Source organism: Pseudomonas nunensis, from assembly GCF_024296925.1.
Classification (GTDB): Bacteria; Pseudomonadota; Gammaproteobacteria; order Pseudomonadales; family Pseudomonadaceae; genus Aquipseudomonas; species Aquipseudomonas nunensis.
Window position 1 is genome coordinate 5,688,981 of the sequence record NZ_CP101125.1, and the last position, 461,373, is coordinate 6,150,353.

The following is a 461,373-nucleotide window of genomic DNA, read 5'->3' on the forward strand; positions in this document are numbered from 1 at the left end:
GCCTTCGCGAGCAAGCCCGCTCCCACATGGGTTCTGCGTTGTCTGTAGGGATCAGGCGTTTTCCAGCAGATTGTGCAGCTCGACAAACTGCTGAGTCAGTTTGTGTCGCGGATCAAGGTGGATCAGCGGCGTGTTGGCCTGGTGGGATTCGCGCATGCGCACCGAGCTGCCCAGGTACACCGGCAACACCGGCAAGCCTTCGGCAATCAGCTCGTCGAGGATTTGCTGGGGCAAACTCGCGCGGGCCTGGAACTGGTTGACCACGATGCCTTCGACTTCCAGGCCTTCGTTATGGTCTTCCTTCAATTCTTCGATTTCCGCAAGCAGGCCATACAGAGCCTGGCGCGAGAAGCTGTCGCAGTCGAAAGGGATCAGTACCCGATCAGCGGCAATCAGCGCCGATACCGCATAGAAGTTCAGCGCAGGCGGGGTGTCGAGGTAGATCCGATCGTAGTCTTCGCTCAGCTCATCGAGCAGTTTGCGCAGTTTGTTGATCTTGTGTTTTGCCTCGAGCTTGGGCTGCAAGTCGGCCAGCTCGGCGGTGGCGGTGATGACGTGGAGGTTGTCGAACGGAGTTTCGTAGATATCCACCTGGTTTTTCTTCGAGAACGGCCCGGACGACAGGGTCTGCTTGAAGAAGTCGGCGATCCCCATGGGAATGTCATTGCCGGTCAGGCCGGTGAGGTACTGAGTGGAGTTGGCCTGGGCATCGAGATCCACCAACAGCGTGCGATAACCCTCGCTGGCACTGACCGCAGCCAAATTGCAGGCAATGCTCGACTTACCCACTCCACCTTTCTGATTGAACACCACGCGCCGCATGTCAAAACCTCCGTGTATCAAAGAATGACCGAGTGTAGTAGTCCACGGCGTCGCTTAGCTACCTCGCAGGCATGAGGACTACACACTCAGGTGCATTCTCCTGATGAAAAAAGCGGCGAACTCACGCGTTGATCGCAGACAGAACCGACAGACTGGCCCGCCCCGATGTGGATAATGGCCATACGACAGCTTTTTCGCGGACCAAACGGTACATTTGATTGCGCAAAATGTAACCAGCATTTGCTACACGCCCGTCGCACCGGGATAATGCGCGCCACTCGGCGTTAAGCGCCACGTCAGGTCGGCCGCAGATTTTGCGACTTACCGCGTCAAGGAAAGCCCGCAGGGGCGGGATGAATTTCTGTGATCAACTTCAACATCGCCCAATGGCGCGCATGGGCCCCTGGGCTCGAAAGCGTGGACGATTGGCAGGCCTGGAGCCGACAACCGGTCGTGCTCCCGTGCAGCGATGCCGCCCCCGACGTATCGTTTCTGCCGGCCATGCAGCGCCGACGACTCAGCCGCCTGGCGCGGATGGCCTTTAGCGTTGGCTGGCCGTTGGCCGATGGTCGGCAGGACCTACCGTTGGTCTTTATTTCCCGTCACGGCGAGACCCCGCGCACCTTCGATATTCTCAGCGACCTGGCGGCGGATCAGCCGCTGTCGCCGACCCAGTTCAGCTTGTCGGTGCACAACGCGATCATTGGCCTGTGGTCGATCATGCGCGGCGAAACCAGCGAGATGACCGCCCTCGCCGCCGCTGGCGACGGGCTTGAACACGGCATGCTTGAGGCTGCGGCGCTACTTTCGGAAGGCGCGCCCGCCGTGCTGCTGGTGGTCACTGAAGAACAACCGCCAGAAGCCTATTCGGCCTGGATCGACGATGTGCCGTTTCCTTACGCGGTCGGTCTGTTGCTGACCCCCGGCACCGACTGGCAGCTGTCCCTGAACAGCCACCCGGATGAGCTGTCCAACGCTCACTGGCCCCATGCCTTGAATCTATTGCGTACCCTGCTCGGCCAGCAGTCAACCTGCCAACATGCCTGGAAAAATCGTGTATGGACCTGGCAACGCAACCCGTAATCGATAAAAACCGCGACGCCTACTACTGGCGCCTGCTGGCCACCGCCGCGAGCTTCACCCTGTTCGGGTTGGGCGGGCTGTGCCTGCGCCTGCTGGTTTTCCCGCTGCTCGGCTGCCTGCCCGGCGATGCGCAGGCTCACCGGCTGCGCGCGCGGAAAATTGTCAGTCGCTGTTTCTGGTTTTTTGTCCGTTTCATGGCCCGCACCGGCGTGCTGACCTACGACATTCAGGGTGCGGAAAAACTCGGGCGACCGGGGCAGATGATCATCGCCAATCACCCGTCGCTGATCGACGTGGTGTTTTTGATCGGTCTGATGCCGCACACCAACTGCGTCGTGAAAAAGAGCCTGTGGGAGAACCCGTTTACCCGAGGTCCGTTGCGCCGTACCGAATACATCAGCAACGACGGCAGCATGGACATGCTCGACGCCGCTGCCGACGCGCTGAAAAGCGGCCAGTCCTTGATCATTTTTCCAGAAGGCACGCGTACCCAACCCGGCCAGCCACCGGCCTTTCATCGGGGTGGCGCGGCCATTGCCCTGCGGGGTGCGAAAATCCTCACCCCGGTGATTATCAAGGTCAGCCCGACCACTTTGACCAAGGCCGAGCCCTGGTATCGGATCCCAAAACGCCGCGTGCACTTCAGTTTCCGTGTCGGGGCCGATATAGACCCACAGGCCTTTGCCGCACAAGGCGCTGCGCCCCAGGCTTCGCGCAAGCTCAACGATTACCTGCATCACTACTTTATTAAGGAGCTCGCCGAAGATGAGCGATCTGCACCGTGAGATAAAAAACCTGATCATCGAAGCCCTGGGCCTCGAAGACATCAGCGCCGACGACATCGGCGACGACCAGACCCTGTTCGGCGAAGGCCTGGGGCTGGACTCGGTAGACGCTCTGGAACTCGGCCTGGCGATCCAGAAAAAGTACGGCATCAAGATCGATGCCGACGCCAAGGACACCCGTAACCACTTCAGCAACGTGGCGAGCCTTGCGGCATTCGTCACTGCAAAACAGGCAGCTTGAGACCGGACCATGCAAACTCGTGACGATATCTTCAACACCCTGCGCGATGCCCTGGTCGAACTCTTCGAGCTGGACCCTGAGCGCGTGAGCCTGGAATCCAACCTGTATCAGGATCTGGAAATCGACAGCATCGACGCCGTCGACCTGATCGATCACATCAAGCGCCAGACCGGCAAGAAAATCGCCGCCGAAGAATTCAAATCGGTGCGTACCGTCAGCGATGTGGTCGAGGCGGTCTACCGTCTGGTTCAACCGGCCGCATGAGCCGAGTGATCGGCCTCGGCCTGCTGCTGGCGGGCCTGCTGTACCCCTTTGCGGTGTATTTCGGCATGGAGCATTTCGCGCCGTGGCAGTTCGGTCTGTTGCTCGGCAGCCTGTGGCTGGCGCGCGCACTGACCGGCGTACGCCGACCAGGCAGCCTGTGGATGGCCATCGTGGCCATCGTGTTTTGCCTGCTGCTGGCGGTGTTCGATAGCCCGGCGCTGCTGCGTTGGTACCCGGTGCTGATCAGCGGTTTCATGCTGGCGCTGTTCGGGCTGAGCCTGAAATACGGCCCGCCGATGGCCGAACGCCTGGCCCGTCTGCGTGAACCGCAGTTGCCGGCCAAGGCAATTGTTTATACGCGCCAGGTCACGGTGGCCTGGAGTGTGTTTTTTTTCTGCAACGGTTTGTGCGCCGCCGCGCTGACCCTTTGGGCGCCGCTGAGTTGGTGGATGTTGTACACCGGCCTGATCTCCTACGGGTTGATCGGCCTGATGTTTGCCATTGAATGGCTAATACGACAACGGGTACGAGGCCACCCATGACTTGGATAACACTTGAGCAATTGCTGCTCAAGGCTCAGCCGGAACGAGCCCTGACGGCCGAGCCGGCGTTGAATCACGCACAACTGTGCGCACAGGCCCTGAGCCTCGCCGCCGGCCTGCAAACCCAAGGCGTGCGGCGCATTGCCGTGCACCTGGAAGATGCCGCCGACCTGGCGATCGCGCTGCTGGGTGCCTGGCGTGCCGGGGTCAGCGTGTTGCTGCCCGCCGATTTGCAGCCGCAGACGCGCCAGCGCTGGTCGACGGAAGTCGATCTGTGGCTGACCGATCAGGCTGACGATGCGCATCTGGCCGATTATCAGCATTCGCCGATGCCCGCCGCCGCGCTGGATCTGGATCGCTGTCAGCTGAGCCTGTGCACCTCCGGCTCCAGCGGCGAACCCAAGCGCATCGACAAAACCCTGCGGCAACTGGCCAATGAAGTCGAAGCGCTGGAACAGCTGTGGGGCGCGGACCTGGGCCAGGCTTGCATCATTGGCAGCGTCGGCACCCAACACATTTACGGTTTGCTGTTCCGCGTGCTTTGGCCGTTGTGCGCCGGGCGCCCATTCGTGCGCAAGCAACTGGCCTTTCCGGAAGACCTGCAGCGTGCCAGCCGCGAACATCCGGTGTTTGCCTGGGTTGCCAGTCCGGCGCTGCTCAAGCGCATGGGCGACAACCTCGACTGGCCGGCCTTGAGCGTGGTGCGCCGGGTGTTTTCCTCCGGCGGCGCGCTGCCCACCGAGGCTGCGCAAAGTCTGTTCGAACGCCTGGAGCAATGGCCGACGGAAATCCTCGGCAGCTCGGAAACCGGCGGCATCGCCTGGCGCCAAGGGCAAGACCTGTGGCAACCGTTCGCCAACGTCATGCTGAGCCAGGACAGCGACGGCGCCCTGCTTATCGCCTCGCCGTACCTGCCCGCCGACCACATAGAACACACCGCCGACGCCGCACGGATCGCCGCTGACGGTCGTTTCGAACTGCTGGGACGGCTGGACCGCATCGTCAAACTGGAAGAAAAACGTATCTCGCTACCAATGCTGGAACAGGCACTGATGGCCCACGACTGGGTCGCCGAAGCGCGCCTCGGCGTGGTTCAGGAAAACCGCGCCTCACTGGGCGCACTGCTGGTGCTCAGCCAACAAGGGCTGCATGCCTTGCGCAATCAGGGGCGACGCACCCTCACTCAAGAATTGCGTCAGCACCTGAGTCAGCATTGCGAAGCCCTCGCCTTGCCTCGGCGCTGGCGCTTACTGCGACAACTGCCGTTGAACGCTCAGGGCAAACTGCCCCAGACCGACGTCGAAGCCCTGCTGCTGGCCCCGCGCCCCAAAGCGCCGGACGTGCTGCAACAGGTTGAAACCGATGGCGAGTGGAGCCTGCAACTGGCAGTGCCACCGGACCTGGCCTACTTCAGCGGGCACTTTCCACAAGCGCCGGTTTTGCCCGGCGTGGTGCAAGTGGATTGGGCGCTGAGCCTCGGTCAGCAACTGATGGATTTGCCGACCAACTTCGCCGGCATGGAAGTGCTGAAATTCCAGCAACTGGTGCGTCCTGGCGATGAAATCCAGTTGCACCTGCGCTTCGACCCGGTGCGCAGCAAGTTGTATTTCGCCTACCGCAACGACACCGCCACCTGCTCCAGCGGGCGGATCGTGCTGGAGGCGACCTGTGGGTAAGTTGAATTCCCGTGTAGCAGCTGCCGCAGGCTGCGTCCGAGTGCGAAGCGCTCGCAATCAGGCCGCCATGGTGATTCTGAAGGACCTCGTTGATCTGGTTTGCGACCGCTTCGCGGCCGAACGCAGGCTTCGCCAGCTGCTACAAGGGTGCGGTGGGTATCAAAATGCATAACCCCTGCGCCGTCATCCCGGTCTACAACCACGAAACCGCGATCACCACCGTGGTCGAAGCCCTTCTCGCCCAAGGCTTGCCGTGCATTCTGGTGGACGACGCCAGCACCCAGGCCTGCGCAAAAGTGCTCGATCAACTGGCGCTGCGCGACAACACGCATCTGATCCGCCTCACCGTCAATCAAGGCAAGGGCGGCGCGGTGATGACCGGTTTTCGCGAAGCCGCGCGTTTGGGTTTCAGCCACGCCTTGCAGGTGGACGCTGACGGCCAGCATGACCTGGCCGACGTCGCGACCTTCCTCGAGCAATCCCGCGCCCATCCCGAAGCGGTCATCTGCGGTTATCCGCTCTACGACGCCAGCGTGCCCAAGGGTCGTTTGTATGCGCGTTACCTGACCCATGTGATGGTGTGGATCAACACCCTGTCGTTGCAGATCCGCGATTCGATGTGCGGCTTCCGCGTCTATCCATTGCCACCGACCCTGGCGCTGATCAGTTCGGCGAAGATCGGCAAACGCATGGACTTCGACTCGGACATTCTGGTGCGGCTGGCCTGGCGTAATTTGCCGATGCAGTGGCTGCAAACCAAGGTTCATTACCCGCTGGACGGCGTTTCGCATTTTCGCCTGTTCCGCGACAACGTGCTGATTTCGAGCATGCACACCCGGCTGTTCTTCGGCATGTTGCTGCGCGCTCCGGTGATCCTCTGGCGGCGGTGGCGCACATGAGCACTGAGACAGACAAAAAACACTGGGCCGACCGTGAAGAGCGCGGCAGTTTCTGGCTGATGAAATTCACCGCACTCTGCGCCAAAGTGCTGGGCCGGCGGCTGTTGAGCCCGTTGCTGTACGGCATCGTTTTGTACTTTTTCCTGTTCGGGCGCAGCGCACGCAAAAGTGCCTGGCAATACCAGCAACGCCTCGCCGACTGGAGTGGCAACAGCGAATTGCGTCCGACCCATTGGCGCGTGTTCGGCCAGTTCATGGCCTTCGCCGACTCCATGCTCGACAAGCTCGATGTATGGAACGGCAAGCTGCGCCTCGAACAGATCGAAATCATCGACCCGGCGCTGTTGCGCACTCAACTGCGCGGTGCCCGAGGGCAGATGCTGGTGGGTGCGCATTTGGGCAATCTCGAAGTCTGCCGCGCGCTGGCGGAGATCGGCGAAAAGGTCACCATGAACGTGCTGGTGCACACCAAGCACGCCGAGCAATTCAACCGATTGCTCGGTGAAGCCGGGGCGACCAATCTGCGGCTGATTCAGGTCAGCGAACTGGACCCGGTGATCATGCTTCAACTGCACGAACGCCTGGAGCGCGGCGAGTGGCTGGCGATTGCCGGCGACCGCGTGCCCTTGCATGGCGGGCGTAGCGTGACCGTGGATTTCCTCGGGCATCCGGCGGCATTCCCCCAAGGCCCGTGGCTGCTGGCCGGGTTGCTCAAGTGCAAGATCAATCTGTTGCTGTGCCTGAAGAAACCTACCGGCGATTATCGACTGACCCTCGAACCGTTCACCGAAGCGGTGGTGTGGAAGCGCAGCGACCGCGAACAGGTCATTCATCAGTGGGCCTCCCGCTACGCCGAACGCTTGGGTCACTATTGCCTTGAAGCGCCTCAACAATGGTTCAACTTTTACCCTTTCTGGAAGACCGATGACGACGCCAACGCTTGAGCCGGTAACCTTCGGCGAACTCCCTTTGCGCATCGAAGACGTGCTGGCTCTGGCCAACCGTCAGGCGCCGACCCGGTTGCAGGCTGATCCTGAATACCGCGAGCGCATCGCCAAGGGTGCGCGCTTCCTCGATTCCCTGTTGGACAAGGAAGGCGTGATCTACGGCGTGACCACCGGTTACGGCGATTCCTGCGTGGTCGCGGTGCCGCTGCATCACGTCGAAGCGCTGCCGCGTCATCTGTACACATTCCACGGCTGTGGCCTGGGCAAACTGCTGGATGCCCAAGCGACCCGCGCGGTACTCGCGGCACGTTTGCAGTCGCTGTGCCACGGCGTGTCCGGGGTGCGTGTGGAACTGCTGGAACGCCTGCAAGCGTTCCTTGAGCACGACATTCTGCCGCTGATCCCGGAAGAAGGTTCGGTGGGCGCCAGCGGTGATTTGACGCCGCTGTCCTACGTCGCCGCGACCTTGTCCGGCGAGCGCGAAGTGATGTTCCGTGGCGAACGCCGCGAAGCCGCCGATGTGCATCGCGAACTCGGCTGGACGCCGCTGGTGCTACGCCCGAAAGAAGCCCTGGCACTGATGAACGGCACCGCCGTGATGACCGGCATCGCTTGCCTGGCCTTCGCCCGCGCCGATTACCTGCTGCAACTGGCCACGCGCATCACCGCGTTGAACGTGGTCGCGCTGCAAGGCAATCCGGAGCATTTCGACGAGCGTCTGTTCGCCACCAAACCGCACCCGGGGCAGATGCAAGTCGCCGCGTGGTTGCGCAAGGATCTGGCAATCGACGCGCCCACCGCGCCTCTGCATCGCTTGCAAGATCGCTATTCCCTGCGCTGCGCACCGCATGTGCTCGGCGTGTTGGCCGACAGCCTGAACTGGCTGCGTTCGTTCATCGAGATCGAGCTCAACAGCGCCAACGACAACCCGATTATCGACGCCGAAGCCGAACGCGTGCTGCACGGCGGGCACTTCTACGGCGGCCACATCGCGTTCGCCATGGACAGCCTGAAAACCCTGGTGGCCAACGTCGCCGACTTGTTGGATCGGCAACTCGCGCTGCTGGTGGATGAGCGTTACAACCACGGTTTGCCGAGCAACCTCTCCGGCGCCAGCGCTGACCGCGCCATGCTCAATCATGGCTTCAAAGCCGTGCAGATCGGCACCAGCGCCTGGACCGCCGAAGCGCTGAAAAATACGATGCCGGCCAGCGTGTTCTCGCGCTCCACCGAGTGCCATAACCAGGACAAAGTCAGCATGGGCACCATCGCCGCCCGGGATGCAGTCCGCGTGCTGGAGCTGACCGAACAAGTCGCCGCCGCCACGCTGCTGGCCGCCAATCAAGGCGTCTGGCTGCGCAGCCAGGCCGAAGACGCACGCCCGTTGCCGCCATCACTCGCCGCCATGCACGAAGAACTGGCCAAGGACTTCCCGCCGGTCATCGAAGACCGCGCCCTGGAAGGTGAATTGCGCCTGTGCCTGAAACGGATCGCCGAGCAACACTGGAGGCTGCATGCGTAGCAAGGGAGTGCTTCACGCCGATACGGAAATCCTCGTGCCGTTCTTTGACGTCGACACCATGAACGTCGTGTGGCACGGCCATTACGTCAAATACCTGGAAGTCGCCCGTTGTGCGCTGCTGGACAAACTCGGCCACAACTACACCGCAATGGTCGAATCGGGTTTTGCCTGGCCGGTGATCGATCTGCAACTGCGCTACGTGCGCGGTGCGGTGTTCGGCCAGAAGCTCAACGTGCGCGCGAGTCTGGTGGAGTGGGAGAACCGGTTGAAGATCAACTACCTGATCAGCGACCTGCACACTGGAGAGCGCCTGACCCGCGCCAGCTCGGTGCAGGTCGCGGTCGATATGAGCAGCCGCGAGATGCAATTGGCCTCGCCGAAAGTGTTCACCGATGCTGTTGAAAGGATGCTGCCATGATTTTCCGGATATTCACCTGTAGCAGCTGGCGAAGCCTGCGTTCGGCTGCGAAGCAGTCGCCCCGCGTTTTACCTGATGCACCGCATACACAGGTTTTACGACGGCTTCGCCGCCGGACGCAGCCTCGCGGGCTCGGCAGCTGCTACGCGATTGCGGTGCTGTTGATGGTGGGTTTCGCTTCGCAGGCCCAGGCGTTCGACCTGCAACAACTCAGCGATCAACTGGCCAAGCCGGATGTGATCCACGGCAACTTCATTCAGGAAAAACACCTGCGTGCCCTGCCCCAGCCGCTGGTCAGCAAAGGCACCTTCGTCCTCGCTAAAAACCACGGCCTGCTGTGGCTGCTGAAAACTCCGCTGCAACAGGATTACCGGATCAACGCCAAGGGCATTGCCCGGCGTGACGCCAACGGCTGGCAATTGCTGCCGGGCAAGAGCGCCGGGGCCGAGCAGAACCGGTTGTTCCTCGCCGTGCTGCAAGGTGACAGCAGCGGTTTGCAACGGGATTTCGAGCTGGCGCTGAGCGGCGATGCGCAGAAATGGAAGCTGACCCTGACCCCGCGCTCGATGCTGCTCAAGCAAGTGTTCAACCAGATCAACATTGATGGTGGCGAGTTGGTGAACACCATCGAGCTGCTGGAAACCCAAGGCGACAGCACCCTGTTGCGCATGCAGGACAGCACCAGCGCCCAACCGTTGAGCGACGCGGAGCAACATGACTTTGCCGAGTGAACGGAGGCTTCCACGGCTGTTCCTGATCCTGCTGCTGGCGGTGCTCGCGCTCGCCGGTTGGCAATGGCGTGACGGCGCCCCGCTGTCGGCCAACCTGATGGAACTGGTGCCGGGCACGGCACCGGACGCGCTGGAACTGCGCGCCGAACAACGCATGCAAGAACCGCTGAACCGCGAAATGCTGGTGCTGGTCGGCCATACCGATCGCCAGCAAGCCGTGACCATGGCGCAGACACTCGGCGAGCAGTGGCAGGCCAGCGGCTTGTTCGAAAAAGTCCAATGGACCTTGCAAGCCGACCTCCCGGCCCTGCGCACGCAGTTGCTGCAAGGCCGGTTGGCGATGCTCTCGGACGTGGATCGGCAACAGCTGATCGAGCATCCCGACGCGTTCATTCAACAACGCGTACAAGCGCTGTTCGACCCCTTCACCGGCTTCAGCCTGGTGCCGAGCCAGGACGACTGGCTGGGCCTGACCGGGCGCATTCAGAACAGCCAGCCGCAACACGGCGCGGTGCAACTGGACATCGGCAGCGGCGCGTTGATTGCCGATGCCGACGGCAAGAGTTGGGTGCTGCTGCGCGCGCGCACCACCGGCAACGCCTTCGACATGAACCTGCCACTGCAAGTCGCCGATTTGCTCAAACACAGTCGCGAAGAAGCGGCCCAAGGCGACGTGCAATTGCTCGCCGCCAGCGGCTTGCTCTACGCGGCCAACGGTCAGCAACAAGCGACCCGGGAAATGACCTGGGTCGGTGGCGGCGCCACGCTCGGCATCCTGTTGTTGCTGTTGCTGGCGTTCCGGCGTTTGCGCGTGTTGCTCGCGTTCGTCCCGGTGCTGGTGGGGATGTTGTTCGGCATGGTGGCGTGCGTGGCGCTGTTCGGTCATATGCATGTGATGACCTTGGTGCTCGGCTCCAGCTTGATCGGCGTCGCTGTGGATTACCCGCTGCATTACCTGTCCAAGAGCTGGAGCCTGAAACCCTGGAACAGTTGGCCGGCCCTGCGCCTGACCCTGCCGGGGCTGACGCTGAGCCTGATCACCAGTTGCATCGGTTACCTCGCCCTGGCCTGGACACCATTCCCGGCCCTGACACAAATCGCCGTGTTCTCCGCCGCCGGGCTGCTCGGTGCTTATCTGTCGGCGGTGTGCCTGTTGCCGGCGCTGCTCAAGGGTGCGGACCTGCGCCCGGCGCAATGGCCGCTGCGAGTCGCCGAGTGTCTGGTGAACCTGCGTGAAACGCTGCTCAAGCATGTCCGCACACCGGTGTTGCTGGCGCTGTTGATTGCCTTCTGTGTTGGTGGTCTGTTGCAGCTCAGCACCAAGAATGACATTCGCCAGTGGGTCGGCATGCCACAGCATCTGACCGACGAAGCCCAGGCGATCGCGCGCATCACAGGCTTCCAGCCCACCAGCCAGTTTTTCCTGATCAGGGCCGCCAACCAGCAGGAATTGCTGGAGCGCCAGGGCGCGCTGAATGACCGCCTGGAACAACTGGTCAACCTCGACAAACTCCAGGGTTTTCTCTCCCTCAACCAACTGGTCAGCCAGCCGAGCGAACAGCAGCAAGTGCGCGAGGCGTTGAACAAACTGCCGCAGTTCTGGCAGCCATTGCTCGACGTCGGCGTGCCGGTTGAAGCGCTGCAAGCCGAGCTGACCAAGTTGCAGGCGCTGCCTGTCGAAGACATCGACGCCGCGCTGGTCGGGCCATTGGCCGAACCTTATCGCACACTGTGGCTTGGGCCGACCGATGACGGCGGCGTGGCAGCCATGGTCAGCCTGCAAGGCTTGAACAACCCGTCGCTGCTGCGGGTCCAGGCTCTGGACTTGCCGGGCGTTGAATTGGTGGATCGCCTCGGCGAACTGAACAATGTCTTCGCCCAGACCCAAATCAGCGCCGCTGAACTGAAACTCGCCTCCTGCGTGCTGATCGTACTGGTGTTGATCCTGCCGTTCGGCCTCGGCGGTGCGCTGCGGATCGTCGCGCTGCCGCTGCTCGCCGCACTGTGCAGCCTGGCGTGCCTCGGTTGGCTCGGCCAGCCGTTGACGCTGTTCAGCCTGTTCGGCCTGTTGCTGGTGACGGCCATCAGCGTCGATTACGCGATCCTCATGCGCGAACAGGTCGGCGGCGCCGCCGTGAGCCTGCTGGGCACGTTGCTGGCGGCACTGACCACTTGGCTGTCGTTCGGCTTGCTGGCGGTCTCCAGCACACCAGCGGTGAGCAACTTCGGTTTGTCGGTGAGCCTGGGTCTGGCGTTCAGCTTCATCCTCGCGCCGTGGGCCGGACGACAAGTCCACGCCGCTCCGGCCGTGGAGCAGACGGCATGATGATCGTGCTGTTCTGGGCGATGGCCCTGGGCATGTTTGCCGTCGCGACTCGCGTCGGCCGGCATTTCGGCTTAATCCCGATTGTCAGCCAGTTGCTGCTGGCGACATTCGGATTGCCGCTGTTGATGTACTTCTGGATCGAACCGGGCTGGCAGCTCAGCGGCGCGGACCTCATCTCGCCGGTATGGCTGAAAAACCTCTACAGCCTGAGTTTCGCCTTGCTGCTGGGGCACATCCTCAGCGACGTGATCGACCTGCAACTGGATCGCCAGAGCCTGAAAATCGCCCTGCCGAGTTTCTGTCTGCCGTTCGCCTGCGGTTTGGCGACGGCGGTCTGGATACTGCCGCCGCAATCGTGGCTCAGCTCGTTGGCGGTCGGTCTGGTGTTCGCCATCACGGCGATCCCGGTGTTGTACCTGTACCTGCGGCACATCAACTATCCGCCCGACGCCACCCGACGCCTGGTGCAAACCGCGATCCTGATCGACCTCACGTGCTGGACGCTGTTCGGCTTCGCTCAGGGCAGCCTGCACCTGAGCAGTCTGTTGCTGCCATTGGCCGGCGCCTGTTTGCCGGTGCTGTTGCGCTTGCTCGGTCTGCGCCAGCAGTTGTTGTACAGCGGCGGTTTCTTCGCACTGCTGGTGGTGGCCGAACACTTCAAACTGAACGCGCTTATTTTCGGCATCGGGTATCTGCTGTGCATGGCCGCGCTGAAAATCCCGCTGGTGTTGCCGTTGCCGGCGATCTGGATGCATCGCTTGCAGACCTGGATCGCTATCCCGCTGATCCTCACGTTCGGCATCGTGCAGATCAACGTGCACAGCGCCATGGCAAGCCTCGGCTGGTTGCAACTGGCGGCGCTGCTGCTGTTCCCGATCCTCAGCAAACTGCTGGGTAATTGGCTCGGTCTGGGTTGGGCCGGTGTCTCGTCTGACGGCGCCAGCCGCTGGCGCGAAAGCGTCCTGCTGAATATTCGCGGGTTGAGCGAGATCGTCTTTCTCAACCTGCTGCTGCAACAACAACTCATCAGCCCGCCGCTGTACTTCGCGCTGATGCTGATGGGTCTGATCGCCACACTGCTGCCGGCACTCGCCGGCATGCACCGAATCCCGCTGAATATCGCCGCCCCGGCAAGGAGCCCCCGTGCCAACCGTTGAAATGGAACATCGTCAGGTCGTCGTCATCGGTGCCGGTCCTTCGGGCGCCATCGCCGCCGCACTGCTCAAGCGCAAGGGTCACGATGTATTGGTGATCGAGCGCCAGCACTTCCCACGGTTCTCCATCGGCGAAAGCCTGTTGTCCCATTGCCTGGATTTCGTCGAAGAGGCCGGCATGCTCGACGCGGTGAACGCTGCCGGGTTCCAGGTGAAAACCGGTGCCGCGTTCGCTTGGGGCGATGAATACACGGCCTTCGATTTCGGCGACACCTTCAGCAACGGCAAGCCGACGACGTTCCAGGTGCAGCGCGCCGATTTCGACAAGCTGCTGGCCGATCAGGCGGCGCTGCAAGGCGTGGAATTGCGCTACGGCGAAGCCATTGTCAGCGCCGATTTCAGCCTGTCGAAACCGCAACTGAACGTGTTGCGCGAGGAAGGTAGCGAGTACCGCGTCGAGGCGGATTTCGTGCTCGACGCCAGCGGCTATGGCCGCGTGCTGCCGCGCTTGCTCGACCTGGAAGCGCCGTCGAATTTCCCGGTGCGCCAAGCAGTGTTCACCCACGTCGAAGACCACATCGACAACCCGACTTTCGACCGCACCAAAATCCTCGTCACCACCCACCCGGTCCACCGTGATATCTGGTTCTGGACGATCCCGTTCAGCAACGGCCGTTGCTCGGTGGGCGTGGTCGCTGCCGCTGAACATTTCGCCGGTCGCACCGATGATCTGGACCAGTGCCTGCGCGGTTTCATCGCCGAAACCCCAAGCCTCGCCGGCGTGCTGAACAACGCCGTATGGGACACCCCGGCGCGCACCATCGGCGGCTATTCGGCCAACGTCAAAACATTGCATGGCCCAGGCTTTGCGCTGTTGGGCAACGCGGCGGAATTCCTCGACCCGGTGTTCTCCTCCGGCGTGACCATCGCGATGCGTTCGGCGAGCATGGCCGCCGGCGTGCTGCACCGCCAATTGCAGGGCGAAAGCGTCGACTGGCAAACCGAGTTCGCCGACCCGCTCAAACGCGGCGTCGATACGTTCCGTTGCTACGTCGAAGGCTGGTACACCGGGACCTTCCAGGACGTGATTTTCCATAAGGGCAGCTCGCCGGAAATCCGCCGCATGATCGCCTCGATCCTCGCCGGCTACGCCTGGGACGAACGCAACCCGTTCGTCAGCGAAGCCAAGCGCCGGTTGAAGGTGATTTCGGAATTTTGTGCAAGGGATGCCACATGAGCTACTTGAGCGACAACTACGTCGAAGAAACCCGCTTCGGTTTCTGGTTCCTGCGCAGCCACACCTGGCAGCACCATGTATTGCGGGTCGCGATCAATGATCTGCGGGGTTTGTTCAGTGAGTCGCTGCCGAGCAATCCGGTGTTGCTGGATGCCGGTTGCGGCCAAGGCAAGTCGTTCCAGTATCTGCGCCAGGCGTTTGCACCCCAGCGCTTGATCGGTGTGGATGCGGATCCGCAGAGTTTGAATCTCAGCGCTGAGGAAGCGGCGCGTCAAGGCATGACGGTTGAGTTGATCGGCAGTGATTGCGCGACGCTCAACGTGCCGGATGCCAGTGTTGATCTGCTGTTCTGCCACCAGACTTTTCATCATCTGGTGGAGCAGGATCAGGCCCTCGCCGAGTTCTATCGCGTGCTCAAACCCGGCGGCTATCTGCTGTTCGCCGAGTCCACCGAGGCTTACATTGATACGTGGGTGATTCGCTGGTTGTTTCGGCATCCAATGCATGTGCAAAAGAGTGCGGCCGGGTATCTGGAAATGATTCGCCAGCAGGGTTTCGAATTCGGCCCGCAGAACGTGTCTTACCCGTACTTGTGGTGGAGCCGCGCCACGGATTTCGGTCTGCTTGAACGCTTTGGTTTGCGTAAGGCCAAGCCTTTTGGCCAGCGGGAAGAAACGCTGGTCAATGTGGTGGCGCGCAAGCCGCTTGAAGGTGCTGTTTGATGTCTAGCGCAATTCAACAAACCTGTGCAAATCCCTGTGGGAGCGGGCTTGCTCGCGAAAGCGGTGGGTCAGTCGACAACAGTGCTGGATGTGCCGACGCCTTCGCGAGCAAGCCCGCTCCCACAGGGTTAGTGGTGGTGCGGCGATTTTTGTTGGTGGCTTGTGCCTTGCTGTTGAGCGCTTGCGCCAGCCGCGCGCCGTTGCCTGAACACAGCCCAAGCCTCGCATTGCCGCTGCAACTACACATCCAGCGCCTGATGGCCGACGATCGCCAGGACTGGGTGTTGGTCATCCAGCAGGAAGGCCCCGCGCTGCGTTGGTCGATGATGGATTTGCTCGGCATTCCCCAAGCCCGGCAGAAGCTGGTCGGTGGTGACTGGCAGGCCGATGGTCTGCTGCCGCCGAACCCCGAGGCTCGCGAGTTGTTCGCCGCGCTGTTGTTTGCCCTGACCCCCGAAGGCGAGTTGCAAAGCAACTATCCCGCCGCGTGGCAGCATGGCGGGCAGCGCTCCTTGCCAGAACATTGGGATGTCCGTTATTCACGACCGCTGAGCTTTGAATTGAACCTGCCCAAAGGTCCGAAATACCAAGTCACGCCGCTGAGCGGAGACACGCCATGACCGCCTATTTGAACGCCTTGGGGCTGATCTGCGCCCTGGGTCGCGACAAGCAGGAAGTCGCCCGTAACCTGTTTGCCGGCGATTGCTCTGGCATGCGCAGCGAAGCCGGTTGGGTAGTGGAACGTTCGTTGCCGGTGGCCGCCGTACGCGGTGAGCTGGCGCAGATTCCACCGGAGATGAGCGAGCAACGCAGCCGCAACAATCAACTGTTGCTGGAAGCAGCGTTGCAAATTCGCCCGGAGATTGATCGCGCGATCCTGACCTACGGTCCTGGCCGCGTCGGTGTTGTGCTCGGCACCAGCACTTCGGGTATCGACGAAGCCAGTCGCGGGCTGGCCCATTACGTCCGCGAGCATGCATTTCCCGACGACTACGACTATCAGCAACAAGAACTCGGCGCCCCGGCGAATTTCCTCGCCGACTGGCTGCAATTGAGCGGCCCGGCCTATGTGATTTCCACCGCCTGCACCTCCAGCGCCCGAGCCTTGATGAGCGCCCAACGCTTGCTCGACCTGGGGATGTGCGACGCGGTGTTGTGCGGTGGGGTCGACAGTTTGTGCAAGCTGACCCTCAACGGTTTCTCGGCGCTGGAAGCGGTGTCCGAGCAGCGCTGCAATCCGTTCTCGGCGAACCGTAACGGCATCAATATCGGCGAAGCGGCGGTGCTGTTTTTGATGAGCAAAAGTGCCAGCGACGGCCAATCGATTGCCCTGCTCGGCAGCGGCGCCAGCTCCGACGCGCACCACATTTCCGCGCCGGAACCGACCGGCCGTGGTGCTCAGCAGGCGATGCATAAAGCCTTGAGCCGCGCCCATCTGCAACCGTCGCAAATCGGCTACCTGAACCTGCACGGCACCGCCACCCAACACAACGACGCCATGGAAAGCCTGGCGGTCTCGGCGCTGTTCCCGGACGGCGTGCCCTGCTCGTCGACCAAACCGATGACCGGCCACACCCTCGGCGCCGCCGGTGCACTGGAAGCGGCGTTCTGCTGGTTGAGCCTGAGCGCGGACAATCCCGCACACGCCCTGCCGCCCCACGTCTGGGACGGCCAGCCCGACCCCGACCTGCCGCCATTGAATTGGGTGACCCCGGCCCATCGCCTGGCGTCCATTGCACCCCGCTACCTGATGAGCAATTCGTTTGCCTTCGGTGGCAATAACGTCAGCCTGATTATCGGAGACGCCCCATGATTGACTGGCCGCTCGCCGAACTGCTGCCTCACGCTGGCGACATGATCCTCATCGAGCAGATCCTGTCGTTCGATGACGAGCAGATTCACACCCGCCTCACCGTCAAGCCCGGTGGCCTGTTCAATCGGCCCGACGGCAGTCTGCCGGCCTGGGTCGGCATCGAACTGATGGCCCAGAGCGTCGCCGCCTACGCCGGTTGTCACGCCCGCGCCCGTGGTGATGCGGTGGAGCTGGGCTTCCTGCTCGGCACGCGTAAATTCGAATGCAACGTCGAACACTTCCCCGCCGGCACCGAGCTGACCATCCATGGGCTGCGCTCCCTGGAAGACGACAGCGGCATGGGCGTGTTCGAATGCCACATCAATGCGCCCGGCATCCACGCCACCGCGCGCCTGAACGTGTACCGTCCGCCCCAGGCCGCGCAATATCTTCAAGAAATCCAAGGAGTCGAGTGATGACTGAATCCGTACTGGTCACCGGTTCCAGCCGTGGTATCGGCCGCGCCATCGCGTTGCGCCTGGCCCAGGCCGGGCACGACATCGTGCTGCATTGCCGCAGCGGTCTGGCCGAGGCTGAAGCGGTTAAAACCGAAGTCGAAGCCTTGGGCCGTAATGCCCGAGTCCTGCAATTCGACGTGTCCGACCGCGCCAGTTGCAAAGCCATCCTCGAAGCCGACGTCGAAACCCACGGCGCCTACTACGGCGTGGTGCTCAATGCCGGCCTGACCCGCGACGGTGCTTTTCCAGCGCTGAGCGAGGATGATTGGGATGTGGTGATGCGCACCAACCTCGATGGTTTCTACAACGTGCTGCACCCGGTGATGATGCCGATGATTCGTCGTCGCGCCGCCGGGCGGATTGTGTGCATCACCTCGGTTTCCGGGTTGATCGGCAACCGTGGCCAAGTCAACTACAGCGCCTCCAAGGCCGGGTTGATCGGCGCGGCGAAAGCGTTGGCGATCGAACTGGGCAAGCGCAAGATTACCGTCAACTGTGTCGCACCCGGCCTGATCGACACTGCCATGCTCGACGAAAACGTGCCGGTGGAAGAACTGATGAAAATGATCCCCGCACAACGCATGGGCACCCCTGAAGAGGTGGCCGGCGCCGTGAATTTCCTGATGTCGGCGGAAGCCTCGTACATCACCCGGCAGGTTCTGGCCGTCAATGGAGGCCTGTGCTGATGAAGCGCGTCGTCGTCACCGGCATGGCCGGCATCACCTCACTGGGCAGCGACTGGGCCACCATCGCCGCCAACTTCGCGGCCAACCGCAGCGGCATCCGTCGCATGGACGAGTGGGATCGGTTTACCGAGCTCAACACCCGTCTCGCCGGACCGATCGATGACTTCAAGGTCCCGAGCCACTGGACCCGCAAGCAACTGCGCAGCATGGGCCGCGTCTCGCGCCTCGCTGTTGGCGCGGCGGAACAAGCGTTGGCCGACGCCGGGCTGCTGGGCGACGAATCGATCAAGGACGGACGCATGGGCGTCGCTTGCGGTTCGTCCACCGGCAGCACCGACGAGATCAAAGCCTTCGGCAACATGCTGCTCAACTCGGTGGCGGAAGGCCTGAACGCCAACTCCTACGTGCGGATGATGCCGCACACCACGGCGGCGAATATCAGCATCTTCTTCGGCCTCACCGGCCGGTTGATCCCGACGTCCAGCGCCTGCACCAGCGGCAGCCAGGGCATCGGCTATGCCTACGAGTCGATCAAATTCGGACGCCTGCCGCTGATGCTCGCCGGTGGCGCCGAAGAACTGTGCCCGACCGAAGCCATGGTCTTCGACGCGCTCTACGCCACCAGTCTGAAAAACGACGCCCCGCAAACCAGCCCACGCCCCTACGACAAGGGCCGCGACGGCCTGGTGATCGGTGAAGGAGGCGGCATGCTGGTGCTCGAAGAACTCGAACACGCCTTGGCCCGTGGCGCGCACATCCACGCCGAACTTGTCGGCTTCGGCAGCAACGCCGACGGCCAACACACCACCCGCCCGGAACAGGCGACCATGCGCCGCGCGATGGAACTGGCCCTGGAAGACGCCGGTTTGCAGCCGTCGGACATCGGCTATGTGAACGGTCACGGCACCGCCACCGAACAGGGCGACATCGCCGAAACACTGGCAACCAGTGCGTTATTCGGCGAACACATGCCGATCAGTTCGCAGAAAAGTTTCCTCGGCCACACCCTCGGGGCCTGCGGTGCGCTGGAATCCTGGTTCAGCATCGAAATGATGAACCGCGACCTGTACGCCCACACCTTCAACCTTGACGAGATCGACCCGCACTGCGGCAAGCTCGACTACCTGCGCGGTGAATTCCGGCAGATGAGCAACCAATACGTGATGAACAACAACTTTGCCTTCGGCGGCGTCAACACCTCGCTGATCTTCCGCCGCTGGTCGTAACCGAATTAATCTGGGTCAAGGAGACCTCCATGCACTTCAAGAAACTCGCTGCCGCCGCCACCTTGCTGATCTGCGCCATCCCCGCCGTCAGCCAGGCCCGCGATACCCCGGTGTACCTGCCCTTCGACAAAGCCGTCGCCGAAGCCACCCGCACCGGCAAAATCGACGGCAGCGTCAAGTTCTACCTGGCCGGCAACAACCCGGCCGGCAACGTCACCGTCCTCACCGCCGGTTCCGTGACCAACAAAAAAACCAACGCTTTCAACAAGACCGACGCCGTCGCCTGCGAATGGGTCGCGCAATCGGCAATCATCAGCTTGTTCCAGGCTGCCAAAAGCGCCGGGGCGAATGCGGTGACCAACATTGTGAGTTTCTACAAGAGCAATGAGCGTAAAGACGCCAAGAACTATGAGTGCCACGCTGGCGCAATCATGGCCGGTGTTGCGTTGAAAGGGGATTTGGTGAAGGTTCAGTAAGAGCCTTGCTGCCCATTGAGGCAATCCTGTGGCGAGCGAGCTTGCTCGCGCTGGGCTGCGCAGCGGCCCCAAACTCTGACATTCACTGAAGATTTTGTGAGCGCTACGCACTCAAGCGGGAGCAAGCTCCCTCGCCACAATGACAAAGGGCGCCTTTCGAGGCGCCCTTTTTTGCAAGCAGGCTGGCTTGTCACCATTTACCTGTCTGACTCTGCGATAGCTGATTGCCCAGGATAGTCAGAGTCTTACAAGTCCCTTCCGGATTCACCGTTAGCATATTAAAAAGACAGGCTCACCCGTACTATTAGACCGGACGAACTTCAGCGACATACTTCTTGAATAAAGATCTTGCCCCATAAGCAGGTAAGACATTAAAAACTGCAAAACACATTTTTATGGCAATCTGAACATAAATCATGTTGAGTATTTCGCTGACTGTCATAACCTCATAAAATGCAATAAAACAAAAGATAACGCTGTCTATTATCACTGCAAAAAATGAGCTCAAGAACACCCGCAAAAACAGAAACTTAGAGCTTGTGAGCTCTTTTATTTTACACAGCAAGTAGGAATTCACATATTCAGACAAAAGAAAAGATACAGACGAGGCAACTAATACAGATGAGAAGTAGCTAATCACCTCCCCGTAGGGCAAATCTAATTTCCAGCCGGGGAGCCCTGGGAGGTAGCTAGTCGCAGCGAGCATGACTATAACAATCGCATTACTTGAGAAAGCAAACAATATAGCTTTTCTTGCAAGCCTAAAGCCATAAAACTCGTTCAACAAATCAACTATCAAGAACGTCAAGGGGTAAAGAAACACCCCAGGAGTAACAACAATATCAAACTGCTTAAAATAAACAAGCTTTGCTGCAGCGATATTTGCAAACATATAAAGAGTAAAAAGCAAAAGATTTAGAATTACATATACAGTCCAGGAACTTTCATGGCGATCAGCTATCTCGTACGCGGTCAACACAACCCCACGAGAATAGTGCTTTCTGCATACATTTTTTATTTCCGACTTATTTAGATCATCCAACATCTCACTTTTTAGTAGCTCGCCCAGCTTTATCTTTACAACTTTACCAGTGGAAAGAACCATAACAACAGCAAGGCCCTTTTCATTTTCAAACCCTAACAATCTATATTTTTTATTTTCGACGCCACTACTGCTAACCATTGAATCTTTCCTCAATCACTTCCCCCACAATACAAATTTCTTCAGACTCCAGCAAACAATCCCCGGAAATAAATAGCTTCTTAGTTGCTCTGTTGTACATCAGTTTTTCTTTATCGGTGTTCGACAAGCCTTTCTTCACTATCAATAAATCGCCTGATTCATTGGCACCGCTAATTTCGTTCTCCAGAAGCACACCAATTAAATTGCAAGCCACTCCAAAATAATATGTCAGCGGAGAAATAGTGGCCAACTCACCAATCCTCTTATCCAGACTTTGAATCAACAAGCTTTCCTTTATAATAGGAACTGCAGCAGGATTCATATTCCCTTCCAAAGAGATATTACTCTCGATTATTTCTCTCTCTTCAAAATCTACATTTTCTATCTCTTTGTACGAAACGCCAAAAAAATCGGAAATTTTGCGAATGGTGGATTGCTGTACATTTATCACTCTACCTTCTAATAGATTATATATGGTAGTTCTGGTCAACCCACTTGAATTGCACAAAGACAGCTGTGTTTCTCCACGACTCTTTATCAAATATCTGACGTTATTCTTGAGTGTTTCGGATTTTTCTTTTTTGTACATTTCACACTCACCAACTTCTTATTAGTTATTAAAATTACGAGCCCTACCCAGGCACTGATGATGACCTGCGTTAAAAGCAGAGCCTTACATATATAGCTTCCATGCAAAAAACAATGTCATAAATGCTCACAAAAACCGTTAGATAATATTTCACAACCAATCCGCGTAAAGAATTCGGAGAAAACTCCTACAGAAAGCATGAAGCAAGGACCATCTTGCGGAAAATGACCTCCGCATACCTAACGTCAAGGCTATGAAAATTTCATCGCGTGTCAGAAACCGCTGAAAACGCTCCAATTAATCATTTAACTAAACAAATGTTAACTTTTCTGATTAACCATAAGAAAATATTTAATAATAACTTTACCAACACACCAACACGCGTACAGTGACCAACCAAGTCGCCACTAACAGCATGGGACTTGTACTTATCTAACTTCGTAAGGAGCACCGATATGAAGAATAAAACCCCTGATGACACACAATCATCTGACGTTCCAAACAACGAAACTATAGATCTATCCAAACTCTCCGATATCACCGAGCCCCTCGTCAGTGCACGCCTGCGCAATCCAAATCGCCCTGACCCGATCAGCCATGTTTTCACTATCCTCCCGGACGTCGACAAGGAAACCCTGCTTTGTCACGCCTGTGAAACCCTCGCCTCACTGAATGTCATGAGCACTGATCTCGCCTGCGATCTGGAAAGCTCTCGCCGCAATGTGGCGCTGGCCATTCAGCAACTGGCCTCATTGGGCGAGTTGTTGGTTAACCGGGCGCTGGACATCATTGAACTACCGCAGGGGCCACATGGGACCCCACCCACCAGCAATGCCTGAGCTATCGCGTTCTTTTTCAAAATGGAGGTTTTTTGTCATGGATAGATACATGCCCATCACCGGTATCGACTGCCACATCCCGTCACTGGTGATCGATACACAAGCACCGCTGGACGTATTGCACGAAACAGCGGCTTACCGCATCCGCACCGCGACTCAACTGTTGGAGAACATCGCGTTTAGCGAAGGGATACACAGTGAGTTGGCGCGGGTATTGGTGACGTCATTGCGCGATGGTTGCGATTTAATGGATGTGATCGGGCGACGATTGCAGGCGCAGGTCTGCACATAGAAAAGAAAACGGGCGGCTTAAAACGTCGCCTGTTTTTATTGCTGCCTTCAGCAACTTATGGGAGCTGCTTTGGCAGACCAAGGAACGACAAAGGGCGCCTTTCGGCGCCCTTTCACAAACAGGTCGGCTTGTCATCGCCCTTTACCTGTCTGGCTCTGCGATGGCTGGTTACCCAGGATCCTCAGAGTCTCACAAGCCCCTTTCGGGAATATCCAGCGCGGCCAGATTCATACTACGAGCACTTGCAATGATTGCGAGCGCTCTAGCAATGAACGCTGGATCACTTCCCGCCTCATCCAAACAAACAGCTAGGTAATACGCTATCTCCTCTTCGCTCCTTAGGTATTCGGCGGAATTCCAACAAGTGAACTGTTCAGTCATGGGTTGCCTCAAGAATAAGCAGTGACGCGAATCAAGTTACCGATGGCCCCCAAGGCGCACAAGCCGGCGGGTTCTGGGCTCGCCGTAGGCTCCGCCGCAAGGCGTTGTAGTCTTCCGGAACATAGCTTAGGAAATGTCCCACAGAGGGCATCACGATTTGAGGGGTTCAACCTTCCTCGTCAACAACTCCACAAACGCCTTCGCCATCGGCGATTTCTGGTCCTTGCGCTGTACCAGCCACACTGCTGACACCGCTTCCGGATCAAGCAGCGGTCGATAGACCACGCCATCAATCCTCATCCGCTGATACGACGCCGGCAGCACCGACACCCCCAACCCCGCCGCCACCAATCCGATGATGGTCATCGCCTCGCCCGCCTCTTGGGCGAAGTGCGGACTGAAGCCGGCATCTCGCGCCAGGCTCAGCAACTGGGCGTACAGACCACTGCCATAACTGCGTGGGAAAAAGACGAAAGGTTCGAGGGCCAGGGCTGACAGGAACAGGCCTTCTTCGCTGCCGTTGACCAGCGGATGCTTGGAGCTGAGCACGGCCACCAGTGGCTCGCGCATCAATTCCACCACGCTGAGGGAATCCGGCAATCCCAGCGGTCGCATGATCCCGACTTCGATCGATTCATCCACCAGCGCATCGGCGACTTGGGTGCTGCTCATTTCCCGCAGGTTCAGGTGCACCGCCGGGAAGCGTTGGCGAAACGAGAAGATCGCCTGGGGAATGGTCGAGTTGAACGGTGCCGATGAGGTGAAGCCGATCTTCAGTTCGCCCAACTCGCCAAGTTGCGCCCGACGAGCAACGTCCGCCGCTTTGTCGACCTGCGCCAGCACCAGCCGCGCCTCTTCCAGAAACAACCGACCGGCCTCACTGAGCTCGACCCGACGGTTGGTACGCTCGAATAACCGCGCGCCAACCTCCGCTTCCAGTGCCTGAATCTGCTGGCTCAGCGGCGGCTGGGAGATGCCCAGCACCTGGGCGGCGCGGCCGAAGTGCAGTTCTTCAGCGACGGCGATGAAGTAGCGCAGGTGGCGCAATTCCATGAAAACTCCATTAGGTCGTAAAAGCTCTTAAACAGGTCGAATAATATATTGGATTGAATCGTTAGGCAGCTATATGCTTTTTTCATTGCCTGACCGGCTGCGCCCTCCGAGGTCCGAAGTGAAAACTGCTGTCGCCCCACTCGCCCATGAAGTTCCGCCTACTGTGCTGGACGATGTCGTCGCCGAGCTGAACGAGATCTACATCGAAAAAGGCACGCCGATGTTCATGCGCACGGTGCTGGCGCTGTTCTCCGGCGGCTTCGCGACGTTCGCGCTGCTGTATTGCGTGCAGCCGATGATGCCGTTGCTGTCCCACGAATATTCGATCAACGCGGCCCAGAGCAGCCTGATTCTGTCGGTGGCCACGGGCATGCTCGCCATTGGTCTGCTGATCACCGGGCCGATTTCTGACCGCGTCGGGCGTAAGCCGGTGATGGTGACGGCGTTGTTCGCCGCTGCGCTGTGCACCATGGCTAGCGCGATGATGCCTTCTTGGGAAGGTGTCTTGATCATGCGTGCGTTGATCGGGTTGTCGCTGAGCGGCCTGGCGGCGGTGGCCATGACTTACCTGAGCGAAGAGATCCACCCGCAGCACATCGGTCTGGCCATGGGTTTGTACATCGGTGGCAACGCGATTGGCGGGATGAGCGGACGCTTGATCACGGGTGTACTGATCGATGTTGTGAGCTGGCACACCGCGATGTTGGTGATCGGTGGCCTGGCGCTGATCGCAGCGACGGTGTTCTGGAAAATCCTCCCCGAATCGCGCAACTTCCGCGCTCGCTCGATGCACCCGCGCAGCCTGCTCGACGGCTTCACTATGCACTTTCGCGACGCTGGTCTACCTCTGCTGTTTCTTGAAGCCTTTGTGCTGATGGGCGCGTTTGTCACGCTGTTCAACTACATCGGCTATCGCCTTCTGGCCGCGCCTTACAACATGGACCAGGCCTTTGTCGGGTTGCTCTCGGTGGTGTACCTGTCGGGGATCTATAGCTCGGCGAAAATCGGTTCGCTGGCTGACAAACTGGGTCGACGCAAAGTGCTGTGGGCGACGATTGTGCTGATGCTCGCGGGCCTCGCGCTGACCATGTTTACGCCGCTGCCGCTGGTGATCATTGGCATGCTGATCTTCACGTTTGGCTTCTTCGGCGCGCATTCGGTGGCGAGTAGCTGGATCGGGCGCCGGGCGATCAAGGCCAAAGGACAGGCTTCATCGTTGTATCTGTTCAGCTATTACGCCGGGTCGAGCATTGCCGGGACGGCGGGCGGGGTGTTCTGGCACCTTGGCGGCTGGAACGGGATTGGATTGTTTATTGGTGGGTTGTTGGTGATTGCGCTGTTGGTGGCGTTGAAATTGGCGAAGCTGCCACCGCTGGGCGGTGTAAAGGCCTGACCCAAATCCCCCCCTGTGGGAGCGAGCCTGCTCGCGAAAGCGGTTGAACATTCAACAATGATGTCGACTGATCCATCGCTTTCGCGAGCAGGCTCGCTCCCACATTGACCGCGTACGGTCTGGTATCCCAAACAAAAACGCCCGGCATAAGCCGGGCGTTTTTTATTGGGCGACGATCACTCGTGATACTGCGCCGACAGCTCATGCACCGCGCGCAGGAACGCGCCTGCATGCTCCGGATCAACTTCCGGGGTGATGCCATGGCCGAGGTTGAAGACGTGGCCGCTGCCCTTGCCGTAGCTGGCGAGGATGCGGCCCACTTCGGTGCGGATGGCTTCCGGTTTTGCGTAGAGCACCGTCGGGTCCATGTTGCCTTGCAGCGCGACTTTGTTGCCGACGCGATTACGGGCGTTGCCAATGTCGCAGGTCCAGTCCAGGCCCAGCGCGTCGGCGCCAGCGTCGGCAATACTTTCCAGCCACAGGCCTCCGCCCTTGGTGAACAGGATGACCGGCACTTTGCGGCCATCGTGTTCGCGGATCAGGCCGCTGACGATCTTGCGCATGTAGGCCAGGGAGAATTCCTGGTACGCCGCCGCCGAGAGGTTGCCGCCCCAGCTATCGAAGATCTGCACCGCTTGCGCGCCGGCCATGATCTGGCCGTTGAGGTAGCTGGTGACCGACTGAGCCAGCTTGTCCAGCAACAAGTGCAAGGCTTGCGGGTTGTCGTAGAGCATGGTTTTGGTCTTGCGGTAGTCTTTCGACGAGCCGCCTTCCACCATGTAGGTGGCCAGGGTCCATGGGCTGCCGGAGAAGCCGATCAGTGGCACGCGGCCGTTCAGTTCGCGGCGGATGGTGCTGACCGCGTCCATCACGTAGCCAAGGTCTTTGTGCGGATCAGGAATCGGCAAGGCTTCGATGTCGGCCAGGGTGCTGACGACTTTCTTGAAGCGCGGGCCTTCACCGGTTTCGAAGTACAGGCCTTGGCCCATGGCGTCCGGGATGGTCAGGATGTCGGAGAAGAGGATCGCCGCGTCCAGTTGCGGATAGCGGTCGAGCGGTTGCATCGTGACTTCGCAAGCGAACTCCGGGTTCATGCACAGGCTCATGAAGTCACCGGCCTTGGCACGGCTGGCGCGGTATTCAGGCAGGTAGCGACCGGCCTGGCGCATCATCCATACCGGCGTGACGTCTACAGGTTGCTTGAGCAGGGCGCGAAGGAAACGGTCGTTCTTCAGGGCAGTCATGTCGGCATCCGGAAAAAAAGTGCGGGCATTTTCTCAGAGCGCGACGCAAAAGGCACGGCAAGCGCCGCACCTTTTGTCTATCGGGTCAATTTGTCGCGGTGGAATGCGGTGTTTGGCAACACCCTGAAACCAATGTGGGAGCGGGCTTGCTCGCGAAAGCGGTGTGTCAGGCAACATTACTGCTGTCTGACACTCCGTCTTCGCGAGCAAGCCCGCTCCCACATTTTGATCCCATTTCAGGTCGGGATCGGGTTAGACGCCCAAGTAATCCAGGATCCCTTCAGCGGCATTACGCCCTTCGAAGATCGCCGTCACCACCAGGTCAGACCCGCGAACCATGTCGCCACCGGCGAAGATTTTCGGGTTGCTGGTCTGGTGTTTGTATTTGCCTTGTTCCGGGGCCACGACGCGGCCCTGGCTGTCGGTCTGGATCTCGAACTGTTCGAACCACGAGGCCGGGCTTGGACGGAAACCGAACGCGATGACCACGGCGTCAGCCGGGATGATCTCTTCGGAGCCCGGGATCGGCTCAGGACTGCGACGGCCACGGGCGTCCGGTTCGCCGAGACGGGTCTCGACCACTTTCACGCCTTCGACGCGGTCTTCACCGACAATGGCGATCGGCTGGCGGTTGTAGAGGAATTTCACGCCTTCTTCCTTGGCGTTCTTCACCTCTTTGCGCGAGCCCGGCATGTTCGCTTCGTCGCGACGATACGCACAGGTCACCGACTTGGCGCCCTGGCGGATCGACGTGCGGTTGCAGTCCATCGCCGTGTCGCCGCCGCCGAGTACCACGACCTTCTTGCCTTTCATGTCGACGAAATCTTCCGGCGACTTTTCAAAGCCCAGGTTGCGGTTGACGTTGGCGATCAGGAAATCGAGCGCGTCGTGCACGCCCGGCAGGTCCTCACCGGCAAAGCCGCCCTTCATGTAGGTGTAGGTGCCCATGCCCATGAACACGGCATCGTATTCTTCGAGCAGTTGCTCGATGGTCACGTCCTTGCCCACTTCGGTGTTCAGGCGGAACTCGATGCCCATGCCGGTGAAGACTTCGCGGCGATTGCTCAGCACGGTCTTTTCCAGCTTGAACTCGGGGATGCCGAAGGTCAGCAGACCGCCGATTTCCGGGTTCTTGTCGAACACCACCGGGGTCACGCCGCCGCGTACCAGCACGTCGGCACAGCCCAGACCGGCCGGACCTGCGCCGATGATCGCGACACGCTTGCCGGTCGGCTTGACCTTGGACATGTCCGGGCGCCAGCCCATGGCAAACGCGGTGTCGGTGATGTACTTCTCGACCGAACCGATGGTCACCGCGCCGAAGCCGTCGTTGAGGGTGCACGCACCCTCGCACAGACGATCCTGCGGGCACACCCGGCCGCACACTTCCGGCAGGGTGTTGGTCTGGTGCGACAGCTCGGCGGCCTGGAGGATGTTGCCCTCGGCCACCAGTTTCAGCCAGTTCGGAATGAAGTTGTGCACCGGGCACTTCCATTCGCAATACGGGTTACCGCAACCCAGGCAGCGGTGGGCCTGGTCGGCCGAATGCTGGGGTTTGAAGGGTTCGTAGATTTCCACGAACTCTTTCTTGCGTTGACGCAACAGTTTCTTCTTCGGATCTTTGCGCCCGACATCGATGAACTGGAAGTCGTTATTCAGACGTTCAGCCATTGTTAAAACCTCATCAAACTCTTCAGGCGCATATCACTGCGGATTGGCACGGGTGCTGGAAAGCAACGATTTCAGGTTGGCAGCCTTGGGCTTGACCAGCCAGAAACGGCGCAGATAGTCGTCGAGGTTTTCAGCGAGGTTACGACCCCATTCGCTGTCGGTTTCCGCGACGTATTCGTCCAGCACGCGTTGCAGGTGGCTGCGATAGGCTTCCATCGCTTCGCCGCTGATCCGCTGGATTTCCACCAGTTCGTGGTTGACCCGGTCAACGAAGGTGTTGTCCTGGTCGAGCACGTAGGCGAAACCGCCGGTCATGCCTGAGCCGAAGTTGTAACCGGTCTTGCCCAGAACGCAGACGAAACCACCGGTCATGTACTCGCAGCAGTGATCGCCAGTGCCTTCAACCACGGTGTGAGCACCGGAGTTACGCACAGCGAAACGCTCGCCCGCGGTGCCGGCGGCGAACAGCTTGCCGCCAGTGGCGCCGTACAGGCAGGTGTTGCCGATAATGGCACTGTCCTGAGTCTTGTAGACGCTGCCCTTCGGCGGAACGATGACCAGTTTGCCGCCGGTCATGCCTTTGCCGACGTAATCGTTGGCGTCGCCTTCCAGGTACATGTTCAGGCCGCCGGCGTTCCACACACCGAAGCTCTGACCGGCCGTCCCTTTGAAGCGGAAGGTGATCGGCGCGTTCGCCATGCCTTGGTTGCCGTGCTTGCGCGCGATTTCACCGGAGATCCGCGCGCCGATCGAACGGTCGCAGTTGCAGATATCCAGGGCGAACTCGGCGCCGCTCTTGTCGTTGATGGCGGAAGTGGCCAAGTCGACCATTTTCTCGGCCAGCAGGCCTTTGTCGAACGGCGGGTTGCGGTCCACCTGGCAGAATTGTGGCTTGTCTGCCGGGATGTGATCGCTGCCGAGCAACGGGGTCAGGTCCAGGTGTTGCTGCTTGGCGGTCTGGCCTTCGAGGATTTCCAGCAGATCGGTACGGCCGATCAGCTCTTCGAGGGAGCGCACGCCCAGCTTGGCCAGCCACTCACGGGTTTCTTCGGCGACGTAGGTGAAGAAATTCACCACCATGTCGACGGTGCCGATGTAGTGATCCTTGCGCAGCTTCTCGTTTTGAGTCGCGACGCCGGTGGCGCAGTTGTTCAGGTGGCAGATGCGCAGGTATTTGCAGCCCAAGGCGATCATTGGCGCGGTGCCGAAGCCGAAGCTTTCAGCGCCGAGGATCGCAGCCTTGATCACGTCAAGGCCGGTTTTCAGGCCGCCGTCGGTTTGTACCCGGACTTTGCCGCGCAGGTCGTTGCCACGCAGGGTCTGGTGGGTTTCGGCCAAGCCGAGTTCCCACGGAGCGCCCGCGTATTTGATCGAAGTCAGCGGCGATGCGCCGGTGCCGCCGTCGTAGCCGGAGATGGTGATCAAGTCCGCGTAGGCCTTGGCCACACCGGCAGCGATGGTGCCAACGCCCGCTTCTGCAACGAGTTTCACCGAGACCAGGGCCTTCGGGTTGACTTGTTTCAGGTCGAAAATCAGCTGCGACAAGTCTTCGATCGAATAGATGTCGTGGTGCGGCGGCGGCGAAATCAGGGTCACGCCCGGCACTGCATAACGCAGCTTGGCGATCAGACCGTTGACCTTGCCACCTGGCAGCTGACCACCTTCGCCGGGCTTGGCGCCCTGAGCGACTTTGATCTGCAGCACTTCAGCGTTGACCAGGTATTCCGGGGTCACACCGAAACGGCCAGTCGCCACTTGCTTGATTTTCGAGCTCTTGATCGTGCCGTAGCGCGCCGGGTCTTCGCCGCCTTCGCCGGAGTTGGAACGCGCACCGAGGCGGTTCATGGCTTCGGCCAGGGCTTCGTGAGCCTCAGGCGACAAAGCGCCGAGGGAGATGCCCGCAGAGTCGAAGCGCTTGAGCACCGATTCCAGTGGTTCGATCTCGCTGATGTCCAGCGCCGTGTCCAAGGTTTTCACTTTGAACAAGTCGCGGATCATCGACACCGGACGGTTGTCCACCAGCGCCGTGTATTCCTTGAACTTGCTGTAGTCGCCCTGCTGCACAGCGGCTTGCAGAGTGCTGACCACGTCCGGGTTGTAGGCGTGATATTCGCCACCGTGGACGAACTTCAGCAAACCGCCCTGCTGGATTGGCTTGCGCGGGCTCCAGGCTTCGGCGGCGAGGGCTTTCTGTTCGGCTTCGATATCGACGAAACGCGCACCCTTGATGCGGCTCGGCACACCACGGAAGCTCAGTTCGCAAACTTCTTCGGACAGGCCGATGGCTTCGAACAACTGCGCACCACGGTACGAAGTGATGGTCGAGATGCCCATCTTCGACAGGATCTTCAGCAGACCTTTGGTGATGCCTTTGCGGTAGTTCTTGAACACCTCATAGAGGTCGCCCAGCACTTCACCTGTACGGATCAGGTCGCCCAGCACTTCGTAGGCCAGGAACGGATAAACCGCCGAGGCGCCGAAACCGATCAACACCGCAAAGTGATGCGGGTCGCGAGCGGTGGCGGTTTCAACCAGGATGTTGGAGTCGCAACGCAGGCCTTTTTCGGTCAGGCGGTGGTGCACCGCGCCGGTAGCCAGCGAAGCGTGGATCGGCAACTTGCCCGGGGCAATGTGACGGTCACTCAATACAACCTGGGTACGACCGGAACGCACGGCTTCTTCAGCCTGATCGGCCACATTGCGGATCGCCGCTTCGAGGCCGACGCTTTCGTCGTAGTTGAGGTCGATGATCGCGCGCTCGAAGCCCGGACGATCGAGGTTCATCAGCGAGCGCCACTTGGCCGGGGAAATGACCGGCGAGCTGAGGATCACGCGCGAAGCGTGTTCCGGCGACTCCTGGAAAATGTTGCGCTCGGCACCGAGGCAGATTTCCAGCGACATGACGATAGCTTCACGCAGCGGGTCGATCGGCGGGTTGGTGACCTGCGCGAACTGCTGGCGGAAATAGTCGTACGGCGTACGCACGCGCTGAGACAGCACGGCCATCGGCGTATCGTCGCCCATCGAGCCAACGGCTTCGTAGCCTTGCTCGCCGAGCGGACGCAGCACCTGATCGCGTTCTTCGAACGTGACTTGGTACATCTTCATGTACTGCTTGAGTTGGTCCACGTCATAGAAAGCCGAACCGTGGTCGTTGTCTTCCATGGTCGCCTGGATGCGCAGGGCATTCTTGCGCAGCCATTGCTTGTACGGATGACGAGACTTCAAGCGGTTGTCGATGGCGTCGGTGTCGAGGATCTGGCCGGTTTCGGTGTCCACGGCAAAGATCTGGCCCGGCCCCACACGACCCTTGGCGATCACGTCTTCAGGCTGGTAGTTCCAGACACCGATTTCCGAGGCCAGGGTGATGAAGCCGTTTTTGGTGGTGACCCAACGCGCCGGGCGCAGACCGTTACGGTCGAGCAGGCACACCGCGTAGCGACCGTCGGTCATTACCACGCCGGCCGGGCCATCCCAAGGTTCCATGTGCATCGAGTTGTATTCGTAGAATGCCCGCAGATCCGGGTCCATGGTTTCGACGTTCTGCCACGCAGGCGGAATGATCATCCGCACGCCACGGAACAGGTCGATGCCGCCAGTGACCATCAGCTCGAGCATGTTGTCCATGCTGGAGGAGTCGGAACCCACGCGGTTGACCAATGGGCCGAGTTCTTCCAGGTCCATCAAATCGTTGGTGAACTTGGTGCGACGGGCCACGGCCCAGTTACGGTTACCGGTGATGGTGTTGATCTCGCCGTTGTGGGCGAGGAAGCGGAACGGCTGCGCCAACGGCCATTTCGGCAGGGTGTTGGTCGAGAAGCGCTGGTGGAACACGCAGATCGAGGTTTGCAGGCGCTGGTCGCTGAGGTCTGGATAGAAGGCGGTGAGATCCGCCGGCATCATCAGGCCTTTATAAATGATGGTTTTGTGCGAAAAGCTGCAGATGTAGTGATCGACGTCGGCGGCGTTGGCCACGGACGAGCGACGACGCGAAGTGAACAGCTTGATTGCCATGTCCTGATCGCTCAGGCCTTCACCACCGATGTACACCTGTTCGATCTGCGGCAGGCGCTCAAGGGCCAGGCGGCCGAGGACGCTGGTGTCGATTGGCACTTTGCGCCAGCCAACGAGGGTCAGGCCGGCAGCGAGGATCTCGCGGTTCATGTTCTCGCGAGCGGCTTCGGCTTTGACCGGGTCCTGGTTGAAGAAGACCATGCCCACGGCATATTGCTTGGGCAGTGCAACGCCGAAGGTTTCCTGGGCAATGGCTCGCAGGAACACATCCGGCTTTTGAATCAGCAAGCCGCAACCGTCACCGGTCTTGCCGTCGGCGTTGATCCCACCGCGGTGGGTCATGCAGGTCAGGGCCTCAATGGCCGTTTGCAAAAGGGTATGACTGGGCTCGCCCTGCATATGGGCTATCAGGCCAAAACCGCAGTTATCCTTGAATTCATCTGGTTGGTACAGACCTGCTTTCATAGACACTTTCTCACCAGGCTGCCTCTTATCGAGGCAAATTTCTTTTCAATTCAACCACTTGCCATCCACGCCGAACGTACGTCGGCTTTGCGGGGGCAAAAGGGAGGTCATTGTACACACCGACACTTACGCTCACAAATTTGACGACGAAATGTCGCAAATCTATGTCGCATTTGTGAAAGGTTTAAAGCGATATGCTGTGCTAGTCAAAACTTTTTTAATTTTGACCGCAACGACTCAAAGACCACTATGACGCAGACACCACAAGGCACGCGGCCTGTAGAGGCGGCATGCGCTTGTAGAAATTTTGAGGTGCCGAGAGAGGCGGCCTGGGTAAGGCCGCCGAATCTTCAGCGAGCTGTTGCCAGTTCCTGTTGGACGCTGGCGACGGAGCGAGGCCAAGGTTTACCAGCCTGAACCTTCGCTGGCAAGGCCTTGATGGCGCTAACGGCTGCATCGCGGTTGGCGAAGCTGCCGTAGGTGATGACGAAAAGCGGTTTGCCGTTGAGGACTTTCTTGAAATAACGGTACTCGCCGCCCTGCTCCTTGACGAAGGTTTGCGCGGCGGCTTCGGAGCTGGTGCCGAGGATCTGCACCACGTAGTTGCCCGGAGCTTGCCCGGCGTACCAGCTGCCACCGGCAGCTTTGGCGACGGCAACCGGCTTCTCGGCCGGTTTGGCCGCGACAACAGGCTTGGCCGGCGCTGGAGCCGGTTTGGCGGCTGGTGCAGGCGCTGGCTTGGCGGTAGCGACCTGAGTCGGTGCTGGCGCAGGTTTGGCGGCTGGCGTTGGTGTTGGCGCAGGGCCAGGCTGGATGCCGGCAGGCGGCGCAACCGTGGTCACGGTTGGCGGTGTAGCGCTGGAGCCTTCGACCGGCACGCCGTCGTCGCCTTCAGTAATACCGCCGGCCGCTTCCGCCAGCGGGCTGCGCATGACCGGTTGCGATTGGCCGACCAGCGGCAATGGCATCGGCTGCGTGTTGCCAGCGAACTCTACCGAAGGAGCGCCCCCGGCAGCGTTAGGTTTTGGCGTGCCCAGTGGCAGTTGGGCTTGTTCGTTGGCCGGTGCGCCGGTGGTCGGTGTCTTGCTGCGGCCCGGCATCAACCAGGCGGCGGCTACCGCGACCACGACTACGGCGGAAATCGCCAATACGTGTTTCTTCGGCATGTTGAACCCCATACTTGGACGCTTCACCGCTGTGCGGCTGGCAATCATGGCTTCGATCATCGCATCGCGGGCGACCTGGTTGATGTTGCCAGGCCAACCGTCGGAGCTTTCGTGAATATCAGAGATCTGATCTGCGGTAAAAAGTTCGATACCCCGACCGGCGCCTTCGAGACGCTGATCCAGGTATTCGCGGGTTTCTTCTTCGGTGTACGGCTGCAATTCGATGACGTGGAAGCGCTCTTCCTCAAGGCTCAGCGCCTCAAGTTGCGCAATCAGCGACGACTCGCCGAACAGGAACACATGCGGGCGACCCTCCGGTGCACCAGCCGCCAACGCCATCAAGGCTTCGAGGGCGGATTCGTCGAGTTGCTCGGCGTCGTCCACCAGCAAATAGACTTCCTGCCCGGTCAGCGCGAGCTGCACCACTTGGGCCAGAATCGCGTTGATCTCGGCCTGGGCCACGTTCAGCGCCTGGGCGACTTGACGCAGCACGCCAGCGGCATCGCCAGCGCCACGGGCGGAAACCACCACGCTTTGCACGGACTGCTTGTTGGTGCTGGCCACCAGGGCCTGACGCAACAGGGTCTTGCCGCTGCCTTGCGGGCCAGTGACTACCAGCAGCAACTGGCTGTAGCGCGCCAGGTGATGCAGTTGTCCCAGCACCGGTTTGCGCTGGGCCGGGAAAAATTTGAAGCCAGGCACCCGTGGAGCAAAAGGGTCATGACTTAACTGGAAATGGCCGAGGAAAGCCTCGTCGGCATGCAAACTAGTCATCGGGATCTTATTAACCTTTAAGCTGAGCCAGGGCGCGGTAATCCGCTCCCAGCGTGGCCTGTAGAACCTCTTTCGGATAATCGTCGGTCACCACCGCTTCGCCCATGTGGCGCAGCAGCACCAGGCGCAAACGACCGTCGATCACTTTCTTGTCAATTGCCATGTGTTCGAGAAAATCGGCTTCAGTCATCTCTTCCGGCGGCACGACCGGCAGGCCGGCACGCTGGAACAGGCGAATGCCGCGATCGCGCTCCTGCTCGCTGATCCAGCCCAGGCGTGCGGACATTTCCAGCGCCATTACGGTGCCAGCAGCGACCGCTTCACCATGTAGCCACACACCATAGCCCATGTGGGTTTCGATGGCGTGGCCGAAGGTGTGCCCCAGGTTCAGCGTGGCGCGCACGCCGGTTTCTTTTTCGTCGGCGCCCACCACTTCAGCCTTGGCCTCGCAGGAGCGCTTGATAGCGTACGTCAGGGCGACCTGATCGAGGGCGCGCAGGCGATCGACGTTTTCTTCGAGCCAAGTGAGGAACGGCTCGTCGCAGATCAGCCCGTACTTGATGACTTCAGCCAGGCCCGCAGACAGTTCGCGAGCCGGCAGGGTGTTGAGGGTGGCGGTATCGATCAGCACCACATTCGGCTGATAGAAGGCGCCGACCATGTTCTTGCCCAGCGGATGATTGATCCCGGTCTTGCCGCCCACCGATGAGTCGACTTGCGACAGCAACGTGGTTGGCACTTGGATGAAATCGACGCCGCGCTGGTAGCAGGCGGCGGCAAAACCGGCCATGTCACCAATCACGCCGCCGCCGAGGGCGATCACCGTGGTGCGGCGGTCGTGGCGGGCGGTCAGCAGACCGTCGAAAATCAGTTGCAGGGTTTCCCAAGTCTTGAAGGCTTCGCCGTCGGGCAGCACCACGGAGACCGCCGAGAACTGAGCGAGGCTTTTGGTCAGACGTTCGAGATAGAGCGGCGCAACGGTCTCGTTGGAGATGATTGCCACTTGCCGCCCGCGAATGTGCGGGGTCAGCAACTCGGGCTGATCCAACAAACCTTCGCCAATATGAATCGGGTAGCTGCGCTCGCCTAGATCGACCTTGAGTGTCTGCATGTGTCCCCACAGTGAAGATGGAATCAGGCGTCCTGCCTTGAGTTAACGAAGGTGCGCGGCGCCTGCTGGTGTGACGCCGTTTGATAGCCATCCGCCACAACCTTGAGCGGCCATGACAGGACGCCGAGGATAGCGCATTTCGCGCTGCGCTTTAACGGGGAGGAAGCTGCTGCAAGCGTTCGAGGATGTCGAGCACCACCATTCGTGGCGGCCGCTCATCGGTTTCGACCACCAGATCGGCGATTTCCCGATAAAGCGGATCGCGGATCGCCAGCAGATCCCGCAGGGTCTTGGCCGGATCGGCGGTGCGCAACAACGGACGATTGCGGTCACGGGAGGTGCGGCCGACTTGCTGCTCGACAGACGCATGCAGATACACCACACGTCCCCCGGCATGCAGGGCCCGACGATTGGCTTCGCGCATCACTGCACCGCCACCGGTCGCCAGCACCACGCCGTCGCAGCCGCACAGCTCTTCGATCATCGCTTGCTCGCGATCACGAAAGCCGGGCTCACCTTCCTTATCGAAGATCCACGGGATATTGGCGCCCGTGCGCAATTCAATTTCCTTGTCGGAATCTTTGAACGGCAGGCGCAGCTCTTTGGCCAGCAAACGGCCGATGGTGCTTTTTCCAGCCCCCATCGGTCCAACAAGAATCAAATTTCGCACAGAATCAACGACTCACAGCAATCGCCTGGTTATTCATGATACGCGGAGTGAGAAATACCAGCAGCTCGGATTTTTTCTCCGAAACCACGTCACGCCGGAAAAGGCGGCCAAGATACGGCACATCGCCGAGAAATGGCACCTTATCTACAACCTTGCTCTGAGTATTTGAGAAAACCCCGCCAATGACGATGGTCTCGCCGTCGTTAACCAGCACCTTGGCGTTGACCTCGTTTTTCTTGATCGGCGGTACATCCTGCACTTTGTTGAGGTAGTCCGGTTCGTCCTTGGTGACCTTGACCTCCATGATGATGCGGTTATCCGGGGTGATTTGCGGTGTTACTTCCAGAGACAGCGAAGCCTCTTTGAACGACACCGATGTTGCACCACTGGAACTGGCTTCCTGATACGGAATCTCGGTGCCCTTGAGGATTTTCGCGGTTTCCTTGTCGGACGTGACCACTTTGGGCTGCGAGACGATTTCGCCGTTGCCGGTTTTTTCCATGGCCGTCAGCTCAAGATCGAGCAGCACATTGTCGGTGATGAAGGCGATGCCGAGCCCCGAGGTGTTGGCCGCCGTGCCCATGTCGACGAACGGCGAGTTGGTACTGGTGCTGCCGGGCGTGCCGATGGTGTTCGACGCGTTGGCGCCATTACTGACACCCGAGGTGTTCCAGTTGCCCTTGTTTTGGATCGAGCCGCCCCAGCGCACGCCGAGACTCTTGTCGTAATCGACGTTGGCTTCGACGATCCGCGCTTCGATCATCACCTGGCGCACCGGGATATCCAGTTGCGCGACGATGCGCCGAAGCTCGTCGAGGCGATCCTGGGTCTGGTAGGCGATGATGTTGTTGGTGCGCTCGTCGACGGTGATCGAACCCCGCTCATCGATTTTTGCCTCGGCACTGGTCACCGAAGTGAACAGCTTGGCGATGTCGGCGGCCTTGGCGTAATTGACCTGCAACAGCTCTCGACGCAGCGGCGCCAGTTCGGCGATCTGTTTTTGCGACTCCAGTTCCTGACGCTCACGGGCGGCGATTTCATCCGCCGGCGCGACCAGCAAGACGTTGCCGATCTTGCGCTTGTCCAGGCCTTTGGTTTTCAGCACCAGGTCCAGCGCCTGATCCCACGGCACGTTCTGCAGACGCAAGGTGATGCCGCCCTGCACCGTGTCGCTGGCCACCAAATTCAGGTTGGTGAAATCGGCGATCAGTTGCAGTACCGAGCGCACATCAATGTCCTGGAAGTTCAGCGAGAGTTTTTCGCCGGTGTAGGCAAAGCGCTCAGCGTTGCGCTTCTGCAAGTCATCGACGGTCATCGGACGGATGCTGACGGTCAGCTTGTTGTCGGTCTGGTAGGTCGAGTACTCGAAAGCGCCGCTTGGCTCGATGCTGATCACCGCGCGGTCGCCGGAGGCACTGGCGTTAACAAACTGCACCGGAGTCGCGAAATCCTTGACGTCCAGGCGCACCCGTAACGGGTCGGGCAATTGGGTCTTGGCGAAACCGAGGATGATCTTGCCCTCGCGCTCCTGAATATCCGGTGCAATGGACGGATCCGACAAGTCGATCACCACATTGCCTTCGCCCTGAGTGCCGCGCTGAAAATCCACGCCGCGAATGGCCTTGCCGACGGGCGCATAGGCCTTGGCGGGCGCCGGTTTTGCGGTAGCTGGGCGGGGTGCGCTGGCGACGGGTTTGGCTGTCGTGCCTTTCGCGCCTTGCCCAACGACCACGAACAGATTGTTGCCTTCAACCCTGGAGCTGTAGGGCGTGAGTTGAGTCAGGTTGATGATCAGTCGCGTGCGGTCCTTGGCCTCGACCACTGTGGCGCTGCGGGCATTGCCGCCACCCAGGTCACGGTTTTTGTTGGTCAGTTTGCTGACTACACCCGGCAGATCCAGCGCGATGCGCGCCGGTGATTCGGTGGTGTAGCCGTGGGGCGGTGGTGGCGGCCCGTCGAAGGTCAACTTCAACTCGACGCGGTCACCCGGCAGCGCGGCGACATCCAGCGCGTTGAGGGTGGCCGCTTGTACCATCGGCGACAGCAGCGCTATCCATAGCGAAATACCGAGGGTTGAGAAAATCCTGTTCATTATTCGAGTTCCACTATGAGTGCTCTTTCAAAGGGATGGTCCGCGGCCGTTCCAGCCAGGCGCCTTCGCCGTCGGGAACGATTTCGACCACATCGACTTGCGAGCCGCTGATGGCGACGATCCGCCCATCGTTACGCCCCAGGTAATCGCCGACTTTCAACCGGTGCACCCCGCCCGCTCCGCGCAGCAGCGCAAAGGAACCGGAGGCATTCGAGATCGTGCCGACCATTTCAAACTGCTCGATGTTGAAACCTTCGAGGTACTGCTTGACCCGATTGGGGTCGGGCTTGACGTTGCGCGAGCCGTGCTTCTGGCCGGCCACGTCGTTCCTGACTTGTCGGGAAAACGGGCTGCGCAGGTTGGCGGCGCTGTAGGTGAATGTTGGGTAAGACCGGAATGTCGGCGTTGGTTCAATCTTGCCCGGTGGACGCAGGCGCACTTCGTTCAGGTAAGCGTCCAGATCGCCGAAGCCATTGTCGCCGCCGCAACCGCCCAGACCGGCCAACAACACGACCATAGGTAAACAACGAATCGGGGTCATTTCTGCAACCCCTTGTCGTTGTAGCGGTAAGTCTTGGCGAGGATGCTCATGCGCAGCTTCGTACCGCCGTCGGGGTTGGCCGGCGCAAGGTCGAAGTCATGCAGGGTGACGATGCGCGGCAGCCCGGCCACGCCACTGACGAAGGTCGCCAGGTCGTGATAGGCACCTGTGACGGTGATCTGGATCGGCAGCTCGATGTAGAACTGCTGGGTGACTTCCGGCAGCAATTTGATCTCTTCGAATTCCAGGCCGCTGCCCAGGCCGGTGCGGGTGATGTCTTCCAGCAGACCGGGCACTTCGGTGTCGCTGGGCAATTGCCGCAACAGCACGCCGAACGAGTTCTCCATCTCCTTCATCTGCTGGGTGTAGAGCTCCAGGTTCGCCGCCATGCCGGCCTTGCTGGCGAACTGATCCTTGAGCGTCGATTCTTCCGCACGCTTGAGGTCGAGTTCGTTCTGCATGTCGCTGATGTAAAAGTTGTAGCCCAGCCCCAGCACCAGAACCATCAGCAGAATGCCCGCCAACGCCTTGATTGCCGGGGGCCAGGAGCCGATGTTGTTGGTGTCCAGATCATTGATGTCGATCTTGCGCAGCCCCTCGAACCATTCGGACGGCCTCATTTAGCGACCTCCATCGTGGCTGGCTGAGTCTGACGAACGGTCAGCTGAAACACGTTGGCCTGATCCAACTGACCGGCAGTCGTCGCCTTGACCTCGGTCAGGCTTGGCGCGTCGAACCAGTCCGAGGCATCGAGATTGCGCATCAACTCCGACACCTTGTTGTTCGACTCTGCCGCACCGGTGATCGCCAGGGTCTTGCCCTGCATTTTCACTTCGGTGAAATACACCCCGTCCGGCAGGGTACGTGCCAACTGGTCGAAGATTCGACCGCTGATCTGCCGGTTGCCTTGCAGGTCCTGGATGATGCGCATGCGCTCCACCAGTTGCTGGCGCCGGGCCTTGAGCTCGCTGATTTGCTTGATGCGCTCATCGACGACGGCAATCTGTTTGCCAAGGTAATCGTTGCGGGCCACTTGCTGGCTGATGGCGCCGCTGATGATCTGGTCGCCAATCAGCACCAAGCCCACCGAACCGACCAGCACGCCCACCAGCACCAGCAGAAAGCGCTTGCGACGCTCTTCGCGCAGTTCTTCACGCCAGGGTAAAAGGTTGATCCGCGCCATCAGTCGAAACTCCTGAGGGCCAGGCCGCAGGCAATCATCAAGGCAGGGGCATCGCTGGCGAGTGCGCCGGCGTTGACCTTGCTGCTCAGCGCCATGTCCGCGAATGGGTTGGCGACCTGGGTCGGCGTGCCCAGCCGCTGCTCGATCAATCGATCAAGCCCGGGCACCGAGGCGGTGCCGCCGGCCAGCAGGATATGGTCGACCGCGTTGTACTGGCCGGACGCAAAGAAAAACTGCAATGAGCGAGAGACCTGCTGCACAAGGGCTTCACGAAACGGCTGCAACACCTCGCTGACATAGTCGTCCGGCAAACCGCCCTGCTTCTTTGCCAGCCCGGCCTGCTCAGTGGTCAGGCCATAGCGGCGCTGGATTTCTTCAGTGAGTTGTCGGCCGCCGAACAATTGTTCGCGGGTGTAGATGATCCGGCCGTTATGCAGCACGCTCAGGGTGGTCATGGTCGCGCCGATGTCCACCACCGCGACGGTCGGGCGCTCTTGATTGGAGGCCAGTTGGGTCGCCAGCAGGCCAAAGGAACGTTCGAGGGCATAGGCTTCGACGTCCACCACCTTGGCGGTCAGCCCGGCGAGCGCCAGTGCCGCCTCGCGGACCTCGACGTTTTCTTTCCGACAGGCGGCCAGCAGCACATTGACCCGCTCGGGGTTGCGCACCGATACACCCTGGACTTCGAAATCGATGGCAACTTCGTCCAATGGATAAGGAATGTATTGGTCGGCTTCGATCTTGAGCTGGTTTTCCATCTCCTCGTCGGACAGCCCGGCGTCCATCTCGATGGTCTTGGTAATCACCGCCGAACCGGCCACCGCAACCGCGACGTTCCGGATACCGGTCCGAGCCTTGAGAAGCACGCGTGACAACGCCTGGCCCACACCTTCGAGCTCGGCGATGTTTTTCTCGATGACCGCGCTGGCCGGCAGCGGTTCGACCGCGTAGGCCTCGACCCGGTAGCGGTCGCCCTGGCGGCTGAGCTCCAGAAGCTTCACCGACGTGGAGCTGATGTCGATCCCCAGAAGCGTTCTGGTCTTTTTATTGAAGAGTCCTAGCACTACCAATTCCCTATGACTATCCGTGAGTTACGGACTCTGTAATGTGCATTGCGTTCAATCACCCCGTCTTGACAGAAGCGCAAATGACGCCCACCACGGAAAAATGCTTATAATGCCCAGCGTTTTTTTCCGCTTTTACTGCCAGCGCGGGTCGTTCTCTGTGTAACCGGGACCCTGACGCCAAATTCATTCTTTACCCTGGATGTTCAAACGCCTTGATTCGTCTGCTGAAATTTTTCGGTTGGTCCATCGTCGCCGTTTTCTGCGGACTGCTTTTAGGTCTCAGTGGCGCCTATCTTTACCTTAGTCCGGGTTTGCCGTCCGTGGAGGCGCTGAGAAGCATTCAGTTGCAGATTCCTCTGCGGGTCTACAGCAGCGATAACAAGTTGATCGCAGAATTTGGCGAAATGCGCCGGACTCCGATCCGTTTCGCCGACATTCCGCCCAATTTCATCAATGCGTTACTAAGTGCTGAAGACGACAACTTCGCCAACCACTATGGCGTCGATCCGAGCAGCCTGATGCGTGCCGCGACCCAACTGGTCAAAAGCGGCCACATCCAGTCCGGCGGCAGCACCATCACCATGCAGGTGGCGAAGAACTTCTTCCTGACCAGCGAACGCAGCTTCTCGCGCAAAACCACCGAAATTCTTCTGGCCCTGCAGATCGAACGGCAGCTGACCAAGGACGAAATCCTTGAGCTGTACGTCAACAAGATCTACCTGGGTAACCGCGCCTACGGCATCGAGGCAGCGGCACAGGTCTACTACGGCAAATCAATTCGAGATGTGAGCCTGGCGCAGATGGCGATGATCGCCGGCCTGCCGAAAGCCCCGTCGCGCTTCAACCCGCTGGCCAACCCGGCCCGCAGCAAGGAACGTCGCGACTGGATCCTGGGGCGCATGTACAAGCTCGGGAAAATCACCGAAGCCGACTACACCACCGCGATCAACGAACCGCTGAACGCCAGCTATCACGTGCCGACCCCGGAGGTGAACGCGCCGTACATCGCCGAAATGGCCCGCGCCGAAATGGTCGGTCGTTATGGCAGCGACGCCTACACCGAAGGTTTCCGCGTCACCACCACCGTGCCGAGCAATCTGCAGGAAATGGCCAACACCGCGGTCCACGAAGGCTTGATGACCTACGACCAGCGTCACGGTTATCGCGGTCCTGAGTCGCGCCTGCCGGGCAAGACCCGTGAAGCCTGGGCCACCGAACTGACCAAACAGCGCACCATCAGCAGCCTGGAGCCGGCCATCGTTACCCAGGTCGACAAGAACGGCCTGCAAGTGATGACCCGCACCGGCGACGAACATGTTGCCTGGGACAGCATGAAGTGGGCCCGCCCCTTCCTGAACACCAACAGCATGGGCGCCAATCCGAAGCAGCCGGCGGACGTGGCCCAGGTCGGCGACTTGATCCGCGTACAACGCCAGCCGGACAACTCGCTGAAGTTCAGCCAGATTCCACAGGCACAAGGCGCATTGGTCTCCCTGGATCCGCAGAACGGTGCGATCCGCTCGCTGGTCGGCGGCTTCGCGTTCGAGCAGAGCAACTACAACCGTGCCCTGCAGGCCAAGCGTCAGCCGGGCTCGAGCTTCAAGCCGTTCGTCTACAGCGCCGCCCTGGATAACGGCTACACCGCCGCGACCCTGGTGAACGACGCGCCGATCGTGTTTGTCGACGAGTATCTGGACAAGGTCTGGCGTCCGAAGAACGACACCAACACCTTCCTCGGCCCGATCCGCTTGCGTGAAGGTCTGTACAAGTCGCGTAACCTGGTGTCGATCCGGTTGGTGCAGGCGTTGGGCGTTGATCGCACCATCGACTACATCAGCAAGTTCGGCTTCAACAAGCAGGACCTGCCGCGCAACCTGTCCCTGGCCCTGGGCACCGCGACCCTGACGCCGATGGAGATTGCCACCGGCTGGAGCACCTTCGCCAACGGCGGCTACAAGATCACCCCGTACATCATCGACAAGATTGAAAGCCGCAACGGTGACACGCTGTTCGTCGCCAACCCGCCGAGCGTGCCTCAGGGCGACACGGCGACCGCTGGCCTGGCCGCACCGGTTGCGCAGCCGTTCACGGTCAACGCGACCCCGGGCGAAGCGCCAGCCGCACCTGGCACGCTGCCGCAAACCCCGGCCCTGGCTGAGCGGATTGTCGATGGCCGCACCACGTTCATCCTCAACAGCATGCTTGAGGACGTGATCAAGCTCGGCACCGGTCGCCGCGCGCTGGCCTTGGGCCGCCCCGATATCGCGGGCAAGACCGGTACGACCAACGAATCCAAGGATGCCTGGTTCTCCGGCTACAACGCCGATTACGTGACCACGGTCTGGACCGGTTTCGACCAGCCAGAGAGCCTGGGTCGCAAGGAGTTCGGCGGCACCGTCGCGCTGCCGATCTGGATGAACTACATGGCCGCCGCGCTCAAAGGCAAGCCGCCGCATACGCAAGCGGAGCCGGAAGGCATCCTCAGCCTGCGGGTTGACCCGGTCAGCGGCCGTGCGGCCACGCCAAGCACGCCTGGGGCCTACTTCGAGCTATTCAAGGCCGAAGACACGCCACCGTCGGTGAACGAGCTGGGCAACGGCACTGCGCCGGGCAGCCCATTGCCAGCGGATGAAGCGGCACCGATCGATTTGTTCTGATCGGCTGATGCAACAAAAAGCCCCGCCTTCGAAAGAAGTGCGGGGCTTTTTTTGCTTTGTTGCGTCTGTCAGGACGCCTTCGCGATGTAGAAACGGACACATCCTTTACGATTGAAACCGGGGACGTCCTTTACGTTTCTGCTGGCTTGAAAGGCGGGTTTCGCCGCTTTTCAGCCTGCCTAAAAGGTAGTTACAAAGGTAAATATCCCACACATCATCGTCCACTTCCTTGAGCCCTAACGCCTCACCTGCCAGGGATTCACTGACGAAAATCATCTTACCTTTCCATTTCATCGACCCATTCTGCCTGACCATGCGGATCGTCATGTCCGAAGCGTAAACGGCCTCGGGCACGTGTCCGTCGTACTGCCGTTGAGATGGCTCGTAGAGGGCCGCAGGAACTTTCATCTCTAAAGCCTTGTGTGGTCTTACGAAATTGAACTCCTGTCGAAACTGTTCGAATGCCAACTGTTGCTCCACCAGATTACGTTCCGGTGCGTGAAGCAATGCAGCCTTGAGCGTTCGGTGCATGCGTTCATGACGGCCATTCTGGTCAGGGCGCCCCGGCTGGATTCTCTCCGGATAGATCCCTAGTCGTATCCACCACGCCGCCAGACTGGATATGCGTGAAATACCGGTGGAGGCAAAGGGGGAGCCATTATCTGTGCGGATTACGTCAGGCAAACCGAACTCTCGAAATGCCCAGTCAAATCCTTCGCGGGCACCGGCAACGCTACTCTGAGCCCTGCACAGCAATAAAAATCGGCTGACATGATCGGTAATGGTCAGTGGGTAACAACGTTGGCCGTTCTGAAGTGCGAAGTCTCCTTTGAAGTCCGCAGCCCATGTCTGATTAGGCGCAGTGGCATCGCGCAGCGGATTTTTCCCTGCTGGCGGACGATTGAGAAAGCGGCGTTTCTGCACCAGGCCTGCTCGTTTAAGCCACTCGCCTGCCGTGCTGACAGCTGGCCAAGACAACTCTGGGTGATCGATCCTGAGGTTATGCACCAGCTTCTCAGGCCCCCAACTGTGGTGCTCGCGCTTGTACGCGATTAGCAACTCAAGCACCTCGTCGCTGATTTTGAAGGGGCTCGTATGCGGGCGCCGTGACAACTCCTTTAACCCATCAACGCCATGTGCCTCGTAGCGTGCAAGCCATTTGTCCAACGTAGGCCGGCTGAGCCCGTAGTGACGGGCCAGCTCGATTTTTGAGTAGCTGCCTTGCAGCCAGTCGCCTATGAGTTTGATTCGTTGATCCATCGGGGACTCTCGATTCCAGGGCATGGTCAGGCACCTCCTGACCGTATTTCACACCTGTAAAGGATGTCTCCGGTTTAAAACGTAAAGGATGTCTCCGGTTTCTACCCGAGCAAGCCCGCTCCCACAGGGGAAACGCATTCCAAGGTGGGAGCGGGCTTGCTCGCGAAGAGGCCGGCAAGACCGCCGCAAAACCCTTCAGGCATAAAAAAGCCCCGACTCAATAGAGCCAGGGCTTCTCGGTTGAACGCTACAACGGCTTAGCCGTTGAACACGTCATCCACGCTTTTCAGCGGGTAGTTCTTCGGATACGGCAGGGTCGCTACGCCGGTCTCGATGGCGGCTTTTGCCACGGCATCGGAGATCACGGTGATCAGGCGGGCATCCATTGGTTTCGGGATGATGTACTCACGACCGAATTCCAGTTTGATACCGCCGTAGGCGTCGCACACTTCCTGAGGAACCGGCAGCTTGGCCAGTTCGCGCAGGGCGTTGGCCGCGGCCACTTTCATTTCTTCGTTGATGCGCTTGGCGCGAACGTCCAGGGCACCGCGGAAGATGAACGGGAAGCCCAGAACGTTGTTGACCTGGTTCGGGTAGTCCGAACGGCCGGTGGCCATGATCACGTCGTCACGGGTGGCGTGAGCCAGTTCCGGGGCGATTTCCGGGTCCGGGTTCGAGCATGCGAACACGATCGGGTTGGCCGCCATGGATTTCAGGCCTTCAGCGCTCAGCAGGTTCGGGCCGGACAGGCCGACGAACACGTCTGCACCGGTCAGGGCGTCAGCCAAGGTGCGCTTTTCAGTCGCGTGAGCGAAGACAGCCTTGTACTGGTTCAGGTCGTCACGGCCGGAGTGGATCACGCCGGTACGGTCAACCATGAAGATGTTTTCGATGTTGGCGCCCATGCTCACCAACAATTTCATGCAGGAGATGGCGGCCGCACCAGCGCCAAGGCAGACGATCTTGGCGTCAGCCAGGGTTTTGCCAGCGATTTCCAGGGCGTTGATCATGCCGGCCGCAGTAACGATCGCGGTGCCGTGCTGGTCATCGTGGAATACCGGAATGTCGCACTGCTCGATCAGAGCACGTTCGATCTCAAAGCACTCAGGTGCCTTGATGTCTTCCAGGTTGATGCCACCGAAAGTGATGGAGATGCGCTTGACGGTGTCGATGAAGGCTTGCGGGCTTTCGGAGTCGACTTCGATGTCGAAAACGTCGATGCCGGCAAAGCGCTTGAACAGCACGCCTTTACCTTCCATCACTGGCTTGGAAGCCAATGGGCCGAGGTTACCCAGGCCGAGAATCGCGGTGCCATCGGAAATGACTGCAACCAGGTTGCCTTTACCGGTGTATTTGTAGGCCAGTTCAGGATCGCGGGCGATTTCGCGTACTGGTTCGGCTACGCCGGGGCTGTAGGCCAGCGACAGATCGCGGGCGGTAGCGGTGGCCTTGGTGAGCTCGACACTCAGCTTCCCTGGACGAGGATGGGCGTGATATTCGAGAGCGGCAGTTTTCAAATCAGACATGTGGGCATTCCGCTTTTTACTGTTGGACAGACGGACCGCCGAGGATACGCGTGTCGTAAAGTCCCTACAAGACTGACCGGTCACCCCTGTCAAGCGCCCTGCCCTACGACTTTGGGCCAAGAGCCACGGAACACAAGGGCTAGACTGTTCACAATCCATCTAAAAAATGTCTACAACTTTTTATCACTGCCCTGCTTGAAGCATCGAAGGGTCGCTTAGTGGGAGCAGCCAGCGCGCCTGACCGTCATCCAGTCCACCACGGCGCGAACGGTCCAGCACCCAGCCGCGAGCCTCGATTTGCTTGCCCTTCAGCCGTTCCAGCGATCTGACATCGAACTGCCCGAGCACATTGGGTGCAACGCGCAATACAACCGAATCCTGCAACTCGATCCAAACCCCGCCGCGATTGCGCTGAACCTTGCTCACACGACCACTGAGCACAGCAAAACCGGAGACCTGGATCTGATCCGCTTTCAGCACAGGTGACTGGCGCCACAGCCCGAGGCCGGCCTGTCGAGCCGCGCGTTCCGCTGATTGCTGGCAACTCACCAAATCGATATTCGGCGCAATCGCGACCTGAAAACCGAGGCCTTCGGCGAGCATCTGCGCTTCCAGGTTGGCGCCATTGGCGCTATAGACATGCGCTAAGGTGCGGCCGTAGCGATCCTTGGCCTCTTTACCCGGCAACAATCCCACCCGGTCATTACTGGCCGCGACCAGCGCTTCGAGGCGTTTGCGCGCCGCCACGGCGAACGGCTCGTCGGTGCGCCCCTGTCGACCCAGTTCCGGGGTGTTCAAGCCGATCATGCGCACACTGCGGCCATCGCTCAGGCGCAGAGTGTCACCGTCCACCACCCGCTGCACGGTGGCTAGCGTCAAACCGCTAGGCGCCGGGCAAAAGGCCTGGGCGCCGGAAAGCCAAATCGCAGACACAAAAAAGGCGCCCGCAAGGGACGCCTTTTTCGTTAGCAAGGTAAAGCCCATAGGGCTTTGGAACCTTACTCTGCTGCAGCAGCAGGTTTCTTGCCGAAGGCACCGAAACGGTCTGCGAAGCGCTGTACACGGCCGCCAGTATCCAGAGTCTTCTGCTTACCGGTGTAGAACGGGTGGCACTCATTGCATACGTCGATCGCCAGAGGCTTGGCCAGGTTCGAACGAGTTTCGAACTTGTTGCCACAGCTGCAGGTAACTGCGGTGACTTCGTATGTTGGATGGATATCGGCTTTCATGGTGTATTCCTCGGGCTAGCGTGCCGCCACTCAACACTATTGTTGAATACCGCACGTAATTAGGCCGCGGATTCTACCAGACAATGACAATCACGCAAGCTGTCCCTTCTACCGACCGTCTGCTAGGCTCCCGACCCAAAGCACACTCAACCTGTGGGAGCGGGCTTGCTCGCGAAGGCGGTGTGTCAGCCACTCAGATGTTGAATGACAGTCCGCTTTCGCGAGCAAGCCCGCTCCCACAGGTATGTGCGCAGCCTTTCATTTATTGCCCGTCCAAAGAGAATCCCCCGCGTGCCCGACGCCATTTTGCGCCTCGCCCTGCCCTCGCCGCTGCGCCGCCTGTTCGATTACCGTGCCCCGGCCGGGGTCCTGCGCGCCCAGTTGCAACCGGGCATGCGCTTGCGGGTGCCGTTTGGTCGGCGGGAGATGATCGGCATTCTGGTAGAAGTCACCGACACCAGCGAAGTCCCGGTGGAAAAGCTCAAACCAGCCCTGGCCCTGCTCGATGCCACGCCACCACTGCCGCCCGCGCTGTTCAAGCTGTGCCTGTGGACGTCCCAGTATTACCAGCACAGCCTCGGCGACACCTTGAGCTGGGCGCTGCCGGTATTACTGCGCCAGGGTGAATTGGCTGAAGCACGCCAGGAACGGTTCTGGTCGGCAGCGCCCGGCGCCAGCCTCGATGATCCGCGCATTGCCCGCGCCCCGCGTCAGCGAGAAGCCCTGGCGACGTTGGCCCAGCATCCCCACGGCGTGGCCCATCAGTTGCTGAGCAAACTGATGCTGAGCAAAGACAGTCTCGACCTGCTGCTGGCCAAGGACCTGGTGCAAGTGGAAATCCGCAAGCACGCACCCGACGCCCGCCATGAGCATTGGCTGGCCCAGCCGGAGTTGCCGCTCAACCCGGAACAACGCGCCGCTTATGAAGCAATCCGCGCCGGGTTCGACAGTTATCACGCGTTCCTGCTCGCGGGCGTCACCGGCAGCGGCAAGACCGAAGTCTATTTGCAACTGATCCGCGAAACCCTTGAGGCCGGCAAGCAAGCGCTGGTGCTGATCCCGGAGATCAACCTAGGCCCGCAAACCCTGGCGCGCTTCGAGCAGCGCTTCAATGCACGCATTGCGCTGATCCACTCGGCGGTCAACGATCGCGAACGCCTGGAAGCCTGGCTTGCCGCCCGGGACGGCGACGCCGACATTATTATCGGCACTCGTTCGGCACTGTTCACGCCGATGAAAAACCCCGGCCTGATCATCATCGACGAAGAGCACGACGGCTCTTATAAGCAGCAGGAAGGCCTGCGCTATCACGCCCGGGATCTGGCGCTGGTCCGCGCGCGGCAGGAAAACATCCCGATCGTGCTCGGATCCGCCACGCCTTCGCTGGAAAGCCTGCACAACGCCTACACCGGGCGTTACGGCCTCCTACGTCTGAATGAGCGTGCGGGTGGCGCCAAGCAACCGCGATTCCTGCGTCTGGATGTGAAAAGTCGCCCGCTGGACAGCGGTATTTCCGGGCCGATGCAGCAAGCCATCGGCCAGACCCTGGCGGCTGGCCAGCAAGTCCTGGTCTTTCTCAACCGCCGTGGCTTCGCGCCGACCCTGCTTTGCCACGATTGCGGCTGGATGTCCGAATGCCAGCGCTGCGATGCGCGGATGACCGTGCACCAGCGCTCCGGCGAATTGCGCTGCCACCACTGCGGCTACGTCGAGCGCGTGCCCCGGCATTGCCCGAAATGCGGCAAGGTCGATTTGCGACCCGTGGGTGCCGGCACCGAGCGTGCCGAGGAACGCTTGGCGATCCTGTTCCCGGATGTGCCGGTGCTGCGGGTTGACCGCGACAGCACCTCGCGCAAGGACGCGATGAATCAGCTGTTCGCGACAATTCAGAAAGGCCAGCCGTGCATTCTGGTCGGCACACAGATGCTTGCCAAAGGGCACCACTTTCCCCGGGTGACGCTGGTGTCGATTCTCGATGCCGACGGCGGGCTGTTCTCTGGCGACTTCCGCGCCAGCGAGCGCATGGCGCAGTTGATCGTCCAGGTCGCCGGCCGCGCAGGTCGGGCCGAAGAGCCGGGGCGAGTGATCATCCAGACCCACTTGGCCGACCATCCATTGCTGGTGCAACTGACAGAACAGGGTTACTTCGCCTTTGCCGAACAGGCTTTGAGCGAGCGTCGCGCCGCCGGTCTGCCGCCGTTTGCGCATCTGGCGCTGCTGCGAGCCGAAGCGCACAAACCGGGGCAAGCTGAAGGTTTTCTCGATGAAGCGTGCAGCGAGGCGGAACGATTGCTGGCCGAGCAGAATCTGAGCGGTATCGAGTTGCTCGGGCCGGTGCCAGCACCGATGGAGCGTCGGGCCGGGCGTTATCGCGCGCAATTGTTGTTGCAGGCGACAGCGCGGGCGCCACTGCATCGGTTGCTGAGCAGTTGGTTGCTGGCGCTGGAGCAGATGCCGAGTGGGCGGGCGGTGCGCTGGTCTTTGGATGTTGATCCTGTGGATTTATATTGAAAGATCGCCACCGCGTGTAGGAGCGAGGCTTGCCCGCGATAGGGCCCTTGAGATTGCCATCGCGGGCAAGCCTCGCTCCTACACGCGATGGCGGCCTAATTGTCACCACATATCCATAACCTGCCCGCTATAGTTGGCAAGCACGTCTATGCCACGGATAATGCCCAGTTTTTCCACTAGCGCATCCAGGCGCCGCCGCGCTTGCGGTCGAAAGAGAACACCATGAAAGACACCATTCGCCAGCTGATCCAACAAGCCATCACCCAACTCGTCAACGAAGGTGTGTTGCCTGAAGGCCTGTCGCCGGCGATCCAGGTGGAAAACTCCCGCGACAAGAAGAACGGCGACTTCGCCAGCAATATCGCGATGATGCTGGCCAAACCGGCAGGCATGAAGCCTCGCGACCTGGCCGAGAAAATCATCGCCGCCCTGCCGGCTGACGAAAACGTCACCAAGACCGAAATCGCCGGCCCGGGCTTCCTGAACTTCTTCCAGAACACCCAAGCCTTGGCCGCGCGCCTGGACGCCGCCCTGGCCGACGACCATGTCGGTGTGCGCAAGGCTGGCCCGGTGCAGCGCACTGTGGTTGATCTGTCCGCACCCAACCTGGCCAAAGAGATGCACGTCGGCCACTTGCGCTCGACCATCATCGGCGACGGCGTGGCGCGGGTGCTGGAGTTCCTCGGCGACACCGTGATCCGCCAGAACCACGTGGGCGACTGGGGCACCCAGTTCGGCATGCTGATGGCGTACCTGCAAGAAAACCCGATCACCAGCGACGAGCTGTCGGACCTGGAAAACTTCTACCGCGCCGCCAAGCAGCGCTTCGACGGCTCTGAAGAGTTCGCCGACCGCGCCCGTGGCCTGGTGGTCAAGCTGCAGGCCGGTGACGCCGAGTGCCTGGCGCTGTGGTCGCGCTTCCGCGATATCTCGCTGTCCCACTGCCAGGCGATTTACGAACAACTGAACGTCAAACTGACCATGGCCGACGTGATGGGCGAAAGCGCCTATAACGATGATCTGATCAACGTGGTCAACGACCTCAAGGCTGCCGGCCTGCTGGTCGAGAGCAACGGCGCCCAGTGCGTGTTCCTCGACGAATTCAAGAACGCCGACGGCGACCCGCTGCCAGTGATCATCGTCAAGGCTGACGGCGGCTACCTCTACGCCACCACCGACCTGGCGGCTGTGCGTTATCGCAGCGGCAAACTGAAGGCTGATCGCGCGCTGTACTTCGTCGACCAGCGTCAGGCCCTGCACTTCCAGCAAGTGTTCCAGGTCGCGCGCCTGGCCGGTTTCGTCACGCACCCGATGGAAATGGAGCACATGGGCTTCGGCACCATGAACGGCGCCGACGGCCGTCCGTTCAAGACCCGTGATGGCGGCACCGTGAAACTGGTGGACCTGCTGAACGAAGCCAAGGACCGTGCCTACACCCTGGTGAAAGAGAAGAACCCGGAGCTGGCCGAAGACGATCTGCGCAACATCGCCAAGGTCGTGGGCATTGGCGCGGTGAAATACGCCGACCTCTCGAAGCATCGCACCAGTGACTACAGCTTCAACTTCGACCAGATGCTGAACTTCGAAGGCAACACCGCGCCGTACTTGCTTTATGCCTACACCCGCGTGGCCGGCGTGTTCCGCAAGCTCGGCAAGGACTTCAGCGAAGTCGAAGGCCAGATCGTCCTTGAAGCCGCGCACGAACATGAACTGGCGGCCAAACTGGCACAATTCGGCGAAGTGCTGAACAGCGTTTCCGACAAAGGAACGCCGCACATCCTGTGCACCTACCTGTACGATGTCGCCGGCCTGTTCTCCAGCTTCTACGAGAACTGCCCGATCCTCACTGCCGACACCCCGGCGCAAATGCAAAGCCGTCTGCGCCTTGCCGCGCTGACCGGTCGCACACTCAAGCAAGGCCTGGAACTCTTGGGTCTGGAAACTCTGGAGCGTATGTAAGTTGGCTGCCAAGAAAAAACCTGCACCCAAGCGCGGCGCCAGTCGTTACACCGCTCCTGCCAAGCAGCCGATTCCGGGCTGGCTGTGGATGGCCATCGGCCTGACGGTCGGCGCCTTCATCGTGTTCCTGATGAAACTGGAGCCGGGCAAGGGCAGCGAAAGCGTCAAGCGCGAAAAAATCGAACAACAGAAAGCCACCAAGATCGCCGAGGCCAACAAGACTCCGCCGAGTCCGACGCAACCGGTGAAGCCGAAGTACGACTTCTACACCTTGCTGCCGGAATCGGAAGTGATCGTGCCGCCAGACGCGGTACCGGAAAAAACCCTGCCGACACCACAAGTGCCGACCGTGCCGACGACCCCGGTGACGCCGGAGCAGGCGGCGAAGATCGACACCGCGCGGGCGCAGGCAGCGCTGGCGGGGATTACTCCGCCACCACCGCCGCCGGTTTCCAAAGCGGCGCCAGTGACCAAGTTCTTCTTGCAGGCCGGTTCGTTCCGCAAGGAAGCCGATGCCGACAAGGTACGTGCGCAGATCATCTTGCTCGGTCAGGCGGTGGCGGTTGAGTCCGGCATGGTCAAGGACGAGACCTGGTATCGCGTATTGGTCGGGCCGTTCAGCAACCGCGAACAACTGACCACGGCGCAGAAACAACTGGCCGGCAGCGGTTTCAGCAACCTGTTGTTACAACAACGCCAGAGCCGCTGATTTAGCAGAAATACTCTGTCTTTGTGGCGAGGGAGCTTGCTCCCGCTGGAGTGCGCAGCACTCCCAAACCCGGCAACCGCGATCCATCAGACAGACCGCGATGGCCGGGTTTACGACTGCTGCGCAGCCGAACGGGAGCAAGCTCCCTCGCCACAGAGATTCACCTACACCCTCCTTCGCAATTGACACACCGCTCGTCCCCTCTCCCGCCCCGCAGTTGAAAAATTCTCCACCACCCCCATATGAGTTGGCATAAGGCATTTTCGCCCCGCTGCGTGGAGACTCTCCCTTGACCACCATCGTTTCAGTTCGCCGCCACGGCAAAGTCGTCATGGGCGGCGACGGCCAGGTTTCTCTCGGCAATACCGTGATGAAAGGCAACGCGAAGAAAGTTCGTCGCCTGTACCACGGCCAGGTCATCGCCGGTTTTGCCGGGGCCACCGCCGACGCCTTCACCCTGTTCGAGCGTTTTGAAGGCCAACTCGAAAAACACCAGGGTCACCTGGTTCGCGCGGCCGTCGAACTCGCCAAAGAATGGCGCACCGACCGTTCCCTGAGCCGCCTCGAAGCCATGCTCGCGGTCGCCAACAAAGACGCCTCCCTGATCATCACCGGCAACGGTGACGTGGTCGAACCCGAAGAAGGCCTGATCGCCATGGGTTCCGGCGGCGGTTACGCTCAAGCGGCAGCCAGTGCCTTGCTGAAGAAGACCGATCTGTCGGCCCGGGAAATCGTCGAAACCGCGCTCGGCATCGCCGGCGACATCTGTGTATTCACCAACCACACCTTCACCATTGAGGAGCAGGACCTCGCCGAGTAAGCCTGTTTCGGCCCAGTGCCACGGCTCGCTTTTGACAGAGGACCGCCAATTACTATGTCCATGACTCCCCGTGAAATCGTCCACGAACTCAATCGCCATATCATCGGCCAGGACGATGCCAAGCGCGCCGTCGCCATCGCGCTGCGTAACCGCTGGCGCCGGATGCAGCTGCCGGAAGAGCTGCGTGTTGAAGTAACACCAAAGAACATCCTGATGATCGGCCCGACCGGTGTCGGTAAAACCGAAATCGCCCGGCGCCTGGCAAAACTGGCCAACGCGCCGTTCATCAAGGTCGAAGCGACCAAGTTCACCGAAGTCGGCTATGTCGGCCGTGACGTCGAATCGATCATTCGTGACCTCGCAGACGCCGCGATCAAGCTGCTGCGCGAACAGGAAATGACCAAGGTTCGCCACCGCGCCGAAGACGCCGCCGAAGACCGTATTCTCGACGCGCTGCTGCCACCGCCACGCATGGGTTTCAGCAACGAGGACTCGGCCTCCGCGTCCGACTCCAACACCCGTCAGCTGTTCCGCAAGCGCTTGCGTGAAGGGCAGCTGGATGACAAAGAGATCGAAATCGAAATCGCCGAAGTGGCGGGTGTCGATATCTCCGCGCCGCCGGGCATGGAAGAGATGACCAACCAGTTGCAGAGCCTGTTTGCCAACATGGGCAAGGGCAAGAAAAAATCGCGCAAGCTCAAGGTCAAGGAAGCGCTGAAACTGGTGCGTGACGAAGAAGCCGGGCGCCTGGTCAACGAAGAAGAGTTGAAGGCCAAGGCCTTGGAAGCGGTCGAGCAGCACGGCATCGTGTTTATCGACGAAATCGACAAGGTCGCCAAGCGCGGCAACTCCGGTGGCGTCGATGTGTCCCGTGAAGGTGTGCAGCGTGACTTGCTGCCGCTGATCGAAGGCTGCACCGTCAACACCAAGCTGGGCATGGTCAAGACTGACCACATCCTGTTCATTGCCTCCGGTGCGTTCCACCTGAGCAAGCCGAGTGATCTGGTGCCTGAGCTGCAAGGTCGCCTGCCGATCCGCGTTGAACTGAAGGCGCTGACCCCGGAAGACTTCGAGCGCATTCTCAGCGAACCGCACGCGTCGCTCACCGAGCAATATTGCGCACTGCTGAAAACCGAAGGCCTGGCGATCGAATTCCAGCCGGACGGGATCAAGCGCATCGCCGAGATCGCCTGGCAGGTCAACGAGAAAACCGAGAACATCGGCGCCCGTCGCCTGCACACGCTGCTTGAGCGTCTGCTGGAAGAGGTGTCGTTCAGCGCCGGTGATCTGGCCAGCGCGCATGACGACAAGGTGATCCTGATCGACGCCGACTACGTCAACAGCCACCTCGGCGAATTGGCGCAGAACGAAGACCTGTCCCGTTATATCCTGTAAGCCATACTTACGGGCAAACGCGGACCCTGTGGGAGCGGGCTTGCTCGCGAAGAGGGCGTAACATTCAACATCAATGTTGGGTGTTACACCGCTTTCGCGAGCAAGCCCGCTCCCACATTTGAACCGAGGTCTCCCACACAGACGGACTCCAGGTCATGACCCAACTCCCCACCGACATCAAGCTGCACAAAGCCTCGAAAACCCTGTCGCTGAAATACGCGTCCGGCGAGGAATTTCACCTGCCCGCCGAGTTCTTGCGCGTGCACTCTCCTTCCGCCGAGGTCCAGGGCCACGGCAAACCTATCCTGCAATTTGGCAAGATCGCCGTTGGCCTGAGCAAGGTAGAACCGGCCGGTCAGTACGCACTGAAATTGACCTTCGATGACGGCCACGACAGCGGCCTGTTCACTTGGGAATATCTCTATCAGTTGGCGGTGCGCCAAGAGGATCTCTGGAACGATTATCTTGCCGAGCTCAAAGCGGCCGGCAAAACCCGCGATCCGAGCCAGTCCGTCGTCAAGCTGATGCTCTAGGTCAGGCCTCTTGCTCTTTAGAGGGCATTTTCTAATTTCATCTGTTTGAATGCTCCGCTGCGGCGTCGAGGATCGGCCCGCTTGCGAAAAAAATTAAACTCGGGTAACCAATGGAACTGGCAAGTTCCCTGCAGTGCTCGTTGTGTTGAAAAAGCAGCGATGCAGTATTAACGGTCACCCGAGCAGCAGTACCTGGTATTGGTTGTGTGACTACACGGCTGGGCCCGGGTACTCGTCTCAGGACAATGGAGCGTCGTAGATGAGTAACAAGAACAACGATGACCTGAAGTATCAAGCCTCGGAAAACACCCTGGGGCTTAATCCTGTTGTTGGACTGCGTGGCAAGGATCTACTGGCTTCTGCTCGGATGGTGCTCAGGCAGGCCATCAAACAACCGATTCACAGCGTCAAGCATGTCGCTCATTTCGGCCTCGAACTCAAGAACGTGCTGTTCGGCAAATCCGAGCTGCAACCGCCGGGCGATGACCGTCGCTTCAACGATCCGGCCTGGAGCCAGAACCCGCTCTACAAACGTTATCTGCAAACTTACCTGGCGTGGCGCAAGGAACTCCACGACTGGATCGACGACAGCAGCCTGTCGCCCAAAGACGTCGCTCGCGGGCACTTCGTGATCAACCTCATGACCGAAGCCATGGCCCCGACCAACAGTGCGGCCAACCCTGCGGCAGTCAAACGCTTCTTCGAAACCGGCGGCAAGAGCCTGCTCGACGGTCTCTCCCACCTGGCCAAGGACATCGTGCACAACGGCGGCATGCCGAGCCAGGTCAACATGGGCGCGTTCGAAGTCGGCAAGAGCCTGGGCGTGACCGAAGGCGCGGTGGTATTCCGCAATGATGTGCTGGAACTGATCCAGTACCGGCCGATCACCGAGCAGGTGCACGAGCGCCCATTGCTGGTGGTACCGCCGCAGATCAACAAGTTCTACGTATTCGACCTGAGCCCGGACAAGAGCCTGGCGCGCTTCTGCCTGCGCAACAATGTGCAGACCTTCATCGTCAGTTGGCGTAACCCGACCAAGGAACAACGCGAGTGGGGCCTTTCCACTTACATTGAGGCGCTCAAGGAAGCGGTCGATGTGGTCATGGCGATCACTGGCAGCAAAGATGTGAACATGCTCGGCGCCTGCTCCGGTGGCATCACCTGCACCGCCCTGCTGGGCCACTACGCCGCGATCGGCGAGAAGAAGGTCAACGCCCTGACCTTGCTGGTGAGCGTGCTGGACACCACTCTGGACAGCGACGTGGCCCTGTTCGTCGACGAGCAGACCCTCGAAGCCGCCAAGCGCCATTCCTACCAGGCCGGTGTGCTGGAAGGCCGCGACATGGCGAAAGTCTTCGCCTGGATGCGCCCCAACGACCTGATCTGGAACTACTGGGTCAACAACTACCTGCTGGGCAATGAACCTCCGGTGTTCGACATCCTGTTCTGGAACAACGACACCACACGATTACCGGCGGCGTTTCACGGCGACTTGATCGAGATGTTCAAGAGCAATCCGCTGATCCGCCCCAACGCTCTGGAAGTGTGCGGCACAGCGATTGACCTGAAGCAGGTCACCGCCGACATCTTTTCCCTGGCCGGCACCAACGACCACATCACACCGTGGAAGTCTTGCTACAAGTCAGCGCAGTTGTTTGGCGGCAAGGTTGAGTTCGTGCTGTCCAGCAGCGGGCATATCCAAAGCATTCTGAACCCGCCAGGTAATCCGAAGTCACGCTATATGACCAGCACCGAGATGCCGGTGAAGGCCGAGGACTGGCAAGAGAACTCCACCAAACACACGGATTCCTGGTGGCTGCACTGGCAGGCATGGCAAGCCGAGCGTTCGGGCAAGCTGAAGAAATCCCCGACCACACTGGGCAACAAAACCTACACGGCGGGCGAAGCTGCGCCGGGTACCTACGTGCATGAGCGGTAACTGACACACCCCATCACCCCTGTGGTGGCGGGCTTGTGTGGCGAGGGGTCTTGTCGGAATGCCGCATCACCCCGTTCGATTGCGAAGCAGTCGTAAACCAGTCTTCACTTTCTGACCATAGATCGTGCTGACTGGTTTTAGGTGCGCTTCGCACCCCAACGGGGGCAAGCCCCCTCGCCACAGGCCCGCTCCCACATGGGATTGGGGATGAATTAACCCACAGGGCCTGAAGCATGCCGCAACCGTTCATTTTTCGTACCGTCGACCTGGATGGCCAGACCCTCCGAACCGCGGTACGCCCCGGCAAGCCTCACTTGACGCCCTTGCTGATTTTCAACGGCATCGGCGCCAACCTGGAGCTGGTGTTTCCGTTCGTCGCGGCGCTGGACCCGGACCTGGAGGTCATTGCCTTCGACGTTCCCGGTGTCGGCGGCTCGTCGACACCGAATCGGCCCTATCGCTTTCCGGGATTGGCGAAACTGACGGCACGGATGCTCGACTATCTGGACTATGGACAGGTCAACGTGATCGGCGTGTCGTGGGGCGGCGCGCTGGCGCAGCAATTCGCCTACGACTACCCCGAGCGCTGCAAAAAACTGGTGCTCGCTGCTACCGCCGCTGGTGCGGTGATGGTGCCGGGCAAGCCAAAAGTGCTGTGGATGATGGCCAGTCCCCGACGCTACATCCAGCCATCCCACGTGATTCGGATTGCGCCGATGATCTACGGCGGTTCATTCCGCCGCGATCCGACGCTGGCCGCCAGTCACGCGGCGAAAGTGCGTTCGGCGGGCAAGCTCGGTTACTACTGGCAGCTGTTCGCCGGTCTCGGCTGGACCAGCATTCACTGGTTGCACAAGATTCACCAGCCGACGCTGGTGCTGGCCGGCGACGACGATCCGCTGATCCCGCTGATCAACATGCGCATGCTTGCCTGGCGAATCCCCAACGCCCAATTGCACATCATCGATGACGGGCATCTGTTCCTGATCACCCGCGCCGAAGCGGTGGCGCCGATCATCATGAAATTCCTCGAGGAAGAGCGTCAGCGGGCAGTGATGCATCCGCAGCCGTCACCATTGGGCAGCTAATCAACCCAATGTCGGACGGCAGGACGCCGTTCCGCGCAACAACCCGTAACAGCGTCTATGGTGTTCTGGTTCGGTGTGTTTGTTTTTGGCCTGAAGACGAAGGAGTGTTGATTCATGCGCGAAAAGCCAGCGAGGGATTTTTTACCCACTCCCGCCGCGTTCATCAACGCACAGAGTGCGATTACCGGCCTGCGCGGCCGGGATCTGTTTTCGACCCTGCGTAGCGTGGCCGCCCACGGTTTGCGCAACCCGGTGCACAGTGCCCGGCACGCCCTGAAACTGGGTGGCCAGTTGGGCCGCGTGTTGCTGGGCGAAACCCTGCATCCGACCAACCCGCAGGACAGTCGTTTTGCCGACCCGTCATGGAGCCTCAACCCGTTTTACCGGCGCAGTTTGCAGGCGTACCTGAGCTGGCAGAAACAGGTCAAAAGCTGGATCGACGAGAGCAACATGAGCCCGGACGATCGCGCCCGCGCCCACTTCGCCTTCGCCCTGCTCAACGATGCCGTGTCGCCCTCCAACACCCTGCTCAATCCGCTGGCGATCAAGGAGATCTTCAACTCCGGCGGTCATAGCCTGGTGCGCGGTGTCGGGCACCTGATCGATGATTTCCTGCACAACGATGGCCTGCCCCGGCAGGTCACCAAGCAAGCCTTCGAGGTCGGTAAAACTGTCGCCACCACCACCGGCTCCGTGGTGTTTCGCAACGAGTTGCTGGAGCTGATCCAGTACAAACCGATGAGCGAAAAACAGTATTCCAAGCCGCTGCTGGTGGTGCCGCCGCAGATCAATAAGTACTACATTTTCGACCTGAGCCCGCACAACAGCTTCGTCCAGTTCGCCCTGAAGAACGGCCTGCAAACCTTCATGATCAGTTGGCGCAACCCGGATGTGCGCCATCGCGAATGGGGACTTTCGACTTACGTTGAAGCGGTTGAGGAAGCGATGAACGTATGCCGGGCGATCACCGGCGCGCGGGAAGTGAACTTGATGGGCGCCTGCGCTGGCGGGCTGACGATTGCCGCGTTGCAGGGGCATCTGCAGGCCAAGCGACAACTGCGACGAGTGTCGAGCGCGACTTACCTGGTGAGCCTGCTCGATAGCCAGATGGACAGCCCCGCCACGTTGTTCGCCGACGAGCAGACTTTGGAAGCAGCCAAGCGCCGCTCTTATCAGAAGGGTGTGCTGGACGGTCGCGACATGGCCAAGGTGTTCGCCTGGATGCGTCCCAATGATTTGATCTGGAGTTATTTCGTCAACAACTACCTGCTCGGCAAAGAGCCGCCGGCGTTCGACATTCTCTACTGGAATAACGACAACACGCGGCTGCCCGCAGCGTTCCATGGCGACCTGCTGGACTTCTTCAAGCACAACCCGCTGAGCCACCCGGGCGGCCTGGAAGTTTGCGGCACGCCGATCGATTTGCAGAAAGTCACGGTCGACAGTTTCAGCGTGGCCGGCATCAACGATCACATCACTCCGTGGGACGCGGTGTATCGCTCGACCCTGCTGCTGGGTGGCGAGCGGCGCTTTGTGCTGTCCAACAGCGGTCATGTACAGAGCATTCTCAACCCGCCTTCCAACCCGAAAGCCAACTTCGTCGAAAGCCCGAAACTGAGCAGCGACCCACGGGCCTGGTATTACGACGCCAAGCAAACCGATGGCAGTTGGTGGACGCAATGGCTGACCTGGATTCAGGAACGCTCCGGCGCGCAAAAAGAAACCCACATGGCCCTCGGCAACCCGAACTATCCACCGATGGAAGCCGCACCCGGCACTTACGTCCGCGTGCGCTGACGCTCAACCAACCACGGCCTACGTCGGCCGTGGCATGACTCGACCATTAAGAAGACTGGATGAAAACCCGCGACCGGATCCTCGAATGTGCCCTGCAATTGTTCAACTGCAAGGGCGAACCGAACGTTTCCACCATGGAAGTTGCCAATGAAATGGGGATCAGCCCCGGCAACCTCTACTACCACTTCCACGGCAAGGAACCGCTGATTCTGGGGCTGTTCGAACGCTTCCAGAATGAGCTGGCGCCGCTGCTCGATCCACCCTCCGATGTGGAACTGGGCCCCGAAGATTACTGGTTGTTCCTGCACCTGATCGTCGAGCGCCTGGCGCATTACCGGTTCCTGTTCCAGGACCTGTCGAACCTGGCCGGACGCCTGCCGAAACTGGCCAAGGGCATACGCAATTTGCTCAATGCCTTGAAGCGCACACTGGCCTCGTTGCTGGCGCGGCTCCAGGCTCAGGGGCAGTTGGTCAGCGACACCCAGGCGTTGGGGCAACTGGTGGAACAGATCACCATGACGTTGCTGTTCTCGCTGGACTATCAGCGGATTCTGGATCGCGAGGGGGAAGTCAGGTTGGTGGTGTATCAGATCATGATGCTGGTGGCGCCGCATCTGCTGCCACCGATCAAGGCTGCGACTGAGCAGCTGGCTTTGCAGTATCTAGAGGAGCACGACTAACCCCTGTGGGAGCGGGCTTGCTCGCGAATGCGGCGTGTCATTGGCATAGATGGCGACTGACACGCCGCATTCGCGAGCAAGCCCGCTCCCACATGAGGATCTGCGGTGTTCATGGAATCGTGCATAAAAAAACGCCCGACCTTTACAGGCCGGGCGTTTTCTTGAGCCCTGAGAATCAGGACTGACTGGTTGGCGTCGATGGAGCTGGCGCGGCAGTCGGGGTCACAGCAGGGGTCGGCGCTGCAGCGGAGTTCGCTGAAGTGGCCGGGGTTGCCGGTTTGGCGGCAGCCACTGCTGGTTTTGGTGCGGCGGCTTTTGGAGCGGCCGGTTTTTTCACTGCAGGCTTTTTAGCGGCGGCAGGTTTTGCCGCTGGCTTGGCTGCAGGTTTGGCTGCTGCGGTTTTGGCAGCCGGTTTAGCCGCAGGTTTTGCTGCAGGTTTTGCGGCGGCCTTGGCGGCGGCGACCGGTTTGGCGGCTGCTTTGGTCACTGCCTTGGCGGCCGGTTTAGCGGCAGCGGTTTTGGCAGCGACTTTAGCAGCAGGCTTGGCAACTGCTTTGGCAGCGGCCTTCACCAGTGGCTTGGCAGCGGTTTTGGCTGCCGGTTTAGCGGCCGCAGTTTTAGCAGCAGGTTTGGCCGCAGCGGTTTTCGCCGCAACTGGCGCAACCTTGGCACCGGTGAGTTTTTCAATTTGCTTGGTCAGGGTATCGACCTTGCTGTGCAGCGCTTTGACTTCGTTGCGGCTCGGAACACCGAGGCGCGAAATGGCGCTGTTCAGACGCTTGTCGAAAGCACCTTCCAGCTCATCCCACTTGCCCAGTGCGCGATCTTTCACGCCGCTGATGCGCGACTTGGCCGACGAAGCGGAATCCTTGACGTCATCGACTTTCTTGCCGACAGCGCTCTTGGTGAGCTTCTCGGCTTTCTCGCCGTCTTTAACCAATGTATCGAAGAGCTTGCTGCCGTCAGTGTCGATCTTCGAGTACACGCCTAAACCAGCCAGCCAGATTTTGCGGGAGTAGTCTTCGACTTTCCCGATCCACGAGCTGCCTTCTTTTTCGGTGTTCTTTTTACCAGCCATCCCGTTCTCCTTAAGATTTACGCGCGACGCGTTCGAGCAATGCCGTCAGCTCATCGAGCTTAGCAGAGAGTGTCTCAACGTCATGTTTAGACGGAATGCCGATACGATTCAAGGCACTTGCGACACGCGAGTCAAAAGCCTTCTCGACCTTGTCGAGTTGAAGTTCGACCTTGCCTTTGAAAGTGCTCACTTCACTCTTGGCTTCTTCGATCTCTGAGTTAGCGGCTTCAAGTTTCTCGGCAACTGCTTTTTTGCCTTTGGTTTCAACAGCTTGACCAGCCTTGATCAACTCTTGAAAGTACTCGCTGCCCTCTTGGCCGACCTTGGTGTAGGCCCCCAGGCCTGCCAGCCAGATCTTGCGGGCATAGGATTTGACGTCGCCCAGAGCAGTGGTCGATGCGTCGATTTTTTTCTTCAAAATAACTTTGGCCATGGTGCACCTCACGCGCAGAAGGTTTGAGGAACTGCCCGCGAAAGTGTCGGGCTCATGCACAAAGTAGGGAGAAAAATTAGAAACGGCACCCTAACAACTGACATAAACAGATGGTGCCCGATGGAAGAGATCGCAGCCTCGTTTCACTCGACAGCTCCTACAGAGGGTGGCGGCGTGCATCTGTAGGAGCTGTCGAGTGAAACGAGGCTGCGATCTTTTCGGCGTCACACCAACGCTTTATCCAGCGCCTTTTCGATTTCCGATTTGATCGTGCCGCTCATGGCCGACATCAACAGGCCCAGCTCGACATCGATCTTGATCGAATCCTCGCCCACCAACACCGCGCCTTTCACACCCGAACGCTTGAGGTTCAAGGTGTCGCCGGACCACGACGGCTCCAGTCCATATTGCTCGGACAGTTTCTGCGCCAACAGATTGGCCTTCTCGCGGGCTGCTTCCTTGCCCAGGCTGTGGGCACGTTCAACACTAATTCGGGCCATCGAATGACTCCTGCTTTATGGATACTTTCCTGAAGCATCTTGACCGTCTCTGCGGCAAAACGTCCCGGCGGTTGCCTATCTTACCTTCAGTGTTGCCAAGACAAAGCAGGCCACCGGGATTAGAATGTCCCGCATTCTCTTCTGGTGACAGCGATATGACTGATCAGCGCAAAGGCAGCGATGCCGAACCCACCACTCACTTCGGTTTCAAAAACGTTCCGGAAAGCCAAAAAGCGGAAAAAGTCGCTGAGGTTTTCCACTCGGTAGCCGCCAAGTACGACTTGATGAACGACCTCCTGTCGGGCGGCATGCACCGTCTGTGGAAGCGTTTCGCGATCGAACTGTCGGGCGTTCGCACCGGTAACCGCGTGCTGGACATTGCCGGCGGTACCGGCGACCTGACCAAGAAGTTCTCGCACCTCGTCGGCCCGACCGGCCAAGTGGTGTTGGCCGACATCAACGAATCCATGCTCAAGGTCGGTCGCGACCGCCTGCTGGACCTCGGTGTGGCCGGCAATGTCGAATTCGTCCAGGCCGACGCGGAAAAGCTGCCGTTCCCGGACAACCACTTCGACTGCGTGACCATCGCTTTTGGTCTGCGCAATGTCACCCATAAAGAAGATGCACTGCGCTCGATGCTGCGTGTGCTGAAACCGGGCGGCCGTTTGCTGGTGCTGGAATTCTCCAAACCGACCAACGCGCTGATGTCCAAAGCCTACGACGCCTACTCGTTCGCCTTCATGCCGTTGATGGGCAAGCTGATCACCAACGACTCGGAAAGCTATCGCTACCTGGCCGAATCGATCCGCATGCACCCGAATCAGGAAACCCTGAAGTCGATGATGGTCGAGGCCGGTTTCGACCGCGTGACCTACCACAACATGACCGCAGGCATCGTCGCCCTGCACCGCGGCATCAAACCCTGATGTTGCTGGCCGGCCTGCTCGCCAGCGTTGAACTCGGTCTGAACCGGGTGCTGCGTCTCGACAGCACGGCGCTGCCGCGGCTGGCGCATTTGAGCGGCCGCGTGATTGCCGTCGATTGCCGCAGCCCGGCATTGCAGCTGTTCATCCTGCCCAGCGATGAAGGCCTGATGCTCGCTTCCCAGTGGGAAACCGGCGCCGATTGCACCTTGCGCGCACCGGCCTCGAGCCTGTTGAAACTGGCGCTGAGCAAGGACAAGACTTCGGTGCTGCACGGCCCGGAAGTCGAGCTCGATGGCGACAGCGGCGTGCTGCTGGAGCTGGCGGCGATCCTGCAAGACCTTGAGCTGGACTGGGAGTACGAACTCTCGCGCTGGCTCGGTCCGGTGGCCACGCAACTGGTCGGCGGTCACCTGCGCAGCCGCGCGCGTTTTTATCAGCAAGGGTTCGCCAGCCTGAACCAGAACCTTGGCGAATACCTGGCCGAAGAATCGCGCACCCTCGTCGGGCAGCGCGAAGCCGAAGCCCGTTTCAGTGAACTGGACCAGATCAAACTCGATCTGGAACGTCTCGAGGCGCGTTTCGAGCGCCTTTCCCGATCCCTCGACCCAAGCGATAACGCATGAAGCTGCTTGCCGTCCGCCGTTTGTTGCGCATCCAGCGCGTCGTGATCCGCTACCGCCTCGATGACCTGCTGTTCGCCCTGCCGCTGCCCTGGTTTCTGCTGGCGCTGCGCTATGCCTTGCCGTGGCGCTGGTTCCCGCGCAAGACCCTGGACCTGAGCCGTGGCGCGCGATTGCGCCTGGCCTTGCAGGACCTGGGGCCGATTTTCATCAAGTTCGGGCAAATCCTGTCCACCCGCCGCGACCTGCTGCCGGAGGACATCGCCGATGAGCTGATGAAACTGCAGGACCGGGTGCCGCCATTCGACTCGCAGGTGTCGATCAAACTGATCGAAGAGCAGCTCGGCAAAAAGATCAGCGAAGTGTTCAGCCGTTTCGACGTTGAACCGCTGGCCTCTGCCTCGGTGGCACAGGTGCATGCCGCGCAACTGAAAACCGGCGAAGAAGTCGTCGTCAAAGTGATCCGCCCCGGCCTGAAACCGATCATCGCCCAGGACCTCGCGTGGCTGTTCATCCTCGCCCGCGCCGCTGAAAAGCTTTCGGCCGATGCGCGTCTGCTGCACCCGGTGGACGTGGTCCAGGACTACGAAAAAACCATCTACGACGAACTCGACCTATTGCGCGAGGCGGCCAACGCCAGCCAGTTGAAGCGCAACTTCGAAGGTTCAGACCTACTTTACGTACCGCAAGTCTATTGGGACTGGTGCCGCCCGAAAGTGCTGGTGATGGAGCGCATCTACGGAATCCAGGTCACCGACCTCGCGACCCTGGCCGACCAGCGCACCGACATGAAAATGCTCGCCGAACGCGGCGTGGAAATCTTCTTCACCCAGGTGTTCCGCGACAGTTTCTTCCACGCCGACATGCACCCGGGCAACATCTTCGTCAGCACCGTCAACCCGTGGAGCCCGCAGTACATTGCGATCGACTGCGGCATCGTCGGCAGCCTGACGCCGGAAGACCAGGATTATCTGGCGCGCAACCTGTTCGCCTTCTTCAAGCGTGATTACCGGCGTGTGGCGCAACTGCACATCGATTCGGGCTGGGTGCCGGCGGAAACCAAACTCAACGAATTCGAAGCGGCGATTCGTACCGTTTGCGAGCCAATTTTCGAAAAACCGTTAAAAGATATTTCCTTCGGCCAGGTGCTGATGCGCCTGTTCCAGACCGCTCGACGCTTCAATATGGAAGTGCAGCCGCAACTCGTGCTGCTGCAGAAAACCCTGTTGAACATCGAAGGCCTCGGCCGTCAGCTGTACCCGGACCTGGATCTTTGGAACACCGCCCAGCCGTTCCTCGAACGCTGGATGCGCGAGCGCGTCAGCCCGAAAGCCTTGATCGGCAACGTGCAGAGCCAGTTCGAACAACTGCCGCACCTGGCCAACATGGCCCGTGACCTGCTGGAACGCATGTCCCAACCCCACGCCTATGACCCGCCGCCACCGTGGCATCGACGCAAGGACGACTGGTTCCTGCGCCTGCTCGGTTGCGCGCACCTGGGCGGTGGCGCGGTACTCGCCGCCGGTGGCCCGCTGAATGAACTGGGGCATTGGCCGGCCGGGATCATGATGATTGTCGGTTTGTATCTGGTCGTTCGCCGATAGCCAGAGCCATCGCACGCTGGCACACTGTTTGAACGCCTGCCCGACTAATGAAGTGTCGGGCCCGCTGTCGGAGTCGAAGATGAAAAACTGGCTGGACGAGATCAAGTGGGATGCTGACGGCCTGGTGCCGGCGATTGCCCAGGACCACAAGACCGGGCGCGTCCTGATGATGGCCTGGATGAACCGCGAAGCGCTGGAACTGAGCGCTGCCGAGAACCGCGCCATTTACTGGTCGCGTTCGCGTGGCAAGCTGTGGCGCAAGGGCGAAGAGTCCGGCCACGTACAGACCCTGCATGAGATGCGCCTGGACTGCGACGCCGACGTGATCATCCTGATGGTCGAGCAGATCGGCGACATCGCCTGCCATACCGGCCGCCAGAGCTGCTTCTACCGCGTCTTCGAGAACGGCGACTGGAAAACCGTCGACCCGATCCTGAAAGATCCGCACGCCATCTATTCCGCAGGACACACACATGAGTGACACTCTGACCCGTCTGGCTCAAGTGCTGGAAGAGCGCAAAGGCGCCGCTGCCGACAGCTCGTATGTCGCCAGCCTGTACCACAAGGGCTTGAACAAGATTCTGGAAAAAGTCGGCGAAGAGTCGGTCGAGACCATCATTGCCGCCAAGGACGCCGCGATCAGCGGTGACTGCAGCGACGTGATCTACGAGACCGCCGATTTGTGGTTCCACAGCATGGTCATGCTCGCCCAACTGGGGCAGCATCCACAGGCTGTGCTCGATGAACTGGACCGTCGCTTCGGTCTGTCCGGACACGCCGAGAAAGCCTCGCGTCCGTCCGCCTGAATAACTATTTGAGAGGAGCAGTAACATGGGCATTTTTGACTGGAAACACTGGATCGTCATCCTGGTTGTCGTGGTGCTGGTGTTCGGCACCAAGAAACTGAAAAACCTCGGCACTGACGTCGGCGAGTCGATCAAGGGCTTCCGCAAAGCCATGAACGATGATGAAAAACCGGCCGACCCGACCGTGACCCCGGCCCAACCGGTGCCACCGGCTCAACCAACCACGACCTCGCCACTGAACCAGCCGCACACCATCGACGTGCAGGCACAGAAAGTCGAAGAGCCGATCCGCAAAGACGTGTGAGCACTGACTAATGTTTGGTATCAGCTTCTCTGAACTGCTGCTCGTCGGCCTCGTTGCCCTGCTGGTGCTGGGCCCCGAGCGTTTGCCGGGCGCTGCGCGCACCGCCGGTCTGTGGATCGGGCGGCTGAAGCGCAGCTTCAACGCGATCAAACAGGAAGTTGAACGTGAAATCGGTGCCGACGAGATTCGTCGGCAACTGCACAACGAGCACATTCTGTCGCTGGAGCAGGAGGCGCGGAAGATCTTCACGCCGACCCAGCAGGAGCCCACGCCGGTGCCACCGGTTGAACCGGTGGCCGAGCCGACGATTCATGCGCCGGGCACCGAATCCGTGCCTACCATGGGTGGCGTCGAGCCCGCGCCTGTGATCCCCACGCCAACGCCCGTAGAACCTGTTGCGCCTGCCGCCGCGCCGACAACGCCGGCTCCTCACGACCCAACACTGCCGCCGCGAGCCCCATGAGCGAACTTCCTGAAAACGACCAGCACATGCCGCTGGTTTCGCACCTCACCGAGTTGCGTACCCGCCTGCTGCGCTGTGTAGCGGCGATTTTCATCATCTTCGCCGGGTTGTTCGCGTTCACCCAGCAGATCTACACGTTCGTCTCGACGCCCCTGCGGGCGTACCTGCCTGCCGGCGCGACGATGATCGCCACCGACGTTTCATCGCCGTTCCTGACGCCGCTGAAACTGACGATGATGGTTTCGCTGTTCCTGGCGATCCCGGTGATCCTGCACCAGATCTGGGGCTTCATCGCGCCGGGCCTGTACAAGCATGAGAAGCGCATCGCCGTGCCGCTGTTGATCTCCAGCATCATGCTGTTCTACACCGGCATGGCGTTCGCCTATTACCTGGTGTTCCCGCTGATCTTCAAATTCTTCGCCGCCGCCACCCCGGCCGGCGTGGAAATGATGACCGACATCACCAGCTACCTCGATTTCGTCATGACGCTGTTCTTCGCCTTCGGCGTGGCGTTCGAGATCCCGGTGGCCGTGGTGCTGCTGGTGTGGATCGGCGTGGTCGACGTCAAATACCTGAAGAAGATCCGCCCGTACGTGGTCATCGGCTGCTTCGTGGTCGGCATGATCCTGACCCCGCCGGACATCTTCTCCCAGACGCTGTTGGCCGTACCGATGTGGTTGCTGTTCGAGATCGGCATCCTGTTCGGTGGCCTGGTCAGCAAACGCGGCGAACACCCGGACGACCAGCCTGCTGACGATCACAACGACCAGCCGCCAGCGACCCAGCCGTGAACCTGCTGCTTCTCGAAGAAGCCGATTTCATTGCGGCAGACCGGGTGATCCTGCGTGATCGGCGGCTGACGCATATGCAGGAAGTTCACCGCTGCGAAGTCGGCGACAGCATGCGCGTTGGCCGGATCGGCGGGTTGATGGGCTCAGCCGAGGTGCTGCGCCTGGACGCCGGTGAAGCCGAATTGCGCGTCGTTCTGGATCAACCACCACCGACCAAGCTGCCACTGACCCTGGTGTTGGCCCTGCCACGCCCGAAAATGCTGCGTAGGGTTTTTCAGACCGTGGCCGCCATGGGTGTGCCGCGCATCGTGCTGGTGAACAGCTATCGCGTCGAGAAGAGCTTCTGGCAAACGCCATTCCTGGAGCCCGAAGCGATTCGCGAGCAATTGATCCTTGGGCTGGAGCAGGCCCGGGATAGCGTGTTGCCGGAAGTGGTCATCGAGAAACGCTTCAAGCCGTTTGTTGAAGACCGTTTGCCCGCAATTACTGAAGGCACACTCGGTCTGGTTGGCCATCCCGGCAACTACCCGCCCTGCCCCCGTGGCCTGGACGAACCGGTGACGCTGGCGATTGGCCCGGAAGGTGGCTGGATCCCTTACGAAATCGAATTGCTGGGCAAATCCGGTTTGCAGCCGGTGCAACTCGGCGATCGCATCCTGCGGGTCGAAACCGCCGTTACCGCCCTGCTCGCCCGCCTCTTCTAAAGCCAGACACAGAACCTTGTGGGAGCGGGCTTGCTCGCGAAAGCGGTGTGTCAGTCGACATCTCAGTCAACTGGCAGACTGCATTCGCGAGCAAGCCCGCTCCCACAGGAAATTTCGTCGTCCCGACCAACGTTTACGCCTACAGATCCCCATTTCTCAGCCGATAACATCCCCATAAAACCAAATTGTGGTTCAGGGGAGTAGCAGCATGCACCGTTGGCTAGCCGAGAAACTGGGAAACGTAAGTGTTAATCGCAAACTGGGTGTCGGCTTCGGTCTCGTCCTGCTCCTGACCCTATTGATTACCTTCACCGGCTGGACCGGCCTGACGGGTGTGATGAGCCGTGGCGACAAGCTCGGGTTCATCGCCAGCCTGAATGACCTGACCAAGGACTTGCGCCTGGCGCGCCTGGACTACGAAATGCGCCGTGGCGAGCAAGGCCCCGGGGCGGTCAACGACTTGCTGGGCCAACTCGACGCCGGCCTGCAAACCGCACGCAAGCTGATCGAACAACCCGCCGACATCGCGATGATCGACCAGCAACTGGCAGCGGTCAGCCAGTACAAGCAAGCCTTCATCGCCATGACCCAGGCCGGTGCCAATCGCGAAGACGCGCGCAGCAAACTCGGCGCCACCGCTGACAACGCCGTGGCCAAGGTATCGGAAGTGGAGAAGGCCCTGCTGCAAGGCGACAACGTCGTCCAGTTCAACAGCGTGGTCGACCTGAGCAAACTGATCCAGCAAGCGCGCTTCCAGGTACGCGGCTACACCTACAGTGCCAAGACCGAGGCCGAACAGCCTGCGCTGGACGCCATCGATAACGCCCTTAAAAACCTCGAAAGCCTGCCGGGCAAAGTGCCGGAACAGTTCGCCGCCAACCTGCAACAGGCCACCGAATCCCTCAAGGCTTATCGCGCCGCCGTCAGCCAGTACCGTGACTCCCAGGTGGCCAGCACCGCCGCCCTCAAGCGCATGACCGAACAGGGCGAGATCCTGGCCGACGTGAGCAAGAAGCTGACCGTGTCGCAAACCGTCGTGCGTGACACCGATGCAGCCCACGCCAAGAACCTGCTGCTGATGGCCAGCGTCCTCGCCCTGGCGTTTGGATTGCTCGCGGCCTGGGCGATCACCCGCCAGATCGTCATTCCCCTGAGCCAGACCCTTAAAGTGGCCGAGCGCGTGGCCGCGGGCGACCTGACTCACAACCTGATCTCCGAACGCCAGGACGAACTCGGCCAACTCCAGCGCGCCATGCAGAGCATGACCCTGGGCCTGCGCGAGTTGATCGGCGGCATCAGCGACGGCGTCACGCAGATCGCCAGCGCCGCCGAAGAACTGTCCGCAGTCACCGAGCAAACCAGCGCCGGGGTCAACAGCCAGAAGGTGGAAACCGACCAGGTCGCCACCGCCATGCACGAGATGACTGCCACCGTGCAGGAAGTCGCGCGTAACGCCGAAGAAGCGTCCGAAGCTGCGGTCGCCGCCGATCAACAGGCTCGAGAAGGTGACAAGGTTGTCGGTGAAGCCATCGCACAGATCGAGCGCCTGGCCGTCGAAGTCGGCAACTCCACCGTCGCCATGAGTGACCTGAAGCGCGAAAGCGACAAGATCGGCAGCGTGCTCGACGTGATCAAGTCCGTGGCGCAACAGACCAACCTGCTGGCACTCAACGCCGCCATCGAAGCCGCGCGTGCCGGTGAAGCCGGACGTGGTTTTGCGGTGGTCGCCGACGAAGTTCGCAGCCTGGCCCAACGCACCCAGAAGTCCACCGAAGAAATCGAAGAGCTGATCGTCGGCCTGCAAACCGGCACCCAGCAAGTCGCGACCATCATGGACAACAGCCGCAGCCTGACCGACAGCAGCGTCGAATTGACCCGCCGCGCCGGTGGCTCACTGGCAAGCATCACCCGCACGGTGTCGGCGATCCAGTCGATGAACCAGCAGATCGCCGCAGCGGCTGAGCAACAGAGTGCCGTGGCTGAAGAGATCAACCGCAGCGTGCTGAACGTGCGCGACGTGTCCGAGCAGACCTCGGCGGCGAGTGAAGAGACCGCGGCGTCCAGCGTTGAGCTGGCGCGGCTGGGCACGCATTTGCAGATGTTGGTGGGGCGGTTCAAGGTTTAAGACCGAGTCGGCCCATTCGCAGGCAAGCCTCGCTCCTACAGGGTTGTGTGTGCCGCGTAATTGCGTAACACCTCAAATCTGTAGGAGCGAGGCTTGCCCGCGAAGGCGTCAGGACGGACGCCGAAGCTACAAAACTTGCCGCAAAAACGCCTGCGCCCGAGGATCCTTCGGCGCATCGAAGAACTCGGCCGGCGAGGCGTCTTCCAGCAATTTGCCGTGATCGAAGAACAGCACCCGATCCGCCACTTCCCGGGCAAAGCCCATTTCGTGGGTGACGCAGACCATGGTCATGCCTTCCACGGCCAGGGTTTTCATCACGTCCAGCACTTCACCGACCATTTCCGGGTCCAGCGCCGAGGTCGGCTCATCGAACAACATGACCTTCGGCTCCATCGCCAGCGCCCGCGCGATGGCAACACGCTGTTGCTGGCCGCCGGACAAACGTGACGGAAACTCGTTGGCCTTCTGCGCGATACCGACCTTTTTCAGCAGTTCCATGGCCTTGGCCTCGCGCTCTTTCTTGCCGCGCTTGCGCACGACTTTCTGGGCCAGGCAGAGGTTTTCCAGCACGGTCATGTGCGGGAACAGGTTGAAGTGCTGGAACACCATGCCGACTTCCCGGCGATAGGCATTCACGTCGGTTTTCGGATCGGCCAGTTGCAAGCCGTCGATGCTCACAGAGCCCGAATCGAATTCTTCCAGGCCATTGAGGCAGCGCAGGAAGGTCGATTTGCCGGAGCCGGACGGGCCGATCACCACCAGCACTTCGCCCTTGGCCACGGTCGTGGACACGTTATCCACCGCGCGCACCACCTGGCCACGGGTGTCGAAGACTTTTACCAGATCGCGGACTTCAATCACTTTGCGCGAGCCTCCGCTCAAGCCGGCTGGCGATTTTCGACAGCGGCAGGTTGATCAACAGGTACAGCCCGGCCACGCAGAACAGGATTTCGAACGGCGAGAACGAAGTAGTGATGACTTCGCGGCCGCTTTTCAGCAGCTCGGTAATCGCGATCACCGACACCAGCGAGGTGTCTTTCACCAGACTGATGAACTGCCCGGCCAGCGGCGGCAGCACGCGTTTCAACGCTTGCGGCAGAACCACGTGGCGCATGGATTGGCCGGCGCTCAAACCCAGGGAGCGCGCCGCTTCGTTCTGGCCACGGGCAATCGACTGCACGCCGGAACGGATGATCTCCGCCACATAGGCGCCAGTGAACAGCGACAACGCGGCGATCCCGGCAAACTCCCGGGACAGATTCATCACGGTGCCGATGAAGAAGTAGAAAATGAAGATCTGCACCAGCAACGGCGTACCGCGCACCAGCTCGACGTAAATGGTCGAGAGGTCGCGCAAGGTCGGGTTGTTCGAGAGCCGGCACAGGCCGGTGGCCAGACCGATCAACAGCCCGAGCACGCCAGACACCACGGAGAGCCACAACGTGGTCCACAGGCCCCACAGCAGCGGTCCGGCGGCCCAATGCCGAGTGACACCGATCACGTCGCCTTCCGCCACATCATCGCCTTGAGTGACTTGCAGACTGTTTTCGTCGACGGTCAGGTGTTGTTCGTCGCCGGCGTCATTGCGCAGGGTGACTTCGGCCTTCTCGCCCTGGCGCACCAGTTCGCTGACCGTGGAGATGTCGGCGGCGCGCTGGGATTCTTCGGCGTGGTAGGCGAAGTATTGCGGCACACGGTTCCAGCGCCATTCGTAGGACATCAGCGAGGTGGCGTAATACAACGCGCCGGCCAGGCCTATGAGCACGAGCACGGTCAGGACGTGCCAGGGCAGTTGGGATTTTTTATGTTTCATTTGCGTTGGAGGTTCCGAATTCTGTGTCGCCGGGGAGGACGCCTTCGCGGGCAAGCCTCGCTCCTACACTGGAATGCGATTCTCTGTAGGAGCGAGGCTTGCCCGCGAATGAGGGCGACGCGGTCTATCTGACAGGGCCCTTATTCCATGTCCTTGAGCCAGGCGGTGTCTTTAAACCACTTGTCATGAATGCGGTCGTAGGTGCCGTCTTCGTGGATCTGGTGCAGGAAGTTGTTGATGAAGTTGATGCTGTCGTAATCGCCCTTCTTCAGGCCGAAGGCCAGCGGCTCGTAGGTGAACGGCTTGTCGAGGAACACCAGTTTGCCGGCGCCGACCTTGTTCACTGCCACAACGTTGTACGGAGCGTCGTAGATGAAGGCGTCGGCCTTGCCGTTGACCACGTCGAGCACGGCTTCCTGCTCGTTGTCATAGCCGTGGTACTTGGCTTTGGAGATCAGCTTCTTGGCGACCATCTCGCCGGTGGTGCCGAGTTTGGAGGTGATGCGGTAGTCGTCGGTGTTCAGGTCTTTATAGGACTTGATGGTGCCTTCCAGGTCCTTGCGGATCAGCAGAGTCTGGCCGACTACGATGAACGGTTCGCTGAAGTTCAGGCGCAGGTTGCGTTCCTGGGTCAGGGTCATGCCGCTGCCGATCATGTCGAACTTGTCGGTCATCAGGGCCGGGATGATGCCGTCGTAGCCAGTGGACACCAGCTCCAGCTTGACGCCCATGGCCTTGGTCATGGCCTTGAGGATGTCGACTTCGAAACCGATGATCTCGCCGCGCTTGTTGGTCATTTCGAAGGGCATGTAGGTCGGGTCCATGCCGACTTTCAGCGTGCCACGCTTGACCGCGTCATCAATGGCGCCGGCCTGCGCCGCGTTGACTGCAACCAATGCCGTGACGCCGACCAGCAGCATCGACAGATACTTCTTCATCTTCAAGCCCCCAAAACCATTGCGTTGTGAGGCGCGCAATCGACGATTTTCCTTGGAAAACCGACAGATACGAACAGAAAGCTGCCCGGGCGCACCAATTCGGGGACGGATGCTAACGCACTGGGTTGTTTGCACAAGGGTTTACGGAGGAATTTGATCGTCCCACGCTCCGCGTGGGACGATCGGCCACCCCACAAACAAAAAACCCCGCTTTCGCGGGGTTTTTCGTTATGCCAACTGAGGCTGTGCGCTCAGTGGCTTGAGCGGTAGCAGTGGCGCATGCGGATCGGCTTTCACCGATTGTCGCCAGGCGTCCAGCCACTCGGCGTGGCCTTCGCTCCAGACTTGCTCATGCAGGCGACCCAATGCTACCGGGTCACTCAGCAATTGCAGGCGCTCATGGTTGTTCAGCCCGGCAGGCCCGACCTTCAACGCATGACGAACCCGCTCCACACGCAACCACTCGATCGGCTCGGCCTGACCGTGACGGGACGTCGCCAGCGAGCACGCCAGGGCGTTCTGCTGTGGATCGACCACGGCGCGGATGAAGCCGTCTTTCAACTGGTGATAACGGTTTTCGTGGGTGTATTGATCAGTAGCCAGCAGCGCTTGTGGCGGATTGTATTCCTCAGGGATCAGGAACAGGCTCTCGTCACGGGACTTCAGGCCCAGGCCGACACGGCTGGAGATCACCGACACCGGGATCGACAGCATCAGCGAACCGACGATCGGCACCAGCCACCAGAGGAAACTCGGGTTCAGCCAGATAACCAGCAGGGCCCAGAAGAAGCCCAGCAAGGTTTGCGGACCGTGGCGCTTGACCGCTTCGCTCCATGGCGTGGAGTCGTCGTCACGTTGCGGCGAGTTCCACGTCGCGGCCCAGCCGAGGAACGCGGCGAGTACGAAACGGGTGTGGAAAATCATCCGCACCGGCGCCAGCAGCATGGAGAACAGCATCTCCAGCAGCATCGAGAACGTCACCTTGAACTTGCCACCGAACTCTTTCGCGCCCTTGGCCCAGATCAGGATGATGCTCAACAGTTTCGGCAGGAACAGCAGCACGATGGTCGTCGAGAACAACGCCACGGCCTTGTCCGGATGCCATTGCGGCCACAGCGGATACAGCTGTCGCGGCTCCATGAAGTACTGCGGCTCCATCAACGTGTTCACCGCCAGCAACGCCGTCGACAACACGAGGAAGAAGAACCACAACGGCGCCGACAGGTAAGACATCACGCCGGTCAGGAACACCGCACGGTGTACCGGGTGCATGCCCTTGACCAGGAACAGGCGGAAGTTCATCAGGTTACCGTGGCACCAGCGACGGTCACGCTTGAGTTCGTCCAGCAGGTTCGGCGGCAGTTCTTCGTAGCTGCCTGGCAAGTCGTAGGCAATCCACACGCCCCAGCCGGCACGGCGCATCAGCGCAGCTTCGACGAAGTCGTGGGACAGAATCGCACCGGCAAACGCACCTTTACCCGGCAACGGCGCCAAGGCGCAGTGCTCGATAAACGGCTTCATGCGGATGATCGCGTTGTGGCCCCAGTAGTGGGATTCGCCCAACTGCCAGAAGTGCAAACCGGCGGTGAACAGCGGACCGTACACACGGGTCGCAAACTGCTGCATGCGCGCATAAAGGGTGTCCATGCCCGACGCACGTGGCGCGGTCTGGATGATCCCGGCGTCCGGCGTGGCTTCCATCAAGCGCACCAGACTGGTCAGGCATTCGCCGCTCATCACGGAGTCCGCGTCGAGCACGACCATGTACTTGTAATCACCGCCCCAACGACGGCAGAAGTCGTCGAGGTTGCCGCTTTTACGTTTGACGCGACGGCGACGGCGGCGATAGAAGATCTTGCCAAAGCCCTTGGCTTCGCGACAGACGTCCAGCCAGGCCTGTTGCTCGGCCACGCAGATATCGGTTTCGTTACTGTCGCTGAGGACGAAGAAGTCGAAACGGTCCAAATCACCCGTGGCCGCAACCGACTCGAAAGTCGCCCGCAGACCGGCAAATACACGCGGCACGTCTTCGTTGCAGATCGGCATCACCAGTGCGGTACGTGCGTCCTTGGCAATCGGTTCGTTACCGGCGCTTTTACCGGAGATACGGTATTTATCGTGACCGGTGAGCAACTCGAGGAAGCCCATCAGTGCGGTCCAGAAACCGGCCGACACCCAGCAGAACAGAATCCCGAACAGAATCAGGATGCTGGTTTGCAGCGCATACGGCAGCACTTGCGTAGCAGTTTGCAGCAGCGGTTGATGCAGCACTTCGTTCAGGTCGACGAACGACCAGCCCTGGTACGGCATGATGCCTTTCATGTACCAGCCAGCCACGATGGTCTGGCCGAGCATCAGCACCAGCAGAATGTAGCGACGGATCGAACCGACGGTGCGCCAGCGAGCTGCCGGCAACACACGTTCATCCTTCGGCGGCGCCGGCGGATTGGTGCGACCGGTCATCCGGCGCCAGCCACGCACCAGAATATTGGTGCGCCACGGCTCCGGCACGACTTTGGTCCGGCGAATCGGCGGGGTCGCTTTCAGTACGACACGACCGCTGGCGTCAACCGCCAGCATCTCCGCTTCTTCCAGCTCTTCGGCACTGTTGAGGAGCAGGCGCTTGCCCACCGAGGCTTGCACAGCCTCGGTCGGCGCGTCGAATGTCGAGGACGAAAGACGCTGGTGCAGTTCACTGAAGGACTGGCAGCCCGCGAGTTCCGCGCGCTGCTCGTCGGTCATCGGTAAATGCGCCAGATACTCCGACAGAGTCTCTGGCTTTACTTGAGAATTACTCATCGGCAGGCAACTGGTAGCTCCAGGTTTCGGTCAGGACTTCTTCAGTCGCCGCCGAATCCGGTGTGGCTGGGGCCGCGTCCGCAGCAGCAGGCTGCTTGGCGTCTTTGTTGTCCTTGTCCTTGGTATCGGCAACCGGCTTGGCATCGGCCTGTTTGGCGTCAGCCTGCTTGGCGTCCTTGGCTTCCTTGTCCGCTTTCTCCTGTTGCTTGGCGGCGACTTTGTCGGCCTTGGCAACGGAAGAATTGGAGGCTGGAATCGAAGACTTGGCCAGATCTTCAGGCACGATTTTCTCGACCAGGGATGCACGCATCTCGGTGGCCTTGCTCGCGTCTTTGATCTTCATGCGCAGCGTCAGGCGCCAGCCCTTGGTTTCAGGGTTGTAGCGCACGGTGTTCTCGACCAGTTCGGCATTGTCGCCAACGCTGACCTGGCTGCGCACATCGGCAGTTTCCGGCAAAGCGGCCAGGGACGGACCTTCGAAGTCCACCAGATAGGCAACGGTGCCGTCCGGCTGACGGATCAGGTTCGACTGTTTCACGTCGCCAGTGGAACGCAGGGTCTGTTTGACCCAAGCGCTGTCTGGAGCGTGGATAGCTGCTTCGTCGATGGTCCAGTGCATGCGATAGGCGACGTCAAGCGGTTGGCCTGGCTCCGGCAGTTTTTCCGGGCTCCAGAAAGCAACGATGTTGTCGTTGGTTTCGTCGGCGGTCGGAATTTCCACCAGGTCTACAGAACCCTTGCCCCAATCGCCTTTTGGCTCGATCCAGGCACTTGGGCGCTTGTCGTAGCGGTCGTCGAGGTCTTCGTAGTGGCTGAAGTCACGGCCACGTTGCAGCAAGCCGAAGCCACGCGGGTTCTCGATGGCGAAGTTGCTTACCGCCAAGTGTTTCGGGTTGTTCAATGGACGCCAGATCCACTCGCCGTTGCCGGCATGGATCGACAGACCGCTGGAGTCGTGCAGCTCGCGGCGATAGTTCAGCACTTTGGAAGGCTGGTTCGCGCCGAACAGGAACATGCTGGTCAACGGCGCAACGCCGAGCTTGGTGACCTTGTCACGCAGGAACATGCGGGCTTTAACGTCAACTACGGTGTCGCTGCCTGGACGCAGGGTCAGGCGATAGGCACCGGTGGCACGCGGCGAATCCAGCAGCGCGAAAATCACCAGGTGCTTGTCACCCGGTTTTGGCTGTTGAATCCAGAACTCGGTGAAACGCGGGAATTCTTCGCCGGACGGCAATGCGGTATCGATGGCCATGCCGCGAGCGGACAAGCCATAGGTGTGACCCTTGCCGACAACGCGGAAATAACTCGCGCCGAGCATGGTCATGATTTCGTCTTGCTTGTCAGCCTTGTTGATCGGGTACAGCACACGGAAACCGGCATAACCCAGTTGTTCGGTGGCTTTAGGATCGAACTTGACGTCGCCGAAATCGAAACGACTTGGGTCGTATTTGATCTCTTCGACGTTGTTGGCCGTGATTTCGTTGATTTTCACCGGGGTGTCGAAGTGCATGCCCTGGTGATAGAACGAAAGCTTGAACGGGGTTTTCTGATCGGCCCACTCGGCTTTTTCAGTGCGGAAACGAATTTTCTGATAATCCGCGAATTTCATTTCGCGGAATTCGTTCGGCAGGTTACTGCGCGGGGCTTCGAATTTCTGCCCGGCCAGCTCTTTCGCCTTGACCGACACATCATCCAGGTTGAATGCCCAAAGCTGGCCGGCGCTGAGCAGACACAGCAGTGCAGAGCCCGCTACCAGAGCGCTTCGGAACCGTTGGGCAGACAATTTTGGTGCATTACAGGGACTAACAATCACGAGCAACCCTCGCCGAAAACAGATCAAAAAACCAACGGCCAGCTATCTATATGCCAGGTTGGCGAGCATTGTTCCGACTCCTCTGGGGCTAAATGATTCCCCAACAGGTTCCGGGCAAGTCTCTACCTAAGTCAAAATGGGCCAACGAACGCTGATCCCCGTAGCGCGCGATTATCTAGTAGGCCGCGTTACAACGCATCAGGGGTAACAAAGTATTTATCGCGAAAAACCCCTGTTTTCAGTCGAAATGCCCTTAAAAACATGTTTCAGGGGCTTTCAGGTCTGTAACAGGAAGGTTACCGGGCCATCATTGACCAGGTGCACCTGCATATCCGCGCCGAATCTACCTGATGCCACAGTGCCATGCACCTCTTTCGCTCTGCCTAATAGATAGTCGAAAAGTTCTTCACCGAGGGCCGGAGGCGCCGCCGTCGAAAAACTCGGGCGCAACCCGCTCTTGGTGTCCGCCGCCAGGGTGAACTGCGAGACCAACAGCAGGCCACCACCGACATCCGCCAGGGACAGATTCATCTTGCCTTCTGTATCACTGAATACACGATAGTTAAGCAGTTTATGCAGAAGTTTGTCGGCGCTGGCCCGAGTGTCCTCGGGCTCGACCGCCACCAGAACCAGCAAACCCTGGTCCACCGCGCCAACCACCTCCCCCGCTACCTCGACTCGCGCGCCACGCACGCGTTGCAGCAGGCCCTTCATGCTTCTTCAGGCGGCAGATCAAGCAAGCGCCGGGCCATCTGACCAGCGGCACGCACCAAGGCATCGGTGATACCCGGTTCGGACGCCGCGTGGCCGGCATCGCGGATCACCTGCAGCTCGCTGTTCGGCCAGGCTTGATGCAATTCCCAGGCATTGTCCAACGGGCAGATCACGTCGTAACGGCCATGCACGATCACGCCGGGCAAATGGGCGATCTTGCCCATGTCGCGAATCAGCTGGTTCGGTTCAAGGAACGCATTGTTGGTGAAGTAGTGACATTCGATCCGGGCGATCGACAGCGCGCGCTGCGGCTCGGAGAAACGATCGACCACCAGCGGATTCGGGCGCAGGGTCGCGGTCCGGCCTTCCCAAGTGGACCAGGCCTTGGCCGCGTGCATCTGAGCGATCTGATCGTTGCCGGTCAGGCGCTTGTGGAAAGCCGTGAGCAAGTCGCCGCGCTCGTCCAGCGGGATCGGCGCGATGTAGTCCTGCCAGTAGTCGGGAAACAGACGACTGGCGCCGGCCTGATAGAACCACTCGATTTCCTGCGGACGGCAAAGAAAAATCCCGCGCAGGATCAGACCGTGCACACGCTCCGGGTGGGTTTGCGCGTAGGCCAAGGCCAGGGTCGAACCCCAGGAGCCGCCAAACAGCACCCATTTTTCGATGTTCAGGTGTTTGCGGATCCGCTCAAGGTCGGCGACCAGATCCCAGGTGGTGTTGTTTTCAAGATTGGCGTGGGGCGTGGAGCGACCGCAACCGCGCTGGTCGAAGGTGACAATGCGATACAGGTTGGGATCGAAGTACCGACGGCTCTGTGCATCACACCCGGCGCCGGGGCCGCCGTGGATGAACACCACCGGCAAACCTTCCGGTGAACCGCTTTCGTCGACATACAGCGTGTGGGTTTTATCGACGGCCAGATCGTGCCGGGCGTAGGGTTTGATCTGCGGGTACAAAGTCTGCATTGCACGCTCCGTAAGGGGTCGAGGTCATCCCTGGGGGGACTTCAATTATTCTGCCGTCCGGCATCATAAACCCGAATTACGTCAATGAGCATGCACTTGCAACGTCAGAGTCTGTCAGCCAGAAACCCGAGCAGGTTTTCATAGAGCCGGTCGACCTCCGCGACCTGCCTGCGGCCGCGTAAACAGCCGTGAACCAGCCCTTCGCCGTAGTACAACTTCGCGCTCACGCCAGCGGCGTTGAGTTGCTCGGCATAGCGCACACCGTCGTCGCGCAACGGGTCGAATTGCGCCACGGCGATCAGTGCGGGGGGCAAACTGATGAAATCGTCGGCGAGCAATGGCATGGCATAGGCGCTCGATTGTCCGGCACCACGCAAATAGAGCGCGTGATAACAATCCACATCGCTGCTGCTGAGTAACGGCGCGTCGGCGCATTCGCTGCGCGACGGTGAGTGGTGATCGCCGCCCAGCCCCGGATAAATCAGCACTTGAGCGCAGGGCATCGGCTCGCCCGTATCGCGCAAGGCCAGGCATAACGCGGCGGCCAGGTTGCCGCCGGCGCTGTCCCCGGCGACCAGCATCCGCTCCGGATCAAACCAGAACGGTCCCGAGCGCAAGGCGCGCCAGACTTTCAGGCAATCTTCAAAACCTGCCGGGAATGGATGCTCGGGCGCCAGCCGATAATCCACGGCCACCACCATCGTCCCCAGTTCCGAAGCCAGTTCCGCGCAGATGAAGTCATGGGAGTCCAGATCCCCGACCACCCAGCCGCCACCGTGCAGATACAAAATGCACGGCCAGCCGCTGGTCGGTGGCGTCACCGGCGGTCGATAGGAGCGAACCGCCACACCCGCCAGCGTGAAGTCGGTGACCTCCAGCCCAGCAGGACGCGGCGGGGTAAACGCCCGGCACATCGTGCTGTAAGCCTGGCGCAACCCGATGAGGCTGCTGTCGGTGCTGTTGAAGCCGAGGGTTTTCTCGACGAAGGCCGACATTTGGTCAGAGAGGGGGTAAGTGGACATGAGCCTGCCGCCAATTCTTCAAGGGTTTGAGATAACCCTGTGGGAGCGGGCTTGCTCGCGAAGGCGTCGTGTCAGTCGATACAACTGTTGCCTGACACCCCGACTTCGCGAGCAAGCCCGCTCCCACAGGTTCTTCATTCCAAGTCAGTTTTTCAGGCTGGCCTGCACGGTCGCCACGCCATCCTTGCCATCAAAACTGCTGACACCGGCCAACCAGCGCTGAAGGTCTTGCGGATGATCACGCAGCCAGGCCTTGGCAACGTCCTGAGGCGTTTTGCGCTCCATGATCGGCACCATCAACTGGCTTTCCTGGGACGCGGTAAACGTCAGGTTTTGCAGCAGGCGATTCACGTTCGGGCAGCGTTCGGCGTAGTCCGGGGCGGTCACCGTGGAGACAGTCGCGGCACCTTCGTTCGGGCCGTACACATCTTCACTGCCGGTCAGGTAGGCGATTTTCATGTTGATGTTCATCGGGTGCGGGGTCCAGCCGACGAACACTACGAACTCCTTGCGATTCACCGCCCGTTGCACGGCGGCGAGCATGCCGGCCTCACCGGACTCGATCAGTTTGAAATCCTTCAGGCCGAAGTGGTTGGTCTCGATCATGGTCTTGATGGTGGTGTTGGCGCCGCTGCCCGGCTCGATGCCATAGATCTTGCCGCCGAGCTGATCCTTGAACTTGGTGATATCGGCGAAGGTTTTCAGCCCGGCCGCAGCCACGTAGTCAGGTACGGCGAGGGTGGCCTGGGCGTCGGCCAGGCTCGGTTTGTCCATGACCTTGACTTGATTGGCGGCGACGAACGGGGCGATGTTCTTGTCCATCGCCGGTTTCCAGTAACCGAGGAAAATATCGAGGCGCTTGTCGCGGATGCCGGCGAAGATGATCTGCTGCACGGCGCTGGTTTGTTTGCTTTCGTAGCCCAGGCCATTGAGCAACACATCGGCCATGCCGCTGGTGGCGATCACGTCGGTCCAGTTGACCACGCCCATGCGCACGGCTTTGCAGGAAGGGTCTTCACTGGCCAGGACGCTGGTGCTCAAAAGAGCGGAGCCGCAGAGGATGGAGAGACAGCGGGTGAACAAACCTTTGGTGCTTGTCATGGAGGGCGTTCTCGTGCGGCAGATTATTGTCGGGGCCGGTGTCTTCACGCACCGTGCCCGGAACATTACGCAGCGTCGAGAAGGTAAAAGCGAACTGTAGCGACCGAGATTTGCACGGTGGCGACTTGCTGGCACAGCGCCGTACCTGTGGGAGCGGGCTTGCTCGCGAAAGCGGTGTGTCATTCCACGCTGATGGCGACTGACACGGCCTCTTCGCGAGCAAGCCCGATCCCACAAGGGTTATGCGTTGTAGTGCTTTTGGCCCCACGCCAACAGCCCTTGCAACAACTCCTTGAGCACCACTTGCGTCGGCGCCGCCAGATCAGGCCGATAACGGAACGGCTCAAACTCTTCCATGTACGTGCACTGCCCCAGCTCCAGCTGCACCGCGTGGATGTTTTCGGCCGGGTTGCCGTAATGCCGGGTGATGTGGCCGCCCTTGAAGCGGCCGTTCAGCACGTGGCTGTAATCGGTGTGTTTCGCGCAGATGGCTTCCAGTTGCGTGGCCAACTGAGGATCGCAACTGGCGCCGTTGAAGGTGCCGAGGTTGAAGTCCGGCAGTTTGCCGTCGAACAGGTGCGGGATGATGGAGCGGATCGAGTGCGCATCGAACAACAGCGCGTAGCCGAATTCGGCTTTGAGTCGCGCCAGCTCGTTCTGCAACGTGCTGTGATACGGCGTCCAGATTTGCTCCAGATAGGTCGCGCGCTCGGCTGCTGACGGTTCCATGCCCTCGCGAAACAACGGAATGCCGTCGAACAGGATCGATGGGTACAGACCGGTGGTGGCGCCGACGTACATCGGTTTGTCGTCGGACGGTCGGTTCAGGTCGATGACAAACCGCGAGTACTCGGCGGCCAGGGTGCTGGCGCCCAGTTCTGCGGCAAATTCGTAAAGCTGCGGAATGTGCCAATCGGTATCGGGCAAGCTGCGTGCGTCGGGGATCAACCCGGCCTCGACCGCCGGGGTCAGGCGCAGACCGGCGTGGGGCATGCTGATCAGCAGCGGCACGCGGCCTTGTTTGAAGTTCAGAACCTTATCCACAACCGTTCTCCTAAACGCTAATTTCGACGCCGTGACGCACGACGCGTTTTTCCAGGTCACCGCCCAGCCAGTACGACAAGTCGGCGGGACGATCGATTTGCCAGGCCACAAAGTCTGCGACCTTGCCGACTTCCAGCGAACCGTGAGTCTCGGCCATGCCCAGTGCGGTGGCGGCATGAATCGTCGCGCCGGCCAGGGCTTCTTCCGGGGTCATGCGGAAACAGGTGCAGGCCATGTTCAGCATCAGGCGCAGCGACAGCGCCGGCGAAGTGCCGGGGTTGAGGTCGCTGGCGATGGCGATTTTCACGCCGTGTTTGCGCAAGGCGTCCATCGGCGGCAATTGGGTTTCGCGCAGGAAATAGAACGCCCCCGGCAGCAACACCGCGACGGTGCCGGACGCGGCCATGGCGATGGCGTCGTCTTCGTCCATGAATTCCAGGTGATCGGCGGACAGCGCGTGGTAACGCGCGGCCAGGCTCGAACCGTGGAGGGACGACAACTGCTCGGCATGCAGCTTCACCGGCAAACCGAGTTCCTGTGCGGTGATGAAGACGCGCTCGACTTGTGCCGGCGAGAACGCCAGGTATTCGCAGAACGCATCTACCGCATCCACTAGCCCTTCGGCCGCCAGGGCCGGGAGCATTTCAGCGCAGATGTGATCGATGTAGTCGTCGGCGCGATCCTTGTATTCCGGCGGCAAGGCGTGGGCCGCCAGGCATGTGCTGCGCACGCTGACCGGCAGCTCGGCGCCGAGGCGACGGATGACCCGCAGGATCTTGCGTTCGCTGGCCAGGTCCAGGCCGTAGCCGGATTTCATCTCGACCGTGGTTACGCCGTCGCGCAGGAGGCTTTTCAGGCGCTTGGCGGCGCTGGCGAACAGTTCGTCTTCACTGGCGGCGCGGGTGGCGCGCACGGTGCTGGCGATGCCGCCACCGGCCGCGGCGATTTCCGAATAGCTGACGCCTTGCAGGCGCTGCTCGAATTCACCGCTGCGGTTACCGCCGAACACCGTATGTGTGTGGCAGTCGATCAGGCCCGGGGTAACCCAGGCCCCTTTCAAATCGTTGACCGCCGGGTATTCACCGGACGGCAGTTCAGCACGTGGGCCGATCCACTCAATGTGCGCACCGGACGTCACGATGGCCGCATCCTCGATGATCGAGTAGACGCCTTGCGCCATGGTTGCGACGTGGCAGTGTTGCCAGAGAGTTTTCATCCCTTAGTCTCCACAAAATTCAAAATCGATTCGCGAGCAAGCCCGCTCCCACATGGGAATGCGTACTCCTGTGGGAGCGGGCTTGCTCGCGAAGAGGCCATTACAGGCTAGGCAACAACTTCGCCGACACCAGCTCATTCAGGCAGCGGGTCGCCAACAACTCGCTCGCCGCATTGATGTCCGGGGCAAAGAACCGGTCCTTCTCATAGAACGGCACTTCAGCGCGCAGGATGGCCCGAGCCTTTTCCAGTTTGGTCGACGTCTTCAGGCCTTCACGCAGATCCAGGCCCTGGCACGCCGCCAGCCATTCCACGGCCAGCACGCCGCGGGTGTTCTCGGCCATTTCCCACAGACGCTTGCCGGCGGCCGGGGCCATCGACACGTGGTCTTCCTGGTTGGCGGAAGTCGGCAGGCTGTCCACCGAATGCGGATGGGACAACGCCTTGTTCTCGCTGGCGAGTGCCGCTGCGGTCACTTGGGCGATCATGAAACCGGAGTTCACGCCGCCATTGGCCACCAGGAACGGCGGCAGTTGCGACATGTGCTTGTCCATCATCAGCGAGATGCGGCGTTCGCTCAGGGAACCGATTTCGGCGATGGCCAACGCCATGTTGTCAGCGGCCATGGCCACCGGTTCGGCGTGGAAGTTACCACCAGAGATCACATCGCCTTCAGCGGCGAAAACCAATGGGTTGTCGGAAACGGCGTTGGCTTCGACGGCCAGCACTTCGGCAGCCTGGCGGAACTGAGTCAGGCAGGCGCCCATGACTTGCGGCTGGCAGCGCAGGGAGTACGGGTCCTGAACCTTCTCGCAGTTCTCGTGGGAAGCGGACACTTCACTGCGCTCACCGAGCAAATCGCGATAAGCGGCAGCGGCGTCGATCTGGCCTTTCTGGCCGCGAGCCGCATGAATGCGCGCGTCGAACGGCGAGCGCGAACCCAATACCGCTTCAACCGTCATGCCACCAATGGCCAAGGCACCGGCGAACAAGTCTTCGCCTTCGAACAGACCGCGCAGGGCGTAAGCGGTAGAAACCTGAGTGCCGTTGAGCAGCGCCAGGCCTTCTTTCGCAGCCAGGGTCAGCGGAGTCAGACCGGCGACTTTCAGCGCTTCGGTGGCTTCCATCCACTCGCCCTTGTAGCGAGCCTTGCCTTCGCCCAGCAGCACCAGGGACATATGGGCCAAAGGCGCGAGGTCACCGGAAGCCCCCACCGAACCTTTCAATGGAATGTGCGGGTAAACCTCGGCGTTGATCAGCGCGATCAACGCGTCGATCACCACGCGACGAATCCCGGAGAACCCACGGCTCAGGCTGTTGACCTTGAGCACCATGACCAAGCGTACCAGCGCGTCGCTGATTGGCTCGCCGACACCGGCGGCGTGGGACAACACCAGCGAGCGCTGCAGGTTTTCCAGGTCTTCACTGGCGATGCGGGTCGAGGCCAGCAGGCCGAAACCGGTGTTAATGCCATAGGCAGTGCGGTTCTCGGCGAGGATCTGTTCCACGCAGGCAACGCTGGCTTCAATCTGGGCCGAAGCGCTGTTGTCGAGGGTGATTTTGACCGGTTGCTGATAGATATCACGCAGTTGGGCAAGGCTCAGTTGGCCGGGAATCAAATTTAGCGCAGTCACTTTTATTCTCCTTTTGAGAGTTTTTATTAACTAACCAGACGCTCCGGATAATTCCGTTGTCCGTCGCTTCCCGACTTTGTGAGAGGGGCTGGCGCCTTGGCACGCTGGTGTTGTGGATTTCAGTTCAGATTGGGTAAAGCCTTGTGCAGCAAAATCGGGTCTTTCAACACGCTGGCAGCGGCGGCGATATCCGGCGCCAGCCAACGATCCTGGTCGTAGGCCGGAACGCGTTCGCGCAGCAGACGCCACGCCGAATCGGTACCCGCGCCAAAACGCTGCTCTTTCAAGAATTCAAACGCCTGTGCCGCCAACAGGTACTCGATGGCGAGGATCTGCGTGACGTTTTCAAGGGCGCGATGCAGCTTCAGCGCGGCGTTGGTGCCCAGGCTCAAATGGTCTTCCTGCAGGCCCGAAGTCACGTAGTTGTCGAGCACCGCCGGTTGCGCTAATTGGCGGTTTTCCGCACACAACGAAGCGGCGACATACTGGACGATCATCATCCCGGAGTTAACCCCCGGATTGGCCACCAGGAATGCCGGCAAGCCACTGACGTGCGGGTTGATCAAACGGTCCAGGCGACGCTCGGCGATGGAGCCGATTTCGGCCATGGCAATCGCCAGCAAATCCGCCGCCATTGCCACGGATTGACCGTGGGGGTTGGCCTGGGACATCACGCGATAGTTGTCCGGCGTGCCCAGCAGCATCGGGTTATCGGTGACCGAGTTGAGTTCAATTTCGATCTGCTGCCGGGCGTGCTCCAGTTGATCGCGAGCGGCGCCGTGGACTTGCGGGATCGAACGGATGCTCAGCGCATCCTGGGTGCGAATGCCTTTGCTCGAAGCAATCACTTCACTGCCATCAAGCAACGCCCGCAGGTTGATGCCGACTTGCTGCATGCCCGGGTGCGGTTTGAGCGCGATGATCTCGGCGTCGAACGCGGCGATCTGACCGCGCTGGGCTTCGAAACTCATGGCACCGATCACGTCGGCCCATTGCACCAGACGCGTCGCGTCGGCCAGCGCCAGGCAACTTAGGCCGGTCATGCACGGCGTGCCGTTGACCAGGCACAAACCGTCCTTGGCACCGAGTTGAACCGGCTCCAGGCCTTCTTCGGCCAGGGCTTGTTGCGCGGAGACGATCTGCCCGCGATAGCTGACGTTGCCGACACCCAAAAGCGCGATGCTGATGTGGGCCATGTGGGTCAGGTAACCCACCGAACCCTGGGACGGCACTTGCGGGGTGATGCCGCGATTGAGCAGCGCCAGCAAGGCTTCGACGACCCGGCGATGGATGCCGGATTTGCCATGGCTGTAGTTGCGAATGGCAGCGCAGATGATTGCGCGAGTCTGCTCGTCGGCCAATGGCACGCCAACGCCACAGGCGTGACTGAGCAAGGTGTTGCGGGACAACTGGCTGAGTTGTTCGTCTTTCAGCGAGACATTGCACAAAGCGCCGAGGCCGGTGTTGACGCCATACGCACGCTCGCCGCTGGCGACGATGCGCTGGACGATGGCCTGGGCATTGTCGATCCGCGCCCAGGTCGCGGTCGACAGCTCAAGCTGCGCGCCATGACGGGCGACGGCCACCACATCCTGCCAACGCAACGGGGCGTCGGCGATAACGATTTTTTCAGCCTGGGACATCTTTGACCTCATACAAAATTCTTGAACGCATGACACCTGTGGCGAGGGAGCTTGCTCCCGCTGGGCTGCGAAGCTGCCCCAAAAAATCTGCGACCGCTTCGCGCTCGAGCGGGAGCAAGCTCCCTCGCCACAAAAGCAATCTCGCCATCATTCATTGTCAAACCACCGCCGCCCGCCGCTGCACGAACCGGTCGACATACTCATCCGCCGGCGAGTGCAGGATCTCTCTTGGCGTGCCGACCTGGATCAGGCGCCCGTCCTTGAGAATCGCAATGCGATTGCCGATGCGCACGGCCTCGTCGAGGTCGTGGGTGATGAAGACGATGGTCTTGTGCAGGGTCTTTTGCAGTTCCAGCAACTGGTCCTGCATCTCGGCGCGAATCAGCGGGTCGAGGGCGCTGAACGCTTCGTCCATCAGGATGATGTCGGTGTCCGCCGCCAGGGCGCGGGCCAGGCCTACACGTTGGCGCATGCCGCCCGAGAGCTGGTGCGGGTATTTGTTTTCGTAGCCCTTGAGGCCCACGGTGTTGATCCAGTGCAGCGCGCGTTCGGAGCACATTTGCTTGCTCTCGCCACGCACTTTCAAGCCGTAGGCGACGTTGTCCACCACGGTCTTGTGCGGCAGCAGGCCGAAGCTCTGGAACACCATGCTGATCTTGTGCCGGCGAAATTCGCGCAGGGCTTCCATGTCGTATTGCAGGATGTCCACGCCGTCCACCAGGATCGCGCCGCTGGTCGGGTCGATCAGGCGGTTGAAGTGACGCACCAGGGTCGATTTGCCGGAACCCGACAGGCCCATGATCACGAAGATCTCGCCAGTGCCGATGCTCAGGGACAAGTCATTCACGCCGACCACGCAGCCGGTTTCGGCCAGCACCTGGTCCTTGGTCTTGCCCTGGCCAATCATGCCCAGCGCTTCCTTGGAACGGTTGCCGAAAATCTTGAAGACGTTTTTGACTTCGATTTTGCTCACGGTTGCGTCGTTCATTTGCTCACCTCATGCCGTGGCCGACCATACGCTTGAGTAATGCGGTCGATCACCACTGCCAGAATCACGATCGCCAGACCGGCCTCAAGGCCACGTCCGACGTTGAGGGTCTGAATCCCCACCAACACGTCTTCGCCCAGGCCACGGGCACCGATCATCGAGGCGATAACTACCATCGACAGGGCCATCATGGTGGTCTGGTTGATCCCGGCCATGATGCTCGGCAGGGCCAGCGGCAGTTGCACGCCGAACAGTTGCTGCCAACGGTTGGCACCGAAGGCGTTGATCGCTTCCATCACTTCACCGTCTACCTGGCGGATGCCCAGGTCGGTCAGGCGGATCAGCGGTGGCGCGGCGTAGATCACGGTGGCGAAAATCGCCGGGACCTTGCCCAGGCCGAACAGCATCAGCACCGGGATCAGGTACACGAAACTCGGCATGGTCTGCATGATGTCCAGCAACGGCATCAGCACCGAACGCAGGCGATTGCTGCGCGCCGAGAGAATGCCCAGCGGAATGCCGATCAGCACCGAAATGACCGTCGCCACCATCATCAGCGCGAGGGTCTGCATCAGCTTGTCCCACAGGCCGACCGCACCCACCAGAAACAGCAGCCCGACGATCACGGCGGTGGTCAGCACTTTACGGGTCGCGTGCCAGGCAATGCCGGCCACGATGGCGAGCATCAGCCACCACGGTGCGGCACGCAGCATGCCTTCAAGATTGACGATGGCCCACAACAGGGTGTCGGAGATGTGCCGGAACACGTCGCCGTAGTTGGTGACCAGCGAATCGACCCAACCGTTGACCCAGTCGGCGATGGAAAAGGTAAAGCTTTCGGGAAACATAAGAGACTCTCAATCAAGGGGTTGCGATCAAGCGTCCGACTGCCGTTGCCGACAGTCGGAGAGGCCTAACCTACAAGGCCGCGTCGATTTTCTTGGCTGCGTCTTCGCTCACCCACGCGTGCCAAACTTCAGGATGTTCCTTCAAGAAGATCTTGGCCAGTTTTGGCGATTCGATCCGCTCTTTGGTCATGCGCCCGAGGTTCTGGTTGAGGATGTCGATCGGCAGGTTGACCTTTTCCAGCACGGCCACCAGTTCCGGGGCTTCGTCGTGGAAGGTCTTGGACAGGCCGACCTTGATGGTCACGCTTTTGTCCACGCCTGGCTTCTCTTCGAGTTTGACCAGGTCAACCTGACCCATCAGCGGTGTTGGCGACCAGTAGTAGAACAGGATCGGCTCGCCACGCTTGTAGCTCGACAGCACCGCCGCATCCAGCGCCGGACCAGTGCCTGGGCGGAAGTTGGTGTAGGTGCTTTCCAGACCGTAGCTTTTCAGCATTTCGCTGTTGTCGAGTTCACAGGTCCAGCCGGCCGGGCAGTTGTAGAAACGCCCCTTGGATGGCTCTTCCTGATCCTTGAACACGGCCGAATATTTGGCCAGGTCAGCGATGTTTTTCAGGTCCGGTGCCTTGGGTTCCAGCTTGCGCTTGGCATCGCCTTCGATCACGTAGCGCGGCACGTACCAACCTTCGATTGCCCCCACAACCGGAGCGCCGACGCCGACGACTTTGCCGGCCTTCTCAGCCTTGTTCCAGACTTCGCTGCGGCCGACCCACTCTTCGGCAAACACTTGGATGTCGTTGCTGCTCAGGGCGTTTTCCATAGTGATGGAGTTGCCAGGCAAGCTGTCGGTCTTGCAGTCGTAGCCTTTCTCCAACACGACTTGCAGCACGTCGGTCAGCAGCATGGCGCTTTCCCAGTTCAGGCCGGCGAATTTCACCGGTTTGCCCGACTCGCACCAACCGGCTGCCTGGGTGGCTCCGGCGCTGGCCAGCAGGCCCATGGAAAGCAATGTGGTCAGCAGGGTCTTGTTCGATTTCATTGTTGTGACGCTCCTAATCATGAGTTGGCTTACGGCAGTCAAGAGGCATCCAGCCCTGTCCACGTCCAATCAGGCCTGCGCCGCAGCGCGACCGGCCCCGCTTGTTTTAGGTTGTACAACGCTGTCCTGCTCGACCGGCAGAATCAGTTGATCGGGCACGGTGCCGTGCCATTTTTTGGCGCACACGTAATAAAGGGCTGCGGGAAGCACCAGACCGATGATCCAGGAAATATCCACATCGCCCAAAGCTGCCACCAGCGGACCGGTATAGAACTTGGTGGAAATGAACGGCAACTGCACCAGCACGCCGAACACATAGATGCTGATACCGAGCATGTTCCAGCGGCCGTAGCGACCGTTTGGATCGGCCAGCGCCGGCACGTCATAGCGCTCACGGGTGATGCAGTAGTAGTCCACCAGGTTGATCGCGCTCCATGGTGTAAAGAATGCGAGCAGGAACAGGATGAAGGACTTGAACGCACCGAGGAACGAGTGCTGACCGAGCAGCGCCATCAGGGTCGCAGCACCGACGATGACCAGCACGAAGACCAGACGCTGCAAGCGCGTGACCTTCAGCTCACCACGGAAGCCGCTGATGATGGTCGCAATGCACATGAAGCTGCCGTAGGAGTTCAGCGTGGAGATGGTGACCTTGCCGAACGCGATGCTGAAATACAGCAACGCAGCAGTGGCACCGGTACCGCCAAGACCCACGATGTAGGCCACTTCGTGACCGACGAATTGCCCGTTGGCCGACGCAGCGGCAAACACGCCGAGGATCATCGCCACCTGTGCGCCAATCACCGAACCCGCACCGGCGGCGAAAAAGGTTTTGACCGAGGAAGTCTTGCTCGGCAGGTAGCGCGAATAGTCAGCCACGTAAGGACCGAATGCGATCTGCCAGGACGCCGCGAGCGACACCGCCAGCAGGAAGCTGCTCCAGCTGAAGTGGCGGATTTGCAGGAGTGCGCCAACGTCAGTCTGGCTGATCAGGCGACTGAACAGGTAAACAAAGGCAATCACACCAATGACACTGGCAATACGGCCAATCCAATGGATCACCCGATAACCGAGCACCGTGACCAGCACGATGACACTGGCGAAGATGAGGATACCGACGGTGTCACTGACGCCAAACAACTGGCCCAGGGCCTGGCCGGAAAGCACCGTCCCCGTCGCGGTGAAGCCGAGGTACATCAGACACACCAGCACGATCGGGATGGCCGCACCGTAAACACCGAACTGCACGCGGCTGGAGATCATCTGCGGCAGGCCAAGCTTGGGCCCTTGCGCGGCATGCAACGCCATCACGCCGCCGCCGAGCAGTTGCCCGATCAGCAAACCGATCAACGACCAGAACACATCACCACCGAGTACGACGGCGAGAGCGCCCGTCACGATGGCGGTGATTTGCAGGTTGGCACCCATCCACAATGTGAACTGGCTCAACAGACGACCGTGTCTTTCCGCTTCCGGGATGTAGTCGATCGAGCGCTTCTCGATCAACGGTTTACTGCCTGCACGATCGCTGTTAACAGCCATGATTCAACCTCTGTGGATTGTTGTCGGTGTGGGTGTGATCCCCTGTAGGAGCTGTCGAGTGAAACGAGGCTGCGATCTTTTCAAGATCAAAAGATCGCAGCCTTCGGCAGCTCCTACAGGGTTTTGCATCAGGGCAAAGCCTGTTTTTATTTGCCGGTGATCATCGGCAGGTTCAGGCCTTGTTCCTTGGCGCAGTCGATCGCGATCTGGTAACCCGCATCGGCGTGACGCATAACGCCAGTCGCCGGGTCGTTGTGCAGCACGCGAGCGATACGCTCGGCCGCTTCGTCGGTACCGTCACAGACAATCACCATGCCCGAGTGCTGGGAGAAGCCCATGCCGACGCCGCCGCCGTGGTGCAGGGAAACCCAGGTCGCGCCGCTCGCGGTGTTGAGCAGGGCGTTGAGCAGTGGCCAGTCGGACACAGCGTCGGAACCGTCCTGCATCGACTCGGTTTCGCGGTTCGGGCTGGCGACCGAACCGGAGTCCAGATGGTCGCGACCGATCACGATTGGCGCGGACAATTCACCGCTGCGCACCATTTCGTTGAACGCCAGGCCGAGCTTGGCGCGCAGGCCCAGGCCAACCCAGCAGATACGTGCCGGCAGACCCTGGAAGCTGATGCGCTCGCGGGCCATGTCCAGCCAGTTGTGCAGGTGGGCGTCGTCCGGGATCAGTTCTTTTACTTTGGCGTCGGTCTTGTAGATGTCTTCCGCGTTACCCGACAGTGCGGCCCAACGGAATGGACCGATGCCACGGCAGAACAGCGGACGGATGTAAGCCGGTACGAAGCCTGGGAAGTCGAATGCGTTTTCCACGCCTTCTTCCTGGGCCATCTGACGGATGTTGTTGCCGTAGTCGAAGGTTGGAATGCCCATTTTCTGGAATTCGAGCATCGCTTTAACGTGCACGGCCATCGATTGCTTGGCGGCTTTGACCACGGCAGCAGGCTCGGTCTTGGCGCGAGCGCGATACTCTTCCCAGGTCCAGCCGGCCGGCAGGTAACCGTTGAGCGGGTCGTGGGCGCTGGTCTGGTCGGTGACCATATCCGGGCGCACGCCGCGCTTGACCAGTTCCGGCAGGATTTCCGCCGCGTTGCCCAGCAGTGCGATGGAGATCGCCTTGCCTTCTTTGGTGTATTTCTCGATGCGGGCCAGCGCGTCGTCGAGGTCGGTGGCTTGTTCGTCGACGTAACGGCTGTTCAGGCGGAAATCGATGCTGACCTGCTGGCATTCGATGTTCAGCGAGCAAGCGCCGGCCAACGTTGCAGCAAGAGGCTGAGCACCGCCCATGCCGCCGAGGCCGGCGGTCAGGACCCAACGACCTTTCAGGTCATCGTTGTAGTGTTGGCGACCGGCTTCGACGAAGGTTTCGTAGGTGCCCTGGACGATGCCCTGGCTGCCGATGTAGATCCAGCTGCCGGCGGTCATCTGGCCGTACATGGCCAGGCCTTTGGCGTCGAGTTCGTTGAAGTGTTCCCAGCTCGCCCAGTGTGGCACCAGGTTGGAGTTGGCGATCAGTACGCGAGGTGCATTGGTGTGGGTCTTGAACACGCCGACCGGCTTGCCGGATTGCACCAGCAGGGTCTCGTCGTCATTCAGGTTGGTCAGGCTTTCGACGATCTTGTCGTAGCATTCCCAGTTACGCGCCGCACGACCGATACCACCGTAAACCACCAATTCTTTAGGGTTCTCGGCGACTTCCGGGTCGAGGTTGTTCATCAACATGCGCAGCGGCGCTTCAGTCAGCCAGCTCTTGGCGGTCAGCTTGTTGCCGCGGGCGGCGCGGATTTCTACGTCACGGTACTTAGTGGGCTTATTGTCAGTCACGAAAAAGACTCCTCAGCGATCAATTCAAACCAACCCTGGCAGTGGGCAAGCCAGCCTGTGCGCGTCGTTGCGCCACAAGCGAATCAGTGGACGCTGCGAGGAGTCTCGGTCGACTCATACGCATACGTCTTTACTTGTACATACAAGCATATGCAATCAAGCGGCCAACTTATTGGATGGGCATTCAAGAAAAGTTTTGGCAGAGCTGGAAAGCCTGTAGATCAAGGGTTTGATGAAGATGAAATTTTTCGGGGGGATTTTTGCGCGGAGGTGACAGCTGTTACTGGAGCGTGGTTTTGCGCCACGCTGGGGCGTTCGGTAACAAAGTGGTGCGCTTTGGGGAACGTCGGAAAGCAAAAGATCGCAGCCTCGTTTCACTCGACAGCTCCTACGCGGGATGGCGCTCATCCTGTAGGAGCTGTCGAGTGAAACGAGGCTGCGATCTTTTAAAAATCTTGAATCAGCGTGCAGTCAGCTCAATCACGCAGCATTGGCCGTTACTGGAGACTTCCAGCAAACCAGCATTACCATCAAGTTGCAGGCAATCATGGCGACCCAATTGTGCGTCGCTGTTACTCACTTTCACGTCCAGCGCTTCGGCGACACTGAACACCAGCACAGTCCCGGCCGAACTGAAAAACCGCTGCTCGCCTTCCAGCCACTGCAACCGTGCGCTGTAGCGCTGCGGCGCGTAGATCAGGTTGAAATCGCGAATCGGCCCGCCGAGCAAGGCGCACGACACCTGGCTCTCACCGCTAAAGGCAAATGGGTCCAGCGGTAACAATGGCCGTGTGTTCTGGCCATCGACGCGCAGGGTCATGCCGTCGCCCTGCAGCACGGTGATCACGCGCTCATAGCCGGCGAACGTCGAGAAGCCGCCCGATTCACCGATATCGGCAATCGACAGGCGCCAGCCGAAACCATCGAGGCCCGTACCCGCATCGCGGGTGATTTCTTCAGTGCTGCCGCCGCCGTTTTTCCACGGCATGCGCGGGTAATCTTTGGCGCGTAAAACCTTCATTTTCATTTATGGAACCGACCTTCCAGACGATGACGGGAACCGGGGTGGATCAAACGGGCGGCGGTCACTGGCTGACGGCCGGACCAGGTGCGGCGACGGATCAGCAGGCACGGCTCGCCCTTTTCAATCTGCAGCAATTTGCACTCGGAGGCTTCAGCCAGTATCGCCTCGACCACGTGCTCACCCTCGGTCAGCGGCGCGACCTGGTTGAGGTAGGCGTAAGGCGTTTGCAGGGTGAAGTCCTGCTTGAGGTAGTCCGGCGCCACCAGCGCGTTGACGAAACGGTCTTCAATTTGCACCGGAATGTCGTTTTCGAAATGCACAATCAGCGAGTGAAACACCTTCTGCCCTTCGCGCATGTCCAGGGCCAGGGCGCGCTCGGAACCGGCGGCCTCTTCTTCCAGCGTGATGACCTGGCAAGTATGGCGATGACCGCGCGAGGCGATTTCGTCGGCGATGTTGTGCACTTCAAACAGGGCGGATTGGCTTTTCGGCTCGGCGACAAACGTGCCGACACCTTGCATGCGCACCAACAGACCGTCGGCGGTCATCTCGCGCAGGGCGCGGTTGATGGTCATGCGGCTGAAACCCAGTTGATTGACCAGCTCGCTTTCCGACGGAACGCGGTAGTGCGGCGGCCAGTTTCCACTGTCGATTTGCTGGGTGATCATCTGTTTGACGCGGGCGTACAAGGGCGCCGGACTGTCGCCCATGTTCGCGGCCAACGGTGACACTGCAGGCGGAGTCGGCACGGTTAATCCTTGTTCGTTTGGAATAGGTTGCTAGCTTGCCGGAGTTTACCGAGCAGGCAAACGTCTGTATATGTATATACAAATAACACACGATGGGGTGCTGAACCATGTCCGCCTTCTTTGCTGAACGCGCGCTGCTGCCTAGTGGATGGGCCAACAATGTACGTCTTGAGGTCAGCGCCGATGGCGTCTTGACCCATATCCAGGCCGATTCCCACGCAGATGGCGCCGAACGGCTAAGCGGTCCGGTGCTGCCGGGCATGCCGAATCTGCACTCCCACGCCTTCCAGCGAGCCATGGCTGGGCTGGCGGAAGTGGCGGGCAATCCGAACGACAGTTTCTGGACCTGGCGCGATTTGATGTATCGCCTCGTCGGAAAAATCAGCCCGGACCAACTCGGCGTTATCGCCCGTCAGCTGTACATAGAAATGCTCAAGGCCGGTTACACCTCGGTCGCGGAATTTCATTACGTGCACCACGACACCGATGGCCAGCCTTACGCTGACCCGGCCGAACTGGCGCTGCGCATCAGCCAGGCCGCGAGCTCGGCCGGTATTGGTTTGAGCCTGTTGCCGGTGCTCTACAGTCATTCCGGTTTCGGTGGCCAGGCCCCGAACGATGGCCAGCGGCGCTTTATCAACAGCACCGAAAACTACCTCAAGCTTCAGTCGCGTTTGCAGCCGATCCTGGTGCAGCAACCGGCGCAATCGCTTGGTTTGTGTTTCCACTCGTTGCGCGCGGTCACCCCGCAGCAGATCAGCGAAGTGTTGGCAGCCAGCGACAAACAATGCCCGGTGCACATTCACATCGCCGAGCAGCAGAAGGAAGTCGATGACTGCCTGAGCTGGAGCGGCCGCCGTCCGCTGCAATGGCTGTACGAAAACACCGAAGTCGATCAGCGCTGGTGCCTGGTCCACGCGACCCACGCCAACCCGGAAGAAGTCACGCTGATGGCCAAGAGTCGCGCCATCGCCGGCCTGTGCCTGACTACCGAAGCCAACCTCGGCGACGGGATTTTCCCCGCCGTTGATTTCCTCGCCCAGGGCGGACGCATGGGCATCGGGTCCGACAGCCATGTGTCATTGAGCGTGGTGGAAGAATTGCGCTGGCTGGAATACGGCCAGCGGCTGCGTGATCAGCGGCGTAATCGTTTGTATGGCGCGGAGCAGCCGATGGTTGGCCGCACGCTGTATGACGCCGCGCTGGATGGCGGCGCTCAGGCGCTGGGGCAGCCGATTGGTGCGTTGGAAGTCGGCAAGCGGGCGGATTGGTTGGTGCTGGACGGTAATGATCCGTACCTGGCGACGGCCAGTGGTGACGGGATTTTGAATCGCTGGCTATTCGCTGGCGGTGATCGCCAGGTGCGTGATGTGCTGGTTAATGGCCAGTGGGTTGTGCGTGACGGGCGCCATGCCGGCGAAGAAGAAAGCAACCGGGCGTTCACCCAAGTCCTGCGCGACCTTTTGGGCTAACACAAAACCAAATGTGGGAGCGGGCTTGCTCGCGAAGGCGTTGTGTCAGTCAACATCAATGTTGAATGAACAACCGCTTTCGCGAGCAAGCCCGCTCCCACATGGGTGATGCGCTAGCCGTCAGTTCGAGGTCTTGGCCATCTTCGTATCCGACGCACGCCAGATCAGTCGCGTCGTGTCGTAGCCCTGCTGACGCGCCTTGCTCAGCAGTTCTTCACGCACCACACCGTTGACCGTTGGGGTCCGGGACAGCAGCCACAGATACTTGCGGCTCGGGTCGCCAACAATGGCGGTCTTGTAGTCATCGCTGACGTACAGCACCCAGTATTCGCCCTTCGCCACACCCGGAATCAGCCGCGAAAACCAGTTGTCGAACTCGACCCATAGCTTGTCGGTCTTGCCCGGCACCTGTGGATAAGCCGTGCCCTTGGCCTCTTCCCATTGCCAGTCCGGCGTCAGGCAGCGGTTGAGCACCGCCACATTACCGTCCGGCTTGAGGGTGTAATGCGCTTCGGATTGCGCGCAGTTGCGCTGGAAGTACATCGGCAGGCGGGCCAACTCGTACCAGGTGCCCTGGTAACGCTTGAGGTTGACGCTGTTGGCCGTCTTGGGTGCTAACGGATCTACACCAGAAGAGGCGCAGCCAGCCAATACCAGGCCAGCGAAAAGAACTATCAATAACCGCTTCATTGTTTTTCTCCCGTGGGCGCATCGCCCCGGTTTACTTCAGGCCTTGGCCGGAAAACATCAGCACTTTGTCACCGGCGTACTGCACGCTGATAAAGCTGTTTTTGTCGCCCCAAGTGCAACTGGACATACCAAGCGCGCCCGAACAATCGGCGGGTTTGCCCAGCAAGGTTTCAACCTCGGCCTTGGCCATGCCGGCCGACAGCTTGGAGTAGTTCTCCTGATTGACCTTGCTGCATGCGACCAACAACACGCAGAACGAGAGCAAGGCGATAGATCGCAGCGACATGGTGTAGCTCCTGGAGCGAAGGGGGTTGGCAGGTGCCAAGCTGAAGCTTAGAAGAGAAAACCCCTATCTGGTTCCCCGACCGCCCGGCTATTTATTAAGCCACTCGTCTGGGTTTTTTCGATAAATCAGCCACTTTCTCGCCCTATTGGGCATTTCGTCGGTATTTGCAGAAAGTCGCCTAATCTTTGGCGCTGACCGGTCGACATAACAGCAGCGTTAAGTCGGCCACTGTGGCAAATTGACGCCCCTTGTTGACCAGCCCCCTCCGCGGTAGCTCATTTAATGACCAGAAACATGAAGTTCAGCCACAAGATCTTGCTGGCTGCTGCCCTCGTAGTGGCCGTTGCATTCGCGTGCTTCATCCTCTTCAACGACTACCGCCAGCGCCAGACCCTGCGCAGCAGTACCGAGTCTTCAATGCAGGAACTCGGCAGTCTGACCACCAGTAACATCCAGACCTGGCTGGAAAGCCGCATCCAGTTGCTGCAATCGCTGTCCCAGCAGATCGCCGTGGATGGCAGCGCTCCGGCCAGCCTGAAACGCGCCATCGACCTGCCGGCCTACACCGGCAATTTCCAGTTGAGCTACTTCGGCAGCACCGAAGGCGTGATGACCTCGATTCCGGCCGGCAACCGTGCCGCCGACTACGACCCGCGTGCCCGTGGCTGGTACAAAGCCGCCGACAGTGCGCGGCAAACCATCGTCACCGAACCGTACATCGCCGCCTCGTCCGGCAAACTGGTGATCACTGTCGCCACGCCCGTGCAGCATGAGAACAAGATGATCGGCGTCGCCGGTGCGGACATTGACCTGTCCAGCGTCAGCGCGATCATCAACTCGCTGAACTTCGGCGGTCACGGCCACGCGTTTATCGTCAGCGCCGACGGCAAGATCCTGATCCACCCGGACAGCAAACTGGTGCTCAAGACCCTCGCCGAGGCCTACCCGAACGGCGCGCCGAAGGTCAGCCCGGGCCTGAAAGAAGTCGAGCTCGACGGCAAGTCCCAGTTCATCTCCTTCACCCACGTCAACGGCGTGCCGTCGGCCGACTGGTACGTGGCGCTGGTGCTGGACCAGGAAACCGCGTTCGCGATGCTCAGCGAGTTCCGCACCTCGGCGATCATCGCCATGGTCATCGCCGTGGTGATCATCATTGCGCTGCTGGGCATGCTGATCAGTTTCCTGATGCAACCGCTGCTGACCATGGGTCGCGCGATGCATGACATCGCCGAAGGTGAAGGCGATTTGACCAAACGCCTGACCATCCACGGCCATGATGAATTCGGCGCGCTGGGCACGTCGTTCAACCGTTTTGTGGAGCGGATCCACACCTCGATCCGCGAAGTCGCCTCGGCCACCGGCCAGGTCAACGAAGTCGCCTTGCGGGTGGTCGCCGCCTCCAACTCGTCGATGTACAACTCCGACCAGCAATCCTCGCGCACCAGCAGCGTGGCTGCCGCTATCAACGAGCTAGGCGCCGCTGCCCAGGAAATCGCCCAGAACGCCGCCCTCGCCTCCCAGCATTCGAGCGACGCCCGCGCCCTGGCCGAAGACGGTCAGCAAGTGGTGGATAAAACCATCGCAGCGATGCAGCAGCTGTCGGCGAAGATCAGCGATTCGTGCGGCAACATCGAGACGCTCAACAGCAACACGGTGAACATCGGGCAGATTCTGGAAGTGATCACCAGCATCTCCCAGCAGACCAATTTGCTGGCGCTCAACGCTGCGATTGAAGCCGCACGTGCCGGTGAAGCCGGTCGCGGTTTCGCGGTAGTTGCCGATGAAGTGCGCAACCTCGCCCACCGCACCCAGGATTCAGCGCAGCAAGTGCAGAAGATGATCGAAGAGCTGCAAGTCGGCGCCCGGGAAGCTGTAAGTACCATGACCGACAGCCAGCGCCAGAGCGAAAGCAGCGTAGGCATCGCCAACCAGGCCGGCGAACGCCTGGGCAGCGTGACGCAGCGTATCGGTGAAATCGACGGCATGAACCAGTCCGTGGCCACCGCAACCGAAGAACAGACTGCCGTGGTGGAGTCGATCAACGTCGACATCACCGAGATCAACACGCTGAACCAGGAAGGTGTGGAGAACTTGCAAGCCACATTGCGCGCTTGCTCGGACCTTGAGCAGCAGGCTGCGCGGTTGAAGCAGTTGGTGGGTAGTTTCAGGATCTAAGCCATTTTTGAGGGCCCCTTCGCGGGCAAGCCTCGCTCCTACAGGATTACAGCGCGTTACCTGTAGGAGCGAGGCTTGCCCGCGAAAGCGTCTTGAGCCGCGCAGAGAATTTGAAATGTAATCTACAGCCTCAGAAGCTGCGTTCGACTCGGAAGCCTCGTAAGATCAAGCGCCCCGCCTTTCAGACAAAACACGCCAGATGAGTGACTGCCAGCTTATGGATAGAGACAATGATTTTTCTCAAGGCGAGCAGATTGCATTGCTTGCAATCCTTGCTATGGGTGCAGAAGAAATTGCACAAGGAAAAATCAGAGACGTGGAAGACGTATTCGCTGAGCTCGACGAGATGGAGTCACCCTCAAAACGGCGATAGCCTCCACCCCTTCAAAAACGCGATCCTGGCCCATTCAAAAACTCAATTTCCTCAGCCGTAGACTCCCGCCCCAACACCCCATTGCGATGCGGAAACCGTCCAAACCGCGCAATCACCTTTTGATGCCGCTCGGCATAGTCCAGGTTATCGGCGAACACCGCCCGATCCCCTTCCGGCTGTTCATCAACCAGCGCGATAAACCGCGAAACCGCCTCGTTCTGCACTGCCAGGTTTTCGCAATGCTCGAACACCAGGTAGATGAAAACCCTCTGGATCGGCTTTAACTGCCGATCGAAATCCGCAGCAATGCCTTGCGCCACCAGGGCTTGGGCCCGGAGATCGCCAGAGAAGGATTTGGGGGTGTCGCGAAAGATCATTCGCGGGAGTTGGTCGAGTAGCAGCACCAAGGCCAGCCAACCTTCGGGGCGTTGCGCCCAGTCGGTCAAACCGCCGGCCAGTGCCTGCTCGACCCAGTCCCCGAAACGCTCGCGCGCTTCGAGGTCCTGGCTGTCGTGCTTGCCAAACCATAACTTTTCCCTGTCAGCCGCTACGTCGTTGGGGGCTTCGGCTGATCCGAACCACCATTCGAGCAACGGCTGCCAAGGCGCGGTCATGGGTTTATTCCTTGTGGTAAGCCGTGACGCGTGCGACTTCTTCTTTCGAGCCCAGGAACACCGCTACGCGCTGGTGCAGGCCGTCCGGCTGGATGTCGAGAATGCGCTGGTGACCATCGGTGGACGCGCCGCCGGCTTGTTCGACCAGGAACGACATCGGGTTGGCTTCGTACATCAAACGCAGCTTGCCCGGCTTGGATGGCTCGCGGCTGTCGCGCGGGTACATGAACAGACCGCCACGGGTCAGGATGCGGTGCACGTCGGCAACCATCGCAGCCACCCAACGCATGTTGTAGTTCTTTTTCAGCGGACCTTCATCGCCTGCCAGCAATTCGCCGACGTAGCGTTGTACCGGGGCTTCCCAGTGACGCTGGTTGGACGAGTTGATCGCGAATTCCTGGGTGGATTCCGGGATCGTGATGTCTTCGTGGGTCAGTACGAAGCTGCCCATTTCACGGTCCAGGGTGAAGCCTTTGACGCCGTTGCCCAGGGTCAGCACCAGCATGGTCTGTGGACCGTAAATCGCATATCCGGCGGCAACCTGCTGAGTCCCTGGCTGCAGGAAGGCCTTTTCGTTCAAAGGCTCGTTCTGGGTCAGGTATTCGTTCGGGCAACGCAGCACCGAGAAGATCGTACCGACCGGCGCGTTGATGTCGATGTTCGACGAACCGTCCAGTGGGTCGAATACCAGCAGGTAGGCACCTTTCGGGTATTTGCCCGGGATCTGGTAGGCATTGTCCATTTCTTCGGACGCCATGCCGGCCAGGTGACCGCCCCATTCGTTGGCTTCGAGCAGGATGTCGTTGGACATCACATCGAGCTTCTTCTGCACTTCGCCTTGGACGTTTTCAGTGCCCATGCTGCCCAGAACACCACCGAGGGCGCCCTTGGAGACGGCGTGGCTGATTTCTTTACAGGCGCGCGCCACCACTTCGATCAGGAAACGCAGATCGGCAGGGGTGTTGTTGCTACGGGTCTGCTCAATCAAATAGCGACTCAGGGTAACGCGGGACATGGAAGGCTCCGGTGGAATGGGGGGCTAAAAACCCGCGCAGTTTAACGCGAGTCGGGGCGCATTTCCTCCTATCAGACGTGATACACCCAATAGAGTTCATGTGCGGGGTTTAGCGTAGTTCGAAACCGGCATCTTTACCGGCTGACAAATCGCCTTCGCGGCGCCAGCCTCGCTCCTACAGAAGAGCGCGGTCCCTGTAGGAGCGAGGCTTGCCCGCGAATGGCGCGCAGTGCCAGCCATTCTCAGGGTTTGACCGGCGGCTTGCGCAGCAGACTGAAGGCCATCACCGCCAGAAACAGCACGCTCAGCAACAACACCGCCCACAACCCGAATTTCTTCCAGTTGGTGTCAGCCGTCGCAGCAGCCACCGCCGTCGGCGCCTGCGTTACCGCCGCCCCGCTATCAACCGTAGCCTTGCCCAAGGCCGCGAACTTCGCCGGGCTGTAATCCGGGATCAACGTCGACAACGGCAAGTTCGCCGTCTTCACCGTCGCACTGCCCAGCGCCAGCGTATACGGCCCGGCGCCACGCGCCAGGAACACCACTTGCGTCGAGCGCACGGCAAATTTCACGGTCGGTGCTTCAGTGCCCAGGCCACCGCCGCGTTCATCCACAGTCAGTTTCAATTGCTGCACGGTTTGCCCCGACAGCTGCAGTTCGTTCTGCACCACGTCCTGACCATTCTGAGTCAGGCGATAGAGCAGACCGCCGCTCAGCGACTGCCACGGCAAACTGCTTTCGCGACGACCGGACAGGGTCACCGGCGCCAAACTGTTGGGCTGGCTCAACTCGACCTGCACCCGCTCGAGATTCAGCCCCATCGGTAATTGCCAGGTGTATTCGCCGTCCTTCAAGCGGCTGCCGGCCAACGGTTGCGACCAGACCAACGGCAACGGCAGGCTGCGGGTGCTGGCGCTTTCCAGTTGCGCCGAGGTCAGCACCGGCGCCGACTGTGGAGAGTTCCACAACAAACGCAGATAACGCGCCGATTGCCCCGGCAGACCGACTTCGTGTTGCTCGACCCGCTCATCGGCAAACGACAACCGCGCCACCTGCCCTTCGCCCCACGACTGCCAATGCTGCAAGTCGTCGCTGGCTTCGATGCTGAACCGCTGGAAGCCATCGCGCTCGCTGGTCCAGTCGAGGATCAACTGCTGCAACGGCGCCTTGATCCCGCTGGCGTCGAGCAACCAGCCACGCAACACTTCTTCCCCCGCCTCCAACTGAGTGGACGGCTGCACTTCCACCAGCGTGCCGTTGGCACTCGATTGCACGCGCACACTCGGCGCGCGCTCGGTGGCGTCCGCCGAGCTGTACAGCGGGAACCACTTCACGTCAGTGGTGCTGCGGTTTTCGGCGGATTGCGCGGTTTCCCGGGCCAAGGCATAAGCCTGAGCTTCACCGGCCGCGTTGAACACGCGCACGTCGCTCAGATCGGTCTGCCGCGCGTTCAGTTGCACGCTCAGCGGCAGTTCAAGGCGATACCACGGCCCTTCGCCGCTCACGGACAACGGCACCTGAGTGCTGAAGTCCGAAGGTTTCTCCTGGGCGCTGGCCGACAGCACCACGCCCATCGCAACAGCGCCCAACCAACCCAGGTTCAGCTTCTGACTCAAGAGGACACTCCTTCGGTTTCAGGGGCCGGACTTTCAGACTCCGGCGCAGCCTCGGCACGCTTGGGCGGCAGCGGGGCGAAATAGCCCACCACCAGCAACAGCACGCCAACGCCGATAAACGAGACGATCCGCGCAAGTCCGCCACGGTTACTCAATTCGACAAAGAACAGTTTGGCCACCACCACACCAATCAGCGCAGCGCCGATCAGCCAGACTTCACGGCGATGGCGCAGATGACCACCGATCATCAAGCCCAGCGCCATCAAGGTCCAGACGATCGACAGACCAGCCTGCACCTGCATCGACGCCAGCAGTTGATCCAGCTCGAACGGCACACCACCCCAATGGTGCGCGGTGCGCGTGACCACGGCGGAGAAAAACACGAACAGCGAAGCACCGGCGATCAGTTGCGTAGCGTTCTCTGCGTACACCTTCGGCAAGGCAAATTGCGTCACCGCGCTGCGCGACCACACGTAAACGCCGAACAGCGCAAACAGCAGGCCCAATTCCAGCGGGTTGATCAGCGGCACATACGGCAGCGGCTCGGCGGTGCCGTCGCTGACACCGTTCGCCAGCCAGAACCAGCCGAGCATCAGCAAGGCCAGCGGCGCGGCGGCGTAGACGCGGTACTCCCGGGAATACGCCGATACCGGCCATGGGAAGTTGCGCGGCGCGGCGGCCAGCACCAGATACAGGCTCGGCAGAATCGCCCAGCCCAACCAGCGCCAGGCGTTGTACTGCTCGGACAACAGCAGCAAGCCGTAACGCAACTCCAGCGCCAGCACACCGATCAACAGCCAGCAGCCGAGCACATGCGCGGTGCTGAGGGCGCGCGTCGGCAGCATCGGCGCCAAACGCCGCAGGGAAATGAAGTGCACGACGAACACCGCGGCCCACACCAGCCAGCCAAAGTCGGCCGCCGGGTGATAACGCGAATGCCACGAAGAGAGCAAGACCAGCCCCGCCGCCGGAATCAGGAAGGTGCAGACCAGGCCCAACGACGGCCATTTCAATCGCAGCGACAACAGCGTCCACAGCGCCACACTCAGCGCCGCAACAGCCAGCAGCAACGTCGCTTGCAGATTCACCGGAGCAAAGCGCAGCACTTCACTGATCCACGCCAGCGCCCACCAACCCACGCCCCACACCAGCAGCAATTCGGACAAGCGATTCAGGCTCAACGCATCGAACGCCGACGCGTGATTACCCAACTGCAAGCGCCAGGCACCGACCAGCGCAGCCAGGCCAAGCACCAGCGGTGTCCAGAAACCGCTGTGGGCCAGAGGTTTCAAACCTTCACTGACCAACGGCCCCAGCAGATCCGGCCCTGCGTACAGGAATGCAGCGCCGCCGATCACTTGCAACAGCAGGCCAAAGACAAAACTCACGCGCTGCTTGAGGTACAGACTCAGCCAGATGATGAACAACCCGCTGGCCGCCCACACCGCACTCGCGGTTTGCCATGGCAGCACAAACAGCACCGCGAGGTTGATCAGCACCAGACCGGCGAGCAGCACCACCGACAAACCGCGCAGCAACCGGACATCGTTGCGCACCATCTCGTCACGGGCTGCGAGCAACATGCCGGCGATCAACGCCAGGCCAATCAGCGAGCCGCTAAGCAGCCCGCTCCATCCGGCGCTGAACACAGCAGCGGAATCCCCGCTCGCCCCTTTCAGGCGCAACAGGAACAACGCACCGCCGAGCAATTGCACGGCAAACGCGGTGAACAGAAACGTGCGCGATTGCAGGCGCAAACCAACGAACAGCGTCGCCAACCCGGCCAGCGCCCAACTGATCGCCGTGCCGTGAGTCAGGAAGAACAACGGCGCCAGCAGATAAAGGAAGGTCAGGCCGAGACACGCCAACACTGGCAGGCCCTGGCGCTCCCACGCCGACGCCTGCTCCGGCAAGGCTTTGCGCAGTTGGTAAAAGCTGAACAGCAACGCCACGCCAAGCATCAACGCGCCCAGCCATGAACCGTCCAGCAGGCTGCCTTCGCCGGGCTGCAATTCGCTGAGAAACGCCAGTGCCGAACCCAGTTGCAACAACAAGGCAAAGGCACGGGCCAGCGGTCGTTGCTGACGCAGGCCGAGCCAGAAGATCCCCGCGCCTTCCACGGCCCAGGCCGCAGCGGTCCAACGTGCGTCGAGCCCCAGCGGAATCGCCAGACTGGCGAAGATCACGCCCAGCGCCAGACAGGTTTCCGCCAACAACAACGCTCGACCACCCATCAGCAAACGCGCCAGGCCCATGTAGATCATGCCCAGCGCCAGCGCGCTGAAAGCAGCGGCGAATTCCTGATGCTGGACCAACGCGAACTGCAAACCGAAGCCCACCAGCGGCGGCCCGAACAGCATCGTGCCGTCGACGTAATCGCCCTTGCGCGCTGACCAATTCAGCAGCGCCTGGCGATCATCGTCCGCCGGGGCGTCGGTCATTTCCAACAGCTTGCGCCGGGTAAACAATAGGCCGATGCCCAGGTACATCAGGAAGAACAGAATCAGGAACGGTTCAGTGCTCCACAGCAACTCAGGCGTGTAGGAGCGCAGGCCCCAAGCGAAGCCGATGCCGAACGTGCCGACAAAGCCGATCAGGTTGAGCGGTCGCCACGCCTTGAACCAGGCGATGGCGAGGATGCCGGTGTTGAGCAACGCGAAGTAACTGAACAGCGCGACGTGGTTGCCGGCGCCGGTGGAGGTCAGGATCGGCGCGGCGAAACCGCCCAATGCAGCGGCGCAGGCCAATGCCAGGGAATCCTGGGTGATTGCCAGAATCGCCGAGAACACCGTCACCGCCACCAGCAGGCCCAGGGCTGCCGTCGGGTCGAGCAGCGGGTGCAAGCGCATCGCGGCGAACACCGTCAGGTACAACACGGCAATCCCGGTGCCTTGCAACATCAACGCGTAATGGTTGTTGCGATGGCGCAGCCACCAGCCCAAGGCGAGCAAGCCCAAAGCACTGGCGGCGACCCCGGCGTAACGCATTTCGATCGGCACCACCATGCCTTCGGTGGCGTAGCGCAGCAGGAACGCCAGACCGAGGAACAACAGCACCACACCGACTCGCAGCACGGTGTTGCCACCGAACAGCCAGTTGCGCGCACCGGTGACGGCGCGGTCGAAAATGTTGGGTTCGCGAGGTGCGGCGGGTTTTCGGGGTTCGCGGGCGACCGGTTCCGGGGTCCACACATCGGCGGGCAGCGGACGGCTGGCTTCGCTGGCGGCGGCGGTGATCGGTTCTAGTTCGGGCGGGAGTTCCCAGATCAGTTCCGGGGTTTGGACAGGGATGTCGTCGAGAATGAATTCCGGGGGTGCAGCGGGCTCGCTGACTTCAGGGTGAATCGCTTCTGGCGGACTGGCTTCGGGCGCTTTGACGCCGGACACCTCCAACAACGCCAGACGTTGCTGCACCGCATTCAGCGCCACCTGTGCCTGTTCAAGCAGCACGCGTTGCCGGGCCGATTGCGAACTCAAGCGGCCAATGCGAAAGGCCTGGCCGATGCCCAACCCGAGCAGCGCGCCCAACAGCGCATCGCTGAACGACTCATCGAGCATCCAGCCCAGCGCCAAACCAATCAGCATCAAGATCCATTGCATGGTCGATATCCCTAAGTGGCCCCGCGATGGGGCGATTCCGGGTACAACAGCCTCTGGCTGAGTCTAGTGACCAGACACCCGGATTCCAGTGTGAGAGCAGATTGCATCTGCACCACAAACCCAATGTGGGAGCGGGCTTGCTCGCGAAGGCGTCGTATCAGTCAACTGATAGACCGCTTTCGCGAGCAAGCCCGCTCCCACAAGGGTGAAGTTGGCGCTTAGTATATCGATCCGGCCCAACAGGCGTTGGGCCTTGCTCGTAATTATTGCTAAAAGTTACTCCAAAGCCTTCCAGATTTCCGTGGCGTACTCACGAATCGTCCGATCCGACGAGAACCAGCCCATGCGCGAGGTGTTCAACACCGCCGAACGCCACCATTCCTGGGAATCGTGCCAGTGCGCCTCAACGCGCATCTGCGCGTCCCAGTAAGAGTCGAAATCGGCGCAAACCAGGAAGCGGTCGTAGTCCACCAGCGAATCGATCAACCCGGTGTAACGGGACGGATCATCCGGCGAGAACACCCCGCCGCGAATCGCTTGCAGCACGTCATTTAGACGATGGGACGCGGCAATATCCGGTGCAGCGTTGAACTCGTGGTTTTGCTTGCGCGCTTCAACCTGCTGCGCACTGAGGCCGAAGATGAACATGTGCTCGGCGCCAATGCGCTCACACATTTCGACGTTGGCGCCATCGAGCGTGCCGATAGTCAGCGCGCCGTTGAGGCCGAACTTCATGTTGCTGGTGCCCGACGCCTCGAAGCCTGCGGTGGAAATCTGCTCCGACAAATCCGCCGCCGGAATAATGCTTTCCGCCAGGCTGACGTTGTAGTTAGGCAAGAACACCACCTTGAGCAAACCGCGCACGGTCGGATCATTGTTGACCACCCGGGCGATGTCGTTGGTCAGCTTGATGATCAACTTGGCCTGGTGATAACTGGCCGCAGCCTTGCCCGCGAAGATTTTTACTCGCGGTACCCAGTCGATTTCCGGCTCGGCACGAATCGCCTGATACAGCGCAACCGTGTGCATCAGGTTGAGCAACTGGCGTTTGTATTCGTGGATCCGCTTGACCTGCACGTCGAACATCGCCGCCGGGTTGACCGCGATGCCCAGCCGTTCATGGATCAGATAGGCCAAGGCTTTCTTGCTGTGCAGACGCTGATCGGCGAAGGCTTTGCGGAAAGCGGTCTTGTCGGCGAACGGCTCCAGATCAAGCAAGCGCTCTTCCGGGTTATCCAGCAAGTCCGGCCCGAGGGCATCGACCAGCATCGACGTGAGTTCGGGGTTGGCCTGGTAGAGCCAGCGGCGGAAGGTGATGCCGTTGGTTTTGTTGTTGATCCGTTCCGGGTAGAGCTTGTGCAGTTCGGAAAACACGGTTTTGCGCATCAGCTGCGTGTGCAATGCGGACACGCCATTGACGCTGTGGGAACCGAGGAACGCCAGGTTGCCCATGCGCACGCGGCGGCCGTTGTCCTCTTCGATCAGCGAGACAGCGCGCAGCACGTCGAAATCGTGAATGCCTTTGGCCCGCAGCGAGTCGATGTGCTGGGCGTTGATCAGATAGATGATCTGCATGTGCCGTGGCAGCATGCGTTCCATCAAACCGACCGGCCAGGTTTCCAGGGCTTCCGGCAACAGCGTGTGGTTGGTGTACGACAGCGTATCGACCGTGACCTGCCACGCGGCATCCCACGCGACATCGTAGACATCGACCAGTTGACGCATCAGCTCGGCTACGGCGATCGACGGGTGAGTGTCGTTGAGCTGGATCGCCGCATGGTCGCCCAGGGTCAACACCGAGGTGTGCATGTTGCGATGGCGACGCAGCAAATCCTGCAGGGACGCGGCGACGAAGAAGTATTCCTGACGCAGGCGCAATTCCTGGCCGGCTTCGGTGCTGTCCGCCGGGTACAGGACGCGGGAAATACTTTCGGCCCGGGCCACTTCGGCCACAGCGCCCAAGTGGTCACCGGCGTTGAAGCGTTCCAGGTGCAAATCTTCGACGGCGCGGGCACGCCACAGGCGCAGGGTGTTGACGCTCGCACCGCGCCAGCCGACCACCGGAGTGTCATAGGCAATCGCCCGTACGGTTTCCGCCGGGGTCCAGACTTGCTTGGTCTTGCCGGCTTCGTCGGTGACGGTTTCGACGCTGCCGCCAAAGCCGATCGGGTAGACCACTTCTGGGCGTTCGAACTCCCACGGGTTACCGAAATCCAGCCAGTGTTCGGTCTGCTCTTGTTGCCAGCCATCGACGATCGCCTGGCGGAACAAGCCGTGCTCATAACGAATGCCATAACCATGACCGGCGATGCCGAGGGTCGACATGCTTTCCATGAAGCACGCAGCCAGGCGACCGAGGCCACCGTTGCCCAGGGCCGCATCGGGCTCCAGCAGGCGAATGCGTTCCAGGTCGACACCGAGTTCGGTCAACGCTTCGCGGGCAACGTCGAGCAGGCCGAGGTTGCTCAGGCTGTCGTAGAGCAAGCGGCCGATGAGAAATTCCAGGGAGAGGTAGTAAACCCGCTTCTGGCCTTTGCGGTAGATCTGCCGCGTGTGATCCATCCAGTGCTCGACCATGTGGTCGCGCGCTGCCAGCGCAATAGCTTCGAACCAGTCGTGGTCGAAGGCGTGATCCGGGTCTTTGCCCACCGCGTAGGTGAGTTTGGTCAAGACGGCGTCGCGGAATGCGGCCACCTCTGCTTCGCGAACAAGTGGTTCTTGAGTCATCGATAGGACCTCGAGCGAGCTTTGAGTTGTCTGAGCCTAGACGGTCTGACAGGCGGTATGGGCTCTGGTTCGGCAGTTTTTCCTGATAGTGCGAGATAGGCCGGCATTACATTGTCATGTACCTGAATCAATGCAGGGGCCGTGCCGGATTAACAGCAATTATTGGGTAATCCTGAAAAAAACTGGCGAAAGGTTGTTCAAAAATCCACCAGTCCCGGTATGATCGCGCGCCCTGATGCACACGCTGGTAACAACCGATGATGAAGTCCAACCTGATCGCCGCCGCGGAGATCGACCGCCTCGATACCTGGGCCAAATATTCTGCCCCGATGTGCGGTTCCTGCGTGTCGAGCTGCTGCACCTTGCCGGTCGAGGTCAAGATCAAGGATCTGATCCGCATCGGCATCGTCGACGAGTTCGAGCGCGGCGAGCCGGCGAAAAACATCGCCAAGCGCCTGCAGAAGGAAGGGATCGTCGAGCGTTACAGCCAGAAGACCGAGATCTTCACCCTCCAGCGCATGAGCAACAACGATTGCCTGTACCTGGATCGTAAGAGCCGTCTGTGCACTATTTATGAAAAGCGCCCGGATACTTGCCGCAACCATCCAAAAATCGGTCCGCGGCCGGGGTATTGCGCTTACAAGCCCAAAGAAATTGTGCGTGAGACCAGCGCCAGTCGCCGCACCCTCGAGAAGTTTTAACCCGATCACAAAAATCGCCCCAATCCCGTAGCAGCTGTCGAGCCCCAGCGAGGCTGCGTCCGACTGCGCAGCAGTCGTAAATTCTGTAAATGCAGTCCCAGGAATTACCGTGGCGCATGGTTTAACGACTGCTGCGCAGTCGGACGCAGCCTCGCTGGGGCTCGACAGCTGCTACAAGAGCTGATTGCGTTGCCCAGACAAACAAAAACGCCCCCGACCTTGCGGTCGGGGGCGTTTTTTTGTCAGCTAACTAAGTAACTCAGTTACCGGACTTCTTGGCAGCGCGGGTACGCTCGCTTTCGCCCAGGATCTTCTTACGAAGACGGATGGACTTAGGAGTCACTTCGCACAATTCGTCTTCTTGAACGAATTCCAGAGCTTGTTCCAGGGTGAAACGGATAGGCGGAACCAGAGCGATGGTTTCGTCTTTACCCGAGGCACGCATGTTGTCGAGCTTCTTGCCTTTGGTTGGGTTAACGCCCAGGTCGTTGTCGCGGCTGTTGATGCCGACGATTTGACCTTCGTACACGTCTTCACCGTGACCGAGGAACAGTTTGCCGCGAGCTTGCAGGGTTTCCAGCGAGTAAGTCAGAGCCTTACCGGTAGCAACCGAAACCAGCACGCCGTTCTGACGGCCGGACATGTCGCCGGACTTCATCACGTCGTAACGGTCGAAGATCGAGGTCAGGATGCCTGCACCGGAGGTCAGGGTCAGGAACTCGTTACGGAAACCGATCAAGCCACGAGCCGGGATGTTGTACTCAAGGCGCACACGGCCCTTGCCATCCGGAACCATGTTGGTCAGGTCGCCTTTACGGATACCGATCTGTTCCATGATCGAACCTTGCGATTCTTCTGGCAGGTCGATGGTCACGTTTTCGTACGGTTCGTGCTTGACGCCGTCAACCATGCGGATGATCACTTCCGGACGACCAACACCCATTTCGAAGCCTTCGCGACGCATGGTTTCGATCAGTACCGAGAGGTGCAGCTCACCACGGCCGGAGACTTTGAACTTGTCGGCGGTGTCGCCTTCTTCAACGCGCAGGGCAACGTTGTAGAGCAGTTCTTTGTCCAGACGTTCCTTGATGTTACGGGAAGTCACGAACTTGCCTTCTTTACCGCAGAAAGGCGAGTCGTTTACCTGGAAGGTCATGGAAACGGTTGGTTCGTCAACGGTCAGCGGCTTCATCGCTTCGACGTTCAGTGGGTCGCACAGAGTGTCGGAGATGAACAGCTGGTCGAAGCCGCTGATGCAGACGATATCGCCGGCAGCTGCTTCTTCAACGTCGATACGGTGCAGACCGTGGTGACCCATCAGCTTCAGGATACGGCCAGTACGCTTCTTGCCGTCGGCGTCGATAGCGACAACCGGAGTGTTCGGCTTGATGCGGCCACGAGCGATACGGCCAACGCCGATAACACCCAGGAAGCTGTTGTAGTCCAGAGCCGAGATTTGCATCTGGAACGGACCATCGCGGTCGACTTTCGGCGCAGGTACGTTGTCGACGATCGACTGGTACAGCGGGGTCATGTCTTCAGCCATGTCGGTGTGTTCCAGACCGGCAATACCGTTCAGGGCCGAGGCGTAGACGACTTTGAAGTCCAGCTGTTCTTCGGTAGCACCGAGGTTGTCGAACAGATCGAAGATCTGGTCCAGAACCCAGTCCGGACGCGCGCCTGGACGGTCAACCTTGTTGATGACCACGATTGGACGCAGGCCGGCTTCGAAAGCCTTCTTGGTCACGAAACGGGTTTGCGGCATAGGGCCGTCTTGAGCGTCAACCAGCAGCAGAACGGAGTCAACCATCGACATTACGCGTTCAACTTCGCCGCCGAAGTCGGCGTGGCCCGGGGTGTCCACGATGTTGATGTGGTAGCCGTTCCAGTTGATGGCGGTGTTTTTCGCCAGAATGGTAATACCGCGCTCTTTCTCCTGGTCGTTGGAGTCCATCACGCGCTCGTCGTTGAGCTCGTTGCGCTCCAGGGTGCCGGATTGACGCAAGAGTTTGTCTACCAGGGTGGTTTTACCATGGTCAACGTGAGCAATGATGGCGATGTTGCGTAGATTTTCGATCACTTGTGTATCTCGATCAGAGGATTCGGTGTGCTGACAAGTCTTGGCAGCGATTAACAGTAGAGTCCGGCAAAGCCGTTACAGCTTGACGGCGGCGTCGGGGGGCCGGTGACGCAGGCCACAGGCAAACAGCCCCGGGCACTTAGCTCGGTCGATAAACGCGCACATTGGCATGCCCCTCACTGAGCAAATGGTGGGCATGCAGGCGACTCATCACGCCTTTGTCGCAATACAGCAGGTACTGGCGAGTAGGGTCCAGTTCCTTGAAACGAGCGTTCAATGCATAAAACGGCATCGTCTGTACCTCAATGCCAGCAAGTTCCAGCGGCTCGTCTTCAGCGGCATCCGGGTGACGGATGTCGATGATGATCTGGCCCGCCAGTGCTTCGCTGACTTCTTCGATCTGCAAGTCCTGGCCCAATTCGTCGATCACGCGATCGATCGGCACCAGTTTGGCGTTTTCGAGCGCACGCTCGAGGACCGCCATGTCGAACTGTTGTTCTTCGTACTCCACGCGGTTGCGCTTGGCGTGGGTCTTGGGGTTCACCGAGATGACCCCGCAGTATTCCGGCATGTGCTTGGCGAAGTCGGCAGTCCCGATTTCGTTGGCCAGGTCGATGATGTCCTGCTTGTGACTGGCGATCAGCGGGCGCAAGACCAGCTTCTCGGTCACACAGTCGATCAACGACAGGTTCGGCAACGTCTGGCTCGAAACCTGGGAGATCGCCTCACCGGTAACCAGCGCATCAATGTCCAGCCGATCGGCAATCTTCGACGCAGCGCGCAACATCATACGCTTCAAAACTACGCCCATATGACTGTTATCGACTTTCCCGAGAATTTCTCCCAGTACTTCCTCGAACGGCACACTGACAAATAACACGCGTTGGGAGCTGCCGTACTTCTTCCAGATGAAGTGCGCGACTTCCATGACGCCCAGTTCATGGGCCCGTCCGCCCAGATTAAAGAAGCAGAAATGGCTCATCAGGCCACGGCGCATGATCTGGTAGGCGGCGACTGTCGAGTCAAAGCCGCCGGACATCAATACAAGCGTCTGTTCCAGCGCTCCCAGCGGATAACCGCCGATGCTGTTGTGCTGGCTGTGGATCACATACAACCGTTGGTCGCGAATTTCGATGCGAACTTCGATTTCCGGCTCTTTCAGCGAAATCCCGGCGGCGCCGCACTGACGACGCAGCTGGCTGCCGACGTATTTCTCCACGTCCATGGACGAGAAGGTGTGATGCCCACCGCGCTTGCAACGCACCGAAAAGATCTTCCCGGCCAGTGCATCGCCGTAGTGCTGCTTGCACTTGGCAACGATGTCGTCGAAGTCACCCAGCGGGTATTCATCGACCTGCAGGAAATGCGCGATGCCCGGCATGCAGCTCAGGCGCTCGGTCATCTCCTTCAGGGCCCGGGGCTCAGTGACGCGGGTTTCCAGCTCGAGGTTGTCCCACACACCGTTCACCACCACAGCCGGGTCCAGATCGCGGAGCACGGCACGGATGTTCTTGGCCAATTGGCGGATGAAACGCATCCGTACCGGGCGGCTCTTGATGGTGATCTCGGGGAAGACTTTTACGATTAGTTTCATGAAAACAGCGCGCGCTGGGCCAGCCGAAAAAGGGGGGCGCGGATTATAGCGGAAATTGCTCAAGGTTTAACCAGTTAATATGCAGAACGTTTCGCGCGCACCAAAACGGGTCATTTGTTGAAATAGACGCTACATTACGGGGCAGTTATTTCAGCTTTGCGGCGCAATGCACCTCTATAAGCGTGATATTGGGGCAAAAAACCCATGGTGGGGCACTGGCATGCAATTTGCTCCCTTGTGAGGCAGGTTGCCTTGGCAGAGTATTCGCGCCGGCATCACCCACATTCTAAGGGCATCCACTACTAAGCCCGAAGCCACCCGGAGGACACTATGTCGAAGTCGGTTCAACTCATCAAAGATCATGACGTCAAGTGGATTGATCTGCGCTTCACGGACACCAAAGGCACTCAGCACCACGTGACCATGCCGGCTCGCGACGCGCTGGATGACGCTTTCTTCGAAGAAGGCAAAATGTTCGACGGTTCCTCCATTGCTGGCTGGAAAGGCATCGAAGCCTCCGACATGATCCTGATGCCGGACGACAGCACTGCCGTTCTCGACCCGTTCACCGAAGAGCCGACCCTGATCCTGGTTTGCGACGTGATCGAGCCTTCGACCATGCAAGGCTACGACCGTGACCCACGTGCGATCGCCAAGCGTGCCGAGGAATACCTGAAGTCGACCGGTATCGGCGACACCGTATTCGTAGGTCCAGAGCCAGAATTCTTCATCTTCGACCAAGTTAAATTCAAGTCGGACATCTCCGGCTCGATGTTCAAAATCTACTCCGAACAAGGTTCGTGGATGTCCGACCAGGACGTGGAAGGCGGCAACCGCGGGCACCGTCCAGGTATCAAAGGTGGCTACTTCCCGGTTCCGCCATTCGACCACGACCACGAAATCCGTACCTCCATGTGCAACGCCATGGAAGAAATGGGCCTGACCATCGAAGTTCACCACCACGAAGTGGCGACTGCTGGCCAGAACGAAATCGGTGTGAAGTTCAACACCCTGGTCGCCAAGGCTGACGAAGTTCAGACCCTGAAGTACTGCGTACACAACGTTGCTGACGCATACGGCCGCACCGCGACCTTCATGCCTAAGCCTCTGTACGGCGATAACGGTTCGGGTATGCACGTTCACTTGTCCATCGCCAAAGATGGCAAGAACACCTTCGCTGGCGAAGGTTATGCCGGCCTGTCCGACACCGCCCTGTACTTCATCGGCGGTATCATCAAGCACGGTAAGGCCCTGAACGGCTTCACCAACCCGTCGACCAACTCCTACAAGCGTCTGGTCCCAGGTTTCGAAGCTCCGGTAATGCTGGCCTACTCGGCTCGTAACCGTTCCGCTTCGATCCGTATTCCTTACGTGTCCAGCCCTCGCGCTCGCCGTATCGAAGCTCGCTTCCCGGATCCAGCAGCCAACCCGTACCTGGGCTTCGCTGCACTGTTGATGGCTGGCCTGGACGGCATCCAGAACAAGATCCACCCTGGCGACGCAGCTGACAAAAACCTGTACGACCTGCCGCCTGAAGAGGCGAAAGAGATCCCACAAGTTTGCGGCAGCCTGAAAGAAGCCCTGGAAGAGCTGGACAAAGGTCGCGCGTTCCTGACCAAAGGCGGCGTGTTCTCCGACGACTTCATCGACGCTTACATCGCTCTGAAAAGCGAAGAAGAAATCAAGGTCCGCACCTTCGTACACCCACTGGAATATGAGCTGTACTACAGCTGCTGATCCGGTAGCGCCGGCTGCACGCGGCGTGACAAAAAGAGGCCTCCTTCGGGAGGCCTTTTTTGTGCCTGCGATTCGTCGACTGACGATGATCACCTGTGGGAGCGGGCTTGCTCGCGAATGCGGTGTGTCATTCAGAAAAAATGCAGGCTGACACACCGCATTCGCGAGCAAGCCCGCTCCCACATGGGTTTTGTGCTGTCTGATAGACCGAGGTAAATCATGCCCAAATGTTAACGACTTGGGTCTATCGCCAGCCCTGACCTATGCTGCAACCCAACACCTTCGCTTCCGGTCGATTTTATGGGTCGTGGTTTTCTCCTGATGTTGCTGCTGATCGCCCTGCCCGCCGCAGCGCAGATCTATAAGTACACCGACGCCAACGGCAACACCGCCTACAGCAATCAACCGCCGGATGGCGTCAAGGCGCAGCCGGTGGAGTTGCCGCCGCTCAACAGTGTCGCGCCTTCGGCACCTGTCACTCCGCCTGCCGAATCCAGCAGCCGCGAACAACCGCGCAACGCCTACGAGGTGCTTGAACTCACAGGCCTGCCCACCACCGAAGCCCTGCGCGCCAACAACGGCACCTTCACCGTTAGCGTGCTGATCAAGCCGCGACTGCAAGGCCCGCACTTGTTCAGGCTGTTGCTGGACGAACAACCTTATGGCCAGCCGAGCAACGTGCCGATCCTGCAACTGGTGAACATTGATCGCGGCGAGCACAGCCTCGCGGTCCAAGTGATCAACGGGGAAGACGTGGTGCAGCAAAGCCCCAGCGTGACGCTCACTGTGCAACGGGTACACACGCCTTGAAGGGCTGGCTGTTGATCATCTGCCTGATCGCCTTTCCGGCGATGGCCGACGTCTATACCTACGTCGACGCCCAAGGCAATCGGGTCTTCACCGACCAGCCGCGCCCCGGCAATGCCAAGCGTGTGCCGCTGGCCACCAGCAATCGAATGTCCGCCAACCCGACCAACGCTGCGCCGGTGATCGCCGCGCAAAAGCCGGAAGAACAACCGCTGTTCCACTACGACATGCTGCGGGTACTGGTGCCGGAACCAGACACCACGGTCCGCAGCAGCGCCGGCGAGTTGATCGTCAGCGTTACCAGCGAACCCGGCTTGCAGCGCGGTCATCGCTACCGTTTGTTACTCGACGGCCAGCCCACCGCCGAACCTGGCATCAGTCCGGTGTTCGCCTTGAGCAATATCGATCGCGGCAGCCATAACCTGTCAGTGGAAATCCTCGACGAACAGGGTCGCACCGTCGAGCGCACAGCAAATCAGCCGTTCCACATGCTGCGCATTTCCCTGGCGCAGAAGCGCAAGGTCAAGCCTTGCACCCTCACCGACTACGGCCAACGGCCGGAATGTCCGCTCAAAGACAAACCTCCCGAAGAAAAAAATCCCTTCCTGAAGTTCTTCTAACCTCGTTCAGGTTTGCGCACTATATTGGTGCGATAGGGTGCACCGTACCCACATCCAAGCCCATTTTGGTTCGAAAGTACCCGCAAAAGCTGGCAGAACGCCACGCGATCGAGCGTCAAACGCCCGTTTCAGGCCTCAAACGCTTCTTTTCGGAGCTTTGGTTTGGTTTTTGCATTTTCCCCGCATCAGCGCTCATTTGTTGCGCGCACCCTGCTCCAAAAGAGGTCCGGATGACCATTAGCGACGCACTGCATCGACTATTACTCGACAACCTGACCACCGCCACCATCCTGCTCGACGCCGAACTGCGCCTCGAGTACATGAACCCGGCGGCGGAAATGCTCCTGGCCATCAGCGGCCAGCGTAGCCATGGGCAGTTCATCAGTGAGTTGTTCACCGAATCTACTGAAGCCTTGAATTCCCTGCGCCAGGCCGTCGAGCAAGCGCACCCGTTCACCAAGCGCGAAGCGATGCTCACCGCCCTCACCGGCCAGACCCTGACCGTTGATTACGCGGTCACGCCGATCCTGAGCAACGGCGACACGATGCTGCTGCTGGAAGTCCACCCCCGTGACCGCTTGCTGCGGATCACCAAGGAAGAGGCGCAGCTGTCGAAGCAGGAAACCAGCAAGATGCTGGTACGCGGCCTCGCTCATGAGATTAAGAATCCGCTGGGCGGGATTCGCGGCGCCGCGCAATTGCTCGCCCGCGAGCTGCCGGAAGAAAGCCTGCGCGACTACACCAACGTGATCATCGAAGAAGCCGATCGTCTGCGAAACCTCGTGGACCGGATGCTCGGCTCGAACAAACTGCCTTCTCTGGCCATGTGCAATATCCACGAAGTGCTGGAGCGGGTCAGTCAGTTGGTTGAGGCCGAAAGCCAGGGCTGCATCACCTTGGTGCGCGACTACGACCCGAGCATTCCCGACGTGTTGATCGATCGCGAACAGATGATCCAGGCCGTGCTGAACATCGTGCGCAACGCGATGCAGGCCATCAGCAGCCAGAACGAGCTGCGCCTGGGCCGCATCAGTTTGCGCACCCGCGCCATGCGCCAGTTCACCATCGGCCACGTGCGCCATCGCCTGGTGACCAAGATCGAGATCATCGACAACGGTCCGGGCATTCCTGCGGATTTGCAGGAAACCATCTTCTTTCCAATGGTCAGTGGCCGCCCGGACGGTACCGGGCTGGGCTTGGCCATTACCCAGAACATCATCAGCCAGCACCAGGGCTTGATCGAGTGTGACAGCCACCCAGGCCACACCACTTTCTCGATCTTTCTGCCACTGGAACAAGGAGCCACATCGACATGAGCCGTAGTGAAACCGTGTGGATCGTCGATGACGACCGTTCTATCCGTTGGGTCCTGGAAAAAGCCTTGCAGCAAGAAGGCATGACCACGCAAAGCTTCGACAGCGCCGATGGCGTGATGAGCCGCCTGGCGCGCCAGCAGCCGGACGTGATCATCTCCGACATCCGCATGCCGGGTGCCAGCGGCCTGGACCTTTTGGCGCGGATTCGCGAACAACACCCACGGCTGCCGGTCATCATCATGACTGCCCACTCGGACCTGGACAGCGCTGTCGCCTCCTACCAGGGCGGCGCGTTCGAATACCTGCCCAAGCCGTTCGATGTCGACGAAGCGGTCTCCCTGGTCAAGCGCGCCAACCAGCACGCCCAGGAACAGCAAGGCCTGGAAGTCCCGGTCGCCTTGACTCGCACCCCGGAAATCATCGGTGAAGCGCCGGCGATGCAGGAAGTGTTTCGCGCCATCGGGCGCTTGAGCCACTCCAACATCACCGTGCTGATCAACGGCGAATCCGGCACCGGTAAAGAACTGGTGGCCCACGCCCTGCACCGCCACAGCCCACGCGCGGCCTCGCCGTTCATTGCGTTGAACATGGCGGCGATCCCGAAAGACCTGATGGAATCCGAGCTCTTCGGCCACGAAAAAGGCGCGTTCACTGGCGCGGCCAACCTGCGTCGCGGGCGCTTTGAACAGGCTGACGGCGGCACGTTGTTCCTCGATGAAATCGGCGACATGCCGGCGGACACCCAGACCCGTTTGCTGCGGGTATTGGCCGATGGCGAGTTCTATCGCGTCGGTGGTCATACACCGGTGAAGGTCGATGTGCGCATCATCGCCGCGACCCACCAGAATCTGGAAACTCTGGTGCACGCCGGGAAATTCCGTGAGGACTTGTTCCACCGCCTCAACGTGATCCGCATCCACATTCCACGGCTGTCGGACCGTCGCGAAGACATCCCGACCCTGGCCAAGCACTTCCTCAGCCGCGCCGCGCAAGAACTGGCGGTGGAACCGAAGCTGCTGAAAAGCGAAACCGAGGAATACCTGAAGAACCTGCCGTGGGGCGGCAACGTGCGTCAGCTGGAGAACACCTGCCGCTGGATCACGGTGATGGCTTCGGGTCGCGAAGTGCACATCAGTGACTTGCCGCCGGAGCTGCTGAACCTGCCGCAGGATTCGGCGCCGGTGACCAACTGGGAGCAAGCGCTGCGCCAGTGGGCTGATCAGGCGTTGGCTCGTGGTCAGTCGAGCCTGCTCGACAGCGCGGTGCCGGCGTTCGAGCGGATCATGATCGAAACCGCCCTCAAACACACCGCCGGCCGCCGTCGCGATGCAGCGGTTTTGCTGGGCTGGGGGCGTAATACCCTGACGCGCAAGATCAAGGAATTGGGGATGAAGGTCGATGGTGGGGATGATGATGAGGGGGAAGAGGGTTAATTAGCCTTCAGTTATTCGCTGACCTCTAGATCCAATCGCGAGCAAGCTCGCTCCCACAGGGATTTTTGGTGGTTTCACAATCGGGTGAACACTATCGAACCCTGTGGGAGCGGGCTTGCTCGCGAAGGGGCCGGCACATCCAACATCGATATCGCTTGAAACACCGCCTTCGCGAGCAAGCCCGCTCCCACATTTAAAGCTTCATGCACCGCACCAATGCACGATGACCCGCAATCGCGCACAGCAGCTCTTCTGAAATCTCGTCCTGAAACGCAAAAAATCTCAACCTGCACAAACACAAAAGCCCCGAATAACGGGGCCTGCAGCGCATTAGCACAACTTTCTGTTTCAACTTGTTAAAACCTGGCACGCCCCCTGCAGTAGTCCTTTCAGTGATTCAGTTCACTACCCGGTTTCGGGGACCTTGGTACAGGCAGGCCGGGGATTCCCCTCTTTACATCGGGCTCACACCGCCAACGCGACGAGCCCAACCCGTTTTGGGGCCCTTGATACAGGCAGGTCAGGGGTTCCTTCTTTACACCGGGACTTGCACGCAATGCGTAAGTCCCTGCCGTTTTGGGAACCTTGGTACAGGCAGGCCGGGGATTCCCTCTTTTATTGCTCCCGGAGATGGATCTCCAGCCGCCAGCGATCATCGACCTCACTACCGGCCCACTCACCTTGCAGTGGCCGGGCCGCCACCACCGTCAGCAACACCCCCCCATCACTCAAACGCACGCGCCAGTTCACGTCTTTGCCGTTGACCTTGAGCTGGCCTTTCTGCGCCTTGCCTTCGGCCTCGAACAACAACGCGACGCTGCCATCCACCACCTCGCCATGAGTCTTGGGTTCGTTGTTGAACCACACCACCAGCCCGTCGTCGGTGACCTCGACCTGCTGCAGTTCAGTGGGGTCGGGCGTGGTCAGGCGACCGATCATCAGCCCCACCATCAGCCCGACAATCGCCAGCGATCCCATCACTCGCGGGAATAGTTTCGAACGGTTGTCCACGGGCGGCGTAGAATGCCGCTCATCTTTACCTTCGGAGCCGTGCATGTTTCACGTCATCCTCTTCCAACCAGAAATTCCGCCGAATACCGGCAACGTTATCAGGCTGTGCGCCAACAGTGGCTGCCACCTGCATTTGATCGAACCGCTGGGCTTCGAGATGGACGACAAGCGCCTGCGCCGGGCCGGCCTCGATTACCACGAGTACGCCACCCTGCAACGCCACGCCGACCTGGCGAGTTGCCTGGAAAGCCTCGGTCATCCACGGCTGTTCGCGTTCACCACCAAGGGCTCGCGGCCGTTTCACGATGCCAGCTTCGCCGAGGGCGACGCCTTCCTGTTCGGCCCGGAAAGCCGTGGCTTGCCCGCCGAAGTGCTCGATGCACTCCCCGGCGAACAACGCCTGCGCCTGCCGATGCGCGAAGGCTGCCGCAGCCTGAACCTGTCGAACACCGTGGCGGTTGCCGTGTACGAAGGCTGGCGCCAACTCGGTTTCAAGTAACGCACATAACAAATGTGGGAGCGGGCTTGCTCGCGAAGGGGCCATAACATTCAACATCATCGTTGACTGTTACACCGCCTTCGCGAGCAAGCCCGCTCCCACATTGGACTTGCCTGGACTCGGGACCGTTTATTGAACGGTTGGAGTCTCGCCCTCTGCCTGCATGCGTTGCAGTTCTTGTGCGTACAGCGCGTCGAAGTTCACCGGAGCCAGCATCAGGGCCGGGAACGAACCGCGGGTCACCAGGCTGTCCAGGGTTTCGCGAGCGTACGGGAACAGGATGTTCGGGCAGAACGCGCCGAGGGTGTGGCTCATCGAAGCGTCGTCCAGGTTCTTGATCAGGAAGATCCCGGCCTGTTGCACTTCAGCGATGAACGCCACTTCTTCACCGTTTTTCACGGTAACCGACAAAGTCAGCACTACTTCGTGGAAGTCACCTTCCAGAGCCTTTTGACGGGTATTCAGATCCAGACCGACGCTCGGTTCCCACTGCTGGCGGAAGATCGCCGGGCTTTTCGGGGCTTCGAAGGACAAGTCACGTACGTAGATGCGCTGCAAGGAGAATTGCGGTGCGGTTTCTTCTTCGCTAGCTGCAGTGTTCTGTTGGTCAGTCATCTCAGATCCTTTCTGATCTTTGGTCTTTTAGGGTTTGCTGTTCTTGGGTGCTTAAGTCAGGCCTTGAGCATGGCGTCGAGCTTACCGGCACGCTCAAGGGCAAACAAATCATCACAGCCACCGATGTGGCGCTCGCCGATCCAGATCTGCGGCACGGACGTACGCCCGGCTTTCTGGGCCATGGCGGCACGCACCTGCGGCTTGCCATCGACCTTGATCTCTTCGAAGGCCACACCTTTGTTCTCGAGCAAGTACTTGGCTCGCGAGCAATAAGGGCAGTAATCGCTGGAATAGACGACGACGTTGCTCATATCACTTCACCAGCGGCAGGTTGTCGCCCTTCCAGCTGGAAATCCCGCCGGAGAGCTTGGCGGCGGTGAAGCCGGATTTCATCAGTTCGCGGGCATGAGTGCCGGCGGTCTGGCCCTGGGCATCGACCAGAATGATGGTCTTGGCCTTGTGCTTTTCCAGTTCGCCAACGCGAGCGGTCAACTTGTCGTGAGGAATGTTCAACGCGCCAACGATATGGCCGGCGGCGAAATCCTTGGTCGAACGAATGTCGATCACCACGCCTGCGTCCTTGTTGACCAGCCCGGTCAGCTCGCCGGTGCTCAGGCTGCGACCGCCGCCTTTCATCTCATGGGCGATCAGCAGAGCCAGCAGAACAACGAAAATACCGGCCAGCAAATAGTGGGTGGTGGCAAATGCAATCAGGTGATCAAGCATTTAAGGTGGTTCCAGGGCGTTAAAAGTGGGCCAGTATACACAGCCCCTAGGGTGGGCCAAACCCCGTCCGGCGGTGACGCGGTGTGAACTTCGCTTTAAACTGCCACTCCCTTTTCCATCGCCCTCTTTTTAACTCAGCCACGAGTGGAATCCATGACTACCACGCCTAAACCTTTGGTCCTGATCATTCTCGATGGCTTCGGTCACAGTGAGAGCCACGAAGCCAACGCCGTGTACTCGGCGAAGAAGCCAGTCCTGGACCGTCTGACCGCCAGCGTACCGAACGGCCTGATCTCGGGCAGCGGCATGGACGTCGGCTTGCCGGACGGCCAGATGGGCAACTCCGAAGTCGGCCACATGAACCTCGGCGCCGGCCGCGTGGTGTATCAGGACTTCACCCGCGTGACCAAATCGATCCGCGACGGCGAGTTCTTCGAGAACCCGACCATCTGCGCCGCCGTCGATAAAGCCGTCGCTGCTGGCAAAGCCGTGCACTTCATGGGTCTGCTGTCCGACGGCGGCGTGCACAGCCACCAGGATCACCTGGTCGCCATGGCCGAACTGGCCTTCAAGCGCGGCGCCGAAAAAATCTACTTGCACGCTTTCCTCGACGGTCGCGACACCCCGCCGAAAAGCGCCCAGTCGTCCATCGAACTGCTCGACGCGACGTTCCAGGCTTTGGGTAAAGGCCGGATCGCCAGCATCGTCGGCCGTTATTTCGCCATGGACCGTGACAACCGTTGGGATCGTGTAGCCCAGGCTTACAACCTGATTGTCGACGGCAACGGCGAATTCAACGCCGCCACCGCTCAGGAAGGCCTGCAAGCCGCTTACGAGCGTGGCGAGAGCGACGAATTCGTCAAAGCCACCTCGATCGGCGAGCCGGTGAAAGTCGAAGACGGCGACGCCGTGGTGTTCATGAACTTCCGCGCTGACCGCGCCCGTGAACTGACCCGCGTGTTCGTCGAAGACGATTTCAAGGACTTCGAACGGGCGCGCCAGCCAAAACTGGCCGGCTTCGTGATGCTGACCCAATACGCCGCCAGCATTCCTGCACCGTCGGCCTTCGCCGCTGGCAGCCTGGAAAACGTGCTGGGCGATTACCTGGCGAAAAACGGCAAGACTCAGCTGCGTATCGCTGAAACCGAAAAATATGCCCACGTGACCTTCTTCTTCTCTGGCGGTCGCGAAGAACCGTTCCCGGGCGAAGAACGCATCCTGATCCCGTCGCCAAAAGTCGCCACCTATGACTTGCAGCCAGAGATGAGCGCCCCGGAAGTTACCGACCGCATCGTCGACGCCATCGAAAATCAGCGCTACGACGTGATCGTGGTCAACTACGCCAACGGCGACATGGTCGGCCACAGCGGCAACCTTGAAGCTGCGGTGAAAGCTGTGGAATGCCTGGACCTGTGCGTCGGTCGCATCACCGCCGCGCTGGAAAAAGTCGGCGGCGAAGCGCTGATCACTGCCGACCACGGCAACTGCGAAAAAATGTCCGACGAAGAAACCCACCAGGCACACACCGCTCACACCACCGAGCCGGTGCCGTTCATTTATGTCGGCAAGCGTGACTTCAAGGTCCGTGATGGCGGCGTGCTGGCGGATGTCGCGCCGACCATGCTGATGCTGATGGGCCTGGAAATCCCGAAAGAAATGACCGGGACTTCGATTTTGGTGTAATCGCTCTTTCAAACACCGAAAAACCCTGTGGGAGCGGGCTTGCTCGCGAATGCGGTGTATCAGGCAATAAAGATGTCGCCTGACACACCCTCTTCGCGAGCAAGCCCGCTCCCACATTGGTTTTGTGGTGTTTTGGAGTGTTTTTGGAGGCAACTCCACTCCAGTTATCACACAGTCCCAATTGGGCATTTTTTTTGCGGCGCTTGCCGGGCATACTAGGCCGTCCCTTTCCCTGGTATCACCCGCCTCTATGCTTCGCGTCCTGATAGCCCTCGCTCTGACTTGCCTGCTCCAACCGGCCTTTGCTGACGAGCGCGCGCAAACCCAACAACAGTTGGACGCCACGCGTCAGGACATTGCCGAGCTGAAAAAACTGCTGAGCAAGGTGCAGGAAGAAAAATCCGGTGTGCAAAAAGACCTCAAGGGCACCGAGACCGAAATGGGCAAGCTCGAGAAGCAGGTCGATGCCCTGCAAAAAGAGCTGAAGAAAAGCGAATCCGAGCTGCAGCGACTCGATGGTGAGAAAAAAAAACTCCAGAGCGCGCGCATTGAACAGCAACGACTGATCGCCATACAGGCCCGCGCGGCCTATCAGAATGGCCGTCAGGAGTACCTCAAGCTGCTGCTCAACCAGCAAAATCCAGAAAAATTCGCCCGCACCCTCACTTATTACGACTACCTGAGCCAGGCCCGCCTGGAGCAGCTGAAAAATTTCAACGAAACCTTGCGCCAACTGGCCAACGTCGAAAAAGACATTTCGATGCAACAGGCTCAGTTGCTGGTGCAAAAAAGCAGCCTCGACAGCCAGCGTGACGAACTCGACAAGGTTCGCCAGGAACGCCAAAAGGCCCTGGCCAAGCTCAACGACGACGTCAAGGCACGCGATCAGAAGCTCGCCGCCCGCGAGCAGGATCAGGCAGACCTGTCTAAAGTCCTTAAAACCATCGAAGAAACCCTGGCTCGCCAGGCTCGTGAGGCAGAAGAAGCGCGACAAAAAGCGCTGATTGCCCAGCAGGAAGCCGAAAAAAAGCGTTTACGTGAGGCTCAGGAACAGGCCGACGCCAACACTGATGCCCCACGCAAACCCGCCAAACCGACACCTGGCGCGCTAGTTTCCAGTTCAGGCGAGACCTTTGGCGGCGCATTTGCTTCAGCCCGCGGCAAACTTCCATGGCCGGTTGATGGTCGACTGTTGGCGCGCTTCGGTGAAAGCCGCGGCGACGATGCCCGGACCAAGTGGGACGGCGTGATGATCAGCGCCTCCGCCGGCAGTCAGGTGCATGCCGTTCACGGTGGCCGCGTAGTGTTCGCCGATTGGTTGCGCGGTGCCGGGCTGCTGGTGATTCTGGACCACGGCAACGGTTTTTTGAGTCTTTACGGTCACAACCAGACGCTGCTCAAGTCTGCGGGTGACGTGGTTAAAGCCGGTGAGTCCATCTCCACTGTCGGTAACAGTGGCGGCCAGGACACACCAGCGCTGTATTTCGCAATTCGTCAGCAGGGTCACCCGAGTGATCCAGCGCAATGGTGTCGTGCGCAAGGATAAGCACGGCATCTAATTCAGGAGTTCGTTCGACATGCTGCATTTGTCCCGCCTTACCTCGCTGGCCCTGACGATCGCCCTGGTGATCGGCGCGCCTCTGGCGTTCGCCGCTCAGCCTGCCCCGGCGGCTGCGCCAGCTCCTGCACCTGCGGGCACCGCTGCGACCACCAAGGCGCCATTGCCTCTGGAAGAGTTGCGCACCTTTGCCGAGGTCATGGACCGGATCAAAGCCGCGTATGTCGAACCGGTAGACGACAAGACCCTGCTGGAGAATGCCATCAAGGGCATGCTCAGCAATCTCGACCCGCACTCCGCCTACCTGGGCCCGGAAGACTTCGCTGAACTGCAGGAAAGCACCAGCGGCGAATTCGGCGGCTTGGGCATCGAAGTCGGTGCCGAAGACGGCTTCATCAAAGTGGTGTCGCCAATCGACGACACCCCGGCGTCCAAGGCCGGCATTCAGGCTGGCGACTTTATCGTCAAGATCAACGGTGCACCGACTCGCGGCCAGACCATGACCGAAGCCGTGGACAAGATGCGCGGCAAGATCGGCCAGAAAATCACCCTGACCCTCGTTCGCGACGGTGGCACGCCATTCGACGTGGTGCTGACCCGCGCCACGATCCAGGTCAAGAGCGTCAAGGCGCAGTTGCTGGAATCCGGCTACGGCTACATCCGTATCACCCAGTTCCAGGTCAAGACCGGCGAAGAAGTTTCCAAGGCCCTGGCCAAGTTGCGCAAGGACAACGGCAAGAAGCTCAACGGCATCATCCTCGACCTGCGTAACAACCCGGGCGGCGTGCTGCAAGCAGCGGTGGAAGTGGTCGACCACTTCATCACCAAGGGCCTGATCGTCTACACCAAGGGCCGCATCGCCAACTCCGAACTGCGCTTCTCCGCCACCGGCAAAGACGAAAGCGAAGCGGTGCCAATGGTTGTGCTGATCAACGGCGGCAGCGCCTCGGCCTCGGAAATCGTCGCCGGTGCCTTGCAGGATCAGAAACGCGCTGTGCTGATGGGCACCACCAGTTTCGGCAAAGGGTCGGTACAAACCGTGCTGCCGCTGAACAACGATCGCGCCCTGAAGATCACCACCGCGCTGTACTTCACGCCGAACGGTCGCTCGATCCAGGCTCAGGGCATCGTCCCGGACATCGAAGTGCGCAAGGCCAAGATCACCAACGAACAGGACGGCGAGTACTTCAAGGAAGCCGATCTGCAAGGTCACTTGGGCAATGGCAACGGCGGCGCCGACAAGCCGACGTCCAGCAGCAAAGCCAAGGCAATGCCGCAGGATGACGATTACCAATTGGCCCAGGCCCTGAGCCTGCTCAAAGGGCTGAGCATCACCTCCGGCCGCTGAGATGCGCTTGCGCTTCATCCTCGGTTTGTTGTGCTGTCTGGCGGGTGCTGCTCACGCAGAGCCCGCCAAGACCTCCCCGCACAAGGCTTACCTGACACTGATCATCGATGACCTGGGGCAGAACCTGCCCCGGGATCGTCGCGTGCTCGCCCTGCCCGGGCCGGTGACCACGGCGATCATGCCCGACACACCTCACGCCGCTGAATTCGCCCGCGAAGCCCATCGCGCCGGCAAAGTCGTCATCCTGCACATGCCCATGGACCCGGCCACCGGCCCGTTCGCCTGGCATCCTGATCTGCCCATCGAAGAGCTGGAAAAGCGCCTCAACGCCGCGTTCAAGGCTGTGCCGTACACCGCCGGCATCAACAACCACATGGGCAGCCGCATGACCGCCCAGCAACCGGCCATGGCCTGGTTGATGGCGGACTTGCAGCGCCGACATAAATTCTTCGTCGACAGCCGCACCAGCGCACAAACCGTGGGCGCGGCTGAAGCGCAGAAGATTGGCTTGGCGAGTGTTTCGCGGGATGTGTTTCTCGATGATGAGCGCACTGAAGCGGCGATCTTCACCCAGTTGCAAACGGCGATCAGCCTGGCGCACAAGCAAGGTTCGGCGGTGATGATCGGGCATCCATATCCGCAGACGCTGGCGGTGCTGGAGCGTGAACTGCCGAAGCTGAAAGCTCAGGGAATTGACTGGATCGACATCAAAATGATGATCAGCGTGCGCAGCAATCGGGCGACGGCTGCGCATGGAAAGGATGGCGTGTACCGGTAATTCGCAACACCACAAAACTACTGTGGGAGCGGGCTTGCTCGCGAAGAGGGAGTGTCAGTCGACATGAATGTTGACTGACACACCGCATTCGCGAGCAAGCCCGCTCCCACATTTTTGAATGGGTGGTGTCAGAGATACTTCGCCATGATGTCGTCCACCACGCCTTCCTTGCGCATCTGATCCAACGCCGCTTGAAGCTTGGCGACAATCTCATCCGGCACGTCTTTATTCAGCGCCAGGTACAGCTCGGCACTGTTGAAGCGCAGCACCGTCTTGAGTCCGGTCACGCCATCCTGGCGCGCCAGATAACGACCCGCCGGATCACCAGTGGCCCACAGATCAATCTGGCCGCTGACCAGTTTCCTGGCGTTGTCCTGATCCCGCAGCACCACAATCGGCTTCAAACCCTGCTTGGCCAAGGTCTCGGCAATCGCATCGCCCTTGTAGGCGCCGATCTTGTATTTGCGTGCCTGATCCAGCGTCTCGAGGGTGATCTTGCTGTCAGCCTTGGCCAACATGATCCAGTCATCCGGGCCGATTGGGCCGACCCACTTGAAGAGCTTCTCGCGATCCGGCAGCCGCGCCATCACAAACACGCCGTAACCGGGTTTCTCCAGGGCGAGTTTGTAGATGCGCTCCCAGGGGAAACGCAATGTCAGGCTGTAGGTGATGTCGGTGCGCTTGAACATCTCGCGGACGATGTCCACGGCGATGCCGTTGATGTTCTCGTCCTGAGCGAAGTTTTTGCCGTTCTTTGCCATGTTGTATGGCGGGAAGTTTTCCGTCAGCAGCACCAGATCGGTGGCGGGACTTTCTTCGGCGCGGGCTCCGTTGATGAGCAACAGAGAAGCGCTGGCGAGGACGAGAAGAAAACGTTTGAACATGTCGGGCTACCGGAATCCATGGCGTGCCCAAGAGTGCCCTGAGCCCGCCATGCTGTCCACTGGCCTGTATCGGTTTGTTTAGCGCATCACGATTCCGCGATGGGCCATGTAGGCCTTGGCTTCCTGCACGGTGTACTCGCCGAAGTGGAAAATACTCGCCGCCAGCACCGCGCTGGCGTGGCCTTCGATGATGCCGTCGGCCAGATGCTGCAGGTTGCCGACGCCGCCGGAAGCGATCACCGGAATACCCAGCGCATCGCTGATAGCGCGGGTGACGCCGAGGTCGAAGCCGTTTTTCATGCCGTCCTGGTCCATGCTGGTCAGCAGGATTTCACCGGCGCCCAGGCCTTCCATCTTCTTCGCCCATTCAACGGCGTCGAGACCGGTTGGCTTGCGCCCGCCGTGGGTGAAGATTTCCCAGCGCGGGGTTTCGCCCGGACCGGAGACCTTCTTCGCGTCGATGGCGACGACGATGCATTGCGAACCGAAATGCTGCGCCGCTTCACCGACGAATTCCGGATTGAACACGGCAGCAGTGTTGATCGAGACCTTGTCCGCGCCGGCATTCAGCAAGTTGCGAATGTCCTGCACGGTGCGCACGCCGCCGCCGACGGTCAGCGGGATAAACACCTGGCTGGCCATGCGCTCGACGGTGTGCAGCGTGGTGTCGCGACCATCGACGCTGGCGGTGATGTCGAGGAAGGTAATCTCGTCGGCACCCTGCTCGTCGTAGCGACGGGCGATTTCCACCGGGTCACCGGCGTCGCGGATGTTTTCGAACTTCACACCTTTGACGACCCGGCCGTTATCCACGTCCAGGCAAGGGATGATGCGTTTGGCCAGCGCCATGGTCAGTCCTCAGCCTTTGTACGAATCGCAGAAAGCTTGCGCTTCCGCGACGTCGAGGGTGCCTTCGTAGATCGCCCGGCCGGTGATGGCGCCGATGATGCCTGGCGCCTTGGCGTCGAGCAGCGACTTGATGTCACCCAGGTTGTGAATACCGCCGGAAGCGATCACCGGAATACGCGTGGCAGCGGCCAGGGCGGCGGTGAACGGAACGTTGCAGCCCTGCATCATGCCGTCTTTGGCGATGTCGGTATAAACGATCGCGGACACGCCGTCGGCTTCGAATTGCTTGGCCAGATCGATCACCTGAATGGTGCTGATTTCAGCCCAGCCGTCGGTGGCGACAAAACCGTCTTTAGCGTCGAGACCAACGATGACCTTGCCCGGGAATGCGCGGCAGGCTTCTGCAACGAAGGCCGGGTCTTTCACGGCTTTGGTGCCGATGATCACGTAGCTAACGCCAGCCTTGACGTAGTGCTCGATGGTTTCCAGGGAGCGAATACCGCCACCGATCTGGATCGGCAGGTTCGGATAGCGCTTGGCAATCGCGGTGACCACTTCGCCGTTGACCGGCTGGCCTTCGAAGGCGCCGTTCAAATCGACCAGATGCAGACGACGGCAACCGCCCTCCACCCACTTGGCAGCCATGCTCACCGGGTCATCGGAGAACACCGTGGAATCTTCCATGCGGCCCTGGCGCAGACGAACACAGGCACCGTCCTTGAGATCGATAGCGGGAATAATCAGCATCTGGCAAACCTTCAAATTCGATTGTTCAGCTTCGCTCGGAAATCAGTTTTTCTCGAGCGCCCACAGGTCGCTTTCGATGCTTTCGAACCTTTCTTTAAGGTGCGTCTGCACATCGAAAATCGCCCTGTTGTAATAGTGCGGCGCGATTTCGCGGGTAAACAGCTCAAGAATTTCCGCCGCTTCGAACGAACCCAGGTCCAGTTCGAAGCGATCCTCCATGAACCGCTTGATCTTGTGATTGGCCTCGTTCTCCTGTTCGGGAGTGAGGGTCAGGATCGGCGGCTTGGATTTCTTGACGGCCATTTACCAGCGACCATCCCACGCGGCGAAGTTCTGCAGCAATTGCAGGCCATGGGTATGGCTCTTCTCCGGGTGGAACTGCACGGCGAAACGCGAGCCATCGGCCAGCGCCGCAGCGAAATCGACACCGTAATGACCGCCACCCACCACTTGCCGCGGGTTGCCGGCAGCGATGTAGTAGCTGTGCACGAAGTAGAAACGCGCCAGGTCCGGAATGTTGTGCCACAGCGGATGACTCACCGTCTGCTTCACTTCGTTCCAGCCCATGTGCGGGACTTTCAGGTGTTCGCCGTCTTCATGCAGGTCTTTGCCGAAGAACTTCACCGCGCCCGGGAACAGGCCGATGCAGTCCACGCCGTCGTTTTCTTCACTGCTGTCGAGCAAGGCTTGCATGCCGACGCAGATGCCGAGGAACGGACGGTCCTGGCTGACTTCACGCACAAGGGAGTCGAAACCCAGGCGACGGATCTCCGCCATGCAGTCGCGAATCGCGCCGACGCCGGGGAAAACTACCCGGTCGGCTTCGCGAATCACATCGGCATCGCTGGTGATCAAGACCTTGCCGGCACCGACGTGCTCGAGGGCCTTGGCCACCGAGTGCAGGTTGCCCATGCCGTAATCGATAACCGCGACCGTCTGCATTACAGAACGCCCTTGGTCGATGGCATTTGCCCGGCCATGCGGTCATCCAGCTCTACCGCCATGCGCAGGGCGCGGCCGAAAGCCTTGAACACGGTTTCGATCTGGTGGTGAGTGTTGGTGCCGCGCAGGTTGTCGATGTGCAGGCTGACGAGCGCATGATTGACGAAGCCCTGGAAGAATTCCTGGAACAGGTCAACGTCGAAGCCGCCAACGGTGGCGCGGGTATACGGAACGTGCATCTGCAGGCCAGGACGGCCGGAGAAGTCGATCACCACGCGCGACAGCGCTTCATCGAGCGGCACGTAGGCGTGGCCGTAGCGACGGATGCCTTTCTTGTCGCCGATGGCTTTGGCAAAGGCCTGACCCAGGGTGATACCGACGTCTTCCACGGTGTGGTGGTCGTCGATATGCAGGTCGCCCTTGCTGACAATATCCAGGTCGATCAGCCCGTGACGGGCGATCTGGTCCAGCATGTGCTCAAGAAAAGGAACACCGATATCAAATCGGGCCTTTCCGGTGCCATCCAGGTTGATCGAGGCTTTGATCTGGGTTTCCAGAGTGTCGCGCTCGACAGACGCCTTACGTTCGGCCATCACCAGCTCCGCAAAATCATTGGGCGAAAAAGGCAGCCATTATAGGGGCGCGGGCCGGAAACAGAAACACGAGACGTGATATGGCTGACGGACAGACTCCCGGGTTGTCGGGGATAGACATGTCCATACAAGCGTTTTGCCGCACACACAAAACAAATGTGGGAGCGGGCTTGCTCGCGAATGCGGTGTGTCAGCCAACATTCATGTCGACTGACACGCCCTCTTCGCGAGCAAGCCCGCTCCCACAGGGGTAGTGCGTTTACAGACTTAGTGGAACAACACCGCTGTCTTCTGCAACGTCACCCAAACACCCCAAGCCAACGGAATCCCCACCACCAGCCAGGCGGCAATCGCCAACGGCTTTGTGCCCGGCGCAGCTTTCCACTCCAGTACGGTGCTGCTGTCAGCACCTTTGTCGTGGCCCAGCGCTTGTTCAGCAGCCAGTTCAGCGTCGGTCATGAAGTACTTGTCGGCCACCGGACGTACCAGCAGGTTGCACAGGAAACCCAGCACCAGCAGGCCCGCGAGGATGTACAGCGTGATGTCGTAAGCCGCGGCACGTTCAACGCCGATGCTCAGTTGATACTCACGCAGGTAGTTCACCAACACCGGACCCAACACGCCCGCCGCCGCCCACGCCGTCAACAAACGACCGTGGATCGCGCCGACCATTTGCGTACCGAAGAGGTCAGCCAGGTAAGCCGGAACAGTCGCAAAACCGCCGCCGTACATCGACAGGATGATGCAGAACGCCGCCACGAACAGCGCAACGTTACCCAGGTGACCGAGGTTCGGGATCAACGCGTACAGGGCAAAGCCCAGGGCGAAGAACACGAAATAGGTGTTTTTACGACCCAGGTAATCGGAGAACGAAGCCCAGAAGAACCGGCCGCCGATGTTGAACAGGCTCAGCAAGCCGGTGAAACCAGCCGCAATTGCCGCGATCGAAGCCAGTTGCCCGGCGTCCAGTTTGCCGAATGGCAGGTCTACACCGATCAGTTTGCCGCCAAACACTTCCTGCAACAGTGGCGAAGCCATGCCGAGGATGCCGATACCGGCGGATACGTTCAGGCACAGCACCAGCCATACCAAACGGAATTGCGGGGTTTTCCAGGCGACGTTCACGTGGACGTGACGATGAGTGATCATCGCGTTCGCCACTTTTTTCGCCGGAGCGGTCCAGCCTTCAGGCTTCCAGCCGGTTGGCGGAACGCGGTAGGACAATGCGCCGCCGATCATGAACACGAAGTAGATCGCGGCCATCACCAGGAAGCTCTGCCACACGCCCACACCGGTCGGCGAAGCAAAGTGGCCCATCAGGGCTGCTGCCAGCGGAGCGCCAACCATCGCACCACCACCGAAACCCATGATCGCCATGCCCGTCGCCATACCGCGCTTGTCCGGGAACCACTTGATCAGGGTCGAGACCGGCGAGATGTAGCCCAGGCCCAGACCGATACCGCCAATGACCCCGGAGCCAACCCACATCAGCCAGATCTGGTGGGTATAAATCCCCAGCGCCGAAATCAGCAGACCGCCGCACCAGCACAGTGCCGATACAACGCCAGCCTTACGTGGGCCGGCATGTTCCAGCCAGCCACCCCAGATTGCTGCCGAGCAGCCGAGGAAGATGAAGAACAGGGTGTAGATCCAGCCGAGCATCGAGATCGGCCAGTCACATTGGGACGAGAAGATTTGCGAGATGAAGCTCATGTCCGGCGCACAAGCGACCGGAGCGGTGACGCCCAGGGCCTTGGACAGCGGCAACCAGAACACCGAGAAGCCGTAGGCCATGCCGATGCACAGGTGGATGGCCAAAGCGGCCGGTGGTACCAGCCAACGGTTGAAACCGGGCTTGGCGATGATGCGTTCCTTGGACAGGAACGCGGGCTGGCCGGCTACTGCGCCGTCCGCCGTGATGCTCGTGCTCATTGTGTATCCCCCAATTATTAGTATGGTTCGCCAGCCACTCCTCACCTCCGGCCTTTATGCACGCAGGCATGACCTTTTTTAAGTGAAGCTCCATTTAGGCGCGACGTTAAGTCGCAGAAGGACGGACGAACCCGCAGAGGTTACCATTTGCTCGTGACAGAAAAACCAAACTGACATCACCTTTTGTATGTCGTCTGACCTCTTTTCTCTGTAGGCGCAGCCTTCGGCAGCGCCTACAGAGGTGATATCTGTAAAAATTTCTTTCAGGAACCGCCATGCCGATCATCGTCGAGCCGCTGAACGAAGCCACTTACCAGGATCAGCAAGATCTGCAAAAGATCTACCGCGACGCGCCGGACTGGCTGTTTGCGCCATTTGCCGGTGAAGTGCAGTTGATTGAGGGATGCCTGCGGGACGGCTCGCTGATCGCTGGGCGCTTCAACGATCGGCTACTCGGTGCGGCACGTCTGCAACGTCAACAGGACGTCTGGCACTTGTCGCAAATTTGCGTGAGAAAAATTACCCGTCGCCGTGGGGTGGCGGAGCGCCTGGTGAACGAAGCACAGAAAATGGCGTCGCAATCGGGCGCGACATTACGTTTGCTGGCGCCTGCCGGGCACCTGGAAGCCCAGGCACTGGCGGCCAAACTGAACGTGCCGCTGGACGTGCTGCCCATATGAACTGACCGGTCGTCAGTTTCGGAGCGCTATACTCCCCGGCTAAATTTCGAATTCGACTAACTACAAGGACTCGCCCATGAAAGCGTTCGGCAAAATCCTGGGTCTGGTACTTCTCGGGCTGTTGCTGATCATTGTGGCGCTGGGCTTTGCCCTGACGCACCTCTTCGATCCCAACGACTATAAAGACGAGATTCGCCAGATTGCCCGCGACAAGGCCCACATCGAGCTGACGCTCAATGGCGACATCGGTTGGAGCCTGTTCCCGTGGCTAGGCCTGGAATTGCACGAAGCCAGTGTCGCGACCCTGGTCAAACCCACCGAACCGTTCGCTGACTTGCAGATGCTCGGCCTGTCGGTGCGCGTACTGCCGCTGCTGCGCCGTGAAGTACAGATGAGCGACGTCCGCGTCGAAGGCCTGAACCTGCGCCTGAACCGCGACAAGGACGGCCACGGCAACTGGGAAGACATCGGCAAGATCCCGGCCCCGGCGAATACCGGCGCGACCCCGCCCGCCGTTCCCGCTGGCGAACCGGCCCCGGAAGCCCCGGTCGTCGCGGAAAAACCACCGCAGCCGATCCGCCTGGACATCGACAGCCTGACCGTGAACAACGCGCGGGTTGAATACAACGATGAGAAAACCGGCAAGAGCTACACCGCCGAAAGCATCCAGATGAGCACCGGCGCGGTTCACGATTCGACCAATATTCCGCTCAAACTCACCGCGTTCCTGTCTTCCAACCAGCCGGCGCTGCGCGTGCGTACCGAGCTGAACGGTGAATTGCGCATTGCCCGCGCGCTCCAGCGTTACCAGTTTGAAGACATGAAACTGTCGGGCGAAGTGACCGGCGACCCGCTGCAAGGCAAGACCATGACCTTCGCCGCCCAGGGCCAGTTGCTGCTGGACAAAGCAGCCAACGTCGCCGAATGGACCGGTATCAAGATCTCCGCCAACCAGTTGCGCGCCTTGGGTGAACTGAAGGTCAACGACCTCGACAAGACCCCGCAGATCAATGGCGGACTGTCGATTGCCCAGTTTGACCTGGCGAAATTCGTCGACAGCATCGGCCAGAAACTTCCGGCCATGGCCGAAGGCAGCCTGAGCAAAGTCGAACTGGTCAGCCGTCTGGCCGGCACGCCGACCAGCCTGTCGTTCGACAACATCAACCTGAAAGTCGATGACAGCAGCTTCAGCGGCCGCATCGCCATCGAGGACTTCGCCAAACAATCGCTGCGCGCGATCCTCAAGGCTGACACGTTCAACGTCGACCGTTACCTGCCACCAAAATCTGCCGAAGCCAACAGCGCCACGCAAGTGCGTCAGGCCGAAGTGGCCAGCACCGAGGCCGATGCCATGGCCGGCGCGGGCAGCACGCCGCTGCCGGAATCACCGACCAAAGGCGCGTGGAGCACCGAACGCCTGTTGCCGGTGGAGCGCCTGGCCAAACTCGACGTGGATGCCGACCTGACCTTCGGCCAGCTGACCCTGGACAAACTGCCGATCCAGAACGCAGCGCTCAAGGCCAACGGCCAGGGCGGCTTGCTGACCCTGGAAAATCTGCGCGGTGACTTGTACAACGGCAACTTCGAAGCCAAGGGCACGCTGGATGTGCGTCAGCAAGTACCAGCGCTGAGCATGCAGACCCACATCACCAAAGTGCCGGTGGAAAAAATCCTCGAAAGCCAGGGCAAGAATCCGCCAGTCAAAGGCCTGGTGACGCTCACCAGCGCACTGACCGGTAGCGGCAACAGCCAAAAAGCGTTGGTCGAAACCCTCAACGGCAACGCCAGTTTTGTCATCAACAACGGCGTGCTGCTCAACGCTAACCTTGAGCAACAACTGTGCAAAGGCATCGCCACCCTGAACCGTAAAAGCCTCAGCGGCGAACCTCGGGGCAAGGACACGCCGTTCCAGGAACTCAAGGGCAACCTGACCTTCCGCAACGGCGTGGCGAGCAACCCGGACATGAAAGTGCGCATCCCGGGCATGACCGTCAATGGTGACGGCGACGTCGATCTGCGGGTGCTGGGCATGGACTATCGTGTCGGCATCATCGTCGAAGGCGACACCAGCGCCATGCCCGATCCGGCTTGCCAAGTCGGCGAGAAGTTCGTCGGCATCGAGTGGCCGCTGCGCTGCCGTGGCCCGCTGGAACTCGGCGCCAAGGCGTGCCGCGTCGACAACGAACGCATGGGCCAGGTCGCGGCCAAACTGGCTGGCGAAAAGCTCAGCGACAAGATCGACGAGAAGCTCGGTGACAAGGTCAGCCCGGAACTGAAAAACGCATTGAAGGGGCTGTTCAAGCGATGAGAGCCGAGCAGTTTTCATCGGCGGTGCTGGATTGGTACGACCGCCACGGCCGCCACGACTTGCCCTGGCAACAAGGCATCACCCCGTATCGGGTGTGGGTCTCGGAAATCATGTTGCAGCAGACCCAGGTCAGCACCGTGCTGAATTACTTCGACCGCTTCATGGCGTCGCTGCCAACGGTCGAAGCCTTGGCCGCCGCACCGGAAGACGAAGTGCTGCACCTGTGGACGGGCCTGGGTTACTACACTCGTGCGCGCAATTTGCAGAAGACCGCAAAAATTGTCGTCGCCGAATACGGCGGCGAATTTCCCCGAGATGTGGAAAAACTGGTTGAGCTGCCGGGCATCGGTTTGTCCACGGCCGGCGCTATAGCCAGCCTGAGCATGGGCTTGCGCGCGCCGATCCTCGACGGCAACGTCAAACGGGTGCTGGCGCGCTTTACCGCGCAAGAGGGCTATCCGGGCGAGCCGAAGGTCGCGAAACAGCTCTGGGCGAACGCTGAGCGCTTTACGCCGCATGATCGGGTCAACGCCTACACCCAGGCAATGATGGATCTGGGCGCCACGCTCTGCACCCGCAGTAAACCGAGTTGCCTGCTCTGCCCGCTGGAAAAGGGCTGCGAAGCGCACATGCTCGGCCTGGAAACCCGCTACCCGATCCCCAAGCCGCGCAAAGCCGTACCGCAGAAGCGCACGCTGATGCCAATGCTCGCCAACAGCGAAGGCGCGATTCTGCTTTACCGTCGCCCTTCCACGGGCCTGTGGGGCGGTTTGTGGAGCTTGCCGGAACTCGATGACCTCGACGACCTGCAACACCTCGCCACGCAGCATTCGCTGGAGCTGGGCAGCCAACAAGCGCTGCCGGCCCTGGTGCACACCTTCAGCCACTTCCAGTTGTCCATCGAACCCTGGCTGGTTCAGGTCCAGGAGGCCGGCCATCACGTGGCCGAGGCCGACTGGCTCTGGTATAACCTCGCCACCCCGCCGCGCCTGGGCCTTGCCGCCCCGGTCAAAACCTTGCTCGAACGCGCGGCCGCCGTATTGAACGCAGGAGAGTCGTCATGACCCGCACCATCATGTGCCGCAAGTACAAAGAAGAATTGCCCGCCCTGGAGCGCGCTCCGTTCCCTGGCGCCAAAGGCCAGGACATTTTCGATCACGTCTCCGCCAAGGCCTGGGCCGACTGGCAGAAACACCAGACCCTGCTGATCAACGAAAAACGCCTGAACATGATGAACGCCGAAGATCGCAAATATCTTCAGGGCGAGATGGACAAGTTCTTTTCCGGCGAGGAATACGCCCAAGCTGAAGGCTACGTTCCGCCAGCTGAATAATCCCGTTGTTGTGGGGGTCGGAACGTAAGCGACGGTAATAATTAAAATTTTTTTGAAAACTTTCTTGACGACCCCCTGAAAAACCAGTTTAATGCGCCCCGTTGCCCAGATAGCTCAGTCGGTAGAGCAGGGGATTGAAAATCCCCGTGTCGGCGGTTCGATTCCGTCTCTGGGCACCAAATACCGAAAACCCTGAATCGCAAGATTCAGGGTTTTTTTATGCCTGCGATTTGATCAGGCACGGTTAGGCCGTCCAATCTGCGGCACTGGCATAGCGTCAGCGCTTTGGCTTGCCGACCTCAGACGCCGAGGCATTCTGACTGCATCGAATACAAGCCGAAGCGCAAACGCGTACGTGGTGAGCCCATGGATTGCCCGGGGCCTCACAAGACGCTCCAGGCTTATGCAACGTCATAGCGTGTTGATGTAATCCACTGGCAGCAAGACCGTATCCAGCGCGGCGTCCACCGGCAGCGAAACGACGGTGATGACCGGGCAGACGATCATGAAGTAGCAAATGACAGCCGCCGGCATTCCGCTGCTGCCACCTCCCCTCGCGCCAAGCAAGTGCAGGCTGCCATCCACACCTTTGTAGTAATTCTCTTCCGACGCGCCGTTCATTCGGCCGATCATGGTTCCGCAACCGGCCAGCATCAGCGCAAGGCTCATAACAGAGCCCAATCGTAAAATCCCTTTCAAATCCAGCATCCCTTTGTCACGGTTCATGAGGCGCGGGATTTTAGCGGCAAAGGACTCCTGATCGGCGTAACTGCCCAATCGTTTATTGATCACCATTCCAGTGGAAAACCAGATTACGTGGTGTGCCACTTCCGACATCGGTCGTGTCGTGCTTCGCCTCGCCATTACGGGTCGCAACGACCGTGTATTTGCCGGCAGGCAACTGAACGTACACCAAGGGGCCTGCCTGGCTCAGGGTCAGCACTGTTTGCCCTTGGGCTTTCTGAATGACCACATCCACATCGGGAATGTATTTGTTATCCACGCCGACAGAGAACGTCATGTGCAGGTTGTAACCCTTGGCCTGCTGAATGGCTTTGGATTCATCCTCGCCGATACCACCGGACAGGTAGCTGATCCCGTTTTGTTGCTGCGGCTGGACTTGCACGCCTGAGCTGTCGATTGGATCAAGGCTGGCGGCATGCAACAGGACTGGGAACATCAAAACGCCGAGGGCGGCGAGTGACAATACGAAGGAATGGACGTGCTTCATGATGACTACTCCCGGGCTCCTCAGAACCCATTCGCTACTCCCCTTAGATTTCAGGCGGGATGCTCAAGTTTTAGATTGATTGGGACTTGGGGTCACTGCGAATGGGACTACACGGTGTATTCCGAATGCCTCCAGCGACGTCGGCCTGATCCCGCGAAACGAATCTGGAATTTCCTTCCGATCTATCAGCCGCGCCCGGCATCGCTGACCAATGTGTCGTTGGCATTCTTTTCCGTCAGTTCATCCAGCTGCGGAAGACTTCATGAGCAACCTCAAACCCGAAGACACTCAAGACCCACATCTCGCCTCGCTGCTTGGCAACCTTGGCGAGCTGATTCGGCAGACGCGCCAGAAAGTGTTGAGAGCAGTCGATACGGCTCAGGTGCAAACCTGTTGGCAGATTGGACGGCATATTGTGGAGTTCGAGCAGGAAGGGGCTCGGCGGGCGGTGTATGGCAAGCAGTTGTTGTTGACGCTTTCACAGAGTTTGACAGCTGAATTCGGAAAGGGCTTTGACGAGACCAATTTGCGGAAAATGCGTCTGTTTTATCAGACGTTTCCAATTCGAGACGCACTGCGTCTCGAATTGAGCTGGACCCACTATCGCCGGCTGCTGCGAGTCGACAGTGACAGCGCCCGCCAGTGGTATATGGACGAAGCCGCCAACCAGAACTGGTCAAGCCGCGCCCTGGAACGCCAGATCAACACCCTCTACTACGAGCGCCTGCTGATGAGTCGGGACAAGTCCGTCGTCATGGCCGAAGCCGCCACCAACATCCATGCGATGCTCGAAAGCCCTCGGGAATTCATCCGCGATCCCGTGATGCTGGAGTTTCTTGGCCTGCCCAATGCAGGACTGGTTCTGGAAACCGAACTCGAACAAGCACTCATCGAGCAACTCCAGGGCTTCCTGCTTGAGCTGGGCAAAGGCTTTGCCTTTGTCGCCCGCCAGCAACGCATAAGCACCGAAGGCAGAGACTTCTACATTGATCTGGTGTTCTACAACTACCTGCTCAAATGCTTTGTCATCTTCGATCTCAAGCGCGGTGAATTGACCCATCAGGATGTCGGGCAAATGGACATGTATGTCCGCATGTACGACGACCTCAAGCGCAGCGACGAAGACGGACCAACCGTCGGCATCATTCTTTGCGCGCAAAAAAACGAGTCAGTGGTGCGCTACTCGGTGTTACAGGGCAACGAACAACTGTTCGCCAGCAAGTACAAACTGGTGTTGCCGAGCGAGGAGGAATTGCGGGCAGAGCTGGATCGAGAGCGGGCGGTAATTGCGGATCGGTTACTCAACCAGCAAACACAGTAGCGGTGATGGATTGTTCATGAGCTGCGCGAAGACTATCGTTGGCAGCCACCCGCAAAGGTTCGAAGTCGATGAATTTGCAGGACACGCCCTCACCGGCATCCACTCAAATTGAGCTGTCACTGGCCACCTCCGCTTCCGGCGAACCGTTCAAAGAGCCCGCCGCAGACGGCTTCATCCTCGGCGGTTTCACCTGGAGGCACGCCCAACCGGACGCGAATCGCCCGGTGGTGATCATCAACGCCGCCACCTCGGTTCTTTGCCGCCACTACTCGCGCTTCGCCGACTACCTGTTCGCCAACGGCTTCGACGTCATCACCTACGACTACCGTGGCATCGGTGAATCGCGGCCGGCCTCTTTGAAAGGACTCGACGCCACATGGACCGACTGGGGCGCGCTGGACTTCGAAGCGATGCTCAAGCGCGCACAGCGGGATTTCCCCGGCCAGCCCATCGACGTGGTCGGCCACAGCTTTGGCGGCTGTGCGGCGGGCCTGGGAGCCTCTGGGCACCTGATCCGGCACTTGGTGACCGTCGGTGCGCAATTCGCTTACTGGTGCGACTACGCGCCGGCACATCGCTGGCGGATGTTCGGCAAGTGGCATCTGGTGATGCCGTTGGTGACAATGATCTGCGGCTACTTCCCCGGCAAACGCCTCGGCTGGCTTGAAGACACGCCCGCCGGTGTCGTCCGCGATTGGAGTACGCCTACCGACCGCTACGAGAAGCGCCCCAGCGGCCGTGTGATCCACGCAAAACACGGCCGGCTGCCGTTCGCCAACGTCAGCGCGAAAACCCTGGCCATCAGCATCAGCGACGATCCTTACGGCACCATCCCGGCCATCGAACGCCTGCTCGGCTACTTCACTGGCAGCACGACCACCCATCTGCGAATCGAGCCGAAAGACATCGGCGAAGAAGAAGTCGGACATTTCGCCTTTTTTCGTAGCCCATACCAAGCCACACTATGGCCCATTGCATTGTCCTGGCTGCAAAACGGCGAACTGGCCCCCGATACCCCCGGGCGGCGAGTGCCCCGCAGCTGAGTGACCTGCCCTCTCAACGAAATACGGAACGACGCCCATGGCCTCCGCCAACAAGCAGCAAAAACGCGCCACCCGCGCCAAAGCCAAGGCCAAGCAGAACCGCACCCAACGAGCTGCTGCGCCGGTCGAGCTGGACCCGAACGATGATCGCATCGACTTCGAATCGGTGGACCTGACCGAGCTGTTCAAGACCATGATCGACGCAGAAAAAATCAGCCAGCAAGCGATGTGCACGGCCTTCCTCGAAGACCCGTTGCTGACACTGGTTTACGAACAAGAAGGCGAAGAAGGCGCGATGGACTTCATCCTCGCGGCCCTGATCGAGTATCGCCAGTGGTCCACCGAAGCGGACGAAGCCGCCGCACTGGCGTGGATCGAATCCCCGGCCTTCCAGGCTGACTACGTGGCGGCGTCCGACGCCATCGCGGCCCAAACACAACCGAAAGCGAACTGAGTTCCCATGGCATCCCTGAACAAGCAACAGAAACGCGCCAAACGCGCCAAGATCAAAGCCAAGCAAATCAACATTCATGGCCGTAAACCCGCCGCGCTGGATGATGACATGGACGAAATCGGCGAACCGATCCCGGAATACACCCTGGCGATGTTCAGCAAAATGCGTGACGCCGAAGCCATCGGCCGCAACGACATGCTGCTGACCCTGCTGTCGGACCTCGCTGACATCATCAGCGATCATCCAGAACTGCTGGACATGGAAAATGCCGACAACGAAGCCATGGCCGCCACTCACCTGGCTGCCGACATGCTGATCGACTACCGCATGTGGGCCGACGGCATGGACCGCGACACCGCGCAGGCCTGGCTGACCGATCCGCAGTTCATCACCGACTTCGGCACCGCGCTCGACAGCTATCGCGAGTCGCTGGATGCGCAGGAAGAAAAGGCTGAGTAATCAGCCTTCGAGTAGAAACAAAAACGGCCGCTTGTCATCACTGACAGCGGCCGTTTGCATTACGCGGTGTGAATCAGTTCAACACCACCGCTCCAACCTTTTGCAGCTTGCGACGACGAGCCACGAACAACCCGACGGCCACTACCAGCAAACTCAGGAACCCGGTCGCGAGGATTTCCACGCGGTGGGCTTCCTGGAACAGCATGATGGTCAGCGCCGCGACGATGAAGATGATCACCGCGTAGGTCAGGCCCGGGAACAGCCACATGCTGAAGGCGATTTTTTCGCCGCGTGCCATGCGCTGTTTGCGCATACGCAATTGCGAGATGGCGATCACCAGGTACACCAGCAGCGCGATGGCGCCGGAAGTAGCCAGCAGGAATTCGAACACGGCGGCCGGGGCCACATAGTTGGCGAATACTGCGACGAACGCTGCGCCAGTGGACAGGATCACAGCCCAGTACGGCGTGCCGCTTTTGTTGGTGCGTTGGGAAACGGCCGGCGCATCGCCGCGTTTGCCCAGGGAGAACATCATGCGCGAAGCGGTGTACAGCGCCGAGTTCAGGCAGCTGGTTACAGCAACCAAAACGACGATGTCGACGATCAGCTTGGCATTCGGGATGCCCATGCGCTCAAGCACGGTCTGGTAGGAACCGACAGCGGCCAGGACCGGATCATTCCAAGGCACCAGGGCCACGACGATGAAGATCGACACGAGATAGAACAAGCCGATCCGCCAGATCACCGAGTTGGTGGCCTTGGAGATTTGCTGGCCGGGATTCTTCGATTCCGCGGCCGCGATGGTCACGATCTCGGTGCCCATGAAGGAGAACATGGTGGTCAGGATTGCGCCCAGTACAGCGCCCATGCCGTTTGGCAGGAAGCCTTGGGTGTCGAACAGGTGCGAAACGCCGCTGACCTGGCTGTTCGGCAGGAAGCCGAAAATCGCCATGATGCCGAGGCCAATGAAGCCAATGATCGCGATGACTTTGACCAGGGCGAACCAGAATTCGAACTCACCGTAGTTCTTCACGCTGAACAGGTTGGTCACGGTCAGCAGTAACGTAATGACCAGGGTGAAGGCCCAGATCGCCACGTTCGGGAACCAGGCATGCAGGATCGTTGCGGCGGCGTTGGCTTCCAGCGGAATCACCAACACCCAGAACCACCAGTACAACCAGCCGATGGTGAAACCGGCCCAGTGACCAATCGCGCGATCGGCGTATGTCGAAAAGGAACCTGTGTCCGGCGAGGCAACAGCCATTTCGCCGAGCATGCGCATGACCAATACAACCAGAGCGCCTGCGGCGGCGTAGGCCAGCAGCACGGCTGGACCGGCAGCGGCAATGGCATGACCCGAGCCGACGAACAGCCCGGCGCCGATAACCCCGGCGATCGACAACATGGTCACATGACGCGGTTTGAGCCCCTGTTCGAGGCCATTAGAGCTTTGGGTACTGCTCATCGAAACTACCTTTGCAAAGAAAGCGATTCAGTCCACCGCGTCTGGCACTTCTCTCTCGTAAAAAGAATCCAACGGGGCGTTCCTTATTCTGCACGCAATAATTGCGCCAAAATGTTACAGACTCCCCAGAACCGCGGCTTTCCGCCTGACCGAACGGTCATCGCAAGTCATTGAGATTAATGGCAATTCGCCAGAGCGTTACCCAGCGACCCACTTATAGAACGAACCAGCGCACCAGAAACACACTGAAAAAATGTGGGATGCACAATAAAAGTGCAGATCAGGAACGTTTGGCCGGTTAGCGCTTCCAACACCCCGCCAAAGCTGGCAACATCGCGCCTTTTTTTACGCGACACCCGCCGGGCAACTGGTTCAAACGGCTGTTCGGTTGATAGCAGCGCGACAGTCTGCTGTAGCGATGCGACAACCTGCCACATGCCATCCGTTTACCGCCCGTAGCGCTGTTGGCTGCCATTCGAACGCTATGCTAGCTTGGCCGCCTCGCCAGGAAGGCCGCCAACAGCAGGAGCGAAACACTATGAGGAACGCACATGGCTGAGGCCACGCCCGCGCTTGAAATCCGCAACTTGCACAAACGCTACGGACAGCTTGAGGTGCTCAAAGGCATCTCGCTGACCGCCCGCGACGGCGACGTGATCTCGATCCTGGGTTCCTCCGGTTCCGGCAAGTCCACGTTCCTGCGTTGCATCAACCTGCTGGAAAACCCGCACCAGGGCCAGATCCTGGTAGCCGGCGAAGAACTCAAGCTCAAAGCCGCGAAGAACGGTGAACTGGTTGCCGCCGATGGCAAACAGATCAATCGCCTGCGCAGCGAGATCGGTTTTGTGTTTCAAAACTTTAATCTCTGGCCGCACATGAGCGTGCTCGACAACATCATCGAAGCCCCGCGCCGCGTGCTCGGCCAGAGCAAAGCCGAAGCCATCGAAGTCGCCGAAGCCCTGCTGGCCAAGGTCGGCATCGCCGACAAGCGACACGCCTACCCGGCGCAATTGTCCGGCGGCCAGCAACAACGCGCGGCGATTGCCCGCACGCTGGCGATGCAGCCCAAGGTGATCCTGTTCGACGAGCCCACCTCCGCCCTTGACCCGGAAATGGTCCAGGAAGTACTTAATGTCATCCGCGCCCTGGCCGAAGAAGGCCGCACCATGTTGCTCGTCACCCACGAAATGGGCTTTGCTCGTCAGGTGTCCAGCGAAGTGGTGTTCCTCCACCAGGGTCTGGTAGAAGAACAAGGATCGCCGCAGCAGGTGTTCGACAACCCGCTTTCGGCACGCTGCAAACAATTCATGTCCAGCAACCGCTAACGGAGCTACCCGCATGCAGAACTACAAAAGAATCTTCCTGGCGGCTGCCGTCACCCTGGCCTTCAGCGCCGGTGCCGTCGCCGAGACCTTGAAGATGGGCATCGAAGCGGCTTACCCGCCGTTCAACAACAAAGATGCCAGTGGCAATGTCGTCGGCTTCGACAAAGAAATCGGCGACGCCCTGTGCGCCAAGATGAAAGTCGACTGCACCGTGGTCACGTCCGACTGGGACGGCATCATTCCGGCCCTGAACGCCAAGAAGTTCGACTTCCTGATCTCCTCGATGTCGATCACCGACGAGCGCAAGCAAGCGGTGGACTTCACCGACCCGTACTACTCCAACAAGCTGCAATTCATCGCCAAGAAAGACGTCGACTTCAAAACCGACAAGGCTTCCCTGCAAGGCAAAGTGATCGGCGCACAACGTGCGACCCTCGCCGGCACCTGGATGGAAGACAACATGGAAGGCGTTGAAGTCAAACTCTACGACACCCAGGAAAACGCCTACCTCGACCTCACTTCCGGTCGTCTGGACGGCATCCTGGCCGACAAGTACGTCAACTACGAGTGGCTGAAAAGCGACGCCGGCCGCCCTTACGAATTCAAAGGCGACCCAGTGGAAGAAAGCGACAAAATCGGTATCGCTGTGCGAAAAGGCGACACTCTGCGCGCGAAGCTGAACCTCGCCCTGAAAGAAATCGTTGAAGACGGCACCTACAAAAAAATCAACGACAAGTACTTCCCGTTCAGCATCTATTGATTCTGACCTGCCTGACCGGCGCCGTTCGCTGACGGCGCCAGTCTTTGGCATTGCCTGCCGCGATTTGAAAAGAAATCCATGATTATCGACCTCTACGGATTCGGCCCGGCGCTCGCCGCTGGCGCGCTGATGACTGTGAAACTGGCACTCTCGGCCCTGTGCCTGGGGCTGGTGCTCGGTCTGCTCGGCGCCTTGGCCAAGACATCTCCGCACAAGCCGTTGCAATGGCTGGGCGGCACTTATTCGACATTGGTTCGCGGCATCCCGGAATTGCTCTGGGTACTGTTGATCTACTTCGGCACCGTCAATCTGATGCGTGCCCTGGGCGAGTTTTTCGGCAATCCAGACCTCGAACTCAATGCCTTCGCCGCTGGCGTGATCGCGCTGGGCCTGTGCTTCGGCGCCTACGCCACGGAAGTGTTTCGCGGTGCGATTCTGGCGATTCCCAAAGGTCACCGTGAAGCCGGCGTGGCCCTGGGCCTGTCGAAATTCCGCATCTTCACCCGATTGATCATGCCGCAGATGTGGCGCATCGCCCTGCCGGGCCTGGGCAACCTGTTCATGATCCTGATGAAAGACACCGCGCTGGTGTCGGTGATCGGCCTGGAAGAAATTATGCGTCACGCGCAAATCGGCGTGACCGTGTCCAAGCAGCCGTTCACCTTCTTTATGGTCGCGGCGTTCATGTACCTGGGCCTGACCATCCTGGCCATGACCGGTATGTACTTTCTGGAACGACGCGCCGCTCGCGGCTTCGCGAGGAGCAGCCAATGAACTGGGAAGTCATCATCAAATGGCTGCCGAAACTGGCCCAAGGCGCGACGCTGACCCTGGAACTGGTGGCCATCGCCGTGATCGCCGGGTTGTTGCTGGCGATCCCGCTGGGCATCGCGCGCTCGTCGCGACGCTGGTACGTGCGCTCTTTGCCCTACGCGTACATCTTCTTTTTCCGTGGCACGCCGTTATTGGTTCAGCTGTTCCTCGTCTATTACGGCCTGGCGCAGTTCGATGCGGTGCGTAACAGCTCGATGTGGCCGTACCTGCGCGATCCGTTCTGGTGTGCCACAGCGACCATGACGTTGCACACGGCGGCCTACATCGCCGAGATCCTGCGTGGCGCGATCCAGGCGATTCCACCGGGCGAGATCGAAGCGGCGCGGGCGCTGGGCATGTCCAAGCCCAAGGCGCTGTTCTACATCATCCTGCCCCGAGCCGCGCGCATCGGCCTGCCGGCCTACAGCAACGAAGTGATCCTGATGCTCAAGGCCAGCGCCTTGGCCAGTACCGTGACCTTGCTGGAACTGACCGGCATGGCCCGCACCATCATTGCCCGCACCTACCTGCCGGTGGAGATCTTCTTCGCCGCGGGCATGTTCTATCTGTTGATGGCTTACGTGCTGGTACGCGGCTTCAAGCTGCTGGAGCGCTGGTTACGCGTCGATGCCTGCCAAGGGCGTTGATTCTTCCTACGTGCTGACGGGCGAGGCCCTACTCGCCCGTTTCGCAGCGCTGGATGCTTTTCTGATTGAGCATCAGGCGCTGTGGAAGCCACGACCGTTTACTCATCTGCGGCTTCCCTGGGAAGCGTCCTATCCTTCGCTGTCTTCCTGGCTACGCGGACGATCGCTGGAGGATGCGGAAAACAGTCATAACCAACCTTGCTTGCTGAATGCGCCAGAGCCGTTTGCTTCCTTGGCGGCGTTGTCCCTAGAGCTGAGTTCAGTGGGTGAGTTGCCGGGGCATGCACTGGCGGAGGCCGGGCATCGGTTGAACGTCGATGTACCGGGGCGCAAGTGGCAACAGATCGAAGCGTTTGCCAGTCGGTTATCGTTTGCAGCGCCGACGCCGCATTGGCTGGATTGGTGTTCGGGCAAGGGTCACTTGGGCCGACGCCTGCTGCAAACCGGGCAACAACTGACCTGTCTGGAATATGACCCGTCGCTGGTGCTAAGCGGCCAGGCACTCAGCCAACGTCATCAGTTACATGCGCTGCACGTTGAGCAAGATGTGCTCGCGGCTGACGCAGCTTCCTTATTAAATGCCGAGCACACCCCGGTCGCGCTGCACGCCTGTGGTGACCTGCACGTGCGGTTGATACAACTCGCCAGCACCGTCGGCTGCAAACAACTGGCTGTCGCGCCCTGCTGTTACAACCGGATCAGTCTGGCTACGTATAAGGCGCTTTCCTCGGCAGGTTCGCGATCCGGCCTACAGCTGTCCCTCGAAGATCTCGCGCTGCCGATGAGCGAAACCGTTACCGCAGGAGCTCGAGTCCGACGTCAGCGCGACACGTCCATGGCCCGACGCCTAGCCTTCGACCTGCTGCAACGGCAACTGCGCGGCATCGATGAATACCTGCCAACGCCCTCCCTGCCCAGCGCCTGGCTGGATAAATCCTTCGCAGACTACTGCCATCATTTGGCCGCACTTAAGGAGTTATCCACAATCGGCCCGCAGGATTGGCCGGCGCTTGAAGCGGCTGGATGGAAGCGACTGGCTGAAGTGCGCAATCTGGAGCTGCTACGGGGACTTTTCCGACGCCCGTTGGAGCTGTGGCTGGTACTGGATCGAGCACTTTTCCTCAGCGAGCAGGGTTATACCGTTCGTCTTGGCACCTTCTGCGAAACCCCGCTCACACCGCGCAATTTCCTGATCCTGGCCGAACGCACTTAAACAGTCGCAGCCTGTGGATAACTCTGTTGATGAAATTCTGCTGGATCCAATAAATGCACTGTTTCGCGGCTGAAACATAACTGTTCATTTTTCGTACACATGAATAAAAAACCTTAAAAACAGGGATTTGCGAACAAATGAGAACAAGTCCACAAAAGCGGCGCTGATAGGGCTCAACGGACGTCCCGTTGTGCATAAGCATTCAACCGAAAGGACATAACCGCCGAATTCCGGACGTCGTGGACGGAAAATTGCACCCGGCAATCGCCCTTGATATACAGGCAGACAATCCGACTGACAGGACGCCGCAGTGACCTTCATTTCTTACGCACAGAATTTCGAAGACATCCGCCTGTGGCGCGCCCTCAAACAGTTCGAAAACGGTTTCTACATCGACGTCGGCGCCAACGACCCCGTCCACGACTCCGTCACCAAAGCCTTCCACGACCGTGGCTGGACCGGCATCAACGTCGAGCCGATGCAAACCTACTACGACGCCCTCTGCCAACAACGCCCCAACGACACCAACCTGCAATGCGTGGCCAGCGACAGCGCCGACGAACTCACCCTCTACGGCATCCCCGGCACCGGCCTCTCTACCGTCGACCCAACCACCGGCCAGGAACGCACGGCCCTCGGCATGGACGTCCACCGTCAAGCCGTCAAAGCCCGCACCCTCACCTCCATCTGCGAGCAGCACGCCCAAAACCGCCCCATCCATTTCCTTAAAATCGACGTCGAAGGCCACGAAGAAACCGTCCTGCGCGGCATGGACTTCGCCACATGGCGCCCCTGGATCATCCTCATCGAAACCCCATGGGCCCGCGACCACACCTGGGAACACCTCGTCACCGACGCCGGCTACGAAGCCATCCTGTTCGACGGCATCAACACTTGGTTCCTGGCCAACGAACACCTGAACCTAAAACCCGCCTTCTACATCCCACCGTGCAACCTCGACAACTTCCAACTGTGCCACGGGCATGCGCTCAGCTACCCCGTCAGCAACGCTGAACAGCAGCTCGCCACCGCCCTGCAACGGGCCGAACACGCCGAAGCACAGCTGCGCGCGATGCAAAATAGCCGGGGCTGGAAAGCGCTTCAGAAACTCAGAAAAGCACTGGTTCGCGGGTAACCTGAGGGTCGCGTAAAAATAGTCTGAATTCAGGGGTTTACAGAACCAATCCAATCGCTATAATCGTCGCCCTAACACGCCGGTATAGCTCAGTTGGTAGAGCAACTGACTTGTAATCAGTAGGTCCCGGGTTCGACTCCTGGTGCCGGCACCATACAAAACAAAGCCCCTGCAGAAATGCAGGGGCTTTGTTGTTTCTGGAACGTCCACTTTTTGTCCACACCCCGAAATCCGTGGGAGCGAGCCTGCTCGCGATGAGGCCGTCAGACCCATCGACGATCCGCTAGCCAAATTAAATGGCTGCCAAGCAATCTCAACCAAACAGCATCCTTTGCCAGTGATCCTCACCGACGATGGCAATCGAAGCTCCCGCCTCACGCAACTCCACCGCCTTCATGATCTTTGTTCCGTAGCTACTGTGGCGCCACTGCTCATTACCCACGCTACCGACAACCAGGTAATGCACCTTCTTGCTCACACTGCCTCCAATCAAACCACCTCGCTCTTCGACCAGCGCCTGACAATCCTTGCGCGGCCCAAAGGCCATGACTCCGGTAAATACAAACATCCGACCATCCCACACCAAATCAGGGATCGGTGAATTGAAAGGAAGGTCCGTAGGAGTAACGGCAACAGCACCGCCAACCTTCGGTCTCTCAATGCCAATTCCAGAAAAACCACGCAGAATGTTAAGCAGCTCCAGAGACTCATCCATGTCTAGAACATTGTCCTGAAGCATGCACGCCAAACGCGAATACAGCAGATTGATCACCGGATCGTTCAGATGCGCGAGATTGTTTTCCAGCCATTGCTTTAGAAAAACCGCTTCCGTGATGCTCACAACACCGTCCGCAGTAATACCGGCGGCCAACCCAACCAAGGCATCGGCAGCGCGTTGATCGATACGGGCACGGTGGAAGAATTTACTGTTCTCGAACTCGTTGTGTAGATCCATTACGGGTTTTCCTTGGGTTGGGTACTGGTCCGATACCGAGGCACTAGCGGATAAATGTTGGGGTCAAAGCTAGCACCGCTGCGCGCAGATACCTCATTTTTAGCCAGAAAATAAATCCGCCCCCATTCGACGTTTCGGCTTACCGTTCAGCCAAGCCCATGGACCGTGCTTAAAAGTTTGTTGATGGCGGCGGCCGCGCTCCTCCGTCCAATTCAATGGCCGTAAAGACTGACATTTCAGGTATGCAAAACCTTAGGACCTGAAGGAAGCTCTGATTCCCCATTCCGTCATCTCCCTCCTGATCGTCAATAATGGCTCATAGCCACCAATACAGGTATATTGGTAATATTTTATAACTCTTGCCCCACCCAACCAAGGACGACCAATGCGCAGCAAGTACCATTACAGTGTTGAAATAAAAATCAACAACAGCGAAAAGCAAACCGTCCTCTTCAGTGGACCTTGTGAATACAACGGTGGTGGGGCATACACCGACCAACTAGAAATCACAAATAGCAAAATCGCGCTACAATGCATTCGTGTTTCCGAGATAGATCTGGATGGCGTATTCAACAACTATCAAAGCGCGCTATATGGGCAGATTACAAAAGCTATATTTTTCTACATCGGCGTCAAACAGTCGATTCCAGAAATTTTATCCATCAAGATATCAACAAGTTACCGTAACAAGTTGACCAAAGAAAAGAATATTGGCGCCTCCGACTTCAAGAGCCACGCGCAACTCGCCTCCCACTTTCTTTCCGAGTTAAAACCTGACCCACTTAAAGTAATTTTTAAGGAATCCGAAAAAGGACTGGGTCTACTGAAAGCCGCTTCCCACCTCACTCGGTCAAAGACTAAGACTGACATTTTTGATCGCTTTGACTCTCTCTGGAAGGCATTCAACGCGCTCTATCGAGTCATCGCCAAAAAAACCAGTGATCATGAATGTCATAGGGAAACCAGGACGTTCATTCTGAATCATCCGAGCGCATCGGAAACCGCGGCCAAAATGATCGAAAACATGACGGCGGAGAAATTACGCAGCAAAATACGCTGGCGACAACTTATTCTTAACGATTTTGAAAACTACAAAAAAACAAAAGCATTTCGTGACTTCGTATTGCGGTACACGGACGCTAGACTGATGCATGTCCTCAAAAAAACCCTCCCGTACCGACAGGAATTCCTCACCAAAGCCGGGTTTCTTGACGTTGTAGAAGTGCATATAGAAAAACATTTGAAAGCTGCAAAACTGGACAACCAACAACTCATCGCAGCCCTGTGTATAAAATATACATATTTTGTTCGAAACAAATCAGCGCATGGCGAGCGACTGGACAGAATCATTGGACTGAGCAACAAAGAAATGGTTGAAATCAAATGGCTAAGTGATCTGCTGGAGCGTTTGATAATCGATTTGATCAACGCCAACGGCCTGTATTAGGCAATGCATTCACGAGCGGCGCAGCTAAAGTAATGATCGGCATTCCATGTCTCCTGGCAGGTTCGGTTGGCATCGAAGTTACCAAGCGCGCCGCAAACTTTCCCACCACAAACATCGCCGCAAGGCCGGGTATCTACCTCGCAAACTTGTCGTGCCTCCGGCCAAACCTTCATGCCACTATCACCAATGTCCACGTAGGTGAACATCAGCCATCGCAGAAGGATTGAAAGCATGGAACGGTACGGAAACAGAGCTGGTGATTCAGGCGTCGCTGGGTACGAGATTGGACCAGGATCAATAGTCGTCGCATTCAGCGATGGATGGAAATATCTCTACGATGACACGCAACTAGGCGCAGCCGTGGTTTTCGAACTGCAGCGGCTCGCTCGATCTGGCCACGGGCTCAATAGCTACCTAACCAGGGTGGTAAAAGGAAGGTTTTCCAGCAAGTTCAGGTAGCGTTCACGGGGGTAGTGAAACGCTACCTCCTCCACTAAAGGTAGGCGGAGACTTCCTCAATTTGAGGGGTGTAATCTCCCTCCACGAACAAAAAATGGGTATTCCCCTTTCCTAGATCTTAGCGAGCCACAGCCAAAAAACGGTGTGGAAAAGTAGGGACTCAGGGATCATGCGGCCCATGGCCATCATTTTTTTGGCAGCTTATAAGGACATTATCCGTGGAACCTTCAACAACCATCCAAAAAATGATGGCCAACAACCGCATCGTAGTTCCCGCATACCAGCGTGCCTATTCCTGGGAGACACCCACCGATACTAGTGGCCGCAGCACTCAAACAGACGTCTTCCTTTCGGATTTGGAAGATTATCGAGCCAGCAATACCCGAAGCCCTTACTACTTCGGGCATTTTCTGTTTGAGGAAGCCGGGCAACTCTTTCGGGTGATCGACGGCCAGCAGCGTCTGACTACCCTAACCTTGTTTCTCGCAGCGCTGTTCACCCGACTCAAATCCCTTCGCGAATTGACCGACCCCGAGCATATTTGTTTCGAAGACATGATAAGGCGGCGCAGTGAAATCCGCTTCAACACAGTCGACTATGACAATCAATTGTTCGTCGACTACGTAATTGACCAATCCAAAACCGATCACCATGGCCTTGAAACCGCATCCGCCCAGCGAATCGTTCGGGCATTCGACTACTTCAAGGCGCAACTTCGAGATAAATCGGAAGATTATTTGACCGAAATGTTAGCAATCGTCTGCCAGGCGGTTTGCACCACGCACCCGGTGCGAGATGAGTCAGAAGCGATTCAGATGTTCATCTTTCAGAACAACCGCGGGAAACGCCCCTCGAACCTTGAAGTCGTCAAGGCGCAGTTTATGTACACCGTGCACTTGCATGGTCATGACGGCGATCATAAGGCGCAGTTAATCGCCGAAATCAAAGGGCGGTTCGAGAACATCTACAAATCCATCTCCGCCATTGAATACCGAATCAACGAAGATGATGTTTTGCTATATACCCTTCGTGTTGATTTCAATTCTCTATGGGAAAGCAATACTCTAGAAAAAATAGGGAAAATGCTCGCTGGCAATGAACCCATCGAGTTCATTCAGTCTTTCACCCGATCGTTATCTGCTAGTTTTCTCCACCTGTCCGATTTTTTTGGCAAGCACGAGAAGGAACATTTCCAGATCCATTCGTTGGTGACGCTCAGTGGGATTGCGATCACTCTGCCGTTTATCATCAAGGCCTATCGCTACGCTTTGCCGATCACTGACATTGGTGCACTGTGCAGCGCTTTTGAAGGTTTGATCGTGCGCCATCGACTAATTGGTACGCGTGCCGACATTACCGCTCGAATCAACGGAGTTTATGAAGCCTTCACCACTAAAGACAGTAGTATCACCCCGATAGTTGAGCACATCAATTGGTTGAAAAACACGGATAAATCCTGGTGGGCCTATTGGAATACCGAGAAATTGGAAGAGGCGCTGCAGGGGGAAATCAACCATGCAACAGCCAAGCACCTGCTCTGGAAATATGAAATTCACCTAGAGCGTCGCGGCCAGCGGGGCTACATGCCAAAGCGTTTTGACACCATCCAGAGCCCAGAACTCGAGCACATTGCACCTAGGAATGAACCCACAGGCATGCCCCACGGATACGATGAATACGATGAAACGTTCACCTCTGAATATCTGAACTGCCTTGGCAATTACCTACTGCTTTCCAAATCCCATAACTGTGCCGTGGGCAATATCGTATTTGCCAGAAAGCTGGCTACCTACACACACAACGCACAGCAGCGAGAAATAGCCACGTTCGTCACTAACATGCAGATTTGGGGGAAGGACGCGATTCAGTTAAGACACGACAAAATAATTGAAGCATTGATGACTGAGCTATGAAGCGGTGCTCACCCTAGGACGTGCTAGCAGGGACTAGGTCAGGCTAAATGTGAATGTTTGGTACTCACCACTGAAGCCCAATTCGATTCCAATAAGCGCCATAACTAGCTGATTTATTTATAGTTACTAGTTGGAGTACGCTAAATTTTCCAGCGAACGCCATTCGCCCGAAAAACCTAGTCTCGCCAAAACATATCGTTCGTCTGGTGCCGCACCATACAGAACAAAGTCCCTGTAGAAATGCAGGGGTTTTGTTGTTTCTGGGCTTTGGAAAACGTCCACAAAATGTCCACACCTGTTTTTTGCAGTCCATCCGATAGCCAAAGAATCGGGCTGCGGACACCAAAAAAAATTAAGCCCTCGCATTTCTGCGAGGGCTTTGTTGTTTCTGCGGTTTGTAAAATCAGCTCTTAGTGACCCGCGCTCTGCCCACCATCCACATGCAGAATCTCGCCAGTAACAAAGTTCGCGCCATCCAGATAAACCACAGCCTTCGCAATGTCACTGATCTCCCCCATCCGCCCAACCGGATGCAAACTCCCCAACGCTTCATGAGTCTCCTCACCATGCATCGGCGTCTTGATGATGCCAGGGCTCACCGCATTCACCCGAATCCCACGCTTGGCGTACTCAATCGCCAGCGACTTGGTCGCCGCATTCAAGCCACCCTTGGTCAACGAAGCCAATACCGACGGCACGCCATCAATCGCATGGTCCACCAGACTGGTAGTGATGTTGACGACATGACCACTGCCCTGCTTTTCCATCTCGGTAATCGCAAGTTGGGTGATGTAGAAGAACCCATTCAAGTTCACCGACAGCACAGCGGCGTAGTCTTCCTGGGTGTATGCAGTGAACGGTTTGGCAACGAAGATCCCGGCGTTGTTGACCAAAGTATCGACACGGCCAAAACGTTCAATCGCTTCACGGATAACTTGCTGCGCTACTGCCGGGTCGCCGATGTCGCCCGCCACGGTGTGGATGTCTGGATCAGTGGAAGGCTTGATCGAACGCGAAGTGGCGACGACTTTGTAATCCAGTTCACGGAACGCTTTAACCATGCCTGCGCCGAGACCTTGGGAGGCGCCAGTGATAACGATGACTTTTTTCGAATTGCTCATGATGAACCTCAACTAATAAATAATGGTTTGGATAGGTGATGAATCAGGCTTCAACAGGCGCCTGCGCCATTTGTTTCAACATCTGTTCGTAGTACTCGACCGACTGCGAACCGGACACCAGATGACGACCGTTTAGCACCATGGCCGGGACCGAGTTGATGCCGCGTTCGCGGTAAAACTCCTCAAGATCACGTACTTCAGTGGCAAACGCTCCGGACGCCAACACCTCACGGGCAGCCTCCGCATCCAGGCCCACTTCCGCTGCCAGACGAACCAGCGTCTCGCTATCGCTCAGGTTCTGGCCGTCAGAGAAATAACCACGCAGCAAGGCTTTCTTCAGTGCGACCTGCCGTCCTTCCTGCAACGCCCACATCAGCAAACGGTGCGCATCAAAGGTGTTGTAGAAGTGGCTGCGTTTCTCCAGATCGAACGTGAAACCGAGGGCCTCGCCGCGAGCGATCTGCATCGCTTTGCCGGCGGCGACGTCTTCAGCGGTGCGTCCATATTTGCGCATCAAATGCTCGACGGCTTTTTCGCCGACTGCCGGCATGTCCGGGTTCAACTCGAAAGGCTTGTAGGTCAGCTCGACCGAGATTTCACCGGCCACGTTCTCGATCGCCTGCTCCAGCGCCGTCGCGCCTAACGCACACCACGGGCACACCACGTCGGAGATGAAATCGATAGAGACGGAAGCGGTCACGATTTGCCCTCCGCGTCAGCCAGTTGCTTGCGGTACTTGGTCGTGGTCATCCCGGCGTAACCCCAGTTATCGGTGTCGACTTCTTCGATCACGATGTGGGTTAGGTGCGGGTCCTTCTTGAGGACGCGTTCCAGGGTTTCAGTGATTTCGGCGATCACCTGAGCTTTCTGCTCCGAGGTAACGCCATCGCGGGTGATGCGAACGCTTACGAAAGGCATGAGGAAAATCTCCAGTGACCTGCCCCGTCGGGATGATGGGGAGGCGTTGGAGATAAATGTAGGGGGTTGGGTCAGGGGGATAAAGGTGGGGGCGGGAACATCATTAGTTACGTGGTGTAATGATTGCGGCGGCGATGTGCGCTAGAACTGTTTGCAGCAGAAATGTTGAATCGGCCAACCTCCATCTTTCGCAAATGTTAGATATCGCCGAAACGGAGAATGCTCATGGTAATCCAATACTTCGATAGCCCGTTCCACGTCACGCATGACGAGGAAGTCGCCAGCCAAATGGCGGAGGAAATGAAGCTTTCGATACTCATCACTGATTGCATCAAAAACCCGGACGCAAAAGAGAATGAGGTCGCTATCAGATCACCCGTGTCCCACTCGCAAGGTTCCGAGGTTATGAGCAAAGCAATCATCGATGACGTGGTAAAGGTGGCTCGACGCTCCGGGGAATAATTGCCGCAGTAACGTCGCCTCAAAATCCACTCTGCACGAATAAAAAAGCCTCGAACTGCTCGAGGCTTTTTGGCTTGATGAATATCGTTAGAAATCCAGCTTCCTGCATAAAATCGATTATTGCTGCTCAAAAACGATCATAAATCAGGCCTTTTGCATAATAACGTTTAGATATCGGCCAAATCAGTCGCAATTCCTAACAATCTCGGGCCTCCCCGCTCAAACCTCACTCACCTCAAACACAAACGAAATCCTCCGACTACTCGCACTCCAAACATACCGAATGTGCTTCCCCTGCTTCGGAATCGACACCGCTGGCGGTCGAAACGCGGCAACACATTCATGCCCCGGCAACCGAACACTGTTGTAGAGCAATCCCCACGACATCGCTTCACGCAGTTGCCTCGCGAACGCTTGGGACTGACCGTACGCAGTAGGGTCTGGATCATGCAGGTGCGGATAGTTCTGCCGAATGTCATGCAACGGTTTGACGACCTTGTTGACGTAAGTCCGCATGGTCAGCTCAAGATCCGGCTCATTGGTCGCAGCGAGAAATCGTTCCTGGTGATAGCTCGTCTCGGCAATGGCAGCAGCCTGGCTACTGGCCGCGTAGTAGACGCCAAACGTCCCATCCGTAAAGCGGCTGGTTTTACCGATGTGAGTAAACGCCGCCATAACCGGCGTAGAGCCGGGGCCTGAGATTCGATCTTCGGGAGGGACTCGGGAGAGCATACCCGCCTCTTCCATCAACCGATCGTTGGTCAATGCTTCCAGTGCATAGGCAGTGGGCAAGTCTTCCGGATCGAGCACATCTTCAAACAACGAGATCGGCGGAAAGCAGCTGTTAACAATCCGATAGGCCCGCGACCATTGCGGATCGACCAGTTCAGGCGCCATCAACCGCGCACTCCATCGAGGTAGCGGCGCACGTCAGCGATGTCCACCACGCGCCCGACCAGCATGTAATCCAAAGCAGTTTGCCCATTGAACGGCGCAGCGGTGTTGGGGCTGCTGACCCATTTGTAGGCGCGCTCGCGGCTGTTGCTGAAGATGATGCTCAGCGCTTTGTGGATGCCCATCAGGTAGGAAATGCGTTCCAGGGTGTCGTGGGGCAAACGCACATTGGGCGGTAGGTGTTTGTACTTGTAGAACGTGGTGTTGCCGACTTTGCCCAGCAGCGTGCGCTGTTGCTCGGCGCTGCAGCCCCAGCGCTCCATGAGGTTGAAGAAAAACTTGAGCGCGACCCGACCGGCTTCGGGGGAGTCGAGTTGTTGCTGTGGGCTTAGGACTGGTGATGAGGTAGGCATGTGATCGCCTCCGCTGTAATGTCTTGGGTTCAGACTAGTACAGATACGGATAGATATGTGAATTTTATCCGCAAACGGACATACCTAATGCAGGCAAATTGGCACAGATATTATCCGTTACAGAGAAACGACCAGGAGTACGAGACAGATTGTCTTCAGGTGTCGAAAAATTGGTGTTCCGGGGGGGGGGGAATTAAGCAGCCTTTTTGGGCTGCTTTTTTAGAGTAAGAACCGCGTTAATACCACTACACGCGATTTATTTGAATAGCTCGGAGTGACTTCCGAGATCAACAAACGTAATCAAATCGGAACGTGTGTGCTCATAGACCAGCAAAAAGTCGCCACCAATATGACACTCCCGAAATCCAGCCCAATCGCCGGTCAAAGCGTGATCCAGATACTCAGCCGGCAGTTGTTCACCAAGAAACAGCATGACCATCAATTGGCGGACTTCATTCATGTCACGACGCCCAGCCCGCCTGTATCGTTCCCAAGACTTCTTGAATTCTGAAGTTTGTGCGCACTGTTTCGGCAACTCAGCGCGTTTTTGCTTTTTTTCCGGTTTCGCCATCAGCGTCCCTCAGCATGTCGTCTATCGAGCCGAACCGCTGGCGAATATCTCGTGCTTCCAGCATGGCGCGTGCGGTCTTCTCAGAAGGGACGCGCACCTCAAACGGGAGCCCTTGAGTCGCTACGACCTGACGGAGAAAAAGACGCATGGCGTCACTGATGCTCAGCCCGCAAGCGCTCAATACTTCTGTAGCACGCAATTTCAGATCCTCATCAATGCGGCAACGCACGTCAGTGGTTTTCAGTAATGCACCCATGGCAATAACCTCACTGTTAATCTGTAGCTACATTGGCGCTACCTCTGCATTGTGATCGGGGGTCTCATTTTCGGTCAATGCCAAGTTGATGAACGGCCTGACACCAGCTCAATGGACAACGTCCTGGCTATTGGCTGGAAGTTCGTCGACCTATTACAACCGCTCTGGCTAGCGCCAACCATCAGCCCGATCGCAACGCTCCCTAAGACACCTCCGAGACCATTGCAGGAAGAATCCACCACAGCCGTAAGCCCCACCCTCCAAAAAATGCCCAAACCTCTTCGGCCCAAGCATCTTTTTTGACCCCAATCACCCCAACCCCGCCAAAAACCCCGATCCTGTGTAAGCCTCCAGCCATCGGCTGCGGAATCAATTCGCTACTAAACCCGCGACAACTATGCTCAGGTGCAGGAATATAGCCGGCATAGGCGCAGGATCGGCCGCTGAGTACACAACAATTGCCAGCCCACTTTAGAGGGCATTACCCCATGGATAGCAGAACCTTACGCAACCTCATGCGCATTGTGCAGACCGGCTCGTTGTCGGCGGCGGCAGAGCATTCCTGTTTGACGGTGCAGGCGTTGGCCGCGCAGTTGAACAAGGTCGAAGAGCAGTTTGGTTTTCGCCTGTTTCGACGTTCCAACAAAGGCTTGACCCTGACCACCCAGGGCACGGAGCTCACGCCTTATATCGACAAGGTTCTGGTTGCCACGCGGCAGATGGAAGAGAAAGTCGCAGCATTGAAGGTGCCCGGTCAGCGCACGCTGAAGGTGGCGCTGAATACCACGCTGTCGGAGGATTTCAATCGGCGAATGATCGGACGCCTGTTCGAGGTGTTTCCGGATCATCAACTGGAGTTCTCCTACGCCGAGTCGATGGAAAACCTCAGCAAGCTGAAGAATGAAGATTTCGACCTGGCTGTGTTGATTGGCCCGCAGAAGCCTGGATTGCCGAGTATTTTGCTGCCGGACGTGCACGTTCAGGTGGTCGGTGCGCACTGTGGCCAGGAGAACGATCCGCTGGTGATGCTGGGCGACAAGCTTCAGGTTCGTCCGGCGGACGACTGTCCGTATTCCCACAGCTTCTTGCGCTTTCTCGACGCCGGCCTAGGCAATTACGAAACCGGGCAACGGACGATTTATTCCTGCAGCGAAACCCTGACCCTGTCGCTGATCCCGCAAATGGACGGCATCGGCATGGTGTCCCGCGAGGCCGCCCAGCGTAACGGCTTGACCATTTTCCCGGATTTCGAGGATTTCCTCGAAGTGCGGCTGGCGGTCAATAACCCCGAGCTGTCGGGCCAGGCGCTCAGCGATGTGGTCGACCTGCGCCTACATGAACGAGCCGAGCGCAATGTACGCAGCCGTCCCAACCGCCACACTGAGAAAGAGGTTTTTGCTGAAATACGCACATAACAACGTCGGAATCGCGGCATAGAATTCCGGGCGATCGAGCTGCACATGCTGGTCCTTGATCAACAAGGGCGTGAGGCTGATTGCAGCCACGATCGCCACCGGCAGGTATTCCAGCGCCCGCGCAACGAAGGGTGGCCAATGGTCGGTGTTGACCTGCAGCGGCAACGCGCGCGGCAGGAAAGTCACGGCCATCATCAGTACGACGACCAGGATCAGGAACGTTTGGTCAGGCATACACCCACCCCGCAACCCACGAATGTGGCGATAAATACGTTGAATGGCGAGCTGCCGACCAGGCTCAAGGCGCCCATGCAGGCGACCGCGGCCGCAGCGGCGATCAGCTTGTTGCGGGTGTTGCACAGCGACACCAGCACGTAGAGCATCATCGCGGTCAGGGCGTAGTCGAGTTGATACTTGATCAGGTGCGATGCGTACTGCGCGCAGATCGCCCCGAGCAAACCGCCGAGCACCCATGAGGTGTGGCAAAACAGATTGAAGCCGATCAGGTAACGCACGTTGACCGGTGCGCCGCTGCCGAGTTTCACGCTGTGGAAGGCGAACGATTCATCGGTCAGCCCGCCGGCATAACACCAGCGTTCAAATCGGCTGAGGCCCAATGCGCGCAATGCCTTGGCCATGTAGACCGACATCAGCATGTGCCGCGCGTTGATCAAAAACGTGGTGAGGATAATCGTGGTCAGCGACGCACCGCTGGAGATCAGCGCCAACGCGGCGAACTGCGAAGCGCCGGCATACACGAACAGGCACATGGCGACCGGCAACCAAACGGGCAACCCGGCGTTGACGGCCATCAAACCAAACACAAACGACACCGTGAAGTAACCGGCCACGACCGGGCTGGCTTCTGCAAAGGTGCGCGAAGGCTGCGGCTCGACCATCAGCGGCTGGCTGCTGGACGTCTCATTCATAGGTCCCTCTCAAAGGTCGTTTCGCCACGCGGCTCGCAAAAACCCTGGGCAGTCCAAAATCGCTTGCCGGCAAGGTTAGCATCGTCGACAAACAGGAACATCCGCAGTACGCCCACGCGTTTCATATCCGCCGACGCCGCTTCCACCAAACGTTGGCCCACGCCCTGAGCGCGATATTGCGGGCTCACCGCCAAGTGGTTGATGGTGCCACGGCTGCCGAGCATGCCGCCCAGCACCGCGCCGACCACTTCGCCATTGAGGTCGAGCGCCAGGTACGCGGTGGTGGTCTTCTGCACCAATACACCGCGCAGGCATTTGGCATCCTGCCACTCGCAGAACGACACTTCGTCGAACTGCCGGAAAAAGCGCTCCAGGCGCAGCGCATCCTTGGCATTCGCCCGCCACAGCATCACTGATGCCGAGGCGCTGTCCATGAGGTCGAGCTGTTCAGCGAACAATGTCGAAAGCGGTCCCAGGCCGCGAGAAAGAAATCGCCAGGATTTGCCGGTACGCCATGTCGTGGGAATGCACATTGCGCGCCGGGGTCACGTAGTGGCGCATATCGCGATCGAGGAAGAACGTGGTGTCGAGAATTTCCTGATAGGTCGTCGACGCCAACTGCTCTTCGTGTGAGCTGTAGAGACGACTCTCGGCCCCCTCCACGTTGTTGCGTCCCCAGAAGTGCACGCCGCTGAACGGATAACCGTCGCAATGAATGCCTTCAGGGGTGATTTCCAGTTGTTTGCCCGGCTTGATCTCGATGCGGATCTGATGGATCTGGCATTGCCAGATTTGATCGTGCAGCTCCGGCGGCAGGACGTTTTTGTACACTTCAAAGTCGATGTCGATGAGGCTGCGCATCACCGGCGAATTAATCACTTCATCGGAGAAGTCCTGGAAGTGACGAATCATTCCGCCGACGTAGCTGTTGTTGGCCTTGGATTGAACATAGGCACGGTGTTCCAGCTGCTTCAGATCGCGGGTCACCGGGTTGTATTCAAAATCGCTGTAGCGACGGAAACGCATACCGGATTCGGCCTGGCCGTAATAGCTGTCCGGCTCCATGTTTTCCCAACTTCTGGTCAGTCTGACGAAGTCGGCGAAATGACCGTAGAGATTGAAGTCACCACCCTGGACGTTGACAAATTTGTCGCGCCTTAGCGATTCGCCAACTTCTCTGTTTAAAACGATCATTACTAGTCTCCGCTGCGTTGAGCGGCCTAATCTATTAGGTGCGGGATTTCCGTCCCATGAGAAAGAATTTCAGGCATCTCAAGCGTTGCTTGAAGCGCGGTAAAAAGATGCTTTGAATCGACTTTTTTATGCTCAAAAAAGCGTTTTTAGAACGTTTTTACCAAAATGCCGCCCAAAAAAACCCCGAGCCAGTCGGGGTTTTTTAGTGAGTTTTATCAACTCAAGCGATCATCAGAAGATGTTGATCGGGTAATCCACGAACACGCGCACTTCGTTACCGCTGACGTTGTACTCGCTGGATTTCTGCGACACACGCAGGATCGAGCTGCGCAACTTCACGCTCAGGTCTTTGGCCGGGCCACTTTGCACGACGTACTTGAACTGGTTGAAGATCTCACGCTCGGTGCCACCTTCGCTGGTGGACGTGGTGATGTTGTCACCGCGCACATAGGCGAAGTTGTAGCTCAGGCCCGGAACGCCGAAAGTGCTGAAGTCCAGGCCGTAGCCCAGCTGCCAGCTGCGTTCGTCTTCGGCGTTGAAGTCAGACCAGTAGGAGTTGGCCAGGTAGATGGTGTTGCCGCCATCGCCGACGCGACCTTGATCTTTCTGATAGCCGCCGTAGGCGTAGCCCAGGTTGCTGTCGCCAGTGCTGCGCTGGTGAGCGAGCGTGAACGAGTGCGGGCCGGTGGCGAAGGTCGCTGCCAGGCTCCAGATCTTGTTGTCGTCGCCGGTGATACCGTTTTCGCGGACGTAGGAATTGTCCAGCTTGGTGCGGTAGCCATTGAAGTCCAGGGTCAGGGACTGATCCTTGTCGATCGGGAACACGTAGTTAGCGTTCACGTATTGCTTCTTCAGCACGTCTTCGACGTCGGACGCGTAAACCGAAGCCTTGAACTGTTCGGTGAACTGGTAGCTGCCGCCCAACACGTTGATCGACTTCAAGCCACCGCTATCACGGCCTTCAGCGCTTTTACGCGATTCGGCGGTGAAGCGACCGGCGTTCAGGACCAGGCCTTTGATCTCCTTGGAAGTGATCAAGGTGCCGGTGTAACTTTCTGGCAGCAGGCGCGAATTGTCGTAGTTCAGCACCGGCAATTCCGGCATCTGGTCGCCGTAGGTCAGCGTGGTGCTCGACAAACGGAATTTGACGGCTGCGCCGCCCTTGGACAAGTCGTTGGCCGGGTTGCCGCTGTCGCCCTTCTTGAAGAAATCGATGCCCTGGGCACCGCTGCGGTCTTCACTGCGCTCCAGATTGAGGGCGTACAGACCGAAAGCGTTTACGCCGACACCAACGGTGCCTTGGGTGAAACCGGACGAGAACGTACCGATGGCCGCTTGGCCCCACTCGGATCTGTCCGGGTTGCCGTCTTTGTAATCACGATTGATGTAGGCGTTGCGCAGCAGCACTTTGAGGCTGCTGTCTTCAACAAATCCCTTGGCTTCGGCCTGGTCGTTAGCCATGGCCTGTGTAGCGCTCAACATCCCCAGAGCGATCAGGCTGATTCGCTTGTTCAACATATTATTTTCCTTATTACCGGTTGATACGCGCTGTGCCGAACGGCTGAAACGGCGCTGTTGCGCTCTTTTTTCACCCTGAAACAAAAAGGCCCGCCCACGAGCGATCGCGGCGGGCCTTTTATTGTTTTGTGAGTCGTGGCGGTTGGCCACAGGCGTTGGCGCGAATCCTATCCGCGCCCTCAAGGTTATGTCAATTTCATGAATCGTCTGAGAATAGGTAAAAATCGTCTAAGAAATCCGCGTCCGCGAGTGTCAGTTGCACGATTCGACGGGAATTCAGTGGATGCAGCCGTCAAGGCCGCATGCTTGAAACTCAGCCGCCGGGGCTTGGGCTGGAAGTGATTGACTGAGCCATGCGGCAAACGCTTCAGGCTTACCCAGCCACGGGCCGATGTCGATCAAAGTGAATTGGCCGTTCTGTTCCAAGGCGAAAGTCGGGAAGCCTTGGCCGCCGACATTGGCCAGCAGTGCGCGGCTCTCCTTGATGTGGCGATCCGTGTCGACTTCTTTATAAGCACTTTGGAAAATTTGCGGTTCGAGACCGATGGCGTTCGCCAACTCCAGCAGCACCGCTTCGTCAGCGATGCGGCGCCCTTCCAGATAATGAGCACTCTGCAAACGACCCAGCAATTCCAGTCCGCGCCCGGCGATCTGCTCGGCCGCCAGCACCGCGGCAATCGGCGGTGCGGAATCGAAGACAGCGGTTTCATCGCGCAGCAAACCTTCGAAATACGCCTCGCCAAACGGCTGGCCGGTGAATTCGGCAATGCGCCGATCGTGGGGCATCACGTAGTTGCGCAGTTGTGGCGAAACGGTCTGGCGATTGGCGCCGGTCATCATGCCGCCGCCGTGAGCAATCACCGGCAGTACGGCTTGGGCGGCCTGCACCAGAGGTTTGGCGCCGTAGCACCAGCCGCACAACGGGTCGTAAATGTAGTGAAGGTTCATGGGAAAACTCCGGCGAAGAGGTGGGAAAAATCGATGCCGGCAGACTAGTCCCAAGACCGTTTCGGAAAAACGCTGGAATGGCTTTCAGTCTGTTTCGTGAATCGGTCGAATGCTTGCTGCGACTCACTGTAGCAATCAAGACACAATTCGAAACAATCAAACCGCCGCCTCTATCAGGAATAATTAACGGAAGTAAATAGCAAGCATTACCATTCGCGCCCTACACGATACCGCCTAAATTCCTACGGACGCGTCCTTCAATGCCTGCCCCCTTTCGTCTTACTTCCTACAGTTTTGGCCTCTCTGCTCTGCTGTCTGCCGGTTTTTCCTACGCTGCGCCTACAACCTTGCCCGAAACATCCATCAGCGCCGAAACAGCTGAAGCCGACGACCCACGGGTAAAAGAAACCAGCACCGCCACGCGCACGGCAACCCCGGTGCGTTATGTGCCGCAAGCCATCGACTCGATAAAAATCGCCAACGTCGCGGATTACGGCACCAATGACCTGGGCACTGCGCTCAGCGGCATTCCCAACGTCAGCAGCGGCGCCGACACCCGCTTCGACAGCCTGCGCATCCGTGGTTTCGACGCCAGCAACGACTTCTACCTCGACGGCATCCGCGACGACAGCCAATACGTGCGCGACTTGCACAACATCGAGCGCATCGAAGTGCTCAAGGGCCCGGCCGCCGTGTTGTATGGCCGTGGCAGCCAGGGCGGGATCGTCAACCGCGTCAGCAAGCTGCCGGAATTCGGTCGCCGCTCGACCATCGAAGCCCAAGGCGGCAGCGAAGATTTGCGCAGCCTTTATGCCGACCTCAGCACTGATCCGAGCGAGAACATCAGCCTGCGCTTGAACATGGGCAACATGGACGAAAATAGCTTCCGTGATGGCGTCAGCGGCAACCGCAAATTGTTCGCGCCATCCATGAGCTGGCAACTGACGCCGGACTTGAACTGGCTGGTGCAGTACGAATACAGCCGCTACAACCGCACGCCGGATCGCGGCGTTCCCGGGGTCAATGGGCGCCCGGCGGATGTAGGACGGGATACGACCTACGGCAACGATCACGATTTCATCGACGACAAGTCGCAATCCCTACGCTCAAAACTCAGCTATGAACTCAGCGATAACTGGCAGCTGCGTCATACGCTGGGTGTGTTCAAGCTCGACAGTGATTTCGACAACACCTACCAGACGGGTTACACCCCAGCCACCAGAAGAGTCACTCGCCAGCATTGGCAGCAGGACTTGACCACGCGCAACGTGTTCAACAACGTAGAGCTGGAAGGTGGCTTCGACACCTTCGGCCTTGAGCATCGCCTACTCACCGGTATCGAGATCGGCAGCCAGCGCCGCGATCCAAAGTTGTACAACGCCGCCACATCCGGGGCGGGCAGCTCTCCGGTACCCGCGCTGGATCTGTACAACCCGAACCGCGACTTGCGCCATACCGGACGCATGCAGGTCTCCAGCGACAACCACACAGAAGTCGAAAGCCGCGCGGTGTACGTGCAGGACCAACTGCGCCTGAACGATCAATGGCAACTACTGGCCGGTTTGCGTTACGACACCTTCGACATCGAATCGACCAACAAGCTGCGGAACATTTCCGAAGATCGCGACAGCCACAGCACCAGCCCCCGTGTAGGAATTGTCTGGACGCCGCTGCAGAATCATTCCTTCTACGCTTCCTGGACCAAGACGTTCTCGCCTGTGGGCGGCGGCCTGATCGGCATCACCCCGGGCGTGGCCGGCAACAGCAACGACTTGAGCCCGGAGCTGACCAAGCAAAAGGAAATCGGCGTGAAGAGCGACTGGCTCGACGATCGCCTGAGCACCACCCTGGCGATCTACGAACTGGAACTCTACAACCGCCGCACCAGCGATCCACTCAACCCGACCGTCACCTTGCTCACCGGCGAGCAACGCTCCCGTGGTGTCGAGCTGACCGGCACCGGCAAACTCGGTGGCAACTGGTATGTGCGCGGTGGCGTGGGCGTGCAGGACGCGACCGTCGTAAAAGACAACAATGGCTTTGAAGGCAAACGCGTCAGCAACGTGGCCAAACACAACGGCAGCCTGTTCCTGACCTGGAAACCGGAGATGGGTTGGTACGCCGAGACCGGCCTGACATTTGTCGGCGAGCGCTATGCTGACAACCTCAACACCACGGTCCTGCCGGGTTATGGACGTTGGGATGCACTGGCCGGGTTCCGGCAGAAGGATTGGGACTTGCGCGCGGCGTTGAACAACATCAGCGACAAGACCTATTACTCGTCGGCTACCAGCCAGTATCAGATTCAGCCAGGGGCGCCGCGTAGCCTGGTGGTGACCGGGACCTACAGCTTCTAATCGATACCCTGTGGGAGCGGGCTTGCTCGCGAAAGCGGTGTGCCAGTCAGAGAATTGTTTACTGACACTCAGCCTTCGCGAGCAAGCCCGCTCCCACATTTGATCTCCGGTGTTCATAAAACCTTTGCCCATAAAAAAGCGCCGCCCTCCCGGCAGCGCTTTCGGCAATCCTTTGTTGTTCTTTTTATCCTTCCATCACATCCCACAACGCTTCCAGTTCCGCTTCGCTGAATAAACCAGCGGGGTAGCGCTCGATCATCATCCGGCGCGGATCAGGTTCCCTGATCTGACGCGTTCCATTGGATTTCAACCAGTGCGCAAGGATCTGCAGCGATTCGCCATTGACTGCCAGGGGATGCAATGCCCGCTCGCTCACTACGTTCACTTCGGCGTTCATTTCGGCGCTCTCTCCCGGTTTGTGAGCGGCTAACTTATCCAAGGTTTATGACAGAACATCGCAGTTCTCCCCTCCCTGTATTGCGCCATGACAGATACAAGAGCTGTGCCAATGTTTCCGACCTGTCGATGAGCGGATACAAAAAAGCCCGCAGTCCTCACGGGCTGCGGGCTTCCTGTCAAACAGAGGGCGGAAACGTTTGCGAGAGTGAATAGGCAATCAACTCAAGCTGTTACAACCCCACTCACTCGTTGTGCGGCGCGGGCTGTTGTTGAGTAAGGCAGTGGATGTTACCGCCGCCCAGTAACAGTTCGCGGCCCGGCACCATCACCACTTCGTGCTGTGGGAACAGGCTCTGCAGAATCTCCTTGGCCGGACCGTCCAGCGGATCGTCGAAGCTCGGCGCAATGATGCCGCCGTTCACGATCAGGAAGTTCACGTAGGAACCGGCCAGACGCACGCTAGGATTGCGTTCCTGGGTGCCGTCCACCGGATCGACACCGGCGCACTCTTCTTCGGTCGCATACAGCGGCCCCGGAATCGGCATCTTATGCACCGTGAATGGGCGCCCTTTGGCGTCGGTGCTGCTTTCCAGCACTTTCATCGCCGCCTGGCAACGCGGGTAGTTCGGGTCCTGCGGGTCATCGGTCCAGGCCAGCAATACTTCGCCCGGACGCACGTAGCAGCAGAAGTTATCCACATGCCCGTCAGTTTCGTCGTTGAACAAACCGTCCGGCAGCCAGATGATTTTATCCACAGCCAGATTCGCGCTGAGCACCGCTTCAATGTCCGCACGATTCAGGTGCGGATTGCGATTGCGGTTGAGCAGGCATTCTTCGGTGGTGATCAGCGTGCCTTCGCCGTCGACGTGAATCGACCCGCCTTCGAGCACGAAGCCTTCGGTGCGGTAGCGTTGGTTGCGCTCGATCTCGAGGATCTTGCCGCCGACCTGGGAGTCACGGTTCCACGGCGAATACAAACCGCCGTCAAAACCGCCCCAGGAGTTGAAGTCCCAGTTCACACCACGGACTTCGCCGCTGTTGTTGATGACGAAAGTCGGGCCGGTGTCGCGCACCCAGGCGTCATCGCTGGACATCTCGACCACGCGGATATTCGGCACGTCGAGACGTGCACGAGCGTTTTCATATTGGCCGGCGGATACCGCCACGGTCACCGGTTCAAAACGCGCGATGGCCTTGGCCACCGCAACGTGTGCGGCTTGCGCCGGTTTGCCGCCCAGGCGCCAGTTGTCCGGGCGCTCGGGCCAGATCATCCAGGTTTGGGTTTGTGGCGCCCACTCGGCGGGCATGTAGAAGCCGTCGGCGCGCGGGGTGCTGTTTAAAGTGGTCATGCAGTCAGGACTCCAGGGAACCGTCGAGGGTTTTCAGCGCATTGTATAGGTTCGGGCGACGATCACGGAACGAGCCCCATGCACTGCGGACGTGCTCGAGTTCATCGAGGTCGAAGCTGTGAACCAGCACACCCTCTTCGGTCTGGTCGAGTTCCTGGACCTTTTCGCCGAACTGGTTGGCGATAAACGACGAGCCGTAGAAGGTAATGTCGTAGCCGTCCTGTTCTTCATTGCCGATGCGATTGCTGGCGATCAGCGGCATCAGGTTGGCGCCGGCATGGCCCTGTTGCACACGCTGCCAGTGGTCACGGGACGAGATGGTCTTGTCGTGGGGCTCGCTGCCGATGGCGGTCGGATAGAACAGGATTTCCGCGCCGAGCAGCGCCATGCTACGCGCACATTCCGGGAACCACTGGTCCCAGCAGATGCCCACGCCGATTTTCGCGTAACGGGTGTTCCAGACTTTGAAGCCGGTATCGCCGGGGTTGAAGTAATACTTTTCGTGGTAGCCCGGGCCGTCTGGAATGTGGCTTTTCCGATAAATCCCGAGGTTGGAACCGTCGGCATCGATGATCGCGATGCTGTTGAACCGCGCGCGGCCCGCCAGCTCGTAAAAGCTGATCGGCAGCACCACTTGCAGTTCTTTGGCGACTTTCTGGAAATGCTTGATGGCGACGTTGTCTTCAACGGTCGTGGCCAGTTGCAGGTAATCCGGGTTCGGCTTCTGGCAGAAGTACGGCGCCTCGAACAATTCCTGGATCAGGATGATCTGCGCACCTTTGGCCGCGGCCTCACGGACCAACTTCTCGGCGGTCTCGATATTCGCTTCGAGATCCCACGAACAAGCCATCTGGGTGGCGGCTACGGTAACGATACGGCTCATGAATCATCTCCTGGGTCATTTTTATAGGAAGGCAATGGCGACTTTATAGCCGATAAATATCGGCTTTAGAAGCTTCCGGGATGCCTTTCATCTAAAAACAACAAGAAAAAGCCGATAACAATCGAACTTAACCGCGGTCCATGTGGGAGCGGGCTTGCTCGCGAAAGCGGAGTGTCATTCAGCAATTATGTCGACTGACACTCCTCTTTCGCGAGCAAGCCCGCTCCCACAGGGGGATGGTGTTTACAGGCCTTCTGCGAGCACCTTCGAGAGCATATCGACAAAGAAATCCACACTCTGCCGCGAGGTCACCATCGGCGGTTTGATCTTGAGGACGTTGAGGAAATCCCCCGTCGGCTGCATGAAAATCCCCAGCTCACGCAGGCGATCACACAGCGCCGTGGTTTCTTCGGTCGCCGGCTCCAAAGTTTCGCGGTTTCGGATCAGTTCTACGCCCAGGTAAAAACCGGAACCATGCACCGCGCCCACCAGCGGGTGAATATCGATCAGCGCTTCAAGCCGCTGCTTGAAATAGCCGCCGACGACCTGCGCGTTTTCCCAGAGTTTTTCCTCTTCCATCACATCCAGCACTGCCATGCCGATCTGGCAACTGACCGGACTGCCGCCCGCCGACGAGAAGAAATACCCCTCGGCCTCCAGCGCTTCGGCGATTTCCCGGCGAGTGATCACCGCGCCCAATGGCTGGCCGTTGCCCATGCCCTTGGCCATGGTGATGATGTCCGGCACCACGCCCTGCTCTTCGAAGCCCCAGAAAAAGTGGCCCATACGGCCATAACCAACCTGCACTTCATCGGCGATGCACACGCCGCCCTGGGCGCGGACCAGCGCATACACCTGCTGCAAATAGCCCGGCGGCAACGAGATTCCGCCCGCGTTGCCGTACACCGGCTCACAGATGAAACCGGCCAACTGGCGTTTCTGCTCGGCGATTTTCGCGAGGTTGTGCTCGACGCTGCGCACGTAGTCCGGCGCGCTGTCCGGGCCACGGAATTCGCCGCGATAGGTGTTCGGCGCGATGACCGGATGCACCCAGTCCGGGCGGCTGCTCAAAGCCTTGGGGTTGTCGGCAATCGAAGTCGAAACTGCGTCCGCACCCACCGTCCAGCCGTGATAGGCCTCAAGCACGCTGAGCATGTCGCGCCCGCCGCTGTAAGCCCACGCCAGGCGAATCGCCAAGTCGTTGGCCTCGCTGCCGCTGTTGACCAGGAACACGCGGTCCATGGAATCCGGCGCCAACTTCAACAAACGCTCGGAGAACTCGGCAACTGCCGCGTAGTTAAACCGAGAGTTGGTATTGAGCAGCGACCACTGACGACTGGCGACAGCAGCCATGCGTGGATGACCGTGACCAAGCACCGCGACGTTGTTGAGCATGTCGAGGTAGGAGCGGCCCTGCATGTCGATCAGGTGATTGCGCCAGCCGCGCTCAATGCGCGGCGGATCGACGTAATAATGTTTTTGAGTGCGGGCGAAACTCGCGTCGCGACGGGCCAACAAAGTCTGCGAATCGAGTTCTTCTTCAGCATCACACGCCAGCCCCAGCAGCACTGCCGGCGACGGACACAACGCTTGCCAGGCCAACGCGCGGGACGGCGAGCAAAACAGCGGCGCATCGAACGAAGCCCCTCGGCACAACTGCACGATCAGCGGCCCGCTGACCGAACCCAGCACCTGACCTTTGACCAGCGCCGCACCGACGTGCAGCGACGGGGTCACGCCCCACAGGCGCACGCTCAGTTGCGGGCCGTCGAGTTGCAACACGCCCGCCGCCGGTTGGTGAACAACACCGGCAAACGGTGATTCGACGGCGGTGCCAACCGGCACTCGCAATTCCACGTGCAGAGGGCAGGTATCCGGCTCAGTAGCGCTGTCCGGCCGGGTGCGGGACAAACGGTATTGACCATAACGACTGGCCGCCAGACCGTGGGTCGCCGCGGCTTCGGTCAGCAGACGCTGATCAATCCCTTCTTGCTCCCAGTTACCGGCCTCGAAATGCGGACTGAGAACGCCCAGGTCAATCAGGGCAAATTCACGACCGACCAGGCTCGGCAACAACGGAGCGAAACCTTCACTGCCGATACTCGGCAGGTGCTGGCCGACGGCGGTCAAAATAGCCGCTTCCATCAACTCCAATGGCACCGAAGTCGCAACGCGGAAGATTTCCCATTCGTGGGTCAGGTTGTCGCGACTGTATTGATTGCCTGGATCAACGCTGACCTGCTGCTCGCCACTGAGCACCAGCACTGCCGCGCGAGCCACGATCAACGGCCAGAGCGCTTGCAACTCTTCATGCTGCAACGGATTGATCGCGTGATAAGCCTGGACCGCCGGCACTATGTAGAACGGATCGCCATTGGCGTGGTGCAGCAAAGCCGCGCAGGTCACCGACAGATCGGTAATGCGCCAGGTGCGGATCAGATCACCGAAATCGATCACGCCCTGCAACTGCCAACGGCGTTGCGAATCAAGGCGCCAGACCACGTTGTCGTCGGTGATGTCCATGTGAATCGCCTGCACCGGCAGCTTCTCCACCAACGGCAGCAAGCATCGTTCAGCGTGTGCAGCGGCGTCGGCAATCAACCCGCGTTGCTGATCATTCTCGATGATCGGCAGCAGGTGGGTGATCAAGGCGTTAGCGTAGCGGGCGTCCCACTGCAACGTGCGCTCCAGCCCCGCGTGGTCGAAACCGGCCAGGGCCAGATCCATTTCACCGCAGAGCCGACCGAAACCGGCGACCACTGCACCCGGCAAATGATCGAGATGCGTCAGCGACTGGCCTTCGATGTACTCCAGCAGGCGCGCATGCACGGCCTGCCCGCCGACTTCCAGCGACAGCAGGTCTTCACCATTAAGCGCAGGCATCACTTTCGGCACCGGCACGCCGGAATGTTCGGCCAAATGCTTGAGCCCCGCGTGCTGTGCTTGTAGTTCCAGCGCCGAGTAATCACCCCGGCAGATTTTCAGGACGAAACGGCCGCGCTCGGCGTCGACGCGAAAGTTGAGGTCCTGCTGGCTGCCCAGGGACTGCAATGAGCCGCTCAACCCGTAATGTGCCTGCAACAGCTCTAGCGCTTGATCCACAGACACTTGGGGGCTGGGCAAACTGGCGCGGTGAATCAACGTGGCGAGCGGCATACAACGACCCCTGAGATTTTATTAGGCGCTTATATCGCCACCGCTTGCAGCGATACGCAACCCCCGAGCTGCGGCTGCAAACATCAAAAGACAATCGCAGCCCTCGCGCCAGACGGCACTTTGCGTAAGAATGTCGGCCATCAACGCCTATTGCTGGAGAAACCCCATGAATGTAGTCACCACCGACCTGCCAGGTGTTCTGATCATCGAGCCCAAGGTATTTGGTGACGAGCGCGGCTTCTTTTATGAAAGCTTCAACGCCAAGGCTTTCGAAGAAGCGACTGGCCTGAATACGAAATTTGTTCAGGACAACCATTCCCGCTCGCAAAAAGGCGTGCTGCGCGGTCTGCATTACCAACTGGAAAACACCCAGGGCAAACTGGTGCGCGTCACCGCCGGTGAGGTGCTTGACGTGGCGGTGGACATTCGCCGCAGCTCGCCGCACTTCGGCAAATGGGTCGCTGTACGCCTGTCCGCCGAAAACCATCGTCAACTTTGGGTTCCGGAAGGTTTCGCCCACGGCTTCGTGGTGCTGAGCGAGTTCGCCGAATTCCTCTACAAGACCACCGACTACTACACTCCGTCGGCCGAGCGCGCCATTCGTTGGGATGACCCGGACCTGGCCATCGACTGGCAACTGGACGAAGCGCCGCAGTTGTCCGGCAAGGATCAGGCCGCCGCGTTCTTCAAGGACGCTGACGTCTTTTCCTGAAACGCTGCCTGAATCTTCACCACAACAGCGCGCCTGGCCCCAGGTGCGCAGACTGCGCCCGCAACCCTAGGCATAATGCGCCTGTACCCCCAGGCGCTCGATGCTCATGACTCCGACCCTCCCCCGCAGACCCCGCTGGCGCAGCCTGGCCCTGCTTGCCCTGTGCCTGGCGCCGTTGTTGTGGCCGTTGGAGCATCTGGCCGAGCGCTATTACCGCAGCGAACTGGCCGGGCAGAACCGTCAAACCCTCGACCTCTACGTCGCCAACCTGCTGGGCACCCTGCACCGTTATGAAGTATTGCCGCAGATTCTCGGCGACCTGCCCGCCCTGCGCGCCGTGCTCGGTGCGCCTGACGATGGCGTCACGCAGGGCAATGCCAATCGTCTGCTGAAAAACATCAGCGCCCAGACCGGCGCTGAAGTCATGTACCTGATGGACACCAGCGGCAAGACCCTGGCGGCGTCCAATTGGGATAAACACGACAGTTTTGTCGGGCGAAATTTTTCCTTCCGTCCGTACTTCAGCGAAGCCATGGCCGGGCGGCTCGGACGCTTTTTCGGTCTGGGCACCACCTCGGCGAAACGCGGTTACTTCTTCGCCGCCGCCGTGCGTGAAGGTGAGAAAGTCATCGGCGTATTGGTGGTCAAAGTCGATCTCGATCACACCGAAAGCCTCTGGGGCAAAACCCCCGAGCAACTGCTGCTCACCGACCATAACGGCGTGGTCATCCTCACCTCGCGGCCCGAGTGGCGCTTTCGCTCGACTCGGACCTTGAGTGACGACGAGAACCAAGCGATAAGCGCGATCCAGCCCTACCCGACCCGCAATCCCAAGCCGTTGAAGCTCAATCCCAACGCCTGGCTGACCCAGACCCAATCAATCGCGGAAACCGGCTGGAACGTCAGCATCCTCGCGCCCCGCACCCTGATTGATCGCCCGGTGCGCACAGTCGTGGCCATCGGTGGCGCGACCCTGCTGGTGTTGATGTTGTTGCTCGGCCTGATGATGCAGCGCCGCCGCCATTACCTCGAACGAATCGCCTTCGAAGCCAAGGCCCGTCGCGAACTGGAAGGCCGGGTGGCCGAGCGTACCAGCGACCTCGAAGGCCTCAACCGACGCCTGAAGCAGGAAGTGCTGGAACGTGAACAGGCCCAGCAAGAACTGGTGCGCGCCCAGGATGATTTGGTGCAGGCCGGCAAGCTCTCGGCGTTGGGGACGATGTCGGCAAGTATCAGCCACGAGCTCAACCAGCCGCTGGCGGCGATCCGCAGCTACGCGGAAAACGCCGAAGTGCTGCTCGATCATCAACGCACAGACGATGCCCGGGGCAACCTCAAGCTGATCAGCGAGCTGACCGGGCGCATGGCCTCGATCATTGCGCACCTGCGCGCCTTCGCCCGCCGCGATCGCCACGCCCCGGAAAGCGTCGCGCTGCAACCGGCGCTGGACGATGCCCTGGCGTTGTTGGCCAAACGTCGCCGGAGCATGGAAGTCGAGCTGATCCGCGATCTACCGGCCGCCACCTTGTGGGTCGAGGCCGGGGAAACCCGTTTGCGCCAAGTGCTCGGCAACCTGCTGGCCAACGCCCTCGACGCCCTCACCGAAAAAGGCCCGCCGCGTAAACTCTGGTTGAGTGCCCAATCCACCACCGACGGCGTCAACCTGTACATTCGCGACAACGGCCCCGGGTTTTGCCTGGAAGCGCTGGGTCGCGCCGGCGAGCCCTTCTACACCACCAAGACCCGCACACAGGGCCTTGGGCTGGGGCTGGCGATATGCGACACCCTGATGCGCGCCTTCGGCGGTGAACTGTCGTTCTCCAACCACAAGGAGGGCGGCGCCCTGATTACCCTGAAGCTACGCGCCGGCGCGCCGGGTGTGAGCCTGCAACCGTCCGAGGACCGAAGTGCATGACCATCGATAACCGCATCCAGGTCGTGTTGATCGACGACGATCCCCATCTGCGTCAGGCCCTGAGCCAGACCCTGGACCTGGCCGGCCTGAAAATCCTGCCGTTGTCTGAAGCTAAAGGCGTGGTCGGGCAACTGGAGCGTGACTGGCCGGGCGTGGTGGTCAGTGATATCCGCATGCCGGGCATGGACGGCCTCGAATTGCTGACCGAACTGCACGCCCAGGACCCGGAACTGCCGGTGCTGCTGATCACCGGCCACGGCGATGTGCCGCTGGCGGTGCAAGCGATGCGTGCCGGCGCCTATGACTTTCTGGAAAAACCCTTCGCCAGCGACGCCCTGCTCGACAGCGTGCGCCGCGCCTTGGCCTTGCGCCGACTGGTGCTGGATAACCGCAGCCTGCGTCTGGCCCTGAGCGATCGCAATGAATTGAGCACCCGACTGGTCGGGCAGTCGGCGCCGATGTTGCGCCTGCGCGAGCAGATTGGTGCATTGGCAGCGACCAAGGCCGACGTGCTGATCCTCGGCGAAACCGGTGCCGGCAAAGAAGTGGTGGCGCGGGCGCTGCATGATTTGTCGAGTCGTCGTAACGGTCCGTTCGTGGCGATCAACGCCGGGGCCTTGGCCGAATCGGTGGTGGAAAGCGAGCTGTTCGGTCACGAGCCCGGCGCCTTTACCGGAGCGCAAAAGCGCCGTATCGGCAAGTTCGAGTTCGCCAACGGCGGCACGCTGTTCCTCGATGAAATCGAAAGCATGAGCCTGGATGTGCAGGTCAAATTGCTGCGCATGTTGCAGGAGCGTGTGGTCGAGCGATTGGGCGGTAATCAGCTGATCCCGCTGGATATCCGCGTCATCGCCGCGACCAAGGAAGACCTGCGCCAGTCCGCCGATCAGGGCCGCTTCCGCGCCGACTTGTATTACCGGCTGAATGTCGCGCCACTGCGCATTCCTCCGCTGCGCGAACGCGGCGAAGATGCGTTGATGCTGTTCCAGCATTTCGCCGACGAAGCCAGCGCCCGCCACGGTTTGCCGCCCCACGAATTGCAACCGGGGCAACGGGCCCTGCTGCTACGGCACTCCTGGCCGGGCAATGTGCGCGAACTGCAAAACGCCGCCGAACGCTTCGCCTTGGGCCTGGAACTGGCCCTGGACAACAGCGCCCCGGACGGCGGCGTCAGCATCACGGTGGAAGTAGTCAGCGGTGGTCTGAGCGAGCAGGTGGAAAACTTCGAAAAATCCCTGATCGCCGCCGAACTGGCCCGGCCCCACAGTTCGGTGCGCAGCCTCGCCGAAGCCTTGGGCATTCCGCGCAAGACCTTGCACGACAAGCTGCGCAAGCATGGTCTGAACTTCGCCGACAGCGGCGCCCACAGCCACACTGACGAGCTCGATTGAGCTACCGTCAAATCATCACTTCCCAACGAGAGACCTGTGAATGAGCCGCGACAGTCGTCACCTGGAATCCGTTCTCCATCGCGACATTCCCCTGACACGGGAGATGGGCGTGAAAGTGCTCGACTGGCACGACCAGCAACTGCGCCTGCACTTGCCGCTGGACCCTAACGTCAATCACAAAAGCACCATGTTCGGCGGCAGCCTGTACTGCGGCGCGGTGCTGGCAGGTTGGGGCTGGCTGCATTTGCGTTTGCGGGAAGAGGGCATTGAAGACGGGCACATCGTGATTCACGAAGGGCTGATCAACTATCCGCTGCCGGTGACCAGCGATGCTGTCGCGATTTGCCAGGCGCCGAGTGCGGTGGTCTGGAAGAAGTTTCTGGCGATGTACAAGCGCTATGGCCGGGCACGGCTGGCGCTGCATTCGCGGGTGGTGAATGTGGGGACGGAAGAGGATGCGGTGACGTTTACCGGGCAGTACGTATTACACCGATAAACCGGGACGCCACAAAAACCTGTGGGAGCGGGCTTGCTCGCGAAGGGGTCGTCAGCCTCAACATCAATGTTGACTGACACACCGCTTTCGCGAGCAAGCCCGCTCCCACATGGGTATCGCGTAACGAGCTTATCCGCGTGCAAGCTCCAACAACTTCTCACGCCACGCCGCCTTCGCAGGTAACGCCAGGAAAAACTCGTTCAGCAGCGATTCCCGCGCCGGATAACAAAACGGCGCACCGCTCAGATCCAGCACTTCACCGCCCGCGCCTTCCAGCACACCTTGTGCCGCAGCGGTGTCCCATTGGGAGGTCGGGGCCAGGCGCGGATAACAATCTGCCGCCCCTTCCGCCAACATGCAGAATTTCAGCGAACTGCCGAAATTCGCCAGTTGCAGCTCACCCAGACTGGCACTCAACCCAGCCAGCAAGCGCTCCTGCTCAGGACTGGAATGCCGACGACTGGCCACCACGGTAAACGCCTCACCTGCCGCCGGCACTTCGCGCACCTGAATCGGCAGCGGCGTCGCGCCTTGATCGCCACGCCACGCGCCCAGCCCGGCGCCACCCACGTAGAAGCGGCCATTGGTCGGCATCGACACTACGCCAAACACCACACGGCCCTGCTCGATCAACGCAATGTTGACGGTAAATTCTTCGCTTCCAGAGATAAATTCCTTGGTACCGTCCAGCGGGTCCACCAGCCACCAGCGCTGCCACCCGGCGCGCACGCTCTGGGGGATGTTGGCGTCTTCTTCGGACAGTATCGGGATGCTCGGGTCCAGCGCAGTCAGCCCGTCGACGATCACGTGGTGAGCCGCCAAATCAGCGGCCGTGACCGGTGAATCATCGGACTTGGCGGTCACCGCCGTGCCAGTTCGCCAAAAAGGCAGGATCGCTTCGCCAGCCTTCAACGCCAGTTCAACCACCGACGCCATCAACGGATGGGGGAAATTCAAACTCATGGCAAAAACACCCCACGTTGGGTCAGTAGGTCTCGGGCCAGATACAGCGCCGCCAAGGCACGACCCTCGGTGAATTGCGGGTTCTGCGCCAGGGCCGACAGTTCGCGCAGGTTGACCTTGTCCACCCGCATCGGCTCGGGCTCGTCACCTTCAAGGCTTTCTTCGTACAAGTCAGTGGCCAATACCACCTGAATCTTCTGGCTCATGTAACCGGGCGACAACGACAACTCGGTCAAATGCTCCAACTGCCGCGCGCCATACCCGGCCTCTTCCTTGAGCTCCCGCTCGGCCGCCGCCAGCACGTCTTCGCCCGGCTCGATCAAGCCTTTGGGCAAGGACAATTCATATTCATCGGTGCCGCCGCAATATTCTTCGACCAATACCGCGTGGTCCGCATCGAGCATCGCCACAATCATCACCGCGCCATACCCGGCGCCTTTGCCGACCAAACGCTCGTAAGTGCGCTCCACGCCATTGGAAAAGCGCAGCTTCAGCTCTTCGACGCAGAATAAACGGCTGGTGGCGACAATCTCGCGGGCGAGTACGGTGGGTTTCTGGCGCATGCAAAGCTCCTTGGCGTGAACGCGCTACTATAACGCGGCTTTCCCGATTGTTTACGTCGGATATCTTTCTACCGTTAGAGACGTTTGCCATGCCTTCATTACCCTGGCGCGACATCGACACCGTTCTGCTGGATATGGACGGCACGCTGCTGGACCTGCACTACGACAACCATTTCTGGATGGAACACCTGCCCCAGCGTTATGCCGAGTTGCACGGGGTGAGCCGGGCCATGGCCGAGATGGAATTGCAGCCGTTGTTCGAACGTAACGCCGGCCAGTTGCAGTGGTACTGCCTGGACTTCTGGAGCGCCGAACTGAAGATTCCGGTGCGCGAACTTAAACTGGAAACCGCGCACCTGATCGCCCTGCGACCGGATGCAGACACCTTCCTGGCGGCGATCAAGCAGGCCGGCAAGCGGGTGGTGATGATCACCAATGCCCATCGTGATTCGCTGTCATTGAAGCTGGAGCGGATTGAACTGGCGCCGTATTTCGAGCGCCTGATCAGCTCCCACGATTACGGGTTTGCCAAAGAGAATCCGCAGTTCTGGGATGCACTTCAGGCGGACATCGGCTTCGATCCGGCGCGTAGCCTGTTTATCGATGACACCTTGCCGATCCTGCGCAGTGCGCGGAATTTTGGCGTGGCGCATCTGTTGGCCGTGAGCGAGCCGGACAGTCGCAAAGGACCGAAGGACACGGCGGAATTTGCGGCGGTGGGGGATTATCGGGATTTGATTGAGGGGCTCTAGACCGCGCCGCCTGCTTCGCGGGCAAGCCTCGCTCTTACGGGTTTGTGTCGTACGCACATTACGAGACCGACACAAAACCTGTAGGAGCGAGGCTTGCCCGCGAAAGCGATCTCAAACCTTACTCAGGAATCCGCAACGACTGCCCCGGATAGATCTTGTTCGGATCCTTGAGCATCGGCTTGTTGGCCTCAAAGATTTTGTTGTACTTGTTGGCATCGCCATACACACGCTTGGAAATGGCGCTAAGCGTGTCGCCTTTCTCCACCGTGACAAACTTCGCCGGTGTGGCCACCGGACCAGTCACGGTGATCTGGTCATCCACGCCGCTGATGCCGGCCACGTTACCGAGGGCCAGCAGAATTTTTTCTTTCTCTTCCTGACTGGCGGCTTCGCCCGTGGCAATAATTTTCTCGCCTTCGACCTTCACCTGAATTTTCGAAGTGTCGATACCCGTCAGTGCATCCTTCACATGCTTTGTCAGCGCCTCGCTATTGGCTTCGGCCTTGTCCGGCGTCAGCGCATCAAGGATTTTTTCTCCGGCATCTTTCAAAAAGCTGAAAAGGCTCATCGTGTTCTCTCCATGGGATAAGGGTCCAGACGCAAAAGACTAGACCAGACTCCTGAAGCCCGGTTCCCAGCCGACCAATGACCCCACCCCGCGCAAGCGCTAGAATCGCAAACCCTGCCCGCGCCTTGGAGCGAAGATGGACATCAAGCAGCTCAAATTCCTCATCGCCCTCGACGAAACCCGACACTTCGGCCAAGCCGCCGCGCGCTGTCACATTACCCAGCCGACACTGTCGATGCGCCTGCGCAGCCTCGAAGAAGAACTCGAGTTGCCGCTGGTCAATCGCGGTCAGCGCTTCGAAGGCTTCACCGCGCCGGGCGAGCGGGTGCTGGCCTGGGCGCGTACGGTGCTGGCGGCTTACGACGGTTTGCAGGCCGAAGCCGCTGCTTGTCGCGGCAATCTGGTAGGTACGTTGCGCCTGGGCGTGGTGCCGCTGTCGAGTTTCGATCCGCTGCCCTTGATGCAACGCCTGCACGCCGAACACCCGAACCTGCGCTTCGAACTATCGGCGCTGAGTTCCGAGCAGATCCTCGAACAACTGGCGAACAATCGCCTGGACCTCGGTGTCTCCTACCTGGAACGTCTGGATGGTGAGCGCTTCGACTCCCTGGCCTTCAGCGAAACCCGCATGGGCCTGCTCTACGATCAGCGTTTTTACAACTTTGGAGAGGCGCCGCTCAACTGGGAATCGCTGATCGAACTGCCCCTGGGCATGCTCACCAGCGGCATGCACTTTCGTCAGTCCATCGACCACAATTTCCACAGTCGCGGGCTGACTCCCCAGCCGTTGCTGCAAACGGATGCGGTCCATCAATTGTTACAAGCGGTTCACGGTGGGTTTTGTTGCGCGGTGATGCCGCTGGACAGCGGTTTGGAAAACCTCACCGACCATTTGCGCCTGCACCCCATCGAAAACGCGCAAACCCTAAGCCGGCTGGGGCTGATCATGCGTCGCAGCGCCCCGCGCTCAGCATTGGCGGAGGCCTGCTTCGCGATCTATCAGAAATCGCAGAGCGAGTCTTGATCGACGGCATCTATCGGTAGATCAGTAATAGCGATTAGACGCGACAAGTTGACGCGCATAGGCTTAGAGCTGATCAAACCGTCGGTGAAGTCATGAACGCCAAGCGCCCTGCAAGCGCGGCGCCCGCACTCGAAACGCCCGCGCCCGCCGCCAGCCAGACCTACAGTTACAGCGACCTTCAATACACCGAATCGGCCAGCACCGCGCTTGCCGAGGAAGTGGCGTTGGCGATCGCCTACAACGGCATCAGCCAGGCCGTGATGCTGGTCACCCCGACGGACCTTGAAGACTTCATCGTCGGTTTCAGCCTCGGTAGCGGCATCATCGAAGACGCTACCGACATCTATGACCTGCAATTGACCGGTGAGGGCTCGGCGCAATACGCGCAAGTGACCATCGCCAATCGCGCCTTCTGGAACCTCAAGCAGCAACGTCGGCAACTCGCCGGCACCAGCGGTTGTGGACTCTGTGGCGTGGAAGCGGTCGAGCAGGCATTGCCCGATCTCAAAGTATTGCCCGGTGCACCGCTGCCGCCCGCTGAATGGCTCGACGGTTTGCGCCAGCGCATCGGCGCGTTCCAGCCGCTGGGCCAACATTGCGGCGCGGTGCATGCGGCAGTGTTCATGAACGGCCAGGGCGAGTTGCTGCTGGGCCGCGAAGACATCGGCCGGCACAACGCCCTCGACAAGCTGATCGGCGGCTTGATCCGCCAGAACATCCCGACTGCTGGCGGACTGGCGATTGTCACCAGCCGTTGCAGCCTCGAATTGATCCAGAAAGTGCTGCGCGCAGGCATCCAGACCCTCGTCAGCCTGTCGTCGCCCACGGGCCTTGCCGTGCAATGGGCCCGTCGTCACAACCTCAATCTCATCCACCTGCCGCAAAAAAGTGCGCCGCGGGTCTACAGCCCTGCGTTGGAGAATCAAGCGTGAGTCAACACAATCAAGCCGACCAGAAACCCGTTCCGCGTTACAAGCCTTACAAAGGTCCGGCCGGTGGTTGGGGCGCGCTGGCCAGCGTTGCCCGGGCCTGGTTGACCAGCGACAACGCGCTGAAAAACCTGCGCATGATGCTCAAGACCAACAAGAACGGCGGCTTCGACTGCCCCGGCTGCGCTTGGGGCGATTCCAATGAAGCCGGCATGGTGGCGTTCTGCGAGAACGGCGCCAAGGCGGTGAACTGGGAAGCCACCAAACGGCGCGTCGATGGCGCGTTCTTCGCCAAGCACAGCGTCACGGCGTTGCTGGAGCAAAGTGATTATTGGCTCGAGTACCAGGGCCGTTTGACCGAGCCATTGAGCTACGACGCTGAAACCGATCGCTACAAGCCGATCAGTTGGGAAGCGGCGTTCGCCTTGATCGCCAAACATTTGCAGGGCCTGTCGAGCCCCAATCAAGCCGAGTTCTACACCTCGGGCCGCGCCAGCAACGAAGCCGCGTACCTCTATCAATTGTTCGTGCGCGCCTTTGGCACCAACAATTTCCCCGACTGTTCGAACATGTGTCACGAGGCCAGCGGTGTGGCATTGGCGCAGAGCGTGGGCGTCGGTAAAGGCACCGTGACCTTCGACGACTTCGAACACGCGGATGCGATTTTCGTCTGGGGCCAGAACCCCGGCACCAACCACCCGCGGATGCTCGAACCCCTGCGCGAAGCGGTGAAACGCGGCGCTCAAGTGGTGTGCATCAACCCGCTCAAAGAGCGCGGCCTGGAACGTTTCCAGCACCCGCAACACCCGATCGAAATGCTCACCAACGGCGACAAGCCGACCAACACCGCGTACTTCCGTCCGGCATTGGGCGGCGACATGGCGATCATGCGTGGCATGGCGAAATTCCTGCTGCAATGGGAACGCGATGCGCAGAAGGCCGGTGAACCTGCGGTGTTCGACCACGACTTCCTGAATGAACACAGTGCCAACGTGCTGGAGTACCTCGGCATCGTCGACGACACCTCGTGGGAGCAGATCGTCGAGCAATCCGGCCTGCCGCTGGTGGAAATCGAGCGAGCGGCGCGGATGTACGTCAAAGGCAAGAACGTGATCATGTGCTGGGCGATGGGTATCACCCAGCATCGCCATTCGGTCGCGACCATCCAGGAAATCGCCAACCTGATGCTGCTGCGCGGCAACATTGGCCGGCCGGGCGCCGGTCTGTGTCCGGTGCGTGGCCACAGTAACGTGCAGGGCGACCGCACGATGGGCATCAACGAGCGTCCGCCGGTGGCGTTCCTCGACTCACTGGAACGCCGCTTCCAGTTCAAGGTGCCGCGTGAAAACGGCCATAACGTGGTCGAGGCGATTCACGCCATGGCCGATGGTCGCGCCAAAGTCTTTATCGGGCTGGGCGGCAACTTCGCCCAAGCCACCCCGGACAGCCCGCGCACCTTCCAGGCCCTGAGCAATTGCGACCTGACCGTGCAGATCAGCACCAAGCTCAACCGCAGCCATCTGGCCCACGGTAAAGAAGCGCTGATCCTGCCGTGCCTGGGCCGTACCGACATCGACATCCAGACCGAAGGCCCGCAAGCGGTAACCGTCGAAGACTCCTTCAGCATGGTCCACGCCTCCAACGGCCAGTTGCAGGCACTGTCGACCCAGATGCGTTCGGAGCCGGCCATCATCGCCGGCATCGCCGCCGCGACCCTGGGCAGCAAACCGGTGGACTGGAACTGGCTGGTAGCCGATTACGACCGCATCCGCGATCTGATTGCCGACACCATTCCGGGCTTCCGCGACTTCAACGAGCGGGTCAAACACCCGGGCGGTTTCTACCTCGGCAACAGCGCCGGAGCGCGCAAGTGGAACACGCCGTCGGGCCGGGCCAATTTCCGGCCGAACGCGCTGCCGAAAGACTTGGTGCATGAACGCACACGCGCCACGGGCGTTTTGCCGGACCTGATCATGCAATCGTTGCGCTCCCACGATCAGTACAACACCACGATTTATGGTCTGGATGACCGTTATCGCGGGGTGAAGGGTCAACGGGATGTGTTGTTCGTCAACGAGGCGGACATCATTCGCCTGGGGTTCAAGCCAGGGCAGAAGGCGGACATCGTTTCGATCTGGGACGATGGCCGTGTGCGTCGGGTGAAAGGCTTTACGTTGCTGGCGTTTGATATTCCTGCCGGGCAGGCTGCGGCGTATTACCCGGAAGTGAACCCGCTGGTGCCGCTGGAAAGCACCGGGGATGGCAGCCATACGCCGACGTCGAAGTTTGTGGCGATCCGGTTGGAAATGGCGAGTGAGACAGGTTTGATTTTGGCCAAGTCGGCGTAACACGACAGCAGGTCCGGCCTCTTCGCGAGCAAGCCTCGCTCCCACAGTGGATTTGTGTTCGACGCGGATCAAATGTGGGAGCGAGCTTGCTCGCGATGGCGGCATATCATTCAACGAATCCTCTCGCGCCAACACTTTCCAATCACCCACAAAAAAGGCCATTTCTGTATAGAAACGGCCTGTCCGAAGTAGCTAAAGACCGGCAAAAAAGCCTTAAGTTCCGCCCAAAAAACAGTAACTTATAGAATTGTGTACAAGTCGTGTTACTCGTCGGATTTCGATTGTCACAATCAGGACACAGCCTCAGGATCGCGCCGTCATCCCCTTGAGGTTCCTCTATGAAGTTCTCCTCGATTCTCTTGTTGTCCCTTAGCCTGGCCAGTGGCTTTGCTTCTGCCGGAGGCACCACCGAAGCAGGTGTGGGCGGCGCATTGGGCGGGGTTTTGGGCTCGGTCGTCGGTCAGTCACTAGGCGGCAATACAGGTTCCACCATTGGCGCGGCCCTGGGCGGCGCGGGTGGTAGCGCAGTTGGCGCAGACAAACGCAGCCGTGGTGAAGCCGCCATTGGCGGTGCGTTGGGCGCGGCAGGCGGTAACGTAGTCGGTCGCAGCCTGGGCGGCAGCACCGGCAGCCTGATCGGCTCGGCAGCCGGCGGCGGCGCCGGTGGCGCACTGGGCAACTACATGGGCAACAAGAGCGATGAGGATGACGATCGTCGCTCCTATCGCGGCGGCCGTGATGATCGTCGCTACTACCGCGATGATCGCCGTCACCGCGGCCATGCCTACGGTCACCGCAAGCATCACAACTATCGTCATCGTTGATTGCTGATTGCTGATTACTCAGCAAGCAGTTCAAAAGATCGCAGCCTTCGGCAGTTCCTACGGGTGTACATAAATCCCTGTAGGAGCTGTCGGAAGCTGCGATTTTTTCGTTTCAGAGCACCAACCGCTCCAGTGCCTCGCGCAACCCGGCAGGAATCGACACCGGCTCATTGGACGTCCGATCCACAAACACATGCACGAAGCGCCCAGCCGCACAGGCTTCATCGTCGCCGTGTTTGAACACCGCCAGTTCGTATTGCACTGAGCTATTGCCCAACTTGCCGACCCGCAGGCCGATCTCGATGCGATCCGGGAAAGCGATCGACGCAAAGTAATCACACGCCGAACTCACCACAAAACCCACGACTTCACCGTCATGAATATCCAGCCCGCCGACTTCGATCAGGTAGGTGTTCACCGCTGTGTCGAAAAAGCTGTAGTAGGTGACGTTGTTGACGTGACCGTAGGCATCGTTGTCGTGCCAGCGTGTGGTGATGGGTTGGAAGTGCGGGTAGTCGGTGCGTTGGGGCATCGGGTTGGACATTAGTATGGGTTCCTGGGTTGGGTGGCCAGTCTAAAGCGAAAACCGCGTTATCGTTTTTCGCGAGCAAGCCCGCTCCCACAGGACGAATGCGATCAACTGTGGGAGCGAGCCTGCTCGCGAAGGCGTCCACACAGACGCCGCATCACTCACTTGTCAGCAAACCCCTTCCCAACCGCCGCCAACTCCCCGATCAACCGCGCCGGCTTCCACTGATCCCCTTGCCGGGTCTCCAGCGCCAGCAACCGCTGATGAATATCTGCCAATCCCTGCCGATCCGCCCAAGCCATCGGCCCGCCCTTGTCCGCCGGGAAGCCATAGCCGTTGAGGTAAACCAGATCAATGTCATGGGCCGACCCGGCAATGCCCTGCTCAAGGATCTTCGCCCCTTCGTTGACCAGTGCCAGCAAGCAGCGCTCCAGAATCTCCTCAGGGCTGATCTCGCGCCGCTGGAAGCCCAATCCCTCGCTGACCTCCAGCACCAGCGCATCGACCTCTACATCGTGCTCAGCCTGCCGACTTCCCGGCTCATAGTGGTAATAACCGTCGCCACTCTTCTGGCCGAACCGCCCGAGCTCACACAGTCGATTGTCGACCTGGACTTCCGGCGCATCCTGACCCGTGCCAGCCAGTTCGCGAGCACGCCATCCCAGGTCAATGCCGACCACGTCATACATGCGAAACGGCCCCATGGCGAAACCGAACCCTTGCAGCGCGGCATCCACCTGATACGGGAAAGCCCCTTCAAGCAGCATCTTGCGCGCCTCAAGCACGTAGGTATTGAGCATGCGATTACCGATAAACCCGTGGCAGTTGCCCGCCACCACGCTGACCTTGCCCATGCGTTTGCCCAGATCCATCGCAGCATCAAGCACTGCCGGAGCGGTTTGCGCGCCACGGACGATTTCCAGCAGTTTCATGATGTGCGCGGGGCTGAAGAAGTGCAGGCCCAGGACCTGTTTTGGGCGGCGAGTAGCGGCGGCAATCGCGTCGATATCCAGCGCCGAAGTGTTGCTGGCCAGAATCGCTTCGGGTTTGAGCAAGCCGTCGAGCTCGCGGAAGATTTTCTGCTTCAGTTCGAGGTTTTCGTAGACCGCTTCGATCACCAGATCAACATCGCGGATCGTCGCGTAATCGGCTGCGCTGGACACTCGCGCCAGGCGAGCGTCTGCCTCGGCCTGATCGATCCGGCCCTGGCGCACGTTGTGGGTGTAAGTTTCGGCGACTGCGGCCAATGCCTGTTCAAGCATCTGCGGATTGTTATCGACCCATTGCACCGGCACCCCGGCGTTGGCCAGGCACATGACAATCCCACGACCCATGGTGCCCGCCCCGATCACGGCGGCGCGCTGAATATTGAACGGCGTCTGGCTCATTGTTGTTCTCTTGTTGGCGATCCAAAGACAGCCTTCACCATAGTCAGCCGCCACAGTTTTTTGAAATTTATTCCTGTGATGGGGGACATTCAGGGGATGGATGCAGCCCGCAAGATCACTGCAAACCCCCTTGTGGGAGCGGGCTTGCTCGCGAAGGCGCAGTGTCAGTCGACATCATCGCTGACTGTCACACCGCCTTCGCGAGCAAGCCCGCTCCCACAGGGGTAGGTGTTTCAACCGGACAAATGCGCCTGTGCCCAATCACGCACTTCGGCATACGGATAATCCTCCAGCACACCAGACCCCGGAATCGCGCGCGCCTTGAGCTTGGTAAACAACGGCACACTGATTCCGCACAAAAACCGCGTCACCCGCTCCGCCGACGGGACATGCCCGGTGTACTGCTCATGCCTGTGGATAAAATCACCGCACATCGCTTCGAAGTTTTTATCCACAAGCGCCGGCAACTCTGGTGGTGCTGGCAGTCGCGCCACATCTCCGTGACACACCGAACAATGCCCGCATTGCCGAGGCGCGTTTTCGTCGCCGAAATATTCGGCCAGGCGATAACCCAGGCAATGATCCGTGGCGAACAGATCGAGCATGGCGTGAATCCGCGCGATCTCGGTTTGTTCATGGCGTGTGAAATAGGCGTGTAATTCTTCGCTCAACGCCTGGGCATCAAAACCGGTTTGCAGCAGGCTGTAGACCTCGGTCATCTGCTTGCTTTCAAGCTCCACCCAGCCCTTCTCCTGGAAGTAATCCAGCGCTTTGACCACCCGATTACGCTCGGCCGAATGCTGCTCGTACAGCGCATCGAAATTCACCGTCGCCCAGGTGCGTGCGCGGCCGGAGGTCTGGATGATCGCCGCGACGAAGTCCTTGCGCTCACCCTCGAAACGGGCGAGCAACGCTTCGGGCTCCTGCAAGTATTTGAAGCGGTATTCCGCGTAATAGGCGTAACGCGGCGCGATGATCCCGCGCAGTTCCAATTGCACCAGCAAGGTTTTGAGCGGCAGCTGACGAATATTGCTCTGGTCTGCCAACGGCCCCAGCAGAAACTCCCACTGCCCTTCCGGCGCAGCGGCTTGCAGTTCGTCGAGCACGCAACGGATGCCGTCCAGCTCCGGCGTGTCGCCGTAAACGAAGTTTTCCAGCACGTTGAGGCTGTCGCGGTTGGCCAATACCAGGCAGTCGGAAGGCTCCCCGTCACGCCCGGCGCGGCCGATTTCCTGGCTGTAGTTTTCGATGGATTTGGGCAGGTCGAAATGCACAACGTTGCGGATGTCGCTTTTATCGATGCCCATGCCGAAAGCGATGGTCGCGACGATGCAATTGGACTGGCCACCCATGAAGCGCTTCTGAATCGCTTCCCGCTGTTCGTGGGGCAAACCGGCGTGATAAGCCTCGGCCTGGATGCCGTTGCGACCCAGGTGCTCAGCAATGTGCTCGGCGGTTTTCTGCAGGGTGACGTAGACGATGCTCGGCTGGTTCGGGCGCTGGCTCATCCACTCGACAAGACGTCGGCGTTTGTCCTGGCCGCGTACCGGTTCCACCAGCAGATTGAGGTTGGGCCGATAGAAACCGGTGGTCACCACGTCTTCGGCGGCGATGGCGAATTTCGCCTCCATGTCCGCGATGACTTTCGGCGTCGCCGTGGCGGTCAGCAGCAGGGCTTGGGGGATGTTGAACTGACGCTGGTAGTCAGGAAGCTTGAGATAATCGGGGCGGAAGTTGTGGCCCCACTCCGAGATGCAGTGCGCCTCGTCCACCACCAGCAGCGAGATCGGCACCTGCTGCAAGAAATTGCGAAAGCGCTCGTTCTTCAGGCGCTCCACGGAAATCATCAAGATCTTCAACTCGCCGGACTTGGCGCGGGCCATCACGTCACTGGCGTCATCGCGACTCTGTGCCGAATCGATACTGCCCGCCGAAATGCCGTGGCGTTGCAGGAATGCCAACTGATCCTGCATCAGCGCCAGCAGTGGCGACACCACCAACGTCAGGTGCGGCAGCAACAGCGCCGGCAATTGATAACACAGGGACTTGCCCGAGCCGGTGGGGAAAATCGCCGCCGCCGAACGCCCGGCCAACACCGCGCTGACCGCCGCCTCCTGGCCGGGCCGAAACTGTGGATAACCGAAAACCTGTTCCAGGGTGTTGTGCATAAGCTGTCACTCCGTTGACTGCTGCGATGCCAAAAGCCTAGCCGGCGATTGCAGCGAGTCGAGAAAAGGTCGGGACCAAAACGATACGGGATGATACAGCCTTGCCACCCTGCTTCTTTGCCACAGGATGAAACAAACGAAACACTTTCTTGCTCACCGAGCCACTCGGTCAAGAGGTAAGGTTCACCTCCTCAAAACCACTATCCGCGTATTTCACATCACGGCAGGACGCCTGATGGGCGCGGATTTCTCACGAAGGAACGAGCATGCCCCACACTTCGATTTTCGCCCTGGTTCTTGCATCGCTGCTGCTGAGCGGATGCGGCAAATTCCCTGACGAACCGCCGCTGCTTGCGGTGCATTCCACTGTTCAGCCAGACATCGCCAGCTGACTACGGCACCAGCACCGCCACCCGCAGTTGCTCATTCAATGCCTGCTCATGAAACACCCGGCTCTTGCTGGCCCACGCGGCATAGGCCGGGCTGATTTCGCCCGTGAACGCCGCCGCCAACTGACGTAAATCAGCGACGCTGCGCACACGCGGGCAGAAGGGTTGGCCATCACAGTTCTGGCTGGCATTGCGGTAGGTGGTCAGCAACCGATCCCACAACCCGTCACGCACTTGTCGTACCGACTTGAGCTTTACCGTGTGCACGCCCAAGCGTTGTTTCAGGCCGGGTTCGTCCAGCGCTTCGCTGTCCAGCAGCGCCTTGCCGACCATCAGCACTTCGGCGCGGGACGCAGTATCGACGTCAGCCTGGCTGGTGAGCGCATCCGGCCAACCGGTGCGATCCATATTGTCCTGAACCATCGAACCGGCCACGTCGGTGGCGCCCGTCAAACGACAAACACCTGCCCACAACAACAAAATCGAGGCCATACGTAGCCATTGCATACCTAATTCCCTTTAAGCGTTGGTCAGACGTTTGGAAACGCCCTACAGATTCTGGCGCGCACCTTACAGAGGTTCACCGCGTAATGCCTGACAAACCCGTGGGAAATTTTACTGGTAAGGGTTTTACGGTAAAAAACCTCGGGGAATGCGTAGGCCGGGTCCGAAAACACGGGTAAAACCCCTACGATTTCTGTCCATCGTGGCCATATTGCGGCGCCGTTCCAGGCCCTTCTATAGTCTGCGGCGCGGCTGAAACGGTGTCTCGGCCTGCCGTGATTTCACACAGGAGAAACCTCGATGGACACACCTTGCACGCTGACAAATCGCTTTCACCCACTCAAGTCCAGTTACAGCGACACCCCCGTGCTGGTCATCGACACCGAAGCCGATCCACACGAAATCCTCGACGCCGCCCGCCAACGCATCCGCGCCGCCAGCGATTTGCTTGAGACGCTTTATTGCCAAAGTTTCAAAGAGGCCGACCCGAGCGATATCCCAAACATCATCAACGCCCTGTACTTGCTTACCCAGGACGGCAACGAACTCCTGGAAGTTGCCCGGCAGCGCTTGCCGAAGACCACTACAGAATCCGGCCTGGTGTAGGAGCGAGGCTTGCCCGCGAAGAACGAAAACCCGGTGTACCCGATGAAAACAAAAATGCCCGATGCCCGATGCCCAACAACATCAACATCAACATCAACTGCTCGAAAAAGAAGCCTACGACGCGTGGTTCAGAGCTCAGGTACAAGCCAGCATCGACGACCCGCGCCCAAGCATTCCAGATGAAGAAGCCAGACGCATATTTGCAATCAAACGGGAGAAATTGCGACATGGGAAAAAGCTGTAGGCAATGCCCTGCCGAAGCTTCATCCCGTTCCTACAAACGAGGACTCCTTATCGCCTATCGCCGCCCTGTGGCTCAAACCTATAGTCGGAGTGTCGCTGCCAAATCAGCGACTCGGGCTTGGTCACCCGAAAGAGAGGACGCATATTTCCAACTCAATAGAGGTGTTCCTCAGTGACATCATTAAATTCGTTGTTTGATCGCTACCGCCCACTACAAACCAACCTCACCGATTCCCCGCCCCTGATCATCGACACAGAAGCCAACCCCCAGGACATACTCGAAGCCGCCCTCCAGCGAATCCGAGCCCCAGCGACCTCCTCAAAACCCTGCACTGTACCTGCTTCAAACACGGCGACGTCGAAGACATCCCGCACATCACCCACGCGCTCTACCTGCTGAATCAGGATGGCTGCGACCTATTGAAAGTCGCCCAGCAACGCATGATGGGATGGAAAGCACCTGCCTGACACCGAGTGAAGATCGTTCCCGCGCTCCGCGTGGGAATGCCTCAACGGACGCTCCGCGTTCGGCTCTTGGCACGCAGAGCGTCCCGGGCTGCATTCCCACACGGAGCGTAGGAACGATCAAAACCTGAGCATAACCATGAGCCAGTTTTTTGATGACCTAATGGAAAGCATGCAACAGATGAACGAAATCCTACGCGGTGCGCGCCAGCCTTCCCGCGAATATCAGGTTCGCTGTGTTGATCAACATCCAACACGCCGCGAAATCAGGCTTAATCCACCTCATCGAACTGCCCCTGACGGAACACGCACCATGAACCTCGCCCCCAACTTCCCCGACGACCACGCCATGCACCTGCTCATGCAGCTGCTGCACGAAGAACTCGGCCTGCCCGAACGCAAAGCCATCAGCCTCGCCACCTCGATCAACTTCGACCTCGGCTGCGACGGCGCCGATGCGCGACAACTGATGGAGGCGCTGGAAGAACAGTTTGGGATCGACTTGGTCGACTACGACGCCTACCGCTACTTCCAACCCGAAGGGTTCGATGTGCATCTCAAGCGCCGGGCGAAGGGTCGAGGTGACAAAATCCCGCTGACCATCGGCATGCTTTACCAAGCGGTCAAGGTGCAACAGTGGGATACGCAAGCTCTGGAATCTCTCCAGCGAAATACATAAATGGCATTATTCTGGCTGTTTAGCAGGCATTCGGTTGGAATAATGGCAGTTATAAAAATTAATTCCGGCCTCGACCGTTTGCAGCGGTACCGAAGGCCGTGCCTTGCAACACCCTGCAAATCACTACATAAGTGCTATTATTCTGGTAGTTAAAGCCAAATAATGAAGGAATAATGGCATATGGCTAAGAAAACAGCGCCTCTCATGCCATCCGCATCCAGACTGCTCGCGGAGTTTGGCGAACGCCTGAAACTCGCTCGACTGCGTCGCAGGCTGACCGCAAAGCAAGTCGCTGAAAGGGCTGGCATGTCGCTGACAACGCTTCGCTCTCTGGAGTCCGGCGCTTCAGGCGTGACGATGGGCGCCTATATGTCTGTGATGCAGGTTCTGGGCTTGGAGAAAGACTTGAGTAAGCTCGCAGCAACCGATGAGTTGGGACGCCAGCTGCAAGACGCGCGCTTAACTCCACAAGCGAACGCAGCAGCCGGTAAACGCCAACGAGTACGCAAAGTGACCTCCACGAAGGCGTCGTCACCAATTCGAGACAGGACGGAGGAAGCATCGGAAAGCCCCATTTCCGATTCGGATATTGAGGTTGATTTCCCGTTGAACACTCACTCGTTTTCCAAGTTGTTCACCACGAAGAAAACCAAACCCGGGACGGATTGAAAATGACACTGATCGCGGTGTATGCCGATTGGGAAACCCTGAACGGACCAAGGCGGCTCGGGTTTCTCCATGCCCGAAAAGCTCGCTCCAACAACGTGTTCGAATTTGAATACGACCCTACCGCTTTGGCCGATCCCGAATTGAACTTCACGACGCTGGATCCCCGCATCGGGCTCTTCGAAGGACGGCAATTCCCTGGCCAGCACCAGACTCGCTTCGGCGCTTTTGCCGACTCAAGCCCGGATCGCTGGGGCCAGTTGCTAATGAAACGCCGCTTGGAGCGGGACATCCGCGAAGGACTTGTCCCGAAGGGCACAAAGCTCTACGAGTCGGATTACCTTCTAGGCGTTCACGACCTCTATCGAGTCGGTGCTATCCGCTACAAGTTGAATGATGAAGGTAGTTTTCTGGACGATCGAGATGGGTTGGCAGCGCCGCCCTTTATCAAGTTACGGGAGCTGGAACAGGCAAGTCGCGCGCTGGAAAACGATCCAGACAACACCTCGCTCGATGGGCGCGAGTGGTTGAGAATGTTGATTGCACCCGGTGGCTCACTGGGCGGCGCCAGACCCAAGGCCAGCGTTGCTGACAAGAACGGTCATCTGTGGATCGCCAAGTTCCCGAGTACACGCGACGACTATGACGTCGGCGGATGGGAATTCGTGGTGAACGCCATGGCGAAGCAATGTGGTCTGCGCGTGGCTACGGGAATGGCGCAGCGCTATGCGAGTGACCATTACTGCTTCATGGTCAAACGCTTCGACCGCACTGCAACGGGAGGGCGACTGCATTTCGCTTCAGCCATGACCATGACCGACCGCGTAGACGGTGATGATGCGTCAGTAGGCGCTAGCTACCTTGAGTTGGCAGAAGTACTCGTGCAGCACGGTTCAGAGCCCGACGAAGATCTCCGCGAATTGTGGTCACGGATTGTGTTCAACATCTTGGTTTCAAATACCGACGATCACATGCGCAACCATGGCTTCCTTCTTGATCCGGGTCGTGGGTGGCGCCTGTCTGATGCCTACGACATGAATCCGGTCGCACATGCCGATGGATTGAAGCTCAACATTACCGATGCCGACAATGCGCTGGATCTCGAAATCGCTCGCGAAGTCGCCGAAATCTTCCGTGTTAGCCGTGATGATGCACAGGAGATTATTGAGCGTTTCCAAGAAGTGGTGAGCCAGTGGCCAAAAGTGGCCAGTGCTGCGGGGCTGTCGAAACGGGAGCAAGACAACATGGCTTCAGCGTTTCGGCTATCAGGAAAATAGCTGAGAGCCCTCCTCTTATCATCGAACAAGATACCTATCGCTACTTCCAACCCGAAGGCTACGATGTGTTCCTCAAACGCGGGGCCAGGGGTCGCGGCGACAAAGTCCCGTTGACTATCGCATGCTCTACCGCTGGAACACTCAGGAGCTGGAAAGCCTCTAAACGTGCGCAGCGAACACCTATAAGGACATAGCGTGGACGTACTGATGGGTTTACTCGCCGCCCTGCTCTGGGGTGGTACGGATTTTCTCGTGGGCCTGAATGCCCGCGCAGTCGGCGTCAAAAGGGCCGTGTATTTCGGGCAGGCACTGGGCTTCACGATCATGAGCCTGTTGCTGATCGCCGTTCCCAGCTTCATCTTCAAATCCATGGCTGCACCACTCAACGTCTGGTTAATCGGCGTTGGCGCCGCCATCCTGACCGTGTCCGGTGCCCTGGCGCTGTCCAAAGCCTTCGCCCTCGGCAAAGCCTCCATTGTCGCGCCGCTGGTGACGTCCTACGGCGTGGTCACGACATTGCTGTCCTGGGCTGGCGGTGAGCAGATCAGCTTGATTCAACTGCTATGCATTGGCCTGTGCGTGCTCGGGGTGATTCTTTCCAGCATTCACTCTGACCCGAAGATTCCACACACCACACAAGCCAGCAGTTCGATTGCCTACGCATTGTTGGCAGCCAGTTTCTACGGCACCAGTTTTTGGTTGCAAGGACACTTCGTCCTTCCTGTTCTTGGGCCAGTGACGATGCTCTGGCTCGCTTATCTGGTTGGGCTGATCGTGCTGGTGCTCATCGTGATCAAAATAAAGGACGGCTTGAAAATCCCGCCCCTGAAAAACTGCATGACGCTGACGGGTGCAAGCCTGATGAACCTGGGTGGTTTTTCGTCATTCGCCTGGGGCGCGGTGGCCGGATCAGTTTCGGTTGTGACCGTGATCAGCACATTGTCGGGCGGTATTGCGGCGATTTTGGGTTATGTGTTTTTCAAGGAGCGATTGGCCAAGGTACAAGTGCTGGGCGTTGTTTTGGTCTTGGTTGGCGCATTAGTTCTGCATCTAAAAACCTGAAGCGCACGCTAATTCCTGTGGGAGCGGGCTTGCTCGCGAAAGCGGTAGAGCCGTCAGCATCAATGTTGAATGAATGACCGCTTTCGCGAGCAAGCCCGCTCCCACAAGTAATCTCCGTTACCTTCAGGACTAAACAGCGCCCACAAAAAAGCCGCCCCTAAGAGCGGCTCTTTAACTGCGTCAGACCAAGCCTTACAGCTTAGGCCCAGCAGCCTTGATCGCATCACTCACTTCAAACTTCTTGAAGTTCTCAACAAACAACCCAGCCAACGCCTTGGCAGCTTCATCGTAAGCAGCCTTGTCAGCCCAGGTATTACGCGGGTTCAACAGGCCAGTCTCGACACCAGGAACAGCCAACGGCACGTCCAGGTTGATGGTGTCCAGGTGCTCGGTTTCAACACCGATCAACGCACCGCTCTGGATCGCTGCAATCACGCCACGAGTGGTCGGGATGTTGAAGCGTTTGCCGACGCCGTAGCCGCCGCCGGTCCAACCGGTGTTAACCAGGTAGACCTTGGAGCCGAAGCCGCGGATGCGCTTGATCAGCAGTTCTGCGTATTCGCCAGCCGGACGCGGGAAGAACGGTGCGCCGAAGCAGGTGGAGAAGGTGGACTTGATGCCGCTGCCGGAACCCATTTCGGTCGAGCCCACCAGTGCGGTGTAGCCGGACAGGAAGTGGTAGGCCGCTTGTTCTTCGCTGAGGATCGAGACTGGCGGCAGGACGCCGGTCAGGTCGCAGGTCAAGAAGATCACAGCGTTTGGCTCGCCACCGAGGTTCTGCTCGGAGCGCTTGGCAACGTGTTCCAGCGGGTAGGCGGCGCGGCTATTCTGGGTCAGGCTGACATCGGCGTAGTCGGCGTGCTTGGCGTCGTCGATGACGACGTTTTCCAGCACAGCGCCGTGCTTGATGGCTTTCCAGATGACCGGCTCGTTCTTCTCGGACAGGTCGATGCACTTGGCGTAGCAGCCGCCTTCGATGTTGAAGACAACGCCTTCGCCCCAGCCGTGTTCGTCGTCACCGATCAGGTAACGGCTTTCGTCGGCGGACAGGGTGGTTTTACCGGTGCCGGACAGACCGAAGAACAGGGTCACGTCGCCTGCTTCGCCGATGTTGGCGGCGCAGTGCATCGGCAGCACGTCAGCGGCCGGCAGCAGGAAGTTTTGCACGGAGAACATGGCTTTCTTCATCTCACCGGCGTAACGCATGCCAGCGATCAGCACTTTCTTCTGTGCGAAGTTGAGGATCACGCAACCGTCGGAGTTGGTGCCGTCACGCTCAGGCACGCATTCAAAGTTGGCTACGTTGAGTACTTGCCACTCGTCACGACCGGCCGGGTTGTACTGCTCCGGGTTGATGAACAGGCAACGACCGAACAGATTCTGCCAGGCAGTCTGGGTGGTCATCTTCACGGCCAGGTAGTGGTCTTCAGCCGCACCTACATGCACGTGGGAAACGAAATGCTCTTGCGCGTTGTTGAACGCCTCGACGCGAGCCCACAGGGCATCGAACTTGTCGGCCGGGAACTTGCGGTTGATCGGGCCCCAGGCGATGGAAGCCGAAGTGGACGGCTCGTCAACGATGAAACGATCGACTGGCGAGCGGCCGGTGCGGTGACCGGTGCGAACAACCAGCGCGCCGGTATCGGCAAGCTCGCCTTCACCGCGATTCAAGGCTTCTTTTACCAGATCATCAACACTCAGATCGGTGTACACGGCGTTATTGGCTTGCGTCATGAGATTCCCCGTCGGCCAGTGGCCGAGTGTGCTCCAAACGTTTTGTAGTAGAAAGTCGTGCACTACTACCGCGACAAAAAGTGGGCCGGATTATGCCAGAAAAGCCCAAAAAGAGTAGGGCCCTCCCGTCGTAACGGCGTTATTCCGGCGCTAACCAGTGAATTTACCTGCGCTGAACCGTTTTAGTGCCGGGTATCTGACGGCGTATCGACACCCGCGCCAGCGAACAATTGAGTGATATCCGCTGCATCGAACAGGTAGCGCTGGTTGCAGAACTGGCAATCGATCTCGATGTGGCCGCCGTGTTCGATCACCAGCGACTGGGCATCTTCCAGACCCAAGCTGACCAGTGCATTGGCAGAACGTTCGCGCGAGCAGCTGCAACGGAAGCGCAGTCTTTGCACATCGAACAGGCGCACCTGCTCTTCGTGGTAGAGGCGATGGAGCACGGTTTCATTGTCCAGGCTGAGCAATTCATCGGCGGTCAGGGTGCTGCCCAGCGCGGTGATGTGCTGCCAGCTGGCGGCGCGTTCTTCTTCGTCTTTCAGACGGTCGGCGGGCAATTGCTGCAGCAGCAGGCCACGGGCACGACGGCCATCGGCGTACAGCCAGAAGCGCGTGCCGACCTGCTGGGACATGACGAAATAGTTGGTGAAGCACTCGGACAGGGTTTCGCCGTCGAGGTCGACGATGCCCTGGTAACGCTGGCCCTGGGTCGGGTCGATGGTCAGCGCCAGCACGCCGTTGGGCATGAGGTCAGCGAGGGTCGCGTCGGGCGCGATCTGGTCGGCTTCGTAGCGGGCCAGGCCACGGATTTCGCGCTCGCTGGAGCACTCGATCATCAGCAACGGGATCGGTCCATCGGAACGCGCTTGCAGGATTAGCAGTCCATCGAACTTAAGGGTGCCGACCAGCAACGCGGCGGCGGCCATCAGCTCGCCCAACAGTTGCGCGACCGGCTCTGGGTAGGGGTGTTTTGCCAGCACTTCGGCATAGCTACGTTCCAACGCCACCAGCTCGCCGCGGGTGTCGCTGTCATCGAAGATGAAGCGTTGGGTGAAGTCGGAATCCGGTAGATCGGTCATAGGTCTGGGTATCTGAAGTGATGACAATTTAGTTACAAGTAGTGACAATTACGCTTCGCGGCACCGCTTTGGTGCGCAATGTTCAGCCATTGGAGGCATTTTATGAACAATCCGGGTTTGTTCCAAGCAAGGTGGAACCTGCGCCGGCTGGTTTTGTGCAATTTTGTGCCTTTGGCACTGTTGGCATTCTGGTTATGGCCTACGGGTCAGATGTTGTGCGTGATTTTCGACGAGTGGCTGTTTCACCTGCTCAATGCTCCATTGGCCAGCAACCCGATATGGCTCCACATCTGGGCAATTGCAAGTCTGCGTCCATTTGATGCGGTGGTTGGGGTGATTCTGCTGACGCTGCTGATCAAAGGCGATTGGGTGTTCGAGGCCATCGACGTACGCCGGGCATTTTTCGGCTTTCTAGCGATTCTGCTGTTGCTGCTGTTTATCCGCATGCTGTTCTCGAAATTCGCCGACTACATGGACTGGCAGCACAGCAGCCCGTCGATGATGATCAACGGCGCCGTGCACATGAGCGACTATTTCCCCGAGCTTGAGAGGACGTGGCAACTGAAGGATCGCTCGAGCCAGAGCTTCCCCGGTGATCACGCTTCCGTGCTGTTGATCTGGGCGATGTTCATGACGGTATTCAGCCGTGGCACCGGACAGACCCTGACGATCTGGGGCCTGGCGCTGCTGTTCATGATGCCGCGACTGGTGGCCGGCGCGCATTGGGGCCAGGACGATTACATCGGCGGCGTGTTGCTGGCGGTGTGGGCGTTGGGCTGGGGTTACTACACACCGTTTGCGTATCACGTTTCGGAATTTTTCCTGAAAGTGACGGCACCGCTGTTCGGGCTGCTGGGGAAATTGCCGGTGGTTTCGCGGATGAGTGTGGTGCGTAGCGCCTGATACTCCGCAGCGGCCAGCGAGTGCTGCGCACTCGTTCGCGAGCAGGCTCGCTCCCACATTGGAATGCGTTTCCCCTGCGGGAGCGGGCTTGCTCGCGAAGGCGTCAGCCCAAATAACACATAACCAACTGATTCACTCGTCGTTGCTACTGCCGCGAAACTTGAACAAATCCCGCCGCTGTTTCTTGCTCGGCTTGCCGTCGGTGCTCACACCCAGCGACCCGGCCTTGCGCATCGCCGCGGCCGCTTCACGCTTGGCGACGCTCGCTTCGGTCTCCGCATACAGCGTCTGCGCCTCTGGCGCGCCACGGCGCACGATCGACAGTGCCTGGACCACGACCGTTTTTTCCTCGAACCCAATGCGGATCTGGAACTCATCGCCGATGCGCGGTTCCTTGCCCGGTTTGCATCGCTCGCCCCGACAGTGCACCTTGCCACTCTCGATCGCCGATTTGGCCAACGCACGGGTTTTGTAAAAACGCGCGGCCCACAACCATTTATCGAGACGGACCTTGTCGTCCTCTTCCTGTTTTTGTGCCATATGAATTCCTCTATCCGCCAGTAGTCGGAACTGTACTACCGTTTCTGTCGGGCGCAAGAACTCGGCCCTCCAGATAGAATGTGATCGTGGCCGGTTCACCGGCATGGAGTGATCGAGTGACTATATTCCCCTCTTCTTTGACCTCACCCAAAACCGGTTGCCAGGGCTGCCAGCAAAGCGAGGCGCTGGGCTTCGATTTTGCCTTCGCCTACCAACCGATCGTCGACCTGCGTGACCAATCGATTTTCGCCCACGAAGCGCTGGTCCGTGGGCTGGCGGGTGAAGGCGCGTTGTCCGTGTTAGATCAGGTTACAGAAGAGAACCGTTACCGCTTCGACCAGCTCTGCCGGACCCGCGCCATCGAAGGCGCGGCGAATCTAAATATGCAGACACACTTGTCGATCAACTTCATGCCCAACGCCGTCTATCGTCCAGAGCTATGCATTCGCAGCACCCTGGAGGCGGCAAAAAAACACAATTTCCCGATTGACCGACTGATTTTCGAAACACTGGAAAGCGAGCACGTAGATAACTATCGCCATTTGACCAATATTCTGCGTGAATACCGCGAATTCGGCTTCAAGACCGCCATCGATGATTTCGGTGCCGGTTATTCGGGGCTCAATCTGCTGGCTGATTTCCAACCGGACCTGATCAAACTCGACATGGCGCTGATCCGCGATGTCGATCGCGACCGTGTTCGTCAGGCTATCGTTCGGGGGATTGTCACAATCTGTGCGGAGTTGGACGTTACAGTCATTGCCGAAGGCATTGAGAGCGCTGGTGAACGGGATTTCCTGGCGGACTGTGGAATATTTCTGATGCAGGGTTACTGGTTCGCCAAACCTGCATTCAAAGCGTTGGCTCAGGTAACGCCTGAAGCCTGGACGCGTTAATCGCCGGTTTTTTCCTATTGAAGACATTTGACCATTTGACCGTTGTCGGTCTGCGCGAGTGGGTGGCGCTCCCGGATCTGGGAGTCGCGGGCCTTCGGGCAAAAATCGACACCGGCGCCAGCACCTCCAGCCTGCATGCCACCGACATCGAGACATTCGAGCGCGACGGGCAGGAATGGGTGCGCTTCACCGCACACCTGGGCACGGTGGTGCAATTGCGCCACCGCCGCTGCGAGGCGCCGCTGGTGACGATGAAAACCATTAAAAGCTCCAACGGCCACGCGCAGATGCGCTACGTGGTCAGCACCACCCTGGCCCTCGGTGATCGGGTCTGGCGGGTCGAGTTCACGCTCGCCTGCCGCAAGTCCATGCGTTATCGCCTGTTACTCGGTTCCAAAGCCCTGATCGACGGCCAGTTGGTGGTCAATCCGGGAATCAAATATGTACAAGACAAGCCGGTGTTCCCGGTATCTACCTCCTCCACAGGTGTTGCATGAAGATCGCTGTGCTGTCGCGAAACCCGCGTCTGTATTCCACCCGTCGTCTGGTCGAAGCCGGTATCGAGCGTGGCCATGAAATGGTGGTGATCGACACCTTGCGCGCCTACATGAACATTGCCAGCCACAAGCCGCAGATCCACTACCGCGGCAAACCGCTGGAAGGTTTCGATGCGGTGATCCCACGGATCGGTGCCTCGGTGACGTTTTATGGCTGCGCGGTGTTGCGCCAGTTTGAAATGATGGGGGTGTTCCCGCTTAACGAATCGGTGGCCATCGCCCGTTCGCGGGACAAACTGCGCTCGTTGCAATTGCTGTCGCGCCGGGGGATCGGTTTGCCGGTCACCGGGTTTGCCCACTCGCCGGACGACATTCCCGACCTGATCGACATGGTCAACGGCGCACCACTGGTGATCAAGGTGCTGGAAGGCACCCAGGGCATCGGCGTGGTGCTGTGTGAAACCGCGACGGCGGCAGAGTCGGTGATCGAAGCGTTCATGGGCCTGAAGCAGAACATCATGGTCCAGGAATACATCAAGGAAGCCGGCGGTGCGGACATTCGCTGCTTCGTGGTCGGCGACAAGGTGATTGCGGCGATGAAGCGCCAGGCCAAGCCTGGGGAGTTCCGCTCCAACCTGCATCGCGGCGGCAGTGCGAGCCTGATCAAAATCACCCCGGAAGAACGCATGACGGCGTTGCGGGCAGCCAAGGTGATGGGTCTGGCGGTGGCGGGTGTGGATATCCTGCGCTCCAATCACGGGCCGCTGGTGATGGAAGTGAACTCGTCGCCGGGGCTGGAAGGGATTGAAACCACCACCGGCAAGAACGTGGCAGGGATCATCATTGAGCATCTGGAGAAAAATGGCGGGCCGAATATGACGCGGACCAAAGGCAAGGGTTAAACCTCAAATTTATGGCGGCTGGAGGGCCGCCTTCGCGGGCAAGCCTCGCTCCTACAGGTGATCAGAAATCCATGTAGGAGCGAGGCTTGCCCGCGAAGAGGCCCGAAGCCCCAACGATGATGCCAGTCTCTTAAACCGCATCCCGCGGCAACATCAACCCCAACGGCAACCGCACCCGCGCTTCCAGCCCGCCACCCGACCGGTTACGCAACTCAACATTCCCGCCATGCATCGAAGCAATCCGCTTCACGATCGCCAGGCCCAACCCGGTGCCCTTCCCGCCCCGCGCCCGATCTCCACGGGTGAACGGGTTGAAGATCGCCTCCAGCTCCGACGGATCAATCCCCGCCCCACGGTCCATCACGCTCAGCACCACATACGGCGCGCTGGTGTCGCCGGACACATAGGCCGCCACCTCAACGCCACTGCCCGCATGGTGCAAGGCGTTGCCGATCAGGTTGTTCAGCAAGCGTTTCATCGACACCCGACGCAACGGAAACGGCTGAATCGGTTCCAGGCGCAAGCGGACTTTTTCTTCGTTCTGGTTGTACGGCGCGGCGACTTCGCGCACCAGGTCGCTCAGGTCCACCTCTTCTACCGACTCGTCACGACCGTCACGAATGAACGCCAGGAACTGGTCGAGAATCGCGTCCATGTCCTCAATATCGCGAACCATGTCGTCCGACAGATCGCTGTGATCGCCCATCAACTCCAGGGACAACCGCAAACGGGTCAGCGGCGTGCGCAAATCGTGGGACACCCCGGCCAACATCAACTCACGCTCGCGACCGGCCTGCTCGACGTCTTCGGCCATCTGGTTGAAGGCGCGGTAAACCTCGGCCATTTCACTCGGCGTGTCGCTGATCGGCAGGCGCACGCTGCGGCCCTGGCCAAGTTGCCTCGCGGCATAGACCAAACGTTTCAAAGGTTGATTGAGCTGGCTGACGAAAATCCACGCCGAGGCGGTGGACAACAAGCCGATGGCGAGGAACCAGCCGAGTACGTTCCAGATTTTCTGGCCACGCAACGGATGCGGGTACAGCGGCACTTTCAGCCAGCCATCGCCAAGGCTAGGCGCCCGGACCCACAGCGCCGGCGGCGAGTGCATGCGTAACCGGACTTCGGTGTCGGCACCCAGCTCCGCCTGCATTTGCCGCTGATAGATTTCGCTGTACGGCCAGTGTTGTTCGCCTTCCGGCACACCGGCGCCGACCACCCGGATCAGGGTCGCCGCATCCGCGATTTTCGTGCGATTTTCTTCATCGGCGGCCCAATAGGCCCTTAGCGTCAGGGCGACGCCGTGGCTGTATTGGCGGTCCACCAGCACGTCCTCGTTCATCAACAGATAAACCAGGGTCAGCGCCTTGGAGAACAGCACGACGATCAGCACCAGCCACAGGGTGCGGGAGAAGAAACTCTGGGGGAACCAAACGGGGGTTTTCATGGATAACCGCTACACACTTGCAGGAGCGAGCGATGCTCGCATATTGCGGATCGCGAGTCTGCGGACAAACTCGTCCGCAAGACCCGCTCCTACAAATCGCCGATCACTTTGTGGCGGCGCCATCCGGAACGAACACGTAGCCCACGCCCCAGACAGTCTGGATGTAGCGTGGTTTGGATGGATCAGGCTCGATCATCCGGCGCAGACGGGAAATCTGCACGTCGATGGAACGCTCCAGGGCATCCCACTCGCGACCACGGGCCAGGTTCATCAGTTTGTCGCGCGTCAGTGGCTGACGAGCGTTCATGACCAGGGCCTTGAGCACCGCGAACTCACCGGTGGTGAGCATGTGCACTTCATCGCCGCGCTTCAGTTCGCGGGTGGCCAGAGACAGTTCGTAGTCACCGAAGGTCACGCTTTCATCTTCGCTGCCCGGTGCACCCGGCACTGGCGCAGCCTGACGACGCAGGACCGCTTTGACCCGGGCCATCAGCTCATCCGGGTTGAACGGCTTGGCCAGGTAATCGTCGGCGCCCAGTTCCAGGCCCTTGATGCGGCTCAGCTCATCACCCTTGGCGGTGAGCATGATGATCGGAATCTGATTGTTCGCGCCACGCAGACGGCGGCAGGCGGTCAAACCGTCTTCGCCCGGCAACATCAGGTCGAGAACAACCAGATTGAACACTTCACGCGCCAGCAAGCGATCCATTTGTTCGGTGTTCGGTACGGCGCGGGCACGGTAGCCCTTGCTGACGAAAAAGCGTTCCAGCAGGCTGCTCAGCCCTGGATCGTCATCAACAATCAGAATTTTTTCGCCTTCAGCATTGTTTGCAGTGCTGCTCATTAGATGCTCCTTTTAGCTCGGCGCGCATTATGGCGTAGCTGCCGTTATACGCACCGTGTGCATTGTTAGCAGATTTTTCCTTCACTACCAGAAAACCGGCCTTTTTGCCTACAGAGCGCAATGCCCCCGAATGACAGAACGCTGGTTATAATGCGCGGCGTTTTGTGTCAGGCAACGTCTGATCGTTACTGTGGAAGGCCCTTTTTATTTTCATGGCCGGCGCAGTAATTGTTCGATTTCACGGGTCAACGGGATGCCTGTTGACCCAGGTAGCGGCGCAGGCCAGGCCGCTCAACCAGTCTCGCCGAGCCTTTATCCCTGCGCCTGCGAGCCTGCTTTCACAATTTGTCAGGTGGTTTTATGGACAGCATCAACAGCCGCATCGCCGAGGAACTCGGTGTACGCCCACAACAGGTCGAAGCGGCCGTCGCGCTACTCGATGAAGGCTCTACCGTTCCCTTCATCGCCCGCTACCGGAAAGAAGTGACCGGCAGCCTCGATGACATCCAGTTGCGGCACCTGGAAGAGCGCCTGCGCTACCTGCGAGAACTCGACGAACGGCGCATCAGTATCCTGGCGAGCATCCAGGAGCAAGGCAAGCTGACCCCGCAACTCGAGCGCGACATCAAACTCGCCGACACCAAGACCCGCCTCGAAGACTTGTACCTGCCGTACAAGCAAAAGCGCCGTACCAAGGGCCAGATTGCCCTGGAAGCCGGCCTCGGCGACTTGGCCGACGGCCTGTTCAACGACCCTAGCCTGACCCCGGACGCTGAAGCCGCACGCTTCGTCGACGCCGAAAAAGGCGTGGCCGACGTGAAAGCCGCGCTCGAAGGCGCCAAGTACATCCTGATGGAACGCTTCGCCGAAGACGCCGGCCTGCTGGACAAGCTGCGCAGCTACCTCAAGCAGGAAGCCACTCTCAGTGCCCGCGTAATTGCAGGCAAGGAAGAGGAAGGCGCCAAGTTCCGCGACTACTTCGAACACGATGAACCGCTGAAAAGCATGCCGTCGCACCGCGCGCTGGCGATTTTCCGTGGCCGCAACGAAGGCATCCTCAGCTCCGCGCTGAAAGTCGGCGACGAACTGCCAGGCACCATGCACCCGTGCGAAGGCATGATCGGCCAGCAATTCGGCATCCAGAACCAGAACCGCGCCGCCGACAAATGGCTGGGCGAAGTGGTGCGCTGGACCTGGAAGGTCAAGCTCTACACCCACCTGGAAACCGACCTTCTGGGCGAACTGCGCGACGGCGCCGAGACCGAAGCGATCAACGTTTTCGCGCACAACCTGCACGACTTGCTGCTGTCGGCCCCGGCCGGTCCGCGCGCAACCCTGGGCCTCGACCCAGGCCTGCGCACCGGTTGCAAAGTCGCCGTGGTCGATTCCACCGGCAAGCTGCTGGATCACGCCACGGTTTACCCGCACGTGCCGCACAACAAGTGGGACCAGACCATCGCGATTCTGGCTGCCCTGTGCGCCAAGCACGCGGTTGACCTGATCGCCATCGGCAACGGCACCGCCAGCCGTGAAACCGACAAACTGGCCGCTGAGCTGATCAAAAAATACCCAGCGATGAAAATGACCAAAGTCATGGTCTCCGAGGCCGGTGCATCGGTTTACTCGGCGTCGGAACTGGCTTCCAAGGAATTCCCGGATCTGGACGTGTCGATCCGTGGCGCGGTGTCCATCGCTCGCCGTTTGCAGGATCCACTGGCCGAACTGGTGAAGATCGATCCGAAATCCATCGGCGTCGGCCAGTACCAGCACGACGTGTCGCAGCTGAAACTGGCGCGCGGCCTGGACGCTGTGGTCGAGGACTGCGTAAACGCCGTGGGCGTGGACGTGAACACTGCTTCCGTGGCGCTGCTGGCGCGCATCTCCGGCCTCAACGCGACCCTGGCGCAGAACATCGTCAGCCACCGCGACGAGCACGGTGCGTTCAAAACCCGTGCAGCACTGAAGAAAGTCGCGCGTCTGGGCGAAAAAACCTTCGAACAAGCCGCCGGTTTCCTGCGCGTCATGAACGGCGACAACCCACTGGATTCGTCGGCGGTTCACCCGGAAGCCTATCCGCTGGTGCAGCGCATTGCCGCTGAAACCGACCGTGATATCCGTTCGCTGATCGGCGACGCGAGCTTCCTCAAGCGCCTCGATCCGAAGAAGTACACCGACGAGACTTTCGGTCTGCCGACGGTGACCGACATCCTGCAAGAGCTGGAAAAACCTGGCCGTGACCCGCGTCCCGAGTTCAAGACCGCCGAGTTCCAGGAAGGCGTCGAAGACCTCAAGGACTTGCAACTGGGCATGATCCTCGAAGGCGTGGTAACCAACGTGACCAACTTCGGCGCGTTCGTCGACATCGGCGTGCATCAGGACGGTTTGGTGCACATCTCCGCGCTTTCGGAGAAGTTCATCAAGGATCCGCGCGAAGCGGTGAAGGCCGGTGACGTGGTGAAAGTGAAGGTCATGGAAATCGACATCCCGCGCAAACGCGTAGGCCTGTCGATGCGCATGAGCGACACGCCGGGCGAGAAAATCGACGGTGCCCGTGGTGCGCGTCCGGGTTCGGCCCCGCGCCAGTCCCAGAACAGTGCGCCACGCAAGGAAACCACGGCAGCGGCCCCGGCCAACAACGCCATGGCTTCGCTGTTCGCCAACGCCAAGCAGTTGAAGAAGCGCTGATGGAAATCCCTGCCGGCCTGACCGAAAGCGCTTTTTTCAAGCTGCTGGGGTGTCGCTTGCACAGCCTGGAAACCGGGGTGGCGCAAGTCGCCCTGGGGCTTGAGCCAGAGCTGCGCAATCGCGGCGGCAAGCTGCACGGCGGGGCGTTGTTCAGCCTGGTGGACATTGCCATGGGGCTGGCCTGTTCCAGCACCCACGGCTTTGACCAGCAGAGCGCGACCATCGAATGCAAGATCAACTACATTCGCGCGGTTTCCGAGGGCGAAGTGATGTGCACGGCGCGGGTGATCCACCCGGGCCGGCGCACATTGGTAGTTGAAGCCGACGTGATGCAAGGCGACAAACTGGTCGCAAAAGCACAAGGCACGTTCGCTGTCCTGTAGCTAGACGTCATCGATTTGAGTTAATTTCAGCGCTGTGACCGCAGCGCCGAAACTCCCTGTGGGAGCGGGCTTGCTCGCGAAGGCGGTGTATCAGGCAATTTATGTGTTGACTGACACTCCCTCTTCGCGAGCAAGCCCGCTCCCACATTGATTGCGGCTCGTTCCAAAACCAGGCGAAAACGCCAGTTTTAACTTCACCCTTGTAGACCGTCTTGCCCACCCCCATATTGGGGCGACTGACGCGTGAAGGAATCCAACTTGAGCGAACTTCTCAACCGCCGCCTGGCTCTGCTTGGCGAGCGCGCTAACCTCTCTCTGCTCGAACAGTGCCTTCACGGCATCGAACGTGAATGCCTGCGCGTGACCGACGAAGGTCGCCTGGCGCAAACGCCGCACCCGGAAGAATTGGGTTCCGCGCTGACCAACGAACAAATCACCACCGATTATTCCGAATCGCTGCTGGAGTTCATCACGCCTGCCCTGCCCGACCCGGCAGACACTCTGGCGAGCCTGGACAGCATTCACCGTTTTGCCTACAGCAAGCTCGGTAGCGAGTTTCTGTGGAGTCCATCGATGCCGTGCCCGTTGCCGGCCGAGGAAGACATCCCGATCGCCTATTACGGCACCTCCAACATCGGTCAGCTCAAGTACGTCTACCGCAAGGGCCTGGCCCTGCGTTACGGCAAGACCATGCAGTGCATCGCCGGGATTCACTACAACTTTTCCCTGCCGGAAAAGCTCTGGCCGCTGCTCAAAGAGGCTGAAGGCTTTGTCGGCACCGACCGCGACTATCAGTCGTCGGCCTACATCGCGCTTATCCGCAACTTCCGTCGCTACAGCTGGCTGCTGATGTACCTGTTCGGTGCCTCCCCGGCCCTGGACGCCGGTTTCCTGCGCGGTCGTTCGCACCAGTTGGAACAACTGGACCCGGACACCTTGTACCTGCCGTACGCCACCAGCCTGCGCATGAGTGACCTCGGTTACCAGAGCAACGCCCAGGCCGGCCTGACGCCGTGCTACAACGATCTGGCGAGCTACACCGACAGCCTGCGCAAAGCGGTGGCCACGCCTTACGCGCCGTACGTTGAAGTCGGCACGCACAAGGACGGTGAGTGGGTTCAGCTCAACACCAACATCCTGCAGATCGAAAACGAGTACTACTCCAACATCCGCCCGAAACGCGTGACCTACACCGGCGAACGGCCGATCCAGGCGCTGGTGGCTCGCGGCATTCAGTACGTCGAAGTGCGCTGCCTGGACATCAACCCGTTCTTGCCGATGGGCATCGACCTGATCGAGTCGCGGTTCCTCGACGCGTTCCTGTTGTACTGCGCGTTGAACGACAGCCCGCTGCTGACCAATGGCAGCTGCGGTAATGCGACTTCGAACTTCCTCAGCGTGGTCAAGGAAGGTCGCCGTCCAGGCCTGCAATTGCAGCGCGACGGTCAGCCGGTGGACATGAAGGAATGGGCCACCGAACTGCTGGAGAAGATTGCCCCGCTCGCCGCGCTGCTCGATCAGAGCCATGGCGGCGATGCGCACAGCAAGGCGCTGGACGTGCAGTTGGAGAAGGTCAAGGATTCGTCCCGAACCCCATCGGCCCAGGTGCTCGCGGCGATGGCCGAGCATAAGGAAAGCTTTGCCCAGTTCTCCCTGCGTCAGAGCCGGGTGCATGCGGAGTACTTCCGCAGTGAGCCGTTGAGCATTGAAGACCAGGCGAAGTTTGAATCGCGAGCGCGTTCGTCGCTGGCTGAACAGGCGGAGCTGGAGCAGAACGAAGTCGGCGATTTCGATGTGTTTGTCGGGTCGTATCAGGCGAGCATTCTGGCGATCAGTAACTAACCTGCAAAGCAGGTTACCTGTGGGAGCGGGCTTGCTCGCGAAGGCGGTGTGCCAGTCAACGTTAATGTCGGCTGACACTCCCTCTTCGCGGGCAAGCCTCGCTCCTACGGTTATGCATCACATCGCTGATGCTGAGACTACCCTCAATCTGTTGGAGCGAGGCTTGCCCGCGAAGGCCGCACCGCAGTCTCCCTTAGAATTTTCCGCTCATAAGCTCATTCGAAAAAGTTATTTATTTTCGGATTCTTATATCATTTAGTCTCCTTTTCACGCCGATCCTCGGTCGCCTGACAAGGAGCTTCTCCAATGAAACTGAATTTCCCTCTTCGCCTCCTGGCGGCCGCGTCTTTGGCTGCGGCGAGTTTGTTTGCCCAGGCGGCTGACGTCACCGTCGCCTACCAGACCACCGTGGACCCGGCCAAAGTCGCTCAGGCCGACGGTGCGTACGAAAAAGCCACCAACGCCAAGATCGACTGGCGCAAATTCGACAACGGTGCCGACATCATCGCCGCCATCGCTTCCGGCGATGTGCAAATCGGCTACCTCGGTTCAAGCCCGCTGACCGCCGCGATCACCCGCAAAGTCCCGGTTGAAACCTTCCTCATCGCTACCCAGATCGGCGCCGCCGAAGCACTGGTTGCCCGCGACGGTTCCGGAATCAAGACCCCGCAAGACCTGATCGGCAAGAAAATCGCCGTGCCATTCGTTTCCACCGGCCACTACAGCCTGTTGGCCGCACTGAAGCACTGGAACATCGACCCATCGAAAGTCACCATCCTCAACCTCGCACCGCCAGCCATCGTTGCTGCGTGGAAACGCGGTGACATCGACGCCACTTACGTCTGGGACCCAGCCCTCGGCGTTGCCAAGGAAAACGGCAAAGTGCTGATCACCTCCGGCGAACTGGCCAAGTTTGGCGCACCGACTTTCGATGCCTGGATCGTGCGTAAAGACTTCGCCGAGAAGCACCCGGAAATCGTCACCGCATTCGCCAAAGTGACCCTCGACGCCTACGCCGAGTACCGCAAGGATCCGAAAACCTGGCTCGCCAACCAGAGCAACGTCGACAAACTGGTGAAGCTCTCCGGCGCCAAGGCTTCTGACATTCCATTGCTGCTGCAAGGCAACGTCTACCCGCTGGCGGCTGATCAAGTGATCACCCTCGGCGCGCCGACCACCAAGGCCATCACCGACACCGCCGCGTTCCTGAAAGAACAAGGCAAGGTCGAGGCCGTGCTGCCGGACTACGCCCCATATGTCAGCGCTAAATACATCACCAACTGATCGGAGTTAACCGCGATGGCTTTGCTACAGCTGGAGCGCATCAGCGCACAGTACCCCGGCAGTCCGGAACCGGTACTGACGGATATTTCCTTGAGCCTGGGGCCCCAGCAATTGCTGGTGGCCCTCGGCCCGTCCGGCAGTGGCAAGACTTCGCTGTTGAACCTGATTGCCGGTTTCGTCGAGCCCAGCGCCGGGCGCATCACCCTTGACGGCGTGCCGGTCAAAGGCCCGAGCGCCGAACGCGGCGTGGTGTTCCAGGACGACGCGCTGCTGCCTTGGCAGGACGTGTTGGCCAACGTAGGTTTCGGTCTGGAACTGGCCGGCATCGCCAAAGACAAACGCGAAATCCGCGCGAGAGAAATGCTCGCGCTGGTGGACCTTTCGGGTTTTGAAAACCGCCGGATCTGGCAGCTTTCGGGCGGCCAGAAGCAACGCGTCGGCCTCGCCCGCGCGCTCGCCGCCGACCCGCGCGTGTTGCTGATGGACGAACCCTTCGGCGCCCTCGATGCCTTCACCCGCGAACAAATGCAGGAGCTGTTGCTGCAAGTCTGGCAACGCACCGCCAAACCGGTATTCCTGATTACCCACGACATCGAAGAAGCGGTGTTCCTCGCCACGGACCTGATTCTGCTGGCGCCGAACCCCGGGCAAATCGTCGAGCGTTTGAGCCTGGATTTCGGTCAGCGTTATGCCGCTGGCGAGTCGGCACGGGCGATCAAGTCCGACCCGCGCTTTATCGAAACCCGCGAACACGTGCTCGCCAAAGTGTTCTCCCAACGCAGCGCCGCCACGCGGCAGGAGCGCGCATGAGCAGCTATGAAATCCCGGCCGTGACGGTGAAACCCGGTTCGACGGTGATTCCGGTGCGCCGCAGTCTTAATACTCGCTGGATCAGCGTGCTGACGCTGTTCGCCTTGGTGTTCATCTGGTGGGCTGTCACGGCCACTGGAATGATCGAACCACTGTTCCTGCCACCGCCCTCCGCAGTCCTGCAAAAAGGCTGGCTGCTGGCGACCACGGGCTACATGGATTCCACCTTGTGGCAGCATTTGGGCGCGAGCCTGAGTCGCATTGGGCTGGGCCTTGGCTTCGCGGTGCTGACCGCCGTGCCGGTCGGGATTGCCATCGGCCACAACCGCATCGCGCGCGGGATTCTCGATCCGCTGATCGAGTTCTACCGCCCGATTCCACCGCTGGCCTACCTGCCGCTGATCGTGATCTGGTGCGGCATCGGTGAGTTGTCGAAAGTCTTGCTGATCTACCTGGCGATCTTCGCGCCGATTGCCATCGCCACCGCGACGGGCGTGCGCACGGTCGATCCGGCCAAGTTGCGCGCCGCGCAGTCCTTGGGCGCGACCCGGGCGCAGCTGATTCGGCATGTGATTCTGCCGAGTGCGCTGCCGGATATTTTGACCGGCGTGCGCATTGGTCTGGGCGTGGGTTGGTCGACGCTGGTTGCTGCCGAGCTGATCGCCGCCACCAGCGGTTTGGGTTTTATGGTGCAGTCGGCCGCGCAGTTTCTGGTCACCGATGTGGTGGTGCTGGGGATTCTGGTGATCGCGCTGATCGCCTTCGCCATGGAAATGGGCCTGCGCGCACTGCAACGCAAACTGGTGCCGTGGCACGGCCAGGCACATTGAAGCTTATAAATGTGGGGCAACTGTCCTGATGCCCCCCCCCTTATTTGGATCACCCCTGTAGGAGCTGTCGAGTGAAACGAGGCTGCGATCTTTTGATCTTGCTCTCTAAAAAACAACATCAAAAGATCGCAGCCTCGTTTCACTCGACAGCTCCTACGGGTGCGGTGTCGTTCACAACATTCATGTACGACACCCAGAATTGAAGAGAACCACCATGAGCAACTTGACCATCGTCCCCCTGAGCTCAGCCCTCGGCGCGCAAATCAGCGGCATCGACATCAGCCAGCCGCTGGACCAGGAGCAGCGCGACGCCATCGAACAGGCGCTGCTCAAACACCAAGTGCTGTTCTTCCGCGACCAGCCGATCACGCCGCAGCAACAAGCGCGTTTCGCCGCGAATTTCGGCGACCTGCACATTCATCCGATCTACCCGAACGTGCCGGAACAACCGGAAGTGCTGATCCTCGACACCGCCGTCACCGACGTGCGCGACAACGCGATCTGGCACACCGACGTGACCTTCCTGCCAACCCCGGCCCTGGGCGCGGTACTCAGCGCCAAGTTGCTGCCGGAGTTCGGCGGCGATACGTTGTGGGCCAGCGGGATTGCGGCGTATGAGGCGTTGTCCGCGCCGATGAAAACCTTGCTCGAAGGCCTGACCGCGACTCACGATTTCACGCGCTCATTTCCGCTGGAACGCTATGGCAACACGCCTGAAGCGCTGGCGCAGTGGGAAGAAGCCCGGCGCAAGAATCCGCCACTGTCGCACCCGGTGATACGCACGCACCCGGTCAGCGGGCGCCGTTCGTTGTTCGTCAACGAAGGGTTCACGTCGAGGATCAATGAATTGTCGGAGACCGAAAGCGAGGCGATTCTGAAGCTGTTGTTCGCCCACGCGACCCGGCCGGAATTCACCATTCGCTGGCGCTGGCAGAAGGATGACGTGGCGTTCTGGGATAACCGCGTGACCCAGCATTACGCGGTGGACGATTACCGCCCGGCGCGGCGAGTGATGCAGCGGGCGACGGTGTTGGGGGATGTGCCGTTTTTTCGGTGAGCCTTGATTTCTTCATTGCCCGGTCTGGCCCCATCGCGAGCAAGCTCGCTCCCACATTGGATCTGCGTTGATGCAAAACCTGTGGGAGCGAGCTTGCTCGCGATGGCGATCCAAAAGGCGCCGGAAGATCCGGCGCCGAACACTTACTCAGCCGTCGAAGGCTTCTCCCAAAGATTGATCCCGCCTTCCTGGGCAAACCGATCGATCTCCGCCAACTCTTCCGCGCTAAAGCTCAGGTTCTTCAACGCCCCGACGTTTTCGATGATCTGCTCCGGCCGGCTCGCGCCGATCAGTGCCGAGGTCACGCGTGGGTCGCGCAGGGTCCACGCCAACGCAAGTTGCGCCAGGCTCTGGCCGCGACGCTTGGCGATTTCGTTGAGCCCACGCACATGGGCGATGTTGGCTTCGGACAGGTGCGATTCCTGCAATGAACCACCGCCCGGACGGTTGACCCGCGCATCCTTCGGAATGCCATTGAGGTATTTGTCGGTCAACAAGCCTTGGGCCAATGGAGTGAAGGCAATCACGCCGGCGCCGAGTTCGTCGGTGACATCCAGCAGATCTTTTTCCACCCAGCGGTTGAGCAAGTTGTAGGCCGGTTGGTGAATCAGTAGCGGCACTTTCCACTCTTGCAACAGCGCGGCGATTTCGCGGGTTTTTACCCCGGAATACGACGAGATGCCGATGTACAACGCCTTGCCCTGCTGCACCGCAGTGGCCAATGCGCTGGCGGTTTCTTCCAACGGGGTGTCCGGGTCGAAGCGGTGGGAATAGAAGATGTCCACATAATCGAGGCCCAGGCGTTGCAGGCTCTGGTCGAGGCTGGCCAGCACGTATTTACGCGAACCGCCGCCCTGGCCGTAAGGGCCTGGCCACATGTCCCAACCGGCCTTGCTGGAGATGATCAACTCGTCGCGGTACTGCTTGAAGTCTTCACGCAGCAGGCGACCGAAGTTGATCTCGGCGCTGCCGTACGGCGGGCCGTAATTGTTGGCGAGGTCGAAGTGGTTGATGCCCAAGTCGAACGCGGTACGCAGCAACGAACGCTGGGTGTCGATCGGCGTGCTGTCGCCGAAGTTGTGCCACAGGCCCAGGGACAGCGCCGGCAGCACCAGCCCGCTGCGGCCTACGCGGCGGTAAGGGATAGAGTCGTAGCGGTTTTCGGCAGCGGTGTAAGTCATCGAATCCTCTCTTGTTTGGGGTGCTAATAACTGGAGTCAGACATCAATCCTGTGGCGAGGGAGCTTGCTCCCGTTCGGCTGCGCAGCAGTCGCAAATTTCGGGGGCCGCTTCGCGCCCCAGCGGGAGCAAGCTCCCTCGCCACAAAAGCCCTTTTGCCTTTGGTTTAAACAAATCTATTGCCCGGCCTGGCGAGTCCAAGGTTCTGGCGCAAGGTCCGGCCTTCGTACTCTGTTCTGAACAAGCCTCGGCGTTGCAGTTCCGGAACCACGCCATTGGCAAAGTCTTGCAACCCGCCCGGCAGGTGCGGCACCAGCACATTGAAGCCGTCCGCCGCGCCTTGTTCGAACCATTCCTGCAAGCGGTCCGCAATCTGTTCCGGCGTGCCCACCAGGCTGTAATGCCCGCGACCGCCGGCAATCTTGCGGCCCAGTTCAGCAAGGCTGAGGTTTTCCCGGCCTGCCAGTTCGGTCAGCAGTTTCTGACGGCTTTGCTGACCGCTTTCGGTCAACGGTAATTCCGGCAGCGGTCCGTCCAACGGGTACTTCGACAAGTCGAAGTTGCCCAGCATACGCCCAAGTAATGCGACGCCAACCTCCGGTTCGACTAATTGCTGAAACGTTTCACATTTTTCCTGCGCTTCGCTTTCGGTCTGCCCGACGACCACAAAAACACCGGGCATGATTTTCAGCGAATCATCACTGCGACCGTAGCGACTCAAGCGTCCCTTGAGGTCGGCATAAAACGCCTGGGCATTGGCCAGCGACGTCTGCGCGGTGAACACCACTTCAGCAGTTTGCGCCGCCAGTTCACGACCGAGTTCGGAAGAACCGGCTTGCACAATCACCGGCTGACCTTGGGGTGAGCGCGCCACGTTCAGCGGGCCTTTGACCCGGAAGTATTTACCGACATGATCCTGTACGTGTACTTTTTCCGGGTGGTAGTACGTACCGCTGACTTTGTCGCGCACAAAGGCATCGTCTTCCCAGCTGTCCCACAGTCCGGTAACCACCTGATAAAACTCCCGAGCCCGGCTGTAGCGGTCGGCGTGACCGATATGCTCGTCACGACCGAAATTCTGCGCTTCGGCGGCATTGTCGGAAGTCACCAGATTCCACCCCGAGCGCCCCCCGGAAAGATGGTCCAGGGAAGCGAACTTTCGTGCTACGTGGTACGGCTCGTTATAGCTGGTTGTAGCGGTGGCAATCAGCCCGATACGCTCGGTTACAGCGCTCAATGCAGCGAGCAGAGTCAGGGGTTCAAAGTGGTCTGAGCGAGCCATGTGGCTGGCAATCGCTCCGGTTGGAGCCGCCAGGCTGTCGGCAATGAACAACGCGTCAAACTTCGCCGCCTCGGCAATCTGCGCCAGGTGCTTGTAGTGGGCGAAGTCGAGTCCGGCGTCGGCCGGCACGTCGGGATGACGCCAGGCAGCGACGTGGTGCCCGGTGGCCATCAGGAACGCGCCAAGCTTGAGCTGTCGAGACATGGTCAGAAGTCCTTGCGCAGTTGCACGCCGAAGTAGCGCTCATCGTCCCGTGGCACGGCGCGGTAAATGTAGCTGCCACCGCTGGCCAGTAGCGGCGAGTAGGACTTGTCGGCGAGGTTCTTGCCCAGCAACGCCACGCGCCAGCCGTTGCTGTAATCCGCCAGGGCCACGCTGGCGTTCCACAAACCGTAGGCACCCTGCTTGGTGTCGACGTTCTGGCTGATGTCGTACTGCACTTCGCTCTGCCAGCTGTAGTCGGTGCCGAGTTCGATATCCAGGCCGTTATCCAGCGGGATCGTGTAGTCGGCGCGCACGTAGCTTTTCCAGTCCGGACTGAACGGCAGAGGCTTGCCGTTGACGTTGCACGACGCCGCCGCACCGGCCGGGCAGGCGAACTCGTCGATGCGCGCGCGGGTGTAGGCCAAGGCGCCGGAGAACTTGAGTTGCTGGGTCGCCTGCAAGGCGTAATCAAGCTCCACACCTTCGGTGCTGACGCTGCCGGCGTTGATCAAACGGGTCACCACTTGCCCGGCAACGGTGTCGAAGAAGTTCGCCTGATAGTTGTCGTAATCGCTGTGGAATACCGCCAGGTTGGTGGTCAGGCGATTGTTCCAGGAAGTGGCTTTGATCCCGGCCTCCCAGGTGTTGGAAGTCTCCGGTTTCAGCGCCTCGGTATCCCGTGGCTGCATGTTGAAGAACACGTTGTAGGCCGGGCCTTTGTAGCCGCGCGAATAGGTCAGGTAAGTGGTGACCGTATCGCTCAAGTCGTACTGCACACCGAGCCGCCCGGACCAGCCGTCCTCGTCCACCGAACCCGAACTGCTGGTGCCTGGTTGAATGCCGCTGACGGTGGTGGCCGAGGTGGAAACCCGACGGTGATCGTATTCCAGATCATCGTGGGTCCAGCGCAGACCCGCGATGCCACGGAAATTCGAGGTGAAGTTGAGGGTGCTTTCGCCGAACACCGCGTAGCTGTCGCTGGTGGTGCTGTAATCGGCGACACCACGGTTGATGCTGGTTGGAGTGGTCAACGTGCGCTGATAGGTTTCCTCATCCTTGCCGTGCATGTAGAACAGGCCGCCGACGTATTCGAGGAATTCGCCTTTCGGCGACGCCAGACGCAGCTCCTGGGAGTACTGATCGAACGCCAGATCACCCTTGTCAGCCGTGCCAGGGAACGCAGCGGTCACGGTGCCGAGGCGATCGCCGTCCTGATACTGCGTGTTGTCCCAGCCGCGCCACGCAGTGATCGAGGTCAGGGTGTAATCGCCGAGGTTCCAGTCGAGCTGGCCGGACAGGCCCTTGTTGATGTCATCCACGTGGCTGCGGGTGTCGGTGTTGATGTCGCGGTTGTCGCTGGACGCCCGCACCGGGTTCAACGCATTGGCGAAGGCCGGGGTCAGGGATTTGCTGACCACGCCGTTGGGCGCGTCGTCGTGGGACTGCATGTAGTCGGCAATCAGGGTGAATTTGAGGTCGTCGTTCGGGGTGAATTCCAGTTTGCCGCGCACGCCTTTGTGGTTGTAGCCGTTGACCTCCTGACCGTTGTGCTGGTTGTCGACGTTGCCGTCGTAGCTGCCGAACAGCGTGGTGATCGAGCCTTTCAGCGTGTCCGGAATCAGGCTGCCGCCGATGCCGAAGCGAGTGCGGCTTTCGTTGCCGCTGTAGTACGACTGATCGACGTAACCGTGGGTCTCGGCGGTCGGCGCTTTGCTGGTGATGTTGAGCACGCCGGCCGAGGCGTTCTTGCCGAACAGCGTGCCCTGAGGGCCGCGCAGGACTTCGATGCGCTCCAGGTCCAACAGGTCGAGGGTCGCCTGGCCCGGACGGGCATAGACCACGCCGTCGATCACCGTGGCCACGGTCGGCTCGACACCTGGCGAGGTAGAAATCGTGCCGACACCACGGACAAACAGCGAGGTGTCCTTGTTCGACGCGCCGGTGCGGAAGTTCAGCGACGGCACTTGCTGCACGATGCTGGCCACGCCGTTGCGATTGTCGCGCTCAAGCTGCTCGCCATCCAGCACCGACACTGCCACCGGGACTTTCTGCAACGACTCTTCGCGACGAGTAGCAGTGACCGTGACGGACTTCAGGGTAGGTTCCTGATCCGCGCTGTCGGCGGCGAATGCGCCAGGCACAGGCAGCGCGGTCAACCCCGCGAGCAGCCAGCCCAGATGCGGTCGGCGTGGTGTGGCGGCGCGAATCGATCGCGCCAGTTTGTGTGATTCCCCAGGAATGCTGTGCATGGTCTGTCCGCTCGAAAATTGCCCTGAACCGCTGCCCTTCTGCGAAGACAGCGCCTGTGAATGTGTCTTGGGCATTCGCTCGAGCGAGTAGCAGACAGAACGCTTTGTTAGCGCTAACATCGCCAGTATCAGCAAGCCTGGCATAGACCGTCCAATACTGAAAAATTACTTTTATATGCGTTTTGGTTTTGAAGAGGGATCACCCGTTGAGTGAAGACAAGCCCCGCAAACGCCGTGGCGCCGGCCGTGTAACGCTCAATACCGTGGCGCGGCAGGCCGGGGTTTCGGCGATCACCGTCTCGCGTTATTTCAATCAGCCGGAACAGGTTTCACCGGAGCGGCGCGAGCGCATCGCGGCGGTGGTGGCGGAGTTGGGTTACGTGCCAAACCTGGTAGCCGGTGGGCTGGCGTCGGCGCGCGGGAAGATTGTCGGCATGGTGATCCCGAACATCTCCGGGCCGATCTTCGCCAACACCATCCAGGGCTTCAGCGACACCCTCAGTCGCCACGGCTATCAGCTGTTGCTGGCGTCGAGCTACTTCAGCGCCGAGCAGGAAGAAAGCGCCGTGCGAGCGTTCCTCGGCTGGTCACCGGCAGCGCTGGTGCTGACCAGTCACTTCCACAGCGCCGGCACCGAAAAGATGATTGCCGAAGCGGATATCCCAGTGATCGAAACCTGGGATTACCAACCCGAACGCGAGCCGCTGCAGATCGGTTTTTCGCATTTTGAAGTCGGCGTGACAGCTGCGCGATATCTGCGTGGCAAAGGCTATCGGCGGATAGCGTTTGTGCAGAACAGCGCGCCGGGGGACCTCAGTGCATTGGAGCGACGGGATGGCTACGCGGCGACCGTTCGCGAGTTGGGGCTGGAACCCTGGGTGTTCGCCCCGGATGCGGACCGCGCCCCGTTCGAGGCCGGAAAACAGGCGATGGAAGCTCTAATGAGCGCCTCACCCCGCCCCGACGCCATCATCTTCGCCAACGACAACCTCGCCGCCGGTGGCTTGCTGGCCGGGCAACGGGCGGGGCTGAAAATTCCTGAAGACTGCGCGGTCCTTGGGTTCGGCGACTATCCGTTCGCCGAAATGCTACTGCCGAGTTTGAGCACTATCAAACCGCCCGCGCTGGAGATCGGCGTACTGGCCGCGACACGGGTGCTGGAGAGTCTGGGGGTGTTGCCGGTGGAAGATGAAGTGCAGCGGCTGAACCTGCTGGAATGCCACGTGATCGAGCGCGAAAGCGCCTGACGGAATTGCACAATACCTGTGGGAGCGGGCTTGCTCGCGAAGGCGGCGTATCAGACGACATCAATGTTGAATGCCAGGACGCTTTCGCGAGCAAGCCCGCTCCCACTGGATCGGTATCAGGCCGACAGTTCGCGCAGAGCTGCAGCCGCTAAAAAACCAGACCTTGAGCTGTAACGCTGATCCCGCCTCACAGTCTGGTCGATTCGCTCAAGCAGTTGCTCAGGCAACGTAGCGTTGAAACGTACCGCCTTGCCGAAGTAAGGCGTGATATCGAACTCGACCACTCCCCACACGCCACCGGCGTAATCAGGATTATCGAGGTGAGCATCAATCTCTCGCACCTGCGGCAATGGATCGCCATCGGCGACCAGGCCCTCGTAGTGCAAGGACAACGCCTCCTTCACGTTTTCGAATGCCTGCGCCACAGTGCTGCCCGCAGAGAAGCACCCCGGTACGTCCGGGACGATCACTCCGTACTCTGAGTCGGCATCCTTGTGCAGAACGACCGGGAATTTCATTTGGATGAATCCTTCCTGTAGTAAGTCCCCCACGGGACTCTCAAATCCAATAACAGGCTTCATTTCAAGCCCGCCTGTTTCAATATGCTGTTGATCGTTCCCTTAGGTAGATCCGAGTCAGGATGTTTGATCGTCACCCTCCCTGGCTTATGTGAATGTTTGTATTGATGGTGGCTGCCTTTCACGGCTACCAGATACCAACCATCACCCTCGATCATCCTGATCATTTCCCGACTTCGCATTTCCCTCGCCCTTTTCGACAGCAACTGCTGCGCACTCTAGGCGATAAAAACGGCATCGATACACACCATACACACTCTGATAAATATTAGCCGTTCAAAGCAACGTCTACGCCCTCCCCCGACCAGTGGCTACCGAGCCCCCCGCAAACACCTCCCCCAACCAATCCACAAACACCCGGACCCGTGGCGACATGTGGCGGTTGTGTGGGTACAGCACTGAAACCGGCATCGGTGGTGGCGGTGTGTCGGTGAGGATTTCCTGCACCAGGCCCTGGGCTATCTGGGTTTCCATCCGGTAGTGCGGGCACTGGATGATGCCGAGTCCGGCAATCGCCGAGGCGGCGTAGATCTCGGCGCCGAACACCGACAATGCGCCATCGATGGTCACTTCCTGCAATTCGCCATCGACCATGAATTCAAACGGAAACTGCTTGGCGGTGGTGCGCGACACGTAGTTCACCGCGCGGTGATTTTTCAGGTCTTCGAGGCGTTTCGGTTCGCCGTATTTGCGCAGGTACGCGGGGCTGGCGCAGGTGATCTGGCGCAGGTTGGCCACGCGTTTGCCGATCAATGCCGAGTCGCTCAGCGTGCCAGCGCGCAGCACACAGTCGACGCCTTCAGCGATCAGGTCGACAAAACGGTCGGCCTCGCTGATCGACAGCTCGATGTCCGGATAACGGGCCATGAATTGCGGCAGCGCCGGGATCACAAAGTGCTTGGCCAGGGTGCCGTGCAAATCCACGCGCAGCCGCCCTTTCGGCGCCACGCCGCGAAACGCCAGTTCGGCTTCTTCCAGCTCCGCCAGCAACTGCACGCAACGCTGGTAATACGCCTCGCCATCCAGGGTCGGGCGCACTTTGCGTGTGCTGCGCTCCAACAATCGCGTGCCGAGCCAGGCTTCGAACTGGTTCAACGTATGAGTCAGCGTTGCCCGTGGCAGGTTCAGGTCATCGGCGGCCAGGGTGAAGCTGCTGCGCTCGTAGATCCGCACGAAAACCTTCATCGCTTTGACTTGATCCACGTTCGGCTCCTGACCTTCGATTGTTGGCGATTATTGAACAGTCAAGGCAACTCTCGTGCATTTATCGCCCTGAGTAAACATGTGAAATTGGCACCACACCAAGCCAACTACTTCACAGGAACCACCGCCATGAGCACTCAAACTTCGAAAGTAGCCATCGTCACCGGCGCCTCCCGCGGCATTGGCGCGGTGATCGCCAGGCAACTGGCCAGCGAAGGTTTTGCCGTCGCGATCAACTATGCCAGCAGCGCCACCGAAGCTTCGAAACTGGTGGTCGAGCTGCGTCAGGCCGGCCACCAAGCCATAGCGATCAAGGCTGATGTTTCCAGTGCCGACGACGTTCGCCGCTTGTTCGACGAGACCGAAACGCAACTGGGCAAGGTCGATGTGCTGATCAACAACGCCGGCATCCTCAAGGTGCTGCCACTGGCCCAGCACAGCGACGAACTGTTCGACCAGAATTTCAACATCCACACCCGTGGCACGTTCAACGCCCTGCGTGAAGCCGCCACGCGCCTGAACAGCGGTGGCCGGATCATCAACTTCTCCAGCAGCACCGTCGGCCTGAATCTGCCGGGCTACGCGGTGTACATCGCCAGCAAAGCGGCGGTGGAATCCCTGACCCAGGTGTTCGCCAAGGAAATGCGCGGTCGCAACATCACCGTCAACGCCGTCGCACCGGGCCCGGTCGCCACTGACCTGTTCCTGCACGGCAAGAGCGAAGAACAGATCCAGACCTTCGCCAAAATGGCGCCGCTGGAACGCCTGGCCCAGCCAGAAGATATCTCCCGTGTCGTGTCTTTCCTGGCCGGCCCGGATTCGGGCTGGGTCAACGGGCAAATCCTGCGGGTCAACGGTGGTCTGGTCTGAGCCAGCCGAATCAAGGAGAACCTTATGAAAAACGTCATCCTCATCACGGGCGCCGGCACCGGTATCGGTAAAGTCGCCGCTGAATCCCTCGCCCAGGCCGGGCACATCGTTTACGCCAGCATGCGTGACGTGAAAGGGCGCAACGCCACTCGGGCCGACGCCATTCGCCAGTGGGCGAAGGCGCAAAACGTCGAGTTGCATCCGCTGGAACTGGACGTGTTGTCCCAGGATTCGGCCGACGCTGCGGTCGCCTCCATCGTCAAGGAGCAAGGTCGCCTCGACGTGGTCATCCAGAACGCCGGGCACTTGGTGATCGGCCCAAGCGAAGCCTTCACCGCCGAAGAAATCATGAAGGTCTTCGACACCAACTTCTACGGTGCCCATCGGGTCAGCCGCGCGGTGTTGCCACAGATGCGCGCCCAGGCTTCGGGGTTGGTGTTGTGGATCAGCAGTTCCACAACCAAGGGCGGTTTCCCACCGTTCCTCGGGCCGTACGCCGCCGCGAAAGCAGCGATGGATTCCCTGGCGGTGAGCATGTCCTATGAACTGACCCGCTTCGGCATCGAAACCTCGATCGTGGTGCCCGGCGCGTTCACCCGTGGCACCGATCATTTCCCGAGCGCCGGCAAACCGGCCGACGTCGCACGCAGCGACGCCTATGCTCGATATGACGGGGTGATGGATAAAGTCGGCGAACGATTGAGCGCATTGACCCCGGATGATGCCGATCCGCAAGCAGTGGCTGATGACATCGTGCGCATTGTCGGACTGCCGCTAGGCTCACGGCCGGCGCGCTCGGTGATCGATTTTGTCGGGGATGGCGCGGCTGAAGTACTGGAAGTGTCGGAGCGGGTGCGGATCGAGTTTGCCAAGCGGATCGGGATTGATGATTTGCTTCGCGTGAGTCAGTAAGGACGCCTTCGCGGGCAAGCCTCGCTCCTACAGAGCGAGGCAGAGCGCGCGCCCCTGTAGGAGCGAGGCTTGCCCGCGAAAGCGGCCTATCAGACACCAAACATCTAAAGGACGGCACACACCATGCACACCACCATCATCATCTTCTTCGGCCTGGTCCTGCTGGCGCTGATGCTCTACATCGGCGAGCGAGTCGGCTTCAGCCGCCAGACGCTGACCTACAGTTTCGTCGTCCTGTGGCTGGCCCTGACGGTGATCAACGGCGCGGTGGGCGTGGTCACGGCCGGCCAGTCCGTAAGCTCAGAACTGGTGGTCGGAACGCTGGTGTTCAGGGTGCCGGTGGCGGCGCTGGTTCTGTTCATGGTGCTGAGCAAAACCTAGGCGCCACCGCTCGATCAACGAACCAAATGCAGGAACTGCATGTGCCGTTCGTACTGGTCGAGGATGTCGTTGATGATCTGCTCCTTGGTGTAACCCACCAGATCGTAGTCCTGACTGCCCTCGCTCAAATGCACTTCGGCCCGGTAGTAGCGACGGTTGTTGAGTTGCTTGGAACCCATGCCGCCACGGGCGAAGGACGGCGTGAAGTAGCCACGCATCTGCACCTGATAGATAAACGGATGCTGCTCGCCATGCCCGATTTCCAGGCTGACGCTGTCGTTCGCCGGATCCGGCTGAGCGACCACGTTCAAACCCTTCTCGACGAACACCGCCGTCACTTCTTCTATCGCCGGACGCACTGTGGTTTCGAGGAAACGATAGACCTCATCCCGCGACGGGAAATGCACCGCCTGACTCAAGCGCTGACGCCAGCCGCCCCGCTTGGAACCGGAGACCGGCGCCAGCGAATGCATCTGCGCAATCTGCTTCTGGGATTCCAGGTAGAACGCCTTGTGCAGCCCCCACATCATCAGCAGCAGGATCATCGAGAACGGCAACGAGGTCAGCACGACGGCTGATTTCAACGCATCGATGCTGCCCGAGAACAGCAGCGCACTGGTCACCAGCGCAGTCATCGCCCCCCAGAACACCCGCAGCCATTTCGGCCCGTCTTCATCCGGGTTGCCGCCCTTGGCAGAGAGCGTCGACAACACCACAGTGCCCGAGTCGGCGGACGTGACGAAGAACACGAAACTGATAAACACCGTGACCGCGATCACGGTTTTGCTCCACGGATAGGTTTCGAGCAGCAGGTACAAGGTCATCGACGGGTTATCGATGGCCGACATACCCAGCGCTGTCATGCCGTGGTTGAGTACTTGATCGATGGCGCTGTTGCCGAAGATCGACATCCACGCCAGGGTGAAACCGAGCGGAATCAGCAGCACGCCGAAGACGAATTCGCGGATGGTCCGGCCACGGGAAATCCGTGCGATGAACAGGCCCACGAACGGCGACCATGCAATCCACCAGGCCCAGTAGAACACCGTCCAACCGCCCAGCCAGTCGCTGGGTTTGTCGTAGGCGTAGAGGTCGAAGCTCTTCATCGGCAACGCGCCGAGGTAGTCGCCGATGTTCTGGATCAAGGTGTTGAGAAGGTGCTGCGTCGGGCCGGCAAACAACACGAACAGCAGCAGCGCACAGGCCAGCAGCATGTTGATGTCGGACATCACCCGCACGCCTTTATCGACGCCGGACACCGCGACAATGATTGCCGCGCCCATCATCAGGGTGATCAAGCCAACCTGAATCCAGTGGGTGTGGGCGATGCCGAACAGGTAGTCGAGCCCCGAGTTCAGGTGCAAGACGCCGAAGCCCATGTCCGCGCCGAGGCCGAACACGGTGGCGATGATGCCGAAGCCATCCACCGCGTAGCCGATCGGGCCGTTGATGCGTTTACCAATCAGCGGGTACAGCGCCGAGCGCAGGGCCAGCGGCAGGTTATGCCGATAGGCGAAGTAGGCCAGCGCCATGCCGACGAAAGCGAACACGCCCCAGCCATGCAGGCCCCAGTGCAGAAACAGAATCTGCATCGCCTGCCGCGCCGCTTCCGGCGTACCGGCGGTGCCTTGGGGCGGCTGCGCCAGGTGCGTCAGCGGTTCGGACACGCAAAAGAAAAACAGCGTGATGCTGATCCCGGCGGCGAACAGCATGCCGGCCCAGGACAGGTAACTGAATTCGGGTTCGTCGTGGTCGGCACCGAGTTTGATCTTGCCGTAGCCAGACAACGCGGTGACCACCACGAAGACCAGATACAGCGTCATCGCGAGCATGTAATACCAGCCGACCGTGTTGGCCGCCCAGTTTTGCGCTTCCAGTAACCAGGCACCGGCCTGTTTGGGCATGGCCATGACGACGATGCCGAACAGCAGAATGAAACCCGCCGCAAAGTAGAACACCGGCGGATTCATGCGGACCTGGCCGCTGGGGGAGGTGGACGGTGCACTCATGAACAGTGCGCCTCAAGGGGGTGAAACAGGGCAATCAATAACGGACTCGGCAAGGGCAAGCCTCCTGTTGTGAGCGGGCAGCAAACCGGCGGTTTAACTTGAATGAGCGTTCAAGTTAAACATGAATAGCGTGCTAAGGACTAATCGCAGGGCTCGGCGGTCGCTTTCCTAAGCTAGCTCAAGGAAGGGTATGACGCGGGGTTTGGAGGATTCGTTCACTGGAAAATTGGCGGAATGCCATTATCGCGGTTCGGCTTGAAACAATTCGCGAGCAAGCCCGCTCCCACAGTGGATTTGCGCCGAACACAAAACCAGTGTGGGAGCGGGCTTGCTCGCGAAGAGGCCAGATCAATCAATCGAGAATTCGAGGCTTACTTCTGCGTCCCATCATCATGCTGCAAATTCGCCTGCGTCAGGTTGCACCCCGCCGGCACGCTGCGGGTCAGCCACACGTTGCCGCCAATGGTCGAACCCTTGCCGATGGTGATCCGCCCCAAAATCGTCGCCCCGGCGTAGATCACCACATCGTCCTCAACGATCGGATGCCGCGGATGCCCCTTCTGCAACTGCCCGTCCTCGTCCGAAGGGAAGCGCTTGGCACCCAGCGTCACAGCCTGATAAATCCGCACCCGCTCGCCAATGATCGCCGTCTCGCCGATTACCACGCCCGTCCCGTGATCAATAAAGAAGCTGCGGCCGATCTGCGCGCCCGGATGGATATCGATACCGGTAGCGGAGTGGGCGATTTCCGCGCTGATCCGCGCCAGTAACGGCAACCCGGCGCGGTACAAATGGTGGGCGAGGCGATGGTGAATCACCGCCAGAATCCCCGGATAGCACAGCAACACTTCATCGACGCTGCGGGCCGCCGGGTCGCCGTGATAAGCCGCCAGCACGTCGGTGTCCAACAGACTGCGCAGCCCCGGCAATGCGAGGGCAAAGTCCTGGATGATCTGGATCGTCTTGGCCTCGACTTCGGTATCAGCCTGGTCGCTGTGGCGAGCGGCGTAACGCAGCTCAAGCCGCGCCTGGGCCAGCAATGCATTCAGCGCGACATCGAGGGTATGGCCGACGTAGAAATCTTCACTCTCTTCACGCAAATCCACCGGCCCCAGGCGCATCGGGAACAACGCACCGCACAGGGCTTCGAGAATCTCCGCCATTGCCGCCCGGGACGGCAACTCGCGACCGCCCTGCTCGCCGCTGGCGCGGCCGTTTTGTGCACGCCATTGATCACGCGCGGTGCGCAGTTGGCTGACGATGGTCTGCAATTGCCAATGGCTGGAACGCTCGCTCACGGTAAAAACTCCTCACGGGCGGCCGGACTGTCTGGCCGCGTTGACGGCGATTACTTTACGGCAAGGGCTCGAAGCCGAATTAAGAACCAATTGTGCTGTGACCAATACATTCGGATATAAGCGATTGACGGTTGCCCGTACAAATAGGCGTGCCTATAGTCCTGACATCTCTTCCCGCCAGTACGGACCCATGATCAAACAATCGCTTGCCCGCTTTAACCGCCTCGACCTGCTCGGCCATCCCACCGCCCTGGAAAAACTTGAACGACTGTCGACCTGGTTGGGCCGCGATGTGTACGTCAAGCGCGATGACCTGACACCGCTGGCCATGGGCGGCAACAAGCTGCGCAAACTCGAATACCTGGCCGCCGATGCTTTGGCCCAGGGCGCTGACACGTTGATCACCGCGGGTGCGCTGCAATCCAACCACGTGCGCCAGACCGCCGCCATCGCCGCCAAGCTTGGCCTGGGTTGTGTGGCGCTGCTGGAAAATCCGCTGGGCACCGACGATGCCAACTATGTCGGCAACGGCAATCGGCTGCTGCTGGACCTGTTCGACACCAAGGTCGAGCTGGTGGAGAACCTCGACAACGCCGACGACCAACTGCAAGCCTTGGCCGATCGCCTGCGCAACAACGGCAAGACGCCGTATGTGGTGCCGATTGGTGGCTCGAATGCATTGGGCGCTCTGGGTTACGTACGTGCAGGGCTGGAATTGGCTGAACAGATCAAGGACACCGGCCTGCAATTTGCCGCCGTGGTCCTGGCATCGGGCAGTGCCGGCACCCACAGCGGTCTGGCGCTGGCCTTGAGCGAAGCACTCCCGGATTTGCCAGTGATTGGCGTGACGGTTTCCCGCAGTGAAGAAGATCAGCGGCCGAAAGTCCAAGGTCTGGCCGAACGTACCGCTGAGTTGCTGGGTGTGAGTTTGCCGAAGCATTTCAAAGTTGAACTGTGGGACGAATACTTCGGCCCGCGTTATGGCGAGCCGAATGCCGGGACGTTGTCGGCGGTGAAATTGGTGGCGAGTCAGGAAGGTTTGCTGCTGGACCCGGTGTACACCGGCAAGGCCATGGCCGGATTGCTCGATGGCATCGGGCGTGGGCGTTTTGATGACGGCCCGATCATCTTCCTGCACACCGGCGGGGCGCCGGCGTTGTTTGCCTATAAGGATTTTTTGTAAGCCGTGACCTTGTGGCGAGGGGGCTTGCCCCCGTTGGGTCGCGCAGCGGCCCCTTTCGTCCATCAGTCATACCGAGTGAGCAGACTTTACGACTGCTTCGCAGCCGAACGGGGGCAAGTCCCCTCGCCACAGGAGATCGTATCAACTTCATATTCTTTTAAAGAATAACAAACTGAATATTTAGTATTTTCCTATCTATACACACCATCATATAGTCGCGCCGAAGGCGAATTTGGCGCGAGACGCATAAGCTGCTTTAGGGCAGGATATCGCAATCGTTCAAATCCCGATTTTGCCAACATTCCTAATAGCGTCTTCCATAAGAAAACACAGGGGCTTGTCATGAATTTTTCCGCACTACGTCGAAACCTGCTGGTTGGTTCGCTGGGCCTGGCACTGAGCGCCGGCCTGTTGGGGCAAGCGGTTGCCGGTGAGCAGCTGCAAAAAATCAAGGACGCAGGCGTGATCAACGTCGGCCTGGAAGGCACTTATCCACCGTTCAGTTTCGTCGACGCCGACGGCAAACTGGCCGGCTTCGAAGTCGAGTTCTCCGAAGCCCTGGCCAAAGAGCTGGGTGTGAAGGTCAAACTGCAACCGACCAAATGGGACGGCATCCTCGCGGCGCTGGAATCCAAGCGTCTGGACGCCGTGATCAACCAGGTGACCATCTCGGACGAGCGCAAGAAGAAGTATGACTTCTCCGAGCCGTACACCGTTTCCGGGATTCAGGCGCTGGTGCTGACCAAGAAAGCTGCGGAGCTGAACATCAAGACCGCCGCCGACCTGGGTGGCAAGAAAGTCGGCGTAGGCCTGGGCACCAACTACGAGCAATGGGTCAAAGCCAACGTGCCGACCGCTGACGTGCGCACCTATGAAGATGATCCGAGCAAGTTCGCAGACCTGCGTAACGGCCGCACCGACGCCATTCTGATTGACCGCCTCGCTGCTCTCGAATACGCCAAGAAAGCCAAGGACACCTCCGCTGCCGGCGAAGCCTTCTCCCGTCAGGAAGCCGGTGTTGCCCTGCGCAAAGGCGAGCCTGAGCTGCTGGCTGCCGTGAACAAGGCGATCGACAAGCTGCGTGCCGACGGTACGCTGAAAAAGCTTTCGGAAAAATACTTCAGCGCTGACGTCACTCAATAATGGAAGAAGCTTTCCAACTTGCGCTGGACTCCGCGCCCTTCCTGCTGAAGGGCGCGTATTACACGGTCATCCTGAGCCTGGGCGGAATGTTCTTCGGCCTGGTGATGGGCTTCGGCCTGGCGTTGATGCGCTTGTCGCGCTTCAAATCGGTCAGCTGGCTGGCCCGCATCTACGTGTCGTTCTTTCGCGGCACGCCGTTGCTGGTGCAGTTGTTCGTGATCTATTACGGCTTGCCGCAATTGGGCATCGAACTCGATCCACTGCCAGCCGCCCTGATCGGCTTCTCGCTGAACATGGCCGCCTACGCCTGTGAAATCCTGCGTGCCGCGATCAGCTCCATCGAACGTGGCCAGTGGGAAGCCGCCGCGAGTATCGGCATGACCCGCGCGCAGACCTTGCGCCGGGCCATTCTGCCGCAAGCGATGCGCACGGCCCTGCCGCCGCTGGGCAACAGCTTCATTTCGCTGGTCAAGGACACGGCGCTGGCCGCTACCATCCAGGTGCCAGAGCTGTTCCGCCAAGCGCAATTGATCACCGCCCGTACTTTCGAAATCTTCACCATGTATCTGGCCGCCGCCCTGATCTACTGGATTCTGGCCACGGTGCTCTCGCACCTGCAGAACAAGTTGGAAGAGCGGGTCAATCGGCACGACCAGGAGTCCTGACCCAATGATTGTCGTGGAAAAACTGACAAAGCAGTTCAAGGGTCAAGTGGTGCTCAACGGCATCGATCTGGAAGTGAAGGAAGGCGAGGTCGTGGCGATTATCGGGCCGAGCGGCTCGGGCAAGACCACGTTCCTGCGTTGCCTGAATTTCCTCGAAGAACCTACCAGCGGCCGGATCAAGGTCGGCGACATCGAAATCGATGGCAGCCGCCCGCTGAATCAGCAGCAAGGCCTGGTGCGACGTCTGCGCCAGCACGTGGGCTTCGTGTTCCAGAACTTCAACTTGTTCCCGCATCGTACGGCGTTGGAAAACGTCATCGAAGGCCCGATCATCGTGAAGAAGATGCCCCACGCCCAAGCCGTTGCCCTGGGCAAGAAGCTGTTGGCCAGGGTTGGTCTGGCGGGCAAGGAAGATGCCTATCCGCGTCGTCTATCCGGTGGTCAGCAACAGCGTGTGGCGATTGCCCGGGCGCTGGCGATGGAGCCGGAAGTGATTCTGTTCGATGAACCCACCTCGGCACTCGACCCGGAACTGGTCGGTGAAGTGCTGGCGACTATCCGCAGCCTGGCCGAAGAGAATCGCACCATGGTCATCGTCACCCACGAAATGGGCTTTGCCCGGGACGTGGCAAACCGCGTGGTGTTTTTCGACAAGGGTGTGATCGTCGAGCAAGGTGAGTCCAAGGCGTTGTTTGCCAACCCAAAAGAAGAACGGACGAAGCAGTTCCTCAGCAAGTTCCTGAATAACGCACACCACTGAAACCCAGACTTGAAACTTGTCAACTTCCAGGGAAGGAAGTGACACTTACCCTCCGATACAAACATCCTCATTATCGCCAAACCTTTCTTCTCCCTCGCACCGAAGATATATAACTTCCTCTCTGCGCATGCGGTACATGTATATGTCCTGCAACAGAATCCTGCCGCCTAAAATCAAGCCAAAATCCACTCGCTTCGGCTGCACGGCTCAACGTAGGCAATGCATGAAACCGGGACAAAAACAGGGAAAAGTTCGACGGGGTGATGCCGCTAATTAACCCATCGTTGTGGGAAATTTCTGAATCACACTGAATCCAACTCTCAACTAACAAACTCTATTGACACCTATTCCGGCGCACTCTTATCTAGTCCCCAGCAGGCGCCAATTACCCAACTCAATCGTTATCAACATTCATCAATAACTCGCTGTTTTGTTGCTCGGTGATTCACGCCTTTTGATCTTCCAGAAACGGACTTCGCTGCAAGGCTTCAAGGAGAAAACCCATGACAAGCACCTCGAACAAAACCGAACTTGCGGCACCGACCCTGGCGCAATCCCACAGGAGCGGCATCAACATCACCTCGGCCGCCCATTTGCTGATCGCGGTAGCGCCCTACCCCGGCATGGACGAAGGCGATCTGATCGAACTCTACTGGGACGACTGCTACGTGGCGTCAAAAGCGCTGATCGTCGACGACGTCAAACGACCCGTGCAACTGCGAGTACCCGAGAGCTTTGTCATCAATGGCACCTCACACGTCCACTACCGCGTCATGCAGGTCGGGCAGGACCCGGCGCTGTCGCCGACCACGCGGGTGCAGATCAAGCTCGATTGCCCGGGCGGCCAGGCACCGGCCCTGTCCGGTGACGAAAACCAGAGCCTGGCCCCGGTGAACCTCCCCGAAACCATCCGCCGCCAGGGGGTCAACCCGAACCAGCTCAAACGCGGCGTACCGCTGACTATCGAGCCCTACCTGAACATGGCTATCGACGACGAAATCACCCTGCAATGGGGCGATGTGCGCATGGACCTGCCGAAGCTGACGGCCGGGGATATCGGCCAGCCGATCCAGGTCTGGGTGCCGCCGGCGATCATTCTCGAAGCGGGCGAAGACCTGAGGCTGGAAGTGACCTACTGCATCCTCGACCGGGTGGGCAATAACTCCCGCTGGGCACCGCCACGGATGTTGAAGATCGGCTGTGCCAATCCGTACCTGAAAGTGCCGCTCAAAGAAGAACTGAAGGCGGCAGAACCCCGCAAACCCTGAGACCCCTGTAGCAGCTGACGAGCACCGCGAGGCAGCGTTCGGCGGCGAAGCCGTCGCAAAATCAGCTAACGCGGTGTTTCAGGTAGGCCGCGTGCTTAGGGTTGACGACGGCTTCGCCGCCGAACGCTGCCTCGCGGTGCTCGACAGCTGCTACACAGCTACACAGCCACGCCCAAACGCCGACTGTTGCTCCACAAACAACTGTTGCGCCACGGACAGACGCCCTTCTATGCATATTCCCAAAAGTTAGTTTATTAATTATTTATACACGCTTAGGGTATATGAACCGGACCACCGGACATTCTTGATATTCGTTCGCCGCCACCATCGCGGCGTTTCCATGAGATGTGAGGTAGGTATGGTCCACAACACAATCACCCCAGTGCAGAACGCCAGGGCATTGCGTGCAGCCAAGGAGCGGCACTGATGTCCAGTCTGGCAGAAGCCACCATCCAGAGTGATCTGGATATCGCCCCCCTGTTGTTGCCCGCGCAGGTTTTGCGCAACGACGCACAAGCCATCAAGGCTGCCCATGAGCTGGCGCAGACCGCCCGCCTGCAAGCGGCCAAACGTGATCAGCAGCGCAAGCTGCCGTGGTCGGAAATCGAACAGTTCACCCGCAGCGGCCTGGGCAGCATTGCCATCCCGCGCGAGTACGGTGGCCCGCAGGTTTCCTTTGTGACCATCGCTGATGTCTTCGCGATCATTTCCGCGGCGGATCCGGCACTCGGGCAGATCCCGCAGAACCAGTTCGGCATCCTGAACCTGGTGCTGGGCAGCGCTACGGAATCGCAGAAAAAACAGCTGTTCAAAAGCGTGCTCGAAGGCTGGCGCATCGGCAATGCCGGGCCAGAACGCGGCACCAAGAACACCCTCGAACTCAAGGCGCGCATTACCGCTGACGGTGACGGTTTTGTCATCAGCGGCCAGAAGTTTTACTCCACCGGCGCACTGTTCGCGCACTGGGTGGCGGTCAAGGCGTTGAACGATGACGGCAAGCAAGTGCTCGCCTTCGTCCGCCGTGGCACGCCGGGTTTGCGCATCGTGGATGACTGGTCCGGTTTCGGCCAGCGCACCACCGCCAGCGGCACCATTTTGCTCAACAACGTGCGGGTCGACGCCGAGCTGGTGGTGGATAACTGGAAGATCAACGACAGCCCGAACATCCAGGGCGCTGTGTCGCAATTGATTCAAGCAGCCATCGACGCCGGCATCGCGCGCGGTGCCATCGATGACGCCATCGAATTCGTCAAAACCCGCGCCCGGCCATGGATCGACGCCAAGGTCGAACGGGCCAGCGATGACCTGTACGTGATCGCCGACATCGGCAAACTGAAAATCGAACTGCACGCCGCCGAAGCGCTGCTGCGCAAGGCCGGGAAAGTGCTCGATCAGGTCAACGCCGCGCCGCTCACCGCCGAGTCCGCTGCCCGCGCTTCGATTGCGGTGGCCGAAGCCAAAGTGCTGACCACCGAGATCGCATTGCTGGCCAGCGAAAAACTCTTCGAACTCGCCGGCAGCCGCGCCACCCTCGCCGAATTCAACCTCGATCGTCACTGGCGCAACGCCCGCGTGCACACCCTGCACGACCCCGTTCGCTGGAAGTACTACGCCGTCGGCACCTATCACCTCAACGGCACGCTACCCGCTCGCCACTCCTGGATTTAACGACCAGACCTCTGGAGAAACACATGACTCTTTCTCACCACGTCGCGGTCATAACCAGCGATGAGCAAGCCCTGATCGTCGCCAGTGACCTGGCCGAAGATTTCAAACGCGACAGCGCCCTGCGCGACCGCGAACGCCGTTTGCCGCACCCGGAACTGGAAGTGTTTTCCCGCTCGGGCCTCTGGGGCATCAGCGTGCCAAAAGAATACGGCGGCGCTGGCGTGTCCAACGTCACCCTGGCCAAAGTCATTGCCCTGATCGCACAGGCCGACGGCTCCCTCGGACAAATCCCGCAGAACCATTTCTACGCCCTCGAAGTGCTGCGTGTGAACGGCAGCGACGCGCAGAAGAAACGCCTGTACGCCGAAGTCCTGGCCGGCCAGCGCTTCGGCAATGCCCTCGCCGAGCTCGGCACCAAAACCGCCCATGACCGCGTCACCAGCCTGACCCGCGACGGCGACGGCTATCGCATCAACGGTCGCAAGTTCTACGCCACCGGCGCGATCTATGCCCAGCGCATACCGACGTCAGTCGTGGATGAAAACGGCGTACAGCAACTGGCCTTCGTGCCTCGCGACAGCAAAGGCCTGACGGTGATCGACGACTGGAGCGGCTTCGGCCAGCGCACCACCGGCAGCGGTTCGGTGGTGTTCGAAGACGTCTACGTTGCCGCCGAAGACGTGATCCCGTTTCAAAGCGCTTTCGAGCGCCCGACCACCGTCGGCCCGTTGGCGCAGATTCTTCACGCCGCCATCGACACCGGCATTGCCCGCGCGGCTTACGAAGATGCCCTGCATTTCGTGCGCACCAAGACCCGGCCATGGATCGACGCGACCCACGAAAAAGCCATCGACGACCCGCTGAGCATCAAGAGCTTCGGCCACTTGGCGATTCGCTTGCACGCCACCGAAGCACTGCTGGAACGCTCCGGCGAATTCCTCGACAAAGCCCAGGCCGAGATGAACGCCGAAACCGTGGCAGCCGCCTCGATTGCCGTCGCCGAAGCCCGGGCCATCAGCACCGAAATCTCCCTCGCCGCTGGCACCACGCTGTTCGAACTGGCCGGCAGCCAGGCAACCCTGATCGAACACGGTCTGGATCGCCACTGGCGCAACGCTCGCGTGCACACGCTGCACGACCCGGTGCGCTGGAAGTATCACGCGGTCGGCAATTACTACCTCAACGATGAAAACCCGCCACTGCGGGGGACCATCTGATGGCTGATCCGAAAAAGAAGATCCTGCTCAACGCGTTCAACATGAACTGCATCGGGCACATCAACCATGGCCTGTGGACGCACCCACGGGACACCTCGACCCAATACAAAACCATCGAATACTGGACCGAACTGGCGCAACTGCTGGAGCGTGGGCTGTTCGACGGTTTGTTTATCGCGGACATCGTCGGCGTGTACGACGTCTACCAGAACTCGGTGGACGTGCCGCTGAAAGAGTCGATCCAGCTGCCGGTCAACGACCCGTTGTTGCTGGTTTCGGCCATGGCCGCGGTCACCAAGAATCTGGGTTTTGGCCTGACCGCCAACCTGACCTACGAGCCGCCGTATCTGTTCGCCCGTCGCATGTCGACCCTCGACCATTTGAGTCGCGGTCGCGTGGGCTGGAACATCGTCACCGGCTACCTCGACAGCGCCGCCAAGGCCATGGGCCTCAGCGAACAGGTCGAGCACGACCGTCGCTACGACCAGGCCGATGAGTATCTACAAGTGCTCTACAAACTCTGGGAAGGCAGTTGGGAAGACGGCGCGGTGCTCAACGATCCCAAGCAGCGGATCTACGCGCAACCTGAGAAAGTGCACAAGGTCGAGCATAAGGGCGAGTTCTATCAGGTCGAGGGCTATCACCTCTGCGAACCTTCACCACAACGCACGCCGGTGCTATTCCAGGCCGGCAGTTCGGATCGCGGTTTGCTGTTCGCCGGGCGGCATGCCGAGTGCGTGTTTATCAGCGGCCAGAACAAACCGTCGACCAAGGTGCAAGTGGACAAGGTCCGCGCCAGCGCGGTCGAGGCCGGACGTAATCCCGAGGACATCAAGGTGTTCATGGGGCTGAACGTGATTGTCGGCGCCACCGAGGAACTGGCCTGGGCCAAGCACGCCGAGTACCTGAGCTACGCGAGTGCCGAGGCCGGCGTGGCGCATTTTTCGGCGTCGACCGCGATCGATTTTTCCCAGTACGAGATCGACGAACCGATCCAGTACGTGAAGAGCAACGCGATCCAGTCGGCGACCAAGAACCTGCAAAACAACGACTGGACCCGGCGCAAATTGCTCGAACAACACGCCCTCGGTGGCCGCTACATCACCGTGGTCGGCTCGCCGGAACAAGTGGCCGATGAGCTGGAATCGTGGATCGCCGAAACCGGCCTCGACGGCTTCAACCTGACACGCATCGTCACGCCGGAAAGCTATGTGGATTTCATCGATCTGGTGATTCCGGAGTTGCAGCGTCGTGGGTCGTACAAAACCGCCTACGACAACGGCAGCCTGCGGGAGAAGCTGTTTCACGGCGAGGCGCATTTGCCTGAGCAACATACCGGCGCAGCGTTTCGCCGGTAACCCTGTGGCGAGGGGGCTTGCCCCTGTTCGGCTGCGAAGCAGTCGCAAAACCTACGGACCTGATTTATCTGACACACCATTATTGAATGGATTGGGGGCCGCTTCGCGGCCCAACGGGGGCAAGCCCCCTCGCCACAAATGCGTGCACACATTGAATAATTGACTGGAATAACCATCATGACCAAGAAGCTCCTCTCCCACCCAGTCAAAGCACTGGCCCTGGCCCTCGGCCTCTTCAGCTCCGTCACCTTCGCCGCCGACGCGCCGCTGAAAGTCGGCACCACCGCCGCGTTCGCCATCCCGCTGGAGGCCGCCGTCGAAGAAGCCTCCAAACAAGGCCTGAAAGTCGAGCTCGTGGAGTTCACCGACTGGATCGCGCCGAACGTCAGCCTCGCCGCCGGCGATATCGACGTGAACTACTTCCAGCACGTGCCGTTCCTGGAAAACGCCAAGGCTGCCGCCGGGTTTGACCTGGTGCCGTTCGCGCCGGGGATCATCAACAACGTCGGCCTCTACTCGAAGAAATACAAAAGCTTCGACGAGCTGCCAGAAGGCGCCAGCGTCGCCATCGCCAACGACCCGATCAACAGCGGTCGCGGTCTGCAACTGCTGGCCAAGGCCGGGCTGATCACCCTGAAACCGGGGGTCGGCTACAAGGCCACCGAAGAAGACATCATCGCCAACCCGAAGAAGATCAAAATCCTCCAGGTCGAAGCCGTGCAACTGGTGCGCGCCTATGACGACGCCGATCTGGTCCAGGGTTACCCGGCCTACATTCGCCTGGCGAAGACCTTCGATGCCGGCTCGGCGCTGCTGTTCGACGGCCTCGATCACAAGGAATACGTGATTCAGTTCGTGATCCAGCCAAAAAGCAAAACCGACCCGCGCCTGATCAAATTCGTCGACATTTACCAGCACTCGCCAGCCGTGCGTGCTGCGTTGGATAAGGCCCATGGCAAGCTGTATCAAGCCGGTTGGGAAAGCTGAAAATGACGGCCGCGATTCAACGGCGACTGGATATTCCAGAGCCCCATAAAGCCGCACAAGCCGAACTGCACCCGGACCTGAATCGCGCTCACGTGCGCTTCATTGGCCTGGGCAAAACCTACAACGGTCAGCAAGGTCCGGTGGTGGCGTTGCACGGCATCGACCTGGCGATCCAGCGCGGTGAAGTGTTCGGCATCATCGGCCGCAGCGGCGCCGGCAAGTCATCGTTGATCCGCACCATCAATCGCCTGGAGCAACCGAGCACCGGGCGCGTGCTGATCGATCAGGTCGACATCGGCGAGTTCGACGAAGACCGCTTGGTCGCGCTGCGCAGGCGGATCGGCATGATCTTTCAGCACTTCAACCTGATGTCGGCCAAGACGGTTTGGCAGAACGTTGAGTTGCCGTTGAAAGTGGCCGGTGTGCCCAAGGAAAAACGCGAGCAGAAAGTCCGAGAATTGCTGGAACTGGTGGGCCTGCAAGAGAAGCACAAGGCCTACCCGGCGCAGCTTTCCGGTGGCCAGAAACAACGCGTCGGCATCGCCCGCGCATTGGTGCATGACCCGGAAATTCTGCTGTGCGACGAAGCGACTTCGGCGCTGGATCCCGAGACAACGCAATCGATCCTCGGCCTGCTGCGCGAGATCAATCAGCGCCTGGGTTTGACCATCGTGCTGATCACTCACGAGATGGCGGTGATCCGCGATATCTGCGACCGGGTCGTGGTGCTCGAACATGGACGCGTCGTCGAGCAAGGGCCGGTATGGGAGGTGTTTGGCAATCCGCAGCATGAGGTCAGCAAGACCTTGCTCGCGCCGCTGCAACACGCCTTGCCGGAGGAACTGCAAAGCCGTTTGCGTTCGCAACCACAATCTTCCGACGCGGCGGTTGTGCTGCGTTTGCAATTCACCGGCAGCGCCTCGGATGAACCGGATCTTGCGGCGCTGTTCGCCGCCCTTGGTGGCCGCGTGCGCCTGTTGCAGGGCGGCGTAGAGCGGATCCAGGGGCATGCGCTGGGGCAATTGCTGTTGGCGGTGGCAGGTTCGTCCTTGGGCGCCGAGGAACTGCGTCAGCGTGCCGACAACTGGGCACAACAGGTGGAGGTGCTGGGTTATGTGGTTTGATCGCTTGCTTCAGGGCTTTATCGACACCTTCCTGATGGTCGGCGTGTCATCGCTGATCGCGCTGCTGGCGGGGATTCCGATGGCGGTGATCCTTGTCACCAGCGACAAGGGCGGCATCTACCAGGCACCCGCGTTGAACCGCGTGTTGGGCGCGTTCGTGAACCTGTTTCGCTCGATTCCTTTTTTGATTCTGATGGTGGCGCTGATTCCGTTTACGCGGTTGATCGTCGGCACCACTTACGGTGTCTGGGCTGCGGTCGTTCCGCTGACCATTGCGGCGACACCGTTCTTTGCGCGGATCGCTGAAGTGAGCTTGCGCGAGGTCGATCACGGTTTGATCGAAGCGGCGCAAGCGATGGGTTGCCGACGCTGGCATATCGTCTGGCATGTGCTGTTGCCAGAGGCGCTGCCGGGGATTGTCGGCGGTTTCACCATTACGCTGGTTACGATGATCAACTCCTCGGCCATGGCCGGGGCGATTGGTGCGGGCGGGCTCGGGGACATCGCGTATCGGTACGGGTATCAGCGCTTTGACAGTCAGATCATGTTGACGGTGATTGTGTTGCTGGTGGTGTTGGTGGCGATTATTCAGCTGGGCGGGGATCGCCTCGCTCGGGGCCTCAACAAGCGCTGACTGCTTGTGCAATTGCAGAGCTTTTGTGGCGAGGGAGCTTGCTCCCGCTCGATTGCGCAGCAGTCGCAAAACCCGCAGACCTGTTTTGCCTGACACGCCTCATTGAATGGCTTGGAGGCTGCTTCGCAACCTAGCGGGAGCAAGCTCCCTCGCCACAGGGGTGCATACACACAGAAGTCATCTGTCGTCAGTGATATCGCCTTCGCGGGCAAGCCTCGCTCCTACAGTTGATCGCATTCACGTGTAGGAGCGAGGCTTGCCCGCGAATGGCTGCGCAGCAGCCCCAAGGTTGATGGCGTATATTCGGCAAATCCCCATTGCCTGCGCAGCCGACCATGAAACAAACCCCCGACGACCTCCAGCAGATCAGCGCCACCACACTGGGCCATTACAACTCGGTGGCCGAAGGTTTTCGAGAAGGCACTCGTGATCACGATGTCAGCCAGAACATTGATGCGTTGCTGCGGCATATCCAGGGTGAAGCGCCGTTCAGCATTCTCGACTTCGGCTGCGGGCCAGGGCGGGATTTGCAGACGTTTACGCGCATGGGCCACATCGCCGTTGGGCTTGATGGCTCAGAGAAGTTTGCGCAGATGGCCCGGGAGGACAGCGGTTGCGAGGTCTGGCAGCAGGATTTCCTGAAGCTGGATTTACCGGCTGAGCGCTTCGACGGGATTTTTGCCAATGCGGTGCTGTTTCATATCCCGCGCCAGGAATTGCCTCGGGTTTTGAAGGAATTGCGCGGGGCGTTGAAACCGGGTGGGGTGTTGTTCAGCTCCAATCCGCGTGGGGAAAATCAGGAAGGCTGGAACGGGCCGCGGTATGGGGCTTATCACGATTTACAGGCGTGGCAGGAATTGCTGACCGAAGCCGGGTTTGTCGAGTTGGAGCATTACTACCGGCCGGCGGGATTGCCGCGCGAGCAGCAGCCTTGGTTGGCGAGTGTTTGGCGTAGATCAGCGTAGTCCGCTCGAGCGCCTTCGCGGGCAAGCCTCGCTCCTATAGGAGACCGCATTCCCCTGTGGGAGCGGGCTTGCTCGCGAAGGCGGTGTGTCAGACAACAGAGATGTTGAATGTTAAACCGCTTTCGCGAGCAAGCCCGCTCCCACAGGGTTTGTGCCTTACTGCGCTTCTTTCTTCGGCTCGCGGATTTTGTACCAGGCGACGTAAAGCGCCGGCAAAAACAGCAGCGTCAGCAGCGTCGCGATGATAATCCCGCCAATCATCGCGTAGGCCATCGGCCCCCAGAACACTTCCCTCGCAATCGGGATCATCCCCAGACTCGCCGCAGCCGCCGTCAGCAGGATCGGCCGGCGACGATGTTCCGTCGCCTGCGCCACCGCATCCCACGGCTCAAGGCCCTCCTTCTCCAGCGCATCGATCTGCGTCACCAGGATCACCGAGTTGCGGATGATGATGCCGATCAGCGCCAGGATCCCGAGGATCGCCACGAAGCCCATCGGCGTGCCGGTCGGGATCAGCGCCAGCACCACGCCGATCAAGCCGAGCGGCGCGACGCTGGCCACCAGGAACAGCTTCTGCACGCTGTGCAACTGGATCATCAGGAAGGTCGCCATCAGGAACAGCATCAGCGGCACAACCTTGGCAATCGGCCCTTGTGCCTTGCCGCTTTCTTCGACCGTACCGCCCGTCGCGACCTTGTAACCCACCGGCAAACCGCTAGCGAACTTGTCGATGGTCGGTTGCAGCTGTTTCACCAGGTCAGTCGGCTGAATCTCGTCGCGCACCGCCGCCTTGATGGTGATGGTCGGCTTGCGGTCGCGGCGCCAGACCAGCGGCTGCTCAAGCTCATAACGCACCGTGGCGAAGGCCAGCAACGGAATCGACGTACCGCTCGGCGTGACGATTTGCAGGTTCTGCAAGGTTTCCGGCGTCCCGCGTTCCGCATCCTCGGCGCGACCGACGACGTTGATCAGGTAAATATCATCGTCCACCTGAGTGATCGGCGAACCAACGACGATGCTATTCATCAGGTTGGCCACGTCTTCCGAGGACAACCCCAGTTGCCGCGCCTTGTCCTGGGCAATGTCGATGCGCAGGACTTTGCCCGGCTCGTTCCAGTCGTAAATAATCTCGCCGATATGCGAGTTCTTGTCGAGTTCAGTGGCCAATTCGATCGCGTGTTTGCGCACTTGATCGATGTCCTTGCCGCTGACCCGGTACTGGATCGGCCGCCCCACTGGCGGACCCATTTCCAGGGCCTGGACGTAGCTGCCGATGCCGACAAAGTCTTTACGCAGGCGCTCACTCAAGCGCTGGCTGAGCGCGGCGCGCGACTCCAGGCCTTTGCTGACGATCACCAATTGCGCGTAGTACGGGTTCTGCAATTGCTGGTCGAGAGGCAGGTAGAAACGGATCGCGCCCTCGCCGATGTAGGTGCTCCAGCGCACGATGTCCGGGTCGTCCTTGAACGTCGCTTCGAGCTTGTCCACGGCTTTGCGGGTTTCGTCGATCGAGGCGTTTTGCGGCAGGTTGAGGTCGACGAGGATTTCCGGGCGGTCCGAGGACGGGAAGAACTGGTTCTGCACGAACTGCATGGAAAACACCGACGCCACGAACAGCGCGATGGTGATGCCGATCGCCCACCAGCGATTGCGCATGGCCCAGAACATCCCGCTATTGAATGCGCGGCCGATGCGGCCCGGCTCGGCGGAATGCGGTTTCACATCGGCGCTGAGGATGTGCACGGCGATCACCGGGGCGAACAGCACCGCGACCACCCATGACACCAGCATCGCCACGGCAATCACCGCAAACAGCGTGAAGGTGTACTCACCGGCGGAACTGGCGTTCAAGCCAATCGGCACAAACCCGGCCACGGTCACCAGCGTACCCGTGAGCATCGGGAACGCGGTGGAGGTGTAGGCGAACGTCGCCGCCTGCTCCTTGGTTTCGCCCATTTCCAGGCGCGTGACCATCATCTCGACGGTGATCATCGCGTCGTCCACCAACAGGCCGAGGGCGATGATCAGCGCGCCGAGGGAAATCCGCTGCATGGTGATGCCGCTGTACTCCATGAAGACGAAGACCATCGCCAGCACCAGCGGAATCGAGCACGCCACCACCAGCCCGGCGCGCACGCCGAGGCTGATGAAGCTGACGATCAGCACGATCACCACCGCTTCGAACAACGCACTGGTGAAGCCGCCGACAGCTTTTTCCACCACGTCAGCCTGGTCGGACACGTTGTGCACGCCGACGCCCACCGGCAGGTCGGCGGTCAGGTCGGTCATGCGCTGGTGCAGGGCCTTGCCGAATTCCTGGATGTTGCCGCCCTTCTTCATCGCAATCGCGAGGCCGATGGCCGAGTGACCGTTGAAGCGGAATTCCGGGGTGGCCGGGTCGACGTAACCACGGCTGATTTCAGCGATATCGGCCAAGCGATAGAAGCGGTCGTTGAGCCGCAGGTTGACGTTGGCCAGGTCTTTCTCGGACGCGAACTGCCCGGACGTGCGCACGGAAATCCGTTCCGGCCCGGCCTCGATCACACCCGCCGGGGTCACGGCGTTCTGCGATTGCAGGCTCTGCACCACCTGACGCTGATCGATGCCCAGCGCGGCGAGTTTGCGTGTGGAGAAGTTCAGATAGAGGACTTCATCCTGCTCGCCGACCATCTCGACCTTGCCCAGCCCCGGTACGTCACGAATTGCGGCGCGCACCTGCTCGACGTAATCGCGCAGCTGACGCATCGACAAGCCGTCGGCGGTGAAGGCGTAGACCGAACCGTACACATCACCGAATTCGTCGTTGAACCCCGGCCCTTGCAGGCCTTGGGGGAATTCGCCGCGAATGTCGTTGATCTTCTTGCGCACCTGGTACCAGATTTCCGGGATGTCCTTGGCACTGGTGGTGTCGCGCAAGTAGACGAACACCGTCGATTCGCCAGGCCGGGTGTAGCTTTTCACGTAGTCGAGGGAGTCGAGTTCTTCGAGTTTTTTCTCGATGCGATCCGTGACCTGCTTGAGGGTTTCTTCCTGGGTCGCACCCGGCCAGCGAGTCTGGATGACCATGGTCTTGATGGTGAAAGAGGGGTCTTCCTCGCGGCCCAGGTTCATGTACGAGAACACGCCCATCAGCAGCGCGACGAACATCAAATACCAGACGAACGACTGATGTTTGAGGGCCCATTCGGATAAGTTGAAACTCCCTTTCATCGCGGGCTTTCCTCGTCGATTTTGACTTTTTGCCCGGGTTTCAGGCTGTTCACACCGGCGCTGACCACACGCTCACCGGACTTCACGCCGTCGGCCAGCACCACCGTTGCATCGGTGCGGCTGATCAGGTTGACGTCCCGTGGGGAAACGGTCTGGTTTTGCGGGTCGATCACCCAGATGCGGGTTTTGCCATCGACCTCTTGCAGAGCGCTGACCGGCAGCTCCAGACGCGGTTTGATCGCTGAACTGAGGGTCACGCTGATTGCCGTGCCGAGGCGAAAGCCCGGCGGTGTGTCGGTCAGGGTCAGGCGGGCGCGACGGGTACGGGTTGCGCTTTGGGCCTGGGGTTCGATTTCGCGGATGATCGCGGTGCTGGTGATGCTCGGGTCCAGTTGCGCGGCGACCTGGAATATCACGTCCGCCGGCAGTTGATCGACCAGGGTGTCCGGCAGGTCAATCACCGCTTCCTTGATGTCCGGTTGCGCCAGGGTCACCACTTGCTGGCCGGCGGTGACGACTTGCCCGGCCTCGGCATTCCACGCGGTGACGATGGCTTTGTGATCGGTGCGCAGCTGCACGTAGTTGAGTTGGTCCTTGGACTGATCGACCGCAGCCTTGGCCTGATCGAGGGACGCCTGGGTGGTTTTTAGATCGGTCTGCGCGATGTCCAGTTGCGCCTGGGCGCCGACCCCACGATCAAACAGCGCTTGCTGCCGACGGGCATTGGCCTGGGCGTTGATGAACTGCGCCTGGATGCGCGCCAGATCGCCCTCGGCCGAACGCAACTGATTCTGCTGATCGGTGGGGTCGAGGGTCGCAAGCAACGCGCCCTTCTCGACTTCAGCGCCGACATCGACATTACGGCTGGCGATACGGCCCGGCACGCGGAAGCCGATATTGCTTTCGTAGCGCGCCTGGATGCTGCCGGCGAAACGCCCGAGGTCTTCCTGATTCAGTGATTTGACCTCGATGGACAACACCGGGCGCACTGGCTCCGGCGGTGGTTCTTTTTTTGAGCAGGCGACCAGCAGCAGGCCGGCGGACAACAGCATCAGGCGCTTCATTGGTCGGCTCCCGGTGCCAAATCCTTGTAGGTGTTTTCGGCGATTTCCACTTTCATTCCCGGGTGCAGTAACTGGCCGCCAGCGATGATGACTTTTTCGCCACCGCCGAGGCCGCCGCTGATGATGACTTTGCCGGTCAGGTAACGGCCGACGGTGACGGTGTGCAGTTGCGCCTTGCCGTCAGCGTCCACCAGCCACACGGCCGGGTCGCTGAGGTTTTTGGTCAGGGCCGACCAGGGCAATTCCACCGCAGATTTGCCCGGCGTCTTCGCTGTGGCGCTGACCACCGAGCCGAGTTGCATGCCGTCGGGCAGGCCATGCAGGGTGACTTTGACTTGCACGGTGCCGGTCTGCGCGGACACCGCCGGGGTGATTTCCCGGACAGTACCGGTGGTCTTGATCGCGGGGTTATCGAGCAGGCTGACCACTACGGATTTGTCCGAGGGCGGCTCAGCCAGCAGCGATTCGTAGACGTTGAACACCGCGTCGCGCTCACCGTCCCGGGCCAGGCTGAAGATCGGCACCGTGGCTTGCACCACCTGGCCGACTTCGGCCTGGCGCGCGGTAATCACGCCGGGGGCTTCAGAGATCAGCGAGGTGTAGCTCAGTTGTTCGCGGGCGTTGGCCAGTTGCGCCTGGGCGGCGGTCAGGGCGCTCTGGCTACTGCGCAACGCAGCCTGGGCCGCATCGTATTCGCTTTGGCTGGTGTAGCCCTTGGGCAGGAGTTTTTGCTGGCGCACGAACGCGGCAGCGGTCTGTTTGACCCGCGCTTGTTCGGCGACAACCTGGGCCTGGGCCGAATCGACGTTGGTCTGCAGGTCTTTCGGATCGAGTTTGGCGAGCACCTGTTTGGCGGACACCCGGTCACCGACATCGACCATGCGCTGGATGATCTTGCCGCCAACGCGGAACGACAACTCGGTCTGCACCCGTGCCTGGACATCGCCGGTGAGGGTCACCGAAGCGGCGTAATCCGCGGGTTTGACCGCTTGCACGAAGACTCGCGGCAGGTCTTTTTCGACCGGTTTCTTATCGCCGCAGGCGGTCAGTAGCGCGAACACGCCCAGACCCACCACAATTTTCAATCCGGTACCCGCCATGCAGACTCCTTTCGTTGTACGAACGTGCAAGTGACGATACGACTGTGAGCTTAGAACAGGGTTCCACGCACGCACGGGTTTGCTGCAAACCCTGTGACCCAGCGAATAACCTGTGGCGAGGGGGCTTGCCCCCGTTCGACTGCGCAGCAGTCGCAATACCTGCAGATGCGGTGTATCTGAGAAAACAGCGGGGCCGCTTCGCAGCCCAACGGGGGCAAGCCCTCTCGCCACAAAAGCCCGCTCCCACAAGGTATCTCCATGTGGCCGACAATAAGGCAAACTGGCCGCCTATGCAGCAGGAAGCTCTTATGCTTAAAACCCTCGCGGTGGCCAATTACCGCTCGATCAACAAATTGGTGATCCCGCTGGGCCGGCTGAACCTGATCACCGGCCCCAACGGCAGCGGCAAGTCCAACCTCTATCGCGCCTTGCGCCTATTGGCGGAAACCGCCCAGGGTGGCGTGGTCAACGCGCTGGCCCGTGAGGGCGGGCTGGATTCGACGTTCTGGGCCGGGCCGGAAAACATCACACGACGCATGCGCAACGGTGAAGTGCCGATCGAGTCCAGCGTGCGCCACGGCGTCAAACGCCTGCGCCTGGGATTTGCAGGGGAAGACTTCAGCTATTCGATTGCCCTGGGGTTGCCTGCGCCGACACAGTCCTACTTTTCCCTCGACCCGGAAATCAAGAAGGAATGCATCTGGGCCGGACCGCTCTACCGTCCGGCCAGCCTGCTGGTGGACCGCGAAGGCCCGATGATCCGCGCCCGTGAAGGGCGTAACTGGGACGTGCTGGCCCAGCACACACCGAATTTCGACAGCTTGTTCGATCAGGTCGGCAGTTTTCGCACCTCGCCGGAAGTCATGCACCTGCGCGAATTCATCCGCCGCTGGCGCTTCTACGATCACTTTCGCAGCGACGCCGACGCCCCGGTGCGTCAACCGCAACTGGGTACGCGCACGCCGGTGTTGCACCACGACGGCCGTGATCTGGCGGCGGCGTTGCAGACGATCAGTGAAATCGGCGATCCGGAGGCCTTGCAAGCGGCCATCAGCGATGCGTTTCCCGGCGCACGCTTGAACATCGCGTCGTTGCAGGGTGGACGGTTTGCCATCGAGTTTTATCAGGAAGGATTGCTGCGGCCATTGTCGGCGGCGGAGTTGTCGGACGGCACGCTGCGTTATCTGCTGCTGGTCGCCGCACTGCTGACGCCGCGACCACCGTCGCTGATGGTGCTGAACGAGCCGGAAACCAGCCTGCACCCGGACCTGTTGCCGGCGTTGGCGCGGTTGATTATCCGCGTGTCCGGGCAATGTCAGGTGTGGGTGGTGTCCCATGCCCGGCGGTTGATCTCGGCGTTGCAGGAAGACCCGGAGTGCAATTGCATTGTGCTGGAGAAGACCCTGGGCCAAACCGGGATCGTCGGACAGCGGATGCTGGATGAGCCGGCGTGGCATTGGCCGGATTGAGCGACGCCTGTTAGACCGCTTTCGCGAGCAAGCCCGCTCCCACAGTTGACCGAGTTGTCCAGGAGGATGCGGTCTAATGTGGGAGCGGGCTTGCTCGCGAAGGCGATCGAAAGATTACCGCATAGGTCTGGTCATCACCCCTGCCACTTCCCACCCTCGACAATCACGCTCTCAGGCTTGGTGTCATCGCTCAGTTCTTTACGCACATATTGGTCGTACAGCTTGAGCAGGTACTTCTCTTCACCCAACTTCGCCAACTCGACATTCACCCAGTCACGCAGTTCGATGTTGCCCTTCTTTACGGCCGGCGCAATCGGCGCTTCAGCACCGAGGGTTTGTTCCAGCACGCGATAGCCCGGGTTCTGTTTGGCCCAGCTGAACAGCACCAGATTGTCTTGCGCATAGGCGTCGCCGCGACCATTGGCCAAGGCTTGCAGGGACTCGGAGTTTTTCTCGAACTTCAGCAGTTTCCAGTCCGGGTGATTCTTGGTCAGCCAGATATCAGCCGTGGTGCCAGTGGTGACGATGGTGGTACGGCTCGCCAGGTCGTCGAGGTTTTTCACCGAGCTGCCCTGTGGGACAAGCGCTTGCACCGCGACTTTGAGGTTCGGGTTGGTGAATTCCACCGCTTCCTTACGCTCCGGGGTCACGGTCATGTTGGCCAGGATCAGGTCGACCTTGTCGCTTTGCAGGAACGGAATCCGGCTGGCCGGTTCCACCGCGACGAACTCGACTTTGTTTTCATCGCCCAGCAAATCCTTGGCGAATTGGCGGCCGATGTCGGTATCAAAACCGACGTAGCGACCCGCCTCATCGACGAAACCGAACGGCGGCTTGTCGGTAAACACACCGACAATCAGCTTGTCCCGGGCCTTGATTTTGTCCAGGTAGCTGGCCGGTGCTGCGCTTTCGCTGGCGACTTTCGGCTTCGGCGTTTCTTCGGATTTGTTGCAACCGGCCAGCAAAGCGAGGCCGAGCAGCGGCAGTAAAAAGAGTGAAGACTTGGCAGTTTTCATAGCGGTTCCAGTTCCTTTGTTTGAGTCTTTTTGGGCAGGGCTTCGACGTAGGAGAATTTCTCCAGGAACTGCTGCGCTCGTGCGGTTTGCGGGTTCGTAAAGAAAAGCTCGGGAGAGTTTTGTTCGAGGATGCGCCCGGCATCCATGAACACGATGCGGTCGGCCACGGCGCGGGCGAAGGCCATTTCGTGGGTGACGATCAACAGGGTCATGCCTTCGCGGGCCAGGCCCTGAATCACTTCCAGCACTTCCTTGACCATTTCCGGGTCGAGGGCGGCGGTGACCTCATCGAATAACATGACCTTGGGGTTCATGCACAGCGAACGGACGATGGCGATGCGTTGCTGCTGGCCGCCGGAGAGCTGCCGCGGATACGCATCGCGCTTGTCCAGCAGGCCCACGCGTTCGAGCAACGCTTCGGCCTGGGCGCGGGCCTCGCGGCGATCACGTTTCTGCACTTTGACCGGGCCGAGCAGCAGGTTATCGAGCACGTTCATGTGCGGGAACAGGTGATAACTCTGGAAAACCATGCCGATCTGCTGGCGCACGTCGCGCCAGTCGGTGCCCTTGTCGAGTAACTCGCGGCCGTTGAAATTCAAGCTGCCGCTGTGGGCGACTTCGAGGCCGTTGAGGCAACGCAGCAAAGTGCTTTTACCGCAGCCGCTGGGGCCGAGGATGACAATCACCTCGCCTGATTTCACGCTCAGGTCGATCTCTTTGAGCACCTGTTGCTCGCCGAAAAATTTGTTGAAACCTTTGAATTCGATCAGTGCGCTCATGCTTGCGTCCAGCGCCGCTCCAGCACGCGCGAGGCGGCCGAAAGCGGGTAGCAGATGAAAAAGAAAAACAGGAAAAGAGCGCCGTAGATCAGCACCGATTCGTAGGTGCGCTCGATGATCTGCTGGCCGACCTTGATCACGTCCACCACGCCAATCAACACCGCCAGGGAACTGGTCTTGATGATTCGTGTGTAGACGTTGATGGTCGGCGGCGTCATGCGTTTCAGCGCCTGGGGCAGCAGCACGTAGCCGAACAGTTGCGGACCGTTCAGGCCAATCGACAACCCCGCCTCACGCTGGCCGCGCGGCAACGACAGCAACGCACCGCGCACCACTTCGCCGACCTCGCTCGCGCCCCACAGCGACAACACCAGCACCGCGCACCAGAAACTCGGGATGCTCAGGCCAAAGAAAATCGGCAGGCCGAAGAACAGCAGATACAGCCAGACCAATACCGGGATCGCCCGGAACAGCTCCAGATAGACCCGCAGAATCGCGTTCAGCCATTTCGAATTCAGCGTACGCAGCACACCGTAGAGCACGCCGCCGACGGTGCTGATGGCGATGCTCAGAAAAGAAATCGACAGGGTTTGCGCCGCGCCCTTGCCCAGTTGCGGCAACGACACCCACAGCAACTCAAGACCCGAACTGGCCATGCTGGAGCCTCCTTTCCAGACGGCTGAGCAGCAGCGATAGCGGCAAAAACAGCAGCACGCAAATCAGCGTCAGCACGGCGAGCATTTCGTAGGTTTTGTAGTAGAGCGCGATGTAGCTTTTGGTGGTGTAGAGAATCTCCGGCACCGCCACCGCCGAGACCACGGTGGTTTCCTTGAGCAGGAAAATGAAATTGGCGAACAGCGACGGCAAGCTGAGGATGCCGGCTTGCGGCAGGATCACGTAACGCAGCAATTGGCCGTGGGACAAGCCGATGGAGCGCCCGGATTCGAGCTGCGCCTGGGGCACCGCGTCCACACCGGCACGCAGCACTTCGGTGAGGTAGGCGCCGCCGAGAAAGGTCATGGTGATGATCGCCGCCGCGAAACCGGAAACGCTGATACCCAGCGCCGGCAAGGCGAAGTAGACGAAGAACAACTGGATCAACAGCGGTGTGTTGCGCGCCAGCTCCACGTACAGCCCGACCAGGCGCTGCAAGTAAGGCGTGCGGAACACCAGGATCGTCGCGTTGATCAGCGCCACCAGCAGCGAGGTGCCGATGGCGATGAAGCCGACCTGCAGCGTCACGCCCACAGCTTTGAGAAACGCCGGCAGGGTGCTGAGGATAAAAGCGTAATCGAAGGTCATTGAACATCCTGGACGCCGCTCGGTAAGCGACGGTGGTGCAGTCCATGGGCGGTGGATAACCACCCGGCAGGCACCGACTTTAAAGGTATAAAAAGAAGAATTTAAATACCGTTAAAGCATATTGATATCACGCAAAAAACTATCCCTCGAATTTGCGGCGAAAACGGAAGACGACTATTTTCCTTTGCGCTGTAGGAAGGATCTTTTTTTCAAAAAGCCCCTCCAAGGACGCACAGCTTTTGGCCAGACTCCCCGGCCGAACCATCACAAGGAAGAGAAAAAATGGCTGACGCAAAAGTGCCGCAACCGCTGGACCCGCAGGACATCGTGAAATTGCTGGTGGCGTTGCGCAGGGCATTGAAGGCCGGGGTGGCCTAGACCTGAAAAGCAAAAGATCGCAGCCTCGTTTCACTCGACAGCTCCTACATTGAATGCGTATCCCTGTAGGAGCTGTCGAGTGAAACGAGGCTGCGATCTCTTGATCTTCGAGGCCAATAAAAAACGCCAACGCTATATAAGCCGTCGGCGTTCGAAACCTTGAAGGGGTTTAAAGCTGCGTCAAATCAGAACGCAGGCAATACCGCGCCGTTGTACTTCTTGGCGATGAACGCTTTCACTTCCGGGCTGGTCAGGGCCTTGGCCAGTTTCTGGATCGCGTCGCTGTCCTTGTTGTCCGGACGAGCCACCAGGAAGTTCACGTAAGGCGAATCTGCACCTTCAATCACCAGCGCGTCTTTAGCCGGGTTCAGGCCCGCTTCCAGCGCGTAGTTGGTGTTGATCATGTCCAGGTCGACCTGGTCCAGAACACGCGGCAGCATGGCCGATTCCAGTTCCTTGAACTTGAAGTTGTGCGGGTTCTTGGCGATGTCTTTCGGGGTAGCCAAAGCATTTTTCGGGTCTTTCAACTCGATCAGGCCCGCCTTCTGCAGCAGGATCAGGGCACGGCCGCTGTTGCTGCCTTCGTTCGGGATAGCGATGGTTGCGCCGTCTTTCAGCTCAGCCAGGGTTTTGACTTTCTTCGAGTAGCCGCCGAACGGTTCGACGTGCACGCCGATCACGGTGACAAGGTTGGTGCCTTTGCCTTCGTTGAAGCTTTTCAGGTACGGCAGGGTCTGGAAGTAGTTGGCGTCCAGACGCTTCTGATCGACCTGCACGTTCGGCTGAACGTAGTCGGTGAAGACTTTGATTTCCAGATCCACGCCTTCTTTGGCGAGGGTCGGTTTGATCAGTTCGAGAATCTCGGCGTGTGGAACCGGGGTCGCCGCAACCACCAGTTTCTCGCCAGCCTGGGCCAGGCCCGCAGTCAGGGCAGCCGCCAATGCGGTGAACAACAGAACCTTTTTCATGCAGTGTCCTTATCCGAAATCACGGTCGTCATCGACGACGGCTAATTAGTACGTGTGCCAGTGAAGTGCTATCGCTGGCGTGAAGCGGACAATACCGGGATTTTTTATTCCCGAACAATATCTTTTATTCACTTTCATATTCCATTTTGTTCATACAGCTCTGGCCCGCGGGTTACCTAATGTGGGAGCGAGCTTGCTCGCGATTGCGGAGGGTCAGCCGGTATTAATGTGACTGACACGCCCCCATCGCGAGCAAGCTCGCTCCCACAGGGGTTACAGGGCTTGGCTCAGGCTTTCGAGCAAGTCTTTGAGGGCCGAGCGCTCGGCGGCCGTGCCGTTTTTCACGAGCTGGACCGCTTGCCGCTCAATCTGCGCCAACGACGGCAATGCCTCCGGCAGATTCAAATGCTCCGGCAAGATCTCATCCCCGGTGCTGACCAGTAGCGCAAAGTGGATGACATTCTCCAGCTCCCGGGTGTTGCCCGGCCAACTGTGCGCCTCCAACACCTGTTGCGCGGCTTCGCTGATCAACGGCACCGGCAGGTCCAGGCGCTGGCTATAGATGCCCAGAAAGTATTCCGCGAGGGACAGGATGTCGCCCACCCGCTCACGCAGCGCCGGCAATTCGAGCTGGCCTTCGCTGAGGTAGTGATAAAGCCGTTCATGAAATTTCCCGGCCGCCACCGCTTGAGCCAGGTCGATGCTGGTAGCCGCGACCAGGCGCACGTCCACCGGGCTCGGCTGGTGCGCGCCGACGCGGGTGACTTCGTGGTTTTCCAGCGCCGAGAGCAGTTTGATCTGGATCGGCAGCGGCAAATCGCCGATCTCATCCAGGTACAGCGTCCCGCCATTGGCCGAGCCGAACCAGCCGGCACGACTGCTGGCCGAACCGGTGTAACTGCCGGCGGCATAACCGAACAATTCGGCATCGGCATAGGTCGGGCTGATCGCGCCGCAATTGACCGAGACGAACAAGCCGCCACGATCACTCGCACGGTGGATGTGCCGCGCGAGCAATTCCTTGCCGCTGCCGGTTTCACCGCGAATCAATACTGAAATGGAGCGCGGGGCCAGTTGCTCCAGCTCTTGGCGCAACTGCCGCGAACGCGGATCGACGAATACCAGCGCCTTGGCGCGGATGCTCAGGGGACTTTTTTCGGCGTCGGGGAAGGTCAGCAATGGCTGACCGAAAGTTTCAAAACTCATGGCAGACTCCCGCCCAAAACCGCCGGGAGACGGGGGCGTTAAAAATAAAATTTAAGCGCGGCGCAGGGCGTGATGCTCCATGCGGTTTTGCAGGCGATAGAGATAGGCAAAACCCTGCTCCCAACGCTGGTGACCGGACTTGACGTTGATGTGCCCGGCACCCGCCAGAATCCCCGCCTCGGCACCCCAGTTACGGGCCAGCTCCATCGCACGCGGCGCGCTGACGGCGCTGTCGTTATCGGAGCTGACAACCTGGCTCGGGAACGGCAGCAACGTGGTCGGGATCGGCGCAAAGTTACGCAAGGCCGGTGCGCAGGCCGGACGCTCGACGTCTGCGGGCGCGACCAGCAAGGCACCGCGTACCTGACGCAGAAAATTCAGTGGGGCCGTAGCCGCCCAATGGGCGACGGTGATGCAACCCAGGCTGTGGGCGATCAGGATCACCGGCGTGCTGTCGGCGGCAATCGCCTCGGCCAGCGCCGCGACCCAGTCTTCACGGCGAGGTGTCAGCCAATCGGCCTGCTCCACTCGGGCACTGTTCGGCAGACTGTTCTGCCAATGTGTTTGCCAATGATCTTCTGGCGATCCTTGCCAGCCCGGCACAATCAGGTAGCGAATTGATTCGTTGCGCATGGGGAGCTCTCCTGCTGCTTGTCTGTTCCTGATCGAGTATAGGGATGAGAGTTATATTCGTTAAGGAATAAGAAGCTATTTATTAAGACCTTAATTGAATATACAGGCGATCCCCTGTGGGAGCGGGCTTGCTCGCGAATGCGGTGTGTCAGTCGCCATCAATGTTGATTGATCCACCGCTTTCGCGAGCAAGCCCGCTCCCACAAGGGATTTGAGTTTTTGCTGAGAAATAAAAAAAGGGCCGCACCCTGCCAAGGAGACGGCCCCGGAAAACTTGAAATCTGTTAGCGCGCGGTAATCACCGACAACTTGGTAATCCCCGCCCGCTCGATGGACGCCATCGCTCGCGCCACTTCGCCGTAATTCACCCCGTCATCGGCCTGCAATTGCACGCGCACCTCAGGGTCCTTGGCCTTCGCCGACTTGAGGTTGAATTCCAGCAAGTCGGGCTGGATTTCATCCTTGTTGATAAACAGCTTGCCGGCGCCATCGATGCTCACCACCAGCGGGTCTTTCTGCTCCACCGGGGCCACGGCCTCGGTCTTGGGTAGGTTGATCGGGATCGCGTTGGTCAGCAGCGGCGCGGTGACGATAAACACCACCAGCAGCACCAGCATCACGTCCACCAGCGGCGTTACGTTGATCTCGCTCAGCACCTCGTCACTGTCTTGCGTGGAGAAGGCCATATCAGGACGCCTCCTTCACTTTCTGAGCGCCGCCCTGAGCGACCACTTTGTGCGAGGTCGGGTGAATCAGCAGGCGGAACGAACTCTTCTGCGCCAGGCTGTAGAAGTCATGGGCGAAGTCATCCAGGTCCGCCGCCGTCAGTTTCAGGCGTCGCAAAAAGTAGTTGTAAACCAGCACCGCCGGCACCGCGACAGCGATCCCCACACCCGTGGCAACCAGTGCCGCACCAATCGGCCCGGCCACCGTTTCCAGGCTCGCCGAACCCGCCGCGCTGATGCCTTTCAACGCTTCCATGATCCCCCACACCGTGCCGAACAAACCAATGAACGGCGAGGTGCTGCCGATACTCGCGACCACCGCCAACCCGGTCTCCAGCGAACGGCGCTCGCGGACGATCTGCTGACGCAAGGCGCGCTCCAGGCGATCCTGATGATTGATCGCCTGGCTCAAGTCATTCGCCGGCGGCGCTTCACCGACCTGGATCGCCGCGTAACCCGCCTGGGCCACACGCGCCGCCGCACCCGGCTGGGTTTCGCTCAATTCGGCCGCCGAGTCGAGACTCGAAGCGGCCCAAAACTGTTTATGAAATTTTCGATCCTGAGCTTTCAGGCGACCGAACTGCACGCCCTTGAGCAACGCCAAACCCCAGGTGGCTACGGAAAAAACCACCAGCAGCCAAATCACCGCGCTTTCGATGGATTCAAGTGGAGAGGCCAGTAACGTCATGATGTATTCCCTCGTGTAAATTTTTCGCGCGAAATTGGTTTCGGTTTAATGAATCTTGAAATCGATGGGCACGCTGACCCAGCCATCCTGGGCAACATCACCTTGCTTGGCCGGGACGAAGCTCCAACGCTTCACCGCGTTCAACGCGGCCTCGTCGAGCTGATCGCGGCCACTGCTTTTCTGAATCTGGATTTCACCGGGCTTGCCGTTGGCCAGCACATGCACCCGCAACAACACCGTGCCTTCCCAACCGCGACGCTGAGCCAGTGACGGGTATTCCGGCGCCGGGTTCTTCAGGTACGCCGCGTTGGCCGAAGCGGGAGTCACCGGTGCCGGCGCGGGTGGCGCGGGCGGCGCCGGGGCCGCGACAGGCGCTGCGGGTTGTGGCGGCGCCGGTGGTTGCTCGACGGCTTTTGGAGCCGGTTTTGGCACAGGCTTGACCACAGGTTTTGGCTTGGGAATCGGTTTCGGTGGCGGCGGCTTCACGGCCAACTCGTCTTGCACCGGCGGCGGTGGCTCGACCACCGGTTGAGGCGGCGGCGGTGGTGGCGGTGGTGGCGGTGGTGGCGGCTCGACCACGGGCGGCGCCGGACGCGAAAACTCGATGGTCATCGGCGGAATTTCCGGCGGCACGATCGGCAGTTCTTTGATCGGCTGTTGATTGACCCAATAGATCACCGCGCCATGCACCAGCAACGCCAGCACGCCGAGCAGGATCGCTTCACGTCGGCTCAAAATACCCTTGGGCGCCCGCTGCAAACGCAACTGGCCCAACGGCACGCGATGCACCCGGCCGAGGTCGACCAACTCGCCACTCGGCGCCTGGCGCCAAAGCACCTCTTGTGCGCCGGCGGCGGTCTGGACATTGCCCATTGATTAACTCCCTGCGGTCTCTTTGCGAATAACCCCATACACCCGCTTATCCATCCCCCGCGCGGCGTATCGAGGGGCCAATCATTGGGCCAGACGCTTATCTCTTAAAGTAATCTTTAAAGTTATGGATAGATCCAGATCGAATATGAAAAGCAGTCAAATTCGCCAAAGCCACGTCGTACAAGGCTTGCAGCGAAGCAACGGAAAAGCGATGCTTTCCGAGCATTGAAAGTATTCGTGGAAGGCATCGATTTGTGAGGAAAGTATTGAGGAGTTACAACTAACTACAGTGTCTATCGCCCACAAACGAAAACAGGCTGATGCATGTCCAATGCATCAGCCTGTTGTTTATTACCGCGCGGTTTACTGCTTGATGAACTCTCCAGCCAGACCCACTACTTCGCCATCAAAGTTAGTACGGGAGCCCACCGCACGAACTTTTTTGTAATTGTGGTCAGGTGAAAACAACGACCATGCTTGAAAACCACTGCTGCCATTTAGCCCGGTGAACGTGATGGTGGTAGGTTGTCCGGTGCTGTTCTGGAAATGATAATGCCCATAGCTGACATCGTAGTTCACGCCGCCCTGGCTGAACGTACCGCTGAAGGTGCCGTTGGAATCGTTGCCATCGGTAATCACCAGTTTGGCGCCAGCGTTGTCGTTTACGTAAGTACCATTAATGCTCGACATGGTTCGACTTCCTTTATCTGTTAAATAAGTGTCTTCCGATGAGAGCAAGTTTCCTCCTGGAAACTCACGAAACAGAGCATGGTTCGACAATCGTTTATTGTCCACGGCGAAACACAGTTATTGTTCGACGAAAAGGCGATATCCACTATGCAGAGTCTTCATAAGTTATTCCAAAACATTCAAACATTACTTCGATGGGCTCTAAGCTGGACGTCCCACATCTACCATCGAATTTTGTAGGACTCTTAGGGCCTACCAGCGTAGGACTTGTTTTTTTATGGCGTAGGTCATTTGCATACATCTACAACGTCCCGCCGTCATGGCCCATGCCGGCGGCCATTTCCAGGCCATCGAACCGCCGCCAGCAAACAGTGCTTACAGTTCAGGCAATTGCCAGCCCCCCGAAATACCAGGCTAGATACTCTCCGGTTCAAAGGAATTGAACACATCTACTCAGGAGAGTCTGCGTGAAAAAAAGTCCCCGTCTGTTGCTTGGTGGCGCAGTGTTGTGCGCTTGCACACATTTGTATGCTGCCGCCACTGATAATGCCGTCGAAGTGGTCAACAAGACCTCACACCCGCTGTACGTTTTTCAACAGGGCAAGAAGGCCACCCTCCCGCCCCAAGGCCGCGCACAGGCTGCAGCTTATGATCGTCATGCGATAACCCTGTCGACGACGCATCCCAAGGCAACGATTCGCTTCGTGACGCTATCGGCGAAAGGCAAAGGCTGCAACGCCAACACCTGCCTGCTGGTGACCGGTGACTGAACTCAGAAATCATAGCGACCGGTTACGCCCAACGTCCGAGGCGTGCCGAGCAAGCCTTCATATCCACCATTCCCGCCGGTCCACAACGTCGTGTAATAGGTTTTATCAAACGCGTTTTTCAGCCACAGCGAGACATCCCACTGCCCCTGGTTGAGGTCGCCACGCAGGCCTGTGGATAAGTTGACCACCGCATAACTCGGGATCTGTCCGTAGTCGGAATCCTCCACTGTGCCCACGGCTTTGGAGCGGAAGGCGTAGCTGGCGGTGACGTACTCTTCGAAGCCGTTGCTCAGGTTCCATTTGTATTCGCCGTTGGCGTTGCCGATCCATTTCGAGGCACCGACCACCTGATGGCCGCTCAGGTCGCAGGAGGCCGGTGCGCCTGGGCGCAAGCTGACTTCCGGCGGGCACGGTGCATCTTTATAGGAGAGGTAGCTGACGTCGTTGAATGAGCCGTTGAGGTTCAGGGTCAGGCCGCGCAACGGGATGATCGTGCTTTCGACTTCCACGCCGCGAGATCGCACGGAGCCGGCGTTGGTCAGGTATTGCACGCGGTTGACGTCGTCGTAGGCGTTGGTCTGGTAGGCGTTGACCTGGGTCCAGAACACGTTCGCGTTGAGTTGCAGGCGGCGGTCCCACAGGGTGCTTTTGAACCCGAGCTCGGCGTTGTTGGCGCGCTCTGTGCCGATCAGCAACGAGTCGGCGCCTGCCGTGGGCGCGGAGCCGACCGCGAGGTTCACGCCGCCGGATTTCTCGCCGTGGGACAAGGTCGCGTAGCCGAGCAAGTCATCGGTAAAGCGATAACTGAGGTTCAACAGGCCGGAAGGGCTTGAGCTGTACTGATTCAGATCGCCGGAGTCGTAGGCGCCCGTACGACCGCGTCTTGCCGTGGCCGCCGCGCCCGTCACCGCTGCGCCACCGACCGGCGCATCGCGAGTCACCCAGGCATTTTTCTCTTCATAGGTGCCACGAACGCCGGCGGTAAAGTCCAGACGCGGGGTGAGGTGCCAAGTGCCTTGGGCGAACAGCGCAAAACTGTTGGTTTCGATATGCCCGTTGCCGACGCTGTTGACGTTGGCCAATGCACCACGCGGCGTGCCATTCCAGATGTCCGCTTGCGGGCCGTAATAGGAGAAGGATTTGTTGTCCAGGTCCGAACCGAAGTAATAGGCGCCAAGCACGTAGTCGAAGAATTCACCCTTGGGCGAGGCCAGGCGGAATTCCTGGGAGTACTGCTTATCCTCCACCGAAACCCCGGCGTTGTAGCTGGCCGGCACGTTCAAGCCATCGTCGTTGCGCGGGGTGAAATTCCACCAGCGATAGGAACTGACCGAGGTGAGGGTGAAGTCGTTCGACAAGGTCCAGTTGGCCTCCAGCGACGTACCGCCCTGATGCACCGTGACGTGCTGGTCGTTGTCCAGATTGACCTTGCGATGGGAGCCGTTGACTAAAGTTGCGCCCGCCGCAGTGGCCCGCGACTGGTATTGGTTGACGCCATTAATGGTCGGCCCGGTGCTGTACAACACGCGGGTGCCAGCGCTGGAATCCTCTTCGTTGTAATCACCGATCCAGCGCAGGTTGAACGACTCGTTGGGCTTGTACAGCAACTGCCCACGGAAGCCGTCACGCGAACCGCCGTTCAATTCATGGCCATTGAATTCATTCTTGATGTCGCCGTCGCTGCGGGTGCGATACGCGGAAAAACGCCCGGCGAGCTCGTCGTTCAACGGGCCGGAAATCGTGCCCTTGGTCTGGAAGTAACCGTCCTCGCCCACCGAGGTTTCGATGCTGCGTTCCGGGGTAAAACTAGGCGCGCGCGTGCTGATGTTGATCACCCCTGCGGTGGTGTTCTTGCCGAACAGCGTGCCTTGCGGACCGCGCAAGACTTCGAGCTGTTCGATGTCCATCAGATCGAACACCGCCATGCCCGGTCGCCCGAGGTAAACGTTGTCGATGTAAAGCCCGACGCTGCCCTCCAGACCATCGCTGGCCGGATTGTTGCCGAGGCCACGGATCGACACGCTGGACTGGCGCGCATGCATGTAGGCGACGTTGACGCTCGGCACCAGTTGTTGCAGATCCTGAATGCGATAGACCCGCTGGGTTTCCAGGGCCTGGCCGCTGACCACGCTCATTGGCGTCGGCACGTCTTGCGAACTTTCCTCACGACGGCGGGTGGTGACGGTCACGGTTTCCAGTTGCGAACTGTCCGCTGTGGTCTTGCCAGCAGGCGCCGCTTCCGGAGTCGCGGTGTCGGCCGCATAAGCCTGGGCGCTCCCCGCCAGCAACAGGGCCAGGGGCAGGCGTTTGAGCCGTCGGGGCGATAAGGGTGACGCAAGGTTCAACGGACTCATGGGGAGGCTCCTGGTCAAAAAACACGCAACGGCTTTTCGCACTGCATATTCTTTAAAGTTATTTATTTATGTTTTTACAAAGATTTACTGCATAAGAGATTGCCTTTATAAGGAGTCGACCTAATGCATATCCAATGCATTTGCCCGATATTTTTTATGTGAAAAATGCATATCGATTTGCGCCAACTCAGACACTTCATCGCCCTCGCCGACCAGCGCAGTTTCGTCGCGGGTGCGCAGGCCGTGAACCTCTCGCAATCCGCCTTCAGCCGCAGCATCCAGGCGCTGGAACACAGCGTCGGTTGTCAGCTGGTGGATCGCGGACGCAAGGACCTCGCGCCGACCAAACAAGGCCAGATGCTGCTTGAACATGCGCGGCGGCTGGTCAGCGGCGCGCAGCAGATGGCCAACGAGATCAGCCAGTTCAATGGCCTGGAGGCCGGCGAGTTGCGCTTCGGTTGCGGCCCGGCGCCAGCGGCGGGATTGATTCCCCGAGCGATCGGCGCCTTCATCGGGCGCTATCCGAAAGCGCGGGTGCAGTTTCAGGTGGACGATTGGCAGAGCCTGAGCAAGCGATTGCTGAGTGAAGAGTTTGAATTTTTCGTCGCCGACACCCGTTATTTTGAAGCGGACCCGGACTACCTGACCCAACGCCTGCGCCCGCGCAAATGGCATTTCTGCTGCCGCGCCGGGCATCCACTGGCGGGGCGCGAAAGCATCAGCGCGGCGGAATTGATGAGCTACCCGATGGCCGTCAGCATCCGCCCGCCGAACCTGCGCAAAGTCATCGTCGACCTGAGCGGCCGCCCGGATTTCACGCCGAATGTGGAATGCGAAAACAGCTACAGCCTGTTGAGCGTGGTGATGCGTTCGGATGCGATCGGGATTGTCGGCGCGTATGCCGATGCGCTGCATCATGCCAAGGGTGAATTGGTGTGTTTGAAGATTGATGGGTTGGCGGATGATCTGGAGGAAATGTACACGCGGTACGGGATTGTCAGTCGCGCCGGGTATCGTTTGTCGCCGTTGGCCGAGGCGATGATTGCGCAGATCAAGGAGATAGATCAGCAGGATGAAGAGGTGTGTTCGCTGGAGAATCTTGCCGTTTGATAGGCCGCCTTCGCGAGCAAGCCCGCTCCCACAGGGGATTTGTGAACGACGCAATACCAATGTGGGAGCGGGCTTGCTCGCGAAGAGGTCAGACCAGGCGCTAATGCACCCACTGCATAAACCCCATTCCCCAAATGCACTTGCCTCAACCCCGCCCCACCAGCGAAAACCCTCGCCTGTCTTTCGATCGGTGAACCCTATGTCCCACACCCCAAAACCCGTGCGCAACGTGCTGTACATCATGTGCGATCAGCTGCGTCGCGATTACCTGTCGTGCTACGGCCACCCGCACTTGCACACGCCAAATATCGATCGCCTGGCCGCTGCCGGCGTGCGTTTCAGCCGCGCCTACACCCAAGGCACGATCTGCGGACCGTCGCGGATGTCGGCCTACACCGGGCGCTATGTCAGCAGCCATCAAGTGGCTTGGAACGCGGTGCCGTTGCCCCTCGAAGAACTGACCATCGGCGACTATCTGCGCCCCCACGGCATCCGCACCGCGCTGGTGGGCAAGACCCACGCCACGCCCAATCTGGATGCTTTGCAACGCCTTGCCATCGACCCGCTCAGTCAGCAGGCAGAGGTGTTCAACGAGGTCGGTTTCGAAGCCTTTTTCCGCCACGACGGGATCTTCCCCGACGACCCGCTATTCGACGACAAACGCGAGTCCGCGCCCTACACCCACTATCTGCGCGATCACGGCTTCGAGGGCCGCAACCCCTGGCACGACTGGGCCAACGCGGCCGAAGGCGAACGGGGCGAAATCCTCAGCGGCTGGAAAATGCGCAACGCTCATTTGCCGGCACGTGTCCCCGAACAGCATTCGGAAACGGTCTACACCACCGACCGCGCCATCGACTTTATCGGCGAGCAAGGCGAGCAGCCGTGGTGCCTGCACCTGTCGTACATCAAGCCGCACTGGCCCTACATCGCCCCGGCGCCGTATCACGCGCTCTACGGCGCCGATCAGGTGATTGATCCGGTGCGTGCAGCGGCTGGCGAGGCAAGCGATCACCCCGTGTACAACGCGTTTCGCCAGCATGAAGAAAGCCTGAATTTCTCCCGTGACGAGGTGCGCCTGAACGTGGTGCCGACCTACATGGGGCTGATCAAACAGGTCGATGATCAGCTCGGGCGGTTGTTTGATTTTCTGCAGAGCAATGGTCGCTGGGATGACACGCTGATTGTGTTCACCAGCGATCACGGCGACTTCCTGGGCGACCATTACCTGGGGGAAAAAGAGTTTTTGCTGGAGCCGGCGGTGGGGATTCCGCTGATCGTTCGCGACCCGCGTGTGGCGGCGGATATCAGTCGGGGATCGGTGGATGATCGACTGGTGGAAACCATCGATGCGTTGCCGACCTTTCTTGAAGCGCTTGGCCTGCCAAGCGCTGATCACCGACTCGAAGGACGCTCGTTGATCCCTCTGTTGCACGGCAAGGAAATCGATTGGCGCCGCTATGCGATCAGCGAATACGACTACGCCTTCCAGGCCCCGGCGCGGGAGCGATTGGAGCAACCGATCGACCGTTGCCGCATGACCATGGTGCGCAGCGAGCGCTGGAAGTATTTGGCGTATGACGGCTTTCGGCCGCAGCTGTTTGATCTGCTGAATGATCCGCAGGAATTAAAGGATTTGGGCGCAGACCCGGCGTTTGCAGCGGAGCGCGAAGAGCATGCGGGGTATTTGTTCGAGTGGGTGCGCGGGTTGAAGCGGCGCACGACCATCAGTCATCAGGAGATTGATTTGCGCGGGCAGCGGTTTCGTTATGGCGAGCCTGAGACCGAGAAGTTGGTCCAGATCGGCGTGTGGTAACCCAATCAAATGTGGGAGCGGGCTTGCTCGCGAAGAGGGCGTGTCAGTCGATGCAAATGTTGACTGACACACCGCTTTCGCGAGCAAGCCCGCTCCCACAGGGTCCGTGTTTCAAGCCCCTTTAATGGTCTGACTCCGCTGCCCCGCCACGCCCACCGGCACTTCACCCTTCAACGTCACCCGGCGAACAATCCGATCCTGGGTGCCGTAGTCGTCCACCGCGTAATGCTGGGTCGAACGGTTATCCCAGATCGCCACATCGCCGGCCTTCCAGCGCCAGCGCACGGTGTTTTCCAAACGGGTGACATGGCTCTGCAACAAGCCAAACAAATGCGCCGAATCCGCTTGGGAATAACCCTTGATGCGCTTCACAAAATGCCCCAGCAGCAAACTCTTTTCACCACTGATCGGGTGCACCCGGACCACGGGGTGTTCAGTCTCGTAAACCGTGGAAGTGAAGATCTTGCGGTAGCGCTCCAGCTTCTCCGCCGACACGTCGGGCTTGGCGCCGGCGTAGTCGTATTCGTTGCTGTGCACGGCGGTGAGTTTGTCCGCCAGTTCGCGCAGTTCCGGCGCCAGTTCGTTGTACGCCGTGGCAGTGTTGGCCCAGAAGGTGTCGCCGCCGAACGCCGGGGCCACCACCGAACGCAGGATCGAGGCTTTCGGGTAGGCGTCGACGAAGGTCACGTCGGTGTGCCATGAGTTGGCGCGCTGGCCTTCCGCGCCGTCGAGTTCCAGCAGGTAACGGGTGCCGTCGCGCACCGGAACGGTCGGGTGCGCCACGGGTTCGCCGAGCAAATGCGCGAAGGCTTCCTGGCTCTGGTCGTCGAGTTGGGTCTGCTCGCGGAAGAACACGACTTTGTACTGGACCAGCGCCTGCTGGATCGCTTCGACGGTGTCGGCATCCAGTTCGCCGGAGAGTTGCACGCCACGGATCTCGGCACCGATCCGACCGGCCACCGGATGGATTTCAAGCGCGTGAACAGCGGGTTTTACAGCTAAAGCGGCATTGCTCATGGGTAGACCCTCGATCGGACTGCTGACGGTTGAGCGGCAGCGAAACATTGCTCTATCTATATTCTATTTAGGTCTAATAGATATTCAGATGCTTCGTTGACGGAATAAGAGCTTGCATTTAAAACCTCAAGCAACCTTCGTCGCAAATGCCTTCGAGCTATTTTTAGGATGCCGCAAAAGCATATGGATCTTCGCCAGTTGCGCTACTTCATCGCCCTCAACGAACACCGCAGTTTTGTCCGCGCGGCCGACGCCATGGGCATCACTCAACCGGCGTTCAGCCGCAGTATCCAAGGGCTGGAGCAAGAGTTTGGCTGCGTGCTGGTGGACCGTGGCAACAAGGATTTGCGCCCGACACCCGAAGGTCAGGTGGTGCTGCAACACGCCCTGACCCTGGTGCAAGGCGCGGCGCTGCTCAGCGCTGAAGTGACGCAGATGACCAAGCTCGACGCCGGCGAACTGCGCTTCGGTTGCGGCCCGGCGCCCGCGGTGAAACTGGTGCCGGATGCGGTGGCGCAATTCATCAATGCGCACCCGAAAGTGCGCACCTGTTTTCAGGTGGATAACTGGGAAAAACTCAGCCGCGCGCTAAGCCGGGAAGAGATCGAATTCTTCATCGCCGACATCCGCCATTTCGAAGCCGACCCGAACTTCCAGACCCAGGCCCTGACGCCCAAGCGCGGTGTGTTTTTCTGCCGGCCGGGGCATCCGCTGCTGGTCAAGGACAGCTTGTCGACCAATGACATGTTCGACTATCCGCTGGCGACCACATTGATCCCGCCGGGCATTCGCAAACTGCTGGCGAACCTCAGTGGGCGGATGGATTTTTCACCGACCATCGAGACCGAGCACTTTCCGGCGCTGGTGAAAGTGGTGCTGCAATCGAACGCCATCGGCATCGGCACGGAAGAGGCGTTTGTCGAGGACATTGCCAAGGGTTCACTGGTGCTGCTGCACTGGCGCAACTTGCCGCAGAACATTGAAAGCATGAACGCGCGGTGCGGGATTGTGAGCCGCACGGGGTTCCGGTTGTCGCCTGCGGCGCGGGCGATGATTGAGACGTTGGTGGCGGTGGATAAGCAGCAGATTAGCGTAGCGGTTTAGGGCCTCTTCGCGAGCAAGCCCGCTCCCACAGTGGATCTCTGTCGGACACAACATCTGTGTACGCCGAAAATCTACTGTGGGAGCGGGCTTGCTCGCGAAGGCGCCTGCACAGGCGCCATAGATTCAGAGTTTGGCAGCAGCCAACTCAGGCACCACCCAATCCGTCACTTTGAACGGCTTGCGAATCAACTTCTGCTGCGAAGCCAAATCCACCGCATCCTGCAATTTCCCCAGGAACACCGGGTCCAGGGTCGACGGGAAGACTTCGCTCAACTTCTGATCCTTCAAATCCTGCTGAAGAATCACCGCCGGATAACTCGCCAGCCCCGACACCAACTGAATGTACGCATCCTTGTTGCTGTCCTGGGTCAGCCACTCCACCGCTTGCTGTTGCGCCTTCAGCAATTTCGCAACGACGTCAGGATGCTCGTCGACAAACTTGCCAGTGCCGACCAACACCGCCTGCACACTGCCCGCGCCACCCAGATCCTTGGTGTTCAACGGCAACTCGGCCAGCCCTTTGGCTTGCAACGCCGTCAGCCCGGAGCTGCCCCAGGACGCATCGATCTGCTTGGCCGCCAACGCCGCGACCGCACCGTTGAAGTCCAGGTTGATCACCCTCACGTCTTTCTCGCTCAACCCCTGGCTGGCCAGTGCTGCGTCGAAGGACAACTGCGTAGCGGTGCCACGGAAGATCGCCACGCGTTTGCCTTTGAGGTCTTGCAGGGTTTTGATCCCCGAGCCGGGCACCACGCCCAGATACTGTTTCACGCCCCGCGCGGAGGCGCTGAGCAGCCGCGTATCCAAACCGTTGGACTTACCGATGATTGCCGCGAGATCGCCGAGATAAGCCAGGTCCACCTGACCGTTGGCGAACGCTTCGTTGATCACCGGACCAGCGCCCTTGAAGAAACTCCACTGAATCTTGATGCCCTGATCGGCGAAGGCTTTTTCGTAGATCTGCTGGTCGCGCAAGACATCCGCGATACCGCCGCCACTGTGCTGGGTACCGGCGCTGAGGTCGGGCACGGCGATGCGGATTTCCTTGAGTTCATCGGCGTGGGCAGTGAACGCCAACAACCCCGCCAGCGCCGGAATGGCGAACAGACTGATGACACGTTTGAAGGGACGATTCATGGGTGCGGCTCCTGGTGGCAACGGCGTTGAGGAGCAGAACGTAGGCTGAATCTGAGCCAGCACTTAAATACTATAAATTCACATTTTTATATCTTTTAGGTCTATGCCAGTCAGGACGCGGCTCTTGGACGGGTATGCATAAACAGCATCGAAAATATTCTTCGAATGCATTGGATGCGTGTGGGCTGTAGGCCTTAAATGGCTTGGCTTATCTCTCAATAGTATTGATTTGAATTTTTATAGATCAAATTTGCATACACCTAAAACCCCTGTGGGAGCGGGCTTGCTCGCGAAAGCGGTGTGTCAGTCGCCATCAATGTTGGATGTGCTGACGCTTTCGCGAGCAAGCCCGCTCCCACAGGGTCAAAAACGGAGGTCATCCATGGCCCGTGTTTCCCTTCTCAGCCTGCCGCTGCTCGCGCCGCCGCTCAACGGCCAGCGTCTTTGGTCGAGCCTGAGTCAGCGACTATTGCCCTGGTTGCTGCCCGTCAGCCTGTTCACACTCTGGTGGCTCGCCAGCCGCAATCACTGGATGAGCGAGCAAATCCTGCCAGCGCCTTCGCTGGTCTGGAGCAGCGCCGTCGAACTGTCCCAAGGCGAGTTGTGGAGTCATCTGTGGATCAGCCTGCAACGCCTGTTCTGGGGTTTGCTGGCCGGGGTCAGCGCCGGTGCGGTGTTGGGCGCGTCACTGGGTTTCAGTCGGCGTCTGGAGCGTCTGGTGTTCCCGACGTTCGCCGGGTTGGCGCAAGTTCCGACCCTGGCCTGGATTCCGCTGTTCATGGTGTTTTTCGGCATCGGCGAAGTATTGAAACTGGTGGTGCTGGTGAAGGCCATCGTGGTGCCGGTGACGTTGCACACGTTGGTCGGCGTACGTGATGCGCAACCGAAACTGCGGGAAGCCGCCGCCGTGCTGCGACTGCCCACCCGATTGTTGATTCGTCGTCTGGTGTTGCCCGCTGCGTTGCCGGCGTTCATGGCCGGTGTACGGTTGGCGCTAGCGGCCGGGTGGACGTCGTTGCTGGCAGTTGAACTGTTGGCCTCCAGCGAAGGCATCGGTTACCTGATGGTCTGGGCGCGGCAGTTGTTCATGCTCGACATCGTCTTCGTGGTGATCGTGGTGATTGGAGTGATCGGCGTGGCCATGGATCGCGGTATCGGTCTGCTGGATAAAAAACTGGTGCATTGGCCGCACCCGGCCACCGCCGAGATTCGCCGAGGCCCGCGTTATGAAGGCTGGCAACGCCTGCAACCCTGGCTGCTGCCTCTAGCGCTGCTGGCGCTGTGGCAAGTGACTACGGATCAGCAATGGATCGACGCGAATATTCTGGTCAGCCCTTTGGCGGTTCTGGAAACCACCTGGCACGGTTTGCTCGACGGCACTTTGATCGGTGGCATGGCCCTGAGTCTGGGCCGCACACTCGGCGGATTGCTGCTGGGCGGTGGCCTCGGGTTTGCGTTGGGCTTGCTGCTGGGTTTGTCGCGCACCAGTGAACGGGTGCTCGGCCCAACCCTCGCCGCCATCCGCCAGATCGCGATTTTCGCCTGGGTGCCGCTGCTCACCGCATGGTTCGGCCTCGGGGAATTGGCCAAATGGGTATTCGTCGCCCTCGCCGCGTTTTTCCCGCTGTTCATCGCGACCCAACGCAGCGTCGCCAACCTCTCGCCACAACTCAACGAAGCCGCGCAAGTGCTGCGCCTGAACCTCGGCCAGCGCTTGCGCCGTTTGGTCTTGCCGGGCGCCGCGCCAGGGATTTTCGCCGGCCTGCGCCTGAGCCTGATCTACGCCTGGCTCGGCACTATCGGCGCCGAATATTTCATGCCGTCCAATGGCGGCATCGGCAGCCAGATGATCGGTGCCCAGCAACTGCTGCGCATGGACCTGATCATGGCCGGCATGCTCCTGGTGGGCCTGACCGGCGCCCTGCTCAACCTTATTGGCCAACGCCTGGAAATCCGCGCGACCCGCTGGAGACACGCATGAACGCACCGATTGTCAGCTTCAACCACGTGGGCAAATCCTTCGATGTCGATGGCTTCGAACTGGAGGCGATTCGCGAATTCAACCTGGACATTGCCGAGGGCGAATTCGTCGCCATCGTCGGCTCCAGCGGCTGTGGAAAATCCACGTTGCTGCGGTTGCTGGTGGGGCTCGATACGCAGTTTCGCGGACAGATCACTGTGGACGGCGAAGCGGTCACCGGCATCGGTGGCGAGCGCGGCATTGTGTTTCAGGAACACCGTTTGTTCCCGTGGCTGACGGTGGCCGACAACATCGGTTTGGGCCTGGTCAACGAAGCCCTGAGCGCCGAGCAAAAGCAAAAACGTGTGAATGATTTCATCGAACTGGTCGGCCTCAGCGACTTCACCCGCGCCTACCCGCACCAACTCTCCGGTGGCATGGCGCAACGGGTGGCGATCGCTCGCGGCCTGGTCGCCAGCCCACGGATTCTGCTGCTGGACGAACCCTTCGGCGCCCTCGATGCCCTGACCCGCCAGCAGATGCAGGACGAGCTACTGGCAATCCGCGCTCGGGCGAAAATCACCACGATCCTGGTCACCCACGATGTGGAAGAAGCAATCTTCCTTGCCGACCGCGTGGTGGTGATGGAGCCGCGCCCCGGCCGGATCAAGCAAGTGGTCGATATCGCCCTGCCCCATCCGCGCCAGCGCAGCAGTTTCGACTTCCACCAATTGCGCGAAGAACTGCTGCACGAACTCACGAGCGATGACCACTACCAACCCGCCGTGCCGGTGCAGATCCGCGACCTGCCGCTGTCCTTCATTGCCTGCTGAACAGGAGACTTTTGATGCCGCAACGTCCCAATTTTCTGGTGATCCTGGCCGATGACCTGGGTTTTTCCGATATCGGCGCGTTCGGCGGCGAAATCGCCACGCCGAACCTCGATGCCTTGGCCAACAATGGCCTGCGCCTGACCGATTTCCACACCGCGCCGACCTGCTCGCCGACCCGCTCGATGCTGCTCACGGGCACCGACCACCACATCGCCGGTATCGGCACCATGGCCGAAGCGCTGACCCCGGAGCTGATCGGCAAACCGGGTTACGAAGGGCATCTCAACGACCGCGTGGTGGCGTTGCCGGAACTGCTGCGCGAGGCCGGTTACCAGACGTTGATGAGCGGCAAATGGCACTTGGGCCTGACCGCCGAACTGGCGCCGCATGCACGGGGTTTCGAGCGTTCGTTCTCGCTGCTGCCGGGGGCGGCCAACCACTATGGTTTCGAGCCGACTTACGATGAGCAAACGCCAGGCCTGTTGAAATCCACGCCGGCGTTGTACATCGAAGACGACACGTTCGTTGATGAGCTGCCGAAGGATTTCTATTCCTCCGACGCCTTTGGCGACAAGCTTTTGCAGTACCTCAAGGAGCGCGACCAGACTCGGCCGTTCTTTGCGTATCTGCCATTTTCCGCGCCGCATTGGCCGTTGCAGGCGCCCGCCGATGTGGTGGAAAAATATCGCGGACGTTATGACGCCGGTCCCGAGGTGCTGCGGCTTGAGCGCCTGGAAAAACTCAAATCCCTTGGCTTGATCGATGCCGATGTCGAACCCCATCCGCTGATCCAACTCAACGCACAATGGGACGCCTTGAGCGACGAGCAACGGCAGGTGTCCGCGCGGGCCATGGAGGTTTACGCGGCGATGGTCGAGCGCATGGATTGGAACATCGGGCGTGTCGTTGATTACCTGCGCAAGCAAGGGCAATTGGATAACACCTTCATCCTGTTCATGTCCGATAACGGCGCCGAAGGGGCGCTGCTGGAAGCCTTCCCGAAATTCGGCCCGGAGCTGCTGACTTATCTGAACCAGCATTACGACAACAGCCTGGATAACATCGGCCGCGCCAACTCCTACGTCTGGTACGGACCGAGCTGGGCCCAGGTCGCGACCGCGCCGTCGCGTTTGTTCAAGGCGTTCACCACCGAAGGCGGGATTCGTGTGCCAGCGCTGGTGCATTACCCGCAGTTGTCGCTTAAAGGGCAGATCAGCCATGGATTTGGCACGGTGATGGACATCACGCCGACCATTCTCGACCTGGCCGGCGTGCGGCATCCGGGCAAGCGCTGGCGGGGCAAGGACGTGGCGGAGCTGCGGGGCAAATCGTGGCTGGGGTTTCTGTCCGGCGAAACGGCGCAGGTGCATGACGAACACACGGTGACCGGGTGGGAGTTGTTTGGACGGCGGGCGATTCGGCAGGGGCAATGGAAAGCGGTGTACATCCCCGGGCCGGTGGGGCCGGCGACCTGGCAGCTTTATTATCTGGGGAGTGATCCGGGGGAGATTCATGATTTGGCTTTAAGTCAGCCGGATAAACTCACCGCACTGATCGAGCATTGGCAGCGGTATGTGGATGAGACCGGGGTGATATTGAGTGAGTCGCCGTTTCAGCCGGATTGATGTCGCCTGAGCGACCGCTTTCGCGAGCAAGCCCGCTCCCACATTGGATCTTCAGTGAACACAAAATTTGTGAACACCCAATATCCCCTGTGGGAGCGGGCTTGCTCGCGAAGAGGCCATCAGACCCGCACACCTTCTACCGGTTGACTCTGAACTTCTTCCTTGCGAACAAACCGATTCGCCCGCCCAAACGTCCCGAAATCATTAAACCGCACCCCCATCTCGCGCATGACCTTATGCGCCACCGGCACGGTCATCTGGCGGATGTAAAACGGTTCCTTCACCACAAAATGGTGAATCCCGTGGCTGCTGCCAAAGTTGAAGCAGAACGCCTGTAGCGGCCACATCCACCATGGGTTCAGCACCTGGGTTTGCTGGATCACATTGCCCAGTTCAACGTCACCGTAGTAGTGCATGTTCGAGCTGACAAAGTGCAGGCAAAACGTGCGCAACACGTTCGGCCCGATGATCACCACCGCCGCGATGTCGATCACCTGCATCACCGACAACGTCGTCGCTGACCACTCAATCGGAGTGCCCAGCAAAGCCGCGATGCCATTCGCCGCGTGGAAGCCGAGAAACACATACCACGCGCCCCAGTGCACCAACGCCAGCGGCGCATACACCTTCAACGTACGCTTGATGATGCTGAATTTGTGCACCCAGGTTTTCGCCCGGAGCATGCGGATAAACGCCGACATCACGTTATCGCCGACCATCAGCAACCGCGCGATGCCCCACGGCTCGCCGTTGGTGATCGCCCGTTCTTCCATGTCGGTTTCGGTGCCGGACACTTTGTGATGATTGAGGTGCAGATGCCGACGAATCCACGGATTGATCGTGCTCGGCCGCGCCAGCCAGACCAGGCCCATCATCAGGTTATGTGGCAGCCGCTGTTTGCGGAAATACATGCTGTGGATCAGGTCGTGTTCCAGCTCATGGGTCAACGAAGCGAAAAATGCATTGAGCAACAGGCACACCCACCAGGCCATGTGCCCGGTGATGTAGAGCGCCGCCGAACCGATCATTCCGGCCAGCGCAAAGGCCAGAATGCCCGCGCCCAAGGCGTCCTGGTGGTTAAGAATCGGGTAGCTTTTTCGCAGCTCAACACCTCTGGCCAGCACCACTTCGCGAATATGTGCTGATCGTTGGGCTGCATTCAGTCGCTGGGGACTTGCAGAAGTACCGTCCATGCTTCCATCCTCTGGTTATTGATGGTCACATCCTGCCTTGTGATGCATTCCAGGGTAGTAGCCGTGAACGCCAACCTGTTGACCGGAAGCGCCAATCAGCATGACTGAACCGACCTCCCTCGCCAGCTGGACCCGCGCCCTGCGCAAGCAACTCGATGCGCTGGGCCTCGACAGCACCGCCCTGTGCCAACAGGCGGGGCTTGACCCGCAGTTGATGGACGACCCTAACGCCCGTTATCCGTTGTCCAACACCACGCGCCTGTGGGAAATCGCCGTGCAAGTCAGCGGCGACCCGGCGATAGGCTTGCGGGTCTCGCGTTTCGTCAGCCCGACTACGTTTCACGCGCTCGGTTATGCACTGGTGGCCAGCGGCAGTCTGCGGGAAGTGTTCGAGCGGATCGTGCGTTATCACCAGGTGGTCAGCGATGCGCTGGAACTGGAATTGACCCGCACCGAGGATCGCTACCGTTTTCGCCTGAAAGTCCCGCCCGGCAACCCGGCCCCAGCCTTCGAAGCCATCGACGCCTTTGCCGCGATTTACGTGCGCACCTGCCGCAATCGCCTGGGCCGCGACTACGCCCCGCTGGCGGTGTACCTGCGCCGGCCGGAACCGGCGGACCCGCACCAATGGCACAAAGTCTTCCGCTCGCCGGTGTACTTCGCCGCCGACGAAGATCGACTGGAATTCGCCCTGGTGGACTTCGACAGCCACCTCGACGACGCCAACCCGGAATTGGCCGAACACAACGAAACCGTCCTCAAACGCACCCTGGCCCAGCTCAAACCGCTGACCTGGGAACGCAAAGTGCGCGACGCGATTGAAGAACAACTGCCCGAAGGCGAACCCAGCGCCGAACGCATCGCCCAGGCCTTGCACCTGAGCCTGCGCAGCCTGCAACGGCACCTGGCGGACGAGGGTTGTCGCTTCGATACGCTGCTGAACGAAAGCCGCGAAAACCTGGCGCTGCTGCACCTGCGCGACCCGCAGTGCTCGTTGAGTGAGATCAGCTATTTGCTGGGGTTTGCCGACACGAGCAGCTTCAGCCGCGCATTCAAGCGCTGGACCGGGATGACACCGGGGCAGTTTCGGGATGGGTTGCGTTGACGAGCCTGGAAATGTATTGCCTGGGCTGACCCCTTCGCGAGCAAGCTCGCTCCCACAGGGGATCTCTGTTGGTCACAAATTTTGTGTCCACTGAAGATCAACTGTGGGAGCGAGCTTGCTCGCGATGGCGATCGTTAAGACGACACAGAATCGCTTACCGCCCCCGATCCCGCCGCAACAACTTGCGCACCCGCGCCACGAGCTCACTCACGGCAAATGGTTTGAGCAGGTAGTCATCCTCATGCAGCTCCAAGCCGCGCAAGCGATCTTCGATGCCGTCCTTGGTGGTGAGGAACAGCACCGGGGTTTCGCCGAGCTTGCGGATTTGTTGCTGCAGCTGCCAGCCGTTGAGGCCCGGGAGCATGACGTCGAGGATGATCAGGTCGTATTCGCCGGACTCGATGAAGCGGCGGCCGTCCATGCCGTTGAGCGCCACATCCACCGAATAGCTCGCTTCGCTCAGGCCGTTGGCCAGGCGTTTGGCGATTTCGGGTTCGTCTTCCACTAACAGGACACGCATGGCACACCTCGATTATTCAGGGGTACAGGCTAGGCGCGTTTGGGCTGGTTGCCCATCACAAACTTCAACATATTCCTCCTGTGGGAGCGGGCTTGCTCGCGAATGCGGAGTGTCAGTCGGCATTGTTGGTGGCTGACACGACGCCTTCGCGAGCAAGCCCGCTCCCACAGGGTTCGGTGGTTGCGGTTAGATTGTGGCGAGTGCTCGTAACCGCTCGGCATCGAGGATTTCGATTTCGCCATAACCTAACCCGATGATCCCCTGCCCCTGCAACTCCTTGAGCATTTGGTTGGTGGTCTGGCGCGATAGGGACAGCATCGACGCCAGTTGCTCCTGGGGCAATTGCAGCACTCGGCGCGGCGGGTCGATTTCGCCGTAGCCTTCGGCAATCATCAGCAGGCGATGGGCCAGGCGCGCCGGGGCTGGCATCAGGCTGAGCTGTTCGAGGTTGATGAAGGTCAGGCGCAGTTTGTGACTCATCAGCAGCGCCAGTTGCCGCCAGTACAGCGGTTGTTCATCGAGCAGTTTCAGCAGCGCCGACTGCGGGATATGCAACAGCGTGCACAGCCCGGCGCCGAACGCATCGTGGGTCCGCGGCTGGCCATCGAACAGGCAGATTTCGCCGAACCAGTGCGGCGGTTCCACCAGGCTCAACAACGCCTCCTTGCCCTGCTCGCTTACCGCACCGATGCGCACAGTGCCTTCCAGCACCGCGTACAACCCGCACGGCGGATCGCCGCGTTTGAACAGGCGTTGCCCCGCCGTCAACCGTCGCACCCGGGCCAGCGCCAGCAGACTATCCTGTAGGGAAACGGGTAAATGACTGAACCACTGCCCACTCATCAGGCGTGGACGCCAAACCTGCATATCCATTAACTCTCCTAGAGATTGTCGCCTGGCTGACAGAGCGAACACTGTACCCGGGGCATGATCAATCACCCTACAGGAGGAATAACAATGAAAAGCCTCGTTGACCATCTCAGTCAATACGCCGCTTACCATCGTGACCCACGCAATATCGCCAGCCACTTTATCGGCATTCCACTGATTGTGGTGGCGGTGGCGGTTTTACTGTCGCGGCCACAATGGGCCGGCGGCTGGATTTCACCTGCGGTGCTGGTGGCGTTGGCGTCGGCGTGGTTTTACCTGCGTCTGGAACTGCGCCTCGGGGTGCTGATGACGGTGTTGCTGGGCTTGTGCATTTGGGCGGGTCAGATTCTCGCGCAGCAAAGCACGATGGTCTGGTTGAGCAGTGGCGTGGGAATGTTTGTGATTGGCTGGGCGATTCAGTTTGTCGGCCATCACTATGAGGGGCGCAAACCGGCGTTTGTCGATGATGTGACGGGGTTGATTGTCGGGCCGTTGTTTGTGGTGGCGGAGTTGGCGTTTTTGTTGGGGTTGCGGCGGGATCTCAAGGAGCAGATTGAGGCGCGGGTTGGCGGGGTGAGAATTAATCCGAATCGCGCTGCGGCGTAGGACGCCTTCGCGAGCAAGCCCGCTCCCACAGGGGATTTATGTACGCCATAGATCCAATGTGGGAGCGGGCTTGCTCGCGAAGCTTTTGCTTTAGATGTTGGCGACTTTCTGCCAAACCTTGGGTTTGAAGAACAACGTCTCACCCTTGGCCAAGCCAACCAGGCTGTCGTGATCCTTCACCACTTCGGCCTCGATCAATTCGCTCTGCCCTTCCACCTTCAACGTCACCCGGGTGGTGGCGCCCAATGGCCGGATATCCCGCACTTCTGCCGCGTGGTGATCCTCCAGCTCATGCCGCGACAGCGACACTTCGTGCGGGCGGAACAGCACGTGATTGTCGTCGCCCAGGTGCAGACGGTTCGAATCACCGAGGAAGTGATAAACGAAATCGCTGGCCGGGTTTTCGTAGACGTCGCCCGGTGAGCCGATTTGCTCGATCACACCCTTGTTCATCACCACGATGCGGTCCGCGACTTCCATCGCCTCTTCCTGGTCGTGAGTCACGAACACGGAAGTCAGGTTGATGTCTTCGTGCAGCCGCGCCAGCCAGCGACGCAGTTCTTTACGGACCTTGGCGTCGAGAGCACCGAAGGGTTCATCCAGCAGCAACACTTTCGGCTCCACCGCCAACGCGCGGGCCAAAGCAATCCGCTGGCGTTGGCCACCGGACAGTTGCTCCGGGTAGCGATCCGACAGCCAATCCAGTTGCACCATGTTCAGCAGTTCGTGGACTTTCACCGCGATCTGGCTTTCGCTCGGGCGCTGGTTTTTCGGCTTCATGCGTAGGCCGAACGCGACGTTGTCGAACACCGTCATGTGGCGGAACAAGGCGTAGTGCTGGAACACGAACCCGACGTTGCGATCACGCACGTCGTGGCCGGAAACGTCTTCACCGTGGAACACGATGTTGCCCTGGTCCGGGGTTTCCAGGCCGGCGATGATCCGCAGCAGCGTGGTCTTGCCGCAACCGGACGGGCCAAGCAGCGCCACGAGCTCGCCGCTGTGGATGTCCAGGCTGATGTCGTTCAGGGCCTTGAACGCGTTGAAATTCTTGCTGACGTTACGCACTTCGATCGACATGAGTTATTCCTCCGCGGCGCTGGCGCGCAGGCGGTTAATACGGTTTTCGCTCCACTGCTTCAGCAGCAGGATGAAGAGCGCCATGATCAGCAACAGGCTCGCCACAGCGAACGCGGCCACGTGGTTGTATTCGTTGTAGAGGATCTCGACGTGCAGCGGCAGGGTGTTGGTCACCCCGCGAATGTGCCCGGAAACCACCGACACCGCACCGAACTCACCCATCGCCCGCGCGGTACACAGCACCACGCCGTAGATCAGGCCCCATTTGATATTGGGAACGGTGACGTGCCAGAACATCTGCCAGCCATTGGCGCCAAGCAGGCGCGCGGCTTCTTCTTCCTGGGTGCCTTGTTCCTGCATCAGCGGGATCAGCTCGCGCGCCACGAACGGCACGGTGACGAAAATCGTCGCCAGCACGATGCCCGGCAAGGCGAAGACAATCTGGATGTCGTGGTCCTGCAGCCACGGCCCGAACAGGCCTTGGGCGCCGAACATCAGCACGTAGACCAGACCGGCAATCACCGGCGACACCGAGAATGGCAGGTCGATCAGCGTCACCAGCATGCTCTTGCCACGGAACGAGTATTTACTCACGCACCACGCCGCGCTGACGCCGAACACCACGTTCAGCGGCACCGAAATCAGCACGGCGATCACCGTGAGTTTCAGCGCCGACAAGGCGTCCGGTTCAAAGATCGCGGTGAAGAACGCACCCAAGCCGTTTTTCAAACCTTGGGACACCACGATAAACAGCGGCAGCAATAAAAACAGGGTGAAGACCAGCCAGCACAGGCCGATCAGGATGCGCCGCGAAGTAGCGCTGCCACGGCGCGCAGCGTTGGCCGAAGAGGCGGCCGCAATAGACGATTGGGACATTATTCGCGCCTCCTTATGGGGTTTCGATGCGCCGCTGCAGCAAGTTGATCAGCAGCAACAGGACGAAGGAAACCACCAGCATCAACACGCCAATGGAGGTAGCACCGGTGTAATCGTATTGGTCGAGTTTGACCATGATCAGCAGCGGCAGGATTTCGGTTTTCATCGGCATGTTGCCGGCGATGAAAATCACCGAACCGTACTCACCGACGCCACGGGCAAACGCCAGGGCGAAACCGGTCAGCCAGGCCGGCAACAGCGCCGGTACCAGGATGTAGCGGAACACTTGCAACGGCTTGGCACCGAGGCAGGCAGCGGCTTCTTCGACTTCACGCGGGATGTCGGCCAACACCGGCTGCACCGTGCGCACCACGAACGGCAGCGTGACGAAAGTCAGCGCCAGGGTGATACCGAGTGGGGTGTAGGCGATTTTGAAACCCAGGTCCGCAGCGAATTGCCCGACAAGACCGGTCGGCGTGTACAGCGCGGTCAGCGCGATACCGGCCACGGCGGTGGGCAGGGCGAACGGCAGGTCAATCATCGCGTCGATGATCTTGCGGCCGGGGAAGGTGTAGCGCACCAACACCCAGGCCAGCAACGTGCCGATGATGCCGTTGATGATCGCGGCGTACAGCGCGGTGCCGAAGCTCAACTTCAACGCCGCCAGCACCCGAGGCGCGGTGACGATGGCGTAGAACTGATCCCAGGTGAGCTGGGCGGCATGCACGAACATCGCCGCCAGTGGAATGAGCACAATCAGGCTGAGGTACACCAAGGTGTAGCCCAGCGTCAGCCCGAAGCCGGGTATGACGGGGGAGATACGACGCGACATAAAAGTCCTTGGTTGAAAAAATCAATCAGCTAAACGCATCAATGTGGGAGCGGGCTTGCTCGCGAAGAGGGAGCATCATTCAACAATTACGTCGTTTGACACACCGCCTTCGCGAGCAAGCCCGCTCCCACATGTTCAGTGCCTAAGCTTAAGGCTCGCTGCGTGGCTTATGGCAGATTACTGCGCCTGGTAAATCTGGTCGAACACGCCACCGTCATTGAAGAATTTCGGTTGCGCAGTTTTCCAGCCGCCGAAGTCTTTGTCGATGGTCACCAGGTCCAGGGTCGGGAACTGCTTGGAATACTTCGCCGCTACGTCTTTGTCACGAGGACGGTAGAAGTTTTTCGCAGCGATTTCCTGACCAGCCGGGCTGTAAAGGTGCTTGAGATAGGCTTCGGCGATCTGCTCGTTGCCCTTCTTCTCGGCGTTCTTGTCGACCACGGCCACCGGTGGTTCGGCGAGGATCGACAGCGAAGGCACAACGATTTCGAACTTGTCCGCGCCGCCGTCTTCTTTCAATGCCAGGAACGCTTCGTTTTCCCAGGCCAGCAACACGTCGCCCTGACCGTTGTTGACGAAGGTGATGGTCGAACCGCGAGCACCGGTGTCCAGCACTGGCACGTGTTTGAACAGGGTCTGGATGTATTCTTTGGCCTTGGCCTCGTCACCGCCATTGGCTTTCAGGCCATAGGCCCAGGCCGCGAGGAAGTTCCAGCGTGCACCGCCGGAGGTTTTCGGGTTCGGAGTGATGACCGACACGTCATTCTTGATCAGGTCGCCCCAATCCTTGATGCCTTTAGGGTTGCCCTTGCGCACCAGGAACACGATGGTCGAGGTGTAAGGAGTGCTCGCATCCGGCAGGCGTTTTTGCCAGTCAGCCGGCAAGGTCTTGCCGAGTTTGGCGATTTCGTCGATGTCACCGGCCAGGGCCAGGGTCACTACGTCAGCACGCAGGCCGTCGATTACCGCGCGGCCCTGTTTGCCCGAACCACCGTGGGATTGCTGGATTTTCACGTTGTCGCCAGCGTGGTCTTTCTTCCAGAAGTTGATGAATTCGGCGTTGTAATCCTGATACAGCTCACGGGTCGGGTCGTACGACACGTTGAGCAGCACGTAATCCTTGGCAACCGCGGAACCCGCAAAAAGGGCGCTGGCCAGCGCGGCCAAAGCGAAATGACGAATCGACGACATGGTGAAAGCTCCTGGAATTCTATTGGTGTTGGCTTTTCTTATGGGTTTCTGGAATTGCGGTTGCCGGTTAAAAGATCGCCGCCTTCGACAGCTCCTACATCAATCCCCTGTAGGAGCTGCCGAAGGCTGCGATCTTTTGATCTTTTCAGCTCGGCTTGTTGGTCGGGTTCTGCAAGCGGAATTTCTCTTTGCGTTCGATCTGGACCACCTGCGCGTTGTGCACGGTGATTTCCACTGCGCCGAAACGCAGGTCGCGCAATGCGCTCTGGATCTCACGCAAAATGGTTGCTTCGTCCTGGCCGTCAACGCTACGTAGGGATGCGCTCATGGTGCTGCTCCTTCGACTGAGAGGTTGCCTGGCAGTGGCGGCACTGCTTGCGGCGTGAGGGCAATAGTAGATAGGCGCGGATATTCTTAAAAAGACTATTTAAGAATGTTTATATAACCAGAAAGTATTATTTGATGGGACAAGGGGTTGCGAGGGATTTCGCTTTTTCGAAAGCCACACAAAACCCCTGTGGCGAGGGAGCTTGCTCCCGCTGGACTGGGTAGCAGTCGTAAATTCTGCTAGCGCGGTGTATCAGACATTTTGGGGCGGCTTCGCCACCCGACGGGGGCAAGCCCCCTCGCCACACAAGCTCCCTCGCCACAAAAGTAGGTCGTGGGCCTCATCCAATCACCGGAGCCCGCGTCCAATCCAGTTGCTCAGCCGGCACCGGCCGGCCAAACCAGTAGCCCTGCCCCAGATCACATTCCTGTTCGAGCAGGAAACCCGCCTGCTCCACCTGCTCTATCCCTTCGGCGTGCACCTGCATCCCCATGCTTTTGGCCAACGCAATAATCACCCGCACAATCGCGCCATCGTCCTCGTCCCACGGCAGCCCGGCGACAAAACCCTGATCGATCTTGAGCTTCTGCACCGGCAATCGCTTGAGCCGCAGCAGCGACGAATACCCGGTGCCAAAATCGTCGATGGCCAGCCGAACCCCCAACTCGCGCAGGCGATGCATCTGCTCCAGCGCCACTTCCGGATCATCCATCACCGCGCTTTCGGTGACTTCCAGCTCCAGATACGCCGGATCCAGACCGGTTTCGCGCAGCACCTGCGCCACCTGCTGATACAACTCGCGGCGAGCAAACAAACGCGAAGACACGTTCACTGCGACAAACGACAACACCACGCCCGCCTGCTGCCAATCGCACATCTGCTGACAGGCCTGCTGCATGACCCAGGCATCGATCTCGGAAATCAGCCCCGTGCGCTCGGCGACGGGGATGAATTCTGCCGGCGAGATCAACCCGCGCTGCGGATGCTCCCAGCGCACCAGCGCTTCGACACCCACTAAACGACTGGTTTTGAGGTCATGGACCGGTTGGTAGTAGACGCGCAGCTCCTGCATTTCCAGGGCGCGGCGCAGTTCGAAGGCAATCTCGACCCGCTGCTGGGCATGCGCGGTCAATTCTTCGGTGTACAGCGCATAGCCATCGCGACCGGCGCTCTTGGCTTTGAACAGCGCCGAATCGGCATTGCGCAGCAATTGCTCGGCGCCCAGGGCGTCGCTGGGGAACAGGCTGATGCCGATGCTGGCGTTGATGAACAACTGATGCCCGTCGATCTCGAACGGCTGCTTGAGGCCATCGATGATTCGCTGCGCCAGCGCGGCGGCCTGCACCAGTTGCGGACAGTTTTCCGCGAGGACCGCAAACTCGTCGCCTCCCAGACGCGCCAGGGTGATGCCCGGCACGAACAGGCCCTTGAAACGCTCGGCCACGGCCTTGAGCAATTGATCGCCGACGTTGTGACCGAGGCTGTCGTTGATCATCTTGAAGTGATCCAGATCGATCATCAGCAAGGCGCAGCCGCGTTTGTGCAGTTGCGCCGAGGTCAACGCCTGCTCGACGCGATCGGTGAACAGCAGGCGGTTGGGCAGATCAGTCAGCGGATCGTGGTGGGCCAGGTGCGTCAGTTCGTGCTCGGAGTTCTTGATCGCACTGATGTCGGAAAACACTGCCACGTAATGACTGATTCGGCCCAGATCGTCATGAATGATGCGAATGGTCTGCCATTGCGGGTAGATCTCGCCGCTTTTACGCCGGTTCCAGATCTCCCCGCTCCACTGGCCGGCGCTGTTTAGCATCGCAAACATCGCCTGATAGAACGCCGGCGGGTGGTGGCCGGACTTGAACATGCTGGGCTGCTGACCAAGGACTTCTTCACTTTGATAACCGGTGATTTCCATGAACGCCCGGTTCACATGCACGATCAGGCCTTGGCTGTCGGTGACAAGCACCCCTTCGTGGGTGCAATCGAACACGGCGGCGGCCTGGCGCAGCCGTTCCCGGTCTTCACTGCGCTCACGCAATTTCGCGCCGATCCCCAGGCAGCGGAACAATCTGGCCCGGGCGAGGAAGATTAATCCGGCGCTGAGCAGCACCCAGGCGTAACCGTTGATCAGTTGCCATCGCAACAGTTCGGTGGAGCTATCGAAGAAACTGTTCAATAAATAACCACTGAACTGGAGCCAGACTACTGAAAGCACCAGGTAAAGCAGCGCTGCACGCAAGGCATCGCGGTGTGTGGCTGACATTCGACCGTCCATGTCCCTACAAAAGGGTTGGAATTATAGGTGAAAGAAACATCCAGCCACTCTTATCTGAAAGGGCGACTGGTTTTATCTGTGGGCTTAGTGATAATGCAACGGCTGTTTTTTTATTTATCGAGGGCCCTATAGCCTATGTGGTACGAAGGTTTTCTCGGCTTGTCGCCCTGGTCACTGGTGGCAGTCACCCTGCTGATGACCCACGTCACGATTGTTGGCGTCACGGTCTATCTGCATCGTTATTCAGCCCATCGCTCCCTGGAGCTCAATGCCGGCCTGAAACATTTCTTCCGCTTCTGGCTGTGGTTGACCACGGCGCAGAACACCCGCGAGTGGACAGCCATCCACCGCAAGCATCACGCCAAATGCGAAACCGTCGATGACCCGCACAGCCCGGTCATCAAGGGCCTTTCCACCGTGTTGCGCAAGGGCGCCGAGTTGTACCGCGAGGAAGCGGAAAACCCGGAAACCCTGCGCATCTACGGCAAGAACTGCCCCGAAGACTGGATCGAACGCAACCTCTACACCCGTTTCCCGCTGTTGGGCGTGGCGATCATGGGCGTCATCGACCTGCTGCTGTTCGGCACCATCGGCATCACCATCTGGGCCATCCAGATGATGTGGATCCCGGTCTGGGCCGCCGGCGTAGTCAATGGCCTGGGTCATGCCATCGGTTATCGCAACTTCGAATGCCGCGACGCGGCGACCAATCTGGTGCCTTGGGGCATCCTGATCGGCGGCGAAGAACTGCATAACAACCATCACACCTACCCTAACTCGGCAAAACTGTCGGTGAAGAAGTGGGAGTTCGACCTCGGTTGGGCCTGGATCCAGGTCTTCAGTTTCTTCCGTCTGGCCAAAGTCCAGCGTGTTGCGCCGATCGCCCACCGGGTCGAAGGCAAGGGCAGCCTGGACATGGACACCGCCATGGCCATCCTCAACAACCGCTTCCAGATCATGGCTCAGTACCGCAAGCTGGTCATCGCGCCGCTGGTCAAGCAAGAGCTGGAAAAGGTCGATCACTCGGTCCGTCACCAGTTCCATCGCGCCAAGCGTTTGCTGTCGCGGGAAACCAGCCTGCTGGATGACAAGCACCATATCCGCATCCAGAACATGCTCGAGCACAGCCAGGCGCTGAAGGTAATTTACGAGAAACGCTTGGCCTTGCAGCAGATCTGGGTCAAGACCAGCTCAAATGGTCACGACATGCTTGCCGCGATAAAGGATTGGGTGCACGAAGCCGAAGCCAGCGGGATTCAATCCCTGCGCGACTTCGCCGATCAGTTGAAAACCTACTCCCTGCGCCCAGCTGCCGTTTGACCTGTAGCAGTCGCAAAAACTGACGACGCGTTCTTTCACTGAAAAAACGCGTCGCCAGTACCGCCCGGCGGGAGCCCCCTCCCTGTCCCCGTCAGCCGGGAACTAAGCTCCGAATCCCCTATCTCAAAGACACTTCGCCATCCAGGCGGGACGAGACCTGTTATCAATTATTTCCCACCAAAGCGTGACAGCGCCTGCTGTGGCACAAGAAATAATCGATAAAGGGCCCACGTAGTGGCCGCTTTCGAAACCTCGAGCGGTGCACGCCCTTTGAGATCTGTGCCGATGGTCACCAAAAACCTACAAGACTCATCCCACCCGCAGTGGCCCGAGGCCGCGCAAACCCTGATGGCGCTCATGCATGCCCAAGGTGAAGTTGCACGCCTGAGCGAACGCGAACAACTCTTCAGCTCGCTACTGGTCAGCGTCAACGCCGTGCTTTGGGCATTCAACTGGGAAACCCGGCAGGTGCTTTACGTCAGCCCAGCCTATGAACGGATTTTCGGCCGTTCCGCCGGCCTGTTGCTGGCCGACTACAACCAGTGGCGCGACAGCATCTACCCCGACGATCTGGACTACGCCGAGCGCAGCCTGGCCGAGGTGCTGGTCAAAGGTGCCGTCGAAGACCGCGAGTACCGCATCATCGCGGCCGACGGCCAAGTGCGCTGGCTCAGCGACAAATGCTTCATCAACCGTCAGGCCGAACCGGGGCAACCGGTGATCATCGTCGGCATTGCCGAGGACATCACCGAAAAGAAGCAGATGGAAACCGAGCTGCAACGCCTGGCGACCACCGACGTGCTGACCCAAAGCAGCAACCGCCGACACTTCTTCGAATGCGCCCATCGCGAATTTGAACAGGCGAAGCTGCAAGGCGCGCCGCTGGCCTTCCTGCTGCTGGACATTGATGACTTCAAAGTGGTCAACGACAGCTATGGCCACCCGGCAGGCGATAACGTGCTGCAACACATTGCCGAAAGCGGTCGTGCGGCATTACGCCGGGGTGATCTGTTCGGGCGAATTGGCGGGGAAGAGTTTGCTGCCGTATTCCCGGGCTGCGCGCCAGACATGGCCATGCAAGTGGCCGAGCGCCTGCAACGGGAGATCCAGCGGTTGAGCTTCAGCCATGAAGACCAGACCTTCGGCATCACCGTCAGCCAGGGCCTGACCAGCCTCACCGCCGAGGACGAAAGCCTCGACAGCCTGTTCGCCCGCGCCGATGCGGCGATGTACGAAGCCAAGCGCCAGGGCAAGAACCGGATTATCTCGGCCTGACTGACTCAACATAGATCCCTTGTGGGAGCGGGCTTGCTCGCGAAGGCGGTGGGTCATTCAACTTTAATGTTGCCTGACACGACGCCTTCGCGAGCAAGCCCGCTCCCACAGGGGAACAATGCGATGCCTACTTCTTGCGCAGTCGCATCAGTTCCGGCAACCCAATCTTGAGCAATCGCGCTGTCCGGCTCTTGGCCAACTCCTCAATGCCTTCATGCTCGGTCAGGCGCGCCAGTTGCGCGGCCATGTTCATCACCAGCGCTTCGCGGGAGTAAACCCCGCCACCGAGTTGGTAGACCGCTGCAATCAGCTCTCGCAACTCCAGCGGCAAGCGCCAGCGAGTCCGCAGTGCCGAACCGTAGCTCGCGCCGAACTCGGCCAGGGCATCGCCGATTTCTTCCCACTCGTCCAGCTCGCCCCCGGCCTGCTTCCATTCCTGCAAGCAGCGCAGCAACGCCAGGTCACCGAGGCGGTGCAGCATTCCCGCGCAATAACAGCGCTCCTGATCCAGATCCAGCAAGCGCGCCAGGGTCCGGCCATATTCGGCGGTACGCAGCGACAAATCCCAATAGCGTTCGGCATAGTCAGCCAGCAGCGGATCACTGAGCCGCGCGCAACGCTTGAGGGCCAGGCCCAGAATCAGGTTCATGCTTTGCCCGGTGCCCAAGCGATGCAGCGCCTGCGACAGGGTTTGCACCCCGACGCCATGGTGCTGGGCCGCACTGTTGGCGGCGGCGATCAGCACAGCGGTGATTTGTGGATCATTGCGGATCTCCGCTTCCAGCAGCGTCAGATCGAGGCCATTGGGATTCAGGCTGCGTTTGACCGCCAACTGCACGTCAGTCATCAGCGGCGCGCCGTCAGTCGATTCACGTCGACGCTCCAAGTACACCGACAACGTCATGCCCGGCGACAGCGCCGGCACCTCGCAGGACACTTCCTCACCGGCGTTCAGCAGCAACTCTTGCAAGCGATGAGTCAAGTTTTCCATGTCGAGGGGTTTGGTCAGGTACGCGGTCGGCGCCAAGGGCAAAGCTTCGCGCACACTGGCGCTATCGTTGCGGCTGCTCAACAAAATGAACGGTAACGGCGGATTGCGTTTGCGCTGACGAACACTGCGCAACACGTTCAGGCCATCGATACCGGGCAATTCCCAGTCAACGAGCACCAAGTCGTAAGGCACCGTCGCCAGCAGCTCCATCGCTTGCTGGCCATCGGAGCACAGGTCCAGCCGTGCGTCGCAACGCACATTCAACAACACCTGCTTGAGCAGGTCGCGGGACCAGGGGTCGGCCTCGGCAATCAGCACTCGCGGAACAGCGGGTAGAACCACAGCGGTCATTCGTACCTCCAACGGCAATGCATGAACCTTAGTCAATGCTGGCCATTCGATACAGCGCGATGTGTTCCGCGGACACGAAAAAACCCGCCGAAGCGGGTTTTTTTGTCGATCAGGTCACACTTGGCGATCAGAGTTCCGAGAAGCACTCTTCGATGATTGCCAGACCTTTGTCCAGTTGCTCGTCCGGCGAAGTCAGCGGTACCAGGACGCGCAGAACGTTGCCGTAGGTGCCGCAAGACAGCAGGATCAGACCTTTATCGCGAGCCTTCGCCACAACGGCTGCTACTGCAGGAGCGTTAGGCTTGTGGCTGTCGCCATCGACGAACAGCTCGACCGCGATCATCGCGCCCAGGGCACGGACTTCACCGATCACCGGGTACTTGGCCTGGATGGCTTTCAAACCAGTAACCAGACGCTCGCCGACTGCCTTGCAACGGTCCAGCAGGTGTTCTTCTTCGAACACTTCCATTACGGCCAGGGCCGCGGCGCAAGCGATCGGGCTACCAGCGTAAGTGCCGCCAAGGCCGCCTGGAGCAATGGCGTCCATGTATTCGGCTTTACCGCACACACCGGCCAACGGGAAGCCGCCAGCGATGGATTTGGCGAAAGTGGTCAGGTCGGCAGCAACGCCCATCTGTTCCATGGCGAAGAAGGTGCCGGTACGGCCAGCGCCGGTTTGCACTTCGTCAGCGATCAACAGGATGCCGTGCTGGTCGCACAGAGCGCGCAGGCGCTTCATGAACTCTTTAGGCGCGACGTAGAAACCGCCTTCGCCCTGAACCGGCTCGATGATGATCGCAGCGATATCACGCGGTTCGGCGTCGTTCTTGAAGATGCGTTCGATGCTGGCGATCGAATCGTCGATGCTCACACCGTGCAGTTCGTTCGGGTACAGCGCGCGGAAGACGCCGCCTGGCATCAGGCCCATGCCGGCCGAGTAAGGCACGACTTTACCGGTCAGGCCCAGGGTCATCATGGTGCGACCGTGATAGGCGCCAGTGAACGCGATCACGCCGGCACGGCCAGTGGCGGCGCGGGCGATTTTCACGGCGTTCTCTACCGCTTCGGAACCGGTGGTCACCAGCAGGGTTTTCTTGGCGAAATCACCTGGCACCTTGGCGTTGATTTTTTCGCACACTTCTACGTACGGCTCGTAAGCCAGAACCTGGAAGCAAGTGTGGGTCAGCTTGTTCAGCTGTTCGGTCACGGCGGCGATGATTTTCGGGTGCACGTGGCCGGTGTTCAGCACAGCGATACCGCCGGCGAAGTCGATGAACTCGCGACCTTCAACGTCAGTTACGGTGGCGTTCTTCGCGGACTCGGCGAAGATCGGGTGAATCTGGCCAACACCGCGTGGTACTGCGGCTTCGCGGCGTTTCATCAGGGATGCGTTAGTCTTGCTCATAAAGTCCTCATTCACCGCTCATCGGGCGGCGTAGCTCAAGGAAAATGCGGCGGGGAGGCAACTACGACAGCATGCGATGATCGACTGCCACAGCTTTCCCGGCCACAGAGAAAATTCCGTTTGAAGCGCAGAAAGGGACAGCGCTCTCGTGCCCTTTCTGCTTGAAGCAAAACGCCTTGCCGGGCTTAGATGCCCAGGCAGAGGTATTTGATTTCCAGGTAATCTTCGATGCCGTACTTGGAGCCTTCACGGCCCAGGCCCGACGCCTTGATGCCGCCGAACGGCGCGACTTCGTTGGAGATCAACCCGGTGTTGACGCCGACCATGCCGTATTCCAGGGCTTCAGCCACACGGAACACACGGCCCAGGTCACGGGCATAGAAGTACGAAGCCAGGCCGAACTCGGTGTCGTTGGACATCGCGATCACTTCGGCTTCGTCTTTGAAACGGAACAGCGGCGCCAGTGGGCCGAAAGTTTCTTCCTTGGCCACGGCTGCATTTTTCGGCACGTTGGTCAGGATGGTCGGCTCGAAGAAGTTGCCTTCCATCACCTTGCCACCGGCCAGAACGGTTGCGCCTTTGCTGATCGCGTCAGCAATGTGCTCTTGAACCTTGGCCACGGCTTTTTCGTCGATCAGCGGGCCAGTGGTGGTGCCTTCTTCCAGACCGTTGCCGATCTTGAGTTTGGCCACAGCCACTTTCAGCTTCTCGGCGAACGCGTCGTAGACCGAATCCTGAATGTACAGACGATTGGCGCAGACACAGGTCTGGCCGTTGTTGCGGTACTTGGAAATGATCGCGCCTTCGACGGCCTTATCCAGGTCCGCATCGTCGAACACGATGAACGGCGCGTTGCCGCCCAGTTCCAGGGAAACCTTTTTGATGTCCTTGGCGCATTCGGCCATCAGCTGACGACCGATTTCGGTCGAGCCAGTGAAGGACAATTTACGCACGATCGGGTTGCTGGTCAGCTCGCTGCCGATGTCGCCGGCGCTGCCGGAAACAACGCTGAACACACCGTTCGGGATGCCGGCGCGCTGGGCCAGTTCAGCCAGAGCGAATGCCGAGAATGGAGTTTGCGAAGCAGGCTTGAGCACCATGGTGCAACCGGCGGCCAATGCTGGACCCGCCTTACGGGTGATCATCGCGGCCGGGAAGTTCCACGGGGTGATCGCTGCGGTCACGCCGATTGGCTGCTTGATCACGATCAGGCGCTTGTCCGGCTGGTGACCCGGAATCACATCACCATAGACGCGCTTGGCTTCCTCGGCGAACCACTCGATAAAGGAAGCGGCGTAAACGATTTCGCCCTTGGCTTCGGCCAATGGCTTGCCTTGCTCGAGGGTCATCAGGCGAGCGAGGTCGTCCTGGTTCTCGATGATCAGCTCGAACCAGCGACGCAGCTTGTTCGCGCGGTCCTTGGCGGTCAGTGCACGCCAGGCCGGCAGCGCTTTGTCAGCGGCTTCGATTGCACGGCGGGTTTCGGCAGCGCCCATCTTCGGCACGGTGCCCAGAATTTCGCCCGTTGCCGGGTTGTTGACCTTGATCGTCTGACCGTTGTCCGCATCGACCCAAGCGCCATCGATAAAGGCTTGCTGGCGGAACAACTGGGTGTCTTTAAGCTGCATGTCGGCTTTCCTTAACAGCACCGCGACCAGCGCGGAGCGAATTATGATTGTAGAAAGGCGCCTCGAAGGCTGCCGTCAGGGAAATCATTCACCGGGCTGAAGCACATAAATAGCGCACTGATTGAAACTCGTGCGGTTCAGCACCCAGACAAGAGCGTTTGAAATCTCGAACGAATCCTAGGATCAATGCTGGAAAAGGACAATAGGCCGTTCGAAAAAAAGAACGAAAACGGCGCATTTGCCTATTTTTTCTGATCAACGTAGCAAACGGCTGTTACAGCTTGGAAAAACACAGGCTATTCAGCAGCATGGACGCCCGCAACGCATATGAGTATCATGGCGCCCGCTTGCACCAGTAGCTCAGCTGGATAGAGTACTGCCCTCCGAAGGCAGTGGTCGTGGGTTCGAATCCCGCCTGGTGCACCATATAGAAGAAACGAGAAAGCCTCAGGCCCGTAGGGTCTGGGGCTTTTTTTGTGGGTGCTCGATATCTCAGAACGAAACAGATGCTGGGACATTCAGTTGTTCGGTTTAGCCGAATAACTGAACCCGATAAAAAACCGCCGAAGCGGTTTTTTTGTCATTCAGTCGTCCAATCAAACTCGTCATATTCCTCATCGTCCTCGTCCCCCTCCTCAAACACCTCATCCTCAACAGTGTCTTCCTCAGGGGCGACTCCTTCCTGCTTGTTCAGCAGAAATTCCTTACGACTCTCGGCAATGGCCCGTCTCAACTCCTCCCCTTTATCAGGGCAGTTGAACATTTGGGCGATGCGATCGATTTTTTTCGCCACGGCTTCCTCCAACGCATCGGCTATGCCCCGATAGTGCGCGCTTTCGGGGGTTGTTGCCAAATTGGTGGAGGGTCTTTGGCTCAGTTTTTCTTCAAGGCCTTGAGTCGGGCGGTGAGGTTTTCGTTAGGGAACCGCTTGTGCAAGGTCTTCAACAGTTCATCGGCGGCCTGGGTTTGACCGGTTTTTTGCAGGCGAATCACTTCGTGCAATTGATCATCCAGCGTTTTCACTGGAGCAGCCGCGCGTTTGCTGACTTTTGCTTCATCAGCCATTTCCGCGTTGACCGATTCGCTCTGAGCGGGCGCGGCGAAATCGGCCATTGGCGCTGCGGGTGCTGGTGCGGATATCGCACCGGCGGGGGCGGACAATGAACGTGCAATCGGTGCCGGGGCTTCTTTTTTGGCAGCAAAGGATGACGTTTTGGGCGCGGGGGCGGAGTCGAACTGCGGCTCTTGTTCCGGCGTGCGTTGCACCAGCGCCAACATCAGCGCCACGCCAACCAGGCTGGCAAACGCAACCTGCCAACGGGGTTTCTGGCAAGCCTGAACCCAACGCTGCCATAGGCTCGGTTTACGCTCAGGTGTTTCCCGGTGTGCAGCGGCCAGGATGAAGGCGTCGAGATGCGCCGGTGGGCCATCGTGGCTGTGTTCACGATAGTGTTTCAACACTTCGTCTTCTTTTGTAGAACGGGCGTCAGTCATGTCAGTACCTCCTCGGCCAGCAGCCGACGCAGTTTTTGCTGGGCGTAGCGCAAGCGGCTTTTGACGGTTTCCAGCGGTGTTTCGGTGAGGGTGGCGATTTGTGGCAGGTCGAGGTCGCCGTGGGCGCGTAGCAGGAAGACTTCGCGTTGATCGGCGGGCAGGGTTTGCAGGGCGGTTTCGAGGCGCTGGGTGTCGCGGCTCAGGCTCAGCAGTTGCTCGGGGTCGGCGGCGTTGTCGATCACGGCGTGGGCCTGTTCGTCGTAGCTGTCGTGCAAGGGGTTGTGGATGCCATGTTTGCGCCAGTGGTCGATCAGTCGGTTGCGGGCAATCTGGTAAAGCCAGGTACGAAAATTCGCCCGGCCTTGTGGCTGACTGGTGCTGCGGATCAGGCTCAGCCAGGTCTCCTGATAAACCTCTTCGGCGAGTTCGGCTTTGCCACTGAGGCCGAGCAGGAATCGATAAAGGCCCTGGCGATGGCGGGCGTACAAGATCTCGAACGCCGGCCCGTCGCCCGAGCGATAACGCGCCAGCAGCGATTCGTCGCTGCTGGCGTCGGTGCTCAATTCAGGAGCAGTCATATCAGCGATGATCCCTTTCACTCGATGCGGTTGGCATTGGACACCTGATTCGATGCCGTGGAAAGCCGCAGGCTCTGGGCCAATTCGACCAACTGCACAAACTCCGCGCGCAGGCCGAAGCGGTCTTCACCCCGGGCGCCACGGGCCAGGGCTTCGGTGTCTTTCAGGCTGAAACTGCCGGTGTAGCGGCCGTCCTTCAACTGCTGGGAAAACGCTGCCACCGCCGCGGCAAAGCGCAGGTCATCACTGGCAGGCGCTGAACTCAAACCGATCGGCCGCTCAATCAGACGACTATTCCCACCTTCCGGCAGTTGGTATCGCACACGCAGCATCGCCATTTCCCCGGATTTACCGGAAGAGACTGACGAAGAATCACCATACCGCAACGGCTCCAACCAACCCTTCTCGCCCTTCGGCACAATTTCATACAACGCCGTCACCGTATGCCCTGCACCGATTTCCCCGGCATCGACTTTGTCGTTGTTGAAATCCTCACGCTTCAACGCGCGATTTTCATACCCCAACAACCGATATTCACTGACCTGCGCCGGGTTGAATTCCACTTGCAGCTTCACGTTCTTCGCCACCACATCGAGGGTCGAGCCGAGTTGATCCACCAGCACCTTGCGCGCTTCACGCAGGTTGTCGATGTAGGCGTAGTTACCGTCGCCGGCGTCGGCCAGTTGTTCCATCAGGTGTTCATTGTAGTTATCCACACCAAAACCCAGGGTGGTCAGGGAAATGCCGGTCTTGCGTTTATCCACAGCCATTTGCTTGAGGCTGTCGAAGTCGCTGATGCCGACGTTGAAGTCACCGTCGGTGGCCAGCAGGATGCGGTTGATGCCTTTGGGGATAAATGCCTGTTGCGCCATCTGATAGGCGAGTTCGATGCCTGATGCTCCAGCGGTTGAGCCACCGGCAGTCAATTGGTCGATGGCTGTACGAATCTTCGCTTTTTCCCGTCCGGAAGTCGGCTCCAGTACCACACGGGATTCTCCGGCGTAGACCACCAGTGACACCCGATCCTGTTCACGCAATTGATCGACCAATAGCTTCAACGTGCTTTTGACCAAGGGCAGCCCCTCCCGGCGGTCCATCGAACCGGACACGTCCACCAGAAACACCAAATTCGCCGGAGCCAATGACGCCACCGCACGATCCGAGGCCTTGATGCCGATGCGCAGCAAGCGGGTATGCGGGTTCCACGGCGACGGCGCCAGTTCGGTGGTCACGCCGAACGGCGAGCCATCGGTGGGCAAGGCGTAATCGTAGGGAAAGTAATTGACCATCTCCTCCAGCCGCACCGCACCTTCGGGTGGCAAACGCCCTTGATTCAGCAAACGGCGGACGTTGGCATAGGCGCCGGTATCGACATCGGCACTGAAGGTCGAAACCGGCGCTTCGGCCACGCTGTGGATCGGGTTGTCCGCCAGCGCCTGATATTGCTCGCGCTGCTCATCCCGATAACCGGGCGGAGCAGCTTCAGACATCGGCGCAAAACTGGCCATCGGCGCCGCCCGTACACTGCGCTTTGCCATCACGGCATCCGCCATCACCGCTTCAGGCGACACCACGGCTTCAGTTTTCAACTCACCTTGAGCCGGTGCCGGTGAAGATGACGACGGCGCCACAACAGCGGAATCAGGCTTGGACGAAACACCGCAACCCGCAACGGCCAGCAGCAGCCCAATGGCGAAACCATGGGCGGCCGGGCGGAGAAAATGCAGAGGGAGGGACATGGGGGCTGACCTCAGGAGGAAATTGATCCATTCATCCTCTGAGACGGACAGCCCGCCAGGTTCGGGTTAAACCGCTGTGAAATAAATCTTCAGCGGTGATAACGCCGCACCACGCTGCTGTTGCGCAGCACGTGATCTTTGATCTTTTCCAGCAATTGCGCGCGGGTCAGGCCGGCCGGCAAGGCGTCCGGTGCCAGGTCCAGGGCGTAAATCTGGATGATGTAGTGGTGCGCGCTGTCGCCGACTGGTGGGCAAGGACCGACATAAGTCGTGGTGCCTTTGACGTTGGTGCCGCCGACGCCTTCGAGGGCGGATTTTGCACCGACACCCGCCGGGATCTGGTGGGTGGTTGCCTTGATGCCGTAATGCACCCAGTGATCGACGCCCTGGCCTTTCGCGCCGTCGGGGTCATGCATGACGATGGCGTAGCTGAGGGTGCCTGCCGGGCCGGCGTTCCAGTTCAGGGCTGGGGACTGGTTGTGTCCGCCGCAATTGGGCGCATCGCTGGCAGCCGCCGAAGTAAACAGTCGATCATCCGTGACACCGGGGATATTAAGGGTGAAACGCTCCTGGGCCTGCACGGGCAATTGCACGCAAAGGGCGACTGCAACGGCCGCCAGCCAAGGGTTCAGAGAGGTCAATCGGGTCATTACCGGAGCACCTTGTGCGGGTTGGGCCGTCGTCGGCTGGCAGACTATAGCCGGACCGTTCGCGCGGTGGCAGTGGCAATTGAGCTGAACCTCGGGATAAGGGCCAAACTCAATAGAGAAACACCTGCCTGGAGAGCGCTCATGGCACTGCACCGCGTTGCCCGTTTCGCCGATGTGCCGGAAAACCGGGGCCTTGAGGTCCGGATCGACGACACCAAGATTCTCCTGCTGCGGGTCGGTGATCAACTGCGCGCCTTTCAGGGCGAATGTCCCCACGCGGGGGCGCCGCTGGCCGAGGGCGCGCTGTGTCACGGCCGGCTGATCTGTCCGTGGCACAAAGCTGCTTTCCGAATCGAAGACGGCGCGCTGTGTGAGCCGCCATCGTTGGACAGTCTCAAACGCTACCCGCTGGAAATGCGCGAAGACGAAGTCTGGGTCGACGATCAGCCCATGTCCGACCCGCACACGCCGCCAGCGGACGATGAACGCACCTTTGTGATCGTCGGCGCCGGAGCCGCAGGCACAGCAGCGGCGGCTGCGTTGCGTGAGAAAGGCTTCGGCGGTCGCATCCAACTGATCGACCGCGAGGCTGACGCCGGCTACGACCGCACCGTACTGAGCAAATTCGTGATCGCCGGGGAAATGCCGCCGGAAGAAGTCCCACCGCTGCGCGACGAGGAGTTTTATCGCAAACAACGCATAGAACGCATCCACGGCGAAGTCGCGAGCCTCAACGCGCAAGACAAAACCTTAACACTGGCCGACGGACAAACCCTGAGCTACGACGCGGCGTTGCTGGCGACTGGCGGCATTCCCAAACCTCTGGAATTACCCGGTGCCGACCTGCCGCAAGTGTTCCTGCTGCGCTCGAAAGATCAGGCGCAGCGCATTATCGACGCGGCCAAACCCGGCCAGCGGGCAGTCATCATCGGTGACAGTTTTATTGCCTTGGAATCGGCTTCATCCCTGCGCACTTATGGGTTGGACGTGACCGTACTCGCCCGCCACGCCGTCCCCTTCGCCGCCCAATTTGGCGAGGCCGTCGGCAAGGCGATACGCGCCCTGCATGAGGCACATGGCGTGGTCTTTCACACCGAGGGTGAAGCTGCGTCCATCGAGGGAACCGGCAAAGTCGAGGCGGTGCTTCTGGATAACGGGCAACGCTTACCGGCGGATCTGGTGCTGGTCGGCATCGGCGTGAGCCCGGCCACTGCGGTGTTTTCCGACCTGCCCAAGGAAAAAGACCAATCACTGAAAGTCGACGGCGGGATGCGTCTGGCCCAAGGCCTGTGGGCGGTCGGCGATATCGCCACCTTCCCGCTCAACGGTCAGCCGCAACGGATCGAGCACTGGCGTCTGGCGCAGCAACAGGCGCGGATCGCGGCGACCAACATGCTCGGCGGCGACGAGCATTATCTCGACGTGCCGTATTTCTGGACCTGGCACTTCGGCAAAAACTACGACTACCTGGGCCATGCCGAGAGCTGGGATGAAGTCGAATTCAAGGGTGATCCAGACCATCCACCGTTTATTGGCCTGTTCGGCAAACACGGGGTGGTGGTGGCTGCGGTGGCCTGTGAAGAAGAGCGGGCGATGGCGATGCTGGCCGAGCGGATGAAACAGCCACTGCCGGTGGATGAGGCGTGGCGGCTGGTTCGGGATTTGAATTGACGCTGAATTCTGTAGGAGCGAGGCTTGCCCGCGAAGGCGATCTTGCGGGCGCCTTCGCGGGCAAGCCTCGCTCCTACAGGGATTTGTGCCGAGTTTAGAGATGGATCACCGGTTCGCGATTGTCGTCATCTTCCGCCGGCAATCGAATCACCAACGGATGCTCCAGCGGTGCCAGCCGCGTCACTGGCGGCGCCGGATCAATCGGAAAGTAGTGCGTGACCACATGGCTCACATCGCCATCCTGGTTGTTGTGAATCGTCATCGAGCCCGGCGTGCGCAATTTCTCCAACCGATCACCGCTCAGCTTGAAGCTCTTGCTCAACCCGTGATCATCCACCACCGGTGCCGGCAAACGACGCTGGGCGAAGCTTTTGCTTTTACGATGTTGATAACGCGCCCAGGAAATCAGGATCACCGCGTTCAACACCGCCACCCACAAATAAATCTGCAAGGTGCCGAGTGCGTCGAACACCGACGCATCGATGCGTGGCCCGTCGTGGGTATCGATCAGCGGCCACAACCCGCGCACCAACAGATAGAGCAGGCCGATCCAGGCCAGCACCGTGAAGCAGGCATCGATCACGACCAGAAAGGGCCGCTGCCGGGTTCTGATAATTTTCATTTGATGACCTCTTCCTCTTCATCATGCAGCGGTTTGATACCCCGGTCAGGGCTGACCCAACGCGCGCGTTTCTGATGTTGGCCGAACAGCACTTTGGGGAAGCTGACCAGCGTGGTAAGCAGACTGATGAGCCAGAACATCAAGGGATACCAGACGACCCAGAACATGGTCTTGCCCAGGCCTTTTTCATAACGCCGGTCGATCAAGATACTGACCGCAAATTGCACCAGGCAGACCATCGCCAGCAGCAACCCGGTAAACGCCGGTGGCAGCAAATGGTCCACAGCAATTGCAGAAGGCATTTCGATGAATTTGCCCACGGCCCAGAAGATCACCGACAGCAGGAAAGTGAAGGCCCAACCGGTGGACAGGCAGTATTCGAACAGCAGCGGCCACAGGTAGCGGTGGCGGTACTGCCAGATGCCGCGAATGTTCTTGAACAGCACTTCGGCGCCGCCCTGGGCCCAGCGCAGACGCTGCTTCCACAGGCCGCCGAGGGTTTCCGGCATCAGAATCCAGCACAGGGCGCGGGGCTCGTAGAAGATGCTCCAGTGATCCAGTTGCAGCTTCCAACTGATGTCGATGTCTTCGGTAATCATGTCCGGGCTCCAGAAGCCGACCCGATTCAGCGCCGTGCGCCGGAACGCGACGATCACCCCGGAGACGGTAAAGATCCGTCCGAACACCCGTTGCGTACGCTTGATCAAACCAATGATCGACGAGAACTCGCCGACCTGCACCCGTCCCACCAGCGTCGAACGGGTGCGAATACGCGGGTTGCCGGTCACCGCACCGAGGCGTGCGTTATCGAGCATTGGCGCGACCAGATACGCCGCCGTGTTCGGCGCCAACAGCGCGTCACCGTCGATGCACACCAGATATTCGCTATGCGCCGCAATGGCCCCCATGCGCAGGGCCACGGCTTTGCCCTGGTTTTCCGCCAGGTGCAGCACCCGCAGGCGGGGATCTTGTGTCGCCAACGCGTCGAGCACGGCGGCGGTGTTGTCCTTGGAGCCGTCGTTGATCGCGATCACTTCGATGTTCGGGTAATGCTGGGCCAGCGCCGCGTGAATGGTGTCGGCGGCGTTGTCGCCTTCGTTGTAGCAAGGGATCAGGATCGAAATCAGCGGCTCGCCGGCCAATGGCGGCGGCAACGTGTCGTCCTTCCACGGCCAGTGGCGTTCCCAGTGCAGCCAGAAATACAGGCCACCGGCGATCCACAGCCCGGACATGAACAGGGGATAAAAGAACACGAAGTCCATCAGGAATTGCCCGGTGACCAGGAAGATCAGCCCCAGGGGTATCCCGAGGACGATCGCCAGTACCAGCAGGGCCAAAAGTCTATCCAGCATGTTATGGATTCCACTTGTTGGAGAGCGCGGGCCGTATGGTTTTCAGGTCCGGCTGGTTCTCGAGGAAATTGTCCGGGTAGTAGCCGAAACTGGTGGCGCCCTGACGCTTGAGGCGGCCCATCCAGTCGCTCAGCTGCGCGCCGTCGATGTCGGAATCGGTTTGTTTCGTCCAGTCCTTGGCCTGCAATTCGAACACCGTGCGATTGAGCGCACCGGGACGCGCCTTAACCGTGGCCACCAGCGCTTCGAGCCATGGCCCGGATTGCGCGTGGCTTTGTTTTTCCATCAGCGGCATGGCCATCGGCGCCGTCCAGTTGTAGGCGCCAAGGAAGTCGTCGAGGTTCTGCGCAAACCAGGCTTCGCTCTGGGGATTGAGCATCGGCTCGGCGAAGATATTGCGCGCGGTCAGCACCTGCGGACCGCGAATGGCGCGGACCTTGGCGGTGAGTTCGTTAGTGAAATCGATCAGGTAACGGCTCTTGAACCGCGTCCAGCGTTGCAACGTGGCCGGATCTTCGCCCAGCGCCGCAATCGAACCCGGCAAGCCATTGGCCGCGTATACCTTGAGGGCTTCGGGGCTGGCGTCTTCGAAGTCCGAGAGCACCGCGTCATCGTGATAGAGAATCCCGTCCACCGAGGTCAGGCGTGCGACGTCTTCGTAGATTTCCCCAATGATCCGTCGCACATTCGGGTCGAAGGGCGACAGGCGTTTGTACTGGTCCGGATCAACCGACGTGGTGCCGGTTTTCGGGTCCCAACGCGTGACACGCGGCAGCTTGGAATCCAGGGCAAAACTCAGCACCGGCATCCAGGCGAAGACTTGGACGTGAGCGCGAGTACGCAGCTGCCAGGCCACGCGGTCGAAGATGTCGGCGCGCACCGGCAAATGGCGGTTCGGGAAGTACAACGAATGCACCAGGCCATCGCCTTTCGGGTCGGCGAAGGCTTGCAGGAACACCGTGTTGGCGCCCATATCGGCCATGCGCTGGATCAGTTTGCCGAGGTTGATTTCCTGCTGGGCCGGGTCGGCGTCGTAGACGTTATCCAGGTCCACATGCACCACACGCATCGGCGATTCGGCCTGCACCGAAACGATGCTGTTAGCGAAGTGCTCGCCGTCCGGGTCCGAAGCCACCAGAAAGCGCGGGCTGCTCATCAGGTTGTCGAGGGCATCGAGGCCGTCGTCCAGGGTCAGGGCCATTTTGTAGCCCTGCTCGCTGACCACTTGCAGCGAAGTACCGTCCGCCGCGCCGTACGGCCAGACCCAGATGCGCGGCTTGTAACCGGTGACTTTGCGGATTTTCTCGGTGATGGTCGCGACGTCGCTGCGCATCCGCGCCTGGAATTCGGCCTCGGTTTCGTAGCGACCGTTGACCGCGTCATAGCGACGAGTCGCAGCCGCCGGTTGCAGATTGCCTTGAGGGTTGGCCAACACGCCCTTGTGGCTGGCATCGGTGTGCGCGGCGATTTCTACCAGACCGGATGTCGAAATTTCGCGGATCTGATCCCAGGTCAAGAAGTCCGAACGCTGGCGCGGTGTGCCGGCGAAATCCACCGGTTGGTTCAGCGGCGTATCGATCCACACCCCGACCGGCGCCAGCAAGGCGTGCCAGTTATAGGCGCGCAACACCGGCAGCACGCGGGTATAGAAGCTTGAATAGCCGTCGTCGAAACTCAGCAGGATCGCCTTGGGCGGCAGCTCTGGACCGCCATTACGCGCGGCGATGATCTGGTCGACGGTGACCGGTTTGTAGTTGTTCTCCCTTAACCAGGCGAGCTGCTCGATCATGCGCTCGGTGCGCACCGCCACAACAGCCTGGTCCGGGTCGCGGTCTTCGACGTCGTGGTAAGCGATGCCGAGTACATGGTTTTTCGGCCACGGCTTTTCGCTGGCCGGCAACGTGCGCTCGGACGGCGGCGTGAACGCCGGGGCTTGCTGGGCGCAGGCGCTGACCAGCAGCGCTCCCAGCAAAAGGATGAAACGCGAGATAAATGGCATCTTCAAACTCTTCTAGAAGCGGTAAGTGAGGTCGACGAGCAGGCGCAGATCGGTTTCGCGGTCGCCGTCATAGGGCCGGTTGATCACAGTCAACAAGCCGCCCACCTCGAAGACGTCATTCCAGCTGTAGCGCTGGCCGTAACCCAGCAAGCCAATGCCGCCGGTGCCGTGATCGCGCTGGCTATACGTGCCCGCGCCGGCCTGGAATTGCTGGCTCCAGGAGGTTTCGTAGCGGCGATAAAGCACGTGGTTGACGTTGACTGTCGGCAGCACGCTGAAGTCGGATTTTGGGTTGAAGTACGGCACGTCCTCGGACGCGGAGTTGTGGCTGGTGCCGACTTCCAGGCCGAGATCGACTTGCACTTTCGGCGCGGTGTAGACGCCCTCGCGTCCGGTAAGCAAGGCTTCGACGCGGTTGTTGCCGTCGCTGAAGTGCGACGGGCTGACCGCGAGTTTCCACTCGCGGCTTTCATTGGCGCGCCAGCGAATGAAACCGCTGCCGCCGTTGGCCGTGACATCGCTGTTCAATGCGCGCAGCGGTGTGTCGGCCGAGAGGTAAGCGAGGCTGCCGCCGTACTGCCAGTGATCGTCGATGTCCCGGGCAATCGCCAGGCGTGCGCCCTGTTTGTTGCCGTAACCGAAGTTGTGATTGGAGACTTCCGCTTCCAGGGTCATGTCGCGAGTGCGGCGCTCAACGCCAAGTCGTTGCGTGCGATCACGCCCGGTACCTTCCTGGAAATCACCGGTGGCGTAACCGACACCGGCAAAAACGCGCCAGTCTTCGTCGATGGGCGGGCTGTAGAGCACGGTTTCGATGCCGAAGTCCTTGCTGCCGGACACCGCACCGGCGCCGCTGTCGCCACCGCCATTACTTTTGCCGCCATAGCTCTGCACCCGCAGCTCGGCCATGTCATGCACCTCGCGCTGGCGCTGCAAACGCTGGACCTGACGGTTGTCCGGAAAACGCGCGGCCACATCGTCGGTCAGCGCGTCCATCTGCCGCCACTCCTGCAAATCCATGGCGGTGTGGGCTTGAGCGACTTCAAGGCCCACGTCTCGCGGGACCATGCTCTCGGTTTCCTTGAGCTGCAATTCCGCGCGACGTGGCCAGTCCCGGGCCAGGTACAAATCGGCCTGGGCCAGGCGCAAACCGATATTGCCCGGCGCCTGATCGACCAAGGTTTGCAAACGCTGCTCACCGGACGGCAGATCGGCGCCGTAAGTCCCGGCCTGGGCGGCGAGTTGTTGTGCGTCCATCCATTCATCGTTGGGATTGCCCACCGGCAAGCCCTTGAGTTCGACTCGTGGCTTCTGGGTTTTTGCCAGATCCTCGGCGACTGTGCGCGCTTCGTCAGCCTTGTCGCTTTCGAGCAGCGCGTAATAGAGCGCGGTGCTGTCTTCGAGGCGATCACCGACGTCAGCGTCTGGCGCGACCAGCACTTTGCGATAGAGATCAGTGGCGATTTCTGGCTTACGCTGGTCCAGGTAGGACGACGCCACCCAACGCAGGGCGTAGGTCGGAATCTGCACCCCTTCGCCATTGAGTTTCTGGTATTCGCTGATCACATCAGCGGTGCGCGCACGAGCCTTGAGCGCGCCCATGCGGTCGATGCGCCAACGGGTGACGTCGTCGTGGGCGGCCGGGTCCGGGGTCCAGGTGGCGAGCAATTTGTCGTAATCGGCCAACGCTCGGTCGGCGATCACATAACGTTCTTTTTCGCTGCGGGTCGCCAGCTCCGCCAGACGCACGCGCTCGGCGGCGAGGTCGCCTTCGATGCGCCGCAATTGCACCGGATCGATCAGCCCCGGCCGTTGCTGAGCCAAGCGCAAGGCCGGTTCCGGCAGGCGCGCACGTTGCAGGGCAAACACGTATTCACGGGCGACTTCCGGTTTGCTGCCGGCGCGGATGAAGGCCTGATCGTATTCGAACAGGGCGTCGTAGTTATTCCCGGCACGGGTCAAGGCATAGGCCAGGGCCAATCGCCGGGACGGATCCTCGGGTTTAGCAGCCACCAAGGCTCTGGTGCGGGTCACGGCTTCGTCGGGTTTGCCGGCGTCAGCCTGAGTCATGGCCAAACCGAGTTGCAGGTCCGGGTTTTGTGGCTCCAGCGCCAGCGCCTTGTTGTAGAGCCCGGTTGCCGAGTCCCAGCGCTTGAGGTTGCGATAGGCGCGGGCGGTGGCGGTCAAGGCCTGAACCGGCAGCACGCGGTTGCGGCCTTGGGTTTCATAGACCTGCACCACTTCGGCGTCCAGGCCGGCCCAACTGGCGATCTGCAAATGATCGCTGACCTGGCTGGTGGTGGCCTGGTTCACCGGCACCTGGCGCAGTACGGTCAGCGCTGGCGCGTAATTGCCCGCACGGGCATCGCGGACCATCTGGTCATAAGGCGTGTCGGCGAACGCCAGCGCCGGCCAGAGCAACTGGCTGCACAGCGCAACGCGAAACAACGGGCGTAAGCCACGATGAATAAAGGGACCTGCAAAACGCGGCATTCGTCAGCATCCTTACACGGCCAGCCGGGTCGCAATGCTCCCCTTGCCCATTCGTAAAAGCCGGGTCGACAGGACTCGGCTAACTTGTCGGGGCGCAGTCTTGCACGCGAGTTTGGTCAGCTATTCAGAACGCAATATTTATTCAGATTCGTGACATCACTTGGCCCTGTTCAAATCCCGGACAGCAAAACGCCCGGCGTCTGAGGCCGGGCGTCGCTGTGTAACCCTTGGTTTTACTGGACTTGCCCAGCGCCGCCGAGTTTGCCCATGACGAAGCCGACAAACTGCTCGACGGTCATTTTCTGGCCGTTGAATTCCACCTGATTGTTGGCGTAATGCAGTTTTGTGACGACGTCTGAGCCTTCCAGTTTGGCCAGTTGCGTGCCCACGGCCATGCTGCTGAACATGTCGCTGGTGGCGGTTGCCTGATCGACGATGGTCTTGGCGTCGGTCTGGCCATCCGCTTGCGCCTGAATGCTGAGCAGGTCAACCAGCATTGGCTTGGACACTTTGATGTTGATGTCCAGCAACGCGATCAACTGGCGGACCAATTGGTCTGGCGGCAGGTCCATGGAGGCCGGTTTAGTCAGGTCCAGCACCAGGTTGGCGCGGCTTTCACCGTTGGCCGAGTTGAACGACAGATTCTCCAGAGCGAACTGCGGACCGGCGGCCAACAGTTTTTCCAGACCAGCCTTCACTTGCTTCTCTTCTTCTGGCGTCAGGTTCAGCTCGGGGGCTGGCTCACCGGCGGCAGCGGCTTTGGCGGCGGCTTGCTCGTACGGCTGCAACTTGGTCTGGTAAATCTCCATCAACGACATGGTCGACGGGATGTCGAGGTTCTTCAGGCTCATGGCCATCTGAGCAGAACCAACGGTTTTACCGTTGAACGACACTTCGCCAATCTTGTAATCCGCACGCCCGGAAGCGCTGGTGCCGGATTCTTCGGTCTGGTTCTTCATTTCGAATTTGTTGACGCCCACGACCGACTGCTTGGGACCGAAAGTGGTCTTGCTGCTGGTCAGCTCGACGGTGTTTTCGCCGGTGTAGTAGCCGTAAGTGCTTTTGACCAGGTTGCTGGCCACGGTCAGGCCGTTCATCTCGACGGTGACCGGCGCCTGATCTTCCGACACGGTGGTCAGCTTGAGGCTGTCCATGTAGCCGTCTGCCTTGACCTTCTTGGCCTCGGCGCTGGCGGCGATGTCCATGTTCAAACCGGAAAACTTCAGGCTGGACTTGTCATCCAGTGCCACTTCCAGCGGCAGCAATTCGAAAGTGCCGTTGGTGGAGTTGTCATAGCCGATGTTGACCACGCCTTTGACCGGCGACTGGCCGTTGGCGGCAGCGAACCATTTTTCCGTGGTCGAAGTCTTTTCCAGCTCGAAGTGGTTGGTGGCCATAACCGGCAACCATTTCAACGAAGCCAGGCGCGAGAACGGCAGCGGGCCGTGTTCGACGCGATCGACGAAGAGCAATTCGACCGGTGCTTCACCGAACATCTCGCCTTCGCCCTTCAGGCGATAGTGAGCGGTGCTGCTGAACACGCCACGCTCCAGGGACACCAGTTCCAGGGACGCCGTGCCGTTTGAACCGACCAGCGCGGCTTGCAGTTCTTTGTTGGCGTCGGCGACGGAGGCGTTGAGCACGCCTTCCAGTTTAGTGCCGGTGTACCAGGCACCGCCGGCGCTGATTGCACCGATGGCAACGACAATTCCGAGAAGCACGCCTGCTGATTTATTCATGAATTACCCGATCAATGTCCGTTGTTGAAAATGTGGTCGTCTTCCCTGAACCCATGACGGGCCGTGGTCACGACTGCGCAAAAGTGCGATGGAGATTAGCATTTGCGGGGCGAGAGGGCTTAATGATTAAAGGTTAAAGAGTGTCTATGGACAGGTTACGAGGGTTGAGAGTTTCAGCGACCATAAAATCGCCTTCGCGGGCAAGCCTCGCTCCTACAGAGGATCGCATCCGTCCTGTAGGAGCGAGGCTTGCCCGCGAAGGCGTCATTCCAGCCACCATCGAATCAGGAATACTGCATTTCAATCTCATCCAGCTGATGATCAAAGCTTTTGAGCCGCGCCGTCCACGTATAGACCAGCACTTCAAAATCCCGATTGATCACCGCCCCGCCCGTCACTTCCGCGCGCGGGTCGCAGAAGTCCAGTTGATAGCGCTCGCGGGCCATGGCGTTGGCGACATCGGAGAGTTCGCGGGCGTTGTTGAGCCAGTGCCAGCCTTCTTCGGTGACTTGCTTGTCGAGGGCCAGGCATTGGGTCTTCAAGGCTTCGAGGCTTTTTTCCAGCGGCGTGCCGGTGAGTTCGCCCATGACTTCCTGGAACGTGCGCCCCGGTTGCCAGTAGCTGCCCCAGAAGTAGCGATCAAACACCGTTTCGACCCGACGCAGCGCAACCTTGGTGTCCCAGATCAGCACCAGCGTCTTGCCTTGCTCGAGGTGTCTTCTTTTGATGCGCGTGCCCTGGACTGAAGCCCAGGCGACCACGACGATGGACATCACGGCAATCAGTGCCGCCGCGCTGTCGAGGAACACCAGCGCCTTGTCGATCTGGTGGGCGAGCATGATGCCGTAGAAATAGGTGGCCGACAGCAACACTAATGCCGCAATAGCGCACCAGAAGCCGGGAGCATAAGGGTTTTTCATTATTAGAGTCCCCATGACCAACGCGAGCCTTGATTGACGGGATCGTCACGCGATCCCGTCAAGTCAAAGCATAGCAACGGCCTCAGGGTTTGCCGGGCTGTGACGCTTGCGTTCGTCCGCTTTCCCAACCGCCGCCGAGGGCGAGGAACAAATCGATCTGGCTCATCGCGACCTGAGTGTTGGCCGACGCCAGTTGCGCCGTGACATCGGTGTAGGTGCGGGTGGCTTGCAGGTCCGCCAGGAACGACGCGCGGCCAGCCTGGAAGAAGCGGTGAGTCTGGTCCGCCGCCAGTTGCGCCGACTGCTCGGCATCGGCCAGGGCATCGCGGCGTTGCAGCAGCGCGGAGTACTGGGCCAGACCGGTTTGCGTCTCGCGGATCGCGTTGAGCACCACGCCGTCAAAGTGCGCCAGCGCGCCTTGGGTCGAGGCTTCGGCCTCACGGATTCGCGCGCGGGAGCCGTTGGACGGTACGGTCCAGCTCAACAATGGGCCGAAGCCCCAGCGATTGGTCTGCGGTTTGCCGAGGTTTTCCAGGGTGCCGACGGTGCCGATGGACGCGCCGATGCTGATGTCCGGGTACAACTCACCAGTAGCGATGCCGATACCGGCGGTCGCGGCGGCCAAACGGCGCTCGGCCTGACGTACATCCGGGCGACGCTTGAGCAGCGTGGCGCCGTCACCGACCGGCAACAATTGCGCAATCTTCGGCAGTTCGGCGCAACTGGCGGTACCGGCCGGCAGTTGATCCAGCGGTTTGGCCAGCAGCATCGACAAGCGGAACAACCCGGCCTGACGTGACGCCTCATAACGCGGCATGTCGGCGCGCAAGGATTTGAATTGGGTTTGCGAGCGGGTGACCTGAGTTTCATCGCCACGCCCGGCATCGCGCAGACGCTGGGTCAACGTCGTGCTCTGGGCTTGCAGATCGAGGGAATGCTGAGCGATTTCCTGCTCTTCATTGGCCGCGCAGACTTGGGTGTAAGCCCGAACTACATCGGCCACCAGGGTGATGCGCGCCGTGTCCGCCGCCGCTTGGGTCGCATCGGCGTTGGCCTTGGCCGCCTCGATGCCGCGCTGCAAGGTGCCGAATAGGTCGAATTGATAAGACGTGGTGATGCCGATGTCGCCGACGTTGGCCACTGGTACTTTCTCAGGCAACAGGAAGGCTTCGCCGGATTCCTGCAAACGCTGGGCGCCCATCTTCACGCCGCCGCTCCAGCCGCCAGCAGCCTGGGCTTCATCGACCTGCGCCCGGGCCCGGGACAGGTTCGCCGCCGCCACGCGCAAATCGGTGTTAGAGGCCATAGCCTGCTCCACCAACTGATCGAGACGCGGGTCTTGATACAAGCGCCACCAATCACTGGGCACCGGCGCCGAGACCACATCTTTGTCGTTCGTTGCGAGGTTGCCCTGCAAGTCTTCACGGTGCACGGCGGCTTCGTCCGGCAAGTGATAATCCGGCCCGACCACCTGACACGCCGACAGCAACAGGCCTAACCCGGCCACCGCCAAAGCCGAGGCTTTGCTCATTTCGCGGGCTCCTCGGTTTTATCGTCGATGATCGACACCGTCGCAGTGCGACCGGCAATCATGCGGAAATCCGCTGGCACGTCGTCAAAGGCGATCCGCACCGGAATCCGCTGGGCCAGCCGCACCCAACTGAACGCCGGGTTGACGTTGGGCAACAGGTTGCTGCCGCTGCTGCGGTCGCGGTCTTCGATGCCGGCGACGATGCTTTCCACATGCCCGCGCAAGCGAGCGCGGCCGCCGATCACGCGGATATCCACACCTTGGCCGACGTGAATGCCGTCGAGTTTGGTTTCTTCGAAATAGCCGTCGATGTGGAACGAATTGCTGTCCACCACCGACAACACGGGCCGCCCGGCGGTGACGAATTCCTGGGCGCGGGGCGCACGGTCGTTGATGTAGCCGTCCACCGGGCTGCGGATGGTCGAGCGATCGAGGTTGAGCTGGGCGCTGTCCACCGTCACCAGCGCTTCAGACAGCGCCGATTGCGCACGGGCAACTTTCGACAGGCTTTCTTCAAGCTGTTCGCCCGGCACCAGATTGCCGAGGCCACGGTTACGCTTGGCCTCGCGCTGGGCCTGGGCCAGGGTTTCTTCACGATCGGCTACGGCGGCTTTCGCCTGGCGCAGGGCCAGTTTGAAACGGTCCTGGTCGATGCTGAACAGCACCTGGCCGCGCTGCACCAACTGGTTGTCGCGCACCTGCACTTGCTGGATCAGGCCGGACACATCCGGGGCGATCTGCACGATGTCGGCACGGATGTGCCCGTCCCGGGTCCAGGGCGCGAACATGTAATACATCACCATGCGCCAGACCACGACAACGGCGAAGCTCACGATCAGCAAGGTCAGCAGGACGCGACCAATGGTCAAAAAAGGTTTTTTCATGTCATCAGGTATCGACTGAGTGAGTCCACGGCGCCGAGCAGCAAAGCGTAGAGAGCCACGTTGAACAATGCCCGGTGCCAGACCAGACGGTAAAAGTGCAGGCGCGTGAGCACCCCGTGCACCAACAGGTAAAACAGGTAGGTAATGCCCATCAGCACCAGCAGCGTGGGCAGGAATACACCGCTGATATCCAGATCACCGATCATAAAGGCGCTCCATCGATGCCATGGGGAAGCGGTTCTTCGAGTGCGCTGGTGCCGACGAATTCAACACCGGGCAACAAGGCCAGGCGCAACCCGCTCAACGCGTGCAGCAAATGTAGCCGGGCGCCGTCGTCGCACTCGGTGTTGAGGGCGCGACGAGTGCGGTCGAGGGTCATCAACAACGGACTCGGCGCCGGCAAACGCTCACCGGCCTTGAGGCACGCCTTGAAGTACTCACCGACTTCCGCCACCACTTGCTGCAGCAACACTTGCGGCACGCCGAGCACTCGCGGGGTGTAGGCCAGCAGGTCGAGCAGGTTCAGCGCCACGCGCACTTCGCGCAGGGCGACGCCAGTGTCCTGGCCGATCAAGCCCAGACGCGGCAAGTGCTGCATCAGGCGATCAAGCATCTGCACACCCAACTTGCGATGTTCAGATAACGTCGCCGGTTCGGTAAGGCTGACGATGTCGCGCCAACTGAAACGGGTCAGGCGCTTGGCCGCCAGTTCCGCGCCGAACGGTCGCGCAATCAGCGTCCAGACAAACGCGAACAGCAAGCCAATCGGCCCGGCCAGGTTGGAGTTGGCGAAGCTGAGGAAATCTGCGTCGTAGGCACCCTGGATACTGATGAAGGACGAGGTATTCACCAGCGTCAGCAGCATGCCCAGGTAAAACTGCGGCTTGACCGTCAGGGTGCCGATGCAGATAAACGGCACGGCAAACGCCAGCACCAGCATCGGGAAGTCATGCAGGTTGGGCAGGACCAGAAACAGGTAAAGACTGGCGAACAACACCGACATCGCCGTCCAGAAAAAGAACCGGAAAATCTGCGGCGCCGGGTCGTCCATCGAGGCGAAGAAGCTGCACGCCACCGCTGCCAGAATCACCGCGCTGCCGCCATCGGTCCAGCCGAGCAGAATCCAGAGCACCGAGGCGACAATGATCGCGCTGACCGTGGACATCGCCGAGTAAAACATCAGGCCACGGTCGAGAAACGGCGTCAGCCGACCGAGGCGCCAGTGGCGATACACCGCGCGCCAGTTGTCCTGGCTTTCGCACTGGATGGCGTATTGCAGGCTGCGGCAGTCTTGCCACAAATCGATCCACTCGCCGAGGCGATACAACGCGTTGGAGAACAGTAATTGCTTGCGATCCTCCAGCGCCTCGGAACTCGGTTGCAGCGCTTCGAGCTGGTCTTTCAGCGCCTGCCAACGCTCGAGGTCGGCGTCTTTGTGCTCAAGCCATTCGGTGGTCGCGGCCAGCAGTGGCGCGAACTTATCCACAAGCTCAGGCGTGCGCCGTTCCAGAGCGTAGAGCGCATCATCGAGGGCATCGATCACCGGCAGCAGGTGGATCATCCGCCCGCGCAATTCCTTGGTATTACGCACCGTTTGCGGCCGCGCGCCTTCGTGGGGCAACTGGCCGATCATCAGCTCCAGGCTATTGAACGTCGTGACCATCGCCGAACGCAGGGCGCTGACTTCCTCTGGCTGCACGTTACGACTGAGGAACCGCAGGCTGTAGGTCGAGGCATCGGCGAACCATTTATTCACCGAGTCGTTGAACACCGGCGCCAGACGTCGAGGCCAGAACATCGCACCGACCACCGCCGCCACGGCGATGCCGAGAAAAATTTCTTCGGTGCGCGCTTCGGCGATGTCCCACACCGCCAGCGGGTTATCCAGCACTGGCAGGGCGATCAGCGGCAAGGTGTAACCGGCGAGCATCAAGGCGTAACTGTTGGCGGTGCGCAGATGCAGGGACAGGAACAGCAAGGTCCCGGTCCACAACGCGATGATCACCACCAGCACCCACGGGCTCTGGACAAACATCGGCACAAAAAACACCGCCGCCGCCGCGCCCATGAACGTACCGACCGCGCGGTACAGCGCCTTGGAGCTGGTCGGGCCGACAAACGGGCTGGAAACGATATACACCGTGGCCATCGCCCAATACGGACGCGGCATTTGCATCAGCATGGCGATGTACAGCGCGGTCATCGACGCAGCGAAAGTACGCACGCCGTAGAACCAGTCCCGCGCCGGGGGAACGCCTGTCCAGAAACCGCTCAAGACTGGATCACCGACGGATAACTCGCGGCTTCAAACGCCCGTAGCACACGCAGTGCCGCTTCAAGATCGCCCTGGTCGATGCCTTCCAGCACTTCGTGGCGCAGACGCACCAACTCGACCTCGACGGCTTGCACCAGCTCCCGACCGGTGTCGGTCAGGCTCAGGCACTTGGCGCGGCGGTCGTGAGCATCTTCCGTCCGGCGCACATAGCCGGAGTTGCACAACTGATCGAGCAAACGCACCAGCGACGGACTCTCCATCCCCGCCGCCTGCGCCACCGTCACCTGCCGCACACCCTCCCCCAAACGCCCGATCATCAACAACGGGACGGCGCAGGCTTCGGAGATTCCATAATTGACCAGCGTGGTCTGGCAGATCTTCCGCCAATGCCTGGCGGCCACCACCATGGCACTGCTGATGTTCATCTGGAGAGCGTCGAGGTTTTTTGGCACGGGGGAATGACACACTGTTAGTTTGCTAACTATCAATATCGCATTCGAGGGAAAGGGTGGTCAAGTTTTGAAACAATTTGGCGATCAACGACACCGCAGTTACTTTCCAATAGATGTCATTCAGAAATGTCTTCATATGTATTTGGCACAATGGGTAGGTTGTGAATTCTGAGTCTCGCGCCTAGAATCTCCCAAAATGGGAGAAACTCGATTCGTGCGAATAATTGCCAAAGGGACATTGAAAATTTTCTGGGAAAGTAGCCCGGCCTACGCCGACGCGGTCACTCCTCTCTCAGAGTGGTATCGACACATGGAGAAGTCGTCATATCGCACACCCCAGGAAGTAAAAGCCGAGCTGAGAACCGCCAGCGTTCTAAAGGGTGGACGTGTGGTATTCAATATTGCCGGCAACAAGTATCGAGTGATCCTGGCAATTGACTACGAACGGCAATTGGGTTTTGTGCGCTTCGTCGGCACGCATGCCCAATACGATCAGATCAATGCGGAGACTGTGTAATGAACATCAAACCCATCCGAACCGATGAGGACCTCACCAATGCGCTTTTGCGTATTGAGCAACTGTGGGGGGCGGCTTTGGACTCACCTGAGGGTGACGAACTCGAGATACTGGCCCTGCTGGTCGAAAAGTATGAAGACGAGCACTTTCCGATTCCAGCCTCCGACCCCATCGAGGCGATCAAATTTCGCATGGACCAGCAAGGTTTGACTGCCCGAGACCTGGAAGCCTTTATCGGTCCCAGCGGTCGAGTATCCGAAGTGCTGAACCGTAAGCGCCCGCTGAGCTTGAAAATGATCAAGCGCCTGCACGACGGATTGCGAATTCCTTATGAATGTTTGTTTGCAGAGATAGTTTGAAATTCACTGGGCTCACCCTCCTTTGAACGAAGGAGGGCAGAAGTGGGAAATTAGAGCCTATAGGTCATCCAGACTCACCGGGATCGGTTTTTCATGCCTTCGCGAGCGGATGATTTCTGACAATTCAAGATCATCGAGACGCTCCATCAAGGCCTCGGGAACATCGGCAGGAACCTCGACCGCAGGCCCGCCACGGATGTCACCCAGTACCACTAAAGGATTTTTCTTCATCTCAGACACGATTTTTCACACCCCCCGCCCCTTCCTCATCAACACATCCAACTGATCCACCACCTCCGCCCAATCCGCATCATCCAGAATCTCGTCCCGCAAAAAGGCAGCTTGGCTTTCGGACCAGAAAAACGCCTGTGCCAGGTGCAGTTCCGGTTTGAGTGGTGAATGGGTGGCTATGAATTGGTCAATGCTTTCTGCGTCATCAGGCAAGCCGAGTTGTTTGAACAGGGAGGGCAGGCTGTGGGTCGGGGATTCCATGTTGGGCTCCTGGGTGATTGGGGAAATTGTTCGCGGGCAAGCCTCGCTCCTACAGGAGAACGCGATCCCTTGTAGGAGCGAGGCTTGCCCGCGAAGGCTATATCACTGACACCGTAAACCTAATGACTCAACTCGCAAACCTCCGCATGCGGCACCATTTTCAGGAACTCCGGCATGCTCATGTGCAGCAGGTTGTTGTGGTTGCCGGCTTCCAGATAAATATCTTTCTGCCGGGTCAGCAACGGGTCGATGAGCATGTCCAGGCCATAGGATTCACCCAGCGCCGGCACCGCGCCGCGTTCGCAGTCGTTGAACAGGTGCGCCAGGGTGCTTTCCCGGGTGATTTGCCATTCGCCGCTGCCGCGTACTTTGCTCAGGTCCAGGTGACGGCTGGCGGGGAGCACGGCCATCAGGTAATGCCCGTGGTGGTCGTCGAGGATCACCGATTTGGCCACCCGTTCGGCAGGAATGCCCGACACGCGAGCCGTTTCAAGGCTGCTGGCCGAGTGCGGGTGGGTGACGATGTCGAATTCGCATTGAGCCCGATTCAGGCTGTCCTGCACGGTTCTTGCCATACGCATGATGCACCTCGGTGTCCGCTGCAACGACAAACGGACGATGGTTAACGCTGTTTCTTCCACTAAAAGTCTAGGCCCGCCGACGCCTTCGCGTGGGAAATCTGCCCGTCGGAACCACCGCAAAAACTGGTCAAAATTCGTACAACTCACAGCTCAGCTAGACTCAATACAGAACCACCCGACTCTCGCGGAGGGTCACGTGAACATTCGTTGCTGTGCTGTGGCGCTGTTGTTGGCTTTGAGCGGATCTGTATTCGCGGCGGACACGGTTTTCCTGTTCGCACCCGATCCCCTCGGTATGTGGCTGATCGTGTTTGGCGTCGCGTTTCTGGTGGCCGAGGCGACCTTGCCTAATTACGGCGTGATCGGGCTCGGCGGGCTGGTGATGTTCGTCGCCGGCGCGGTGATCATGAGCAATACCGAGGTGCCCGTGCCGCTGATCATCGGTCTGGGACTGATCAGCATCCTGCTGCTGATTTTCCTGGTGATTCACGCCCTGAAAACCCGCCCGCGCCGCATCGTCAGCGGCGATGCCGGACTAGTGGGCAGCGTGACGCCGGTGATGGCGTTGCAGGCCGACAGTGCCTACAACGGCTGGGTGCATTTGCAAGGCGAAAAATGGCAAGTGCTCAGCGCAACGCCGCTGCAACCGGGGCAGAACGTCCGGGTCGTGGGGCGCAAGGGATTACTGCTACAAGTGGCCGCGGCTGACGCGGCGCCGGCTGGAGAATAACCATGGGCCTGCAACTGGGTTTTGCCGCGCTGCTGCTGTTGGTGATTGCGCTGGCGGGGTCGACCTTTCGCATCCTGCGTGAATACGAGCGCGGCGTGGTGTTCCAGCTCGGACGCTTCTGGCAGGTCAAGGGTCCGGGTCTGATTCTGCTGATCCCGGCGGTGCAGCAAATGGTTCGCGTGGATCTGCGAACCATCGTTCTCGATGTTCCACCTCAAGACGTGATCACCCGGGACAACGTCTCGGTGAAGGTCAACGCGGTGCTTTATTTCCGCGTACTCGATCCGCAGAAGGCGATCATTCAGGTCGAAGACTTCCTCATGGCCACCAGCCAACTGGCGCAGACCACGTTGCGTGCGGTGCTGGGGAAACATGAGCTGGATGAATTGCTGGCCGAGCGCGAGCGGTTGAACGTGGATATCCAGCAAGTGCTCGACGCCCAGACGGATAACTGGGGAATCAAGGTTGCCAACGTCGAAATCAAGCACGTGGACCTTAATGAATCGATGGTGCGTGCCATCGCCAAACAGGCCGAGGCCGAACGGGAACGACGGGCCAAGGTGATTCACGCCGAGGGCGAATTGCAGGCTTCGGAAAAATTGATGCAAGCGGCGGAAATGCTCGGGCGTCAGCCGGGGGCGATGCAGTTGCGGTACATGCAGACGTTGAGTTCGATTGCCGGGGACAAGAGTTCGACGATTGTCTTTCCGCTGCCGATTGAATTGCTCAAGGGGATGGCGGATTTGTCTTCGAAACCTTGAGGAAGATCAAAAGATCGCAGCCTTCGGCGGCTCCTACAGACGGTGTTTCCAACCCGAAACGGCGGCAACCCACGTCCCGTAGATACCGTCTTGAACCTCACCGGGCAAGCGCAAGTTTCGGGTCATAAGGCTGGCCCGACTTGAGCACGCCGTAAACGAAGTGCAGCAGCTTGCGCATTGCTGCACAGATGATCTGCTTGGGGGCCTTGCCGTTGGCCTTCAAGCGATCCTTCATCGCCATGATCGCCTTGTTATGCTGCAGCGCCACCAGGCCAGGCATGTAAAGGCCTGCCCGCACGCGCGCTGAGCCGATTTTCGAGATCACGGTGCGGCCTTTGAGCAGTCCCGAGTCCTGTAGCTTGGGGTTCAACCCTGCCGCAGCGACCAACTTGCGAGGATCGTCATATTTGCGCAGGTCGCCCAGCTCAGCCAGCAGCCGCTCAAGCGTTTTCTGCCCGATACCGTCGATGGTCACGATCAAGTCGCGCATCTCGCGCATATCCGGGTCGTCATCGATGTGTTTTTTGATCGCTTTGTGCGTTTGCGCGATCTCTTTTTCGATATGACGCAGCACGGAGTTGATTGAGCCTTTGACCTTTTCGTCAGACACCTCCAGACGATTGAGCTCCATTCGTTCCATTTCCTGAAGGTCATCCAGGCGGCGAACCAAGGCTTTCAGCTGGCGATACTTCAGAGGCTCCGGCGCCCACAGCTGAAGCTTTTCAGCCTTTTCCCGGGCGAAGTCAGCGATCAGCTTGGCGTCGCTTTTATCGGTTTTGATCCGGCGCAATTCGCTGCCGGCGTAGGCATGGGTCGTGGCCGGATTGACCACACAGACCCGGTAACCCTTGTTGTAGACGAACTCAGCGAGTTCCAGGTGATAGACACTGGTGGCTTCCATCACGATTAGCGCTGAAGGTTCGACCTGCTTCTGCAACCAAGCTTCAAACTCGTTGAAACCCTTGGCGTCGTTAGCCAGTTTGGCTTTGGTTTTGTGCTTGCCGTTTGGCAAATGTGTAGCGATATCAAAGGTGTTTTTAGCAACATCAACGCCGACGAAACTGGACATGACCGTCTCCCCAATTAGATCCCTTGCGATCATCACTGCACTCTGTCCAACCTTGTGAATGCGGGCTCTCGCCAGAGACGGGCCCAAGATACCGTTCGAACTGTACGAGTGAGTGTGGAGGGCTGGAGCACAATCTACGTCACAGGCAAAAAGCCTAAGGAGCTGCACGGCTTCCAGGTCCCTCCCTCGATGATCAGTCGAGAACTATCGCTCCTGACGGAGCGATAGTCGAGATACAAGGAGCTGCCGAAGGCTGCGATCTTTTGATCTTTCCTACAAACACCCTTGTCCGGCAATCCCGTCGGAGATTTCCTTCAAGTTGTAGCGGCATTGGTGAACTTGTTCCGGTCCGGAGCCAGGTCTAGTCTGGCTTTGTCACTGAATAAACGGTGACACGGACGTGCAAGTCCGACGAAACTGTTTAGGTTGCAATTGCCATATAACCCAATGAGCCTTTATTGGCTCGCTGCTTTATGGCGGCTGCGCGCAGGAGATCCTCGGATCTGCTGGGTGTCCTAAACAGTCCCGGTCTTGCACACCTGCGCTCGGCCGCCACCCCATTCGCGTGCAAGCGAACGGTGACGGCTCTCACTTACTGTTTAGGATTTTTATATGCACAAGATCACTCCGAATCCTCCAGACAACTCTGGAACCGATTCCCCCGAAGCACTCGACGCCGAAAAAATGAAAGAAGCCGCCGACCGCGCCTTCGCCCATTACTTCCCCCCGGCCGAAGAAAAACGATCCAAGCGCCAGAAATACCAGCTCTTCGCCGTCGCCGAGGGTATCAACGACCCCGAAGCCATGCTGGCCAATGCTTCCGAAGACTTGATGTCCATCAGCGCGATTGCGGCTGACCTGGCAGACGATGTCGAAGGCACACGCCGTTCGGTAGTCCTGGCGATCAGCCGTCTGTCAGATGGCGTTCAATTGCTGGTGGAGCGAGTGCTGGATCACCATCAGGCGATGGCTGAAGCCAAGGTCTAGCCGTTAAATTTCGGTGATTTGAAGGGCGCCTTCGCGGGCAAGCCTCGCTCCTACAAGGACAGCGCAAATCCTGTAGGAGCGAGGCTTGCCCGCGAAGGGGCCATAAGCTTCAACATCCATGCAGGCCGACACACCGCCTTCGCGAGCAAGCTCGCTCCCACAGGGGATTGAGGTCGGACACACCATTTGTATTCACCGAAGATCACCTGTGGGAGCGGGCTTGCTCGCGAAGGCGTCAAACCTGCCGATCATTTTCCAGCGCCAGATACGGCCCCCGCGCCCAACGCTCTACCCGCTCAACCAAAAGCGCCGAAGCCTCGCGCCGCTTGCTGTCACTGTCCCCGACAAACACTTCCGACGGCTGCTTGGCATGCCGCCCAACCGCCGCAAACACCCGCTCTCGCTGCACATCATCCAGCCCAAAAAACCCGGCCAACCGCCCCGCCATGGCCCCTGGCAACTCACTGTAATTCACCGCCAACCCGCCAAACTCACGGCATTGCGCCAACCCCAAACCCAACAACCGCCCCAACCGTCGCGCGATGTAATCCTCACGGCTATCGGAGGCCAAATCATCATCCAACCCGCTAGCCCCAATCATCCCCGGCACCATATGCATCCCCGGCCGGCGCAGATGGGAAACGGCAATTTCCAGCGGATCGCGGTACAAAAACATCCAGGGCGTCTCAGGAAAACACTCACGCAACAGCGGCAGTTCAGCAATGTTCCACGCATCGAGTTTGATCACCAACCGTTGCTCCGAACCTCCGCGACGCTGGCCATAAGCGGACATCAACCCTTCAATCGCCCTACGCCGTTCAGCCGCCGGCAAATCACTGCGCAGCAACGCATCGAGCGGCGGCGCTTCGCTGATAACGATGTGATCATCAAGCCGCGCAAGCATCTGACTGATCAACGTCGACCCGCACCGCGACGCGTGAAAGATAAACGCACTCGGCGCCAATCCCGGACTCATCACCTGCCAATCACTAAGAACAGCCAACGGCGTTTGCCGACGAAACGCCTGGTTAAACGGCAGCCGCAGCGCATCATCTACAGCCTCGCGAAAAAACGGCTGATGCAGCGGCGTATCACCGAACCAACACCAATCCACCAGCCATTCGCCGGCCTGCTGCCAGACCCGAATCGGCAACCAACCTTCCAGGTTCAGGCGTTCCATTGTTCATTCCATTGGCGACGACCGTTGCGCATCGCGGCGCGCAGTTCTTCGCGGGAAAACACCAGGCCTCGCTCAGCCGCCATCTCTAAAACGCGGGCGACGAAAACCTCTGTATCCACCAAGCCCTGCAACGCTTTCGAAAGCTGCGGATCACTGGCCACTAAGCGCTGAAATTGCAGCAAAGCCCCGTCCCCACCATCAGGCGCAGGCGTGGTCGGCAGACCATCGACAATCGCCTGCTCCAACCAAGGACCAGGACGGCAATCCAGCACCAAATGAACCCGCGCCGAACAATCGCGATTGTCCACGCGATGCGGCCGCGACAAATCAAGAAACCAACACTCCCCCGCCGCCATCGGCATGCGCTGGCCATCGAGCATAAAGTCCACCTGAGGCGGACTCAGCAGCGGAATATGCAGGCGCAAATCGGCCCCCGGCTCGCCCAGGTCATAATCGCGATGTTCATGAATTTGCCCGCCCGGACCGAGCCGCAACAGGCGCGCCGAAACGATGTCCAGCGGCAGGTCGCGCAAGCCTTGCTGCCAGCGCACATCCCGCCGCCACGGCGCACGCACCAACGGTGCACCAAGACCCGGCGACAATTCGGTCAACGCATCCGCCGCCGAAATCAGCGCCACGCCGCTCCAGTCGCCGGCGAAATAAGCCGTGTTGAAATGACCGTGCCACTCGTCTTCGCCAATCGCCGCCAGCGCCTGCAACAGCAACGGTAGATCCACCGTTACTGGCAGGCGAGAGAACGCGGCTCGACTCATCGTTGTGGCAGCACCGAACATTCACCGAGCCAGGTCAGCAAGCGGTCAAGACAGGCCTCCACCGACTGCCCGCCGGTGTCGAGCACCAGCGACGCGGACGGCGGCGATTCGTAAGGCGCGGAGACGCCGGTGAAACCCGCCAGATCGCCGCGACGGGCGCGGGCGTAATGCCCCTTCGGGTCGCGCTGCTCGCACACCGCCAGGGAGGCGCTGCACCAGACTTCGCGGTAATCCTCGCCGAGGCGTTGGGCAAACATCTCCCGCAGTTCCACCAGCGGCGCAATCATCGCCAGGATCACAATCTGCCCGTTCTCCACCAGCAACGCGGCCAGTTCACTGGCGCGGCGGATGTTTTCCTGACGATCGCTGTCGGTAAAGCCCAAATCGCGATTGAGCCCGACCCGCAGCCCGTCGCCGTCGAGCACCACGCTTTGCACGCCGCGTTCGAACAACGTGGCGTGCAGCGCCTGGGCCAGGGTTGATTTGCCCGCCGCCGGCAAACCGGTCAGCAAAATCGCCGTGCCGCGATGGCCGTTGCGGGCCTCGCGTTGGGCACGGCTGATGCTGGCGGTCGGCGCCAGTAAATTACTGGGCCGGGGCATGGGCCGCCACCGGCACCGCAATGTTGCCCGACGCCCACGCCGCTTCGCGATTGGCCAACGCGGTGGCGATGGACTGGACTTGAGTGGATTGCACTTCATCCGGCATCGGGTCGAGCCCGGCGCTGGCGAAGATCTGGCCGTAGGCGTTACGCAGATCGGCGTAGGACAGGTCCCGGCGCAAATCCGCCTGCAAGGTGTTCAGTTCACCCTGGATCAAGTCCAGTTCGCCGATGCCGGCCGCCTGGTGACGGTTACGCAACTGGCCGAGGATCTGCCCGTCGATGCTCGACAGTTCCTGGTTGGTCTGGAACTGATGCAGCGCTTCCTGATAGTTGGCGTTGGCCACGTAGAGCTGCGCCAGCACGGCGATGGACATCGCCTGACGACGGGCCTTGGCCACTTCTTCGCCGGCCTTGGCCACGTTGATCGCCGCCGGGGCAGAAATCACGTTGAACAGGTTCCAGGTCAATTTCACGCCGTAGTCGGCCCACTTGTCGTTGACCAAAAACGAGTTGCTGTCGTAGTGCCCGCCGGCCGAAAACTCGATCCCTGGCAACAACCGCAACATGGCTTTGCGGGTTTCAGCGGTGCTGATACGCGTCTGGTAATCCTGCTCGCGCAGTTCTGGACGACTGGCCAGCGCCTCGTGTTCGAGGCTGGCCATGCCGACTTTCAGTTGCGGAATGGTGTAGTCATCCGGCGTCGCCAATTTCAGATCGGTGCCCATCGGCAGGTTGATCAGGGTCGACAGTTCGGTCTTTGCCAAGGACAACGCGCGGCGCTGCTCCTGCAACTGACGGGTCGCCTCGATCAGCGAGCGCTGGTAACCCAACGCCACGACCGGGTCGCCGATGCGTTGTTCGCTCATGCTCTGGCTGTTGTTGCGCGCGGTATCGACCCGCGCCATCAGGCTGTCGATTTGCGTAAGCAAGCGTTCGGCGGCCACTGCGCGCCAATAGGCCGAGCGCACGTCCTGAACGATCGTGTTGATCACTTTGCGCCGGCGTTCCTGAACGATCAGGCGCTGGTCACCCTGCTGCTTGGCGCTGATGTAGCTGACGCCGAAGTCGAGGACGTTCCAGACCATGGTCAGGTCAGCCACGCGACGGTCGCGGTCCTGGGAAGTCGACGGTTCCAATGACTGGGTGCCGGTGAGCACGCTCTGGCTACTGGAAGCGCCGACGTTGCTACGTCCGACATAGCCTGCATCCAGGGCCATGCGCGGCAGCATGTCGAAACTGGCGAGGTCGAGTTGGCGTTTGGCCAAAGCCTCTTCCATGATCTTGAGCCGGCCTTCTAGGTTGTACTTCACCGCGCGGGCCATCGCCTGGTGCAAGGTCAACGGACCGCTGAGCGGTTCCTGACCTGTGTACATCGTCTGCATATCGCTTTTGGCACGTTGCTCGCTGACGCTGCGTTCAATCGGTTCACTTTTGACCGCACATCCGCTGATCGCCAGCGCCAGCAGGCTGGCGCCGAATAACTTATGACTTCTTTTCATCCCTGGATCGCCCCTAGGTGCCGCACTGAATTATGTGTGTGTTTCAAGCCTGCATTTCGCTGATGCCGACTTGTTGCAAAGCCGCGGCCAGGCTGTTGACCTGCCGTTGCTCGGTGTCTTTGATTTCTTGTAGTTGCTGACTCAGGCTCGGCGCGCCAAACACGCCGCGCAGGCCTTGGGCAGCGTCGCCGCCACGAATCGAATGACTGCCGAAACTGTTCAGCGAATCGCGCTCGGCGCTGGTGTCCTGATTGAACAGGCTCGACAACGTACTGGTGCTGAACACACCGCCATCGCCGCCACCAAACCCGAGGAAGCCGTGGCCCGAACCATCGCCCGTGCCGCTGTCGCTGCTGCTGAACACCTGGGCAATAAAGCTCGGCGCCAGCGCCCCGCGGTTGATGAAGATGTCGCCCAATGGCCGGATGCCGTCCCCCAGCACCCGGTCTTCGAACAACGGCGCAAACGTCAGCGGCGAGGCCAGCGTGCCGGTTGGCGCGGCGAAGATGACCGGTTGCAGCGGCAGGTGCGGCTGGTCAGGAACGGTCACGGGTTGCGAGACGCGGAACTCCGGATCCGGCGGCACCACCACAATCGTCGCCGACGGTGCCGGCACGGTGTTGATCGCGTAACCGTTCGATTGGCTGGTGCCGCTGCCGGCGTTGCCCGAGCCGTCCGTCACGCCCGCGACGTTCAGGCTGATCGCGTTATTGGCGTTGCTCAGGTTGCTGGTCGGCGTCAGGGTCGCGGTCCAGGTTTTGCCACCGTCGTTGCTCGACAGGTTAGACAAAGTGCCGTTGGCCACGTTGACGTCGGACAGGTCGAAACCGCTCACTGCTTCGTTGAAGGTGAAGGTCACCAGAGAGGTCTGGCCCACGCCCAGGTTCGGGTTGGCCACAACGACCGTGGCGGTCGGCCGCTCGCCGTCGATCACGTAGTTGTTGGACACCGCCACGCCATCGCCGGTGTTACCCGCCAGGTCGCTGACGTTGCTGGTGTCCAGCGCGATGAAGTTGCTCGGGTCGGTGATGTTGGCGGTCGGCGTGAAGGTGCCGATCCAGGTCTTGCCGCCGTCGCTGCTGGCCAGGTTGGTCAGTTCGCCGTTGGTCACGCTGAGGTCCGACAGGTCGAAGTTGTTCACCGCTTCGCTGAAGGTGATCGTCACCAGCGTAGTCTGGCCCATGCCCAGGTTCGGGTTGGCGACCACGATGGTTGCGGTCGGCCGCGTGGCATCGAGCGCGTAGTTGTTGGAGATCGCGATCCCGGCGCCAGCATTGCCGGCGGCGTCCGCGACATTGCTGCTGTCGAGCAGGATCAGGTTGGTGGTGTCGTTGATGTTGGCCGTCGGGGTCAGGGTCGCCGTCCAGGTTTTGCCGCCGTCACTGCTGAGCAGGTTGGACAGGTTACCATTGGCGACGCTGAGGTCCGACAGGTCAAAACCGGATACCGCTTCGGTGAAGGTGATGGTGACCGTGGTGGTCTCGCCGATGCCCAAGCGGTTGTCCGCCACCACGATGGTCGCGGTCGGCCGCGCGGTGTCGATCGCGTAGTTGTTGGAATTGGTCACACCCACGCCGCTGTTGCCCGAACCGTTGATCACGCCGGTGTTGTCGAGGCTGATCAGGTTGGTGGTGCCGGTCACGTTGGTGGTCGGGGTGAAAGTCGCGGTCCAGGTGATACCGCCGTCGCTGCTGCTGACATTGCTCAACGTGCCGTTGGCGATGGTCAGGTCGGCGTTGGTGAAACCGCTGACGGCTTCGCTGAAGGTGATGGTCACCGCCGACGTTTCACCGGCCTTGAGGGCGTTGTCGGCGACCACGATGGTCGCGGTCGGCAAGCTGGTTTCTACCACGTAGTTGGCGGAATCGGTGGTGCCTGCGCCCGCGTTACCGGCCACATCGGCGATGCCGGTGTTGTTGAGGGTGATCACGTTGGTCGCGTCCGTCACACCAATGGTCGGGGTGAAGGTCGCGGTCCAGGTAATGCCGCCGTCGCTGCTGCTCACCGCACTCAAGGTGCCGTTGGCGATGGTCAGGTCACTGTTATCGAAACCGCTGACCGCTTCGCTGAAGGTGATGGTCACCAGCGAGGTTTCGCCCGGTTTCAGGGTGGTGTCGCTCAACACGATGGTGGCGGTTGGGCGCTGGCTATCGACGGCGTAATTATTCGAATCGGTGGTGCCGCTGCCAGCGTTGCCGGACAGATCCTGCACGCCAGTATTGTCCAGGCGCACGATGTTGCTGGTGTCGGTGATGCCGGCCAACGGCGTCAACGTGGCTGTCCAGGTAATCCCGCCGTCGCTGCTGCTGACGTTGCTCAGGGTGGCGTTGTCGATAGTCAGGTCGCTGTTATCGAAACCGCTCACCGCTTCGCTGAAGGTGATGGTCACCAGCGTGGTCTGGCCGACGCCCAAGGCTGGATCGGCCACGACGATGGTCGCGGTCGGACGCTGGGTGTCGATGGCGTAGTTGTTGGAGTCGGTGGTGCCGCTACCGGCGTTGCCCGAGGCGTTTTGTACGCCAGTGTTGTCCAGAGTGATCAGGTTGGTCGCATCGGTGATCGCGCTGGTCGGCGTAAACGTTGCCGTCCAGGTAATGCCGCCGTCACTGCTGCTTACCGCCGTGAGTGTGCCGTTAGCGATGGTCAAATCGGCATTGCTGAAACCGGTCACGGCTTCAGAGAAGGTCACGGTCACCAGCGAGGTTTCACCGATGTTCAGCGAGGTATCCGCGACCACTATGGTGGCCGTCGGCAGCACGGTGTCGATGGTGAAGTTGGCCGAGTTGGTGGTACCGGTGCCCGTGTTGCCGGCAATGTCGGTCACCCCGGTGTTGTTCAGGACGATCAGGTTGGTGGTGTCCTTGACGCCGACTGTCGGGGTGAAGGTCGCGGTCCAGGTAATCCCACCGTCACTGCTGCTCACCGCACTCAAGGTGCCATTCGGCACGCTCAAATCGCTGTTGTCGAAACCGCTGACCGCTTCACTGAAAGTGATAGTCACCAGCGAAGTTTCGCCCGCGCTCAGGGTCGGATCGGCGACCACGATGGTCGCGGTCGGACGCAGGCTGTCGATCACGTAATTGTTGGAATCGGTAGTGCCCGAACCCGCGTTGCCGGCCAGGTCCGCGACACCGGTGTTGTCCAGCGTAATGAGGTTGGTCGCGTCGTTGATGCTCGCGGTCGGGGTGAAAGTCGCGGTCCAGGTCACGCCGCCGTCGCTGCTGCTGACGGCGGTCAATGTGCCGTTGGCGATGCTCAGGTCGGCGTTGGTAAAACCGCTCACCGCTTCGCTGAACGTGATGGTCACCAGCGAGGTTTGGCCCGCCGCCAGGGTTGGGTCGGCCACCACAATGGTCGCGGTTGGACGCTGGGTGTCGATGGCGTAGTTGTTGGAGTCGGTGGTGCCGCTACCGGCGTTGCCCGAGGCGTTTTGTACGCCAGTGTTGTCCAGAGTGATCAGGTTGGTCGCATCGGTGATCGCGCTGGTCGGCGTAAACGTTGCCGTCCAGGTAATGCCGCCGTCGCTGCTGCTTACCGCCGTGAGTGTGCCGTTGGCGATGGTCAAATCGGCATTGCTGAAACCGGTCACGGCTTCAGAGAAGGTTACGGTCACCAGTGAGGTTTCACCGATGTTCAGCGCAGTGTCGGCAACCACGATGGTGGCGGTCGGCAGCACGGTGTCGATGCTGAAGTTGGCCGAGTTGGTGGTGCCGGTGCCCGTGTTGCCGGCAATGTCGGTCACCCCGGTGTTGTTCAGGGTGATCAGGTTGGTGGTATCCCGCACGCCCACTGTCGGCGTGAAAGTTGCGGTCCAGGTGATGCCGCCGTCGCTGCTGCTCACCGCACTCAAGGTGCCATTCGGCACGCTCAAATCGCTGTTGTCGAAACCGCTGACCGCTTCGCTGAAAGTGATGGTTACCAGCGAAGTTTCGCCCGCACTCAGGATCGGGTCGGCGACCACGATGGTGGCGGTCGGACGCAGGCTGTCGATCACGTAGTTGTTGGAATCGGTGGTGCCCGAGCCAGCGTTGCCGGCCACGTCCGCGACACCGGTGTTGTCCAGCGTGATGAGGTTGGTCGCGTCGTTGACGCTCGCGCTTGGCGTGAAGGTCGCGGTGTAGGTGATGTTGTCGCTGGTGGTCAGGCCGGAAAGGGCGCCGTTCGCGACAGTGAAGTCGGCGAGGGTCAGGCCGGTCACCGCTTCGCTGAAGGTGATGGTCACCAGCGAGGTTTGACCCGCCGCCAGGGTTGGGTCAGCCACCACGACAGTCGCGGTTGGACGCACGGTGTCGATGGCGTAGTTGTTGGAATTGGTAGTGCCGCTGCCGGCGTTACCCGAGGCGTTTTGTACGCCAGTGTTGTCCAGGGTGATCAGGTTGGTCGCGTCGGTGATGGCGCTGGTCGGTGTAAACGTCGCTGTCCAGGTAATGCCGCCGTCGCTGCTGCTCACGGCGGTGAGTGTACCGTTGGCGATGGTCAGATCGGCGTTGCTGAAACCGGTCACGGCTTCAGAGAAAGTCACTGTCACCAGCGAGGTTTCACCAATGTTCAGCGCGTTGTCCGCGACCACGATGGTCGCCGTCGGCGCCACGGTATCGATGGTGTAATTGCCGGAGTTGGTGGTGCCCGCGCCGGCGTTGCCAGCCAGGTCAGCCACGCCGGTATTGGCCAGGGTGATGACGTTGGTCGCGTCATTGATGCCGGCAGTCGGGGTGAAAGTCGCAGTCCAAGTGATGCCACCGTCGCTGCTGCTCACGGCGGTCAACGTGCCGTTGGCGATGCTCAGGTCGGCGTTGGTGAAACCGCTGACCGCTTCGCTGAAGGTGATGGTCACCAGCGAGGTTTCGCCGGCACTCAGGGTCGGGTCGGCCAGGACGATAGTCGCGGTTGGGCGCACGGTATCGATGGCGTAGTTGTTGGAATCGGTGGTGCCGCTGCCGGCGTTACCCGACGTGTCGCTGATCCCGGTGTTGTTCAGGGTGATCAGGTTGGTCGCGTCAGTGATGCTGGTGGTTGGCGTGAAGGTCGCGGTCCAGGTGATACCGCCGTCGCTGCTGCTCACCGCCGTCAGCGTACCGTTGGCGATGCTCAGGTCAGCGTTGGTGAAACCGGTCACGGCCTCGCTGAAGGTGATAGTCACCAGCGAGGTTTCGCCGATTCTCAGCGCGTTGTCCGCCACTACGATGGTTGCCGTTGGGCGCACGGTGTCGATGGCGTAATTATTGGAATCGGTGGTGCCCGTGCCGGCGTTGCCCGCCGTGTCGCTGACCCCGGTGTTGTCCAGGGTGATCAGGTTGGTCGCGTCGTTGATGCTGGCGGTTGGTGTGAACGTCGCGGTCCAGGTGATGCCGCCGTCGCTGCTGCTCACCGCGGTGAGCGTGCCGTTGGCAATCGTCAGATCAGCGTTGGTGAAACCGGTCACGGCTTCGCTGAAGGTGATGGTCACCAGCGAGGTTTCGCCGATTTTCAGCGCATTGTCGGCCACGACGATGGTTGCGGTCGGGCGCTGGGTGTCGATCGCGTAGTTGTTGGAGTTGGTCGTACCGGTGCCGGCATTGCCGGACAGGTCCTGCACGCCGGTGTTGGCCAGGGTGATCAGGTTGGTGGAGTCATTGATGCTGGCGGTTGGGGTGAAGGTCGCCGTCCAGGTGATACCGCCGTCGCTGCTGCTCACGGCGGTGAGTGTGCCGTTAGCGATGGTCAGGTCGGCGTTGGTGAAACCGCTCACGGCCTCGCTGAAGGTGATGGTCACCAGCGAGGTTTCGCCAATGCTCAGCGCGTTGTCGGCCACGACGATGGTCGCGGTCGGGCGCACGGTGTCGATCGCATAGTTGTTCGAATCAGTGGTGCCGGTACCGGTGTTGCCGGCCGTGTCGCTGATCCCGGTGTTGGCCAGGGTGATCAGGTTGGTCGTGTCATTGATGCTGGCGGTCGGCGTGAAGGTCGCCGTCCAGGTGATGCCGCCGTCACTGCTGCTCACGGCCGTAAGCGTGCCGTTGGCGATGGTCAGGTCGGCGTTGGTGAAACCGGTCACAGCCTCGCTGAAGGTGAAGGTCACCAGCGAGGTTTCGCCGATTTTCAGCGCGGTGTCCGTCACCACGATGGTCGCCGTCGGGCGCTGGGTGTCGATCGCGTAGTTGTTCGAGTTGATCACACCGAGCCCGGCATTGCCGGACAGATCCTGCACGCCAGTCTTGTCCAGGGTGATCAGGTTGGTGGTGTCAGTGATGCCGGCGGTCGGCGTGAAAGTCGCGGTCCAGGTGACGCCGCCGTCGCTGCTGCTCACCGCCGTCAACGTGCCGTTGGCGATGGTCAGGTCGGCGTTGGTGAAACCGGTCACGGCTTCGCTGAAGGTGATGGTCACCAGCGAGGTTTCGCTGCTGTTGAGCGCGGTGTCCGCGACCACGATGGACGCGGTCGGCGCCACGGTGTCGTGGATCACGTAGTTGTTGGAGGTGCCGGAACCGGTGCCGACGTTGCCCGCCAAGTCCTGCACACCGGTGGTGTCGAGGGTAATGGCGTTGGTCGGTGCATTGATATTGCCCGCCGCCGTCAGGGTCGCGGTCCAGGTGATGCCGCCGTCGCTGCTGCTGACTGCGCTCAGCGTACCGTTGGCCACGGTCAGGTCGGCGTTGGTGAAATTGTTCACGGCCTCACTGAAAGTGATGGTCACCAGCGAGGTGCCGCCGGAGTTCAGGTTGGTGGTGCCGACCACGATGCTCGATACGGTCGGCGGGGTCACGTCCGGTGCGTAGTTGGTATTGAGCGTGCCGCCGTCGTTGAAGATGTTGCTGACAGCGGCCGGAGAGCTGCCGGTGCCGCCGCCGCCCGATGCCTGTCCGCCCGAACCGCTGCCGCCGGCATTGCCGGCCATGGCGCCGAAGTTGGCCGCCGTCATCAACAGCGTGCCTTTGTTCCAGATCGCGCCGACGCCTTTGCCGCCCGCGCCACCTGGGTCACTGGAACCGCCGTTGCCACCACCGCCGCCACCGCCACCACCGGCCGCGACGTTGTTGGAGATCACCGACGTACCGACGACCGTCAGGGTGCCGGTGGAAGCGTTGTAGATGCCGCCGGCTGCCGAAGAACCGGCCCGGCCGACCTTGTCCCAACCGGAGCCACCGCCGCCACCGCCAATGGACACGGTGCCGTTGGTCGCCGTGCCACCGTTGCCGCCGTTACTGTAGTTGGAAGCGCCGAGGCCGCCAGCACCGCCGGTGGTCGTACCGCCGTGACCGCCCATGTAATTGGAGTTGTAGGTACCGCCATTACCGCCACTGCCCGCCCCGCCGGCCGTACCGGCATACACACCAGTGCCGAAACCGGCGGTGCCGCCATGACCACCGGTTTGACCACCCAGTGCACCGCCACCGCCACCGCCGCCACCAACCGCACCGCCGACATAAGGAGCGGTGACACCACCGCCGCCACCGCCGCCCGAGGCCGCGTTATCGGTCACCGTGACGTTTCTGAGGGTCAGGTTGCCGGAGTTAAGAATACCGCCGCCCATCGCCCCGGCGCCGTCCGTACCCGCCGCCGCGCCTACACCGGCCACCATGCCCTGCTTGATGACCAGGCCATCGAAGGTCGCGGTGACGCCGGAGTTCACCTGCAGCACGCGGGTTTTGTACTGACCGTTAAGGGTGACGTCGGCAACGCCGTCGTTATTCAGGTCACCATCAATCGTGACGTTCTTGGTGATGGTCAGCTGCGTGTTCAGCCCGACGATCATGCTGGTGTTGAAGGTGACGGTGTCACCGGCCACGGCATTGGACAGGGCGGTACGCAAAGAACCCACGCCGCTGTCGCTGTTATTGAGCACGGTCACCGTCGCCAGGCTGTACTGGTAACCGGCCATGGACGCGTCGGACAACACGCTGCGGCTTTCGATGCTGCCGGTGGTGATTTCCAGGTTCCAGTCGCCGCCCACACCGGTACGGTTGGTGGACGCGGCAATATCGCGGCCGGTGAGTTGCGCCAGCGAATCGACAAAACTCACGCCACGCTCACCTTCGCCGGTATTGCAGGCGTAGATCAGGATGTCGCCACCGACGTTCATATCCTTGCCGATCTGCGCCAGCACGTCGCTACGCGCGGCGACGTTATCCGCCGACAGGTAGCTGTTGCCCAGCCACAGGTCGCCGGAATAGCCGTGGGCGATGATCTGCACCGAGCTCACGCCCTGATGGGTGTCGAGGTAAGCGGCGATCTGCTGCAAGCCGTCCTTGCTGGCATCCAGTGTCACCACTTCGGTGCCCGGTGCCACGCCGTTGAGCAGGCTGTCGGTGTCTTTGATGCGTGAATCGACGAACACCACGCTCTGGCCGGGTACGGCAGTAGGTGTTGCCGCAGGTGCGGAGGTCGCGGCGGAGGCGTTGTCCGCCTGGCCATGCGTGTCTTTGCTGGCGGTCGGGTGATCGGCCGCTGGCGGCTTGGCAGCGTCAGCCGTGGGGTGACTGTCGGGCTGGGCCGCATCGGCCACGGTGGCCGCAACCGCGCCGTCGAACAGCATGCGCGGTTCCAGGGACATGATCATCGGCGATGCCAGCACGCGAGCGCCCTGGGCCTTTTTCGACTTGCCGTTGTTCCACCACATGCTGCTCACCCGAACTCGAACTTTTATGACTGCCAAGAAAAAGCCGCGATCAATTAATTGATCGCGGCGTCGGATTTCATACGAATGACATTGGCGGCGCTGGAGGACCCATCGTGCCAAAAGGAAAGCTCAGCATATTTGTCGAACAAGTCCGGCGGCAGGATCGTGCGCCGTGACTCCAATGCAACCTTGGGCTTGACCCGATGCAACCCCGAGACGCCGAGGGCCTGGTCAAACTCCGGCGCGTCGTAGACGAGGTTATCGAAGTCATGCTCGAACCACGGCTCGCCAATGAATTCGTAGACCAGCCGAAGGACCCTTTCGGGCGCCTGACTGAGCAGGTCGTAATCGACAATCAGCAAGGACTCGGCGTTTTCGCCGTAGTAGGCTTCCTTGAGCGCGGTCCAGGCGAAACCCACCAGGCGATTGCGCTGGGCCAGGGTTTCACAACGGCTGTAGACGGTGTTGCGCTCGACTTCGTCGTTGAACAGCTTGGTGTTCTCGAACGGGTTGGCGCGGTAGAGGCGCTCGAGGCTGTCCATCACCCAGGCGACGTTGCGCACACAGGCAATGGTTTTGGCCTTGGGAAACAGGTCCTGCAACGCGGGCAGGCGCGAACACCACTGGCGATTGGTATCGAAGACGACGGGTTTGTCGGCCTGGTCGGCGTAGTAGGAGTCGAACAACCCGCGCAACAGACGGCGACGCAATGGCGTGTCGATGACCGAGCCAAATTCGCTGCCGGCGCTGCATTGTTCGAGAACGCTGGTAAAGAGGGTGCCAACAGGGCTGCTCATGCCGGCATGAAAGCGTGGGTTTTGCAGCAAAATAGCCGCCAGCAGGGTAGAACCTGAGCGTGGCAGCCCGGATATAAAGTGATACTGCTGCAATCCCTTCACCCTAGTCGAAAGTCCCTTTATATGTCGGAGCGTAGTCTATGAAGCGGGGGCCGACTAGTGGTGTTTTGATATCAATTTGAAGCTAAAAATACGGGCTTGATCTGAAAGTATTGAGCCAGATGGGTTGAATCGTTTCAGCAGCTTAAAAATTTGTTGGTTGGGGGTCAGAGATCCAGTTCAAGGCTTGCGGGCTGACATCAAAAATAGCCGTGCACGGTTGTTGCCAGCCTCCGTTTCACTGACTTTTTGCCAGCCTGTGGGTAGCGGGGCGAATTCGTCTGGCTGGTCGGCGGTGCTGATCAACCATACTCGACCCGTACCTGGCGGCAGTTCACTCAGGTGGTCGAGGTAGATTTTTTCCGCGTTGTCGTCCACAAGCGTGCCAAACCCGTAGGCATTCGGACGGCTGGAAGTGCCATCGGTCAACGGAGGGGTATAGAGCATCGGCGCGGCGTCAGTGCGGTTGTAATAGACATAGGGCATGTACCAGAGCAGGTCGCTGATGACGATCTGGTCGCCCTCGACGTAATGCTGATTAACGAATTCCACCATCACGCTGGTCTGGTCATTCACATCAATCGTGGCATTGGTCTTCAGCCCCACCAGCTCAGTGCCGAGCAGCAGCACCAGCAACGCCAGCGCCAGCACGCGAAAGCCATCCCACAACCGGTCGATGGCCAGCGCCAGGATCAGCGGCAAGCCCAGCGCAAAAGCGGTCAGGTAGCGCTCGACAAATACCGGCGAGATAAACGATACGCCGTACACCGTCAGCAACGGCAACAGGGTGTAGATAGCGAGCAAGGCACTCCAGCGAAATAGACTGCGGTCGCGCACAACCGTCACCGCGATCACCACCAGCAACAGCAGCGGCAGTGCAATGAAGATTGGCCAGGGCAAGGCATCGCCATCGTCCTGAATCAGAAAGTCCCAGACCATCGACGGCAGTGAACTCAGGGTAACCGGCAGTTCCCAGCCCACATCACCGTTGGCTTTTAGCTGATCGAGGTGCTGCAGCAGATCGATCAGGCCAGGCAACCAGGGCATGAACAACGCGACTATCGCGACGTTGCTCAGCCACCAGGCCGGGCGGGTGATGAGTTTCACCGGATGGGTTGGATGCAGGCGCAGCAGCAACAGATAAGTCCAGTGGGCAACCACGCACAGGGCCGTGAAGTAGTGGGTGTAGAACCCCGCTGTCAGCAGTAGCGCATAGATCGCCAGATAACGCGTGCGCAGGGGGTGCTTGACCCAATACACCAGCGCGATTGTCGCTCCGAGCAACCACAGCCCCAGCAGCGAATACATGCGCACTTCCTGGCTGTAGCGCACCGCTGTGGGCAGCAGCGCCAGCAACAAACCGGCAAGCAGCGCGGCCCGGGGATTGGCCACCAGCCGCACCAGCCAGAACCCCAGCGCCACCGTGGCAATACCCGGCAATGCGCTCAAGCTGCGGATCGAGAAAATGCCGTCGCCAAATAATTCGATCCAGCCGTGCAGCAGCATGAAATACAGCGGCGGGTGCACGTCATGGGCGGCGTGAAACCAGATATCGCCCAAGGAATATTGGCTCATCAGCAAACTGGAGCCTTCATCGCCCCAAATAGCGGCAGCGGTGAGGTCGTAAAAACGCACGGCAGCGGCCAGCACCAGAATCAGCCAGAACCCGTAATCAGCCAGCCATTGCGGCAGCGGCGACAACGCCGTGGCACGAGTACGCCCGGCACGCCCATCCGGCTTGCCGGCAAGCTCTGTTTCCCTGCGGTACTCCATGAAACTTCCCCGCCTGGTCGAATAAAACCCAATCACTCCAGCACTCTGGAGTTGCCGTTCGATGCTGCCCCCATCTCTGCAAGAACGCAATCCGGCGACTTTCACACCAGCGTCTACGCTACTACTGGCCCGAGCAGTAGCGTCGGGCCAGTACGCTCCTCTCCAAAAAACCACATGGATATAAAAACTATGGACGTGTTTCTCGGAACCATTCTTCCCTTCGGCTTCTCGTACGCCCCAAGCGGCTGGATGCAAGCCAACGGGCAGACGCTGCCAGTCAACCAGTACCAGGCATTGTTCGCTTTACTGGGTGTGACCTACGGCGGCAATGGCTCGCAAAACTTCATGCTGCCCAACCTGTGCGGGCGCTTGCCGATGCACCAGGGCCAGGGCATCAATCTGACGAACCGGGTGATCGGTGAAGTCATCGGCACAGAAAATACCAGCCTGCTGGTAGCCAACCTGCCGCCGCATGCCCCCGTCATCACCGCCACCGCCACGTCGGCCCTGACCGCCTCCACCACGGTCAACCTGGTGAGTGTGCCGAGCACTCCAACCACCACACCGTCGAATGACAACGCCTACATCGGTGCCTCCGCAGCCACGGGGCCGAGCTCCGCCGCGATCTTCTCGACCGCACAGGGCGCCAACCCGATAGCGCTCAAGGGTGTCGACAGCACCGTGGGCGGCACCGTCAACGTGACCGCCACCGCGCAACCCATCGGCAGCGGCACGCCACTGGGCATTATCAACCCGGTCCTGGTGTTGAACTTCTGCGTGGCCCTGCAGGGTCTTTTCCCTTCACGCAATTGACCTTGGCGTCGGGGCCGATGGCCCCGACCCTTTCATTTTTTCAGGGAGCAGATTCATGCTTGATCAGATTACCGGCGAGCACTTCCGCCAGTTGCTCGGCACTTCCAGGCCGCTCTATCTCAGCGATGGCAGCGAGATACCGGTGGTGATCGTGTCCGTGGTGGATAAGCCCAACGCACGCATGTCCGCTACCGGGCGCATGCCGTTTGGCGTGGAACTGAGCAGCCCGGCGCAGACAACCTTTATCGACGGCCCCTGCGCCATCGAGCTGCCCGAGTTGGGCCGGATCGAAGGCATCGTCGTCTCTCGCACCCCGGAGCTGGGGCGCGACGCCAGCCACACCTACTTCGACATCACCGTCAACTGACTAGCGCCGACTGCGGCTGGCCCGGATACCAGACCAGCCGCTCGGCCGCCACGTTGCTTTCCTCGACCTGAAACCCCAGCGCCAGATAATGTCGGCGCGCATGCGGATTGTTCGCCCAGACCACCGTTGCCACCGGGCAGCGCACCTGTTCGGCGGCTTTCTGCACACCCTGCAACACCGTGCGGCCATAGCCCTTGCCCCGCGCGGCCGGGATAAACGCCAGGTACAGCACGCGAATTTCATTGGTGCCGAAATCGGCAGTCAACGCGCCAATCGGTGTACCGAGTTTCTCCACCACAAAGTGCATGGCGTTGGGATAAGACTCCCCGGTGCCCTGCTCCTGCACTTTGAATTGCTGGGCGATCACCTCTTCCACCAGCTCCTGCTCGCCGTCGATCCATTGCAGATCGGGCCGCGCGGCGTGGTAAAGGTTGTGCAAAAACGGCCCGTCGGTAGCACCGGACGGACGCACCACCAGATCACCCACGTCATTGGAATTGTTGTTCAGCATTGCGATGTCTCCCTGCGCTAAAAACCACTCTCCCTCACACCCAACGCCGCCATCCGGCGCCAGGCCGTACCCAACAAGGACTCACTGCGACCTTGCACGATCACCACACCGCGCAACGGCTGCACAGGGGTGGCGATGTTATCCAGCGTCGTCAGGCGTACCGCATATTGCGCCTGAACCGGTTCCGGTCGCTGGTTTTGATCACGCCGCACCGCGATGGGGCCGTGGTGATCGGATGTCAGGGCTTCGAGATCAATGAAGCCGGCACCATTGGCGTCGATTTCGCTTAACTGCACGGCGACGGCCGGGTGCATCGGGTCCTCGGCAATAAAACGCCCAGTGGCACCGGGCGCGATCCGCCACAATTCGGCTTCGGCCAGGTAACCACGCAATCGCGCACCGTCTTCGACCACTCGGGCCAGGGGTTCCTTGGGCGACAACCAGCGACCCGCGATCAGTTGCGGCAACAGGTCCCGCACCTTGCCGGTCTGCGGCGCGCGAATCAGCAAGCGCTCGCGCTGCGCCGCCAAACCGCGATATTCGGCCACGGCTTCGGCCAGACGCTGCTCGACAATCCCGGCATCGGCAACGGTTTCACTGCGGCTGGCCTGACGGCGCATCTGCAACTGCTGGATCTGGATTTCCCGGCGAATGATGGCCTGACGTGAATCGAGATCCGGCGATTCCAGCTCAATCAATACGTCACCTTGGGCGACTGATTGACCATCGCTGACATTCACCTTTTTGACCCGCGCCGCCACGGGTGCATGCAACGTGCTGACGCGCCCGGCCTCCAGCATCGACGGCACTTCCACCGCACTGCGCCAAGGCACGGCCAGCAGCAAGACAATCGCCACCAAGCCCAAGGTACTCAGCAACACACGCGGTGCGTGGGCCTGATCGCGGCGGGACCACCACTCGCGCCATTCGCGCACAATCGGCAGGAAGATGAACCACACCAGTTCCACCATCATCAAGAAGATGCCCAATAGCTTGAAGAACAGGTGATACACCGCCAGCGCAATCCCGAAAAACAGCACCGCGCGCCACAGCCACGAGCCGTAACCCCAGATCAGCAAACGCCGTTGCATCGACGGCGACCAGGGCTCCGGTGCCGGCGCGCCATAGCCGAACAGGGCCTCACGCAAACGCCAACGGCACAAGGCAAACGCCCGACCTTGAAGGTTGTCGACTTCCCATAAATCGCTGAGCAAAAAATAACCATCGAATCGCATGAACGGGTTGAGGTTGATCACCAGTGTGGTGATCCAGGTGGCGCTGGCGAGCATGAACGCTGCGGTGCGCCCGGGGCCATCGGGCAACAGCGACCAGGCCAGCAGCGCGATACACGCCAGCACCAGTTCCGCCAGCACCCCGCCGGCACCGATCAGCAACCGCGCGCGTCGATCATTGACCCGCCAGGCGTCGCTGACATCGGTATAAAACATCGGCAGCATCACCATGAACGCCACGCCCATGCTTTGCACCCGGCAACCGGCGCGCTTGGCCATGAACGCGTGGCCGAACTCGTGGCAGAGCTTGGCAAAAAACAGCGCCACGCCAAACGCCAGCGCGCCGCCAAGGCTGAACAAGTGCGGGAAGGTCGCGATAAAGCGCTGCCAGTCCCGGGACACCAGAAACACGCCGAGCATCAGGGTGACCGGCAATCCGATGCGCAGCGCATACGGACCAAAGCGCTCCAGCCACGGCCAGGCGCGGTTGAGAAACGCATCCGGGCGCCACAGTGGAATGCGGAAAAACAGGTATTGGTGCAACAGGATCTGCCACAGCGACTGACGTTGCGCGGCAGCCTTCAGGCTGTAACTGGCGCGTTGTTGCGGATCGAGCGCGCTGATCAAGTCGTGGCCGCGCAGGAAATTCAGCAGTTGATCAAGCTCGGCACCGTCCAGTGGCAAACCTGGCTCGCGGTTCGCCGCTTGTAAGACTTTTTCGGGGTCGCCCAGGGACCAGTGGCGCAGCAGGCGCATGGCCGCAGTGCCCAGTTTGAAATAGCGACCGCGCACCGGATCAGCCAGGGTCCAGCGCGGCGAGCCGTCGAGGGCCGGGGCCGCCGCCTGCAATTGCAAGTCTGCCCGCAGGCTCGGCAGGCTCATTTACAGGCCCACGCTTTGACGCAACCCGGCCAGCGGTCGGCGCAACAGATACAACGCCAGTGGCGCGCGGTCGCCGAAGATTTTGGCAGTGCCGCGCAAGCCGATACGTGGGGGCGCCGCGTCGAAATTCGCGTCCAATCGGTAAGCCAATTGTCCGCCAGCGGTAGGCTGCGCTTCATAGGCCGAGCGTTCGAGTTTGGCCTGGTGGCGTTGCAACGGATCGCTGTCGAGAAACAGTGAAACCTGCGCCCCCGGCTCCAGCGCAATCGCATCACCCACGGCCAATTCGATACGCAATTCGGCCTGGTTCGGGTCGGCGATTTCCATCAAGCGTTCACCGGTCTGCACCGGTTTGCCTGTCCAACGCTCGGCGTCGGCAAACACCGCAATGCCGTCCCGCTCAGCGCGGACTTCGCTGCGCTTGAGCAATTCACGGGCGTAATCCCGTTCGGCGCGTTTTTGTTCGACCCGTGCCGCCAGCAGATCGATTTTCGAGCTGGATTCGGCGTCAGCGAAGGAGCGCTGGGAATTGGCCTTGAGTTCGGCCTCGGCCACGCCCAAGGCGCGCTGGGACACGTCGGCCTGGGCTGTGAGGGTGGTGTTTTCGAATTTCAGCAGCAGGTCGCCGGTTTTCACCGTTTGGTTGGGTTTGACCAGGAACTCCGAAATCACCCCGTCCAGCGGTGCGGCGACCACTCGGCCACCCAGCGGCACCACTTCGGCGGGCGCCAGCACCGATTGGCGCACCGGGATCAACAGCGCGAGCAGTGCCGCTGCCACCAGCAGCACCTGACGTTTACGTGTCCAGCGCAGTCGCCACGGTTTGCGCGGTTGCAGCGCCAGCCAGGCGTGGCTGTAGGTGTCGCCGAGTTGCGAGAGCAGAACTTGTTCGGAAGGGTTCCAGGGCGTGTCCCGGGCCAGCCACAAACCACCGAAGACGTCGCCTTGATGATCTACCAGCGGCAGCCAAAACACTTGGGCGGCGGACAGGCTTTGCCAATCCGCGCGGATCGACTCGCTGAGCCCATCCTGCGGAATCACCCGCGCCTGTTTGAGGATGTCGAGCTTGAACAGTTGCGCCACGGCCTGCTCGACGAACGCCACGAACGGTGCGTTCGGATCAACCGCGCTGACCCCGGTCACGGCTTGCACCTTGCCGGCAATCAACAGCGCCGCATGGCGGAAACCGAACAGCGCCTGGCTGTCATTCACCAGGCTGTAGGCCAGTTGCGCCGGGGTGCGCGCCGCACGGGTCAGGCGTTCAAGGTCAAGAAACCGGGCGAACACCTGCTCGGCACCACCGCTGATCGGAGCGTTCACTTGAGCTCCGCGAAACGCGCCGTTCCGCTCATGCCAGCCAATAGACCCGTGGCGTTGGGCAGCGTCGCCACCAGCAACAAAGTCTGGCTGCCTTCATCGATCCGCGCACCGAGGCGCTTGACCGTGGCATCCAGCGGCTGACCGGTTTCATCGGGGACAAAACTGAAGGTCTGGCCGGGCTTGAGCTTGCCCATCCAGCGCGACGGAATCAGCAAATGAATTTCCAGCGTGCGGTTATCCACCACATCCAGCAACGGCGCGCCGGCCGCCACGCTTTCATAGCGCTGGACCTTGCGCTCGACGACCTGACCGTCAAACGGCGCCAGCACGCTGCAGCGTTTCACTTGAACCTGATAAACCTGGGATTGCGCCTGAGTCTCGCTGACCTTGGCCTCGGCCCGCGCCACTTCAAAACGCCCGACCGAATTCAACGCCGCCAGTTGCCTGTTGTGCGCCAATTCTTCACTGGCCCCACGGCTGGCGGCTTGCGCGGCATTCAGCTGAGCCTGAAAACCCGAGCAGTCAAACTTCGCCAGCGTATCGCCCTTCTTGAACGACTCACCCTCGCTGAACGGCAACTCGACCACCCGCCCCGGCAACTCACTTGCAAGCACCGCCTGATCCCGAGCCCGCAGCACACCGCGAGCCTCGCTGCTGGCCTGCGCAGCACCACCGGCGGCATTGTTTTCCAGCAACGGATCGTCTGGCGCAGGCGTTTGCGCCTGTACTGCGCACGTTACAAAGGCTAATCCAACAACCCAACTTCCAAAACGCGGCATAACCGTGACTCCCTGACGGATGGTCGGAGTCTACGACAGCGGGGGTTTGCGTCAAGCGAATAGCCATCACGTTTTGGAAAAGCCATGTATCAAGAAAGTTGCTGACCTATAGGACGAATTCAACCGATCGAAAATATAACCTTGAAGGAATATTCCATAGCGTGCATATTCAGCTCCCATGAATTGGGATATTGAATACACCGACGAGTTCGGCGACTGGTGGACGGATCTGAGCGAAAGCGAGCAGAGTTCTGTCGCCGCGAGCGTAAAACTACTCGGGCAGTTCGGCCCCGGTTTACGCTTTCCTCATAGCAGTGGAATCAATGGATCGCGGCACGGCCATCTTCGTGAATTACGCGTTCAGCACGCAGGTCGCCCTTATCGCATCTTGTATGCATTCGATCCAAAACGTTGTGCGTTGCTATTGATAGGAGGAGACAAAACCGGTCAGGATCGATGGTATGAAGTCAACGTACCGTTGGCCGATCAGCTGTACGATGAACATCTCGACACATTGCGCAAAGAGGGTCACAACGATGGCTAAGAAATTTGCCGAACTCGAAGCGCGGATGACACCCGAATCCCGGGCACTCGCCGATTCGATTTATGAACAACACATCAAGGAAATGCCGCTGCACGAATTGCGTCAGGCCAAAGCGCTGAGTCAAGCCACGCTTGCCGAAACACTTCATATCAACCAGGCCGCCATTTCTAAAATGGAGCGCCGCACGGATATGTACATCAGCACCTTGCGCAACTACATCCGCGCTATGGGCGGTGAGCTTGAAATCATTGCGACGTTTCCAGACGGCCAAATCAAGATCGAAAATTTTGCTGGATGAGCAGCCTCCCTGGCTGCTCGCAACGACACCAGCCCAACGATGCTCATTTTCTCTCTATTTTGCGACCTCAAAAATGGGGCTAATGACACTCACACCCGATCCTGCTAAAGAACGAAAAAACCGATAATCGCCAGCCCCCACCAGCACAAACCAAGCGCTACCCAAATTCCGTTGGCAAATGTCAGCTTCGAATTACCAAGCCCCTCGACATCACCCGCCAAATAATTGATTGCATTCTGTACACGCAATAAACAGCAGGTTTGCAGGAACAAAACCAAAAGGCTCAACGCAAAACGAATTTGCACATCTGGTAACCACATCAACGCGGAACCGGTGCACGCCAGCAGGATGACAGCCAATGCCAGACTGCGCGGATACCAACGGTACTTTAGGTTTGAAGCGCCTATTCGATGATCGATTTTGGTGAACAGGGAATACACAAAAAACACGCCCAGGATGGTGCGGAACAAGGGCAAAACCTTATTACCCGTGGCCGCACGATAAAGCTTCCAGTTTCGATAAAACCAATAAATAAGGAAAAAGCCGCTAGTCGAGACGAATAGCAGCGCTAGCTTGCTTTTACACACGACATAAAAATCGGGAGGTGCTGTTGCAGCGCCTAGAAATTCAACAGTCGCGGGAGAATCAGAGAGGGCAATCATAGGAGGCGTAGCCGTGGTCATTGAGTGGCCGAAATGCTAACGCCTGATGGGCTGCAATAGTGCCCACACAAAAAAATAGGACGATTCCTACATCCAGTCTCTCAATTTCACTCAGGATTTTTCCGCCACCGGATAAACCGACTCCCATCCCCCACCCAACGCCTTGTACAACCCCACCATCGCCAACGACACACCTGTCGAGCTCTCAACCCATTGCTGCTGAGTCGCCAGCAACTCGCCCTGCACGGTCAGTACGTTGACGAAATCCACCACGCCTTCGACGTATTGCTGTTGTGCGGTGCGCAGGGCGATCTGGTTTTGGCGCACGGCTTCGGCGAGGCTGTCGCGGCGTCGTTGGCTGGCGTTGTAGGCGGTCAGCTGGTCGTCGATTTCATGCCAGGCGCGCAGCACGGTTTGTTGGTAGGCAATGGCGGCTTCCTGTTGCTGGGCCTCGCGCAGATTGAGCATGCCGCGCAGGCGGCCGCCGTCGAACAGCGGCAGGCTGAATTGCGGGCCGATGCCGAATGAGCGCGAGCCCCAGGAACCGAAATCGCTCAGTTGCATGGCTTGGGAACCGATGTTGCCGGACAGCGTGATTCGCGGATAGAAATCACCCTTGGCCACGCCGATGCTGGCGGTTGCGGCATGCAGGCGGGCTTCGGCCTGACGGATGTCGGGGCGGCGTTCGGCCAGTTGCGACGGCAGGCCGATCGCGACTTGACGCGGGGTCTGCGGCACCGGGCCGTCGGTGGATAACTCGGCTTGCAGCGCTTGCGGCGGCTCGCCCATCAACAGGCTCAGGGCGTTGATCAGTTGCGATTGACGCTGCTCCAGCGCTGGCAGGCGCGATTCGATGGCCGCGACTTGGGCGGCGGCTTCGGCGACGTCCAGGTCCGTGGCGACGCCGTCGGCAAGGCGCAGTTGCGAGAGTTTCAGGCTGTGCCTGGCGACGTCGAGGTTTTGCTCAGTGACGGCGCGGGTGTTCTGTACGCCGCGCAACTGGATGTAGTCCTGGGCGGTTTCGGCCAATACCGACAGCAGCACGCCACGACGATCGTTTTCGGCGACTTCAAGGGTCGCGTCGGCGGCTTCGGTTTCGCGGCGCACGCGGCCCCAGAAGTCCAGTTCCCAGGAGGCGGAGAAACCGGCATCCCAGAGGTTGAAGGCCGAGCGGCCGTTTTTGCCCGAGGGATCGCTGAGGCCTTCGCCGCTGTTGCGTTCGCGTCCGTAGCTGCCGGTGGCGGCGGTCGTCGGGTAACGGTCAGCAGTGATGACTTGGCGGGCGGCGCGACTTTGCTGCAAGCGGCTGCTGGCGAGTTTCAGGTCGAGGTTATCGCTCAGGGCGCGTTGGCTCAGGGCTGAAAGTTTCGGGTCGTGGAAGACTTCCCACCAGCGTTCTTCCATGGTTTCGGCGACGGCTTGGCTTTCGGCTGGCTTGGCTGGTGTTGACCATTCGGCGATTTGCTGTGGCTGGGGTTTGTGGAAGTCCGGGCCTACGGTGCAGGCGCTGAGGCTCAAGACCAACAGGGTGAGTTGAGGCAGCCGGCCTCTTCGCGAGCAAGCCCGCTCCCACATTGAAATGCGGTCCCCTGTGGGAGCGGGCTTGCTCGCGAAGGCGCCAGCACGATCAACAAAAATCTTCATCGCTGAACCACCTCATGCTTATCCACGCTGGCAGTATCAATCCGCGCATCCACCGACATCCCCACCCGCAACCGCTCAGCCAACGGCTGTCCCGGATCAAGCACAATTTTCACCGGAATCCGCTGCACCACTTTGGTGAAGTTGCCCGTGGCGTTGTCTGGTTTGACCGAGGCAAACGTCACCCCGGTGGCCGGCGCGATGCTTTCGACACGACCACTCAACAGTTGGCCGCCGAGGCTGTCGACGCGCACCTGCACGTCCTGCCCCTGCTGCACATCCGTCAGTTGTGTCTCCTGGAAATTGGCGACGACATAAGCTTGGGCCAGCGGCACCACGGCGAGAATCTTGCTCCCTGGCGTGACATAAGCCCCCACCCGCACCGCCCGCTCACCGACCATGCCGTCCTGCGGCGCGACGATCCGCGTGTAGGACAGCTCGTAACTGGCGATCTCCAGCGCCGCTTGCGCGCGCTTCAGCCCACCTTCGGCCGCGTCGCGCTGGGCCGTGAGGATGTCCACCTGCTTGCGTTCTGCCGCCAGCACCGCCGTGGCGTTGGCCAGTCGAGCGGTCGCTTGATCGATGCGCGTGCGGGCCTGTTGCGCGTTCTGCACCGTACCGGCACCGACACCCGCGAGGTGGTCGTAGCGATTCAATTCATGCTCGGCGAAAGCCATTTCCGCCTTGGCCGACACCACCGTGGCCTGGGCCTGGGCGATTACCGATGTCTGGCGTTCAAGGGTCGCCCGCGCATTTTGCAGTTGCGCCCGAGCCACCAAGGTTTCGGCGTCGGCAGCCTGGGCGGCGGCGCGTAGGTCACGGTCATCGATCAACGCCAGCAGTTGCCCGGCCTTGACCTGCTGGTTGTCCTCCACCAACACCTCTTTGATAAACCCGGCGACCCGTGGCACCACCAGGGTGAAGTCCGCCGAGACAAAGGCGTCGTTGGTGCTCTGCTGCGTGCGTTTGCCGAACAGGCCCGGCGCGACCAGGTAAATCAGCACGCCGACCGCGATCGCTGCGGCGACGCCGACAGCCACTTTTTGCTTGGTAAAAGTCATCATAAAAACCTTCTGGTTCAGTGAAGCGTTCAAGTCGGCGCGCGCGGTGGATACATCCGCGTCGGCAGCCAGAAAATCAGCAGGATCAGCGCCGCAGCGACGCCCGCCATGCACAGATAAAGATCCGAAGCGGTCAGCACCACGGCCTGCTCATGCAGTCGATGGGCAAGGCCGGCGCTGTCGCTATCGGCCAGGGGCGAGTTGCCGAGGTTGTCCACCAACATGGTCGAGTGGAAATGCAGACGGGCAGTGGTCAGTGCCTCGATGATGCCGGTGGCGATCACCGCGGACAGACCTTTGACGGTGTTGAACCAGGCCGAGGCGAACGGTCCTTCCATCGGCGAAATGCTGCCGGTGGCCAACATCAGCAGCGGCAACACCGCCATGGGCTGACCGAAGATTTGCAGCAGTTGCAGCACGTAGAAATCATCGCGAATCCACACCGACGTCAGCTGCGAACCGCCGAGGCAGGACAGCGCCAGCATGCCCAGGCCAATCCCCAGCACCCAGCGACAATCGACCCTGCGAAAGTTGCACAACGCCGCCACCAACGGCAGCGCGATCAATTGCGGCAACGCTGCCAGCAGCATGATCGGCGCGGTCTGGATCGGCCGATAACCCTGGACTTGCGCCAGGTAACTGGACGGAATGACCACCACCGCCAACAGCACCACCAACACCCCGGCGAGGGTCAGCAGGGCGAACGACAGGTTGCGAATACCGAGCATCTGCAACTTGAAGAATGGAATCGGCTGCGACCATTCGTTGATCAGGAACAGCACCAGCAACAGCAACCCGACGCCGAGCAAAAAGCAGATCAGGCTCGACTCGAACCAGTCCAGCCGATTGCCCTGCAGGATGCCGATCACCAGCATGCAAATCGCCGGAAAACCCAGCAGCAACCCGCGCCAGTTGAACTGCTTGAGGCGCTCCAGTCGCAGCGGATCCTGAGGCAAACCATAAGCCACAGCGGCCATGGCAATCAGGCACGGCACGATGATTTGCCAGAAGGTCCATTGCCAGCCGACGTACTCGGTCCACAACCCGGCCAGCGGCGTGCCGAGGCCCGGTCCGAATGTTGCGGTCAGGGCGTATCCGGCGAGACCATAAAGTTTGACGTTGGCCGGCAGAAAGCGCAGGGCGACGGTCATCAACATCGGCGGCAACGCCCCGCCCGCCAGGCCTTGCACGATGCGCATCAGCAACAGGCTTTCGTAGTTCGGCGCGAACGGGCACAGCACGCCGAGGAAGGTGAAGACACCGATGGCGTAAAGCGTGAAGCGCCGCAGCGAGAACGTCACCGAGCACCACGGCGCGAACGCCATGGCCGCCACCGAGGTCGCGGTGTAACTGGCGACCAGCCAGGTGCCTTCGTCGTAACCAATGGCCAACGCGCCGCGAATATCGGCGAGGGCAACCTTGGTCACCATCTCGTTGAGGCCCGAGACCAGCACCGCCAGCAACACGCCCACCAGACCGATGATAATCCGCAGACCGAAGACCGGTGGCGCAGCGGCGGCAGGGCTGGTCGCGGCGAGAGGGGCCGGGGCCGTGAGGGAAGTCATGTACTGCAAGCTCCGGGAAGGATACCGGGGCATTTTAGGGAGGGTCAGGCGTTACGAAAATTGACTTGTTGGCAGGTTATAAGTGCGCCAGACGCAATGATGAATAACCCTGTGGGAGCGGGCTTGCTCGCGAAAGCGGTGGGTCAGTCAACATGGATGTTGAATGTGCCGACCTCTTCGCGAGCAAGCCCGCTCCCACAGAGGGGTTCTTCGTCTTCAAACGGGTTGCGCGGCCAGCCAGGTCTCGTCGCAACACGCCTTGAGCATCTCGCGCATCCAGCGGTGGGCCGGATCCTTGTCGTAGCGAGGGTGCCAGGCCTGGGTCAACATCAGCGTTGGCAGCGGAATCGGCAGTGTGAACGAGCGCAGTTTCAGGCCCAGACGCCGCACGCTCAGCAGCGCTTCTTTCGGCACCGGCAGCAGCAAATCGGATTCGGGCAGCGCAAACATCGCCGCATGAAAACTGGGCGCAATCACCGCCACTCGCCGCTCCAGCCCCAGGGCATTGAGCGCCGTGTCGATCGGTCCCCGGGCAATCCCGCGACGGGACATGCTGATATGCGCAAACCCGGCATAGCGCTCGGCGGTGATTTCCTCATCGAACAGCGGATGATCTTCTCGCGCCAGGCCGACGAAGTGCGTGGAAAACAGGTTCTGAATCTTCACTTCCGGCATCAACGGACGGTTGTTGCTGATGTTCAGGTCGATCCGCCCTTCGCGCAGCGCCTCATCGTCGCCATCGCCTTCCGGGACGAAACGCAGCTCACAATGCGGCGCCTGACGCTCCATGGTGGAGAACAGCTTGCCGCCATAAACGCCGACGAAAAAGTCATTGGCACGAATGCTGAAGCGACGGCGCAAGGTGCCCAGTTCCACCGCATCGGCGGAGCGAAACAGCAGCGCTGCTTGCTCCACCACGTCGCGCACCTGTTCGCGCAGCGCCAATGCCTTGGGGGTTGGCACCAGGCCGCGACCGGCGCGCACCAGGATCGGGTCGCCGATCGCCTCGCGAATGCGGGTCAGGGTGCGGCTCATGGCCGCCGGGCTGAGGTTCATCCGCCGCGCGGCGCCCACCACACTGCCCTCGTCGAGCAAGGCGTCGAGGGCGACCAGCAAGTTCATGTCCGGGAGTTGCATGCTGAGCACTCTTGGCTGATCAGGATTGATTCAGACGCAATGCTAGCAGATCAAAAGATCGCAGCCTTCGGCAGCTCCTACAGGTGTACACATTCTCCTGTAGGAGCTGCCGAAGGCTGCGATCTTTTCGAGTCACCCCCGATTTAATTGATTAACGCTGCATCCCCCAGCGCTTAACGGTCACGCGCTCCAGGGTGTCGAACACCAGGTTCTCCACCAGCAACCCAATCAAAATCACCACCGCCAACCCGGCAAACACTTTGTCGGTGTACAGCTCATTGCGATTCTGAAAAATATACCAACCCAAACCACCCTTGCCGCTGGTCGCACCGAACACCAACTCAGCCGCGATCAATGTGCGCCAGGCAAACGCCCAGCCGATTTTCAGCCCGGCCAGGATCGACGGTAGCGCCGCCGGGATCAGGATGAACAACACGAAGCGCATGCCCTTGAGGCCATAGTTGCGACCTGCCATGCGCAGGGTTTCCGAGACGCCGAGAAACCCGGCATAGGTGTTCAAGGCCAAGGCCCAGAGCACCGAATGCACCAGCACGAAAATCAGGCTGTTCTGTCCCAGGCCAAACCACAGCAGCGCCAGCGGCAGCAGCGCGATTGCCGGCAGTGGGTTGAACATCGAGGTCAGCGTGCTCAGCAGATCACGACCGAACTGCGTCGAGACCGCCAGCGTGGTCAGGGCAAAAGCCAGGACGATGCCGATCAGGTAACCCTTGAGCAACACCACCAGGGAAATCCATACCTTGCCCAGCAATTCACCACTGAGCAGGCCGTCGTACAGCGCGCTGCTGGTTTGCAGAAAACTCGGCAGCAGCAGGTCGTTGTTCTGGATGCGGGCAACCACTTCCCACAGCACCGCGAGCAAAATCAGGATCAGGCTTTTACGAACCCAGCCCTGTTGCCAGACACGCTGGCCGAGGGGTAACTCTCGCTCCAGCGGTACGCTGGTCAGTGGCTCCAGGACGGTTTCGAATTCTTTACGTGCAGATGACAACTGGCTCATCGGGCAATCCTCTCAATGGCTCAATAAGCGATGCGAATGTCGGAGAAATCCAGCTCACGCTCGGTTTCCGGGGACTGGCCTTCATCAAACAACAACCGATGAATACGCCGCGCCGATTCCTGGAACGCCACGCCTCCGAGGCTGTGCAAATCGTACTGATGGCTGTGGACTTCCGCCCGCACCCGACCCGGATGCGGCGACAGCAGCAGGATGCGATTGCCCACCACCAGCGCTTCTTCGATGGAATGCGTGACGAACAGCAGGGTGAAGCGCACCTCTTCCCAGAGCAGCAGCAACTCTTCCTGCATCTTGCGTCGGGTCAACGCATCGAGGGCGGCGAAGGGTTCGTCCATCAAGAGGATTTTCGGTTGCATGGCCAACGCGCGAGCAATCGCCACCCGCGCCTTCATACCGCCGGACAAGGTGTGCGGATAGGCATCGGCAAACGCCGCCAACCCGACCTTATCCAGATAGTGCAACGCCCGCTCTTCGGCCTCTTTGCGCTTGAGGGTTTTCGACGCCAGCAGCGGAAACATCACGTTCTGTTTGACGGTTTTCCATGGTGGCAGTTGATCGAATTCCTGGAACACCACGATCCGGTCCGGGCCCGGCGCGTTGACGGTTTGGCCTTGAAGGCGAATCTCGCCCTCGCACGGCTGGATAAACCCGGCGACCGCTTTGAGCAGCGTCGATTTACCGCAACCGGACGGGCCGAGCAGCACAAAGCGGTCCGCCGGATCGATCTCGAAACTGACTTGGTGGGTGGCTCGGACCACACGCTGCGGCGTGCGGTATTCGAGGCTGACGTGATCGACCGACAGCAGCGCTTCGGCTGCCGGTGCGATCGGGTTGCTGGCCGTGTGGCCTTGCAAGGGGGCATTCATGTCGATCAGCTCCCTTGCAGCGGTTTGGCGTCCTGGAAGAAGTAATCCTTCCACGAATCCGGTTTGTTTTTGATCGCGCCGACGCGGTAGAGGAATTCCGCCAGTGGGTAGGTATTTTTCGGCGTGACACTGAATTCGAACTGCGGGTTATCGATGATTTTCAGCAGCACCGCGCGGTCGATTTTCGCCTTGGTCACACGGATGTAGGTGTCGGCTGCCGCGCCTTTATCGTTCTGGGCGAACTCGGCGGCTTCGGTCAACGCTTCGACGAAGGCCTTGTAGGTTTTCGGGTTCTCGTCGCGGAATTTTTCGGTGGCAAACAGCACTGTTGGCGAGTTCGGGCCAAGCAGGTCGTAGGTGTTCAGCACCACATGGACGTTGGGATTGGCCAACGCCTGATCCTGGAATGGCGGGTTGGAAAAGTGCCCGCTCAACTCAGTGCCGCCAGCAATCAAAGCAGCCGTCGCGTCAGGGTGCGGAACCGCGATGGTGTACTTGTCGAGGCGATTGAATTCCTTGTCGCCCCACTGCTTGGCCGCCGCGTATTGCAGGAAGCGCGACTGCACCGACACACCTACCGCCGGCACCGCGATGCGGTCCTTTTCGGTGAAGTCGGCGATGGTTTTGACGTTCGGATTGTTGCTCAACAAGTAGTAAGGGAAGTTGCCGAGCGAAGCGACGGCTTTGACGTTCTGCTTGCCATGGGTGCGGTCCCAGATGGTCAGCAGCGGACCGACGCCGGCCCCGGCGATGTCGATGGAACCGGAAAGCAACGCATCGTTGACCGCCGCACCGCCCGAGAGCTGGGTCCAATCGACCTTGATGTCGATGCCTTCCTGCTTGCCGTACTTCTCGATCAGATTTTGATCGCGCACTACGTTGAGCAACAGATAAACAATGCCGAACTGCTCGGCGATACGGATTTCACCTTCGGCGTGGGCCACGGTCGGCGCCACCAGGCTGCCGGCGATCAGGCTGAAACCCAGGCCAATGGCAGCCGCCAACGGCGCAAATGGAAGACGTTTGGACATGATGGTTCTCCGGCAAATCAGAAAGGCGCGTCGCCCTGGATGGTGGTGCGATACAACTTGCGTCGCAGGTAGCTTGGGCAACCGGCGGCAAGGTGGATCAGCGAACGGTTGTCCCAGAACACCAGGTCGTGGGGCTGCCACTGATGGCGGTAGATGTTTTGCGGCAACACGCTGTGGGCGTAGAGCTCGTCGAGCAGCTGTTTGCTCTCGTCCTCTGGCAAACCAACGATGCGCGTGGTGAAGCCTTCGCTGACGAACAACGCCTTGCGCCCGTTTTCCGGGTGAGTACGGACGATCGGGTGCACAACTTCGGCCACCTGGGCGAGTTGCTCCGGGGTCAGGGTCGGGCGCCAGTTACCTTCGAATTTGGTTTCGCTGTAGCGCGCCGTGTAGGAATGCGCGGCGGATCGACCTTCAACGGCTTTACGTAGCGCGTCAGGCAGGCCGTCCCAGGCTTTGTGCATGTCGGCGAACAGGGTGTCGCCGCCCTCGGACGGCAGTTCCTGGGCGTGCAACATCGAGCCGAGGCTCGGCAGCTCTTTATAAGAGAGGTCGGAGTGCCAGAACTTGCCGGCATCACCGAGGCCGACGGACACGCCGTTTTCGACGATGTTGGAAACGATGAGGATTTCCGGGTGCCCGGCCAGCAGGAACTGCTTGAGCACATGGATCTGCAACACGCCGAAGCGGCGGCTGAAGGCGATTTGCTGTTCGGGGGTTATGCGTTGGTCACGGAACACCACCACGTGATGATCCAGGTGTGCGTGGTGGATGCGCGCGAAATCCTGGTCATTGATCGGGCGGGACAGGTCCAGGCCGATGATTTCGGCACCGACGGCGCCGCTGAATGGGCGGATGTCGAAGGTTTGCGGCGCGATGCTTTGAGATGCAGAGACGGCTGACATTTAAATCACTCCCACGCACGGCACGCTCAAGGGCGCGCGCGTCGATCAGAAACTCACGGAGGTCCCGTGTTGGTTCGTGTCGTGCGGCGCGCCGATTGGTCGGCAGGTACGCAGGAGAGTGACTTTATAGATATAAGAATTGAAATTTAAATACCGTTAGTGAATAACGATATGGCTTTTGGATTGCCCCGTTCTTGAGGCCGCCTTCGCGGGCAAGCCTCGCTCCTACAGGTTTTGAGTCGTCCGCATCATCTGCGCACGACGTGGACCTGTAGGAGCGAGGCTTGCCCGCGAAGAGGCCCTGAGCCGCGCCGAGAACTACCGCTCGTGCAAAGCCTCAGCCCGCGCCCGAATAATTGGCTTCAGCAGATAGCTGAGCACGGTCTTCTTGCCGGTGATGATATCCACCGAAGCCACCATCCCCGGAATGATCAGCAACGGCTTCTCATCTGTCCCCAGGTGACTGCGATCCGTGCGCAGCTTGATGATGTAGTAAGTAGTCTTCTTGTCTTCATCGGTAATGGTGTCGGCGCCGATCTGCTCAAGCTTGGCTTTGAGCCCACCGTAAATGGTGTAGTCATACGCGGTGAATTTCACCGTCGCTTCCTGCCCCGGGTGCAGGAACGCGATGTCTTGCGGGCGGACTTTGGCTTCCACCAGCAAGGTGTCGTCCAGCGGCACGATTTCTACCAGGTCGCTGCCCGGCTGGATCACGCCGCCGATGGTGTTCACCAGCAATTTATTGACGATGCCGCGCACCGGCGATGTCACCAGCGTGCGGCTGACCCGGTCTTCCAGCGCCTTGCCGGTGGCCTGGGCCTTGTTCAGGTCAGTGCGCGCCTCGTTGAGCTGAGTCAGCGCTTCACTGCGGAATTTGCCGCGAGTCTCATCGATCTTGCGCTGCACTTCCTTGATCGCCGATTCGGCGCGGGGAATCGCCAGGGTGGTCGCGTCCAGTTGCCCACGGGTTTCCACTTCGGCGCGTTTGAGTCGCAGCACTTCCACCGGCGACACCGCGCCCTGGGCCACCAACGGCTCGGACATGTTGATTTCCTGGCGTTGCAGCGCCAGCCCGTTGCGGTACTGGGACTGTTTGGAGGTGAATTCGCGCAACTCTTGCTGACGCTGGATCAACTGCTCCTGCAAACCACCGATTTCATCGTGCAATTGCTGGCGACGGCTGGTGTACAGCGACTCTTCGCTGGCAGCCTGGCCAGGAACGGCTTTGAGCACGTCCGCCGGGAAATTCAGCGGACGGTCATCCACCTCGGCGCTCAAGCGCTCGACCCGCAGCAGCATCGACAGGCGATCAGCCTCGGTTTCGCCAACGTTGGAGGCGAACCGCGTGTCGTCCAGACGAATCAGCGGCGCGCCAGCCTCGACGATCTGACCTTCCTTGACGAACAGCTCGGAGACGATACCGCCCTCAAGGTTCTGGATTTTCTGGATCTTCGACGACGGAATCGCCTTGCCGTCGCCCTTGGTCACTTCGTCGATGACGGCGAAGTTGGCCCACAACATCAGGAACACGAAGAAGCCGATGATCGCCCAAATGGTCAGGCGCACCACACGCGGCGCATCTTCGATCAGCGCCTTGTTCACTTCCGGCAACGGCTGGCCTTGCAGCGAGGCGGAGCCTTTGAAGTAACGGCGGACGGAGTCCTTGAAACCCGACTTAAGCAACACTGATCTGCCCCTTCTTCAACGCTTCCATCACGGCGGCTTTCGGGCCATCGGCGAGAATCTGTCCACGGTCGATCACCAACAGGCGATCCACCAGGGACAGCAGCGATGCCCGGTGCGTCACCAGCACCACGGTTTTGTTTTCGATCACTGCAGCCAGACGCTGCTTGAGGCGTTCTTCGCCAGTGTTGTCCATCGCGCTGGTCGGTTCGTCGAGCAGCAGGATCGGCGGGTTGAGCAGCAACGCACGGGCCAGGGCCACGTTCTGGCGCTGGCCGCCGGACAGGTTCTGCCCACGCTCGCCGACTTGCAGTTCATAGCCTTGCGGGTGCAGACGGGCGAATTCGTGCACGCCTGCCAGTTCGGCGGCTTGCAGCACCAGTTCGTCTTCTACATAACGCGCACCGGACACCAAATTGTCGCGCAGGGTGCCGGCAAGCAATTGAATGTCCTGGGGCACGTAGCCGATGTTGTGGCGCAGTTCGCTGACGTCGATCTGGCGGATATCAACACCGTCCACCAGCAAGGCGCCGTCGTCCGGCTGATAGAGGCCCACCAGCAGTTTGGCCAGGGAGCTTTTGCCCGAGCCGCTACGACCGATGATGCCGATTTTCTCGCCGGGCTTGATGATCAGGTTGATGTTCTTCAGCGCCGGATTTTGCTGATTCGGGTAGGTGAAGTTCAGCTGACGGCATTCGATGGCGCCTTGCAGCACTTTGCGGCTCAGCGGACGCTCTTCGAAATTGCGCTCTTGCGGCAGCTCCATCATCTGGTCCACCGAGACCATGGTCACCCGCGCTTGCTGATAACGGGTCAGCAGGCCGGACAGCGAAGCCAGCGGACTAAGCGCGCGACCACTGAGCATGTAGCAGGCAATCAAACCGCCCATGCTCAGGTGACCGTCAATAATTTGGTACACGCCGAAGACGATCATGATCACCCCGGCCAGTTGCTGGATCAGCAAGGTGATGTTCATCGCCAGGCCGGAGAGCATTTTCACCCGCAGCTCGAGGCGGCTGAGGGTGCCGATGGTCTGTTCCCACTGGTATTGGCGTTCGCTTTCGGCGTTGTTGACCTTCACCGCATCGAGGCCGGCGAGGGTTTCGATCAGGCTCGACTGACGCTCGGCGGCGAGGGCCATGGTTCGTTCCATGGTCGCCACCAACGGCTTCTGCAACGCGTAACCAATCAACAGGGCAATCGGGAACGCCAGCACCGGAATCCACACCAGATGCCCGCCAAGAATCGCGATGACCATGAAGATCAGCAGCGTAAACGGCAGGTCGATCAGGCTGGTCAGGGTTAGCGAGGCGAGGAAGTCGCGCAGGCTCTGAAACTCGTGGATGTTCTGGGCGAAGCTGCCGACCCGCGCCGGGCGGTATTTCATGGCCATGCCGACGATGCGCTCGAACAGCGTGGCCGAGATGATCAGGTCGGTTTTCTTGCCAGCCAGATCCAGGCAGAGGCTGCGCAGGCTTTTAAGGATCAGGTCGAACAGGTAGGCACCGGTGATGCCGATCGCCAGCACCCACAAGGTCGATTCAGCCTGGTTCGGCACCACGCGGTCGTAGACGTTCATCACGAACAACGGCGCGGCCATGGCGATGATGTTGATCAGGAAACTGGCGGCGATGGCGTCGGCATAAAGCCAGCGCGAACGCTTGAGGGTGTCGCGGAACCACGAACGCGCACGCGGAATCAGCGTGCCGTGGTTCACGTCAAATTTATGCTGCGGTTGAGCGAAGAAGACTTTGCCAATGTAGTCGTCGGCCAGCAGTTCGCGGCTGACGACACTTTCGCCGCCATCGGTTTCGCTGAGCAGCACGCGAGCCTGGTCTTCACCTTGCCAGCCGAGCAGCACCGCGCTGCGGCCGTCCCTGAGCAGCAACAGCGCCGGCATCGCAATTGCCGGAATATCTTCCAGCTTGCGTTGCAGCACCCGGCCTTGCAGACCGGCGCGAGCAGCGGCGCGGGGCAGCAACTCGACGCTCAGGCGCTGCTTGGGCAGCGGCAGGCCGGTGGTCAGCATCGCGGCGCTGGCCGGTTTCTGGTGCAGCGTGCACAGGGCGAGCAGGCCATCCAGTAACGGATCGTCATGCAGCGCGCGCGGATCATTAATGAGTTGAACTCGACTGACTTCTGATTCCACGCTCGGCACTCTTGGCTAACTATTGAACAATGAAGGTCCTGCTCAATTCATGCCGGGCAATTGGACCTTTGGCTTCACGTCGTTCTGCACAACGGATGCCAACGGTGCGACCACTCCCTGGCTCTTGAGCAACTCGCCCATGGTCGCCTTGATTCGGTATTGAGTAAATAACTGAATGTTTTTGATGTCCGCCAGACGGCGGGACGCGGTGAACAGTTCGTTTTCACTGTCGAGCAAGTCGAGCAAGGTGCGCTGGCCAAGGCTGAACTGCTTCTGATAAGCCGTGCGCACTGCGGTGCTGCGATCCACATATTGCTGGGCGATCGGCACTTGGGCGTTAGCGTTATTCAAGGCGTTCCAGGCCAGGCCCAGCTCTTCGTTCAACACGCGCAAGGCGTTGTTGCGGATGTCCAGCGCCTGGTTCGACAGGTAGGACTTGGATTCCAGGTCAGCCTTGTTGCTGCCACCGGCAAACAGGTTGAAGCGCATGCGCAGCATGGCTTGCCATTCGTTGCTGTGACCGTTCTGACCGTCGAGATCGTTATCGGCGGTACGGCCCAGCTCAGCGTCGAAACGCGGGTAGAACGTCGACTTGGCGGCGTCGTACTGCTTCTCGGCAGCGGCGATGTCGGATTCGGCGGAACGCAGGATCGGGCTGTTTTCCAGCATCTGCGTGCGGGCTTCATTCAGGTTGGCCGGCAGCAGTGCCAGGAACGGCGCAGGACGCTCGAGCTGATCGGGCATCTGGCCCACAGCGCTGAGGAAGTTGGTTTCGGCGTCGGCCAGGTTGGTCTGTTCGGTGATCAGGTTGTTGCGGGCCTGAGCCATACGGGCTTCGGCCTGATCGAGGTCAGCGCCGCTGCCTACACCGCGGGAGGTGCGCAGTTTGATCTGGTCGAAAATGCGTTCGTGGCTCTTCAGGTTTTCTTCGGCCAGGCGAACGAATTCACGGCGAGTCAGTACATCGAGATAAACCTGGGCCACGGTCAGCGCGGTGCGTTCCGAGGTACCGAGCAAGGAATAGGCGCGGGAGTTAACGGTGGCTTGTTGACGCCCCACTTCGCTGGACGTCGCAAAACCGTCAAAAACCATTTGCGAGAGACGCAAACTTGACTCGCTGCGGTTCAAGGTTTCCCAGTGGTTGCTACCGGTATCGGCACGCGTGGTGACGTTATCCGTGCCTTCGCGACCATAACCGCCCAGCAGATCGACCCGTGGCAGGTATCCACCTTTGGCTGCCTTTAACTGATAATCCGCGGCCAATCGACTATTAACCGCAGCCTGGATCTCCGGATGGACATCCAGTGCCTGTTGCATGGCTTCTGGAAGGCTTTGTGCCTGGGCAAAACTGGCGGCGAGGGCGAAGGGTAAAGCCTTGAACAAAGACGAACGCATGTAAGAAATATCCCAGAACTTCTTGTCTTGAATCACAGCAAATAGGGGCGCTGCGTCGGATGATGGCAACCGGAATGACCGTATGTCGGAAAGTTCAAAACAGGAACTGGATCACACGCTGTAGGACAGGTCGCCGCTTAAATATCAATGTGACATTACTGGGGCGATTGTTTAGGATGGCACCCATAAGGTCAATAGTTTGGCATAAAGTAAATAGCGAAATAATATAGCCAAATAATTGACGAGTTACAGCGTCAAGCTTATGCACTAAATTTTTTAAAGTACGTCCAGACTGCTTTGGCGAGCGCGCCATCAGGTCCATGGAAGTCAACTGAACGTGACACCCGGAGAAGTCTTCAATGAGCAGTGTTGTTGCCATCGTCAAAAGCATTGTTGGTCAGGTTTTCGCGGTGTCCCCAGAGGGCGTCCGTCGCGTACTCGTTGAAGGCGATCGGCTGTTTGTCGGCGATCAGGTAGACACCGGTGCCGCTGGCGCCGTAACCCTCGAACTGGCTGATGGCCGGACTCTGGACCTGGGCCGCGACACTCAATGGAGTGGCACCGATCCGGATTCCAACACTGACCTGGCAGAAGCCACTGCACAAGCCGCGCCATCGGTTGAAGAACTGCAGCAAGCCATCGTTGCCGGCGCCGACCCGACCACAGACCTCGAAGCCACCGCTGCCGGCCCGACCGCAGCAGGCGGCGACGGCGCGGCCGGTGGTGGCCACAGCTTCGTCATGCTGGACGCGACCGCTGGCCGGGTAGACCCGACCATTGGCTTCCCGACCGCAGGCATCGGCGCTGCCGGGGCCGCCACCCAGAACACCATTGGCGGCCAGACCACCAATAACGCCAACATCGTGCAGGCATCTACCCTGAGCCTGAGCGCCACGCCGACCATCACCGAGGCCGGCGGCGTACTGGTTTACACCGCTACCCTGACCCAGGCACCAACCAGCGACCTGACCATCACCCTGTCCAACGGCTCGGTGATCGTGATCCAGGCTGGCCAGACCACCGGCACCGTCAACGTCCCATTGGCGCCGAACGACACCGTCTATAACGACGCGACCCAGATCGACGTCACCGTCACTGGCATCGCTGGCGGCGCCGGCATCGTGGTTACCACGCCGACCGTCCCGGCCACGACCCAGGTCACTGACACCATCGACACCACCACTGTCACGCTGACGGCAGGCGGCAGTGTCACTGAAGGTGGGCAGATTACTTACACCGCGACACTGACTAATCCGGCGCAAACCCCGGTGACCGTCACGCTGTCCAATGGCTCGACCATCACCATTGAAGCCGGGAAAACCACCGGTACTGTGGACGTTCCGACGCCAGCCAATGACGTTTACCAAAACGGCAGCACCGTCACGACCACGATTACTGGCACAACTGGCGGTAACTTCGAGAACCTGGTGCCGAACCCTGCGCCAGCGGTCACGACTATTACTGATTCGGTTGATACCACTACCGTCACGCTGACAGCGGGTTCGACTGTCACTGAAGGCGGTCAGATCACTTACACCGCGACCCTGACCAACCCGGCGCAGACGCCGGTTACCGTCACGCTGTCCAACGGTTCGACGATCACCATCGAAGCCGGCAAGACCACTGGCAGCGTGGACGTTCCGACGCCAGTCAATGACGTCTACCAAAACGGCAGCACCGTTACGACCACCATCACTGGCGCAACCGGCGGCAACTTCGAAAACCTGGCGCCGAACCCGGCTCCAGCGGTCACGACTATTACTGATTCGGTGGATACCACCACTGTCACGCTGACAGCGGGCTCGACCGTTACTGAAGGCGGTCAGATCACCTACACCGCGACGCTGACCAACCCAGCGCAGACGCCAGTTACCGTCACGCTGTCCAATGGTTCGACCATCACCATCGAAGCCGGCAAGACCACTGGCTCGGTGGACGTTCCGACGCCAGCCAACGACGTCTACCAAAACGGCAGCACCGTTACGACCACCATCACTGGCGCAACCGGCGGCAACTTCGAGAACCTGGCGCCAAACCCGGCTCCAGCGGTCACGACTATTACTGATTCGGTGGATACCACCACTGTCACGCTGACAGCGGGCTCGACCGTTACTGAAGGCGGTCAGATCACCTACACCGCGACGCTGACCAACCCAGCGCAGACGCCAGTTACCGTCACGCTGTCCAATGGTTCGACCATCACCATCGAAGCCGGCAAGACCACTGGCTCGGTGGACGTTCCGACGCCAGCCAACGACGTCTACCAAAACGGCAGCACCGTTACGACCACCATCACTGGCGCAACCGGCGGCAACTTCGAAAACCTGGCGCCGAACCCGGCTCCAGCGGTCACGACTATTACTGATTCGGTGGATACCACCACTGTCACGCTGACAGCGGGCTCGACCGTTACTGAAGGCGGTCAGATCACCTACACCGCGACGCTGACCAACCCAGCGCAGACGCCAGTTACCGTCACGCTGTCCAATGGTTCGACCATCACCATCGAAGCCGGCAAGACCACTGGCTCGGTGGACGTTCCGACGCCAGCCAACGACGTCTACCAAAACGGCAGCACCGTTACGACCACCATCACTGGCGCAACCGGCGGCAACTTCGAGAACCTGGCGCCAAACCCGGCTCCAGCGGTCACGACTATTACTGATTCGGTGGATACCACCACTGTCACGCTGACAGCGGGCTCGACCGTTACTGAAGGCGGTCAGATCACCTACACCGCGACGCTGACCAACCCAGCGCAGACGCCAGTTACCGTCACGCTGTCCAATGGTTCGACCATCACCATCGAAGCCGGCAAGACCACTGGCTCGGTGGACGTTCCGACGCCAGCCAACGACGTCTACCAAAACGGCAGCACCGTTACAACCACCATCACTGGCGCAACCGGCGGCAACTTCGAGAACCTGGCGCCAAACCCGGCTCCAGCGGTCACAACCATCACCGATTCGGTCGATACCACGACCGTCACGCTGACAGCAGGCTCGACCGTTACTGAAGGCGGTCAGATTACCTACACCGCGACCCTGACTAATCCGGCGCAAACCCCGGTTACCGTCACGTTGTCCAATGGCTCGACCATCACCATCGAAGCCGGCAAGACCACTGGCTCGGTGGACGTTCCGACGCCAGCCAATGATGTCTATCAAAACGGCAGCACCGTCAGCACTACGATTACCAGCGCAACCGGAGGCAACTTCGAAAACCTGGCGCCAAACCCGGCTCCAGCGGTCACGACCATTACCGACTCGGTCGACACCACCACTGTCACGCTGACAGCAGGCTCGACCGTTACCGAAGGCGGTCAGATTACTTACACTGCGACACTGACCAACCCGGCGCAGACGCCGGTTACCGTCACGCTGTCCAACGGTTCGACCATCACCATCGAAGCCGGCAAAACCACCGGCAGCGTGGACGCCCCAACGCCAGCCAATGACGTCTACCAAAACGGCAGCACCGTCAGCACTACGATTACCAGCGCAACCGGCGGCAACTTCGAACAGCTGACCCCGAACCCGGCTCCGGCCGTGACGACCATCACCGATTCGATCGACAACACCGGCCTGAGCCTCACCGCCACCGGCACCGTGGTCGAGGGTGGCCAGATCACCTATACCGCGACGCTGACCAACCCGGCCGGCACGCCGATGACCGTGACCTTGAGCAATGGCTCGGTCATTACCATCGAAGCAGGTAAAACCACAGGCAGCGTTGTCGTCGATACCCCGCCGAACGACGTCTACAACAATGGCAGCACCGTCAGCACTACGATCACCGGCACCACCGGCGGCAATTTCGAGCAGCTGACCCCGAGCGCTGAGCCGGCGCTGACCACCATCACCGACTCGAAAGACACCACCACCCTGAGCCTGAGCGCGACTGAGTCCGTGGCTGAAGGTGGTTCGATCGTTTACACCGCCAATCTGACCAACGCCGCCGGCACTCCGGTGACCGTGACCCTGAGCAACGGCGCGGTGATCACTATTGCCGCTGGCGCTACCAGCGGTTCAGTGACTGTCGCCGCACCTGCCGATGACGTCTATAAAGACGCCGGCAAGGTCGAAGTCACCGTTAAAGATGCTACCGGTGGCAACTTCGAAAACCTGGCCACTGATCCTGCTCCAGCGGTGACCAACGTCACTGACACCATCGATACGTCGGTTGTGACTCTGACCGCGACGTCGACCGTGGCTGAAGGCGGCACCGTGGTTTACACCGCATCCGTCGGTGCTCCAGTGACCGGCGCGCCGGTCATCGTGACGTTGGCCAACGGTCAGACCATCACCATCGACATCGGTAAAAGCAGCGGTACCGTTAACGCCGTCGCGCCGAACGATGTGCTTAACGGCCACGCACCGCTGACCACCTCGATCACTGATGTGAGCGGCGGTAACTACGAAAACCTGGTCGCCAACAAGGCGCCGGTTTCGACCACCGTCACTGATACTGCCGACACCACCACTCTGAGCCTGAGCGCAACTGACTCCGTGGCTGAAGGTGGTTCGATTGTTTACACCGCCACCCTGACCAATGCGGCCGGCACGCCAGTGACTGTGACCCTGAGCAACGGCGCAGTGATCACCATTGCTGCCGGCGCCACCAGCGGCAACGTCACCGTCGCCGCTCCGGCCGATGACGTCTATAAAGACGCCGGCAAGGTTGAAGTCACCGTTAAAGATGCTACTGGCGGCAACTTCGAAAACCTGGCCACTGATCCTGCTCCAGCGGTGACCAACGTCACTGACACCATCGATACGTCGGTTGTGACCCTGACCGCGACATCGTCTGTTGCCGAAGGCGGCACCGTGGTTTACACCGCATCCGTCGGCGCTCCAGTGACCGGTGCTCCGGTTGTCGTGACCCTGGCCAACGGTCAAACCATCACCATCGACATCGGCAAAAGCTCTGGCACCGTCAACGCCGTCGCGCCGAACGATGTGCTGAATGGCCACGCGCCGCTGACCACTTCGATTACCGACGTGAGCGGTGGCAACTACGAAAACCTGGTCGCCAACAAGACGCCGGTTTCGACCACCGTCACTGATACTGCCGACACCACCACTCTGAGCCTGAGCGCAACTGACTCCGTGGCTGAAGGTGGTTCGATTGTTTACACCGCCACCCTGACCAATGCGGCCGGCACGCCAGTGACGGTGACCCTGAGCAACGGCGCAGTGATCACCATTGCTGCCGGCGCCACCAGCGGCAACGTCACCGTCGCCGCTCCGGCCGATGACGTCTATAAAGACGCCGGCAAGGTTGAAGTCACGGTTAAAGACGCCACCGGTGGCAACTTCGAAAACCTGGCCACTGACCCGGTTCGGGCGGTGACCAACGTCACTGACACCATCGACACTTCGACGGTTACCCTGACCGCTACCAACAGCGTCGCCGAAGGCGGCACTGTGGTTTACACCGCATCGGTCGGCGCTCCAGTGACTGGCGCCCCGGTTGTCGTGACCCTGGCTAACGGTCAGACGATCACCATCGACATCGGCAAAAGCTCCGGCACCGTCAACGCCGTCGCACCAAACGACGCACTGACCGGCCACGCGCCGTTGACCACCTCGATCACCGACGTGAGCGGCGGCAACTACGAAAACCTTGTCGCCGACAAAACACCAGTTTCGACCACCGTTACCGACACCGCCGACACCACCACGCTGAGCCTGTCGGCGATTGACTCGGTCGCCGAGGGCGGCTCGATCGTTTACACAGCCAATTTGACCAACGCCGCTGGCACGCCAGTGACCGTGACCCTGAGCAACGGCGCGGTGATCACCATCGCCGCCGGCGCAACCAGCGGTTCCGTGACCGTCGCCGCACCGGCTGATGACGTCTATAAAGACGCCGGCAAAGTCGAAGTGACCGTCAAAGATGCCACCGGTGGCAACTTCGAAAATCTGGTCACCAATCCAGCACCAGCAGTCACCGACGTGACGGACACCATCGACACCTCGACCGTCAACCTGACCGCCACCAGCACCGTGGCTGAAGGCGGCACTGTCGTTTACACCGCGTCCGTGTCTGCCCCTGTCACTGGTTCGCCAGTGGTTGTCACTCTTTCCAACGGCCAGACCATCACCATTCCGGTTGGCGCGAGCAGCGGTTCCGTCAACTTCGTGGCGCCGAACGACGCCCTGGCGGGCGGCGGCTCCTTGAGCGTCAAGATTGACGATGCGAAGGGCGGGAACTACGAGAAACTGGACGTTGACGGCAAACCGGCTGAAACCTCGGTTACCGACACGCCAGACACCACGAGCCTGAGCTTGAGCGCGACTGATTCCGTGGCTGAGGGCGGTTCGATCATCTACACCGCGACCTTGACCAACGCTGCCGGCACTCCAGTGACCGTCACCCTGAGCAACGGCGCCGTGATCACCATTGATGCCGGTAAAACCACTGGCACCGTGACCGTTCCAGCACCGGCTGATGACGTCTATAAAGACGCTGGCAAAGTCGAAGCGACGATTTCCACCGCAACCGGTGGCAACTTCGAGAACCTGGTGCCGAGCACGGCTCCAGCGGTGACCAACGTCTCCGACACCATCGACACCTCGACCGTCACCCTGACCGCGACCAACAGCGTTGCTGAGGGCGGGACCGTCGTTTACACCGCATCGGTAGGCGCTCCAGTAACGGGCGCTCCAGTCATCGTGACTTTGGCCAACGGTCAATCGATCACCATCGACATCGGCAAAACCACCGGCACCGTCAATGCAGTTGCACCGAACGACGTGCTCAATGGCCACGCTCCGTTGACCAACTCGATCACCAACGTGAGCGGTGGCAACTACGAAAACCTGGTCGCTGACAAAACACCGGTCAGCACCACCGTCACCGACACACCGGACACCACGACCCTCAGCCTGAGCGCGACTGATTCCGTGGCTGAAGGCGGTTCGATCGTTTACACCGCGACACTGACCAATGCAGCCGGCACGCCAGTGACCGTGACCCTGAGCAACGGCGCCGTCATCCTCATCGCCGCCGGCGCCACCAGCGGCAACGTAACCGTCGCGGCCCCGGCCGATGACGTCTACAAAGACGCGGGCAAAGTGGAAGTCACCGTCAAAGATGCAACCGGTGGCAACTTCGAAAACCTGGCCACTGATCCTGCTCCAGCGGTGACCAACGTCACCGACACCATCGACACATCGGTTGTAACCCTGACCGCAACGTCGACCGTGGCTGAAGGCGGCACCGTGGTTTACACCGCGTCCGTCAGCGCTCCAGTGACCGACGCGCCTGTCGTCGTAACCCTGTCCAACGGCCAGACCATCACCATTCCGGTCGGAGCGAGCAGCGGTTCCGTGAACTTCGTGGCCCCGAACGACGCCTTGGCGGGCGGTGCCTCCCTGAGCGTCAAGATCGACGACGCCAAGGGCGGCAACTACGAGAAGCTGGAAGTTGACGGCAAACCGGCGGAAACCTCGGTTACCGACACGCCAGACACCACGAACCTGAGCTTGAGCGCGACTGACTCGGTAGCTGAAGGCGGCCAGATCACTTACACCGCGACATTGACCAATGCGGCCGGCACTCCGGTGACCGTGACCCTGAGCAATGGCGCCGTAATCACCATCGACGCGGGCAAAACCACCGGCACCGTCACTGTTCCAGCGCCAGCCGATGACGTCTACAAAGACGCCGGCAAAGTCGAAGCAACGATTTCCACCGCAACCGGTGGCAACTTCGAGAACCTGGTGCCGAGCACCGCTCCAGCGGTGACCAACGTCTCCGACACCATCGACACCTCGACCGTCACCCTGACCGCAACCAACAGCGTCGCTGAAGGCGGCACTGTGGTTTACACCGCCACCGTCGGCCAGCCAGTCACTGGCGCCCCGGTTGTTGTGAACTTGGCCAACGGTCAATCGATCACTATCGATATCGGCAAAACCACCGGCACCGTCAATGCCGTCGCGCCGAACGACGTGCTCAATGGCCACGCACCACTGACCAACTCGATCACCAACGTCAGCGGTGGCAACTACGAAAACCTGGTCGCTGACAAAACACCGGTCAGCACCACCGTGACCGATACCACCGACACCACCAACCTGTCGCTGAGCGCGACCGGCACCGTGGATGAAGGCGGCCAGATCACTTACACCGCGACCTTGACCAATGCAGCCGGCACCCCAGTGACCGTGACGCTGAGCAACGGCGCCGTGATCACCATCGACGCTGGTAAAACCACCGGCACCGTGACTGTCGATGCACCGAAGGACGACGTCTACAAAGACGCCGGCACCGTTGAAGCGACCATCAAAGGCGCGACCGGTGGCAACTTCGAGAACTTGGTCAGCAGCGACACCCCGGCGGTTACCACCGTCAATGACACCATCGACACCAGCACCGTATCGCTGACCGCCACCGCGAACGTCGCCGAAGGCGAAACCGTGGTCTACACCGCGTCCGTTACCGCTCCAGTGACCGGCGCGCCAGTTGTGGTGACCCTGTCCAACGGCCAGACCATCACCATCCCGGTGGGCGAAACCAGCGGCAGCGTGAATTTCATCGCGCCAAACAGCCCACTGGCGGGCGGCACGTCCCTGAGCGTGAAGATCGACGGCGCCACCGGCGGCAACTACGAAAAACTGGAAGTGGACGGCAAGCCTGCGGACACCGCGGTCAGCGATACGCCTGACACCACGACCCTGAGCCTGAGCGCGACCGATACCGTCGCCGAGGGCGGCTCGATCGTCTACACCGCAACCCTGACCAATGCGGCCGGCACGCCAGTGACCGTGACCCTGAGCAATGGCGCGGTGATCACCATCGCCGCCGGCGCCACCAGCGGCACCGTGACCGTCGCAGCTCCGGCCGATGACGTCTACAAAGACGCCGGCAAGGTTGAAGCGACCATCAAGGACGCCAGCGGCGGCAACTTTGAAACCCTGGCCACCAATCCGACGGCAGCCGTGACCAACGTCACCGACACCATCGACACCTCGACGGTCAACCTGACCGCGACGTCGACCGTTGCCGAAGGCGGCACCGTGGTCTACACCGCATCCGTCACCGCTCCGGTGACCGGCGCGCCAGTCGTCGTCACCTTGTCGAACGGCCAGACCATCACCATTCCAGTCGGCGCGAGCAGCGGCAGCGTGAACTTCGTTGCACCGAACGATGCCCTGGCGGGCGGCGGCTCCTTGAGCGTCAAGATTGATGATGCGAAGGGCGGTAACTACGAGAAGCTGGACGTTGACGGCAAACCGGCGGAGACCTCGGTTACCGATACGCCAGACACCACGACCCTCAGCCTGAGCGCGACTGACTCGGTAGCCGAAGGCGGTTCGATTGTCTACACCGCGACACTGACTAACGCCGCTGGCTCGCCAGTGACTGTGACCTTGTCGAACGGTGCTGTGATCACCATCGAAGCCGGTAAAACCACCGGCACCACGACTGTTCCTGCGCCAGCCGATGACGTCTACAAAGACGCCGGCAAAGTTGAAGCAACGATCTCTACCGCGACTGGCGGTAATTTCGAGAATCTGGTCCCGAGTACTGTTCCAGCGGTGACCAATGTCACCGACACCATCGACACCTCGACGGTCAAACTGACTGCAACCGAAAGCGTTGCTGAAGGCGGCACCGTGGTTTACACCGCGACGGTCGGCCAGCCAGTCACTGGCGCCCCGGTTGTGGTGACTTTGGCCAATGGTCAATCGATCACCATCGACATTGGCAAGACCTCGGGCACCGTCAACGCCGTCGCGCCAAACGACGCCCTGACCGGCCACGCTCCGCTGACCAACTCGATCACTGACGTGAGCGGTGGTAACTACGAAAATCTGGTCGCCGATAAAACACCGGTTTCGACCACCGTCACCGACACGACCGACACCACGAACCTGACCTTGAGCGCTACCGATTCGGTTGCCGAGGGTGGTTCGATCACCTACACCGCAACCCTGACCAACGCCGCTGGCTCGCCAGTGACTGTGACCTTGTCGAACGGTGCTGTGATCACCATCGAGGCCGGTAAAACCACCGGCACCGCGACTGTTCCAGCACCGACTGATGACGTCTATAAAGACGCCGGCAAAGTTGAAGCCACGATCTCTACCGCGACCGGTGGTAACTTCGAGAACCTGGTGCCGAGCACCGTTCCGGCAGTGACCAACGTCACCGACACCATCGACACTTCGACCGTCAAACTGACCGCCACCGACAGCGTTGCTGAAGGCGGCACCGTGGTTTACACCGCGACGGTCGGCCAGCCAGTCACTGGCGCCCCGGTTGTGGTGACTTTGGCCAATGGTCAATCGATCACTATCGACATCGGCAAAACCTCGGGCACCGTCAACGCCGTCGCGCCAAACGACGCCCTGACTGGTCATGCGCCACTGACCAACTCGATTACTGACGTGAGCGGCGGTAACTACGAAAATCTGGTGGCTGACAAGACGCCGGTTTCGACTACTGTCACTGACACGACTGACACCACGAACCTGACCTTGAGCGCTACCGATTCGGTCGCTGAAGGTGGTTCGATTGTTTACACCGCGACCTTGACCAACGCCGCTGGCTCGCCAGTGACTGTGACCTTGTCGAACGGTGCTGTGATCACCATCGAAGCCGGTAAAACCACCGGCACCGCGACTGTTCCTGCGCCAGCCGATGACGTTTATAAAGACGCCGGCAAAGTTGAAGCGACAATCTCCACCGCGACTGGCGGCAACTTCGAGAACCTGGTACCGAGCACTGTTCCGGCAGTGACCAACGTCACCGACACCATCGATACCTCGACCGTCAAACTGACGGCCACCGATAGCGTTGCTGAAGGCGGCACCGTGGTTTACACCGCGACTGTCGGCCAGCCAGTGACTGGCGCCCCGGTTGTCGTGACTTTGGCAAACGGCCAATCGATCACTATCGACATCGGCAATACCAGCGGTACCGTCAACGCCGTTGCGCCGAACGATGCGCTGACCGGCCACGCACCACTCACCAACTCGATCACTGACGTGAGCGGTGGTAACTACGAAAATCTGGTCGCCGATAAAACACCGGTTTCGACCACCGTCACCGACACGACCGACACCACGAACCTGAGCCTGAGCGCGACTGATTCCGTGGCTGAAGGCGGTTCGATTGTCTACACCGCGACCCTGACCAACGCCGCTGGCTCGCCAGTGACTGTGACCTTGTCGAACGGTGCTGTGATCACCATCGAAGCCGGTAAAACCACCGGCACCGCGACTGTTCCTGCGCCAGCCGATGACGTTTATAAAGACGCCGGCAAAGTTGAAGCGACAATCTCCACCGCTACCGGCGGCAACTTCGAGAACCTGGTGCCGAGTACTGTTCCGGCAGTGACCAACGTCACCGACACCATCGATACCTCGACGGTCAAACTGACGGCCACCGACAGCGTGGCTGAAGGCGGCACCGTGGTTTACACCGCGACTGTCGGCCAGCCAGTTACTGGCAGCCCGGTGACTGTGACCCTGGCAAACGGCCAATCGATCACCATCGACATCGGCAAAACCACTGGCACCGTCAACGCAGTCGCGCCGAACGACGCACTGACCGGCCACGCACCACTCACCAACTCGATCACCAATGTTAGCGGTGGTAACTACGAGAATCTGGTGGCGGACAAAACCCCGGTCAGCACCACCGTCACCGACACCCCGGACACCACGACCCTCAGCTTGAGCGCGACTGACTCCGTGGCTGAAGGCGGTTCGATTGTCTACACCGCGACATTGACTAACGCGGCCGGCTCGCCGATCACCGTGACCTTGAGCAACGGCGCCGTCATCCTGATTGCCGCCGGCGCCACCAGCGGCAACGTGACCGTCGCCGCTCCGGCCGATGACGTCTACAAAGACGCCGGCAAGGTTGAAGCCACGATCAAGGATGCCACTGGCGGCGATTTCGAAAGCCTGGTCAAAGACCCGTCGGCTGCCGTGACCAACGTCACCGACACCATCGACACCAGCACCGTTTCGCTGACCGCCACATCGACCGTCGCTGAAGGCGGCACCGTCGTCTACACCGCGTCCGTGAGTGCGCCAGTGACTGGCGCCCCGCTCGTCGTGACGCTGTCCAATGGCCAGACCATCACGATCGACATCGGTAAAAGCAGCGGCACGGTGAATTTCGTCGCGCCAAACGATGCCCTGGCTGGCGGCAGCTCGCTGAGCGCCACCATCAAGGATGCGACTGGCGGCAATTACGAGAAACTGGACGTCAATGCTGACCCTGCCAAGACGACTGTCACTGACACGGTGGATAACACCAACCTGTCGCTGACAGCGACCGACACCGTGGCCGAAGGTGGCCAGATCACTTACACCGCGACCCTGACCAATGCGGCCGGCACACCTGTGACCGTCACACTGAGCAACGGCGCCGTGATCACCATCGACGCCGGTAAAACCACTGGCACCGTGACCGTCGCGGCTCCGGCTGATGACGTTTATAAAGATGCGGGCAAGGTTGAAGTTACGGTCAAAGATGCAACGGGTGGCAACTTCGAGAACCTGGTGCCGAGCACTGTTCCAGCCGTCACCAACGTCACTGACACCATCGACACTTCGACCGTCAAATTGACTGCGACTGGCACTGCCGCAGAGGGTGGCACTGTCACCTACACCGCGACTGTCGGGCAGCCAGTGACTGGTTCTCCAGTGACCGTGACGTTGGCCAATGGCCAAAACATCACCATCGACATCGGCAAGACCACCGGCACCGTCACCACCCTCGCACCGAACGATGTACTCAATGGCCATGCGCCGTTGACCAACTCGATCACCAATGTGAGCGGCGGTAACTACGAAAACCTCGTAGCCGATAAAACGCCGGTTTCGACAACTGTCACTGACACTGTCGACACCACCAACCTGTCGCTGAGCGCTACCAACTCGGTAGCCGAAGGCGGTCAGATCACTTACACCGCGACTCTGACCAACGCCGCTGGCACCCCAGTGACCGTGACCCTGAGCAATGGCTCGGTGATCACCATCGACGCGGGCAAAACCACTGGCACCGTGACCGTTCCGGCTCCGGCTGATGACGTGTACAAGGACGCCGGCACCGTCCAGGCAACGATCACCACCGCCACCGGTGGCAACTTCGAAAGCCTGGTGCCGAGCACCATTCCAGCGTCTACCAGCGTCACTGACACCATCGACACATCGACGGTCAAACTGACTGCGACTGGCACTGCCGCAGAGGGTGGCACCGTCACTTACACCGCGACTGTCGGTCAGCCAGTGACTGGCTCGCCGGTAACTGTATCCCTGGCTAACGGCCAGACGATCACCATCGACATCGGTAAAACCACCGGCACCATCACCACCATCGCGCCGAACGATGTGTTGACCGGTCACGCCCCGCTGACCAATTCGATCACCAACGTCACTGGCGGCAACTACGAGAACCTGGTTGCCGACAAAACCCCGGTCAGCACCACCGTGACCGACACTGTCGACACGACTAACCTCAGCCTGAGTGCAACTAACTCTGTCGCTGAAGGTGGTTCGATCATCTACACCGCGACTCTGACCAACGCTGCTGGCTCGCCAGTGACCGTGACTCTGAGCAACGGCTCAGTGATCACAATCGACGCGGGCAAAACCACCGGCACCGTGACCGTTCCGGCTCCGGCTGATGATGTTTACAAAGATGCGGGTACCGTTCAGGCAACGATCACCACTGCAACCGGTGGCAACTTCGAGAGCCTGGTGCCGAGCACTGTTCCGGCAGTGACCAACGTCACCGACACCATCGACACTTCGACCGTCAAACTGACTGCGACGGGCACTGCCGCTGAAGGTGGCACCGTCACCTACACCGCGACGGTTGGGCAGCCAGTGACTGGCTCTCCAGTGACCGTGACGTTGGCCAATGGCCAAAACATCACCATCGACATCGGTAAAACCACCGGCACCGTCACCACCATCGCGCCAAACGATGTGCTGACCGGCCACGCCCCGCTGACCAACTCGATCACCAACGTCACTGGCGGTAACTACGAGAATCTCGTAGCCGACAAGACGCCGGTCAGCACCACCGTGACCGACACCATCGACACCACCAACCTGTCGCTGAGTGCAACCAACTCCGTGGCCGAAGGCGGCCAGATCACTTACACCGCGACCCTGACCAACGCTGCTGGCTCGCCAGTCACCGTGACTCTGAGTAACGGCTCGGTGATCACCATCGACACCGGCAAAACCACCGGCACCGTGACCGTTCCAGCTCCCGCTGATGACGTTTACAAAGATGCGGGCACCGTCCAGGCAACGATCACCACCGCAACCGGTGGCAATTTCGAGAGCCTGGTACCGAGCACTGTTCCGGCTGTGACCAACGTCACCGACACCATCGACACCTCGACGGTCAAACTGACGGCAACCGGTACTGCGGCTGAGGGTGGCACCGTCACCTATACCGCGACGGTTGGGCAGCCAGTAACCGGTTCTCCAGTGACAGTGACTCTGGCCAACGGCCAAAACATCACGATCGACATCGGCAAGACCACCGGCACTGTGACCACCCTCGCGCCAAACGACGCGTTAACCGGCCACGCACCGCTGACCAACTCGATCACCAACGTAAGCGGCGGCAACTACGAAAATCTCGTAGCCGACAAGACACCGGTTTCGACGACTGTCACCGACACCGTCGACACCACCAACCTGTCGCTGAGTGCAACCAACTCCGTGGCCGAAGGCGGTCAGATCACCTACACCGCGACCCTGACCAACGCCGCTGGTTCGCCAGTGACTGTGACCCTGAGCAACGGTTCGGTGATCACCATCGACGCCGGCAAAACCACCGGCACCGTGACCGTTCCAGCTCCGGCTGATGACGTGTACAAGGACGCCGGCACTGTCCAGGCGACGATCACCAAAGCCACCGGTGGCAGCTTCGAAAACCTGGCCACCAGCAGCACGCCTGCGGTGACCAACGTGACCGACACCATCGACACCTCGACCGTCAAACTGACGGCAACCGGCACCGCCGCTGAAGGTGGCACCGTCACCTACACCGCCACCATCGGCCAGCCAGTAACCGGTTCTGCAGTTGTCGTGACCTTGGCCAACGGCCAAAACATCACGATCGACATCGGTAAAACCACCGGCACAGTCACCACCATCGCGCCAAACGACGTGCTGACCGGTCACGCACCGCTGACCAACTCGATCACCAACGTGAGCGGCGGCAACTACGAAAACCTCGTCGCCGACAAGACGCCAGTCAGCACCACCGTGACCGACACTGTCGACACCACCAACCTGTCGTTGAGCGCAACCGGCTCGGTCGCCGAGGGTGGCCAGATCACCTACACCGCGACCCTGACCAACGCCGCTGGCACGCCAGTGACCGTGACGCTCAGCAACGGCTCGGTGATCACCATCGACGCCGGCAAAACCACCGGCACCGTGACCGTTCCTGCTCCGGCTGATGACGTGTACAAAGATGCCGGCACCGTCCAGGCGACGATCACCAACGCCACCGGCGGCGGCTTCGAAAACCTGGCGACCAATAACACGCCAGCCGTGACCAACGTCACTGACACCATCGACAAGACCGAAGTCAGCATCACCGGCAGCACCTCGGTGACTGAAGGCCAGACCGCCAGCTACACCGTCAGCCTGACGCACCCGGCGCAAACCGACGTGACGCTGAAAATCGTCTACAGCGGCACCGCCGCCGACGGTTCGGACTTCACCGGTGTGTACACCGTGAAGATTCCGGCCGGCGCCAGCAGCGCCAGCTTCAACGTGGCGACCATTGACGACAAGATCACCGAAGGCACTGAAAACTTCGTGGTCAAGATCGACTCGGCCACTGGCGGCAACTTCGAGAACCTCGCGGTCAGCGCCACCAATGGCAGCGTCAGCACCTCGATCATCGACAACGATGCGCCGCCGGTCATCGACCTGGATGCCAACAACTCCAGCGGCGCCACCGGTGCCAATTACAACGTGACCTTCACCGAAAACACCCCAGGTGCGGGCGTGTCGATTGCCGACACCGATCTGAAGATCACTGACCCGGACAGCACCATGCTGACCGGCGCCACCGTGGTGTTGACCAACCGTCAGGATGGCGATGCGCTGAACCTGGGCAACAGCGTCAACGGCATCACCATTAATGCCAACAGCACCAATGGCACCGTGACGCTGACCCTGTCGGGCAACGCGACGCTGGCCGACTACATGCAGGCGATCAAGAACATCAGCTTCACCAACAGCAGTGAAGACCCGAGCACTGTGCCGCGGATCATCACCGTGACCGTGACTGATGGCGGCAACTACTCGAACGTCGCGACCACCACCGTCAACGTGGTGGCCGTGAACGACGCGCCGACCGCTGCACCGGTCAACGTCACCGGTACTGAAGACACCCCGCTGATTCTCGGCTGGTCGACCTTCGGCGTCAGCGATGTCGACAGCCCGGCCGCGAGCCTGGGCGTGAAAATCACCGGCCTGCCGGGCGAAGGCAAGTTGCAGTACCTGAACGGCTCGACCTGGACCGACGTCACCAGCAATCAGACCATCACCAAGGCTGACATCGACGCCGGCAAGCTGCGCTTCACCCCCGACGCCAACGAATCCGGCACCAATGGCTATGGCGGCACCGGCCTGGGCAACAATCAGGCGGATTACGCGCAGATCAAGTTCCAGCCAACCGATGGCCAACTGCTGGGCAACACCGGCACGGTGAAAATCGACATCACGCCAGTGGCCGATGCACCGTCCCTGACCGTGGCGGACAACAGCGTCAAATCCACCGGGCTGATCAAGGAAGTCTGGACCGGTCTGTCGGGCCTGGGCACTGATGGCAGCGGCGCGCCGACGGCCACGCTTAAATCGGTCATCGACGCGGCGGGCACACCGAACTCCAGCACCACAGTGACCAACGTGCAGTCCGACGGCAGTGTCGCGGCAGGTACGGCGTCGAAAACCTCTGGCCTGATCTACCTCGAAGCCGGCAAGACCTACACCTTCAGTGGCTCGGGCGATGACAGCCTACTCGTGACCGTTGGCGGCAAGAACGTCGCGTCCGCCCTGTGGGGTTCGGGCGGTAACCTGAGTGGTTCGATCACTCCGACCGCCAGCGGCTACTACACCCTGGACATCTACCACCACAACCAGAGTGGCCCGGGCAGCTATGACGTCAATCTGTCGGTCAACGGTGGCACCGCCATCGACCTGAGCAGCGCCGGCGTGCCGCTGTACACCGGCGTGGCGGATCTGGCCGCTTCCGGCGTGACCGTCTCCGACTTGCACGGTACCAACGGCGAGGGTTACTACGACGGCTACAAACTCAACACCGGCTTCGAAGGCACCAGCGTTCACCTGTCCGCGATCAACACCGCACTGACCGACACCGACGGCTCCGAAAGCCTGAGCGTGAAAATCAGCGGGATACCGGCAGGCTCGGTCCTGACTGATGGCGCGGGTCACACCTTCACCGCCACCGCGACCTCTGGCGAAGCCAACGTCACCGGCTGGAGCCTCGGTTCCCTGACAGTGACCCCGCCTACCTACTACAACGGCCAGTTCAACCTGACCGTGACCTCGACCTCCACCGAGGCCTTGGGCGGTTCGGCGATCACCACGGCGCAGATCCCGGTCACCGTTTACCCGGCGACGTACAACGCGATCACCGCCACCTCGGCGAGTGACACCATCAGCGGCACCGATGGCAACGACATCATGATCGCCGACATCGGCGGCCTGACCGTGGTGCCGGGCACCAACTACAATATCGCCTTCATGGTCGACAGTTCGGGCAGCATGAGCGCGTCGTCGATCAGCGCCGCCAAGGATTCGCTGACCTCGGTGTTCAACACCCTCAAGCAGAGCATGGGCGGCAACTCAGGCACCGTGAACGTCTTCCTGGTGGACTTCGATACCCAGGTCAACAAGTCGGTAGCGGTCAACCTGAACGATCCGAATGCGCTGACCTTGCTCAAATCGGTCCTGGACTCGATGTCGTCCGGCGGCGGCACCAACTACGAGGACGTGTTCAAGACCACGGCCAACTGGTTCCAAAGCGCTGATGCGGTGGCCAACACCGGGGCGAAGAACCTCACCTACTTCATCACCGACGGCCAGCCGACCTACTACCAGAGCGGCGAGCAGACCAACCCGACGCTATACGGCAACGTGAAGCTCGACGACGTGGTGAAAACCAGCAACTACAAGCCGGGCGACACGTTCTCCACGAACATCGACAGCACGCACATCCTGAACATCAACAGTGCGGGTGTCGCGACGCTGCAAACCTACAATTCGTGGTGGGGCTGGAGTTCCAGCAACCTGGGCACCGTTCACGCTCAAGGCGATGGCACCTACGAGTTGTCGAGCCTGGCGGGCAGCGGCAACAGCACCAGTTCGACCACCACCGACAACTCCAACAGCAGTTTCGCGCTGCTGGGCAACCTGTCGAATGTCGAGGCCATCGGCCTCAACAGCGGTGTCAGCCTCAATGATCTGAAACCGTACGATTCGGACAAATCGCCACAAACCAACATCGACCCGAAAGACCTGGCCAACTCGATCATCGGTCACACCGAAGCGACGTTGCCAGGTTCCGACACGGTCAGCGGCGGTAATGGCAACGACATCCTGTTCGGCGATCTGGTGAGCTTCAACGGAATCGCCGGCGAGGGCTACCAGGCCATGCAGGCATTCGTTGCCCAGCAAACCGGCGTGGACGTCAGCAAAGTCACCACCAGTAACGTGCACCAGTTCATCACCGAGCACTACACCGCGTTCGACGTGTCCGGCGCCCACGACGGCAACGACACGCTGTTGGGCGGTGCGGGCAATGACATTCTGTTCGGCTCGGGCGGTAACGACACGCTCGATGGCGGCAAGGGCAATGACATCCTGCTCGGTGGCACCGGCAACGACACGCTGATCGGCGGTTCGGGCAATGACATCCTGATTGGCGGCTCGGGTGCCGACACCTTTGTGTGGAAGGCGGGCGACACCGGCAGCGACGTGATCAAGGACTTCAAGGCCAGCGAAGGTGACCGTATCGATCTGCGCGATTTGTTGCAGGGCGAAACCGGCAGCACCATCGACAACTTCCTGAAGATCACCACCGTCGATGGCGTGTCGTCGTTGCAGGTCAGCTCGGCCGGCAAGTTCAACTCGGCGGATGCTGCGGCAGCGACACCGGATGTGACGATCAAACTGGAAGGCAACAACTGGTCTACCGCCAACCTGCACAACCTGATTGCCGGTAGCGATCCGACCATCAAAGTCGACCACAACAACAGCTGATGCCAGGTAAAACGGCCGCCCTTATGGGGCGGCCGTCACGTTTGCGGCTATCTCGGCGATGACGATTTCGTCGCCGCACCGCATACTCGCCAACAGTTGGCCTATGCTGCTGACAGCATGACGCTGGTCCATTTCTGAGGGATGCTCAATGTTTTACGTGCAACGCGATGCGCAAGGCCAATTGGTGCGCGTGGAAGCCGCGGCCTACGCCGAGGCCACGGAAACACTGCCGGCCGACAACCATGAAATCCAGGCCTGGTACGCCAACGAAGTGATGGAAACCAGCCTCAAGCAGCTCAAGCAGAGCGACCTGGAAATGATCCGGGTACTCGACGACTTGATCCAGGTGCTGACCAGCAAAGGCGTGATCCGCGTCACCGACCTGCCGGCCGCCGCCCAAGCCAAACTGATGGACCGGACCCAGGCCCGGGAAGCGTTGGGTGGGTTGAGTCACTTGATCGATGATGATGAGACAGGATTGATCTAGACCCTGACCTGTATCGTTTGCACTGACGCTATCGCGAGCAAGCTCGCTCCCACAGGGTTTTGGGTTGACCACAGGTTGTGTGGTCAACATCAATCCACTGTGGGAGCGAGCTTGCTCGCGATGACGGCAGCAGCCTCACCGCCAAGGCTTGGGCTCACCAAACAACTGTCCCTGAACCCCATACAAGCCCATCTCGCGAATCACTGACAACTCCCCTTCGGTCTCGACCCGCTCGGCAATCAGCGGCAGGTCGATGCTGTGCGCCGCGCGCTGGATGGCCTCGATGAACAGACGCTTGTCGCTCTCCTGATCGATCGCCCGGATGTAGCTGCCGTCGATCTTCAGATAGGCCAACCCCAGTCGCGCCAGGTTGCCGATCATGCTGAACCGCCCGCCAAACCGCTGCAGGCTCAGGGAGAACCCAAGTTCGCGCAGACGCCGCGTCAACTGCTCCAGCACCGCTTGCTCGGGCAACTGCTCTTCACCGATTTCCAGTGTCAGGCGCTCACCCAGATTTGAATGCTGACGCAAAATCTCGAAGACTCTATTCAGCGCCTGCGGATCCGCCAGGGTCGCTGAAGACAAGTTCAGCGCCAGCGATTCTTCATGCCCGGCCATCTGCTCCAGGACCAATTCCAACATCAGCCGATCGAGCCGCGCCGTCCAGCCAAAGCGCTCCAGCCATGGCAGGAAGCGCCCGGCGGGAATGGTCTGGCCCTGATCGTCGATCAAACGCGACAGCACCTTGTAATGCAGCACCAGCGCGGTGTCCTGACTCGCCACCACCGGTTGGAAATACAACTCGAAACGCTGCTGATTCAATGCCCCATCAAGCAATGTGTGCCACGCATGATGGTCATCCCCGACATTCGCCGAAGCACTGTGATCCAGGCATGCCCAGCTCTGCTCGCCCTGGCCTTCGGCCTGCGCCAACGCCTGATCCGCCAGGCCGAGCACCGCTTGCGGCGAGTCGCCATGGGCAAACGGCGCCAGCCCGATGGACGCTACTGTGGCCACGTCGGTGGCGCCGGTCGCATGCAGGCTCGCCAGCGCACTGTCGAGGTTCTGCGCCAGTTGCAGCGCTTCTTCGCGCACCAGACCCGGCGCCAACACGGCGAATTCACCGCCGCGAATCCGCGTGACGAGGTTCTGGGTTTCCGGGTATTTGGCGCACTCGCGGGACAACTGCTCGCCCACCGCTTTCAGCAAATCATCGGTACGTTGCCCGCCCAGGCGCTGGTTCAGACCGGCCAGGTCCTTGACCCGCAACAGCAGCAGATAACCGGAACTGGCCTGCTCCGGGTTACTTACCCGGGCGTTCAATTGCATTTCGAAATAGCGTCGGTTGGCCAGGCCCGTGAGGTTGTCCTGATAGGACTCGACCCGCAGTTTTTCACTGCGCTCGGCCTGCTCCTGGAACAGCGCCTTGAGCTTCTCGACCATCTGGTTCATGGCCTGCACCACACGGCGCAGTTCCGGGGTGCGCGGCAGTTCCGGCAGGCTGAGGAATTCCCGGCGCGCGATGGCGTGGGATTGCTTGACCATGTAGTCCAGCGGCTTCAATTGCCGACGCAGCAGCAACGCGCCCAGCACCGCGCTCACCGCGCCGCAGATCAGCAACCAGCCCAGACTCCCGAGCGCGCTCTGCCACAGCTTGGCCAGGGCGAACATCGGGTGGCTGACCACCTCAACCCTTGCAGCTTGTTCCCAGCCACGGCTGACCAGTGCATCGCCGCCAGCCGCTTCCAGTCCGATCATTTTGACGAACCAGTCCGGCACATTGTTCACCGCCGGAATGCCGCTGCGCTCGACGATGGTCTGGTCGGTCTTGAGGTCGACCACGCGGATGCTCGCGTAGTAGCCGCTGTCGAAGATCGAACTGACTAGCAACTCGACCATCGCCGGGTCGTCGATGTTTGGCGTCAGTGACAGTGCCAGCGCCGTGGCGGCGTCCTGGGCGTGGGAGCGCAACTGGTTGACGTACTGAGTGCGCGAGCTCTCCAGGCTGACCATGAAGCTGCCGGTGAAGGCGACCACAAGGAACAGGCATATAGCGATCAACAGCTGTTTGAACAAAGACATCTGAGCGCGTGCTCCTAGTTAGTCGTCTCGACCGGAAATCCTTCGGCCTGCATTTTTTTCAACACATCCTGCCAACGGGACAGGCGCTTGGTGTCACCGACTTTCTTGTTGCCCTTGGCACCGGGCAGGTACAAGCCTTCGGCATTGAAAGAATAGACCGGCAGCAAATCGGTTCGTTGGCTGGCCGGTTTGATCTCGTTGATCAGGCTATCGAGTACCAGCGGCATTGCCTCGGGTGTCGAATAGTAGGTCAACACCATGTGCGCCCGGTTCAAACGCAACGCCTTGACGTAAGTGATGCGCAGCTTGTCACTGGAAACCCCAAGATGACGCAGGCTGAAATACTTGGCGATGGCGTAGTCTTCGCAGTCGCCGGCGCCCTTCCACAAGGCTTCGATGGGAGTTTCCCAATAATCGACCTCGTGCCACAGATCGATGTCTTCTTCGTAGCGCATCTGTTTGTTGAAGAACTGGTTCACCACATTAAGCTTTTCCATCTCGCCGACCTGCTTCTGGGTGGCCAGCAAACGCTGCCAGGCATCGATGCGTTGCTGCCCCTCGCCCAATGGCCCGTAAATGGCCTGGGCACGGCGGCTGATCAGGGAAAAATCCCAGTCGGCATGCAACCCGCCCAGCATGACGCCGGCCAGCAGCAGCGCGCAGCACAGCCAGCGCAACATCCGGGGGATTGCGAAACGTACCGCCAATGCGAGGCATCCAGGGTAGGCAGGTGGAAATCGGTTGATGGTGCAGGTTAGGCCGATAAAAGACAATGGCACGGTGAGATCACTGCCAGCGCGCTAGACTTGGAATGTCAGTAGTCATAAAAAGATCACAACCTGTAGCAAGCGCTACAAGAGCTACGGGCGCGACAGATGTTGCTGCGATCTTTTACAAGGTTTGACAACCTGTATAACAGTCACTAGTGTCCATTTGGATCCAAAAACAACTTCAGTCATGCAGGGTGCGTAGTAGTGACACAGAAGCCCAATCCTCTGAACAGCATCAAGGTCAACGGGCCGATTCCCGCTCACCTGGCGCGTTCGGTGATCGAAGAAACCCTGCGTTCGGCCATTCTCGACGGACGCATACCTTGCGGCACAGCATTGCGCCAGCAAGACCTGGCGGACCTGTTCGGCGTCAGCCGCATGCCGGTACGCGAAGCGTTGCGCCAGCTCGAAGCGCAATCGCTGCTCAATGTCGTCGCCCATAAAGGCGCCGTGGTCGCTGCGCTGGTACAGGGTGATGCGACGGAAACCTATGAACTGCGGATCTTGCTGGAATCCGAAGCATTGCGCCGTTCGATTCCCTTGCTCGACGCCGCCGATTTCGAACTGGCTGCGCGCTACATCGACGAATTGGAAACCGAACACAACTACACCGAGATAGGTCGGCTCAATCGCCTGTTCCACATGGCACTGTACAGCAAGGCGCCCAATCGCCGGCTGTTGCGACTGGTCGAAGACGGATTGAACGAAGAAGAGCGCTTCCTGCGCTTCAACCTTGAGGCGATGGGCCTGGGCAAGCTGTCCCAGGAAGATCACCGCAGTTTGTTACGCGCCGTTGAAGACCGGAACATCGGGCTGGCGGTCGAGCTGCTTGAGCATCACCTCAATCGCGGTGTCGAGGTCATCACACGCTACCTCGACAGCACCGGCGCCCAAGGCAAGAAAAACTCGAGATAAACCGCCCCCAGGCACGCGCGAGCACATCGAATGTGCTCGCCAGCGCTTGCCGCAATGTGTCGCTGAACCTGTCCTGGGTCATTCGGCGAAAAGCCTGCTTACAAATCCCCCCTTCGCTCATACCAACCCGCTAGAACAATGCCACTCCTGCGTGCCCGGAGCCCGCCTGGCAACTTCTTCTCAATCCCGATAATTGCAGCCAACGAATGCCGCAGCAACGATAGCGGCTACCGTCAATTACGCTCACTCTTGGGCCTGCCAACTCAACAATGAACGCAGACGCACCGCACCCGCGGGAGCCGACTGCGCACCAAGAACCTACGGAAGGAGTCTTGCCACGGGAAAGGAAGTAAATGGCGTATTCCCGGCCAACTTCCATCCCCTCAGATGACACCAGCGATCACAGTTTGAAAGTTACTTTGAGTGAGGCATTCACTCTCTTATTCGATTCTGACTTATATAAGTCGGAAGGAGTAACTTCACCCAAATAAAACTTAAATCAAAAGTTTTATTGAAACTTGTCGCGCCCGATAAAGTTGAACTTACAAATAATATAAAAATAACTTGCCGGGAACTTTATTGATGTATTAGTTTTTCTCCGCCGCCATTGGATCCAGGCCAGCAAGGCTCAAGTCCAATCCTTACGCGGTGCCGCAAAGACTGTCTCACCACTCACATACATCAATTCGATTGAGGCCTCCGCTCGCCCAGACAAAACATCTACTCACTATCGCTAGTTGTTTACATCTCCCATTGGTATTTCCAATTTACTTATAGGCTCGCCATGAAACCGACTAAAGACCGTCTCAACCAAAAGAAAGCAGAACTTAGCGCTCACCCGATCTTTGGCGAAATACATTCGTTGTCGATCCTGCAACGCTTCATGGAAACCCATGTGTTTGCCGTCTGGGACTTTATGTCGCTGACCAAGCGCCTGCAGCAGGAACTGACCTGCGTGCAGTTGCCTTGGTTGCCACCGCGAGATCCGCAAGCGGCGCGGCTGATCAACGAGATTGTGCTCGGCGAAGAGTCCGATGATCGTCCCGCCAATGGTCACTACAGCCATTTCGAGTTGTACCTGGACGCGATGCGCGAAGTCGGTGCAAGTACCGTCGCGGTAGAGCGCTTCGTCGCGTTGCAGAAAGAAGGCGTGAGCTACGATGTGGCGCTGCAAAGCGTGGACATCGATCCCGCCGCTGCACAGTTCGTGCGCCACACCTTGCACACCGCGCTGCATGCGCCGGGTCATAGCGTTGCCGCCGTGTTTCTGCATGGCCGGGAAAGCGTGATCCCGCAGATGTTCCAGCGGATTCTCGACGACTGGGGCATTGGCCTCGATCAAGCCCCGACCTTCCGTTATTACCTGGAACGCCACATCGAAGTCGATTCCGAAGACCACGGCCCGGCGGCTGAGAAACTCCTCGCCCGGCTGGTCGATGGCGACCCGCAACGTCAGGAAGATGTGTACGCCAGCGCCATCGCCGCGGTGGAAAGCCGCATCGCCCTGTGGGATGGCTTGCGCGTCAGCATGAGCGAAACCGTCGGCGAGGTGAGCGCATGAACGCCGCCGATTACCAATCCTTCGCTGACGCCTGGGAGAGCCGCGCCACCATCCGCACCCGGCCCCGGCGCGTGCTGGAGAACGACGACAAACTGATCTACCCGTTGAGCCGCCAGCCCCTGGTGCTGAGCGAAACCTTCCTGCGCGAATGCCCCGAACAACGGGACTTTGCCCTGGTGCAGACGCTCTACAAGTTCATCAACGACGTGGTGATTTTCGAAACCGAGATCGTCGACAAGACCGCGCGCAGCATCGCCAAAAACCGCTTCGCCGTGGCCTTCCCGTTCGCCTGCCGCTACGACGCCATGACCGTGGTGGTAGACGAGGATTACCACGCCTTGGTGGCGATGGATTTCATGCAGCAGACCGTGGCCATGACCGGCATCACGCCGATCGAACTGCCGGATGAAATCGAGTTGAGCCGGGCGATTCCGGCAGCAGTCGCGCTCGCCCCGGAACACTTGCGCAGCGCTGTGGAATTGATCTGCGTGGCTATCGCCGAGAACACCGTGACCGGCGATGTGGCTGCGTTTGCCAAGGACGACACGGTCAAGCAATCGATCAAGGGTCTGATGGCCGACCACTTGCTGGACGAAGGCCGCCACTCCAGTTTTTGGGCGCGAATGGTGCGCATCTACTGGCACACCGCGAGCGACGCCGACCGCCAATGCATCGCGCAAATCCTGCCGGTGTTTATCGGCCACTACCTGACCAACGACATTCAAAAGTCCTTCGACTTTCGCCTGATCGATTCCTTGCAGGTCAGTGACGCTGCACGCCGCGCACTCAAGAGCGAAGTCTCGGGCCTGGCCTTCCCGATCAATCGCCATCACCCGTTGGTTGCCAACATCGTGCGGTTTTTTCGCAGCAGTTCGCTGCTCGATTCGCCGTGCGTTCAAGAAGCTCTGAGCGACTACCTGGTTTAACGAGGAGAACATCATGAGACGTCTCGACATTGTGCTTATAGGGCAGAGCCAGGCCTTGAACGACCTGGCGCTGGAGCTCGAACAACATGGACATTCACTGGTGCGGCAGGCTGCTTCGAGTGAGCGAGCGTTAAGCAACGTCGATTTAGTCATCGATGACGCCAGTCTGGCGTTTGCCGACTTTGGCGATGTACCGCGATTGACGCTGCAACTGGGTGTTAGTGAGTCTTTGGGGCTGCCAATTCTGGACTTGCTGTGCGCGTTCGGTTCGACGCTGTTCACTCGCGTGCCGATTGCCGAAGAATCGTCCGGTAACGGCCAGGCCCTGCGCCTGCGGGCGGTGGCAGAACTGGTGGATCACGTGGCGTTGCTGGTCAGCCGGTTTTCCCGGGATGCCGAGTATTTCCAGTTAACCGAAACGGCGGCACCGGTTGATTTTGATCGAGTAGAAAACCTGCTGTTTCTCGAGCATCTGGCCTTCATCCATCAGCTCAACATGACCGCGCACGAAGGGCTGCTGCAACTGGGCCGGATCCCGATGATCGAGCGGCTTGAACAGCGCTTTATCCAATGCGCCGAACGACCTGCACTGAATATCGCCGGCACTTCCCTCAGCTATCGCCAGCTGCATGCTCAAAGCCGTGCGATTCAGCAGCGTCTGCAGCCGTTGCTTGATCAGCATCAAGGCTCCTTGGTGGTGGGTATTTGCCTGCCGAAATGCAGCGCGTTGTATGCAGGGATTCTGGCGATTCTCGGCAGCGGTGCGGTGTACCTGCCGCTGGAGCCGAGCCATCCGCTACAACGTCAGCAGTACATTTTGGAAAACGCCGGGGCGGTGTTATTGCTGCATGACGGCGAGCATCCTCTGGCGGATCAGATGCCGGGGCTGGATATCAGCCGTATCGACTGTGGTGACGTGGATTTCGATCTACCGTTGATGCGTCAGCGGCCGGCGCTCGATGCACCGTGCATGGCGCTCTACACCTCCGGCACCACCGGGCACCCGAAAGGCGTGCTGCTCAGCCAGGCCAACCTCGCGCACTTCACCGCGTGGTACGCCGACTATGTGCAACTGAACGAACAGAGTCGGGCATTGCAGTTTTCGTCGCTGAGTTTCGACTCGTCGCTGATCGATATTTTCCCGACGCTGCTACAGGGCGCCGAGTTGATCGTGCCCAGCGACGACCAGCGCCGTGATCCGCTGCAACTGGTGGCGCTGATCCGCAATCAACAGCTGAGCCACGCTTTCCTGCCGCCGGCGCTGTTAAGCATTTTGCCGCTGGATCAGTTGCAAGTGCTGGATCACGTGATGACCGGCGGCGACGTTTGCGAGCCCTACGTCATCGAGCAACTGACGCGCCAGGGCAACCTCTACAACCTCTACGGCCCGACCGAAGCCACGGTGCTGATCACCGCGCGGCAACTGCGACCCGGCGACAACAACCGCACCCTCGGCGGCCCGATTGCCAACAGCCAAGTGCTGATTCTCGATGAAGACTTTCAACCGGTGGCCGAGCAGACCGTCGGCGAGTTGTACATCGTCGGCCCGGGGGTGTGCCTGGGTTACCTGAACAACCCGCAGCAAACTGCCGAGCGCTATCTGGAGCTGAGCCTGCCGAAAGGTGAACGCCTGCGTACCTACCGTACCGGCGATATGGCGAAGTGGACACGCGACGGTATCGAACTGTGCGGACGGCGCGACAATCAGGTGAAGATCCGCGGCTTCCGGGTCGAGCCGGAGGAGATCGAACGTTGCCTGCGGGACAGTCAGCTCTACCGGCAAGTGGCGGTGGTCATCGACAGTCAGCGACGGATTCTGGCGTTCCTCGCCCAGCCCCAGGAAGACCAACCCGGCGCCGCTCGCGAAGCGCTGAAGGCCCACGCCGTGCAATTCTTGCCGGACTACATGCAACCCGGTGCGTGGACTGAGCTGGAGAGCATGCCGTTTGCCAGTAACGGCAAGGTTGATCGCAAGGCGCTGCTGGCGCTGCCGGTTAACGTGCTGGAGAACAGCGCTCGGCGTTTGCCCACCAGTGCCGATGAAGAGCTCTTGCTGGAGATCTGGGCCGAATTGCTGGAACTGCCGGCGAGCGATATTTCCACCGACGAAAGCTTCTTCAATCTGGGCGGTCACTCGATTCTGTTGTCGCGGATGTTGCTACGACTGCGTGAGGAGTTCGGGCGCAGCATCTCGATCAACCGCTTTATCGAGCTGCCGACGATCGCGAAATTGGCGACGTTGGTTCGCGGCTCGGGTACCGAGGAAGTGCTGAGCGCGCAGGCCATGGCCGATGCTTTTCGTGAGCTGGATGTGCAGCCGCTGCCGGTCAGCCGCATGGGCGATGTGCACAAGGTGATCGTCACCGGGGCCAACAGTTTTGTTGGTGTACACATCGTCGAAGCGTTGCTGGCCTGGGGCGCCACAGAGGTGGCCTGCCTGGTACGCGATGGCGGTGGGCAATCGGCGGCGGAACGCTTCGCCCAGGCTCTGCGCGAGAACCGTCTGGAGCACCTGGACCTGCATCGGGTGCGGGTTTATTCAGCGGATATCACGCGTCCTTCCTTGGGGCTCGCGCAGGAGGTCTACGAGCGACTGGACCGGGAGTTCGGTGCGCTGGTGCACAACGCGGCCAACGTCAATCACGTGCTCGATTACGAGTCGCTGGCGCGGGATAACGTTGAACCGATTTTCGAGTGCCTACGCCTGTGTGAAGGGCGCAGCAAGAAGATCTTCAACTTCGTCTCGACGCTTTCGGCCTCCAGCACGATTTCTGACGATGGCCGGGTGCTTGAATTGCCCGCCGCGCAGACCCCGCCGATCTACATCAAGAACGGCTACAACCTGTCCAAATGGGTCGGCGAGCGGATCCTTGAGCGGGCTCGGGAGCGCGGCGTGCGGGTCAATCTGTATCGCCCCGGCAATATCAGTTTCAACAGCCTCACGGGCGTGTGCCAGCCGCACAAGAATCGCTTGATGCTGATGCTCAAGGGCTCGATCCAGCTCGGCCAGGTGCCGGAGTTCTCGCTGAACTTTGACCTGATGCCGGTGGACTTTCTCGCCCGTTTTATCGCCTTCCATGCCAGTCGTTATCAGCCGGAACATGCAGTGTTCAACCTGCACAACCCCGAGCCGCTGAGCTGGGATGCCTACGTCGATTCGTTTCGCGAAGCCGGTCGGGAATTCTCGATGGTCAGCGTCGCCGACTGGCAGCAGCAACTGGGCCGGGTCGACAGCGACAACGCGTTGTTCGGCGTGCTGGGTTTCTACCTCAACGGCTTTGAAGAAGACATCGGCGACATCTCGATGATCGGCCACGACAACGCCCAGGCCGGCGTCCGGCAGATGGGCGCGCATTACCCACAAAAATCCCCGGCGCTGCTGCGTCGCGGTTGCGACTACCTCAAAGAAATCAACTTCATCTGACCCAACCCACTGGAGCAAGACCATGAAAACCCTGCAACCCGATACCCTGATCAAAAACCCTCACGGCTGCCACGTAGCGTCTTCGGTAGACGTGCCTGCGGATGCGGCGAAAGTCTGGGCGGTGGTCGGCAACTTTGCCGGCTTCGATAAATTCATCCCGGCGCTGTCGCACATCGAAATGACCGGCGAAGGTGTGTCGTCCTTGCGCAAGAAATTCTTCAAGGACGGCAACCTGGTGGTCGAGCAACTCAACTCCCGGGACGACCAGGCGCTAAGCATGACCTGGACCACGATCTACAACACCTTGGGTGTGGCCAATTTGTGGGCGGCGATGAATGTAGAGTCTCTGGGGGCGGGTAAGTCTCGAGCGACCTGGACCATCATCGCCGAACCTGCCCAGGGCGGCGCCGAGGCGTTGCCGGGGTTCAAGGAGTTTGTGCAGGGGTTTGCTGATGATGCGATGAACAATGTGTTGAAGCTGTTTGCGTAAGGCTTCAGTTTGGCGGTGACTGATGTGCCGCTTTCGCGAGCAAGCCCGCTCCCACATTTTGACTTCATTCCTTCTGAAGGAATCCGGTCAACCTGTGGGAGCGGGCTTGCTCGCGAAGAACGATAACGCGGTCCAACTGACCCCAATCAGATTTTGAAGCTGTCGACCAACTGCTTCAACCGATTCGCCTGCAATGACAAAGCATCGCAATCCTTCAATGTTTCATTGAGGTTGGCCACGCTTTGCTGGTTCAGCAGGTTGATCTGGTTGACGTCGACGTTGAGGGTTTCCACCACTGCGGTCTGCTCTTCAGTTGCCGCGGCCACCGATTGGTTCATGCCGTCGATTTCGCCGATGCGCTGGGTCACGCTGACCAGTCGCAGACCGGCCTGGTTCGCCACTTCGACGCTCTCTTCGCTGGAGACCTGACTGGCGTTCATGGTGGTCACCGCTTCGCGAGAACCGATCTGCAACGAAGTGATCATTTTGTGGATCTCTTCTGCCGACTCCTGGGTGCGATGAGCGAGGTTACGCACCTCATCCGCCACCACCGCAAAACCACGACCGGCTTCACCCGCACGGGCCGCTTCGATGGCCGCGTTCAGGGCCAACAGGTTGGTTTGCTGGGAGATGCCTTTGATCACATCCAGAATGTGCCCGATGTTGTCGGTGCTGGCATTAAGGGTTTCGATCTGGGTGCAGGACAGGCTGATTTTCTGCGACAACTCGGTCATGGCCAGGATGGTTTTTTCCACCACCTGACGACCGTCGTCGGCCTGCTCGCTCGCGCCGCTGGCGTGTTGCGAAGCATCAGCGGCGTTGCGCGCAATTTCCTGGGTTGCGGCACCGAGTTGGTTGATCGCAGCAGCCACACTGTTGGTGCGGGCACTTTGTTCGTCGGAACCAATGATCGAGGCGTTGGACGATGCCATGACGCGTTGCGACAGGTCATGGACCTGACGGGTCGCTGAGGACACTTCGGAAATCGATGCGTGAATCCGTTCCACGAACTGGTTGAACGCACCACCCAGTTCACCAAATTCGTCTTTGCTTTCCACGGCCAGACGACGGGTCAAGTCACCTTCACCCTGGGCGATGTCTTTCATCGCACGGCCCATGGTGGTCAGCGGACGCATCAGCACGTTGATCAGCAGGCTCAGCAGCACTGCAATGGCGCTCACGGCGATAAACATCGCGATCAATGCCGAGGTGCGGAATTGGCTCAGCGGGGCGTAGGCCTTGTCCTTGTCGATTGACAGACCGATGTACCACTCGGCGTTCGGCAAACCGGTGACCGGGGTGAACGAGAGGATGCGGTCTTGCTTGTTCAGAGTGACGTTCTGATTACCCTTCTCGATGCGCACGTTGGAGCCTGGGTAGATGTCTTTCAGGTTCTTCATCACCTGATCTTTGTCCGGGCTGACGATTACCTGACCGTCCGCGCTGACCAGGAACGCATGACCGATGCCGCCGAAGTCTACCGAGTTGATGATCTTGACCAAGGTTTCCAGACTCAGGTCACCGCCGACAACGCCGAGCAGTTCGCCGTTCTTTTTCACCGGCAAAGCGATGGTCACCACCAGACCGCCGACCGCAGCCATGTAAGGCGGGGTCAGCATGGTCTTGTCAGCCGCAACGGCTTGTTTGTACCAAGGGCGCTGACGTGGATCGTAGCCATCCGGCATCTTCGCGTCCGGGCGCTGGGTGAATACACCGTTGGCCTGGCCGACGTAAGTGAACTGGAAGTTCGAGGTGAAGGCCGGTTGATCAACCAATCCTGGCAGATCGGCGTTTGCACCTTGATGGGCGACGTTCTGTGCCAGGTTCTCTAGCACCAGTACGCGGCCACTCATCCAGTTCTGCACGCTGCTGGCGGTCAAGTCACCGGCTTGCTGGACGGAGGATTCGAGATTCTGCCGAATAGTATTTCGCTGCAAATAGTCGTTGTACAAAGTGAACAACGCAAAAGCCAGCACCACGACGCCTGAAGCGGCCAGCAGGATTTTATGGCTGAACTTGAGATTCATTTCATGGGACTTCTTATGCAAAAAGTGGGGATGCGTTCCGGATTGCAACATTCCATGTAACAGCGCAGACGGCTTTCTGAGGCCGCTCTACTTTGGTGCACGCATGTCTCACCAGTCTTTCGGCACGATCAGGAGAAATCTTAGGGGATTGTCTGAAATGGATGGGATTCGTGGCGTCTTCCCGCCGAACGGCGTGCTAGAGATTCTGGATTAGCTTTAAGCCCTTACTGTCGCTTGAAGATTTATCTGCTCCAAAACGACAAAACCCCTGTCTGCGTTAGCAGACAGGGGTTTCGGAATTCAATCTTGACGATGACCTACTCTCACATGGGGAAACCCCACACTACCATCGGCGATGCATCGTTTCACTGCTGAGTTCGGGATGGGATCAGGTGGTTCCAATGCTCTATGGTCGTCAAGAAATTCTGTGACCAGCCCGTTACCGCAGTAACGTGCCAGCAAAAAACGGTGACTTCTACTAAAACAAAACCCCTACCTGCATACGCAGATAGGGGTTTCGGAATTTAATCTTGACGATGACCTACTCTCACATGGGGAAACCCCACACTACCATCGGCGATGCATCGTTTCACTGCTGAGTTCGGGATGGGATCAGGTGGTTCCAATGCTCTATGGTCGTCAAGAAATTCGGGAGCCGGCTCGTTTGCCCTTGCGGGTTTACGCTCCAGCGAATGGGTATGTGATAGATCTCGGTGTTTTGTGAGCAGTTTCGAACTTTCGGTTCGTTTCGTCTTCACACACCGCAATCTGGTGCTCTTTCGCCTTTCAGCTCGAAGCAAGCAAATTGCTTGGGTGTTATATGGTCAAGCCTCACGGGCAATTAGTATTGGTTAGCTCAACGCCTCACAGCGCTTACACACCCAACCTATCAACGTCGTAGTCTTCGACGGCCCTTCAGGGGACTCAAGGTCCCAGTGAGATCTCATCTTGAGGCTAGTTTCCCGCTTAGATGCTTTCAGCGGTTATCTATTCCGAACATAGCTACCCGGCAATGCCACTGGCGTGACAACCGGAACACCAGAGGTTCGTCCACTCCGGTCCTCTCGTACTAGGAGCAGCCCCTCTCAAATCTCAAACGTCCACGGCAGATAGGGACCGAACTGTCTCACGACGTTCTAAACCCAGCTCGCGTACCACTTTAAATGGCGAACAGCCATACCCTTGGGACCGGCTTCAGCCCCAGGATGTGATGAGCCGACATCGAGGTGCCAAACACCGCCGTCGATATGAACTCTTGGGCGGTATCAGCCTGTTATCCCCGGAGTACCTTTTATCCGTTGAGCGATGGCCCTTCCATACAGAACCACCGGATCACTAAGACCTACTTTCGTACCTGCTCGACGTGTCTGTCTCGCAGTCAAGCGCGCTTTTGCCTTTATACTCTACGACCGATTTCCGACCGGTCTGAGCGCACCTTCGTACTCCTCCGTTACTCTTTAGGAGGAGACCGCCCCAGTCAAACTACCCACCATACACTGTCCTCGATCCGGATAACGGACCTGAGTTAGAACCTCAAAGTTGCCAGGGTGGTATTTCAAGGTTGGCTCCACGCGAACTGGCGTCCACGCTTCAAAGCCTCCCACCTATCCTACACAAGCAAATTCAAAGTCCAGTGCAAAGCTATAGTAAAGGTTCACGGGGTCTTTCCGTCTAGCCGCGGATACACTGCATCTTCACAGCGATTTCAATTTCACTGAGTCTCGGGTGGAGACAGCGCCGCCATCGTTACGCCATTCGTGCAGGTCGGAACTTACCCGACAAGGAATTTCGCTACCTTAGGACCGTTATAGTTACGGCCGCCGTTTACCGGGGCTTCGATCAAGAGCTTCGCGTTAGCTAACCCCATCAATTAACCTTCCGGCACCGGGCAGGCGTCACACCCTATACGTCCACTTTCGTGTTTGCAGAGTGCTGTGTTTTTAATAAACAGTCGCAGCGGCCTGGTATCTTCGACCGGCATGGGCTTACGCAGTAAATGCTTCACCCTCACCGGCGCACCTTCTCCCGAAGTTACGGTGCCATTTTGCCTAGTTCCTTCACCCGAGTTCTCTCAAGCGCCTTGGTATTCTCTACCCAACCACCTGTGTCGGTTTGGGGTACGGTTCCTGGTTACCTGAAGCTTAGAAGCTTTTCTTGGAAGCATGGCATCAACCACTTCGTGTTCTAAAAGAACACTCGTCATCAGCTCTCGGCCTTAGAATCCCGGATTTACCTAAGATTCCAGCCTACCACCTTAAACTTGGACAACCAACGCCAAGCTGGCCTAGCCTTCTCCGTCCCTCCATCGCAATAACCAGAAGTACAGGAATATTAACCTGTTTTCCATCGACTACGCTTTTCAGCCTCGCCTTAGGGACCGACTAACCCTGCGTCGATTAACGTTGCGCAGGAAACCTTGGTCTTTCGGCGTGGGTGTTTTTCACACCCATTGTCGTTACTCATGTCAGCATTCGCACTTCTGATACCTCCAGCAAGCTTCTCAACTCACCTTCACAGGCTTACAGAACGCTCCTCTACCGCATCACCTAAGTGATACCCGTAGCTTCGGTGTATGGTTTGAGCCCCGTTACATCTTCCGCGCAGGCCGACTCGACTAGTGAGCTATTACGCTTTCTTTAAAGGGTGGCTGCTTCTAAGCCAACCTCCTAGCTGTCTAAGCCTTCCCACATCGTTTCCCACTTAACCATAACTTTGGGACCTTAGCTGACGGTCTGGGTTGTTTCCCTTTTCACGACGGACGTTAGCACCCGCCGTGTGTCTCCCATGCTCGGCACTTGTAGGTATTCGGAGTTTGCATCGGTTTGGTAAGTCGGGATGACCCCCTAGCCGAAACAGTGCTCTACCCCCTACAGTGATACATGAGGCGCTACCTAAATAGCTTTCGAGGAGAACCAGCTATCTCCGAGCTTGATTAGCCTTTCACTCCGATCCACAGGTCATCCGCTAACTTTTCAACGGTAGTCGGTTCGGTCCTCCAGTTAGTGTTACCCAACCTTCAACCTGCCCATGGATAGATCGCCCGGTTTCGGGTCTATTCCCAGCGACTAGACGCCCTATTAAGACTCGCTTTCGCTACGCCTCCCCTATTCGGTTAAGCTCGCCACTGAAAATAAGTCGCTGACCCATTATACAAAAGGTACGCAGTCACCCAACAAAGTGGGCTCCCACTGCTTGTACGCATACGGTTTCAGGATCTATTTCACTCCCCTCTCCGGGGTTCTTTTCGCCTTTCCCTCACGGTACTAGTTCACTATCGGTCAGTCAGTAGTATTTAGCCTTGGAGGATGGTCCCCCCATATTCAGACAAAGTTTCTCGTGCTCCGTCCTACTCGATTTCATGACTAAGAGATTTTCGCGTACAGGGCTATCACCCACTATGGCCGCACTTTCCAGAGCGTTCCGCTAATCTCAAAGCCACTTAAGGGCTAGTCCCCGTTCGCTCGCCACTACTAAGGGAATCTCGGTTGATTTCTTTTCCTCAGGGTACTTAGATGTTTCAGTTCCCCTGGTTCGCTTCTTAAGCCTATGTATTCAGCTTAAGATACCTAACTTATGTTAGGTGGGTTCCCCCATTCAGACATCTCCGGATCAAAGTCTGTTTGCCGACTCCCCGAAGCTTTTCGCAGGCTACCACGTCTTTCATCGCCTCTGACTGCCAAGGCATCCACCGTATGCGCTTCTTCACTTGACCATATAACCCCAAGCAATCTGGTTATACTGTGAAGACGACATTCGCCGAAAATTCGAATTTCTCAATTAAGAGAACTCACAAATTTTACCTTAGCCTGATCCGTTACCAGTGAAAGTAACGTCCAGTCTATCTTTCTATCACATACCCAAATTTTTAAAGAACGATCTAATCAAAGACTAGAAATCAATATTCACATTGGAATGCTCATTTCTAAGCTTTCAACAAACAGAAGCAGTAGTGGTGGAGCCAAACGGGATCGAACCGTTGACCTCCTGCGTGCAAGGCAGGCGCTCTCCCAGCTGAGCTATGGCCCCATAACAAAATTGGTGGGTCTGGGCAGATTCGAACTGCCGACCTCACCCTTATCAGGGGTGCGCTCTAACCAACTGAGCTACAGACCCAATTTCGGGCTGCTTCTTTATCGTCTTCTTCAATGAATCAAGCAATTCGTGTGGGAACTTATGGAGCAGCTGATGTCGTCGATTAAGGAGGTGATCCAGCCGCAGGTTCCCCTACGGCTACCTTGTTACGACTTCACCCCAGTCATGAATCACACCGTGGTAACCGTCCTCCCGAAGGTTAGACTAGCTACTTCTGGTGCAACCCACTCCCATGGTGTGACGGGCGGTGTGTACAAGGCCCGGGAACGTATTCACCGCGACATTCTGATTCGCGATTACTAGCGATTCCGACTTCACGCAGTCGAGTTGCAGACTGCGATCCGGACTACGATCGGTTTTCTGGGATTAGCTCCACCTCGCGGCTTGGCAACCCTCTGTACCGACCATTGTAGCACGTGTGTAGCCCAGGCCGTAAGGGCCATGATGACTTGACGTCATCCCCACCTTCCTCCGGTTTGTCACCGGCAGTCTCCTTAGAGTGCCCACCATGACGTGCTGGTAACTAAGGACAAGGGTTGCGCTCGTTACGGGACTTAACCCAACATCTCACGACACGAGCTGACGACAGCCATGCAGCACCTGTCTCAATGTTCCCGAAGGCACCAATCCATCTCTGGAAAGTTCATTGGATGTCAAGGCCTGGTAAGGTTCTTCGCGTTGCTTCGAATTAAACCACATGCTCCACCGCTTGTGCGGGCCCCCGTCAATTCATTTGAGTTTTAACCTTGCGGCCGTACTCCCCAGGCGGTCAACTTAATGCGTTAGCTGCGCCACTAAGAGCTCAAGGCTCCCAACGGCTAGTTGACATCGTTTACGGCGTGGACTACCAGGGTATCTAATCCTGTTTGCTCCCCACGCTTTCGCACCTCAGTGTCAGTATCAGTCCAGGTGGTCGCCTTCGCCACTGGTGTTCCTTCCTATATCTACGCATTTCACCGCTACACAGGAAATTCCACCACCCTCTACCATACTCTAGCTTGTCAGTTTTGAATGCAGTTCCCAGGTTGAGCCCGGGGATTTCACATCCAACTTAACAAACCACCTACGCGCGCTTTACGCCCAGTAATTCCGATTAACGCTTGCACCCTCTGTATTACCGCGGCTGCTGGCACAGAGTTAGCCGGTGCTTATTCTGTCGGTAACGTCAAAACACTTACGTATTAGGTAAATGCCCTTCCTCCCAACTTAAAGTGCTTTACAATCCGAAGACCTTCTTCACACACGCGGCATGGCTGGATCAGGCTTTCGCCCATTGTCCAATATTCCCCACTGCTGCCTCCCGTAGGAGTCTGGACCGTGTCTCAGTTCCAGTGTGACTGATCATCCTCTCAGACCAGTTACGGATCGTCGCCTTGGTGAGCCATTACCTCACCAACTAGCTAATCCGACCTAGGCTCATCTGATAGCGCAAGGCCCGAAGGTCCCCTGCTTTCTCCCGTAGGACGTATGCGGTATTAGCGTCCGTTTCCGAGCGTTATCCCCCACTACCAGGCAGATTCCTAGGCATTACTCACCCGTCCGCCGCTCGCCACCAGGTACAAGTACCCGTGCTGCCGCTCGACTTGCATGTGTTAGGCCTGCCGCCAGCGTTCAATCTGAGCCATGATCAAACTCTTCAGTTCAAACATCTTTGGGTTTTTAAGAAACCCTAAACTTGGCTCAGCAATCGTTGGTTACATCTTTGATTTCTCGCGGAGTAACTTGTGATGCTGATAATCTTGTTGACTATCAGTCTGACTCCACAAGCACCCACACGAATTGCTTGATTCAGTTGTTAAAGAGCGGTGGGTTGATTCTTTCGTCTCAACCGAGGCGCGCATTCTACAGCAGCGCCAGTTACTGTCAAGCGGTTATTTTAAGAAGTTTTCAAAGTTTCCTCTGCAACTTCAACCACTTGCGCTTTCGATCTCTCGTTAGCGGGAGGCGAATTCTACAGCGTTACTCGCTGCTGTCAACACCTCTTTTGTTCCGCTTTCGACCGAGAAGACCGAACCGTCAATCGAGCCACACAACACCACTCAACCAACTCCTTCGGGGCCTCGATAATCTGAAGCAATCCGCTGTCGAAAACCGCATAACTCTTTGTTTATCAAGGAGTTTTCCGTTTCGACTGCACCGGAAGTGGGGCGAATTATAGACTTCCAGAATCTGCCGTCAAGCACTGATTTTGCTTTTCTATCAATAACTTGCAAAAGCCCGGAAAAGAGCCCGACTCCCTCTTTAAAACAAACGCTTCTATATAGAAGGAACCTTAAAGCACCCCAGCATCCTTGAAAGCAGCCACCGCACCAGCATCCAGACCCAACACCCGCTGCAACACTTCCAGCGTGTGCTCCCCTAACAAAGGAGGCGCATTGCGGTATTCCACAGGCGTCTCAGACAACCGGATCGGACTCGCCACCTGAGGCACCATTCCAGCCAATGCATGGGGTAACTCTATAGCTAACCCGCGCGCCTGAACCTGCGGATCTGCAAACACCTGCGCCAGATCATTGATCGGCCCACACGGCACACCCGCCTGCTCCAGTTGCACCACCCACTCAGCAGTAGTCTTGAACACCGTCGCCTGGCGAATCAGCGGAATCAGCACCGCCCGATTGGCCACGCGCAGCTTGTTGGTAGCGAAGCGCGGATCATCTGCCCACTGCGGCTGACCCGCCACCTCGGCAAACTTGCGAAACTGCCCGTCGTTACCCACGGTGAGAATAAAGTCGCCATCCGCCGTAGGAAAATCCTGATAAGGCACGATGTTCGGGTGCGCATTCCCAAGGCGCTTAGGCGCATTGCCGGTAGTCAGGTAGTTCATCGCCTGGTTCGCCAGACAAGCCACTTGCACATCCAGCAACGCCATATCGATATGCTGGCCGCCACCGTCATGATCCCGATGCGCCAGTGCCGCCAGAATCGCTACCGTCGAATAGAGCCCGGTCAAAATATCCGTCAGCGCTACGCCGACTTTCACCGGCCCGGCGCCCTCATCACCTTCAGGTCGCCCCGTCAGGCTCATCAAGCCGCCCAACCCCTGGATCATGAAGTCATAACCCGCGCGCTTAGCGTAAGGCCCGGTCTGGCCAAACCCGGTGATCGAGCAATAGATCAGATCCGGATTGATCGCCTTGAGCGATTCATAGTCCAGCCCATAAGCCGCCAGGCCACCCACCTTGAAGTTCTCGATCAGGATGTCCGACTTCGCCGCCAGATCACGCACCAGCTTCTGGCCTTCCGGTCGGGTGAAGTCGATGGTTACCGATTGTTTGTTGCGATTGGCCGACAAGTAATAGGCAGCCTCGCTGGTGTTCTCGCCATAAGCGTCTTTAAGGAACGGAGGCCCCCAGGCGCGCGTGTCGTCGCCATTGCCCGGGCGCTCGACCTTGATCACTTCAGCGCCAAGGTCCGCCAGGATCTGCCCGGACCAAGGCCCGGCCAGCACCCGCGATAAATCCAGTACCCGTAGATGCGAAAGCGCGCCCATGGCCGTTCTCCTATTAATAGAACGCCTGGATGCCGGTCTGCGCGCGACCGAGGATCAGCGCATGCACGTCATGCGTACCTTCGTAGGTGTTCACCACTTCCAGGTTAACCAAGTGGCGCGCAACGCCGAACTCGTCGGAGATACCGTTGCCGCCCAGCATGTCGCGGGCCATGCGCGCGATATCCAGGGATTTGCCGCAGGAGTTACGCTTCATCATCGAAGTGATCTCGACCGCCGCCGTGCCTTCATCCTTCATACGTCCCAGACGCAGGCAACCTTGCAATGCCATGGTGATTTCGGTCTGCATGTCGGCGAGCTTCTTCTGGATCAACTGAGTGGCAGCCAATGGGCGACCGAACTGCTGACGATCCAGGGTGTATTGGCGAGCGGTGTGCCAGCAGAACTCGGCTGCGCCCAGTGCGCCCCACGAGATGCCGTAGCGCGCAGAGTTGAGGCAGGTAAACGGACCCTTCAGGCCACGGACATCCGGGAAGATGTTCTCTTCAGGGACAAACACGTTGTCCATGACGATTTCGCCGGTGATGGACGCACGCAAGCCAACCTTGCCGTGAATCGCCGGAGCACTCAGGCCTTTCCAGCCCTTCTCCAATACGAAACCGCGGATGTCGCCGGCATCATCCTTACCCCAGACCACGAACACATCGGCGATCGGGCTGTTGGTGATCCACATTTTGCTGCCGGTCAGGCTGTAGCCGCCTTCCACTTTGCGTGCACGAGTAATCATCGCGCCCGGGTCGGAACCGTGGTTTGGCTCTGTCAGACCGAAGCAGCCGATCCATTCGCCAGTGGCCAGTTTTGGCAGGTACTTTTGCTTTTGCGCTTCAGTGCCGAATTCATTGATCGGCACCATTACCAGCGAGGACTGCACACTCATCATCGAGCGATAGCCGGAGTCGACGCGCTCGACTTCACGAGCGATCAGGCCGTAGCTGACGTAGTTCAGGCCGCTGCCACCGTATTCCTCAGGAATGGTCGCACCCAACAGGCCCACGTCGCCCATCTCACGGAAGATCGCGATGTCGGTCTTCTCATGGCGGAAAGCTTCCAGAACGCGCGGCGCGAGCTTCTGCTGAGCGAACTGCTCGGCGGTGTCGCGGATCATGCGTTCTTCTTCGGTGAGCTGTTGATCCAGCAGCAGGGGATCGATCCAGTTGAAGCTAGCTTTACCGCCCATGAGTGTGTCCTCTCGAATCGGGTCAAATAACGTGGACTGATCCTAGGCCCGGTTAGCCATCTCGGCAAACGAGGATTTCGCATACTGTTGTGCTAATTTCTCACTCCGAAACATCGCGAAAGGTCATTAATGCGATGTATTAGTGAGGTTCACGTACATGCGCAGGAAAATCCCCAGCACAACGGCCCTGATCAGCTTCGAAGCGGCAGCGCGCCATGAGAGCTTTACCAAGGCCGCACAGGAACTTTCCCTCACCCAGGGTGCGATTTGCCGACAGATCGCCAGCCTCGAGGAGTTCCTCAGCGTCGAACTGTTCCGACGCTCACGGCGCGGAGTGAAGCTGACAGAAGCCGGGCTTTCCTACAGCCGTCGCGTGGCCACGCAACTCGATGCCGTGGAGCGGGACACACTGTCGGTGATGGGCCAGCAAGGCACCAACGTCATCGAGCTGGCAGTGGTGCCAACTTTCGGCACCCAATGGCTGCTGCCGCGACTCAAGGACTTCCAGCACAAACACCCGGAAGTAACGGTCAACCTTACTAACCGCACACGGCCCTTTCTGTTTGCCGACACCGAGTTTGATGCTGCGATCTACTTCGGCGATGCGGATTGGTCGGGTACGGAATCCCACAGGCTGATGGGAGAAAACCCGATGCCGGTGTGCAGCCCCGCCCTACTGGGCAAGAAGACAAATCTGACACCCGCTCACATCGCGGAATTACCCCTGCTGCAACAGACCACCCGCCCGTACGCGTGGCGCCAGTGGTTCAATTCCCAGAACCTGAATATCCCTCGCGACATGACAGGCCCGCGTTACGAGCTATTCTCCATGCTCGCCCAGGCGGCCATGCACGACATGGGGATCGCGTTGATTCCACCGTTTCTGATTCAGCGTGAATTGGCGGAGAAGCGCCTGGTGATTGCCAATCCCCAAGCCCTGTCGAGCATCAAGGCTTATTACCTGATGATTCCTGAGCGAAAGGTCGAATCGGCCTCTTTAAGGGCTTTTCGCGACTGGCTGGTGAATCAGGCACATGGCTACAGCCTAGAGGGATAAAGGCTAACGCCGATTAACTGACCTCGTAGTCAGCAAAATCAAAACACTACAGATATAAGTATTTGTCGCATATTCATAGACTGTACCGACATGCAGTACAAACGTCCCACAAGCGCCTGAAGTCGTGGCCTTGAGCCTCTATTTAGAGGCAATGACCTCTCATTCACGGCGCCGATGTGTAAATTATTGAAATTCGACCAGAATCCTTACAAGGCACGGCCTGCAAGGGATTGATCCGGCTAGTTGCGACATTCGGTCACGGGGTGACTTGTAGTTAATTTTCCGTCACCCGTCATAATCCCTTGAAGGGCACAAAGTTCGCCTGCAAAATGCCGCGCCCCGCCCTGATTTGGCGGGATCGTGCTGATCGGCCGCCCCAGCCGCACCATCCGAAGTGCCTGGGTTTACTCAATAAGATCACGCAGGAGATTTGACGTGCACATTGGTGTTCCTCTCGAAACCCAAACGGGTGAAACACGGGTTGCTGCAACCCCGGAAACCATCAAAAAGCTGATCGGCCAGGGTCATAAGGTCACTGTACAAAGCGGCGCCGGCGTTAAAGCCAGCGTTGTCGACAGTGCCTATGAAGCGGCAGGCGCAACCATTGGCAGCGCCAACGATGCATTTGGTGCCGAGCTGATTCTCAAGGTGGTCGCCCCCAGCGACAGCGAGCTGGCTCTGATCAAGAGCGGCACCGTTGTCGTCGGCATGCTCAACCCGTTCAGCAATGAAACCATCGCCAAGCTGGCCGAGTGCGGCATTACCGCTTTCGCGCTGGAAGCCGCGCCGCGCACCTCCCGCGCTCAGAGTCTGGATGTGCTGTCCTCCCAAGCGAACATTGCCGGCTATAAAGCCGTGTTGCTGGCGGCTCACCACTATCCGCGCTTCATGCCGATGCTGATGACGGCGGCGGGCACCGTGAAAGCGGCGCGCGTGCTGATTCTCGGCGCTGGCGTGGCCGGTTTGCAGGCGATCGCCACGGCGAAACGCCTGGGTGCGGTGATCGAAGCGTCCGACGTGCGTCCGGCAGTAAAAGAGCAGATCGAATCCCTTGGCGCCAAGTTCGTCGACGTACCTTACGAGACCGATGAAGAGCGTGAATGCGCCGTCGGTGTCGGCGGTTACGCGCGTCCAATGCCCGCCAGCTGGATGCAGCGCCAGGCCCTGGCCGTGCACGAACGCGCCAAGCAGGCGGACATCGTCATCACCACTGCACTGATCCCGGGCCGCAAGGCACCAACGCTGCTGAGCGCTGAAACCGTGGCGCAGATGAAGCCTGGCTCGGTGGTCATCGACCTCGCCGCAGCCCAGGGCGGCAATTGCCCGCTGACCGTGGCTGACCAAGTGGTCGTTGCGAATGGCGTGACCATTTGCGGCCCGACCAACCTGGCCGGTGAAGTCGCCGCAGATGCTTCGGCGCTGTACGCCCGCAACTTGCTGGACTTCCTGAAGCTGGTTTTCAACAAAGAAGGCCAGTTCGAAGTGAACCTAGAAGACGACATCGTCGCCGCGTGCCTGATGTGCCGCGACGGCCAAGTCATCCGCAAAAACGCCTAAGCAGGGATTCAGACGATGGAAGAGCTTATCTCCCCCGGTATCTACAACCTGATCATCTTCGTGCTGGCGATTTATGTCGGTTATCACGTGGTCTGGAACGTTACACCTGCACTGCACACGCCTTTGATGGCGGTGACCAACGCGATCTCGGCGATCGTGATCGTCGGTGCCATGCTGGCCGCGGCTCTGACCGTGACGCCACTGGGCAAAACCATGGGCACCTTGGCGGTGGCTCTGGCGGCAGTCAACGTGTTTGGTGGCTTCCTGGTTACCCGCAGGATGCTCGAGATGTTCAAGAAAAAAGCCCCGAAAGTCGTAAAAGAAGAGGCGCCTAAGTAATGAGCATGAATCTTGTCACGACGCTCTACTTGATCGCGTCGATCTGCTTTATCCAGGCCCTCAAAGGCCTGTCGCACCCAACCACGTCGCGGCGCGGCAACGTGTACGGCATGCTCGGCATGGCGCTGGCGATCCTCACCACCGTCGGCCTCATCTATAAGTTGGGCGCTGAGCTGGCTACCGCTGGTATTGGCTACGTTATCGTCGGCCTGCTGATCGGCGGCACCGCCGGCTCGATCATGGCCAAGCGCGTTGAAATGACCAAGATGCCGGAACTGGTCGCCTTCATGCACAGCATGATCGGTATGGCGGCGGTGTTCATTGCGATCGCTGCGGTGGTTGAGCCGCAATCGCTGGGTATCGTCAAGCAATTGGGTGATGCGATTCCTGCCGGTAACCGTCTGGAACTGTTCCTCGGCGCGGCCATCGGTGCAATCACCTTCTCCGGTTCCGTGATCGCGTTCGGCAAGCTCTCGGGCAAGTACAAGTTCCGCCTGTTCCAGGGCGCACCGGTACAGTTCGGCGGCCAGCACAAGCTGAACCTGCTGCTGGGCGTGGCGACACTGGCGCTGGGCATCACCTTCATGTTGACCGGCAATCTTAGTGCCTTCGCGCTGATGCTGGCCCTGGCCTTCGTGCTGGGCGTGCTGATCATCATCCCGATTGGCGGCGCGGACATGCCTGTCGTCGTGTCGATGCTCAACAGCTACTCCGGTTGGGCCGCAGCGGGTATCGGCTTCTCGCTGAACAACTCGATGCTGATCATTGCCGGTTCGCTGGTGGGTTCGTCTGGTGCGATCCTCTCGTACATCATGTGCAAGGCGATGAACCGCTCCTTCTTTAATGTGTTGCTCGGCGGTTTCGGCAATACGGCGGATGCGGCCGGCCCTGCAGGTTCGAAAGAAGCCCGCCCGGTGAAGTCCGGCTCGGCTGACGACGCAACCTTCCTGCTGACCAACGCTGACACCGTGATCATCGTTCCGGGCTACGGCCTGGCGGTAGCTCGGGCGCAACACGCGCTCAAAGAACTGACCGAGAAGCTGACCCATCGCGGCGTGACCGTGAAATACGCGATCCACCCGGTTGCCGGTCGGATGCCTGGCCACATGAACGTATTGCTGGCCGAGGCCGAAGTGCCTTACGACCAGGTGTTCGAGATGGAAGACATCAACTCCGAGTTCGGCCAAGCCGATGTGGTGCTGGTGTTGGGCGCCAACGACGTGGTCAACCCGGCCGCCAAGAACGATCCGAAATCGCCGATTGCCGGCATGCCGATTCTCGAGGCGTTCAAGGCCAAGACCATCATCGTCAACAAGCGCTCGATGGCCAGCGGCTATGCCGGTCTGGACAACGAACTGTTCTACCTCGACAAAACCATGATGGTCTTCGGTGACGCTAAAAAGGTCATTGAAGACATGGTGAAAGCCGTCGAGTAAAACCTGCTCCAAAGCAATACCCAAAACCTCAGCCTTTAGTAGGCTGGGGTTTTTTTATTCCCCATGAAACCCGACCAAAGGCTCTAAATCAGGGCTCGGCATTCGACCATGGTAGCGGGACGGATTTTTTCCAAGTCACTAGACTGCACACCTTGCTTCCGTTGCCCGAGATAACAATCCATGTACCGTGATCGTATTCGCTTGCCTTCGTTGTTGGATAAGGTGATGAGCGCCGCTGACGCTGCCGCTCTGATTGAGGACGGCATGACCGTCGGCATGAGCGGTTTCACCCGCGCCGGCGAAGCCAAGGCCGTGCCGCATGCATTGGCCGAGCGCGCCAAAATCACTCCGCTGAAAATCACCTTGATGACCGGCGCGAGCCTGGGCAACGACCTCGATAAACAGCTGACCGAAGCCGGCGTCCTGTCGCGCCGCATGCCGTTCCAGGTCGACAGCACCCTGCGCAAGGCGATCAACGCCGGCGAAGTCATGTTCATCGACCAGCATTTGTCGGAAACCGTCGAGATGCTGCGCAACCAGCAACTCACGCGGCCGGACATCGCGGTGATTGAAGCCGTGGCGATTACCGAGCAGGGCCATATCGTGCCGACCACGTCGGTAGGCAACTCGGCCAGCTTCGCGATCTTCGCCAAGCACGTCATCGTCGAGATCAACATGGCGCACAACCCGAATCTCGAAGGGTTGCACGACATCTATATCCCGACCTACCGCCCGACCCGCACGCCAATTCCGCTGGTGAAGGTCGACGATCGTATTGGCAGCACTGCCATCCCGATCCCGCCGGAGAAGATTGTCGCGATCGTGATCACCAACCAATCCGACTCGCCGTCTACCGTGCTGCCACCGGACACCGACACCCAGGCCATCGCCGATCACCTGATCGACTTCTTCAAACAGGAAGTGGCTGCCGGGCGCATGACCAACAAGCTGGGGCCGTTGCAAGCCGGGATCGGCACCATCGCCAATTCGGTGATGTGTGGCTTGATCGACTCGCCGTTCGAAGACCTGACGATGTATTCGGAAGTGTTGCAGGATTCGACGTTCGACCTGATCGATGCCGGCAAGCTGAGTTTTGCCTCGGGCAGCTCGATCACTCTGTCGGCCCGGCGCAATGCTGATGTGTTCGGCAATCTGGAGCATTACAAAGACAAGCTTGTATTGCGCCCTCAGGAAATCTCCAACCACCCGGAAGTGGTGCGGCGCCTGGGGATCATCGGCATTAATACGGCGCTGGAGTTCGACCTGTACGGCAACGTCAACTCCACCCATGTCTGCGGCACGCGGATGATGAACGGCATTGGCGGTTCGGGGGACTTCGCGCGCAATGCGCACCTGTCGATCTTTGTTACCAAGTCAATCGCCAAGGGCGGCGCGATTTCCAGCGTGGTGCCGATGGTCAGCCACGTCGACCACACCGAGCATGACGTTGACATTCTGGTGACCGAGATCGGCCTGGCCGACCTGCGCGGCCTGGCGCCGCGGGAGCGGGCCCGGGTGGTCATCGACAACTGTGTGCACCCGGACTATCGCGAAGCCCTGAATAATTACTTCACAGCCGCCTGTGCCATTGGCGGACACACCCCACACATCCTGCGTGATGCCCTGAGCTGGCACATCAACCTGGAAGAAACCGGGCGGATGCTGGCGGTCTGATCGACCCAAATAACAGCTGACGCAAACACAGTTGCGTCAGCTGCTGCTCGCAACACCCTTTCCTGTCGAAAACTGTACTGCTGTACCGGTCTTTTCCTACCGCAATCTCCTACATTTCCGAGTCGATACGCCGAAAATGCACTGAGTTAGTGCAGACAGGTACAGTTGCCTCAAATTTGACCAGTACACCCCCTATAAACAGTTAATTGATCCCTCACAATACAAGTGAACTGTATCTAGAGGGACTGGCTAAACAGGAGGATCATTGGCATCAGTTAAACCACTACCTAATCCCGCCACAAGCGGAAGGATGTCAACCATGGAACGTACACTCAGTTCCGAACTGTTCTTCGAAGATACCGCTGCAAAAACCCAGGCTTCCATGCCTCTTCGCGTTATCGCCAACCTGATGTTGTGGCAGCGCCGCATTACCAGCCGCCATCAACTGGCTCGTCTGGATTCGCGTCTGCTGGCTGATGCCGGGATTAGCGAAGCACAACGCTACGAAGAGCTGAGCAAGCCGTTCTGGCGCTAAGTAGCGTCGCTGGCTCTGACCTGTAGGGTCCACCGCCAGCAACCCGAATTGAACAAACAAGACCCGTCGTGGGAAACCACGACGGGTTTTGTCGTTTCAGAGTCCTTGAAAAGCCATACCAGTACAGTTTTTTTAAAAATGAAATAGACCAGTACACCGTCATTTCATCCATCTGCGCTGTTCCATTCCCTGCGCACCGGCCTAATATCCAATCAGAACGTGGCGAACGCCGCATGACAGGCGTCTGACCTTTCAGACACTGCGCCACCTCTCAATCGGTTTATCCAAAGGAGCTACCCCATGTCCCGTCTTCGTCTGCTGAGCGCTGCAGCCCTGCTCGCCGTGGCTGCCAACGCCAACGCCACCAGCTTTATCGTGACCACCGACGCCGTCGTTGGCGCGCTCAAATCCAGTTCCGATGCAACTTCCGATGTCTCCTCTTCGCTGCGCGACAACAAAATCGTGCGTGCCGCTCGTGATGACGCCGCTAGCTTCGTTGCCAGCAACGGCGATATTCGCGGTGTGAAACTGGAAAGCGCATTCGACGAGATCCGCCACCAGGCACCTCAGTTGAACGCGACTGACGCACAGTTGGCCCAAGCCATTCTGGCGATCTAAGCATCAGCTCGACGGCGGGACACGCCCATCGTGTCCCATGTTTCGGCGCTGGCTCTAGTTCGGGCATTGCGCTAGCCTTGGGACTCGTTTTCAGCTATCGAGTCTCATGCGTTTTCTTTCGAATCTGTTGCTCACGCAAGCGATCTTCGTGGCCTGCTGGTCGGGATCGGCCCATGCCTTCGACGCTTTTAATCTCTCGACACAAGGCACTGTGGTCAGTGGTTACGCCACAAGCATGGTGACCTCCGCGCCCTTCGACCATAAACTGCTGATCGCCGCTCAGGATGACGCCGCGGCGTTCATTGCCAGTGACGGCCAACTGCGAGGAGCGCAACTGGAATCCGCCCTGGATTATCTGCGTCGGACCCAGCCAAAACTTCATGCCAGCGACCTTGAACTGGCACAGGCAATTCTCGTCCAATAGTTATCATCGTTCCTCCGGAGTCGTTCCATGCGTAGCCCGCTGATTGCTGCCACCCTTGGCCTGCTGTTGTTAGCCGACGTGGCCCAGGCGCACACCCTGGTTGCCACCAGTAACATGATCATCCGTGCCACCCAGCGCACGCTTGATTTCACATCCGATACCACCACATCCATTCGCGATTCGAAAATCGTCCGCGAAGCCCATGACGACGCCGCCAGTTTTGTTGCCAGCGATGGCGAGATTCGCGGCGCGCACCTGGAAGCGGCCATCAACACCTTGCGCACCCGCGTACCGGAAGCCCGCGACGCCAGTGATCAGGTTCTCGCCGAAGCCATCCTCGCACTGTGAGGCGGCTTAGTGCCTGGCTGCTGGCCGGGGTGGTGTTGCTGCTTGGCAACACCGCTCAGGCCGGCCTGCAATTACGCCTCAAGACCGACGGTCTGAGCCCCGCGCAAGTGCAGGCCAGCCAGGCGCTACTCGATGAAGCCATGCAGGCATTGCCGCCGCGCTTCGTCGAGCAACTGGATCGGCGCATCGATGTCGGCTGGACCGACGAAATGCCCGGCAACGCCTACGGCCAGGCGTCGCTGGTGTCCGAACTCGATCTGAATCGCAACCTGCTCGCCAGCCTCACCGATGGCAGCGCCGCGACCAAAAAGACCTACCGCCCCCACGGCACCGTACGCCGGGAAATGCTGGCCACGGTCCTGCACGAACTTACCCATATTTACGATCGCTCGCGCCTGTGGCCAGACACCGAGCGCACGCTGATCCAGCGCTGCACCCAGCGCAACAGCAGTTCCGGGCTGATCGGCATCCCCGACCAGTGCCGCGGCCAGACCACACGACGCTTTACCCTCAGCGACGACCCACGCCTGCTGGATCTGGCCGGTTGGCCGCAATACGTCGGCCGGCGTGGCGAGCGCGAACAGCACAACCGGCAAGTCGCCCGCAGCCCGGACATCTACGAGACCACCAATCCCAAGGAATTCGTCGCGGTCAACATGGAGTATTTCCTCCTCGACCCGAGCTACGCCTGCCGACGTCCTGCGCTGTACCGCTACTACAAGGACCATTTCGGCTGGGCGCCCGCCGCCAAAGACACCTGCGCCAAAACCTTCGCGTTCCTGAATGCTGGCAACGACTTCGCCAAGACACCGCTGGGCCAGGTCGACCCGGAACGGGTCTATGCCGTGGACTATCTGTTGGCCGAAGCCAACCAGAACTGGGTCAGCCGCTGGGGCCACAGCATGTTGCGCCTGGTGATCTGTGCCCCGGGCCGGCCACGCGGGCCGGATTGTCGCCTGGATTTGGACCAACATCTGGTGCTTTCCTACCGTGCCTTCGTCGGTGACGTACAGCTGTCGAGCTGGGACGGATTGGTCGGTAAATACCCGTCACGCCTGTTTGTATTGCCGTTGGCCCAGGTCATCGACGAATACACCAAGACCGAACTGCGCAGCCTCGCCTCGGTGCCGTTGAACCTGTCGCGCACCGAAATTGAGGAAGTGGTGGAACACGCCGCAGAAATGCACTGGAGCTACGACGGCAACTACTTCTTCCTGTCCAACAACTGCGCGGTGGAAAGCCTGAAACTGCTGCGCAGCGGCAGCAACAACGCGCAACTGACCGGACTGGACAGCATCATGCCCAACGGTTTGCTCGAAGTGCTGAAGGGTCGCGGACTGGCGGACACCAGCGTGCTGGACGATCCACGCGAGGCTCTGCGCTTGGGTTATCGCTTCGACTCCTTCCGCGATCGCTATCAAGCGATGTTCGAAGTGCTGAAGAAACACTTGCCGATCAAGCAGGCCACCGTCGAAGACTGGTTGTCATTAAGCGCGGAAGACCGGCGTAAATGGATCGATCAGGCTGATTTGCGCACCAGTGCGGCATTGCTGTTGCTGGAGCAGGCCAGTTTCCGTCGACAGCTACAGTTGGCTCAGGATGAAGTGAAGCAGCGCTACCTGGGCGCTCGTGAACTGAAGAACGGCGGTATGGATAAGGCTAACGCGACCTTGCAGCAGATTCTCGCCAACAGCGGCTTCCTCAGCCGCCCCGCCGAATTGCTCGGCTCAGGTGGTTATGGTTTGCCGCAGCCGAGCGAGTCGGCGCGACTGGAATCGGAAACCAGCCTGCGCCAGAAACAGCTGCAATCGCTGACCGGGGATCTGGATAAGGAAGTGCGAGCGTTGCTGGAACCGAGTCGTGCGGCAGAGATTGCAGCTAACGAAGCCAATTTGAAGCAGGTTGGCGAGCATTTGCGGGCACTGCATAAAGCGGCGGGCGGGTTGGAGTTGCCCTGACAGGGTCACCGCAGACTTTGTAGCAGCTGGCGAAGCCTGCGTTCGGCTGCGAAGCAGTCGTCAAATCAGACGCTACGGTACATCAAGCAGACCGAGATGGATGGATTGCGACTGCTTCGCAGCCGAACGCAGGCTTCGCCAGCTGCTACATAAGCTGTGCTCGGCCTGCGCAAGTGGAATCGATCAGTTCAACACGTTATCCAGAATTTCATAAACGATCCCGGTCCCCACGGCAATCAGCACGATATCGCCACCAGCCCGGCGCCACTCGTAACCCTGATATTGCGGCAACCGGCCCAAGGCTCGGCCATCCAGGCGTTCGCCGTAATAACCGTGAGGCAACGGGCGACCACGTTCCAGACGAATGCCTGGAGGCGGCGGCGCACCGCGTACGAAATAACCGTGATTGTCATGAATGGTCTGGCGCACCGGGCCAAAGTCCCGAGGCGGTGGGCCACCGCGATGGTTGTCCTGCGGGCCACGGTGATCGTCGCCGCGATTGTCACCACGGTTATCGTGTTGGCCCTGCTGCGGGCCGCCGTGGTCGTGATCGTCGCGCTGGTCGGCGCTGGCGTGCAGCAACGGAGTCGCACTGAGCATCAGTACGCCCAGGCTGGCAATCAGACGTTTCGGCATTTTCATCGGGGGTTTCCTCACTGCACAAACAGCAAAAAGGGATTCAGAACGGTGTCCTGAATCCCTCGGTCTTGCTGTTTAGTGTGTCGGGCGAGGCGCTAATTCCTCTGTATCAAGAACTTTACCTTCAGCTGACCCGGGCCTTACGCACGCCTTCGGAAAGCGCAGCGCAAAGGCTCAGCACGCCGTCGATGGCCTGCTCCGGCGTCGAGGCATTGGCGATGTGATCGATCAGTGCCGAACCCACCACAACACCGTCTGCCAGACGCGCGATGGACGCCGCTTGCTCCGGTGTACGAATCCCGAAACCAATGCTGATCGGCAGGTCGGTGTGGCGACGCAGACGTGCAACCGCTTCCTCTACGTGCTCCAGCGTTGCTGCACCAGCACCGGTCACACCGGCCACAGACACGTAGTAGACAAAACCGGAGCTGCCGTTCAAAACGGTCGGCAGGCGCACATCGTCGGTGGTCGGCGTGGTCAGGCGGATGAAGTCCAAGCCCGCAGCCTGGGCCGGATCGCACAGCTCGCCGTTATGCTCCGGCGGCAGATCGACCACGATCAGGCCGTCAACGCCGGCCTCTTTGGCGTCAGCGATGAAACGCGGCACGCCATACATGTGGATCGGGTTGAAGTAACCCATCAGCACCAGTGGCGTCTCGGTGTTGCCTTCACGGAACTCGCGAACCATTTGCAGGGTTTTCGCCAGGTTCTGCTTGGCACCCAGAGCACGGATGTTAGCCAACTGGATCGCCGGGCCGTCGGCCATCGGGTCGGTGAAGGGCATGCCCAACTCGATCACGTCGGCGCCAGCGCCAGGCAGGCCTTTGAGGATGGCGAGCGAGGTGTCATAGCTCGGGTCGCCGGCGGTGACGAAGGTCACCAGGGCGGCGCGGTTTTGTTCCTTGAGTTCGGCAAAGCGCGTTTGCAGGCGGCTCATCAGTGTTTCTCCTGCTTGGACTGCTCGTGTTGAGAGTTTTCCATGTGGTGCATCACGGTTTGCATGTCTTTGTCGCCGCGGCCGGACAGGTTGACCACCATCAGGTGATCTTTCGGCAGGTTCGGTGCGCGTTTGAACACTTCAGCCAGGGCGTGGGCGCTTTCCAGTGCAGGAATAATCCCTTCCAGGCGGCAGCATTTGTGGAACGCATCGAGGGCTTCGTCGTCAGTCACAGAGGTGTACTGGACGCGGCCGATGTCGTGTAACCAGGCGTGTTCTGGGCCGATGCCCGGGTAATCGAGGCCGGCGGAGATCGAATGCGCGTCGATGATCTGGCCGTCGTCGTCCTGCAACAGGAACGTGCGGTTGCCGTGCAACACACCCGGTACACCGCCGTTCAGGCTGGCCGCGTGTTTGCCGGTTTCTATACCGTAACCAGCCGCTTCGACGCCGATGATTTCGACGCTCTTGTCGTCGAGGAACGGGTGGAACAGGCCCATCGCGTTAGAACCACCGCCGATGCACGCCACCAGAGAGTCCGGCAGGCGGCCTTCCTGATCTTGCAATTGGGTACGGGTTTCCTTGCCGATCACGGCCTGGAAGTCGCGAACCATGGCAGGGTATGGATGCGGACCGGCCACGGTGCCGATCAGGTAGAAGGTGCTGTCGACGTTGGTCACCCAGTCACGCAGCGCTTCGTTCATTGCATCTTTCAGGGTGCCGGTGCCAGCGACTACCGGGATCACTTCGGCGCCCAGCAGCTTCATGCGGAACACGTTGGCCTGCTGACGCTCGATGTCAGTGGTGCCCATGTAGATCACGCAATCCAGACCGAAACGTGCGGCCACGGTGGCGGTCGCCACGCCGTGCATACCAGCGCCGGTCTCGGCGATGATGCGTTTCTTGCCCATGCGCCGCGCCAGCAGGATCTGGCCGATGCAGTTGTTGATCTTGTGCGCGCCGGTGTGGTTCAGCTCTTCGCGCTTGAGGTAAATCTTCGCGCCGCCGCAGAATTCGGTCAGACGCTCAGCGTAATAAAGCGGACTTGGACGACCGACATAGTCGCGCTGGAAGTAGGCCAATTCTTCTTTGAATGCCGGATCTTCCTTGGCCAATTCGTATTCACGGGCCAGGTCGAGGATCAACGGCATCAGGGTTTCGGCGACGTAACGGCCGCCGAACGAGCCAAACAGGCCGTTGGCATCGGGGCCGTTGCGCAGATTAGTCTGGGTCATGGGTCGCTCCAGTTGGATTCGTGTGATGACAATGACACTCACTCTACCCCTGACGTTGCACCCTGAAAACCGATAAGATCGCCGCAACCTGTCAGGAAAACTCACAGTTCCCATGAGCCACGACCTCCCCCCGCTGAACGCCCTTCGCGCCTTCGAAGCCACTGCCCGCCTGAACAGCGTCAGTCAGGCTGCCGAACAGCTGCACGTCACCCATGGTGCGGTCAGCCGGCAACTCAAGGTGCTTGAAGAACACCTTGGCGTTGCCCTGTTCATCAAGGACGGACGTGGCCTTAAACTCACAGATGCCGGGATTCGTTTACGCGATGCCAGTGCCGAGGCCTTTGAGCGATTGCGCACTGTTTGCGCGGAACTGACCCAAAGCACCGCCGATGCGCCTTTCGTGCTTGGCTGCTCAGGAAGTTTGCTGGCGCGCTGGTTTATTCCGCGCCTCGGGCGGCTGAATGCGGATCTGCCGGATCTGCGTCTGCACCTGTCGGCCGGAGAAGGTGATCTCGATCCGCGCCGCCCGGGGCTGGACGCCCTGCTGGTGTTTGCAGAGCCGCCGTGGCCGGCGGACATGCAAGTCTACGAACTGGCCAGCGAACGCATCGGCCCGGTCATGAGCCCACGCTTCGCCGGTTTCGAAAGACTGCAACAGGCGCCGGCCAGCGCGCTATTGACCGAACCACTGCTGCACACCACCTCGCGCCCGCAAGCCTGGCCGAGTTGGGCGCAGCAAAGCGGCCTCGACGCCAAGGCGTTAAAGTACGGGCAGGGTTTCGAGCATTTGTATTATTTGCTGGAAGCGGCGGTAGCGGGGCTGGGGGTGGCGATTGCCCCTGAGCCGCTGGTGGCCGAGGATTTGAAGGCCGGCCGCCTGGTCGCGCCGTGGGGTTTCAGTGAAACCCCGGCGCAACTGGCGTTGTGGCTACCCAAGCGCGCCGCGGACGGGCGCGCTCGGCAGTTGGCGCAGTGGCTCAAGAATGAGCTGCGCCAAGCGGATTAGTCGCCGCGTTTGCACAACAGGTAAGCCGCGAGCAGACCCAGCGCACCAACGGCAACACCGGCTGTAGTCCAAGGGTGTTCTTGGGCGTAGTCCCGGGTTGCGATCCCGGTTTCGCGGGTTTTCACTTTGACTTCTTCGTAGGCGTCGCTCAGCAGGTGGCGAGAATGTTTCAGCGCGTTCTCGGCGTTGCTTTTCAGAGCCTTGAGGGTTTTACGCGACTCGTCCGAGGCGTCGTCCTTCAGGTTTTCCAGCGACTTGAGAAGACTCTCGATCTCGGCTTCCATGCTTTGCAATGAGGCTTTACGTAAAGAGGTGTTGGCCATGGTGGCTCTCCTTCATTGGTGATGAGTAGCGTGTGTTGGTTGGGACTTCAGGGGTTTGAGAAAGTGCAGTAAATCTGAACTTTGCTGTGGGAATAGCCGACAGAAGTAATACGAAAAATCACTGCTAGGCTGTATTTCATACCCCAAGGAGAACGCTATGACTGATCACCACACCTACAAGAAAGTCGAGCTGGTCGGCTCGTCCCCTACCAGCATCGAAGATGCAATCAACAACGCGCTGGCCGAAGCCAGCAAAAGCCTCAAGCATCTGGAATGGTTCGAAGTGACCGAGACCCGAGGCCACATCAAGGACGGCAAGGCAGCCCATTTCCAGGTGACCTTGAAAGTCGGGTTCCGGATTGCCAGCAGCTGAGTTTGAGCTAGTCTTCTGAACTTGCGCGCTGGCCGAGTGCCATAGGGAATGGCAAAGCGCTACATGTGTGTACCCGGCTGCTTGCCGGGTGCCCCTATTGATCCGACCAGGGAATGCGACCGATGAAGAAGTTTATTTTGGCAGTAGGTTTGTTGAGCCTTGCAGGAACGGCCTTTGCTGACGGCAAGTCCTGTGAAGAGCTGAAAGCTGAAATCGCGGCGAAACTGGACGCCAAGGGCGTTGCCGGTTATTCGCTGGAAATCGCCGATAAAGGCGCGGAAGCTGGCGGCAAAGTCGTCGGTACCTGTGAGAAAGGCACCAAAGTCATCGTCTACACCAGGTAGGCTGATTCCTGCTCAAATGAAAAAGCCGACGCATTGGCGTCGGCTTTTTTGTGCCCGCGAATTGCGCGTCAGCCTTTCATGACCTGCGCCAGCAACTCGTAGGAATGTATGCGATCGGCGTGTTCGTACAGGTCGCTGGTAAAGATCAACTCGTCAGCCTGGGTCTGCTCAATCAGCACTTCCAGCTTGGCGCGGATTTTCTGCGGGCTGCCGACCATGGCCAGACCAAGGAAATCGCCCACCGCTTCTTTTTCATGGGGCAACCACAGGCCGTCCATGGTTTTCACCGGTGGACGTTGCACCAGGCTCTGGCCGCGCATCAACGCGAGGATTCGCTGGTAGACCGAGGTCGCCAGGTAATCGGCCTGTTCGTCGGTGGCGGCCGCCACCAGGGGCACGCCGAGCATCACGTAGGGCTTGTCCAAAACCGCCGACGGCTTGAAGTGATTGCGGTAGACGCGAATCGCCTCATGCATGAAACGCGGTGCGAAATGCGAGGCGAAGGCGTAGGGCAAACCGCGCTCACCGGCCAGTTGTGCACTGAACAGGCTCGAACCCAGCAACCACACCGGGACATTGGTGCCGGTGCCTGGCATCGCGATGATCCGCTGATCCGGTGTGCGCGGGCCGAGATAACGCACCAGCTCTGCAACATCTTCAGGGAAGTCATCAGCACTGCCGGAGCGTTCACGGCGCAGCGCGCGGGCGGTCATCTGATCGGAACCCGGCGCACGGCCCAGGCCCAGGTCGATACGGCCGGGATAGAGGCTTTCCAGAGTGCCGAACTGTTCGGCGATCACCAACGGCGCGTGGTTGGGCAGCATCACACCACCTGAACCGACGCGAATGGTCGAGGTGCCGCCGGCCAGATAACCGAGCAACACCGAGGTCGCGGAACTGGCGATGCCGTCCATGTTGTGGTGTTCAGCCACCCAAAAGCGGGTGTAGCCGAATTTTTCGACGTGCTGCGCCAGGTCCAGAGAATTGCGCAGCGACTGGGCTGCACTGCCGTTCTCCCGCACGGGCACCAGGTCGAGGGTGGAGTACTTGATATCGGACAATCGTTTCATAAACCTGCTTCTCCAATGGGCCGCAGGTTTTTTCCACGAATGAAAACCTGCCGAGTCTAAAAGCGTTCCCTATGCAATGAGGGCATATACCCGAGTTTCAATAGCAGACACGAATTTGCTTACCAGATAAGCGGTTTGATCCGACAAGGTGAACTTTGCCAAGTCTTCTATCCTCAGAACCCTTAGCAACCGAAAACCACGATGGCGCGACATTCCGCGCCGGATCTTGAGGAGGCAGACATGGCTATCACGAAGAAAGCATCGGCTCATTGGGAAGGTGACCTGAAAACCGGCATCGGTTCGATTTCCACGGAAACCGGTGTTCTCAGAGAAGCACCCTATGGCTTCAAGGCCCGTTTCGAAGGCGGCAAAGGCACCAATCCTGAAGAGTTGATCGGCGCAGCCCATGCCGGTTGTTTCTCCATGGCGTTTTCGATGATCCTCGGCGATGCAGGCCTCAAGGCTGACAGCATCGATACCAATGCCGAGGTCACCCTGGATCAGGTCGACGGTGGTTTTGCGATCACCGCGGTGAAACTGATTCTCAAGGCAAAAATCCCCGGGGCGACCCAGGCGCAGTTTGAAGAGCTGAGCAACAAGGCCAAAGAAGGCTGCCCGGTGTCCAAGGTGCTGAATGCCAAGATCAGCCTGGATGCTACGTTGGTTAGCTGATCTTGATATGGCTTTGAATCGGCGCTGATTGCATTGGCGCCTTCGCGAGCAAGCCCGCTCCCACATTTGGAATGCATTTCAAAATGTGGGAGCGGGCTTGCTCGCGAAGGCGACCTTATAAACGACACAACTCCATAGCTGAAACCGTGGGTTGTGACTGATATCAGAACTCCCCTCGCAAAACTGTGGTCGAATAAATGACAGCAGCTTCAGCGCATAGACATGCGCGCTGCCTCAAGGGAGCTTCACCATGAAACGTTTTGCCTTGGCGATTATCTGTTGCGCGCTGGCCACTTCGGCACTGGCCGCGACCAAAGACTGCGAAGAACTCAAGAATGAGATCGAGATCAAGATTCAGGCCAACGCGGTGCCTTCCTACACCCTGGAAATCGTCACCAAGGAAGAAGCCGCCAAGCACGACGTAGCGATGATCGTTGGCACCTGCGAAAACGGCACTAAAGCCATCATCTACCAAAAGAACGATCGCTGATCCAACTCAGATAATGCAGAGGACCTCCCGGTCTTCAGCCACGATCTCCCGCTTGGCGTTATACAGCCGGGCGCTGGGGGTAAAGGCCAGGGAGCGACCTTCCAGCGTGTAACGCTGGCCGGCTTCGAATTTGTCGTAGCGAATGGTCAGGTAGCACAGCCGTTCCGAAGAGTCGTTCAAGAACCCCGAACCACCCGTGAACACTTCAAAGTCGAAGCGCACCTTCAGCTCATGGCTGCCGGGAGTGACCTGAAAGTAGCGCCCGTCTGTCAGTCGCTGGTTATCCAGGCGTTCAGCCATCATCAACTTGCCACCGGGGGTCGGCGTCGACATGTCGACCCAGGCCATTTGTGGATCGACGGCCGGCAGCGGACTCAGGCAACCGGAAAGAGCGCTCGCCCCGAGCAACAGCAATAACCTGCGCATGATGAATGTCCCGATGGTTGGTCATTCAGCATAACGCTGATCACGTGCGTTGGCAGCCTGCGGGTGTGGCCTGCCCGATGACTTTTCGCTGCTGGTCGTAGAGCTTTGCCCACGGCCGGAAACCGATATTCCCCGCTTGCAGCTGATAACGCTGACCGGCGTTGAAGTCCTTGAATTTCACACTCAACTGGCAATCGCGCCACAACGGCTCGGAATCGGGGCCGATATTGGTGGGTTCAACGGCAAACTGGTAACGAACCTTCAATTCATGGCTACCGGGTTGCACTTCAAAGAAGCGCTTGTCGGTGGCGGCCTTGTCATCGACCTTCAACGCTTGCAACGCCGAATCTTCCTGCTTTGAAGCCAGGTCGATCCACGCCTGGGACGGGTCAGGATCGGGCATTCCGAATCCGGCACAACCGGCCAGCGTCAACAGGCCTCCTGTCAGCATCAACTTGCGCATAGCGGAGCTCCAGTGTGGCGGGATAGTCTTGAGGGCAGACTTTCCAGGGATGTTTTTTATTGTGATCAGGCCGTTTTCAAGCCTTGGGTTACTTGATCGCGTTTTGCGCGTTTTGTTTCCGGGTGTGTTGTTTTTGTTGCTCAACGGTTGCGCCAGCGTCAGCTACTACAGCCAGTTGGCCAATGGTCAGCTGCAATTGCTGCGGGCCCGAGAGCCGGTGGCCAAGGTGATTGCCGATCCCCAACGCGATCCGAAACTGCGTGCGCACCTGGCCCAGTCGCAAAAGGCCCGGGTGTTCGCCAGCGAGCAGTTGCACCTGCCAGATAACCAGAGCTATCGCCTATACGCCGACATTGGCCGGCCCTATGTGGTCTGGAATGTCTTTGTCACGCCGGAATTTTCCCTGAAGCCGCAAAACCATTGCTTCCCCATCGCCGGTTGCGTCGCCTATCGCGGTTATTACAGCCAGAGCGCGGCCCGTGGCGAAGCGGCAGTGCGGCGCCTGCAAGGCATGGACGTGTCGATCGGCGGGGTCGAGGCCTACTCGACGCTGGGCTGGTTCAACGACCCGATCATCAGCTCAATGATGAATTGGGGCGATGAGCGACTGGCGACGCTGATCTTTCATGAACTGGCGCATCAACGTTTCTATGTGAAGGACGACACCGAGTTCAACGAATCCTTTGCCACGTTTGTCGAGCAGGAAGGCACCCGACAATGGCGCGCCAGCCGTAGGCTTGCCCCGGAAAACGGTGCGACGCTGCGACAACGCGATCAGCTCACTCAACTGGTTCTGGACACCCGCACACGCCTTGAACGCCTGTACGCCCAACCCCTGCCCATCGAGCAGATGCGCCAGCGCAAAGCCGAAGCGTTCGAACAGCTGCGCAGCGACTACCGGGCGATGCGTGACGGCCAATGGAACGGGGACAAACGCTATGACGCGTGGATCAATGCACCGATGAACAATGCCAAGCTGCTGCCGTTTGGTTTGTACGACCAATGGGTACCGGCGTTTGCGGCGTTGTTCAAGCAGGTTGGTGGGGATTGGGTGAGGTTTTATGCCGAGGTGGAGAAGCTGGGTGGGTTGCCGGTTGTTGAGCGTAAGGCGGCGTTGAAAGGGTTGGCAGAGTCCTAGATTAGCGGTGGCTGATCCGGCCTCTTCGCGGGCAAGCCCGCTCCCACAGGGGATTTGTGTCGGACACATATCCTGTGGGAGCGAGCTTGCTCGCGATGGCGATTGCACTAACGCTGCAGAAACGCCTGATGCATCTCTTCCAGCGTTTCGAAGTGATACGCCGGTGCTTCGGCGCTCAGTTCTTCGTGGCTGCCGAATCCGTACCCCACGGCCGCTGCGTCCAGGCCGTTGCTCCGGGCGCCGATCAAGTCGTGTTTGCGGTCGCCGATCATCAGAGTATTGGCCGGGTCCAGGCCTTCTTCGGCGATCAAATGGGCAATCAGCTCGACCTTATTGGTCCGCGTGCCGTCCAGTTCGCTGCCGTAAATCACTTTGAAGTGTTTGGCGAAGTCGAAGTGGCGGGCGATCTCGCGGGCGAACACCCAGGGTTTGGAGGTGGCGATATACAGCTGTCGTCCTTGCCCGCTCAGGGTTTCCAGCAGCGGTGTAACACCGTCGAACACGCGGTTTTCATACAGGCCGGTGACTTTGAAACGCTCGCGATAGAAATTCACCGCTTCCCAGGCCTTGGGTTCGTCGAACCCGTAGAACTGCATGAACGCCTGCAACAGCGGTGGGCCGATGAAGTGTTCGAGTTTGGTCAGGTCGGGCTCATCGATGCCCAGTTTGGCCAAGGCAAATTGAATCGAGCGGGTAATGCCCTCGCGTGGGTCGGTCAGGGTGCCATCGAGGTCGAACAAAACAGTTTGGTAATGCATGAAAATTCCTGGGCTAGAGTGAGACGCTTCAGACCTTGTCGTAGCCTTCAGCCAGATGCAGGTCCTTGAGCTTCACGTAGTTCGCCGCGCTGTAGGTGAAAAAGGCGTTTTCCTTGTCAGTAAGTGGCCGGATCTGTTTCACCGGGCTGCCGACATACAGGAAACCGCTTTCCAGACGCTTGCCCGGCGGCACCAGGCTGCCGGCGCCGATGATCACATCGTCTTCCACCACCGCACCGTCCATGACGATGCTGCCCATGCCAATCAGCACCCGGCTGCCCACCGAACAACCGTGAAGCATGACCTTGTGCGCGATGGTCACGTCATCGCCGATCAAGCAAGGAAAGCCATCGGGATTGAACGGCCCGGCGTGGGTGATGTGCAGCACGCAGCCATCCTGGACGCTGGTGCGTGCACCGATGCGGATGCGGTGCATGTCGCCACGGATCACTGTCAGCGGCCAGACGGAGCTGTCTTCGCCGATTTCTACGTCGCCGATTACCACCGCCGAGCCGTCGACAAAAGCGCCTTTGCCCAGTAGCGGCGTGTGGTTCAGATACTTGCGAAGGGACACGATAGGTTCTCTCTCTGTCGCTGATAGCTGCGGTGAGTGTCGATTGTAATTAAGATGGGGCAATGTTTCTTCCAGCCAAGGTGCCAACCGTGAGCGTGAACAACCCTCTTTTGCAGTCCTACGACCTGCCGCCGTTCTCGGCGATACGTGCCGAACACGTGCAACCGGCGATTGAACAAATCCTGGCTGACAACCGCGCCGCCATTATCGAGATCCTCAAAACCCAGGGCAAACAACCGACCTGGGCCGGCCTGGTGCTGGCGATGGACGAACTCAATGATCGCCTGGGCGCGGCCTGGAGCCCGGTCAGCCACTTGAACGCCGTGTGCAACAGCGCCGAATTGCGTGAAGCCTACGAGTCCTGCCTGCCGGCGCTGAGCGCCTACTCCACCGAGATGGGCCAGAACCGCGAATTGTTCCAGGCCTTCGAAGCCCTAGCCAACAGCCCGGAAGCCGCCGGTTTCGACGTGGCGCAAAAAACTATCCTGGAACACGCCCTGCGTGACTTCCGTCTGTCGGGTATCGACCTGCCGGAAGCCGAGCAGAAGCGTTACGCCGAAGTGCAGAGCAAGCTCTCGGAACTGGGCAGCCGCTTCTCCAACCAGTTGCTCGACGCCACTCAGGCCTGGACCAAACACGTCACCGACGAAGCCGTCCTCGCCGGTCTGACCGATTCGGCCAAGGCGCAAATGGCTGCCGCAGCACAGGCCAAAGGTCTGGAAGGTTTCCTGATTACCCTGGAATTCCCGAGCTACTACGCGGTGATGACTTACGCCCAGGACCGCGCCCTGCGCGAAGAAGTCTACGCCGCCTACTGCACCCGTGCGTCGGACCAAGGCCCGAATGCCGGACAGAACGACAACAGCCCGGTGATGGAAGAAATCCTCGACCTGCGCCAGGAATTGGCCAAGCTGCTGGGTTTCGCCAGCTTCTCGGAGCTGAGTCTGGCCACCAAAATGGCCGAATCCAGCGACCAGGTTCTAAGTTTCCTACGAGACCTGGCCAAGCGCAGCAAGCCGTTCGCCGCTCAGGATCTGGAACAGCTCAAGGCCTACGCCGCCGAACAAGGCTGCCCGGACCTGCAAAGCTGGGACAGCGGTTTCTACGGTGAAAAACTCCGTGAACAACGTTACAGCGTTGCCCAGGAAGCCCTTCGCGCCTACTTCCCGATCGACAAAGTGCTGGGCGGCCTGTTCGCCATCGTTCAGCGCCTGTACGGCATCGAGATCGCCGAGCAAAAAGGCTTCGACACCTGGCACCCGGATGTTCGCCTGTTCGAAATCAAGGAAAACGGCCAGCACGTCGGCCGCTTCTTCTTTGACCTGTACGCCCGCGCCAACAAGCGCGGCGGTGCGTGGATGGACGGCGCTCGTGACCGTCGTCGCAATGTCGCAGGTGTGCTGCAAAGCCCGGTAGCCAATCTGGTGTGCAACTTCACCCCGGCGGACAGCGGCAAGCCTGCGCTGCTGACCCACGATGAAGTCACCACTCTGTTCCACGAATTCGGCCATGGCCTGCATCACCTGCTGACCCGCGTCGAGCATGCCGGCGTGTCCGGCATCAACGGCGTGGCGTGGGATGCGGTCGAGTTGCCAAGCCAGTTCATGGAAAACTGGTGCTGGGAGCCTGAAGGCCTGGCGCTGATTTCCGGTCACTACGAAACCGGCGAACCGCTGCCGCAAGACTTGTTGGGCAAAATGCTCGCGGCGAAGAACTTCCAGTCCGGCCTGATGATGGTGCGCCAACTGGAGTTCTCGCTGTTCGACTTCGAACTGCACGCCACCCACGGCGACGGTCGTAGCGTGCTGCAAGTGCTCGAAGGCGTGCGCGACGAAGTGTCGGTCATGCGTCCGCCGGCCTACAACCGCTTCCCGAACAGCTTCGCGCACATCTTCGCCGGTGGTTACGCGGCGGGTTATTACAGCTACAAGTGGGCTGAAGTGCTGTCGGCCGATGCCTTCTCGAAGTTCGAAGAAGACGGCGTGCTCAATGCCGAAACCGGTCGCGCGTTCCGCGAAGCGATCCTGGCGCGCGGTGGTTCGCAGGAACCGATGGTGCTGTTCGTCGACTTCCGTGGCCGTGCGCCAACGATTGACGCACTCTTGCGCCACAGCGGCCTGAGTGAGGACGCGGCAGCATGAGCGAGGGGCCTGTGATCACGAAAAAACGCTTTATCGCCGGGGCGGTCTGCCCGGCGTGCAGCGAGCCGGACAAGTTGATGATGTGGAACGAAGACGAGGTCCCGCACCGTGAGTGCGTGGCCTGCGGTTATTCCGACACGCTCAATGAACAAGGCTTGTCCGTGCCCAAGGAATTGGGCACGCGGGTCAACGTTTCGGCGCTGAAAGCGCCGGACGCCAAGGTTCAGGCGGTGCAATTCTTCCCGAACCCGAAACTGAAGAAAAAGCCTGACGAACAACATTGAGTGATCCCCATGTGGGAGCGGGCTTGCTCGCGAAGGCGGTATGCCATTCAGCATTGATGTTGACTGACACACCGCCTTCGCGAGCAAGCCCGCTCCCACAGGGTTGCAGCATTGAAATTTCCTACTTTTCGACATTCGCCGATTTGAACCAGCTCTGCATCGAGCACATGGCGAACGGGCTAGTGCTGCAATCACCATTGGCCAACGCCGTGCGCAATTTGTCGGCATCGGCCTGCATCATGTAGCGAACGCCATCCTTGAAGTGGGTGCTGTCACCAAAACCGCCCTCGGTCATTTCATTCAGTGCGTCTTCCTTGCTCCAACCTTGCACCACCACCCGGTACATCGCCGCCATCAGGCCGGTGCGATCGGAACCGTGTTTGCAATGCATCAACACCGGACCTTTGGCCTCGGCGGCCTGAATCGCGCGAAGGGCCGCGATCACCTGTGCGTCATCCACGTGATTGGTGCGATAAGGCAGTTGGACCAGGTTGATGTCAGGCGAGGATATCCAGCCCTTGTCTGACTCCGGCAGGAAACTGATGACGGTGCCCACCTTGAGTTTTTCCAGCAACGGTACGACCCCGCTGTCCGGCAATGCGCTGCGGTAGAGGGTCGGTGACATCTGGTAGAGGTTGTATTTCGCGTCCACCGATTGCGCCCATTCAGCAGGTCGCGACGATGTGGCGTCGTCGGCACAGGCCAGTGACAGATTGAAAAAGGCAATCAACGACAGGCACATCGCGGGGACTAGACGGGTGTTGGGCATGCTGGGCGACCGTAAAGGAAGAAGCGGATTAATGACGGTCAGCTTCAGTCTTGAGCGGTCAACGCGTTGTGAGCCGCCTGTCAAAGAATCGTGAATCCATCGACTTTCGTCGCAAAAGCCCGGTTTATTTCAGCTGAATCGGTTCAACCTGATACTTAGCCTGCTACCATTTGTTACCAAAGTTTGCAGACGTGCGGCGCTCTCACCGATCGCTGAAGACCTGCATTCCTGCCAAAACGAAAAGCCGTTCGCCGAAATGGCAAAAAAACCATCAACGCCTGATGAGGTGCCCCCCCCATGTCTGATCAAGATCGAGACAACCCGCGGCGTGAGTTTTTGCGCAAATCCCTGACCTTGATCCCGGTGGTCACCGTCGCCAGCACTGCGCTGGGCAGCTCCGTCCTGCTCGCCGCGCCAGAACCGGCGCCGGCCAATCCCGGCAAAACACCCGTCAGCACCAGCACCTTTGAACCGACCTACTTCACCGCCGAAGAATGGACGTTTATCAAGGCTGCCGTCGCGCAACTGATCCCAAACGATGCCCAAGGGCCAGGCGCTCTGGAAGCCGGCGTGCCGGAATACATCGACCGGCAGATGAACACCCCGTACGCCGCCGGCGCCCTGTGGTTCATGCAAGGCCCGTTCAACGCCGACGCTCCGGCGGAGATGGGCTGGCAGAGCAAGCTCGTGCCCAAAGAGATCTATCGCCTGGGCATTGCCGCAACGGATGCTTGGTCGAAAGCCTTCAACGGTAAAGTATTTGCTGAGCAAGACAGCGCTACCCGAGACGATTTACTCAAGCAACTCGAAGCCGGAAAACCTGAGTTCGACAGCGTGCCGTCGAAGATTTTCTTCAACTTGCTGCTGCAAAACACCAAAGAAGGGTTCTTCTGCGACCCGATCCACGGTGGCAACAAAGGCATGGTCGGCTGGACCATGATCGGCTTCCCCGGCGCCCGCGCCGATTTCATGGATTGGGTGGAACGCAACGAGCAATACCCCTTCCCGGCAGTTTCGATTCGCGGCGAGAGGGCATAAGCATGGCAACGGTAATGAAGAAGGTCGACGCAGTGATCGTCGGTTTCGGCTGGACCGGCGCGATCATGGCCAAAGAGCTGACAGAAGCAGGCCTGAACGTGTTGGCGCTGGAGCGCGGACCGATGCAGGACACTTACCCTGACGGCAATTATCCGCAGGTGATCGACGAACTCACCTACAGCGTGCGTAAGAAACTTTTCCAGGACATCTCCAAAGAGACGGTGACCATTCGCCATAGCGTGAATGACATCGCGCTACCGAACCGTCAGCTCGGAGCCTTCCTGCCCGGCAACGGTGTGGGCGGCGCCGGTCTGCATTGGTCCGGCGTGCACTTTCGGGTCGATCCGATCGAGTTGCGGATGCGCAGCCACTACGAAGAACGCTACGGCAAAAGCTTCATCCCCAAGGACATGACCATCCAGGATTTCGGCGTCAGCTATGAAGAGCTGGAACCGTTTTTTGATTACGCCGAGAAGGTGTTCGGTACGTCGGGTCAGGCCTGGACGGTGAACGGTCAACGGGTCGGCGAAGGCAAGGGCGGCAACCCTTACGCGCCGGATCGCTCGAACCCGTTTCCGCTGGAATCCCAGAAGAACACGGTTTCCGCACAGCTGTTTCAGAAAGCCGCCACAGCCGTAGGTTACAAACCCTACAACCTGCCGTCGGCCAATACGTCCGGCCCGTACACCAATCCCTACGGCGCCCAGATGGGCCCGTGCAACTTCTGCGGTTTTTGCAGCGGCTACGTTTGCTACATGTACTCCAAGGCTTCGCCCAACGTGAACATTCTGCCGGCGCTCAAGCCGCTGCCGAATTTCGAACTGCGGCCTAATTCCCACGTGTTGCGGGTCAACCTCGACAGCACCAAGAGCAAAGCCACCGGCGTGACTTACATCGATGGCCAGGGCCGGGAGATCGAGCAACCGGCAGATCTGGTGATCCTCGGCGCGTTCCAGTTCCACAACGTGCGATTGATGTTGCTCTCCGGCATCGGCAAGCCTTACGACCCGATCAGCGGTGAAGGCGTGGTCGGCAAGAACTTCGCCTACCAGAACATGGCCACGATCAAGGCGTTCTTCGACAAGGACACCCACACCAACAACTTCATCGGTGCCGGCGGTAATGGCGTGGCGATCGATGACTTCAATGCCGACAACTTCGACCACGGGCCGCACGGCTTCGTCGGCGGCTCGCCGATGTGGGTCAACCAGGCCGGCAGCCGGCCAATCGCCGGGACCTCCAACCCGCCCGGCACTCCGGCTTGGGGTAGCGCCTGGAAACGCGCCACCGCGGATTACTACACTCACCAGGTGTCGATGGACGCCCACGGCGCGCATCAGTCCTACCGTGGCAACTACCTGGATCTCGACCCTGTTTACCGCGATGCCTACGGCTTGCCACTGCTGCGGATGACCTTCGACTGGCAGGAAAACGACATCAAGATGAACCGCTTCATGGTCGAGAAAATGGGCAAGATCGCCGAAGCGATGGGCCCGAAAGCCATCGCCGTGATCGGCAAGAAGGTCGGTGATCACTTCAACACCGCGTCTTACCAGACCACCCACCTCAACGGTGGCGCAATCATGGGCACCGATCCGAAAACCAGCGCCCTGAACCGATACCTTCAGAGCTGGGACGTGCACAACGTATTCGTCCCAGGCGCGTCGGCTTTCCCACAAGGCTTGGGCTACAACCCTACGGGCCTGGTCGCCGCATTGACCTACTGGTCGGCCCGGGCGATCCGTGAGCAGTACCTGAAAAACCCCGGCCCGCTGGTTCAGGCTTAAGGAGCGATGACCATGAAAGCACTCGTTATCGCGACTTTGGCCCTGCTCGGCAGCGGCTCGATCAATGCCGCAGAAGCTGATCAAAATCTGATCAAACAAGGCGAATACCTCGCCCGTGCCGGCGACTGCGTGGCGTGCCACACCGCCAAGGACGGCAAGCCGTTCGCTGGCGGTTTGCCGATGGAAACGCCGATCGGCACGATCTACTCCACCAACATCACCCCGGACAAAACCGGCCTGGGCGACTACAGCTTCGAAGACTTCGACAAAGCCGTACGGCATGGCGTCGCCAAAAACGGCAGCACGTTGTACCCGGCGATGCCGTACCCGTCCTACGCCAGCGTCACCGAACCCGACATGCAAGCCTTGTACGCCTACTTCATGCACGGCGTGGCACCGGTGGCCCAGGACAACAAGGCCAGCGACATTCCCTGGCCGTTGAGCATGCGTTGGCCGCTGATGGGTTGGCGCTGGATGTTTGCCCCAGCGGTGGCGGACTACAAAGCAGCGCCCGGCGCAGATGCCGTGGTCAGTCGTGGGGCTTATCTGGTGGAAGGCCTGGGACATTGCGGCGCCTGCCATACGCCGCGTGCCCTGACCATGCAGGAAAAATCCTTGAATGCCGGCAAAGGCAGTACGTTTCTGTCAGGCAGTGCGCCACTGGAAGGCTGGATCGCGAAAAGCCTTCGCGGTGATCACAAGGACGGCCTCGGCAGTTGGAGCGAAGAGCAACTGGTGCAATTCCTCAAGACCGGGCGCAGCGACCGCAGTGCGGTATTCGGCGGCATGAGCGATGTGGTCACCCACAGCATGCAGTACATGACCGATGCCGATCTGAGCGCGATCGCCCGTTACCTCAAGTCCCTGCCGGCCAATGACCCCAACGACCAGCCGCACCAGTACGACAAACAAGTCGCCCAGGCGCTATGGAAAGGTGACGACAGCAAGCCAGGCGCTTCGGTGTACATCGACAACTGCGCGGCCTGCCACCGTACCGACGGTCACGGTTATACGCGGGTGTTCCCGGCGTTGGCGGGCAACTCGGTATTGCAGTCGGAGGACCCAACGTCGCTGATTCACATCGTGCTCAAGGGCGGCACATTGCCGGCCACGCACACGGCGCCATCGACCTTCACCATGCCGGGATTTGCCTGGCGGTTGTCGGATCAGGAAGTGGCGGATGTTGTTACCTTCATCAGCACTAGTTGGGGCAATAAAGGAACGACGGTAAAATCCGGCGATGTAGCCAAACTGCGCAAGGATGATATGAAGACAACTTCCGGCGACGATCTTGGCCAACTCACTCAGCATAACTAAGCTGTCGTGATGAACTGAACCTGCATGAGTGATCATGCAGGTTTAATCAACTTTCTAAGATCAAGGATTGACGATAGCGGAATAGGCCTTGGCCAGAACCAGCAGCTTTTCCTTGTCATCGCTATCGATATCACCGTCACCGTCCACATCACTGCGTACGGTCCGGATGCTGAAGGATCGGCCGCCATCCGCCGAGACTGCCGTGACATAGACGGAATCCACCAGGGCTTCGGTCTGTTCATCATTGACAGCGTCCCAGCCCAGTTCCTTACGTGCAAGTTGCATAGACACTTGCGATTCGTTCGGGTTGACGATACTCGGTGTCAACAATTGTAAAAAAATACCGCGCTGATTAAACATAGACATTTATTAATTCCATTTAATAAGTAGTACACGAAGGTTTTCGTGTGCGACGGATACTACTTACCCCACGACGCAACAACCTACTGTTTATATGTTTCCCATGATGACGACATATCTCGTTATTACTCGGCCAATGCAAAAACCGCTTTGGTGCGACAGATTGCCGAACGGCACTGGCCGTATTCTCAGGGCTCCTATACTGTATAGGTATACAGCTCGGAGCAATGAATCATGATCACTCCTCTTCCGCCACGCGGCCGCGGCACCGCCACCAATCCGCACAACCGCTTCGCGCCGAACCGTTCGGTGGCCGAGGATGACGGTTGGTATCAGGAAGCGCCGCTGACCCAAGGCACCGAGGTGCGCATCGAGACGGCGAAAACCATCATCACCCGCAACAATTCGCCGGACCTGCCCTTCGACCGTTCGATCAATCCCTATCGCGGCTGCGAGCACGGCTGCATCTATTGCTACGCGCGGCCCAGCCACGCTTATTGGGATATGTCGCCGGGGCTGGATTTCGAAACCAAGCTGATCGCCAAGACCAACGCCGCCGACGTGCTGGAGGAACAACTCAGCAAACGCGGCTATCAATGTGCGCCGATCAATCTGGGCTCCAACACCGATCCCTATCAGCCGATCGAGCGCGAACACAAAATCACCCGACAGACTCTGGAAGTGCTGCTGCGCTACCGTCATCCGGTGACCATCATCACCAAGGGCTCGCTGATCCTGCGCGATCTGGACCTGTTGGCCGAGCTCGCCGAACAGCGGCTGGTGGCGGTGATGATCAGCCTCACCACCCTGGACGATGAGCTCAAGCGCATCCTCGAACCCCGGGCCGCGGCGCCCAAGGCCCGGTTGCGGGCAATCCGGGTAATGCGCGAGGCGGGGATCCCGGTAGGAGTCCTGTGTTCGCCGATGATTCCGATGATCAACGACAGCGAACTCGAAAGCCTGCTCACCGAGGCTCACGCTGCCGGCGCCCAAAGCGCGGCGTATATGATGTTGCGCTTGCCGCTCGAAGTCGCACCGCTGTTCGAAGAATGGCTGGCCGCTCATTACCCGCAACGCGCGGCCCATGTACTGAGCCTGATCCGCCAGAGTCGTGGTGGCGAGCTCTATGACAGCCGCTTTGGTTCGCGGATGCGTGGTGAAGGACCGTTCGCCGATCTACTGGCGCAACGTTTCGCAAAAGCCATTAAGCGCCTGGGGCTCAATCGGCGTGAAGGGTTTAATCTGGACTGCGATGCCTTCTGTCCGCCGGGTCGCCAAATGTCTTTGATTTGAGGACAATTGGCCTAAGGTTGAGTGGCGGGGAAAGCAAGATGCCATTACCCAGTCACGTTTTTTGTGACCTGGAACACACGTTCTAGAGCGGTTGATTCAGTTTGAGTTAAGTTTCGACGGTTACCTTGTTCATCGAGTGACTGACGGGTCTGGATTTACGACCTGGACGTTTTTTAAACAGCCACTGGCTTCATATCGGATAAAACGGGACACTTTCCCCACTCCGTCAAAGAGGATGAATCATGAGTGACAAGGATAAACAGCCGTTGGCTGCGTCGGCGCAAGCGCTCCCCGAGGCGGAATCCGCCGATGCAGCGCTGCAGCATATCGTTGACGGCTTTTTGCATTTTCATCACGAGATCTTTCCGCAGCAGGAAGAACTCTTCAAGAAACTCGCCACGGCCCAGAATCCCAGGGCAATGTTCATTACCTGCGCCGATTCGCGCATCGTGCCGGAGCTGATTACCCAAAGCTCCCCAGGCGACCTGTTCGTGACCCGCAACGTCGGCAACGTTGTGCCGCCTTACGGGCAAATGAACGGCGGTGTTTCCACCGCCATCGAATACGCGGTGCTGGCCCTGGGCGTGCAACACATCATCATTTGCGGGCACTCCGATTGCGGCGCCATGCGCGCAGTGCTTAACCCGCAAAGCCTGGAAAAAATGCCCACGGTCAAAGCCTGGCTGCGGCACGCCGAAGTGGCGAAAACCATGGTCCAGGAAAACTGCAATTGCGCTAATGAAAGCGAAAGCATGCACATCCTCACCGAAGAGAATGTGATCGCCCAACTGCAGCATCTGCGCACGCATCCATCGGTGGCCTCGCGCATGGCCAACGGTCAGCTGTTTATCCATGGCTGGGTCTACAGCATCGAAACCAGCGAAATCCGAGCTTATGACGCGGATCAGGGGTGTTTCCTGCCTCTGGATGGCAGTCATCCGATTCCGGTGGCGACGCCTAAAGCGCGCTTCTAGACCCTCCTAAATCCCTGTGTGGTTTAGCCATGGCTGCTCATTCAGCAGCCTGGCTTTGCCACGCCTGAAAAAAATTCGGGAGAATCCCTATGCGTGCTGCGCAACTGAAAGCTGTTCTGCCACGGGAGCTGCTGGCGTCCGTGGTTGTGTTCCTCGTCGCCCTGCCTTTGTGCATGGGTATCGCCATCGCCTCGGGGTTGCCGCCGGCCAAAGGCCTGATCACCGGGATCATCGGTGGGCTGGTGGTGGGCTGGATAGCCGGTTCACCGCTGCAAGTCAGTGGCCCGGCCGCAGGTCTGGCGGTGTTGGTGTTCGAGTTGGTGCGCCAGCATGGTGTTGCCATGCTCGGACCGATCCTGCTGCTGGCGGGTTTGCTGCAACTGCTGGCCGGGCGCTTCAAATTGGGCTGCTGGTTCCGGGTGACGGCGCCGGCGGTGGTCTACGGCATGCTCGCCGGGATTGGCGTGTTGATTGTGCTATCCCAAGTGCATGTGATGCTCGACGCCGTGCCCAAACCGTCGGGGCTGGATAACCTCGCGGCCTTCCCGGCTGCGGTGCTCCAAGCCTTGCCGTCCTTTGGCTGGCAGGCCGGTCTGCTCGGGCTGTCGACGATTGCGGTGATGTGGCTGTGGGAAAAACTCCGCCCCCACTCCCTGCGCTTCGTTCCCGGAGCCTTGCTCGGTGTCGGTCTGGCGACGGTCGCCAGCCTGATGCTCGCCTTGCAGGTCAAACGCGTGGAAGTGCCGGCCAATCTGGCGGAAGCCATCGACTGGCTGAAACCGGCGGACCTGCTCAACCTGGCCGATCCGACGATCCTGATCGCCGCGTTTGCCGTGGCCTTTATTGCCAGCGCCGAAACCCTGCTCTCGGCCGCCGCCGTGGACCGCATGCACAGCGGCGAGCGTTCGGACTTCGACCGGGAATTGTCGGCGCAAGGCGTGGGCAACATGCTCTGCGGCTTGCTCGGTGCCCTGCCGATGACCGGCGTGATCGTGCGCAGTTCGGCCAACGTCCAGGCCGGTGCCACCACACGCTACTCGGCGATCTTCCACGGCTTGTGGCTGCTGGCGTTCGTGCTGTTGCTGTCCAGCGTGCTGCAAAGCATTCCGGTGGCGAGCCTCGCGGGTGTGTTGGTCTACACCGGCTTCAAACTGGTCGACCTCAAAGCCTTTCGCGGTTTGGGCCGTTATGGCCGGATGCCGATGTTCACCTACGCGGCGACTGCCCTGGCGATCATCTTCACCGACCTGCTGACCGGCGTGCTGATCGGTTTCGGCCTGACCCTGGCCAAACTGGCGTGGAAAGCTTCGCGACTGAAAATCAGCCTGATCGACCTGCCCAAGGACGGCGAAATGGAACTGCGCTTGATCGGCGCGGCGACCTTTCTCAAAGTCCCGGCGCTGACCCAGGTGCTGGGCAGCATTCCAGCAGGCGCAACGGTGCATGTGCCGCTCAATAACCTGAGCTACATCGACCATTCGTGTCTGGAGTTGCTTGAGGAGTGGGGCCGGGCGAATGCGGCGAAGGGTTCGAAGCTGCTGATTGAAGCGCGGGGGTTGAAGCGCAGATTGGAAGGCAGATTGCGCACCACCAGCGGCGTAGGTTCAGCCGGATAGTAAAACCAAATGTGGGAGCGGGCTTGCTCGCGAAGGCGGTGTGTCAGTCAACATTGATGTTGAATGATCGGCCGTCTTCGCGAGCAAGCCCGCTCCCACAGGGGTTCGGTAGCGACTGTTGGATCAAGCCGCCGGCTGATCCAGCTCCAGGCCCACGCCTAACTGGCGCGACAGGCACGGCCAGCGCTTCCACGCGGCGCCGGTGTCCGGGCTGTTGAGTTTCTCGCGGTAGGCCTCCACCGATTCCAGCGCGAAACTGTCTTCGTTAAGCATCTCGTCCACAGCGTGATGCACCGCCTCATCCAGTTGGTTGGCGAATTCTTCGCCGATCAATTGGTGGGCAATCAGGTTGGCGACAGTCATGTCCAATGGGATCAGTGGCTGGCCAAAATGCTTGATGTACAGGTCATTGACCTCTTCGACCAACCGATGCGCCAGATACGCTTCGTCCAGCAGGCTGTCCAGGCCGATATGCCCGGCCATGATCGCCGGCGGCTGGAGGAAAAACTGCTCGGCGATTTTCAGCACCGGTTTGATCTGCGATTCGATGCCCGCTTCCCGTGCGACATCATTGGCGGCGTCCAGCAGGTCCGGCACTTGCTCGATGTATGCGGCCACAAACCGGGTCATCACGCCGTTGGCGTCAACGTCCGGCAGTTGGATGGCAGCGTGCAGGTGCGGCAGTTGGGTTTCCAGTTGACGAGTTAACAGGCCGGTCTCGGCCTCGTGTTGTTGGGCTTTTTGGATCTGCTCGCGCAATGCGGCGGTGTTCATGAAAACTCCAGGAAACAAAGGCAATGAAATAGGGAAGACATAACTTAGCTGGCTTATGAAAGTTGCTAAGACGCATTTGTCATAATTGTTTCATCCTTGAGACACCAAAGTTATATCGATTTGCCACCACTCGTCGCGCATCGTTCTCCATTCGTGGCCTTGAGCGCAAGTCCCAGCTGTTTCAGATCATTTACGCCCTCACATTGCGAGGTGACAGTCGCTGTCTATACTCGGGTGGGAATGGAGTTAGCTGATGACGCCCGACTGCATGTGCAGCAAGGCTCGGCGATTCAAGTTCGTAGTCTGAAAAAGCCGCTCCCTTGCCGCTGGTGTTAGCCGGCGGGATAACAAGAACGATAAGGGGAACCCGCAATGATGCGACATCCACACGTCTGGATGGGCCTCCTGTTGTGGTCAATTTTCAGCCAGGCACAAGCGGCCTGGACTGTGAATATGGCGCCAGGAGCGACTGAAATCAGTCACGCAGTATTCGACCTGCACATGACCATTTTCTGGATCTGTGTAGTCATCGGCATCATCGTCTTCGGCGCCATGTTCTGGTCGATGATGGTCCACCGTCGCTCCACCGGGCAGGTGGCCGCCAAATTTCATGAAAGCACCACCGTCGAAATCCTCTGGACCATCGTGCCCTTCATCATCCTGGTGGCCATGGCGGTTCCCGCTACTGCGACCCTGATCAAGATGTACGACGCCAGTGAACCGGATATCGATATCCAGATCACCGGCTACCAGTGGAAGTGGCATTACAAATACCTGGGCCAGGACGTCGAGTTCTTCAGCAACCTGGCCACGCCCCAAGATCAGATCCACAACAAGGAAGCCAAGGGCGAACATTACTTGCTCGAGGTCGACAAGCCGTTGGTGCTGCCGATCGGCGCCAAGATCCGGTTTCTGGTGACCTCGGCTGACGTTATCCACTCGTGGTGGGTGCCGGCCTTCGCGGTCAAGCGCGATGCGATTCCGGGTTTCGTCAACGAAGCCTGGACCCGCGTCGACAAGCCCGGCATCTACCGTGGCCAGTGCGCCGAGTTGTGCGGCAAGGATCACGGCTTCATGCCGATCGTGGTCGAGGTCAAGGAAAAGGCCGACTACGACAAGTGGATGGCCGAGCGCAAGGCTGAAGCCCTGCAGCTCAAAGAGTTGACCAGCAAGGAATGGACCCTCGACGAGCTCAAAGAGCGCGGCGACAAGATCTACCACACCACCTGCGTGGCCTGTCACCAGGCCGAAGGCCAGGGCTTGCCGCCGATGTTCCCGGCGCTCAAAGGTTCGCCGATTGCCACCGGGCCGAAAGCCGATCACCTGCACCGTGTGTACTTCGGCAAACCCGGCACCGCCATGGCCGCGTTCGGCAAGCAGCTTTCGGAAGTCGATATCGCAGCGGTCGTGACCTATGAACGTAACGCCTGGGGCAACAATAAGGGCGACATGGTCACGCCTAAAGAAGTGCTGGAGCTGAAACAGGCGGAAAGCAAATGACCCGGTCTATCGCATACGTAAGGAACCGGTCGGGGCAGCGCGCCCCGGCCTGCCCAGCCCATTCGTTCTCAGGAGAACGGCCATGAGTGCTGTCATCGATGATCATGGTCACGCCACCGACCACGCCCACGGCCCCGCCAAGGGCCTGATGCGCTGGGTGCTGACCACCAACCACAAGGACATCGGCACGCTGTACCTGTGGTTTGCGTTTTCCATGTTCCTGCTGGGCGGCTCGTTCGCCATGGTGATTCGCGCCGAGCTGTTCCAGCCCGGCCTGCAAATCGTCGAACCGGCGTTCTTCAACCAGATGACCACCATGCACGGCCTGGTGATGGTGTTCGGTGCGGTGATGCCGGCGTTTGTCGGTCTCGCCAACTGGATGATCCCGTTGATGATCGGCGCGCCGGACATGGCTTTGCCACGGATGAACAACTTCAGCTTCTGGCTGTTGCCGGCGGCGTTCATCCTGCTGGTGTCGACCCTGTTCACCGCCGGCGGCGGACCGAACTTCGGCTGGACCTTCTACGCCCCGCTCTCTACGACCTACGCCCCGGAAAGCGTGACGTTCTTCATCTTCGCCATTCACTTGATGGGGATCAGTTCGATCATGGGTGCGATCAACGTGATCGCCACCATCCTTAACCTGCGCGCCCCCGGCATGACGTTGATGAAAATGCCGCTGTTCGTCTGGACCTGGCTGATCACTGCGTTCCTGCTGATCGCAGTGATGCCGGTGCTGGCCGGGTGCGTGACGATGATGCTGATGGACATCCACTTCGGCACCAGTTTCTTCAGTGCCGCCGGTGGCGGTGACCCGGTGCTGTTCCAGCATGTGTTCTGGTTCTTCGGGCATCCCGAGGTGTACATCATGATCCTGCCGGCCTTCGGCGCCGTCAGCTCGATCATCCCGACCTTCTCGCGCAAACCGCTATTCGGCTACACCTCGATGGTCTACGCCACGGCGAGCATCGCGTTCCTGTCGTTTATCGTCTGGGCGCACCACATGTTCGTGGTCGGCATTCCGCTGGTGGGCGAGCTGTTCTTCATGTACGCCACGTTGCTGATCGCGGTGCCGACCGGGGTGAAAGTCTTCAACTGGGCGAGCACCATGTGGCAAGGCTCGCTGACCTTCGAGACGCCGATGCTGTTCGCGGTGGCGTTCGTGATCCTGTTCTCCATCGGCGGCTTCTCCGGGCTGATGCTGGCCATCGCGCCGGCGGACTTCCAGTACCAGGACACCTACTTCGTGGTCGCGCATTTCCACTACGTGCTGGTGCCGGGGGCGATCTTCGGGATCTTCGCCTCGGCGTACTACTGGCTGCCGAAATGGACCGGACACATGTACGACGAAACCCTCGGCAAGCTGCATTTCTGGCTGTCGTTCGTAGGCATGAACCTGACCTTCTTTCCGATGCACTTCGTGGGGCTGGCGGGCATGCCGCGACGGATTCCGGACTACAACCTGCAATTCGCCGACTTCAACATGGTGTCGTCGATTGGTGCGTTCATGTTCGGCACCACGCAGCTGTTCTTCCTGTTCATCGTGATCAAGACCATCCGCGGCGGCCCGCCTGCACCGGCCAAACCGTGGGATGGTGCCGAAGGCCTGGAGTGGAGCGTGCCGTCACCGGCGCCGTATCACACCTTTACCACGCCGCCGGAAGTGAAATGAACACCCAGCCCTGTGTGGGAGCAGGCCAAGCCTTTGTGGCGAGGGGGTTTACCCCCGTTGGGTCGCGAAGCGGCCCCAAAACCTGTGACCGGGGTGTATCAGGCAGATCGCAATCGCTGATTTTACGACTGCTGCGCAGCCGAACGGGGGTAAACCCCCTCGCCACAGGGTTAAGCGGTGGGGGTAGAAATCATGGCTGATTCCATTTCGCTGAAGAAGCTTGTCACGCGCCTGCTGCTGGTGGTGGTCGCCATGTTTGTCTTCGGGTTTGCCCTGGTGCCGATCTACGACGTGATGTGCAAGGCGTTCGGCATCAACGGCAAAACCTCCGGGCAGTACGAAGGCGAGCAAGTGGTCGATACCTCACGCCAGGTGCGTGTGCAGTTTCTGTCGATGAACAACGCCGACATGGTCTGGGAGTTCTACCCCAAGGGGAATGAGCTGACAGCGCATCCGGGGGCGGTGAACGAGATGATTTTCGTCGCGTACAACCCCACCGATCACCCGATGAGCGCACAAGCCGTGCCGAGTATCGCGCCCAGCGAAGCGGCGGCGTATTTCCACAAGACCGAATGTTTCTGCTTTACCCAGCAAGTGCTGCAGCCCGGTCAACGGATCGAGATGCCGGTACGTTTCATCGTTGACCGTGACATGCCCAAGGAAGTGAAGCACCTGACGCTGTCTTACACGCTGTTCGATATCACCGCACGTCATCCGCCCGTGGCTGTTGCTGCAAGCACCGGCGGCTAGGCGTTAAGCGTGCCCGATAAGGAGAACAATAAATGGCAACTCATGAACACTATTTCGTACCGGCCCAGAGCAAATGGCCGATCATCGCCACGGTCGGCATGTTCGTCACCGTGTTCGGTCTGGCGACCTGGTTCAACGACCTGAAGGCAGCGCGGCCGGAATCCCACGGCCCGCTGATCTTTTTCGTCGGCGGCCTGCTGCTGGCTTACATGCTGTTCGGCTGGTTCGGCACAGTGATCAAGGAAAGTCGCGGCGGCTTGTACAGCGCGCAAATGGACCGCTCGTTTCGCTGGGGCATGAGCTGGTTCATCTTCTCCGAAGTGATGTTCTTCATCGCCTTCTTCGGCGCGCTGTTTTACGTGCGGCACATTTCCGGCCCGGCGCTGGGGGGCGAAGGCCCGAAAGGCATCGCTCATATGCTGTGGCCGAACTTCCAGTTCACCTGGCCGCTGCTGCACACCCCGGACCCGAAATTGTTCCCACCGCCCAAGGAAGTCATCAGCCCCTGGGGCCTGCCGCTGATCAACACCATTTTGCTGGTCAGCTCCAGCGTCACCGTGACCATCGCCCACCATTCGCTGAAAAAGGGCCATCGCGGTGCACTGAAAATCTGGCTGGCGATCACCGTGTTGCTGGGCTGCGGCTTCCTCGCCCTGCAGGCCGAGGAGTACATGCACGCCTACCACGAACTGGGGCTGACCCTCGGTTCGGGCATCTACGGCGCGACGTTCTTCATGCTCACCGGTTTCCACGGCGCCCACGTCACCATCGGCACCATCATCCTGTTCGTGATGCTGATGCGGGTCATGCGCGGGCACTTTGATAACGAGCACCAGTTCGGCTTCGAAGCGGCGAGTTGGTACTGGCACTTCGTCGATGTGGTGTGGATCGGGCTGTTCGTTTTCGTCTACGTGCTGTGAGGCGTTACCACGGCGCGTGAGAAACCAGTTGGCCGCTGAAAAAGCCCCAGGCGATCAAGCCGACGGTGATGGCGGCCAAGGCAACACGAATGCTCAAGGCAATGACGAGGCGGTTCGAGCTGCTGTCGTCCTTGACCAGAAAAAACAGGCCGCTGAACAGGCTGACAACCGTGGCAATCAGCATCAGGACGATGGCTGCTTTGAGCATGGTGAGACTCCGGGGGAAAGGCGATGCATTTGAGTATAGCTATCGCGATCACCGACTTTCTGGCGCTGTCATGAAGCGCTTCCGGCCGGGCATCGTGCCGACGATTGTAGTCGCGCTGCTGTTGCCGCTGCTGGTGTCACTCGGGTTCTGGCAGTTGAGCCGGGGCGCAGAGAAAAGCGCGCTGCTGCAAAGCTACGCCGAGCGCCGGGCGGCCGAACCGATGGCCAGTTCCGAGCTGCTGAACACACAAGATCCAGCCTTTCGCCGGGTGCGCCTGCACGGTCAGTTCGACGCCGAGCACAGCTTGTTGCTGGACAACCGCCAGCGCGACGGCAAGGTCGGGGTCGAGTTGCTGCAACCGTTCCACGATCAGGCGACCGGGCTCTGGCTGCTGGTCAATCGCGGCTGGCTGCCGTGGCCGGACCGGCGCACCCCGCCGCAATTCAAGACACCCGCCGAAGCCTTGAGCCTCGACGCGTGGGTCTACGTTTCCCCCGGTACAACCTTCCAATTGCACGCCGATCCGAGCACCACCACTTGGCCGCAACTGGTGACCGCCATTGAGCCGGCCAAGCTCTGGACCGCACTGAACCGCGAAGGCTTCGCCTACGAAGTACGTGAAGAATCCGGGCCTGCGTCCTACCAGGCCGATTGGCCGGTGGTGGCCATGGGGCCGGAAAAACACATCGCTTATGCCGTGCAGTGGTTCGCCATGGCGATCGCCCTGCTCGGCCTTTTTATCTATCTCGGCTGGCACAACGCAAAGGAGAAACACCATGGGAGCGGCCATGAATCCACCCAGCATGTCTGAGACGAAACCGCCGGCGAGTCGGCGCAAGGGTCGCCTGCAACTGCTGCTGATTGTGCTGGGCGTGGTGGGTCCGATGATCCTCGCCACCGGCATGTACAAGCTGAATTTCTGGGTACCAGAGGGCCGCAGCTATCACGGCGAACTGATCGGCAACGGCCAGACCCGCGCTGACCTCGGCGTGCAGGCGCAAGAAGACCGCTGGCAGATGCTGGTGACCGCGCCCAAGGATTGCTCGGTGGACTGCCAGCAATTGGTGTATCTGGCGCGGCAAATCCAGATCGGCCTCGGCCGCGATGCCTCCCGCGCCAGTCATGCACTGGCTGCCGCGCAACCGCTGAGCAGCGATTACGAAGCCAAGCTGACCCGCGAGTATCCGCAACTGCAACGCTACCCGATGGACCTGACCACGTTCAGTAAGACCACGGGCGACAAGACTGCGCCGCAGCTATGGATCATCGACCCACACGGCAATCTGGTGCTGCGCTACGACCCGACGGTCAAGGGCAAGGACCTGCTGAACGATCTGCGTCATCTGCTGAAACTGTCGAACATCGGATAAGGGCATCGTCATGGCCAAACCTGGATTTCGCCTCGCGCTGTTTGCCACCTTGCTGGCACTGATTGTGGTGTTGCTCGGCGCCTACACCCGCCTGACCCACGCCGGCCTCGGCTGCCCGGACTGGCCGGGTTGCTATGGCTTTATCAGCGTGCCGAAAAGCGAAGCACAGCTGGCCCATGCCGAACTGCATTTCCCCGATACGCCAGTGGTGGCCCACAAGGGCTGGAACGAGATGATCCACCGCTACTTCGCCGGCACCCTGGGGCTGTTGATTTCGGTACTGGCCGGTCGCGCCTGGGTGCACCGTCGGCATCCGGGGCAACCGGTGAAATTGCCACTATTTCTGCTCGGCGTGGTGTTCGCCCAAGCGGCGTTTGGCATGTGGACGGTGACGCTCAAGCTCTGGCCGCAGGTGGTGACAGGACATTTGCTCGGCGGCTTTGCGACCTTGAGCCTGTTGTTTTTGCTGACGCTGCGGCTGTCTGGAGTATTGCCGGCGCTGACGGTGCCAAAGCGTTTGCAGTACTGGGCAACCGCCGGATTGCTGCTGGTGATCCTGCAAATCGCCCTCGGTGGCTGGGTCAGTTCCAACTACGCGGCGGTGGCGTGCATCGACTTCCCGACCTGCCACGGTCAATGGCTGCCTCCGGCTGATTTCGCCAACGGTTTTCACCTGACCCAACACATCGGCCCGAATTACCTCGGAGGGCAACTGGACAGCGATGCTCGCACCGCGATTCACCTGACCCACCGCATCGGCGCCTTGCTGGTGACGCTGGTGCTGCTCGGCCTGGCCTGGCAACTGAAAGTGGTCGGCATGACGCGCCTGGCTGGCCTGGTGCTGATCGCCCTCGGCGCACAAATCACCCTGGGCATCAGCAACGTACTGTTTCACCTGCCGCTGCCCATCGCCGTCGCCCACAATGCGGGCGGTGCGGCGCTGTTACTGACGATGGTGCTGGTCAATTATCACGCGCGGACCAGTCTGGTTCGGGTCAAGCAACAAGCTCCTGCACGCTGGCGCTTCAGCCCGCGTAAACATTCAGCCGGGCCCATAACAATAAAAGGAGAGATGCCATGGCGATTCTGATCGGCGAACGTCACAGTCAGGCGATCTGGCGGGACTATCTGGAACTGACCAAGCCCAAAGTGGTGGTGCTGATGCTCATCACCTCCTTGGTGGGCATGTTCCTCGCGACCCGCGCCGGGGTGCCGTGGACGGTGCTGATATTCGGCAATCTTGGGATCGCGCTGTGTGCCGGGGGCGCAGCGGCGGTCAATCATGTGGTGGACCGGCGCATCGATGCGGTCATGGCCCGAACCCACAAGCGGCCACTGGCTGAAGGCCGGGTGTCGCCAGCAGCGGCGCTGACGTTTGCCTTGGTGCTGGCGGTGCTGGGGCAAGCTTTCCTGCTGGCCTTCACTAATCCGCTGACCGCTTGGCTGACCCTCGCCTCGCTGCTCGGCTACGCGGTGGTCTACACCGGTTTCCTCAAACGTGCAACGCCGCAGAACATCGTCATCGGCGGGCTGGCCGGCGCAGCTCCGCCACTGCTCGGCTGGACTGCGGCGACCGGGCATATCGGCGCCGAACCGTTGCTGCTGGTACTGATTATCTTCGCCTGGACCCCGCCACACTTCTGGGCCCTGGCCATTCACCGCAAGGAGGAATACGCCAAGGCTGACATTCCGATGTTGCCCGTGACCCATGGCGAGCACTACACCAAAGTGCATATCCTGCTTTATACCTTCGCGCTGCTGGCGGTCAGCCTGATGCCGTTCGTGATTCACATGAGCGGTGTGCTCTACCTGGTTTGCGCCCTCGGACTGGGCGCGAGGTTTCTGCAATGGGCCGTGGTGCTGTACCGTGGCACTCGGCCGCACGCGGCGATCAACACCTTCAAGTACTCTATCTGGTACTTGTTCCTGCTGTTTATCGCCCTGCTCGTAGACCACTACTTACTGTTGAACCTATGACTCGAACTCAGAAAACCGTCTTCATCCTCGTCGCCCTGATCGCGCTGGTTTTGGGCCTGACCGTCAACAAGGTGCTGTCCGGCAAAGGCCAGGGTGACCCGACGGCATTGATCGACGCAGGGATCATCCTGCTGCCGCAAAGCCGTAACCTGCCGGACGTGACGATGACCGACCAGGACGGCAAGCCGGTGACAGTCAACCAGCTGAAAGACAAGTGGAGCCTGCTGTTCTTCGGCTACACCTTCTGCCCGGATATCTGCCCGACCACCCTCGCCCAGTTGCGTCAGATCAAAAGTGAACTGCCGCCAGAAGCAGCGGCCAAGTTGCAGGTCATCCTGGTCAGCGTCGACCCGAACCGCGATACGCCCAAGCAGCTCAAGCAGTACCTGGGTTACTTCGATCCGCAGTTCCAGGGTTTAACTGCGTCTTCGGTGGATGACATCCAGAAATTGGCGAACGCGGTGAGTATTCCGTTTATTCCGGCGGACACCAGCAAGCCGAACTACACGGTGGATCACAGCGGCAACCTCGCGGTGATCGGGCCGGACGGCACCCAGCGCGGGTTTATTCGCGCACCGTTGAACAACGTGAAACTGGTGGCGCAGTTGCCGGTGATGCTCAAGCGCAACTAATTAGGCTTTACACAGCCCTCCTGTGGGAGCGGGCTTGCTCGCGAAAGCGGCGTTTCAGTCGACATCTATGGTGGCTGACACACCGTATTCGCGAGCAAGCCCGCTCCCACAGGGGTCGGTGTTTCAGGCACAAAAAAAGGGGCGCATCAAATGCGCCCCTATCGTTCCCACGCTCTGCGTGGGAATGCAGCCAGGGACGCTCTGCGTCCCCTTGAACATCAGAACGCCGGCAATACCGCGCCTTTGTACTTCTCGAGAATGAACGCTTTCACTTCCGGGCTGTGCAACGCAGCAACCAGTTTCTTCATCGCTTCGCTGTCCTTGTCGTCCGGACGGGCCACGAGGATGTTCACGTAAGGCGAGTCGTTGCCTTCGATGACCAGCGCATCCTTGGACGGATCAAGCTTGGCTTCCAGCGCGTAGTTGGTGTTGATCAACGCCAGGTCGACCTGGGTCAGCACACGCGGGATGGTCGCGGCTTCCAGTTCACGGAATTTCAGGTCCTTGGCATTCTCGGTGATGTCTTTGGTGGTCGAGAGAATGTTGTTCGAATCCTTCAACTTGATCAGGCCAGCCTTCGCCAGCAGCAACAGCGCACGGCCGCCGTTGGTGGCGTCGTTCGGGATCACCACGTTGGCGCCGCCTGGCAGTTCGGTCAGTGCTTTGTACTTGCTGGAGTAAGCGCCCAGCGGTTCCAGGTGCACACCGGCAACGGCAACCAGATTGGTGCCCTTGGCCTTGTTGAACTCATCCAGGTACGGCTGGTGCTGGAAGAAGTTGGCGTCCAGGCGTTTCTCGGCAACCTGCACGTTCGGCTGGATGTAGTCGGTGAACACCTTGACCTGCAGGTTCACGCCTTCTTTGGCCAGGGCCGGCTTCACGAACTCCAGAATCTCCGCGTGCGGAACCGGAGTGGCCGCAACGGTCAGGGTTTCATCGGCGTGGGCGGAAAATGCGGCTACGGCAGCCAATGCGACGAGTAGTTTTTTCATTCAGCTAACTCCTTGTGAGGCGCGCGTTTGGCGCCTGCCAGCGAATGGCCGGCTCATTTCATGTTTACGAGAACTGTTTATTTCCTGGAGAAATGCACGACCAGCTTGTCGCCAACCATTTGCAGCACTTGCACCAGCACCAGCAACAGCACCACGGTGACGATCATCACATCGGTCTGGAAACGCTGGTAGCCGAAACGGATCGCAAGGTCGCCCAGACCACCGGCGCCGACCACACCGGCCATCGCCGTGTAGGACACCAGTGTAATAGCCGTCACCGTAATCGCCGCGTAAATGCCCGGACGGGCTTCTGGCAGCAGGGCGTTCATGATGATCTGCTTGGTCGTCGCGCCCATGGCCTGGGTCGCTTCAATGATGCCGCGATCCACTTCACGCAGGGCGGTTTCCACCAGTCGCCCGAAGAACGGCGTGGCGCCCACCACCAGCGGTGGAATCGCGCCCGCAACGCCCAGCGAGGTGCCGGTGATCAGCACGGTGAAGGGGATCATCACGATCAACAGGATAATGAAGGGCAGCGAACGCAGGATGTTCACCACCAGCGACAGCACGGCGTAGACACCTCTGGATTCCAGCAACTGCCGTGGGCTGCACAGGAACAGCAACACGCCCAGCGGCAGGCCAAGCAAAATCGTGAACAACAGCGAACCGCCGAGCATCAGCATTGTGTCGCCGGTGGCCAGCCAGATTTCGAACCAGTCGATATTGGCGAAGAAACTCATGAAGGCATCCATTAGCGCAGCACCTCCATGTGAACGTCAGCCGCGGTGAAGAGGCCGAACGCCGCTTCCATGTCACCGCCGGTGACGGCCAGGGTCAGTTGCCCGTAAGGGACGTCTTTGATGCGATCGATACGACCGGCCAGGATGCTGTAGTCCACACCGGTTTCCCGAGCGACGGTACCCAGCAATGGCGCGTAGGTCGCCTGGCCCTGGAACGTCAGACGCACAATGCGGCCCGGTACGTGGGCAAAGTCGTCACGCTGTTCGCTTTCGTCGATCTGCTCGTCTTCTTGCACGAAGCGTTTGGTGGTCGGGTGCTTGGGGTGCAGGAACACCTCGGCCACCGAACCTTGCTCGACGATCACGCCGGCATCCATCACCGCTACCTGGTCGCAGACTCGACGGATCACGTCCATCTCGTGGGTGATCAATACGATAGTCAGTTTCAGCTCACGGTTGATCTCGGCCAGCAATTGCAGGACCGACGCCGTGGTCTGTGGGTCGAGAGCGCTGGTAGCTTCGTCGCACAGCAGGATTTTCGGCTTGGTCGCCAGGGCCCGGGCAATGCCGACGCGCTGCTTCTGGCCGCCGGACAATTGCGCCGGGTACTTCTTGGCGTGGTCGGACAAACCAACGCGCTTCAGCAACTCGGCCACACGCTGGTCGATCTCGCTGCGGGACAGTTCACCGGCCAGCGTCAGCGGCAGCGCGACGTTGTCGGCCACGGTCTTGGACGCCAGCAGATTGAAGTGCTGGAAGATCATCCCGACCTGCTGACGGAAACGCCGCAGGCTGTTGGCATCCAGCGCGGTGACTTCTTCGCCATCGACGAAGATCTTGCCGCCACTGGAATTCTCCAGGCGATTGATCAGACGCAGCAGGGTACTTTTTCCCGCGCCAGAATGGCCGATCAGACCGAAGACCTGACCGTTCTCAATCGTCAGACTGGTCGGATGCAGGGCGGGAATATCCTTACCGGCGACGCGGTAAGTCTTATGGACGTTTTGAAACTCGATCACGTAGCGAACCTTGTGGGGCGCGTTGGAAAAGGATCAGCGGTTAGCCGGGCGCGCATTTTAGCCTGTCCGTATAGAGGTTATTAGCATTTATTCCGCATTCAACCTTCGATTTGGCAATAACGCGATCAAAGGTCAGAAAAAAGGAACGGCTAAAAACGTCATCAGTCACTAATAAGGCAACTCGAAAACGCCCCTGGTGCCGTGCCTGGGGAATGCACAAGAGTCCTGGCTACGGCGGGAATCGAACGAGGAGTTTACGACTGATGAGTACTAAAAAGCCTGCCACCCCAAAAAGCGCCCTGGCCGGGACCGATACCCTGGACCGTGGCAACACAAACACCAAGCTCGAAAGCCTGGAAACATTCCGCTCTGACGCGACCGGGCAAGCCCTGCGCACCAACCAGGGCGTGAAGGTCTCGGATAACCAAAACAGCCTGAAGGTCGGCGCCCGCGGGCCGTCGCTGCTGGAAGACTTCATCATGCGTGAAAAGATCACGCATTTTGACCATGAACGCATTCCAGAGCGCATCGTCCACGCCCGTGGCACCGGCGCCCATGGTTTCTTCCAGACCTACGAAAACCATTCGGTCCTGACCAAGGCCGGATTCCTACAAGACCCGGGACAGAAAACCCCGGTCTTCGTGCGCTTTTCCACGGTGCAAGGCCCACGCGGGTCAGGCGATACCGTGCGCGACGTACGAGGTTTCGCCGTGAAGTTCTTCACCGACGAAGGCAACTTCGACCTGGTGGGCAACAACATGCCGGTGTTTTTCATTCAGGACGCGATCAAGTTTCCCGATTTCGTCCACGCAGTGAAACCCGAGCCGCACAACGAGATTCCTACCGGTGGCTCGGCCCATGACACGTTCTGGGACTTCGTCTCGCTGCAACCCGAATCCGCGCACATGGTGATCTGGGCCATGTCTGACCGGGCGATCCCGAAAAGCCTGCGCAGCATGCAGGGTTTTGGCGTGCACACGTTCCGCCTGGTGAATGCCGAAGGCAAATCACGCTTCGTCAAATTCCACTGGCGCCCTACCGCCGGCACTTGCTCGCTGGTGTGGGATGAGGCGCAGAAGCTCGCCGGTAAAGACACTGACTACCACCGTCGCGACCTCTGGGAAGCCATCGAAACCGGTGACTACCCGGAGTGGGAACTGGGCGTACAAGTCATCGAGGAAGAGAACGAGCACAGCTTTGACTTCGACATCCTCGACCCGACCAAGCTGATCCCGGAAGAAATCGTTCCGATCACGCCGCTGGGCAAAATGGTGCTGAACCGCAACCCGGACAACTTCTTCGCTGAAACCGAGCAAGTCGCGTTTTGCCCGGGGCACATCGTGCCGGGGATCGACTTCTCCAACGATCCGCTGCTGCAAGGCCGGTTGTTTTCCTACACCGATACGCAGATCAGCCGACTCGGCGGGCCGAATTTCCACGAAATCCCGATCAACCGTCCGGTCGCACCGTTCCACAACGGCCAGCGCGATGCGTTGCACCGCACCACCATCGACAAGGGTCGCGCGTCCTACGAGCCGAACTCGATTGACGGCGGCTGGCCGAAAGAAACACCACCAGCAGCGCAGGACGGTGGTTTCGAGACGTACCCGGAGCGCATCGACGCGAACAAGATCCGTCAGCGCAGCGAGTCTTTTGGCGACCACTTCTCGCAGGCGCGGTTGTTCTTCAAGAGCATGAGCAAGCACGAGCAGGAACACATCATCGCCGCCTACAGCTTTGAGCTGGGCAAGGTTGAGCGGTTGTGGATTCGCGAGCGGCAGGTCAATGAAATCCTCGCCAATATCGACCTGGAACTGGCCAAGCGCGTCGCGCAGAACCTGGGTCTGCCAGCGCCGAAAGCCGGCACGGTCGAGGTGCGCAAAACCTCGCTGGATCACTCTCCGGCGCTGAGTCAGGCCAATTTGCTGCCAGAAAACATCAAGACGCGCAAAGTGGCGATTCTTGCTGCCAACGGCGTCGATGGTGCGGCGATTGACGCGCTGAAGAAAGCATTGGCGGCCGAGGGTGCGCACGCGAAATTGCTCGGCCCGACGTCTGCACCGGTCACGACGGCTGATGGCAAGTCACTGCCAGTGGATGCGTCGATGGAAGGCTTGCCGTCCGTGGCGTTCGATGCGGTGTTTGTGCCGGGCGGCGCGGCGTCGATCAAGTCGTTGAGCACCGATGGCGTGGCGCTGCATTACGTGCTGGAGGCGTACAAGCACCTCAAGGCAATCGCGTTGCATGGCGAAGCCAAGCAGTTGCTGGACGTGTTGAAACTGGAGGCGGATGCGGGGTTGATCGTTGGCGCTGATGCCAAGTTGTTCAAGGCGTTCTTTGCCGCGATTGGGCAGCATCGGGTTTGGGATCGGGAGCCTAAGGCCAAGGCGATTCCGGCCTAAAGGTTTGTATCTCTAATGAGGACGCCTTCGCGGGCAAGCCTCGCTCCTACAGGATATGTGTCGTTCGCCAATATCGTGAACAACGCGAACCTGTAGGAGCGAGGCTTGCCCGCGAAGCTTTTTATGGCTTACGCGGACTCAAAATCATCTGCGCCGGAATGTTGCGCAGAATATGTTTTTCCAGCGTCAGGTCAAACTCCGAATCGAGCTTCTTCACCCGTTTGGTCAGCAACGTGGCCAGCCAAGGGTAATCCTGGGTACGCGGTACCTGCAGGCTGACTTCACACTGATAATTCACCACATCCGTGGCGATGGCATCCAGTTGTTTGCGAAGTTTGCCCATATCGTTGATGTTCAGCGCAATCGTGGTGCTTTCAGCCGTTGGGTCGATCAACTTCGCCTTCGGCCTGGCTTCGGCCGCCATTAGCGCCGCTTCGGCTTTATCCAGCTCAGCCTTACGTGCATTGACGATGGCGTTGTTGACCCCACCGGTCAGCGCCGGAGCCTTGGGCATCAATGCCCGGGCGCGGCTCAACGCAGTTGCGGCGGCATTCACATCGCCTTTCTGCAGCACGATCTGGCTGCGTTGCAGATAGGCTTCGGCCAGTTGACGCTGGTATTGCACAAGGGATGGGTCGTTGGGCGACTCAGCCTGCAAGGTTGCCAATTGATCTTCGGCAGTGGCCAGCTCGCTGCTGGCCAGGTTTTGTTCCAGTTGTGCGATGGCCGCAGCCCGCGCATCGGGGACCTCGGGGGCCGCCGGTGGCGTACTTTGGCAAGCGCCGAGCAGCAGTGAAAATGCGACAAGGAGCAGATAACGGGAGGCGAACGGCTTCATTCCTGCGACTCTCTATTTGCGCAAAAAACGAGCAAGTCTACACCCCTCGACGGGGCAGGACAAAACTCAGCAGAAACAGCGCGGCGGCCGTCACCACAATCGACGGGCCCGCCGGGGTGTCCTTGAACCATGACAACGCCAGCCCGCCACACACCGCGAGCATGCCCAGCAGGCTCGCGCCCAGTGCCATCTGCTCCGGCGAGCGGGCGTGACGTTGTGCCGCAGCCGCCGGAATAATTAACAGCGAAGTAATCAGCAACACACCGACGATTTTCATCGCCACGGCGATCACCACGGCGATCAGTAGCATCAGGGTCAGGCGTAACGCCGCTACTGGCAAGCCTTCCACCGTGGCCAATTCTTCGTGCACGGTGATCGCCAGCAATGGCCGCCACAACGTCACAAGCAACGCCAGCACCGCGGCGCTGCCGCCGAGGATCCAGGCCAGATCGGTCGGGCTGATCGCCAGCAGGTCACCGAACAGATAGGCCATCAGGTCGATCCGCACTTCATGCATGAAGCTTAGTACCACCAGGCCCAGCGAGAGCGTGCTAGGTGCGAGAATTCCCAAAAGCGTGTCGGACGCCAGCGGTTGGCGCTGCTGCAAAGTCACCAGCAACACCGCCAGCAGCAGGCAGCCGACCGTGACGGCGACCGTGGGGCTGACATCCAGCAGAAAGCCCAGGGCCACGCCCAGCAGCGCAGCATGGGACAAGGTGTCGCCGAAATACGCCATGCGGCGCCAGACCACGAATGAACCCAGAGGGCCCGCGACCAGCGCCAGGGCCAGACCTGCAAGCAGGGCGTAGAGCAGAAAATCAGCCATGCTTGCAGCTATCTCCGTGAACGTGAGGTTTGGCCGACGGGGCCGCGCTGACCACTGAACCATGCAGGTCATGGGCGTGGTCATGATGGTGGTGATAAATCGCCAGGCTTTGTGCGTTCTTGCCGAACAGCTCGACGAACGCCGGATCGCCGCTGACGTGTTCCGGGTGCCCGGAGCAGCAAACGTGGCGATTCAGGCAAACCACCTGGTCGGTGGTGCTCATCACCAGGTGCAGATCGTGGGAAACCATCAACACGCCGCAACCGTGACGGTCCCGCAGGCGTGTGATCAGGCTGTACAACTCGGCCTGGCCGGCCACATCGACGCCTTGCACCGGCTCGTCGAGCACCAGCAATTCCGGCTCGCGCAGCAGTGCCCGGGCCAGCAGCACACGCTGCATTTCGCCACCGGAAACACTTTGCACCGGGCTGTCGATCACCTGCTCGGCACCGACTTCCTTGAGCGCCGCCAGGGCCCGCGCACGGTCCACGCCCGGCACCAGACGCAAGAAGCGCAGCACTGACAGCGGCAGAGTCGGATCGACGTGGAGTTTTTGCGGCATGTAACCAACGCGCAGCTTCGGCTTGCGCCAGACACTGCCGCTGTCCGGCTTCAACAGGCCGAGCACGGCGCGCACCAGCGTGGTTTTGCCAGCCCCGTTGGGGCCGATCAGGGTGACGATTTGCCCCGGCTCGACGCTCAGGTCGATGTTCTCCAACACGCTTTGCCCGGCAAACGTGACGGCAACCTGTTCAAGACGGATCAGCGCGTTGCTCATCAAGCCCCCTGGCAACCCGAGCAGAGCCCGACCACTTCAACGGTCTGGGCTTCCACGATAAATCCGACATCCTTGGCGCTGATCACGATCGCGTCGCTGATGGATTTTTGTTCCAGCTCGATGGCGGCGTGGCATTCGCGGCAGATCAGGAACTGGCCCTGGTGGGCGTGTTCCGGGTGGTTGCAGCCAACGAAGGCGTTCAGCGAGGAGATGCGATGCACCAGGCCGTTTTCCAGCAGGAAATCCAGCGCGCGGTACACGGTCGGCGGCGCGGCGCGGCGACCATCCTGCTCGCTGAGTACCGCCAGAATGTCGTAGGCACCCAGCGGTTTATGGCTTTGCCACACCAGTTCCAGCACCCGCCGGCGCAAGGCGGTCAGGCGCAGGCCTTGACGTGCGCACAGGGCATCGGCCTCTGACAATGCGCTATGTACGCAATGGGAGTGGTCGTGGGGACGGCTGGCAATCGGTGTTTTAGGCATGAGCGGCGACGAGTTTTGTGAGAGACGTTATTATGTTACCCGTTCTCGCCTCTTCGAGTGGTCATCGTGTCCCGACTTTTTTCTATCTTTGTCGCATTTGTCGCAAGTTTCCTGCTGATCGGATCAGCCCACGCCGAAGTCAAAGTGCTCACCAGCATCAAGCCGCTACAGCTGATCGCCGCTGCTGTGCAGGACGGCGTGGCGATTCCGGAAGTGTTGCTGCCACCGGGTGCTTCGCCGCATAACTATGCGCTGCGCCCGTCCGACGTACGGAAGGTGCAGTCGGTGGATCTGGTGTACTGGATCGGCCCGGACATGGAAGGTTTCCTGCCCCGCGTGCTGAAAGGCCGTACGCTGCCTACCGTGGCCGTACAGGATTTGCCAGGGATGAAACTGCGCCATTTCGCCGAAGATAGTCAGTCGCATGCCGAAGATGCCGACGAACATGACCATGATCACCGCCCTGGCACTTTGGACGCGCATTTGTGGCTGTCGCCGATCAACGCTCGGGTCATCGCCACGAAAATGGTCGCAGACCTGAGTGCTGCCGACCCTGACAACGCGGCGCGCTATCAGAGCAACCTCAAGGCATTCGATGAACGTCTGGATGCCTTGGACCTGCGTTTGAAGGCTCGCTTGGCGAGCGTTGCGGGTAAACCTTATTTCGTGTTCCACGAAGCGTTCGACTACTTCGAAGACGCCTACGGCCTGAAGCACACAGGCGTCTTCAGCGTCGCGGCCGAAGTGCAGCCCGGCGCGCAACATGTCGCGGCGATGCGCACGCGCTTGCAGGAAGTCGGCAAGACCTGTGTGTTCAGCGAACCACCGCTACGTCCGCGCCTGGCGGAAACCCTGGTGGCCGGCCTGCCGGTGAAACTGGCGGAGCTGGATGCACTGGGCGGGTACACCCCGGCGACTACTCAAGGGTATGAGCAGGTGTTGGAAAAGCTGGGGAATGATTTGGCGGGGTGTCTGGAGTCGTTGTAACCAACACGCAAAACCTGTGGCGAGGGGGCTTGCCCCCGTTGGGCTGCGAAGCAGCCCCCCAATTGGCCGGCCAATAAATCGCATGGGAGCGCTTCGCACTCCAACGGGGGCAAGCCCCCTCGCCACAATTTAAAGGGCGAAAGGCAACGGCGTGCTGACCTTCTGCCGCTGCGCCAGGCGCTGCTGGAACTCCATCGGATCGTGAATCAACACGTCCTGCCCGGCGAAAGACTCCGCCGCAATCAACCGCGACAACCAGAACCGCACACACGCCACCCGCAGCATGGTCGGCCACAACTCGGCCTCGGCAGCGGTGAACGGCCGCAGCGCCGCATACGCGCCCAACAAGGCCCGCGCTCGCGGCCCATCGATCAAGCCTGCTTCGTCCGAACACCAGTCATTCAAGGCAATCGCCACGTCGTACAACATCGGCCCTGAGCAGGCGTTGTAGAAGTCGATCAACCCGGTCAGGTGCGTACCTTCGAACATCGCGTTATCGCGGAAGAGGTCGGCGTGGATGTTGGCTCGCGGCAGCGCCAGAATTTTCGTCTTCTGCTGTGTGATTTCTTCCAGCGCCCGTTGCAGCAGATCGCTTTGCTCGGCATTCAGGTGCGAGAGTAATTGCGTGCCCTCCTCCAGCATCCAGTCCAGCCCGCGATCAGTCTTGCGCTTGATCATGTTGTCCTGGGTCGCCAAATGCAGATGGCCGAGCAACTCGCCCACCTGGGAGCAATGCTGGGCGTTGGCTTCCTTGATGTGCTTGCCCGCCAGGCGTGGCTGCAGCAGCGCCGGTTTGCCGGCCAGCTCGCGCAAGGCCACGCCGTCGGTGGTGCGCAGCGCGTAGGGCACCGGCAGGTCGGCTTCATGCAATACGTCGAGCAGTTCGATGAAGAACGGCATTTCCTGAACCGGACCGCGCTCAACCAGGGTCAGGACAAATTCGCCCTGCTCCAGGCTGATAAAGAAATTGGTATTTTCGCTACCGGCGGCAATCCCCTGGAAATCGAGCAGGCGGCCGAGCCCGTATGGGGCGAGAAAGGTTTCCAGCTCGGGCCGAGCCAGGGGGGTAAACACAGACATGGTTAAAAACTGCTCAGTTCGGGCGCCGCTATTAAAGCGGCGCCGATTAAAGTTAAGAAACTACTTCCAGGTAAAGATTTCCCACGCAGGAATCAGCATATCCGGCTGATCCGAGCGGATGTAATTCGCATCGGTCCCGTCCGCGCGCACCAGGAAATACGGAGGCCCAACCTTCGGCGTGACCTTGATTGCGTAAGTAAACCCGCCTTTCTTGTATTCCTGAATGACCTTGTCGCCTTCCGTGTGCGTGTTAATGGTGACTTCCGGCTCCGCCGACGGCGCGTCATCCGCCGCCATGACAGCCAATGGAACGGTTGCAAACAACCCAGCCAGCAACAGGCGATTTAGTGTGCGCATGATAACCTTGTCCCTTTGTCGTCAACGGTCCCGCTATTCTAGCGCCGGACCCGCCGAAAAGGTTGATCCTGCTCATGAGCCAAGCCCCCCTCGTCCTGGTGGACGGTTCTTCTTACCTGTATCGGGCCTTTCACGCCCTGCCACCGCTGACCACTTCCAAAGGCCTGCCGACCGGCGCGGTCAAAGGTGTGTTGAACATGCTCAAGAGTCTGCGCAAGCAGTACCCGGACAGCCCGTTCGCCGTGGTGTTCGACGCCAAGGGTGGGACCTTTCGCGATGACATGTACGCCGAATACAAGGCCAACCGCCCGAGCATGCCTGACGATATGCGCGTGCAGATCGAGCCGCTGCACCAGAGCGTGATCGCCCTCGGCTTCCCGTTGTTGTGCGTCGAAGGCGTCGAGGCCGATGACGTGATCGGCACCCTGGCCCGCAGCAGCGCGGCCGCCGACCGCCCGGTGGTGATCTCCACCGGCGACAAAGACATGGCGCAACTGGTCGACGGCCACATTACCTTGGTCAATACCATGACCGGTAGCGCGCTGGACGTGGACGGCGTGAAGGAGAAATTCGGCGTCGCTCCCGAGCAGATCATCGATTATCTGGCGCTGATGGGCGATTCGTCCGACAACATCCCGGGCGTTCCGGGCATCGGTCCGAAGACCGCTTCCGGCCTGTTGGTAGGCGTGAACGGCGGCCTGACCGAGCTCTACGCGCAACTCGACATCGTCCCGACCCTGCCGATTCGCGGCGCCAAGACCCTGCCGGCCAAGCTTGAAGAACACAAGGAGATGGCATTCCTCTCCTACAAGCTCGCGACCATCAAGATCGACGTGCCGCTGGATATCGGCCTCGATGACCTGCAAATGGGCCAGCCGGATCACGACAAGCTCGCCGAGCTCTACACCCTGCTGGAATTCAAGAGCTGGTTCGAAGACAACCAGCGCGATGCCAAGCGTTCCGGCCAGGAAGTCGTCGCGCCAGTGGTTGAAGAAGCGGCCGTCGCGGCTGAGCTCAAGTACACGACGATTCTTACCCAGGCGGATTTCGACGTCTGGCTGCAGAAGCTGAACGACGCCAAACTCTTCGCCTTCGATACCGAAACCACCGGTATCGATGCGCAACAGGCGCAACTGGTGGGCCTGTCGTTCGCGGTGCAAGCCAACGAAGCCGCCTACATCCCGCTGACCCACTCCTACATGGGCGTGCCGGAGCAGTTGGATCGCGACACCGTGTTGCGGGCGCTGAAACCGATTCTGGAAGACCCGAGCAAGCTCAAGGTCGGCCAGCACGCCAAGTTCGACATGAACATCCTGGCCAACTGCGCCATCGGCGGCGATCAGAGCTGCGGCATCACGGTGCAAGGCATCGCCTTCGACACCATGCTCGAATCCTACGTGCTGGACTCCACCGCGACCCGCCACGACATGGACAGCCTGGCGCTCAAGTACCTGAACCACACGACCACCGGGTTTACCGACATCGCCGGCAAGGGCGCCAAGCAGCTGACCTTCGACCAGATTTCCCTGGAGCTGGCCGGGCCATACGCCGCCGAAGACGCCGACGTGACCCTGCGCCTGCATCAAACCTTGCAGGCAAAGCTCAACGCTATTCCGAGCTTGAGCAAGGTCTTGAGCGAAATCGAAATGCCATTGGTGCCGGTACTGGCGCGGATCGAACGCCAAGGCGCGCTGGTGGATGCCGAGCTGCTGGGCATTCAGAGCGTTGAGCTGGGCAAGAAAATGGTCGAGCTGGAGCGTGAGGCGTATGCCATCGCCGGCGAAGAATTCAACCTCGGCTCGCCGAAGCAATTGGGCGCGATCCTGTACGAAAAACTCGGCCTGCCTGTGCTGAGCAAAACCGCCAAGGGTCAGGCTTCGACCGCCGAAGCCGTGTTGGCCGAACTGGCTGACCAGGATTTCACGCTGCCCAAGGTACTGATGCAGTACCGCTCGATGAGCAAGCTGAAAAGCACTTATACCGATCGCTTGCCGGAGCAGATCAACCCGCGCACCGGGCGGATTCACACCTCTTATCACCAGGCGGTAGCGGCGACCGGACGCTTGTCCTCCAGCGATCCAAACCTGCAGAACATTCCGATCCGTACCGCCGAAGGCCGGCGGATTCGCCAGGCGTTCGTGGCGCCAAAAGGCTACAAACTGCTGGCGGCGGACTACTCGCAGATCGAACTGCGGATTATGGCGCACCTGGCCAAGGATGAAGGCTTGCTGCATGCCTTCCGCAACGACCTGGATGTGCACAAAGCGACCGCCGCCGAAGTTTTCGGGGTTGAGCTGACGGACGTGACTACCGATCAGCGTCGCAGCGCCAAGGCGATCAACTTCGGCTTGATCTACGGCATGAGCGCGTTTGGCCTGGCCAAACAGATCGGCGTCGACCGCAAGCAGTCCCAGGCGTACATCGACCGTTACTTCGCCCGCTACCCCGGCGTGCTGGCCTACATGGAACGCACCCGTACCCAGGCGGCCGAGCAGGGCTTCGTCGAAACCATTTTCGGTCGTCGCCTGTACTTGCCAGAAATCAATGCGAAAAACCCGGCCCTGCGTAAAGGTGCCGAGCGCACTGCGATCAACGCCCCGATGCAGGGCACTGCGGCGGACATCATCAAGAAAGCCATGGTGGCTGTGGATAACTGGCTGACGTCGTCAGGCCTGGACGCCAAAGTCATCCTGCAGGTACACGATGAATTGGTGCTTGAGGTGCGCGAGGACCTGGTTGATCAAGTGCGCGAAGAAATTCGCACACACATGAGCAACGCCGTGACGCTGGACGTGCCGTTACTGGTCGAAGTCGGGGTAGGCAATAACTGGGACGAGGCTCACTAAGCCGTCTGAAAGGGGACTTTTGCTGCGGCATAGTGCCGCGGCAAAAGGACGAAGGGCGCTTAGTTCGAAAAATGCGCTGGGTTATTCCAAAGGCATTTGAAAAAATTCTGAACTAATCTCGTGAACCGCCACTCAGAGTTACTGAATGGCTGGTGAAGCCCTTCGATGCTCCTATGTTGTGTTAAGTGTTGGCAGATATCTGGACCCCGCCCTAACGGTCCGGAACTTGAACCCCGGAACTTCCCCCTCCCCATACGAAGTCCGGGGTTTTTTTTGCCTGCAGAAAAGTCCTATTCAGCACTCTGGGCAATCTCGGCGCCTTTGTCCGCCAATTCCATCCAGCCTGCCAGTACAGTGTAGGCGTCTTCCAGGCCCATGCGTTTTGGTGCCGAGAACAACTGGATGCTGATCGCATCGCCCCAGCCTTTACGAATGTCTGCCTGCACCTTGAGCAGGACGTTTTTCGCCGCGCCGTAGGTCAGCTTGTCCGCTTTGGTCAGCAAAATGTGCATCGGCATGCCAGCAGCGACAGCCCAATCGAGCATCAGCAAGTCGAAGTCGGTCATTGGATGACGGATGTCCATCATCAGAATCAGACCTTTCAAACTCTCGCGACCACCCAGATAAGCTTCCAGGTGACGCTGCCAGTGCAGCTTCAGCGGAATGGGTACTTTTGCATAACCGTAGCCCGGCAGGTCGACCAGACGCCGATCATCGTCTAGCTTGAAGAAGTTCAACAACTGCGTGCGACCCGGAGTTTTCGAGGTCCGCGCCAGGCTGGCGTGAGTCAGGGTGTTCAGCGCGCTGGATTTACCGGCGTTGGAACGCCCGGCAAAGGCTACTTCAAAGCCTTCGTCGTCCGGACATTGGTCGACTTTGGCAGCGCTGAGCATGAAGGTGGACTGTTGGCACAGGCCGAGGATGGGGTTCTTGAGTTGCATGGGATTTCCGATGTGGGCGGCGCCGGGAATGGACGCGGCAAGCGGTGTCGTTTCCGTTTCAGTAGCGCCAGTATATAATGCCGCAGATTTTGTGTGCGCTTTGTCCCAGCGTAGGATGAAGTTCACGAGAGCGATTGACCTTGATTGCGCATTAGAACGCAGAACGCTCTCTACCCTGAAAAGGTCGTTTTATGACGAAATGGCTGCTAGCTGCCGGTGTCTTGATGCCGCTTTACAGCGCTCAGGCTACACAGGATCCGGAAGCTGTGTACAACCGTGTTTGTGGTGCCTGTCATTCCGGCCAACTACCCATGGCGCCTCAAAAGGGCGATCAGGAAGCTTGGACGCCGAGGTTGGCGAAAGGTATGGAGACGCTGGTGCAACACGTGACCCAGGGTTTCAAGGCGATGCCGCCGCGTGGTTTGTGCATGGACTGCAGTGCCGAGGATTACCAAGCCATCATCCACTGGATGAGCGAGTAAACCCGGCCCATAACTCTTTAACCCTTAGCCGTAGTTGGATTAGCTGATGAACAAATTGATCGTGAGTCTGCTGTTGACCGTGGGGATCTCCGGCATTGCACATGCTGCAGGTGATGCAACAGCTGGCCAGGCGAAAGCCGCAGTCTGTGGCGCCTGTCATGGCCCGGATGGTAATAGCATGGCGCCTAACTTTCCGAAACTGGCAGGTCAGGGCGAGCGTTATCTGAACAAGCAGTTGCACGACATCAAGTCCGGCAAACGCACGGTACTCGAAATGACCGGCCTGCTGACCAACCTGAGCGATCAGGACCTGGCCGATATCGCCGCCTACTTCGCCAGCCAGAAAGGCAGCGTTGGCGCCGCCGACCCTAAAGTCGTGGCTCGCGGTGAAGCACTGTTCCGTGGCGGCGACCTCGCCAAGGGCCTGCCAGCCTGCACCGGCTGCCACTCGCCGAATGGCGCGGGTAACGCAGCCGCCGGCTTCCCGCACCTGGGTGGCCAGCACGCTCAATACGTTGCCAAGCAATTGACCGACTTCCGCAAGGAAGAAGGTGGCCGCAACAACGACGGCGACACCAAAACCATGCAGACCATTGCCAAACGCCTGAGCGACGAAGACATCGCAGCGGTGTCCAGCTACATTCAGGGCCTGCACTAAGACCGGCAAATCAGGCGTTATGCGGGGCGTACATCTCCTGCAACGTTAACGCTCTATTAATCCGTCGCAGCAAGTATAAAAAGGGTGGCTTAGGCCGCCCTTTTTTGTGGCCGCTGCCGTTACACTACAGAACTCAAGCCCGCCAGGACCTGTCTGAACACAGGTCGCGCGAGGCGACCGAAATTGTCCAGGAGTAAAGCATGCGTAATCTGATCATCAGCGCCGCACTCGTCGCTGCCAGCCTGTTCGGCATGAACGTACAGGCCGCCGAAGCACCCGCGGCGCCTTACGTCGAACTGACCAACCCTGTTCCAGTCGCGGTACCTGGCAAGATCGAAGTCGTGGAGCTGTTCTGGTATGGCTGCCCGCACTGCTACGCATTTGAGCCGGTGATCAATCCGTGGGTTGAGAAACTGCCGTCCGACGTCAACTTCGTGCGTATTCCAGCCATGTTCGGCGGCCCTTGGGACGCTCACGGCCAGATGTTCCTGACCCTGGAAGCCATGGGTGTCGAGAACAAGGTTCACGCAGCAGTCTTCAACGCGATCCAGAAAGAACACAAACGCCTGACCGATCCGCAAGAAATGGCTGAGTTCCTGGCCACTCAGGGCGTCGACAAGGACAAGTTCCTGGCCACCTTCAACTCCTTCGCCATCAAGGGCAAGATCGTCCAGGCCAAAGAACTGGCGAAGAAGTATGAAATTTCTGGCGTTCCAACCATGATCGTCAACGGCAAGTATCGCTTTGACGTAGGTTCCGCCGGCGGTGCCGAGCAAGCCCTGCAACTGGCCGACAAACTGGTCGACAAAGAGCGAGCGGCTAACAAGGCTGCCGCCAACTAAGCGCGGCCCCTGCCATGCGCCGCTGGGGTACTGAACGCGTCGTTGGCCTGCATGAACCGCAGGTCAACACGCATCATCTGGAATCGACGGGCCTGCCCGCAGACAGCCGTCTGCGTTTGCTCAGCTTCAATATCCAGGTCGGCATCAGTACCGAGCGCTATCGGCACTACCTGACCCGTGGCTGGCAACACCTGTTGCCGCACACAGGGCGCGCCGACAACCTGCAAAAGATCGGCAATCTGCTGGGCGACTTCGATCTGGTCGCCTTGCAGGAAGCCGATGGCGGCAGCCTGCGATCAGGCTACGTCAATCAGGTCGAACACTTGGCCCAACTGGGCGCCTTCCCCTACTGGTATCAACAACTCAATCGCAATCTCGGTCGCCTCGGCCAGCACAGCAATGGTGTGCTCAGCCGTCTGCGTCCGTGGGCGATTGAAGATCACCCGCTGCCGGGGCCCAAGGGTCGCGGTGCGATCCTGGTGCGCTTCGGCGAAGGTCCGGAGGCGCTGGTCGTCGTGATGATGCACCTGGCGCTTGGCGCTCGTGTGCGCAGCCTGCAACTGGCCTACATCCGCGAGCTGATTAGCGGCTACAAGCACCAAGTGCTGATGGGCGACATGAACACCCACGCCACTGACTTGCTGCAAAACTCCCCATTGCGCGACCTTGGCCTGCTGGCCCCGCAACTGGAAGCGACGTTCCCCAGCTGGCGCCCGCAGCGCTGCCTGGACCATATTCTGCTCAGCCCGACCCTGACCCTGGAAAGAGTCGAAGTGCTGGCACATCCGATTTCCGATCACCTGCCGGTCGCGGTAGAGATTCGTTTGCCGGGTTCGCTCACGGCCGATGCATTCCCCGCGTTGAGTCCTGCCCCTCGCGGATCCCATGAATGAGCGACGAAGCACAGCGCTGGAAAGAGAAATACCTTAAAAGCATCGAACAACAGGAAAAACTCGAGCGGCGCTGGGACGCCCGGCTCGACCTGTTGCGTCGCGGGCTGGTGCGCAGCACTTTGGCGGCAGAGGGCACTGACCGCGCTGTTGACCTGTGCATGAAGGAAATGCGCGAAGTCGTGCGCACCGATGACATGGACGCCGGCCTCGCCGCGTTGTTACCGCGCCTGGAAAAAGCCGTGCTCGACTCCGAGCAGCGCCGCGAAACCCGGGTCGATCAGGTCAGCGCGGCACTGAATGCGCTGGTCTCGCAGCTCCAGGCATTGCCTCTGCCTCGGGAAGTCAGCCGTCCACTCAAGGCCTTCGCCAAGCAATTGGACGGACGCGTCGGCCAGGCTCGCGAGATTCCATTGCTGCTCAGCGAACTGAGCGGCTTGCAAGGCAAAGCCCTGAACCAATTGGAAAACCCAGCCGAACCGGGTCGTCCAGGTTTATTGCAGCGGTTGTTCGGCAGCCGGGAAGCGGAAGAGTCAGCGCCACAGGTCGCTGCCCCCGCCGCACAAACGCCAGTCCAACAGCCCGTTTCTGCACTCGTTGTTGAGGCGCAACAGGCGAAAGCCGAACCCGCCCTGCCGCAAACACCGCCAGCAACGGCCCAGGTCGCGCCGGCAGTCGCCATTGCGGAGCCGCTCGCGCCGCAGACAGCACCAGAGCCGGAGATTGTGGCGTTTGTCCCTCCTGTCGTGGAGCCACAAGCCGCACACACCCAAGCGCCATTGCCAGAGCCAGACCCTGAACCGCTCCAGACACCGACGGCTCCCGCTATTGCGCCTGTGGTTCAAGTTCAGCCAGACATCAATCCAGACGAACTGATTCCGGCCGCCAATCCCGAGACACCGGTATTCCTCGACAGCCTGCCCCTGCCTCCCGTCATGGCCCAGGCACTGGCCGCCATCGATCCGGAACACCCCGAGCAAGACATTCTCTACGCGCTGCCGGACTCACCGGAGCCGTCCTACAGCTCCGTGGCCACGCACATTGAAGAAACACTGCTGGGCCTGCTCGACGACCTGACGCTGCCGGAGCGCCATCGCCCGCAAGCCGAAGCGATGCGCGAGCGCCTGCAAAATGGGTTGAACTGGTACGAATTGCTGCCGATCCTCGATGATCTGGCCACCTTGATGTTGGCCATTACGGACAGCGGCCAACACGAATTCGAAGCGTACTTGCAGCAACTCAACGAACGCCTCGAGTCGTTCCAGAGCAATCTGCAAGCGGCCAGCGCCGGACATGCCGATAACCGCTCCGCTGCGCGGGAGATGGACACGCAGATTCGCGAACAAGTCGACGGCCTGCAAACCAGCATGCAGGACGCGGCCAACCTGCAAGACCTCAAGCACGTTCTGGAGAACCATCTCGAAGGTCTGCTGGGCACCATGGATCAGCATCAGAAGCAGCGCGATGAACGTGAGCAGGAAGTCGCCGCCCGCCTGCAAGGCTTGGCCGAACGGGTTGCGCACATGGAGCAGGAAGCCATGGGCTATCGCGAGCACTTGGAAGAACAACGTCAAAAGGCATTGATCGACCCGCTGACCGGCCTGCCCAACCGCGCCGCCTGGAGCGAACGGCTGGAACACGAAATCGCTGAGTGGCAGCAGCACGGCAACACACTGATGCTGGCCATGCTCGACCTCGACCATTTCAAACGCATCAACGATAACTACGGCCACCTGGCAGGCGACAAGGTGCTGAAGATCATCGCCAGCGTGCTGCGCAAGCGCCTGCGCGGCTCGGACTTCATTGCCCGCTTCGGTGGTGAGGAGTTTGTGCTGTTGATGCCCGCCACCGTGCCGGCCGTCGGGGCAAAATTGCTGGAAACCCTGCGCGCTTCGATTGAAGCCTGCCCGTTCCACTTCAAGGGTGAGCGAGTGACTGTCACCATTTCCATGGGGCTCGCCGCGTTCAAACCGGGTGAACACAGCGATATGGTGCTTAAAAGAGCCGATCAGGCGCTGTACCGTGCCAAAAACGCCGGACGTAACCGGGTCGAACTGGGCTGAAGGGCAATTGTTCCATTTTGTTTAAAGTGGCTCTTTTGCCCTCAACGCGCGAGGCATTACGTTACACTGTTGCATTATTGTCTTGCGCGTACTGCCTTCTACCATGAAATTTCTTACTCTCGTTGTGTCGCTTCTGCTGCTGGCCGGTTGTGCCAGCGGTCCACGTATCGACACCAGTCACCCGTCCGCCAACTTCGACAGCCGCGTGCAGTTCGTGGTGGTGCATTACACCAACGCATCCCTGGAACGTTCGCTGCAGTTGTTGACCCACGGCGAAGTCAGCGCCCATTACCTGATCGGTGACGATAAGGGCGCGACCATCTACAAACTGGTGGATGAAAACCAGCGCGCCTGGCACGCCGGGGAAAGCGAGTGGCAAGGCCGGACCTGGCTGAATTCGAGCTCCATCGGCATCGAAATCGTCAATCCAGGTTTCAGCGACACGCCGAACGGTCGTCTCTGGTACCCGTACAGCGAAGCCCAGGTGCAGTCCTTGATCGTCCTGCTCAAGGACATCAGCAAACGCAATGGCATCAGCCCTCGGCACATCATCGGTCATAGCGACATCGCTCCACTGCGCAAACTCGACCCCGGCCCGCTGTTCCCCTGGAAACGCCTGGCCGCCGAAGGCCTGGGTATCTGGCCGAACGAACAGGCCGTTGCGAGTCGGCAAGTACAGTTTGCCGCCGAACTACCGAGCGTCGGATGGTTCCAGGAACAACTGGCACGCCTGGGCTATGCGACGCCGCAAACCGGCGAACTGGATGTGGCGACGCGGCATGTGCTGGCGGCCTTCCAGATGCATTACCGCCCTTCCCGATTCGATGGCACCCCGGACGCGCAAACCGCCGCCCTGCTGCTGGTGCTCAATCAGACAAAATAATGACGCCCGCCCGACGGTCCGCGCTTTTTCTCAATCAGCAGCTATAACTCATTGGTAATTCTTCGGATGTTCCCAAATGGCTGCTACTCGAGAGAGGTTGCGTAGTTGGTTCTATCGCCCATGGTTTTTGGCGATGCTGGCTGCTGCCTTGAGTGCAACCCTGCTGATGGCTGCCAGCCTGTACATCGCGATGAATCAGGTCGAGCAGAACGAAAGTCGGGAAATGAATGCGCAGGGCGAGCGTTTCCTCGCCCGTCTTGAGCAGATGTTCGGGCAACTGCGCGAAAGCCTCGATGACCTGGAAGCCCAACCGTTGCGAACGTGCAACGACGAAATGATCGCCACTTTGCAGCAGATCAGCTTCAGTTATCGCTTCGTCTACGAAGCTGCTTTTATGGAGGGGAATCGAATTTGTTCCAATCGGCCCCGCCAGGAAGGACTGGCAATGATCCGACCGGCGGACCTCCGGGGCCCCACCTATAGTTACTGGCTCAACACCACCACCGAACCCGATGAAAATCGCGCCGCACTAATGCTGAGTCGAGGCAATTTCCGCGTGGCAACTTCTCGCGGGCATTTGACTGACATGGTCGACCTCTCGCCGGGCAGCAGCCTGCTAGTGGTACTCGATCATGGGAAGCGGGCGATTCCGGTTTTGGGTGTCGAGCAGGCCTGGCCACCGACGGAACCCTGGCCACCGACCAGCAGCGATTCGCTGCAAGTGACCCAAACCCGTCTGATTTACCGTATGCCCACCAACAACCCGGAATATCAGCTGGTGCTGATCACCCCGCGCAACGCCATGCATGTACCGGCGGTCTGGTGGTGGCTGCTGCCGGCGAGCCTGGCGCTGGGCATTATCGTCGGCATCCTGGTGTTTCTGCTGGTGCGCCAGCGTCAATCTCTGGATGCCGAACTGCAAGGCGCGATACGCCGTGGCGAGTTGCAGGTGTTGTATCAACCGATCTTCGACCTCGACAGTCGCAACTGTGTCGGCGCTGAAGCCCTGCTGCGCTGGCGCAGGCCGGACGGCACGCTGACCAGCCCTGACCTGTTCATTCCGATGGCGGAAAACACCGGGCAGATCCGCCAGATGACCGACTTCGTCTTGCAGCGCCTGCTCGAACAGTTGGGGCAATTGCTACGAGCGAATCCGCAGCTGTACATCTCGGTCAACCTGGCAGCCTGCGATGTGATGGTGCCGCGTATCGGCCAAGTGATGGCGCGACTGTTGACCTTGCACCGGGTCGCGGCCAAACAGATTGCCTTCGAGGTGACTGAGCGCGGGATGATCGACGTGGTGGTGGCCCGGGAAAACCTGCAAGCCTTGCGCGATGTCGGGCATCAAGTGCTGATCGACGACTTCGGCACCGGCTATTGCAGCCTCGCCTACCTGCAAACCCTGCCGGTGGATTGCCTGAAAATCGACAAGGCCTTTATCGATGCCTTGGGCCATGACGCCGCCAGCAGTGGCGTGGCCCCGCATATCATTCACATGGCCCAGGCCCTGCAGCTCAAAGTGATCGCCGAGGGCATCGAACATGAAGCCCAAGTCGCATTCCTGAGCAGTGAAGGCGTGAAGTTCGGTCAGGGCTGGCTGTTCGCCCATGCGCTGAGCGCGGTGCAGTTCATCGAACTGATCACCCGTGGCCGACGACTGGCGGGCCGTCGTATGGATGACGAGGCGTAAAACGCGTTATACCGCCAGCGCCATATAGAACTGTGTGCCCTGCCCCGGCCGCGAATAAACCCCCATCCGCCCGCCGTGCAATTGCACGATTTCCTTGCACAACGCCAGGCCAAGCCCGGCCCCGCCCTTTTTGCGACCCACCTGCACGAACGGCTCGAAAATCCGTCCTTGCTGGCCATAGGCAATGCCTTCGCCGTTGTCCTCGACGCTGATAATCACCCGTTCGCCATGGCGCCGGGCCTGCAATCGGATCTGCCCGTCCGCAGCGGTATGACGCAAGGCATTGTCGATCAGGTTGTCGAGCACTCGATCCAGCTGCGCCTGGTCCGCTTGCAAGCGCGGCAGCGGCCCCTGTACTTCCACCAGCAACTCGATGCCCCTCTGCGCGGCCTCCCCCGCAAATCGGCCCTGTGCCTGCTCGAGCAAGTCTTCGATGACGCACGGCCCCAGCGTGAGTTTCTGCAAGCCGTTCTGGTAGCGGGAGAAATTCAGCAAGTCGTTGATCAGTTGCATCAAACGCTGCATTTCTTCATTTACGGTATCGAGCAAGTCGGCTTCGCGGGAGTCCGGGGCAAATTTCGCGCGCTCGCGGAACAGGCCGAAGGCCATGTGCATCCCGGTCACCGGCGTGCGCAACTCGTGAGAAGCTCGCAGGACGAACTCGCTGCGCACCCGTTCGAACGCCCGCTGTTCAGTGACGTCATGCAACACCATCACCGCACCGAGAATGTGTCCTTGGGTATGGCTGACCGGGGTCAGGCTGTAGGTCAACAGCCGCGATTCCCCATCGACTTCCACACTCAAGTCTTCCGGCGCCCGCTCCAGCGTGCCGCCGCGTAAAACCAATTGCAGTTGCGCATCCAGTTCAGGTCGTTCGAGCGCCGAGCCCAAACCCTGGCCGAGCCGGTCAGTGTCCCAGCCCAATTGGCGCTGCGCCACCGGGTTGAGGTGCTCCAGATGACCTTCTCGGTCGATCATCAACAAACCGTCGTCGATGCTGTCGAGTACCGCTTGCAGGCGTTGTTGACCGGCGAGCAGTTCATCGACATTGGTCGCCTGATGCTCGCGCAAGGCCTCGGCCATGATCCCGAAACGCTTGGTCAGTTGGTTCATTTCCTCGGCCGAGGAAATCGGCAGGGTCACTTCGAAATTGCCTTGCCCAATGTTGTCCGCAGCCTGGGCCAACGCCTCGATCGGCGCGCCGAAACGCCGGGCAATTGCATGCGCAGTGACGAAGCCGATAATCAGCACCGCCAGCCCGACCAGTCCGAGCAGGCCGGCGATCAGCAGCGCCCGATCACGGGCCTTGCGCTGGGTGTCGTTGATGTTATCCAGAGCGCGCTTGTGTTCAGCGATCAAGCCGTTGCGCAGCTGATTGAACTTAGCCGTTACGTCATCGTTGCCCGTCAGTACACGGGCAGGATCGTGAGACTGGTCCAGCGCCTGGAGAAAACTCTGGTAGTCGGCCTTGGCCTGTTGGAAGCCATACTGGCCTTCCACCACGCCCTGCTCATGGGCGACGCCTTCGTCGAGCAGTTCCAGGTAATGCTGCTTCGACGCGGCAAACTGCGCAGGGTCCGGTTTTTCGCTGAGCATGATGATCAGTTGATCACCCAGGGTCTGGCGCAGCTTCAGACCCAGATCCAGAGTAACGAAGTTATTGCGGACCAGCGCTTCCTGACTGCCGGCCATTTGCATAACGCTGATCAGCCCGAGCAACAGCCCAAGCAGCGCGACGGTGATGAGTGCGGAAATACTCAGGAACAGTCGGGTCCGCAACTTCATCGCCAATTTCATCGGATGTTGCTCACAGGTTGTACTGCTTGCGTTTGCGGTACAGGGTCGAGGCATCGATGCCCAACGTTTTCGCTGCCTGGTCGAGAGTTCCTGCGGTGGCTAGCACGGCGCCGATGTGGGCTTTTTCCAGCTCATCCAGGCTCAGCGCGGCACCCACTCGCGGCGAGTTATTCGCCGGTTGTTCGGCCATGCCCAAGTGAACGATCTCGACGCGCTCCTGTGGACAAATAATGCTCGCCCGCTCCACTACGTTACGCAGCTCTCGAATATTGCCCGGCCATCGGTAGCTGAGCAGCGCTTCCCGGGCCTCATCGCTGAAACCCCGCGCCGGACGCGCATATTCTTTGACGAAACGGGCCAGGAAGCGATCAGCGAGGGTCAGGATGTCTTCGCTGCGCTCGCGCAGCGGCGGCAGGTGCAAGGTGATGACGTTCAGGCGATAGAGCAAATCTTCGCGGAAACGTCCGTCGCGGACCATGTCTTCAAGATTGAGGTTGGTCGCCGCAAGGATCCGCACATCGGCGCGTCGTGTGACCGGGTCGCCGACCCGCTCGTATTCCTTGTCCTGGATGAAACGCAGCAACTTGGGTTGCAACGTCAGCGGAAAGTCGCCGATCTCGTCCAGAAACAGCGTACCGCCATCCGCTTGGTTGACCCGACCCAGCGTACTTTCGCTGGCACCGGTGAACGCGCCTCGGCTGTGGCCGAACAGTTCGCTTTCCATCAATTCGGCGGTCAGCGACGGGCAGTTGATGGTGACGCAGGATTTCTTCTCGCGCTTGCTCCAGCCGTGAATCGCCCGGGCCAGTTCACCTTTACCCGTCCCGGACTCACCGAGGATCAGGATGTTGGCGTCTGTGCCGGCCACTTGGCGGGCCGTCTCAAGTACTACTTTCATCGCCGGGCTGTGGGAATCCAGGCCATCCTTGGTTTTACGCACTTCGCCTTCGAGGGCTTCCAGACGCGCCGAGAGCTGGCGCACTTCCAGTTGCTTGGCGGTGGCCAGACGCAATTGATCCGGGCTGCAGGGTTTGACCAGGTAATCGGCGGCGCCGGCCTGAATCGCATCGACGGCGGTATCCACGGCGGAATGCGCGGTGACGATAACCACCCGCATCCACGGCGCCTGAATACGCATCTGCGCCAAGACATCGAGGCCATTGTCCTCACCCAGACGCAAATCCAGGAAGCACAGGTCGAACACCTGACGCTGCAACAGTGCATCGGCCTGGGCGGCGCTGTTGGCGGTGGCGACGGTATAGCCTTCATCTTCGAGGCAATAACGGAAGGTACGAAGGATGGCGGACTCATCGTCTACCAGCAGAATGCGGCCTTGATGCTCAGTGGCTGATTCCATTTTCCTACGCTCCTTACTGAATGATTTTGGTTAGTCCCGAGAAAATCGGGCAAGTTGCATGGTTGATTCTGATCCATTCCAGCCCCGGCAGTGTAGCTATCTACTGCCCGTCTCGTTAATAGGCTGATTTCGTTGGTTTTTTACTAAAAATTCAACATTTCGACGATTGTCTGCTTGAACGTCTGACATCTGCGCCCTCCTCGCAATTCAAAAAATTTGAAAGTTCCTTTGAATCTTTCGTGCATTACGCACGACCGTCAGGGCCCCATCGTGCAGGATGCGTGTGGAACGATTTTCATCACATACATAACATACTGATTTAATTGATTTTTTTTCATTCAAAAAGCTGGCATGCAGTCTGCAATAGTCTGATTAACGCCAGGGCATTCACGGAATGAGCGCCCTCAACAAGATGACCACTCAGGTGGAGGAGCTACAGGATGAATCGCCAACGTGCCGCCCAATTGCGTATCTCGCCACTGCATATCCAGCAGGGTTTGTTCGCGATGCTCGCCCTTACGATCACATTGATCGCTGGCCAGCAGTTCGCCCGTTGGGAGCAGAGCCAGCAGCCAGAGTCGCCGCGCCTGTCGATTCAACACGCCACCCAGACCCACTTCAGCGCCGTCAGCAGCAAAATCGCCGACAGCGCACCAATGCGAATGATGGACGTCGACCAGGCACAGCCTGTGGATCAGATGCCGCGTCAGGAACGTTGGGTGTTCTAAAGAACCGAACTTGGCGCGACTGATGCGCCGGGAAAAGCACCACCAGACATACCTTTAAATAGAAACGTAAGGAGAATCA

399 protein-coding genes, 5 tRNA genes, 4 rRNA genes and 5 pseudogenes are annotated in these 461,373 nt (G+C 59.7%); 200 read left to right on the plus strand and 213 right to left on the minus strand.

Going from position 1 to position 461,373, the window contains the following annotated elements; genetic code table 11:
* Positions 1–51: 51 nt before the first annotated feature.
* The gene (locus tag NK667_RS24955; RefSeq protein ID WP_054053184.1) at positions 52–822 is read right to left on the minus strand and encodes a ParA family protein; all 771 of its coding nucleotides are present in this window, start codon (positions 820–822) and stop codon (positions 52–54) included.
* A gap of 357 nt (positions 823–1,179) precedes the next feature.
* Between NK667_RS24955 and NK667_RS24960 the strand changes: the two genes are divergently transcribed.
* The 21 genes from NK667_RS24960 (at position 1,180) to NK667_RS25060 (ending at position 20,067) form a co-directional block, all read left to right on the plus strand.
* Entirely contained in the window at positions 1,180–1,905 is a 726-nt protein-coding gene (locus NK667_RS24960) for a beta-ketoacyl synthase chain length factor (RefSeq protein WP_054616445.1), read from the plus strand.
* A complete protein-coding gene (locus NK667_RS24965) occupies positions 1,881–2,690 on the plus strand; it encodes a lysophospholipid acyltransferase family protein (protein ID WP_054053178.1) in 810 nt (269 codons plus the stop codon). Before NK667_RS24960 ends, NK667_RS24965 begins: the two co-directional genes overlap by 25 nt.
* Positions 2,671–2,931: a phosphopantetheine-binding protein gene (locus NK667_RS24970; RefSeq protein WP_054053176.1), complete on the plus strand. Its 261-nt coding sequence runs from the start codon at positions 2,671–2,673 to the stop codon at positions 2,929–2,931. Before NK667_RS24965 ends, NK667_RS24970 begins: the two co-directional genes overlap by 20 nt.
* Positions 2,932–2,940: 9 nt before the next feature.
* Positions 2,941–3,195, plus strand: coding sequence for an acyl carrier protein (locus tag NK667_RS24975; protein ID WP_007992314.1), 255 nt, complete (start codon positions 2,941–2,943; stop codon positions 3,193–3,195).
* The gene (locus tag NK667_RS24980) at positions 3,192–3,737 is read left to right on the plus strand and encodes a COG4648 family protein (RefSeq protein ID WP_054616446.1); all 546 of its coding nucleotides are present in this window, start codon (positions 3,192–3,194) and stop codon (positions 3,735–3,737) included. The genes NK667_RS24975 and NK667_RS24980 overlap by 4 nt, the downstream gene beginning before the upstream one ends.
* Complete coding sequence (locus tag NK667_RS24985) at positions 3,734–5,413, plus strand: ApeI family dehydratase (RefSeq protein ID WP_054616447.1); 1,680 nt, start codon at positions 3,734–3,736, stop codon at positions 5,411–5,413. Before NK667_RS24980 ends, NK667_RS24985 begins: the two co-directional genes overlap by 4 nt.
* Positions 5,414–5,577: 164 nt before the next feature.
* The gene (locus NK667_RS24990; protein WP_054616623.1) at positions 5,578–6,312 is read left to right on the plus strand and encodes a glycosyltransferase family 2 protein; all 735 of its coding nucleotides are present in this window, start codon (positions 5,578–5,580) and stop codon (positions 6,310–6,312) included.
* On the plus strand, positions 6,309–7,256 hold the full coding sequence (locus NK667_RS24995) for an LpxL/LpxP family acyltransferase (RefSeq protein WP_054053170.1): 948 nt from the start codon (positions 6,309–6,311) through the stop codon (positions 7,254–7,256). The genes NK667_RS24990 and NK667_RS24995 overlap by 4 nt, the downstream gene beginning before the upstream one ends.
* Positions 7,237–8,781, plus strand: coding sequence for an HAL/PAL/TAL family ammonia-lyase (locus NK667_RS25000; protein ID WP_054616448.1), 1,545 nt, complete (start codon positions 7,237–7,239; stop codon positions 8,779–8,781). Before NK667_RS24995 ends, NK667_RS25000 begins: the two co-directional genes overlap by 20 nt.
* Positions 8,774–9,199, plus strand: coding sequence for an acyl-CoA thioesterase (locus NK667_RS25005; RefSeq protein WP_054053165.1), 426 nt, complete (start codon positions 8,774–8,776; stop codon positions 9,197–9,199). Before NK667_RS25000 ends, NK667_RS25005 begins: the two co-directional genes overlap by 8 nt.
* Positions 9,200–9,363: 164 nt before the next feature.
* Positions 9,364–9,930, plus strand: a complete 567-nt coding sequence (locus tag NK667_RS25010) for an outer membrane lipoprotein carrier protein LolA (RefSeq protein WP_054616624.1) — start codon at positions 9,364–9,366, stop codon at positions 9,928–9,930.
* Positions 9,914–12,256 carry an MMPL family transporter gene (locus tag NK667_RS25015; RefSeq protein WP_054616449.1) on the plus strand — a complete coding sequence of 781 codons (2,343 nt, stop codon included), beginning with the start codon at positions 9,914–9,916 and terminating at the stop codon, positions 12,254–12,256. Before NK667_RS25010 ends, NK667_RS25015 begins: the two co-directional genes overlap by 17 nt.
* Entirely contained in the window at positions 12,253–13,413 is a 1,161-nt protein-coding gene (locus NK667_RS25020) for a cation:proton antiporter (RefSeq protein ID WP_054616450.1), read from the plus strand. Before NK667_RS25015 ends, NK667_RS25020 begins: the two co-directional genes overlap by 4 nt.
* On the plus strand, positions 13,400–14,647 hold the full coding sequence (locus tag NK667_RS25025) for an NAD(P)/FAD-dependent oxidoreductase (RefSeq protein ID WP_054616451.1): 1,248 nt from the start codon (positions 13,400–13,402) through the stop codon (positions 14,645–14,647). The genes NK667_RS25020 and NK667_RS25025 overlap by 14 nt, the downstream gene beginning before the upstream one ends.
* Positions 14,644–15,369 (plus strand): class I SAM-dependent methyltransferase, encoded by a 726-nt coding sequence (locus NK667_RS25030; protein ID WP_054053155.1) that lies wholly within the window; start codon positions 14,644–14,646, stop codon positions 15,367–15,369. The genes NK667_RS25025 and NK667_RS25030 overlap by 4 nt, the downstream gene beginning before the upstream one ends.
* Entirely contained in the window at positions 15,369–15,989 is a 621-nt protein-coding gene (locus NK667_RS25035) for a hypothetical protein (RefSeq protein WP_177331468.1), read from the plus strand. Before NK667_RS25030 ends, NK667_RS25035 begins: the two co-directional genes overlap by 1 nt.
* Positions 15,986–17,182, plus strand: a complete 1,197-nt coding sequence (locus tag NK667_RS25040; RefSeq protein ID WP_054053153.1) for a beta-ketoacyl-[acyl-carrier-protein] synthase family protein — start codon at positions 15,986–15,988, stop codon at positions 17,180–17,182. Before NK667_RS25035 ends, NK667_RS25040 begins: the two co-directional genes overlap by 4 nt.
* Positions 17,179–17,637, plus strand: a complete 459-nt coding sequence (locus NK667_RS25045) for a hotdog family protein (RefSeq protein WP_054053151.1) — start codon at positions 17,179–17,181, stop codon at positions 17,635–17,637. The genes NK667_RS25040 and NK667_RS25045 overlap by 4 nt, the downstream gene beginning before the upstream one ends.
* Positions 17,637–18,365, plus strand: a complete 729-nt coding sequence (gene fabG, locus NK667_RS25050) for a 3-oxoacyl-ACP reductase FabG (protein ID WP_054053149.1) — start codon at positions 17,637–17,639, stop codon at positions 18,363–18,365. The genes NK667_RS25045 and fabG overlap by 1 nt, the downstream gene beginning before the upstream one ends.
* Positions 18,365–19,591: a beta-ketoacyl-ACP synthase gene (locus NK667_RS25055; RefSeq protein ID WP_054616452.1), complete on the plus strand. Its 1,227-nt coding sequence runs from the start codon at positions 18,365–18,367 to the stop codon at positions 19,589–19,591. The genes fabG and NK667_RS25055 overlap by 1 nt, the downstream gene beginning before the upstream one ends.
* A 29-nt stretch (positions 19,592–19,620) precedes the next feature.
* Positions 19,621–20,067 carry a hypothetical protein gene (locus NK667_RS25060; RefSeq protein WP_054053145.1) on the plus strand — a complete coding sequence of 149 codons (447 nt, stop codon included), beginning with the start codon at positions 19,621–19,623 and terminating at the stop codon, positions 20,065–20,067.
* Between the two features lie 304 nt (positions 20,068–20,371).
* On the opposite strand, the gene NK667_RS25065 is transcribed toward NK667_RS25060, so the two are convergent.
* Positions 20,372–21,250, minus strand: a complete 879-nt coding sequence (locus NK667_RS25065; RefSeq protein WP_054053143.1) for a queuosine precursor transporter — start codon at positions 21,248–21,250, stop codon at positions 20,372–20,374.
* Entirely contained in the window at positions 21,243–21,839 is a 597-nt protein-coding gene (locus tag NK667_RS25070) for a helix-turn-helix transcriptional regulator (protein ID WP_054053141.1), read from the minus strand. The genes NK667_RS25065 and NK667_RS25070 overlap by 8 nt, the downstream gene beginning before the upstream one ends.
* A gap of 455 nt (positions 21,840–22,294) precedes the next feature.
* Between NK667_RS25070 and NK667_RS25075 the strand changes: the two genes are divergently transcribed.
* Together NK667_RS25075 and NK667_RS25080 are read left to right on the plus strand one after the other, a co-directional pair.
* On the plus strand, positions 22,295–22,678 hold the full coding sequence (locus tag NK667_RS25075) for a DUF6124 family protein (RefSeq protein ID WP_054616453.1): 384 nt from the start codon (positions 22,295–22,297) through the stop codon (positions 22,676–22,678).
* Positions 22,679–22,715: 37 nt separating this feature from the next.
* A complete protein-coding gene (locus NK667_RS25080) occupies positions 22,716–22,970 on the plus strand; it encodes a hypothetical protein (RefSeq protein ID WP_054053137.1) in 255 nt (84 codons plus the stop codon).
* Between the two features lie 189 nt (positions 22,971–23,159).
* On the opposite strand, the gene NK667_RS25085 is transcribed toward NK667_RS25080, so the two are convergent.
* A complete protein-coding gene (locus NK667_RS25085; protein ID WP_063869699.1) occupies positions 23,160–23,351 on the minus strand; it encodes a helix-turn-helix domain-containing protein in 192 nt (63 codons plus the stop codon).
* A 150-nt stretch (positions 23,352–23,501) separates the two neighbouring features.
* Positions 23,502–24,404, minus strand: coding sequence for a LysR family transcriptional regulator (locus NK667_RS25090; RefSeq protein ID WP_054053135.1), 903 nt, complete (start codon positions 24,402–24,404; stop codon positions 23,502–23,504).
* Positions 24,405–24,522: 118 nt separating this feature from the next.
* Here NK667_RS25090 and NK667_RS25095 point away from each other — a divergent pair, with 118 nt between their 5' ends.
* The gene (locus tag NK667_RS25095; protein WP_054616454.1) at positions 24,523–25,797 is read left to right on the plus strand and encodes an MFS transporter; all 1,275 of its coding nucleotides are present in this window, start codon (positions 24,523–24,525) and stop codon (positions 25,795–25,797) included.
* Positions 25,798–25,973: 176 nt separating this feature from the next.
* Here the strand turns inward: NK667_RS25095 and hemE are convergent, their stop codons facing one another.
* From hemE to NK667_RS25150, 11 genes are all read right to left on the minus strand, one after another.
* On the minus strand, positions 25,974–27,041 hold the full coding sequence (gene hemE, locus NK667_RS25100) for a uroporphyrinogen decarboxylase (protein WP_054616455.1): 1,068 nt from the start codon (positions 27,039–27,041) through the stop codon (positions 25,974–25,976).
* 252 nt (positions 27,042–27,293) lie between these two features.
* Positions 27,294–28,712 carry an FAD-dependent oxidoreductase gene (locus NK667_RS25105; protein ID WP_054054588.1) on the minus strand — a complete coding sequence of 473 codons (1,419 nt, stop codon included), beginning with the start codon at positions 28,710–28,712 and terminating at the stop codon, positions 27,294–27,296.
* Between the two features lie 33 nt (positions 28,713–28,745).
* Positions 28,746–33,191 (minus strand): glutamate synthase large subunit, encoded by a 4,446-nt coding sequence (gene gltB / locus NK667_RS25110; RefSeq protein ID WP_054616456.1) that lies wholly within the window; start codon positions 33,189–33,191, stop codon positions 28,746–28,748.
* A gap of 350 nt (positions 33,192–33,541) precedes the next feature.
* On the minus strand, positions 33,542–35,131 hold the full coding sequence (locus NK667_RS25115; RefSeq protein WP_054616457.1) for an AAA family ATPase: 1,590 nt from the start codon (positions 35,129–35,131) through the stop codon (positions 33,542–33,544).
* Positions 35,132–35,141: 10 nt separating this feature from the next.
* Positions 35,142–36,242 (minus strand): 3-dehydroquinate synthase, encoded by a 1,101-nt coding sequence (aroB, locus tag NK667_RS25120; protein WP_054616458.1) that lies wholly within the window; start codon positions 36,240–36,242, stop codon positions 35,142–35,144.
* Between the two features lie 151 nt (positions 36,243–36,393).
* Positions 36,394–36,912, minus strand: a complete 519-nt coding sequence (aroK, locus tag NK667_RS25125; protein ID WP_054054596.1) for a shikimate kinase AroK — start codon at positions 36,910–36,912, stop codon at positions 36,394–36,396.
* 4 nt (positions 36,913–36,916) lie between these two features.
* Complete coding sequence (locus tag NK667_RS25130; RefSeq protein WP_054616459.1) at positions 36,917–39,004, minus strand: type IV pilus secretin PilQ; 2,088 nt, start codon at positions 39,002–39,004, stop codon at positions 36,917–36,919.
* 13 nt (positions 39,005–39,017) lie between these two features.
* Positions 39,018–39,545 carry a pilus assembly protein PilP gene (locus tag NK667_RS25135; protein ID WP_054054599.1) on the minus strand — a complete coding sequence of 176 codons (528 nt, stop codon included), beginning with the start codon at positions 39,543–39,545 and terminating at the stop codon, positions 39,018–39,020.
* The gene (gene pilO / locus NK667_RS25140) at positions 39,542–40,165 is read right to left on the minus strand and encodes a type 4a pilus biogenesis protein PilO (protein WP_054054601.1); all 624 of its coding nucleotides are present in this window, start codon (positions 40,163–40,165) and stop codon (positions 39,542–39,544) included. Before pilO ends, NK667_RS25135 begins: the two co-directional genes overlap by 4 nt.
* Positions 40,162–40,728, minus strand: a complete 567-nt coding sequence (locus NK667_RS25145; RefSeq protein ID WP_054616460.1) for a PilN domain-containing protein — start codon at positions 40,726–40,728, stop codon at positions 40,162–40,164. The genes pilO and NK667_RS25145 overlap by 4 nt, the downstream gene beginning before the upstream one ends.
* Entirely contained in the window at positions 40,728–41,792 is a 1,065-nt protein-coding gene (locus NK667_RS25150) for a pilus assembly protein PilM (RefSeq protein ID WP_054054605.1), read from the minus strand. The genes NK667_RS25145 and NK667_RS25150 overlap by 1 nt, the downstream gene beginning before the upstream one ends.
* A gap of 218 nt (positions 41,793–42,010) precedes the next feature.
* Between NK667_RS25150 and NK667_RS25155 the strand changes: the two genes are divergently transcribed.
* Positions 42,011–44,452 carry a penicillin-binding protein 1A gene (locus NK667_RS25155; RefSeq protein ID WP_413786161.1) on the plus strand — a complete coding sequence of 814 codons (2,442 nt, stop codon included), beginning with the start codon at positions 42,011–42,013 and terminating at the stop codon, positions 44,450–44,452.
* 105 nt (positions 44,453–44,557) lie between these two features.
* Here NK667_RS25155 and NK667_RS25160 read toward each other — a convergent pair whose 3' ends face one another.
* From NK667_RS25160 to rpmE, 4 genes are all read right to left on the minus strand, one after another.
* Positions 44,558–45,736, minus strand: a complete 1,179-nt coding sequence (locus tag NK667_RS25160) for an integrase core domain-containing protein (protein WP_054055318.1) — start codon at positions 45,734–45,736, stop codon at positions 44,558–44,560.
* A gap of 233 nt (positions 45,737–45,969) precedes the next feature.
* Entirely contained in the window at positions 45,970–47,238 is a 1,269-nt protein-coding gene (locus NK667_RS25165) for a malic enzyme-like NAD(P)-binding protein (RefSeq protein WP_054054610.1), read from the minus strand.
* Positions 47,239–47,421: 183 nt separating this feature from the next.
* Complete coding sequence (locus NK667_RS25170) at positions 47,422–48,222, minus strand: thermonuclease family protein (protein ID WP_054616462.1); 801 nt, start codon at positions 48,220–48,222, stop codon at positions 47,422–47,424.
* A gap of 14 nt (positions 48,223–48,236) precedes the next feature.
* Positions 48,237–48,467: a 50S ribosomal protein L31 gene (gene rpmE / locus NK667_RS25175; protein WP_054054615.1), complete on the minus strand. Its 231-nt coding sequence runs from the start codon at positions 48,465–48,467 to the stop codon at positions 48,237–48,239.
* A gap of 291 nt (positions 48,468–48,758) precedes the next feature.
* On the opposite strand from rpmE, the gene NK667_RS25180 reads away from it, so the two are divergent.
* From NK667_RS25180 to NK667_RS25225, 10 genes are all read left to right on the plus strand, one after another.
* Entirely contained in the window at positions 48,759–50,978 is a 2,220-nt protein-coding gene (locus NK667_RS25180) for a primosomal protein N' (RefSeq protein ID WP_054054617.1), read from the plus strand.
* Between the two features lie 222 nt (positions 50,979–51,200).
* Positions 51,201–52,937, plus strand: a complete 1,737-nt coding sequence (gene argS / locus NK667_RS25185; protein ID WP_054616463.1) for an arginine--tRNA ligase — start codon at positions 51,201–51,203, stop codon at positions 52,935–52,937.
* A gap of 1 nt (position 52,938) precedes the next feature.
* Positions 52,939–53,646: an SPOR domain-containing protein gene (locus NK667_RS25190; protein WP_054054622.1), complete on the plus strand. Its 708-nt coding sequence runs from the start codon at positions 52,939–52,941 to the stop codon at positions 53,644–53,646.
* A gap of 289 nt (positions 53,647–53,935) precedes the next feature.
* Positions 53,936–54,466: an ATP-dependent protease subunit HslV gene (gene hslV, locus NK667_RS25195; protein WP_007899242.1), complete on the plus strand. Its 531-nt coding sequence runs from the start codon at positions 53,936–53,938 to the stop codon at positions 54,464–54,466.
* 54 nt (positions 54,467–54,520) lie between these two features.
* Positions 54,521–55,861: an ATP-dependent protease ATPase subunit HslU gene (gene hslU / locus NK667_RS25200; RefSeq protein WP_054616464.1), complete on the plus strand. Its 1,341-nt coding sequence runs from the start codon at positions 54,521–54,523 to the stop codon at positions 55,859–55,861.
* A 155-nt stretch (positions 55,862–56,016) separates the two neighbouring features.
* A complete protein-coding gene (locus tag NK667_RS25205; protein ID WP_054054627.1) occupies positions 56,017–56,394 on the plus strand; it encodes a gamma-butyrobetaine hydroxylase family protein in 378 nt (125 codons plus the stop codon).
* Between the two features lie 259 nt (positions 56,395–56,653).
* Positions 56,654–58,333 carry a class II poly(R)-hydroxyalkanoic acid synthase gene (gene phaC / locus NK667_RS25210; RefSeq protein ID WP_054616465.1) on the plus strand — a complete coding sequence of 560 codons (1,680 nt, stop codon included), beginning with the start codon at positions 56,654–56,656 and terminating at the stop codon, positions 58,331–58,333.
* A gap of 233 nt (positions 58,334–58,566) precedes the next feature.
* Positions 58,567–59,421 carry a poly(3-hydroxyalkanoate) depolymerase gene (gene phaZ / locus NK667_RS25215; RefSeq protein WP_054054631.1) on the plus strand — a complete coding sequence of 285 codons (855 nt, stop codon included), beginning with the start codon at positions 58,567–58,569 and terminating at the stop codon, positions 59,419–59,421.
* Positions 59,422–59,535: 114 nt separating this feature from the next.
* Positions 59,536–61,218 carry a class II poly(R)-hydroxyalkanoic acid synthase gene (gene phaC, locus NK667_RS25220; RefSeq protein WP_054054633.1) on the plus strand — a complete coding sequence of 561 codons (1,683 nt, stop codon included), beginning with the start codon at positions 59,536–59,538 and terminating at the stop codon, positions 61,216–61,218.
* Between the two features lie 59 nt (positions 61,219–61,277).
* Positions 61,278–61,898 (plus strand): TetR/AcrR family transcriptional regulator, encoded by a 621-nt coding sequence (locus tag NK667_RS25225; protein ID WP_054054634.1) that lies wholly within the window; start codon positions 61,278–61,280, stop codon positions 61,896–61,898.
* A gap of 175 nt (positions 61,899–62,073) precedes the next feature.
* On the opposite strand, the gene NK667_RS25230 is transcribed toward NK667_RS25225, so the two are convergent.
* The 3 genes from NK667_RS25230 to NK667_RS25240 all read right to left on the minus strand — a co-directional run bounded on the left by NK667_RS25230 (position 62,074) and on the right by NK667_RS25240 (position 63,909).
* Positions 62,074–62,976 carry a phasin family protein gene (locus NK667_RS25230; protein WP_054616466.1) on the minus strand — a complete coding sequence of 301 codons (903 nt, stop codon included), beginning with the start codon at positions 62,974–62,976 and terminating at the stop codon, positions 62,074–62,076.
* A 10-nt stretch (positions 62,977–62,986) separates the two neighbouring features.
* A complete protein-coding gene (locus tag NK667_RS25235) occupies positions 62,987–63,409 on the minus strand; it encodes a phasin family protein (protein ID WP_054616467.1) in 423 nt (140 codons plus the stop codon).
* A gap of 224 nt (positions 63,410–63,633) precedes the next feature.
* Positions 63,634–63,909, minus strand: coding sequence for a polyhydroxyalkanoic acid system family protein (locus NK667_RS25240; RefSeq protein ID WP_054616468.1), 276 nt, complete (start codon positions 63,907–63,909; stop codon positions 63,634–63,636).
* 155 nt (positions 63,910–64,064) lie between these two features.
* Here NK667_RS25240 and ubiE point away from each other — a divergent pair, with 155 nt between their 5' ends.
* The 11 genes and pseudogenes from ubiE to NK667_RS32910 all read left to right on the plus strand — a co-directional run bounded on the left by ubiE (position 64,065) and on the right by NK667_RS32910 (position 72,252).
* A complete protein-coding gene (gene ubiE / locus NK667_RS25245; protein WP_007948968.1) occupies positions 64,065–64,835 on the plus strand; it encodes a bifunctional demethylmenaquinone methyltransferase/2-methoxy-6-polyprenyl-1,4-benzoquinol methylase UbiE in 771 nt (256 codons plus the stop codon).
* Positions 64,835–65,458: a ubiquinone biosynthesis accessory factor UbiJ gene (locus NK667_RS25250; RefSeq protein WP_054054641.1), complete on the plus strand. Its 624-nt coding sequence runs from the start codon at positions 64,835–64,837 to the stop codon at positions 65,456–65,458. Before ubiE ends, NK667_RS25250 begins: the two co-directional genes overlap by 1 nt.
* Positions 65,455–67,059 (plus strand): ubiquinone biosynthesis regulatory protein kinase UbiB, encoded by a 1,605-nt coding sequence (gene ubiB / locus NK667_RS25255; protein ID WP_054054643.1) that lies wholly within the window; start codon positions 65,455–65,457, stop codon positions 67,057–67,059. The genes NK667_RS25250 and ubiB overlap by 4 nt, the downstream gene beginning before the upstream one ends.
* A gap of 79 nt (positions 67,060–67,138) precedes the next feature.
* Positions 67,139–67,540 carry a phosphoribosyl-AMP cyclohydrolase gene (gene hisI, locus NK667_RS25260; RefSeq protein WP_054616469.1) on the plus strand — a complete coding sequence of 134 codons (402 nt, stop codon included), beginning with the start codon at positions 67,139–67,141 and terminating at the stop codon, positions 67,538–67,540.
* A complete protein-coding gene (locus NK667_RS25265) occupies positions 67,533–67,865 on the plus strand; it encodes a phosphoribosyl-ATP diphosphatase (protein ID WP_007899279.1) in 333 nt (110 codons plus the stop codon). The genes hisI and NK667_RS25265 overlap by 8 nt, the downstream gene beginning before the upstream one ends.
* Before the next feature lie 25 nt (positions 67,866–67,890).
* Positions 67,891–68,169 (plus strand): twin-arginine translocase TatA/TatE family subunit, encoded by a 279-nt coding sequence (locus NK667_RS25270; RefSeq protein ID WP_054054647.1) that lies wholly within the window; start codon positions 67,891–67,893, stop codon positions 68,167–68,169.
* 10 nt (positions 68,170–68,179) lie between these two features.
* Positions 68,180–68,632 carry a Sec-independent protein translocase protein TatB gene (gene tatB, locus NK667_RS25275; RefSeq protein WP_054054648.1) on the plus strand — a complete coding sequence of 151 codons (453 nt, stop codon included), beginning with the start codon at positions 68,180–68,182 and terminating at the stop codon, positions 68,630–68,632.
* Positions 68,629–69,423 carry a twin-arginine translocase subunit TatC gene (gene tatC / locus NK667_RS25280; RefSeq protein ID WP_054054650.1) on the plus strand — a complete coding sequence of 265 codons (795 nt, stop codon included), beginning with the start codon at positions 68,629–68,631 and terminating at the stop codon, positions 69,421–69,423. The genes tatB and tatC overlap by 4 nt, the downstream gene beginning before the upstream one ends.
* Positions 69,420–70,127 (plus strand): 16S rRNA (uracil(1498)-N(3))-methyltransferase, encoded by a 708-nt coding sequence (locus NK667_RS25285; protein ID WP_054616470.1) that lies wholly within the window; start codon positions 69,420–69,422, stop codon positions 70,125–70,127. The genes tatC and NK667_RS25285 overlap by 4 nt, the downstream gene beginning before the upstream one ends.
* Positions 70,128–70,335: 208 nt before the next feature.
* Positions 70,336–71,394 (plus strand): annotated as a pseudogene (locus tag NK667_RS32905) (methyl-accepting chemotaxis protein); the annotation flags it as partial.
* A gap of 144 nt (positions 71,395–71,538) precedes the next feature.
* Positions 71,539–72,252 carry a methyl-accepting chemotaxis protein gene (locus NK667_RS32910; protein WP_413786162.1) on the plus strand — a complete coding sequence of 238 codons (714 nt, stop codon included), beginning with the start codon at positions 71,539–71,541 and terminating at the stop codon, positions 72,250–72,252.
* A 126-nt stretch (positions 72,253–72,378) separates the two neighbouring features.
* Here NK667_RS32910 and NK667_RS25295 read toward each other — a convergent pair whose 3' ends face one another.
* The 20 genes from NK667_RS25295 to hutC form a co-directional block, all read right to left on the minus strand.
* The gene (locus NK667_RS25295) at positions 72,379–73,113 is read right to left on the minus strand and encodes an amino acid ABC transporter ATP-binding protein (RefSeq protein WP_054054656.1); all 735 of its coding nucleotides are present in this window, start codon (positions 73,111–73,113) and stop codon (positions 72,379–72,381) included.
* Positions 73,106–74,065: an amino acid ABC transporter permease gene (locus NK667_RS25300; protein WP_054616472.1), complete on the minus strand. Its 960-nt coding sequence runs from the start codon at positions 74,063–74,065 to the stop codon at positions 73,106–73,108. Before NK667_RS25300 ends, NK667_RS25295 begins: the two co-directional genes overlap by 8 nt.
* A gap of 140 nt (positions 74,066–74,205) precedes the next feature.
* A complete protein-coding gene (locus NK667_RS25305) occupies positions 74,206–75,003 on the minus strand; it encodes a transporter substrate-binding domain-containing protein (protein ID WP_054616626.1) in 798 nt (265 codons plus the stop codon).
* Between the two features lie 228 nt (positions 75,004–75,231).
* Entirely contained in the window at positions 75,232–77,802 is a 2,571-nt protein-coding gene (gene mdoH, locus NK667_RS25310; protein ID WP_054054659.1) for a glucans biosynthesis glucosyltransferase MdoH, read from the minus strand.
* Positions 77,795–79,618: a glucan biosynthesis protein G gene (locus NK667_RS25315; RefSeq protein WP_054054662.1), complete on the minus strand. Its 1,824-nt coding sequence runs from the start codon at positions 79,616–79,618 to the stop codon at positions 77,795–77,797. The genes mdoH and NK667_RS25315 overlap by 8 nt, the downstream gene beginning before the upstream one ends.
* 276 nt (positions 79,619–79,894) lie before the next feature.
* On the minus strand, positions 79,895–80,332 hold the full coding sequence (dtd, locus tag NK667_RS25320; protein ID WP_054054664.1) for a D-aminoacyl-tRNA deacylase: 438 nt from the start codon (positions 80,330–80,332) through the stop codon (positions 79,895–79,897).
* Positions 80,329–81,300, minus strand: a complete 972-nt coding sequence (gene pip / locus NK667_RS25325) for a prolyl aminopeptidase (RefSeq protein ID WP_054054666.1) — start codon at positions 81,298–81,300, stop codon at positions 80,329–80,331. The genes dtd and pip overlap by 4 nt, the downstream gene beginning before the upstream one ends.
* Before the next feature lie 104 nt (positions 81,301–81,404).
* Positions 81,405–82,322: an alpha/beta hydrolase gene (locus NK667_RS25330; RefSeq protein ID WP_054616473.1), complete on the minus strand. Its 918-nt coding sequence runs from the start codon at positions 82,320–82,322 to the stop codon at positions 81,405–81,407.
* A gap of 144 nt (positions 82,323–82,466) precedes the next feature.
* Positions 82,467–83,423 (minus strand): choline ABC transporter substrate-binding protein, encoded by a 957-nt coding sequence (locus tag NK667_RS25335; protein ID WP_054616474.1) that lies wholly within the window; start codon positions 83,421–83,423, stop codon positions 82,467–82,469.
* A gap of 240 nt (positions 83,424–83,663) precedes the next feature.
* The gene (gene hutG / locus NK667_RS25340) at positions 83,664–84,467 is read right to left on the minus strand and encodes an N-formylglutamate deformylase (protein WP_054616475.1); all 804 of its coding nucleotides are present in this window, start codon (positions 84,465–84,467) and stop codon (positions 83,664–83,666) included.
* Between the two features lie 10 nt (positions 84,468–84,477).
* Entirely contained in the window at positions 84,478–85,683 is a 1,206-nt protein-coding gene (gene hutI, locus NK667_RS25345) for an imidazolonepropionase (RefSeq protein WP_054054674.1), read from the minus strand.
* Between the two features lie 100 nt (positions 85,684–85,783).
* On the minus strand, positions 85,784–87,316 hold the full coding sequence (hutH, locus tag NK667_RS25350; RefSeq protein WP_054054677.1) for a histidine ammonia-lyase: 1,533 nt from the start codon (positions 87,314–87,316) through the stop codon (positions 85,784–85,786).
* 119 nt (positions 87,317–87,435) lie between these two features.
* Positions 87,436–88,959 (minus strand): histidine ammonia-lyase, encoded by a 1,524-nt coding sequence (gene hutH, locus NK667_RS25355; RefSeq protein WP_054616476.1) that lies wholly within the window; start codon positions 88,957–88,959, stop codon positions 87,436–87,438.
* A 157-nt stretch (positions 88,960–89,116) separates the two neighbouring features.
* Positions 89,117–89,947 carry a quaternary amine ABC transporter ATP-binding protein gene (locus NK667_RS25360; RefSeq protein ID WP_054616477.1) on the minus strand — a complete coding sequence of 277 codons (831 nt, stop codon included), beginning with the start codon at positions 89,945–89,947 and terminating at the stop codon, positions 89,117–89,119.
* Entirely contained in the window at positions 89,944–90,795 is an 852-nt protein-coding gene (locus NK667_RS25365; protein ID WP_054616478.1) for an ABC transporter permease, read from the minus strand. Before NK667_RS25365 ends, NK667_RS25360 begins: the two co-directional genes overlap by 4 nt.
* 70 nt (positions 90,796–90,865) lie before the next feature.
* The gene (locus tag NK667_RS25370) at positions 90,866–91,834 is read right to left on the minus strand and encodes an ABC transporter substrate-binding protein (protein WP_054054682.1); all 969 of its coding nucleotides are present in this window, start codon (positions 91,832–91,834) and stop codon (positions 90,866–90,868) included.
* 69 nt (positions 91,835–91,903) lie between these two features.
* Positions 91,904–93,376 carry a purine-cytosine permease family protein gene (locus tag NK667_RS25375; RefSeq protein ID WP_054616479.1) on the minus strand — a complete coding sequence of 491 codons (1,473 nt, stop codon included), beginning with the start codon at positions 93,374–93,376 and terminating at the stop codon, positions 91,904–91,906.
* Between the two features lie 146 nt (positions 93,377–93,522).
* On the minus strand, positions 93,523–95,205 hold the full coding sequence (gene hutU, locus NK667_RS25380; protein WP_054616480.1) for a urocanate hydratase: 1,683 nt from the start codon (positions 95,203–95,205) through the stop codon (positions 93,523–93,525).
* A 460-nt stretch (positions 95,206–95,665) separates the two neighbouring features.
* Positions 95,666–96,232 carry a HutD/Ves family protein gene (locus tag NK667_RS25385; RefSeq protein ID WP_054616481.1) on the minus strand — a complete coding sequence of 189 codons (567 nt, stop codon included), beginning with the start codon at positions 96,230–96,232 and terminating at the stop codon, positions 95,666–95,668.
* Positions 96,229–96,939, minus strand: a complete 711-nt coding sequence (gene hutC, locus NK667_RS25390) for a histidine utilization repressor (RefSeq protein WP_177331472.1) — start codon at positions 96,937–96,939, stop codon at positions 96,229–96,231. The genes NK667_RS25385 and hutC overlap by 4 nt, the downstream gene beginning before the upstream one ends.
* 146 nt (positions 96,940–97,085) lie before the next feature.
* Here hutC and NK667_RS25395 point away from each other — a divergent pair, with 146 nt between their 5' ends.
* Positions 97,086–98,450 (plus strand): formimidoylglutamate deiminase, encoded by a 1,365-nt coding sequence (locus NK667_RS25395; protein ID WP_054616482.1) that lies wholly within the window; start codon positions 97,086–97,088, stop codon positions 98,448–98,450.
* 120 nt (positions 98,451–98,570) lie between these two features.
* Here NK667_RS25395 and NK667_RS25400 read toward each other — a convergent pair whose 3' ends face one another.
* Both NK667_RS25400 and NK667_RS25405 read right to left on the minus strand, forming a co-directional pair.
* Positions 98,571–99,140, minus strand: a complete 570-nt coding sequence (locus NK667_RS25400; protein ID WP_054054694.1) for a lipocalin family protein — start codon at positions 99,138–99,140, stop codon at positions 98,571–98,573.
* Positions 99,141–99,171: 31 nt separating this feature from the next.
* Positions 99,172–99,426 (minus strand): hypothetical protein, encoded by a 255-nt coding sequence (locus NK667_RS25405; protein ID WP_054054697.1) that lies wholly within the window; start codon positions 99,424–99,426, stop codon positions 99,172–99,174.
* Between the two features lie 294 nt (positions 99,427–99,720).
* Here NK667_RS25405 and NK667_RS32915 point away from each other — a divergent pair.
* Together NK667_RS32915 and NK667_RS32920 are read left to right on the plus strand one after the other, a co-directional pair.
* A pseudogene (locus NK667_RS32915) lies at positions 99,721–100,743 on the plus strand (HAMP domain-containing protein); the annotation flags it as partial.
* Between the two features lie 93 nt (positions 100,744–100,836).
* Positions 100,837–101,601, plus strand: a complete 765-nt coding sequence (locus NK667_RS32920; RefSeq protein WP_413786163.1) for a methyl-accepting chemotaxis protein — start codon at positions 100,837–100,839, stop codon at positions 101,599–101,601.
* 384 nt (positions 101,602–101,985) lie between these two features.
* On the opposite strand, the gene NK667_RS25415 is transcribed toward NK667_RS32920, so the two are convergent.
* The 5 genes from NK667_RS25415 to NK667_RS25435 form a co-directional block, all read right to left on the minus strand.
* The gene (locus NK667_RS25415) at positions 101,986–102,588 is read right to left on the minus strand and encodes a DUF924 family protein (protein ID WP_054616484.1); all 603 of its coding nucleotides are present in this window, start codon (positions 102,586–102,588) and stop codon (positions 101,986–101,988) included.
* Positions 102,589–102,592: 4 nt separating this feature from the next.
* Entirely contained in the window at positions 102,593–103,603 is a 1,011-nt protein-coding gene (locus tag NK667_RS25420) for a class 1 fructose-bisphosphatase (protein WP_054616485.1), read from the minus strand.
* Positions 103,604–103,845: 242 nt separating this feature from the next.
* Positions 103,846–105,219, minus strand: a complete 1,374-nt coding sequence (locus NK667_RS25425) for a DUF3999 domain-containing protein (protein WP_054616486.1) — start codon at positions 105,217–105,219, stop codon at positions 103,846–103,848.
* The gene (locus NK667_RS25430; RefSeq protein ID WP_054616487.1) at positions 105,216–108,818 is read right to left on the minus strand and encodes a DUF2339 domain-containing protein; all 3,603 of its coding nucleotides are present in this window, start codon (positions 108,816–108,818) and stop codon (positions 105,216–105,218) included. Before NK667_RS25430 ends, NK667_RS25425 begins: the two co-directional genes overlap by 4 nt.
* Positions 108,819–109,094: 276 nt before the next feature.
* Positions 109,095–111,545 (minus strand): glycogen/starch/alpha-glucan phosphorylase, encoded by a 2,451-nt coding sequence (locus NK667_RS25435; protein ID WP_054616488.1) that lies wholly within the window; start codon positions 111,543–111,545, stop codon positions 109,095–109,097.
* Between the two features lie 260 nt (positions 111,546–111,805).
* Here NK667_RS25435 and NK667_RS25440 point away from each other — a divergent pair, with 260 nt between their 5' ends.
* Positions 111,806–112,246, plus strand: a complete 441-nt coding sequence (locus NK667_RS25440) for a YkgJ family cysteine cluster protein (RefSeq protein WP_054054719.1) — start codon at positions 111,806–111,808, stop codon at positions 112,244–112,246.
* Positions 112,247–112,505: 259 nt separating this feature from the next.
* On the opposite strand, the gene typA is transcribed toward NK667_RS25440, so the two are convergent.
* Positions 112,506–114,326 carry a translational GTPase TypA gene (gene typA / locus NK667_RS25445; RefSeq protein ID WP_054055316.1) on the minus strand — a complete coding sequence of 607 codons (1,821 nt, stop codon included), beginning with the start codon at positions 114,324–114,326 and terminating at the stop codon, positions 112,506–112,508.
* 139 nt (positions 114,327–114,465) lie between these two features.
* The gene (thiI, locus tag NK667_RS25450) at positions 114,466–115,920 is read right to left on the minus strand and encodes a tRNA uracil 4-sulfurtransferase ThiI (RefSeq protein WP_054055314.1); all 1,455 of its coding nucleotides are present in this window, start codon (positions 115,918–115,920) and stop codon (positions 114,466–114,468) included.
* 330 nt (positions 115,921–116,250) lie between these two features.
* Here thiI and glnA point away from each other — a divergent pair, with 330 nt between their 5' ends.
* The 5 genes from glnA to ntrC all read left to right on the plus strand — a co-directional run bounded on the left by glnA (position 116,251) and on the right by ntrC (position 121,833).
* Positions 116,251–117,657, plus strand: a complete 1,407-nt coding sequence (glnA, locus tag NK667_RS25455) for a glutamate--ammonia ligase (RefSeq protein WP_054055312.1) — start codon at positions 116,251–116,253, stop codon at positions 117,655–117,657.
* 300 nt (positions 117,658–117,957) lie between these two features.
* Positions 117,958–118,467, plus strand: a complete 510-nt coding sequence (locus tag NK667_RS25460; RefSeq protein ID WP_054616489.1) for a DUF4124 domain-containing protein — start codon at positions 117,958–117,960, stop codon at positions 118,465–118,467.
* Positions 118,464–119,084: a DUF4124 domain-containing protein gene (locus tag NK667_RS25465; RefSeq protein ID WP_054055308.1), complete on the plus strand. Its 621-nt coding sequence runs from the start codon at positions 118,464–118,466 to the stop codon at positions 119,082–119,084. The genes NK667_RS25460 and NK667_RS25465 overlap by 4 nt, the downstream gene beginning before the upstream one ends.
* A gap of 230 nt (positions 119,085–119,314) precedes the next feature.
* The gene (gene glnL / locus NK667_RS25470) at positions 119,315–120,400 is read left to right on the plus strand and encodes a nitrogen regulation protein NR(II) (RefSeq protein ID WP_054055306.1); all 1,086 of its coding nucleotides are present in this window, start codon (positions 119,315–119,317) and stop codon (positions 120,398–120,400) included.
* Positions 120,397–121,833, plus strand: coding sequence for a nitrogen regulation protein NR(I) (gene ntrC, locus NK667_RS25475; RefSeq protein ID WP_054055303.1), 1,437 nt, complete (start codon positions 120,397–120,399; stop codon positions 121,831–121,833). The genes glnL and ntrC overlap by 4 nt, the downstream gene beginning before the upstream one ends.
* Positions 121,834–122,448: 615 nt before the next feature.
* Here ntrC and NK667_RS25480 read toward each other — a convergent pair.
* Positions 122,449–122,889 carry a hypothetical protein gene (locus NK667_RS25480; RefSeq protein ID WP_054616490.1) on the minus strand — a complete coding sequence of 147 codons (441 nt, stop codon included), beginning with the start codon at positions 122,887–122,889 and terminating at the stop codon, positions 122,449–122,451.
* Between NK667_RS25480 and NK667_RS25485 the strand changes: the two genes are divergently transcribed.
* Complete coding sequence (locus NK667_RS25485) at positions 122,888–123,343, plus strand: tRNA (cytidine(34)-2'-O)-methyltransferase (protein WP_007949025.1); 456 nt, start codon at positions 122,888–122,890, stop codon at positions 123,341–123,343. The two genes, NK667_RS25480 and NK667_RS25485, sit on opposite strands and share 2 nt — an antisense overlap.
* Before the next feature lie 129 nt (positions 123,344–123,472).
* Here the strand turns inward: NK667_RS25485 and secB are convergent, their stop codons facing one another.
* Genes secB through NK667_RS25500 form a run of 3 tightly spaced genes read right to left on the minus strand, consistent with a single transcriptional unit; the run spans position 123,473 to position 124,684 of the window.
* Positions 123,473–123,958 carry a protein-export chaperone SecB gene (gene secB, locus NK667_RS25490; protein ID WP_028620942.1) on the minus strand — a complete coding sequence of 162 codons (486 nt, stop codon included), beginning with the start codon at positions 123,956–123,958 and terminating at the stop codon, positions 123,473–123,475.
* Between the two features lie 56 nt (positions 123,959–124,014).
* Positions 124,015–124,269, minus strand: coding sequence for a glutaredoxin 3 (gene grxC / locus NK667_RS25495; protein WP_010464569.1), 255 nt, complete (start codon positions 124,267–124,269; stop codon positions 124,015–124,017).
* A gap of 1 nt (position 124,270) precedes the next feature.
* Positions 124,271–124,684, minus strand: a complete 414-nt coding sequence (locus tag NK667_RS25500) for a rhodanese-like domain-containing protein (RefSeq protein ID WP_054055299.1) — start codon at positions 124,682–124,684, stop codon at positions 124,271–124,273.
* Between the two features lie 153 nt (positions 124,685–124,837).
* On the opposite strand from NK667_RS25500, the gene gpmI reads away from it, so the two are divergent.
* The 4 genes from gpmI (at position 124,838) to NK667_RS25520 (ending at position 130,051) form a co-directional block, all read left to right on the plus strand.
* Positions 124,838–126,367, plus strand: coding sequence for a 2,3-bisphosphoglycerate-independent phosphoglycerate mutase (gene gpmI, locus NK667_RS25505; protein ID WP_054616491.1), 1,530 nt, complete (start codon positions 124,838–124,840; stop codon positions 126,365–126,367).
* A 250-nt stretch (positions 126,368–126,617) separates the two neighbouring features.
* Positions 126,618–127,913, plus strand: coding sequence for a murein hydrolase activator EnvC family protein (locus NK667_RS25510; RefSeq protein WP_054055294.1), 1,296 nt, complete (start codon positions 126,618–126,620; stop codon positions 127,911–127,913).
* A 31-nt stretch (positions 127,914–127,944) separates the two neighbouring features.
* Positions 127,945–129,273, plus strand: a complete 1,329-nt coding sequence (locus NK667_RS25515) for a S41 family peptidase (RefSeq protein WP_054616492.1) — start codon at positions 127,945–127,947, stop codon at positions 129,271–129,273.
* Between the two features lies 1 nt (position 129,274).
* Positions 129,275–130,051: a divergent polysaccharide deacetylase family protein gene (locus tag NK667_RS25520; protein WP_054616493.1), complete on the plus strand. Its 777-nt coding sequence runs from the start codon at positions 129,275–129,277 to the stop codon at positions 130,049–130,051.
* Positions 130,052–130,179: 128 nt separating this feature from the next.
* Here the strand turns inward: NK667_RS25520 and NK667_RS25525 are convergent, their stop codons facing one another.
* The 7 genes from NK667_RS25525 to NK667_RS25555 all read right to left on the minus strand — a co-directional run bounded on the left by NK667_RS25525 (position 130,180) and on the right by NK667_RS25555 (position 135,998).
* Positions 130,180–130,935: a substrate-binding periplasmic protein gene (locus NK667_RS25525; protein ID WP_054616494.1), complete on the minus strand. Its 756-nt coding sequence runs from the start codon at positions 130,933–130,935 to the stop codon at positions 130,180–130,182.
* 78 nt (positions 130,936–131,013) lie between these two features.
* Positions 131,014–131,784, minus strand: a complete 771-nt coding sequence (gene hisF / locus NK667_RS25530; RefSeq protein ID WP_007972752.1) for an imidazole glycerol phosphate synthase subunit HisF — start codon at positions 131,782–131,784, stop codon at positions 131,014–131,016.
* A 9-nt stretch (positions 131,785–131,793) separates the two neighbouring features.
* On the minus strand, positions 131,794–132,531 hold the full coding sequence (hisA, locus tag NK667_RS25535; RefSeq protein ID WP_010464588.1) for a 1-(5-phosphoribosyl)-5-[(5-phosphoribosylamino)methylideneamino]imidazole-4-carboxamide isomerase: 738 nt from the start codon (positions 132,529–132,531) through the stop codon (positions 131,794–131,796).
* 42 nt (positions 132,532–132,573) lie between these two features.
* Complete coding sequence (locus NK667_RS25540; RefSeq protein WP_054616495.1) at positions 132,574–132,834, minus strand: DUF2164 domain-containing protein; 261 nt, start codon at positions 132,832–132,834, stop codon at positions 132,574–132,576.
* A complete protein-coding gene (hisH, locus tag NK667_RS25545) occupies positions 132,835–133,473 on the minus strand; it encodes an imidazole glycerol phosphate synthase subunit HisH (protein WP_033058292.1) in 639 nt (212 codons plus the stop codon). It lies immediately after the preceding gene.
* Positions 133,473–134,066 (minus strand): imidazoleglycerol-phosphate dehydratase HisB, encoded by a 594-nt coding sequence (gene hisB, locus NK667_RS25550; protein WP_003218037.1) that lies wholly within the window; start codon positions 134,064–134,066, stop codon positions 133,473–133,475. The genes hisH and hisB overlap by 1 nt, the downstream gene beginning before the upstream one ends.
* 267 nt (positions 134,067–134,333) lie before the next feature.
* Positions 134,334–135,998, minus strand: coding sequence for an OFA family MFS transporter (locus NK667_RS25555; protein ID WP_054054393.1), 1,665 nt, complete (start codon positions 135,996–135,998; stop codon positions 134,334–134,336).
* A gap of 275 nt (positions 135,999–136,273) precedes the next feature.
* Here NK667_RS25555 and NK667_RS25560 point away from each other — a divergent pair, with 275 nt between their 5' ends.
* From NK667_RS25560 to NK667_RS25580, 5 genes are all read left to right on the plus strand, one after another.
* Entirely contained in the window at positions 136,274–136,678 is a 405-nt protein-coding gene (locus tag NK667_RS25560) for an acetyl-CoA sensor PanZ family protein (RefSeq protein ID WP_054616496.1), read from the plus strand.
* Between the two features lie 76 nt (positions 136,679–136,754).
* Positions 136,755–138,986, plus strand: a complete 2,232-nt coding sequence (locus NK667_RS25565) for an AsmA family protein (RefSeq protein WP_054054385.1) — start codon at positions 136,755–136,757, stop codon at positions 138,984–138,986.
* Positions 138,983–140,050: an A/G-specific adenine glycosylase gene (mutY, locus tag NK667_RS25570; protein WP_054616497.1), complete on the plus strand. Its 1,068-nt coding sequence runs from the start codon at positions 138,983–138,985 to the stop codon at positions 140,048–140,050. The genes NK667_RS25565 and mutY overlap by 4 nt, the downstream gene beginning before the upstream one ends.
* The gene (locus NK667_RS25575) at positions 140,047–140,319 is read left to right on the plus strand and encodes an oxidative damage protection protein (RefSeq protein ID WP_054054381.1); all 273 of its coding nucleotides are present in this window, start codon (positions 140,047–140,049) and stop codon (positions 140,317–140,319) included. The genes mutY and NK667_RS25575 overlap by 4 nt, the downstream gene beginning before the upstream one ends.
* Before the next feature lie 103 nt (positions 140,320–140,422).
* A tRNA-Phe gene (locus tag NK667_RS25580) sits at positions 140,423–140,498 on the plus strand.
* 232 nt (positions 140,499–140,730) lie between these two features.
* Here NK667_RS25580 and NK667_RS25585 read toward each other — a convergent pair.
* Together NK667_RS25585 and NK667_RS25590 are read right to left on the minus strand one after the other, a co-directional pair.
* Positions 140,731–141,114: a YceK/YidQ family lipoprotein gene (locus NK667_RS25585; protein ID WP_236708642.1), complete on the minus strand. Its 384-nt coding sequence runs from the start codon at positions 141,112–141,114 to the stop codon at positions 140,731–140,733.
* The gene (locus tag NK667_RS25590; RefSeq protein WP_054054380.1) at positions 141,101–141,550 is read right to left on the minus strand and encodes a hypothetical protein; all 450 of its coding nucleotides are present in this window, start codon (positions 141,548–141,550) and stop codon (positions 141,101–141,103) included. Before NK667_RS25590 ends, NK667_RS25585 begins: the two co-directional genes overlap by 14 nt.
* A 262-nt stretch (positions 141,551–141,812) precedes the next feature.
* Between NK667_RS25590 and NK667_RS25595 the strand changes: the two genes are divergently transcribed.
* The 4 genes from NK667_RS25595 (at position 141,813) to NK667_RS25610 (ending at position 144,827) form a co-directional block, all read left to right on the plus strand.
* The gene (locus tag NK667_RS25595; protein WP_054616498.1) at positions 141,813–142,871 is read left to right on the plus strand and encodes a PDDEXK nuclease domain-containing protein; all 1,059 of its coding nucleotides are present in this window, start codon (positions 141,813–141,815) and stop codon (positions 142,869–142,871) included.
* Between the two features lie 68 nt (positions 142,872–142,939).
* Positions 142,940–143,914, plus strand: a complete 975-nt coding sequence (locus NK667_RS25600) for an alpha/beta hydrolase family protein (protein WP_054616499.1) — start codon at positions 142,940–142,942, stop codon at positions 143,912–143,914.
* A gap of 37 nt (positions 143,915–143,951) precedes the next feature.
* Entirely contained in the window at positions 143,952–144,368 is a 417-nt protein-coding gene (locus NK667_RS25605) for a hypothetical protein (RefSeq protein WP_054054374.1), read from the plus strand.
* A 6-nt stretch (positions 144,369–144,374) separates the two neighbouring features.
* Positions 144,375–144,827, plus strand: coding sequence for a hypothetical protein (locus NK667_RS25610; protein ID WP_054616500.1), 453 nt, complete (start codon positions 144,375–144,377; stop codon positions 144,825–144,827).
* 73 nt (positions 144,828–144,900) lie between these two features.
* Here NK667_RS25610 and gabP read toward each other — a convergent pair whose 3' ends face one another.
* Positions 144,901–146,292, minus strand: coding sequence for a GABA permease (gene gabP, locus NK667_RS25615; RefSeq protein ID WP_054054367.1), 1,392 nt, complete (start codon positions 146,290–146,292; stop codon positions 144,901–144,903).
* A 551-nt stretch (positions 146,293–146,843) separates the two neighbouring features.
* On the opposite strand from gabP, the gene NK667_RS25620 reads away from it, so the two are divergent.
* From NK667_RS25620 to NK667_RS25650, 7 genes are all read left to right on the plus strand, one after another.
* Positions 146,844–147,617, plus strand: coding sequence for an ABC transporter ATP-binding protein (locus NK667_RS25620; protein ID WP_027922189.1), 774 nt, complete (start codon positions 146,844–146,846; stop codon positions 147,615–147,617).
* Positions 147,618–147,630: 13 nt separating this feature from the next.
* Entirely contained in the window at positions 147,631–148,377 is a 747-nt protein-coding gene (locus NK667_RS25625; protein ID WP_054054366.1) for an ABC transporter substrate-binding protein, read from the plus strand.
* 78 nt (positions 148,378–148,455) lie between these two features.
* Entirely contained in the window at positions 148,456–149,151 is a 696-nt protein-coding gene (locus tag NK667_RS25630) for an ABC transporter permease (RefSeq protein ID WP_054616501.1), read from the plus strand.
* Positions 149,148–149,837 carry an ABC transporter permease gene (locus NK667_RS25635; RefSeq protein WP_054054362.1) on the plus strand — a complete coding sequence of 230 codons (690 nt, stop codon included), beginning with the start codon at positions 149,148–149,150 and terminating at the stop codon, positions 149,835–149,837. The genes NK667_RS25630 and NK667_RS25635 overlap by 4 nt, the downstream gene beginning before the upstream one ends.
* Positions 149,818–151,050: a methyltransferase gene (locus tag NK667_RS25640; protein WP_054616502.1), complete on the plus strand. Its 1,233-nt coding sequence runs from the start codon at positions 149,818–149,820 to the stop codon at positions 151,048–151,050. Before NK667_RS25635 ends, NK667_RS25640 begins: the two co-directional genes overlap by 20 nt.
* 310 nt (positions 151,051–151,360) lie before the next feature.
* Entirely contained in the window at positions 151,361–152,185 is an 825-nt protein-coding gene (locus NK667_RS25645; protein WP_054616503.1) for an FkbM family methyltransferase, read from the plus strand.
* A gap of 78 nt (positions 152,186–152,263) precedes the next feature.
* A tRNA-Thr gene (locus tag NK667_RS25650) sits at positions 152,264–152,339 on the plus strand.
* 159 nt (positions 152,340–152,498) lie between these two features.
* On the opposite strand, the gene NK667_RS25655 is transcribed toward NK667_RS25650, so the two are convergent.
* Positions 152,499–153,140, minus strand: a complete 642-nt coding sequence (locus NK667_RS25655) for a BRCT domain-containing protein (RefSeq protein ID WP_054616504.1) — start codon at positions 153,138–153,140, stop codon at positions 152,499–152,501.
* A 385-nt stretch (positions 153,141–153,525) separates the two neighbouring features.
* Here NK667_RS25655 and NK667_RS25660 point away from each other — a divergent pair, with 385 nt between their 5' ends.
* Together NK667_RS25660 and NK667_RS25665 are read left to right on the plus strand one after the other, a co-directional pair.
* The gene (locus tag NK667_RS25660) at positions 153,526–154,587 is read left to right on the plus strand and encodes a hypothetical protein (RefSeq protein ID WP_054616505.1); all 1,062 of its coding nucleotides are present in this window, start codon (positions 153,526–153,528) and stop codon (positions 154,585–154,587) included.
* Positions 154,588–155,264: 677 nt separating this feature from the next.
* Positions 155,265–156,959, plus strand: a complete 1,695-nt coding sequence (locus NK667_RS25665) for a GmrSD restriction endonuclease domain-containing protein (RefSeq protein ID WP_054616507.1) — start codon at positions 155,265–155,267, stop codon at positions 156,957–156,959.
* A gap of 410 nt (positions 156,960–157,369) precedes the next feature.
* Here NK667_RS25665 and NK667_RS25670 read toward each other — a convergent pair whose 3' ends face one another.
* Genes NK667_RS25670 through NK667_RS25680 form a run of 3 tightly spaced genes read right to left on the minus strand, consistent with a single transcriptional unit; the run spans position 157,370 to position 158,998 of the window.
* Entirely contained in the window at positions 157,370–158,080 is a 711-nt protein-coding gene (locus NK667_RS25670; RefSeq protein ID WP_054616508.1) for an SDR family NAD(P)-dependent oxidoreductase, read from the minus strand.
* Between the two features lie 43 nt (positions 158,081–158,123).
* Positions 158,124–158,780 carry a DsbA family oxidoreductase gene (locus NK667_RS25675; RefSeq protein WP_054054352.1) on the minus strand — a complete coding sequence of 219 codons (657 nt, stop codon included), beginning with the start codon at positions 158,778–158,780 and terminating at the stop codon, positions 158,124–158,126.
* Entirely contained in the window at positions 158,777–158,998 is a 222-nt protein-coding gene (locus tag NK667_RS25680) for a tautomerase family protein (RefSeq protein ID WP_054616509.1), read from the minus strand. The genes NK667_RS25675 and NK667_RS25680 overlap by 4 nt, the downstream gene beginning before the upstream one ends.
* A 225-nt stretch (positions 158,999–159,223) precedes the next feature.
* Between NK667_RS25680 and NK667_RS25685 the strand changes: the two genes are divergently transcribed.
* Positions 159,224–159,460, plus strand: coding sequence for a hypothetical protein (locus NK667_RS25685; RefSeq protein ID WP_063869700.1), 237 nt, complete (start codon positions 159,224–159,226; stop codon positions 159,458–159,460).
* Positions 159,461–159,679: 219 nt separating this feature from the next.
* Here the strand turns inward: NK667_RS25685 and NK667_RS25690 are convergent, their stop codons facing one another.
* From NK667_RS25690 to NK667_RS25705, 4 genes are all read right to left on the minus strand, one after another.
* A complete protein-coding gene (locus tag NK667_RS25690; RefSeq protein ID WP_054616510.1) occupies positions 159,680–160,357 on the minus strand; it encodes an RES family NAD+ phosphorylase in 678 nt (225 codons plus the stop codon).
* The gene (locus tag NK667_RS25695) at positions 160,357–160,767 is read right to left on the minus strand and encodes an MbcA/ParS/Xre antitoxin family protein (RefSeq protein WP_054054346.1); all 411 of its coding nucleotides are present in this window, start codon (positions 160,765–160,767) and stop codon (positions 160,357–160,359) included. The genes NK667_RS25690 and NK667_RS25695 overlap by 1 nt, the downstream gene beginning before the upstream one ends.
* Before the next feature lie 256 nt (positions 160,768–161,023).
* The gene (locus NK667_RS25700; RefSeq protein WP_054616511.1) at positions 161,024–161,338 is read right to left on the minus strand and encodes a type II toxin-antitoxin system YafQ family toxin; all 315 of its coding nucleotides are present in this window, start codon (positions 161,336–161,338) and stop codon (positions 161,024–161,026) included.
* Positions 161,304–161,594, minus strand: a complete 291-nt coding sequence (locus NK667_RS25705; protein WP_054616512.1) for a type II toxin-antitoxin system RelB/DinJ family antitoxin — start codon at positions 161,592–161,594, stop codon at positions 161,304–161,306. Before NK667_RS25705 ends, NK667_RS25700 begins: the two co-directional genes overlap by 35 nt.
* A gap of 488 nt (positions 161,595–162,082) precedes the next feature.
* Here NK667_RS25705 and NK667_RS25710 point away from each other — a divergent pair, with 488 nt between their 5' ends.
* Positions 162,083–163,009 (plus strand): LysR family transcriptional regulator, encoded by a 927-nt coding sequence (locus NK667_RS25710; protein ID WP_054616513.1) that lies wholly within the window; start codon positions 162,083–162,085, stop codon positions 163,007–163,009.
* Here NK667_RS25710 and NK667_RS25715 read toward each other — a convergent pair.
* The 6 genes from NK667_RS25715 to NK667_RS25740 form a co-directional block, all read right to left on the minus strand.
* Positions 162,926–163,243 (minus strand): AzlD domain-containing protein, encoded by a 318-nt coding sequence (locus tag NK667_RS25715; RefSeq protein WP_010464672.1) that lies wholly within the window; start codon positions 163,241–163,243, stop codon positions 162,926–162,928. The genes NK667_RS25710 and NK667_RS25715 overlap by 84 nt on opposite strands.
* Entirely contained in the window at positions 163,222–163,938 is a 717-nt protein-coding gene (locus NK667_RS25720; RefSeq protein WP_054054335.1) for an AzlC family ABC transporter permease, read from the minus strand. Before NK667_RS25720 ends, NK667_RS25715 begins: the two co-directional genes overlap by 22 nt.
* Entirely contained in the window at positions 163,935–164,372 is a 438-nt protein-coding gene (locus NK667_RS25725; protein WP_177331470.1) for a GNAT family N-acetyltransferase, read from the minus strand. The genes NK667_RS25720 and NK667_RS25725 overlap by 4 nt, the downstream gene beginning before the upstream one ends.
* 13 nt (positions 164,373–164,385) lie before the next feature.
* Complete coding sequence (locus tag NK667_RS25730) at positions 164,386–165,132, minus strand: 2OG-Fe dioxygenase family protein (RefSeq protein ID WP_054616514.1); 747 nt, start codon at positions 165,130–165,132, stop codon at positions 164,386–164,388.
* 231 nt (positions 165,133–165,363) lie between these two features.
* A complete protein-coding gene (locus NK667_RS25735; protein ID WP_054054330.1) occupies positions 165,364–166,650 on the minus strand; it encodes an OprD family porin in 1,287 nt (428 codons plus the stop codon).
* A 276-nt stretch (positions 166,651–166,926) separates the two neighbouring features.
* Positions 166,927–167,598, minus strand: coding sequence for a DsbA family protein (locus NK667_RS25740; RefSeq protein WP_054616515.1), 672 nt, complete (start codon positions 167,596–167,598; stop codon positions 166,927–166,929).
* Between the two features lie 260 nt (positions 167,599–167,858).
* On the opposite strand from NK667_RS25740, the gene NK667_RS25745 reads away from it, so the two are divergent.
* Positions 167,859–169,955, plus strand: coding sequence for a TonB-dependent receptor (locus NK667_RS25745; RefSeq protein WP_054616516.1), 2,097 nt, complete (start codon positions 167,859–167,861; stop codon positions 169,953–169,955).
* Between the two features lie 184 nt (positions 169,956–170,139).
* Here NK667_RS25745 and NK667_RS25750 read toward each other — a convergent pair whose 3' ends face one another.
* The 4 genes from NK667_RS25750 to NK667_RS25765 all read right to left on the minus strand — a co-directional run bounded on the left by NK667_RS25750 (position 170,140) and on the right by NK667_RS25765 (position 175,742).
* Positions 170,140–170,352 carry a hypothetical protein gene (locus tag NK667_RS25750; protein ID WP_054047717.1) on the minus strand — a complete coding sequence of 71 codons (213 nt, stop codon included), beginning with the start codon at positions 170,350–170,352 and terminating at the stop codon, positions 170,140–170,142.
* A gap of 244 nt (positions 170,353–170,596) precedes the next feature.
* Complete coding sequence (gene aguA / locus NK667_RS25755; protein WP_054047719.1) at positions 170,597–171,703, minus strand: agmatine deiminase; 1,107 nt, start codon at positions 171,701–171,703, stop codon at positions 170,597–170,599.
* A gap of 4 nt (positions 171,704–171,707) precedes the next feature.
* Positions 171,708–172,586 carry an N-carbamoylputrescine amidase gene (aguB, locus tag NK667_RS25760; RefSeq protein ID WP_054616517.1) on the minus strand — a complete coding sequence of 293 codons (879 nt, stop codon included), beginning with the start codon at positions 172,584–172,586 and terminating at the stop codon, positions 171,708–171,710.
* 243 nt (positions 172,587–172,829) lie between these two features.
* Positions 172,830–175,742, minus strand: a complete 2,913-nt coding sequence (locus NK667_RS25765; protein WP_054616518.1) for an aminotransferase — start codon at positions 175,740–175,742, stop codon at positions 172,830–172,832.
* Positions 175,743–175,908: 166 nt separating this feature from the next.
* Between NK667_RS25765 and rfbC the strand changes: the two genes are divergently transcribed.
* The 4 genes from rfbC to NK667_RS25785 all read left to right on the plus strand — a co-directional run bounded on the left by rfbC (position 175,909) and on the right by NK667_RS25785 (position 180,256).
* Positions 175,909–176,454: a dTDP-4-dehydrorhamnose 3,5-epimerase gene (gene rfbC, locus NK667_RS25770; RefSeq protein WP_054616519.1), complete on the plus strand. Its 546-nt coding sequence runs from the start codon at positions 175,909–175,911 to the stop codon at positions 176,452–176,454.
* Between the two features lie 106 nt (positions 176,455–176,560).
* Positions 176,561–178,369: a sensor histidine kinase gene (locus NK667_RS25775; RefSeq protein WP_054616520.1), complete on the plus strand. Its 1,809-nt coding sequence runs from the start codon at positions 176,561–176,563 to the stop codon at positions 178,367–178,369.
* On the plus strand, positions 178,366–179,760 hold the full coding sequence (locus tag NK667_RS25780; RefSeq protein WP_054616521.1) for a sigma-54-dependent transcriptional regulator: 1,395 nt from the start codon (positions 178,366–178,368) through the stop codon (positions 179,758–179,760). Before NK667_RS25775 ends, NK667_RS25780 begins: the two co-directional genes overlap by 4 nt.
* A gap of 40 nt (positions 179,761–179,800) precedes the next feature.
* Entirely contained in the window at positions 179,801–180,256 is a 456-nt protein-coding gene (locus tag NK667_RS25785; RefSeq protein ID WP_054616522.1) for a YiiD C-terminal domain-containing protein, read from the plus strand.
* A 129-nt stretch (positions 180,257–180,385) separates the two neighbouring features.
* Here NK667_RS25785 and cysQ read toward each other — a convergent pair whose 3' ends face one another.
* Positions 180,386–181,219, minus strand: a complete 834-nt coding sequence (gene cysQ / locus NK667_RS25790; protein WP_054616523.1) for a 3'(2'),5'-bisphosphate nucleotidase CysQ — start codon at positions 181,217–181,219, stop codon at positions 180,386–180,388.
* The gene (nudE, locus tag NK667_RS25795; RefSeq protein ID WP_054047735.1) at positions 181,216–181,782 is read right to left on the minus strand and encodes an ADP compounds hydrolase NudE; all 567 of its coding nucleotides are present in this window, start codon (positions 181,780–181,782) and stop codon (positions 181,216–181,218) included. The genes cysQ and nudE overlap by 4 nt, the downstream gene beginning before the upstream one ends.
* An 89-nt stretch (positions 181,783–181,871) precedes the next feature.
* On the opposite strand from nudE, the gene yrfG reads away from it, so the two are divergent.
* Positions 181,872–182,534, plus strand: a complete 663-nt coding sequence (gene yrfG, locus NK667_RS25800; protein WP_054047737.1) for a GMP/IMP nucleotidase — start codon at positions 181,872–181,874, stop codon at positions 182,532–182,534.
* 118 nt (positions 182,535–182,652) lie between these two features.
* On the opposite strand, the gene lysM is transcribed toward yrfG, so the two are convergent.
* Complete coding sequence (lysM, locus tag NK667_RS25805; RefSeq protein WP_054047738.1) at positions 182,653–183,102, minus strand: peptidoglycan-binding protein LysM; 450 nt, start codon at positions 183,100–183,102, stop codon at positions 182,653–182,655.
* Positions 183,103–183,238: 136 nt separating this feature from the next.
* Here lysM and NK667_RS25810 point away from each other — a divergent pair, with 136 nt between their 5' ends.
* The 4 genes from NK667_RS25810 to NK667_RS25825 all read left to right on the plus strand — a co-directional run bounded on the left by NK667_RS25810 (position 183,239) and on the right by NK667_RS25825 (position 188,227).
* Positions 183,239–184,126, plus strand: a complete 888-nt coding sequence (locus NK667_RS25810) for a LysR family transcriptional regulator (RefSeq protein WP_054616524.1) — start codon at positions 183,239–183,241, stop codon at positions 184,124–184,126.
* 92 nt (positions 184,127–184,218) lie between these two features.
* The gene (gene fdhD, locus NK667_RS25815; protein WP_054047742.1) at positions 184,219–185,058 is read left to right on the plus strand and encodes a formate dehydrogenase accessory sulfurtransferase FdhD; all 840 of its coding nucleotides are present in this window, start codon (positions 184,219–184,221) and stop codon (positions 185,056–185,058) included.
* Positions 185,055–187,403 carry an FdhF/YdeP family oxidoreductase gene (locus NK667_RS25820; RefSeq protein ID WP_054047744.1) on the plus strand — a complete coding sequence of 783 codons (2,349 nt, stop codon included), beginning with the start codon at positions 185,055–185,057 and terminating at the stop codon, positions 187,401–187,403. The genes fdhD and NK667_RS25820 overlap by 4 nt, the downstream gene beginning before the upstream one ends.
* Before the next feature lie 338 nt (positions 187,404–187,741).
* Positions 187,742–188,227, plus strand: a complete 486-nt coding sequence (locus NK667_RS25825) for a glycine zipper domain-containing protein (RefSeq protein ID WP_054047746.1) — start codon at positions 187,742–187,744, stop codon at positions 188,225–188,227.
* A gap of 112 nt (positions 188,228–188,339) precedes the next feature.
* Here the strand turns inward: NK667_RS25825 and NK667_RS25830 are convergent, their stop codons facing one another.
* From NK667_RS25830 to NK667_RS25840, 3 genes are all read right to left on the minus strand, one after another.
* A complete protein-coding gene (locus NK667_RS25830) occupies positions 188,340–188,771 on the minus strand; it encodes an acyl-CoA thioesterase (RefSeq protein ID WP_054047748.1) in 432 nt (143 codons plus the stop codon).
* Between the two features lie 146 nt (positions 188,772–188,917).
* Positions 188,918–190,144 carry a 3-hydroxyacyl-CoA dehydrogenase gene (locus NK667_RS25835; protein WP_054616525.1) on the minus strand — a complete coding sequence of 409 codons (1,227 nt, stop codon included), beginning with the start codon at positions 190,142–190,144 and terminating at the stop codon, positions 188,918–188,920.
* A 233-nt stretch (positions 190,145–190,377) separates the two neighbouring features.
* Positions 190,378–192,312: a RecQ family ATP-dependent DNA helicase gene (locus tag NK667_RS25840; protein WP_054616526.1), complete on the minus strand. Its 1,935-nt coding sequence runs from the start codon at positions 192,310–192,312 to the stop codon at positions 190,378–190,380.
* A gap of 266 nt (positions 192,313–192,578) precedes the next feature.
* On the opposite strand from NK667_RS25840, the gene NK667_RS32600 reads away from it, so the two are divergent.
* Positions 192,579–192,704, plus strand: coding sequence for a hypothetical protein (locus NK667_RS32600; RefSeq protein WP_269084491.1), 126 nt, complete (start codon positions 192,579–192,581; stop codon positions 192,702–192,704).
* Here NK667_RS32600 and NK667_RS25845 read toward each other — a convergent pair whose 3' ends face one another.
* Positions 192,705–193,208: a hypothetical protein gene (locus tag NK667_RS25845; protein WP_054616527.1), complete on the minus strand. Its 504-nt coding sequence runs from the start codon at positions 193,206–193,208 to the stop codon at positions 192,705–192,707.
* Between the two features lie 297 nt (positions 193,209–193,505).
* Between NK667_RS25845 and NK667_RS25850 the strand changes: the two genes are divergently transcribed.
* From NK667_RS25850 to NK667_RS25880, 8 genes and pseudogenes are all read left to right on the plus strand, one after another.
* Positions 193,506–193,811, plus strand: a complete 306-nt coding sequence (locus NK667_RS25850; RefSeq protein WP_054616528.1) for a hypothetical protein — start codon at positions 193,506–193,508, stop codon at positions 193,809–193,811.
* 61 nt (positions 193,812–193,872) lie between these two features.
* Positions 193,873–194,055, plus strand: a complete 183-nt coding sequence (locus NK667_RS25855; protein ID WP_054616529.1) for an antitoxin PaaA2 family protein — start codon at positions 193,873–193,875, stop codon at positions 194,053–194,055.
* A gap of 171 nt (positions 194,056–194,226) precedes the next feature.
* Positions 194,227–194,522: pseudogene (locus NK667_RS25860) on the plus strand (hypothetical protein).
* A gap of 310 nt (positions 194,523–194,832) precedes the next feature.
* Entirely contained in the window at positions 194,833–195,198 is a 366-nt protein-coding gene (locus NK667_RS25865; protein WP_054616530.1) for a DUF1493 family protein, read from the plus strand.
* A 180-nt stretch (positions 195,199–195,378) separates the two neighbouring features.
* Positions 195,379–195,867 carry a helix-turn-helix domain-containing protein gene (locus NK667_RS25870; RefSeq protein ID WP_054616531.1) on the plus strand — a complete coding sequence of 163 codons (489 nt, stop codon included), beginning with the start codon at positions 195,379–195,381 and terminating at the stop codon, positions 195,865–195,867.
* A gap of 2 nt (positions 195,868–195,869) precedes the next feature.
* On the plus strand, positions 195,870–197,141 hold the full coding sequence (locus tag NK667_RS25875; protein WP_054616532.1) for a type II toxin-antitoxin system HipA family toxin: 1,272 nt from the start codon (positions 195,870–195,872) through the stop codon (positions 197,139–197,141).
* Between the two features lie 20 nt (positions 197,142–197,161).
* A pseudogene (locus tag NK667_RS32950) lies at positions 197,162–197,304 on the plus strand (DUF1493 family protein); the annotation flags it as partial.
* Between the two features lie 44 nt (positions 197,305–197,348).
* Positions 197,349–198,203: a DMT family transporter gene (locus NK667_RS25880; RefSeq protein WP_054616533.1), complete on the plus strand. Its 855-nt coding sequence runs from the start codon at positions 197,349–197,351 to the stop codon at positions 198,201–198,203.
* 192 nt (positions 198,204–198,395) lie between these two features.
* On the opposite strand, the gene NK667_RS25885 is transcribed toward NK667_RS25880, so the two are convergent.
* Positions 198,396–199,937: a phosphoenolpyruvate carboxykinase gene (locus NK667_RS25885; RefSeq protein WP_054047766.1), complete on the minus strand. Its 1,542-nt coding sequence runs from the start codon at positions 199,935–199,937 to the stop codon at positions 198,396–198,398.
* A gap of 182 nt (positions 199,938–200,119) precedes the next feature.
* On the minus strand, positions 200,120–201,022 hold the full coding sequence (gene hslO / locus NK667_RS25890) for an Hsp33 family molecular chaperone HslO (RefSeq protein ID WP_054616534.1): 903 nt from the start codon (positions 201,020–201,022) through the stop codon (positions 200,120–200,122).
* Between the two features lie 102 nt (positions 201,023–201,124).
* Between hslO and NK667_RS25895 the strand changes: the two genes are divergently transcribed.
* Positions 201,125–201,925, plus strand: coding sequence for a phosphatase PAP2 family protein (locus NK667_RS25895; RefSeq protein ID WP_054616535.1), 801 nt, complete (start codon positions 201,125–201,127; stop codon positions 201,923–201,925).
* Positions 201,926–202,057: 132 nt separating this feature from the next.
* Here the strand turns inward: NK667_RS25895 and NK667_RS25900 are convergent, their stop codons facing one another.
* A complete protein-coding gene (locus NK667_RS25900; protein ID WP_054047772.1) occupies positions 202,058–202,465 on the minus strand; it encodes an RNA-binding S4 domain-containing protein in 408 nt (135 codons plus the stop codon).
* 116 nt (positions 202,466–202,581) lie between these two features.
* Here NK667_RS25900 and rimA point away from each other — a divergent pair, with 116 nt between their 5' ends.
* Genes rimA through rimK form a run of 3 tightly spaced genes read left to right on the plus strand, consistent with a single transcriptional unit; the run spans position 202,582 to position 204,760 of the window.
* The gene (gene rimA, locus NK667_RS25905) at positions 202,582–203,361 is read left to right on the plus strand and encodes a S6 modification regulatory phosphodiesterase RimA (RefSeq protein ID WP_054047775.1); all 780 of its coding nucleotides are present in this window, start codon (positions 202,582–202,584) and stop codon (positions 203,359–203,361) included.
* Positions 203,362–203,378: 17 nt separating this feature from the next.
* A complete protein-coding gene (gene rimB, locus NK667_RS25910) occupies positions 203,379–203,858 on the plus strand; it encodes a retropepsin-like aspartic endopeptidase RimB (RefSeq protein ID WP_054047776.1) in 480 nt (159 codons plus the stop codon).
* The gene (gene rimK, locus NK667_RS25915) at positions 203,855–204,760 is read left to right on the plus strand and encodes a 30S ribosomal protein S6--L-glutamate ligase (protein ID WP_054047778.1); all 906 of its coding nucleotides are present in this window, start codon (positions 203,855–203,857) and stop codon (positions 204,758–204,760) included. Before rimB ends, rimK begins: the two co-directional genes overlap by 4 nt.
* Before the next feature lie 130 nt (positions 204,761–204,890).
* On the opposite strand, the gene NK667_RS25920 is transcribed toward rimK, so the two are convergent.
* Both NK667_RS25920 and ompR read right to left on the minus strand, forming a co-directional pair.
* Positions 204,891–206,204, minus strand: coding sequence for an ATP-binding protein (locus NK667_RS25920; protein ID WP_054047782.1), 1,314 nt, complete (start codon positions 206,202–206,204; stop codon positions 204,891–204,893).
* Between the two features lie 103 nt (positions 206,205–206,307).
* On the minus strand, positions 206,308–207,048 hold the full coding sequence (gene ompR, locus NK667_RS25925) for an osmolarity response regulator transcription factor OmpR (protein ID WP_054047784.1): 741 nt from the start codon (positions 207,046–207,048) through the stop codon (positions 206,308–206,310).
* Positions 207,049–207,408: 360 nt separating this feature from the next.
* Here ompR and NK667_RS25930 point away from each other — a divergent pair, with 360 nt between their 5' ends.
* From NK667_RS25930 to tauD, 7 genes are all read left to right on the plus strand, one after another.
* Positions 207,409–209,733, plus strand: coding sequence for a Tex family protein (locus tag NK667_RS25930; protein WP_054047786.1), 2,325 nt, complete (start codon positions 207,409–207,411; stop codon positions 209,731–209,733).
* On the plus strand, positions 209,733–210,116 hold the full coding sequence (locus tag NK667_RS25935; protein ID WP_054047788.1) for a PaaI family thioesterase: 384 nt from the start codon (positions 209,733–209,735) through the stop codon (positions 210,114–210,116). The genes NK667_RS25930 and NK667_RS25935 overlap by 1 nt, the downstream gene beginning before the upstream one ends.
* Before the next feature lie 258 nt (positions 210,117–210,374).
* Positions 210,375–211,958 carry a glutamate--cysteine ligase gene (gshA, locus tag NK667_RS25940; RefSeq protein WP_054616536.1) on the plus strand — a complete coding sequence of 528 codons (1,584 nt, stop codon included), beginning with the start codon at positions 210,375–210,377 and terminating at the stop codon, positions 211,956–211,958.
* A gap of 306 nt (positions 211,959–212,264) precedes the next feature.
* The gene (gene tauA, locus NK667_RS25945; RefSeq protein ID WP_054616537.1) at positions 212,265–213,242 is read left to right on the plus strand and encodes a taurine ABC transporter substrate-binding protein; all 978 of its coding nucleotides are present in this window, start codon (positions 212,265–212,267) and stop codon (positions 213,240–213,242) included.
* Between the two features lie 15 nt (positions 213,243–213,257).
* Positions 213,258–214,052, plus strand: a complete 795-nt coding sequence (gene tauB, locus NK667_RS25950) for a taurine ABC transporter ATP-binding subunit (RefSeq protein WP_054047794.1) — start codon at positions 213,258–213,260, stop codon at positions 214,050–214,052.
* Positions 214,049–214,882: a taurine ABC transporter permease TauC gene (gene tauC / locus NK667_RS25955; RefSeq protein WP_054616538.1), complete on the plus strand. Its 834-nt coding sequence runs from the start codon at positions 214,049–214,051 to the stop codon at positions 214,880–214,882. Before tauB ends, tauC begins: the two co-directional genes overlap by 4 nt.
* A gap of 214 nt (positions 214,883–215,096) precedes the next feature.
* Positions 215,097–215,939, plus strand: a complete 843-nt coding sequence (tauD, locus tag NK667_RS25960; RefSeq protein WP_054616539.1) for a taurine dioxygenase — start codon at positions 215,097–215,099, stop codon at positions 215,937–215,939.
* 143 nt (positions 215,940–216,082) lie between these two features.
* Here the strand turns inward: tauD and mgrA are convergent, their stop codons facing one another.
* From mgrA to NK667_RS25975, 3 genes are all read right to left on the minus strand, one after another.
* Positions 216,083–217,120 (minus strand): L-glyceraldehyde 3-phosphate reductase, encoded by a 1,038-nt coding sequence (mgrA, locus tag NK667_RS25965; protein WP_054047800.1) that lies wholly within the window; start codon positions 217,118–217,120, stop codon positions 216,083–216,085.
* A gap of 164 nt (positions 217,121–217,284) precedes the next feature.
* Positions 217,285–218,604: an LLM class flavin-dependent oxidoreductase gene (locus NK667_RS25970; protein ID WP_054616540.1), complete on the minus strand. Its 1,320-nt coding sequence runs from the start codon at positions 218,602–218,604 to the stop codon at positions 217,285–217,287.
* 2 nt (positions 218,605–218,606) lie between these two features.
* The gene (locus NK667_RS25975; RefSeq protein ID WP_054616541.1) at positions 218,607–220,853 is read right to left on the minus strand and encodes a TonB-dependent receptor; all 2,247 of its coding nucleotides are present in this window, start codon (positions 220,851–220,853) and stop codon (positions 218,607–218,609) included.
* Between the two features lie 206 nt (positions 220,854–221,059).
* On the opposite strand from NK667_RS25975, the gene NK667_RS25980 reads away from it, so the two are divergent.
* Entirely contained in the window at positions 221,060–222,100 is a 1,041-nt protein-coding gene (locus NK667_RS25980; RefSeq protein WP_054047806.1) for a LacI family DNA-binding transcriptional regulator, read from the plus strand.
* A gap of 116 nt (positions 222,101–222,216) precedes the next feature.
* On the opposite strand, the gene NK667_RS25990 is transcribed toward NK667_RS25980, so the two are convergent.
* From NK667_RS25990 to NK667_RS26000, 3 genes are all read right to left on the minus strand, one after another.
* Positions 222,217–222,681: a type II toxin-antitoxin system HicB family antitoxin gene (locus NK667_RS25990; RefSeq protein WP_413786160.1), complete on the minus strand. Its 465-nt coding sequence runs from the start codon at positions 222,679–222,681 to the stop codon at positions 222,217–222,219.
* The gene (locus NK667_RS25995; RefSeq protein ID WP_054616542.1) at positions 222,678–222,860 is read right to left on the minus strand and encodes a type II toxin-antitoxin system HicA family toxin; all 183 of its coding nucleotides are present in this window, start codon (positions 222,858–222,860) and stop codon (positions 222,678–222,680) included. Before NK667_RS25995 ends, NK667_RS25990 begins: the two co-directional genes overlap by 4 nt.
* A gap of 106 nt (positions 222,861–222,966) precedes the next feature.
* Positions 222,967–223,881 (minus strand): LysR family transcriptional regulator, encoded by a 915-nt coding sequence (locus NK667_RS26000; RefSeq protein ID WP_054616543.1) that lies wholly within the window; start codon positions 223,879–223,881, stop codon positions 222,967–222,969.
* A gap of 129 nt (positions 223,882–224,010) precedes the next feature.
* Here NK667_RS26000 and NK667_RS26005 point away from each other — a divergent pair, with 129 nt between their 5' ends.
* The 3 genes from NK667_RS26005 (at position 224,011) to NK667_RS26015 (ending at position 226,044) form a co-directional block, all read left to right on the plus strand.
* Complete coding sequence (locus NK667_RS26005) at positions 224,011–224,751, plus strand: SDR family oxidoreductase (protein WP_054616544.1); 741 nt, start codon at positions 224,011–224,013, stop codon at positions 224,749–224,751.
* Positions 224,752–224,775: 24 nt separating this feature from the next.
* The gene (locus NK667_RS26010) at positions 224,776–225,663 is read left to right on the plus strand and encodes an SDR family oxidoreductase (protein WP_054616545.1); all 888 of its coding nucleotides are present in this window, start codon (positions 224,776–224,778) and stop codon (positions 225,661–225,663) included.
* A 123-nt stretch (positions 225,664–225,786) separates the two neighbouring features.
* Entirely contained in the window at positions 225,787–226,044 is a 258-nt protein-coding gene (locus NK667_RS26015; RefSeq protein ID WP_054616546.1) for a hypothetical protein, read from the plus strand.
* 14 nt (positions 226,045–226,058) lie between these two features.
* On the opposite strand, the gene betT is transcribed toward NK667_RS26015, so the two are convergent.
* Both betT and epsC read right to left on the minus strand, forming a co-directional pair.
* On the minus strand, positions 226,059–228,014 hold the full coding sequence (betT, locus tag NK667_RS26020; RefSeq protein ID WP_177331475.1) for a choline transporter BetT: 1,956 nt from the start codon (positions 228,012–228,014) through the stop codon (positions 226,059–226,061).
* A 410-nt stretch (positions 228,015–228,424) separates the two neighbouring features.
* Entirely contained in the window at positions 228,425–229,351 is a 927-nt protein-coding gene (gene epsC / locus NK667_RS26025; RefSeq protein WP_054047822.1) for a serine O-acetyltransferase EpsC, read from the minus strand.
* Positions 229,352–229,541: 190 nt separating this feature from the next.
* On the opposite strand from epsC, the gene NK667_RS26030 reads away from it, so the two are divergent.
* From NK667_RS26030 to NK667_RS26085, 12 genes are all read left to right on the plus strand, one after another.
* Positions 229,542–230,534: a D-cysteine desulfhydrase gene (locus tag NK667_RS26030; protein WP_054616548.1), complete on the plus strand. Its 993-nt coding sequence runs from the start codon at positions 229,542–229,544 to the stop codon at positions 230,532–230,534.
* Positions 230,535–230,876: 342 nt separating this feature from the next.
* Positions 230,877–231,677 (plus strand): cystine ABC transporter substrate-binding protein, encoded by an 801-nt coding sequence (tcyJ, locus tag NK667_RS26035; RefSeq protein ID WP_054616549.1) that lies wholly within the window; start codon positions 230,877–230,879, stop codon positions 231,675–231,677.
* On the plus strand, positions 231,677–232,342 hold the full coding sequence (gene tcyL, locus NK667_RS26040) for a cystine ABC transporter permease (RefSeq protein ID WP_054047827.1): 666 nt from the start codon (positions 231,677–231,679) through the stop codon (positions 232,340–232,342). The genes tcyJ and tcyL overlap by 1 nt, the downstream gene beginning before the upstream one ends.
* A 4-nt stretch (positions 232,343–232,346) precedes the next feature.
* Positions 232,347–233,102 (plus strand): L-cystine ABC transporter ATP-binding protein TcyN, encoded by a 756-nt coding sequence (tcyN, locus tag NK667_RS26045; protein ID WP_054047829.1) that lies wholly within the window; start codon positions 232,347–232,349, stop codon positions 233,100–233,102.
* A gap of 503 nt (positions 233,103–233,605) precedes the next feature.
* The gene (locus NK667_RS26050) at positions 233,606–234,370 is read left to right on the plus strand and encodes a hypothetical protein (RefSeq protein ID WP_054616550.1); all 765 of its coding nucleotides are present in this window, start codon (positions 233,606–233,608) and stop codon (positions 234,368–234,370) included.
* 426 nt (positions 234,371–234,796) lie between these two features.
* Positions 234,797–236,038 (plus strand): SfnB family sulfur acquisition oxidoreductase, encoded by a 1,242-nt coding sequence (locus NK667_RS26055; protein ID WP_054616551.1) that lies wholly within the window; start codon positions 234,797–234,799, stop codon positions 236,036–236,038.
* 23 nt (positions 236,039–236,061) lie between these two features.
* Positions 236,062–237,255, plus strand: coding sequence for an SfnB family sulfur acquisition oxidoreductase (locus NK667_RS26060; RefSeq protein WP_054616552.1), 1,194 nt, complete (start codon positions 236,062–236,064; stop codon positions 237,253–237,255).
* Positions 237,255–238,613, plus strand: a complete 1,359-nt coding sequence (locus tag NK667_RS26065) for an LLM class flavin-dependent oxidoreductase (RefSeq protein WP_054616553.1) — start codon at positions 237,255–237,257, stop codon at positions 238,611–238,613. The genes NK667_RS26060 and NK667_RS26065 overlap by 1 nt, the downstream gene beginning before the upstream one ends.
* A gap of 177 nt (positions 238,614–238,790) precedes the next feature.
* Positions 238,791–239,600, plus strand: coding sequence for a MetQ/NlpA family ABC transporter substrate-binding protein (locus NK667_RS26070; RefSeq protein WP_054047840.1), 810 nt, complete (start codon positions 238,791–238,793; stop codon positions 239,598–239,600).
* A gap of 2 nt (positions 239,601–239,602) precedes the next feature.
* Complete coding sequence (locus tag NK667_RS26075; RefSeq protein ID WP_054616554.1) at positions 239,603–240,724, plus strand: methionine ABC transporter ATP-binding protein; 1,122 nt, start codon at positions 239,603–239,605, stop codon at positions 240,722–240,724.
* Positions 240,714–241,358, plus strand: coding sequence for a methionine ABC transporter permease (locus tag NK667_RS26080; protein ID WP_054047844.1), 645 nt, complete (start codon positions 240,714–240,716; stop codon positions 241,356–241,358). The genes NK667_RS26075 and NK667_RS26080 overlap by 11 nt, the downstream gene beginning before the upstream one ends.
* Before the next feature lie 335 nt (positions 241,359–241,693).
* A complete protein-coding gene (locus NK667_RS26085; protein ID WP_054616555.1) occupies positions 241,694–242,323 on the plus strand; it encodes a class I SAM-dependent methyltransferase in 630 nt (209 codons plus the stop codon).
* A 156-nt stretch (positions 242,324–242,479) separates the two neighbouring features.
* Here NK667_RS26085 and NK667_RS26090 read toward each other — a convergent pair whose 3' ends face one another.
* From NK667_RS26090 to NK667_RS26100, 3 genes are read right to left on the minus strand one after another with little or no spacing between them, the layout of a single operon-like run.
* Positions 242,480–245,533 (minus strand): efflux RND transporter permease subunit, encoded by a 3,054-nt coding sequence (locus NK667_RS26090; RefSeq protein ID WP_054616556.1) that lies wholly within the window; start codon positions 245,531–245,533, stop codon positions 242,480–242,482.
* The gene (locus NK667_RS26095) at positions 245,530–246,597 is read right to left on the minus strand and encodes an efflux RND transporter periplasmic adaptor subunit (protein ID WP_054616557.1); all 1,068 of its coding nucleotides are present in this window, start codon (positions 246,595–246,597) and stop codon (positions 245,530–245,532) included. Before NK667_RS26095 ends, NK667_RS26090 begins: the two co-directional genes overlap by 4 nt.
* The gene (locus tag NK667_RS26100) at positions 246,594–247,697 is read right to left on the minus strand and encodes an efflux RND transporter periplasmic adaptor subunit (protein WP_054616558.1); all 1,104 of its coding nucleotides are present in this window, start codon (positions 247,695–247,697) and stop codon (positions 246,594–246,596) included. The genes NK667_RS26095 and NK667_RS26100 overlap by 4 nt, the downstream gene beginning before the upstream one ends.
* A 308-nt stretch (positions 247,698–248,005) precedes the next feature.
* Between NK667_RS26100 and NK667_RS26105 the strand changes: the two genes are divergently transcribed.
* On the plus strand, positions 248,006–249,166 hold the full coding sequence (locus tag NK667_RS26105; RefSeq protein ID WP_054616559.1) for an AAA family ATPase: 1,161 nt from the start codon (positions 248,006–248,008) through the stop codon (positions 249,164–249,166).
* A gap of 134 nt (positions 249,167–249,300) precedes the next feature.
* Here NK667_RS26105 and NK667_RS26110 read toward each other — a convergent pair whose 3' ends face one another.
* The 11 genes from NK667_RS26110 to NK667_RS26160 form a co-directional block, all read right to left on the minus strand.
* Positions 249,301–250,182: a transporter substrate-binding domain-containing protein gene (locus NK667_RS26110; protein WP_054047854.1), complete on the minus strand. Its 882-nt coding sequence runs from the start codon at positions 250,180–250,182 to the stop codon at positions 249,301–249,303.
* Positions 250,179–250,961 (minus strand): amino acid ABC transporter ATP-binding protein, encoded by a 783-nt coding sequence (locus tag NK667_RS26115; RefSeq protein WP_054616560.1) that lies wholly within the window; start codon positions 250,959–250,961, stop codon positions 250,179–250,181. Before NK667_RS26115 ends, NK667_RS26110 begins: the two co-directional genes overlap by 4 nt.
* Positions 250,958–251,617 (minus strand): amino acid ABC transporter permease, encoded by a 660-nt coding sequence (locus NK667_RS26120; protein WP_054047859.1) that lies wholly within the window; start codon positions 251,615–251,617, stop codon positions 250,958–250,960. Before NK667_RS26120 ends, NK667_RS26115 begins: the two co-directional genes overlap by 4 nt.
* On the minus strand, positions 251,598–252,263 hold the full coding sequence (locus NK667_RS26125) for an amino acid ABC transporter permease (protein ID WP_054047861.1): 666 nt from the start codon (positions 252,261–252,263) through the stop codon (positions 251,598–251,600). The genes NK667_RS26120 and NK667_RS26125 overlap by 20 nt, the downstream gene beginning before the upstream one ends.
* Before the next feature lie 563 nt (positions 252,264–252,826).
* The gene (locus NK667_RS26130; RefSeq protein WP_054047863.1) at positions 252,827–253,609 is read right to left on the minus strand and encodes a MetQ/NlpA family ABC transporter substrate-binding protein; all 783 of its coding nucleotides are present in this window, start codon (positions 253,607–253,609) and stop codon (positions 252,827–252,829) included.
* Positions 253,610–253,882: 273 nt separating this feature from the next.
* The gene (locus tag NK667_RS26135) at positions 253,883–254,815 is read right to left on the minus strand and encodes a sigma 54-interacting transcriptional regulator (protein WP_054616561.1); all 933 of its coding nucleotides are present in this window, start codon (positions 254,813–254,815) and stop codon (positions 253,883–253,885) included.
* A 51-nt stretch (positions 254,816–254,866) separates the two neighbouring features.
* Complete coding sequence (locus tag NK667_RS26140; RefSeq protein WP_054047867.1) at positions 254,867–255,448, minus strand: alpha/beta hydrolase; 582 nt, start codon at positions 255,446–255,448, stop codon at positions 254,867–254,869.
* A gap of 284 nt (positions 255,449–255,732) precedes the next feature.
* Positions 255,733–256,134 (minus strand): ExbD/TolR family protein, encoded by a 402-nt coding sequence (locus NK667_RS26145; protein ID WP_003220570.1) that lies wholly within the window; start codon positions 256,132–256,134, stop codon positions 255,733–255,735.
* A gap of 1 nt (position 256,135) precedes the next feature.
* Positions 256,136–256,861 (minus strand): MotA/TolQ/ExbB proton channel family protein, encoded by a 726-nt coding sequence (locus tag NK667_RS26150; RefSeq protein WP_054047869.1) that lies wholly within the window; start codon positions 256,859–256,861, stop codon positions 256,136–256,138.
* 45 nt (positions 256,862–256,906) lie between these two features.
* Positions 256,907–257,734 carry an energy transducer TonB gene (locus NK667_RS26155; RefSeq protein ID WP_054616562.1) on the minus strand — a complete coding sequence of 276 codons (828 nt, stop codon included), beginning with the start codon at positions 257,732–257,734 and terminating at the stop codon, positions 256,907–256,909.
* Between the two features lie 363 nt (positions 257,735–258,097).
* Positions 258,098–258,424: a hypothetical protein gene (locus NK667_RS26160; protein WP_054616563.1), complete on the minus strand. Its 327-nt coding sequence runs from the start codon at positions 258,422–258,424 to the stop codon at positions 258,098–258,100.
* 467 nt (positions 258,425–258,891) lie between these two features.
* Between NK667_RS26160 and NK667_RS26165 the strand changes: the two genes are divergently transcribed.
* Positions 258,892–259,194, plus strand: coding sequence for a hypothetical protein (locus tag NK667_RS26165; protein ID WP_054616564.1), 303 nt, complete (start codon positions 258,892–258,894; stop codon positions 259,192–259,194).
* A 2-nt stretch (positions 259,195–259,196) separates the two neighbouring features.
* On the opposite strand, the gene NK667_RS26170 is transcribed toward NK667_RS26165, so the two are convergent.
* The gene (locus NK667_RS26170) at positions 259,197–261,548 is read right to left on the minus strand and encodes a TonB-dependent receptor (RefSeq protein WP_054616565.1); all 2,352 of its coding nucleotides are present in this window, start codon (positions 261,546–261,548) and stop codon (positions 259,197–259,199) included.
* A 165-nt stretch (positions 261,549–261,713) separates the two neighbouring features.
* Between NK667_RS26170 and NK667_RS26175 the strand changes: the two genes are divergently transcribed.
* Positions 261,714–262,658, plus strand: a complete 945-nt coding sequence (locus NK667_RS26175; RefSeq protein ID WP_054616566.1) for a LysR family transcriptional regulator — start codon at positions 261,714–261,716, stop codon at positions 262,656–262,658.
* 199 nt (positions 262,659–262,857) lie between these two features.
* Positions 262,858–264,474, plus strand: a complete 1,617-nt coding sequence (locus tag NK667_RS26180) for an alkaline phosphatase family protein (RefSeq protein ID WP_054616567.1) — start codon at positions 262,858–262,860, stop codon at positions 264,472–264,474.
* 111 nt (positions 264,475–264,585) lie between these two features.
* On the opposite strand, the gene NK667_RS26185 is transcribed toward NK667_RS26180, so the two are convergent.
* Positions 264,586–265,491, minus strand: a complete 906-nt coding sequence (locus NK667_RS26185) for a TauD/TfdA dioxygenase family protein (protein ID WP_054616568.1) — start codon at positions 265,489–265,491, stop codon at positions 264,586–264,588.
* Positions 265,492–265,674: 183 nt separating this feature from the next.
* On the opposite strand from NK667_RS26185, the gene NK667_RS26190 reads away from it, so the two are divergent.
* Positions 265,675–266,595: a LysR family transcriptional regulator gene (locus tag NK667_RS26190; RefSeq protein WP_054047883.1), complete on the plus strand. Its 921-nt coding sequence runs from the start codon at positions 265,675–265,677 to the stop codon at positions 266,593–266,595.
* Between the two features lie 123 nt (positions 266,596–266,718).
* Here the strand turns inward: NK667_RS26190 and NK667_RS26195 are convergent, their stop codons facing one another.
* A complete protein-coding gene (locus NK667_RS26195; protein WP_054616569.1) occupies positions 266,719–267,732 on the minus strand; it encodes an ABC transporter substrate-binding protein in 1,014 nt (337 codons plus the stop codon).
* Positions 267,733–268,114: 382 nt separating this feature from the next.
* On the opposite strand from NK667_RS26195, the gene NK667_RS26200 reads away from it, so the two are divergent.
* Genes NK667_RS26200 through NK667_RS26210 form a run of 3 tightly spaced genes read left to right on the plus strand, consistent with a single transcriptional unit; the run spans position 268,115 to position 272,150 of the window.
* Positions 268,115–269,713, plus strand: a complete 1,599-nt coding sequence (locus NK667_RS26200; RefSeq protein ID WP_054616570.1) for an ABC transporter permease — start codon at positions 268,115–268,117, stop codon at positions 269,711–269,713.
* Complete coding sequence (locus NK667_RS26205) at positions 269,710–270,525, plus strand: ABC transporter ATP-binding protein (protein ID WP_054616571.1); 816 nt, start codon at positions 269,710–269,712, stop codon at positions 270,523–270,525. The genes NK667_RS26200 and NK667_RS26205 overlap by 4 nt, the downstream gene beginning before the upstream one ends.
* A gap of 14 nt (positions 270,526–270,539) precedes the next feature.
* The gene (locus tag NK667_RS26210; RefSeq protein WP_054616572.1) at positions 270,540–272,150 is read left to right on the plus strand and encodes an arylsulfatase; all 1,611 of its coding nucleotides are present in this window, start codon (positions 270,540–270,542) and stop codon (positions 272,148–272,150) included.
* Between the two features lie 119 nt (positions 272,151–272,269).
* Here NK667_RS26210 and NK667_RS26215 read toward each other — a convergent pair whose 3' ends face one another.
* Entirely contained in the window at positions 272,270–273,343 is a 1,074-nt protein-coding gene (locus NK667_RS26215; RefSeq protein WP_054616573.1) for a fatty acid desaturase, read from the minus strand.
* 100 nt (positions 273,344–273,443) lie between these two features.
* On the opposite strand from NK667_RS26215, the gene NK667_RS26220 reads away from it, so the two are divergent.
* Entirely contained in the window at positions 273,444–274,448 is a 1,005-nt protein-coding gene (locus tag NK667_RS26220; RefSeq protein WP_054047895.1) for an AraC family transcriptional regulator, read from the plus strand.
* A gap of 154 nt (positions 274,449–274,602) precedes the next feature.
* On the opposite strand, the gene NK667_RS26225 is transcribed toward NK667_RS26220, so the two are convergent.
* Together NK667_RS26225 and NK667_RS26235 are read right to left on the minus strand one after the other, a co-directional pair.
* Positions 274,603–274,968, minus strand: coding sequence for a response regulator (locus tag NK667_RS26225; RefSeq protein WP_054616574.1), 366 nt, complete (start codon positions 274,966–274,968; stop codon positions 274,603–274,605).
* 186 nt (positions 274,969–275,154) lie between these two features.
* Entirely contained in the window at positions 275,155–275,841 is a 687-nt protein-coding gene (locus tag NK667_RS26235) for a Crp/Fnr family transcriptional regulator (RefSeq protein WP_054050205.1), read from the minus strand.
* 84 nt (positions 275,842–275,925) lie between these two features.
* On the opposite strand from NK667_RS26235, the gene NK667_RS26240 reads away from it, so the two are divergent.
* Positions 275,926–276,444, plus strand: coding sequence for an Mpo1 family 2-hydroxy fatty acid dioxygenase (locus NK667_RS26240; protein ID WP_054616575.1), 519 nt, complete (start codon positions 275,926–275,928; stop codon positions 276,442–276,444).
* A gap of 90 nt (positions 276,445–276,534) precedes the next feature.
* Here NK667_RS26240 and NK667_RS26245 read toward each other — a convergent pair whose 3' ends face one another.
* From NK667_RS26245 to dibA, 6 genes are all read right to left on the minus strand, one after another.
* Positions 276,535–277,524, minus strand: a complete 990-nt coding sequence (locus NK667_RS26245) for a sulfate/molybdate ABC transporter ATP-binding protein (RefSeq protein WP_054050209.1) — start codon at positions 277,522–277,524, stop codon at positions 276,535–276,537.
* A 3-nt stretch (positions 277,525–277,527) separates the two neighbouring features.
* Positions 277,528–278,400 (minus strand): sulfate ABC transporter permease subunit CysW, encoded by an 873-nt coding sequence (gene cysW / locus NK667_RS26250; RefSeq protein ID WP_054050211.1) that lies wholly within the window; start codon positions 278,398–278,400, stop codon positions 277,528–277,530.
* A 13-nt stretch (positions 278,401–278,413) separates the two neighbouring features.
* Positions 278,414–279,232, minus strand: coding sequence for a sulfate ABC transporter permease subunit CysT (cysT, locus tag NK667_RS26255; protein ID WP_054050213.1), 819 nt, complete (start codon positions 279,230–279,232; stop codon positions 278,414–278,416).
* A gap of 177 nt (positions 279,233–279,409) precedes the next feature.
* Positions 279,410–280,423 (minus strand): sulfate ABC transporter substrate-binding protein, encoded by a 1,014-nt coding sequence (locus tag NK667_RS26260; protein WP_054616576.1) that lies wholly within the window; start codon positions 280,421–280,423, stop codon positions 279,410–279,412.
* Positions 280,424–280,568: 145 nt separating this feature from the next.
* A complete protein-coding gene (oscA, locus tag NK667_RS26265; protein WP_054050217.1) occupies positions 280,569–280,751 on the minus strand; it encodes a sulfur starvation response protein OscA in 183 nt (60 codons plus the stop codon).
* A 340-nt stretch (positions 280,752–281,091) separates the two neighbouring features.
* Complete coding sequence (dibA, locus tag NK667_RS26270; protein WP_054616577.1) at positions 281,092–283,011, minus strand: phosphodiesterase DibA; 1,920 nt, start codon at positions 283,009–283,011, stop codon at positions 281,092–281,094.
* 147 nt (positions 283,012–283,158) lie between these two features.
* On the opposite strand from dibA, the gene desA reads away from it, so the two are divergent.
* Both desA and NK667_RS26280 read left to right on the plus strand, forming a co-directional pair.
* Positions 283,159–284,343 carry a delta-9 fatty acid desaturase DesA gene (gene desA / locus NK667_RS26275; RefSeq protein ID WP_054050221.1) on the plus strand — a complete coding sequence of 395 codons (1,185 nt, stop codon included), beginning with the start codon at positions 283,159–283,161 and terminating at the stop codon, positions 284,341–284,343.
* Between the two features lie 285 nt (positions 284,344–284,628).
* A complete protein-coding gene (locus NK667_RS26280) occupies positions 284,629–285,618 on the plus strand; it encodes a GGDEF domain-containing protein (RefSeq protein WP_054616578.1) in 990 nt (329 codons plus the stop codon).
* Positions 285,619–285,637: 19 nt separating this feature from the next.
* On the opposite strand, the pseudogene NK667_RS26285 reads toward NK667_RS26280, so the two are convergent.
* The 4 genes and pseudogenes from NK667_RS26285 to gabD all read right to left on the minus strand — a co-directional run.
* Positions 285,638–285,727, minus strand: a pseudogene (locus NK667_RS26285) (metal ABC transporter ATP-binding protein); the annotation flags it as partial.
* 18 nt (positions 285,728–285,745) lie between these two features.
* Positions 285,746–286,960, minus strand: coding sequence for a response regulator (locus NK667_RS26290; RefSeq protein ID WP_054616579.1), 1,215 nt, complete (start codon positions 286,958–286,960; stop codon positions 285,746–285,748).
* A gap of 127 nt (positions 286,961–287,087) precedes the next feature.
* Positions 287,088–288,365 (minus strand): 4-aminobutyrate--2-oxoglutarate transaminase, encoded by a 1,278-nt coding sequence (gene gabT / locus NK667_RS26295; RefSeq protein ID WP_054050227.1) that lies wholly within the window; start codon positions 288,363–288,365, stop codon positions 287,088–287,090.
* A 185-nt stretch (positions 288,366–288,550) separates the two neighbouring features.
* Positions 288,551–289,993 (minus strand): NADP-dependent succinate-semialdehyde dehydrogenase, encoded by a 1,443-nt coding sequence (gene gabD / locus NK667_RS26300; protein WP_054050229.1) that lies wholly within the window; start codon positions 289,991–289,993, stop codon positions 288,551–288,553.
* Positions 289,994–290,342: 349 nt separating this feature from the next.
* Between gabD and NK667_RS26305 the strand changes: the two genes are divergently transcribed.
* Positions 290,343–290,419, plus strand: a tRNA-Arg gene (locus tag NK667_RS26305).
* A 154-nt stretch (positions 290,420–290,573) separates the two neighbouring features.
* Here NK667_RS26305 and NK667_RS26310 read toward each other — a convergent pair.
* The 5 genes from NK667_RS26310 to NK667_RS26330 all read right to left on the minus strand — a co-directional run bounded on the left by NK667_RS26310 (position 290,574) and on the right by NK667_RS26330 (position 294,454).
* Positions 290,574–290,846: a hypothetical protein gene (locus NK667_RS26310; protein WP_083471387.1), complete on the minus strand. Its 273-nt coding sequence runs from the start codon at positions 290,844–290,846 to the stop codon at positions 290,574–290,576.
* A 20-nt stretch (positions 290,847–290,866) separates the two neighbouring features.
* A complete protein-coding gene (locus NK667_RS26315; RefSeq protein ID WP_054616581.1) occupies positions 290,867–291,487 on the minus strand; it encodes a hypothetical protein in 621 nt (206 codons plus the stop codon).
* Positions 291,484–292,065, minus strand: a complete 582-nt coding sequence (locus NK667_RS26320) for an RNA polymerase sigma factor (RefSeq protein WP_054616582.1) — start codon at positions 292,063–292,065, stop codon at positions 291,484–291,486. The genes NK667_RS26315 and NK667_RS26320 overlap by 4 nt, the downstream gene beginning before the upstream one ends.
* A 17-nt stretch (positions 292,066–292,082) precedes the next feature.
* A complete protein-coding gene (locus tag NK667_RS26325) occupies positions 292,083–293,804 on the minus strand; it encodes a vWA domain-containing protein (RefSeq protein ID WP_054616583.1) in 1,722 nt (573 codons plus the stop codon).
* 89 nt (positions 293,805–293,893) lie between these two features.
* Entirely contained in the window at positions 293,894–294,454 is a 561-nt protein-coding gene (locus NK667_RS26330; RefSeq protein WP_054050253.1) for a YbhB/YbcL family Raf kinase inhibitor-like protein, read from the minus strand.
* Positions 294,455–294,595: 141 nt separating this feature from the next.
* Here NK667_RS26330 and NK667_RS26335 point away from each other — a divergent pair, with 141 nt between their 5' ends.
* Complete coding sequence (locus NK667_RS26335; protein ID WP_054616584.1) at positions 294,596–296,125, plus strand: FAD-dependent oxidoreductase; 1,530 nt, start codon at positions 294,596–294,598, stop codon at positions 296,123–296,125.
* A gap of 94 nt (positions 296,126–296,219) precedes the next feature.
* Here NK667_RS26335 and pgaD read toward each other — a convergent pair whose 3' ends face one another.
* From pgaD to NK667_RS26390, 11 genes are all read right to left on the minus strand, one after another.
* A complete protein-coding gene (gene pgaD / locus NK667_RS26340) occupies positions 296,220–296,747 on the minus strand; it encodes a poly-beta-1,6-N-acetyl-D-glucosamine biosynthesis protein PgaD (protein WP_054616585.1) in 528 nt (175 codons plus the stop codon).
* Complete coding sequence (pgaC, locus tag NK667_RS26345) at positions 296,744–298,099, minus strand: poly-beta-1,6-N-acetyl-D-glucosamine synthase (RefSeq protein ID WP_054616586.1); 1,356 nt, start codon at positions 298,097–298,099, stop codon at positions 296,744–296,746. The genes pgaD and pgaC overlap by 4 nt, the downstream gene beginning before the upstream one ends.
* A 1-nt stretch (position 298,100) precedes the next feature.
* Positions 298,101–300,098, minus strand: coding sequence for a poly-beta-1,6-N-acetyl-D-glucosamine N-deacetylase PgaB (gene pgaB / locus NK667_RS26350; RefSeq protein WP_054616587.1), 1,998 nt, complete (start codon positions 300,096–300,098; stop codon positions 298,101–298,103).
* 12 nt (positions 300,099–300,110) lie between these two features.
* Positions 300,111–302,591, minus strand: coding sequence for a poly-beta-1,6 N-acetyl-D-glucosamine export porin PgaA (gene pgaA, locus NK667_RS26355; RefSeq protein ID WP_054616588.1), 2,481 nt, complete (start codon positions 302,589–302,591; stop codon positions 300,111–300,113).
* Between the two features lie 233 nt (positions 302,592–302,824).
* Positions 302,825–304,330: a YdgA family protein gene (locus NK667_RS26360; protein ID WP_054616589.1), complete on the minus strand. Its 1,506-nt coding sequence runs from the start codon at positions 304,328–304,330 to the stop codon at positions 302,825–302,827.
* Between the two features lie 284 nt (positions 304,331–304,614).
* Positions 304,615–305,250 carry a hypothetical protein gene (locus tag NK667_RS26365; protein WP_054050265.1) on the minus strand — a complete coding sequence of 212 codons (636 nt, stop codon included), beginning with the start codon at positions 305,248–305,250 and terminating at the stop codon, positions 304,615–304,617.
* Positions 305,251–305,332: 82 nt separating this feature from the next.
* The gene (locus tag NK667_RS26370) at positions 305,333–306,781 is read right to left on the minus strand and encodes an efflux transporter outer membrane subunit (protein ID WP_054616590.1); all 1,449 of its coding nucleotides are present in this window, start codon (positions 306,779–306,781) and stop codon (positions 305,333–305,335) included.
* Positions 306,778–307,665 (minus strand): efflux RND transporter periplasmic adaptor subunit, encoded by an 888-nt coding sequence (locus tag NK667_RS26375; protein ID WP_054616591.1) that lies wholly within the window; start codon positions 307,663–307,665, stop codon positions 306,778–306,780. The genes NK667_RS26370 and NK667_RS26375 overlap by 4 nt, the downstream gene beginning before the upstream one ends.
* Positions 307,662–307,871: a DUF1656 domain-containing protein gene (locus NK667_RS26380; protein WP_054050271.1), complete on the minus strand. Its 210-nt coding sequence runs from the start codon at positions 307,869–307,871 to the stop codon at positions 307,662–307,664. The genes NK667_RS26375 and NK667_RS26380 overlap by 4 nt, the downstream gene beginning before the upstream one ends.
* Positions 307,868–309,940, minus strand: a complete 2,073-nt coding sequence (locus NK667_RS26385) for an FUSC family protein (RefSeq protein WP_054616592.1) — start codon at positions 309,938–309,940, stop codon at positions 307,868–307,870. Before NK667_RS26385 ends, NK667_RS26380 begins: the two co-directional genes overlap by 4 nt.
* On the minus strand, positions 309,937–310,365 hold the full coding sequence (locus NK667_RS26390; protein WP_054616593.1) for a MarR family winged helix-turn-helix transcriptional regulator: 429 nt from the start codon (positions 310,363–310,365) through the stop codon (positions 309,937–309,939). The genes NK667_RS26385 and NK667_RS26390 overlap by 4 nt, the downstream gene beginning before the upstream one ends.
* Positions 310,366–310,606: 241 nt before the next feature.
* Between NK667_RS26390 and NK667_RS26395 the strand changes: the two genes are divergently transcribed.
* The gene (locus tag NK667_RS26395) at positions 310,607–310,909 is read left to right on the plus strand and encodes a type II toxin-antitoxin system HigB family toxin (RefSeq protein WP_054616627.1); all 303 of its coding nucleotides are present in this window, start codon (positions 310,607–310,609) and stop codon (positions 310,907–310,909) included.
* Positions 310,909–311,268, plus strand: a complete 360-nt coding sequence (locus tag NK667_RS26400) for a helix-turn-helix domain-containing protein (RefSeq protein ID WP_054616594.1) — start codon at positions 310,909–310,911, stop codon at positions 311,266–311,268. Before NK667_RS26395 ends, NK667_RS26400 begins: the two co-directional genes overlap by 1 nt.
* Before the next feature lie 57 nt (positions 311,269–311,325).
* On the opposite strand, the gene NK667_RS26405 is transcribed toward NK667_RS26400, so the two are convergent.
* The 3 genes from NK667_RS26405 to NK667_RS26415 all read right to left on the minus strand — a co-directional run bounded on the left by NK667_RS26405 (position 311,326) and on the right by NK667_RS26415 (position 312,341).
* Positions 311,326–311,499 carry an antitoxin gene (locus NK667_RS26405; RefSeq protein ID WP_152981101.1) on the minus strand — a complete coding sequence of 58 codons (174 nt, stop codon included), beginning with the start codon at positions 311,497–311,499 and terminating at the stop codon, positions 311,326–311,328.
* Between the two features lie 15 nt (positions 311,500–311,514).
* The gene (locus NK667_RS26410; RefSeq protein ID WP_054616595.1) at positions 311,515–311,760 is read right to left on the minus strand and encodes a DUF2789 domain-containing protein; all 246 of its coding nucleotides are present in this window, start codon (positions 311,758–311,760) and stop codon (positions 311,515–311,517) included.
* A 119-nt stretch (positions 311,761–311,879) separates the two neighbouring features.
* The gene (locus NK667_RS26415) at positions 311,880–312,341 is read right to left on the minus strand and encodes an aminoacyl-tRNA deacylase (RefSeq protein WP_054050281.1); all 462 of its coding nucleotides are present in this window, start codon (positions 312,339–312,341) and stop codon (positions 311,880–311,882) included.
* Positions 312,342–312,537: 196 nt separating this feature from the next.
* On the opposite strand from NK667_RS26415, the gene NK667_RS26420 reads away from it, so the two are divergent.
* Together NK667_RS26420 and NK667_RS26425 are read left to right on the plus strand one after the other, a co-directional pair.
* Positions 312,538–313,071, plus strand: coding sequence for an NfeD family protein (locus tag NK667_RS26420; protein WP_054616596.1), 534 nt, complete (start codon positions 312,538–312,540; stop codon positions 313,069–313,071).
* 2 nt (positions 313,072–313,073) lie between these two features.
* Positions 313,074–313,832 (plus strand): slipin family protein, encoded by a 759-nt coding sequence (locus NK667_RS26425; protein ID WP_054050285.1) that lies wholly within the window; start codon positions 313,074–313,076, stop codon positions 313,830–313,832.
* 97 nt (positions 313,833–313,929) lie between these two features.
* Here NK667_RS26425 and NK667_RS26430 read toward each other — a convergent pair whose 3' ends face one another.
* A complete protein-coding gene (locus NK667_RS26430; protein ID WP_236708643.1) occupies positions 313,930–315,069 on the minus strand; it encodes an IS110 family RNA-guided transposase in 1,140 nt (379 codons plus the stop codon).
* 444 nt (positions 315,070–315,513) lie between these two features.
* Between NK667_RS26430 and NK667_RS26435 the strand changes: the two genes are divergently transcribed.
* Positions 315,514–315,888 carry a DUF6124 family protein gene (locus tag NK667_RS26435; RefSeq protein ID WP_054616598.1) on the plus strand — a complete coding sequence of 125 codons (375 nt, stop codon included), beginning with the start codon at positions 315,514–315,516 and terminating at the stop codon, positions 315,886–315,888.
* Between the two features lie 235 nt (positions 315,889–316,123).
* Here the strand turns inward: NK667_RS26435 and NK667_RS26440 are convergent, their stop codons facing one another.
* The 7 genes from NK667_RS26440 to NK667_RS26470 all read right to left on the minus strand — a co-directional run bounded on the left by NK667_RS26440 (position 316,124) and on the right by NK667_RS26470 (position 331,209).
* Positions 316,124–317,068, minus strand: a complete 945-nt coding sequence (locus NK667_RS26440) for a sulfotransferase family protein (RefSeq protein ID WP_054616599.1) — start codon at positions 317,066–317,068, stop codon at positions 316,124–316,126.
* The gene (locus tag NK667_RS26445) at positions 317,056–317,841 is read right to left on the minus strand and encodes an aspartyl/asparaginyl beta-hydroxylase domain-containing protein (protein ID WP_054616600.1); all 786 of its coding nucleotides are present in this window, start codon (positions 317,839–317,841) and stop codon (positions 317,056–317,058) included. Before NK667_RS26445 ends, NK667_RS26440 begins: the two co-directional genes overlap by 13 nt.
* Positions 317,838–318,443, minus strand: coding sequence for an adenylyl-sulfate kinase (cysC, locus tag NK667_RS26450; protein ID WP_054616601.1), 606 nt, complete (start codon positions 318,441–318,443; stop codon positions 317,838–317,840). Before cysC ends, NK667_RS26445 begins: the two co-directional genes overlap by 4 nt.
* Positions 318,427–319,944, minus strand: a complete 1,518-nt coding sequence (locus tag NK667_RS26455; RefSeq protein WP_054050294.1) for a TolC family protein — start codon at positions 319,942–319,944, stop codon at positions 318,427–318,429. Before NK667_RS26455 ends, cysC begins: the two co-directional genes overlap by 17 nt.
* 43 nt (positions 319,945–319,987) lie before the next feature.
* The gene (locus tag NK667_RS26460) at positions 319,988–328,540 is read right to left on the minus strand and encodes an Ig-like domain-containing protein (RefSeq protein WP_083471388.1); all 8,553 of its coding nucleotides are present in this window, start codon (positions 328,538–328,540) and stop codon (positions 319,988–319,990) included.
* Positions 328,541–328,593: 53 nt separating this feature from the next.
* Positions 328,594–329,439 (minus strand): sulfotransferase family protein, encoded by an 846-nt coding sequence (locus NK667_RS26465; protein ID WP_083471389.1) that lies wholly within the window; start codon positions 329,437–329,439, stop codon positions 328,594–328,596.
* Positions 329,440–329,616: 177 nt separating this feature from the next.
* On the minus strand, positions 329,617–331,209 hold the full coding sequence (locus NK667_RS26470; RefSeq protein ID WP_054050298.1) for a glycosyltransferase family 39 protein: 1,593 nt from the start codon (positions 331,207–331,209) through the stop codon (positions 329,617–329,619).
* A gap of 189 nt (positions 331,210–331,398) precedes the next feature.
* On the opposite strand from NK667_RS26470, the gene NK667_RS26475 reads away from it, so the two are divergent.
* Entirely contained in the window at positions 331,399–332,022 is a 624-nt protein-coding gene (locus tag NK667_RS26475) for a phage tail protein (RefSeq protein ID WP_054616603.1), read from the plus strand.
* A 55-nt stretch (positions 332,023–332,077) separates the two neighbouring features.
* On the plus strand, positions 332,078–332,389 hold the full coding sequence (locus NK667_RS26480) for a DUF6916 family protein (RefSeq protein ID WP_054050302.1): 312 nt from the start codon (positions 332,078–332,080) through the stop codon (positions 332,387–332,389).
* Here the strand turns inward: NK667_RS26480 and NK667_RS26485 are convergent.
* From NK667_RS26485 to NK667_RS26500, 4 genes are read right to left on the minus strand one after another with little or no spacing between them, the layout of a single operon-like run.
* Complete coding sequence (locus NK667_RS26485; RefSeq protein ID WP_054616604.1) at positions 332,382–332,900, minus strand: GNAT family N-acetyltransferase; 519 nt, start codon at positions 332,898–332,900, stop codon at positions 332,382–332,384. The genes NK667_RS26480 and NK667_RS26485 overlap by 8 nt on opposite strands.
* A gap of 17 nt (positions 332,901–332,917) precedes the next feature.
* Positions 332,918–335,014, minus strand: coding sequence for a site-2 protease family protein (locus NK667_RS26490; protein ID WP_054616605.1), 2,097 nt, complete (start codon positions 335,012–335,014; stop codon positions 332,918–332,920).
* Entirely contained in the window at positions 335,015–336,334 is a 1,320-nt protein-coding gene (locus NK667_RS26495; RefSeq protein ID WP_054616606.1) for an efflux RND transporter periplasmic adaptor subunit, read from the minus strand. It lies immediately after the preceding gene.
* On the minus strand, positions 336,331–337,113 hold the full coding sequence (locus NK667_RS26500; protein ID WP_054616607.1) for an efflux RND transporter periplasmic adaptor subunit: 783 nt from the start codon (positions 337,111–337,113) through the stop codon (positions 336,331–336,333). The genes NK667_RS26495 and NK667_RS26500 overlap by 4 nt, the downstream gene beginning before the upstream one ends.
* A 178-nt stretch (positions 337,114–337,291) precedes the next feature.
* Between NK667_RS26500 and NK667_RS26505 the strand changes: the two genes are divergently transcribed.
* Together NK667_RS26505 and NK667_RS26510 are read left to right on the plus strand one after the other, a co-directional pair.
* A complete protein-coding gene (locus NK667_RS26505; RefSeq protein WP_054616608.1) occupies positions 337,292–337,657 on the plus strand; it encodes a type II toxin-antitoxin system RelE/ParE family toxin in 366 nt (121 codons plus the stop codon).
* Positions 337,650–337,955: an XRE family transcriptional regulator gene (locus tag NK667_RS26510; RefSeq protein ID WP_054616609.1), complete on the plus strand. Its 306-nt coding sequence runs from the start codon at positions 337,650–337,652 to the stop codon at positions 337,953–337,955. Before NK667_RS26505 ends, NK667_RS26510 begins: the two co-directional genes overlap by 8 nt.
* 104 nt (positions 337,956–338,059) lie before the next feature.
* Here NK667_RS26510 and NK667_RS26515 read toward each other — a convergent pair whose 3' ends face one another.
* From NK667_RS26515 to NK667_RS26570, 12 genes are all read right to left on the minus strand, one after another.
* Complete coding sequence (locus NK667_RS26515) at positions 338,060–338,617, minus strand: hypothetical protein (protein ID WP_054616610.1); 558 nt, start codon at positions 338,615–338,617, stop codon at positions 338,060–338,062.
* A 111-nt stretch (positions 338,618–338,728) separates the two neighbouring features.
* Positions 338,729–340,261 (minus strand): efflux transporter outer membrane subunit, encoded by a 1,533-nt coding sequence (locus NK667_RS26520; protein ID WP_054616611.1) that lies wholly within the window; start codon positions 340,259–340,261, stop codon positions 338,729–338,731.
* Positions 340,258–341,322 carry an HlyD family secretion protein gene (locus NK667_RS26525; protein WP_054616612.1) on the minus strand — a complete coding sequence of 355 codons (1,065 nt, stop codon included), beginning with the start codon at positions 341,320–341,322 and terminating at the stop codon, positions 340,258–340,260. Before NK667_RS26525 ends, NK667_RS26520 begins: the two co-directional genes overlap by 4 nt.
* A 26-nt stretch (positions 341,323–341,348) precedes the next feature.
* Positions 341,349–342,884 (minus strand): MFS transporter, encoded by a 1,536-nt coding sequence (locus tag NK667_RS26530; RefSeq protein WP_054616613.1) that lies wholly within the window; start codon positions 342,882–342,884, stop codon positions 341,349–341,351.
* Positions 342,885–343,100: 216 nt separating this feature from the next.
* Positions 343,101–344,021, minus strand: a complete 921-nt coding sequence (locus NK667_RS26535; RefSeq protein WP_054050318.1) for a LysR family transcriptional regulator — start codon at positions 344,019–344,021, stop codon at positions 343,101–343,103.
* Positions 344,022–344,172: 151 nt separating this feature from the next.
* Positions 344,173–345,039 (minus strand): ABC transporter permease, encoded by an 867-nt coding sequence (locus tag NK667_RS26540; protein ID WP_054616614.1) that lies wholly within the window; start codon positions 345,037–345,039, stop codon positions 344,173–344,175.
* A 20-nt stretch (positions 345,040–345,059) separates the two neighbouring features.
* The gene (locus tag NK667_RS26545; protein ID WP_054616615.1) at positions 345,060–345,923 is read right to left on the minus strand and encodes an ABC transporter ATP-binding protein; all 864 of its coding nucleotides are present in this window, start codon (positions 345,921–345,923) and stop codon (positions 345,060–345,062) included.
* 5 nt (positions 345,924–345,928) lie between these two features.
* Entirely contained in the window at positions 345,929–346,954 is a 1,026-nt protein-coding gene (locus NK667_RS26550) for an ABC transporter substrate-binding protein (protein WP_054616616.1), read from the minus strand.
* 17 nt (positions 346,955–346,971) lie between these two features.
* Positions 346,972–347,859 (minus strand): TauD/TfdA dioxygenase family protein, encoded by an 888-nt coding sequence (locus tag NK667_RS26555; protein WP_054616617.1) that lies wholly within the window; start codon positions 347,857–347,859, stop codon positions 346,972–346,974.
* Between the two features lie 318 nt (positions 347,860–348,177).
* Positions 348,178–349,545 (minus strand): HlyD family type I secretion periplasmic adaptor subunit, encoded by a 1,368-nt coding sequence (locus NK667_RS26560; protein ID WP_054050328.1) that lies wholly within the window; start codon positions 349,543–349,545, stop codon positions 348,178–348,180.
* The gene (locus NK667_RS26565) at positions 349,535–351,691 is read right to left on the minus strand and encodes a type I secretion system permease/ATPase (protein WP_054616618.1); all 2,157 of its coding nucleotides are present in this window, start codon (positions 351,689–351,691) and stop codon (positions 349,535–349,537) included. The genes NK667_RS26560 and NK667_RS26565 overlap by 11 nt, the downstream gene beginning before the upstream one ends.
* Positions 351,692–351,733: 42 nt before the next feature.
* Positions 351,734–353,086, minus strand: coding sequence for a TolC family outer membrane protein (locus NK667_RS26570; protein WP_054050332.1), 1,353 nt, complete (start codon positions 353,084–353,086; stop codon positions 351,734–351,736).
* 359 nt (positions 353,087–353,445) lie between these two features.
* Between NK667_RS26570 and NK667_RS26575 the strand changes: the two genes are divergently transcribed.
* Both NK667_RS26575 and NK667_RS26580 read left to right on the plus strand, forming a co-directional pair.
* A complete protein-coding gene (locus tag NK667_RS26575) occupies positions 353,446–372,378 on the plus strand; it encodes an immunoglobulin-like domain-containing protein (RefSeq protein ID WP_254744495.1) in 18,933 nt (6,310 codons plus the stop codon).
* Positions 372,379–372,526: 148 nt separating this feature from the next.
* Positions 372,527–372,865: a hypothetical protein gene (locus NK667_RS26580; protein WP_054050336.1), complete on the plus strand. Its 339-nt coding sequence runs from the start codon at positions 372,527–372,529 to the stop codon at positions 372,863–372,865.
* A gap of 135 nt (positions 372,866–373,000) precedes the next feature.
* Here NK667_RS26580 and lapD read toward each other — a convergent pair whose 3' ends face one another.
* Entirely contained in the window at positions 373,001–374,947 is a 1,947-nt protein-coding gene (lapD, locus tag NK667_RS26585; RefSeq protein WP_054616619.1) for a cyclic di-GMP receptor LapD, read from the minus strand.
* A gap of 14 nt (positions 374,948–374,961) precedes the next feature.
* Positions 374,962–375,654: a cysteine protease LapG gene (gene lapG, locus NK667_RS26590; RefSeq protein WP_054050339.1), complete on the minus strand. Its 693-nt coding sequence runs from the start codon at positions 375,652–375,654 to the stop codon at positions 374,962–374,964.
* Between the two features lie 267 nt (positions 375,655–375,921).
* Between lapG and NK667_RS26595 the strand changes: the two genes are divergently transcribed.
* The 5 genes from NK667_RS26595 (at position 375,922) to NK667_RS26615 (ending at position 383,033) form a co-directional block, all read left to right on the plus strand.
* Positions 375,922–376,632: a GntR family transcriptional regulator gene (locus NK667_RS26595; RefSeq protein ID WP_054050342.1), complete on the plus strand. Its 711-nt coding sequence runs from the start codon at positions 375,922–375,924 to the stop codon at positions 376,630–376,632.
* Positions 376,633–377,416: 784 nt separating this feature from the next.
* Positions 377,417–378,193: a DUF3050 domain-containing protein gene (locus tag NK667_RS26600; RefSeq protein ID WP_054050343.1), complete on the plus strand. Its 777-nt coding sequence runs from the start codon at positions 377,417–377,419 to the stop codon at positions 378,191–378,193.
* The gene (locus NK667_RS26605; protein ID WP_054050345.1) at positions 378,190–379,119 is read left to right on the plus strand and encodes a diiron oxygenase; all 930 of its coding nucleotides are present in this window, start codon (positions 378,190–378,192) and stop codon (positions 379,117–379,119) included. The genes NK667_RS26600 and NK667_RS26605 overlap by 4 nt, the downstream gene beginning before the upstream one ends.
* Positions 379,120–379,132: 13 nt before the next feature.
* The gene (locus NK667_RS26610; RefSeq protein ID WP_054616620.1) at positions 379,133–382,543 is read left to right on the plus strand and encodes a non-ribosomal peptide synthetase; all 3,411 of its coding nucleotides are present in this window, start codon (positions 379,133–379,135) and stop codon (positions 382,541–382,543) included.
* A gap of 22 nt (positions 382,544–382,565) precedes the next feature.
* Positions 382,566–383,033, plus strand: coding sequence for an SRPBCC family protein (locus tag NK667_RS26615; RefSeq protein ID WP_054050349.1), 468 nt, complete (start codon positions 382,566–382,568; stop codon positions 383,031–383,033).
* Between the two features lie 146 nt (positions 383,034–383,179).
* Here the strand turns inward: NK667_RS26615 and NK667_RS26620 are convergent, their stop codons facing one another.
* From NK667_RS26620 to NK667_RS26660, 9 genes are all read right to left on the minus strand, one after another.
* Positions 383,180–385,060 (minus strand): methyl-accepting chemotaxis protein, encoded by a 1,881-nt coding sequence (locus tag NK667_RS26620; RefSeq protein WP_054616621.1) that lies wholly within the window; start codon positions 385,058–385,060, stop codon positions 383,180–383,182.
* 304 nt (positions 385,061–385,364) lie between these two features.
* Positions 385,365–385,480, minus strand: a 5S ribosomal RNA gene (gene rrf, locus NK667_RS26625).
* 108 nt (positions 385,481–385,588) lie between these two features.
* Positions 385,589–385,704 (minus strand): 5S ribosomal RNA (rrf, locus tag NK667_RS26630).
* Between the two features lie 176 nt (positions 385,705–385,880).
* A 23S ribosomal RNA gene (locus tag NK667_RS26635) occupies positions 385,881–388,772 on the minus strand.
* 238 nt (positions 388,773–389,010) lie between these two features.
* Positions 389,011–389,086: transfer RNA gene (locus NK667_RS26640), tRNA-Ala, on the minus strand.
* A 10-nt stretch (positions 389,087–389,096) separates the two neighbouring features.
* Positions 389,097–389,173, minus strand: a tRNA-Ile gene (locus NK667_RS26645).
* 83 nt (positions 389,174–389,256) lie between these two features.
* Positions 389,257–390,795, minus strand: a 16S ribosomal RNA gene (locus NK667_RS26650).
* The 16S, 23S and 5S rRNA genes sit together here with 2 tRNA genes alongside, the layout of an rRNA operon.
* Positions 390,796–391,424: 629 nt before the next feature.
* On the minus strand, positions 391,425–392,645 hold the full coding sequence (locus tag NK667_RS26655) for a CaiB/BaiF CoA transferase family protein (protein ID WP_054617217.1): 1,221 nt from the start codon (positions 392,643–392,645) through the stop codon (positions 391,425–391,427).
* Positions 392,646–392,658: 13 nt separating this feature from the next.
* On the minus strand, positions 392,659–393,840 hold the full coding sequence (locus NK667_RS26660) for an acyl-CoA dehydrogenase (protein ID WP_054047906.1): 1,182 nt from the start codon (positions 393,838–393,840) through the stop codon (positions 392,659–392,661).
* 157 nt (positions 393,841–393,997) lie between these two features.
* Between NK667_RS26660 and NK667_RS26665 the strand changes: the two genes are divergently transcribed.
* The 10 genes from NK667_RS26665 (at position 393,998) to NK667_RS26710 (ending at position 403,786) form a co-directional block, all read left to right on the plus strand.
* Positions 393,998–394,897, plus strand: coding sequence for a LysR family transcriptional regulator (locus NK667_RS26665; RefSeq protein WP_054617216.1), 900 nt, complete (start codon positions 393,998–394,000; stop codon positions 394,895–394,897).
* Between the two features lie 435 nt (positions 394,898–395,332).
* Positions 395,333–396,454 carry a Re/Si-specific NAD(P)(+) transhydrogenase subunit alpha gene (locus tag NK667_RS26670; protein ID WP_054617215.1) on the plus strand — a complete coding sequence of 374 codons (1,122 nt, stop codon included), beginning with the start codon at positions 395,333–395,335 and terminating at the stop codon, positions 396,452–396,454.
* Positions 396,455–396,469: 15 nt separating this feature from the next.
* On the plus strand, positions 396,470–396,793 hold the full coding sequence (locus tag NK667_RS26675; protein WP_007947884.1) for an NAD(P) transhydrogenase subunit alpha part 2: 324 nt from the start codon (positions 396,470–396,472) through the stop codon (positions 396,791–396,793).
* Positions 396,793–398,229 (plus strand): NAD(P)(+) transhydrogenase (Re/Si-specific) subunit beta, encoded by a 1,437-nt coding sequence (locus NK667_RS26680; protein WP_054617214.1) that lies wholly within the window; start codon positions 396,793–396,795, stop codon positions 398,227–398,229. Before NK667_RS26675 ends, NK667_RS26680 begins: the two co-directional genes overlap by 1 nt.
* A 180-nt stretch (positions 398,230–398,409) precedes the next feature.
* Positions 398,410–399,903, plus strand: coding sequence for an acetyl-CoA hydrolase/transferase family protein (locus tag NK667_RS26685; protein WP_054047914.1), 1,494 nt, complete (start codon positions 398,410–398,412; stop codon positions 399,901–399,903).
* A 319-nt stretch (positions 399,904–400,222) separates the two neighbouring features.
* Positions 400,223–400,438 carry a DUF1127 domain-containing protein gene (locus tag NK667_RS26690; RefSeq protein ID WP_030129620.1) on the plus strand — a complete coding sequence of 72 codons (216 nt, stop codon included), beginning with the start codon at positions 400,223–400,225 and terminating at the stop codon, positions 400,436–400,438.
* Positions 400,439–400,738: 300 nt separating this feature from the next.
* The gene (locus NK667_RS26695) at positions 400,739–401,056 is read left to right on the plus strand and encodes a DUF2388 domain-containing protein (protein WP_054047916.1); all 318 of its coding nucleotides are present in this window, start codon (positions 400,739–400,741) and stop codon (positions 401,054–401,056) included.
* A gap of 106 nt (positions 401,057–401,162) precedes the next feature.
* Entirely contained in the window at positions 401,163–401,480 is a 318-nt protein-coding gene (locus NK667_RS26700) for a DUF2388 domain-containing protein (protein ID WP_054047918.1), read from the plus strand.
* 27 nt (positions 401,481–401,507) lie between these two features.
* On the plus strand, positions 401,508–401,828 hold the full coding sequence (locus tag NK667_RS26705) for a DUF2388 domain-containing protein (RefSeq protein WP_054047920.1): 321 nt from the start codon (positions 401,508–401,510) through the stop codon (positions 401,826–401,828).
* Entirely contained in the window at positions 401,825–403,786 is a 1,962-nt protein-coding gene (locus NK667_RS26710) for a DUF7844 domain-containing protein (protein WP_054617213.1), read from the plus strand. Before NK667_RS26705 ends, NK667_RS26710 begins: the two co-directional genes overlap by 4 nt.
* A gap of 183 nt (positions 403,787–403,969) precedes the next feature.
* Here NK667_RS26710 and NK667_RS26715 read toward each other — a convergent pair whose 3' ends face one another.
* The 3 genes from NK667_RS26715 to trpB form a co-directional block, all read right to left on the minus strand.
* Positions 403,970–404,428, minus strand: coding sequence for an anti-virulence regulator CigR family protein (locus NK667_RS26715; RefSeq protein ID WP_054617212.1), 459 nt, complete (start codon positions 404,426–404,428; stop codon positions 403,970–403,972).
* 121 nt (positions 404,429–404,549) lie between these two features.
* The gene (gene trpA / locus NK667_RS26720; protein ID WP_054617211.1) at positions 404,550–405,362 is read right to left on the minus strand and encodes a tryptophan synthase subunit alpha; all 813 of its coding nucleotides are present in this window, start codon (positions 405,360–405,362) and stop codon (positions 404,550–404,552) included.
* Positions 405,362–406,597 carry a tryptophan synthase subunit beta gene (gene trpB, locus NK667_RS26725; RefSeq protein WP_054047926.1) on the minus strand — a complete coding sequence of 412 codons (1,236 nt, stop codon included), beginning with the start codon at positions 406,595–406,597 and terminating at the stop codon, positions 405,362–405,364. Before trpB ends, trpA begins: the two co-directional genes overlap by 1 nt.
* Before the next feature lie 112 nt (positions 406,598–406,709).
* Between trpB and NK667_RS26730 the strand changes: the two genes are divergently transcribed.
* Complete coding sequence (locus NK667_RS26730) at positions 406,710–407,603, plus strand: LysR family transcriptional regulator (protein WP_054617210.1); 894 nt, start codon at positions 406,710–406,712, stop codon at positions 407,601–407,603.
* Here NK667_RS26730 and NK667_RS26735 read toward each other — a convergent pair.
* Complete coding sequence (locus NK667_RS26735) at positions 407,600–407,926, minus strand: ElaB/YgaM/YqjD family protein (RefSeq protein ID WP_054047930.1); 327 nt, start codon at positions 407,924–407,926, stop codon at positions 407,600–407,602. The two genes, NK667_RS26730 and NK667_RS26735, sit on opposite strands and share 4 nt — an antisense overlap.
* 157 nt (positions 407,927–408,083) lie before the next feature.
* Here NK667_RS26735 and NK667_RS26740 point away from each other — a divergent pair, with 157 nt between their 5' ends.
* Positions 408,084–408,299 (plus strand): dodecin, encoded by a 216-nt coding sequence (locus NK667_RS26740; RefSeq protein WP_054047931.1) that lies wholly within the window; start codon positions 408,084–408,086, stop codon positions 408,297–408,299.
* 122 nt (positions 408,300–408,421) lie between these two features.
* Entirely contained in the window at positions 408,422–408,643 is a 222-nt protein-coding gene (locus NK667_RS26745; RefSeq protein ID WP_054047933.1) for a DUF1161 domain-containing protein, read from the plus strand.
* Between the two features lie 68 nt (positions 408,644–408,711).
* Here NK667_RS26745 and NK667_RS26750 read toward each other — a convergent pair whose 3' ends face one another.
* Positions 408,712–409,713, minus strand: coding sequence for an LLM class flavin-dependent oxidoreductase (locus NK667_RS26750; RefSeq protein WP_054617209.1), 1,002 nt, complete (start codon positions 409,711–409,713; stop codon positions 408,712–408,714).
* Positions 409,714–409,953: 240 nt separating this feature from the next.
* On the opposite strand from NK667_RS26750, the gene NK667_RS26755 reads away from it, so the two are divergent.
* Together NK667_RS26755 and NK667_RS26760 are read left to right on the plus strand one after the other, a co-directional pair.
* Complete coding sequence (locus NK667_RS26755; RefSeq protein WP_008152515.1) at positions 409,954–410,385, plus strand: OsmC family protein; 432 nt, start codon at positions 409,954–409,956, stop codon at positions 410,383–410,385.
* A gap of 250 nt (positions 410,386–410,635) precedes the next feature.
* Positions 410,636–410,875 carry a DUF1161 domain-containing protein gene (locus tag NK667_RS26760; protein WP_054617208.1) on the plus strand — a complete coding sequence of 80 codons (240 nt, stop codon included), beginning with the start codon at positions 410,636–410,638 and terminating at the stop codon, positions 410,873–410,875.
* A 6-nt stretch (positions 410,876–410,881) separates the two neighbouring features.
* On the opposite strand, the gene NK667_RS26765 is transcribed toward NK667_RS26760, so the two are convergent.
* Positions 410,882–411,301 (minus strand): PA0061/PA0062 family lipoprotein, encoded by a 420-nt coding sequence (locus NK667_RS26765; protein ID WP_054617207.1) that lies wholly within the window; start codon positions 411,299–411,301, stop codon positions 410,882–410,884.
* Between the two features lie 40 nt (positions 411,302–411,341).
* A complete protein-coding gene (locus tag NK667_RS26770) occupies positions 411,342–411,764 on the minus strand; it encodes a PA0061/PA0062 family lipoprotein (protein ID WP_054047941.1) in 423 nt (140 codons plus the stop codon).
* Positions 411,765–411,825: 61 nt separating this feature from the next.
* On the opposite strand from NK667_RS26770, the gene NK667_RS26775 reads away from it, so the two are divergent.
* Entirely contained in the window at positions 411,826–412,902 is a 1,077-nt protein-coding gene (locus NK667_RS26775) for an aminopeptidase (protein ID WP_054617238.1), read from the plus strand.
* Positions 412,903–413,009: 107 nt separating this feature from the next.
* Here the strand turns inward: NK667_RS26775 and NK667_RS26780 are convergent, their stop codons facing one another.
* Both NK667_RS26780 and NK667_RS26785 read right to left on the minus strand, forming a co-directional pair.
* Complete coding sequence (locus NK667_RS26780) at positions 413,010–413,660, minus strand: HAD family hydrolase (RefSeq protein ID WP_054617206.1); 651 nt, start codon at positions 413,658–413,660, stop codon at positions 413,010–413,012.
* A gap of 28 nt (positions 413,661–413,688) precedes the next feature.
* The gene (locus NK667_RS26785; protein WP_054047947.1) at positions 413,689–414,234 is read right to left on the minus strand and encodes a gamma carbonic anhydrase family protein; all 546 of its coding nucleotides are present in this window, start codon (positions 414,232–414,234) and stop codon (positions 413,689–413,691) included.
* Positions 414,235–414,296: 62 nt separating this feature from the next.
* Between NK667_RS26785 and prlC the strand changes: the two genes are divergently transcribed.
* Positions 414,297–416,375 carry an oligopeptidase A gene (gene prlC, locus NK667_RS26790; RefSeq protein ID WP_177331481.1) on the plus strand — a complete coding sequence of 693 codons (2,079 nt, stop codon included), beginning with the start codon at positions 414,297–414,299 and terminating at the stop codon, positions 416,373–416,375.
* Positions 416,372–416,659, plus strand: coding sequence for a YheV family putative zinc ribbon protein (locus NK667_RS26795; protein WP_054047949.1), 288 nt, complete (start codon positions 416,372–416,374; stop codon positions 416,657–416,659). The genes prlC and NK667_RS26795 overlap by 4 nt, the downstream gene beginning before the upstream one ends.
* 121 nt (positions 416,660–416,780) lie before the next feature.
* Here the strand turns inward: NK667_RS26795 and NK667_RS26800 are convergent, their stop codons facing one another.
* Positions 416,781–417,428 (minus strand): phosphatase domain-containing protein, encoded by a 648-nt coding sequence (locus tag NK667_RS26800; protein WP_054617205.1) that lies wholly within the window; start codon positions 417,426–417,428, stop codon positions 416,781–416,783.
* 297 nt (positions 417,429–417,725) lie between these two features.
* On the opposite strand from NK667_RS26800, the gene NK667_RS26805 reads away from it, so the two are divergent.
* Genes NK667_RS26805 through NK667_RS26815 form a run of 3 tightly spaced genes read left to right on the plus strand, consistent with a single transcriptional unit; the run spans position 417,726 to position 421,570 of the window.
* Complete coding sequence (locus NK667_RS26805; RefSeq protein ID WP_054617204.1) at positions 417,726–418,466, plus strand: gluconate 2-dehydrogenase subunit 3 family protein; 741 nt, start codon at positions 417,726–417,728, stop codon at positions 418,464–418,466.
* A gap of 2 nt (positions 418,467–418,468) precedes the next feature.
* Complete coding sequence (locus NK667_RS26810; RefSeq protein WP_054617203.1) at positions 418,469–420,253, plus strand: GMC family oxidoreductase; 1,785 nt, start codon at positions 418,469–418,471, stop codon at positions 420,251–420,253.
* A 12-nt stretch (positions 420,254–420,265) separates the two neighbouring features.
* On the plus strand, positions 420,266–421,570 hold the full coding sequence (locus NK667_RS26815) for a c-type cytochrome (protein WP_054617202.1): 1,305 nt from the start codon (positions 420,266–420,268) through the stop codon (positions 421,568–421,570).
* A 60-nt stretch (positions 421,571–421,630) separates the two neighbouring features.
* Here the strand turns inward: NK667_RS26815 and NK667_RS26820 are convergent, their stop codons facing one another.
* Positions 421,631–421,936 carry a hypothetical protein gene (locus NK667_RS26820; RefSeq protein WP_054617201.1) on the minus strand — a complete coding sequence of 102 codons (306 nt, stop codon included), beginning with the start codon at positions 421,934–421,936 and terminating at the stop codon, positions 421,631–421,633.
* A gap of 228 nt (positions 421,937–422,164) precedes the next feature.
* Here NK667_RS26820 and NK667_RS26825 point away from each other — a divergent pair, with 228 nt between their 5' ends.
* The 3 genes from NK667_RS26825 (at position 422,165) to NK667_RS26835 (ending at position 425,813) form a co-directional block, all read left to right on the plus strand.
* Positions 422,165–423,223: a PA0069 family radical SAM protein gene (locus tag NK667_RS26825; protein ID WP_054617200.1), complete on the plus strand. Its 1,059-nt coding sequence runs from the start codon at positions 422,165–422,167 to the stop codon at positions 423,221–423,223.
* 242 nt (positions 423,224–423,465) lie between these two features.
* On the plus strand, positions 423,466–424,197 hold the full coding sequence (locus tag NK667_RS26830) for a carbonic anhydrase (protein WP_054047964.1): 732 nt from the start codon (positions 423,466–423,468) through the stop codon (positions 424,195–424,197).
* A gap of 89 nt (positions 424,198–424,286) precedes the next feature.
* Entirely contained in the window at positions 424,287–425,813 is a 1,527-nt protein-coding gene (locus NK667_RS26835; RefSeq protein ID WP_054617199.1) for a SulP family inorganic anion transporter, read from the plus strand.
* 123 nt (positions 425,814–425,936) lie between these two features.
* Here the strand turns inward: NK667_RS26835 and NK667_RS26840 are convergent, their stop codons facing one another.
* On the minus strand, positions 425,937–426,587 hold the full coding sequence (locus tag NK667_RS26840) for a hypothetical protein (RefSeq protein WP_054617198.1): 651 nt from the start codon (positions 426,585–426,587) through the stop codon (positions 425,937–425,939).
* Positions 426,588–426,959: 372 nt separating this feature from the next.
* On the opposite strand from NK667_RS26840, the gene coxB reads away from it, so the two are divergent.
* From coxB to NK667_RS26860, 4 genes are all read left to right on the plus strand, one after another.
* Positions 426,960–428,087 (plus strand): cytochrome c oxidase subunit II, encoded by a 1,128-nt coding sequence (gene coxB / locus NK667_RS26845; protein ID WP_054617197.1) that lies wholly within the window; start codon positions 426,960–426,962, stop codon positions 428,085–428,087.
* Positions 428,088–428,169: 82 nt separating this feature from the next.
* Complete coding sequence (ctaD, locus tag NK667_RS26850; protein WP_054047972.1) at positions 428,170–429,759, plus strand: cytochrome c oxidase subunit I; 1,590 nt, start codon at positions 428,170–428,172, stop codon at positions 429,757–429,759.
* Between the two features lie 192 nt (positions 429,760–429,951).
* A complete protein-coding gene (locus NK667_RS26855) occupies positions 429,952–430,509 on the plus strand; it encodes a cytochrome c oxidase assembly protein (protein WP_054617196.1) in 558 nt (185 codons plus the stop codon).
* A gap of 32 nt (positions 430,510–430,541) precedes the next feature.
* A complete protein-coding gene (locus tag NK667_RS26860; RefSeq protein ID WP_054617195.1) occupies positions 430,542–431,429 on the plus strand; it encodes a cytochrome c oxidase subunit 3 in 888 nt (295 codons plus the stop codon).
* A gap of 4 nt (positions 431,430–431,433) precedes the next feature.
* Here the strand turns inward: NK667_RS26860 and NK667_RS26865 are convergent, their stop codons facing one another.
* Positions 431,434–431,637 (minus strand): twin transmembrane helix small protein, encoded by a 204-nt coding sequence (locus NK667_RS26865; protein WP_054617194.1) that lies wholly within the window; start codon positions 431,635–431,637, stop codon positions 431,434–431,436.
* A gap of 70 nt (positions 431,638–431,707) precedes the next feature.
* On the opposite strand from NK667_RS26865, the gene NK667_RS26870 reads away from it, so the two are divergent.
* From NK667_RS26870 to NK667_RS26890, 5 genes are read left to right on the plus strand one after another with little or no spacing between them, the layout of a single operon-like run.
* Positions 431,708–432,448 carry an SURF1 family protein gene (locus tag NK667_RS26870; RefSeq protein WP_054617193.1) on the plus strand — a complete coding sequence of 247 codons (741 nt, stop codon included), beginning with the start codon at positions 431,708–431,710 and terminating at the stop codon, positions 432,446–432,448.
* Positions 432,414–433,007 (plus strand): hypothetical protein, encoded by a 594-nt coding sequence (locus NK667_RS26875; RefSeq protein ID WP_054617192.1) that lies wholly within the window; start codon positions 432,414–432,416, stop codon positions 433,005–433,007. Before NK667_RS26870 ends, NK667_RS26875 begins: the two co-directional genes overlap by 35 nt.
* Positions 433,008–433,017: 10 nt before the next feature.
* Positions 433,018–434,097 carry a COX15/CtaA family protein gene (locus tag NK667_RS26880; RefSeq protein ID WP_054047982.1) on the plus strand — a complete coding sequence of 360 codons (1,080 nt, stop codon included), beginning with the start codon at positions 433,018–433,020 and terminating at the stop codon, positions 434,095–434,097.
* Positions 434,085–434,984 (plus strand): heme o synthase, encoded by a 900-nt coding sequence (gene cyoE, locus NK667_RS26885; RefSeq protein ID WP_054617191.1) that lies wholly within the window; start codon positions 434,085–434,087, stop codon positions 434,982–434,984. The genes NK667_RS26880 and cyoE overlap by 13 nt, the downstream gene beginning before the upstream one ends.
* Positions 434,981–435,616 carry an SCO family protein gene (locus NK667_RS26890; RefSeq protein WP_054617190.1) on the plus strand — a complete coding sequence of 212 codons (636 nt, stop codon included), beginning with the start codon at positions 434,981–434,983 and terminating at the stop codon, positions 435,614–435,616. The genes cyoE and NK667_RS26890 overlap by 4 nt, the downstream gene beginning before the upstream one ends.
* 218 nt (positions 435,617–435,834) lie before the next feature.
* Here the strand turns inward: NK667_RS26890 and NK667_RS26895 are convergent, their stop codons facing one another.
* The 3 genes from NK667_RS26895 to NK667_RS26905 form a co-directional block, all read right to left on the minus strand.
* The gene (locus tag NK667_RS26895) at positions 435,835–436,608 is read right to left on the minus strand and encodes a MetQ/NlpA family ABC transporter substrate-binding protein (RefSeq protein WP_054617189.1); all 774 of its coding nucleotides are present in this window, start codon (positions 436,606–436,608) and stop codon (positions 435,835–435,837) included.
* Between the two features lie 77 nt (positions 436,609–436,685).
* Positions 436,686–437,360, minus strand: coding sequence for a methionine ABC transporter permease (locus NK667_RS26900; protein WP_054617188.1), 675 nt, complete (start codon positions 437,358–437,360; stop codon positions 436,686–436,688).
* Positions 437,360–438,367: a methionine ABC transporter ATP-binding protein gene (locus tag NK667_RS26905; RefSeq protein ID WP_054047992.1), complete on the minus strand. Its 1,008-nt coding sequence runs from the start codon at positions 438,365–438,367 to the stop codon at positions 437,360–437,362. The genes NK667_RS26900 and NK667_RS26905 overlap by 1 nt, the downstream gene beginning before the upstream one ends.
* A gap of 263 nt (positions 438,368–438,630) precedes the next feature.
* Between NK667_RS26905 and katE the strand changes: the two genes are divergently transcribed.
* A complete protein-coding gene (gene katE, locus NK667_RS26910; protein WP_054617187.1) occupies positions 438,631–440,769 on the plus strand; it encodes a catalase HPII in 2,139 nt (712 codons plus the stop codon).
* 121 nt (positions 440,770–440,890) lie between these two features.
* Here katE and NK667_RS26915 read toward each other — a convergent pair whose 3' ends face one another.
* Genes NK667_RS26915 through zur form a run of 4 tightly spaced genes read right to left on the minus strand, consistent with a single transcriptional unit; the run spans position 440,891 to position 443,693 of the window.
* Entirely contained in the window at positions 440,891–441,607 is a 717-nt protein-coding gene (locus NK667_RS26915) for a PA5502 family lipoprotein (RefSeq protein ID WP_054617186.1), read from the minus strand.
* A 37-nt stretch (positions 441,608–441,644) separates the two neighbouring features.
* The gene (gene znuB, locus NK667_RS26920) at positions 441,645–442,433 is read right to left on the minus strand and encodes a zinc ABC transporter permease subunit ZnuB (RefSeq protein ID WP_054047998.1); all 789 of its coding nucleotides are present in this window, start codon (positions 442,431–442,433) and stop codon (positions 441,645–441,647) included.
* Positions 442,426–443,211 (minus strand): zinc ABC transporter ATP-binding protein ZnuC, encoded by a 786-nt coding sequence (gene znuC, locus NK667_RS26925; protein ID WP_054048000.1) that lies wholly within the window; start codon positions 443,209–443,211, stop codon positions 442,426–442,428. Before znuC ends, znuB begins: the two co-directional genes overlap by 8 nt.
* Positions 443,211–443,693 carry a zinc uptake transcriptional repressor Zur gene (gene zur, locus NK667_RS26930; protein WP_054048002.1) on the minus strand — a complete coding sequence of 161 codons (483 nt, stop codon included), beginning with the start codon at positions 443,691–443,693 and terminating at the stop codon, positions 443,211–443,213. The genes znuC and zur overlap by 1 nt, the downstream gene beginning before the upstream one ends.
* A gap of 66 nt (positions 443,694–443,759) precedes the next feature.
* Here zur and znuA point away from each other — a divergent pair, with 66 nt between their 5' ends.
* The gene (gene znuA, locus NK667_RS26935; protein WP_054617185.1) at positions 443,760–444,680 is read left to right on the plus strand and encodes a zinc ABC transporter substrate-binding protein ZnuA; all 921 of its coding nucleotides are present in this window, start codon (positions 443,760–443,762) and stop codon (positions 444,678–444,680) included.
* Positions 444,681–444,809: 129 nt separating this feature from the next.
* On the opposite strand, the gene NK667_RS26940 is transcribed toward znuA, so the two are convergent.
* Together NK667_RS26940 and NK667_RS26945 are read right to left on the minus strand one after the other, a co-directional pair.
* Positions 444,810–445,760 (minus strand): homoserine kinase, encoded by a 951-nt coding sequence (locus tag NK667_RS26940; protein WP_054617184.1) that lies wholly within the window; start codon positions 445,758–445,760, stop codon positions 444,810–444,812.
* A 60-nt stretch (positions 445,761–445,820) separates the two neighbouring features.
* The gene (locus NK667_RS26945) at positions 445,821–446,117 is read right to left on the minus strand and encodes a DUF2782 domain-containing protein (RefSeq protein WP_054048006.1); all 297 of its coding nucleotides are present in this window, start codon (positions 446,115–446,117) and stop codon (positions 445,821–445,823) included.
* A 74-nt stretch (positions 446,118–446,191) separates the two neighbouring features.
* On the opposite strand from NK667_RS26945, the gene polA reads away from it, so the two are divergent.
* On the plus strand, positions 446,192–448,963 hold the full coding sequence (gene polA, locus NK667_RS26950; protein WP_054617183.1) for a DNA polymerase I: 2,772 nt from the start codon (positions 446,192–446,194) through the stop codon (positions 448,961–448,963).
* Positions 448,964–449,253: 290 nt separating this feature from the next.
* Here polA and yihA read toward each other — a convergent pair whose 3' ends face one another.
* Positions 449,254–449,904 carry a ribosome biogenesis GTP-binding protein YihA/YsxC gene (yihA, locus tag NK667_RS26955; RefSeq protein ID WP_054617182.1) on the minus strand — a complete coding sequence of 217 codons (651 nt, stop codon included), beginning with the start codon at positions 449,902–449,904 and terminating at the stop codon, positions 449,254–449,256.
* Between the two features lie 191 nt (positions 449,905–450,095).
* Here yihA and NK667_RS26960 point away from each other — a divergent pair, with 191 nt between their 5' ends.
* The 7 genes from NK667_RS26960 (at position 450,096) to NK667_RS26990 (ending at position 457,412) form a co-directional block, all read left to right on the plus strand.
* The gene (locus NK667_RS26960; RefSeq protein ID WP_054048012.1) at positions 450,096–450,386 is read left to right on the plus strand and encodes a c-type cytochrome; all 291 of its coding nucleotides are present in this window, start codon (positions 450,096–450,098) and stop codon (positions 450,384–450,386) included.
* A gap of 46 nt (positions 450,387–450,432) precedes the next feature.
* Positions 450,433–451,044 carry a c-type cytochrome gene (locus tag NK667_RS26965; protein WP_054617181.1) on the plus strand — a complete coding sequence of 204 codons (612 nt, stop codon included), beginning with the start codon at positions 450,433–450,435 and terminating at the stop codon, positions 451,042–451,044.
* Positions 451,045–451,244: 200 nt separating this feature from the next.
* Positions 451,245–451,886 carry a thiol:disulfide interchange protein DsbA/DsbL gene (locus NK667_RS26970; RefSeq protein ID WP_054048016.1) on the plus strand — a complete coding sequence of 214 codons (642 nt, stop codon included), beginning with the start codon at positions 451,245–451,247 and terminating at the stop codon, positions 451,884–451,886.
* A 14-nt stretch (positions 451,887–451,900) separates the two neighbouring features.
* Positions 451,901–452,779, plus strand: a complete 879-nt coding sequence (locus NK667_RS26975) for an endonuclease/exonuclease/phosphatase family protein (RefSeq protein ID WP_054048018.1) — start codon at positions 451,901–451,903, stop codon at positions 452,777–452,779.
* On the plus strand, positions 452,776–454,839 hold the full coding sequence (locus NK667_RS26980; RefSeq protein ID WP_054617180.1) for a GGDEF domain-containing protein: 2,064 nt from the start codon (positions 452,776–452,778) through the stop codon (positions 454,837–454,839). The genes NK667_RS26975 and NK667_RS26980 overlap by 4 nt, the downstream gene beginning before the upstream one ends.
* Before the next feature lie 103 nt (positions 454,840–454,942).
* Positions 454,943–455,722, plus strand: coding sequence for an N-acetylmuramoyl-L-alanine amidase (locus NK667_RS26985; protein WP_054617179.1), 780 nt, complete (start codon positions 454,943–454,945; stop codon positions 455,720–455,722).
* 76 nt (positions 455,723–455,798) lie between these two features.
* The gene (locus NK667_RS26990) at positions 455,799–457,412 is read left to right on the plus strand and encodes an EAL domain-containing protein (RefSeq protein WP_054048024.1); all 1,614 of its coding nucleotides are present in this window, start codon (positions 455,799–455,801) and stop codon (positions 457,410–457,412) included.
* A gap of 6 nt (positions 457,413–457,418) precedes the next feature.
* On the opposite strand, the gene NK667_RS26995 is transcribed toward NK667_RS26990, so the two are convergent.
* Both NK667_RS26995 and algB read right to left on the minus strand, forming a co-directional pair.
* On the minus strand, positions 457,419–459,209 hold the full coding sequence (locus tag NK667_RS26995) for a KinB sensor domain-containing domain (protein WP_054048026.1): 1,791 nt from the start codon (positions 459,207–459,209) through the stop codon (positions 457,419–457,421).
* A gap of 10 nt (positions 459,210–459,219) precedes the next feature.
* Positions 459,220–460,566, minus strand: coding sequence for a sigma-54-dependent response regulator transcription factor AlgB (gene algB / locus NK667_RS27000; protein ID WP_054048028.1), 1,347 nt, complete (start codon positions 460,564–460,566; stop codon positions 459,220–459,222).
* 440 nt (positions 460,567–461,006) lie between these two features.
* Between algB and NK667_RS27005 the strand changes: the two genes are divergently transcribed.
* Positions 461,007–461,294 carry a hypothetical protein gene (locus NK667_RS27005; RefSeq protein WP_054617178.1) on the plus strand — a complete coding sequence of 96 codons (288 nt, stop codon included), beginning with the start codon at positions 461,007–461,009 and terminating at the stop codon, positions 461,292–461,294.
* Positions 461,295–461,373: the final 79 nt, after the last annotated feature.

Coding starts and splice junctions, on each gene's coding strand:
- NK667_RS26155 (WP_054616562.1), bottom strand. CDS start 257,734: ATGGGCAATGTCCAGACCGCCGCCGGCGCACAAGAGGTGCTTTGGCGC.
- NK667_RS25130 (WP_054616459.1), bottom strand. CDS start 39,004: ATGAACAGGATTTTCTCAACCCTCGGTATTTCGCTATGGATAGCGCTG.
- prlC (WP_177331481.1), top strand. CDS start 414,297: ATGTTTCTTCCAGCCAAGGTGCCAACCGTGAGCGTGAACAACCCTCTT.
- rpmE (WP_054054615.1), bottom strand. CDS start 48,467: ATGAAAGCCGATATCCATCCAACATACGAAGTCACCGCAGTTACCTGC.
- grxC (WP_010464569.1), bottom strand. CDS start 124,269: ATGAGCAACGTCGTCGTCTATTCCAGCGATTACTGCCCTTATTGCTCG.
- NK667_RS25600 (WP_054616499.1), top strand. CDS start 142,940: ATGAATTTGCAGGACACGCCCTCACCGGCATCCACTCAAATTGAGCTG.
- NK667_RS26210 (WP_054616572.1), top strand. CDS start 270,540: ATGCCGCAACGTCCCAATTTTCTGGTGATCCTGGCCGATGACCTGGGT.
- cysC (WP_054616601.1), bottom strand. CDS start 318,443: ATGCCCCGGCCCAGTAATTTACTGGCGCCGACCGCCAGCATCAGCCGT.
- hslO (WP_054616534.1), bottom strand. CDS start 201,022: ATGACCGATCTACCGGATTCCGACTTCACCCAACGCTTCATCTTCGAT.
- NK667_RS26245 (WP_054050209.1), bottom strand. CDS start 277,524: ATGTCGATCGAAGTGCGTAACGTCAGCAAGAATTTCAACGCGTTCAAG.
- NK667_RS25835 (WP_054616525.1), bottom strand. CDS start 190,144: ATGAGCCAGACGCCGTTCAATATTCAGCGCGCCGCCGTGATCGGGGCG.
- NK667_RS26105 (WP_054616559.1), top strand. CDS start 248,006: ATGCTTAAAACCCTCGCGGTGGCCAATTACCGCTCGATCAACAAATTG.
- NK667_RS26660 (WP_054047906.1), bottom strand. CDS start 393,840: ATGGGCGGTAAAGCTAGCTTCAACTGGATCGATCCCCTGCTGCTGGAT.
- NK667_RS26390 (WP_054616593.1), bottom strand. CDS start 310,365: ATGAACATCAGCAGTGCCATGGTGGTGGCCGCCAGGCATTGGCGGAAG.
- argS (WP_054616463.1), top strand. CDS start 51,201: ATGAAAGACACCATTCGCCAGCTGATCCAACAAGCCATCACCCAACTC.
- NK667_RS25825 (WP_054047746.1), top strand. CDS start 187,742: ATGAAGTTCTCCTCGATTCTCTTGTTGTCCCTTAGCCTGGCCAGTGGC.
- NK667_RS25690 (WP_054616510.1), bottom strand. CDS start 160,357: ATGGCGCCTGAACTGGTCGATCCGCAATGGTCGCGGGCCTATCGGATT.
- NK667_RS25730 (WP_054616514.1), bottom strand. CDS start 165,132: ATGATCGTTTTAAACAGAGAAGTTGGCGAATCGCTAAGGCGCGACAAA.
- NK667_RS26610 (WP_054616620.1), top strand. CDS start 379,133: ATGAGACGTCTCGACATTGTGCTTATAGGGCAGAGCCAGGCCTTGAAC.
- NK667_RS26320 (WP_054616582.1), bottom strand. CDS start 292,065: ATGACTGCTCCTGAATTGAGCACCGACGCCAGCAGCGACGAATCGCTG.
- NK667_RS26525 (WP_054616612.1), bottom strand. CDS start 341,322: ATGATGACTTTTACCAAGCAAAAAGTGGCTGTCGGCGTCGCCGCAGCG.
- gabP (WP_054054367.1), bottom strand. CDS start 146,292: ATGAGCAGTACCCAAAGCTCTAATGGCCTCGAACAGGGGCTCAAACCG.
- NK667_RS25400 (WP_054054694.1), bottom strand. CDS start 99,140: ATGAAGCGGTTATTGATAGTTCTTTTCGCTGGCCTGGTATTGGCTGGC.
- betT (WP_177331475.1), bottom strand. CDS start 228,014: ATGAATCCGCCGGTGTTCTACTTTGCGGCGGGTTTCATTCTGCTGTTC.
- NK667_RS26315 (WP_054616581.1), bottom strand. CDS start 291,487: ATGACTGACGCCCGTTCTACAAAAGAAGACGAAGTGTTGAAACACTAT.
- NK667_RS25375 (WP_054616479.1), bottom strand. CDS start 93,376: ATGGCTGTTAACAGCGATCGTGCAGGCAGTAAACCGTTGATCGAGAAG.
- NK667_RS32910 (WP_413786162.1), top strand. CDS start 71,539: ATGCACGAGATGACTGCCACCGTGCAGGAAGTCGCGCGTAACGCCGAA.
- NK667_RS25370 (WP_054054682.1), bottom strand. CDS start 91,834: ATGAAATCGAACAAGACCCTGCTGACCACATTGCTTTCCATGGGCCTG.
- NK667_RS26500 (WP_054616607.1), bottom strand. CDS start 337,113: ATGCCGCGTTTTGGAAGTTGGGTTGTTGGATTAGCCTTTGTAACGTGC.
- NK667_RS26010 (WP_054616545.1), top strand. CDS start 224,776: ATGAAAAACGTCATCCTCATCACGGGCGCCGGCACCGGTATCGGTAAA.
- zur (WP_054048002.1), bottom strand. CDS start 443,693: ATGCCTAAAACACCGATTGCCAGCCGTCCCCACGACCACTCCCATTGC.
- NK667_RS25065 (WP_054053143.1), bottom strand. CDS start 21,250: ATGGTTAGCAGTAGTGGCGTCGAAAATAAAAAATATAGATTGTTAGGG.
- tauD (WP_054616539.1), top strand. CDS start 215,097: ATGAGCAACTTGACCATCGTCCCCCTGAGCTCAGCCCTCGGCGCGCAA.
- NK667_RS26675 (WP_007947884.1), top strand. CDS start 396,470: ATGGAAGAGCTTATCTCCCCCGGTATCTACAACCTGATCATCTTCGTG.
- NK667_RS25900 (WP_054047772.1), bottom strand. CDS start 202,465: ATGGCACAAAAACAGGAAGAGGACGACAAGGTCCGTCTCGATAAATGG.
- NK667_RS25510 (WP_054055294.1), top strand. CDS start 126,618: ATGCTTCGCGTCCTGATAGCCCTCGCTCTGACTTGCCTGCTCCAACCG.
- NK667_RS26555 (WP_054616617.1), bottom strand. CDS start 347,859: ATGTCAGCCGTCTCTGCATCTCAAAGCATCGCGCCGCAAACCTTCGAC.
- NK667_RS26980 (WP_054617180.1), top strand. CDS start 452,776: ATGAGCGACGAAGCACAGCGCTGGAAAGAGAAATACCTTAAAAGCATC.
- NK667_RS26410 (WP_054616595.1), bottom strand. CDS start 311,760: ATGGAATCCCCGACCCACAGCCTGCCCTCCCTGTTCAAACAACTCGGC.
- NK667_RS25635 (WP_054054362.1), top strand. CDS start 149,148: ATGAACTGGGAAGTCATCATCAAATGGCTGCCGAAACTGGCCCAAGGC.
- NK667_RS26200 (WP_054616570.1), top strand. CDS start 268,115: ATGGCCCGTGTTTCCCTTCTCAGCCTGCCGCTGCTCGCGCCGCCGCTC.
- secB (WP_028620942.1), bottom strand. CDS start 123,958: ATGACTGACCAACAGAACACTGCAGCTAGCGAAGAAGAAACCGCACCG.
- NK667_RS26160 (WP_054616563.1), bottom strand. CDS start 258,424: ATGTCGAGCATTAATGGTACTTACGTAAACGACAACGCTGGCGCCAAA.
- NK667_RS26130 (WP_054047863.1), bottom strand. CDS start 253,609: ATGAAAAAGGTTCTGTTGTTCACCGCATTGGCGGCTGCCCTGACTGCG.
- NK667_RS26505 (WP_054616608.1), top strand. CDS start 337,292: ATGAATTGGGATATTGAATACACCGACGAGTTCGGCGACTGGTGGACG.
- NK667_RS24995 (WP_054053170.1), top strand. CDS start 6,309: ATGAGCACTGAGACAGACAAAAAACACTGGGCCGACCGTGAAGAGCGC.
- NK667_RS26550 (WP_054616616.1), bottom strand. CDS start 346,954: ATGTCCAAACGTCTTCCATTTGCGCCGTTGGCGGCTGCCATTGGCCTG.
- NK667_RS26150 (WP_054047869.1), bottom strand. CDS start 256,861: ATGACGTTACTGGCCTCTCCACTTGAATCCATCGAAAGCGCGGTGATT.
- katE (WP_054617187.1), top strand. CDS start 438,631: ATGAGTACTAAAAAGCCTGCCACCCCAAAAAGCGCCCTGGCCGGGACC.
- aguB (WP_054616517.1), bottom strand. CDS start 172,586: ATGAGCCGTATCGTTACCGTAGCCGCCACCCAGATGGCTTGTTCGTGG.
- phaC (WP_054054633.1), top strand. CDS start 59,536: ATGCGCGAAAAGCCAGCGAGGGATTTTTTACCCACTCCCGCCGCGTTC.
- NK667_RS25540 (WP_054616495.1), bottom strand. CDS start 132,834: ATGGCCGTCAAGAAATCCAAGCCGCCGATCCTGACCCTCACTCCCGAA.
- NK667_RS25975 (WP_054616541.1), bottom strand. CDS start 220,853: ATGCACAGCATTCCTGGGGAATCACACAAACTGGCGCGATCGATTCGC.
- NK667_RS25885 (WP_054047766.1), bottom strand. CDS start 199,937: ATGACGCAAGCCAATAACGCCGTGTACACCGATCTGAGTGTTGATGAT.
- NK667_RS25995 (WP_054616542.1), bottom strand. CDS start 222,860: ATGCGAAGTCGGGAAATGATCAGGATGATCGAGGGTGATGGTTGGTAT.
- NK667_RS26970 (WP_054048016.1), top strand. CDS start 451,245: ATGCGTAATCTGATCATCAGCGCCGCACTCGTCGCTGCCAGCCTGTTC.
- NK667_RS26140 (WP_054047867.1), bottom strand. CDS start 255,448: ATGCGCAACGAATCAATTCGCTACCTGATTGTGCCGGGCTGGCAAGGA.
- NK667_RS26890 (WP_054617190.1), top strand. CDS start 434,981: ATGACTCGAACTCAGAAAACCGTCTTCATCCTCGTCGCCCTGATCGCG.
- NK667_RS26050 (WP_054616550.1), top strand. CDS start 233,606: ATGACAAGCACCTCGAACAAAACCGAACTTGCGGCACCGACCCTGGCG.
- NK667_RS25300 (WP_054616472.1), bottom strand. CDS start 74,065: ATGAAACATAAAAAATCCCAACTGCCCTGGCACGTCCTGACCGTGCTC.
- NK667_RS25640 (WP_054616502.1), top strand. CDS start 149,818: ATGCCTGCCAAGGGCGTTGATTCTTCCTACGTGCTGACGGGCGAGGCC.
- NK667_RS25030 (WP_054053155.1), top strand. CDS start 14,644: ATGAGCTACTTGAGCGACAACTACGTCGAAGAAACCCGCTTCGGTTTC.
- NK667_RS25055 (WP_054616452.1), top strand. CDS start 18,365: ATGAAGCGCGTCGTCGTCACCGGCATGGCCGGCATCACCTCACTGGGC.
- NK667_RS25305 (WP_054616626.1), bottom strand. CDS start 75,003: ATGAAGAAGTATCTGTCGATGCTGCTGGTCGGCGTCACGGCATTGGTT.
- NK667_RS25855 (WP_054616529.1), top strand. CDS start 193,873: ATGCCCGATGCCCAACAACATCAACATCAACATCAACTGCTCGAAAAA.
- NK667_RS26445 (WP_054616600.1), bottom strand. CDS start 317,841: ATGAGTCGAGCCGCGTTCTCTCGCCTGCCAGTAACGGTGGATCTACCG.
- NK667_RS26900 (WP_054617188.1), bottom strand. CDS start 437,360: ATGGATGCCTTCATGAGTTTCTTCGCCAATATCGACTGGTTCGAAATC.
- NK667_RS26375 (WP_054616591.1), bottom strand. CDS start 307,665: ATGAAAAAACCTTTTTTGACCATTGGTCGCGTCCTGCTGACCTTGCTG.
- NK667_RS25460 (WP_054616489.1), top strand. CDS start 117,958: ATGGGTCGTGGTTTTCTCCTGATGTTGCTGCTGATCGCCCTGCCCGCC.
- ubiE (WP_007948968.1), top strand. CDS start 64,065: ATGACTGATCAGCGCAAAGGCAGCGATGCCGAACCCACCACTCACTTC.
- NK667_RS26090 (WP_054616556.1), bottom strand. CDS start 245,533: ATGAAAGGGAGTTTCAACTTATCCGAATGGGCCCTCAAACATCAGTCG.
- NK667_RS26425 (WP_054050285.1), top strand. CDS start 313,074: ATGGGCCTGCAACTGGGTTTTGCCGCGCTGCTGCTGTTGGTGATTGCG.
- NK667_RS26995 (WP_054048026.1), bottom strand. CDS start 459,209: ATGAAATTGGCGATGAAGTTGCGGACCCGACTGTTCCTGAGTATTTCC.
- NK667_RS25250 (WP_054054641.1), top strand. CDS start 64,835: ATGTTGCTGGCCGGCCTGCTCGCCAGCGTTGAACTCGGTCTGAACCGG.
- NK667_RS26705 (WP_054047920.1), top strand. CDS start 401,508: ATGCGTAGCCCGCTGATTGCTGCCACCCTTGGCCTGCTGTTGTTAGCC.
- fabG (WP_054053149.1), top strand. CDS start 17,637: ATGACTGAATCCGTACTGGTCACCGGTTCCAGCCGTGGTATCGGCCGC.
- NK667_RS26325 (WP_054616583.1), bottom strand. CDS start 293,804: ATGTCCCTCCCTCTGCATTTTCTCCGCCCGGCCGCCCATGGTTTCGCC.
- glnA (WP_054055312.1), top strand. CDS start 116,251: ATGTCGAAGTCGGTTCAACTCATCAAAGATCATGACGTCAAGTGGATT.
- NK667_RS26180 (WP_054616567.1), top strand. CDS start 262,858: ATGTCCCACACCCCAAAACCCGTGCGCAACGTGCTGTACATCATGTGC.
- NK667_RS26765 (WP_054617207.1), bottom strand. CDS start 411,301: ATGCGCAGGTTATTGCTGTTGCTCGGGGCGAGCGCTCTTTCCGGTTGC.
- NK667_RS26290 (WP_054616579.1), bottom strand. CDS start 286,960: ATGACCGCTGTGGTTCTACCCGCTGTTCCGCGAGTGCTGATTGCCGAG.
- NK667_RS26545 (WP_054616615.1), bottom strand. CDS start 345,923: ATGAATGCCCCCTTGCAAGGCCACACGGCCAGCAACCCGATCGCACCG.
- ctaD (WP_054047972.1), top strand. CDS start 428,170: ATGAGTGCTGTCATCGATGATCATGGTCACGCCACCGACCACGCCCAC.
- NK667_RS26655 (WP_054617217.1), bottom strand. CDS start 392,645: ATGGGCGCGCTTTCGCATCTACGGGTACTGGATTTATCGCGGGTGCTG.
- NK667_RS25085 (WP_063869699.1), bottom strand. CDS start 23,351: ATGACTGAACAGTTCACTTGTTGGAATTCCGCCGAATACCTAAGGAGC.
- yrfG (WP_054047737.1), top strand. CDS start 181,872: ATGCCTTCATTACCCTGGCGCGACATCGACACCGTTCTGCTGGATATG.
- tcyJ (WP_054616549.1), top strand. CDS start 230,877: ATGAATTTTTCCGCACTACGTCGAAACCTGCTGGTTGGTTCGCTGGGC.
- tcyL (WP_054047827.1), top strand. CDS start 231,677: ATGGAAGAAGCTTTCCAACTTGCGCTGGACTCCGCGCCCTTCCTGCTG.
- NK667_RS24985 (WP_054616447.1), top strand. CDS start 3,734: ATGACTTGGATAACACTTGAGCAATTGCTGCTCAAGGCTCAGCCGGAA.
- NK667_RS26240 (WP_054616575.1), top strand. CDS start 275,926: ATGAAAAGCCTCGTTGACCATCTCAGTCAATACGCCGCTTACCATCGT.
- NK667_RS26380 (WP_054050271.1), bottom strand. CDS start 307,871: ATGATCGGTGATCTGGATATCAGCGGTGTATTCCTGCCCACGCTGCTG.
- NK667_RS26830 (WP_054047964.1), top strand. CDS start 423,466: ATGAGTGACAAGGATAAACAGCCGTTGGCTGCGTCGGCGCAAGCGCTC.
- NK667_RS25160 (WP_054055318.1), bottom strand. CDS start 45,736: ATGCCCTGGAATCGAGAGTCCCCGATGGATCAACGAATCAAACTCATA.
- NK667_RS25020 (WP_054616450.1), top strand. CDS start 12,253: ATGATGATCGTGCTGTTCTGGGCGATGGCCCTGGGCATGTTTGCCGTC.
- NK667_RS25605 (WP_054054374.1), top strand. CDS start 143,952: ATGGCCTCCGCCAACAAGCAGCAAAAACGCGCCACCCGCGCCAAAGCC.
- NK667_RS26870 (WP_054617193.1), top strand. CDS start 431,708: ATGAAGCGCTTCCGGCCGGGCATCGTGCCGACGATTGTAGTCGCGCTG.
- NK667_RS25850 (WP_054616528.1), top strand. CDS start 193,506: ATGGACACACCTTGCACGCTGACAAATCGCTTTCACCCACTCAAGTCC.
- NK667_RS26030 (WP_054616548.1), top strand. CDS start 229,542: ATGATCAAACAATCGCTTGCCCGCTTTAACCGCCTCGACCTGCTCGGC.
- NK667_RS25625 (WP_054054366.1), top strand. CDS start 147,631: ATGCAGAACTACAAAAGAATCTTCCTGGCGGCTGCCGTCACCCTGGCC.
- NK667_RS25045 (WP_054053151.1), top strand. CDS start 17,179: ATGATTGACTGGCCGCTCGCCGAACTGCTGCCTCACGCTGGCGACATG.
- NK667_RS25035 (WP_177331468.1), top strand. CDS start 15,369: ATGTCTAGCGCAATTCAACAAACCTGTGCAAATCCCTGTGGGAGCGGG.
- NK667_RS26440 (WP_054616599.1), bottom strand. CDS start 317,068: ATGGAACGCCTGAACCTGGAAGGTTGGTTGCCGATTCGGGTCTGGCAG.
- NK667_RS26535 (WP_054050318.1), bottom strand. CDS start 344,021: ATGCAACTCCCGGACATGAACTTGCTGGTCGCCCTCGACGCCTTGCTC.
- gpmI (WP_054616491.1), top strand. CDS start 124,838: ATGACTACCACGCCTAAACCTTTGGTCCTGATCATTCTCGATGGCTTC.
- NK667_RS26680 (WP_054617214.1), top strand. CDS start 396,793: ATGAGCATGAATCTTGTCACGACGCTCTACTTGATCGCGTCGATCTGC.
- NK667_RS25750 (WP_054047717.1), bottom strand. CDS start 170,352: ATGAACGCCGAAGTGAACGTAGTGAGCGAGCGGGCATTGCATCCCCTG.
- znuB (WP_054047998.1), bottom strand. CDS start 442,433: ATGGCTGATTTTCTGCTCTACGCCCTGCTTGCAGGTCTGGCCCTGGCG.
- NK667_RS26015 (WP_054616546.1), top strand. CDS start 225,787: ATGCACACCACCATCATCATCTTCTTCGGCCTGGTCCTGCTGGCGCTG.
- NK667_RS25080 (WP_054053137.1), top strand. CDS start 22,716: ATGGATAGATACATGCCCATCACCGGTATCGACTGCCACATCCCGTCA.
- NK667_RS26600 (WP_054050343.1), top strand. CDS start 377,417: ATGAAACCGACTAAAGACCGTCTCAACCAAAAGAAAGCAGAACTTAGC.
- ompR (WP_054047784.1), bottom strand. CDS start 207,048: ATGAGCAGCACTGCAAACAATGCTGAAGGCGAAAAAATTCTGATTGTT.
- NK667_RS26810 (WP_054617203.1), top strand. CDS start 418,469: ATGGCAACGGTAATGAAGAAGGTCGACGCAGTGATCGTCGGTTTCGGC.
- NK667_RS25440 (WP_054054719.1), top strand. CDS start 111,806: ATGAAGTCCAACCTGATCGCCGCCGCGGAGATCGACCGCCTCGATACC.
- gltB (WP_054616456.1), bottom strand. CDS start 33,191: ATGAAAGCAGGTCTGTACCAACCAGATGAATTCAAGGATAACTGCGGT.
- NK667_RS25765 (WP_054616518.1), bottom strand. CDS start 175,742: ATGCCGCTCGCCACGTTGATTCACCGCGCCAGTTTGCCCAGCCCCCAA.
- NK667_RS25230 (WP_054616466.1), bottom strand. CDS start 62,976: ATGGCTGGTAAAAAGAACACCGAAAAAGAAGGCAGCTCGTGGATCGGG.
- NK667_RS25555 (WP_054054393.1), bottom strand. CDS start 135,998: ATGAGCACGAGCATCACGGCGGACGGCGCAGTAGCCGGCCAGCCCGCG.
- NK667_RS26965 (WP_054617181.1), top strand. CDS start 450,433: ATGAACAAATTGATCGTGAGTCTGCTGTTGACCGTGGGGATCTCCGGC.
- NK667_RS25500 (WP_054055299.1), bottom strand. CDS start 124,684: ATGCTTGATCACCTGATTGCATTTGCCACCACCCACTATTTGCTGGCC.
- NK667_RS25040 (WP_054053153.1), top strand. CDS start 15,986: ATGACCGCCTATTTGAACGCCTTGGGGCTGATCTGCGCCCTGGGTCGC.
- NK667_RS26730 (WP_054617210.1), top strand. CDS start 406,710: ATGAGCCACGACCTCCCCCCGCTGAACGCCCTTCGCGCCTTCGAAGCC.
- NK667_RS25385 (WP_054616481.1), bottom strand. CDS start 96,232: ATGAAAATGAAGGTTTTACGCGCCAAAGATTACCCGCGCATGCCGTGG.
- hutC (WP_177331472.1), bottom strand. CDS start 96,939: ATGGGCGACAGTCCGGCGCCCTTGTACGCCCGCGTCAAACAGATGATC.
- NK667_RS26360 (WP_054616589.1), bottom strand. CDS start 304,330: ATGAATAAATCAGCAGGCGTGCTTCTCGGAATTGTCGTTGCCATCGGT.
- NK667_RS25575 (WP_054054381.1), top strand. CDS start 140,047: ATGACCCGCACCATCATGTGCCGCAAGTACAAAGAAGAATTGCCCGCC.
- NK667_RS24965 (WP_054053178.1), top strand. CDS start 1,881: ATGGACCTGGCAACGCAACCCGTAATCGATAAAAACCGCGACGCCTAC.
- NK667_RS26405 (WP_152981101.1), bottom strand. CDS start 311,499: ATGAAGAAAAATCCTTTAGTGGTACTGGGTGACATCCGTGGCGGGCCT.
- NK667_RS25335 (WP_054616474.1), bottom strand. CDS start 83,423: ATGACAAGCACCAAAGGTTTGTTCACCCGCTGTCTCTCCATCCTCTGC.
- pgaA (WP_054616588.1), bottom strand. CDS start 302,591: ATGCCGCGTTTTGCAGGTCCCTTTATTCATCGTGGCTTACGCCCGTTG.
- NK667_RS25845 (WP_054616527.1), bottom strand. CDS start 193,208: ATGCAATGGCTACGTATGGCCTCGATTTTGTTGTTGTGGGCAGGTGTT.
- aroB (WP_054616458.1), bottom strand. CDS start 36,242: ATGCAGACACTCAAGGTCGATCTAGGCGAGCGCAGCTACCCGATTCAT.
- NK667_RS26570 (WP_054050332.1), bottom strand. CDS start 353,086: ATGCGTTCGTCTTTGTTCAAGGCTTTACCCTTCGCCCTCGCCGCCAGT.
- algB (WP_054048028.1), bottom strand. CDS start 460,566: ATGGAATCAGCCACTGAGCATCAAGGCCGCATTCTGCTGGTAGACGAT.
- NK667_RS25880 (WP_054616533.1), top strand. CDS start 197,349: ATGGGTTTACTCGCCGCCCTGCTCTGGGGTGGTACGGATTTTCTCGTG.
- NK667_RS25205 (WP_054054627.1), top strand. CDS start 56,017: ATGACCCAACTCCCCACCGACATCAAGCTGCACAAAGCCTCGAAAACC.
- oscA (WP_054050217.1), bottom strand. CDS start 280,751: ATGAGCGCATCCCTACGTAGCGTTGACGGCCAGGACGAAGCAACCATT.
- NK667_RS24970 (WP_054053176.1), top strand. CDS start 2,671: ATGAGCGATCTGCACCGTGAGATAAAAAACCTGATCATCGAAGCCCTG.
- NK667_RS25725 (WP_177331470.1), bottom strand. CDS start 164,372: ATGGACAGCGCCTCGGCATCAGTGATGCTGTGGCGGGCGAATGCCAAG.
- NK667_RS26220 (WP_054047895.1), top strand. CDS start 273,444: ATGACTGAACCGACCTCCCTCGCCAGCTGGACCCGCGCCCTGCGCAAG.
- NK667_RS25660 (WP_054616505.1), top strand. CDS start 153,526: ATGCGCAGCAAGTACCATTACAGTGTTGAAATAAAAATCAACAACAGC.
- NK667_RS26435 (WP_054616598.1), top strand. CDS start 315,514: ATGCACAAGATCACTCCGAATCCTCCAGACAACTCTGGAACCGATTCC.
- trpB (WP_054047926.1), bottom strand. CDS start 406,597: ATGACCCAGACTAATCTGCGCAACGGCCCCGATGCCAACGGCCTGTTT.
- NK667_RS26615 (WP_054050349.1), top strand. CDS start 382,566: ATGAAAACCCTGCAACCCGATACCCTGATCAAAAACCCTCACGGCTGC.
- NK667_RS26235 (WP_054050205.1), bottom strand. CDS start 275,841: ATGGATATGCAGGTTTGGCGTCCACGCCTGATGAGTGGGCAGTGGTTC.
- phaC (WP_054616465.1), top strand. CDS start 56,654: ATGAGTAACAAGAACAACGATGACCTGAAGTATCAAGCCTCGGAAAAC.
- NK667_RS26835 (WP_054617199.1), top strand. CDS start 424,287: ATGCGTGCTGCGCAACTGAAAGCTGTTCTGCCACGGGAGCTGCTGGCG.
- aguA (WP_054047719.1), bottom strand. CDS start 171,703: ATGACCACTTTAAACAGCACCCCGCGCGCCGACGGCTTCTACATGCCC.
- NK667_RS26940 (WP_054617184.1), bottom strand. CDS start 445,760: ATGTCTGTGTTTACCCCCCTGGCTCGGCCCGAGCTGGAAACCTTTCTC.
- NK667_RS26700 (WP_054047918.1), top strand. CDS start 401,163: ATGCGTTTTCTTTCGAATCTGTTGCTCACGCAAGCGATCTTCGTGGCC.
- hisA (WP_010464588.1), bottom strand. CDS start 132,531: ATGCTGATTATTCCCGCTATCGATCTCAAGGACGGTGCCTGTGTTCGT.
- NK667_RS26865 (WP_054617194.1), bottom strand. CDS start 431,637: ATGCTCAAAGCAGCCATCGTCCTGATGCTGATTGCCACGGTTGTCAGC.
- cyoE (WP_054617191.1), top strand. CDS start 434,085: ATGGCGATTCTGATCGGCGAACGTCACAGTCAGGCGATCTGGCGGGAC.
- NK667_RS25935 (WP_054047788.1), top strand. CDS start 209,733: ATGGAAATCCCTGCCGGCCTGACCGAAAGCGCTTTTTTCAAGCTGCTG.
- NK667_RS25060 (WP_054053145.1), top strand. CDS start 19,621: ATGCACTTCAAGAAACTCGCTGCCGCCGCCACCTTGCTGATCTGCGCC.
- NK667_RS26175 (WP_054616566.1), top strand. CDS start 261,714: ATGCATATCGATTTGCGCCAACTCAGACACTTCATCGCCCTCGCCGAC.
- NK667_RS26070 (WP_054047840.1), top strand. CDS start 238,791: ATGACCAAGAAGCTCCTCTCCCACCCAGTCAAAGCACTGGCCCTGGCC.
- NK667_RS24955 (WP_054053184.1), bottom strand. CDS start 822: ATGCGGCGCGTGGTGTTCAATCAGAAAGGTGGAGTGGGTAAGTCGAGC.
- NK667_RS25360 (WP_054616477.1), bottom strand. CDS start 89,947: ATGAACGACGCAACCGTGAGCAAAATCGAAGTCAAAAACGTCTTCAAG.
- NK667_RS25090 (WP_054053135.1), bottom strand. CDS start 24,404: ATGGAATTGCGCCACCTGCGCTACTTCATCGCCGTCGCTGAAGAACTG.
- NK667_RS26855 (WP_054617196.1), top strand. CDS start 429,952: ATGGCTGATTCCATTTCGCTGAAGAAGCTTGTCACGCGCCTGCTGCTG.
- NK667_RS26485 (WP_054616604.1), bottom strand. CDS start 332,900: ATGCTGAACAACAATTCCAATGACGTGGGTGATCTGGTGGTGCGTCCG.
- gabD (WP_054050229.1), bottom strand. CDS start 289,993: ATGCAGCTTAAAGACACCCAGTTGTTCCGCCAGCAAGCCTTTATCGAT.
- NK667_RS25430 (WP_054616487.1), bottom strand. CDS start 108,818: ATGCAATGGATCTTGATGCTGATTGGTTTGGCGCTGGGCTGGATGCTC.
- NK667_RS25810 (WP_054616524.1), top strand. CDS start 183,239: ATGGACATCAAGCAGCTCAAATTCCTCATCGCCCTCGACGAAACCCGA.
- pilO (WP_054054601.1), bottom strand. CDS start 40,165: ATGAGGCCGTCCGAATGGTTCGAGGGGCTGCGCAAGATCGACATCAAT.
- NK667_RS26115 (WP_054616560.1), bottom strand. CDS start 250,961: ATGAGCGCACTGATCGAATTCAAAGGTTTCAACAAATTTTTCGGCGAG.
- rimK (WP_054047778.1), top strand. CDS start 203,855: ATGAAGATCGCTGTGCTGTCGCGAAACCCGCGTCTGTATTCCACCCGT.
- NK667_RS25565 (WP_054054385.1), top strand. CDS start 136,755: ATGAAAGCGTTCGGCAAAATCCTGGGTCTGGTACTTCTCGGGCTGTTG.
- NK667_RS26145 (WP_003220570.1), bottom strand. CDS start 256,134: ATGGCCTTCTCCACGCAAGACAGTGACGAGGTGCTGAGCGAGATCAAC.
- NK667_RS25005 (WP_054053165.1), top strand. CDS start 8,774: ATGCGTAGCAAGGGAGTGCTTCACGCCGATACGGAAATCCTCGTGCCG.
- lysM (WP_054047738.1), bottom strand. CDS start 183,102: ATGAGCCTTTTCAGCTTTTTGAAAGATGCCGGAGAAAAAATCCTTGAT.
- NK667_RS25655 (WP_054616504.1), bottom strand. CDS start 153,140: ATGGATCTACACAACGAGTTCGAGAACAGTAAATTCTTCCACCGTGCC.
- NK667_RS25990 (WP_413786160.1), bottom strand. CDS start 222,681: ATGAAGCCTGTTATTGGATTTGAGAGTCCCGTGGGGGACTTACTACAG.
- NK667_RS26735 (WP_054047930.1), bottom strand. CDS start 407,926: ATGGCCAACACCTCTTTACGTAAAGCCTCATTGCAAAGCATGGAAGCC.
- znuC (WP_054048000.1), bottom strand. CDS start 443,211: ATGAGCAACGCGCTGATCCGTCTTGAACAGGTTGCCGTCACGTTTGCC.
- NK667_RS26095 (WP_054616557.1), bottom strand. CDS start 246,597: ATGAAGCGCCTGATGCTGTTGTCCGCCGGCCTGCTGCTGGTCGCCTGC.
- NK667_RS26665 (WP_054617216.1), top strand. CDS start 393,998: ATGCGCAGGAAAATCCCCAGCACAACGGCCCTGATCAGCTTCGAAGCG.
- NK667_RS26120 (WP_054047859.1), bottom strand. CDS start 251,617: ATGGCCAGTTCGGGTCTTGAGTTGCTGTGGGTGTCGTTGCCGCAACTG.
- NK667_RS26715 (WP_054617212.1), bottom strand. CDS start 404,428: ATGAAAATGCCGAAACGTCTGATTGCCAGCCTGGGCGTACTGATGCTC.
- NK667_RS26960 (WP_054048012.1), top strand. CDS start 450,096: ATGACGAAATGGCTGCTAGCTGCCGGTGTCTTGATGCCGCTTTACAGC.
- NK667_RS25970 (WP_054616540.1), bottom strand. CDS start 218,604: ATGTCTCGACAGCTCAAGCTTGGCGCGTTCCTGATGGCCACCGGGCAC.
- NK667_RS25135 (WP_054054599.1), bottom strand. CDS start 39,545: ATGACCCCGATTCGTTGTTTACCTATGGTCGTGTTGTTGGCCGGTCTG.
- NK667_RS25435 (WP_054616488.1), bottom strand. CDS start 111,545: ATGACTCAAGAACCACTTGTTCGCGAAGCAGAGGTGGCCGCATTCCGC.
- glnL (WP_054055306.1), top strand. CDS start 119,315: ATGACCATTAGCGACGCACTGCATCGACTATTACTCGACAACCTGACC.
- NK667_RS25715 (WP_010464672.1), bottom strand. CDS start 163,243: ATGCCTGACCAAACGTTCCTGATCCTGGTCGTCGTACTGATGATGGCC.
- NK667_RS25710 (WP_054616513.1), top strand. CDS start 162,083: ATGGATAGCAGAACCTTACGCAACCTCATGCGCATTGTGCAGACCGGC.
- NK667_RS26580 (WP_054050336.1), top strand. CDS start 372,527: ATGTTTTACGTGCAACGCGATGCGCAAGGCCAATTGGTGCGCGTGGAA.
- NK667_RS26915 (WP_054617186.1), bottom strand. CDS start 441,607: ATGAAGCCGTTCGCCTCCCGTTATCTGCTCCTTGTCGCATTTTCACTG.
- NK667_RS25695 (WP_054054346.1), bottom strand. CDS start 160,767: ATGCCTACCTCATCACCAGTCCTAAGCCCACAGCAACAACTCGACTCC.
- tauA (WP_054616537.1), top strand. CDS start 212,265: ATGAAACTGAATTTCCCTCTTCGCCTCCTGGCGGCCGCGTCTTTGGCT.
- NK667_RS25740 (WP_054616515.1), bottom strand. CDS start 167,598: ATGAACCTTCACTACATTTACGACCCGTTGTGCGGCTGGTGCTACGGC.
- NK667_RS25595 (WP_054616498.1), top strand. CDS start 141,813: ATGAGCAACCTCAAACCCGAAGACACTCAAGACCCACATCTCGCCTCG.
- NK667_RS26365 (WP_054050265.1), bottom strand. CDS start 305,250: ATGAAAAACCCTTATGCTCCCGGCTTCTGGTGCGCTATTGCGGCATTA.
- tcyN (WP_054047829.1), top strand. CDS start 232,347: ATGATTGTCGTGGAAAAACTGACAAAGCAGTTCAAGGGTCAAGTGGTG.
- NK667_RS26125 (WP_054047861.1), bottom strand. CDS start 252,263: ATGACCTTCGATTACGCTTTTATCCTCAGCACCCTGCCGGCGTTTCTC.
- NK667_RS26480 (WP_054050302.1), top strand. CDS start 332,078: ATGCTTGATCAGATTACCGGCGAGCACTTCCGCCAGTTGCTCGGCACT.
- NK667_RS26985 (WP_054617179.1), top strand. CDS start 454,943: ATGAAATTTCTTACTCTCGTTGTGTCGCTTCTGCTGCTGGCCGGTTGT.
- NK667_RS25865 (WP_054616530.1), top strand. CDS start 194,833: ATGAACCTCGCCCCCAACTTCCCCGACGACCACGCCATGCACCTGCTC.
- NK667_RS26990 (WP_054048024.1), top strand. CDS start 455,799: ATGGCTGCTACTCGAGAGAGGTTGCGTAGTTGGTTCTATCGCCCATGG.
- NK667_RS25515 (WP_054616492.1), top strand. CDS start 127,945: ATGCTGCATTTGTCCCGCCTTACCTCGCTGGCCCTGACGATCGCCCTG.
- NK667_RS25145 (WP_054616460.1), bottom strand. CDS start 40,728: ATGGCGCGGATCAACCTTTTACCCTGGCGTGAAGAACTGCGCGAAGAG.
- pgaC (WP_054616586.1), bottom strand. CDS start 298,099: ATGCTGGATAGACTTTTGGCCCTGCTGGTACTGGCGATCGTCCTCGGG.
- NK667_RS26055 (WP_054616551.1), top strand. CDS start 234,797: ATGTCCAGTCTGGCAGAAGCCACCATCCAGAGTGATCTGGATATCGCC.
- NK667_RS32600 (WP_269084491.1), top strand. CDS start 192,579: ATGCCCCACACTTCGATTTTCGCCCTGGTTCTTGCATCGCTGCTGCTG.
- NK667_RS25170 (WP_054616462.1), bottom strand. CDS start 48,222: ATGGGCTTTACCTTGCTAACGAAAAAGGCGTCCCTTGCGGGCGCCTTT.
- yihA (WP_054617182.1), bottom strand. CDS start 449,904: ATGCAACTCAAGAACCCCATCCTCGGCCTGTGCCAACAGTCCACCTTC.
- NK667_RS25870 (WP_054616531.1), top strand. CDS start 195,379: ATGGCTAAGAAAACAGCGCCTCTCATGCCATCCGCATCCAGACTGCTC.
- NK667_RS25785 (WP_054616522.1), top strand. CDS start 179,801: ATGAGCCGCGACAGTCGTCACCTGGAATCCGTTCTCCATCGCGACATT.
- hisH (WP_033058292.1), bottom strand. CDS start 133,473: ATGCAGACGGTCGCGGTTATCGATTACGGCATGGGCAACCTGCACTCG.
- NK667_RS26195 (WP_054616569.1), bottom strand. CDS start 267,732: ATGAATCGTCCCTTCAAACGTGTCATCAGTCTGTTCGCCATTCCGGCG.
- NK667_RS26205 (WP_054616571.1), top strand. CDS start 269,710: ATGAACGCACCGATTGTCAGCTTCAACCACGTGGGCAAATCCTTCGAT.
- NK667_RS25015 (WP_054616449.1), top strand. CDS start 9,914: ATGACTTTGCCGAGTGAACGGAGGCTTCCACGGCTGTTCCTGATCCTG.
- NK667_RS26815 (WP_054617202.1), top strand. CDS start 420,266: ATGAAAGCACTCGTTATCGCGACTTTGGCCCTGCTCGGCAGCGGCTCG.
- NK667_RS25735 (WP_054054330.1), bottom strand. CDS start 166,650: ATGTTGAACAAGCGAATCAGCCTGATCGCTCTGGGGATGTTGAGCGCT.
- NK667_RS25585 (WP_236708642.1), bottom strand. CDS start 141,114: ATGGTGATCAATAAACGATTGGGCAGTTACGCCGATCAGGAGTCCTTT.
- NK667_RS26225 (WP_054616574.1), bottom strand. CDS start 274,968: ATGCGTGTCCTGTTAGTGGAAGACGAACCCGAAATCGCCAAACGCCTG.
- thiI (WP_054055314.1), bottom strand. CDS start 115,920: ATGAAACTAATCGTAAAAGTCTTCCCCGAGATCACCATCAAGAGCCGC.
- NK667_RS26520 (WP_054616611.1), bottom strand. CDS start 340,261: ATGAAGATTTTTGTTGATCGTGCTGGCGCCTTCGCGAGCAAGCCCGCT.
- NK667_RS26875 (WP_054617192.1), top strand. CDS start 432,414: ATGGGAGCGGCCATGAATCCACCCAGCATGTCTGAGACGAAACCGCCG.
- NK667_RS25705 (WP_054616512.1), bottom strand. CDS start 161,594: ATGGGTGCATTACTGAAAACCACTGACGTGCGTTGCCGCATTGATGAG.
- NK667_RS26895 (WP_054617189.1), bottom strand. CDS start 436,608: ATGAAAAAACTACTCGTCGCATTGGCTGCCGTAGCCGCATTTTCCGCC.
- NK667_RS26690 (WP_030129620.1), top strand. CDS start 400,223: ATGGAACGTACACTCAGTTCCGAACTGTTCTTCGAAGATACCGCTGCA.
- trpA (WP_054617211.1), bottom strand. CDS start 405,362: ATGAGCCGCCTGCAAACGCGCTTTGCCGAACTCAAGGAACAAAACCGC.
- NK667_RS25405 (WP_054054697.1), bottom strand. CDS start 99,426: ATGTCGCTGCGATCTATCGCCTTGCTCTCGTTCTGCGTGTTGTTGGTC.
- hisB (WP_003218037.1), bottom strand. CDS start 134,066: ATGGCCGAACGTAAGGCGTCTGTCGAGCGCGACACTCTGGAAACCCAG.
- NK667_RS26840 (WP_054617198.1), bottom strand. CDS start 426,587: ATGAACACCGCCGCATTGCGCGAGCAGATCCAAAAAGCCCAACAACAC.
- NK667_RS26475 (WP_054616603.1), top strand. CDS start 331,399: ATGGACGTGTTTCTCGGAACCATTCTTCCCTTCGGCTTCTCGTACGCC.
- NK667_RS25590 (WP_054054380.1), bottom strand. CDS start 141,550: ATGAAGCACGTCCATTCCTTCGTATTGTCACTCGCCGCCCTCGGCGTT.
- NK667_RS26470 (WP_054050298.1), bottom strand. CDS start 331,209: ATGGAGTACCGCAGGGAAACAGAGCTTGCCGGCAAGCCGGATGGGCGT.
- NK667_RS26530 (WP_054616613.1), bottom strand. CDS start 342,884: ATGACTTCCCTCACGGCCCCGGCCCCTCTCGCCGCGACCAGCCCTGCC.
- cysQ (WP_054616523.1), bottom strand. CDS start 181,219: ATGAGTTTGAATTTCCCCCATCCGTTGATGGCGTCGGTGGTTGAACTG.
- NK667_RS26945 (WP_054048006.1), bottom strand. CDS start 446,117: ATGCGCACACTAAATCGCCTGTTGCTGGCTGGGTTGTTTGCAACCGTT.
- NK667_RS26075 (WP_054616554.1), top strand. CDS start 239,603: ATGACGGCCGCGATTCAACGGCGACTGGATATTCCAGAGCCCCATAAA.
- NK667_RS25680 (WP_054616509.1), bottom strand. CDS start 158,998: ATGCCTTTCGTAAGCGTTCGCATCACCCGCGATGGCGTTACCTCGGAG.
- NK667_RS26740 (WP_054047931.1), top strand. CDS start 408,084: ATGACTGATCACCACACCTACAAGAAAGTCGAGCTGGTCGGCTCGTCC.
- NK667_RS26065 (WP_054616553.1), top strand. CDS start 237,255: ATGGCTGATCCGAAAAAGAAGATCCTGCTCAACGCGTTCAACATGAAC.
- NK667_RS26795 (WP_054047949.1), top strand. CDS start 416,372: ATGAGCGAGGGGCCTGTGATCACGAAAAAACGCTTTATCGCCGGGGCG.
- NK667_RS26135 (WP_054616561.1), bottom strand. CDS start 254,815: ATGAGTTTTGAAACTTTCGGTCAGCCATTGCTGACCTTCCCCGACGCC.
- NK667_RS26575 (WP_254744495.1), top strand. CDS start 353,446: ATGAGCAGTGTTGTTGCCATCGTCAAAAGCATTGTTGGTCAGGTTTTC.
- NK667_RS26460 (WP_083471388.1), bottom strand. CDS start 328,540: ATGTGGTGGAACAACGGCAAGTCGAAAAAGGCCCAGGGCGCTCGCGTG.
- NK667_RS25485 (WP_007949025.1), top strand. CDS start 122,888: ATGTTTCACGTCATCCTCTTCCAACCAGAAATTCCGCCGAATACCGGC.
- NK667_RS26770 (WP_054047941.1), bottom strand. CDS start 411,764: ATGCGCAAGTTGATGCTGACAGGAGGCCTGTTGACGCTGGCCGGTTGT.
- NK667_RS25875 (WP_054616532.1), top strand. CDS start 195,870: ATGACACTGATCGCGGTGTATGCCGATTGGGAAACCCTGAACGGACCA.
- NK667_RS25270 (WP_054054647.1), top strand. CDS start 67,891: ATGGGCATTTTTGACTGGAAACACTGGATCGTCATCCTGGTTGTCGTG.
- NK667_RS25520 (WP_054616493.1), top strand. CDS start 129,275: ATGCGCTTGCGCTTCATCCTCGGTTTGTTGTGCTGTCTGGCGGGTGCT.
- NK667_RS26415 (WP_054050281.1), bottom strand. CDS start 312,341: ATGCGTATGGCAAGAACCGTGCAGGACAGCCTGAATCGGGCTCAATGC.
- NK667_RS25105 (WP_054054588.1), bottom strand. CDS start 28,712: ATGGCTGAACGTCTGAATAACGACTTCCAGTTCATCGATGTCGGGCGC.
- NK667_RS26455 (WP_054050294.1), bottom strand. CDS start 319,944: ATGAAAAGAAGTCATAAGTTATTCGGCGCCAGCCTGCTGGCGCTGGCG.
- NK667_RS26110 (WP_054047854.1), bottom strand. CDS start 250,182: ATGAAAACTGCCAAGTCTTCACTCTTTTTACTGCCGCTGCTCGGCCTC.
- NK667_RS26695 (WP_054047916.1), top strand. CDS start 400,739: ATGTCCCGTCTTCGTCTGCTGAGCGCTGCAGCCCTGCTCGCCGTGGCT.
- NK667_RS25115 (WP_054616457.1), bottom strand. CDS start 35,131: ATGACTAGTTTGCATGCCGACGAGGCTTTCCTCGGCCATTTCCAGTTA.
- NK667_RS26880 (WP_054047982.1), top strand. CDS start 433,018: ATGGCCAAACCTGGATTTCGCCTCGCGCTGTTTGCCACCTTGCTGGCA.
- hslU (WP_054616464.1), top strand. CDS start 54,521: ATGTCCATGACTCCCCGTGAAATCGTCCACGAACTCAATCGCCATATC.
- NK667_RS25225 (WP_054054634.1), top strand. CDS start 61,278: ATGAAAACCCGCGACCGGATCCTCGAATGTGCCCTGCAATTGTTCAAC.
- NK667_RS25415 (WP_054616484.1), bottom strand. CDS start 102,588: ATGACCGCGCCTTGGCAGCCGTTGCTCGAATGGTGGTTCGGATCAGCC.
- dibA (WP_054616577.1), bottom strand. CDS start 283,011: ATGTCAGCCACACACCGCGATGCCTTGCGTGCAGCGCTGCTTTACCTG.
- NK667_RS26750 (WP_054617209.1), bottom strand. CDS start 409,713: ATGAAACGATTGTCCGATATCAAGTACTCCACCCTCGACCTGGTGCCC.
- NK667_RS25070 (WP_054053141.1), bottom strand. CDS start 21,839: ATGTACAAAAAAGAAAAATCCGAAACACTCAAGAATAACGTCAGATAT.
- NK667_RS26370 (WP_054616590.1), bottom strand. CDS start 306,781: ATGAGCAAAGCCTCGGCTTTGGCGGTGGCCGGGTTAGGCCTGTTGCTG.
- NK667_RS25395 (WP_054616482.1), top strand. CDS start 97,086: ATGTCCGCCTTCTTTGCTGAACGCGCGCTGCTGCCTAGTGGATGGGCC.
- lapD (WP_054616619.1), bottom strand. CDS start 374,947: ATGTCTTTGTTCAAACAGCTGTTGATCGCTATATGCCTGTTCCTTGTG.
- NK667_RS25780 (WP_054616521.1), top strand. CDS start 178,366: ATGACCATCGATAACCGCATCCAGGTCGTGTTGATCGACGACGATCCC.
- ntrC (WP_054055303.1), top strand. CDS start 120,397: ATGAGCCGTAGTGAAACCGTGTGGATCGTCGATGACGACCGTTCTATC.
- cysT (WP_054050213.1), bottom strand. CDS start 279,232: ATGTCGCGTCGTATCTCCCCCGTCATACCCGGCTTCGGGCTGACGCTG.
- hisF (WP_007972752.1), bottom strand. CDS start 131,784: ATGGCGCTGGCCAAACGCATCATCCCTTGCCTGGACGTGGATAACGGC.
- NK667_RS26805 (WP_054617204.1), top strand. CDS start 417,726: ATGTCTGATCAAGATCGAGACAACCCGCGGCGTGAGTTTTTGCGCAAA.
- NK667_RS25610 (WP_054616500.1), top strand. CDS start 144,375: ATGGCATCCCTGAACAAGCAACAGAAACGCGCCAAACGCGCCAAGATC.
- mdoH (WP_054054659.1), bottom strand. CDS start 77,802: ATGAGTAATTCTCAAGTAAAGCCAGAGACTCTGTCGGAGTATCTGGCG.
- nudE (WP_054047735.1), bottom strand. CDS start 181,782: ATGCGCCAGAAACCCACCGTACTCGCCCGCGAGATTGTCGCCACCAGC.
- NK667_RS26685 (WP_054047914.1), top strand. CDS start 398,410: ATGTACCGTGATCGTATTCGCTTGCCTTCGTTGTTGGATAAGGTGATG.
- NK667_RS26400 (WP_054616594.1), top strand. CDS start 310,909: ATGAACATCAAACCCATCCGAACCGATGAGGACCTCACCAATGCGCTT.
- NK667_RS25525 (WP_054616494.1), bottom strand. CDS start 130,935: ATGTTCAAACGTTTTCTTCTCGTCCTCGCCAGCGCTTCTCTGTTGCTC.
- NK667_RS25685 (WP_063869700.1), top strand. CDS start 159,224: ATGGTAATCCAATACTTCGATAGCCCGTTCCACGTCACGCATGACGAG.
- pgaD (WP_054616585.1), bottom strand. CDS start 296,747: ATGAAAATTATCAGAACCCGGCAGCGGCCCTTTCTGGTCGTGATCGAT.
- NK667_RS26800 (WP_054617205.1), bottom strand. CDS start 417,428: ATGCCCAACACCCGTCTAGTCCCCGCGATGTGCCTGTCGTTGATTGCC.
- NK667_RS26515 (WP_054616610.1), bottom strand. CDS start 338,617: ATGATTGCCCTCTCTGATTCTCCCGCGACTGTTGAATTTCTAGGCGCT.
- NK667_RS26825 (WP_054617200.1), top strand. CDS start 422,165: ATGATCACTCCTCTTCCGCCACGCGGCCGCGGCACCGCCACCAATCCG.
- NK667_RS25560 (WP_054616496.1), top strand. CDS start 136,274: ATGCCGATCATCGTCGAGCCGCTGAACGAAGCCACTTACCAGGATCAG.
- dtd (WP_054054664.1), bottom strand. CDS start 80,332: ATGAAGGGCCTGCTGCAACGCGTGCGTGGCGCGCGAGTCGAGGTAGCG.
- NK667_RS26620 (WP_054616621.1), bottom strand. CDS start 385,060: ATGAATCTCAAGTTCAGCCATAAAATCCTGCTGGCCGCTTCAGGCGTC.
- hemE (WP_054616455.1), bottom strand. CDS start 27,041: ATGACTGCCCTGAAGAACGACCGTTTCCTTCGCGCCCTGCTCAAGCAA.
- NK667_RS26005 (WP_054616544.1), top strand. CDS start 224,011: ATGAGCACTCAAACTTCGAAAGTAGCCATCGTCACCGGCGCCTCCCGC.
- NK667_RS25930 (WP_054047786.1), top strand. CDS start 207,409: ATGGACAGCATCAACAGCCGCATCGCCGAGGAACTCGGTGTACGCCCA.
- NK667_RS25895 (WP_054616535.1), top strand. CDS start 201,125: ATGAACAATCCGGGTTTGTTCCAAGCAAGGTGGAACCTGCGCCGGCTG.
- NK667_RS25745 (WP_054616516.1), top strand. CDS start 167,859: ATGCCTGCCCCCTTTCGTCTTACTTCCTACAGTTTTGGCCTCTCTGCT.
- pip (WP_054054666.1), bottom strand. CDS start 81,300: ATGCAGACTTTGTACCCGCAGATCAAACCCTACGCCCGGCACGATCTG.
- NK667_RS26215 (WP_054616573.1), bottom strand. CDS start 273,343: ATGGACGGTACTTCTGCAAGTCCCCAGCGACTGAATGCAGCCCAACGA.
- rfbC (WP_054616519.1), top strand. CDS start 175,909: ATGAATGTAGTCACCACCGACCTGCCAGGTGTTCTGATCATCGAGCCC.
- NK667_RS25265 (WP_007899279.1), top strand. CDS start 67,533: ATGAGTGACACTCTGACCCGTCTGGCTCAAGTGCTGGAAGAGCGCAAA.
- NK667_RS25235 (WP_054616467.1), bottom strand. CDS start 63,409: ATGGCCAAAGTTATTTTGAAGAAAAAAATCGACGCATCGACCACTGCT.
- NK667_RS25830 (WP_054047748.1), bottom strand. CDS start 188,771: ATGTCCAACCCGATGCCCCAACGCACCGACTACCCGCACTTCCAACCC.
- NK667_RS24990 (WP_054616623.1), top strand. CDS start 5,578: ATGCATAACCCCTGCGCCGTCATCCCGGTCTACAACCACGAAACCGCG.
- NK667_RS25920 (WP_054047782.1), bottom strand. CDS start 206,204: ATGAAAACCCCCGTTTGGTTCCCCCAGAGTTTCTTCTCCCGCACCCTG.
- NK667_RS25165 (WP_054054610.1), bottom strand. CDS start 47,238: ATGTCTGATTTGAAAACTGCCGCTCTCGAATATCACGCCCATCCTCGT.
- NK667_RS26100 (WP_054616558.1), bottom strand. CDS start 247,697: ATGGCGGGTACCGGATTGAAAATTGTGGTGGGTCTGGGCGTGTTCGCG.
- NK667_RS26820 (WP_054617201.1), bottom strand. CDS start 421,936: ATGTCTATGTTTAATCAGCGCGGTATTTTTTTACAATTGTTGACACCG.
- NK667_RS25000 (WP_054616448.1), top strand. CDS start 7,237: ATGACGACGCCAACGCTTGAGCCGGTAACCTTCGGCGAACTCCCTTTG.
- NK667_RS26780 (WP_054617206.1), bottom strand. CDS start 413,660: ATGCATTACCAAACTGTTTTGTTCGACCTCGATGGCACCCTGACCGAC.
- NK667_RS25775 (WP_054616520.1), top strand. CDS start 176,561: ATGACTCCGACCCTCCCCCGCAGACCCCGCTGGCGCAGCCTGGCCCTG.
- hutH (WP_054616476.1), bottom strand. CDS start 88,959: ATGTCCCAGGCTGAAAAAATCGTTATCGCCGACGCCCCGTTGCGTTGG.
- NK667_RS25330 (WP_054616473.1), bottom strand. CDS start 82,322: ATGTCCACTTACCCCCTCTCTGACCAAATGTCGGCCTTCGTCGAGAAA.
- gabT (WP_054050227.1), bottom strand. CDS start 288,365: ATGAGCAAGACTAACGCATCCCTGATGAAACGCCGCGAAGCCGCAGTA.
- NK667_RS26760 (WP_054617208.1), top strand. CDS start 410,636: ATGAAACGTTTTGCCTTGGCGATTATCTGTTGCGCGCTGGCCACTTCG.
- NK667_RS26510 (WP_054616609.1), top strand. CDS start 337,650: ATGGCTAAGAAATTTGCCGAACTCGAAGCGCGGATGACACCCGAATCC.
- NK667_RS26080 (WP_054047844.1), top strand. CDS start 240,714: ATGTGGTTTGATCGCTTGCTTCAGGGCTTTATCGACACCTTCCTGATG.
- NK667_RS26170 (WP_054616565.1), bottom strand. CDS start 261,548: ATGAGTCCGTTGAACCTTGCGTCACCCTTATCGCCCCGACGGCTCAAA.
- coxB (WP_054617197.1), top strand. CDS start 426,960: ATGATGCGACATCCACACGTCTGGATGGGCCTCCTGTTGTGGTCAATT.
- NK667_RS26260 (WP_054616576.1), bottom strand. CDS start 280,423: ATGTCGTCGATTCGTCATTTCGCTTTGGCCGCGCTGGCCAGCGCCCTT.
- tatC (WP_054054650.1), top strand. CDS start 68,629: ATGAGCGAACTTCCTGAAAACGACCAGCACATGCCGCTGGTTTCGCAC.
- NK667_RS26745 (WP_054047933.1), top strand. CDS start 408,422: ATGAAGAAGTTTATTTTGGCAGTAGGTTTGTTGAGCCTTGCAGGAACG.
- NK667_RS25480 (WP_054616490.1), bottom strand. CDS start 122,889: ATGCACGGCTCCGAAGGTAAAGATGAGCGGCATTCTACGCCGCCCGTG.
- NK667_RS25720 (WP_054054335.1), bottom strand. CDS start 163,938: ATGAATGAGACGTCCAGCAGCCAGCCGCTGATGGTCGAGCCGCAGCCT.
- NK667_RS25620 (WP_027922189.1), top strand. CDS start 146,844: ATGGCTGAGGCCACGCCCGCGCTTGAAATCCGCAACTTGCACAAACGC.
- mutY (WP_054616497.1), top strand. CDS start 138,983: ATGAGAGCCGAGCAGTTTTCATCGGCGGTGCTGGATTGGTACGACCGC.
- NK667_RS26605 (WP_054050345.1), top strand. CDS start 378,190: ATGAACGCCGCCGATTACCAATCCTTCGCTGACGCCTGGGAGAGCCGC.
- NK667_RS25010 (WP_054616624.1), top strand. CDS start 9,364: ATGGTGGGTTTCGCTTCGCAGGCCCAGGCGTTCGACCTGCAACAACTC.
- NK667_RS26755 (WP_008152515.1), top strand. CDS start 409,954: ATGGCTATCACGAAGAAAGCATCGGCTCATTGGGAAGGTGACCTGAAA.
- NK667_RS25420 (WP_054616485.1), bottom strand. CDS start 103,603: ATGTCCCGCGTTACCCTGAGTCGCTATTTGATTGAGCAGACCCGTAGC.
- NK667_RS26540 (WP_054616614.1), bottom strand. CDS start 345,039: ATGAGCCAGTTGTCATCTGCACGTAAAGAATTCGAAACCGTCCTGGAG.
- NK667_RS25670 (WP_054616508.1), bottom strand. CDS start 158,080: ATGAGCAATTCGAAAAAAGTCATCGTTATCACTGGCGCCTCCCAAGGT.
- pgaB (WP_054616587.1), bottom strand. CDS start 300,098: ATGCCATTTATCTCGCGTTTCATCCTTTTGCTGGGAGCGCTGCTGGTC.
- NK667_RS25365 (WP_054616478.1), bottom strand. CDS start 90,795: ATGTTTCCCGAAAGCTTTACCTTTTCCATCGCCGACTGGGTCAACGGT.
- fdhD (WP_054047742.1), top strand. CDS start 184,219: ATGAACGCCAAGCGCCCTGCAAGCGCGGCGCCCGCACTCGAAACGCCC.
- NK667_RS25075 (WP_054616453.1), top strand. CDS start 22,295: ATGAAGAATAAAACCCCTGATGACACACAATCATCTGACGTTCCAAAC.
- NK667_RS26185 (WP_054616568.1), bottom strand. CDS start 265,491: ATGAGCAATGCCGCTTTAGCTGTAAAACCCGCTGTTCACGCGCTTGAA.
- NK667_RS26860 (WP_054617195.1), top strand. CDS start 430,542: ATGGCAACTCATGAACACTATTTCGTACCGGCCCAGAGCAAATGGCCG.
- desA (WP_054050221.1), top strand. CDS start 283,159: ATGTGGTACGAAGGTTTTCTCGGCTTGTCGCCCTGGTCACTGGTGGCA.
- polA (WP_054617183.1), top strand. CDS start 446,192: ATGAGCCAAGCCCCCCTCGTCCTGGTGGACGGTTCTTCTTACCTGTAT.
- NK667_RS32920 (WP_413786163.1), top strand. CDS start 100,837: ATGTACAACTCCGACCAGCAATCCTCGCGCACCAGCAGCGTGGCTGCC.
- tauB (WP_054047794.1), top strand. CDS start 213,258: ATGGCTTTGCTACAGCTGGAGCGCATCAGCGCACAGTACCCCGGCAGT.
- hisI (WP_054616469.1), top strand. CDS start 67,139: ATGAAAAACTGGCTGGACGAGATCAAGTGGGATGCTGACGGCCTGGTG.
- NK667_RS26975 (WP_054048018.1), top strand. CDS start 451,901: ATGCGCCGCTGGGGTACTGAACGCGTCGTTGGCCTGCATGAACCGCAG.
- NK667_RS25630 (WP_054616501.1), top strand. CDS start 148,456: ATGATTATCGACCTCTACGGATTCGGCCCGGCGCTCGCCGCTGGCGCG.
- NK667_RS26330 (WP_054050253.1), bottom strand. CDS start 294,454: ATGACCCGATTGACCTCTCTGAACCCTTGGCTGGCGGCCGTTGCAGTC.
- mgrA (WP_054047800.1), bottom strand. CDS start 217,120: ATGACTTACACCGCTGCCGAAAACCGCTACGACTCTATCCCTTACCGC.
- NK667_RS26280 (WP_054616578.1), top strand. CDS start 284,629: ATGGTCACCAAAAACCTACAAGACTCATCCCACCCGCAGTGGCCCGAG.
- NK667_RS26060 (WP_054616552.1), top strand. CDS start 236,062: ATGACTCTTTCTCACCACGTCGCGGTCATAACCAGCGATGAGCAAGCC.
- ubiB (WP_054054643.1), top strand. CDS start 65,455: ATGAAGCTGCTTGCCGTCCGCCGTTTGTTGCGCATCCAGCGCGTCGTG.
- cysW (WP_054050211.1), bottom strand. CDS start 278,400: ATGTCCCAATCGTCTATTGCGGCCGCCTCTTCGGCCAACGCTGCGCGC.
- NK667_RS24975 (WP_007992314.1), top strand. CDS start 2,941: ATGCAAACTCGTGACGATATCTTCAACACCCTGCGCGATGCCCTGGTC.
- NK667_RS26335 (WP_054616584.1), top strand. CDS start 294,596: ATGGCACTGCACCGCGTTGCCCGTTTCGCCGATGTGCCGGAAAACCGG.
- NK667_RS25240 (WP_054616468.1), bottom strand. CDS start 63,909: ATGGCCCGAATTAGTGTTGAACGTGCCCACAGCCTGGGCAAGGAAGCA.
- NK667_RS26085 (WP_054616555.1), top strand. CDS start 241,694: ATGAAACAAACCCCCGACGACCTCCAGCAGATCAGCGCCACCACACTG.
- NK667_RS25700 (WP_054616511.1), bottom strand. CDS start 161,338: ATGGCGAAACCGGAAAAAAAGCAAAAACGCGCTGAGTTGCCGAAACAG.
- tatB (WP_054054648.1), top strand. CDS start 68,180: ATGTTTGGTATCAGCTTCTCTGAACTGCTGCTCGTCGGCCTCGTTGCC.
- tauC (WP_054616538.1), top strand. CDS start 214,049: ATGAGCAGCTATGAAATCCCGGCCGTGACGGTGAAACCCGGTTCGACG.
- hutI (WP_054054674.1), bottom strand. CDS start 85,683: ATGAAAACTCTCTGGCAACACTGCCACGTCGCAACCATGGCGCAAGGC.
- NK667_RS24980 (WP_054616446.1), top strand. CDS start 3,192: ATGAGCCGAGTGATCGGCCTCGGCCTGCTGCTGGCGGGCCTGCTGTAC.
- NK667_RS27005 (WP_054617178.1), top strand. CDS start 461,007: ATGAATCGCCAACGTGCCGCCCAATTGCGTATCTCGCCACTGCATATC.
- NK667_RS26490 (WP_054616605.1), bottom strand. CDS start 335,014: ATGAGCCTGCCGAGCCTGCGGGCAGACTTGCAATTGCAGGCGGCGGCC.
- NK667_RS26190 (WP_054047883.1), top strand. CDS start 265,675: ATGGATCTTCGCCAGTTGCGCTACTTCATCGCCCTCAACGAACACCGC.
- phaZ (WP_054054631.1), top strand. CDS start 58,567: ATGCCGCAACCGTTCATTTTTCGTACCGTCGACCTGGATGGCCAGACC.
- NK667_RS25840 (WP_054616526.1), bottom strand. CDS start 192,312: ATGCACAACACCCTGGAACAGGTTTTCGGTTATCCACAGTTTCGGCCC.